The sequence below is a fragment of the Chitinophaga varians genome (genome assembly GCF_012641275.1).
Classification (GTDB): Bacteria; Bacteroidota; Bacteroidia; order Chitinophagales; family Chitinophagaceae; genus Chitinophaga; species Chitinophaga varians_A.
This window is the reverse complement of the sequence record NZ_JABAIA010000003.1, coordinates 519043-980415: the sequence shown is the minus strand read 5'-3', so window position 1 is coordinate 980415 and position 461373 is coordinate 519043. Positions and strand designations below refer to the sequence as shown.

At 49.5% G+C, this 461373-nt stretch carries 305 protein-coding genes, 1 tRNA gene and 1 pseudogene (2 of these 307 cut by a window edge); 125 read left to right on the top strand and 182 right to left on the bottom strand.

The genetic code is table 11. The features are described 5' to 3' along the window. Both HGH92_RS26860 and HGH92_RS26855 read right to left on the bottom strand, forming a co-directional pair. A protein-coding gene (locus HGH92_RS26860) for a hypothetical protein (protein WP_168873900.1) crosses the window boundary here: on the bottom strand, nucleotides 1-192 show its 5' portion. The gene continues 57 nt to the left of window position 1, outside the view; the window shows 192 of its 249 coding nt (coding positions 1-192); it begins with the start codon at nucleotides 190-192; its stop codon lies off the left edge, out of view. Between the two features lie 16 nt (nucleotides 193-208). Next, nucleotides 209-1168 (bottom strand): SPFH domain-containing protein, encoded by a 960-nt coding sequence (locus HGH92_RS26855; protein ID WP_168873899.1) that lies wholly within the window; start codon nucleotides 1166-1168, stop codon nucleotides 209-211. A gap of 314 nt (nucleotides 1169-1482) precedes the next feature. Between HGH92_RS26855 and HGH92_RS26850 the strand changes: the two genes are divergently transcribed. From HGH92_RS26850 to HGH92_RS26830, 5 genes are all read left to right on the top strand, one after another. After that, a complete protein-coding gene (locus tag HGH92_RS26850) occupies nucleotides 1483-1659 on the top strand; it encodes a class I lanthipeptide (RefSeq protein ID WP_168873898.1) in 177 nt (58 codons plus the stop codon). 50 nt (nucleotides 1660-1709) lie between these two features. Beyond that, on the top strand, nucleotides 1710-1895 hold the full coding sequence (locus HGH92_RS26845) for a class I lanthipeptide (RefSeq protein ID WP_168873897.1): 186 nt from the start codon (nucleotides 1710-1712) through the stop codon (nucleotides 1893-1895). A gap of 352 nt (nucleotides 1896-2247) precedes the next feature. Then, a complete protein-coding gene (locus HGH92_RS26840) occupies nucleotides 2248-5502 on the top strand; it encodes a SusC/RagA family TonB-linked outer membrane protein (RefSeq protein WP_168873896.1) in 3255 nt (1084 codons plus the stop codon). Between the two features lie 10 nt (nucleotides 5503-5512). Continuing rightward, nucleotides 5513-6988 (top strand): SusD/RagB family nutrient-binding outer membrane lipoprotein, encoded by a 1476-nt coding sequence (locus HGH92_RS26835; RefSeq protein WP_168873895.1) that lies wholly within the window; start codon nucleotides 5513-5515, stop codon nucleotides 6986-6988. A gap of 312 nt (nucleotides 6989-7300) precedes the next feature. Next, the gene (locus HGH92_RS26830) at nucleotides 7301-8884 is read left to right on the top strand and encodes a discoidin domain-containing protein (protein ID WP_168873894.1); all 1584 of its coding nucleotides are present in this window, start codon (nucleotides 7301-7303) and stop codon (nucleotides 8882-8884) included. Between the two features lie 73 nt (nucleotides 8885-8957). On the opposite strand, the gene HGH92_RS26825 is transcribed toward HGH92_RS26830, so the two are convergent. Then, on the bottom strand, nucleotides 8958-9446 hold the full coding sequence (locus HGH92_RS26825) for a YdcF family protein (protein WP_168873893.1): 489 nt from the start codon (nucleotides 9444-9446) through the stop codon (nucleotides 8958-8960). 214 nt (nucleotides 9447-9660) lie between these two features. Here HGH92_RS26825 and HGH92_RS26820 point away from each other — a divergent pair, with 214 nt between their 5' ends. Further along, on the top strand, nucleotides 9661-10782 hold the full coding sequence (locus HGH92_RS26820; protein WP_168873892.1) for a hypothetical protein: 1122 nt from the start codon (nucleotides 9661-9663) through the stop codon (nucleotides 10780-10782). 170 nt (nucleotides 10783-10952) lie between these two features. Here the strand turns inward: HGH92_RS26820 and HGH92_RS26815 are convergent, their stop codons facing one another. Beyond that, on the bottom strand, nucleotides 10953-11777 hold the full coding sequence (locus tag HGH92_RS26815; protein ID WP_168873891.1) for a M57 family metalloprotease: 825 nt from the start codon (nucleotides 11775-11777) through the stop codon (nucleotides 10953-10955). Between the two features lie 106 nt (nucleotides 11778-11883). Between HGH92_RS26815 and HGH92_RS26810 the strand changes: the two genes are divergently transcribed. Together HGH92_RS26810 and HGH92_RS26805 are read left to right on the top strand one after the other, a co-directional pair. Continuing rightward, nucleotides 11884-12174, top strand: coding sequence for a hypothetical protein (locus tag HGH92_RS26810; RefSeq protein ID WP_168873890.1), 291 nt, complete (start codon nucleotides 11884-11886; stop codon nucleotides 12172-12174). Nucleotides 12175-12282: 108 nt separating this feature from the next. Continuing rightward, entirely contained in the window at nucleotides 12283-13095 is an 813-nt protein-coding gene (locus tag HGH92_RS26805; protein ID WP_168873889.1) for a pseudouridylate synthase, read from the top strand. 37 nt (nucleotides 13096-13132) lie between these two features. Here the strand turns inward: HGH92_RS26805 and HGH92_RS26800 are convergent, their stop codons facing one another. Together HGH92_RS26800 and HGH92_RS26795 are read right to left on the bottom strand one after the other, a co-directional pair. Then, the gene (locus HGH92_RS26800; RefSeq protein ID WP_168873888.1) at nucleotides 13133-13540 is read right to left on the bottom strand and encodes a RidA family protein; all 408 of its coding nucleotides are present in this window, start codon (nucleotides 13538-13540) and stop codon (nucleotides 13133-13135) included. 89 nt (nucleotides 13541-13629) lie between these two features. Next, on the bottom strand, nucleotides 13630-14751 hold the full coding sequence (locus HGH92_RS26795; protein WP_168873887.1) for an NADH:flavin oxidoreductase: 1122 nt from the start codon (nucleotides 14749-14751) through the stop codon (nucleotides 13630-13632). Nucleotides 14752-15130: 379 nt separating this feature from the next. Between HGH92_RS26795 and HGH92_RS26790 the strand changes: the two genes are divergently transcribed. Further along, on the top strand, nucleotides 15131-16738 hold the full coding sequence (locus tag HGH92_RS26790) for a right-handed parallel beta-helix repeat-containing protein (RefSeq protein WP_168873886.1): 1608 nt from the start codon (nucleotides 15131-15133) through the stop codon (nucleotides 16736-16738). A gap of 13 nt (nucleotides 16739-16751) precedes the next feature. Here HGH92_RS26790 and HGH92_RS26785 read toward each other — a convergent pair whose 3' ends face one another. The 3 genes from HGH92_RS26785 to HGH92_RS26775 form a co-directional block, all read right to left on the bottom strand. Next, on the bottom strand, nucleotides 16752-16934 hold the full coding sequence (locus tag HGH92_RS26785) for a hypothetical protein (RefSeq protein WP_168873885.1): 183 nt from the start codon (nucleotides 16932-16934) through the stop codon (nucleotides 16752-16754). Nucleotides 16935-17097: 163 nt separating this feature from the next. Continuing rightward, nucleotides 17098-52614: a non-ribosomal peptide synthase/polyketide synthase gene (locus HGH92_RS26780; RefSeq protein WP_168873884.1), complete on the bottom strand. Its 35517-nt coding sequence runs from the start codon at nucleotides 52612-52614 to the stop codon at nucleotides 17098-17100. A gap of 747 nt (nucleotides 52615-53361) precedes the next feature. Then, nucleotides 53362-55527, bottom strand: coding sequence for a PQQ-binding-like beta-propeller repeat protein (locus HGH92_RS26775; protein ID WP_317166450.1), 2166 nt, complete (start codon nucleotides 55525-55527; stop codon nucleotides 53362-53364). Between the two features lie 519 nt (nucleotides 55528-56046). Between HGH92_RS26775 and HGH92_RS26770 the strand changes: the two genes are divergently transcribed. From HGH92_RS26770 to HGH92_RS26715, 12 genes are all read left to right on the top strand, one after another. Beyond that, complete coding sequence (locus tag HGH92_RS26770; protein WP_168873882.1) at nucleotides 56047-57498, top strand: hypothetical protein; 1452 nt, start codon at nucleotides 56047-56049, stop codon at nucleotides 57496-57498. Nucleotides 57499-57539: 41 nt separating this feature from the next. Then, nucleotides 57540-61868 (top strand): DUF6603 domain-containing protein, encoded by a 4329-nt coding sequence (locus tag HGH92_RS26765; RefSeq protein ID WP_168873881.1) that lies wholly within the window; start codon nucleotides 57540-57542, stop codon nucleotides 61866-61868. Between the two features lie 2 nt (nucleotides 61869-61870). Further along, nucleotides 61871-64168 (top strand): hypothetical protein, encoded by a 2298-nt coding sequence (locus HGH92_RS26760; protein ID WP_168873880.1) that lies wholly within the window; start codon nucleotides 61871-61873, stop codon nucleotides 64166-64168. Nucleotides 64169-64179: 11 nt separating this feature from the next. Continuing rightward, complete coding sequence (locus HGH92_RS26755; RefSeq protein ID WP_168873879.1) at nucleotides 64180-67992, top strand: hypothetical protein; 3813 nt, start codon at nucleotides 64180-64182, stop codon at nucleotides 67990-67992. 18 nt (nucleotides 67993-68010) lie between these two features. Next, nucleotides 68011-69576 (top strand): hypothetical protein, encoded by a 1566-nt coding sequence (locus tag HGH92_RS26750; protein WP_168873878.1) that lies wholly within the window; start codon nucleotides 68011-68013, stop codon nucleotides 69574-69576. A gap of 25 nt (nucleotides 69577-69601) precedes the next feature. Then, nucleotides 69602-70717 carry a hypothetical protein gene (locus tag HGH92_RS26745; protein ID WP_168873877.1) on the top strand — a complete coding sequence of 372 codons (1116 nt, stop codon included), beginning with the start codon at nucleotides 69602-69604 and terminating at the stop codon, nucleotides 70715-70717. A 24-nt stretch (nucleotides 70718-70741) separates the two neighbouring features. Then, nucleotides 70742-71872, top strand: a complete 1131-nt coding sequence (locus tag HGH92_RS26740) for a hypothetical protein (protein WP_168873876.1) — start codon at nucleotides 70742-70744, stop codon at nucleotides 71870-71872. 31 nt (nucleotides 71873-71903) lie between these two features. Next, nucleotides 71904-73568 (top strand): hypothetical protein, encoded by a 1665-nt coding sequence (locus HGH92_RS26735; protein WP_168873875.1) that lies wholly within the window; start codon nucleotides 71904-71906, stop codon nucleotides 73566-73568. 24 nt (nucleotides 73569-73592) lie between these two features. Further along, on the top strand, nucleotides 73593-74627 hold the full coding sequence (locus tag HGH92_RS26730; protein ID WP_168873874.1) for a hypothetical protein: 1035 nt from the start codon (nucleotides 73593-73595) through the stop codon (nucleotides 74625-74627). 62 nt (nucleotides 74628-74689) lie between these two features. Continuing rightward, entirely contained in the window at nucleotides 74690-75898 is a 1209-nt protein-coding gene (locus tag HGH92_RS26725) for a hypothetical protein (RefSeq protein ID WP_168873873.1), read from the top strand. An 80-nt stretch (nucleotides 75899-75978) separates the two neighbouring features. Next, complete coding sequence (locus HGH92_RS26720) at nucleotides 75979-76365, top strand: nuclear transport factor 2 family protein (protein ID WP_168873872.1); 387 nt, start codon at nucleotides 75979-75981, stop codon at nucleotides 76363-76365. A 187-nt stretch (nucleotides 76366-76552) separates the two neighbouring features. After that, nucleotides 76553-77215: a hypothetical protein gene (locus HGH92_RS26715; RefSeq protein ID WP_168873871.1), complete on the top strand. Its 663-nt coding sequence runs from the start codon at nucleotides 76553-76555 to the stop codon at nucleotides 77213-77215. A 19-nt stretch (nucleotides 77216-77234) separates the two neighbouring features. Here the strand turns inward: HGH92_RS26715 and HGH92_RS26710 are convergent, their stop codons facing one another. From HGH92_RS26710 to HGH92_RS26695, 4 genes are all read right to left on the bottom strand, one after another. Further along, nucleotides 77235-79304 (bottom strand): penicillin acylase family protein, encoded by a 2070-nt coding sequence (locus tag HGH92_RS26710; RefSeq protein WP_168873870.1) that lies wholly within the window; start codon nucleotides 79302-79304, stop codon nucleotides 77235-77237. Between the two features lie 9 nt (nucleotides 79305-79313). Beyond that, nucleotides 79314-86609, bottom strand: coding sequence for a non-ribosomal peptide synthetase (locus tag HGH92_RS26705; RefSeq protein WP_168873869.1), 7296 nt, complete (start codon nucleotides 86607-86609; stop codon nucleotides 79314-79316). A gap of 17 nt (nucleotides 86610-86626) precedes the next feature. Beyond that, complete coding sequence (locus HGH92_RS26700; RefSeq protein WP_168873868.1) at nucleotides 86627-112741, bottom strand: non-ribosomal peptide synthase/polyketide synthase; 26115 nt, start codon at nucleotides 112739-112741, stop codon at nucleotides 86627-86629. A 729-nt stretch (nucleotides 112742-113470) separates the two neighbouring features. Further along, complete coding sequence (locus HGH92_RS26695) at nucleotides 113471-114520, bottom strand: DUF6340 family protein (RefSeq protein WP_168873867.1); 1050 nt, start codon at nucleotides 114518-114520, stop codon at nucleotides 113471-113473. Nucleotides 114521-114617: 97 nt separating this feature from the next. Between HGH92_RS26695 and HGH92_RS26690 the strand changes: the two genes are divergently transcribed. After that, on the top strand, nucleotides 114618-115016 hold the full coding sequence (locus HGH92_RS26690) for a DUF5946 family protein (RefSeq protein ID WP_168873866.1): 399 nt from the start codon (nucleotides 114618-114620) through the stop codon (nucleotides 115014-115016). 63 nt (nucleotides 115017-115079) lie between these two features. On the opposite strand, the gene HGH92_RS26685 is transcribed toward HGH92_RS26690, so the two are convergent. Next, a complete protein-coding gene (locus HGH92_RS26685; RefSeq protein ID WP_168873865.1) occupies nucleotides 115080-115535 on the bottom strand; it encodes a GNAT family N-acetyltransferase in 456 nt (151 codons plus the stop codon). Nucleotides 115536-115650: 115 nt separating this feature from the next. Between HGH92_RS26685 and HGH92_RS26680 the strand changes: the two genes are divergently transcribed. The 4 genes from HGH92_RS26680 (at nucleotide 115651) to HGH92_RS26665 (ending at nucleotide 119955) form a co-directional block, all read left to right on the top strand. Then, on the top strand, nucleotides 115651-116247 hold the full coding sequence (locus HGH92_RS26680; protein ID WP_168873864.1) for a Crp/Fnr family transcriptional regulator: 597 nt from the start codon (nucleotides 115651-115653) through the stop codon (nucleotides 116245-116247). A gap of 60 nt (nucleotides 116248-116307) precedes the next feature. Continuing rightward, nucleotides 116308-116676: a DoxX family protein gene (locus tag HGH92_RS26675; protein ID WP_168873863.1), complete on the top strand. Its 369-nt coding sequence runs from the start codon at nucleotides 116308-116310 to the stop codon at nucleotides 116674-116676. Nucleotides 116677-117685: 1009 nt separating this feature from the next. Beyond that, a complete protein-coding gene (locus tag HGH92_RS26670) occupies nucleotides 117686-118201 on the top strand; it encodes a hypothetical protein (protein ID WP_168873862.1) in 516 nt (171 codons plus the stop codon). A gap of 632 nt (nucleotides 118202-118833) precedes the next feature. Beyond that, entirely contained in the window at nucleotides 118834-119955 is a 1122-nt protein-coding gene (locus HGH92_RS26665) for a hypothetical protein (RefSeq protein ID WP_168873861.1), read from the top strand. Between the two features lie 312 nt (nucleotides 119956-120267). Here HGH92_RS26665 and HGH92_RS26660 read toward each other — a convergent pair whose 3' ends face one another. The 23 genes from HGH92_RS26660 to HGH92_RS26550 form a co-directional block, all read right to left on the bottom strand. Next, complete coding sequence (locus tag HGH92_RS26660) at nucleotides 120268-121269, bottom strand: hypothetical protein (RefSeq protein ID WP_168873860.1); 1002 nt, start codon at nucleotides 121267-121269, stop codon at nucleotides 120268-120270. 11 nt (nucleotides 121270-121280) lie between these two features. Next, the gene (locus tag HGH92_RS26655) at nucleotides 121281-121988 is read right to left on the bottom strand and encodes a hypothetical protein (protein ID WP_168873859.1); all 708 of its coding nucleotides are present in this window, start codon (nucleotides 121986-121988) and stop codon (nucleotides 121281-121283) included. Between the two features lie 23 nt (nucleotides 121989-122011). Next, a complete protein-coding gene (locus HGH92_RS26650; protein ID WP_168873858.1) occupies nucleotides 122012-122524 on the bottom strand; it encodes a hypothetical protein in 513 nt (170 codons plus the stop codon). A 6-nt stretch (nucleotides 122525-122530) separates the two neighbouring features. Then, nucleotides 122531-123358: a conjugative transposon protein TraN gene (gene traN / locus HGH92_RS26645; protein ID WP_168873857.1), complete on the bottom strand. Its 828-nt coding sequence runs from the start codon at nucleotides 123356-123358 to the stop codon at nucleotides 122531-122533. 26 nt (nucleotides 123359-123384) lie between these two features. Beyond that, nucleotides 123385-124002 carry a hypothetical protein gene (locus tag HGH92_RS26640; protein WP_168873856.1) on the bottom strand — a complete coding sequence of 206 codons (618 nt, stop codon included), beginning with the start codon at nucleotides 124000-124002 and terminating at the stop codon, nucleotides 123385-123387. Nucleotides 124003-124019: 17 nt separating this feature from the next. Further along, nucleotides 124020-125255 carry a conjugative transposon protein TraM gene (gene traM, locus HGH92_RS26635; RefSeq protein ID WP_168873855.1) on the bottom strand — a complete coding sequence of 412 codons (1236 nt, stop codon included), beginning with the start codon at nucleotides 125253-125255 and terminating at the stop codon, nucleotides 124020-124022. Between the two features lie 443 nt (nucleotides 125256-125698). Next, entirely contained in the window at nucleotides 125699-126322 is a 624-nt protein-coding gene (gene traK, locus HGH92_RS26630) for a conjugative transposon protein TraK (RefSeq protein WP_168873854.1), read from the bottom strand. 32 nt (nucleotides 126323-126354) lie between these two features. Further along, nucleotides 126355-127449, bottom strand: coding sequence for a conjugative transposon protein TraJ (gene traJ, locus HGH92_RS26625; RefSeq protein ID WP_168873853.1), 1095 nt, complete (start codon nucleotides 127447-127449; stop codon nucleotides 126355-126357). Between the two features lie 23 nt (nucleotides 127450-127472). Next, complete coding sequence (locus tag HGH92_RS26620) at nucleotides 127473-128132, bottom strand: TerB family tellurite resistance protein (RefSeq protein WP_168873852.1); 660 nt, start codon at nucleotides 128130-128132, stop codon at nucleotides 127473-127475. Nucleotides 128133-128157: 25 nt separating this feature from the next. Then, nucleotides 128158-128799: a hypothetical protein gene (locus HGH92_RS26615; protein WP_168873851.1), complete on the bottom strand. Its 642-nt coding sequence runs from the start codon at nucleotides 128797-128799 to the stop codon at nucleotides 128158-128160. A 25-nt stretch (nucleotides 128800-128824) separates the two neighbouring features. Further along, complete coding sequence (locus HGH92_RS26610; RefSeq protein WP_168873850.1) at nucleotides 128825-129496, bottom strand: conjugal transfer protein TraI; 672 nt, start codon at nucleotides 129494-129496, stop codon at nucleotides 128825-128827. A gap of 20 nt (nucleotides 129497-129516) precedes the next feature. After that, nucleotides 129517-132045 (bottom strand): TraG family conjugative transposon ATPase, encoded by a 2529-nt coding sequence (locus HGH92_RS26605; protein WP_168873849.1) that lies wholly within the window; start codon nucleotides 132043-132045, stop codon nucleotides 129517-129519. A gap of 25 nt (nucleotides 132046-132070) precedes the next feature. Then, nucleotides 132071-137656 carry a helicase-related protein gene (locus tag HGH92_RS26600; protein ID WP_168873848.1) on the bottom strand — a complete coding sequence of 1862 codons (5586 nt, stop codon included), beginning with the start codon at nucleotides 137654-137656 and terminating at the stop codon, nucleotides 132071-132073. Beyond that, entirely contained in the window at nucleotides 137653-138084 is a 432-nt protein-coding gene (locus tag HGH92_RS26595; RefSeq protein WP_168873847.1) for a DUF1896 domain-containing protein, read from the bottom strand. The genes HGH92_RS26600 and HGH92_RS26595 overlap by 4 nt, the downstream gene beginning before the upstream one ends. 33 nt (nucleotides 138085-138117) lie before the next feature. Continuing rightward, nucleotides 138118-138432, bottom strand: a complete 315-nt coding sequence (locus tag HGH92_RS26590; protein WP_168873846.1) for a DUF4133 domain-containing protein — start codon at nucleotides 138430-138432, stop codon at nucleotides 138118-138120. A gap of 11 nt (nucleotides 138433-138443) precedes the next feature. After that, the gene (locus HGH92_RS26585) at nucleotides 138444-139157 is read right to left on the bottom strand and encodes a hypothetical protein (protein WP_168873845.1); all 714 of its coding nucleotides are present in this window, start codon (nucleotides 139155-139157) and stop codon (nucleotides 138444-138446) included. A gap of 40 nt (nucleotides 139158-139197) precedes the next feature. After that, nucleotides 139198-139890 carry a hypothetical protein gene (locus HGH92_RS26580; RefSeq protein WP_168873844.1) on the bottom strand — a complete coding sequence of 231 codons (693 nt, stop codon included), beginning with the start codon at nucleotides 139888-139890 and terminating at the stop codon, nucleotides 139198-139200. Nucleotides 139891-139894: 4 nt separating this feature from the next. Then, nucleotides 139895-140233 (bottom strand): DUF4134 domain-containing protein, encoded by a 339-nt coding sequence (locus HGH92_RS26575; protein WP_168873843.1) that lies wholly within the window; start codon nucleotides 140231-140233, stop codon nucleotides 139895-139897. A gap of 42 nt (nucleotides 140234-140275) precedes the next feature. Further along, entirely contained in the window at nucleotides 140276-140809 is a 534-nt protein-coding gene (locus tag HGH92_RS26570; protein ID WP_168873842.1) for a hypothetical protein, read from the bottom strand. A 95-nt stretch (nucleotides 140810-140904) separates the two neighbouring features. Further along, a complete protein-coding gene (locus HGH92_RS26565) occupies nucleotides 140905-141750 on the bottom strand; it encodes an RteC domain-containing protein (RefSeq protein ID WP_168873841.1) in 846 nt (281 codons plus the stop codon). 629 nt (nucleotides 141751-142379) lie between these two features. Then, a complete protein-coding gene (locus tag HGH92_RS26560; protein WP_168873840.1) occupies nucleotides 142380-142901 on the bottom strand; it encodes a hypothetical protein in 522 nt (173 codons plus the stop codon). An 874-nt stretch (nucleotides 142902-143775) separates the two neighbouring features. Then, complete coding sequence (locus HGH92_RS26555; RefSeq protein ID WP_168873839.1) at nucleotides 143776-144090, bottom strand: hypothetical protein; 315 nt, start codon at nucleotides 144088-144090, stop codon at nucleotides 143776-143778. A 327-nt stretch (nucleotides 144091-144417) separates the two neighbouring features. Beyond that, nucleotides 144418-144753 carry a helix-turn-helix domain-containing protein gene (locus HGH92_RS26550; protein WP_168873838.1) on the bottom strand — a complete coding sequence of 112 codons (336 nt, stop codon included), beginning with the start codon at nucleotides 144751-144753 and terminating at the stop codon, nucleotides 144418-144420. Nucleotides 144754-145372: 619 nt separating this feature from the next. On the opposite strand from HGH92_RS26550, the gene HGH92_RS26545 reads away from it, so the two are divergent. The 3 genes from HGH92_RS26545 to HGH92_RS26535 are packed head-to-tail and all read left to right on the top strand — an operon-like array spanning nucleotide 145373 to nucleotide 151182. Further along, on the top strand, nucleotides 145373-146614 hold the full coding sequence (locus HGH92_RS26545) for a TlpA family protein disulfide reductase (protein WP_168873837.1): 1242 nt from the start codon (nucleotides 145373-145375) through the stop codon (nucleotides 146612-146614). Then, nucleotides 146607-149822, top strand: a complete 3216-nt coding sequence (locus HGH92_RS26540; protein ID WP_168873836.1) for a SusC/RagA family TonB-linked outer membrane protein — start codon at nucleotides 146607-146609, stop codon at nucleotides 149820-149822. Before HGH92_RS26545 ends, HGH92_RS26540 begins: the two co-directional genes overlap by 8 nt. A gap of 16 nt (nucleotides 149823-149838) precedes the next feature. After that, nucleotides 149839-151182 (top strand): RagB/SusD family nutrient uptake outer membrane protein, encoded by a 1344-nt coding sequence (locus tag HGH92_RS26535; RefSeq protein ID WP_168873835.1) that lies wholly within the window; start codon nucleotides 149839-149841, stop codon nucleotides 151180-151182. 124 nt (nucleotides 151183-151306) lie between these two features. On the opposite strand, the gene HGH92_RS26530 is transcribed toward HGH92_RS26535, so the two are convergent. The 4 genes from HGH92_RS26530 to HGH92_RS26515 form a co-directional block, all read right to left on the bottom strand. After that, on the bottom strand, nucleotides 151307-151543 hold the full coding sequence (locus HGH92_RS26530) for a helix-turn-helix domain-containing protein (RefSeq protein ID WP_168873834.1): 237 nt from the start codon (nucleotides 151541-151543) through the stop codon (nucleotides 151307-151309). A gap of 821 nt (nucleotides 151544-152364) precedes the next feature. Then, nucleotides 152365-152847, bottom strand: a complete 483-nt coding sequence (locus HGH92_RS26525) for a hypothetical protein (protein ID WP_168873833.1) — start codon at nucleotides 152845-152847, stop codon at nucleotides 152365-152367. 724 nt (nucleotides 152848-153571) lie between these two features. After that, nucleotides 153572-153967, bottom strand: coding sequence for a hypothetical protein (locus HGH92_RS26520; RefSeq protein ID WP_168873832.1), 396 nt, complete (start codon nucleotides 153965-153967; stop codon nucleotides 153572-153574). Between the two features lie 317 nt (nucleotides 153968-154284). Further along, the gene (locus HGH92_RS26515) at nucleotides 154285-154617 is read right to left on the bottom strand and encodes a DUF6520 family protein (RefSeq protein WP_168873831.1); all 333 of its coding nucleotides are present in this window, start codon (nucleotides 154615-154617) and stop codon (nucleotides 154285-154287) included. A gap of 282 nt (nucleotides 154618-154899) precedes the next feature. Here HGH92_RS26515 and HGH92_RS26510 point away from each other — a divergent pair, with 282 nt between their 5' ends. Both HGH92_RS26510 and HGH92_RS26505 read left to right on the top strand, forming a co-directional pair. After that, nucleotides 154900-155496 (top strand): hypothetical protein, encoded by a 597-nt coding sequence (locus HGH92_RS26510; protein WP_168873830.1) that lies wholly within the window; start codon nucleotides 154900-154902, stop codon nucleotides 155494-155496. Nucleotides 155497-155612: 116 nt separating this feature from the next. Beyond that, the gene (locus HGH92_RS26505; RefSeq protein WP_168873829.1) at nucleotides 155613-156119 is read left to right on the top strand and encodes a hypothetical protein; all 507 of its coding nucleotides are present in this window, start codon (nucleotides 155613-155615) and stop codon (nucleotides 156117-156119) included. A 140-nt stretch (nucleotides 156120-156259) separates the two neighbouring features. On the opposite strand, the gene HGH92_RS26500 is transcribed toward HGH92_RS26505, so the two are convergent. The 4 genes from HGH92_RS26500 to HGH92_RS26485 form a co-directional block, all read right to left on the bottom strand. Then, nucleotides 156260-156502 (bottom strand): hypothetical protein, encoded by a 243-nt coding sequence (locus tag HGH92_RS26500; RefSeq protein WP_168873828.1) that lies wholly within the window; start codon nucleotides 156500-156502, stop codon nucleotides 156260-156262. Nucleotides 156503-156790: 288 nt separating this feature from the next. After that, on the bottom strand, nucleotides 156791-157927 hold the full coding sequence (locus HGH92_RS26495) for a hypothetical protein (RefSeq protein ID WP_168873827.1): 1137 nt from the start codon (nucleotides 157925-157927) through the stop codon (nucleotides 156791-156793). A 99-nt stretch (nucleotides 157928-158026) separates the two neighbouring features. Further along, the gene (locus HGH92_RS26490; RefSeq protein ID WP_168873826.1) at nucleotides 158027-159013 is read right to left on the bottom strand and encodes a helix-turn-helix domain-containing protein; all 987 of its coding nucleotides are present in this window, start codon (nucleotides 159011-159013) and stop codon (nucleotides 158027-158029) included. Between the two features lie 338 nt (nucleotides 159014-159351). After that, a complete protein-coding gene (locus tag HGH92_RS26485; RefSeq protein ID WP_168873825.1) occupies nucleotides 159352-160509 on the bottom strand; it encodes a cytochrome P450 in 1158 nt (385 codons plus the stop codon). Nucleotides 160510-160784: 275 nt separating this feature from the next. Between HGH92_RS26485 and HGH92_RS26480 the strand changes: the two genes are divergently transcribed. Next, the gene (locus HGH92_RS26480; RefSeq protein ID WP_247655081.1) at nucleotides 160785-162521 is read left to right on the top strand and encodes a hybrid sensor histidine kinase/response regulator; all 1737 of its coding nucleotides are present in this window, start codon (nucleotides 160785-160787) and stop codon (nucleotides 162519-162521) included. A 20-nt stretch (nucleotides 162522-162541) separates the two neighbouring features. Beyond that, nucleotides 162542-163249: a response regulator transcription factor gene (locus HGH92_RS26475; RefSeq protein ID WP_168873823.1), complete on the top strand. Its 708-nt coding sequence runs from the start codon at nucleotides 162542-162544 to the stop codon at nucleotides 163247-163249. Nucleotides 163250-163330: 81 nt separating this feature from the next. Here HGH92_RS26475 and HGH92_RS26470 read toward each other — a convergent pair whose 3' ends face one another. The 6 genes from HGH92_RS26470 to HGH92_RS26445 form a co-directional block, all read right to left on the bottom strand. Beyond that, nucleotides 163331-164284 (bottom strand): terpene synthase family protein, encoded by a 954-nt coding sequence (locus tag HGH92_RS26470; protein ID WP_168873822.1) that lies wholly within the window; start codon nucleotides 164282-164284, stop codon nucleotides 163331-163333. A gap of 152 nt (nucleotides 164285-164436) precedes the next feature. Beyond that, entirely contained in the window at nucleotides 164437-166425 is a 1989-nt protein-coding gene (mobC, locus tag HGH92_RS26465) for a conjugal transfer protein MobC (RefSeq protein WP_168873821.1), read from the bottom strand. A gap of 21 nt (nucleotides 166426-166446) precedes the next feature. Next, nucleotides 166447-167934, bottom strand: a complete 1488-nt coding sequence (locus HGH92_RS26460; protein WP_168873820.1) for a relaxase/mobilization nuclease domain-containing protein — start codon at nucleotides 167932-167934, stop codon at nucleotides 166447-166449. After that, nucleotides 167919-168308: a plasmid mobilization protein gene (locus tag HGH92_RS26455; RefSeq protein ID WP_168873819.1), complete on the bottom strand. Its 390-nt coding sequence runs from the start codon at nucleotides 168306-168308 to the stop codon at nucleotides 167919-167921. Before HGH92_RS26455 ends, HGH92_RS26460 begins: the two co-directional genes overlap by 16 nt. 218 nt (nucleotides 168309-168526) lie before the next feature. Then, a complete protein-coding gene (locus HGH92_RS26450; RefSeq protein ID WP_168873818.1) occupies nucleotides 168527-168970 on the bottom strand; it encodes a hypothetical protein in 444 nt (147 codons plus the stop codon). Further along, nucleotides 168933-169364 (bottom strand): hypothetical protein, encoded by a 432-nt coding sequence (locus HGH92_RS26445; protein WP_168873817.1) that lies wholly within the window; start codon nucleotides 169362-169364, stop codon nucleotides 168933-168935. The genes HGH92_RS26450 and HGH92_RS26445 overlap by 38 nt, the downstream gene beginning before the upstream one ends. Nucleotides 169365-170259: 895 nt before the next feature. Between HGH92_RS26445 and HGH92_RS26440 the strand changes: the two genes are divergently transcribed. From HGH92_RS26440 to HGH92_RS34390, 10 genes and pseudogenes are all read left to right on the top strand, one after another. Continuing rightward, nucleotides 170260-171606 (top strand): hypothetical protein, encoded by a 1347-nt coding sequence (locus HGH92_RS26440; RefSeq protein WP_168873816.1) that lies wholly within the window; start codon nucleotides 170260-170262, stop codon nucleotides 171604-171606. 43 nt (nucleotides 171607-171649) lie between these two features. Beyond that, entirely contained in the window at nucleotides 171650-172660 is a 1011-nt protein-coding gene (locus HGH92_RS26435; RefSeq protein WP_168873815.1) for an HlyD family secretion protein, read from the top strand. A 5-nt stretch (nucleotides 172661-172665) separates the two neighbouring features. Beyond that, on the top strand, nucleotides 172666-173568 hold the full coding sequence (locus HGH92_RS26430; protein ID WP_168873814.1) for an ABC transporter ATP-binding protein: 903 nt from the start codon (nucleotides 172666-172668) through the stop codon (nucleotides 173566-173568). 86 nt (nucleotides 173569-173654) lie between these two features. Continuing rightward, the gene (locus HGH92_RS26425; RefSeq protein ID WP_168873813.1) at nucleotides 173655-174086 is read left to right on the top strand and encodes a hypothetical protein; all 432 of its coding nucleotides are present in this window, start codon (nucleotides 173655-173657) and stop codon (nucleotides 174084-174086) included. A gap of 12 nt (nucleotides 174087-174098) precedes the next feature. Beyond that, nucleotides 174099-174839, top strand: coding sequence for an ABC transporter ATP-binding protein (locus HGH92_RS26420; protein WP_168873812.1), 741 nt, complete (start codon nucleotides 174099-174101; stop codon nucleotides 174837-174839). Nucleotides 174840-174846: 7 nt separating this feature from the next. Beyond that, nucleotides 174847-175905: an ABC transporter permease gene (locus HGH92_RS26415; RefSeq protein ID WP_168873811.1), complete on the top strand. Its 1059-nt coding sequence runs from the start codon at nucleotides 174847-174849 to the stop codon at nucleotides 175903-175905. After that, on the top strand, nucleotides 175902-176993 hold the full coding sequence (locus HGH92_RS26410) for an ABC transporter permease (protein ID WP_168873810.1): 1092 nt from the start codon (nucleotides 175902-175904) through the stop codon (nucleotides 176991-176993). Before HGH92_RS26415 ends, HGH92_RS26410 begins: the two co-directional genes overlap by 4 nt. 160 nt (nucleotides 176994-177153) lie before the next feature. Continuing rightward, nucleotides 177154-177393, top strand: coding sequence for a hypothetical protein (locus HGH92_RS26405; protein ID WP_168873809.1), 240 nt, complete (start codon nucleotides 177154-177156; stop codon nucleotides 177391-177393). Beyond that, nucleotides 177380-177748 (top strand): hypothetical protein, encoded by a 369-nt coding sequence (locus tag HGH92_RS26400; RefSeq protein ID WP_168873808.1) that lies wholly within the window; start codon nucleotides 177380-177382, stop codon nucleotides 177746-177748. Before HGH92_RS26405 ends, HGH92_RS26400 begins: the two co-directional genes overlap by 14 nt. Before the next feature lie 25 nt (nucleotides 177749-177773). Next, nucleotides 177774-178802: pseudogene (locus HGH92_RS34390) on the top strand (recombinase family protein); the annotation flags it as partial. A gap of 526 nt (nucleotides 178803-179328) precedes the next feature. Here HGH92_RS34390 and HGH92_RS26390 read toward each other — a convergent pair. From HGH92_RS26390 to HGH92_RS26380, 3 genes are all read right to left on the bottom strand, one after another. Further along, nucleotides 179329-179401: transfer RNA gene (locus HGH92_RS26390), tRNA-Lys, on the bottom strand. A gap of 92 nt (nucleotides 179402-179493) precedes the next feature. Next, nucleotides 179494-180237 carry a 23S rRNA pseudouridine(2604) synthase RluF gene (gene rluF, locus HGH92_RS26385; RefSeq protein ID WP_168873807.1) on the bottom strand — a complete coding sequence of 248 codons (744 nt, stop codon included), beginning with the start codon at nucleotides 180235-180237 and terminating at the stop codon, nucleotides 179494-179496. Nucleotides 180238-180264: 27 nt separating this feature from the next. Next, nucleotides 180265-181179, bottom strand: coding sequence for an S-adenosyl-l-methionine hydroxide adenosyltransferase family protein (locus HGH92_RS26380; RefSeq protein WP_168873806.1), 915 nt, complete (start codon nucleotides 181177-181179; stop codon nucleotides 180265-180267). Nucleotides 181180-181284: 105 nt separating this feature from the next. Here HGH92_RS26380 and HGH92_RS26375 point away from each other — a divergent pair, with 105 nt between their 5' ends. From HGH92_RS26375 to HGH92_RS26360, 4 genes are all read left to right on the top strand, one after another. Further along, a complete protein-coding gene (locus HGH92_RS26375) occupies nucleotides 181285-182154 on the top strand; it encodes a hypothetical protein (protein WP_168873805.1) in 870 nt (289 codons plus the stop codon). A gap of 140 nt (nucleotides 182155-182294) precedes the next feature. Next, a complete protein-coding gene (locus tag HGH92_RS26370) occupies nucleotides 182295-183248 on the top strand; it encodes a zinc-binding alcohol dehydrogenase family protein (RefSeq protein WP_168873804.1) in 954 nt (317 codons plus the stop codon). Between the two features lie 92 nt (nucleotides 183249-183340). Continuing rightward, on the top strand, nucleotides 183341-183829 hold the full coding sequence (locus HGH92_RS26365; protein WP_168873803.1) for a DinB family protein: 489 nt from the start codon (nucleotides 183341-183343) through the stop codon (nucleotides 183827-183829). A gap of 115 nt (nucleotides 183830-183944) precedes the next feature. Further along, nucleotides 183945-184664: an SDR family NAD(P)-dependent oxidoreductase gene (locus tag HGH92_RS26360; RefSeq protein ID WP_168873802.1), complete on the top strand. Its 720-nt coding sequence runs from the start codon at nucleotides 183945-183947 to the stop codon at nucleotides 184662-184664. A 64-nt stretch (nucleotides 184665-184728) separates the two neighbouring features. On the opposite strand, the gene HGH92_RS26355 is transcribed toward HGH92_RS26360, so the two are convergent. Together HGH92_RS26355 and HGH92_RS26350 are read right to left on the bottom strand one after the other, a co-directional pair. Next, nucleotides 184729-185343, bottom strand: a complete 615-nt coding sequence (locus HGH92_RS26355) for an NADPH-dependent F420 reductase (protein ID WP_211092754.1) — start codon at nucleotides 185341-185343, stop codon at nucleotides 184729-184731. Nucleotides 185344-185431: 88 nt separating this feature from the next. Further along, the gene (locus HGH92_RS26350) at nucleotides 185432-186016 is read right to left on the bottom strand and encodes a Crp/Fnr family transcriptional regulator (RefSeq protein ID WP_168873801.1); all 585 of its coding nucleotides are present in this window, start codon (nucleotides 186014-186016) and stop codon (nucleotides 185432-185434) included. Between the two features lie 112 nt (nucleotides 186017-186128). Here HGH92_RS26350 and HGH92_RS34235 point away from each other — a divergent pair, with 112 nt between their 5' ends. The 3 genes from HGH92_RS34235 to HGH92_RS26335 all read left to right on the top strand — a co-directional run bounded on the left by HGH92_RS34235 (nucleotide 186129) and on the right by HGH92_RS26335 (nucleotide 188044). After that, nucleotides 186129-186983, top strand: coding sequence for a helix-turn-helix domain-containing protein (locus HGH92_RS34235; RefSeq protein ID WP_317166458.1), 855 nt, complete (start codon nucleotides 186129-186131; stop codon nucleotides 186981-186983). A gap of 73 nt (nucleotides 186984-187056) precedes the next feature. Then, nucleotides 187057-187449, top strand: coding sequence for a VOC family protein (locus HGH92_RS26340; protein WP_168873800.1), 393 nt, complete (start codon nucleotides 187057-187059; stop codon nucleotides 187447-187449). Between the two features lie 103 nt (nucleotides 187450-187552). Next, the gene (locus HGH92_RS26335; protein WP_168873799.1) at nucleotides 187553-188044 is read left to right on the top strand and encodes an SRPBCC family protein; all 492 of its coding nucleotides are present in this window, start codon (nucleotides 187553-187555) and stop codon (nucleotides 188042-188044) included. Nucleotides 188045-188097: 53 nt separating this feature from the next. On the opposite strand, the gene HGH92_RS26330 is transcribed toward HGH92_RS26335, so the two are convergent. After that, nucleotides 188098-188649 (bottom strand): GNAT family N-acetyltransferase, encoded by a 552-nt coding sequence (locus HGH92_RS26330; protein ID WP_168873798.1) that lies wholly within the window; start codon nucleotides 188647-188649, stop codon nucleotides 188098-188100. Nucleotides 188650-188735: 86 nt separating this feature from the next. Between HGH92_RS26330 and HGH92_RS26325 the strand changes: the two genes are divergently transcribed. Further along, entirely contained in the window at nucleotides 188736-189884 is a 1149-nt protein-coding gene (locus tag HGH92_RS26325; protein WP_168873797.1) for a tetratricopeptide repeat protein, read from the top strand. On the opposite strand, the gene HGH92_RS26320 is transcribed toward HGH92_RS26325, so the two are convergent. Beyond that, a complete protein-coding gene (locus HGH92_RS26320; RefSeq protein ID WP_168873796.1) occupies nucleotides 189866-191062 on the bottom strand; it encodes an exo-beta-N-acetylmuramidase NamZ domain-containing protein in 1197 nt (398 codons plus the stop codon). The two genes, HGH92_RS26325 and HGH92_RS26320, sit on opposite strands and share 19 nt — an antisense overlap. Nucleotides 191063-191182: 120 nt before the next feature. Continuing rightward, nucleotides 191183-192187 (bottom strand): lipase family protein, encoded by a 1005-nt coding sequence (locus HGH92_RS26315; protein WP_168873795.1) that lies wholly within the window; start codon nucleotides 192185-192187, stop codon nucleotides 191183-191185. Nucleotides 192188-192373: 186 nt separating this feature from the next. On the opposite strand from HGH92_RS26315, the gene HGH92_RS26310 reads away from it, so the two are divergent. Next, entirely contained in the window at nucleotides 192374-193009 is a 636-nt protein-coding gene (locus HGH92_RS26310; RefSeq protein WP_168873794.1) for a hypothetical protein, read from the top strand. A gap of 17 nt (nucleotides 193010-193026) precedes the next feature. Here the strand turns inward: HGH92_RS26310 and HGH92_RS26305 are convergent, their stop codons facing one another. Then, the gene (locus HGH92_RS26305) at nucleotides 193027-194475 is read right to left on the bottom strand and encodes a PLP-dependent aminotransferase family protein (RefSeq protein ID WP_168873793.1); all 1449 of its coding nucleotides are present in this window, start codon (nucleotides 194473-194475) and stop codon (nucleotides 193027-193029) included. Between the two features lie 116 nt (nucleotides 194476-194591). On the opposite strand from HGH92_RS26305, the gene HGH92_RS26300 reads away from it, so the two are divergent. The 7 genes from HGH92_RS26300 to HGH92_RS26270 all read left to right on the top strand — a co-directional run bounded on the left by HGH92_RS26300 (nucleotide 194592) and on the right by HGH92_RS26270 (nucleotide 204278). Further along, nucleotides 194592-195059, top strand: a complete 468-nt coding sequence (locus HGH92_RS26300; protein WP_168873792.1) for a cupin domain-containing protein — start codon at nucleotides 194592-194594, stop codon at nucleotides 195057-195059. Between the two features lie 31 nt (nucleotides 195060-195090). Then, nucleotides 195091-195981 carry a dihydrodipicolinate synthase family protein gene (locus tag HGH92_RS26295; RefSeq protein WP_168873791.1) on the top strand — a complete coding sequence of 297 codons (891 nt, stop codon included), beginning with the start codon at nucleotides 195091-195093 and terminating at the stop codon, nucleotides 195979-195981. 221 nt (nucleotides 195982-196202) lie between these two features. Beyond that, nucleotides 196203-196772, top strand: coding sequence for an RNA polymerase sigma factor (locus tag HGH92_RS26290; RefSeq protein WP_168873790.1), 570 nt, complete (start codon nucleotides 196203-196205; stop codon nucleotides 196770-196772). A 117-nt stretch (nucleotides 196773-196889) separates the two neighbouring features. Then, the gene (locus HGH92_RS26285; RefSeq protein WP_168873789.1) at nucleotides 196890-198059 is read left to right on the top strand and encodes a FecR family protein; all 1170 of its coding nucleotides are present in this window, start codon (nucleotides 196890-196892) and stop codon (nucleotides 198057-198059) included. Nucleotides 198060-198400: 341 nt separating this feature from the next. Beyond that, nucleotides 198401-201739 (top strand): TonB-dependent receptor, encoded by a 3339-nt coding sequence (locus HGH92_RS26280; RefSeq protein ID WP_168873788.1) that lies wholly within the window; start codon nucleotides 198401-198403, stop codon nucleotides 201737-201739. 18 nt (nucleotides 201740-201757) lie between these two features. Beyond that, the gene (locus tag HGH92_RS26275; RefSeq protein ID WP_168873787.1) at nucleotides 201758-203551 is read left to right on the top strand and encodes a RagB/SusD family nutrient uptake outer membrane protein; all 1794 of its coding nucleotides are present in this window, start codon (nucleotides 201758-201760) and stop codon (nucleotides 203549-203551) included. A 19-nt stretch (nucleotides 203552-203570) separates the two neighbouring features. Next, a complete protein-coding gene (locus HGH92_RS26270) occupies nucleotides 203571-204278 on the top strand; it encodes a DUF3823 domain-containing protein (protein ID WP_168873786.1) in 708 nt (235 codons plus the stop codon). Nucleotides 204279-204441: 163 nt separating this feature from the next. Here HGH92_RS26270 and HGH92_RS26265 read toward each other — a convergent pair whose 3' ends face one another. The 6 genes from HGH92_RS26265 to HGH92_RS26240 all read right to left on the bottom strand — a co-directional run bounded on the left by HGH92_RS26265 (nucleotide 204442) and on the right by HGH92_RS26240 (nucleotide 208669). Continuing rightward, entirely contained in the window at nucleotides 204442-204843 is a 402-nt protein-coding gene (locus tag HGH92_RS26265; RefSeq protein ID WP_168873785.1) for a DUF1349 domain-containing protein, read from the bottom strand. Between the two features lie 30 nt (nucleotides 204844-204873). Beyond that, nucleotides 204874-205686, bottom strand: a complete 813-nt coding sequence (locus tag HGH92_RS26260) for a ferritin-like domain-containing protein (RefSeq protein ID WP_168873784.1) — start codon at nucleotides 205684-205686, stop codon at nucleotides 204874-204876. Nucleotides 205687-205720: 34 nt separating this feature from the next. Continuing rightward, a complete protein-coding gene (locus HGH92_RS26255; protein WP_168873783.1) occupies nucleotides 205721-206431 on the bottom strand; it encodes a ferritin-like domain-containing protein in 711 nt (236 codons plus the stop codon). Nucleotides 206432-206582: 151 nt separating this feature from the next. After that, on the bottom strand, nucleotides 206583-207383 hold the full coding sequence (locus HGH92_RS26250; protein ID WP_168873782.1) for an anti-sigma factor domain-containing protein: 801 nt from the start codon (nucleotides 207381-207383) through the stop codon (nucleotides 206583-206585). Between the two features lies 1 nt (nucleotide 207384). Then, nucleotides 207385-207882, bottom strand: coding sequence for an RNA polymerase sigma factor (locus HGH92_RS26245; RefSeq protein ID WP_168873781.1), 498 nt, complete (start codon nucleotides 207880-207882; stop codon nucleotides 207385-207387). A 274-nt stretch (nucleotides 207883-208156) separates the two neighbouring features. Beyond that, the gene (locus HGH92_RS26240) at nucleotides 208157-208669 is read right to left on the bottom strand and encodes a DMP19 family protein (protein ID WP_168873780.1); all 513 of its coding nucleotides are present in this window, start codon (nucleotides 208667-208669) and stop codon (nucleotides 208157-208159) included. 275 nt (nucleotides 208670-208944) lie between these two features. Between HGH92_RS26240 and HGH92_RS26235 the strand changes: the two genes are divergently transcribed. Genes HGH92_RS26235 through HGH92_RS26225 form a run of 3 tightly spaced genes read left to right on the top strand, consistent with a single transcriptional unit; the run spans nucleotide 208945 to nucleotide 210129 of the window. Continuing rightward, nucleotides 208945-209268, top strand: a complete 324-nt coding sequence (locus tag HGH92_RS26235) for an ArsR/SmtB family transcription factor (RefSeq protein WP_168873779.1) — start codon at nucleotides 208945-208947, stop codon at nucleotides 209266-209268. Between the two features lie 6 nt (nucleotides 209269-209274). Continuing rightward, complete coding sequence (locus tag HGH92_RS26230; protein ID WP_168873778.1) at nucleotides 209275-209742, top strand: SRPBCC domain-containing protein; 468 nt, start codon at nucleotides 209275-209277, stop codon at nucleotides 209740-209742. 6 nt (nucleotides 209743-209748) lie between these two features. Next, a complete protein-coding gene (locus HGH92_RS26225; protein ID WP_168873777.1) occupies nucleotides 209749-210129 on the top strand; it encodes a DoxX family protein in 381 nt (126 codons plus the stop codon). A 76-nt stretch (nucleotides 210130-210205) separates the two neighbouring features. On the opposite strand, the gene HGH92_RS26220 is transcribed toward HGH92_RS26225, so the two are convergent. The 5 genes from HGH92_RS26220 to lpdA form a co-directional block, all read right to left on the bottom strand. Next, complete coding sequence (locus HGH92_RS26220) at nucleotides 210206-210838, bottom strand: class I SAM-dependent DNA methyltransferase (protein WP_168873776.1); 633 nt, start codon at nucleotides 210836-210838, stop codon at nucleotides 210206-210208. 78 nt (nucleotides 210839-210916) lie between these two features. Beyond that, nucleotides 210917-211972 (bottom strand): linear amide C-N hydrolase, encoded by a 1056-nt coding sequence (locus HGH92_RS26215; protein WP_168873775.1) that lies wholly within the window; start codon nucleotides 211970-211972, stop codon nucleotides 210917-210919. Nucleotides 211973-212033: 61 nt separating this feature from the next. Then, nucleotides 212034-213122 (bottom strand): DNA alkylation repair protein, encoded by a 1089-nt coding sequence (locus tag HGH92_RS26210; protein WP_168873774.1) that lies wholly within the window; start codon nucleotides 213120-213122, stop codon nucleotides 212034-212036. A 1-nt stretch (nucleotide 213123) separates the two neighbouring features. After that, nucleotides 213124-214026, bottom strand: coding sequence for a hypothetical protein (locus HGH92_RS26205; protein WP_168873773.1), 903 nt, complete (start codon nucleotides 214024-214026; stop codon nucleotides 213124-213126). A 41-nt stretch (nucleotides 214027-214067) separates the two neighbouring features. Further along, nucleotides 214068-215474, bottom strand: coding sequence for a dihydrolipoyl dehydrogenase (gene lpdA / locus HGH92_RS26200; protein WP_168873772.1), 1407 nt, complete (start codon nucleotides 215472-215474; stop codon nucleotides 214068-214070). A gap of 421 nt (nucleotides 215475-215895) precedes the next feature. Between lpdA and HGH92_RS26195 the strand changes: the two genes are divergently transcribed. Beyond that, nucleotides 215896-218574: a hypothetical protein gene (locus tag HGH92_RS26195; protein ID WP_168873771.1), complete on the top strand. Its 2679-nt coding sequence runs from the start codon at nucleotides 215896-215898 to the stop codon at nucleotides 218572-218574. Nucleotides 218575-218628: 54 nt separating this feature from the next. Here HGH92_RS26195 and HGH92_RS26190 read toward each other — a convergent pair whose 3' ends face one another. After that, a complete protein-coding gene (locus HGH92_RS26190) occupies nucleotides 218629-219759 on the bottom strand; it encodes an RtcB family protein (protein WP_168873770.1) in 1131 nt (376 codons plus the stop codon). A 154-nt stretch (nucleotides 219760-219913) separates the two neighbouring features. Between HGH92_RS26190 and HGH92_RS26185 the strand changes: the two genes are divergently transcribed. Together HGH92_RS26185 and HGH92_RS26180 are read left to right on the top strand one after the other, a co-directional pair. After that, complete coding sequence (locus HGH92_RS26185; protein ID WP_168873769.1) at nucleotides 219914-220489, top strand: Crp/Fnr family transcriptional regulator; 576 nt, start codon at nucleotides 219914-219916, stop codon at nucleotides 220487-220489. A gap of 66 nt (nucleotides 220490-220555) precedes the next feature. After that, a complete protein-coding gene (locus HGH92_RS26180; RefSeq protein WP_168873768.1) occupies nucleotides 220556-220900 on the top strand; it encodes a darcynin family protein in 345 nt (114 codons plus the stop codon). On the opposite strand, the gene HGH92_RS26175 is transcribed toward HGH92_RS26180, so the two are convergent. Together HGH92_RS26175 and HGH92_RS26170 are read right to left on the bottom strand one after the other, a co-directional pair. Beyond that, complete coding sequence (locus tag HGH92_RS26175; RefSeq protein WP_168873767.1) at nucleotides 220901-221683, bottom strand: carboxypeptidase-like regulatory domain-containing protein; 783 nt, start codon at nucleotides 221681-221683, stop codon at nucleotides 220901-220903. Nucleotides 221684-221786: 103 nt separating this feature from the next. Further along, nucleotides 221787-222377 carry a hypothetical protein gene (locus HGH92_RS26170; protein WP_168873766.1) on the bottom strand — a complete coding sequence of 197 codons (591 nt, stop codon included), beginning with the start codon at nucleotides 222375-222377 and terminating at the stop codon, nucleotides 221787-221789. A gap of 126 nt (nucleotides 222378-222503) precedes the next feature. Here HGH92_RS26170 and HGH92_RS26165 point away from each other — a divergent pair, with 126 nt between their 5' ends. The 5 genes from HGH92_RS26165 (at nucleotide 222504) to HGH92_RS26145 (ending at nucleotide 227430) form a co-directional block, all read left to right on the top strand. After that, nucleotides 222504-224495: an ATP-binding protein gene (locus tag HGH92_RS26165; RefSeq protein ID WP_168873765.1), complete on the top strand. Its 1992-nt coding sequence runs from the start codon at nucleotides 222504-222506 to the stop codon at nucleotides 224493-224495. Between the two features lie 75 nt (nucleotides 224496-224570). Then, a complete protein-coding gene (locus tag HGH92_RS26160; RefSeq protein WP_168873764.1) occupies nucleotides 224571-224975 on the top strand; it encodes an ester cyclase in 405 nt (134 codons plus the stop codon). Nucleotides 224976-224979: 4 nt separating this feature from the next. Beyond that, nucleotides 224980-225324, top strand: a complete 345-nt coding sequence (locus HGH92_RS26155) for a YciI family protein (protein WP_168873763.1) — start codon at nucleotides 224980-224982, stop codon at nucleotides 225322-225324. Next, nucleotides 225321-226592: an RNA polymerase sigma factor gene (locus HGH92_RS26150; protein WP_168873762.1), complete on the top strand. Its 1272-nt coding sequence runs from the start codon at nucleotides 225321-225323 to the stop codon at nucleotides 226590-226592. The genes HGH92_RS26155 and HGH92_RS26150 overlap by 4 nt, the downstream gene beginning before the upstream one ends. Nucleotides 226593-226638: 46 nt before the next feature. After that, nucleotides 226639-227430, top strand: coding sequence for a hypothetical protein (locus HGH92_RS26145; protein ID WP_168873761.1), 792 nt, complete (start codon nucleotides 226639-226641; stop codon nucleotides 227428-227430). 2 nt (nucleotides 227431-227432) lie between these two features. On the opposite strand, the gene HGH92_RS26140 is transcribed toward HGH92_RS26145, so the two are convergent. From HGH92_RS26140 to HGH92_RS26130, 3 genes are all read right to left on the bottom strand, one after another. Next, complete coding sequence (locus HGH92_RS26140) at nucleotides 227433-228512, bottom strand: DUF1266 domain-containing protein (protein WP_168873760.1); 1080 nt, start codon at nucleotides 228510-228512, stop codon at nucleotides 227433-227435. A gap of 131 nt (nucleotides 228513-228643) precedes the next feature. Further along, nucleotides 228644-229927, bottom strand: a complete 1284-nt coding sequence (locus HGH92_RS26135) for a TCR/Tet family MFS transporter (protein WP_168873759.1) — start codon at nucleotides 229925-229927, stop codon at nucleotides 228644-228646. 516 nt (nucleotides 229928-230443) lie between these two features. After that, entirely contained in the window at nucleotides 230444-231352 is a 909-nt protein-coding gene (locus HGH92_RS26130; protein WP_168873758.1) for a TolB family protein, read from the bottom strand. 177 nt (nucleotides 231353-231529) lie between these two features. Here HGH92_RS26130 and HGH92_RS26125 point away from each other — a divergent pair, with 177 nt between their 5' ends. Both HGH92_RS26125 and HGH92_RS26120 read left to right on the top strand, forming a co-directional pair. Beyond that, entirely contained in the window at nucleotides 231530-233467 is a 1938-nt protein-coding gene (locus tag HGH92_RS26125) for a sensor histidine kinase (RefSeq protein ID WP_168873757.1), read from the top strand. Continuing rightward, nucleotides 233455-234087, top strand: coding sequence for a response regulator (locus tag HGH92_RS26120; protein WP_168873756.1), 633 nt, complete (start codon nucleotides 233455-233457; stop codon nucleotides 234085-234087). Before HGH92_RS26125 ends, HGH92_RS26120 begins: the two co-directional genes overlap by 13 nt. Nucleotides 234088-234120: 33 nt before the next feature. Here the strand turns inward: HGH92_RS26120 and HGH92_RS26115 are convergent, their stop codons facing one another. Next, nucleotides 234121-234552: a VOC family protein gene (locus HGH92_RS26115; protein WP_168873755.1), complete on the bottom strand. Its 432-nt coding sequence runs from the start codon at nucleotides 234550-234552 to the stop codon at nucleotides 234121-234123. 113 nt (nucleotides 234553-234665) lie between these two features. On the opposite strand from HGH92_RS26115, the gene HGH92_RS26110 reads away from it, so the two are divergent. Continuing rightward, nucleotides 234666-235643 (top strand): GlxA family transcriptional regulator, encoded by a 978-nt coding sequence (locus HGH92_RS26110; protein ID WP_168873754.1) that lies wholly within the window; start codon nucleotides 234666-234668, stop codon nucleotides 235641-235643. 21 nt (nucleotides 235644-235664) lie between these two features. Here the strand turns inward: HGH92_RS26110 and HGH92_RS26105 are convergent, their stop codons facing one another. The 4 genes from HGH92_RS26105 to HGH92_RS26090 form a co-directional block, all read right to left on the bottom strand. Then, entirely contained in the window at nucleotides 235665-236153 is a 489-nt protein-coding gene (locus tag HGH92_RS26105) for a hypothetical protein (RefSeq protein WP_168873753.1), read from the bottom strand. Nucleotides 236154-236400: 247 nt separating this feature from the next. Continuing rightward, complete coding sequence (locus tag HGH92_RS26100) at nucleotides 236401-237771, bottom strand: OmpA family protein (RefSeq protein ID WP_211092751.1); 1371 nt, start codon at nucleotides 237769-237771, stop codon at nucleotides 236401-236403. 535 nt (nucleotides 237772-238306) lie between these two features. Next, nucleotides 238307-239293, bottom strand: a complete 987-nt coding sequence (gene bioB, locus HGH92_RS26095) for a biotin synthase BioB (RefSeq protein WP_168873751.1) — start codon at nucleotides 239291-239293, stop codon at nucleotides 238307-238309. 37 nt (nucleotides 239294-239330) lie between these two features. Further along, nucleotides 239331-239942: a hypothetical protein gene (locus HGH92_RS26090; protein WP_168873750.1), complete on the bottom strand. Its 612-nt coding sequence runs from the start codon at nucleotides 239940-239942 to the stop codon at nucleotides 239331-239333. 239 nt (nucleotides 239943-240181) lie between these two features. On the opposite strand from HGH92_RS26090, the gene HGH92_RS26085 reads away from it, so the two are divergent. Next, nucleotides 240182-241675, top strand: a complete 1494-nt coding sequence (locus tag HGH92_RS26085) for a PLP-dependent aminotransferase family protein (protein WP_168873749.1) — start codon at nucleotides 240182-240184, stop codon at nucleotides 241673-241675. Between the two features lie 51 nt (nucleotides 241676-241726). On the opposite strand, the gene HGH92_RS26080 is transcribed toward HGH92_RS26085, so the two are convergent. Further along, nucleotides 241727-241999, bottom strand: a complete 273-nt coding sequence (locus HGH92_RS26080) for an RNA recognition motif domain-containing protein (RefSeq protein ID WP_168873748.1) — start codon at nucleotides 241997-241999, stop codon at nucleotides 241727-241729. 231 nt (nucleotides 242000-242230) lie between these two features. Here HGH92_RS26080 and HGH92_RS26075 point away from each other — a divergent pair, with 231 nt between their 5' ends. Next, nucleotides 242231-242608 (top strand): glyoxalase superfamily protein, encoded by a 378-nt coding sequence (locus tag HGH92_RS26075; protein ID WP_317166457.1) that lies wholly within the window; start codon nucleotides 242231-242233, stop codon nucleotides 242606-242608. Here HGH92_RS26075 and HGH92_RS26070 read toward each other — a convergent pair whose 3' ends face one another. The 8 genes from HGH92_RS26070 to HGH92_RS26035 form a co-directional block, all read right to left on the bottom strand. Continuing rightward, on the bottom strand, nucleotides 242609-242977 hold the full coding sequence (locus HGH92_RS26070; RefSeq protein ID WP_168873746.1) for a YccF domain-containing protein: 369 nt from the start codon (nucleotides 242975-242977) through the stop codon (nucleotides 242609-242611). It abuts the gene before it with no gap. Nucleotides 242978-243017: 40 nt separating this feature from the next. Continuing rightward, complete coding sequence (locus HGH92_RS26065; protein ID WP_168873745.1) at nucleotides 243018-243794, bottom strand: hypothetical protein; 777 nt, start codon at nucleotides 243792-243794, stop codon at nucleotides 243018-243020. Between the two features lie 54 nt (nucleotides 243795-243848). Further along, nucleotides 243849-244520 (bottom strand): GDSL-type esterase/lipase family protein, encoded by a 672-nt coding sequence (locus HGH92_RS26060; RefSeq protein ID WP_168873744.1) that lies wholly within the window; start codon nucleotides 244518-244520, stop codon nucleotides 243849-243851. Between the two features lie 63 nt (nucleotides 244521-244583). Next, a complete protein-coding gene (locus HGH92_RS26055) occupies nucleotides 244584-245744 on the bottom strand; it encodes a T9SS type A sorting domain-containing protein (RefSeq protein ID WP_168873743.1) in 1161 nt (386 codons plus the stop codon). A 210-nt stretch (nucleotides 245745-245954) separates the two neighbouring features. Next, nucleotides 245955-247040, bottom strand: coding sequence for a Gfo/Idh/MocA family protein (locus HGH92_RS26050; protein WP_168873742.1), 1086 nt, complete (start codon nucleotides 247038-247040; stop codon nucleotides 245955-245957). Next, on the bottom strand, nucleotides 247040-248404 hold the full coding sequence (locus tag HGH92_RS26045; RefSeq protein WP_168873741.1) for a Gfo/Idh/MocA family protein: 1365 nt from the start codon (nucleotides 248402-248404) through the stop codon (nucleotides 247040-247042). Before HGH92_RS26045 ends, HGH92_RS26050 begins: the two co-directional genes overlap by 1 nt. An 11-nt stretch (nucleotides 248405-248415) precedes the next feature. Continuing rightward, nucleotides 248416-249306, bottom strand: a complete 891-nt coding sequence (locus HGH92_RS26040; protein WP_168873740.1) for a sugar phosphate isomerase/epimerase family protein — start codon at nucleotides 249304-249306, stop codon at nucleotides 248416-248418. A 131-nt stretch (nucleotides 249307-249437) separates the two neighbouring features. Then, nucleotides 249438-249929 (bottom strand): hypothetical protein, encoded by a 492-nt coding sequence (locus tag HGH92_RS26035; protein WP_168873739.1) that lies wholly within the window; start codon nucleotides 249927-249929, stop codon nucleotides 249438-249440. Between the two features lie 133 nt (nucleotides 249930-250062). On the opposite strand from HGH92_RS26035, the gene HGH92_RS26030 reads away from it, so the two are divergent. The 11 genes from HGH92_RS26030 (at nucleotide 250063) to HGH92_RS25980 (ending at nucleotide 260882) form a co-directional block, all read left to right on the top strand. Next, the gene (locus HGH92_RS26030) at nucleotides 250063-250638 is read left to right on the top strand and encodes a DUF1579 domain-containing protein (RefSeq protein ID WP_168873738.1); all 576 of its coding nucleotides are present in this window, start codon (nucleotides 250063-250065) and stop codon (nucleotides 250636-250638) included. A gap of 185 nt (nucleotides 250639-250823) precedes the next feature. Continuing rightward, nucleotides 250824-251330 (top strand): hypothetical protein, encoded by a 507-nt coding sequence (locus HGH92_RS26025; RefSeq protein ID WP_168873737.1) that lies wholly within the window; start codon nucleotides 250824-250826, stop codon nucleotides 251328-251330. Between the two features lie 154 nt (nucleotides 251331-251484). Then, a complete protein-coding gene (locus tag HGH92_RS26020; protein ID WP_168873736.1) occupies nucleotides 251485-251913 on the top strand; it encodes a hypothetical protein in 429 nt (142 codons plus the stop codon). Between the two features lie 144 nt (nucleotides 251914-252057). After that, nucleotides 252058-252801: a LytR/AlgR family response regulator transcription factor gene (locus tag HGH92_RS26015; RefSeq protein ID WP_168873735.1), complete on the top strand. Its 744-nt coding sequence runs from the start codon at nucleotides 252058-252060 to the stop codon at nucleotides 252799-252801. A 10-nt stretch (nucleotides 252802-252811) separates the two neighbouring features. Further along, on the top strand, nucleotides 252812-254710 hold the full coding sequence (locus tag HGH92_RS26010) for a histidine kinase (protein WP_168873734.1): 1899 nt from the start codon (nucleotides 252812-252814) through the stop codon (nucleotides 254708-254710). A gap of 282 nt (nucleotides 254711-254992) precedes the next feature. Continuing rightward, nucleotides 254993-255781 (top strand): hypothetical protein, encoded by a 789-nt coding sequence (locus tag HGH92_RS26005; RefSeq protein WP_168873733.1) that lies wholly within the window; start codon nucleotides 254993-254995, stop codon nucleotides 255779-255781. Nucleotides 255782-255798: 17 nt separating this feature from the next. After that, the gene (locus HGH92_RS26000; protein WP_168873732.1) at nucleotides 255799-256602 is read left to right on the top strand and encodes a PhzF family phenazine biosynthesis protein; all 804 of its coding nucleotides are present in this window, start codon (nucleotides 255799-255801) and stop codon (nucleotides 256600-256602) included. 92 nt (nucleotides 256603-256694) lie between these two features. Then, nucleotides 256695-257114, top strand: coding sequence for an SRPBCC family protein (locus HGH92_RS25995; protein ID WP_168873731.1), 420 nt, complete (start codon nucleotides 256695-256697; stop codon nucleotides 257112-257114). Between the two features lie 38 nt (nucleotides 257115-257152). Then, nucleotides 257153-257641 carry a MarR family winged helix-turn-helix transcriptional regulator gene (locus tag HGH92_RS25990; RefSeq protein WP_211092750.1) on the top strand — a complete coding sequence of 163 codons (489 nt, stop codon included), beginning with the start codon at nucleotides 257153-257155 and terminating at the stop codon, nucleotides 257639-257641. Nucleotides 257642-257996: 355 nt separating this feature from the next. Then, a complete protein-coding gene (locus HGH92_RS25985; RefSeq protein WP_168873730.1) occupies nucleotides 257997-259814 on the top strand; it encodes a hybrid sensor histidine kinase/response regulator in 1818 nt (605 codons plus the stop codon). Nucleotides 259815-259907: 93 nt separating this feature from the next. Beyond that, nucleotides 259908-260882 (top strand): terpene synthase family protein, encoded by a 975-nt coding sequence (locus tag HGH92_RS25980; RefSeq protein WP_168873729.1) that lies wholly within the window; start codon nucleotides 259908-259910, stop codon nucleotides 260880-260882. Here HGH92_RS25980 and HGH92_RS25975 read toward each other — a convergent pair. Beyond that, a complete protein-coding gene (locus HGH92_RS25975) occupies nucleotides 260876-262012 on the bottom strand; it encodes a cytochrome P450 (protein WP_168873728.1) in 1137 nt (378 codons plus the stop codon). The two genes, HGH92_RS25980 and HGH92_RS25975, sit on opposite strands and share 7 nt — an antisense overlap. Before the next feature lie 328 nt (nucleotides 262013-262340). Between HGH92_RS25975 and HGH92_RS25970 the strand changes: the two genes are divergently transcribed. After that, entirely contained in the window at nucleotides 262341-263309 is a 969-nt protein-coding gene (locus tag HGH92_RS25970; RefSeq protein WP_168873727.1) for a tetratricopeptide repeat protein, read from the top strand. A gap of 138 nt (nucleotides 263310-263447) precedes the next feature. On the opposite strand, the gene HGH92_RS25965 is transcribed toward HGH92_RS25970, so the two are convergent. Further along, complete coding sequence (locus tag HGH92_RS25965; RefSeq protein WP_168873726.1) at nucleotides 263448-264038, bottom strand: thioredoxin family protein; 591 nt, start codon at nucleotides 264036-264038, stop codon at nucleotides 263448-263450. An 87-nt stretch (nucleotides 264039-264125) separates the two neighbouring features. Here HGH92_RS25965 and HGH92_RS25960 point away from each other — a divergent pair, with 87 nt between their 5' ends. The 7 genes from HGH92_RS25960 (at nucleotide 264126) to HGH92_RS25930 (ending at nucleotide 270533) form a co-directional block, all read left to right on the top strand. Then, nucleotides 264126-265034: a LysR family transcriptional regulator gene (locus HGH92_RS25960; RefSeq protein WP_168873725.1), complete on the top strand. Its 909-nt coding sequence runs from the start codon at nucleotides 264126-264128 to the stop codon at nucleotides 265032-265034. Nucleotides 265035-265055: 21 nt separating this feature from the next. Continuing rightward, entirely contained in the window at nucleotides 265056-265535 is a 480-nt protein-coding gene (locus tag HGH92_RS25955; RefSeq protein ID WP_168873724.1) for a nuclear transport factor 2 family protein, read from the top strand. A 120-nt stretch (nucleotides 265536-265655) separates the two neighbouring features. Further along, entirely contained in the window at nucleotides 265656-268103 is a 2448-nt protein-coding gene (locus HGH92_RS25950) for a TonB-dependent receptor domain-containing protein (RefSeq protein WP_168873723.1), read from the top strand. Between the two features lie 18 nt (nucleotides 268104-268121). Continuing rightward, nucleotides 268122-268613, top strand: a complete 492-nt coding sequence (locus tag HGH92_RS25945; RefSeq protein WP_168873722.1) for a MarR family winged helix-turn-helix transcriptional regulator — start codon at nucleotides 268122-268124, stop codon at nucleotides 268611-268613. 159 nt (nucleotides 268614-268772) lie between these two features. Further along, nucleotides 268773-269192, top strand: a complete 420-nt coding sequence (locus HGH92_RS25940) for a hypothetical protein (RefSeq protein ID WP_168873721.1) — start codon at nucleotides 268773-268775, stop codon at nucleotides 269190-269192. After that, nucleotides 269180-269725 (top strand): hypothetical protein, encoded by a 546-nt coding sequence (locus tag HGH92_RS25935; RefSeq protein WP_168873720.1) that lies wholly within the window; start codon nucleotides 269180-269182, stop codon nucleotides 269723-269725. Before HGH92_RS25940 ends, HGH92_RS25935 begins: the two co-directional genes overlap by 13 nt. Then, nucleotides 269655-270533, top strand: coding sequence for a hypothetical protein (locus HGH92_RS25930; RefSeq protein WP_168873719.1), 879 nt, complete (start codon nucleotides 269655-269657; stop codon nucleotides 270531-270533). The genes HGH92_RS25935 and HGH92_RS25930 overlap by 71 nt, the downstream gene beginning before the upstream one ends. A 55-nt stretch (nucleotides 270534-270588) precedes the next feature. On the opposite strand, the gene HGH92_RS25925 is transcribed toward HGH92_RS25930, so the two are convergent. The 5 genes from HGH92_RS25925 to HGH92_RS25905 form a co-directional block, all read right to left on the bottom strand. After that, nucleotides 270589-271728 carry an efflux RND transporter periplasmic adaptor subunit gene (locus HGH92_RS25925; protein WP_247655051.1) on the bottom strand — a complete coding sequence of 380 codons (1140 nt, stop codon included), beginning with the start codon at nucleotides 271726-271728 and terminating at the stop codon, nucleotides 270589-270591. A gap of 60 nt (nucleotides 271729-271788) precedes the next feature. Continuing rightward, entirely contained in the window at nucleotides 271789-275061 is a 3273-nt protein-coding gene (locus HGH92_RS25920) for an efflux RND transporter permease subunit (RefSeq protein WP_168873717.1), read from the bottom strand. Nucleotides 275062-275126: 65 nt separating this feature from the next. After that, complete coding sequence (locus HGH92_RS25915) at nucleotides 275127-276521, bottom strand: TolC family protein (RefSeq protein WP_168873716.1); 1395 nt, start codon at nucleotides 276519-276521, stop codon at nucleotides 275127-275129. Between the two features lie 179 nt (nucleotides 276522-276700). After that, complete coding sequence (locus HGH92_RS25910; RefSeq protein ID WP_168873715.1) at nucleotides 276701-278011, bottom strand: sensor histidine kinase; 1311 nt, start codon at nucleotides 278009-278011, stop codon at nucleotides 276701-276703. Beyond that, nucleotides 278008-278691, bottom strand: a complete 684-nt coding sequence (locus HGH92_RS25905; RefSeq protein ID WP_168873714.1) for a response regulator transcription factor — start codon at nucleotides 278689-278691, stop codon at nucleotides 278008-278010. Before HGH92_RS25905 ends, HGH92_RS25910 begins: the two co-directional genes overlap by 4 nt. A gap of 322 nt (nucleotides 278692-279013) precedes the next feature. On the opposite strand from HGH92_RS25905, the gene HGH92_RS25900 reads away from it, so the two are divergent. Together HGH92_RS25900 and msrB are read left to right on the top strand one after the other, a co-directional pair. Continuing rightward, nucleotides 279014-280252, top strand: coding sequence for a Na+/H+ antiporter (locus tag HGH92_RS25900; RefSeq protein ID WP_168873713.1), 1239 nt, complete (start codon nucleotides 279014-279016; stop codon nucleotides 280250-280252). Nucleotides 280253-280308: 56 nt separating this feature from the next. Further along, nucleotides 280309-280824: a peptide-methionine (R)-S-oxide reductase MsrB gene (msrB, locus tag HGH92_RS25895; RefSeq protein WP_168873712.1), complete on the top strand. Its 516-nt coding sequence runs from the start codon at nucleotides 280309-280311 to the stop codon at nucleotides 280822-280824. A gap of 6 nt (nucleotides 280825-280830) precedes the next feature. Here the strand turns inward: msrB and HGH92_RS25890 are convergent, their stop codons facing one another. From HGH92_RS25890 to HGH92_RS25880, 3 genes are all read right to left on the bottom strand, one after another. Further along, entirely contained in the window at nucleotides 280831-281559 is a 729-nt protein-coding gene (locus HGH92_RS25890) for a metallophosphoesterase family protein (protein ID WP_168873711.1), read from the bottom strand. A gap of 54 nt (nucleotides 281560-281613) precedes the next feature. Continuing rightward, nucleotides 281614-282594, bottom strand: a complete 981-nt coding sequence (locus tag HGH92_RS25885; RefSeq protein ID WP_168873710.1) for a GlxA family transcriptional regulator — start codon at nucleotides 282592-282594, stop codon at nucleotides 281614-281616. A 630-nt stretch (nucleotides 282595-283224) separates the two neighbouring features. Then, on the bottom strand, nucleotides 283225-284658 hold the full coding sequence (locus HGH92_RS25880; RefSeq protein WP_168873709.1) for a PLP-dependent aminotransferase family protein: 1434 nt from the start codon (nucleotides 284656-284658) through the stop codon (nucleotides 283225-283227). A 78-nt stretch (nucleotides 284659-284736) separates the two neighbouring features. Here HGH92_RS25880 and HGH92_RS25875 point away from each other — a divergent pair, with 78 nt between their 5' ends. The 5 genes from HGH92_RS25875 (at nucleotide 284737) to HGH92_RS25855 (ending at nucleotide 288957) form a co-directional block, all read left to right on the top strand. Continuing rightward, complete coding sequence (locus tag HGH92_RS25875; protein WP_168873708.1) at nucleotides 284737-285246, top strand: GNAT family N-acetyltransferase; 510 nt, start codon at nucleotides 284737-284739, stop codon at nucleotides 285244-285246. Between the two features lie 17 nt (nucleotides 285247-285263). After that, a complete protein-coding gene (locus HGH92_RS25870; protein ID WP_168873707.1) occupies nucleotides 285264-286613 on the top strand; it encodes an alpha/beta hydrolase family protein in 1350 nt (449 codons plus the stop codon). A 162-nt stretch (nucleotides 286614-286775) separates the two neighbouring features. Then, nucleotides 286776-287141, top strand: coding sequence for a VOC family protein (locus HGH92_RS25865; protein ID WP_168873706.1), 366 nt, complete (start codon nucleotides 286776-286778; stop codon nucleotides 287139-287141). A gap of 132 nt (nucleotides 287142-287273) precedes the next feature. After that, complete coding sequence (locus tag HGH92_RS25860; RefSeq protein WP_168873705.1) at nucleotides 287274-287615, top strand: YciI family protein; 342 nt, start codon at nucleotides 287274-287276, stop codon at nucleotides 287613-287615. 106 nt (nucleotides 287616-287721) lie between these two features. After that, nucleotides 287722-288957 (top strand): RNA polymerase sigma factor, encoded by a 1236-nt coding sequence (locus HGH92_RS25855; RefSeq protein ID WP_168873704.1) that lies wholly within the window; start codon nucleotides 287722-287724, stop codon nucleotides 288955-288957. On the opposite strand, the gene HGH92_RS25850 is transcribed toward HGH92_RS25855, so the two are convergent. Then, nucleotides 288941-289564 (bottom strand): hypothetical protein, encoded by a 624-nt coding sequence (locus HGH92_RS25850; RefSeq protein WP_168873703.1) that lies wholly within the window; start codon nucleotides 289562-289564, stop codon nucleotides 288941-288943. The two genes, HGH92_RS25855 and HGH92_RS25850, sit on opposite strands and share 17 nt — an antisense overlap. Before the next feature lie 335 nt (nucleotides 289565-289899). On the opposite strand from HGH92_RS25850, the gene HGH92_RS25845 reads away from it, so the two are divergent. Next, nucleotides 289900-290565 carry a hypothetical protein gene (locus HGH92_RS25845; protein ID WP_168873702.1) on the top strand — a complete coding sequence of 222 codons (666 nt, stop codon included), beginning with the start codon at nucleotides 289900-289902 and terminating at the stop codon, nucleotides 290563-290565. 34 nt (nucleotides 290566-290599) lie between these two features. Here HGH92_RS25845 and HGH92_RS25840 read toward each other — a convergent pair whose 3' ends face one another. The 3 genes from HGH92_RS25840 to HGH92_RS25830 form a co-directional block, all read right to left on the bottom strand. Further along, nucleotides 290600-293113 (bottom strand): glycoside hydrolase family 9 protein, encoded by a 2514-nt coding sequence (locus tag HGH92_RS25840; protein WP_168873701.1) that lies wholly within the window; start codon nucleotides 293111-293113, stop codon nucleotides 290600-290602. Between the two features lie 27 nt (nucleotides 293114-293140). After that, on the bottom strand, nucleotides 293141-294244 hold the full coding sequence (gene nagA / locus HGH92_RS25835) for an N-acetylglucosamine-6-phosphate deacetylase (protein ID WP_168873700.1): 1104 nt from the start codon (nucleotides 294242-294244) through the stop codon (nucleotides 293141-293143). A 126-nt stretch (nucleotides 294245-294370) separates the two neighbouring features. Then, nucleotides 294371-294508, bottom strand: a complete 138-nt coding sequence (locus tag HGH92_RS25830) for a hypothetical protein (RefSeq protein WP_168873699.1) — start codon at nucleotides 294506-294508, stop codon at nucleotides 294371-294373. Between the two features lie 138 nt (nucleotides 294509-294646). Here HGH92_RS25830 and HGH92_RS25825 point away from each other — a divergent pair, with 138 nt between their 5' ends. Then, nucleotides 294647-296452, top strand: coding sequence for an AMP-dependent synthetase/ligase (locus HGH92_RS25825; RefSeq protein ID WP_168873698.1), 1806 nt, complete (start codon nucleotides 294647-294649; stop codon nucleotides 296450-296452). A gap of 26 nt (nucleotides 296453-296478) precedes the next feature. Here HGH92_RS25825 and HGH92_RS25820 read toward each other — a convergent pair whose 3' ends face one another. Beyond that, on the bottom strand, nucleotides 296479-296763 hold the full coding sequence (locus HGH92_RS25820) for a hypothetical protein (protein ID WP_168873697.1): 285 nt from the start codon (nucleotides 296761-296763) through the stop codon (nucleotides 296479-296481). A gap of 201 nt (nucleotides 296764-296964) precedes the next feature. On the opposite strand from HGH92_RS25820, the gene HGH92_RS25815 reads away from it, so the two are divergent. Further along, complete coding sequence (locus tag HGH92_RS25815) at nucleotides 296965-297777, top strand: helix-turn-helix domain-containing protein (protein ID WP_168873696.1); 813 nt, start codon at nucleotides 296965-296967, stop codon at nucleotides 297775-297777. A 2-nt stretch (nucleotides 297778-297779) separates the two neighbouring features. On the opposite strand, the gene HGH92_RS25810 is transcribed toward HGH92_RS25815, so the two are convergent. The 4 genes from HGH92_RS25810 to HGH92_RS25795 form a co-directional block, all read right to left on the bottom strand. Continuing rightward, nucleotides 297780-298442, bottom strand: coding sequence for a CatA-like O-acetyltransferase (locus HGH92_RS25810; protein ID WP_168873695.1), 663 nt, complete (start codon nucleotides 298440-298442; stop codon nucleotides 297780-297782). A 71-nt stretch (nucleotides 298443-298513) separates the two neighbouring features. Beyond that, entirely contained in the window at nucleotides 298514-298711 is a 198-nt protein-coding gene (locus tag HGH92_RS25805; protein WP_168873694.1) for a hypothetical protein, read from the bottom strand. Nucleotide 298712: 1 nt separating this feature from the next. Next, on the bottom strand, nucleotides 298713-300242 hold the full coding sequence (locus HGH92_RS25800) for a hypothetical protein (protein WP_168873693.1): 1530 nt from the start codon (nucleotides 300240-300242) through the stop codon (nucleotides 298713-298715). Between the two features lie 106 nt (nucleotides 300243-300348). Then, complete coding sequence (locus HGH92_RS25795; protein ID WP_168873692.1) at nucleotides 300349-301239, bottom strand: LysR substrate-binding domain-containing protein; 891 nt, start codon at nucleotides 301237-301239, stop codon at nucleotides 300349-300351. Nucleotides 301240-301325: 86 nt separating this feature from the next. On the opposite strand from HGH92_RS25795, the gene HGH92_RS25790 reads away from it, so the two are divergent. Then, a complete protein-coding gene (locus HGH92_RS25790; RefSeq protein WP_168873691.1) occupies nucleotides 301326-302201 on the top strand; it encodes an MBL fold metallo-hydrolase in 876 nt (291 codons plus the stop codon). Here the strand turns inward: HGH92_RS25790 and HGH92_RS25785 are convergent. The 11 genes from HGH92_RS25785 to HGH92_RS25735 all read right to left on the bottom strand — a co-directional run bounded on the left by HGH92_RS25785 (nucleotide 302182) and on the right by HGH92_RS25735 (nucleotide 317907). Beyond that, the gene (locus HGH92_RS25785; RefSeq protein ID WP_168873690.1) at nucleotides 302182-302505 is read right to left on the bottom strand and encodes a S24 family peptidase; all 324 of its coding nucleotides are present in this window, start codon (nucleotides 302503-302505) and stop codon (nucleotides 302182-302184) included. The two genes, HGH92_RS25790 and HGH92_RS25785, sit on opposite strands and share 20 nt — an antisense overlap. 379 nt (nucleotides 302506-302884) lie before the next feature. After that, a complete protein-coding gene (locus HGH92_RS25780) occupies nucleotides 302885-304366 on the bottom strand; it encodes a S41 family peptidase (RefSeq protein WP_168873689.1) in 1482 nt (493 codons plus the stop codon). A 21-nt stretch (nucleotides 304367-304387) separates the two neighbouring features. Next, entirely contained in the window at nucleotides 304388-305713 is a 1326-nt protein-coding gene (locus HGH92_RS25775; RefSeq protein ID WP_168873688.1) for a MutS-related protein, read from the bottom strand. Between the two features lie 11 nt (nucleotides 305714-305724). Further along, nucleotides 305725-307023 carry a MutS-related protein gene (locus HGH92_RS25770; protein WP_168873687.1) on the bottom strand — a complete coding sequence of 433 codons (1299 nt, stop codon included), beginning with the start codon at nucleotides 307021-307023 and terminating at the stop codon, nucleotides 305725-305727. A gap of 11 nt (nucleotides 307024-307034) precedes the next feature. Next, nucleotides 307035-309359 carry a Gldg family protein gene (locus tag HGH92_RS25765; RefSeq protein ID WP_168873686.1) on the bottom strand — a complete coding sequence of 775 codons (2325 nt, stop codon included), beginning with the start codon at nucleotides 309357-309359 and terminating at the stop codon, nucleotides 307035-307037. A gap of 9 nt (nucleotides 309360-309368) precedes the next feature. Then, nucleotides 309369-310295, bottom strand: coding sequence for an ABC transporter ATP-binding protein (locus HGH92_RS25760; RefSeq protein ID WP_211092749.1), 927 nt, complete (start codon nucleotides 310293-310295; stop codon nucleotides 309369-309371). A gap of 34 nt (nucleotides 310296-310329) precedes the next feature. Beyond that, complete coding sequence (locus HGH92_RS25755; protein WP_168873685.1) at nucleotides 310330-311082, bottom strand: DUF4397 domain-containing protein; 753 nt, start codon at nucleotides 311080-311082, stop codon at nucleotides 310330-310332. 2 nt (nucleotides 311083-311084) lie between these two features. Continuing rightward, nucleotides 311085-312575, bottom strand: coding sequence for a RagB/SusD family nutrient uptake outer membrane protein (locus HGH92_RS25750; RefSeq protein ID WP_168873684.1), 1491 nt, complete (start codon nucleotides 312573-312575; stop codon nucleotides 311085-311087). 10 nt (nucleotides 312576-312585) lie between these two features. Continuing rightward, entirely contained in the window at nucleotides 312586-315921 is a 3336-nt protein-coding gene (locus tag HGH92_RS25745; RefSeq protein ID WP_168873683.1) for a SusC/RagA family TonB-linked outer membrane protein, read from the bottom strand. 175 nt (nucleotides 315922-316096) lie between these two features. Continuing rightward, the gene (locus HGH92_RS25740) at nucleotides 316097-317266 is read right to left on the bottom strand and encodes a FecR domain-containing protein (protein ID WP_168873682.1); all 1170 of its coding nucleotides are present in this window, start codon (nucleotides 317264-317266) and stop codon (nucleotides 316097-316099) included. 62 nt (nucleotides 317267-317328) lie between these two features. Continuing rightward, a complete protein-coding gene (locus tag HGH92_RS25735) occupies nucleotides 317329-317907 on the bottom strand; it encodes an RNA polymerase sigma factor (protein ID WP_168873681.1) in 579 nt (192 codons plus the stop codon). Between the two features lie 190 nt (nucleotides 317908-318097). Here HGH92_RS25735 and HGH92_RS25730 point away from each other — a divergent pair, with 190 nt between their 5' ends. Further along, nucleotides 318098-319231, top strand: coding sequence for an alpha/beta fold hydrolase (locus HGH92_RS25730; RefSeq protein WP_168873680.1), 1134 nt, complete (start codon nucleotides 318098-318100; stop codon nucleotides 319229-319231). Nucleotides 319232-319400: 169 nt separating this feature from the next. On the opposite strand, the gene HGH92_RS25725 is transcribed toward HGH92_RS25730, so the two are convergent. The 15 genes from HGH92_RS25725 to HGH92_RS25655 form a co-directional block, all read right to left on the bottom strand. Further along, entirely contained in the window at nucleotides 319401-320966 is a 1566-nt protein-coding gene (locus HGH92_RS25725) for a glycoside hydrolase 43 family protein (RefSeq protein WP_168873679.1), read from the bottom strand. Between the two features lie 186 nt (nucleotides 320967-321152). Beyond that, nucleotides 321153-321344: a class I lanthipeptide gene (locus tag HGH92_RS25720; RefSeq protein WP_168873678.1), complete on the bottom strand. Its 192-nt coding sequence runs from the start codon at nucleotides 321342-321344 to the stop codon at nucleotides 321153-321155. A gap of 52 nt (nucleotides 321345-321396) precedes the next feature. Further along, the gene (locus HGH92_RS25715) at nucleotides 321397-321552 is read right to left on the bottom strand and encodes a class I lanthipeptide (RefSeq protein WP_168873677.1); all 156 of its coding nucleotides are present in this window, start codon (nucleotides 321550-321552) and stop codon (nucleotides 321397-321399) included. 81 nt (nucleotides 321553-321633) lie between these two features. Beyond that, the gene (locus tag HGH92_RS25710) at nucleotides 321634-321828 is read right to left on the bottom strand and encodes a class I lanthipeptide (RefSeq protein WP_168873676.1); all 195 of its coding nucleotides are present in this window, start codon (nucleotides 321826-321828) and stop codon (nucleotides 321634-321636) included. Nucleotides 321829-321861: 33 nt separating this feature from the next. Next, nucleotides 321862-322068 carry a class I lanthipeptide gene (locus tag HGH92_RS25705; protein WP_168873675.1) on the bottom strand — a complete coding sequence of 69 codons (207 nt, stop codon included), beginning with the start codon at nucleotides 322066-322068 and terminating at the stop codon, nucleotides 321862-321864. A 26-nt stretch (nucleotides 322069-322094) separates the two neighbouring features. Beyond that, nucleotides 322095-322286: a class I lanthipeptide gene (locus tag HGH92_RS25700; RefSeq protein ID WP_168873674.1), complete on the bottom strand. Its 192-nt coding sequence runs from the start codon at nucleotides 322284-322286 to the stop codon at nucleotides 322095-322097. 7 nt (nucleotides 322287-322293) lie between these two features. Then, complete coding sequence (locus HGH92_RS25695) at nucleotides 322294-322497, bottom strand: class I lanthipeptide (RefSeq protein WP_168873673.1); 204 nt, start codon at nucleotides 322495-322497, stop codon at nucleotides 322294-322296. Between the two features lie 11 nt (nucleotides 322498-322508). Then, the gene (locus HGH92_RS25690; RefSeq protein ID WP_168873672.1) at nucleotides 322509-322706 is read right to left on the bottom strand and encodes a class I lanthipeptide; all 198 of its coding nucleotides are present in this window, start codon (nucleotides 322704-322706) and stop codon (nucleotides 322509-322511) included. Between the two features lie 32 nt (nucleotides 322707-322738). Continuing rightward, nucleotides 322739-322930, bottom strand: coding sequence for a class I lanthipeptide (locus tag HGH92_RS25685; protein WP_168873671.1), 192 nt, complete (start codon nucleotides 322928-322930; stop codon nucleotides 322739-322741). 12 nt (nucleotides 322931-322942) lie between these two features. Then, complete coding sequence (locus HGH92_RS25680) at nucleotides 322943-323134, bottom strand: class I lanthipeptide (RefSeq protein ID WP_168873670.1); 192 nt, start codon at nucleotides 323132-323134, stop codon at nucleotides 322943-322945. A gap of 12 nt (nucleotides 323135-323146) precedes the next feature. After that, on the bottom strand, nucleotides 323147-323353 hold the full coding sequence (locus tag HGH92_RS25675; RefSeq protein WP_168873669.1) for a class I lanthipeptide: 207 nt from the start codon (nucleotides 323351-323353) through the stop codon (nucleotides 323147-323149). Between the two features lie 12 nt (nucleotides 323354-323365). Next, the gene (locus HGH92_RS25670; protein ID WP_168873668.1) at nucleotides 323366-323557 is read right to left on the bottom strand and encodes a class I lanthipeptide; all 192 of its coding nucleotides are present in this window, start codon (nucleotides 323555-323557) and stop codon (nucleotides 323366-323368) included. Nucleotides 323558-323667: 110 nt separating this feature from the next. Then, complete coding sequence (locus tag HGH92_RS25665; protein ID WP_168873667.1) at nucleotides 323668-323865, bottom strand: class I lanthipeptide; 198 nt, start codon at nucleotides 323863-323865, stop codon at nucleotides 323668-323670. A gap of 42 nt (nucleotides 323866-323907) precedes the next feature. Continuing rightward, nucleotides 323908-324099: a class I lanthipeptide gene (locus tag HGH92_RS25660; protein ID WP_168873666.1), complete on the bottom strand. Its 192-nt coding sequence runs from the start codon at nucleotides 324097-324099 to the stop codon at nucleotides 323908-323910. 174 nt (nucleotides 324100-324273) lie between these two features. Then, nucleotides 324274-324645: a winged helix-turn-helix transcriptional regulator gene (locus tag HGH92_RS25655; protein ID WP_168873665.1), complete on the bottom strand. Its 372-nt coding sequence runs from the start codon at nucleotides 324643-324645 to the stop codon at nucleotides 324274-324276. A gap of 142 nt (nucleotides 324646-324787) precedes the next feature. On the opposite strand from HGH92_RS25655, the gene HGH92_RS25650 reads away from it, so the two are divergent. After that, entirely contained in the window at nucleotides 324788-325645 is an 858-nt protein-coding gene (locus tag HGH92_RS25650; protein ID WP_168873664.1) for an MBL fold metallo-hydrolase, read from the top strand. Between the two features lie 32 nt (nucleotides 325646-325677). Beyond that, nucleotides 325678-327201 carry a hypothetical protein gene (locus tag HGH92_RS25645; protein WP_168873663.1) on the top strand — a complete coding sequence of 508 codons (1524 nt, stop codon included), beginning with the start codon at nucleotides 325678-325680 and terminating at the stop codon, nucleotides 327199-327201. On the opposite strand, the gene HGH92_RS25640 is transcribed toward HGH92_RS25645, so the two are convergent. Next, nucleotides 327161-327976, bottom strand: a complete 816-nt coding sequence (locus HGH92_RS25640) for a sterol desaturase family protein (RefSeq protein ID WP_168873662.1) — start codon at nucleotides 327974-327976, stop codon at nucleotides 327161-327163. The genes HGH92_RS25645 and HGH92_RS25640 overlap by 41 nt on opposite strands. Nucleotides 327977-328085: 109 nt before the next feature. Further along, nucleotides 328086-328682: a Crp/Fnr family transcriptional regulator gene (locus tag HGH92_RS25635; protein WP_168873661.1), complete on the bottom strand. Its 597-nt coding sequence runs from the start codon at nucleotides 328680-328682 to the stop codon at nucleotides 328086-328088. 94 nt (nucleotides 328683-328776) lie between these two features. On the opposite strand from HGH92_RS25635, the gene HGH92_RS25630 reads away from it, so the two are divergent. After that, a complete protein-coding gene (locus HGH92_RS25630; protein ID WP_168873660.1) occupies nucleotides 328777-330588 on the top strand; it encodes an amidohydrolase in 1812 nt (603 codons plus the stop codon). Between the two features lie 79 nt (nucleotides 330589-330667). On the opposite strand, the gene HGH92_RS25625 is transcribed toward HGH92_RS25630, so the two are convergent. Together HGH92_RS25625 and HGH92_RS25620 are read right to left on the bottom strand one after the other, a co-directional pair. Beyond that, entirely contained in the window at nucleotides 330668-331423 is a 756-nt protein-coding gene (locus HGH92_RS25625) for an SDR family oxidoreductase (protein WP_168873659.1), read from the bottom strand. Nucleotides 331424-331519: 96 nt separating this feature from the next. Continuing rightward, on the bottom strand, nucleotides 331520-331870 hold the full coding sequence (locus tag HGH92_RS25620; protein WP_168873658.1) for a helix-turn-helix domain-containing protein: 351 nt from the start codon (nucleotides 331868-331870) through the stop codon (nucleotides 331520-331522). 452 nt (nucleotides 331871-332322) lie between these two features. Here HGH92_RS25620 and HGH92_RS25615 point away from each other — a divergent pair, with 452 nt between their 5' ends. Continuing rightward, nucleotides 332323-333417 carry a hypothetical protein gene (locus HGH92_RS25615; protein WP_168873657.1) on the top strand — a complete coding sequence of 365 codons (1095 nt, stop codon included), beginning with the start codon at nucleotides 332323-332325 and terminating at the stop codon, nucleotides 333415-333417. Between the two features lie 2 nt (nucleotides 333418-333419). On the opposite strand, the gene HGH92_RS25610 is transcribed toward HGH92_RS25615, so the two are convergent. Further along, nucleotides 333420-334244 (bottom strand): universal stress protein, encoded by an 825-nt coding sequence (locus HGH92_RS25610; RefSeq protein WP_168873656.1) that lies wholly within the window; start codon nucleotides 334242-334244, stop codon nucleotides 333420-333422. Between the two features lie 192 nt (nucleotides 334245-334436). Between HGH92_RS25610 and HGH92_RS25605 the strand changes: the two genes are divergently transcribed. The 3 genes from HGH92_RS25605 to HGH92_RS25595 are packed head-to-tail and all read left to right on the top strand — an operon-like array spanning nucleotide 334437 to nucleotide 336927. Beyond that, complete coding sequence (locus HGH92_RS25605; protein WP_247655050.1) at nucleotides 334437-335174, top strand: MlaE family ABC transporter permease; 738 nt, start codon at nucleotides 334437-334439, stop codon at nucleotides 335172-335174. Between the two features lie 11 nt (nucleotides 335175-335185). Beyond that, nucleotides 335186-335965, top strand: coding sequence for an ABC transporter ATP-binding protein (locus tag HGH92_RS25600; RefSeq protein ID WP_168873654.1), 780 nt, complete (start codon nucleotides 335186-335188; stop codon nucleotides 335963-335965). Beyond that, complete coding sequence (locus HGH92_RS25595) at nucleotides 335962-336927, top strand: MlaD family protein (protein WP_168873653.1); 966 nt, start codon at nucleotides 335962-335964, stop codon at nucleotides 336925-336927. Before HGH92_RS25600 ends, HGH92_RS25595 begins: the two co-directional genes overlap by 4 nt. 50 nt (nucleotides 336928-336977) lie before the next feature. On the opposite strand, the gene HGH92_RS25590 is transcribed toward HGH92_RS25595, so the two are convergent. The 10 genes from HGH92_RS25590 to HGH92_RS25545 all read right to left on the bottom strand — a co-directional run bounded on the left by HGH92_RS25590 (nucleotide 336978) and on the right by HGH92_RS25545 (nucleotide 401175). Then, nucleotides 336978-338516: a S8 family serine peptidase gene (locus HGH92_RS25590; RefSeq protein WP_168873652.1), complete on the bottom strand. Its 1539-nt coding sequence runs from the start codon at nucleotides 338514-338516 to the stop codon at nucleotides 336978-336980. Between the two features lie 42 nt (nucleotides 338517-338558). Continuing rightward, entirely contained in the window at nucleotides 338559-356804 is an 18246-nt protein-coding gene (locus HGH92_RS25585) for a non-ribosomal peptide synthase/polyketide synthase (protein ID WP_168873651.1), read from the bottom strand. 44 nt (nucleotides 356805-356848) lie between these two features. Beyond that, nucleotides 356849-372544, bottom strand: coding sequence for a non-ribosomal peptide synthase/polyketide synthase (locus tag HGH92_RS25580; RefSeq protein WP_168873650.1), 15696 nt, complete (start codon nucleotides 372542-372544; stop codon nucleotides 356849-356851). A 42-nt stretch (nucleotides 372545-372586) separates the two neighbouring features. Beyond that, nucleotides 372587-392674: a non-ribosomal peptide synthase/polyketide synthase gene (locus tag HGH92_RS25575; protein WP_168873649.1), complete on the bottom strand. Its 20088-nt coding sequence runs from the start codon at nucleotides 392672-392674 to the stop codon at nucleotides 372587-372589. Nucleotides 392675-392719: 45 nt separating this feature from the next. Next, nucleotides 392720-395887: a non-ribosomal peptide synthetase gene (locus tag HGH92_RS25570; RefSeq protein WP_168873648.1), complete on the bottom strand. Its 3168-nt coding sequence runs from the start codon at nucleotides 395885-395887 to the stop codon at nucleotides 392720-392722. An 88-nt stretch (nucleotides 395888-395975) separates the two neighbouring features. Beyond that, nucleotides 395976-396941: a 2,3-diaminopropionate biosynthesis protein SbnB gene (locus tag HGH92_RS25565; protein ID WP_168873647.1), complete on the bottom strand. Its 966-nt coding sequence runs from the start codon at nucleotides 396939-396941 to the stop codon at nucleotides 395976-395978. Nucleotides 396942-396952: 11 nt separating this feature from the next. Then, the gene (locus HGH92_RS25560; protein ID WP_168873646.1) at nucleotides 396953-397918 is read right to left on the bottom strand and encodes a pyridoxal-phosphate dependent enzyme; all 966 of its coding nucleotides are present in this window, start codon (nucleotides 397916-397918) and stop codon (nucleotides 396953-396955) included. Between the two features lie 137 nt (nucleotides 397919-398055). Then, entirely contained in the window at nucleotides 398056-399681 is a 1626-nt protein-coding gene (locus tag HGH92_RS25555) for an MBL fold metallo-hydrolase (protein WP_168873645.1), read from the bottom strand. Next, nucleotides 399678-400400 (bottom strand): thioesterase II family protein, encoded by a 723-nt coding sequence (locus HGH92_RS25550; RefSeq protein ID WP_168873644.1) that lies wholly within the window; start codon nucleotides 400398-400400, stop codon nucleotides 399678-399680. Before HGH92_RS25550 ends, HGH92_RS25555 begins: the two co-directional genes overlap by 4 nt. Nucleotides 400401-400656: 256 nt before the next feature. Next, the gene (locus tag HGH92_RS25545; RefSeq protein ID WP_168873643.1) at nucleotides 400657-401175 is read right to left on the bottom strand and encodes a UpxY family transcription antiterminator; all 519 of its coding nucleotides are present in this window, start codon (nucleotides 401173-401175) and stop codon (nucleotides 400657-400659) included. 727 nt (nucleotides 401176-401902) lie between these two features. Here HGH92_RS25545 and HGH92_RS25540 point away from each other — a divergent pair. Further along, complete coding sequence (locus HGH92_RS25540; RefSeq protein ID WP_168873642.1) at nucleotides 401903-403675, top strand: ABC transporter ATP-binding protein; 1773 nt, start codon at nucleotides 401903-401905, stop codon at nucleotides 403673-403675. 260 nt (nucleotides 403676-403935) lie between these two features. Here HGH92_RS25540 and HGH92_RS25535 read toward each other — a convergent pair whose 3' ends face one another. From HGH92_RS25535 to HGH92_RS25500, 8 genes are all read right to left on the bottom strand, one after another. After that, entirely contained in the window at nucleotides 403936-404901 is a 966-nt protein-coding gene (locus tag HGH92_RS25535) for a TlpA disulfide reductase family protein (RefSeq protein WP_168873641.1), read from the bottom strand. Between the two features lie 8 nt (nucleotides 404902-404909). Continuing rightward, nucleotides 404910-406058: a TlpA disulfide reductase family protein gene (locus HGH92_RS25530; RefSeq protein WP_168873640.1), complete on the bottom strand. Its 1149-nt coding sequence runs from the start codon at nucleotides 406056-406058 to the stop codon at nucleotides 404910-404912. 73 nt (nucleotides 406059-406131) lie between these two features. Further along, on the bottom strand, nucleotides 406132-408243 hold the full coding sequence (locus HGH92_RS25525) for a carboxy terminal-processing peptidase (RefSeq protein ID WP_168873639.1): 2112 nt from the start codon (nucleotides 408241-408243) through the stop codon (nucleotides 406132-406134). Nucleotides 408244-408279: 36 nt separating this feature from the next. Then, entirely contained in the window at nucleotides 408280-409104 is an 825-nt protein-coding gene (locus HGH92_RS25520; RefSeq protein ID WP_168873638.1) for a hypothetical protein, read from the bottom strand. A 28-nt stretch (nucleotides 409105-409132) separates the two neighbouring features. After that, nucleotides 409133-410617, bottom strand: a complete 1485-nt coding sequence (locus HGH92_RS25515; RefSeq protein ID WP_168873637.1) for a RagB/SusD family nutrient uptake outer membrane protein — start codon at nucleotides 410615-410617, stop codon at nucleotides 409133-409135. A gap of 22 nt (nucleotides 410618-410639) precedes the next feature. Next, a complete protein-coding gene (locus HGH92_RS25510) occupies nucleotides 410640-414299 on the bottom strand; it encodes a SusC/RagA family TonB-linked outer membrane protein (protein WP_168873636.1) in 3660 nt (1219 codons plus the stop codon). A 74-nt stretch (nucleotides 414300-414373) separates the two neighbouring features. Beyond that, complete coding sequence (locus HGH92_RS25505) at nucleotides 414374-415486, bottom strand: FecR family protein (protein ID WP_168873635.1); 1113 nt, start codon at nucleotides 415484-415486, stop codon at nucleotides 414374-414376. Between the two features lie 50 nt (nucleotides 415487-415536). Then, nucleotides 415537-416088 carry an RNA polymerase sigma-70 factor gene (locus tag HGH92_RS25500; RefSeq protein ID WP_168873634.1) on the bottom strand — a complete coding sequence of 184 codons (552 nt, stop codon included), beginning with the start codon at nucleotides 416086-416088 and terminating at the stop codon, nucleotides 415537-415539. 285 nt (nucleotides 416089-416373) lie between these two features. Here HGH92_RS25500 and HGH92_RS25495 point away from each other — a divergent pair, with 285 nt between their 5' ends. Further along, complete coding sequence (locus tag HGH92_RS25495) at nucleotides 416374-417231, top strand: hypothetical protein (RefSeq protein ID WP_168873633.1); 858 nt, start codon at nucleotides 416374-416376, stop codon at nucleotides 417229-417231. 15 nt (nucleotides 417232-417246) lie between these two features. On the opposite strand, the gene HGH92_RS25490 is transcribed toward HGH92_RS25495, so the two are convergent. The 12 genes from HGH92_RS25490 to HGH92_RS25435 form a co-directional block, all read right to left on the bottom strand. Next, entirely contained in the window at nucleotides 417247-417765 is a 519-nt protein-coding gene (locus tag HGH92_RS25490) for a hypothetical protein (protein ID WP_168873632.1), read from the bottom strand. A gap of 126 nt (nucleotides 417766-417891) precedes the next feature. After that, nucleotides 417892-421164 (bottom strand): TonB-dependent receptor, encoded by a 3273-nt coding sequence (locus HGH92_RS25485; protein ID WP_168873631.1) that lies wholly within the window; start codon nucleotides 421162-421164, stop codon nucleotides 417892-417894. 4 nt (nucleotides 421165-421168) lie between these two features. Continuing rightward, a complete protein-coding gene (locus HGH92_RS25480) occupies nucleotides 421169-422176 on the bottom strand; it encodes a fasciclin domain-containing protein (protein ID WP_168873630.1) in 1008 nt (335 codons plus the stop codon). 11 nt (nucleotides 422177-422187) lie between these two features. Then, nucleotides 422188-423420, bottom strand: a complete 1233-nt coding sequence (locus HGH92_RS25475) for a fasciclin domain-containing protein (protein ID WP_168873629.1) — start codon at nucleotides 423418-423420, stop codon at nucleotides 422188-422190. Nucleotides 423421-423447: 27 nt separating this feature from the next. Beyond that, nucleotides 423448-424575: a fasciclin domain-containing protein gene (locus HGH92_RS25470; protein WP_168873628.1), complete on the bottom strand. Its 1128-nt coding sequence runs from the start codon at nucleotides 424573-424575 to the stop codon at nucleotides 423448-423450. A 42-nt stretch (nucleotides 424576-424617) separates the two neighbouring features. After that, nucleotides 424618-425934, bottom strand: a complete 1317-nt coding sequence (locus tag HGH92_RS25465; RefSeq protein WP_168873627.1) for a hypothetical protein — start codon at nucleotides 425932-425934, stop codon at nucleotides 424618-424620. A 5-nt stretch (nucleotides 425935-425939) separates the two neighbouring features. After that, the gene (locus tag HGH92_RS25460; RefSeq protein ID WP_168873626.1) at nucleotides 425940-427616 is read right to left on the bottom strand and encodes a DUF4397 domain-containing protein; all 1677 of its coding nucleotides are present in this window, start codon (nucleotides 427614-427616) and stop codon (nucleotides 425940-425942) included. An 18-nt stretch (nucleotides 427617-427634) separates the two neighbouring features. Continuing rightward, nucleotides 427635-431102, bottom strand: a complete 3468-nt coding sequence (locus HGH92_RS25455; RefSeq protein WP_211092748.1) for a TonB-dependent receptor domain-containing protein — start codon at nucleotides 431100-431102, stop codon at nucleotides 427635-427637. Between the two features lie 27 nt (nucleotides 431103-431129). Next, the gene (locus HGH92_RS25450; RefSeq protein ID WP_168873625.1) at nucleotides 431130-432089 is read right to left on the bottom strand and encodes a FecR family protein; all 960 of its coding nucleotides are present in this window, start codon (nucleotides 432087-432089) and stop codon (nucleotides 431130-431132) included. 141 nt (nucleotides 432090-432230) lie between these two features. Next, on the bottom strand, nucleotides 432231-432833 hold the full coding sequence (locus tag HGH92_RS25445; protein ID WP_168873624.1) for a sigma-70 family RNA polymerase sigma factor: 603 nt from the start codon (nucleotides 432831-432833) through the stop codon (nucleotides 432231-432233). Nucleotides 432834-432927: 94 nt separating this feature from the next. Then, nucleotides 432928-433671 (bottom strand): hypothetical protein, encoded by a 744-nt coding sequence (locus HGH92_RS33655; protein WP_211092747.1) that lies wholly within the window; start codon nucleotides 433669-433671, stop codon nucleotides 432928-432930. Between the two features lie 66 nt (nucleotides 433672-433737). Further along, nucleotides 433738-434586 carry a bifunctional metallophosphatase/5'-nucleotidase gene (locus HGH92_RS25435; protein ID WP_168873623.1) on the bottom strand — a complete coding sequence of 283 codons (849 nt, stop codon included), beginning with the start codon at nucleotides 434584-434586 and terminating at the stop codon, nucleotides 433738-433740. Between the two features lie 125 nt (nucleotides 434587-434711). Between HGH92_RS25435 and HGH92_RS33650 the strand changes: the two genes are divergently transcribed. The 5 genes from HGH92_RS33650 (at nucleotide 434712) to HGH92_RS25410 (ending at nucleotide 445033) form a co-directional block, all read left to right on the top strand. After that, on the top strand, nucleotides 434712-435830 hold the full coding sequence (locus HGH92_RS33650) for a phage tail protein (protein WP_211092746.1): 1119 nt from the start codon (nucleotides 434712-434714) through the stop codon (nucleotides 435828-435830). A 26-nt stretch (nucleotides 435831-435856) separates the two neighbouring features. Continuing rightward, nucleotides 435857-436408 (top strand): phage tail protein, encoded by a 552-nt coding sequence (locus tag HGH92_RS25425; RefSeq protein ID WP_168873622.1) that lies wholly within the window; start codon nucleotides 435857-435859, stop codon nucleotides 436406-436408. Nucleotides 436409-436460: 52 nt separating this feature from the next. Next, nucleotides 436461-443195: an MBG domain-containing protein gene (locus HGH92_RS25420; RefSeq protein WP_168873621.1), complete on the top strand. Its 6735-nt coding sequence runs from the start codon at nucleotides 436461-436463 to the stop codon at nucleotides 443193-443195. Beyond that, nucleotides 443185-444108, top strand: a complete 924-nt coding sequence (locus HGH92_RS25415) for a PorP/SprF family type IX secretion system membrane protein (RefSeq protein ID WP_168873620.1) — start codon at nucleotides 443185-443187, stop codon at nucleotides 444106-444108. Before HGH92_RS25420 ends, HGH92_RS25415 begins: the two co-directional genes overlap by 11 nt. A 142-nt stretch (nucleotides 444109-444250) precedes the next feature. Continuing rightward, a complete protein-coding gene (locus HGH92_RS25410) occupies nucleotides 444251-445033 on the top strand; it encodes a hypothetical protein (protein ID WP_168873619.1) in 783 nt (260 codons plus the stop codon). Between the two features lie 50 nt (nucleotides 445034-445083). Here HGH92_RS25410 and HGH92_RS25405 read toward each other — a convergent pair whose 3' ends face one another. From HGH92_RS25405 to HGH92_RS25380, 6 genes are all read right to left on the bottom strand, one after another. Then, on the bottom strand, nucleotides 445084-445692 hold the full coding sequence (locus HGH92_RS25405) for a tetratricopeptide repeat protein (protein ID WP_168873618.1): 609 nt from the start codon (nucleotides 445690-445692) through the stop codon (nucleotides 445084-445086). A 29-nt stretch (nucleotides 445693-445721) separates the two neighbouring features. Then, nucleotides 445722-446348 carry a DUF2306 domain-containing protein gene (locus HGH92_RS25400; RefSeq protein ID WP_168873617.1) on the bottom strand — a complete coding sequence of 209 codons (627 nt, stop codon included), beginning with the start codon at nucleotides 446346-446348 and terminating at the stop codon, nucleotides 445722-445724. 74 nt (nucleotides 446349-446422) lie between these two features. Beyond that, complete coding sequence (locus HGH92_RS25395) at nucleotides 446423-446785, bottom strand: winged helix-turn-helix transcriptional regulator (RefSeq protein ID WP_168873616.1); 363 nt, start codon at nucleotides 446783-446785, stop codon at nucleotides 446423-446425. A 64-nt stretch (nucleotides 446786-446849) separates the two neighbouring features. Next, entirely contained in the window at nucleotides 446850-447494 is a 645-nt protein-coding gene (locus HGH92_RS25390) for a hypothetical protein (protein WP_168873615.1), read from the bottom strand. Nucleotides 447495-447523: 29 nt separating this feature from the next. Beyond that, nucleotides 447524-448057, bottom strand: a complete 534-nt coding sequence (locus HGH92_RS25385) for an RNA polymerase sigma factor (protein ID WP_211092783.1) — start codon at nucleotides 448055-448057, stop codon at nucleotides 447524-447526. Nucleotides 448058-448142: 85 nt separating this feature from the next. Beyond that, nucleotides 448143-448970: a hypothetical protein gene (locus HGH92_RS25380; RefSeq protein ID WP_168873614.1), complete on the bottom strand. Its 828-nt coding sequence runs from the start codon at nucleotides 448968-448970 to the stop codon at nucleotides 448143-448145. A gap of 189 nt (nucleotides 448971-449159) precedes the next feature. On the opposite strand from HGH92_RS25380, the gene HGH92_RS25375 reads away from it, so the two are divergent. Beyond that, nucleotides 449160-449603, top strand: a complete 444-nt coding sequence (locus tag HGH92_RS25375) for a lipocalin family protein (protein WP_168873613.1) — start codon at nucleotides 449160-449162, stop codon at nucleotides 449601-449603. Between the two features lie 67 nt (nucleotides 449604-449670). Here HGH92_RS25375 and HGH92_RS25370 read toward each other — a convergent pair whose 3' ends face one another. The 4 genes from HGH92_RS25370 to HGH92_RS25355 all read right to left on the bottom strand — a co-directional run bounded on the left by HGH92_RS25370 (nucleotide 449671) and on the right by HGH92_RS25355 (nucleotide 453115). Beyond that, nucleotides 449671-450702, bottom strand: a complete 1032-nt coding sequence (locus HGH92_RS25370; RefSeq protein WP_168873612.1) for an RNA ligase family protein — start codon at nucleotides 450700-450702, stop codon at nucleotides 449671-449673. A gap of 65 nt (nucleotides 450703-450767) precedes the next feature. Beyond that, nucleotides 450768-451685 (bottom strand): DUF6268 family outer membrane beta-barrel protein, encoded by a 918-nt coding sequence (locus HGH92_RS25365; RefSeq protein WP_168873611.1) that lies wholly within the window; start codon nucleotides 451683-451685, stop codon nucleotides 450768-450770. 71 nt (nucleotides 451686-451756) lie between these two features. Continuing rightward, entirely contained in the window at nucleotides 451757-452560 is an 804-nt protein-coding gene (locus HGH92_RS25360; RefSeq protein WP_211092745.1) for an AraC family transcriptional regulator, read from the bottom strand. Between the two features lie 129 nt (nucleotides 452561-452689). Further along, entirely contained in the window at nucleotides 452690-453115 is a 426-nt protein-coding gene (locus HGH92_RS25355; RefSeq protein WP_168873609.1) for a MarR family winged helix-turn-helix transcriptional regulator, read from the bottom strand. Nucleotides 453116-453171: 56 nt separating this feature from the next. Between HGH92_RS25355 and HGH92_RS25350 the strand changes: the two genes are divergently transcribed. The 4 genes from HGH92_RS25350 to HGH92_RS25335 all read left to right on the top strand — a co-directional run bounded on the left by HGH92_RS25350 (nucleotide 453172) and on the right by HGH92_RS25335 (nucleotide 458806). Then, nucleotides 453172-455424 (top strand): ATP-binding cassette domain-containing protein, encoded by a 2253-nt coding sequence (locus HGH92_RS25350; RefSeq protein ID WP_168873608.1) that lies wholly within the window; start codon nucleotides 453172-453174, stop codon nucleotides 455422-455424. 162 nt (nucleotides 455425-455586) lie between these two features. Next, complete coding sequence (locus HGH92_RS25345; RefSeq protein WP_168873607.1) at nucleotides 455587-456756, top strand: cytochrome P450; 1170 nt, start codon at nucleotides 455587-455589, stop codon at nucleotides 456754-456756. A gap of 167 nt (nucleotides 456757-456923) precedes the next feature. Then, entirely contained in the window at nucleotides 456924-457826 is a 903-nt protein-coding gene (locus tag HGH92_RS25340) for an SDR family oxidoreductase (protein WP_168873606.1), read from the top strand. Nucleotides 457827-457885: 59 nt separating this feature from the next. After that, the gene (locus HGH92_RS25335; protein ID WP_168873605.1) at nucleotides 457886-458806 is read left to right on the top strand and encodes a helix-turn-helix domain-containing protein; all 921 of its coding nucleotides are present in this window, start codon (nucleotides 457886-457888) and stop codon (nucleotides 458804-458806) included. Between the two features lie 41 nt (nucleotides 458807-458847). Here HGH92_RS25335 and HGH92_RS25330 read toward each other — a convergent pair whose 3' ends face one another. After that, nucleotides 458848-461373, bottom strand: the 3' portion of a protein-coding gene (locus tag HGH92_RS25330) for a carbohydrate-binding protein (protein WP_168873604.1). It continues 888 nt past the right edge of the window; 2526 of the gene's 3414 nt are visible here — the last part of the coding sequence; the start codon falls outside the window, past its right edge; the stop codon is at nucleotides 458848-458850.

Genomic DNA, 461373 nt, shown 5'->3' with positions numbered 1-461373 from the left:
TTCAAAACCACAGTAGGCACAATGCGTAAGACCTTTATGGAAGGCCCGTCCGGCGCCGCAATTGGGACAATCGCGGATGTCCATTTTCGCCTCTTCATTGGGCACGTCGCCACCATAGTGTTGTTGCGTGGTGGTTTTCTGTTTGAGTTTTTCCAGGAAAGACGCGGTCCTGTTTTTATTCTCTTCAGTCATAAAGCTATCAATTGGGTCAGAGCAAATTCAGCAGTTCCTGTTTTTTGGCCGTGTATTCCGCTTCTGTGATCAGCGTGGCTTCATACAGTGACTTCAGTTTACGGAGCCTTTCGGTGATATCATCAGCCGCCGGGGCGGGTGGATTTTGCGCAGCCTGCTGCTGATTTACCATATTGGTCATCATGCCCAGCATGACGCCCTGCCTCGCGCCGTCTCCCAACACAGCCCCTTCCTTGTCCATCGCATTGGCGATACTGTATTGTGAGAACTTGTTCATATCGGTGACCATATTCATGCCGGTCACCTTATCGTATTGTTTTAATACCTCTTCCGGCAGCGTGATGCTGGTAATGGTGAAGCGGGTAACTTCCACGCCGAAATCATTAAAATAAGGCTGAATGAGCGGTTGTATCTTCTCGTTCAGGGCGGGGATATTGGCGGCAGCTTCCACCACCGGCACTTTCGCGAGCGACAGCACCTCTCCGAACTTCGGGGCGATGAAATCCCGCAGCTGCAGTTCCAGTTCAGTGATGGTGAGCCTGGGCCAGGTGCCGGCATATTCCCGGAAGAATTTGGCCACATCGGTGATGCGTATATTATAGGTGCCGAAAGCCCGTATGCGCACCTGTCCGAATACCGCATCTGTCATGAGTACCGGTGCAGGCGTGCCCCATTTCAGGTTTACGAACTGATGTGTATTGAAGAAGTATATATCTGCCTTAAAAGGGCTTTCAAAGCCGTACTTCCAGCCGCGCAGCCGGGAAAGCACCGGGATGTTTTCTGTTTTCAGGCTGTACCTGCCCGCCGGAAACACGTCTGCCAGCTGGCCTTCGTTGAGCAACAGGACGTGCTGGCTTTCACGAACGGTGAGCATCGCGCCGTTTTTGATCTCTTTGTCAGCATCCGCAAACTTCCACATGAGCACATTCGGGTCGGGAGTTAACGATTCTATAATCTCTAAAAATGGTAATGCCATACATGTTGTATTTAAAGCATGATCCGAAAGGGTCCGGGTGGCCAAACCACAACAGACAGTATGGTCCACTGCGGCCGGGGTTACAGCGTAAAATAACTGCAAATATTTCAGAAAAACAAAAGCGTGTCCAACATTTTTTGTTACTATTTCATAAAGTTTGTTTATCTTAATTACCTCAGTTAAATAACCCGTTACTATGCCCACATTCCCCCATATACGTTAATCGGCCAGTCACCACCTGCTTGCGCTGAAAATCCACCCCATGGCGCTACTCCGTGTAAAAGACAGGGGAGGCTGTAATCAAAATAAATGTTATGAAAAAGAAAAAAATCCAGCTGGAGAAAAAACTCACGCTGAAAAAAGAAACGCTGACTGCCCTCACAGCGCACCAACAAACCCAATTAGCCGGCGGTCTGGCTTTTGCAAGCCGGACACCGGCCTGTGAAACCCAACCGCTTACCGGAAGACCTTTCTGTATTCTGTGCCCCTGATTAGCAACGTTATGCTGTAATATTATTATCACACCCTCAAACAAGCAAACATGAAAAAGAAAAAACTGTCTTTAAGCAAAAAGCCACTTCTTCAGAGAGCCATTGTTGCGTCTCTTAACCAGCAGGAACAACAACAGTTAAACGGCGGCGCGCCCGCAACCACCTGGGGATGCCCAACATGGGTGCCTAACGATGGCTGCTATACGGAAACCAACCCGCGTATTCTTTGCAATTAATGTTTCCGTTAGTGCAGTGAATCATTATTTCGCTGAGGCGTCCTGTTGCCCTGCAGCAGGACGTCTCAGCACTCCTTCCCTCCCCTTCCCTCCTTTCTGCTCTTCAGCAATATCTCTTAATTATCATCGCGGTGATGGATTGTAGCACTCTGTTTTACTATCTTTAAAAAGATGAACCTTTGCCCTGTAGCAACGTATGAAACCCAACTGCAGTAAGCTCATCCAACGCACGAGGCTCACTACATGAAACCGTGATCAACAACCTGTTTTTTATTTTAACGAAAACCCAAGACGATTATGACCAAAGCATAATGACCGGACCCTCTATATTTTTCAACCAAATCTAAACCACATGAAAAAGACGTTATGTCTTATCGCCATTCTCATGGCGATCACCCTCCTATTGCCTGCGCAGCAGCGGCAGGTAACCGGAAAGGTGACAGGCAACAATGCACCTGTCCCATTTGCCAGCGTTCAGCTCAAAGGCGCTACCACCGGCACTATCACAGACCAACAGGGAAACTTCAAACTATCCGTGCCCGGCAGGGACGCCGTACTGGTAGTCCGAAGTATCGGCTACGTGTTGAAAGAAATACCTGTAGGAGACGCCACCAGCTTCAACATCGACCTACAGCCCGATGACAAGACCATGCAGGAAGTGGTAGTGACCGCGCTCAACGTAAAAAGGGAAAAGAAATCACTCGGATATTCCGTACAGGAAGTAAAAGGTGCAGATCTTACCCAGACCAAAGACGCCAACTTCATTAACTCACTCAGCGGAAAAGTAGCAGGCATACAGGTTACAGGTTCCTCCGGCAACATGGGCGGATCTGCGAGGATCACCATCCGTGGCGTCAATTCCATCTTTGGCAACAACAATCCGTTGTTCGTGGTAGATGGCGTGCCAATGGACAACAGCTCCTTTACCGGCAGCGACCCTACCAACAGCCTCAACATGGAACGTGGCCGCGGTGGATACGACTATGGCAATGCCATACAGGACATCAATCCCAATGATATCGAATCGTTGTCCGTCCTGAAAGGCGCCGCCGCCTCTGCATTGTATGGTACCCGTGGCTCCAATGGCGTGATCGCCATCACCACCAAAAAGTCAAAGACCGACGCCGCCAGCGGCATTGGCGTCACCTACAACTTTGGTGCGCAGATGGAAAAAGTATACATCATGCCCAAATACCAGAATGAATACGGTGGTGGTTATAAATTCACCAAACTGTATGTCAAAGAACATCCGGAAGGCTTCAAAGACGGCAAAGCCACCTATGACGACAATGACGGCAAAGGCCCGTACGATCTGGTGCCGGACTATGAACCGGACGTGTCATGGGGCCCCAAACTGGATGGCAAACTGGTTCGTCATTTCTGGTCATGGGACCCAAACAAACAAAACCCGGATTTCGGCGTGTCTGCACCATGGGAACCGCACCCCAACAATAACCGCGATTTTTTCGAAACCGGCCTGACGCTCACCAACAGTGTATCCGTTTCCGGTAGTAACGAAAAAGGCGCTTTCCGCCTGGCTTACACCAACCTCGATCAGAAGTTCGTGTTACCCAACTCTAAACTTAAACGTAATTCTCTCAGCTTCAACGGCACCTATGCCATCTCCAACCGGCTGGAAGCCTTTATAGGCGTCAACTATGCCGGCACCAATGCACTTGGCAGGCCCGGCACCGGTTACCACGGCAGGAACGTGATGCAGGGCTTCTCCGAATACGGTCACCGCGACTGGGACATGAACAAAATGAAAAACTACGCCTATGCGTATGATGGCTCACAGATCTCCTGGAACCGTGGCGCATGGGACGACCAGCCTCCCCGGTATACCGACAACCCCTACTGGATAAGATATAAAAACTATGAAACAGACCGGCGGGACCGGGTGTTCGGCAATGCAGGCTTCAATTTCAAACTGACAGACTACCTGTCCGTCACCGCTAAGTTCATGACCGACTTCTATACAGACAGCCGGCAGGAAAGAGTGGCCATAGGTTCCCAGGGAATCCCTTCTTACACGGAAGCCACCCGTTTTGTAAAAGAAAACAACTACGAAGGAAGGATCAACTTCAATAAGTCCATCGGCACCCATTTCTCCCTGACTGCCTTTGCCGGCGTCAACAGAAGGGAGAACTACCTGAAATTCACCGGCGGAGAGAGCAAAGACGGGTTAAACATTGACGGCTGGTACAACCTCGCCAACTCCCGGCAGCCGGCACGCGCATACGACCATGTAGAGAAACTGCGCGAAAATGCTGTCTTTGGCAGCGCCTCACTGGGTTATCAGGGCATGTTGTATCTCGATGTGACCGGCAGAAATGAATGGTCCAGCACCCTGCCCGCCGCCAACAACTCCTACTTCTTCCCGTCGGTGTCGGGATCATTTGTCTTCTCTGAAGCAGGAGGACTGAAAAACAGCAGCTGGCTATCTTTCGGTAAACTAAGGCTCGGATGGGCGCAGGTAGGTAAAGGTACCGTCCCCTACAGCACCTTGCTGGCCTATCTGGCAGAAGAGAACTTTGGTTCCACCGCCAATATCACAGTACCGGACCAGCTGAACAATGCGAACATCAGGCCTGAAATCACGACGGAAGTAGAAGCCGGCCTCGAACTACGGTTCCTGCATAACAGGCTGGGCGTTGATTTCAGCGTTTATGACAAAAAATCAAAAGACCAGATCATACCGCTGACCATATCCGCCTCTTCCGGATATACCACCGCGATCATCAATGCGGGCCTGATCCGGAACAAAGGTTTTGAACTCGCATTAACAGGAACGCCTATACGCACACAAAGTGGCTTCACCTGGGACCTTGGTTTTAACATTGCCCGTAACAGGAACAAGATTGAAAGGTTGTACGACGACCCATCCAGAGGTATCAGGGTCACCAACCTGCTGCTGGCCAATGCGCCTTTTGCCGTGTCCGTAAATGCCCGTGAAGGGGAAACATATGGCTCCATCGTTGGTTATGCCGTTAAACGGGACGCCAACGGCAACAAGCTGGTAGACGCCGACGGGTTCTACATCAGGGCCGCCACCCAGTCAGTGCTGGGCAATGCGTTGCCTGATTACACCGGCGGCTTCTCCTCCGTATTCAGTTACAAAGGTGTTTCGCTGGGCGTCAACTTCGATTTCCAGGTCGGTGGCAAATATTTCTCCACCACCACCATGTTTGGCCGTCAGTCCGGACTTCTGGCGGAAACAGCTGAAAACGGCATCCGGGAAAACGGTATTATCGCCGACGGCTACACGGAAGACGGGAAGAAGAACACCAAAGTCATATCAGCGTATGATCACTTCAATAACAACAACGGATATGTGGAGCAGGAACTGGACATGTGGGACGCCGGTTACCTCTACCTGAAGGAGATCAACCTGGGATACACTTTTGAGAAATCATTCGTGTCGGCCCTGCGGCTACAGCATCTCCGGCTGTCATTGTCCGCCAGGAACGTATGGCTGATCAGCAGCGACAATCCGCATCTCGATCCCACCAACCTGGCCATATCCGCCGGCAACGTGCAGGGGATTGAAGCGGCAGCCCTTCCGTCTGTCCGCTCTTTCGGCGTAAACTTATCCGTTTCCTTTTAAAAATCATGTCATGAAAACAATATTCAAGCAACTATGCTTCTTGTCGGTACTGATGTTCCTGATGACAAGCTGCACCAAAAAGTTTGATGAGATCAACCAGGACCCGAACAATCCTAAAACGACCGATCCGGGCTACCTGCTGGTCTCCGCCGAGAAAAAAGCCATGGACAATATCTGGAACGAATGGAACAACGGACGCACCGGCATGCATTACGCCCAGTATTGGTCCGCCACTACATATTCCAATGAAAGCCGCTACCAGATCCGTGAAAACCAGAACAACACCTTTTGGAACATTCTGTATGCCGGCTCCCTCAAAGATCTCAACGAGATCATTAAAATCAACACAGAAAAAACGTTCGAGTATTCTTCCAATCAGATAGCCATCGCGGAAATCCTGAAAGTATGGACCTATCATATGCTGGTGGATGTGTATGAAGACATTCCCTATAAATTATCCCTGGGCGGCCTGGAACGGCCCAACAGTCCATACGACAAGGCCATCACCATCTACACCGATCTGCTGAAAGTACTCGGTGAACAGGCCGCAAAACTGGACCCTTCCAAAGGGTCATTTCCTGCCAAAACAGACATCATCTACAATGGAGACATCAATAAATGGAAACGCTTCGCCAACTCTCTGCGGCTTCGTATAGCGATGAGGGTAAGCGATGTTCCTGCCTTGCAGACGCTGGTCAACCAGGCCATCAACGATGCCGTTGCCTCCGGCGTGTTCACCTCCAATGCAGACAATGCCCTGTTCAGATATGTGGAAGCTCCGCCGAACAACAACCCGCTGAATGAATCCTATAAGTCCCGTGTCGATTTCTGCATGTGCAAAACGCTGGTAGACTACATGCTGGACGTCAATGATCCCCGGTTGCCTGTATATGCCGCCCCCACCAAAGACAATGGCAGGTATATCGGTAAAGCGTACGGGCTAAACCAGCAGAACGGGGAAACCATTCCCAACAGCGCCATTTCACTGCCCGGCAGCGCCGTACTGGACGCCAAAGCGCCCGGTGTTTATATGGACTACGCCGAAGTGGAATTTATCCTGGCAGAAGCCGTGGAAAGGAAAATCATCAGCGGCTCCGCTGAAGACCACTATAAAAAAGGCATCAGGGCTTCCCTGGAAGACCGCGGCGTTGCCCCCGCTGACATCGATCCCTACATCGCAGGCGTACCGTATAATGGCGGCCAGTGGAAAAATGTAATCGGCACACAGAAGTGGATCGCCATGTACATGCAGGGACTGGAAGGATGGTTTGAAAGGCTGCGGCTCGACTTTAAGCGGCCCAACGGGCAGGACCTGTTCGTAGCGCCCGTGGACGGCTCCCTCGACCGTGAGGTAACGGTGGTGCCTACCCGCATGACCTACCCCGTAGACGAACAACAGCTGAACAAAAGCAACTACGACAAAGCCGTTCAGTCTATCGGCGGTAAAGACAGCAAAGCAGCCAGACATTTCTGGGACCTTTATTAATACACCCTTGAGAGTATAGAGCCGGTCATAAAAGGGCTGGTCTCCGAAAGGAGGCCGCCCTTGTTTTTTTCCCGCCGTTTTGATTCCGGCATTTATTTTAAACGTAAAAAAAATTGTTATATTTGGAGAGAACAATGAAACACCATCGTGGAAAGCCTTTGTTACCGTAGCATTTCCTCCTCAACCCAAACCCGCTGCATGGAGCACATTATGTTTTTACCCGGGGAGCCAGCCTGTTATTTTCTCACGGTGAGCCACTAACGTTACAGACTATCTGACAAAACCATAGTTCTTCATTTAAAACAGTAAACAATGACCAAAATCTTTCCTCTCCTGGTGGTTACCACAGTACTGATGATGGCAATGACCAGCTGCCAGAAAAAGCCGGAATCCGCCCTTTTGCAAAAAACCGGTGCTAAAACTGAATTGGGATCAGCCAACGGCGTGGCCAATGGCACTTATATGCTGAACATCGTGTATTTCGTTCCTTCCGACCTGGATACCGTACCGGGGTACCGGGCAAGGCTAAACGGCGTGTTCCTGTACATGCAAAACTTCACCTCCAAATGGATGAACCAGTGGGGATATGCCGGCAAAACACTGGGACTGCCGACAGACAGCACCGGACAGCTGAAAATATCGCTGATACGCGGGCAGCTGGGCAAAAGCAGTTATCCGTATGATGGAGGTTCCGGCGCAGTGATGAGCGAGGTGAACGCTTATTTTGCCGCGCACCCCACAGAGAAAAAGAGCGACCATATCATGGTGATCATCCCCACCTATTCGTATGGCGCCAATGGAGACCCCAGCGGCGGGCCGTTCTATGGCATCGGCCGGTGGTGCTTCGCTCTGGACTATACCGGTCTGGACACCATCAACCTGGGAAAACCGGATGACAAATTTTCCACCAAATGGATTGGCGGCATGGCCCATGAAATGGGACATGGCATTAATCTGCCGCATAACGGTGGCGCACAATCGCAAAATATCCTGTACGGCACTACGCTGATGGGCTATGGCAACGGCACCCTGGGAAAAGCGCCTACCTATTTTTCTCCGGCAGATGCAGCTATACTGGCCAACGGGCAGCTTTTCAGCAACGTTACCCGGGGCGACTGGTACACCGATCCCGGCTGCCAGGTGAAACAGGTATATGCTGAATACAACAGCGCTGCGGCAAGCATTATTGTTTCCGGCAAATTCTCCGCCACCAAGCCGGTGAAAGATATCGCCTATTACAACCGTAATACCGGTAATGACAACGGCGGATATAACTCCGTTACCTTCGCTTCCAAGCCTATCGGCACTGACAGTTTCCGTATAGTCATGCCTGTCAGTGACTTCAGGGACAAGGGCAATACCAACTATGAATTTACTATCCGGCTTTGCCATGAAAACGGCAGCATCACCAGTTACGTGGCTGCCTATAGCTTCGTCAACGGTACACCGGTCATTACCTTTGGCGATAAGCCGGTATACGATAAAACCGCCTGGACAGTGATCGCCTTCAGTTCACAGGAGACAGCCAGCGAAAACGGTGCCGCCATCAATATCATAGACGGTTCCGGCAGCTCGTTCTGGCATTCCCGCTGGTCTTCCAACGCCGCCACCTATCCCCATTACATCACCATCGATATGGGCCAGGCGCTGGATGTAAACCGGTTTACCTTTAAACAGCGCGACAGCAGAATGGTAAAAGTGGTGGAGATACTGACCAGCAACGACAACGCCACCTGGGCTTCCCTGGGCGATTTCACGCTGGCCCAAACCACCAATCCTCAAAACATCGTGCTTTCCGCTGTACAGCATTTCCGGTACTTCAAGCTGAATATGAAAAGTTCCTATGACGGCCAACAGTTTGCGGCCATGTGCGAAGTGGGGACCTATAAAGATTAACTACGACAACATCCGTACAATAATCCGGGCAGTTCCGCCCGGATTATTGTATTTAACGATTTCCCTACCGCTATTATAGCGTGTTCTCCTGCAGCTTTTTCAATGCCCGTGCCTCATGCTCCACCAGCGGCGCCAGCTGCGCTTCCGGTAAGGAAGAGGATGCAGGAACGAAGATGACCTTCGGGTAGTTGATGATCCTGGTGTACAAGGCCCTGGCCCTTGCCAGATGAAAATCAGAGGTGATGATCACCAGGACGTCCGGCTGCTCTTCCCATACCAGGCTTCTGGTCATTTGAAAATCTTCTATCGTATTGGAAGAAGGCGGACATTCCAGAAAAGCAGACGCCGGAACGTTGTTGTCTGTCAGGTACTTTACAGCATAAAAAAAGTGAGGCTTGTCTGTTGTATTAAAGTGCTGACCGAAGCCACCGGTGCAAACAATCCAGCAATCACTGTTGGCGTTATAAAAACGAAGCGCACAGGCCAGTCTGTCCTGCGCTATCTGCGACAGCTCACCAAGAGGGCCATTGGGCGCGCCCAGTACGATCAGTAGTTTTTTCATAAAAATTTACTGCTGCTATACAGCCTTTAACAGGATGAATATAAATATATTGCCTGACAAACATCTCCCTACCATTCCTATAAAATAAAAATATTTTTTAATCTGAATTATTACAGCAGTTACGCACGGTAACTTCATAGCTCAACCTATCAATCTTTAGCAAAACAACTGATCACTCGAAACCCGATTTTTTAAATTCCCACAAGACAAAGTTATGAGCATTAATTCCCTCTACGTTGCGGGCGGCATTGCCGTAGTCCTGCTGTTTGGCGCCTGTACCAAACAATTGAAAAACGATGTTAACGGTCCTTCTGACGCTTCCAAAAACCTCACTGCAGATGTAGCTGCGGCACCTGATCCGGACGGATTGAAACTTCACACATTTTTGAGAGCCAACGGGCCGGCGTATGAAACATATACAGTCGACCTTCAGGAGAACGCCACCTTTACCACCAAAGGCGGCCGGAAATATACCATTTCCCGCAACTCCCTGGTAAGGCCTGACGGCAGCCCTGCTACCGGCCCTATCACGATCTCTGTAAAAGAAATCAGCAATGCCGCCGGCATGATCTTCGCAGACAGGCCTACCGCCACCAACACCGGCGCGCCGCTGGAGTCTTTTGGTGAATTTTTCGTTTCCGCCCAGCAAGGCAGCACGCCGCTGCGGTTGCGTAAAGACAGCGCCATCAATGTTCAGGCCCCTGCCAAAGTAGGCGACCAGCGTATCCCGATGTGGAACGGTGACACCTCCATTACCATCACTACCAGCGGTTACAACTATGTGAACCAGCTGATCACCTTGTCTACCACCATCAGCGCCAACAAAGGCGTAGACTGGCAGCAGGTGACCAATCCAGCTTCCGCCTATGCCCTGTTTGACGGCACCAATGGCACCCTCAATTTCAGACTGGACAGCCTGATCAAATGGACTAACTGCGACAAGTTAATGAGTCTTCCGAACCCTAAAACTACCGTACTGGCCTATTTCAGCTCCAACTACAATCCGGCCACCGGCACCAGCTTTGGCGGAGAAGAGCCCTCTATGCTGTATTTCAAACCTACCGGTGTGAACAGCATCATCAAATTTTACAATACCATCTTCACTCCCCCTGCAGGCTTTGAAGGTTTCCTGAGCTATCAGAACGCCATCCCTGTAGGACAGAAAGGCACTTTCCTCGCTATCTCTTCTATCGGCGGTCAGTTTTATGCCGAACAGAAAACCGTAACGATCGGAGCGCCTGCTGCCGGCACCAATTACACTACCGTAACTTTCAACCCGGCCCCTGTCAGCGCCAGCACGCTTGTTTCGCTGATCAACAGCATGAACACCAAATAATGGCACATCACAAAACGGCCATTAACAGGTTGATTGACGGCTGTTTTGTGATCGTATATTCCTGTTTGTTATCTGGTTTTTGTCATTGTAATTTAATACGGAAAGGGTTGCACCGCACAATAACCGCGGTGCAACCCTCCTTTTTTCATGCATGTCCGATAAGCGATGGATTAACGATAGAGGTAATTCAATGCAATGATGTCATTGGAATTGAAAGTGCGGTTGCCGCCATTGGAGCAGGCCAGCATCCAGGAGTTTGGATCAGGGTCGCTGGGGGTGCCGGGCAGGTATACCGCGCCTACGCCGCCATCGCCTTCATCTACCGGATCACCGCCGCAGCTGTAGGAACGGTCCATATAGTCGGTATGGCGCATACCGATGCAATGTCCGATTTCGTGCTGGATCACGGAGCCCACGTACTGTACGTTCGGGTTGCTGCCGTACGCGTAGGGGTGGGTATTCATTTCTATCAGGTTAAACGGGTCTCCCGCATCGGTGGGGAAACCGGATGAACCCAAAGTAATATAACCGCCACTGGGTCCTTCATAGAAGCCCTGGATGGTGATATCAGCATTACCGCTGGTAATGCGCTGGAACCGGATGCGCAGTCCCAATGCGTTGTAACGTTGGATCGCCAGGTCGGTGCCTTGTACAAACGCGCTTCCCAGGCTGACCACCTTCACGGTGATCACGCGGGGCAGGGCCACTACCAGGTTATTGGTGGAATACTGTTCTGTTTTGGCAACCCTTACTTTCGTGTTTTGGGCTTTCCGGCTGAGGTCTTTGGAACTAAGGAAAATATCTCCTTCCACGAGATAGCCGTCTTTTACGGCGTGTACGTTGCTTGTACTGAAACCTTTTGCTTTAATCTGCGCCAGTACATCGTTGGAAATGTTGGGTTTGTCAGTGCTGCCCTGGTTGTTGTCTTTCCGGCACGAAGTGATGAGTGAACCGGCCAACAGGCAGATCAGAAAAAAAATTGCTTGATTCTTCATCGGTTAAGATTTTGGGTTTTTGGATTTTAGATAGCTATCGTTTCTGCATGAAAAATAGATGTCACTATAGTTGTGTTTGACAACTAACGTTAAAGCATACACGCACATGAGCGAACAGAAAATTCCTGGCTACTCACCGGCAAACAAGACCGTCATGGACTTTCTGCTATGTACGTTTAGAATGAATGGACAGACGGGTTCTCCAGTGTATCAGGTTTTAAAAGCGGGTTATTCAGATTTGCTTAAAGATTATGGCTCGTCGTTTGGGTTTCTATCGTGTTTACTTATCAATATTACAGCTTTCTCATTACTGAAAAAAAATATTTTGAAATGGCCACCGTCCATTTTCTTAGTAGTGCAGCAGCAGTGTGCTGCATTACTTTACATCCTCATTTAAGCCGATTTTAATCGCTTTTTAAGTACTTTTTAATTTGATCACGGTCGCTTACCTTTGCGTCTTTTTAAGCCACCCTGTCAAGGCTGGCACTATGCCACAAGCGTATATATGACCGACGTAGAAGACGATGATCACTCCTTTATAGCAGCACAGGAACAACAAGCGGGCACTGCCTTTTGTCCCTTTGCGGACCAGGGCGCCGCCAGGTCGATGGCCGGAACACTCACCTTTAACCAGGATGAAGACATTCATCCGCTTTGCGAAATAGCGGTTGCAGAACTTCAGCAACATCTTGCCGGACAAAATGAATGGATGCATAATTTCGGGCTGGACGACAAAGGCCATGGCGCCGTTATTGGCAAAATGTTCGGTATACTGATCGTACAGGACCAGGGCGGAACACTGGGCTATCTGTCGGCATTTTCCGGCAAACTGGCCAATGGCAATCATCACAACAGGTTCGTGGGACCGGTATTTGACGCGCTTACAACAGGCAGTTTCCTGAATACCGGCATGGTCCGTTTATCAGAAATCAATCGTGAAATTGCCGCACTCGCTGAAGAAGACGCCACCCTTCATCATCCTGCTATTACTCAGTTGAAAGCATTGCGCAAAGCACATTCCACCGGACTGCAACGACGACTCCTGGAGCAATTCAACTTCAGCAACAAGGCCGGCCATCTGAAAAACATGGTGGACATCTTTACTGCTCACGGCTATAAACAACCGCCCGCAGGCGCCGGAGAATGCGCAGGCCCCAAACTGCTGCAACACGCCTTTCGCCACCAGATGGAACCGCTGGCCCTGGTGGAGTTCTGGTGGGGCTTGTCTCCCAAATCGGCCACCTGGCAACATGGCGCCTATTACAAGCCATGCAGGGAAAAATGCGCGCCGATACTGGATTATATGTTGAACGGGTAAAAGCCCTCAGGTCTAAGGCCTGAAGGCTTTTTATTTTTTACTGTTTCCATTCCGCCGCTTCATCTGCCACAGCCACCGCCTCTATTTCGATCAGCGCGTCAGGAGAATAAAGGGAAGACACCTCCAGTATAGTATCTGCCGGGTACGGCGCTTTAAAATATTTTCCCCTTAACGCTACGATCTTGTTAAAGTTGCCCATGTCTTTCAGCAGGATGGTCACCTTTATTACATTTTTAAGGCTGGAACCGCCGGCTTTCAACACCTTCTCCAGGTTCTCAAACGCTTTATCGGCCTGCTTATCGAAATCACCGATACCTGTTAACTGGCCACTGTCGTCGATGGCGGTTTGTCCGGAAATAAACAGGAGATCACCGGCGCGATAGCCCTGAGCGAGACGAAAAGGTTGATACGGGTCGGGATTGATTTTTATTTGTGAGATTTTCATTTTATTGTTTTTTAATTGGTGAGATGAATTTTTTGATTGCGCTGATACACATAAGCTGTATAAGCTGACGAGCATTAAAAAAAGTGTTCTCATGATATAGCGGGGTGAATGGAGGTAATAATTTGATTGGTGTGAGAGATGGTGGCTTCCGGCCAAAGCATATCAGGATGAAAAGCCAGGGGCGATGTTCCGTTCAGCATATGCAGGGGCCATGCCGGGTCTGCCAGGGCAGCCTTTCCGATGGAGATCAAATCAGCATGGGATGCTTCAATCACCCTGGCAGCCCTTGCCGGCTGGTGCATGCCACCGTTGGCGATGACCACGCTGCCGGTTATTTGTTTGGCGAGTGCGGCATACGAAGTGCCATCGCTGTAAAAGCTGTCCCGCTCCCACTCCCCGCTTTGCACGGCGATATGAACAAAATCAGGTGCTGCTTTTCTCACTTCCCCCAACACCCCGACGGCCATATCTGCACCGTCTTTCCAGCGGTATTTGAGGTCGTTCACCTTTCCTTCCGACAACCGTATGCCTACCAGAAAATGTGCCGGCACCACCTCCCTGATTGCCTGTATAATTTCAGCAGAAAGGCGGAAACGGTTGCTGGTGGAGCCTCCATATTGATCCTGGCGGACATTTAGTTCCGGCGTTAGAAACTGGTCGAGCAGGTAACCGTTGGCCGCATGCAGCTCTACCCCGTCAAAGCCAGCGTCCATTGCCATCTTCGCGGCATTTACAAAACCTGTTTTAACGGCGTTGATATCATCTGCGCCCATGGCCCGGGGAAAAGGGAAAGCACCTGTGCCGCCGTATTGTGCCATTTTAACGCCCACCGGCTGTATGGCCGAAGGAGCAATCGTATGCTGGAAATATTGCGACAGCGCGCCGGCATGCATCAACTGCGCTATCATCAGTGCTCCATGCGCTTTCACCTGCGCCACAACCGGCTTCCAGGCATCGGCGTGGGCTGCATTGGTTAGCCCCGGCTGATGAGCATAACCGCGGCTGGCTATTTCGTCGGTATAATTTCCTTCTGTGATAATCATGCTGAAACCACCTTTCGCAAAAGCGGTGTAGTAGGCTTCCATTTCTGCCGTGGCCCGTCCTTCTTCGGTGGCACTTATGCGCGACATAGGCGCTACAACCAGTCTGTTTTTCATTGAGTGCCCCGGCCATGGCAACGGCCGGAATATCGGGTGTTTTGTCATCTCCATAAGTAAGTAATTATGGACACAAAACTATTTCATCCGCTTTTGCTGCAAGTTCAACTACTATAATAAATGAAGTTAAACTACTTTAACCTTCATGATCACTCCGGCATACCGATTAATATCTGCTTAAAAAAAAACCTTCCTGGTATAAATATTTCATTTTATTTGTACCTTACTTCCATAAACCTGTCTGAAGAACCGTGACTGTAGTGTAGATTATCCTTAATACCTGTTGTACTGAGCAAAAAGAGGCCTGATAACCAGGAAAAATTGCCACCTGGACGAAAAAAAGGAAGTACAGGCCGATGATGCATTTGTCAAATCATTTGTTGGACACTAAAAGTATTTAACCAGTCCAAACCATGTCAATTAATCAATTCCTATGAGAAAATCTGATTTACCGCTGCAAAAGATCTGCAGATCTTTCATTCTTTTATGTATCCTCGCCACCGGATGCCACAAGCCTGGTACAGGCGGCAAAGATGGCCCCGAAGGGCCCGGCGATACGGACGCCAATATATGGCCGTCATCGCCACCTGCCGAAGTTTGTGGCAACACTGCTTTGCTGACAGGGCCTAATGCGGCGCCGGCGGGGGCTATCACAGTGCCGGCAGGCGATAACAGCAAATTCGACTTTGACCGCAAAGGAGCCACCTTCTGGCTGGCGCCCGGTGTACACACACTCAGCAACAATCCCCTGAGCCAGATCATACCTGCCGACAGTACCACATTTATCGGCGGGCCGGGAGCCATTCTGGACGGCCGCAATATCAACCAGTATGCTTTTACCCAGCGGGCTTCCAACGTAACGATCCGTTATCTTACCATCCGTAATTTCGTGGCGCCCCGCGACGAAGGCGTGGTAAACCATGATGCCGGCGACAAATGGACCATTGAGTACAATACCATCAGCAATAACAAGGGCGCAGGCCTCATGGCAGGCCCCAATAACGTGTACCGTTATAATTGTATAAAAGACAATGGTCAATATGGTATCAACTCCTGCTGTGGAACAGAAACAAACGAAATCGTAAATTTTGTTTTAGACCATAATGAAATCACCGGAAACAATACCGATGACTGGGAAAGCAAAATCGATGGCTGTGGCTGCACCGGCGGGGTAAAATTCTGGATCAACAAAAACACCACGGTCACCAATAACTGGGTGCATCATAACAAGGGAGTAGGCTTATGGCTGGACAATAACAACCGGGGCTTCGTGATCGAAAACAATTACATCAATGACAATGACGGAAACGGATTGATGATAGAAGCCGGATATGATGCCCGCGTACGTTTCAACAACTTCAAAAAGAACGCTATTATCGCCGGCATGGAGAGCGCCCGTAAAGGGGATAATTTCCCGGTACCGGCCATATACATCTCCGAAGCTGGCAGTCCCCGCGGGTTTAACCTGAAAACGTCCCCCATGCTGATCAGCAACAATAACTTTGAAAATAACTGGGGCGGCGTGGTACTCTGGGAAAACTCCAACCGGTACAGCGGCTCCAGCGCTAATACCCACCAGGCAGGCACTATCAAAATGAAAAGCCTGTACGATGACTCCCCCTGCCGGTCTGGCCTGCCGGACGTGATCCCAGGCAGCCTTCCGGATAAATTTGTTTGTCGCTGGTCTACCGAAAACGTGGTGGTGGAGAATAACGAATTCAGAATAGACAAGGCCGTACTGGGATGCAGCGGCGGAAACTTCTGCGGCATCAACGGGATATTTTCAGTGTACGGCAGCTATCCTGAATTCAGTGGTTACCAGATCCCCTGGCGCATCACCTTTCAGCAAAACAATATCTTCCGTAATAATCACTACTACGGCGACTGGCAATTTGCCGGATTTGAAGTGACTGCCCCTGACGGCTCCCGCGTATCCTGGAGCGACTGGACAGCCCCGGCACCTCCGGTACCGGACAAGCCCACCACCAACAACCGTCCCAAAACATTCGGACAGGACAAAGGCAGTACCTATGTGAAATAAAACAGGTTTATTGTTATTGTTTTTTGGGTCTTTTCACCAGGAAAAAAATACAACCAACAAAAACGATCAGGTAAACGATGGCCAGAGCAGGCTTTTCAAACTTAAAATGTTGAAAGTCGAATTGCTTATACAATGCCGCTCCCAGAATGATGGCTACAATTAACAGTACAGGTGACAGTCCTTTTTTATTCTCCATAGGTTTAATGTAATACTACAATACTAAAACAGCTTCAGATCTAAAAACGGGACAAACCGGCATATCCGGTTTGTCCCGTATGGTGACCCTATAGGTACAAAATTCGAATCAATTAATCAAAGATAATCTCCCTGCAGTAATTATACAAGCCATATCATTCGAGTCAGTGCGCATCATTACCGGGAGTTCCAAGGTTAGCCATAATGTGCCGGGCCAATATAACAGCGTTGTCATCTTTAATCATAGAGAAGTGGCTACCCGGCGTAGTAACCGTTGTTACCTTATCTGTATGGTCCTCCCATCCCAGGCTGTCTGCCGCATATCCCTCCCATCCTGCTTCTTCGGCTTTTACCACCAGCAGGGGTGCGTGAATACTACCGCTAACTGTATACTGGTCCAACACCCTGGCATTATTGATCCTGAGATATTGCATACTAAGGGCAAATTCCAGCTGCTCCAGTTTATCCGAAGACACTTTGTCCTTTATCAAACCGGTGATGTACGGGATGATCTCATTTACCGCCAGTGCAGCAGTACCCTGGATAATCATCAGGCGAAGATCAGGCAGTGAAACGGTATTGTTTCTCTCCAAAATTTCGATGGCCGCTTCCTGTAACAGCTCCTTGATCAGCACCGCGTAGTTGCCGTCTGTCACTATTTTTTCAGGATGTGCGTCGGCATCCAGTATGACTATAGACTCAACCACTTCACCGTCGGCTTCCAGTTGCCGGGTCATTTCGTAGGCCACATAACAGCCGAAGGAATGCGCCATGAGGCGGTATGGCCCCGAAGGTTGCACCTGCTTCATCCACTGAATACATTGTGAGGCAATAGTAGCCATATCTTCCGGTGCAGGCTCCCCTTTCACTGTTCCGGGCAGTTGCAGGCCATATATGGCGCCTGCCTCATTCAATGCATGGGCAAGCGTATCATAGCCCTCACTGAAGCCGTCCGTACCTGGCAGTATAAAGGCAGGCCGTCCCGGTGAAAGCTTGTTTAAAAGAACAAGATGCTTTTTATCATATGCCTCATTATTGCCCGTCACGTTCAGCGTTACCGCTCCATTTCTTTCCAGGCAGGCACACAGGGAGGCGATAGTCGGGTATGCAAAAATGTCCCGTAGCAACACATCTGTCTGCCATTCCTGTCTTATGCTTGTTATCAGGCGGACCGTCAAGAGGGAATGTCCGCCCAGCTCAAAGAAATTGTCATCGATACCTACGCTGGCCATTCCTAACAGTTGCTGCCAGATGTCTGCCATCTTTTGCTCCATGCCATTGCGCGGGGCCGTATAAGCGCTTGTACGCAGCTCCCTGGCATCAATGGCGGACAATGCGGTCCTGTCTATCTTACCATTTGTGGTGAGCAAAAATTTATCGACCTCCACGAACACAGCAGGAATCATATAAGCCGGCAGTTTGCTGCTCAACCATGATACTACGGCTGTTTTGCTGAATTGCTCTTCGGGCACAATATAGGCTACCAGGTACCGGCTGCCGGCCGTATCTCCGGGCGCCAATACTACTGCCTGTTTCACCAGCGGACAACCAACCAGCACTTTTTCCACTTCTTCCAATTCTATGCGGTAACCACGGACCTTCACCTGATTATCTGACCTTCCCTGGAACAGGAGATTACCGTCCGGCAACCATTTGCCTATGTCCCCGGTCCGGTATAGCCTTGCTCCGGGCCTGCCACTATAAATATCCTGTACGAATTTTTCGGCTGTCAGTGCATCTCTGTTGAGGTAACCGCGGGCCACTCCATCCCCGCCGATATAAATTTCGCCGGGAACACCAGCCGGAAGCAGGTCGCCCCGTTTATCCAGCACATATACCTGCGTATTGTCCAACGGCTTCCCGATAGGCATCTCGGATGTACTGAGAGCGCCTGGTTTATAAAGATAGGCAGTAGCCACCACCGTCGTCTCCGTAGGCCCGTATTCGTTATAGAAACTGGTATTGCCCGCCCATTGGTCTGCCAGTTCAACTGTACATGCCTCCCCGCCTACAACTATATTACGTAAACGGCCGAAGTTACTGCACGGCGAAATGCTGCTCAGCAGCCCCGGTGTCACGTCCAGATGGGTGATGTCTTCCCTTAGAATGACATCCATAAACGAACGCTGGTCTAACAGCGTCTCCTTCGAGATCAGTACGAGTGTGGCGCCACCTGTCAATGCCAGGAAGATTTGTTCAACCGCCGCATCGAAGGTAAAGCTGGCCGTTTGCAGGATACGGTCATGGCTGGTGATCCGGAACTCGCGCATCCGGCAGTTCAGCATATTCATCACCGCACCGTGTTCTATCAGCACCCCTTTGGGACGGCCGGTAGAACCGGACGTATAAATTACATATGCCAGCTGTTTTGCGTGATATGTTGTTCCTGGCATTGTCACCGGGCAGGCAGCAATTTTCCGCCTGTGGGCATGCAGGTCTATCAGCATTATTTTCTCATCGACGCCCGTTAGGGTCATGTCCTGATGGCCAGTCACAACAATTTCCGCCGCCGTATCTTCCAATATGGCCCTGATGTGCTCCGCAGGGTATTCCGGATCGATGGGGACATACGCCGCGCCAGCTTTCAGGATTCCCAGTATTCCGATGATCATTTCAACAGACCGGGTGATGCATAAAGGCACGAGCATGCCTTCCCCCACTCCTTTACCGGACAGATAGCGGGCCAGCTGGTTAGAACGTTCGTCCAGTTCGCGGTAAGTAAGACTTTGGGCTTCAAACACCAGCGCAACAGCAGCCGGCGTAAGCGCTACCTGGCGGGCAAAACGTTCCACCAGCAACGTATCGCTGTTATCAGCAACTGCTGTGTCGTTGAATGTACGCAGCAGCAGGTCCTGTTCAGCAACGGATATCACATCCAGATTGTTTACCGGCTGATGGTACCGATGCAGGTAACAGTTCATAACCGCTTCGAAATAGCCGTGCCATGTTTCCAGCGATTTCCCTGCCTTCAGTTTTCTTCCGAGGTTATAGATGATGATTAATTCATTACCAGTCACACTGACCGTGAAATCAAGGTAGGTATTCGTTTTACCATAACCTTCCACGCCTTCCGCCACGCCGCCTGCATCTTCAAAGTCAAACAATCCCTCCTGCAGATCATCCAGTACGTGGAAGTTGACAAAATTGAACAACACATCAAAGAACGGGTTTCCCTGGTGGGCCTGTTCACCTGCCGCTTTGGTGATGTCCAGCAAACTGGACCTGTTCCGCTGCTTCATGATCGTCAGCTTGTTTTCAATCTCCTCAAAATATGCTTTCCAGGTAGTAACCCCATCTGCGGCCATATAGCGGAAAGGAAGCGTATTCAGGAAGCAGCCCAGTAGTTTCTCACCATCTTCCTTCAACGGTCTGTTATTGTCTACAACGCCCAATGTCACTTCATTTTCATAGGTAAACATACCCAGCACGTGAATGAAGGTGCCAAGGAACAGCGATTTCAGAGAAATACCATCTTCTTTTGCGCGGCGCTTCAGTGTATTCAACAAGGCCGTATCATGGCTTTTTACCAATGTTTCACTGGTTTCTTCCGATGAAAATATATCCAGGCGCTTATAACCGTCCAATTCATTTTTCCAGTAGGTTAATTCCTCCGTATTACGCTTCGCCACCATACTATCTACAATGAAATCCCGGTAGGTGCATTTCAGCGCCGGCAATGCAGGTATTTCCGGTTGTTTTTCCAGCTGCAGGTAAAGGTTATTCAGTTCCGTTTTGAGCGAAGCCTCGCTCCATCCGTCAATGATGGCATGATGACACTGGAACAGCAACCCCGTAGCTCCCCGGAGATGAAACACCGTAACCCTCCACAGCGGTTTTCCCATTTCAAAAGGCTCGGCACGTTCGATGGCCTGGTAGGTATTAATGTAGTCCTTCACTGCCTTGTTATCATGCTGCGACAGATCTATATAGTCAATTTTCACCGGCACCGTTTTATACACAATCTGTACGCCTTCTTCCCGGACGCTGAAATCGAAAGCTGTTCTCAGGATACTGTGTTTGGCCACCATCAGCTTCCAGGCCTGTTCAAACGCACGCTTATCAAGGTTATCAGGCATGAGAATACCTATCTGGTCATGATATATCCCTTTGTCGGGATATAACAGTGACGCATATACCATTCCGCTCTGAATATCGCTCATTGGATATACGTCCTCTATCAGGGCGGCATCCGGCCTGTTTTGCAGCACTTCCTGCTTCAGGGCGGCAATTTCAGCTTCCACTTCCTGGTGAATGTCACCAGGACCGGCAGCAGCATTGTTTCCGAGCAGGGCCACCAGTTTTTCGATGGTAGCCGCCTGATAGATATCGGCCAGTTTCACTTCTTTTCCAAAGGCTTTACGCATCCTGCTCACCAGGGTAATGATCATGATGGAATCACCACCCAAATGGAAGAAATCATCGTGTATGCCTACCTGTTCCACGTCCAGGATTTCCTTCCATATATCAACCAGTTTCTGTTCCGCCTCATTACGGGGCGCCGCCACCGTGTCGCCGGTGGTAAGCGGCTGGTCAGGATCAGGCAATGCCTTTTTATCTACTTTACCATTGGATGTCAGCGGCAGAACAGCTATTTCAATCAGCTGCGAAGGCACCATGTATTCCGGAAGATGCACTTTCGCATAGTCTGTAATAGCGGATGCATCAAATACCCCTGCCGGAACAATATATGCCAGCAGACGTTTATTGTTTTCTTTTCCTGACACCACCACTACTGCCCTGTTTACCTGTTCGTGCTGTTGCAGTACCTTCTCTATTTCTCCCAGTTCAATCCTGAACCCGCGGATCTTTACCTGATCGTCGATCCTGCCCAGGTACTCGATGTTGCCATCAGGCAACCAGCGCCCTAAGTCGCCTGTGCGATACAAGCGGCTTCCGGGATCTGTACTGAAAGTGTTCTTTACAAATTTCTCCGCTGTCAGTTCCGGGCGATAGAGATATCCACGGGCAAGGCTGGTCCCTCCTATGCATATTTCCCCGGCGACCCCTATCGGGCAAAGCCTGTTGTTTTCGTCACGGATATAGACTTCTATATTGTTTACCGGCTTACCAATGACAACCATATCCTCTTTCAGCGGATCATCGGCGAAAGTGGTCAGTACGGTGTTTTCCGTAGGCCCGTAACAGTTAATCACCCTTATTCCCTTCGCCTGCAGGTACCTTGTATCTTCTTTGATCATCGGCTCCCCGGCAGACACAATGGTAGTGACCGTGTCCAGCTCATCCTTGATTGTATGCAGATAAGAAGGCGTTACCACAATGACCGCTACGTCCCGCTTTCTTATCAAAGTTGTAATTCCCTGTACAGACAGTAGCTCTTCCTGCCGCGGCAGGACAATGCAACCTGCACTCAATAAGGTATTAAATATTTCATAGCAGGAAGCATCGAAGCCCAGTGCGGCAAACTGCAACGTTTTCATGCCCGGGTACAGTTTCAGTCGTACTATCTGGTCAGCAGTAAGGTTCAGCACCCCTCTGTGCTCAATCATCACTCCTTTGGGATTACCTGTACTGCCCGATGTATAGATGACATATGCCAGGTTACGGGATGTGATGTCAACAGCAAACGCCGATTCCGGCATAGCACTGATTTGCGACTGGTGATCGTCCAGGTTGATCACGGTAAGTCCCTGCGGCAACTGCAACTGCGGGTCCATTTCCCCGGCCGTAATCAATACCGCCGCTTTACTGTCATCCAGGATATAGTTAATTCTCGCCGGCGGGTAAGTAGGATCAATAGGCAGGTATGCCGCTCCCGCTTTCAGGATGCCCATTATGCTCACGATTACATCCGGAGAACGTTGCATACATACAGCCACCAGCATTTCCTCTTTTATACCTTTACTGTTCAGATAATGTGCAAGCTGATTGGATCGGACGTCCAGTTCACGATAGGTCATTTCCCGGTCATCAAAAGCCACGGCAAGGTTATCCGGATACAGGTTCACCTGTTTCTCAAAAACAGCCATGATCGTATTTTCTTCCGGCAGCGGAGCGGCGGTGGCGTTAAATGTTTCCAGTAGTTGCGCCTCTTCCGCAGCAGACATCAGGGCAATGTCAATCAGCCGGCACCCGGAATGACTGATGATATACCTTAATATTTGTTCGAAATGGCGGCACAATTGTGTGATATAAGTATCCGGCAGTAAAATAGCATTATACTTAAACACAATACGGACTTCCTCTTCTATCGTGATGGCCAGTCCCAGGGGATAGTTGGCGTGGTCCTTTCCACTGACGTCGCCTATATCCAGGTTCCATTCCCGGGTGGACAGTAATTGACCCACCGGATAGTTTTCAAATACCAGGAAGGTATCAAACAGGTCGCCGGATATACCAGCCCATTGCTGGCTGTCGTTTAACGACGTGTGCTGGTGGGTGCGCATCTGCGCCTGTTCATCCTGCAGCTGTTGCAACCAACCGGCCACAGGCTGCTGTTCATCCACCTTCACATGTAATGGCAGGGTATTGATATACATGCCCACACGTTTTTCCACTCCGGCCAAATCTCCCGGCCTGCCAGACACAGTAACACCATAAGCTATATGATCATTACCGGTATAACGGTATAACAGATACGCCCACACGCCCTGCATCAGGGTATTAACCGTAAGGCGCTCCTTCCGGGCGTAGGACAGTATATGCCGGGTAGTACCCGCATCCAGCACCAGCGGTTTGATCCGGAAATCGCCCAGACCTTTTGTTCTTTCGGTTGAAGCCTTAACGATCGGTAATAAGGTGGCCTTGGTAATTCCTGCCAGGTATTGCTGCCAGAATGAAATTTCATCTTCTTTGTCACGGCGTTCTATAAAGCGGATATACTCTTCGTAGCTGTCTTCGCCATCAGCCGCCACCGCGCCGCCAGTCAGCAACAATTCATAAGCCTGCAACAATTCTTCCAGCAATACGGGTATCGACCAGCCGTCCAGCAGCAGGTGATGGTAGGTCCATATCATCCTGTACCTGTCTTCCGATAACCGTATAAAGGCCAGACGCATCAGCGGTGCTTCTTTAAAATCAAATACACGGCCGTGGTCTTCTGTTTCAAATTGCTGCCATGTAATGGCCTGCGCGGTTTCATCCATGTGACGGCAGTCCAGCATCGTCACGGGCATCTGCACGTCGCGGTATACTACCTGCACGGGTATACTAAAATCATTGGCATAAAATGCGCTGCGCAGGATACTATGCCGGCGTACCAGGTGCTGCCAGCTTTCCACCATCGCCTGCACATTGAGTTGTCCCAGTTCACAGCTGAACTGCTGCATATACATACCTGCCCCGGAAGCATATAAACTATGGAACAGCATACCTTCCTGCAGACCGCTCAACCGGTACATGCCAGCTACCTGGCCGCGTCTTGGCGCTCCGCGGTAAGAAGCGTCCATGAAGGCGTCCAGCTCTTCGTTGCTGATTTCCCTGCCCAAGCCGTAATCCGAAGGTGTAAACACCGTCGTTTCCTGCGATGCGCAATGGGCAATCAACGAGGTAAGATGCCCAATAAATGTCTCTGCCAGTTGTCCTACACTGGCCGCTTCGTAATGTTTACTGCTGTACCTCCACTGGAACACCAACTCTCCGCCCTGCACCATACCACTGACAGACAATTTTTCTCTCACTGCAAAGTCTGCCGCCACCGGGTCTCCGGATGGTTCTGTGGTGAAATTGATATAGCCGTCGCGGTTAACGAGGTTATCTGACTGCCCCAGATAGTTGAACGTAACATCCCAGGGATCTTCTCCCTGCAAAGCAGTTGCCTTATTGAGGTATTTCAATACACCGTAGCCGATGCCTTTGTCCGGCACCTGACGTAACTGCTCTTTCACCGCTTTCAGTAAATCGCCGGCCTGCTTACCCTCTTCCGTTTCCAGCAAAACAGGATACAGGCTGGTAAACCATCCTACGGTACGACTGATATCCATACCGGAAGCAATATCTTCCCGGCCATGTCCTTCCATACCGACAATAACACTACCGGTCCCATTCCATGCAGATAGCGTAAGCCCCAGGGCTGTTAATAAAACATCATTGATTTCCGTACGGTATGCATGGGACACCTGCTGCAATAAACGTTGCGTCTGAGTGGTGTCCAGACGGACTTCAACATTACCTATGTCCGTCAACGTTACCCTTCCGGCATAAGCATGATCAACACGCAAAGGAGCATGATGCCGCACCATGTCTTCCCAATAAGACTGCTGGTCCAACAGCCGGTGGCGCCGGCCATAAGCTGTCAATGCCTGGTGCCATTCGCGGTAAGAGCTGCCTTTGTGGGCCTGTATCGAAGACACATCCCGTTTCAGCAACAGTTCCAGGTCTTCCAGCAGGATGCGCCAGGACACCCCGTCCACCGCCAGGTGGTGAATAACGATCAACAACCGGTTGCGCGCTTCACTGCCAGGTGTTAAAAACAATACCGTACGAACCAGTATTCCCTGTTCAATGTCAAGGCTGCGCTGGTACCGGTCGCCATACGTCATTATCTTTTCAGACAGCTCGTCCTGCCCTACGGATTGCAGATCGACGACTTCCAGCTCACCCTCATAAGCACCATAGGTTTGCTCCCAGCTATCACCACTACGGGCATACGTAAAACGCAGCGCATCGTGACAACTCACCAGTTGTCTGATGGCTGAGGATACATCAACAGTATCTACCTGTTTATCTATTCCCAATAAAACGTGGTGATTAAAATGAGATTCAGCAGTACCCGATAATTCAAAATACCATTGCTGGATGGGTAATAAGCCACTGCTGCCTGTGAGCAAGCCCTGTTCCCCTGAGACAACATTCTCCTTTTGAGACAACAGGCGGGAAGAAAGCCCGGCTATCGTCTGGAAGGTGAACAGGTCTTTGGGCTGTAAGGCATAGCCATAGCGTTTGGCGCGGCTCACCACCTGAATGGAGATGATGGAATCACCGCCTAATTCAAAGAAATTATCATTCCGGCCAACCTGTTTTACATTCAGTAATTCTTCCCATATGCCCGCCAGTTGCTGTTCCGTATCATTAACCGGGGCCACATAGGCCTGCCGGTGCAATGCGCCTGCATCAGGGTCCGGAAGCGCCTGTTTATCCAGTTTACCGTTGATGGTCAACGGTAAGGCCGCCAGTTCCACCAGCAACGCCGGCACCATGTATTCAGGAAGCCTTTCCTTTAAGAAGGTGGTCACCGCTTCCCGGTTAAAATCGCCGGCAGGCACCACATAGGCCACCAACCGTTTATGTCCTTTATCGTCTGTTTTAACAAGAACTACCGCTTCCTGTATCTGTGGGTACTGCCGCAGCACATAGGCTATCTCTTCGGGTTCTATGCGGAAGCCGCGCACCTTCACCTGGTCGTCCGCCCTGTCAAGGTATTCGATATTACCGTCCGGCAGCCATCTCACCTGGTCGCCGGTGCGGTACCAACGGCCGGCAATGTCTTTCAATGATACGAACCGTTTCCCAGTCTCTTCGCTGTTATTGATATACCCCAGTGAAACACCGTCGCCGCCGATATATAGCTCTCCTGCCACCCCTATCGGCGCCAGCTGTAGATGTTCATCCAGTACCAGCGCTTTGGTATTTGCCAGCGGACGGCCAATGGGCACCGGCATTCCTTTCGTTACCCTGTTGATAGGATGACAAACAGCATATACCGTTGTTTCCGTAGGGCCATACCCGTTAATTAACCTGTTCGGGCCGAGCAAAGCGAAAGCTTTCCCGATATGCCACGGCGACAGTTTTTCTCCGCCAACCATCAGCTTTCTGAACGGCTTTAATCCATCGATACAACTATCTACGAAGTTGTTAAAAAGTGCGCTTGTCAGGAAACTGAACGTTATCTGCTGCCGGGCAATAATGTCCGAAAGCGCAAATACATCTGAAGCGGCATCTTCATCTATCAGGCAAAGCGTAGCGCCGCGCAGTAAAGCGCCGTATATATCGTAGGTAGAACCATCAAACGCGTAATTAGACCATTGCAATACCCGGTCTTCAGGCACAATGGCAATATCGCCCGGGTCATATACCAGCTTCACAATATTCCTGTGGCAGACAGCTGTACCTTTAGGTTTGCCGGTAGTACCGGAAGTATACATGACGTATACACGGTCGTCTGCCGTGGCCTGTGTCTCAACAGGGAGCGCCGGACAATCTTCGGCGGCTGCTATGTCCAGCCCTGTAAGATGTGCATCCAGGCCCGATGCGGCATACAACGAACTGTCCGTGTACAGTACGTAAGATATGTCCGCATCTGCCACCATCAGTTGCAGCCGTGCCGGAGGATACGTTATATGAAGCGGTACATAGGCATTGCCACTTTTAAGGATACCCCACATGCCTATCAGCATTTCAGGGCTACGGTAGGCCAACAGCGCGATATTACGGCCGGTCGCACAGCCATTGGCGGCCAGGTACCCTGCTACCTGGCTGGAACGTTCGTCCAGTTCGCGATAAGTAAGCTGCCGGTCACCAAAAGTGATGGCCACCTTATCAGGAGATAATTGCACCTGTTCCCTGAACAGGGTTGTCACTGTTTTATCCGCAGGATAAGTAACAGCCGTACCATTAAAGGTTTCCAGCAGTTGATGTTGTTGTTCGCCTGTCAGTAGTGTAATATCTTCCAGCATGCCCGAAGGGTGGTCAATGATCTGGTCCAGCACCTGTACAAACTGGTGCTGTATCTGGAGAATATAGTCTTCGGTCAACAGATCAGCATTATACTGGAACTCGATGTTTGTTTCTTCTCCCGAAACAATAATGATCGTCAACGGGTAGTTGGTATGGCTCTGCCCTTCGCCCTGTACAATATCCACTATCCAGGAGTGGGACAGTAACGTTTTGTTTACCGGGTAATTTTCAAATACCAGTAACGTGTCAAACAGTTCGCCCTCAACAGCGGCGCCCCGCACGCTCTCTTTCAGCGGCACATGCTGATATTTGCGGCTTTGCACCTGTTCCAGCTGCAGTTGCTGCAGCCATTCGGTCACACGCTGTTCTCTTTTCACGCCTGTACGCAAGGGCAGCGTATTAATATACATCCCTACCCTGCGTTCCACGCCCGGCAGATCATCCGGCCGGCCGGCGACCGTTACGCCAAAGGCAATATATGCATTACCGGTATAGCGGTGCAACTGGTAACTCCACACGCCCTGCATCAGGGTGTTAATGGTAATATGCTGTTGCTGTACATAAGATAAGATGCTCTTTGTCTTATTATGGTCCAGCGTCAGTATGCGGCTTTTGAAAACGCCGGCCCCGCTTGTTCTTTCCGCCCCGCTGTCAATAAACGGCAATAAAGTACCGGCGGTAATATCAGACAGATACTGCTTCCAATAGGCAACTGCCGCCGGTTTATCCGCACGTTCCAGGTAACGGATATAATCTTCGTAACGGTCTTCTGCCACCGTCACCGGCGTCTTACCAGTCAACAGTTGTTCATAATTATTAATTAATCTCTCCAGTATTACAGGCAATGACCAACCATCCACCAGCAGGTGATGATAAGTCCACACCAGGCGGTAACGCTCATCAGACAGACGCACCAGCCCTATGCGCATCAGCGGCGGCGTATTAAAATCAAAACCGCGGTCGCGTTCTGCTATTTCAAATGCACGGCATTCCTCTTCCTGCGCTGAGGCACTCAGATGACGACAATCCAGTTGTCGTACCGGTATCTCCACCATATGATGCACGCATTGCACCGGCACACGGAACACATCATAATAAAATCCACTTCTGAATATGCTGTGTTCCTGCAACAAGTATTGCCAGCTCTGAATCAATGCATCGGTATTGACTTCTTTGACTTCTATCACCAGCTGTTCTGTATAGGTGTTCACTTCATCTTCATACAAACTATGGAACAGCATGCCTTCCTGTAATCCGCTCAACCGGTATATCGCATCCGGGTGGTGCTCTTTTCCGTTTGATGTCCATCTATTGAGAAACGCGTCCAGCTCCGCATTACTTACCAGCCCGGAGAGACCATAGTCAGACGGCGTATGTACCGGACCTGCAGCCGATTGCTCCACGATGTATGTAATCAGTGATTCGAGGTCCCGTTGGTATTGAGCGGCGAGCATTTCGATAGTCTCGTTGTTATAATGCAGCGTGCTGTAGCTCCAGGACACCACCAGTTCTCCGCCGGCCACCATTCCATTCACCGCTATGTTCCGCCGTACTACATAATCATCGCCGGCATTAGCGCCCGTATCTTCGTCCGTAAGGTTGATCCATTTACCCTTCTGACCGATAGTGTCGAGTTGCCCCAGGTAGTTAAACGTAATGTCCCATGGGTCGTTACCCTGTAGTGCAGGCGTTTTATTAATATATTTAGAGACCCCGTAACCGATTCCCTTGTCGGGCACCTGCCGCAGCTGTTCTTTTATTTCACGCAGCTGCATGCCGGTATCCTGAGTGTTTATATCCAGCAATACCGGGTAATGGATGGTAAACCAGCCAACTGTGCTGCTGATATCAATACCTTCCGCAATATATTCACGGCCATGGCCTTCCAGCCCTATCAATACCTGGTTGTTATTTGTCCACGACGTCAGGGTTTGGGCCAGTGCACATAGCAAAACATCGTTGATTTCCGTATGATAGACGGCGGGTACTTCCTGCAACAATTTTCGTGTATGCACGGCAGATAGCCTGGTTTCACAGGTAGTCATATCCTTTATATGCAGTAGTCCCTCATATGTTTTATCAACCGGGAGAGGCTGATACTGCTGTGCCATCCGTTCCCAGTGATGTTGCTGGCTTTGCAGCCGGTTACTGGTACCATACGCTTCCAATGCCTGGTACCATTCCCGGTAGGATGTCCCTTTCCTTCCCAGCGATACCGGCCTGCCTTGCTGCAGATCATCCAGCAATTGTTCAAGGTCGGCCAGCAAAATGCGCCAGGAAACACCATCCACTGCCAGGTGGTGGATTACCAGCAACAGCCTGTTATGTGTGGCTGCCGCGGGTGTCTGGAACAACACCGCCCGGAACAGGACGCCCTCTGCTATATTAAGGCTGCGCTGATAAACATCGCTATAGGCGGTCAGCGATTCCGGCAATTCATCCGGTGTTGCCGCCTGCAGGTCCACGATGGCCAGTGCGCCTTCATAAATACCATATGTCTGTTCAGGGCCTGCCGCTCCGTCACTGTATACGAAACGCAGGCTATCGTGGTAATGCATCAGTTGCGTAATGGCCGCAGACAATACCGAGCTGCTGACACCCTTATCTATTTCCAGTAAGAAGCTCTGGTTAAAATGTGAAGCAGTCGTGTCTGCCTTTTCAAAATACCATTGCTGTACCGGCAGCAATCCGCTGTTGCCTGCGAGCATGCCCTGGTCCTGTGAGGCAGACGAAGCTCCCGCCCGCAAAGACATAACAGCCGACAGGGTGGCAATTGTCTGGTAATCGAAAAGATCGCCTACCTGTAATTCATACCCCTTGCGTCTCACCCGGCTGACGATCTGTATGGTAATAATGGAGTCTCCGCCCAGTTCAAAAAAGTTATCATGTATGCTTACCGCCGGCACGTCCAGTACTTCTTCCCAGATACTTACCAGTACTTCTTCCAGGGTATTCCGGGGTGCAACCAGGGCATGTTGTTCCTGGTTTTCCCGGCCCGGTTCCGGCAATGACTTTTTATCAATTTTTCCGTTTGCCAGCAGCGGGAACTGTGTCAGCGCTACCAGTACGGCGGGGACCATATATTCCGGCAGTTGTGCTTCCAGATAGGCCTGTATGCCTGCCCGGTCAAAATCACCTTCCGGTATCACATATCCTATCAACCGCTTATGCCCGTTACTTTCCGTTCTGACCACCACAACGCCCTGCCGCACCAGCTCACATCCATTCAGCACACGGTCTATCTCTCCGGGTTCTATCCTGTAACCTCTGATTTTCACCTGGTCGTCTACTCTTCCCAGGAAGACGATATTACCATCAGGCAGATACTTCACCAGGTCGCCGGTGCGATATAGTTTTGTGCCGGCGCCCTCCGCGAAGGGATTATCAATAAACCGTCCTGCAGTCAGTTCTGCATTGTTTAGGTAGCCTGCCGCTACTCCTTCTCCCCCGATATACAGTTCACCGGGCACACCAACCGGGCAAAGCCGGTTATCAGGGCTTACCACGTAAACAACGGTATTGGAAAACGGTTTTCCTATAGGGATACCGGTATGATAGGCTCCCTCACGGTTTACGCGGTGCAGCAGTTTTCCTATAGTCGTTTCCGTAGGACCGTAGTGGTTCGCTACCTCACAGGTAGTGCCCGAGTTAAAGATACTGTCCGTTACGGCCGTTTCCAGCGCCTCTCCACCAAAGACCAGCAGTTTCCGGGGAAGTAATAACCGGTCCGGAGCAGACAATCCCTTCCAGTGTGAAGGCACTATTTTGATACAGTCTACCGGATGCTTGTCCAGATATCCGAAAAGTATGTCTGTATCATTAATCGCGGCTTTCGAGAACACGTGCAGCGCCCCTCCTGTAGACAGTGCACCGAACAAAACGGTGTTGCCCAAGTCTGTAGCAATGCTGGAAAGCAATCCAAACGAGCCGCAATCATCAATCGGCAAAGCGGCTTTTATGCCAAACACATAATCCATCAGGTTCTGATGCGTCACCATTACCCCTTTCGGCTTCCCGGTACTGCCTGACGTATAGATCACGTACACGAGGTCACTGCCCGCAGGTTTCTCTTCCGGGGCAATAGCCGGATACGTTGCAAGGGCGGTGCATGCTTCATCCAGTTCCAGTACAGGCGTTGCCGTTATATGACGGAACCTGGCGGCACAGCTGTTGTCTGTTATTATGATATGTGCGCCGGTATCTTCGAGTATATAATTGATCCGTTCCTGCGGGAAATCCGGATCTACCGGCACATAGGCCCCGCCGGCTTTTAATATTCCCATTATCGCCACTATCATACCAGTGGAGCGCTCCATGCACAAGGCCACCAATGACCCTCTGCGTATGCTTTTGCTGCGTAAATAAGCCGCCAGCTGATTGGCCCGTTCTTCAAGCATCCCGTAGGTCAATGTATTTTCTTCGTAAACGACAGCGACCGACGTTGATTTCGAAGACACCTGTGTCTCAAACAGGTCTACAATTGTGTTATGACGCGGGTATTCCACCGCCATTTTATTTCCACCGGACAGCAACCCTGCCTGTTCAGCCGGTGTCAATATCTCAAGATCTGCCAGGGTCAGGGTATCCCGGTCAATAATCTGGTGCAGGACCGTCTTAAAATGGCCCGCTATTTTTTCTATATATAATTCGTCCAGCAGCTCACTATTATAACTGAACAACAGATTGGTGACTGTCGTAATATGGACAATGATGGTCAGCGGGTAGTTGGTATGCGGATGCGTCTCCACATCGGTGATTTCCAATTTCCATTCCCTGGAATCTATCACTTCGTTAAGCGGATAATTCTGGAAAGTAATGGAGCTGTCGAATAAATCACCTGGCACGCCAGCCCACTGCTGGATTTCATTCAGCCCGGTATATTGATATTCCCGGCTCTGTATCTGATCTGTTTGCAGGTCCTGCAACCATTGCACCACCGTTTTGTTTCCCGTTACTTTTGCATGCAATGGCAGTGTATTGATATACAACCCTACCCGTTGCTCTATGCCCGGCAGGTCCTCCGGCCGGCCGGAGACGGTAACACCATAGGCAACATCCTGATGACCGGTATAACGGTATAACAGGTACGCCCATACGCCTTGTACCAGTGTGCTGGCGGTAACATGGTGACGCTGCACGTAATCTGCCAGTTGGGCGGTAACGAAGCTATCGAGTAGTATGTTCTTTCCTTTGTATACCCCTACCCCTTTTGTTCTTGATGCAGTGGCATTGATAAACGGCAGGAGCGTACCTTCTTCTATACCTGCCAGGTAATTTTTCCAATACTGGGATATATTCTCTTTGTCCTGCCGGTCCAGGTAACGAATATAATCTTCATATCGATCTTCGGTGCCTGCTGCCACTTGTTTTCCGGTTACCAGTGCTTCATAGGTGTTGAGTAATTCCCCTACGAGTACCTGTAAAGACCATCCGTCAAATAAAATATGGTGTGATGTCCACAGCATCCGGTATTTATTTTCCTCCAAACGCACCAGCGTAATGCGCATCAGCGGCGCTTCCTTAAAGTCAAACCCCTGCCGCAGATCAGCTGTTTTATACTCCAGGAATGCTGCTGCCTGGGCCGCTTCATTCATTCCACGGTAATCCAGCACCGTTACAGGCAACACGGCGTCTTTGTATACGCACTGTACCGGAATATCAAAGTCATCATAATAAAAACCTGTGCGCAAAATGCTATAACGCTGTAGCAAATAATTCCAGCTCTCTCTAAAGCTATCTTCCTTCAGATGCAACAGCTCACACACAAACTGTTCTATATAAGTTCCTACCTGCTCATCATACAGGCCATGGAACAACATACCTTCCTGCAAACCGCTTAACCGGTACATGCCCGCTACCTGACCGCGTCTTGGCGCTCCCCGGTAAGAAGCGTCCAGGAAGGCATCCAGCTCTTCGTTGCTGATTTCCCTGCCCAGGCCATAATCTGAAGGTGTAAAGACCGTCGTTTCCTGCGATGCGCAATGGGCTATCAGCGAGGTAAGACGCTGAATAAATGTTTCTGCCAGATGTTCCACACTTGCTGCGTCGTAATGTTTGCTGCTGTATTTCCACTGAAACACCAGTTCTCCACCCTGCACCATACCGCTGACCGCTAATTTTTCCTTTACTGCGAAGTCTGCTGCCACCGGATCTCCGGATGGTTCTGTGGTGATATTGATATAACCTTCCCGGTTAACAACATTATCCGACTGACCAAGGTAGTTGAACGTAACATCCCAGGGGTCTTCTCCCTGCAAGGCCGCCGCCTTATTGATATATTTCAATACACCATAGCCAAGTCCCTTGTCCGGCACCCGGCGCAGCTGTTCCTTTATTGCTTTTAATAAAGCACCGTCCTGCCGGTCACCTTCCAGCTCCAGTAAAACAGGATACAGGCTGGTAAACCATCCTACGGTACGACTGATATCCATACCGGGAACAATATCTTCCCGGCCATGTCCTTCCAGGCCGATAACGATACGACCGGTATTATTCCATGCTGACAACGTCAGTCCCAGTGCTGTTAATAAAACATCATTGATTTCTGTATGGTACGCATGGGACACTTCCTGTAACAAACGTTGTGTCTGGCCGGCATCCAACCGGATGGTGTAATTACCTATTTCCGATGCCGTTACCGTTCCTTTATAAGCATGATCAACACGCAAAGGAGTAACATTTTGCACTACACCTTCCCAATAAGGTTGCTGGTCCAACAGCCGGCGGCGGCGGCCATAAGCTGTCAATGCCTGGTGCCATTCGCGGTAAGAGCTGCCTTTACGGGCCTGTACCGCAGACACATCCCGTTTCAGCAACAGCTCCAGGTCTTCCAGCAGGATGCGCCAGGACACCCCGTCCACCGCCAGGTGGTGAATAACGATCAACAACCGGTTACGTGCTTCAATGCCAGGTGTTAAAAACAATACCGCACGAACCAGTATTCCCTGTTCAATGTCAAGGCTGCGCTGGTACTGGTCGCCATACGCCGCTATCTTTTCAGACAGCTCGTCCTGTCCTACGGATTGCAGATCGACAACTTCCAGCTCACCTTCATAAGCACCATAGGTTTGCTCCCAGCTATCACCGCTACGGGCATACGTAAAACGCAGCGCATCGTGATAACTCACCAGTTGCCTGATGGCTGAGGATACATCAGCAATATCTACCTGCTTATCTATTCCCAGCAAAACCTGGTGATTAAAATGCGATTCGGCAGTATCCGATAATTCAAAATACCATTGCTGGATGGGTAATAAGCCACTGCTGCCTGTCAGCAAGCCCTGCTCCCCTGAGACAACATTCTCCTTTTGAGACAGCAGACGGGAAGAAAGCCCGGCTATCGTCTGGAAGGTGAACAGGTCTTTGGGCTGTAAGGCATAGCCATAGCGTTTGGCGCGGCTCACCACCTGAATGGAGATGATGGAATCACCGCCTAATTCAAAGAAATTATCATTCCGGCCAACCTGTTTTACATTCAGCAATTCTTCCCATATGCCCGCCAGTTGCTGTTCCGTATCATTAACCGGGGCCACATAGGCCTGCCGGTGCAATGCGCCTGCATCGGGGTCCGGAAGCGCCTGTTTATCCAGTTTACCGTTGATGGTCAACGGTAAGGCCGCCAGTTCCACCAGCAACGCCGGTACCATGTATTCAGGAAGCCTTTCCTTTAAGAAGGCGGTCACCGCTTCCCGGTTAAAATCGCCGGCAGGCACCACGTAGGCCACCAGCCGTTTATGTCCTTTATCATCCGCTTTAACGAGTACTGCTGCCTCCCATATCTGTGGGTACTGCCGCAGCACATAGGCTATCTCTTCTGGTTCTATGCGGAAACCGCGCACCTTCACCTGGTCGTCCACCCTGTTCAGGTATTCGATATTACCGTCTGGCAGCCATCTCACCTGATCGCCGGTGCGGTACCAAAGACCGGCCATGTCTTTCAATGATACGAACCGTTTCCTCGTTTCTTTGCTATTATTGATATATCCCAGTGAAACACCGTCTCCCCCTATATACAACTCTCCTGCTACCCCCACCGGCGCCAACTGCAGATGTTCATCCAGTACCAATGCCTTTGTATTTGCCAGCGGACGGCCGATGGGCACGGGCATTCCCTCCGTTATTGTATTGACAGGATATGAGGTGGCGTATACTGTTGTTTCCGTTGGACCATACACATGCACTAACCTGCCAGGGCCCAGTAAGGAAAATGCTTTCTTTATATGCCAGCCAGACGCCTTCTCTCCACCGAACAATAACTTTCTTAAGGGTTTTAATCCATCAATACAGCTATCAACGAAATTATTAAAGAGTGCCGTGGTCAGGAAACAAACGGTTATCTGCTGTCGGGTGATGATGTCTGAAAGCGCAAATACATCTGAAGCGGTATCTTCATCTACCAGGCAAAGCGTAGCCCCGCACAGTAAAGCGCCATATATATCGTAGGTAGAGCCGTCAAATGCGTAATTAGACCATTGCAATACCCGGTCGTCAGGCATAATCGCAATATCGCCCGGGTCATATACCAGCTTCACAATATTCCTGTGGCTCACAGCGATGCCTTTAGGCTGGCCGGTAGTACCGGAAGTATACATGACGTATACGCGATCGTCTGCAGAGCCTTGTAATGCAACAGGGAGCGCCGGATAATCTTCAGCGGCTGCTATGTCCAGCCCTGTAAGATGTGCCTCCAGACCCGATGCGGCATACAATGAACTGTCTGTGTACAGTACGTAGGATATGTCCGCATCTGCCGCCATCAGTTGCAGGCGTGCCGGCGGATAGGTCGTATGAAGGGGCACATAGGCATTGCCGCTTTTCAGGATACCCCATATACCTATCAGCATTTCGGGGCTACGATAGGCCAGCAGCGCGATATTACGGCCGGTCGCACAACCATTGGCGGCCAAGTACGCTACTACCTGGTTGGAACGTTCGTCCAGTTCGCGGTAGGTAAGCTGCCGGTCGCCAAAAGTAATGGCCACTTTATCCGGAGATAATTGCACTTGTTCCCTGAACAGGGTCGTCACTGTTTTATCCGCAGGATAAGCAACAGCCGTGTCATTAAAGGTTTCCAGCAACTGTTTCTTTTCACCGGCCGTCAACAATTCAATATCCTGCCATGTAGCACTGCTATTATCCGCTACCTGCAACAGCACCTGCTCAAAATGTTTTGTTATCGCGTTGACATAAGTGGCAGGTAATATTGTTGAATTATAATTAAACTGAATATTTATTTCCTCCGCTGCTCCTATAACAATATCCAATGGATAGTTGGTCTGCTCCCGCACCACGATATTATCTATCTGCAATTGCCATGTATGTGAGGTAATGACTTTGCTCACCGGGAAGTTCTCAAATACCAGCAGACTATCAAACAGGTCGCCCGAAATGCCCGCATTCCGCTGGATAATATCCAGTCCGAGATACTGATATTCGCGGCTTTGCAACTGCCCCGTCTGCACTTCCTGTAACCATGCTGCAATATGACTGTTTTCATCTATCCGTGCGTATAACGGCAGCGTATTGATATACAGGCCCACTCTTTGTTCTACTCCCGGCAAATCTTCCGGCCGGCCGGACACTGTCACCCCGTACACCACGTCCTTTCTGCCGGTATAACGGTATAACAGGTATGCCCACACGCCCTGCATCAGGGTATTTATGGTAATACGGTGTTGCTGCACATAACGGGTTATGTTGCCCGTGGCAACAGTATCCAGTAACAGTGATGTCGCTTGCTGTATTCCCGTTCCTTTTGTTCTTTCAGCAGCAAGGCCGATAAAAGGCAACAGGCTGCCTTCCTCTACATCCTGCAAATAATTTTTCCAATAGGCAGTCGCCCGCTCCTTATCAGATTGACCCAGGTACCGGACATAATCCCAGTAATGGTCCACTGTTGGCGCCGGCACTGCTTTTTCTGCTGCGAGCAACTCATAGGTATTTAACAGCGTTTCCATTAAAACAGCCAAAGACCATCCATCAAACAAAATATGATGGAATGTCCACAGCATCCTGTAGTGATTGTCTTTCAGGCGTATCAGGGCGATGCGCATCAGGGGGGCAGTACTGAAATCGAAGCCGCGGCTCAGGTCTGCCGCTTCATATTCCTTCAGGGCCAGTTGCTGTTCAGCTTCAGTCAGGCCCCGGTAGTCCAGCAGTGTTACCGGCAACGTTACCTCATGGTACACACATTGTACCGGCACCGCAAATTCATCATAGTAAAAGCAGCTGCGCAGTATGCTGTGTTGTTGTAAGAGGTGGTCCCAGCTTTGCCGGAATATGTCCTCTCTCAAATCCGTAAGGTCGCAGCTGATCTGTTCCATATAAGCCGTACTCTGATTATCATACAGCCCATGGAACAATATCCCTTCCTGCAGACTGCTGAGCCGGTATAAACCAGCTACCTGTGTACGTCTCGCAGCATCTTTATACGGAGCGTCCAAAAAGCTGTCCAGTTCCTCATTGCTGATGATTCCTCCCAGGTCATAATCTGACGGCGTAAATGAAGGCACATCCTGTGCCACGCAGTGCGTAATCAGCGATTCCAGCTGCGCCAGGTACTGCTCTGCCAGGGCGGTTATGCCTGACTCATCGTAATGTTTGCTGCTATATCCCCATTCAAATATCAATTCACCATGCTGTACGATACCGTTGACAGACAGTTTTTCCGCCATCGGGAAATCCGGCGCTATGGCTGTACCGGGCAGTTCCGCAGCACCGCGGACATATGCTCCGTTGTCCACGACATGGTCCAGTTGCCCCAGGTAGTTGAATACAATATCCCAGGCATCTTGACCCTGTAAGGCAGCTGCTTTACTGATATATTTCAATACGCCATACCCGATGCCTTTATCCGGTACCCGTCTTAATTGTTCTTTTACAGATTTTAATGCCGCTCCTTCCGGCTGACCGGCTTCCGCTTTCAGCCGCACCGGGTATAAACTGGTGAACCAGCCTACGGTACGGCCAAGGTCTGTTCCGGGCTGTACATCTTCCCTGCCATGGCCTTCCAGGCCGATATTCACATAGGTGTTACCATTCCATGCCGACAAAGTAAGGGCCAACGCGCATAACAGGATATCGTTGATTTCAGTATGGTACGCACGCGGTGCGTTCTGCAACAGCCGCCGGGTTTGCGCAGCATCCAGTTTCACCTTATAGCTGCGTATATCCGCCATGGTTACCTCACCATTCCAGGCATGATCAGCCCTTAAAGGCACATACCCGTGTACTATTTGCTCCCAGTAAGGCTGTTGGTCCAGCAAGCGGGGGGATTGCGCATATTCGGCCAGTGCCTGGTACCATTGCCGGTATGATGTACCTTTAGGCCCCAGTACTTCATCCGCTGGTTTATGCCGGTCATGCTCCAATAACAATTCCAGGTCACTGAGCAGGATACGCCACGAAACGCCGTCTATGGCCAGGTGATGAATGGCCAGCAACAGCCGGTTGGGCTGCCCTTCAGGCATTAACAAAAATGTGGCGTGCATCAGCCGTCCTTTTGTAATGTCCAGCTGCCGGTGACAGGCGTTTCCATATAGTTCGAGCTTGCCGGTCAACTCATCAACAGCGATGGATTGCAGGTCCACTATTTCCAGCCCGCCTTCATCATTACCATATTCCTGTTTCCAGCCATCGTTGCCATGAACATATACAAAGCGCAATGCATCATGATAACGTACTAATTGTGTAATAGCCGCGGATAACGTACCCGCATCTACGGTTTTATCTATCTCCAGTATTACCCCCTGGTTAAAATGGGATATTGTTTTACCCGCCTGTTCAAAATACCGTTGCTGAAAAGGCAGCAACCCGCTGTCTCCTGTCAGCAGCCCTTGTTCACCGGTGATACTGCCACCCTGTTGTACCGCCAGCATAGCGGCGAGGCGCCCTACTGTCTGGTGCGTGAACAGGTCTTTGGGCCGCATCTCATATCCGGCGCGTTTAGCCCGGCTTATTACCTGTATGGTAATGATGGAATCACCTCCCAGTTCAAAGAAATTATCGTGTATCCCTACCCGTTCCACGCCCAGCAGCTGCTGCCAGATACCTGCCAACACCTGCTCTGCTTCGCTAAGGGGAGCTACATATTCATTTACCAGCAACTCATCCGCGCCGGGTACCGGCAACGCCTTTTTGTCGGCCTTACCATTGGCGGTAAGCGGTATTTTCTCCAGTGCCACCAGCATGGCAGGCACCATGTATTCCGGCAGCTTGTCCCTCAGATAAGCAACGATCGCTTCCCTGTTGAAAGTACCTGTGGGCACAACATACCCCACCAGTTGCCGGTGTGTGTCTTTATCACCCTTTACTACCACAACGGCTTCCTTCACGAGGCCGCTTTTCTCCAGTACTGTTTCTATTTCGCCCAATTCTATACGGTAGCCACGGACCTTCACCTGGTCGTCTGCCCGGCCGATATAGGCGATATTGCCGTCAGGCAGCCATTTACAGATATCTCCTGTTTTATACAGCCGCCCTCCGGTCCCTTTGACAAACGGGTCTGCCACAAATTTTTCTGCGGTCAGTTCCGCGCGATTCAGATAACCACGGGCCACCTGCACACCGCCAATGTGCAATTCCCCGGGCACTCCCAACGGCGCTATGTTACCTGACGGATCTAAAATATAAAGCTGAGTATTGGCCACCGGTTTCCCGATAGGTACTACTTTTATGTCCCCACCATGCTTCGGCGCATGCCAGTAACTTACGTCAATTGCGGCTTCTGTAGGGCCGTATAAATTGTACAGCTCTGCTGAAGACAACTTCTTCCTGAAGTGCGATACCTGCTGCGGGTGCAAAGCCTCTCCGCTGCAGATGACCCTGCGCAGGCTTCCGCAATCTCCCGCTGAAATACTCTCCAGGAACACGTTTAACATCGACGGTACAAAATGTATTGTTGTGATCCGGTGCGCTGCTATTGTTTTACTTAAATAGTCAACATCCTTCTGTTCTCCGGGCAACGCAAAAACAAGCCTTGCTCCTGTTATCAATGGCCAGAACAACTCCCATACGGACACGTCAAAGCAGAAAGTCGTTTTCTGTAATACGGCGTCACTGCTGTCAAGCTTAAAATAATCCTGCATCCACAACAGCCTGTTCACAATACCGCCATGCTCGTTCATCACCCCTTTCGGTAATCCCGTAGAGCCTGATGTATAGATCACATAAGCCAGGTGATGTGGCTGTAAACCTGAACCGGTGAGGATTACCGGCTGTTGGACAATGTCATCCCACGCTTCATCCAGCGAAATGACCTGCATGTCGTCCGGCAGTATTCCGGTTAACGATACAGGCGCGGTATGTGTTAACAATATGGCTGCACCGGTGTCTTTCAGCATATAACTGATCCGTTCTGACGGATACGCCGGATCAACGGGCACGTAAGCTCCTCCTGCTTTCAGGATGCCCAATATCGCGACGATCATTTCAAAAGAGCGTTCTGTATAAACGGGAACCAGTGTTTCTGTACCGACACCTTTACTGCGCAGGTAATAAGCCAGTTGACTGGTGCGTACATCCAGTTCACGATACGTTAGTGCAGCATCCCGGAACTGTACCGCAATTGCATCTGGCGTACGTGCCACCTGGTCAGCAAACAGGTCTGTGAGCGTCTTATCTTTGGGATAGGCTACAGCAGTGTCATTAAAGCCAAGCAGCAACTGTTGCGCTTCTTCCCCGGCCAACATCGGCAAAGAGCCTATTTTTGCCCTGGGGCTTTTTACAATGGCGCTTAACAACACTTCGAAATGCCCCAGCATACGTTTTATCGTTTCCGCACTGAACAGGTCCGTACACCATGATACCGTTCCTGTTAAGCCATCAGCACCTTCATTCATGGAAAAGCTTAAATCAAACTGGGCGGTAGTATCCTCCAGCTCCATCTGCGACAATGCTAATTCCCCGAGGTGAAATACAGGCGTTTCAGGCACATTCTCCAGTCCAAAGATCACCTGGAACAGAGGGCTTCTGCTGAGGTTGCGCTCTTTTGTCACGGCCTCCACCACTTTTTCAAACGGTATTTCCTGGTGGTTATAAGCTTCCAGGGTGGTTTGTTTCACTTGCTGTAACAGCGATACAAAGGAGGGGTTATTGCTCAAATCACTTCGCAGGGACAGCATATTGATAAATATCCCCACCAGCCCTTCCTGCTCCTGCCGCGTTCTTCCTGCTATCGGGCTGCCCACACAGATATCAGTCTGGCCACTATAACGATATAACAACACTTTAAAGGCCGACAGCAAAGTCATAAACAGCGTGGCTCCTTCCTGCCGGGAGAACGTCAGCAGTTGCGCCGACAACTTCCTGTTTAAGCTGAAAGGAAGGCTTGCACCACGCGTGCTGCGGGTTGCCGGGCGTATAAAATCGGTGGGCAACTCCAACGTTGCCACGCCGGTCAATTTATTTTTCCAATAAGCCAGTTTTTCATCCAGTAATGTGCCGGATAAATAATTCCGCTGCCAGATCGCATAATCGGCATAACTGGTATACAGTACGGGTAGTTGCAACGTCCGCCCGGTTACATAAGAGGCATATAATTCACCTAATTCCCTTATAATAATCCCAACAGACCAGCCATCTGCCGCTATATGATGCATCGTCAATGCCAGTACATGTTCTTCGTCGTTCAGTACTATTAACTGCGCCCGCAGCATATAATCCCGCGACAGGTCAAACGGTTTCACCATTAACGACTGGATATACGCCTTCAGGGCCGTATCATTTCTCCTGTAAGCTTCATTATCCGTTACGGTCAACTGCCAATTGTCTTTATCCTGTATATGCTGACGGGCCTGACCGTCTTCTTCCATGATGACCGTCCGAAGTGATGCATGCCGGTTTACGATGGACTGTAACGCGTACGCCAGGGCTTCTCTGTTAAGCTTCCCCTTCAACCTTAGCGCGCATGGCAAATGATACTGTACACTTCCTTCCAGGTGGTCAATAAACCACAAACGTTCCTGGCTATACGATAACGGAATGCCCGCCGCTTCTTCATAATGGGTTGCCGCCGGTACGGTATCTTCCTCTTCCGGCTGGCCTAGCAACGCAGACAAAGCGCTGATGGTAGGATTGTCAAACGCTTCATTGATGGATATCTCCACCCCCAGTTCTTTACGTATAGCTGAAATCAGGCGTACCACCAACAATGAGTGACCGCCCAGCTCAAAGAAGCTGTCGTATATGCCAACCTCTTCTATCTTTAATAATTCACACCAGATATCTGCCAGTTTCTGTTCGAGCTTATTACGCGGCGCCACCTGCTCGTTTGTCAGCAGCGCCGCCCTGTTAGGATCAGCTAAAGCGGCCCTGTCGACTTTCCCGTTTGACGTCAACGGCAGGGCATCCAACGCCACCAGCAACGATGGCAACATATATTCCGGCAGTTTTTCCTTCATATAAGCTAAAATCCCCTCACGGTCGAACGCTCCGGCCGGAACGACATAACCGATCAACTGGAAACCGGTATCAGGACCGTCGTCACTTTTCCGGGCCAGTATAACTGCCTGTCTGACCAGTGCGCACCCTTCCATCACACTTTCTATTTCGCCTAACTCTACCCGGTAGCCGCGGACCTTGATCTGGTTGTCTGTTCTGCCCAGGTATTCGATAGTGCCGTCCGGCAACCATCTTCCCAGGTCCCCTGTCCTGTAAAGCCTGTCGCCTTTTTCAGGGCTGAAAGGGTCTGGTATAAATTTACCGGCTGTCAGCTCCGGCCGGTTTAAATAGCCTCTGGCCACCCCTGCCCCTCCGATGCAAATCTCTCCAACTACGCCTACGGGCAGCATTTCCCGGTTTGGGCCTAATATGTATAACGTTACATTGTCCAGCGGTTTTCCGATGGATATGCCGTTGCTTCCTGTTAAAATATCTCCCAGGGTATTAAACCAATAGGTACTGCAACCAACGGTGCCTTCTGTAGGGCCATATTCATTTACCATCATCACATCATGACGATGCTCAATCCAATACCGGATATTAACGGGGTGTAGCGCCTCTCCGCCTAATACCAGTATATCTGTCAAATGCCGACCCGGAGAAGCCATCATGGCGGATTCCAATAATGGCAAATGCCCGGGTGTCAGTTTTATAAAATCATAGGGGGCATATTTCCACAGCTGGTCATCTTCAAATATGCTCACTCCCTGCCCGCTGCTGATCACTATAAATTTACCCCGGAGCAAAGGCATGAATATCCCTGTCACAGACGCATCGAAGCTATAGGGCAGGTGCATGAAACTGCCGGCCTTATTACCACCTTCACGGATATAATGGCATTGGCCGTTCAATAAATAGTTTAATAGATTGCTGTGTTCAATCAATACGCCTTTGGGCATGCCGGTACTGCCGGACGTGTATATCACATAGGCCAGATTATCCGGGGATGCAATACGGGCCAGTGGCGTGTCCGGGTATGCGCTTATCTGGTCCTGGTCTTTATCCAGGTTGATGATGGTAACTGACGGCGCTACCGTCAATACCCGTGTACCAGCGCTTACCAGCACCACAGCGCCTGTGTCGTTTAGTATATAAGCGATACGGTCCTGCGGGGAATCCGGTTCAATGGGCACATAGGCGCCTCCTGCTTTAAGAATGCCCAGTATCCCTACCATCATTTCAAAAGAGCGTTCTATACAAATCGGCACCAGGCTGTCAGGCTTTACACCTTTACTGACCAGGTAATGCGCCAGCTGGTTTGACGCCGCGTCCAGTTCCCGATAACTGAATTTCCGCTCTCTGAACACGACTGCAACAGCATCCGGCACGCGCTTTACCTGTTCCTCAAATAAATCGATGACCGTCTTATCTTTGGGCTGTGCTACCGTGGTTTTATTAAAAGTGATGAGCAACTGTTCTTCTTCTTCAGCGCTCAGCATCGATAAAGCGCCTATTCCAACCTCGGGACTTTTCACAATGGAACACAACAGTGCTTCATAATGCACCATCATACGTTCAATGGTCTCTTCCCGGAACAGGTCCGTACTGTAGGAAACAGTACCGGCCAGTCCCCCGGCCTTCTCATACATGGAAATTGTGATTTCAAACTGGGAAGTGGTGTCTTCAAGGGGCATCTGTGACAACTCCACCCCGTTCAAACGCACATCGAGCACTTCGGGTACGCTTTCCAATCCAAACAACACCTGGAACAGCGGGTTCCTGCTCGCATCCCTGTCACCCGCCACGGCTTGTACCACTTTCTCAAACGGAGCTTCCTGGTGATCATAGGCATCCAGTATGGTCAGCTTCACCTGCTGCAACAGCGATGTGAACGAAGGATTATTGCTTAAATTACTGCGCAGGGGCAGTGCATTGATAAAGAACCCGATCAGTCCCTCCAGCTCCTGCATAGGCCTGTCGGCCAACGGTCCTCCCACACAGATATCTTCCTGGCCGCTGTAGCGGGATAGGAGTACCTTAAAAGCTGTCAACATGGTCATGTACAAGGTAGTACCCTGTTGCCGGCTTAGTTGCTGTAACTGTCCTGTCAGTGTTTTATCAACACGAAAAGGTATCACTGCCCCTCGTGTGCTTCTGACAGACGAGCGAGGATAATCAACAGGCAGGTTCAGGGGCGACACGCCACTCAGCTTGTCCTTCCAGTAAGTCAGCTGTTTGTCCAGTAAGTCCCCTGAAAGATAGGTCCGCTGCCATATGGCATAGTCTGCATATTGCATTTGCAGCAGCGCCAGTTTGGGCGTACGTCTTTCTGTGTAAGCCGAATACAGTTCAGAGAACTCCTGTAAAAAGATATGGGACGATAATCCATCAAACGCGATGTGATGGAATACCAGGACCAGGACGTGTTCCCCGGAAGACAACCGGACCAGCCGGGCCCTTAACATGTAATCACGGGAAAGATCAAACGGAGCGTTCACCAAACCGGTTATATGTTCCTGTAAAGCCTGCGGTTCCCCGTTGTACACGGTGGTTGTCATTTCCCACGGTTCCGCGTCCAGCAGTTGCTGGTACACTCCGCCCTCTTTATCTTCCGATTGCCGGACTACCAGCCGCAATACTTCATGCCGGCGTACTTCCTCCTTCAGTGCATAGGCCAGGGCATGGACATCCGGTGTTCCCGCGAGTTTTAAAACGATGGGCACATGATACTGGACGCTGCCTTCCAGCTGGTCTATGAACCACAGCCCTTCCTGGCTAAAGGACAGGGGTATACGGGAAGAGGCAGGCTTCAATTTATCGGCGGCAGGCGTTGGTAAAAAACCGGCATGTTGTAAATCCCGGATGCTTTCTTTGATTGCTTTTGCAATGAAATCAACGTCTTCGTCGGTATGGGCATCTGACAGGAAACAGGTCCTTCCTTCCCAGACATACACTCCTTTCTCTACCAGGTGATAGAAGAAAAGGTCCATATTACTGGTGATGGTGAAGTAGAACAGGGAGCCAAAATTGTTTACCTGGATGGGCACATTGTTTTCTTCAAAGAAAGAACGGATATCATTTACCAGCCGGGTGGTACGGGCATTCAACTGCTCCTGCAAGGCGGGGCCTCTCCGTTCCAGTTCCTGCAGCAGCGCCAGCGAGGCGGTCATACTTAACGGATGTTTGCAAAACGTGCCCGCAAAAAACGTGGTGTCGGCCTGTGGATAGGAAGCATCTCCATACTCCCACATGCCACCATCCAGCGCGCTCATATGCCTCGCGCTTCCCGCGATGACGCCTATTGGCAGGCCACCGCCTGCGATCTTGCCGTAAGTGGCCAGATCTGCCCTTATCCCGAAATGTGCCTGTGCTCCGCCCGGGTGAATGCGGAAGCCGGTAATCATCTCATCAAAGATCAGTACAATATCTTCGGCCCGTGTCATGTCACGCAGTTCCTGCAGCAGCGCCTTCGGCTGATAGCCGGGACGACGGCTCTGTACCGGTTCTACCAGCACTGCAGCAAGTTCATGTGCATGCGCCTGTATTTGTTTTACCACGCCAGGATTCGTATAGTCGAACACCAGCACATCTGCTATCATATTCTGCAGGATGCCCGGTGCAATGGGGACGCCGGTATGCGCTGCCGCTGCATCTTCCGGCACGGCCAGGGTACCGTCGAAATGCCCGTGATAAGAACCTGTAAATACGGCGATCTTATTTCTCCCTGTAACAGTACGTGCCAGCCTTATCGCTGTCATGACCGCTTCCGTACCGGAGTTATGAAAGCTTACCCGTTCCATGCCGGTAAGCGATGTCACCAGTGTGGCCACCTGGCCGGCCAGTGGCGTCTGAGGCCCCAGCTGATAGCCACGTTCCAGTTGCTGCTGTAAGGCTGTTTTTATGACTTTGGGGCTGTGCCCCAGCAGATCTACGCCAAACCCCATGGCGAGGTCCACATAGCTGTTGCCATCAACATCCGTTAGTCTTGCTCCGTCAGAAGAAGCTGCCTGTATGGGATACAAAATTTCCTTAGTCGAAAAACGGAACCCCGCGGATGCACGGTTATCGGCCAAAACAGGGCGATACTGTTGCGTAAGCGCTTTGGACGTTTTTGTTTTTTGTATGTAGCGGCTGATAAAATCGTCCAGGTAAGCCTGCTGCGCTGCGGAAAATCCTGTCTGCCCCGGCGTGGTTTCTATCTTCGGAAAAATAGACGCCCGTTGTTTGGGGGTTTTGCTTTTTTCAGCAGGAGCGGATTTTACAATGGCGTCCAGTATCGCCACATCATCTGCATGAGGTGTAGCTTTATGGTCACCATTCGTGTGCGGCAGTCCGTTTGTATAGGGCTTCGCCGGCGGCACCCCGTTAGTATGCGGCTTTACAGGTGGCGCCCCGTTAGTATGCTGTGTTGCGGATGGCAGGCCATTCGTGTGTTGCTTTGCGGGAGGCGCTCCATTGGTGTGCGCTGTTGCAGGCGGCTGATGGGTAAACACCTGCAACTGGCGTTCCATGACCGTCAACTGATGCTGTACCAGCGAGTAATAATCGGGGCTGACAGCAGCGGCTTCTTTAACGCCATTTTCCGCCACCGGAGGGGCTGCAGGAGGAACAATAATTTCCTCCACCGGAGGTATTGCCGGCGTTTCCACAACCGGTGCCGTATAAGTGCCATGTTTCACGACGTATTGAGCCATCAGATCGAGGGTGTTCACCTCTTCAAACAGCTGCCGGATCGAGAAATTGAGCCCGTATTTTTTTTCTATCCTCCGTACGGCGGTGGCCAATGTCAGGGAATCGGCTCCCAGCTCGAGGAAACGGGTATGAATATTAATTTTATCAGGAGATATCTTCAATAGCTGGCCAAATACTTCGGCAAGATACCCGCGTATATCCGCTGTGTTATTATGTGCTGTATTGTTGGTCATAACCGGATGCTTTATGGTATTCTGAGAAGGTAAATGTTGTGTGGGTTCATGTTGTTCTATCCAATAGCGCTGCCGCTGGAAGGCATAAACGGGCAAGGGTACTTTCCGGTGCAGACCGTGACCGTAGAACCGGTCCCATTTTACCGGAAAGCCTTTTACGTACAGCGCCAATAAGCTTTTCAGCATGGTGCTCCAGGAAGATTGTCCGCGTTGCATGGCGGGCAACAGACAGTCTTCATCATAAGCTGCTGTCAGTTGCACCATTGATAAAAGATTGGGATGAGGCCCCAGCTCCATCATCACTTCTCCCCCCAACTCTTTGATGGTTTTCATGCTTTTGTGGAAATTGACCGGCAACAAAATATGGTCGCACCAATAGGATGCCCTGGTCACTTCATCAGTCGTCACTTCGCCGGTGATATTGGACACCAGCTGCAATACCGGTTTATGGTACCGGATACTGGCCGCTGTACTTTGAAATGCATCGCGCGCCGGCTTCATCAGGGGAGAATGGGAGGCCTGTGCGATCAGCAGCTCCCGGCCGTTAATACCGGCCTGCTCCAGCGATCTTAGCACTTCCCTTACCTCTGCTGTTCTTCCGGAGATAACCGTCAGTTCCGGGCCATTGATCGCCGCAACAGACAGCCCTTCATATGGCCGTATCATTTCCGCTACCAGTGTGGCTGGTGCAAACACCGTCGCCATCGCCCCCGGCTCTTCAACAGCCTGCATCAGCCGCGCTCTTTCGGTCACCAGCGTCAATCCGTCATCCAGGCTGAATACCCCGGCCACATAGGCCGCAGCGTATTCTCCCACGCTATGTCCTGCAACAATAGCGGGAACAATGCCCCAGGACCTCCATACCTCTGCCAATGCACAGGAGATGGCAAATATTGCCGGCTGGAAATAGGTCATTTGCAGCAGCAGCTCATTGGCCGCTTCCATCTTCATTTCATAGAGCAGTGTTGTAAGAGAAAAATCCCAGCGTGTTTTCAGATAGGCGTCACAGTGGTCTATCACATTTCTAAATACCACACTGGACGCATACAATTCTTTTCCCATGTTCCAGTACTGCGATCCACCGCCGGTGAAAAGCCACACCAGCTGCCCTTTCTGCGCCGGCACCATACCCTGCCGCAGGTCCTCTGCGAAGGTGTCGCCGGTATATGCCTGCAGGTATTGGCAGATATCCTGCGTCGTACTAACAGGAAAGGCCAAACGATATTGAAAATGATCGCGCGTTACAGCAGCACTGTAAGCCACGTCTGCTAAGGAAACCGCGGAGCAATCATAATGAAGGTATTGTTCTGCGAGCGCCCGCAGCGCTTCCGGTGTTTTGGCGGACAACAACAGCGGGTAGGAAGGCAGCAATGTTTCAGCATGTTGTGCTGCTGTTGTTGCTATTACAGGTGCTTCTTCCAGGATAACGTGCACGTTGGTGCCACTTAAGCCGAACGAGCTGACAGCTGCCCGCCTTTTCCCGGTATCAGCCGGCCAGGGCGTTAACCGGTCAACCACCTTCACCGCCATATCTTTCCAGGGGATGAACCTGTTGGGCGTATGAAAATTAAGGTTGGCGGGAATTTCCCGGTGTTGCAGGCAGAGTACCGTTTTGATAAAGCCAGCGATACCAGCCGCCGCTTCCAGATGCCCGATATTGGTTTTGACCGTGCCGATCAACAGCGGACGGTCAGCTGAACGGCGATGTCCATACACCGCGTTTAACGCCTGTACTTCCACAGGGTCACCCAGGCGGGTACCGGTGCCATGTGTTTCCACATACTGCACCATATCACTGTCTACACCAGCCTGCCGCAGTGCTTTTTCAATCAGCTGCTGCTGTGCCAGCCCGTTCGGCGCAGTAAGGCCGTTGCTCAACCCGTCATGGTTCACCGCGGACCCGTCAATCACCGCCAGGATATTATCTCCGTTGGCCAAGGCATCACTCAACCGTTTTAATACCACCACGCCTGCGCCTTCTCCCCTCACATAGCCGTCCGCGCTGTCATCAAAGGATTTACACAGTCCGGCAGGCGACAATGCTTTTAACCTGCATAGTTTAATAGTCGTATCGGGCGTCAGCATCAGGTTCACGCCGCCGGCAAGGGCCAGCGAGCACTCACCCTGCAACAGGCTTAAGCATGCCTGGTGTACGCTCAGCAGTGAAGACGAACAGGCGGTGTCCAACTGCATCACAGGGCCGTGAAAGTCCAGCACATAGGCAATCCTGCCAGCGGCAATGCTTCTTTCCACGCCAAGGCCACCAAATGCGTCTTCTACCTGGGCTGTGCCATTATTAGCAGCAACGAGCCTTTGATAATCATCTGTTCCCAGACCTATAAAAACACCACTGTCACTGCCCCTTAATCCGGACGGACGAATCCCCGCATGCTCCAGCGCTTCCCAGCATGTTTCCAGCAACAGCCGCTGCTGCGGGTCCATACCGGCAGCTTCCCGCGGTGAAATGCCGAAAAACAGCGGATCAAATTCATCGGCCTGCTCAATGAAGCCTCCCTGCCGCGTGTACATTTTACCCAATGCGTCTTCGTCTGTATCAAAATATGCATCTGCGTCCCAACGCTCTTTGGGGATAACGGTAATAGCACTACGCTGTTTCTTTAGAAAATCCCAGTATGCCTGCGGCGTACTGATCCCTCCGGGAAACCGGCACCCTATGCCCACTACGGCAACTCGTCTGTCACCCTCTCTATGGCTGTCAGACGACCAGTCTTTTTTATCTGCCACACTTACTTTAGAAAGATGCCCGGCCAAAGTTGATATGGTAGGGAAATTATAAATGACTGTTTTATCGATGGCGGATCCCATCCATGCTTCCAGATCACCTGCCAGCCTCACTGCATGCATCGAAGTCATTCCATAGGCGGCAAAGGTGTTTTCCACAGCCAGTTCCGCCACTGTCAGGTTAAACCGCTGCTGCAACCAGTTTTGCAGCCACTGCCTGATAGTATCAACAGAAAACTGATTTGCCCGGTCATTGGTTGTTACCGGCTTTTCTTCACCGGCGGCAATTTTACTTTTTTCCGCTATCTCCCGGATGACTGCATCATAGCTTCCTTTAGTATACTCCTCGGCTAACAAATATCTTTGAATCTTACCACTGGTCGTTTTAGGGAGCTGTCTCACCGGTATTACCTGTTTCACCTCCAGTCCTAATTTTTCTGCAACGAATCTCTTTATGGCGGCCACGATGGGCAGAAACTTTTCCACTGAAGATTTATGGACGACAAAAACCATAATGGCTTCCGACCCTGTCTCCTTATCTGCCGCCCCGCAGACAGCCACCTTCCTCGCACCAAGGCCGTCCAGCTGTTCCAGCGGATACTCTATATCATGCGGATATACATTGGTTCCGTTTACAAAAATGATATCTTTCACCCTTCCGGTCACAAACAGACAACCTTCCCATATAAACCCTGCATCGCCCGTATTCAGCCATCCATCCTGAATCGTGTCCCTGGTAGCTGTCTCATTATTATAATACCGGCTTGTAACGAAATCACCTTTGATCCGGATAATTCCTACATGACCATCCTCCAACACAATCCCGTTTTCATCCGTGATCCTGATACCCACGTCACCAATGGGTTTGCCAAGATTTACCAATTCGATGCTTTCTTTTATCCATTCACCCTTTGACACATCTTTTCCCATGACCGATCGCCCTATTGTTAATGTCTCCCTTGGAACATGGATGCTTTCAAATGGCGCATGAGCGCCTGGAAAAGTAACCTCAAGTGTTGCTTCAGCCAATCCATACCCCGGGCACATGGCATTGGGACTCAGCTTCACCGGGCCTAACCGGTCCATAAAACTCCTCGTTAAAGTAGCCGAAACCGGTTCCGCTCCATTGAGGATAATCCTGACACAGGACAAGTCCAGCGTTTTTGCCTTTTCCTCTGTAAAATAATCCAGATAGTGCTTATACCCGAAGTTGGGAGAGCCGATGATAGTAGCCCTATGCTCGGATATTTTCTGCATCCATAATAGCGGATTTTTAATGAAGAGGTCTGTAGGCATCAGGTAATGGTTCACCCCGGCCGCAATCGGGTACAAGTGAAACCCGATCAACCCCATATCATGTGTAAGCGGCATCCAGCTTAAATGGCGGTCAGCTTCCGTACAGGCATGTGCAGACAAGGCAGCCTGAATATTACTGACCAGGTTGGCATGAGTCAACACCACTCCCTTGGGGTTGCCTGTGGAGCCTGATGAAAACTGTAAAAAGGCGATACTGTCAGGAGTGGCAGGGTGTATGACTGCCTCCTGCGGTGTTCCTGCATGGTCTTCCATGAACAATACCCTTTCAAAATGATGCCCTTCCGGATGTTCACTTTCATCCTTATATAGGCATAATTTTTCATAGTGCGCACGGTTGGTCATCAGAAAAGGACGCTTTAAAAACGCCCTGATCTTATATAACTTCCTGGCATTTCCAACATGATAAAAAACTGAAACAGGCACTGGTATGATCCCACCTAAAATACAGCCCCAGAAAATCTGTAAAAAAGTTTTATTGTCTTCTACCTGTAATATCAATTCGTCACCGGGCTGTGCGCCTTCTTTCTGCAAATAATGCAGCCACGACAAAGCGCTTTCGTAAAGTTGGTTATAGGAAATAAATTCTTCCTGATTGCCTGACCCAATAAATGTTACGCCTCTATTCTCAACATCTTTCAGTCCTATTAGAATCGCAGACAGTGTTTGAGGGATGTTTGTCTTCTCCATAGAATAAAATCGTTAATGAAATGTGTATGCAATAGGCTACCATGAGGGTAATATGGCATTACCCCAAATATTATAAGTGAGCAAAAAAATACGTGTATACTTACACGATATGGCAAGGTATAAATGCCACAGCACGCAAGAAACAATATGCTGCAAAGCTTCGCAGCCAAACACCAAGGAGTGGATGAAGTATATATAGCAGTCTGCTGCTGCTATAAATAAAAAAATACCTGTTGAACTACATACTTGCGAAACAGCGGGCGGATCGCAGGATTTTCATGGTACAAACTCACAATGATCACGGGTCAATGTTTTACAGGATAGTATTCTGCCAATGACATCTAATCGTAGCATGGCTCTTACATCTTCTCTCAGTGATACAATTTAAGCGGTTTATGTTAAGATAATTTATTAACAGCAAAAACACCAGCAACGCAACAGTCCAGAACGGGCCACTACCGGGCTATTGAACATCTATCAATAAAAGTAGAATCCATCAATGCAACAAGATCACAGTAAATAATAAAATTTTCACGACACTTACTCCAACCATACAACACACAACGCCGCAAACAAGCCACCACAGGCCAATTGCGCCTCATAAAAATAAAAATAAAAACAGCATTTTCAACTGCAATACTACTTCACAACACAATATTCGGAGTGCTAACTTACCTCACAAACACACTGTCTTTTTGACCGCACCATATTCCACACGCAACATTTACAAGATAAATTTCCACCGCATCATTTAGACGGCAGCGCAAAAGCAACGTACGCATCAGAAGACTTCCCGCCCCATTTACCACCGCCGCAGGCGATGACTACATACTGCCGTCCATTCACTGCATAAACGGCCGGCGTAGCGATACCGGGAGCAGGAAGCATTACTTTCCAAAGCAAGGCACCTGTACGTTTGTTGTATGCCCGCATATAACCGTCCGCCGACGCCGCGATAAACAAAACGCCACCGGCGGTGGCGACAGGCCCGCCATAGTTCTCCCTGCCCGTTTCGGGAATACCTTTCTTCGTGAGTTCTTCAAATTCTCCGAATGGTATCTTCCATAAATATTGCCCTGTGTTCAGATTGATAGCGTTTAATGTGCCCCAGGGCGGACTGATAGCCGGATACCCTTCCTTTGTCAGAAATTTATTATATCCGGTGAACCCATAAAGCGCCTGGGGCGGAGCGTCCTCTTTTTTGCTTTGCCCCTTGTATTCCTGAAGCTGCAGCTGTTTTAAATCAAGAATGAAAGAAGCGATCGCGTCTTTTTCCAGAGAATCGAGATGATTAAATCCCGGCATCATCCTTCTTCCGGTTGACAGCAAAGCAAGCAACCGGGAGTAAGTGTATTTTTTTTCCACTCCGACAATGGACGGGTAATCGCCACCACCCAGTCGTTCCGGTCCGTGGCATTGCATACAGTACTGATGGTACAGGACCGCACCGGCTTCCAATTTGGTGCGCTTTTTCTCCTTTGGCGGGTCGTTGTCGACGATGTTCAATACCCACGCCATTTCATTAGCGTTAACATACAATACATTTGTTTCCGGGTCCAGGGACGGGCCTCCCCATTCTCCCCCGCCGTCATATCCCGGGAATACCAATGTGCCTTCCTTTGATGGCGGCGTAAAAATTGTTCCCGCCCGGTAACTTCTGAAGCGCTTTAATATATCCTGATAAGAAGCTTCGTCCACTAACCTGTTCAGGTCCGCCTCTGTTAACGTGTGCCGCGCAAAAGGTTTGGGCAATACCGGAAATGGCTGCGTGGGCCATAATTTCTCTCCCGTCAGCGTCGTCGTGGTATCTACCGCCCTCTCTTCAATCGGGTACACAGGCTTGCCTGTTTCGCGGTCCAGCACAAATATTAACCCTGTCTTGGTGGACTGCGCGATAGCGTCTATCTTTCTACCATCTTTTTTGATGGTCACCAAAACCGGCGGAGAAGAGATGTCCATATCCCATACGTCGTGATGTACCGTCTGAAAATGCCACAACAATTTGCCCGTGGCCGCATCCAGCGCCAATATGCAGTTGCCATATAACCCCGCGCCTCTTCTTTGTCCGCCATAAAAATCATTGGTGGGGTTCCCGGTCGGCGCGAACAATATGCCTCTTTCTTCATCCAGGCTGAAACCGGCCCAGCTATTGGTGGAGCCCATATATTTATAAGCTGTCGTATCTTCCCAGGTTTCATGTCCCGGTTCTCCGGGGTAAGGTATCGTATGAAATATCCATTGTTGTTTTCCTGTCCGCACGTCAAACGCCCTGATATGCCCGGGTGTTTCTTCGCTGACAAGACCACTCAGAAAAAAAAGATCTCTGTAAATCATCACCGGGGACGTAGGTGCAATAAAAACCTTCGCGGAGTCCCTGTCCAGCCCCTCCCGCAAATCAATACCGCCCTGCTTGCCGAAGGAGGTCACCAGTTTACCTGTTACCGCATTCACGCAAAGGGCCACCGCGCCAACGGTATAAATAATCCGTTTGTCATCCCCATCGGCCCAGTAAGCTACTCCGCGGTTCATATTAACACTGTTGCGGTGCCAGGTCTTATTGGCCAGCGTATCGGCAGGGTCAAAGGACCATTTTTCCTTTCCGGTGGCGGCATCCACAGCAAACAGTTTTAATTTCGGCGACACGCCATATAACACACCATCCACTATTACCGGATTACATTGCATGGCGCCATACCTGGTACTATCCTGTTTTTCCGAATAGTAGACCCACGCTACCTGCAACCGGCCTACGTTGGCCGTATCAATCTGGTCGAGGGAGGAATAGCGGATATTTCCCTTACTGCCACCGGTGCTGCGCCAGTCAGCATATTTTTTTATGCCCGTTGGATTACATGCGGCATAAAGCGCCGCCAAACAGATGAGCAGCAAGCGTCTTGTATTGTTTGATTTCACAGGATAATACATAGTTATAAGATATCTGTTTTTTGTGAAGTAAAACCGGGGGTATATTTTTTTAAAGTTTTTTTTTGTAAATCCGAAATACTTTCATTAGGTTTGTTCATAAGTTAGGTATGCATATTATTTAAATACATTTTTTCAGTTAACATTTACGCATCTCTAATACCCGATTTGTTTGTTTCAATTACATGTATGGATGTTTCCCGCTAGCAGACTCTTATTAAATCATGCAGCAATCAGATTTAAATTTTTCATTCCGGACCAAACAGATCAGATTACATTCATATCCAATCAAAACCGTATAAATCCTATCAAAACTTTTAAAGGACACCCATATTCCCAGATAATATAATCAATTTCCTGAAATCCCGAAGCGCTCCCAGTGTCTTCCGGCTTTATCAGTAATGATCCTCAAATGACCATAGTGGCCGGCCTCCCCCACTATCAGCTTATCGTTCCTATATAACTGCTTCCGGCAGCATGGAAAATTCATGTACCCTCAAAATATTCACCATGGCAATTTCGGCAAGACTCAACACCTTTTACGACCCCGAAGGGGCTATTTTCCAAAAATACTCACCCTTAGTTAAAAGTTCAGTCATCATCCAGGGCAATGACGGAGCAAACACCATCGAACAAATTGCGCAGCAAAGGATGGTAGCCATTGCAAAAACATCGATAAACCTGTATATACTTAATTTCTACGGTGATAACATTTCGAGCATGGCCGAAACAGAAAAAGGCAGGCAACCTCCACTAGCCATTATTTCAACCGGGCGAAGCGAATGGATCAAATCTATGTATAACGCAGGCAACAGCATTCTGACAGCTCTCGGCAAACGGCGCTTCAATAACATTGGGGATGTCGGTCCCTTTGTGAACGGCGATAAAATCCCTCTCTATTTCCCCTACCGGCTTTCTCAACAAGATGCCAACAACCGAGGGATCTATATCTTCGTTCAGGCGGCGGAGTACAAAATATATGTTGAGGACCTCGCTGGTACGGGCATTACCGTTATCGGATATGAAGTGGGAAGCAACCCCGACTTTATGCTTGGTTTCGGCGCCTGTCGTTATGCAGTTGCAAAATTCTTCAACCATATTAATGTGCCCAAAGCCTGGTTCCTGGATGATAATGTACTCTATATTACAAACGTTGACGAATTTTACAAATTCGAAGCTAAAATGACAAACGTTAGGGTAATAGGTAATTCAGAGCCTTTATGGGCGCTGGGGGCGCATGGCACAAACATGTACATGGCACAAACCGACGTTGTCAAAATTTACAACAGGTTTAACAACAGAAGGGTGTCCTTAAGAGGAAATCCAACGCCATATAACTTTCTTCAACAAGCGGTGTTCTGGAATGTTGATCAACTAAAAAAAGAGAACAATGTCCAGCAAACCAACTTTAATTACAGCCCATATTTCGTCAATTCCGGCGAAGATCTTAGCATTTCCTATTTCCTTGGAATGAACAGATGCCAGGCACTTACACAATGTGACATCTGTAAAGGCAGCGATAAGATTAACTCCTCGACAGATGATCGAGAACAGGTTAAAAAAGCGCTTACCACCAGAAAGGAACAAATTCGTCAAAGACTGAAAGAAAGTACACAAATAACCATTAAGGACACCTTCAATAATAACAAGGATACTGATCTCTGGAAATTATTTGACGACTATCAAAGGAAAACCCAATATTACAAGAAGGGCTTTAAAGAACCCGCCAACATCACTTACCTCAAAGCCGGAGAACAACTGTTATTGAAATGGATGGTGGATGAAAATGGAGCAAACCTGGACCCCGACGACGAAAACAGTACCATTAATAATATACCGCCAAAGTTATTAAACCCGTTATTCAATTTCTCAACATTGCAGTATCAAGACTTAATGGGACTGGAAAATGAAGAAATCGAATACAGTATCGGTCTGCTGGACACCTCTATCAATGCCGGTTAGCTAAAAGATCGTTGCTCATCCCTCTCTAAAAACAACTGACAATGGACATCACCCAGCTCATCGCCAAACTCAGGTCAGACACCGCAGCCAGCCAGCAGATAGTGTTGAACACCGACTACCTGAGCGACAAGCAGGTATCAACCATGCAGGGCATGGTGGGCCTCCCATCATCCCGGTATGTAACCATCAAACAACTCAATACCAGCGATATACCTGATGCAAACGGCAACTCCGTAACCATTACGGCAGGGCAGACAGACCTGCTGAACCAAACAGCGATGCCGGTGAAGGAACTCGTCTTTACCGTAACAAATGACACTGTAAATATTATCCTCCAACTGGTTTTGCCCGCATCCTGGACCTGGACAGACTCTTTTCCACGTCTTACTATCAAACCTTTCTCCTTACTAACCACATTATCAGACAGCTGTTTTATTTATAGCACTACACCCCAATCTGCTTATCAGGTATCAGCAAGCGGGCAGATACCCCTTGCTTTAGGACTTAACTTCTCCTGCCTGACAAACGTCAGCCAGATACCTAAATTGCCGGACATACTTGGCACCTCTATTTCTGATAACCTCAGATTGTATGGTGCTGTTGATCTTACCGGCAATTACGCCTATCCGGTCATGACCTTGTGGGTGCCCCTTGCTGACACCATTTCTCTGAAGAGCCTTAAGCTGGAAGGGCTGCAGCTAAAGATTGAAACCACTGCTCCCTCCGGCTTTATTCAGAAAATACATATGGGGTTATTAGCTACCGATGGACACTTCGATTTGTTGTTCCAACTGGACAGCACCTCCTCCCTTGTTATAACTGTAAGCTGCACCCCACACACAGCTTACGCACAAACGGTAACATCGTTAAGTCAGCTGAGTGACAGCAGTATTGCCACAGCCCTGATCAACGGGCCGTCCTGGCATTTTGAAAATTTTGTTCCGGCCACCCTCATCAGCGTATTTGACAGCATTTCCTTTGAAGCCGGTCTATCGCTGACTTTTTCGCCTGACTTTAAAGTCCGGGAAGTAAAGTTCATGGTATATACAAAACAGGGTGTTACAATGCCGCTCGGGCTATTTACACTTAGCAATTTCCAGTTGAATTTCCGTCTCATCAGTCCCGACACCACGCCTGCTGCCTATGTGCATATGTCGATGGCCGCAAAAATTCCGCTAAAAACATTTACCAGTGACTTTATTGGCACAATTGACATCAGCACCTCCGATAACACCAACACTAATGGTCAGTGGCAGATTGATTCCATCACTGCCAGTTATCCGGACATTATCTCCTTTAATGATCTGATAAACGAGCTGGAACCCGGCATCACAATATCCGATGATTTGCTGGAATTGACCTTCGACGATTTTTCACTGAATATAGACCCGGCCGGTGATGACTATAGCTGTGTTTGTTACGGAGAACTGGACATAAATCTTTTCGATGTACAGGTACATACGAAGTTCGCGCTGGTCATTACCCATTCCAACAATATTACCTCCTATAATCTCAGTGCGCATATCAATGTTGGCGAGTCCCTGCTGAACGTAGATATCACACTGGGCAGCAGCAACATCGTGTTTACCGGCACTGCCCAGGATATCCCACTTACGGACCTCCTGGTCAGCATCTTCTCTGATATAAATATCGACCTTACCGTTTTACCTGAAATTCTGCTATCAGAAATCAACATTACATACAACAACCCTGTAGGCAAACTTTCTATAGACGGCGCTCTCAATTACAATGGAATTACCGGCGTCTTCCACCTCGTTGGTGAAAAGATCGAAGATAAATGGCAGTTTATTGCGATGGCCGGCTTTGACCTCAATCCTACGTTTGACGTAGGCACACATATTCCTTTGGTTGGCAGTGAGCTGACAGGAGATTTCATATTAAAAAAGGGATATCTGATTATCACTTCCCAATCACCACAAAACATTCCTCCCCAAGACCTACCGTCCGACCTGCCCTCCAGCCCTCCGGCAGGCATCTCTTTTTATTTTGATATTACACTGATTGGGACTGATATTCCCATCACCTTGCCCGTATTGGCATATTCTCCGGACTTCAAGGCAGTTATGAGCAGGTTCAACTTTTCCGTTGAAGACGCCGACAGCAGTTCCGGCAATACAGCCTATACCATCAACATCGGAAAAAACCTTGGACCACTCTATATCGACTCTATCGCGTTAACCTTTAAAGACCAGGTCATTTACGGCATTATCAATGGGTCTATGACCGTAGGGCCTTTTAACGCCGCACTGGGCGGGCTGGGCATAGGCACCTCCCTGAGCGCATTCACACCTTCGTTCAGCCTGGACGGCCTCAGTTTTGACTTCACTTCCGCTTCTTTCACAATAGATGGCGCACTGATACGTATTCCAGACAGTCAACTGGCGCAGGACGTGTCTCTCCAGTTTGACGGCGCACTGATCATCAAAATACAGCAATTCGGGCTTGCAGCATTGGGTTCTTATGCACAGATGACCGATGGTACGGCGTCTTTCTTTATTTTTTTAAATGCCGACTTCCCTCCGGGTGGACCGCCATTCTTTATGATCTCCGGATTAATGGGCGGATTGGGCTATAACAGGACACTCACCCTGCCTGCTTTTAACCAGGTACAGAGCTTTCCACTACTAACTGTCGACGCCCCACAAACAGACAGCCAGAAAGATATCGCCCTTAACACCCTGGAAATACTTGAAGGACAAAAAGCGGGTAAAGATGGAACAACTAAACAATGGGTAAGTCCGCGCAGTGGAGACTACTGGGCGGCAGTGGGCATTGTATTCAACTCATTTGAAATTATTAATGGCGAACTGCTGCTGACAGCAGAATTAGGCAGGGATATGCAGTTCTCGCTGCTGGGGCTGTCCTGGCTTACCCTGCCACAAAAAGCCATAGACAATGAAAGACTGGTATTTATCGAACTGCAGATGTCAGCGGTGCTACAGCCACAGGAAGGTTTCCTGGGAATTGCCGCAAGCCTTACCAGCAATTCATTTGTATTAACGAAAGATTGTCATATTACCGGTGGTTTTGCCTTCTATCTCTGGTATGGCGACAACCCCAACGCCGGCCAGTTTGTAGTAACCGCAGGCGGTTATCACCCGGCATTTAAAGTGCCCAGCTATTATCCCGAGGTGGCCCGGCTGGGATTTAACTGGCAGGTATCCAGCGACGTGTCGATCAAGGGCGGGGCTTACTTTGCCTTTACGCCCTCCTGTGCCATGGCCGGCGGGCGTTTGCAGGCACAATACCAGTCCGGCGCCCTGAGCGCCTGGTTTGATGCAGGCGCCAACTTCCTGGTCACCTGGCATCCATTAACGTTTGTAGCAAATATATGGGTGGAAATCGGCGTATCGCTGACCATTCATGTATGGTTCATTCACAAAACACTCAGTGCGAGTATCGGTGCTTCGCTGGATATGTGGGGACCGCCTATTGGGGGCCTTGTGCGGATTCATGTTGTTTTTGTCACCTTTCAAATCCGGTTTGGCTCCGACAGCGCTGCGGATGCAAACCAGCAGCCACTTGACTGGACGGAATTTAAACAGTTGTTGCCCGCGCCTCAGGACCGTTATACCATCATCGCCAATAAAGGACTGTCAAAAATACTGGAGAAAGACGCCACCGGTCAGATCATCCACAATGGCGATACGACCAACAATCCGCCTACCACAAAAGTATGGTTCGTGAGAGCAGGCAGGTTGCAATTCACTACCAAGAGCTGCATTCCCGCTACCAGCCTTACTTACGGCAATGACGGCCAACAGCGGGTGGAGGGTGCGTCCAGCATCAACATCCGCCCCATGAATATTACCTCGGCTACAGCGGAACACAATGTAACCATCACAAAAGATACCGCTAACGGCGCTGTCCAGGTGGACATTGACGGATGGACCTTTACTGCCAACCGTGCTAATGTCGCTGCCACGCTGTGGGGGCCTCCCATTATTGATAACGGACAATTTGTACAGGCGCCTGTTACTCCTTCCGCAGATACGCTGGGCCAGCAACTCACCGGTTATACTGTTACCGGCCCGGTTTCAACACCTGGCAGTACTTTTGGGATTGTGGAAATGCGGCTGTTGCTAATGGATTATATCTCCCAAAAAGATAATCCACAGAACCCGCTAAGCAAAGCCCACACTTACTCCGACGACTATACGCCACAAACAAGCGGCAGCACCTTAACGGATATCAGCACGATCGGAACAACGCTTGCGGCTGCACGGAATACGCTGTATGCCGAGCTGCAACAGGACCAGCTCTATTCCGGGAGCAACGACAACATGCTACAGATGGGCGCTACCGTCAACAGTCTGTTTATTGACATTCCGATGGAACAAACCAATTGATTATGAAACACCAAAAAGATTTTACCAATGATATCCCTGTGGGCGACCTTGAGTTGTATGACAACTACATTCCCGCCCTGGAAGCCGGCAACTACCATATTACCGTCAAGCAACCACTGTATAGTACTAACCAGTTGGACGACGATGGTGTAAGTGTTACCCAGGATTTCATGGTAACAGCACCACAGTTTTTTATTGATAAGACCCAGGTCATCAATATGTACCCTGTGCCAGGCAGTACAGGCAGATACAACGAGGTACTTCCCAATATTGTACTTAAAGATGCGGAACTACCATGGGAAAGAGCCGTGGACGAATCCAACAGGGAAACGCCCTGGCTGGCATTGATGGTATTTGAAGAAAAAGAGTTGAATACCGGTGACAACACTGACGATAAATCTACCACTACCACAATAGGAGATTTTTTACAGGGGCAGACCGGCGTGCTTCAGCCCCAGCTTACGCGGGAAGATGACATCGATCCTAAAGGCAGCTGTAAAACGATCAGTATGTCTACCGCTACCTTCCAGGCAAACGTACCGATGCTTGACGAACTGCTCTACCTCTCGCATATCCGCAGGATCAATACCGGCAACAGCGCCATCGGAGGGCTGAATGAGCATGGACTATTTTCTGTGGTAGCGTGTAACCGTTTCTGTTTGACGCCGCCCGACGGCCAGCAGGGGAAGGTAAAAAACATTGTACACCTGGTATCGCTGGAGGGAATGAAGGACTACCTGCATAAAAACGCTGACCTGAGCAGTTACCAGAGCGTATCCCTGCTGAGCCTTGCCAGCTGGACCTTTCAATCCCAATCGGATACGGGCTATAGTTTCGGCAAGCTGGCAGAAAACCTCGTAGCAGCAGAAGTGATAAACAACAATGCAGATCCGTCACTGTTGTGGCTCCGGCTGCCTATACCGGCAGACAGGAATACAGACGCCAATGCCGCCGTACGTAAGCGCATCAGCGATGGGTACCTTCCCTTGCCCTGGCAAACCCGCAGCGGAGAAAGCACTTTTGCCTGGTACCGCGGACCACTGGCGCCGCTGCTGCCCACACCATCCACTGCTCACTACAACACCGCTGATGCAGCACTGATTTTCGACCAAACGCATGGCATATTTGATGTAACGCTGGCCGCAGCCTGGGAAACAGGCAGAGAAATAGCACTGGCGGATGCAGATTTTATGAGCAAAGTAAAGGAGTTTAGGAAACAGCTGAACCTGATAGTCGATAAGCTGCTGCACCGGTCCACTTCTCCCTATTTTGCACAACAAACCATCGCAGATATCGATCCATATGAAACCGTAGAAGAAAGGCTGCAAAGCATCATCACTCCGCAACTGATAGCCGCCATCGGCAACACCGCCACGCAAAAACAGGCGGCACCAGCTAATGTCGTAAAGACAAGAGCCGTACCGCCAGATCCGCAACAGATGCTGGCTACATTCCTGCTGCGCAGCGACGTACAGGAACGCCTGCAACAGATAGTAGCAAGCATTTCTGACGAGCTATCTGACTGGATGGCCAGATTCCAGCTACTTTACCCGGTTCCTTTCGGCAAAATGGTGGCCGATCTGCGCATGCTACCTGATGAGTCGCTGCGTTTTTTCTATGTAGACAAGAACTGGCTGAGCGCCGGTATTGATGGCGCCATGAGCTTCGGTATCGACAGCAGCAAAGCCAAAATGCTGCATGACCTGGCACTTCCCGTCATCCAACAGGCCGCACAGCAAAAGGTAAAAGGAATACGGCAGCAGATAACAGGCAGGCATATACTGGACACAACACCGCCGGATGTGATGAGCGGCTTCCTGCTACGGTCCAACATGGTGAAAGCATGGCCTACCCTCACGATACGTGCTAAAGACGCAAACGATAAATCTCTCAATATTATCCGGACAGACCTCCTGGCCCCTAACCTGCTGTTATGCATATTCGATGAAGTCCCCGACAACGTAACCTTCAGTGAGCCACAGGAAAGCCTTTGCTTTGGCGTGAATGATGCAGGAGAGGCAGTGATCAGAAATGTAGTTCCCGGCAGCAATGCGCTGGGGCAACAAATGGGAAGCGTGCCTATCCGGGACCTGAACGGATTGCAGCAGCTTTGTATGCGGGCGGCGGGCAGTCATGTGCTGAACCTGTCGCCTGGAGAGAACAACGGCCTCGTACAAACGTTGCAGCGCGCTATGAGCGCAAACAACACCCCTCCTCCCAATGGGGCCTTAACTTCCGGCACCTTCGCCCTGCAGATGATGAAATCAACGGAAGCAGTCGTATTCCAAAGTCAATCTTAAAATCAGTCAACATGAACGCTCCTGTCATAGTTCCCATAACGCTTGATGTACTGCTCGCCAATCCTGCCCTTCTGAAGCGGGATGATTTCAGGTTGTGGTCCTACAATTATCCTGTCATGAGCGGCGATTCCTGGGCTTCTCCCGAACCCGACGCCTTTGACCTGGATGACAACAATACCCTGCCGGGGCCGGGTGCATACCTGCACTGGACACTACCGCGCTCGCTGCGTGTAGGCAAGTCCGATAGTACCAGCGATTTCCCCCTCATTCCTAACCGCTGGCTCATTGTACGCATATACAGGGACCCCGGCGGCAATAATGTACGACAATCATGGATACTGGAGGCAGATTGCCCTAATGTAAAACAAGATAATAACTGGTGTAATTTTATTATCAGCGAAACCGTAAAAAACAATTGGGCCGCCAGCAATGACCCTAACAGGAAAAACTTTCCCCTGGCTCCTTTTGACGATAATGGCAATACAGACACTCAATCGTACTACCTTAACATGGGCCAGGCTTTTGAGATGCCGGGCTGGCAGGAAGCCTACCCCCAAAACATGTTCATGACCGCGCTCGGTCCCGGCAATGAGGAGTTCTGCGGGTACATGCAGTTTAATGCCGGCGTCCTTTCTTTTTATGACCCGCTAAATGGTGTACCGGAAACCACCGCGCTCAGCTATATGGTAACCGGCTGGTATGCCGACAGCAGCAGCGATATCCTGGCTACCGGCAACACCGGCTTCACCGGTGAAGCAACAGCTGACGAAGTACTATCTGCATTGAACTGGGACGTAGCAGCACAGCAAAGTGCGGGCAACAGCAATATCACTTTATACAGCGGCATGTCCTTTAACCTGCCCTGGGATAAAAACGCCAGTACACCACCTGCCAATGACGAACTTGAAAACCTGCGCGCCGATGATATATCCGTATGCGTGGCCAATACCGGGCTGGAAGCCTTCAGTACATTGGTAGCCACACAACTGGAACATTCCCTTGATCAGCAAACAACTATTGAATTATTACGTGCCTTCCAGTTTGATTTGTTGCCTGCACTTAACAACAAAAATGGCCACCAACTGATAGCGGAAAGAATACAACAAGCCTGGTTTAATTCAAAATTTGGCGGCAACCGCTGGCAGATCGTACCTGCCAGTAATGACCCTCAGACTGCACCTGTTACTAAAAACCAGCAAATACCCGACAGTGACGCCGCCTGGCTGGAACAACTAAACAAAGACCAGCAGTCGCTGGATGACGCGCTTACATTACTTTCCAGTCTCCAGTGGGACTTAAACGCCGTATGGTGGAAATATCACTACGCCGAGGCCAACTACGACCCGCAGGACGCCTGGCCAGGTGTATCGTCAGATCAGTTATCACCATACCTCGATCCCCAGAATGCTGATAAGACACTGGGATTGGTACTGGCACAATTAAAAATAGTGAATGCGCTGCTTCCCAAAGTACCGCAGCCCAGACAAGGTATCGCAAACTCCCAACAGGCACTACAGCAGGGCATCAACGACTTTGCACAGAACAAAAACATCACCCCCGGCTTTGTACTGAAATCCGTAGCACAGCCCCGTTACTGGCTCCCTAATAATCCCAACATACTGATATCCGGAATTTCGCCAGACCCGTTGGTCGACCCGGAGACTGCCCTCGTAGTAAGGCTGCCGGCACAACTGATAAAATCATTTACAGTAGCCTCTACACAAATAGATGCCTCCACACTGGGCAACATTATTCCTGCTTTATCCGACACACAGGTGTTACCAGCCAACGTACAGGATATTTATACCGAATTCTTTTTGGTGGACCCTGCCAATGCCGCGCAAATAGCCGTTAAAACGGGGCTTTCGCAGCAAACTGTTTACAGCACCATGCAGGCTCATGACAAGACCGCCTATAACAATGGGGTGCTGCCACAAACGGACCTCAGTGAATGGCGGCAGAAATGGCAGCCGGTATATATGGAATGGCAACTAACGCATATCGCTGTTCCATTTGCCTGGAAAACAAGTCCCGGCGACCAGCATAGCACGCCCAACTGGAGCTTTAACGGTACTGACTATGAGATGATAGCCTCTCCGCAGGGCGCGCAAACAAGTTATACCGTTTCCGGAAGAGCCGCGCTGAGCACCCACACACAAATGACTTTGGGCGCGCGGCTCAAAGCATATGCCCGGCAATATGATGATGACGCCCTGAATGACCTGTGGGATGAGATCAACAAAACAGACCAATGGCGTTTTCTGTCCCAGGAGCTCGCATACACGAACGACTACCTGACACAGCGTGACAGGAAACTCTACCGAAAGCCACACAATGATTCATTCAACTATGAAAACCAGACATTGAAGTTTTCAAAAGTCATGGGGTATTATGACACTACCAGCATCCCTCCTTTTGACACCCCTTCTTTTGCGCAGGGACAGGTAAACGCCATTCCTGCTATAACTGGCGGTGGTCCCAGTCCCTACCCGTTCCATCAAATCAGGGGCGGTGAGTTTTACTTCACACAACTGGCCATTTATGATAAGTTTGGCCGCCGATATGACCTGATACAGTCCACCGGTGGTGGCATATCCGATTATCACTCTTATCCTTTGATGGTGGACAGCGCCTTCAGTATCGAACATCAGTTGTCTGCCAATATAACGGCGCCATTCCAGGTACCGCCCCGCATATTACAACCCGCCCGGCTGAATATGCTACTGGCAGATTATCGCGACAAAACTAACATACTGGGCCTCAATACCGGTGTGAACCCAGTATGCGGCTGGGTGGTAGTGAACCATATTGACCGCTCGCTGCTGTTGTTTTTTCCTGATGGCAGTAATGCCGGCGAAATTATGGTGATGGCCGGTACACAGGGCAGCCATGTGCAATGGACGCCGCCACCACACAACAACGTGAATACGCTGGGAGATGTTACCTCCCGGTCTAAACAACTGGGCGCATTTGTCACCGCCTTAACGGGAAAATCAGCTACGGCCTTCCAGGCTTTTCTGAAAGCGATCGACAGCACGCTCTGGACGATAGATCCATTGGGAAAACGTACCAACCAGGATCTCTCCTTCTTCATTGGACGGCCACTGGCACTAACAGCGCTCACCCTGCAATTGAAGCTGAACGCTCAGCCGCTGCAAAGCCAGGACTGGCCGTTCCCTACAGGTGAAATCACCCCCAACCCCAATATCCCTGCAATGGAGGATTGTCCTTTTGATATCCGGTTTGGTGATCAGGCATCGCAGGAAGACGGCGTGATCGGGTATTTTAAAAATGAAAATTACGACCAGTTCAATTGTGTGGTAACACCCGATAATTCTGACAATTACCTGCAACAGATAGGGCCGCTCAACAGCAATAATGGCAATTACATTCAACTGACGTTCGGGGACAGCAATCCTACATACGTCACCGTACTGGCAGACCCACGGGCATCCATACACGCCTTTAGCGGCATTCTGCCTATCAAGGAAGTACAACTGCCGGAACAATTTGTAGATAAGCCGTTATCCGCCATGGACATCACTTTCAGGGCAGGGCCTATTCTCTCTGCCGTGCAGCTGTCAGACACTGCCAATGGTACGCCGCCCTATCCCAATGCACTCACTTATTTACCCGTAAGCGCCCGGTACGGCACCTGGACGTGGTGGCAAAGCACAGTAGCAAATCCGGGTACCGCTGAAGCCAGCTTTTCCTGGGAAGGGTTTACCCTTACCAAAGCCACTGCTACCGCCAATTTCAACAGATATCCGATCAGTCTGCACGACGGATACCTTCAATTCATTACTGACCAGGACCCTCAATAAAAACCTAAAACCGTTCCCATGCAAACCGACACCATTCCACTAATACTCACCTATCAGGTTTATGGAAAGGACCAAAAACCGCTAATCCCCAATACCGAGGGAGAAGTATGCATCGTACTTGAGCCCAACGACACCATAAAATGTGAGAAGATCACACTCAAGATACCAATAGGAGATGGTCCCGACCGTATATTCGAAGCGTCTACCGCCGTATTAAATCCTCCTGACAAACTATATTGGTCAGTGGGAAAATCTCAGGATACCACTGATGACCAGACGAATATTGATTACGTACAATGGGAGCTTCTGAACAAGGATCCCAATCGCAAGGTGAAGCATGGCGCTAATTGCAGCGTCACCGGCATGGTCAATAGCCAGGCGGGAACAGCCCAGGTGATTATTAAAGAAAATACGCAGAATACGGGAGACCCCGATTATGAACCGCGGCAAGGCGCCTTTCCTATTGATAAAAGTGGAACACCGGCATTTTATCTTCAGAACCTGATTGCCATTGACCCCCTGAACGCCGGAAATCCGTGTTGCGCCATACAACAGGGGTATGCCGTAGAACTAAGATGGGACAGTAATGGCACCTCCTTTGAACTATATCAAAGCGGCCATACAATACCGATATATAGCGATAAAAACACCAGCTATACGTTGAAAGACGGCATATCAGATACCACCACTTTCACCTGTGTTGCCAGTGATGACAATGGCAACAAAATATTTGAGTCTTTCACCTTAGCCGTCATCAGCCCTATCCTTGTACCGCCTGCAGTAATCACCAACACAAATGAAGTCATTGCGGGGCAGATGACTGCGCAAAAGGCCACCTGCAATACATTGGACCTGCATGACAATTCCATCACCCTGACCGGTACAAACCCCAATGTGGACAATGTTATTGATAATTCTTCCAGAATTGATGTGAGCGGCACTTTCACTGTTAAAGACAATGGTAATACCAGCAATCTAATTGAAACGCTGCAATGTGCGAGTATCACCGCTGACAACCTGACCATACAGGACTCCATAGACCTTACCCATCAGCAGCTGCCTATATTCGGTGCTTTTGAGCAACTGGCCTCCGGTACCAATATTCCGGTTACCACCGAAACAGCGAACACTGATGGGTATGTCATCATTACAGTAGACGTATCAACAGATGACGGCACCTCTGCCTATGGAGCACTTTCATTTGATGGCAACAACTGGTTCAGCACCTACGGGGCAAATGATGACCTGGAACCCGTTTATGGCTTTTTATGGTTGCCCGTTCCTGCAGAAACCACCTGGTATTATAAAGGCGAGAACCTTACCAGCGTTTCACATCCCGCTACGATAAGCATTTTCTGGGTACCAATAGGTAAGAGCACCCCTTCAGCACAACAGGATAGCGTAGCGCTTCCGGTACCAGATAGCAGCAACGACACAAACGACCCCCGCCGGCTGTTTGAGCAATATACCGCCGCAAAAAAACAGCGCCAGGGAAACATTATAGCCTCCATAGAAACATTACTGGACATCAAATTTGACGTTGCCACCAAAGAAGAAATGCACCGGCAGCTCACAGCGCTCTGAAACATTCACCCTCAATTCACTTAACATGCATCACGATACTTCCAACATACCACTCGATCAGGGACCGTTATACCTGAGGAGCTTTATTTCCTTCCCCTATCAAAGCACCGAGCAGGACGTGCCGGTTACCGCGTTTACCGCGGGCGGCCCGTTCAGTACCAAATGGGACAGTAACGGCACACAGTTTGCCCTATACGCCAATGGTAATCCGACGCCGATATATACGGACTCCACCCCCTCCTTCGACTTCCCGAAAGGACTGCAGTCCACCACTACCCTGGTACTGGAAGCGGATAACGGCCAAACAAAGCTGTATACTTACCTGACCATTATTATCAGTAATGCCGTACTTACACCAGATAGTATAACCGTGTCCGGCAGTATGATCAACTCCAATCAATTAACCGTTCAGCAAACTTTGTACACCAAAGCTAACCTGGCAATAAGTGGCACATTGAACCTGGAAAACAATACTTCATTCAAAAATATTGCGGTCAGCCTCAGTTCCGGCCCCGGGATACATTTGAAGCATGTAAACGCAGGCGCTGTAAGAGCTACTGAAAGTAGCACAATCAATCATCTCACCGTGAGTGACAGCATCACCGTAAACAAAGCGTCTGTTGCCATGACCGGCGGCATGCATCTCATCCGACAGGGCCAGTCATTCGGAGAAACAGAGATAACAGCGAAGACCGATGGATTTGCGATAATTTTTGTAGATCCGACTCAATCCGGCGGCGCCCAGGCCGCATCCGGCTGTATCACCTACAACAACCAGCAATATACTGTCAATGGAATCCATTTACGCCAGTATGCAAACTATGGCATACCCAAGTTCGGATATTGCTACGTCCCTATCCGGGGAAACAGCAAATGGAAATGTAGTGGCAACATATCTGGTGGCAGCGGCCAGACACCCGTCATCTCTATTTATTGGATACCACTGGGAGGGGGAACTGACTCCTATGAAATAAGCGCTGCTGCCCGGGAGCTAGCAAGCCTGCCAATACAAAGCAGTACTTCCGATTCACAAATATTATCCGAACAATGGTATACCGACTTCTATCAAACCCTGGCTAAAGCAATGGATAAAGACCCGGTACGAGCTATCGCACTGGCGCAACAATCAGCCAGCCTTTAATCATCAATCTCAAATTAAATTATTATGCATTTACCTTACGCCGAAGCAGATACGTCCGACTTCACAATTTCATATTTATTCGTCAGCCAGAACGACACACCAGCAACCGCATTTGATGCGAACGCTGCCATTCATGTTTCCTGGGAAAGTTCCGGCACTTACTTCAAATTATACGCCGGCGACGATAAGCAATCGCAACCACTATACAGTGGTGCAGATAAATATTTTCTTATAAGCAACGGATTCTCCGTTGACACCACCCTCATACTTGAAGCGACATACAACAACAATAAGCTGTACAAATCTGTCACGGTAACCATTAACAATCCCGCGTTAAAACCTGGCAGAATAACCATCGCCGATAACAACACGGTCAAAAAAGATATGACCACCAATGGGAATGCCACTATCAACCAGCTTTCCGTAGACGGGAAGCTGGTTCTTGCTGATTCCACCGACCCCTCCTTCCTGATAAATGGTCCTTTACGGAGCGGTTGCCAAATCAATATCACGGGCGAAACGACCGTCCCGGGACTCAGTACAGACAATACTACTTCAAAAGAACTGGAAATGCTGAGCAAACTCACCATCAATAAAGGCACAGTATCGTTATTTAACGAAAGCAATATCATTTACCAGGGGCAGGACGATCTTACCAACAACCAATTTACGGCTCATACCGATGGTTACTTCATCGTGTACATGCCCACCTTTGACGTACCTTCCGGAATTGGTTTCACCTCCACTATCACCATACAAATGAATGCCTATACGTTTAAAGCTACGGGAGGTATGGCAAGGTTTGGATCAGCTAATTCAACTGTTATCTGTCTTCCCCTGTCTAAAGGCACCTCATTGACCTACAGCACCACTTATCAATCCCTCTTCTTCGTCAAAGCACCCAAAGCCATTACCGTACAGTGGTATCCTATTGGCCAAAACAGCAGTTCAAAAGCAACCTATGAACTTATAGATCTGCCAACAGATCATATGGAAGCAGCTTCTATTGATATGGCCGCCCGGGCGGCATCCGGAAAAACAAAAAAACTAACTGCGGCCAAAGCTTTTATCCAAACTATAGAACAGGCTTGCGGCAAGACAATAGATGCGACGACGAAGGAATTATTAGCAGAAAAACTAATGACGTTCAGATAAAAAAAATTTCACAAACCCAAACATATATACCATGCAAACCGGTACCGATCCACTGATACTAACCTACCAGGTTTACGGCAAAGACCATAAACCGTTAACCCTCAGCACCGAAGGGGAAGTCTGCATTGTACTTGAGCCTAACAGCACCATAAAATGCGAAAAGATCATCCTCAAAGTGCCACAAGGGGATGACGCGGATTGTATCTTTGAAACATCTACGGCCACACTAACTCCGCCGGACAAACGATACTGGTCAACAGGAAAATCCCAGGTAATACATGACGATGAACTGGACATAGACTATATGCAGTGGACGCTTGTTAACCTGGACCCTAACCACCTGGTAACACATGGCGCCAATTGCAGCGTTTCCGGGATGGTCAATAACAACGCAGGTACCGCCCAGGTCGTCGTTAAAGAAAAAACAAAAAATACCGGGGACAGTGGCTACAAGTTGAGGCAGGGAAATTTTCCCATTATCAAAAGCAATGTACCGGTATTCTTCCTGCAGAACCTGATCGCCATTGATCCTCTGAATTCCGGATATCCTTGCGGTGCCATACAACAGGGATATGCTGTAGAAATAAGATGGAGCAGCAACGGCACCTCCTACGAGTTATATCAGAGCGGCAGCACAACGCCGATATACAGCGGTACTAACACCAGTTACACACTAAACGATGGTATAACAGATACGACTACTTTTTTCTGCATCGCCACTAATGCAAACGGAGACAAACTATTCGAGTCCTTCACATTGACCGTCATCAACCCTGCCCTTACGCCGTTAATGGTCAACACGGCGAACAGCGAAACAGTGCAGGGGGAAATGACCACCAACATCGCCAACAGCAACACCCTGAATCTGAGCAGTAATACGATCGTTGCAGATGGAGATCCTCATACGATCAACATCTCCACCACCTATGCGCCCCTTAACCTGACTGGTAACTTTACTATCGGAAGCGACGCCACTTTTGGGAATACAAGTGTCAGCAATCTTATTGTTGAACAGGACTTTAATGGTACTTTCCCGGAAATCAATGTGCTTTCCCCGCTTTCCTTAACAGCGCCCACAATCACGACGCTTACCAGTTCGGATATTGGCACTGATGACCTGACCATACAGAATGACCTTACCTTTACCGGGCAGCAGGTATCCATGTTTGGCACATTTACGCAGATAATCTCCAACACCCATATTCCAATAACGAGCAGCAAAGCAAACACTGACGGTTATGCAGTGGTCACAGTTGACCTTCCGCTACAGCAGGCTAATACGCTTGCTTATGGCGGCATTTCATTAAATAACAGCAACTGGTTTTATACATATGGCAATCAGGCAAGTTTTGGTCTTAGTACATTTACCTATGGATTTCTATGTATCCCCGTTGCAGCCGGGACTACCTGGTATTATAAAGGTGACAACCTCACCAGCGTTGCGCAACCGGCCAAAATAAGCATATACTGGTTTCCTGTAGGGAAGGATTCCATATCGCAGAAAGAAGATATCGCCCCCCTTTCCGCTATAGACAGTAACATAGCGAAAAATGACCCACGTATGCTTTTTGAGCAATACATGGTAGCAAAAAAACAACGCCGGAATGAGCTGATATCCTCCATAGAAATGATACTGGACACACAGTTTAATGAGGCCACCAAAGCAGAGATGCTCCAACAGCTCATGTCACTCTAAAACATTTACCCTCAATTTATCTACATGCAAAACAACATCTCCCACAAACAATCGAACCAGGCCCCACTATACCTGACGAATTTTATTTCCTTTCCTTATCAAAGCAGCCAGCAGGACATACCGGTTACACAATTTATGGCACTGAGCCCGTTCAGTGTTAAATGGAGCAGCAATGGCACCGGGTACAAACTATATGCAAACAGCAACCCCAATCCAATATACACCGGGACCGGCACTTCCTTTGATATACCACAGGGATTTAAACATAATACCACACTGATGCTGGAAGCCAGCAATGCCGCGGGCAAACTGTACGCTTTTCTTACCATCATTATCAGTAAGCCCACACTTACACCAGATAGCATAACTGTGGCTGGAACGATGGACAATCCCAGTATCCTGACCGTACAGGGCACCTTATATGCAAAAAGCACCCTGACAATAAACGGAACACTGAACCTGGGCAACAATAACAGCTTCAATGACATTACTGTTGGCGCCACCTCAAACATTCGTGGCAAAGCTACCCTGGCCCAGTTAACTGCCAATGCAATCGCTGGAGGCGCCAGTATTACAACTGACGCTAATTGCGCGCTGACGCTACAACCCAACGCAACGGTCAATAAACTCGACACGACCTCTGTAACCGCTTCGGGCAGCAGCAATATCGCGGATCTTACTGTTAATGGCAACATCACAGCCAACAAGGCGAGTATCACCATGATGGGCAGCTGGAACCTCATCAAGCAAGGCAGTGCTTTCGGGGAAATGACAATCACCGCCGGGACAGACGGACTAGTATTGGTTTACATAGACCCTGACAACTGTGATGCAGGCACAAACGCCACGGCCGTGATCACTTATAACGGCCAGCAGTATTCGGTGAATGGAGTTAATTTATATCAGGTCCAATCTAATAACGCCCTTAAACAGGGGTATTGTTGTGTGCCTGTGCAGAAAGGCACTTCCTGGCAATGCAGCGGCAGTACCAGTGGTAATGGCCAGTCTCCTACGATCTATGTTTACTGGATACCGTTTGGCGCAGATAAAAGTTCGTAGCACACCAGCGCAAAAGTCAGTCACCGCCTAATAACTATCATGTAACTAAAACCAAGTCCATTATGCATTCACCATTGAATACCGCTGATACCTACGGATTTGACATATCCTATTTATTGGTAAGCCAAAATGGTATACCGGCCACTTCTTTCAAGGCAGGCGTCCCGCTCACTATTTCCTGGGAAAGTACCGGCACCTACTTCCGGTTATTTGCAGGTGGCCAAAGCCAGGCTGTGTATGAAGGTACACAAACAACGGCTACTCTCAGCAATATAACGGTCGATACCACGTTTACCCTTGAAGCATCTGTACCAGGCAGTGGAAAACTGTATAAGTCAGTCACGATATACATCTCAAATCCCACCTTAACGCCCAACAGCATTAAAGTTACGACCGTACACACCGTCAACAAAGATCTCACGGCCAATAATAATGCGGCATTCAATCAACTTAACGTAAATGGCCAATTGGTGTTCCCTGATTCTCATGATCCTTCCTTACAGATAAACGGATATTTAAATACAGGCTGCGCGATAACGGTCTTAAAAGATACGAATATCCAGGGGACCGCCACTATCAATGATCTCACGATAAACAGCAACATCCGGGTAAATGGCAACTTTAACAACAAAAATGGGACACAGGTAACACATCTGGATGCCGCCGGTTTAAATGCAGCAAATACCACTACCCAAAAACTGGAAATCGCCCAAAGCCTGAACGCAGTTGATGGCAGCGTATCTATGCTTACTACAGGCAATACCGTCTATCAGGGAGGAGAGAACACCACCAAAAAAATCACCGCTAAAACAGATGGTTACCTGCTGGTATATCTGCCTACATCGCCTCCCGGCTACGCCATCATGACATTGGATATTTATGGATATAAATTCCAGCTTATGGGAAATTTTGTGCTCAGTGATACAACCATTCCCAATTCAAACACCCTGTTTTTGCCGATATCCAACGGTACACCATTTACTTTCACGATCCACCACTATCTTTATAAACCGATATTTACCATAAACTGGTACCCCATAGGCACAGCTGCCAGTGTAGCAGACACCTACGAAATCATCGATATACCTACAGACACGACAAAAACACCTCAGTTCGACATAGCGGCGCTTCAAGCTACCAGGCTGGAAACTGCCACAGCTTTCCTTGAAAATATTGAGAGGACATGCGATAAAACAATTGATGCCCCGATAAAACAGATATTGGTAGAAAAACTACTGGCATTAACATGGGCGCCCACCCCGGTTCTTTGATTTTCACAATTATTAGTTTGATAACGCCAACCGGCAACACAACATGCAGCCATACCTTTGAATCATTAAACCAAACAAAAATGATGAAAACTCTGGCAAACAATGTCGGCGTAGCAGATGAAAAACATCTGATCCAACTTACGCTGAATGATTATCTACAAGGGCGTCCGGCATTAGACATCGAAAGGCTCCGGTCTGCATTTCACCCCGATGCACATATCAGGACCGTCATAGACGGCAAGCTGGTGCAGTGGACAGCCCCGCAATACCTGGACCTGGTGGCCCAGGCAACTATACAGGAATGCCAGCCCGAACTGCTTTCTTTTACATGGGATGGAGATACCGGGTCTGCCCATGTGCAATTGACTTTTGCCACCTTCCGGTTCATCGACCGTTTTAACCTGATAAAGTTAGACGGGAAATGGCTGATCATGGATAAAATTTCCTATCGGGAAGATTTACAGTGAGCGATTTTCACTACTGGAAATCAGAAAGCCTTCCTTAATGGAGGGTTTTCTGATTTTAGATAAAGCGTATAGCATAAAAACCGAAGCTTTTCTTGGTAGATTTAAAGTTATTACCTAACTTCTTACAGGAAATCTGATTTTCCTTCTCCCCCGGAATATTTTCTACATTTAATCAACCCTTTCCCCTATGCGTTTAAAGTTGCTGACTTTCTCTGTCCTCTTAGCTATCACCATCGGAAAAGCACACTCGCAATCCTCCACACAGCCAGCCAAAGAAAAAGTATTGCTGCAGATGGACTTTGATGATCCTGCTAATCCAATGGTGCCCAATATCGTTCATGGCGATACTGCCTCCGCCCTCCTGCAGAACGGGCACTATGTCCTGGACGCCCAAAAAGCCAGCCGTTTCTGGGCGCTCAGATTGGGCACCCCTGCTGAAGAGGTGCCTGGCTGCAATATCCTGGAAATGAAAATGAAGGTGACCGCGGATGCCTCTCAGGCCAGGTACGGGATCTTATGGAATTCCGTTCAAAAGACACCCGGGGTCTTCAATGAGTTTGCTTTTTGTGTCTATTCAACAGGTCAATATACGATCTTCGCCAAGGTGGACAACGCCGCCTATGACATCGCTGAATTAACAGCATGCTCCTGTATAAACAAGGGAACTTCGGCATACAACACTTTGCGCATCGAGGAAATAAACAGCGGGGAGTTTCGTTTTTTCATCAATGGTCAAATGGTACACCAGGCCATGTTGAAAGTCCCCCCATTTACGACCTTTGGCTTTTATTCAGATGCACATACGACATTGTATGTTGACTATGTAAAATTTGCCGTGAGGGCTGATTAGCATAACCAGCACAAAAACATCAATGCCCGAGGCGTTCTGTTTTTTCCAGGTGTTGTAAAATATCGCGGCGTTCGGTCCAGGGCGTACGTAATTGTTTCTGTGCCATGAACTTCAACTGGTCTCCGATATGCCGGCTACCTGGCTGGGAAGCATTACCATATCCAAGTAGCACACGGGCTTTTATTTTCCTGCCGAATTCCACCACTGCCACATATGTGTCGCCCGCCGCTGAACGCATTCTGCCATCGGCATCTTGCATATATTCGATCGTACGATAGATACCGTAATTACCGGGGCCGCCGTTTGCGGGATAGTCGTATGCGCCCGCACGAAAGCGGAACATAGCTCCCCAGGGCACCTGTAACGACCCAAACATATTATGGATCTCCATGGCCGCAATGGACAACAGCTTTACCGCGGTCGCCGAGTCCTTCAGGCCACGAGGTGTTTCTGTGGGATGTGCAGGGTCCCAGGGCTGTTTAAACATGGAGTCATCCAGTTTGGAATACCAGTTGATATAAAGAATTCCGCCTACGCTCATGCTGTCTGTAGTGCGGTCCCAGTTCCGCAATACGCCCGCTGCCGCCTGTGCGATTGGATCAGGATATTTATCTGTTGCTCCAAGCAGCTCATCAAGGAACCTGTCTGCCACTTCCACGCCGGTATTGAGTTTGTACTTCACCAGGTCATCAAAAGTAACCGAAAAGTTATTTCTGATCATATTCACAGCGCGCTGCGGGCGAAACCCCATACCAACGGGCGACATGTACGACGGGTAGGCCGAAGGGGACAATACCGGCGGGTAAGTACAATACCACGGGGGATCATTGGCATTTTGTATAAAGCCGGCAGGAGGGTTAAATAACTTTGGCATATCAGCATAACCATGTGTCTGGCTCCAGGCGTTCTTCGACTGGCTGCCATCAATGGTGCCGTGCCAGAAGTCCCAATCCCCGGAGGCACGAACCGGAACGTTGCCACCGAAGAAATACTCAATATCGCCTGCCTTATCGGCATAGATCACATTGAACAATGGCAACTGCATGCGTTGCAATGCGGCCTTAAACTCGCGGTGATTATCGGCTTTGGCCATCATGTGCCATTCATAAAAGAAGCCGGCGCTGTCCAGTCCCGCGATCTTCAGCGTGTACGCTTTATTATCTTTCACGCCCACCACCGGTTCATCACCCGCATACTGCAGGATGGTCGTATCGTTTTTTACCGTACAATCAGGCTGCCTTATTTTCACAATTGTCGTGTCGTACTTAAAAGGCACGAGGGCGCTGTCTACCAGGTAACCGCTATCTTTAAGCGTATAGGCGTACCGGTCTGCTGCATCAATGGTATTTACGGTATGTGTCCATCCAAGATTTTCATTGAATGCAATATTCAGTACGGGCATCCCTACCAGCGAAGCGCCATAGGCATTAAACCCGGGCGCCTGCAGATGCGCTTCAAAAAAAGTATAAAAATCGAACCAGGGCAGATGCGGATTGGCAAGCAGCATAGCATTACCGGAAGCAGACCTGGACCGGCCCACAGCATAAGCGTTGGAGCCGGGCCTTAATATCTGGCCGAGCGCCGCGTTGTCCTCTGCCGCCAGGAATTCCAGAAAAAAAACACGGATAGCATGGGCCATTACATCTTCACCCGTCACCGGCAGTACCTCTTTTAACGGCGCACTGATCGCCTGAGGATTGGCAGCCACATAATCGTTTATACCAGCAGCGAATGCATCAATGTACTTTTTCATTTCATGTCCCTGCTTTGCATACGCTTCCCTTCCAAGTTCCGGCACTTTAAAGAGCCTTATCTTTTTATCAGCGGCTGCAAAATCAGCTCCCCAGTACTCCGCAGACCGGCCACGGGTCAGGCCGTACAGACGAAGCAGCAGGTTGCCATGATTATGCATCTGTGCCCATCCGAACGCATAATACATGGCACTGATGTCCTTCCCGTATATGTGCGGAACGCCATAGGTGTCCCAGAGGATCTCTGCTTTCTTTGAGTGATGTCCCGGAACGCCGGCTCCGGCAAAATTTAAATAAAGACATAGGAACAGCCAAAGGGATGATCGGACAAATTTCATACAACGGTATTATATTTTAGGATGATGGAAATAGGAAAGTATATTTTCTGCCAGGGCAGATACGTACGGCGATTTAACCAGCGTATGATGATCTCCCGGGCTTTGCTTCAATGTCAGTTCCGGCGCATATTGTTTCCACCCAAGCATATCATCAGCCGTATACGCTCCGCTACTTGCCCTCACCACCAATAAAGGGGCCGCCATCTTATGTTTTAATGTATAAGGTATCCGGATGCTGTTCAGCTCAAGGTCCAGCACACGGAAAGCCAATGACAGCATACCGTTATTATCACGCACGTTTTCCCTGACCGCCGCCTTCATCTTTTCCACTGTTTCGGCCAAAGGACCATCAACAGTGGCCGCCTTCAGCTCATTGAACCAATTGGGACAAGGCACTGCCATCAGCTGATGCTGCTCCAGGAATTGCTGTAGCCCGGACAACAGCTGTTCATTCAAATGCTGATGGTCCTGCACTTCCTTCCTTGCGTCCGGAGGCGTGTCCAGGAAAGCAGCGAAAGCGACTTCCTCTCCCTTTGTTTCCAGCTGACGGATCATTTCAAAGGCGACAAAACAGCCGAAGGAATGTCCGACAAAACGGTATGGGCCCGCTGGCTGTACTTCCCTTATCCAGGCGATATGTTCCGCTGCGATCTTCTCCATGCTTTGCAACAGTTGTTCATCTTCATAAATTCCTGTCATCTGCAAACCATACACGGTAAAAGTCTTATCCAGCGCAGCGGCCAGTTCACCATAGCCTTCGCTGGTACCGCCGGAGCCGGGAAGTATAAACAACGGAGCCCCGTCCCTGTTATGATTAAGGGGCAACAGATGCCTGCCATGCACCGCAAGGGCATGCACTTCCTGTTTCTCGAGTAAATCAGACAGACCGGCAATGGTGGGATGATCAAACACATCGGTAATGGTAACCGTCTTGTTCAGCGTTTTACGGATGGATGCTATCAACTTAATGGTGAGCAGTGAATGCCCGCCCCTGGTAAAGAAATTGTCGTATAACCCTATCCGTTCTACCTCCAGGAGGTTCTCCCATAGCGCCGCGAGCGATAACTGCAATGGTGTCTGAGGCGGAGTGTATGCATCCCCCTCCGGGTTGTCGCCGGGTTTGGGCAGGGCGTTCCTGTCTACCTTTCCGTTATTGGTAAGGGGAATGGTTTCCATCGGGATGAGCTGTTCCGGTAACATATATACTGGCAAGAACTGTTTTAACCAGGTCATTATCCCGTCATTATCGAAATCACCCTGCGGTACGATATAAGCCGTCAATTGTTGCTCATGCGCCACCACAACGGCCTGTTTGACCAGCGGGGAAGTTTGCAGCACATGCGCTATTTCGGCTGGTTCTATACGGTAGCCGCGCACCTTCACCTGGTCATCTGTACGACCCAGGTATTCCATATTACCGTCGGGCAGCCAACGGCCAAGGTCTCCCGTGTGGTACATTTTTCCACCGTGAAAAGGATTATCAGTGAACCTTTCCGCCGTCAGGTCCGGACGGCGCAGGTATCCCCGGGCCACCCCCGCTCCTCCTATGCAAATTTCCCCGGTTACGCCTCTCGGCACCAGCTGATGGCGGGCATCCAACAGGTATAACTGAATATTGTCCATCGGTTTGCCAATATTGATTACCTGTCCTTCCCGCGGCCGGAACGTATAGGTGTTACAGCCTACAGTAGCTTCTGTCGGCCCGTATTCATTTACCACAGTTACCTGCTGTCCGTTCAGGAAAGCCACATGTCCGGGCAATAGCGCCTCTCCTCCTATCACAAGCGTTGACGCCGGACAAACCGCCTGACGGCGTTGCATGGCTTCTTCCAGTAAAGGCAGGTGGGCAGGTGTTAGTTTGATAAAGTCATAAGGCGCATGCTTCCACAGTAATTCATCTTCAAACACCATTGTTTGCGGGGCAGCGCTTATCACCACCGGTTTCCCGGATATAAGCGGCATAAAGAGAGCGGTCACCGCTGCATCAAATGTATAGGACAAATGTATAAAACTGCCTGTCGCCCTACTCTCCCCGGAAACATATGCTGTCTTATTATTACAGAGATAATGTAAAAGATTGGCGTGAGTAACCATTACTCCTTTGGGAACACCGGTACTGCCGGAAGTATAAATAATATAGGCCAGGTCCTCACCACCGGGATAGTCTGTCAGCGGTGTTTCTTCAGCAGTATCTGCCTGTGATGCAATGATAATTTTCACATCGGCGTCCGGCAAAACACGGGCTCCTTCTTCGCTGCATACGATGACCTCAGCATGCGTGTCTTCGAGTATATGACGGATGCGCTCTGCCGGAAAGCCAGGGTCCACAGGAACATAAGCGGCCCCTGCTTTCATGACGCCCCATATGGCGGCTATCATATCCATCCCGCGCTCAAAACACAGCGGCACCAGCATACCAGGCTTTATGTTATGCTGATGACGTAAAAATGCAGCCAGCCTGTTGGCACGGTCCTTCAATTCCCGATAGGTAACTGTTCCGGCAGCAGAGACCACCGCGGGACTGTCAGGATTACTCAGCGCCTGTGCCTCCAAAAGATGCACCACTGTGGCGGCTTGCGGCACAGGCGCCGCAGTGTCATTGAAGATATGCAACAGTTGATATTCTTCCTCCTGCGTAAGCAGCGGCAACACATCCACCGCCAACAGCGGATCGCTGGTGATAGCTGTCAGCAACAGTTCATACGACATTACCATACGCCGTATAGTGTCCGGCAGGAACAAATCGCTACGATATTCTATACTCACCTGCAATTCTTCCGCTGCTTCTATCACCGACCAGTTAATGTCAAACTGAGTGGTATTGCGCACTACCGGAACAGCAGACAAACTCAGTTCCTTGAGATGAAGCTGTGATGCTACCGGCATATTAGGCATACCAAACAGTACCTGGAAGATAGGATTACGGGTCGTGTCCCTTTCCTTCACTACCGCCTCCACTACTTTTTCAAAAGGCACGTCCTGATGCTCGAAAGCTTCCAGCGTGGTTTGTTTCACCTGCTGCAGAAAAGTTGTAAAGGCAGGCGCGCCCGACAGATCACTGCGAAGGGCCAGTGTATTGATAAAGAAGCCGATCAGTCCTTCCAATTCCTGCTGCTGCCGGCCGGCTGCAGAGCAGCCCACACAGATATCCGTTTGCCCGCAATAGCGGTACAACAATACTTTAAACGCCGCCAGCAACGTCATAAACAGGGAGGCACCGTTATCAAGTGACAATTGCTTTATTTTTGATGACAGTGTTTTATTCAGCACGTACTGGAAAGTGGCGCCATCATTACGTTGAACTGCCGGTCGCCGGAAATCGGCCGGTATCTGCAAAAGAGAGACATCCTGCAATTGCCGTTTCCAATAGTCCAGCTTTTGCCCAAGGGCCTCGTCTGTCAACCTGTTACGCTGCCAGACCGCATAATCTGCATATTGTATGGGCAATGGCGCCAGACCTGCCTTTTCACCGGAAACAATAGCGTTATATAACAATGATAATTCGTTGATCAATATTCCGGCAGACCATCCGTCACCAGCGATATGATGCAGGGTCAGCACCACGGTATAATCTCCCGACGGGGCGCAAATCAGCAGCCCGCGCAGCATATCATCTTTGGAGAGATCAAAAGGCGTAATGCTCCAGTTATTGATATCTTCATCATTCACCTCCCCATTGATGACAGTCAGCTGCCAGCTGTCCGGGGCCTTTACGTACTGGTAGGGTCGTCCGTCTGTAACTGTGACGACAGTACGTAATACTTCATGCCTGTTCACAATTTCCCGCAGTGCCGCTTCCAGGGCTGGAATATTTAGACGCCCTTTTAACTTCAGGACCGCGGGCATATGAAATTGTACACTGCCGCTAAGCTGATCAATGAACCACAAACGCTCCTGGTTAAAGGAGAGCGGTATACGGTCAGGACGCCCACCAGCGGTAATGGCAGGTAACCGGCTTTCTTGTGACAGTCCGCTTATATAGGCTGCCAGCTCCGCTATTGTCGGGTACTGGAATAATGACCTGACGGGAAGCTCCACCTCCAGGCGGTTGCGCAACACCGCCGCTTCACGCATTGCCAGCAGGGAATGACCTCCCAGCTCAAAGAAATTATCATGAACGCCTATACGCCCGACACCCAACAATTCTTCCCATACCTCTACCAGTAACGTTTCCAGCGGGCCGGAAGCCGCCGCGTATGCGCGTTGGTTTCCGGCATCCGGATCAGGCGATGGTAATAAACCCTTGTCTATTTTCCCGTTGGCATTCAGCGGGAATGCGTCCAGCTCAATAATAAAAGAAGGGACCATATATTCAGGAAGACGCTCTCTGAGCGAAGACCGGATATGGTCTTTGTTGTAATCTTCAGCCGGCACGATGTAAGCCACTAACTGTTTTCCGCTGCTGGCGTGATTGCGTACCGTTACCAACACCTGTTTTACACCCGCAAGCTCCTGCAACACGCTTTCTATTTCCCCCGGTTCTATGCGGTAACCGCGGATCTTCACCTGGTTATCCGTCCGGCCCATGAAAGTGATGTGGCCGTCTGCTTCCCGCCGGGCAAGATCGCCGGTGCGGTACATACGTTCTCCTGCCACGAACGGAGAAGACAGGAAACGTGTGGACGTCAGCTCCGGATGGTTCAGGTAACCACGCGCCACCCCGGCGCCACCCACATACAATTCCCCGGTAACGCCCAAGGGCACTGGTTGCTGAGAACCGTCCAGGATATACGCCGTTCTGTTTGACAACGGTAAACCTATCGGCGTAACTGCACGAAGACCATGCTTGTCGATACGGTAACTCAGGGAAAAGGTAGTATTCTCCGTTGGGCCGTAGATGTTACTCACCTTTATCAATGGATAAGCGGCCTGTAACTTTTCGATATGTTTTTCAGACAATCGCTCTCCTCCCGTCAGGACTGCTTCTATCCCTGAAAAGACGGTAATATCAGTATCTACCAGCTGATTAAACCAACCAGTGGTAAAGAACATTTTATTTACGCCTCTGCTTTGCAATTCTTCTTTCAATACAGCGATGTCCAGCAGCTCATGCTCCCGGCTTAGTACCAGGCGGCCTCCATTGAGCAACATGCCCCAGTATTCGAACGTTGTTGCATCAAAAGACACAGACCCCGCCGACAAGATGGCATCTGCGGGCGTAAGCGAAATATAGTTCGGTTCGCATACCAGGCTGGTTACATTACGATGCTCTACCAGCACTCCTTTCGGACGGCCGGTAGAACCGGAAGTGTACATCACGTACGCGAGGTTGTCTGCACGTAGCTTCACGGATGCCGGGGCGCCGGTTGCCGGAGCATCCGCCAGTGTATCGATACACACTATCTCCAGGTCTGGCTGCAGCGATGCCAGCCGGTCAGCGTAATCGCCGACGGTGATCAGCAGCGGGCCTCCCAGGTCTGACAGGATGTAACGGATACGGTCATCCGGGTAGTCAGGGTCTATGGGCGCATAAGCGCCGCCGGCCTTCAGGATGGCCAGCAGTATCACGATCATGTCCGGAGCGCGGTGCATACATACAGGCACCAGTGTTTCAGTGCCAACGCCTTTGTCCTGAAGATAGCAGGCCAGCGCGTCAGAACGTTCATTCAGCGCAGCATAGGTAAGCGTAGTATCCGCAAATACCACTGCCGTCGCCTCCGGACGAAGAGCGGCCTGTTTCCGGAAAAGGTCCGGTATAGTGGCCTCAGAAGGATAACCGGCAGCAGTGTCATTGAAGTCAAATAACAGCTGCTGCTTCTCTGTAGCTTCCAGCATAGGCAATGCTCCCACGGTAGCGGACGGCGAGGCTGCCACCGCATATGACAATTGCCGGAAATGACGGGCCATCCGTTCAATGGTGGCCTCTTCAAACAGGTCTGTGCAATATTCTATACAGCCGTGTAGTTCGCCCGCCTGCTCCTGTAATAAAAAGGTCAGGTCAAACTTGGCCGTGTTTGATTCCAGTGGCTCCGGAGAAATATGAAGGCCGTTCAGGTGTATATCAGGTACAGGAGGCGTATTCTGTAAGACAAACAACACCTGGAACAGTGGGTTTACGCTTACATCCCGTTCTCTAACGACTGCCTCCACTATTTTTTCAAGAGGCACGTCCTGGTGGTCATAAGCCGCCAGCGTGGTGTCTCTTATATTTTTCAACAATTCGGTAAAAGACATGCCTGGTAACACTTCGGTTCGTAATGCCAGGGTATTCACAAAAAAACCGATCAGTCCCTCCAGCTGCCGTAGCGATCTTCCGGCGATGGGACTGCCCACACAGATATCTTCCTGTAAAGTGTAGCGGTATAACAATACTTTAAAAACCGCCAGCAACGTCATAAACAGCGTAGCCCCCTCCTGTTGTGAAAGCGCCTTTAGCTGGTCCGTCACCTCCTTACCGATGTTGAAATGGTATTCGCGTCCACGGAAACCCGGTAGCAGCGGACGGGGGTGATCTGTGGGCAGCTGCAGTGTGGCGACGTCCGCCAGCTTTTTTTTCCAGTAGTCCATTTTCAGTTCGAGCACCTTTTCCTTCAGGAAGTTGCGTTGCCATATTGCATAATCCGCATATTGTATACCCAGTTTACGCAACTGTGGGCTACGGTTATCAACGGCCGCATTGTACAGCTCTACCAGCTCTTCAACGATAATGCCCGCTGACCATCCGTCTGCGGCTATATGATGAAGGGTCAGTACCAACAGGTACTCTTCTTTTCCCAGCACAATCAAACGTGCCCTCAGCATATAGTCAGCGGAAAGATCGAATGGTTTCTCCGTACTGCTTTTCACATATCCGTTCAGTTTGTCCGCATCGTCCGCTATGCCTGGAATGTCTTCAACATCCATCGTCCATTTATACCGTTCCAGCAATTGCTGATGAGGTACACCGGCGGTTGATGTTATCACCGTGCGTAACACCTCATGCCTGTTCACAATTTCCTGCAAAGCATTTACCAGCTTATCTTTTTCGAGGATGCCCCGCAAACGCAGCAGTACGTTGATATGATAGGGTACGCTCCCTTCCATCTGATCAATAAACCACAGGCGCTCCTGGTTGAACGACAGGGGGACCGGCCCCGACGGCCGGTCCACAGTAAGCGGTATATCTGTATTACGCTTTGTGTGCTGCTGAAAATAATCAAGCAGGTCTGTTTTATTATGCTTCAGTTCTTTCAACAGCGAAGGATCAGGCTCATTGTCTTTATGCATTTGCACGATCAGCTCACCTTCGTCATATATGATCTTTATACCGTTATCATTGGCGCGTTTCAACAGATTGGTTATATCGGTTAACCTGGTATTTGTCATGTGTAATAATTTATTCTTTACAAATTGATAGACCTGGTATCTGCCTTATTCAGCTGCACGTCCTGCCGGTTTACCTGGATATGTACCGCCAGCGCGCTGATAGTAGGCAGCTGGAAGAATGTGCTTACCGGAAGCGTTACGCCATAAGTCTCCTGCACAGCCGCAAGAACACGCATCGCCAACAGGGAATGTCCGCCAATCTCGAAGAAATTATCGTTAACGCCTATACGTTGCACGTTGAGCAGCGCTTCCCACATCGTGGCAAGTGTTTGTTCTGTTTCGCCGGCAGGCGCTACATATTCCTTCGTACGCGCAATACCAAGGTCTAACCGTAAAAGGGCTTTCTTATCTATTTTCCCGCTGGGCGTCAGCGGCAGCTCATCAAGGAACGTCAGCATGGCAGGGACCATGTATTGCGGCAACCTGGTCCTTAGCCAGGACAACAGGCCTTCCTGGTCTATACTGCCTTGGCGGACGATATAGCCGGTCAGCATTTTATCATGCTGGTCAGTGGGCTGGACCAGCACCACCGCCTGGCTTACTTCGCTGTGTTCTTCTATTACGTTCTCAATTTCTTCCAGCTCGATACGATAACCACGCACCTTCACCTGTTCATCGGCCCTTCCGAGGTATTCGATGTTACCATCGGGCAACCATCTGCCCACATCGCCTGTTTTGTAGATCCTATAACCGGATGGCGTAGTGACAAAACCGGCTGCTGTGAGGTCAGGACGGTGCAGGTAGCCGCGCGCCAGGCCCGGGCCGGATACGCATATCTCTCCTTTTACACCTATCGGGCACAGACCACCCCAGGCATTAAGAACATATACCTGCACATTGGCAACAGGCCGTCCTATCACCACCGTGTTATCCGGTCGTACCGGGTCGCCGGTGAGCGTAGAACACACGGTATTCTCAGTCGGTCCATAGGCATTCACCACGCGGACACCCTTTTTCATCATATGACGGGCGTCTTCCACCCGCAAGGCTTCACCTGCGGACACCACCGTTTTCACCGGTCCGAGCACATCTTTTACAACGCGCTGATAAGAAGGCGGCAACGTCACCAGTTCCACGTGCTGCCGTTCCAGTAATGAAGCGAAACGCGCGACTGACAACAGGTCTTCTTCCTCTGGCAATACCAGCGTACCTCCGCTCGTCAGGGTGTTGAATATCTCATAACAGGCCGCATCAAAGCTGAAAGAAGCAAACTGTAATGACCTCATGCCAGGGCGTAAATGCAGTGCGTCCCGTTGGCTCTGCACGAGGTTATATACGCCTCTGTGCTCTACCATGACCCCTTTGGGGCGACCAGTGGAACCGGACGTGTAGATCACGTAAGCCAGTTGATCTGGGGAAGGGCAGGTAGCAGGTTGGGTGAGAGGATAAGCATCAATAATATGCTGTTCATCATCCAGCAGGATAACATCCGGCTGCTGTTCCACCTGCAAACGCTGTATGGTAGCGCGGTTGCTTATCAGTAATGTAGCCCCTGTATCGGACAACATATACTGAACACGCTCCGCAGGATATTCCGGATCAACAGGCACAAAAGCTCCGCCAGCTTTCAGAATGCCCATGACCGCGATGATCATTTCCGGTGTACGGTTAATAAATACCGGCACTAAAGTTTCTGCTGCCACTCCTTTATCCTGCAGGTAACGGGCAAGCTGTGAAGACCGCTCATCCAGCGCTTTATATGTCAGCATGCTATCTCCTTGCAGCACGGCCGGTGCATCCGGCGCGTTCGCTACGCATGCAGCAAAGAGGTCCATGGCCGTTTTGTCCGGCTCTAAAGTATAACTGGCAGGTATATCATTAAAGTCAACTGTTATGGTATGCGTTTCCGTCGGCGACAATACGGACAACAAAGCTACCGGCGTTGCAGGCGCCCTGAGGATATCTGTCAACAATTGCTCAAAATGAGCTGCCATGCGGTTGATCGTATTACCGTTAAAGAGGTCGGTACTGTATTCAATATTACCTTCCAGCCCCTGTGATGTTACAGACAAGATAAATGTAAGGTCAAACCTGGAGGTGGTCTGTTCAGCGCTCACCGGTAAAAGGCGGAGGTCTTCCAGCTCCAGTATAGACGCTTCCGGCATGTTCTGTAACGCCATCATCACCTGGAAGAGAGGGCTGCGGCTCCTGTCATGCTCTTTTACGGCCACTTCCACCACTTTCTCAAAAGGTGCGTCCTGGTGATCATAGGCATCCAAAGTGGTTTGCTTCACTTGTTGCAGCAGCTCCGTGAAAGCCGGGTTATGCGCCAGGTTGCTTCTGAGTGCCAGTGTGTTCACAAAAAAGCCGATCAGGTTTTCTGTTTCCAGTTGCGTTCTGTCGGCTACAGGAGTGCCTACACATATATCCTCCTGTCCGCTGTAATGATATAACAACACCTTGAAAGCGGCGAGCAATGTCATAAAGAGCGTAACACCCTGTTGCTGTGAAAAACCCTGCAATGCATCAGCCATCTCCTTGCTGAGATGAAAATGGCTGGAGGCCCCCCTGCCCGTCTGTACCGCGGGATAGGGATAATCTGTTGACAGCTGGAGCGGCGTAGTTCCGGTTAATTTACCTTTCCAGTAATCAAGTTTTCTTTCCAGTACTTTACCAGAGACATAGTTGCGTTGCCAGATGGCGTAATCTGCGTACTGGACTTCCAATGCCGGCAGTAATGGTTTTTCTGCCGCGCTATATGCCTTGTACAAAGCTGTCAATTCATTTACGATGACCCTTACAGACCAACCATCTGCGGCAATATGATGCAGCGTCAACACCAGTATGTGTGTTTCTTTCCCTTCCTGTACCAGGTGGGCGCGCAACATATAATCAGCCGACAGGTTGAACGGCACGCGTATCAGTGCGTCCACGTCATAATCGCCGGTGATGACCGTCCAGTCCCATTTATCTTTCTCAAGGATGTGCTGATAAGGCTGCCCGCCGGATGTGCGGATGACCGTGCGTAACACCTCGTGGCGATTGACAATCGTCTGCAAGGCATTCCACAGCGCCTTCCTGTCCAATACCCCTTCCATGCGCAGGATGGCGGGCATGTGGTACTGCACGCTTCCTTCAAGCTGGTCAATGAACCATAAACGTTCCTGGCTATACGAAAGCGGGAGGTGCTGCGGGTAGGCCGGCGTCTTCGTTACCGGCGGCAACGTTTCTTTTGTCAATCCGGCCATATACACGGAGAGCCCGGCAATAGTGGGATGTTCGAATATCTGTCTGACGGGGATGTCCAGCTGTTCATATTTCCGCAGGGCAGCTGTCAGGCGCATGGCCAGCAGGGAATGTCCGCCGATCTCAAAGAAGTTGTCGTGGATGCCCACGGCCTCAATGTTCAGCAACTCGCTCCAAATGCCTGCCAGCAACCGTTCTCTTTCATTGCGGGGGGCTATGTAGTTGTCAGCCCGCCAGGATGCATCGGGAGCAGGTAATGCCTGTTTGTCTATTTTGCCATTGGCAGTAAGCGGGAAACTGTCCAACGCTATCCAAATAGCAGGTACCATATATGCAGGCAGCTGTGCTTTAAGATAAGCGGAAACGCCATCTCTGTCAAATGTGCTGTGGCAGACGATGTAGCCGACCAGCTGTTTGCCGGTGGCCGTATCCTTCACCAGCACCACGGCTTGTTTGATACCGGGATATTGCTGTAATACATTTTCGATTTCACCCAGCTCAATACGATATCCTCTTACTTTCACCTGATCATCAGCACGGCCCCTGTATTCAACAGTACCGTCAGGCAGCCAGCGGCCAACGTCTCCGGTACGGTACATCCGCACGCCCGGACGGAAGGGGTCCGCCACAAAACGTCTGGCCGTCAACGAAGCCTGGTTGAGATAACCACGTGCCACGCAAATGCCGGACACGCATATCTCTCCCGGCACACCTACAGGGCATAAGTTGTTCTGGTAGTCCAGTATGTATATATGCATATTCTGCAAAGGCTTACCGAGTGGCACATTCAGGCTCTCCGGTGTCTGATGCATAATATGATGGCAAATATCATCGGACGCTTCTGTAGGTCCATAGGCATTTACAACCGGAATATGCCCATACAGCGGATGCTCGAACCACTGCGCCAGTATATGCCGTGGCAGTACTTCCCCGGTCACCAGCAGGTATTGCAGTTGTTGCAATGCGGCCGTGGCCTGCTCCTGCAGCAGTGCTCCGAGGTAAGACGGCACCACTTCCCATATAGTTACTCCGTCGCGGTCAATTGACTGCAGCAGCGTCGTTGGCTGTAATACTGTTTCCTCGTTGTAGATGGCGGTAGCGCCGCCTGTCAGCAATGCCGACATCATTTGCCAGACAGAAATATCGAATGTGGGTGAAGCGGTGTAAGCGACCACCGATGTATCAGTAATCTGCAGGTCATTTATTTTGGCATAGAGGTGATTAAGCATGCCTGCATGTTCTACCATAACGCCTTTGGGGCGGCCGGTAGACCCCGAAGTATAAATAACATACGCCAGGTCATGCGGAGCTACCGTATGTGGCAGCGGTCCCGCAGGATATCCGCTGATCTTCTCTCCGTCAGCATCTATAAAGATAACCGGGAGCCCTCCGGGAATATTATGTTTCCCGTTTTTACTGGTTATCACTATCCCGGCAGTGGTATCGTCCAGGATATACTGTATCCTGTCAGCAGGGTAATCGATATCCATAGGCACGTAAGCACCGCCCGCCTTCATAATGCCCAGTATGGAAATGATCATTTCCGGTGAACGTTCCAGGCATATCGGTACCAGCGTATCTGTTGTAACCCCCAGTTCGCGCAGGTAATGAGCCAAGCGGTTGGACTGCTCTTCCAGCTGAGCATATGACAGGCGTTGCCCATCCATTATTACCGCAATGGCGTCAGGCCTGGCGACAGCCTGCTTGCGCACCAGCTCTACCAGGTTGCTGTCTGCCGGGTAATCTTTTATTGTATCGTTGAACGTGTCAGTGAGTTGTATTTTTTCTGACGGGGTGATACAGTTCAATGCGCCGATGTGACTTGCCTCCTGCGTTACTATTTGTGCAAACACCTGTTCAAAATGGCCTGCAATGGCATTTACATAGCTATCGTCCAGCAGGGAGGCATTATAACTGAAGCGTACTGTTATCTTTTCACCGGTGGAGATGGCCATACTAAGCGGATAATTGGTCTGCTCATTCATCTCTACATTAGCTGCTTTCAGCTTCCAGGGCTGTCCGGCCAGCAAATGGTTCACAGGGTAGTTCTCAAATACCAGCAACGTATCAAAGAGATCACCGGGGATGCCTGCCCACCGTTGTATGTCTATGAGGGAAGTGTACTGATAACTGCGAACCTGTGTTTGTTTGGCCTGAAGTTCCTGCAGCCACGGCACAATTTCCTGCCCATCGTCTATCGCCGTGTGCAGCGGCAGAGTGTTGATGTAAAGTCCTACCCGCTGTTCCACTCCTTCCAGTTCAGCCGGACGGCCGGACACTGTCACGCCGTAGGCCACCTGCCTGCTACCGGTATAGCGGTACAGCAGGAAGGCCCATAAACCCTGCATCAGGGTGTTCTGGGTGATATGGAACTGTTGGGCGAAACGCTCGGCAGCAGCACTTTCCATGTAGATGACATGTTCCCTGTATTCACCGGTACCCTTATTCCTGGCTGCGGTAGTGCCAATAAACGGCAACAGGCAACCTTCCTGGAGGCCCGATAAATACTCCTTCCACCATACTTCTTCGGTCTGTCTGTCCCTGCGGTGCAGGTAACGTATATAATCCTCATAGCGGTCTTCTGCCACAGCCACCGGCTGTCTGCCGGTCGCCAGCGCCTCATAGGTTTGCAGCAATGCCTCCATCAATACCGGAATGGACCAGCCATCCAGCAGAATATGGTGAAACGTCCATTGCAGTCTGTATTTCTCATCGCTGAGCTGCAACAAGGTGAGGCGCATTAACGGCGGTGCGGCGAAGTCAAAGCCTTTGGCCCTGTCTGCCGCGCTGAAGGCCGCCACAGCATCCTCCTGCTCTCCGGCGGTCAAATGCCGGTAGTCAATAACTGTTACCGGTATACGAATATCGTTGTATACACATTGTACAGGGACACTGAAGGCTTCACTGTAAAAAGCGGTACGCAGAATACTATGACGGAGCAGTACTTCATTCCAGGCTTGCCGGAACAGATCTGGCTGCACACCTGTCAACTCACAGGCAAACTGGTCGATATAAGCGCCCACGCCTTCGTCGAACAGGTTATGGAACAACATCCCTTCCTGCAGGCTGCTAAGTCTGCTCATACCGCTCACATACCGGCGCCTGGTGGCATCCTGGTAAGGCGTGTCCAGGAAGCTGTCCAGCTCTCTGTTGCTGATAACGTCTCCCAGGTCATAGTCTGCGGGGGTAAATACAGGGGCTTTTACCGATAAACATTGATCTATCAATGCTTCCAGGCACCGGCAATATTTCTCTGCCAGGTGATGAATACTGTCCGCTTCAAAATGACGCCGGCTGTACCCCCATTGCAATATGAGCTCCCCGCCCTGTACCACGGCATTCACTGCCAACAGATGCTGTACCGGAAAATCCCCGCCGGCAGCTGTTTCCAGCGACTCACCTGCAATACGCAGGAAGCTCTCCCTTTCAACAATATTGTCCGACTGGCCCAGATAGTTGAACACCACCTGCCACGGGTCCTTTTCCTGCAAGGGTTCCAGTCTGTTGATATATTTCAGTACACCGTAGCCAAGTCCTTTATCTGCTATTTTACGCAGCTGTTCCTTCACGTCTTTCAACAGCTGTTCATACGAGCTGTTGTTGTCCACTTCCAGCAGTACCGGGAACAGGCTGGTAAACCAACCAATCGTGCGACTGGTGTCTACGGCGTCATTAATATTCTCGCGGCCGTGCCCTTCCAATCCTATCATCACCTGGCCGTTGTTGTTCCATTCTGACAGCGTGTATGCCAGCGCCGCCAGCAGCAGATCGTTGATCACTGTATGATATGCCTGCGGGACGTCCTGCAACAACTGTCTGGTACGATGGGCATCCAGGCGGACCGTATGGCCCTTCATATCAGCTGCGGTAACCGGCGCACCGGTGGTTTTATCGGTACGTAACGATATGTTCCGCTTCACGGTTTGTGTCCAGTAAGACTGCTGGTCCAGCAGCCGTCTGCTGCCGCTGTAATTCGTAAGTGCCTGGTACCATTCCCTGCAGGAACTGCTCTTCGTGCCTATATCGCCGCCTTGCAGCAATAGCGCCAGGTCCTCCAGCAGGATACGCCAGGACACACCGTCTATTACGAGGTGGTGAATAGTTAACAGCAACCTGTTCCCACTTATTTCAGCAGGGGTTTGTATAAATACGGCATTACATAGTATGCCCCGGGTAATATCAAGACTGTACTGGCTGTTATCATGTATGTCCCTGATGGCTGCCGGCAGCTCTTCTGGCGAAAGATCACGCAAATCCGTTACCATAACCTGCCCTTCATGGGTACCGTACATCTGTTCCCATGCAGGCCCGCCTTTTTTAAAGGTAAACCGCAGCGCGTCATGATGCCGGTGCAGCTGTTTGATCGCTGTGTCGAGAGCTGTGGCGGTAATGGACTTATCTATATCCAGCAGAACGCTTTGGTTAAAGGGTATCTGCGTATCGGCTACATTTTCGAAATACCACTGCTGTATCGGCAATAAGCCGCTACTGCTGGTCAGGGTGCCCTGTTCAGCGTTACTGGTCGCTCCTTCCTGTGAATAATAATGTGCTGAAATTTTTTCAATCGTCTGATTCTCAAAAATGTCGCCTACCTTCAGTTCAAAGCCGGCACGCCGTATACGGCTGACCATCTGGATCACAATAATGGAATCGCCACCCAATTCAAAGAAATTATCGTATATCCCTACCTGTGGCACACTGAGCAATTCCTGCCAGATGCCTGTCAGCGCTTCTTCCAGCGCATTACGCGGCGCCACAAAAGAAGCAGTGCCGGGTGTCTCTTTTTCCGGTGCAGGTAATGCCTTTTTATCAATTTTCCCGTTGGCATTCAGTGGCAGGGACTCCATCTCTATGAGGAAAGATGGCACCATATAGTCCGGAAGGTGTTCTTTAAGGTATTCCAGGATGCTCGCCCTGTCAAATGTGTGCTGGGGAACGATGTATGCTGCCAGGTGTTTATGCTGATGCACCGCATCTGAAACAGCCATTACAAAAGCCTGTTTCACCAACGGGCACTGATGCAGTACACTTTCTATTTCTCCGGGCTCTATGCGGTGACCACGGATCTTCACCTGATCATCTGCACGGCCCATGAAGGTGATATTGCCATCCGCTTCCCGGCGGGCCAGGTCTCCTGTCCGGTAAATACGTTCTCCTTCGAGGAACGGGTCTGTCAGGAACCTCGCGGCAGTCTGCTCTTCGTTATTCAGATAACCACGCGCCACGCCGGAGCCGCCCACATACAGTTCTCCCGTTACCCCCACAGGCACCGGCTGCATCAAACGGTCAAGCACATACGCAGTCCTGTTGCTCAACGGTACTCCTATCGGGGTAACTGCCCGCAGGCCATGCAAATCTATGCGATAGCTCAGTGAGAAGGTAGTGTTCTCTGTAGGTCCATAGATATTGCTCAACGCAATGGCAGGATAAGCCGTATGTAGTTTCTCCGCATGTTTTTCCGACAGCTTCTCTCCTCCTACCAGTATCGCCTTCATTCCCTCAAACACCGTGATATCGGTATCTACCAGTTGATTGAACCAGCTGGTGGTGAAGAACATTTTAGTAACTCCTTTGTTTTGCAGCTCTTCTTTCAACACTGCCACGTCCAGCAGATCATGTTCGCGGCGCAGCACCAGCTTGCCGCCGTTCAACAACATACCCCAGTATTCAAAGGTGGTGGCGTCAAAGGAAACCGATCCTGCCGACAGGATAGCATCGGTTGGCTCAAATGTGATATAGTTCTGGTCATATATCAAACTTGTTACGTTCCGGTGTTCCACCAGCACGCCTTTCGGGCGACCGGTAGATCCGGACGTGTACATCACATACGCCAGGTTATCTGCACGTATAGCAACAGCAGGAGCACCCGACGGTGACGAAAAATCTGTCAGCGTATCTATGCAGAGTACTTCCTGTTGCGGCCGCAGCGCATTGAACCGTCCCTTGTTTCTGTTGTTAGTGATCAGCAGCGGGCCTCCCAGGTCAGACAGGATATAGCTGACACGGTCGTCCGGATAGTCCGGATCTATCGGCGCATAAGCGCCGCCGGCCTTCAGGATGGCCAGCAACACCACCATCATGTCTGGCGAGCGGTGCATACATACCGGCACCAGTGTTTCAATAGTAACGCCCTTACTTTGGAGATAATGGGCCAGCGCGTCTGAACGTTCATCCAGCTCAGCATAGGTAAGCGTGGTGTCTTCAAACGCCACGGCAGTGGCATCCGGCCGTTGTGCCGCCTGTATCCTGAAAAGGTCCGGTATAGTGGCAGTGGCCGGATAATCTACGGCAGTGGCATTAAAACCATACAGCAGCTGGCTTTTTTCCGCAGGGGCCAATATGCTGATGTCGTCAAGGTGCGTTGCGGTTTTATAAATAATTTGCAGCAATGCCTGTTTAAAATGGCCCGCAATGCGGAACGCGTCATCATCACTGAGCAGGTCACTGTTATAGTTGAACGACAACCGGGTATTTTCACCCATTGTCACGATGATGGTCAGCGGGTAATTGGATATGGGGTCTGCCATTACTTCGCTGATCCGTAAAGCCCAGTTCTGTGATGCCAGCACATCGCTCACGGGATAGTTCTGAAATGCCAGGGCGCTGTCAAACATATCCCCGGTAATACCGGTGAGCCGTTGCACGTCATTCAACGGGGCATACTGGTACTCTCTGCTGTTCAGCTGGTCCACCTGCAATTCCTGCAGCCAGGCGCTGATCTCCCGCTCTCCGCTGACCGCCACATGCAACGGTACTGTATTGATATACATACCTACCCGTTGCTCTATGCCCTGCAAGGATTCCGGCCGGCCAGACACGGTGATGCCATATGTCACGTGCCGGCTTCCGATGTACTTATATAACAGGAACGCCCACACGCCCTGCATAACTGTATTGGGAGTAATACGCTGTTGTTGCGCATATCGCGACAACGCGGCAGTGACCGCGGCATCCAGGCTTACTTCGGCTTCCCTGAATATACCGATCCCTTTGGTGCTCTGCGCCGCATCGATGAAAGGCAGCAACGTGCCTTCCGTCTGATGCCGCATGTAATTGCGCCAGTATTGTTCTTCAGCGGCTTTATCCTGCCGGTAAATGAAACGGATATAGTCTTCATACCTGTCTTCAGGTACCACTACAGGCTGTTCTCCATTGAGCAAAGCCCCGTATACCTCCAGCAGCTCCTGTACCAGCACCGGGAAGGACCAGCCATCCAGCAGCAGGTGGTGGGAAGTCCATAACAAACGGTAGCGGCCTTCACCGAGGCGGACAAGCGTAATCCGCATCAGTGGCGCAATGCCGAGATCGAATCCCTGCCGCAGATCAGCTTCTTCAATAGCCCGCAACTGCGAAGCCTGTCGCCCCTCAAGTACTGTCACCGGCAGCGTCACGTGGTGATACACACACTGTACCGGCACATTGAACGCATCATAATAAAAAGCGCTGCGCAGGATGGTGTGACGTTGCAGCAGATATTTCCAGCATTGCAGGAATACATCTTCGTTTACATTTTCCAACGTGCATTTAAACTGCTCTATATAAGTCCCCGCCTTTTCATCATACAAACTATGGAACAGCATTCCTTCCTGTAAGCCGCTGAGGCGGTATAAAGCAGCCACCTGGCTTCTTCTGGGAGTTCCGTTGTAATCGGCGTCCAGGAAACTGTCCAGTTCCCTGTGATCCACCCAGCGCTCCAGGCCGTAGTCAGATGGGGTGAACGCATGCGCCTGCGCAAGGCAGTGATTGATGATGGCCCTGAGAGTCGCCAGATAGGCGTCTGCCAGTGCGGTGATCGTAGCGGCATCATAGTGCAGGCTGCTATATCCCCAGTGCAGTATCAGTTCTCCGTTCTGCACGGCGCCATTGATAAATATTTTATCATGAAGAATAAACCCTTCTCCTACAGCATCACCGCCGGATTCTTTGGCCATCCTGATATACCCGGACTCCTTCACCAGGTTATCTGATTGCCCCAGGTAATTAAAGCCGATCTCCCACGGGTCTTTTCCCTGCAGATTATCTGCACGGTTGATATATTTCAACACCATATATCCGACGCCGTTATCCTCCACCTTCCGCAGCTGCTCCTTCACTGATTTTACAAGGGAAGCAACATCCGATGTACTGTCAGGCTGTAACAACACAGGATACATACTGGTGAACCAACCTACTGTGCGGCTGGTATCAATACCGGAGATAATATCTTCACGCCCATGGCCTTCCAGTCCGATAATGACGCTGCGGCTCCTGTTCCAGTCACATGCCGTAGCGGCGAGTGCGGCCAGCAGAATATCATTAATGTCTGTATGGTAGGCACGAGGCACTTCCTGTAACAGGTTCCTCGTTTGCACGGCATCCAGACGGACCTCGCAGGTACCGGTATCCTGCATGGTTACAGGCCCGTTCACTTCCCTGTCTACCCTGAGCGGCGTGTGGAATTGCCTGAGCCCCTCCCAATACTGAAGTTGCTGCTTTAAATGCGGCGACTGACCATAATCCACCAATGCGTCATGCCACTGCCGGTAGGAGCTTGTCTTTGGCCCCAGAATAGTTTCGGGAGAAGCATGAACATCATCATTCAGTAGTAATGACAGATCTTCGAGCAGAATACGCCAGGAAACGCCATCCACGGCCAAATGGTGTACCAGCAGCAACAACCTGTTACATGCTGTTCCAGGTGCTGTCAGAAACAGCAACGCACGGAACAATACCCCTGCTCCGGGGTCCAGGCTCCGGTGGTACTGACTGCCCACCGTATTTATCCTCGTGGCCAGTTCACTTGCCGGGAAATCAGTCAGGTCAACCGTTTCCAGGCCGGCTATATGATTTCCGTACTCCTGTTGTATGCCGGCCGCATGGTGAGTATACACGAACCGGAGCGCATCGTGGTAGGCTGCCAGTTGTTGTATGGCCTTGTCCAGTTTTTCAACAGCAATATCTTTTGATATCTCCAGCAATAACTGCTGATTAAAATGTGCACCACTTTGGCCGTTGGTATCGAAGTACCACTGCTGTACCGGCAACAATCCGGCGGCGCCGGTCAGTTGTCCCTGCTCGGCAGTAACCTGTTGTTTCGTATTTTCCTGCAACAGCTCACCTAATGCGGCTATCGTCTGGCTGCGGAACAGGTCCCGCGGCTGTAGCATATAGCCGGCACGTTTAGCCCTGCTTACCACCTGGATGGTGATAATTGAATCGCCGCCAAGCTCAAAGAAATTATCGTGTATACCTACCTGTGATATGCCCAGCAGATCCTGCCAGATACCTGCCAGCACAGCTTCCGTTTCATTGCGGGGTGCTGTATAGGTGTTATGGGAAAGTTCATTGGCATCCGGGTCCGGGAGCATTTTACGGTCTACTTTCCCATTGACGGTGACCGGTAATTTCTCCAGCTGCTGTAGTATGCCCGGCACCATATATTCCGGCAGCCTTGCTTTCAGATGCGTAACGATGGCATCACGGTCAAAGGTGGTACGGGGCACTATGTAGGCAACCAGGCGTTTGTTGTTAAACTCATCCGTTTTCACGGCAACAGCCGCTTGCTCCACCCATTCACATTCCTGTAAAACCGCTTCTATTTCTCCCAGCTCAATCCTGAACCCGCGTACCTTTACCTGGTCATCCTTCCTTCCGGCATATTCAATATTCCCATCGGCCAGCCATCTGCCAAGATCACCCGTCTTATACATCCGGCCACTGAAGCTTGTATTATAGGGACTTTGAACAAACTTTTCCGCTGTCAGGTCCGGACGGTTCAGATAACCCCGGGCCAGGGCGGCGCCACTGACACAGATCTCACCCGGCACACCAACAGGGCATAATCTTCCGTTCTCATCCAGGATATGCACCTGTACGTTGTGGATCGGTTTGCCAATTACCACCCGGTCGTCTATTACCGGCTGTGGCGCTATCGTCACGGTCACTGTATTTTCCGTAGGCCCGTAACCGTTAAGCATGCGGATACCTTTGGCACTGATATACAGACCGTCTTCCTTATTAAATGCTTCGCCAACCGAAATAATTGTTTTCAGTGGCCCAAGCATGTCCCTGATAATATGCAGATAAGAAGGAGGCAAAGCGGCTACTTCTACCTGATGCCTGCGTATCAGGTCTGTAAAGCTTTCAGCGGATAAAAGGTCATCTTTTTTCGGCAGTACCAGGATGCCGCCGTTCAATAATGTGTTGAATATTTCGTAGCAGCTGCCATCAAAACCGAATGATGCAAACTGCAGCACAGGCGTACCTTGCCTGATGTGCAACATGTCCCGCTGTGAGCAGGCGAGGTTTACAATTCCTCTATGTTCCACTAACACTCCCTTGGGCCTGCCGGTTGAACCTGAGGTATAGATCACATAAGCCAGTTGTCCGGAACGCAACACCGGCAGTGTAACACCAGCCGTCTCCTCCGTTTGCGGGACAACTCCGTCCAGGCAAACTACTTCCATTGTTTCGGGCAAACGATGCCTGCAGGCAACACTGCAAACAGCGATGCCCGCAGCAGTATCTTTCAGGATATAACGGATGCGTTCATCCGGGTGGTCCGGATCAACAGGCACGTAAGCGGCTCCCGCCCTGAGTATACCTAATATGCCAATGATCATTTCCGGAGAACGTTCTGTGCAGAACGGCACTAACGTCTCAGGCTGTACGCCTCTGCTGCACAAATAACGTGCAAGCGCAGACGAACGCTCATCCAGCTCCCGGTAGGTCAGCATCTGCGACTCATACACAAGCGCCACCGCGTCCGGCGTGCGTGATACCTGCTGTTCAAACGTATCAATGATATGCTGATGAAGGGGATAATCAGCTTCGGTGTCATTGAACTGCCACCGCAGCATTTTTTCTTCTTCAGGAGGCAGTATGTTCAGCGCACCGATATTCACATGCGGGTCCTGTACAATCGCTTCGAGCAATACTTCGAGGTGTGCAGCCATGCGGCTAATGGTATCAGGGCGGAACAGGTCCGTGCAATATTCCAGGCTGGCCGTCAACCCTGTTGCGTCTTCAATGACGGATAACGTAAGGTCGTACTGGGAGGTTGCCCTTTCCACAGGCTGTTCTTTCAGTTTCAGCGCGCCCAACTGTATTTCCGGTACATCAGGAGTATTCTGCAATACAAACATCACCTGGAACACAGGACTATGGCTCATATTGCGGGCTACACCCACTGCATCCACTACTTTTTCAAATGGTATTTCCTGATGTTCCCAGGCGTTCAGGGTTGTTTTTTTCACTTGCTGCAACAGGGATACAAAAGACGGATCTCCTGACAGATTACTCCTGAGAGCAAGGGTATTGATGAAGAAACCTATCAGGTTTTCAGTTTCCTGGTGCGTTCTCCCCGCAACAGGCGTACCTATACAGATATCAGTTTCCCCGCTGTAGCGGTAAAGCAACACCTTAAAGGCTGTCAGCAGCGTCATAAACAGCGTACTGCCCTCATGCAGGGAAAGCGACTTCAAACCATCCAGCAAAGGCCTGTTCAGGTGGAACTGATATATCGTTCCGCGTGTGCTTTGCTCGGCAGGACGCGGATAGTCTGTTGGCAATTCCAGTACCGCTACACCGGCCAGTTGCTGTTTCCAGTAAGCTGCTTTTTCTTCCAGTATTTTTCCGGTGAGATATTTCCTTTGCCATAATGCATAATCGGCGTATTGTACAGGTATATCCGGAAGCTGTACGGGCGTACCTGTAGTATAGCTATTATACCAGGCGACCAGTTCTTTCACAATAATGCTTACCGACCAGCCATCTGCTGCAATGTGATGCAGGGTCAACACCAGTATGTGCGTATCTTCCGACTGGCTGATGAGATGTCCCCGCAACATATGGTCTGCCGAGAGATCAAAAGGACGATGGATAATGTCGTGGATTTCCGTACTTGTCAAGGGCCCATCAATGCGGCCCAGCAGCCAGTTGCCGGAGGGGATGACCTGTTGGAAAGCGATCCCGTTTTCCGTTGTCATTACAGTGCGTAGTACTTCATGCCTGTTTACAATAGCACCGAGCGCCTGTTCCAATGCAGCTATATCCAGCTCTCCTTTCAGCTCCAGTATCGCCTGCATATGAAACTGTGTGCTCCCACTGAGTTGGTCAATGAACCATAAACGTTCCTGGCTATACGAAAGTGGGATACGGTCAGGACGCCCACCTGCGGTAATAGCAGGTAACCGGTTCTGTTGTGACAGCCCGCTTATATAGGCTGCCAGCTCCGCTATTGTCGGGTACAGGAATAGTGACCTGATGGGAAGTTCCACCTCCAGGCGGTTGCGCAACACTGCCGCTTCACGCATCGCCAGCAGGGAATGGCCTCCCAGCTCAAAGAAATTATCATGAACGCCTATACGCCGGGCACCTAGCAATTCCTCCCATATGTCCACCAATAGCATTTCCATCGGGCTGGAGGCGGCAGTATACACACGTTGGCTTCCTGTGCCCGGATCAGGCGACGGTAATAGCCCCCTGTCTATTTTACCGTTGGCATTCAGTGGGAATGCCTCCATCTCGACGATAAAAGAGGGGACCATATAATCCGGAAGGCGCTCTCTGAGGGCTGACCGGATGTATTCTTTGTTGTAATCTTCAGCCTGCACTATGTAAGCCACCAACTGTTTTCCGCTTCCGGCATGTGTGCGCACCGTTACCAATGCCTGTTTTACACCGACCAACTCCTGCAACACGTTTTCTATTTCCCCTGGTTCTATGCGGTAGCCGCGGATCTTCACCTGGTCGTCCGTACGGCCCATGAAAGTGATAAGACCATCTGCTTCGCGGCGGGCGAGGTCCCCTGTCCGGTAAATACGTTCTCCTGCCACAAATGGCGATGACAGAAAACGGCTGGACGTCAGCTCCGGATGGTTCAGGTAACCACGTGCCACCCCGGCGCCACCCACATACAATTCTCCGGTCACTCCTATGGGTACCGGTTGCAGCGAACCGTCCAGTATGTACGCTGTTCTGTTTGCCAACGGCAAACCGATTGGAATGACCGCACGCAGATTATTTCTGTCGATACGGTAACTCAGGGAGAAGGTGGTGTTCTCCGTGGGGCCATAGCCATTACCCACCCCTATCGATGGGTATGCAGTCAGTAATTTTTCCACATGGCTTTCTGACAGCTTCTCTCCTCCTACCAGAATCACTTCAAACCCCGAAAAAACAGTAATATCGGTATCTACCAGTTGGTTGAACCAGCTGGTCGTAAAGAACATCTTGTTTACTCCTCTGCTTTGCAACTCTTCTTTTAACGTAGCCACATCCAGCAGCTCATGCTCCCGGCTCAATACCAGGCGGCCCCCATTGAGCAACATGCCCCAGTATTCAAAGGTCGTGGCATCAAAAGACACAGACCCGGCTGAGAGGATAGCATCTGCCGGCGTAAATGAGATATAACCAGGATCACACACCAGGCTGGTTACATTATGATGCTCTACCAGCACCCCTTTCGGACGGCCTGTAGAACCGGAAGTATACATCACATACGCCAGGTTGTCTGCATGTAGTTCCACGGACGCGAGGTCACCGGTAGCAGGAATATTCGTCAGGGTGTCGATGCACACTATTTCCTGGGCCGGTTGCAACGATGCCAGCCGGGTGCTGTGGTCGCTGACGGTGATCAGCAGCGGCCCACCCAGGTCTGACAGGATGTATCGGATACGGTCATCCGGATAAGCGGGGTCTATAGGCGCATAAGCACCGCCTGCCTTCAGGATGGCCAGCAACACCACGATCATGTCCGGGGCGCGGTGCATACATACAGGCACCAGCGTTTCGGTGGTAACGCCCTTATCCCGGAGATAGCAGGCCAACGCGTCAGAACGTTCATTCAGCGCGGCGTAGGTAAGCGTAGTATCCGCAAATACTACTGCCGTCGCTTCCGGCCGAAGAGCGGCCTGTTTTCTGAAAAGGTCCGGTATAGTGGCGGCAGAAGGATAATCGGCAGCGGTGTTGTTGAAATCAAATAACAACTGCTGCTGCTCGGAGGCTTCCAACATAGGCAATGCTCCTACTGTAGCGGATGGCGTGGCCGCCACCGCATACAGCAACTGCCGGAAATGCCGGGCCATCCGTTCGATGGTCGCCTCCCCGAAAAGATCTGTACAATATTCCACTGTCAGCTTTAAACCCTGCTGCACTTCCCGAACAGAAAAAGTGAGATCGAATTTGGCGGTATGGGTCTCTACATCAGCGCCGGTGACCTGCAAACCTTCCAGCCGGAGCGCATTAAGCTCTGGCGTGTTTTCCAGTGTAAACAATACTTGGAATAACGGATGCCTGGACAGGTCCCTTTCCAGTTCCAGCGCTTCCACTACTTTTTCAAAAGAAACATCCTGGTTGTCATAGGCGTTTAGCGTGATCTGCTTCACCTGTTGCAGATAGGCAGAAAAAGGAAGACCCGGGTGAAGGCTGGTACGCAGGGCGAGCGTGTTGGTAAAGAAACCGATAAGGGGTTCTGTCTCCGCAGCCGTTCTTCCAGCCACCGGCGTACCTACACAAATATCTTCCTGGCCGGCATAGCGGTGCAATAACACCTTGAAAGCAGCCAGCAGCAGCATATACAGCGTCACTCCTTCTTCGCGGGCAAGCGCCTGCAAGCCGGCATAAAGCGTTCTGTCCAGCTGGAAAATACGCGCAGCGCCACGAGTGCTTTGTACAGCGGGCCTTGCATGATCTGTCGGGAGGTCCAGGGACGCAGTGCCCGTCAATTGATTTTTCCAATAGCTCAACTGTTGCTGCATAGTATCCCCGGACAGGTATTCCTGCTGCCAAAGGGTATAATCCGCATATTGTATTTCAATGGGAGAAAGCTGTATTGCCCTGCCGGTTGCACAGGCATTATACAATTCCTCCAGTTCCTTGATGAGAATGCCTGTGGACCAGCCATCGCCGGCGATATGATGGATAGTGAGCACCAATGTATGCCGGGTATCGTGGTGACGAATCAGATGTGCCCTCAGCATATGGTCTCTCTTCAGATCAAACGGCTGGTCGATCAGTGCTTTAATCTCTGCTGCTGATAATGCGTGATCTGTTTCCTGCCACTGCCAGGCATCTTTGTCCATCACGCGCTGGTAATCATTTCCTCCGACTTCTTCCACTACAGTACGCAATACCTCATGCCTGTTGACAATAGCCTGTAATGCAGATTGCAAGGCGGGCTTGTTCAGCGTGCCATCAAGAATTAATACGCCCGGCATATGGTAATGCACGCTGCCTTCCAGCTGGTGTATGAACCATAAACGTTGCTGGCTATACGAAAGTGGGATACGTTCAGGGCGTGGTAAGGCGCGGATAGCGGCAACATCGCCGGGCTGCGCCTGTTCGCGGATATAAGCGGCCAGCAGGGCAACAGTGGAATACCTGAAGATGGTGTTCACGGACAATATTACCTGCATTTCCTTGCGTAATGCTGCCACCAGTCTCATGGAGAGCAGCGAATGTCCGCCAGCGGCAAAGAAATCATCATATATGCCTATCCGTTGTACACCCAGCAGCCGTTCCCATATAGCCGCCAGTTTCGCTTCCGTGGTATTCCGCGGTGCAACGTACGCCTGTTCGGGCAGCAGTGCCGCGGGCCCGGATAACGCTTTACGGTCCACCTTCCCATTCACGGTCAGCGGGATTTCCTCTAATTCTATCAGCAATCTTGGCACCATGTATTCCGGCAGTCTTGCTTTCAGCCAGGCCAGGATACCTTCTTTGTCGAAAGCGCCCTGCGGCACCACATAAGCCGCCAATCGCTTTGTATCAGCCCCATCTGATATGGCCAACACCACAGCCTGGTTCACCAGTTCACATTGTTGCAGTACGCTTTCAATCTCGCCCAGCTCAATGCGGAAACCACGGACCTTCACCTGGTCGTCTATACGGCCCAGGTATTCGATGTTGCCATCAGGAAGCCAGCGCGCCAGATCGCCCGTTCTGTACAGCCGGCCACCTGACCCGTTAAAGGGATCTGTTATAAATTTTTCCGCCGTCAGTTCGGGGCGGTTCAGGTAACCGCGCGCCACCTGGACGCCGCCTATATGCAGTTCACCCGCAACGCCCACCGGCAGCAGTTCTCCGCGCTCATTCAGGATGTGTATCTGTGTGTTCGATACCGGTTGACCGATCGGTACGATATTGTTTTCATAATATCGCGGAGCATGCCAGCAGGTAACGTCTATTGCGGCCTCCGTTGGGCCGTAAAGGTTATACAACTCCGCACCGGGTATACGTAACTGCACATCATGCACCTGTTGCGGCTTCAGGGCTTCGCCACTGCATATGATCCGCGTGAGCGGTAATATTTCTTCATCACCTATGCTGTCCAGGAAGACCTGCAACATCGATGGCACAAAATGGACGGTGCTGATATCATAACGCCGGATTGCTTCTTTCAGGTAATCGGCGTCTTTTTGTCCCTGAGGGCGCGCAAACACCAGACGGGCGCCGGTGATCAGCGGCCATAACAGTTCCCATACAGATACGTCAAAACTGAAGGTGGTTTTCTGCAGCACCCCTTCCCCTTCCTTCAAACCAAAGTAGGACTGTTTCCACAGCAATCTGTTTACTATGCCTCCGTGCTCATTCATTACTCCCTTGGGCTTGCCGGTAGAACCGGAAGTATATATCACATAGGCCAGGTGATGGCGCTGAAGACCGGCATCCACCGCTGTTGACGGGAAACTGTCCAGCAGGTCCCCGGATTCATCCAGCAACAATATCTCCGGTGATATGTCCAGTTCCCTGAGCACCGCCTCCTGCCGGCTATCTGTTAGCAACAGGTTTGCACCCGTGTCGGTTATCATAAACCGGATGCGCTCTGCAGGATAGTCAGGGTCTACCGGTACGTAGGCGCCGCCGGCCTTGAGGATGCCTACTATGCTGATGATCATATCAGGAGAGCGTTCCAGGCAAACGGGCACCAGCACGTCCGGCCCTACGCCTTTCGTACGCAGGTAATGGGCCAACTGATTGGTACGCATATCTAGTTCCCGGTATGTCAGCACTTCTTCTTCAAACAGCACGGCGGGCGCATCAGGCGTCCGCAATGCCTGTGCAGCTATCAGGTCTACCAGCGTTACGTCCGCATAGGATGCAGCCGTAGCATTAAAATCTTTCAGTAACGTTGTTCGCTCGGCAGCGGTGATCAGGTCAACGTCATGCAGTGTAGCGGTATTGGCAAGAACAATCTGCCGCAGTACCTGTTCTGTATGTTGGGCGATTGCCTGTACATAGGCGCCTTCCAATACAGTTTCGTTATAGCTGAACTGTACCTGCAGGGTATCCGCTGCCATCACAACAATGGTCAATGGATAGTTGGTTTGTTCTTTCATCACCAGCTCATCCATCTGCAATTGCCACTTGTGCGAAGTCAGTACCCTGTTTACCGGATAGTTTTCAAACACCAGCAATGTGTCAAACAATTCACTGCCTATGCCAGTCCAACGCTGCACATCGCCCAGCTCCACGTGTTGATAACGACGGCTCTGCAACTGGCTTTCCTGCAATTCCTGTAACCATTCTCCGACAGGCCTGTTGTTATCAACAGTGGTATATAACGGTAGTGTGTTGATGAACAGGCCCGCACGTTTTTCTATATCCGGCATATCTTCCGGCCTGCCGGAGACAGTAACACCATAAACCACCTGTTCCCTGCCGGTATATCGGTATAACAGGTACGCCCATACGCCCTGCACCAGCGAATTCAACGTAATACGGTGTTGATGCGCGTAACGCATGATCTGCGCCATAAACGCGGCATCCGCTTCAAATGTAAGCTGCCGGTACCGACCGGCGCTACGGGTACGGTTGACCGTTCCGGAAATAAAAGGCAGCAATCCCGGGGAGGACAGCCCCTGCAGATATGCTTTCCAATATTTTTCTTCCGCGTTGGTATCACGATGCCTGAGATAATGAATATACTCAGCATACCGGTCCTCACTTTTTATATCGATGGTTTGGCCTGCTGTCAGCGACCCGTAAGTTTGCAGTAATTCTTCCAGCAAAACCGGAACTGACCAGCCATCCAGCAGGATATGATGAAATGTCCATACCAGTCGGTAACAGTTATCATCAACCTGTATCAGCGTTATACGCATCAGGGGCGCTTCGCTGAAATCGAATCCCCGGCGGCGGTCGTTTTCAATGTATTGTTGTATTGCTTGCTCCTGGTCTTCTGTTTTACGATGATCGAGCAGGATGAATGGCAGCACAGCTGTTTTATATACGCCCTGCACCGGCACACTGCACACATCGTGGTAGAACGCCGTACGAAACACCGTATGGTGGCGGAGCAGCGTCTCCCAACTCTGACGGAACAATGAGATATCCACCTGGGAAACGGTCGCTATGAATTGATCGATATACGCCCCTCCCTGCTCGTGATAGAGACTATGGAACAGCATCCCTTCCTGTAAGCTGCTCAACCGGTACAGGTCTGTTAACTGTGACCGCCGCGCGGCGTCATTAAACGGTGCATCCAGGAAACGGTCCAGTTCTTCGTTGGTCATAACCGCTTCCAGCCCGTAATCAGCAGGAGTAAACACCGGTGCCACTGCTGCCTGTTCCACACAATGAGCGATCAGGCCGGATAATTTCGACAGGAAGATCTCAGCGATGGCTATAACACTATCTTCTTTATAGTGGCGGGAACTATACTGCCAATGCATCTGCAGCACACCTTCCATCACCACGCTGTTCAGCGTCAGCTTCTCTTTTACCACGAGTTCATCGCCGGCAGAAGCACCAAATATCACTTCATTATCCAATTGACCGAGATAATTAAAGAGGATATCCCATTGCGCATCATGCTGTAGAGAAGGTACCTGGTCCAGGTAGCGCAATACACCGTAACCCAGCCCTTTGGCGGGTGTCCTGCGCAGTTGTTCTTTTACTTCTTTCAACACATCTGCCAGCTGCTTTCCGGCCGGTAATGATAATGCTACCGGGGCAATGCTGGTAAACCAGCCTACCGTGCGGCTGATATCCAGTTCTGCAATGCCGTCTTCCCTTCCGTGGCCTTCCAGCCCTATGACCACATTGCTGATGCCGCGCCACTCATGCAGCGTTAGCAGCAACGCACAAAGCAGGATATCATTACTATTGGTGTGGTACGCCCTCGGAACTTCCTGTAATAACTGACGCGTACGTACAACATCGAGGGAGCATGTTAAGGTAGCTATATCTTTTACCGTTATCTTCTCTGTATAAGTATAATCTGACGGTAGTGGACGGTGCTGTTGTACCACCTGTTCCCACCATGTTTGCTGTTGCAGAAGCGCGGGCTGGCGGCTGTAATGCTCCAATGCCTGGTACCACTGACGATAGGAGGCCGTTTTTATATCGGGAATAGCCGTACCCTGCAGCAGTAATTTCAGGTCTTCCAGCAGAATACGCCATGATATGCCATCTACGGCCAGGTGATGAACCACCAGCAGCAGGTGATTACTGTCTTTGTCTGGGGAAACACATAAGGCGGCCTTTAGCAATATACCCTTTCGTATATCCAGGCCGGATGAAAGCTCGCGGGAGAAATCGGTGATCTGCTGCACAATAACTTTCTCTTCTGCCGCATGTACGGACAGTGTTTCAATGTTCCCGGTATAACTGCCATAGACCTGTTTTCCGTTGTTATAACTGAAACGCAGTGCGTCGTGGCACAGTAACAGGCGATTGACCGCAACGTCTACATCCGTTGCGGTAAAGTGTTTATCTATCTTTACAATAACATACTGGTATAAGGGGACGGCAGCGTTATCAGACAGTTCGAAATACCATTGTTGTATGGGCAACAATCCGCTTTCGCCGGCAAGTACGCCCTGCTCTGCGTTCGAGGCCTGCTGCCGGCGGCTTTTCAAAATGGTGGCCAATGCCGAGATATGCTGGGCCGCAAATATATCTTTGGGCTGTAGCTCATAACCAAGGCGTTTCAGCCGGCTTACGATCTGCAAAGTATTGATCGAGTCGCCGCCCAGCTCGAAGAAATTATCGTATATGCCCACCCGTTGTATACCCAGCAGTTCCTGCCAGATATCAGCCAGCATGCTTTCTACTTCGTTGCGCGGCGCAACATAATCATTGATTTGGAGCGTTTCGATATGCGGGTCAGGGAGGGCTTTTCTGTCTACTTTACCATTAACGGTAAGCGGGACCTCTTCTATTTCCACAAACAATACCGGCACCATGTATTCCGGCAGCAGGTTTTTCAGGAAAGCAGTTAAAGCTTCTTTATCAATCGTACTCAGCGGCACAATGTACGCGACGATACGTTTATTGCCCTGCCTGTCTTCGTTTACCAGTACAGCCGCCTGGCGGATATCCGGATAACGCAGCAATGTATTTTCAATTTCGCCCAGTTCAACACGGAAGCCACGGACCTTCACCTGGTCGTCTATACGGCCCAGGTATTCGATGTTGCCATCAGGAAGCCAGCGCGCCAGATCGCCCGTTCTGTATAGCCGGCCACCTGACCCGTTAAAGGGATCTGTTATAAATCTTTCCACCGTCAGTTCAGGGCGGTTCAGGTAACCGCGCGCCACCTGGACGCCGCCTATATGCAGTTCACCCGCAACGCCCACCGGCTGCAGCTCTCCATGCTCATTCAGGATGTGTATCTGAGTGTTCGATACCGGTTGACCGATCGGTACGATATTGTTTTCATAATGTCGCGGAGCATGCCAGCAGGTAACGTCTATCGCGGCCTCCGTTGGGCCGTAAAGGTTATATAACTCCGCACCGGGTATACGTAACTGCACATCATGCACCTGTTGCGGCTTAAGGGCTTCGCCACTGCATATGATCCGGGTGAGCGGTAACGTTTCTGCATCACCTATGCTGTCCAGGAAGACCTGCAACATGGACGGCACAAAATGGACAGTGCTGATATCATAACGCCGGATTGCTTCTTTCAGGTAATCGGCGTCTTTTTGTCCCTGCGGGCGCGCAAACACCAGACGGGCGCCGGTGATCAGCGGCCATAACAGTTCCCACACAGATACGTCAAAACTGAAGGTGGTTTTCTGCAGCACCCCTTCTCCTTCCTTCAAACCAAAGTAGGACTGTTTCCATAGCAATCTGTTTACTATGCCTCCGTGCTCATTCATCACTCCCTTGGGCTTGCCGGTGGAACCGGAAGTATATATCACATAGGCCAGGTGATGCCGCTGAAGACCGGCATCCACCGCTGTTGACGGGAAACTGTCCAGCAGGTCCCCGGATTCATCCAGCAACAATATCTCCGGTGATATGTCCAGTTCCCTGAGCACCGCTTCCTGCCGGCTATCTGTTAGCAACAGGTTTGCACATGTGTCGGCTATCATAAACCGGATGCGCTCTGCCGGGTAGTCAGGGTCTACCGGTACATAAGCGCCGCCGGCCTTCAGGATGCCTACTATGCTGATGATCATATCCGGAGAGCGTTCCAGGCAAACGGGCACCAGCACGTCCGGCCCTACGCCTTTGGTGCGCAGGTAATGGGCCAACTGATTGGTACGCTTATCCAATTCCCGGTATGTCAGCACTTCTTCTTCAAACAGCACGGCGGGCGCATCAGGCGTCCGCAATGCCTGTGCAGCTATCAGATCTACCAGGGTAACATCTTCATACGGTACGGCGGTCGCGTTAAAACTATCCAGTAGTCGATGTTCCGCTTCCGGCACAACGTTTATATCGCCTACCTTGCAGTCCAGATGGTCATTGAATTGCTGCAGGATGAAAAACAAACGTTTTATCAGCAGCTGTATATCTTCCGCAGTAAAGTATTGCGTATTAAAATCTATTCTGAGTTGCAATGGCTGTTGCTTGCCATAGTCCCGCCACCAAAGCTCCAGCGGGTATCTGCCATAACCGGTTGGTATGTCATAGGTTGATGCCTGTACGTTATCGCCCAGGTCAAGCTCCAGGTTCAGCGCCGCATAGTTAACCACCACTTCCAGCAGATGATCGTCTGCCGCGTTGATTTTAAAATGGCGGCTCAGGTCTCCTATAAGATATTGCTGGTGGCGGTAGTCTTCCCGCTGGGAAACAGCGATCTCCCGGATCATTTCCAGGACAGTAAGGTCTGGTTTGTATTCACTTTTATAAGGTAATATGCTGGTAAACATCCCTATGATGCTCCGCAGTTGTTTGTTTCTGCGTTTATGCAATGGTGTTCCAACAAGCAATTCTAAAGCGCCGGCTGTACGGGTGAAATAAACCATTAAGGCCGCAATGCTGATCTGTTGCAGACTGCAGCCGGTTTCTGCGAGCAGTGAATCCAATACCGTTATCATACCGGCATCGGGGTCTGTTATCACAGTACCGCTTTTATTGCCGGCTGTTGTTTGCAGCTGGTATCGTGGTTGGAATAATTTTCGGGGAACGGCTGTTATTTTGTTTTTCCAGTATGCAGCATCTTTTTGATAGGCATCGCTGTGATAGTAGCTATCTGCCCTGATGGCCTCTTCTCTGTAGGAAGGATAATCAAACGATATCTTCCTGCCCGCCATCAATGCTTTGTACTGGCTGCTGATATACTGATTTGCGGCGGAGATACCGAAACCATCCGTGATAAGGTGATGGTATTTAAAGTAGTACCAGTATTCACCCTCTGATATTTTGAGGAGATGTTGTTCAAACAGCAGGCTATTTTGGCTAATACTGAAAGGCGCATTTGTACGTGCCTCCATCCATTTCAGCGCGGCGCTACTTCCTTCATCACTAAAATCCAGCATGGCCAGGTCCGCCATACGGAAGTCATCGTCAAAACATACACCGGAAGCCTCCTGTGAGGGATCAAAACGCATACGGAACGCGTCAAATACTTCAGGCAGGGAACACACAACGGCAGTGAATTTTTCAACATCAAGGCGCCCCGTTATTTTCGTGTAACCACCAATGTTATAATAAGTGCTTTCTGTATTAATCAGCTGATCTTTATATACATCATACTGAGATGGATGTAATGGGCATAATACTCTTGTCATGGCTTTCTTTTTACGATCGAAATGGCTGTAAAAAAGTGATTGTAACTTGTGACAGATAGGAAATAGTAACGCATGCGGTATATTTTCCGCAGTATCAGAATGGCTATTTTGAGTTGGTGACGGTAAACAAATAGAGTTATTTCTTCAAATAGGCGATTTAGTTTTTATCAGATATAAGATATGGTTTTTATGCGCGGTGCTGTGCTGCTGACAAGCACAGTCGCCGTTTTCATGGCATGCGCCATCCATTCCCTGAATGGATATACCTCTCGCAGCAGTTTTCATAAGCGACTGCAACTATTTCAGCCAGCCGACTGAATAGCAAAGTTGCCAGGCTCCCTGACAGTTAGTATCAGCATATAACAAGTAACCTTCGTATCGTGTCATTTAAATGGACCTCATTCAAGTCTGCTGCTGACCAATGGCGGCACATCCATGTATTAAAAAGCTGCAACCAATTTTCTAATCCGGCAGCATCGAATGCAGTAGGTACGAGCGTGAGAAAAGTGCTGTATCATTTTAGAAACGGGTATCTCTTTCATAAGACTGCGGTAAAGCATATTTAATTAGATTTAGTTTCCCTTCATCTCCAGCGGCACCGGAGCTGGTGCATAATCTCTGAATTCCCTGCAAAATAAATTATTCAAAACGCAATGTAACATCAGTGAGAAAAAGTTCCACAATAAAATTCAGCGCCCCGGATTGCAAAACAAACGAACTAACGCGATGCTACTCCACCTCCTGCTGCTTCAGCACTTCATTGCCGGCCTTCCGGTTCTTCAGCAACCGGATATAGTTCAGCGCAAGCCGGTTATTATATTCCTCGTAAGCCTTCTGCGACCATTTAATCGCCAGGTCCAGTTCCCCGTTGATCTCACAGATGATAGCCATATTATAGCATGCCCTACCGGCTACCGTGCGGTCAGGGTTTGTAGTTTCTTTTTTCCACAGCACTGCTGCGCCGTCCCAGTTACCGGTTTGTGCTTTACGCCGGGCTATCCTGAAATTATCAGTGCCTTTCACATAGTAATCCCGGGTCACCCTTGTCCGATAAGGGATAATTCGCATGCCATAATTTTGTCCCGCCTGTATGCCCACTGTTTTTACCGCCTCTTTACGGTTGATCAGCGCCCCCGCAGCTGCCACGGGGTTAATGCCTCTGCCGGAGAATGTAAGGTCCCTGTTAAGAGCGAATTCATCCAAAATATTCCTGCCGGCGGGATCATAGATGCGCCAGCCCGTTTTTACGCTGGTCAGCATACTGGCCCGGTGCTCTATACCAGGTACATTACCGAACGGTGTTTTCAAAGAAACCGGAATGGCCGCATAGCTGATCTTCGAGTCGGTATCAAACAGCTCCAGGGAAAAGAGGGCGTCCACCTGATATTCCCGGCATATTTTATCTACGGTTTCCCAGGAAAGCGGCGCAGAAAAAAGTCCTGGTGCATTGGTGGTCAAGTCCAGCTCACCCAGCGCTTTTACCTCATTGAAACGGTTGTTCTTCCGTAGTTCGTCTGCCAGTCCGCCTACGCTGCTCTGTGCCCCTTCTTTGTCCAGCTGTGCTCCTTCCAGGCTAAATATCCTGTCTACGACATCTATTGCTTTGTTTTGCGGGTTAATGGTGGTCCTGTTCACTACACCGGCAGATTTCACATAAGCCGGTATGGTTACGGGCGCAGGCTTCAATACGTTAAGGTAAACCAGCTCGGTAGTAGCTTTGCAGGAAACGAAGGTAGCGGCTGCCAGCGTGATGAGCAGCAGGTGTGTTTTTGTAGGCATAGGATCGTGGTTGTCTCTCGTGTTGCTAGTATTCGGGGGGTGAATTTACATATAAAAAAAATATTTATGCTATTTTTAATGCGTTATTGTACTTAAAATGGAAAGAAAGATCACCATAGAAGAATTGTGGAAACAAAAGTTTTATGATTGCCTCGCAATTGAATTTTCCATTCCAGCCTATTTTGAAGTGCATCATTTGCTTGTCATCACCTATATGTTGCAGGCAGATGGTTACAGTCCTGCGTATTTTCCCGAAGCAGTCAAATTACTGGAAGGTTTTCTTTATGAAGGAGTATCTCCGAAACAGTGGATTAAAACGAATCAAAGCTCCGCCGGCGGCATTGAAAACAGGCAGCAAAGAAATTTGGACCGGTTTGACTGGGAAACAGATATACTGAGTATAAGAACGGAGGATGCCACCTCTTACTGTCAGGATGTTCGAAATTGGGCTGAGAATGTTTTACGAATAATAAAAATAACAAACTCAAAAGTATAAACGGCTCTGCCACGGAACATTTTCCCGGCGTCGCAGATGCATCACCGCTGAGTCTTATAGTAGTCATAGCAGCTTACGATACACTATAAAGCCCGACCGTTCCGCCAATTTATCATACAACCGCCTCGCCGTATGGTTTGTTTCCTGTGTTTGCCAATAGACCCTGGAACACCCGTTTTCCTTAGCAACGTTATACACCGCTTCAATGAGTTTTCGGGCAACGCCACTCCCCCGGTATTCCTGCGATACAAATAAATCCTGCAGATAGCAGCTTGGTTCTACAGTTATAGTACTGCGATGATAAAGGAAGTGCGAAAGCCCTATAAGCCTTCCATTAGTCTCCGCAACCAGGGCATGGACCGGCTCATAAACATCAAAAAAACGGGTCCATGTAGTCCGGGAAATCAGCGGGTCCAGCATTTTATCTCCCCCTCGCCCATAAAATTCATTATAGCCTTCCCACAAGGCAAGCCATTGTTCAAAATCTTCCTGATACAGGTTTCGTATAGTAAATTCCATAACTAAAGATAAATAAATCGGTTAAACGATTCCGCTAGATGCGATAATTTAGCGGATGTTTTCTTCCTTCCGTTTCTGACGTGTCTATATAAACTTATGGCTTAATTTTACTACTATGCAAGCTCCGATTTACGATCCGCACATGAATGATTTTTTTGATGTGATCAAAACGTTCATCACGCTTTCCGCCGACAGCAAACTGGCCATGGCAGGCATCCTTAAAAAGGCTTCTTTTCCCAAGGGCCACCATCTGCTGAACGCTGGATCGGTATGCCGGCATGTGTATTTCATAGAAAAAGGGCTTACCAGGACCTACTACACAAAAGATGGAAAGGATGTAACCGACTGGATCAGTGTAGAAAAAACCTTCGCCACATCTATCGTCAGTTTTATTACCGGTTTGCCGGACATACGCAGTATAGAACTGCTGGAACCAACGGTATTATGGACCATTGGTCATGATGATCTGCAAAGATTATATGATGAAAACCATGAAATAGAGCGTTTCGGGCGATTGTTGGTAAGCTACGGGCTGGTACAAATGCAACAACGTTTTGACGATCTCCACTTTGCCACCGCCCGGGAGCGCTACCGGAAACTGATGGAACAAACACCCTCCATTGTACAGCGGGTGCCACTAGGGATGGTGGCTTCCTACCTGGGCATTACACCAGAGACATTGAGCCGTATCCGTGCGGATTATACTATTTGATAAATGTCAAGAGAAAAAAGCTGTGAAGTACCAAACTTTGTGGTATAAAACTAAAAGGTTATGAACACGCTTTTATGGATCGCACAAGGCTTACTGACAGCCTTTTTCGGCTATTCCGGCATTATGAAATCCACCCAAAAAAGAGACAAACTGGTACAGATAGGTCAAACGGGGGTGGCCAGCTTATCCTATCCGGTTATCCGGCTTATTGGCATTACGGAAATATTGGGCGCGATTGGTGTCATCATCCCCGTAGCCATTGGTATACTGCCATTGCTGACTTCTTTTTCCGCCCTGGGTTTTGCAGTGATCATGATGATGGCTGCCCCCATACACTACAAACGCGGCGAATACGCTGCCATGGCTTTTAACATATTCCTGCTGCTACTATCACTGGGAGTGATGGTACTACGTTTTACAAAGCACTGATTATTTTAGTCGGTTTTAACTCCAACCCGTTAGCCGCTCCCGATAAGGATATTTTGTATCCTGGCAAAAGCTGAAAAGAAAAAGAGCCGTCTCACTGATAGTGCAGCGGCTCTTTGTTTAGTATAAAAACTAATTAAATTATCAGATTACTATTTATATTTGGGTATTCGATTTAGTTATAAAAAATATAATCCCTTGACAATTTATTAGCATAGAATTTTTTATAGCGATTTTTAATTTAGACTATCATGTTACTAATGTTAAAGCAATCACCCATTTCAAATATATCACGACGTGTAATCAGGGCTATTTTGGAACCTATCCGATACTGTTATATATCAGGTTGCTTTTGATATTTTATTTTTCACAAAAAAATTCTCAACATAGCAGTAAACAGTAGGCACCACTTGTCATGTAGCCCCTGTTTGTCTGGCAGTCCTACCTATTGCATTTCACAACAAAACTATATTCGTTAACCTATAATTTTAGCCCGCAAAAGCCCCCCTATACAGATAATGACATAGATCATATACATTCCAATTTCACCTGGAACGCGACGGACGGGTATACTGTCGGGTTTGCACACAATCACCCAGCGGGAACCGCCCCAACCCCACAGGATATATTTGACCTCGTAGAAAAGGCTTTAAACAGTCCTGAGCTTAAGATGTTTCCTTCTGATCAGAAATTTTTCATAAATAAGGTGAGTCTCACAGTGGTAACAAAAGACAATAACTATATTATAACGTTGAATGATTGGGACAAGATTAGAGCACTATATGAATCATTTAACTCCAATCGAAATATCTTCATGGAAAATTATGAAAAAACGGTACGTGATAATGGGTCTGCGACGTCAGCACTCCTTTCTATTTTTGGAACTGCAATAAACTTATATGTGGACACTCTTGACAACAGAGGAGTTATACCGGTAGAATTTGATAGTAATTCGAAAAAAGCAGTTGGTAAATCTTGTTAACAATCTTCATTAGCTACTTAAATAAACAATATGAAAACAATTTTTTCTTTACTCATAACTGTAATGACTACTATTGTCTCTTTTTCCTGTTCTGCCCAAGACGCGGGTAATATTTCAATATCATTTCAATTACCTGCTGGCTTTAAACCAGCTTCGGCAAAAGAATATAAAACACTGCTAAAAAAACACTTATCGGAACCAACGGAATATACTGCCGGCCAAAACATATATTACCACAACGACAAAGGCATTGGTATGATTATACGGGAAATGGAACCGGGCAGATTTGACCCCGCCAGTCTGACTGCAAGAAAGCAGATGTACGATGCTCTTAAGCTTGATGAATACTCATCTGTAATAGAGGTTTATAATGGATCCAAATTCATGGTGGTTAAATATACCAAGGGTAGTAATTATTATACTGAAATTGCATCCGATTTGAAGCAGGATAAATATGCGATCGTTGTGTTAGAATGCAATCAAACAATGTCCGAGGAAGTAAGCAGTATTGTGAACTCAATCAAAAAGACTATACGTTTAAAGTAATGCCTCTCATCTTTCAAACTTATCTCGCTGCACAGAACCCTGTGCAGCGTTTTTATTAGCTATAATATAAGAAATATCCGTTTTTTGACACCGGCTTAAGGCAACTACATAACCTCAATAGAGATTTTTGCATCTTAGTAAAAGCTGATTAACCCGTATGAAGTACACAAAAGAAATCGGGGTTATATAAAAGGAACTCGACTAAACGATCAACTAAAAAAGCAAAACCTGCTACCAGCGCAGGTTTTAAAAGTTACCTGTGATCCCCTTGGTACAAAATTCGAACCAATTGATAGAAGATAGCACTTTAATTGCAAATATTATAGATATGTAATCTTCTCACAATAAATTATTTAAAGAACAAATTCAATCCTTTAATACTACCTCCGGTAATACGGGTGCAAATAAAAGCAAAAATTTGTAACACAACAAATAGTTTGGCTTATTTTTTGATACATATTATTTATTTATCTAATATTTTATGATTTCTGGCCTTGAAAAGTTGAGAAAATTGTTAATCTCCCATTAACGTAGAAGTAATTAACAATAGTTACATTTTGAACAAATAGCTTTGCCTGCCATAAAAATTTGGCAAATTACAGTGTATTCGATTCGTTAGTCTATTTCATTCTATGATTGATTTCAACGCCAATGATCGCCTGACTCCATTAGACAGTTTTCTCGCTAACATGGAGTATGTAAAAAAGCAGGCTAATAATCCCACGGTGGAAAAACTAAAACCTCTAATGTCAATAAATGATCGTCCAATCATTTATGAGAAAACGATTGTAATAGTAAAAGGCAATAGGGGATGCCATAAAAGCCACATAGCAGAGTCAATTGCCAGCGCCGCTATTGCGCGTAAAGGTACAGACATCAGCAATTTTCTAAATCTCAAAAGACATTGCACCACCCCTATCGAAGTACATTATTTCGATACAGAACGCACTATCCATTCTCAATTTCCGGCGGCAATAAAAAGGATTTATAGAAACGCAGGTTATATTGAAAGACCCGACGACCTAGTTCCTTGCACTTTAGTTATGGAAACCAGGATCGACAGAATTAGCATTGTGCAATCATATTTAGAGATGGTTTTTAATAATAAAGATGCAAGCCAGGTACACAAGAAAAGGATGCTCTTAATATTTGATATAATAACGGACTGTGCTTCTGATTTTAATTCACTACCTAGCTCATTAGTCGTGGTAGATTCCCTCAATTTATTAGTTAATAAGTTTCCAGTATCGATCGTGGTTGTGATCCATGAAAATAACAGTAGTGAAAAATCAGAGGGGCACCTGGGAACTCAGCTTGAGAAGAAAGCATCCTCAGTATTGCGATCACAAAAGCATCTGGACGATACTGGTAGTACCTATTTAACAATAAGCATTAAGAAACAACGTGATTCAGAAGAAGATAACGAACCGATTTACACGAAATTTGATGGGAACACTCTATCACTCAGAATAATTCCCAAACCTGCATCTGCAGACAGCGGCGAACCCAACGGCATAAACAGCACATTTCAGAATGCTATAAGAGACTTCTTCACAAATAACGACGAAGCAACCAGGGACCATATATGCCAGTCCATTGGAAATATCGTAAACATGAAGCCTGACACGGTTGCCAGGAAGCTAATGAAAACAGCAAACGAAGAAATAATCATACCTACCGATGACGGTGAAAAAGTACTAAAGAACATAAAAAAGGGCAGAGAGACTTACTATATTCTGGAAGATCTTAATTAACGCTACTCCAGCGAAAAAGTTGAGAGGCAGTGTTGGCGCTAAGAGAAGGGGGCGTCCTGCTACGCCTTGCAGACACACCCCCGCCTCCCACACCCCCGTAGCGACTAGCAATACTTCACCTGGTCCATAAAGACATTCATTGGAAAAAAAATATTACCCGTAGGCTAAGGCTGAGGGAGGGCTGAAGGGGACGCAGTGATGGCGGCTAGTAGAGCGCTAAGGAGTGCCGGGGGGATTTTTTTTCCTTTGAATGTCTGAGAGACCAGGTGAAGTCTTAATTTTGCGAGAGGGGGTTTGTGAGGCCCTTTTTCACTATCGGCGAACTTTCTTCTTATTTTTACCTTCATCAACTTGCTTTCTTGCACTTTTCCCCGCTGGTTTCTTCTTTGTCGTTCTTGATGTCGACTTTGCTACCTTAGTTTCGGTAGTATTAGAAACGGACTTTCCCTGAGCTTTCTTCTCCGCTACATTATTAGAAGGGGTTGCCCCCCCTTCAATACCACCAATACTAATAAGATTGGACAATGCTACTCTAGCTGGTGTTTTTAGGAATTGCTTATGGTCCAATCGGATCTTCTCATTGAAAAACTTCAATCCCCGTGGTGGATCTGCTTCGATGAATATCTTGCCTTTTTGCGGATGTTGTGTTTCGATAATAATACCTTTCCTTAAAAACGTAATTGCATTACGTCTATTATTATCATTGTTATTGAATAGCGGAATGTCAAACCGATCGGCTATAGCGGTTAATGACATCGCCCCCAAAAATTCAACATTCTTATCGCTGTTAAGCAGGTTCTCGTTAGGGTTAAGGCGTATCCAGGAGTCAAATTTCAAACGTACAAATTTCTGATTGACTTCTCCATTGTTGTCGACAATACTCACTGTACGCATTCCAGGTTTGACAGCATCGACTTCAATCTTTCTAGTTAAATTTCGCTTATCAACGGACCTTCCTTCAAGCAGCGATAACAGCTCCTCCATTGTTGGGCGGAAATAGGAGGAAATAAGAGCTTCTGTTTTTTGCCCTTTAGATTTATCAACTAATGTTGAATGTATAGGTGAAATTCCAAGAAAGAAGTTAGACTGCTCATCTTGAGTCCATTTTACTTCAATTTTTGCCGACAAAGATTTATTCTTATCCTCGGAAGATACCGAGTGTGTAAAGGAGGCACTTTCAAGACCTTGGAAAAGGTCATCTCTTACCTTTATTATCTTGTCTTCAGGATACCCCATAATAACGAGACTTGAAACGACACTATTAATTTGCCTTCCAAGGTCATCTGAATCTCCAAAATTTCCTGTTGATGCCATAGTTGTTTGTTTTAAAGTTTAACTGAAACAATTAATTTGTCATTGATAATTGGTTTGGGTGCGGTTTTTTTCTTTAACTTGATGGTATGCCCTTCTTCGATTACGCTTTGTTTTGTAGTTCCCTTTTCTTCGTTTCCATTTTGACGAACATATATAGCTCGCAAGCCAGATTTTTCTTCCAGATCTTTTTTCCCATATTTAATCTGAAAGAGTCTTAACGAATTAAAATTGCTTTCCAGAGCTGTTTGGCCAGGAGTACTTGCAGATGGCCTTGTCGAATCTATTCTAAGAAGGCGTTTGGGCATCAAAGTATTTCCCCAATTGGATACGGAAGACTCAGCCGATAATATACCATTCAAACCATGTTCCGGTAATGGTGCATTTTTGAACTGTAAAAAAATTTCTCTCATATTATTATACTTCCTATCGGGATGTAACACGTCAGACAACTTTCGACCGATTCTTTGCATAAAACTGAGATCGCGCCCCCCGTTAATCTCTCGCATTAACGTATCCGCTTTTATTCTAACCATAAGCAATTCGTCCCGTTCATCAAGGGAAAGCAAAACCCGTTTTGATTGGGAGACAATGTGCTGCAACACTCTCCATTTCAATTTCTGAAAATCCATCCCAGATGTAGCCGCCCTCCCATATCGTTGGGAAAATTCCTCTTCTTTGGCAAGCCATCTATTATATGCCTGCAGAATACGATTGTCCATGTTCGTACTGTTATTTAAAAATACTACAACTTCTTGCCGTTAGAGATACCACCGGAGAGAACGACCCTACCTGTATGACGCCGCTTTAATTCAACTCGTTTAGTATTCTCGGACTTAACTTGGCGATCTTTCTTCTCGTTTAGGTCAGAAACTATTTTATCGAATTGTTCGGCCTTCATCTTACGCTCTCTTCTTTCAACGATTATCTTAACGATTCCTTTAACAAGATTAGACACCTTATTAAATATAGAATTGATGCTCTGAATAGTATTGATGATTCTTCCAATTCCAAGCCAAGGGTATAGCTGTCTATTAAGTTTCCTGACTTCACCATTAATTATCCTTAATGTAGCTCGGTCCTCCTTATCCTTTGTTCCTTTAAACTGACGTTGAATTCTAACTAGTCCAGCTTTCTTCGCGTGAATAAAGCTCCTTCTTTTCTCAATATCTTTTCCAAGAGCGTTGATGTAAAAGTTCGTCATTTGAGCCCACCTGTTGAACATTTGGTCAATTGGTCTCAATTGGTTCTCCTTCATAGCAAGCTAATTTGATAGGTTATCAATATGCTTACACCTGAGTAGGTGCTTACCTTTAATACTCAATTTTAAATGCCGATCCCCGCTTTTCTCAAAAAACTCAACATGAAACGTCTTTCCATCAGCAATCGTGAATTTATCAAACACTGTCACTATTTCACGATCTTCGCCGGGTGGGACGGTATTTGTTAAATTCAGACTTGAGTACGTTGATAGTAATTCCTTCTCCATGTGTGAGGTCCTCTTCGATCTCGTCCGGTCCGCAATGAAAAATTTGCAGAAATCGACATCAAACGGTATGGCACTCCCATTGTGAATCCCAAACCGAAAAAATAAGTTTCCGCCGGCAAGATAGATCCCCTTTAGTCGAATGGTAATATCTCCATTACTAAACTTTGGCTTCCTCGTTGTTGCGGAAATATACTGTATCATCCCAGCTATTTGCCTTACGCGCTGTTGCGTTAATGCGGCCCCACCATCTGCATACTGGTTGGATTCCGAAATATTGAAATCATAAATATTCTTAAATATGTCGCTAGTGTAGGATACGTTGACCGAATAAATATGGCCATCGTCAGTAAAGACGCTTACATTTGTGGGAATGAAATTCTCCTCACTAGCCTTAATTCGCAGCACATTGGAGACTTTATTAATTTCACCAATTTCGATGCTGGCAGATCCTCTATCCGCGTTTTTGATATTTGCTGGAAATACCAACAGTGTAGTTTTGCTTAAACAAACTTTCACTTCCTTGGTAAACACTTCCTGGGAGTAAGACTTGAAGCAAATGAACAATAGACTAACACAATAGCACAATACTTTAACACTTTTCATCTATTTAAATTTATTGGTTAAAAAAACTAAAATGAAGGTTGTCGGAACCCTTTTATTTTCAATTCCAACTTCATAAATGCGTGAGCTTCAAAAATTGTAGGAAATCGAGATAAATGACTAAATACCTGAATAGGATAAAATAGCCCCGCGTGAGAAAGAAGCCGAAATTCACCACAAACCGTTTTCCCAAAGGCTGTATTAAACCAGTACTTTACCTGCAGAGCAATGGAAATTACGTTAGCGGGATACTCCATTTTCTCCATTTCAAAAACAGAATTAACGGCTTCAAACAAATGAAATTTCTTCTTCTTAAATTCAGCGCTCAAAAAATTTCCTGATTTTTCAAAACACTTATCATTCCAGTCAATTTCTTGTAATAGCTTCTCCAATTTTGAAACAGATACACTGCCGAAATTCATGTTGGGCAGATCAATTGGCAATTTCAATATTGCATGATAGGAATCCACTTGGTAATCCTCTGTTGAGTTCTTGGAAAAAGATAACAGAAAAAAAAGCGTATCCTTTTTTATCTTCTCAACTCTCATAATTGTGAAAAGATCAGAAGATGGCTTAATGGAAGAAAGCTCCTTATCAGTAATCGTTAATGATATAGCCTTCACGGTTTGCTGGATATACTCGCTCATATTCTATACTTATTTAATCAATTTGAATCCTTCAACAAGACAGGGTGATCTGCCTTTATTGTCACCCTAATTAATTTGGTTTTCCGCCCAATTATGGTCTTGATAGATTGAATACCCGCACTTGCTGCCTGTGACGTGATACTCGGGTCTAACGACGCCAGTTGCAAGGACTGGAGGGCATTGTCAGCATCAGTCTTTGCAATATCTCTGGTGATTGAGCCTGGTACTGGTATCCCCTCGATACCATCTGTATTGTACATCTTGAGAGAAACAGGAAAAAGATTGTCTCCGTACTTGATCTGGGTAATTGTTAGTTGTAGTCTTTCGCCGGATATCGATGCAACACCATAAACAAACGTCCCACGTGGAATCTGAATGCCGTTTATGTATAAATCAACGTCCAATCTCAATTTGAGTGTCGAACCAGTGACAATAGTGGCTGTTGAATGTACAGTAGCAGGAATTGCATTGTCAATTCTTTGTTCTTCCGACGGCGAGATATCCAGAAAAGCCCTTCGCCGAACTGACTTGATGTGGGCAGTATCATGCTTACTGGGAAACAAGTCGGTAAACCCACTGTTCGGATCTACTTTGAGTGGAACGGCATGGTCTTGCTTTTGCATTGACAATTGCCTTGCACGCTCTTTTATTCGACTGGGATTCTGAATGTCAAGGACTTTATCCAACATCCCATTGAGTGCTGACAGCTCTGGGTCAACTGGCGAAGATTGAGTCTGGAGTGTAGCCATTGCCTCTTCAAGAGCTTTAATAGACCTACTGTCAACCGAAGCAGTGCTTTCGTCGGCTCTCATCTTGCCAGGAACATTTGACTCATCGGCGACACGTTTTGATAACTCATCTAGGCGCCCACGAATCTTTGATTCTGTGGTACTATTCTCATCCGAAGCAGTTGCAGAAAACGGCGCTTCAACGCCACCGTTGGGTTTTCCAGTATCACCTTCTCCAGACTTGTAGTAAGGATCATATTCTCTTGCAACGTTCAAATTGCTAGAATCCTGTTCCTGCTGCGCATATAAACTCATCTTATCAGAGGGCTTTTCGTCCTGAAAATCTGCGTTTGGAAGATTAAAATTCAGTCCGGAACTGGTACTCTGTGTTTCACCAGTGTGAAGTTTACCGCCGCCAAACGAATAAAATAAGAGTGCAACAAAAGGCACAACAATAACTGGTAAAAAAAGTAACGGTTTCAACTTCCTATCACTTAAATTTACTCCTGCAATCACACTTGCCATAACTCACAAAAATTTGAAGTGAAAAAAAAATCATCTACTAAAGAATAAATTCTCTTGAAATTTTTTAATAATCTTAGGTCCATCGGGTGTCTGTCCGATACTATCAAGGAGGTTAAGGTATTGCTGTATGTAAATTGAATCTGAAGCTGAGTTCGAGTTACCGTAGATTCTATCATCCTGAATTAATGGCATATCTACCTCCTGGTGAATTACTATACTTGGCGGCTTACTCATAAAAACTTCAACTAAACTCAAAATAGACAAACCACCGAATACTGTAATAAACACTGCCAAGTAGCGAATTTTCTGCAGCCGTGAAAGGTTCGACTGCTTTCTGTTCAAATAAGCCGCTATCTTGATAAACAAACAATCAACTTTATTTGAAATCCAATTCCCAACCGGAGATTCTCCGTTCTGCTCCTTGAAAATGAATCTGGGCAATCTCATCTTTTAAAAATTTGGAGGTCATTATTGCGTACTATTTCCCATTTTTCAATTAACAAGCCATGCGAATTTGCATCAGTACGATCCTGCAACACACGTATCTCTCCTGTTGTTATCAAGTCCCTCAAAACTGTACTGGTTGGTCTTATAATCTTCTGCTTTCCATAAAATGTAAAGTGAAAGGGCTGTTCTACTGTACTTACTGAAATACTGTCTATGGTAAGCTCTTGAGAGATGTTCCCACCTACCACTTGCTTATAGTAACCTGATTCTTTTAGGTTATCATACTGGATCTTGGCGCTTCTATCCGCTAAATAAAGTGCTTTTGAGATTTGATTCTCAATCGCCTTATCATCAGGAAGAAGAGAGAAAAACAACTCGTGAAAAACCTTAACGTGGTCCCTGCATTCAACTTGCATATTATCCCTTCGGTTTGCCGCAATGGCTTCCAACGCTTTCCCGGAATTTGTGATAACAAATATTCTCTTCCCAACAGCCTCTGCATACACCGTACATCGGTATATTGAAAATCCTCCTAGAAAGACAGAAGAAATCACCAGTACAATGCTAAACAATCTGATGTGCTTAAAAGCACTGTCTATATTTTTTAATTGTTCCAACATAAAACCACACATTTATCAATCACACAAAAAATTCATCCTGATATCTTGGACTTCATATAATTAGTAGCCATTCCAACACTCTGAGTTGCTGCGGTTGTCACTGTATTGACAGTGTTAGCAGCAATCCTAGTCACTTTATGTTGTAATGCATTTCCGCCACCGACGTGAACTATCCACTCAGCGATATTAGGAACAGTAGTGTATGCGATAATTCCAATAATCATGAAGATGATATATCCAGTATCGTATAAACCGAACACGGTAGTGCCATCGCGAGTCAGAGACGCCAAATCCAACTTCAAAATATTCTCCTGAATTTTACCAAGAATTGACGCTAGAATATTGGTCACGGGTAACCACAAGTAGACATTTACGTATCGGCTTAAGTAAACGGTTAGGGTATGATGAAAACCGTCGAATACGCTCAAACCAAATACTATAGGACCCAAAATGGCTAAGACAATGAGATTAAAGGTTCGTAATGTATTTATACATAATGCAGCGGCGGCATACAGAATTTGCAAAATAACTGATATTATCTGCTTGACAGAGTTTTGCATCCGGTATGCCAGCTTACTTGCAACGAATTCCATGTTATGCATTATTTTCTCCTTCCAATCCTCAGTCTGTACATCCTTATGCGCATATTTCATCCATAAGTCACGATCACCGGAACCACCCTCACCAACGAGTGCCTGCCACTGATCCGATCTCTTCATCATCTCCTCCTTTTTTTTAAACAGCTCCTTAATAGCCAGGTCCGATTTGTCTTTCACCTGTTTCGTCCCAATTACAGTAGGAGACAATACTCCGTCCATGATAGTAATCACAACGGGAAAATTAAGAATACACCAGCCCAAAACAAATGGCCGAAGTAAGGGGTATACATCAACTGACTCCCCATTGGCAATATGTTTCCACACACGGTGTCCGATGTAAAAAGTTGCGCCCATACCAGCAATTGCGCGGCCTACTCCTATTAAATCGCCACACATAGGCATCATATCACTTTTCAACTTATCCAAGACAGCTTGCAGGCTATTAATGCCGTCGGCAACTCCCTGGGCAAAAGCAAAAGATGGGGCAAACAATACAAATACAAACAATAGCACAATGCACCTTTTCATACAACACATTTTAAAATCATAACCTAATTTCGTTGGTCATAGAGTGACCCTATAGCCTTTATTTCAGAGGCTTCCTTTCGCTTCTGCAACTCCATTATAATGCTGGATGAAGTGAACTTCTTAAAAAAGTCAACCTTCTCCAACATCTCCACATGAATTGCATCTATTACCTTAAGCCGCTCTTCATCAGATGCTCGAATAGTGTTCGGTGTCAAAATTGCCAGCAAATCCTCGAGGTTCTTCAAACTTGCTTTTGATATGTTTGAGTACATATTATCCAGAAAATCAAGTTCATTGATGGAGAAACCACTATTAGATCGAAAATCCTTCATCGCGTCTTTGTACTGTTTACTAAGTTGTATTTGATACTGTATGATCTCAGCAACTTTATGATACTTTTTAACTTCTGGGCTGACCTGGTACAATGCATCCAAGAACGCCTCATGAAGTTTATAATTACCACTGGCAATATTCTTTACTTTATCGTAACCTTCTGTTAGAAGTTTATAGCCTTGGTACATATCCTGTAGGATACGTTTAAATTGGCTCAGCTTTTCAATATCGAGAGCCAGTTGGGCTAGTTCCTGCACTTGCCCACGTGATTTGATAGGCAAGATGGCCCCCACAACTATCAATAATAGAATGCAAATCACCTTCTTCAACTTCAAAAACACTGCATTCATAAAATCAAATTTTAAGGAAAAACAATCACTCAGAATAGACGCCATGAAGAGTTCTTAAAAACTCATCTTCACTAATTGTTAGTGAATTATTCTTGAGAATGCTATATAACTGATAATTGAAAGTTGTCATATCCTGCAACACATCATTTATGTTACCCAGAATACTATCAATCTTATTCAGCCTACCGTCCTCAGAAAATTCAAACACACCGTTAGAAAGCATATCTGCGGCATCAGAAAAATGAGAAAGAATAGCGGCAAACATACCTGCCAGTGTTTCATCAATAGCCTGAATTTGACTATCTGTAAACGAGGATGAGTTCTTCGCTTGATTAACTAGTTTCTTCGAGGCTGACAAGAGGTTATCAGACTGACGTAATAAGTCTGGTATATTGGCATACTTCACAAAAACCGGATTTACGTTCTTAAGCGACTTAAAAAAAAGACTATGTAGATTAAACTCACCACGTTTAAACGCATGGTAGGCATCCAGCCCCCCCTTTACTATTTTATACCCTTCACTTAAATAGGTTGTGTATATCTTCAGGGCCGCAAGCTGCGCCGCCATATACTTTAGCTGCGTCTTTTTCTGACTAAAAAAGGATTGAGAGAACGCAGCAGTCGTAAGTGCAAACAAGAATACAAGCATACAAACACGTCTTTTCATAAAAAAAGTTGAATAGTTTATAAAATTATTCCAGGCCATACAGTAATCGGAGGTTCTCTACTTCTGACAGGTCTTTTGCGCGTTGCAATGATGTCAAAACGTTGGAAGAGTTATACTCTCTCAAATCCCTGTAGTTCTCGTCAACGGCATCAGATGCCTTTTTGATAATCTCTAATCTAGCGGCATCACTCATCTGAGTTGAGAAGCTATTGATAACAAATGTCAGCTCATCAATATTCTTCAATGTCTTGGACAGTATACCTTCATACACCTGCTCCATGTTCCGGATTTCATCCGGCGTAAAATGCTTATCTGATTTAAAAAGAGAAATAGCGTGTTTATATTCGTCCACAATCCCAACCTGTTTCTGAATAATACTTTTGATGTTTCTGTAATAGGCAATGGCATTCTTCACCTTCCACAACTCATCGTAATAGTTTTGATACAACGCTTTTTGCTTCTCCATCCAGCTATTAATCTCTTTGAACTTCAGAGATGACAAAACATTCTCAATCTTCTTTTGTGCGTTTTGTAGTCCAATAGTTTTGTTCTGAAGGCGCTGTATTTGTAGATCGATCGCCATAATTATTTTTTTCGCAGCAGCCTTAACAACCACCCAAATAATCGCCTTTGCTTGCATGGTAGGTGTAATAGTAAATAAAGCACATAGCAACCACACGATAGTTATCTTCCTCATACATTTGTGCATTTTATAAATTACAAATCACGGAGTAACGCTTTTATACCTCTTTCAATATCACCTCCGAATTTACTGGCATATGAAAGCACCTTCACTTTCTCCGATTCCTCCGTAGTAAACGCCCAATACTCCTCTGGGCTAGGCTCATAGCGGTAAACCTTCATAACTTGCCCTCCCAAATCAATAAAAAGTTCCCGGTAACGTCTTGCTGGATCATTGGACCGATTGACAGATAGAACCAGTTCCTTTCCTTTATCGGAAAGGCCAAGCAAATTTTGTATATCGGAGAATTTGTTCGTAAACTTTCTTAGGTCCAAAAGAATTTTGCAATCTGCGTTGCTTATGATAGCATCTTTCACAATCGGGCTGCTGATCAAGTCGGATAATTCCTGAGTTACAGTAATTGCTTCTCCAAAGTGCTTTCTGACTGTTTTGTATAAATACTTCATAAACTCAGCCATACCGCTCCTCATGATCGCTTTCCAGGCTTCTTCAATTACAATGACTTTCCGAACACCTTTAACCTTTCTCATCTTACTGATAAACATCTCCATTACCAGTAAAGTAACAACCGGAAACAAAATAGGATGGTCCTTTATATTGTCTAATTCTACCACAACCAACCGTTGATTTAAAAGGTCCAAATTCCCTCGTGCATTTAATAAAAAAGAGAACTCTCCACCCTTATAATATGGTTTCAGGACATACAGCATGTTGGTTATATCAAAATCCTTTCCCTGCACACGTTCGTTCTCTAATACCTCCATGTAGTCAACTTGCAAAAACTCATAGAACGTATCAAAACAAGGGAAAATGCTCGGATTGTCAGATAATTTAGAATAGTACAACTGGAGAGCGTTTGAAATAGCTACATACTCACTCCTGTTAAATGTTTCCGTTTCCCGCTTCCAAAGACCAATTAACAGTGTTTTGAGACTTTCTCGTTTCTCGATATCTAAAGTATCATCGGAACCAATATAGAATGGATTAAACTGGATGGGATTATCTTCAGTATAGGAAAAATAATACCCACCTAGCAAGTTGCATAACCCCACATAACTGCCTCCAACATCTAAGATCACGGAATGAGCGCCATGTACTTGATAGCTTCGTATCAAACTATTCATGAACATGGACTTGCCAGAACCGCTGCCACCAATCACAATCTTATTCCTATTTGTGATAACCCCCTTCTTCATAAATTCATCACTAATATCAACATGAAGGGGGCGCCCACTAACTCTGTCACCTAACCTTAATCCAAACGGACTAACACTGCTTTGGTAGTTGGTCTCAAAATTTAGGAAGCAGCATGCTTGTTCCAGAAAAGTTGAAAACAATTCGTTGCCGGGAATTGCACCAGCATTGCCCGGAAGAGAAGCCCAATAGAGCTGCGGCGCTCCAACAACTTCCTGTCGAGGAACAGCATCCATTTGAGAAAACGCTGCAGAGCATTTATTCCTGACTTCTTTCGTGTCATTCCAATCTGCAGTCCAGGCAATAATATTAAAATGGGCAGAAACAGGTTGTCTCTGTTGGCTAAGAGATTCATTGAGATAATCGTTCGTTGCATCCCGACTGATCATATTCTCGCGGGAGTAGTTGGCCAATGACTGTAAACGTCTTCTCTTGGCTTCCAAATTTTTCAACGTCGTAACGGTATCCTGGATGACTATGAACTGGTTGTAGATATGATTACAAGACAAAAGCAAATTCGCTGGAGAGGAAAATCCTACACTGTATTTTGTATGATCCGTAGAATAGCGATCATAGGTAATCCTTGGACCACATAGTGAAGGCAAATCATCCACGCCAGCAATGGAAAACATCTGGCAAAATTTCTCACCAATTCTCCACTCAGGCTTGAATGATATGTCAGTTAGCTCATTCTGATTAGATTCAGATTGAAGAAATAAGCATTGTTCCAACAAACCACGCTTCTCGGCGTTGCCGGTAATTTCTTCATCTGTTAGCAACTCACTTCTAATAAACCCTCCGTCTGAAATCAATCTCTGAAACTGGCTAACACGATCTGAAAAGTCAGATAGTGATCTCTCATCCACAATTTCTGGTGCAATTGCCGTCCTCCGCAGTAGGTTTGAAACGACAGAAGTGGACGGTCGGCGACCAGGGCAGCGTCTGGTGATAAATAAATAGCAATAATGATTAAGGTATGGTCTCTCGTTATAAAAACGTTCACTACTCCTCCCCAAAAAAGATTGATCGCCACCTTCAAAGTCCGCTTTATATGAAGATTCAACGAACCAATCCTGCTTGTGAACAATAGTACCAGACGGAAGCACTTTCATTGCCTTTATCCAGGTCGCATGAATGTTTTCGTAGTCGGCAGTATTCAATGTAAATATCTCTGGTAGAAACACCTTTAACCCTATAGTAATATCGCCATCCCGCGATAGGATATTGCCGTCTTTGACTTTATAAATTGGGAAACATTTTTCGAGCGATACTCGCTTGTCTCTTGGTGGCGCAATCTGTAGTACGACCGCGCTCAGGACGATCAGAATGATTATCAACAGCACAAACATATCTCACACACTTAATCATTAACATTTATATTCTTCTTTTCACTGAGGCGCTACTATCGTCAACAACTCTCGGAATGTGGCCTCCTTTCGATCTCGTAGGTAATTGTTCTGGAGGGTCATTTGAACTAATCTGCACATCACTGGAACTGACCTGTCCTTGACTGGGGCTATTAGTAGCTTTCAACTTTTCTGATACCTTTTTCTGGAGGTCGGCATGTTCTGTTTTCAACTGTACCAATTCAGTATCTTTATCGAACTTCTTCTGAATTACACTATCCAGTAATCCTAAACTATTCTTAATTGAGGAAATCTTTTTTTCCTGTTGTTCCTTTAAGGACGTTACACGGTCAATAGCATTCAGAAAGTATCTTGCAGCGAGCTTCGGATTGTCGATATTGATGTTACCGTTGCTTTGCATATATTTAATTTCACTGTATGGACTCATTGCATAGAAAATTGTTTGAGACATTGTCCCACTGTCGGTCTCTTTAATCTCAGTTCGTTGAAACAAATCGAAACCGTATAGCACACCAATTTTCTTTACAATCAATCCCTGCGCTCTTTCTTCTTTTGTAAGTCCGATGTTATTTCGCAGGTCTATGAGGTAATTGCCAATGGATTCTGGGTTTGGATCATGAAAGTCATTCAGAGAAATTGAATTTATTTTGGTCCCATCTTTATCAAACTGTAAGCGGCTCTTGTATAACTGCTCGTCACCTACCAAAACACCCAACATAGGTTCTGCATGGACCAGGTTATACTTCTCCTGTTCATAGTCGCTCTTCGCGCGTGATAAATCACGGAGATATGCAGATTTTTTACCTTCCAATGCCGCAATCTTTTTCTCAATCTTTGACAATTCAAGTAATGAAGTATCACCACTAAGTATTGCCACGTACTCACTAAAGTTCATTCCATTTTGTTCGTCCATTGCTCCTTCATCGATAGTTCTTACATGAAGGGAGGAATTCTTCATCTGTGAGATAAAAAGTTGCTTATTCTTCAGCAAACTAAATTTGTAATTATCCAGTGTTCTTTCAACCGCATAAATGTAGGACTTGACTTTATTGCCATAGTAGGTCTTTGCTACCCAATTTCCGGCACGAACGCCACGTCCATTACGTTGCTCTAGTTCAGAAGGTTTCCATGGTATGTCTAGGTGATGCATCGCAACAACATTCCTTTGAATATTTAATCCTGTGCCAGCCTTATCAGTGCTTCCCAGAATAATTCTGATGTCACCACGATTGAGTTTCTTTATATACTCTTTTTTAGTAGCGTCGGTCCAGTCATGGACAAAAGTTATATGGCTTGCCGGTATGTTGAAATCCCTCGTCAATTTCTCTTTCAGTGCATCGTACAAATTGAACTCGTTGGGCTTAGGAGTTCCTAAATCAGAAAACACAATCTGCACACCTTTATGCTCTGCACTTTTCTGGTACCATTCGTTTACTTTCCTTGCACACACATTGACTTTGTTTCCAGGATCATCTTCGTAATGCTCAGAAACAAGCCTCATGTCCGCTGCCATTTTTTTGGCGTAATTGGTGGCGATCAACATTCTACCCTTATCTTCTTCCTTTGTTAGCGGCGCTCTTCCAATAAGCGTAGCATCACCACTCTTAGCAAACTGAATGAGTTTATCCATGAATGAAATCTGATCAGCAGTAGGAGAAATATTGATTAATTCTTCCTCCATTTCTGGACGATCTAACACGATATTCTTTGCGGTTTTATAGTCCGTAATCTCGCTGTAAAAAACTGCCAACTCCGGCACTTTTATAAAATGTCTAAACCGCTCTTTGGCAATTATTTCATTCGTGACGGAGAACTCAAAATCAGTAGACTTCTTCGCATAAACTGCCGCCCACGCATCAAAATTCCCGATTTGCTGTCGAAGTAGCTCCTTTGGACGCAAATACTTAAACAGAAGATACATTTCCGTCAAGCTATTACTGATAGGTGTACCCGACAAGAACGTGACACATAAATCAGAATTAAATCGCTCCTGTAATGTCCGAACAGCAAATAGCATATTCAATGCCTTCTGACTACCTTCCATGTTACCAAGACCCGCTACTCGGTTGTGTCTCGTGGTAAACGTAAGGTTCTTGAACTTATGGGCTTCGTCAACGAAAATGTGATCTACACCCATATCGCTAAATGAAACTCCTTGATCCTTCTTACCTTCAATGTTATTAGTGATTTCCGATAGTTTGGCCGTCAGGTTTGCTTTCCTCTTCTCAAGCCCTTTCCTCATCTCCTTTGTAACCTTTGCACCTAACTTTCCAAGAGTATCCAAATCTTTTTGAAGGTTGTCGAGTTCTTCTCCAATTATTTGACTTTGGATTTCTAGGGACTGCGGGATTTTACTAAACTGATCGTGGGTAATTATTACCGCGTCCCAATTGTTATTCTTAATGGTATGAAATAGCTGCTTACGTCTTGAAGGAGTAAAATCCTCTTTAGCCGGTGCAAGTATGCGGGCGGTGGGATAAGCTCGTCTAAATGTTTCGACAATCTGACCAACATTAGCCTTCAAAGCTAATATCATCGGCTTATTGATGATTTGTAGACGCTTCATTTCTTTAGCGGCACAAATCAGAAGGAGTGTCTTTCCAAGTCCAACTTCATGATCGATAATAGCGCCCCTGTTCTGGATTATCCGCCAGATCGCATCTCGTTGACTTTTATATAAATCGGGAACCCCCTGTTCGTTCAACCCTAATCCCAATCGCTGTCTATCAAGCCCAGGAAACTTTAAGTGATCTCCTGAATAGGTCCTTAGCTTATAACAGTTGAATGTTCTATTGTACAGGTCCTGAAGTTCCAGCTTTCGTGTCTCTGGTAGTTGTGCAAGCCATTCAGAAAACAGAGATCGGATACCCTCAATCTTTTGGTGAGCCGATTGTATTGCTTCGTTATCAGGCAGACGAATCACGCCAGTCGGAGTCTCGATAGAGTATGTATAATACGGAGAAGTATTTTCCAATGCGTTTTCAAAAATCACCTCCGGTGAGCTGTTACGTCGGTCCTTTGTTTTGACGGTAAATTCTATATCAGCTTTTGATCTCGACCCATTAATTTTTACTTTGAATACATCGACAGATCTAAGGAAATTCACTTCGCAGTTAGTGCCAAGCACCTGAGAAACAAACTCCCCGTAGAGCCTTACGGGTATCCAACGCTCGCCAAGGTTAAAATCGAGCAAGTCAAATGGGATTGGGTCCGGAAGGGCCTGACGCAGAGCCGCGCAACTGTGCTGAAGAAAAATATCTTCTGGAGATTCCGCCAATGCATCTTCCGCTTTCTCTAGTTTTTCAACAACATTACCGCTTAAATATCTATCACTAGGTTCCCAGGAACGCGTTTCAGCATTCAGGCAAATACTACTACCGAGTAGTTCAATAGTTGTACTCTCGTCCTGTTGTAACATTGTGGCTATATAAGGCAGATCTACACTTCCCCTTTCATTCAAACTTATGGCCATAGCCTCATGAGGATCATCCGTCAAATACGTTTCTTTCCTCTTCACAAGACTACCGGTAAGTATATCCCCACGAAGTAGATTCTCACCATCTTTCCTCTCAAGTGCTGACAGAACTGTTAGTCCGTGCGCTCCATCTTTCAAAATCAAATTTCTGTTTCCAGAAGAATTTAGCTTCCCGTATGTACCGGTAAAATCATCATATCGTTCATTGAGTGCTTCCCTTATAGCACCTTGTTCAATCTTCAGAACCATTTCCTTAGATACCAGATCGAAATAGCAATCTCGCATCTCAATGTATCTTTCAAGAAACTTACTGTCTTTATCATTAAACTGTAGAGCAGTGAATACGGCCTGGTCGTTCTCTTTGTCTACATTGGATAAAACGCCAAATCTACCCTGGAAATGTACCAGTGTTCCATTCTCGTAAAATGACTTTAGACGATGGATAGGTTCAGGTGCGTCATTTTTTAATTGAAAAGTGGACTCCAGGGTTAAGTCACCCTCATAGATGTAGTCATATCCATAATCCTTTAACTGAGCAGAAAACTCCTTTACCGCCGAAATGAGTTCAGGTGTTTCTAACCATGCAGTCGGCACGGCTATCTGCTTGACGTTTGAAAATATTCTGTGTTTCCATTTTCTTGCACCTTCCTTTCTAGCTCTAATAAGGACAAAGGATTCGTGATTGGGATTCTCAGTAGTTCTGATAATAGATACTACTTCAGCGGTTTCCTTAGAAATGAACTTCGTATCGGATAAGGATATATAATCAAATGCGCGATTTGCAGATCCGGCCAGATTTGTAGAGAACAAGCCCCCTTGAATTGCCTTTGCGGGTTCCTCGTCCGATGCCTCCGGCACTTTTAGGAAATCAAATTTTCTTCCTTCCTTTGTTTCAGAAATATTCTCGACTTTGAGAATTGACTGATCAAATCTTGCTTTAAAATCCAACGATAACCGATCTTCCAGTGGTGCGCCGATAGTGTCAATTGTACCGGAATACCAAATATTAAGCATCGGCTTACCATATTGGTTGGTACCCTCAGATATTTCACCAAGGGCAATATCAGAAAGATGCTTGTTTACGTAAGAATTAAAATGATAATCACCAGCAGGTGCGTTTCTTATAACAGTCTCAATAAGCTCTTGTTCCGCTTCTGACAATTGTTTCTTCGCACTGTTTTTTCTCGTAATAATCAAATGACTCCCGGCTTCGGTGTTTCCGGTATCCTTCATCAGATTATCAGGAAGAGCAACGACACTTATAAGGTCTGAGCAGTTAAACAGGTAATCCCTAGCGGGCCTATTCCCCGGTGTATTGAGAAACGCGCTTGTTGTTATGAAGGCCAAGATGCCACCTTCACCAAGTTTGTCCAGACCTTTAGCAAAAAAGTAGTTATGAATATGAGATGTCAGGTCTCTATTATCGATTAATGGGTCGAATACCTTAATATCACCAAAAGGTATATTACTAACAACTAAATCACTCGATTGGCTATGACTACTTCCAGTTGATTCAAATGGTGAGTTTATCACATCGCATTTTACTGGACTTTCGGAGAGGATAGCTTTCAATATCATTGCAGTGACGATATCCTTCTCAATTGCAACAATTGTGACACCTTTATCCCCGTTCACTTCAGCTTGTGAAAGTTGGGACAAAAATTCCTGAATAAAAATACCAGCTCCTGCCGATGGTTCATATAGTTTCTGCGGGAAGATTCGATTCTCACGCAGGACATTGAACAATACTTTGGGAACGATATCCGGTGTATAAAACGCTGTGAGTATATTGTTTTTAATGGACCCAATAGCCAGTCTATAATCAGAGAAGCTCAACTCACTCTTCAGAAGCTCGTGAAGCTCATTCACAAGCTCCCGCAACTTCATATCAGCATCAGATGCATCCTGTTGACGCCAACTATCTTCAGTTCCAGGCTCATAAAGAACAGCTTTTAGCCCCCCAAAACCGCTATATTTTTTCAATTGGCTTATATCGGAATGAGAAAGGGCTGAATTCCCATCAAACCTAAGTGCAATTTTTATTGCAGCAATATTATCCTGAAACTTTTCAACAGCACTATAACCCATAATCACAACAGTTTCAAAAACCAGATTCAATCACCCAAATAGTTAGCAATTGTACCTATAATCGCATATTCAAGAAATACATCATCTTCCGTTTCAACAGAAAATGAAAAGCTATTAAAAACGTCCCCACATTCTTCAATCAAGTTGCAGATTTCATATGTCAACGAACCTGTCTCAACCAAGGTTAAATACATATCCTCAAATTCCGATTCTAGTATTTCCGATATATACTGATACCTTGAAGGGATAAAGTCCTGTGTAAGTTCATGCATACAAACCTCAATTATTGTGATCTGTGGCACACCATCATGCTCCATTTGCTTAATCAAATCATCAATACCATTGATCTTATCCCAAATCACTTCTCTAATATTTCTCTTTTTCTCAACTGAGATAAGTTCATTGGGATTATTTGACACCAGATAACTCCAAAGGCTATCGAACAGTTCATGCTTCATGTAGAATCCGAATTAAAATCAAACCCGCCATGTCTACTTACTCAGCGAGGTAAAAATCTTTCTATCACGGCAGACAATAGCAGTGGGTACTTTTCCGAATGCAATTTTTTTCATCAATCCATGCGCCCCATACTTATGGGAGAACTTATAGACATAGGTAAACAATAGAAAACCTAATATCCCAACTGTAGGTATGATGAAATACACCGGTACCCCTGCTATATACGCTGCCGCAAAAAGTATTAACAAACCGACTAACCCAGCCGCGAGGTAGGCTACATACTGTGCTTTTAAGCCTCTAAACTCTATTTCTTTGTTAACACCCTTATTGATTTCAAATACAATCATGAAAAAAAATATTATCTACTTATTCGTTTAATAAAATCGTGTTTTCTTTCCAGGACCTCTTCCCGATATTTAGCCAGCTCCTCCGACCCCCCTCTTTGCTTTTTCCTAACCAGGCGAGTGTTCTTCTCTCGCTCAATTAATCCCTTCATTTGGGAATAGTAGGTATTATACCCGTTCATCAGGATTAGCACGCCGGCAGGGTCCAAAAAAGATAAAGTCTTAGTATCCATTGATACAGGTTCCTCAACTGTAAATCTATCAGAAGGTCTAAAATGACCCTGTGATTTTCCTCTAACAAAAGAATCAGGCACTTTGATAGGAATAATATTTCGTTCGCCAATGAACCGTAGCTGAACCGAATCCAAAATATATTCTGGTCCAAAAACAGATTTCACTTTTGGCAGAATACGTCCTATAAATAACTCAGGTGAATTTGTTTCATACCCTTTATCAAATAGGTCATTGATATTCTTAGGCAGCTCTATTACTTCAACGTGACCGGGTGGAGGCCATTTTGAAAATCCTTCTTCATGAATGGTATGACTTAGTGCATTGAAAAAAAAGCAAGGTGAATCGCTCCCTGGAAGCCACAACATATCCTTGAAATACATTTTTTTATGCGGATAAAATGGACTTCGCAAACATTCATTTGAAACATCCAGCGTCATTTCAATACCCATAATATCGACAACATTAGATTCCACCATATCGATAACTTTTTTCAACCAACATTGACCCAGGATTAACTACTGAGAGCTAGCACGTCTAAAGTCGTCTGCGAAATGATTTCCCTTGGCGGTCATTTTCTTCACCATTCCTATGCCGGGTCTTACCTTGTACCAATGCCTCTTTCAAACTAATCGCTTCATAATACCTTTCATAACCAGCCGCTAGTATGCCTGCACCGTGTTTGTCTATCCGAAATATTTCATCAAAATTGAGAAACACCATTTTTCCACACTCAGACCCTACTGGCACTATATGTCCAAGTTGCTTTGCCATTTGTGCCGGTTGATTTTGTATTTCAATGGGTCTATATACTTTATCACCAATCAGCACCGAATTAACAGCGTCAAGGAAATACTCTTCCTTATCTAGCAAGTATATCTTCGGTATAACTCTGGCGTAAAAAAAATCTGCATTTACAATTTCATATTGCAGCTCTTCGTCCCTTAACATCCCTTTTGGCAGGCGACATGCCGTGTATGGATCTAAAACCATCTTTGGAGGAATTTCAACCATCCCAGTAGAATCCGGAATTGGCCAGGCCATTTCTATTCCAGCGAATGCGTGGCGCGATGTGTCATACATAAATCTGTACGTACAAGCGCCTGGCATATACTGCATTTGCGAAAACGAAAATCTATTGTCAACATCTATAGCACTGTAAACGCAATTATCTTTTATATCAACAATTATCTCGTCTCCGAAAACGTTTACCACTGGTAGGTTTGTCATAAAACTAAACTTTAAAGAAAGCTTTTAAAACAGTCGCCACGACAACAAGGAACACACATGATCCAAACCAGGAAGCCGCGACCTTGCTCGTATCTTGATCGCCCGAGTTCCATTTTTGATATACTTTGACCGCCCCAATCAAGCCACTGACAGCTCCGACGGCATACATAAGATCAACGCCGGTAGAAAAATATCCTTTCACTTCTTTTTCGGCGGCCATAATACCCTCTTTCCCCTGGGCTTCAACCATGATGGATACTGTCAGATTCACCAGGCACCAAATCAAATAATATTTTCTCCTGCACAGCAGCTTATAGCCGCTTTTCAACGTCACAATTTTCATTTTCCAGTATTTAGATTTTAGAAATTCAGAGTGGGGATAGAGCTAAAAAACAGCAGGTGGGGTCCAAAGCATATTCAATTGAGACTCGCTTGCCTCTATGCCTGCAATTGACTGCAACTGGCGGCTGACCAAATTTGTAACAATACTTCGGTACGAGCCTTCAGACAGCTCTGGGAATCGAGAAATTTCAATCTGTATTTTATAAAGGATGGACGCGATATCGCTGGTCTGCATACCCTCTGTAATAATTTCTTCAGTAACATCTACCAAGGAGGCCATTGCATCTAAGGCAAGTTCCTCTTGGCTTGGCGCTATATAAGGAATATCTTCCTCTACCTGAACGCCATGATCAGCCGCATCAGCCTCCATCTCAGAAAGCACATGCCTTTCATTATTTGACACTAACTGCCAGGTCCGCTTATTATTCTGATTTTCTTCTTCATTAACCCTGGGTTTAGGCGGGCGATCATTACGCACCCCAACACGACCATACAACAACAGCACCACGGCGTAATAGATCACTCCCGCAATCCCCAGGACTGTAAAAAATACTCCCCAAGACACATTAGACAACATCACTGTATTTTTTTACATTAGTAATTTTGATGACAGTACAAATGTGAGCGATTCCAACATCTACCATATACACCATTTATAAAGCTGTATAAAATTCATCTCGGATTCTCGTCTGTCTCATCCATTAGCTTTATAAGATTGCCGGTAGCTCTATCGGTGAACTGCGTTCTGTTTCTCCGTATCCTTATAGCCTGGAATATCCTATATGGATTGGGCATTTTAATTCCAGAAGCCTCTGCTAAAACATCTGCTACATCTCGAATTGATGCGTTACCAAATGCCCCGCTTGAATATATTAAGTATACATACTCTACAAAATCATTTTTAGAAAACACCCACTTTAGTTTCTTTCCCCTATTTCCTAACGATTTGAAATACTGTTCTCCTTCTTCTCCTACGGTATGGAGATAAGACGAAAACCAGTTATACCCTTTTATAATAGCAAGTTTGCAACTCATTGCCGTGTTTAATCTTTTGTCACAAAATAGATATACATCATCAATCATTGCAGGCTCCATACCTCCGCTATTCGAGAAGTAAAAACTATCCAGATAGCTATGTCCCATTTCCAAATACGAAATCAGTTCGAGATTTTCTTGAAAGTATTGCTCCAGGCTTCTTAATGTTTTTTGAATCAGATCTTTTCGGGAGACAAGATCGAGATAGATCGATGCTTGTTCAAACTCAAGGATTCTCTGAAATTGGACCAGGCGCCCATCGAATAGGGGTCGAAGGTTTTTAAAAATGAAAATCTCTTCATGAACGCTAATAGACCCAGAAAGAATAATGTCGTCAAGCCTTTTTATATACTCCATCAATTTTGTTATTACTGTTGCAGCATCCCTAACTCGCGATTCACTTTCTTTCTCAGCCATGGAATCTACGTCCTGATTCATTTCTTCCAGTAGAATTTCTATTTTCTTCACAATTGCAGTTTCCATAATTGTAGATTAAATGGTTAACTAATACATCTCAATGCAAAGATGTAACTAATGAATACAGTATTCCCCTTCCACACCTACTAGTAGGTCGTCTAATAGATTGAAAAACAGTTTGTATAAAATAAATAAAAATGCAACAAAGGATGCTGTGGGGATGAAAAGAAGAATACGTACGGCCATTCAGGTTATAAGGGAAGGAAGTATTATCCATTTATATGTGCAATACCTTTTCTTGAACAAAAAATGGACGGATGCACGCAGGTATCATATAGATACGCATCCATCCATCCATTTACAGGAATCTAACAATTTTAGACATGTGCAATATCCTTTGCTGAATAAAAAATGGATGAATACATGCAGGTATCGTATAAATACACATCCATCCATCCATCCATTTGCTGGAGTTTCGCTATTTCAGAATTGAAATCAGAACAACAGACAAGTAATAAAAAGAATGGATAAACGCATCGTATGGGAATGTGGTGTATTCACCCTTATAAAAGCATCCAAATGACCGTGAGTCCCGATCAAGTAACATACAGTAGATGCATGCATGTACGGGAACACCATATAGCGTATCCATACATGCATCCGTTTTCGACGGGTTGCTACAAAGGCAATCCATTTTAACGTGAACCTTCGATCATCCAAGTCCCATCGGGCTTCTGGACAAAATTCGCTGTGAAGATTTTGGTGGAATCTATGGTGAGATTCGCCATTTGTACAAAAGGGGTCAAATCTGTGTATTTCACCGTATAGGTAGTTGATACAGTACCTTCGCCAGTTTTTTGAATGTTGATTATACGATTTAGATCCTGTCTGGCAACTAATACTTCCTGGAAATACTGCTTTTCCAATTCCGGTTTTGTCTTCATCAGAAATTTTCCAGCTTTCGAGGTGAAGAATATGAAAGGACTGTCGATGTTATTGGACCTTCGTACGGTCACAAGCCCCTCTTTCTCCAATGACGTTTCATCGATTTTAATCCTAGTTGCCGGATCACCGGCAGCAATTGTTTCCGTCAATTCCTTTGGAAATACGGTACGTAATAGCTTCTCGGCATCCGTAGCAGAGAACTCCTTTTTGGAAGTACATGCTACGACCAATAAACTAGGTAAAAGGAGGCTCCAAATTGACTTTATTTTCATACTGAAAAGTTATCAAATTATAAACATCATTCCCCAAAAAAACAAGAGAAACTTACCATGATGATGCTTTGGAAGGAAATTATATTTGAGAAAGCAACTTGTTCCTAAAAAAACTATTCTGGACAAATTTATACGCCGGAAAAATGGTAAACAACGTCCTGCAAACAAATATCTTGGGAAGGGAAGATTAGGTTCCGGATGCTGGTAGCAAATCGCCACTCATATCTGCCCATTTTTAAGCTATTGTAACGAGGGTTACAATCCGGAAAAATATGTAATCAACAGAAGATGGTTACTGCTCCCGTTTTCTTTTGGTTCTTCGTCTTTTTATTGCACATCTGATAGCCCGAATGAAGATTAGAGAGATTAATGTCACTATCAAAACACCTAAGACAAGAATGGCCGGCCTATATGATATAGCTCCAAGAATACACATTAGAAAAAAAGTGGCCGCCATTAAATTTCCACTACTTTCAAAATCGTCTGAAACCAGTAACTGTAATTTGATTTTCCTGCCCATCCACTCAATCAGTTTAAGAGTTATGAGCATTAGCATCATACATCCGAAAATTACTGCAAGGGCAGAAAATACAGGTGAGTTCATATAAAGAACAGTTCTTGAAACGTACATTATTTAAATAATTCAATGACAGCCGCTATCGCTGCTACTATCGCACAAATAGCAGAGACCCATGCCCGTAATTTGTGAACTGGGTGCCGCACTCCTTGACTTTTCAGAATTTAGTTCCGCTTCCTGTGCTGCGCTACAATTGAACTGACCAGAAATCTGATAGTAATAAATCTAATTCTGAAAGCAATGTCTTATCATTAAGCATAAATCAATATGATATTATTCCCTGGATAGTTAATAAAATCAAATAAAGCCAAATCTGTCGGGTTTCGGCTGTTTGATGTCCTTGCGATATTTAGCCTTTCTTTCTTTCTCTTCACCTCTCCAAATTATCGTGTCCTTTGTTATCGTATCAATAACCAGCTCTCTTACAGCTTCCTGGGAATGCTTATCTGTTTCTATTTTGGACAGAATATCATGTATGCGATAATAGGGGTATCTTCCTTTAAGGAAAATAAATGCTGGTAACATCTTAACATGTTTCTGTTCAAAGAAAAAAGAGTTTTTCAAAATACGGACTATAATCGTCATTCCAGCTTGCTTTTGTGGTTTTCTCATAATTTGATGACTTGATTGAATTAGTATAGTCTACTACACAAAAAAGTACTATCAAGTACCAACTGGTGAAACGAATAAAAAAGCCAGTTCGAGAAGAATCAAGAACCGGCCTTTCATCCATTGTTTGTTAACCCCAAATTCCTTTTTATCCACATGATACTCAGCTTTGGGACTATACACATAGGACGATAGAGAGCAATTTAGGAATATTAATTCGCAATTAAGCTCCCATATAAAATGAACAGGAAATGAATAGATTTTAAACATGACCAGATAACACTTTCATCATAACGTCAATCGATATGTGGTAATGCTTGGTAATTTCTATTAAACATTTTTGTCTTTAGGCTTCGTTCGTTTCGACCTGTAAGTAAAAGCCAACAGCTCTTTCATCAGTTCATCCTTCTCTTGGGGACTCCGGTCCTTCAACGATACAAATAATTCCCGTACATCCGAGCCAGTTACTAAGGCAATAAGAAAAAACATTTGTGGGCTCGGTTGAACGGTATTGGTTACATACTGGGAAACAGTTGATGGCGCAACCTTGATCTTCCCGGCAAGGTCTTCATTTGACATTCCTTTCTCTTTCAACACTGCGCCAATTCGGTTCAACACTAGCTTCGGACTATCAACTTTAGCTTCTGCCTTATCTTCTTTGCCCATAACCTTATTTTATTTACTTATAAGCAAAAGTAACTACCTGAAAATAAATGATTTTCAATCAACTATAACCTTGTACCTAATTTATTTTGTCTTATGACTTATATTATTTACCTTGGGGCTAAATATTTATTAACAACAAAAAAAATATAATTCGGTTTTAGAAGTGGAAAAAAGTACAACGTATAGTATTATAATGTAATTTGCAATTCGTTTTAATTGAAATTGTAAGCGTTTTGCTTCAATCTTGGCTCCAACAAACTGCGACTTTGGATCTACAGGCTGAGAGAATGAAGGAAAAACGCTCGCGCATAACTGCGTGGGCGTCTTCATTCAGCCTGGGGGTGTCGCAGCCTGTTGGGGTAGATGGGGACTAACCCACGTATTTTTTTTGTGTATCCCCGTAAAATTGTTGCTTTTCCTTATCTTCCAATTATTAAATACAACGATTGTAATACCGCTGTTACAGCCATACAGGCTGTGAGTTAAATTCGAGGAAACTGCGTGGGCGTATTTCTATCCGCCCAATTTTTCTTCTCTGTACTACCCACAACAGAGGGCTAAGGATATAGCCCTCTTCACTAGATCACATCACATTTATTTTACAAAATCAAGATCTGACATGAAAAATTTATTTTTTCTTCTGGGTATGTTATTGCCGTACATATCATTAGAAGGACAACCTATTACGTCAACCGAGATATTGACACATAAGAATAACTTACTACTCAATGGGAGGCCACAACTGAAGTCCATTGCATCCTTTAAAAAGAGGCATATTATACTGGATTTCTTTGCAACCACCTGCAGCGCCTGTATATCAAATATCCAAGAACTTGAGAAATTACAATTGGATAATGATTCGGTGCAAATTCTCCTGATTACCAAAGAGGACACGAAAACGATTCAAAACTTTCTCGCGCGGCGCCAGATCGGCATTTCGTTACCTATTGTTTATTCCGACAAAATTCTGAATCGGACATTCCAACACTATTCACTACCATATATCTACTGGCTAGTAGAAGGTTCCACATTCTTTCGCTCAACAAAAGAATATTTAATCGACTCAAATATAAAGCTATACTTAAGTGGAAAGAGGCCATCAGAACTGGACTTCACTGAGAAAGAATTTTTGTATGATAGCCCATCTGTAAGCTCCCGTTTAACGGACGCACCAGAAGGCCCATTATATTATAGTGTATTTGTACCATACGCAAAGGGACTACAGACGAGGTCCGGTATCCAATTTGATACAATTAAAAAAACTGTCCGGCGATATGCCATCAACTGGACAATACCGGAAATGGCACTGATGGCTGTTAACAGGTTTATGATACTCACAAGAAATAGGATTATACTCCCTGCAGGCGACAAATCCAAATATATACCGACTGGCTCCTATCAATACTATGAAGAATGGAAACGCAAAAATACATACTGTTATGATACAAGAATATCAACTGAAACATCGCTAAAACCATACATGCTGGAGGACTTAAAGAAATATACAAATACAAATATATACCTAACAACAAAGGACACTCCGAACATTATAATTACAGGCTACAGTGGTAAAATAACCGGATCAACAAAGAATCAGATAAAAACAAGTTATAGCAACGATGGGACATTCTTATCAATGTCAGATGGAACAATTGGAGACTTCCTCTATACACTAAACAACATTAACTCCCTTCTTCCAATTGTTGACAGCACACATATAAAGGGATACATAAACGTGGCTGGAGAAATATCAGATACCTCATCGTTAATTAGAAAACTAAACCAGTTGGGGTTCAGTTATAAAATCCTAACAACTCCGACTGAATATCTCGTAATAGAAAAAAAATCGAAAAATGAATAGTACTTCCATATATAAAATTCACAAATTGGTTCTTAATTTCGTTGGCATAGCTGCTATAATCATCTTGCTATCAGATCAACAGTTGTTGGCACAAGATCGAAAAACAACTATAGTGGGAAGGGTAACTACTTCCGCGGGCACTGTCATTGTTGGTGCAACTATACGCAGCGCCAGTAAAGGAGGAATAACTAGCACCAATCAAGATGGGGTATTTAACATACCTTCTTTTCAACTCCCTGACACATTGTTTGTGTCAAATATAGGATTCAACAGTGATACAGTTCCAATAACAATTCAGTACTCAGGACATGAACTGAAGATCATCTTAGCCCCCTCTAATACCACACTCAAACAGGTCGAGGTCTCAACAGGGTATCAATCTGTTCCAGCGGAACGAGCCACCGGCGCTTTTGAACGAATCACCAGGGCATCGCTTGATCGACAGTTCAATGTCAACATTACTCAATACCTAAAGGGGACTTCTACACTGTTATTTGACAATACAAGTGCATCAGAGAAGATTTTCATTAGAGGCCGAAATACCCTTTTTGCAAATAACACACCGCTTTTTGTTGTAGATAATTTTCCAGTGGATGAAATAAGCAGTATTAACCCAAACGATATAGAATCGATTACTATCATGAAAGATGCTGCATCCGCATCAATTTGGGGGGCCAGGGCAGCAAATGGTGTAATCGTATTAACTACCAAGAAAGCTGCATTTAATGGTAAGTCGAAGGTGACCATTTCAACAAATACTTCGATTTCAGAACGGCCGAACTTACTTAAAGACTATTCGATACAATCTACCGATTATATCTCTCTGGAAATAGATCTATTTCAAAAGGGATACTATAATAATGATTTAAACAATAGGCGAAGGTTTCCAGTTTTATCACCAGTTATCGAACTATTGGACAGCGCTAAAAGAGGCTTAGTGTCCAGCGCAATTGCTATGCAACGAATAGACCTACTTCGTAACAACAATTTCAGAAAAGACTTGCGGGACTACTTATACCAGACTGCAGTTAATAACCAAGTGGCAGTTAACATTAGTGGTGGTACAAACAATCACGCATATTTGCTCACTATCGGCTATGATAACGAACAAAGCTCCCTTGTCCAAAATACAATGGACCGATTAACAGTAAGAGCAGAAAACAGCTATAAATTTCAGAAGTGGCTAGATGCCAAAATAGGTATTGCCTATACTCACTCATCTACCAGGCAAGACAACGGTGGCCCAGATAAGATCACTCCCGGTGGAGCAAAGACCAGATATTACCCTTATGCAAAACTTGTAAATGAAGATGCTTCATTCGCATCCCTACCAAAGGACTACCGATCTGCTTTTAAAGACACAACAGGAAAAGGGATATTGCTACCTTGGAAATACGTGCCTATGCAGGACCAATTCACAATCGACAACATCAACAGGTATAATAATATCAGATTAAACACTGATGTAAAAATTAAACTAAACAAGGACTTTAGCTTAGACACTAAGTTTCAAATCGAAGATCAGAGAACTGAGAATCCTATATTTTATAGCCCAGATAATTATTTTACCAGAAACCTGGCAAATATCTACACCGGGTCCGTGGATAACCAGATCATCCATCATATTCCTATTGGACCAATCTATGATCTCACAACCAGTCGCTCAACTACCTACCATCTTCGGGAACAAATGAACTATCAAAAGAAAATAATGTCAAATGAGATAACAGCAATAGTCGGTGCTGAGATTAAAGAATCTAAGATAAATGGTGAGGTTAATCGAACGTATAACTACAATCCGGATTTACTAACTTTCTCACCGATAGATTACATAAGCTCCTTTGGAACTTATCAAAATCTGGCAGGACAGCAAAAAGTACCGAACCCCCAAGCATACACCGGCCAAATTTATAGATTTACAAGTTACTATGGTAATGTTGCCTATAACGTGCAAGATCGATATATAATCTCAGGCAGTGTTAGGAAAGACGCATCTAACCTACTGGGAGTAAATACCAATAAACGTGGTGTTCCATTATGGTCTACGGGCTTCCGCTGGAATATAAACAAAGAGTCTTTCTTCAACGTACAAGCCATTTCTGAATTAGCTTTGCGAATAAGCTACGGTTATGGTGGAAATCTACAGAATACGTTATCCGCATTGCCAATAATTCAGTATGGTACTTCAACAGACAATTTTATTGACGCCCCATTTGCCACACTTGTGTCACCACCTAATCCTAATTTGAAATGGGAGAAAACAGGGACTTTGAACGTTGGTGTTGATTTTGAACTTGGGAATGGCGTGGTATCCGGAACCATAGAGTACTACCACAAGAAGAGTACTGATCTTATAGGAAATACAGCAATTGACCCAACAACGGGTGTAATGTTTGTAAGTAGAAATTCGGCAGCAATTGCATCACATGGAGTTGACTTTACATTTCACGCGCTGCCGTTAAATCGAAAGGTAAAGGTGGCATTGGATGGTATTTTTAGTTATAGTCTGAACAAAATCACAAACTATCTTTATCACTATCCTTCAGCTAGTAGCTACATAAATTCCGGTATTAATCCAGTTGAAGGGTTTCCAACCGATGCTATCTTCTCATACAAATGGGCGGGACTCTCAGCACAAGGAAATCCAGTCGGCTATCTACATGGGAAGCCCAGTGAAGACTATCGGGCTATCAAATCAGAAACTACAACAGATGAGCTTGTCTACAATGGACGCAGCTTGCCGCCATTGTATGGGTCAATGCAACCTACCATCTCATATGGAAAATGGAGTATCAGTTCAACTATCACCTGGAAAATTGGACATTACTTTCGCCGCCCTTCAGTTAACTATAGTGGCTTTGCGAATTGGTACATGAATGCAGACTATTATGATAGATGGAAACAACCTGGTGATGAGGTAAAAACTAATGTGCCAGCAATGGTCTATCCTTTTGACAATGCTAGGGATGAATTCTACCAGAACTCCGAAATACTGGTGGAGAAGGCAGACATTGTAAGGTTAAAAGACATTTGCCTATTATTTCGCCCGGAGATAAAACAGGGGCATATTCTGAAGGCAATATCATTACAACTGTACATTAATAATGTTGGTGTCCTCTATCGCGCGAACAAATTCAAAATCGACCCAGACTATGGCAAAATGCCACCACCTCGCAACTACACCATTGCAGTAAAAACGTCATTCTAACTCTTAAACACATAATATGAAGTATAAAATAATTTCTGCAGTAGGCTTGATGCTTACTATACTTTTCAATATTTCAAGTTGCAAAAAATATCTTGATATTAAACCAGATAAAAGCCTTGTTGTTCCCTCTTCATTAAACGACCTACAAGCTATGCTGGATGATGCAATGACCATGAATCTATTATGGCCGATTGGTGGAGAGGTGTATTCCGACAACTATTATATAACAGATAGTGATTGGAAGTCTATACAACAGATTGATAGGCTAATGTACATATTTGATAAGGAAGCCAGCTATTCCGGAGATTGGTTCCTGACTTACAGAATAATTCTAAACACAAATCTAGTTTTGGAGACTTTGGAAAAAATAGAGGATAGAGATACGGATCGAAAGAAGAAGATTAAAGCCTCCGCGCTATTTTATAGATCAATGGCCCACTATATTCTATTGCAGGAGTTTTCATTGGGATACACAATTAGTTCAAAAAATGGAGACGAACCCGGCATTCCGCTAAAACTCAATTCAGATATCAATAGTGAATCCACCCGTAGTACTATTAAGGATTGTTATAGCACTATATTGGATGATCTACAGAACGCATTACCTGATTTACCCAGTGAAGTTCCATATAAAACCAGGCCAAGTAAGTCGGCTGGATATGCACTACTAGCAAGGATATACTTATCTATTGGCAATTATAAAGAGGCTGGTAAATATGCATCCCTATGCATGAATCAGGGATTAAACATCTTAGATTATAATTTAATCAATTCGGATGCGCCATTTGAAAGGTATAATTCAGAAGTCATTTTCCATATCACCGGAAACTACAATACCCTACTTGATCCTACGGTTAGTAAAGTGGACACCAATCTTCTGAGCCTCTATCCACCAGGCGACCTGCGCCGGCGTCTGTTTTTCTCCCAAAATATAGATAGTACCTGGTCCTTTCGCGGTAACTATGATGGATCGGCATCAGTTCAAATGTTCTGTGGACTGGCAGCAGACGAGGTGTACTTAATCCAGGCGGAATGCCTCGCAAGAGAAGGCCAGGATAACGACGCATTGGCTGTACTGAACACGTTCCTTAAAATGCGATATGATAGCTCATTCACCCCAAGAACCGCAAGCTCCGGAAACTTACTCACGTTAATATTAAATGAGCGTATCAAGGAACTGTTGTTTAGAGGGGTCCGTTGGGGAGATATCAGACGGCTAAATCTTGACGGAGACAATATAGTCGTTCAGCGAAAAATACAAGGCAAAGAATATCTCCTAAACCACAATGATCTGAGATACGCACTACAAATTCCGATTGATGTACTTGCTCAATCCCATATCCAGAAAAACCGTAGATAAATGAAAATGCCGCCTAAAACAAAGGCGGCATTCTTCGTCTCAGAACTACCTGACGAAAGATTAATAAGAAGGTTTTGGTGTCTCAAAACCTTTTGGAAGTGTCGAGGAAACTTACGTGTTTATATTAGGATTTTGATGTTTGTAACAACTCAATAAGGGTAAAGTCTAGCCCCCTGGCTAATTTCATAAGATTTAACATGGTAATGTCGGTTTTTCCCGTAATGAAATTATAAGCTGTTCCTACTTCAACGTCTGCAGTCGCTGCCAGGCTTCTATAACTGATCCTCTTTTCCTTTTTTCTATTCAAGAGGGCTTCCCTAATTGCGTTCAGCCTATGGATGTCCTCAATTTCATGATTCATGTATGGAAAATGAACCAAATGAAATCATTTGTTGTTATATTAAAATATAACAAAAAACACATCAAATATCAGTATGTAAACTCAAAAATCAATACAAACCTTAATCTCAGATAGTTATATATTATAACAAAATAATTGCAAATGCAGATAAATTGGTAAGATATATACAATTTTCTTTCAATACAAAAGTATCAGCACACCAACTGCACCTTTGGGCAGTATATTTGTCTGAAGGCATCGCAAGCCAAACTCTAAAGACAGTTATCACCGTGAAAAATAGTAAATTCTATATTACTACAGCAGAAGGGCTGGTCCCCATAAGAATTGTAAAGATGGACAAAAAAAGACTTTTCCACGTTCACATTGACGGGGTATTGGCCGTGTACATCATGAATGAAGAGGTCCGGATTAATTTTGAGGATGGACACTATCCAGGGGAGAAATTTGATATTGAAATACGGAAACACATTGAAACTTACTATCGTGGCGCTAAGGATCTCACATAGAAATCGAAAACCTCAATATTGCATAATCGACGACCTGGTGAGTATATTTATATGCACATTAACTCCCATGCACTGTCAAAAACTGGAGACCGAATTTCTGTTTCAAAATTTGACAATAGAATATTTAACCGCTTTTCCCTTCGGAAGAAAACTCGTTGACTACCTCTATCACCGCTAGTATCAGTAACGCATTTCACGTCTTGGACCTGGCTGCGATTCGGTACAGCATAGATGACGACATTCCCAAAGGATACTAACGATTTCTCAAAGTTCATGGTCGCGTTGCAATACTAATTACGTTGTTAAGAGAACATTTCAAGTCCCAGGCGCTGACTGAGCTTGAAATTTATCACATTCAGATTTAAGTGCCGACTCCAGCAATGCTAACCGATCGGCACTAACCCGTCGCAAAGGAAGAATAACTTTGGCGATTCTATTTACTTTGGCAACGATTCTACCGTATAACTCCTCCAAGTTATCTACACTATCAGCACTCTGAAGTCTACCTATCAACGTTGATAACAACTCCACTGAAAAAGCACTGTCCGATATAACCTGAAATTTGAACTCCACTGGCACCTTGATTTTCAAAAACTGAAATGAGTTAACAAGGTTAGGAACACCGGGTACATCAAGTATGTACCATTTTTTGGACTCCATGATGTTTATATGCTCATAACTTCGGCTTGATTTCGCATTTAATAATGTAACGGTGATAGAGACGCGCTCACCATCATGTGCTAAATGTAAGATCGACGTGAAATACATAAAATAATTACTAAAAAATTGAAAGATCATCTGTAAGATTTACGAATAGACGCTAACCCAGATATTACAAATACCTCTGTCTGATACCATATAGGTACTTGTATTTGTTATACAGATAAGTTTGAAAATTCAATTTTAATGTACTAAAATTAAATGCAACCATCAGTTTGCATGGATATTCTGGACTTGAGCAGCTATTCGGCCAAATATGAAGATCTAAGTAGGCAGAGTCGCCATTCTGCTGTCTAAACTCTAAAAATTTTTTCTCCGCATATAAATCCAAATACATCCCTCCTTGGTCAAGTAAAAGCCATAGTCTTAAGGATTGAATTGCTTGTTCCTCTTTAGAGAAACTTTGAACAGCCCACCCAGTGTGGTAAAAATTAAAAATACCGCGATGAGCGACACCACGTTCGTCGCTATAAACTATGGGACTACGCTTTTTTATCATCCGATTTCTGAAAATATACTACCTACTACAATTTCTAATCAATACCTTGCTTCCATTGAATCGATAGACACCTCGCAAACGCTTATACTATCGGATAAACGTTTCTGCTTAAAAACAGCATTGCCAGGTAATCTAAATACTACGCTACTATCAGTCAAATGCCGATATCTTGGTAACGCAACTGATAACTCGGAAAACTTCTCTTCTACTTTTCTTTGTGGAACTTCACCACCGTTAGGGACAGCGTAGTGCATAAGTAGGACATAAGTAATAATGTAGGATTTCTGCATCTTAAACTTTAGATTATGAATTTATGATTTTTTCCAGTAGCTTCTGCAAATGAATTTGGCTATCTAATGCTCTATTTCTCAGATTATACACATCATTCACCTGTTTTAAATAAGCACGAAGGAATCTTTCAGATGCGGAATTGATTCTGGCCAACAAGTCAGCAAACTTTTTAATGTGCATTTCATCGGTTATTGTTATCCCTTCATCCAATAGGATATAATGTAGATAGTGTACCAGGGTGTGCATATTGTCACAATTTACTATCTTCTCAACCGTTGCCTTCCGCATACAAGACGACGCGGAATCAGGAATGGATTCATAATACTTTAGCCACTCAACAAATTTTTCGGCAGTGTAAGGCTCTTTAAATAATTCTAACAGTGTACTACGCAAGGTCAGTTGATCCATATATATATAACGGTTGATAGCAGGTTAGCATGCACTCTCACATACAAAACGTAATAGTAGGAAAAAAGTACTATTTGGGTTATTACTTTTAAAACAATTACTGGTTCTCCACAGTTACGGTATACTCACACAAGATAATGGATCTTTCAATGTATTGAACCACATTCACAATTGCATAACATTTTCTATTCTAAAAACGAAGCATCTTCGTGCATCAAGTAAAAAACAAACTTCTTTCTTGAGATGCAGAAAGCAACTAAGAAAACCCGTTCCAATACAGGAACGGGTGAACGGGCTATTCGTCAGTATTCATGTAGTTACTGATTTTTAAATACAACCCGATTAGCGACAGGTTGTCCAGCAGCAATAAGTGACTGAACATTCGCCAGGTCGGTAGCATCCGGCAATCCTGTTGAAGGGTCTTTCTTAACTTTAATAGCGCACAATGTGTTTCCTGCGGTGCAACTGGTAGAACTAATTTCCGTATAGTTGTTTTCATCACTTGGACCACTGGAAGCAGGATGGTATTGGAACCATACTTCTCCAGCGAGTGGTGCCATTTTCGGCGCTGCATGATGCTTTGCGAACGCTACTGTAACTGCAATAACTACAGCAATAGCCGCAAGAATAGAAACTCTAGTTGTCTTCATGATTTCTTGGTTTTTTGTTAAAAAATAGCTTCACTGAAAGTTGGCAGGCGAAGCTGTTACCTGCTTGTAGCTACAATAGAACAAAGGAATGAAATTGTGAGATCGATTCCCCCTACCACCCCTACCAGTAGGGTAAATAACACACTGAACGTCAATTAATATTAATTTTAAAAAAATACAATAGTTGAGGATGTATTTTTAAAACGTTTAACATTGAATAAACACTTCAATATCCCAGGCAGATCATCTTTGCAAGAAATTTCCTAATCCTAAAAATTTCGTATGACAAAGTATGCCTTCATGGGAATCCCAGGATGTATTCACCATCACAAAACGCTGCATGCTTCAACAACAGCGTATATATGCAGTCAAGCAAGCCAGGAGATCAAAGAAAAGTACAAGCCAATTGGGTACAGGTACGTTGTTGTATGCAACGAGCATGAAGAAAAGATATATTCGCAAAGCACCTCAGCCGCTAAGCATTTGGCTAGTTCACCCGAATTATGGTGCAATACTTGTTGTTTGTTAGCGAGTGGTCCACAATGCTCCGCATTTATAAAAATAGGAGCATTGAATGTTCTCCGTACCTATACTGTTCACCCCAACACGCCAATATTTATTTCCGGAATAGAATCTGGATGCGCTGAAATTGTTTCGACATATAACGAGTATTCAGAGTTAAGATCCATGGCAAAACTCTATCTGTCAGCAAAGATTCATAACAGCTACATATTGTCTTTAAAATTTTCAGCTTGTCGAGGAACCCTTGCTTTAGCCGCGCTACATTTTGATGAGAAGGCATTGGATTTTGATCCTGGACCGTTTCCGGCTGTCACCTTTGGTTCTATCGTTTTATCCATTCCATCGGTTAGTGTGTAAAAGATTAGAGTTTTCCATGCAGTCAGGATAGTTACTGTCATGCTTCCGGAGTAAGAATATAGAAATATCGCCATGAAATCAAAATATTCTCTATCTTCAATATTAAATTTTTAAACTTGGAGAAGATACTGGCGCTAAATAATATCAAAACTGTTGACTTTATTGACAATAGCAATGTTGTGCGTAAATACTCGTTCACTAGCAAGATGGTAGCTAATAGTATATTCATTGAATATTACACCATTGGTGAGTTCGAGGTGGATGAAGAAGATTATGAGGATGACGAGGAAAATGATGAAGATTTTGAACTTCCTGAGCAAGGTAGTCGCTTGTCTGTTCTTTTGAAACATAGGAATAAATATTACGAATTTTTAATGTTTCACGACACCGTTGAAATTGGCGTTCCTATAATACTTTTGCAGACCATCATTTTCCTTGTCAAACTAATCGAAGAAACAGAGCCAGACCAGCTAATTGAGTACCTTACCGGTGTAGCCACCGATCCATTAATTCCTCATGAGATAGAGGACAAAGAATTCAGAAGTGCCGCGCTCAAGTTATTAAAAGTGAAGTTCCAAACTATTGAAAATTTAATTCAGGAGAATGACGCTGCCTTTAAATAAAGGCAGTGTTTAAGATAAATGTTTAATGGCCGTTTTCGTGCGGTTGGGCCACGCACTGTTGAACACCATTAGTTTTTGGTAAAAGAATATTTGCATCTGAAATATTATTAATGCTAAATGAAAGATGAAGAAGGCGGGCATTACCCACCTTCTTCATCTTTTTTATTCTCACGATCACTTACCCAGTCAACCAGGGCATTCCAATAAGCAGGTGGTAAATCATCACTATTCGGATAGGCAACCCATTCACCACCTAATACCCTTACGATCTGACCGTAATGGAATCTGTTCACAGTAACGTAGTAGCTGTTTCCGCCGGCACCATGAGGTTTAGATACCTCCACAATACGTCCGCGCCTATCTGTAAACTTTATACCATCCATATTCAACTTTTGTGCATAACAGATCAGATCTTCCAAACTATCACTCGACCATCCCAAAATACACAAATAGATTTATGCTATATCAAAGCCATCGACTCTTAAAGTACAAAGCAAAGACCGTTTAAAATAATACGTGCAAATTTTGTTCATTTAACTATTTGTGAATCACCAATTTTAACCTTGCAAAATGCAATGTATACATACCCCGAAAGGCTTTATTTGGAGACAAAGGTACATATTGTTTTGAGAAGCACCATTTTCGGACATTTGGATACTTCATGATAAATACTAATAACTTCTGCACTTCTTTGCCAGATCCATCAGTATATCATACAGCCGCTCCTTTATCCTTCGATCTATACTGTAGTAACTGCTATGTAAATGAGTATAGCTAATATTCGCGGTTTTCGTTGTTGTGAAATTTAGCGATATAAACTCCAACAACTTTGTAACATTGTCATTTACTATAATGCCTTTATCTTTCATCAACCTGGTAATTGCCCCCAACAAAGGTACAGGCAGGCTAGTTTGCACCTTAATATCACCTCCATCTTTCACTTCTACGGTCGTAACTTCGTCTGATAGCAATTCATCTATCTGGATAATGACATCAGGCAAATCCGCTCGATACTTCAAATTGGGGATCTTTTCTCTCTGTCTTATGGACTTTCGGATAGAATTAATTACTCGGATTCTTTCTTCATTTGATTCTGCAGCCAATATTCTCTCAAGTGAATACCTATTTACGAAGTAATCAACAAACATGTGTCCATTAAAATTTATCCTTATTAGAACATCAATAAGCAATGGGAATTGCAAATTATCCTCACAATACAAAGTTGAGTTATTCAATTCTTCCCATGCGTTTTTCATATACAGAAACTCCCTGTAGTTTACATGACTACGTTGGTTCTCAGAAATGAAATTCTTAATAAAGGTTTCAACTATTGCTACCAAATCCATATCTTGTTCCCGCTCAACAAAAAAATTCATCAATCCGTTCAGCTTCTTCTTCACATCGGATTTGCAGATGGCAATATATGATTCAGGAACTTTTTGGTCGAGATCAAAATATTTATTGAAGCTTCTCTCTATTATTTCCAGCAGGTCCTTCAAATCTCTTTGCATTGAACTTATAACCTTGGTCTCTAACTTATGTCCAGGTGGATGATGATGCAACTGATCAAGTAATCTAACAATGGCCATCTGAAATCGATTAACTGTAAGCCTAAGAGCCTCTTCATTAACTGCTTGAAACACCTGATTAAAGAAAGCAATTCTTGCTTTCTCTTTTTCATGTAAGGACTCTTCAATTATGTTACGTGAGAAATCTGCTGTAATGGTTCCTGTTGGCGTTGAGGGGAGTGTCCTCGTAATAAAAATATCAAACCATTCCAGAGCGTAGCTATTACTGTTCTGAAGCATGATATATACTATTTCAGCAAAAATAATGAGATACTATAACTAACAATTAGCATTACTGAAATAAAAATTATTCATTTTGTATTTTCTTGTTGTATCTCCTTATCTTCTGCGAAGGTTTCGAGGCGTTACTCCGAAATATCCTTTGAATGCCTTCAGGAAAGAGGAAACATGCTGGTAACCTGAGTTTGTGGCGATATCATCTAATGATCCGTTTCCTGATGTAATACTTTCTTTGGCCGTATTCATCCGTAGTTGCTGTTGAAAATCGAAAATAGACATACCAACCTCCTGTTGAAATCCCTTTCTTAGCTTAAACTGATTCATGTATGCCCACCGAGATAGCTCTGCGATGCTGAATATCTTTCCAGGATTTTTAAGTAAAAGCTGTTGAACTTCGTGTATCCTTTCTTTCTCGGCCCTTGAAATTCTAAACTCCTTCTGTGGTAAACTGACCCCTGGTGTAGCTTCAAATACAGCTATTACCAAATCAAAGAGACGAGCATTTATATAATGTGTTCTCAGATCTCCAGTATATGAACAATTGAATATCCTATCAAGCATATACTTAATCTGGGAATTAGTCTTCGTTGCGTTTTGCACAATTGAAGAACTTTCAGCTGTAATCCCCGAAACAAACCGGTCAATCACATTGAAATAGGGACAGAATAGCTGTATGAATTTTTGAGACATAACAATATCCAGAAACACGTACTTCTCATGGGGCCTTATCGTGAAAACTTGATTCAAAACCGGTTGGAATAATAAGCAAATCTGCTCCTGTAGAATATCATAACTTCTGGCACCGGGAATATCAATGCAAAGACGATTACGGAGTTGGAAATGCAACACGATCATTCCATCCCTACTGGCTACTTTAATTTGGTCTGCAGTTTCAATTTGCCATTCGTTATACCAGACTGAATAATCTGATGTCTCTTCGATACATTGATGTAGAACATATCCGTTTGTGCTTTTACCAAAAAATCGTTCGACCGCTGGAACGAGATTGTGAATAATTTCATCTGGTAATTCGGAATTATACTCAAAAGGATAGGCATACGCATTCAAGGCTACATTGATGGTCATGTCATAATTTTTTTGATGAAACAATGGTCAACTGGGATCAATAAAGGAACAGGTAAATACTATATTAATTTACTTAAAAAAGAAAAACGTAAACAAAATGACCAGTAGGTGGAACCACAATAGCAAAAATCTTGCAATTCTACTTGAATAGCATACATGTCGGATTTATACTAGGATTATTCCAACGAAATTTTATCGCACCAAAAAATTCATATAATATTAGAGGATAATACATTACATGAATATATAACATGTAAAATCAAAAGGTATTTTTCCAATACATTCAATATCTCTGAAAATTTTGGAGATTAATTTGACAATCTTTTCATGATCTTCAATTACTTATAAAAAGTAATAGGTAAACTACTTAAACTGTAAACAACTGTGGTTGGGTTTAATGACGGTTTATCAACCTGAAGTTTAATCTCTTTAAATCTATTCAAAATTGCATTTAGAAACAGAGACGCTTCCAGTTTGGCCAACGGCGCTCCAAAACAGTGGTGGATTCCATTTCCGCCAAATGATAGAACCTCTTTCAAATTTTGCCGGTGAATATCAAATTTTTCCGGTGATGGGAAAACTGACGGATCGTTATTGGCGCTTCCGATCCAAGCAACGATCATATCACCTTTTTTGATCGCCTTTCCTGAAACCACTGTGTCAATGCCGCAAACCCTGTACATACTTTGTACTGGGGTCCTATATCGAAGTAACTCTGCGATAAAAGAAGGAACCATACTCGGTGTTTCCCTCAACTCAGCGTATGCAATAGGGTTTTCAGCCAAATAATATACAATAATAGATAATAGGGCCGACGTTGTTTCAGAACCGGCGATAAGTAGATTGATGCAATTTGCTATTAGTTCCCTGCTAGACAATTTAAAACCATCTACTTCTTCGGAAATAAGGGCCGAAATAATATCGTTCCCTGGAAACTCTGTTTTACTCCTGATTAAGTCCTCAAAAAAAAGCGTCATCTCAGCCTGTACCTTAAAAAATCCCATAGGCCCACCGATTAAACTTGGGTCAGAAACCAGAGCCTTTGCCCAGAGGCTTACTTGACGGTAATCCGGCGCCGGAATACCCAGCAACCCTGAGATTACATAAACCGGTAGCCGGTCCGATAACACATCAACAACATCATATGTCTTCCCGGACTCAACCTGACGAATGAGATCATCCACCTGCGATGTAATTTGCTGACGTAGATTAATCTTCATTACTTCCAAAAACGCTTTATCCAAGACAGCCCGCACCCTAGCATGTTCAGGATTGTTCATCAAATTCACACCATAACTAAGGATAATGTTTTCGTTTGGCAAAATGTAGTTAGAATGAAAAACATTATTATCTTCCAAAATCTGCTTTACATCCTGGTACTTATAAATCTGCCAAGCACCAGCTTGACCGGTATTTAAAGTGAAGTGAGCATCGTAGTGGATGGGATTATGTAGTTGTTCGGATAGATAGTCAGCAGTTGGATTAAGGGAGAGCATAATATGATATTTAAATTAAATATAGACCATTAATACAAAATATTCTAGTTATCGAGTATTTTTTTGCTGACATTTATAATTTTCTTATATTACCGAATTAATTATTACATTCAATAGATTTCTGGATTTAGGTATCATAGGAAGAATAAGAAAACAAACAACGAGATCTACACTGTTAAACTGGAAGTGTCCCTAATAGTCCCATCGAATTTAATAGATTGATGAACAACGGTAGTACATGAGTTAATTTTTAACTTAAAGAACTAGTTGTGTCTATGATTATCCAAAAGATCACCTCAAAATTGGAACCATTCACCCATGTGGGTTCGTATCACCTCGCTGAACCGGAAAAAAGCAGGGTGATTACTGCAAATACCGTGTATCTATCTAGCGCGTTTCTTGCGACAATCACTGGTGTTTGCTTCTACTTTATTTGCCTAGATCAGAAAATATTGTGGCCAGCATTGCTGGAGGGTATACTATTCACCACCTGCTATCAGCTAACAAAACACCGAAGAAGGGTTCTCGGCGGGATAATATTTACTGCTACACATTGTATTGCAGTTTTATATTATGGTATCCTGTTCGGTTTTGTATTAGAGACTGAGCTTCTTGTCGTTTTTCTTGTTATGGTACCTTTTCTTCTGTTCAAGGACCGCAAAATTAGACGGGGAAGCATATTCTTTACGGTACTAGCTTTTATAGCCCTGGAACTGAATCAGGAGTTTGACTTTATACGTCCAGTAGAACTGGACCATACTGTACGGAAGTTGTTTCACTATCTTGGTTTGCTGGTTGTTATCGGCCTTATAATATTGGTAGTTTGGAAAATGGTCAGCAGAACAGATTCTTATTCCGAAAATTTAGAAAAACAGGTTGCGCAAAGAACTTTACAACTTGCTGAAGCCAACAAATACAAAACTGAGTTTATTCAATCGCTATCTCATGATGTTCGCGCTCCACTAATAGCCTCACTGCAGGTAGCTGAAAATCTGCAGACTCAATTGACAGATGAAAACCAGCAGGGCGGGATAGCGAAACTTCATGCTTTTATAAAACTATGTCTTGGAGTTGCAGGAAATGTCATCGAATTAACCCGGATAGAGACCGGCAATCTCCTGTCATCAACGAAAAGCCCCATTAATTTATCAAACTGGTTCAACAACAATACCGAACTTTTAAAGGTCATGGCAGATAGAAAGAGAGTAAATATTATTGATGTGATATGTGATGGTACGCCTGATTGGATAGAAGCCGATGAAGTTGCGCTGACCAAAATAATGATTAATCTGGTTAGTAATGCGATAAAGTTTTCCCCGCGGAACAAAAGTGTAGTTGTTCAACTGGAAGCAACTCAGAGTGAAATTAAACTTCAAGTGACTGACTGTGGTATTGGAATTGCCCATGAGCCTATTGATGAAATATTTAATCTATACTTTACCGGTGATAAAAAAAGAGGAACCGGTATAGGACTATATATATCAAAGAAACTGGCAGTTCAGCTCGGCGGGGATTTGAAGGCAACAAATAACGCACAAGGGGGCGCAACATTTACCTTAAAGATTCCTTGTTCCGCACCAACAGCAAAACCAAATGTGGTGACGTACCACCCAGAAGAAAACCTTTCGGACCATACAGCTCTTGTGGTGGAAGATGAGGAGATGGCCGCCCATATTATTTCGAGGATCTTAAAAGACTTAGGTTGTACTGAAGTTGTGCGTGTTGCAAGCGGTGAAGAAGCGATCAACTTATTCAGAAACAAAACCTATGATATCTTTATATTGGATGGGAATTTACCAGATACTCCTGGGATAGAGCTGTTACATGAGATTAAAAAGAGGCAGCATCTAAAAGACTCAGCAGTCATCATTACGACATCAAATGCAGTTAAGGAAGCGATTGATGATTTTATGGAGGCCGGGGCAGATGGATACTTTATAAAGCCAGTAGGACCGGAAACAAAACCTGCGATTCTGAAAGCTTGCAAGAAAGAACGAGAAATCATATATTAGTAACTACAACAATCCCAAGAATGACACCAACCAATATCCTCCTTGTTGATGATGCCGAAAAGACTGGTACAGCCACAAAAAGAAAATTAGAGGAGGCGGGGTTTAATGTGGAATACTGTAAGGACGGGGGGAAAGCCTGGACACTTTTTCAATCCAGCAGGTTTGACATTTGCTTGATAGATATCATCATGCCGGTCATGGATGGATTAACATTAACCTATCTAATTCGGGGAGTTAATCCTCATATTCCAATATTGCTTCTTACCTCCTTAAATCAGAAAGAGGATAGGATAAATGGTCTACGACAGGGCGCTGATGATTATATAATCAAACCTTTCAGCATGCGGGAACTCATCCTACGAATCAATGTCTTTATCCGACGAACGGCTTTAACCCCTGCCAACATTCCCTTACCCAGTGTCTTCCATATTGGCCAGCACACCTTCTACTATGAACAGTTCCAATTGCTCAATAATAACCTTGGTTTAACAACCCGCTTAACCCCAAAAGAAACCCTTCTTCTAAAATATTTTTGCGAAAACTCCAATAAACTATTAACCCTGCAACAGATACAACTGGCAGTGTGGGGAAATGATGACTATTTCACTGGAAGAAGTATGTCCGTATTCATCTCAAGAATTAATAGTCATTTGAAAAGTGACCCATGTATAGAAATAGAAAACCTAAAAGGTATCGGTTACCGATTTAAGGTACGGAAATCACTTTAGCAAAAAATCTTAGGTTACTGAATAAGCATTACCTGAAAAACAGAAAAGTATCCTCCATTGGCAACAAAAACGAGTGAGTCCTTATTGAAAGACGCCTGGCTCTGGAGAGCCTCCGGACTTGTATCGCAATGTATCTATTTCATACCAGATTTTATGCCCAGCAATCAACAAGTCACAATTGACCAAAAAGTTCTTTACCGCCCTATTGTTGTCCCCAAAACTCGGAAGATCCTCTTTAAGCTGTTGATACTTCTTTACATCTGCGGCATGGATATTCAAAAGTTCTTTATAGGCATCTTCCCAGGACACCCCATTATGGTGCATTAAAACAAGGACCATATTCATAACATCTCTGCCGCGTTCCTTTGGTGCGGAAAAAAAATCATTGGCCCAGGCAATTATACGACAGATATAGTAAGCAATGACTTCCATTTCCGGTGAATGCCTAACAAAGTCAGGAAGTGGTTGCTCGGTAACCACCTCAACAAAGTCTATCAGCGGGTACACGTCAACGCTCCTGGTACGGATTCGTATGTAATCATCCAAACTTGGAAATTCCATTCTCTTCTTATACCTGGATTCTTCGATCATCCCATCCAAGTACCCAGCCATACTCCGGCAAAACCTTTTCATCCAATATTCAGGCATAATGGACGACAGTTCAAAATACATCAACCTCAATTCGGAAAAAAGTTCGTCATATTTCAATAGTGGAACCCCACTTAAAACATCAACCACTTTCTGCTTCAGGTTCAACAACAGAGCCTCATTACTATATTCATTGTAGTCATCCCAAGCTAGTCCCCATAAGCTGGATCGCACCATCGGTGTAAGCCGCTCTAGCGATGCACGTGGGAAAAACCTCGCGGTCAATAATCCTGTCTTTGTTTTTGAATACTTCTCCCGCACGTTGGGAGGAAGGAAGGCGTAAATAGTCTCTATCCATTGTTGTGTCATTGTTTCACATTCAACGGCATGCCTATTTAACTCGTCGTTGAACGGATAGCTTAATTGGCAATCAATAGGTATTTGCATATAGAAATAATAGTGGTGACAGTGGAACTTATCATGTAACTCGATCTGATGAAAGTAGACAATCTACATGGAAATTCCACCGCATTCGTAATTCGTATTGGTCGAATCACTATAATACAAAATACTACCATATAAAAAAATAGATTTCCAAATTATTTTTTATCGGGACCAATAAATAATAAGTGGGCAAGCTCTGGATCGTTCTTAATACGTTCTATCTCTGTTTCAATGAGGTCAATCATATCATTTTTAATGGTTACATAATTATTCTGAACTTCCAATGGGGTTATGTTGCGAACCACCGGAAGTGGTTTGTAATTTTTTTCCTCCTCTGCTATTGCCTTATGATCATTCTGGATAAAGCAATGGAATCTCTTCTTTTCAATCACCTCCTGTGGATTATCAGCAACTAGGCCGCAAACTTCGCCAGATGTAAGTGTTGCAATTCGTGAAGCAGGAACGGCATAGTCTAACTGCGTGCTTTTAGAAACACTGGTATCATTTCTGTTAATTGAAACACTTTCCCGCGTTTGAACTATCTTCCCGATCCGCTCAGATACCTGTTTTGCTGTATCTCCGAAAGTCTGACCGCAAATTAAATTTCCTGGCAAACTAATCAGAACATCAGCCTGCTCTCTTCCATAATTCTGTTTTAACTGTTCCCCAGATTGGACTGCAACCGTAACGGCACAAAGATTGGATCTACTGGTACTTATCAGCACATCAAGTGGTTGATAAATGGTGGGGTACTCGTCAAAGATTAGGGAACTTGGCAACATGCCCTTCCTATTCACCAACTTAATTAAACGCGATGTGTAAAGCGAGATAACAGCGCCGTATATTTGTATTTTGAGAGGATTATTTCCTATTGATATAATCTTGGGACTCGAAGGATTATTGAGATCTAAACTAAATTCGTTGCCAGATAACACATAGTATAAAGTAGGAGAAGACAATCTTGCAAGAGCAATTTTTGCTGATGCTACCTGCCCCTCCAGCTGCTCCATCGCCCGATTCAAAAACGCCGTTATGAAAGGGTTAATGAGAACCTCAATCTCGGGTTCAGTACTCAAAACTGGGAACAATTCGGTGTAATCAGCCTGCATCAATTCAACAACGTGCGGCAAGGTGCAATAAATACCGTTGCGGTACTTTTTCAGAAACCAGATTACAGCCGTGACAAAGTTTATTGGGCTTTCCACGAAGAAATCGCCACTTTTCTTGATCCAGTCTTTATTTAAGCCTAACAAGATTGTCCTACTTGCCTCTGCGGCATCCGTGATGTCAATCATGGTGGCGGGGTCCAATGGATTACAACGGTAGGTCCTATTTAAATCATCGAAATTAATGTAGAAAAACTCCGGAACTACGGGATATGCGTGTTTATTATCAAGGAGCGCGTTGTATGCTATTTTGGTAAGATCATCAAATTTAAAGTCATACAAGAAAACACAAAAACCTTTAGATATGTGTTGTTTGATTACGTGCCTGATGATGAAGTAACTTTTTCCGCTTCCTCCCGACCCAATAACCAACGTAGCGCGAAAAGGATTAATTATATTAATCCACATCTTCCGCATTTTCCCCTTTAAATTATAAAGTCCAGGAAGGTTTATACTATATTTATTCTCAACCAATCTCTCCTGCTGAGGGAATGTCTCATTCTCTTCATTAAAAATATCTTCCCCTAGCTTTACTTTAATTAATCGGCTGAGTTTAGCTCCCCCGGATAGTATAAAAAGATACCCGACACTTGTGATAAGAATATACCAAATAGTAATGATGGTGCTGGACAGATTGACTTCCATTACCATGCTACTTCCGAAGTACAGGGAAGCCCCAACTATCAAACATATCGCGATTACAGGTAGCTTCAGTTTCTCATCTTTCTTTCCAGGAGTACCAAAAAGAGAAACTACCAACAATAATAAAGAAATTGACTTTGAGACAAGCACACTTTTAAAAATTCCTGTCTCCGCAAGACTCAACATCACCCGTTTAACAATTGGCCAGGTCAGATGCCAGTGTTCAAATGCTAAATAAAAAAAGAAATAATAATGTAAACAAAGAACTATAATACTTGACTTGCGAACGAAGTCAATAACAGACCTAAGTGTCTGTTCATTCTCACCACTACTCATACCACACAATTTTGAAAGGTTCTACTTCCTTTTCTTTCTGGATTTTTTTCTAGCTTCTTTTAGCAGCTCGGATGAAATTGAAGTACCAGTAAATTCATCTTCAATTGCCATCGCATTTGTAACTATCGCACCAATTCCATTCAAAACAGCATCCGTAATCTGGACACCGCCGAAGAACAAGTACTCTCCAAACTGTTCCTTAAGCTGTTCTTGAACATAGGTCGTCTTTTCGGGTGTTAGCTGATTAGCACGAAAATATTCTGACATCTTAGACCCAACATTCTGAAAGTTACCCACCTGAGTTGAGCCGTGTCCTAACTTATAGAAGATGCTGTCTGATTCATCTTTATACGAATGCACCAAAAATCCATCACGAATCCAATCCTTATAAACCGTCTTGAATCCCTTTGAAAAATCAGTTGTTTCAAAAAGGTCATTAATAAAACGCTTATTATATGTCGCTTCAGACGAATGCTGCTTACTCAGTAGATGTTTGGTTATACTGCCAATCGAAAGATCTCTACCAAGGTCACTTCCTTTATATATACACGCCACATCGTGAGAAACAAAGGTCACACCGTGTGGTTTTCCATCTAAACTCCTGGCAATAACTGTATCAATCTTTCTCTTACGTAATTCATTTATGAATCCGTTCATATCTAGGCCAGACTTCAACACCTCCCGGATAATATTCGCCGTTCGATTCCTAAACTTCTCTTTAATTTTCTCACCTTTAGCAAAAAGCTCCTCAATTCTGGAAAGTGTTGGTTTATTATATATGCTACTTGCTTTGATAGGCTTTCCAAGTTCCTTCCCCATTCCATCAACAGCTTTATAATAAATCCCTCTTCGCTTGAATAACAAATCCCCCTCTTTACCTCTATCAGCGACAATATTCTTCAATCTCAATGCAGCAGAAAACTCTGAAAAAGAAGAAAAGGAGTAATTCTCTACAATGTCTCTTACCTTCTTCGATATATCAGCTTTTGTAGGAACTCTGCCATTAGATACATCTAACTCATAACTCAATTCCGCATTTCTGCCCCTTGCCCGAACTAGGCCAAAATCTTTTTCTATCCTTTCCCTTGTAGGCTCGGATTTCAATTTGGCAATATCATGAAGGTAAATTCTATCTCCATGCATATCTATGCAGGTGGTAACAATATGAACATGTGGGTTATACGTATCGGTGTGCCGGTAGAGCAAAAACGGCTGCTCCCCAAATCCAATTCCAACCATGTATTCAATTGCGATCCGTCGAAGTAAATCGTCATCCAATACGTCATCTTTATGAAAACTAAGTGCAATGTGAATACAATTCTTTTTTGTTCTCGGTCGAAGATCAGCTAACCGTTGAAGCCTATTCAACTTTTGTGAGAAATTTAAATTGCAAAAATCTTCCGGGTAACTTTGCGCCAGCAATCCGTATGCCTGTGATTCTGCAACCTTCCTCTCATTATATACTATGGCCCCACTTATATTCTCCCCAATCATTATTCTTGCAACCATAAGCTAGAAAAATCACTGATTCTTTTTTGGATGTGTTCAATCTTCCCTAACAATTCCCGCTGATGCTTCTCAGATATTACCAACCAATGAAGATACTCTGCTGACGGGGGAATGGCGTTTAACTTCCGTACTACTTGGTTAAAATTATTGCCAAGAGCTGTTAATTCAAGTCGCAACGCAATTAGTTCCTCCATAAATGCATCCATACTTTGGTCGCGAACCTTGGTAGTTACTACTCCTCCAAATAGAACCCTACGCACATACTCACTTAAACTGTTGCAGGTTGTACCTGCCATTCTAGCCATCAAGGATTGATGTTCCGGCATTGACAGCCTAACATTGCACCACTTAGTTTTATTTTTTTCGGTTCCCATACTATAAACATTTACGACTAGCCTAACAAATCACTAAAACAATATTGCGAGTTACGAGCAATATTAAACTTCTGCTGCGACCCTGGAGCAAGCAAGGACAAGAGCAATTGTGTAACAATTGTACATCTTGCTGGAGGCGTGTTACAGCCGACAGCTTCAACTGAAACTAATTCAATTGTAATGCAAATAAGGTCGGCAACTCAACAAAAAAAGAATCACTAAATCAAGAAAAATGAAAATGATTTACAAAGCCCTCCCGATTTCCGTTTCTCTTTTACGATTTCAAATACAGCAGCATACAGCTCGGCGTAAGTCACGCAAACCCCCTGTTCTCTCAAGTTTAGCTTTGTTTCGCGAACCAATACAGCAAGCTCAATCAAAACATCACACCCCGTAAACCGATTAACTCTTGCAGCGACTTTCCGACACTTATAGTCTTTTGCAAACTCTGTAGCTCCTACCTCAGTACAAACTGATTCATTATCCAACATGGGCGACTGGACATCCACAATAACCTTTTCAATTGGCCTATCATCTTCAACACCTTTCTTTCTACAGCACTTCCATATATTACCGAGTATAATAAATAGTAGTGCAGAAAAACTGCGATAAGAAACAGAATGGCTAACGTTTTTTTCCTTGATTTTGCTCACTCTTTTCATTTATCCGTTTGAGTTTCTTCTTTACCTTGGAATAAATTCTTTTCTTTTCTCCCTGGTAGTCTCGATGAAACTTCCAGACAAGAATTGCGGCAAGCGTATAAAGCACCGGGTCAAATTTGGTAGATATCTCTTTCCTCAAATCCATTCGATTCGCTACAAACTGAGTAAACGAACCTCTATCTTCAGGAAGCATCTTATTCTCGTACTGCCAAATGCCGTTGTTATTATTCAATTGTATCAATTCTTTGTTACCTTTCTTGAAGAGATTATGATCGACTTGCTCAAAGCTCCCTTGCAGTAAATACGCCTTAAAATAATCACCTCTACCTACTGTACCGTTCACAATAGAGAACATACGAATCTCAGCCTTACTAAAGGCTCTATCTCTTGCCATATCTAAGATATTTAAGTTGCTAAAAAAAATAACTCAGACCTATTCCCTCAAACACATCGGGTTCCATTAAATGGAATTGCTTTACGGAAAGACAATATCCAATTAACCGCTGCAACTTTCCAATTGCGCATTTCACGACCTGAACTCAACTTCCATTTCGAGATAGAGTGATACCAGTAAAAGGCATCCGCATGTTGGATATCCAAGTTTAACTTGAAAAAATAATATCTTACCTGCTCCATTGTAGGAGGATTAAATACCGAACTTGTTTCCATAGAAAACTATTTTTTATGAATCAAAAGTGAAGCATCTTAAATAAGGACATGTACACCAAACATACAGATGTATACTGCCGACTGCTATTATTATCTATAGTAAACCAGGACCGTATTCAACAAAATCTTCAACACATATACATACATGCATGCACGCATTTATGATATAGATTTTGAGTGCATACATCAATCCAGAGATTACCAGGTCCTCAAAAAAAATCCTACCATAAACTCGAAGCGACTAATGCATGCACGGACATATACTACAATACGGATGCATGCATCCATCATTTCGGAACGTATTAACACCTAAATTGAAAGGAAGGCGGGAATTTTTTTTTTGGAAAACAAAAAAAAAGTGCTAATATGCTGTAGCAAAGGATACCCAATTACCCAATGATATATTGTATCCCTTAACACCAAAGCACTTTCCTCGAACTTTTACTCATTGTATCCGCCTGTATTTAAAGCTGTGACCCAGATAAATGCAAAACAGTTTTTACAAACATCTTAATACTCTTTCGGAGGCTGACTTGGTATCCCAAACAGAAACCATTATCGAATACATTATCTTTTTTAAGAACCTGGAACGGGAACTAAACAATAGGAATCCCCGGCAGATGGATAGCACACTTATCAGTTCGCAACTCGGATTACTGCAGGCTTATTTAAAGTCAATAAAAAAAGTTCTTCTAAACGATAAAAAGGGAAACAGGACTGCTTTTTGGAAGCGTATGCCAATTGCCAAGGAACTATATTCAATTGCCCATAAAAACTTAGAACGGAGGAAGCAGCGGGTAATGAATGACGTAAATCGCTTACTGGAAATTGAAGAGTTAAAAAGAGAGCTGCATTTAGAGCGCGAACGATCAAAATCCAAATCAATATTTGCCGATGTGCTTTTTGAGGATATTACCGGGAGGATGTTTGACCTTTCGCTGCTTCTTTACCAATGCGGCATACAGGAAGATGACGACCACGTTAGGAATGCCTTATTACTAGCAAAAGGATTCAGCTATTATGTAAATACACTAGTCTCCAACTTTCAGGAACAGAAAGTCTGTCAAATCTTAAAACACGATAAGCACCAGGTCCACTATGTAGATCCAGATAAATTTATAGAAACCATAATACGTCAGGCACAATGTTTTGCTACGAAGAATAATTGTTCTTTAGTGTATGAAAGCACTAGTCAAGGGTCCTATGTAAGGACTAACGAAGCGAAGTTTGGGCGAATCGTTAATAACTTGATTTTAACCTCCCTTCTGTCCGCAAGCGCGGGTTCTCAAATCAGACTTTATTCAAGGGTCGAGACTGCCGTGTGGCAATTTGAACTAACAGTGAATGACATTGGCAGACCCGTTGATATTATAAACGATGAAACTGCTGATTTCAGAAATATGAACGAATCAATATCGGCGGCATTTAGCTCCAAAAATATTTTGGTCGCGAATGCTATCCACTTATGTAAAGTACTGAATATCGACCTAGTTACTACTTCAGAAATTGGAAGCAGCACGACGTACAAACTTAATATTCCGCTTGTGTCAATAGAATCAAATCAGGAACTAGTCAACCAATTTGAATCAGATAGGCCGATAAAAGTTCTACTATTAGAGAGTAGTAAGGTATACACCGACTATGTTACGGACGAAATAGCTAGCATAAGCCCTCAAGCGAAGGTCGTAGCATTAGATTATTCTGATCCAGCGGTCCTTTCAACCCTTATGGAAAAACCCGACATGGTCTTCCTTCCCTTTGGTCCAAATTTCAAAAATACAATCCCAATCGTACAGCGTTTTAAATCAATCCATGCATTTAAAGAATGCAAAGTGGTTTGTTATGGCTCAAGTACTATGGAAGATACGATTACATCCTTAAAACAAGCCGGTACAGACTTTCTATTGTTTCTGCCACACACTGAACTTGAACTAAGAGATATATTATTTCACACACTGAAAAATTGAACAACAAACAATTAGCAGCAAATTCTGAACCCACAACTGATTTATGAATAACAAAAAAAAATCTACACGATCAATACTACCTTATTTGCTTTCCACGCTGTTGTTCTCTTGCGGAGACAGAAAGAATTCTAATCCTATGGGCACTGGTATCTTTGAATCTGAAGAAACTACAATATCAGCAGGCGGAACCGGTGAGATTGTAAAATTAAAGGTGGAAGAAGGCGATAACATTGATGCAAATTCCGTTTTAGGACAAATAGACACAACAGACCTCTACTACCTAAAAGAGCAACTTGTGTCAGAGCTGCACTCTTTACAAACTAAAAAAATAAACATCAAACCACAGATCAGTAACATTTCAGCAGAAATACTAGCCAAAAAAAAGTATACTGATGTCCTCGAATCCAGGCACAATTCTATTCAGTTTGAAAAGAAGAGATATACTGCTTTGGTAAATGCTGATGCAATTCCATCGAAATCCCTGGACGATATTGTCGCCGAAAATTCACTCGTTGAAAAACAAATCGACCAATCAAAAGAGGAGGTAAATGTATTGCAAACTAAACTAAAATCAGAATCGATAAAAAACCAGTCAGAAAACCTTGCTATAACGTCCGATAGTGGAATGCTGATAGCAAAAATTGAGCAATTGAACTATCAAATTAAAAAATGTCAAATAATCAATCCAATAAAAGGGACAGTAACCAAACGCTTTAGTAGAGCTTTCGAGCATATCAAAACTGGATCTCCAATCTACACCATCGCAGACAACAGCAAGATGTATCTTAGGGTCTATTTTCCCTATAGGGAATACACAAACTGTCATATAGGCCAACAAGTCGCTATAAAAATCGATGATGGCATTGGCGGCCAAATATCACACCGTGGACAGATCATTAGCATCAATACCCGTGCGGAGTTTCAACCAAAGGGCCTCCAGTCTCCTGACGAAAGAACAAATTTGGTTTACTCAGCAAGGATTTTAGTACTAAATCCCGAACTGAAAATTAAGTCGGGGATGTATGGTGAAGCATTCGCAATAACACAAAAATAACCAGGATGTCAAACGTTATTGATATAGTCAATTTGGGCAAAAGACATCGGCGTTCATTCGCGCTGAGTGATTTAAATTTCCAGATAAATAGATCAGAAATATTTGGAATTGTTGGGGCAGACGGATCTGGGAAAACAACACTTTGCAGAATACTTTCGACTTTAGATAAACCGGACACTGGCGACGCAGTAATTCTCGGATACTCACTCAAAAATCAATTTCAACAACTGCGTCCGCTTATTGGCTATTTGCCAGAAAAACCTGCGATATACAACGAGTTGACGGTTATAGAAAATATTTACCTGGTTGCGGACCTTCGGAAAGTTGACAAACAAACATTGCCAAACAGGAATAGTGAACTATATAAACAACTAAAAGAATTTGCTTCCCTCCCTGCACAAGAGTTGTCGGGAGGCACCAAGCAAAAACTGGCTTTGTATCTTTCAACGCTTCACAACCCGCCTATATTGCTGTTGGATGAAGCTACTACCGGACTAGATATAATATCAAGAGATGACTTGTGGAACAACCTATCGGAACTACAGGCATCTGGAACAACTATAATCTATGCTGGTAGTGATTTTGAAGAAGTGGAAAGATTCAGCCGATTGGCTGTGCTGAATAAAGGGAAAATGCAAATAGTGGGTACATTACCGGAAATACTTACCACTCTCCCTGACAATCGTATATTCACTATCGAATCGTCGGAAAACATCCCAGAATTATTTAGGATTGTAAAAGGTTTTCCTGGTATTTCAACCTGTTACTTATGGAAAGAGAATACAATTCGGATAGTCCTTAAATGCGGCGTGGAGAAATTTAATGCCTATTTATATGACTTCCTAAAAGAAGGAGTAGTTGTTAGCAAAGCCACCCCCTGCATTGAGGACTTTCTATTAACCCTATAGGATTTCAAAAGAAGGCTTATCACAATGTGGGTACATGCGTCAGTCTCTGGCGAATCTCTTTCAAAGTTTTTGTAAAAAATTAGAAAATGCGGGATATTAAAGAAGATACTGTTGAAAAAATCCATGTCTGTAACGCCTGGGGCGGGATACCTATTTATATACTCAATGCAGACATCGCGGGTATTCCTTATGAAGATTTTACGACAAATGCTGACAAGCTACTATATGAGCGTTGGAAAGGAAAGGATTGGAGAACATTGGTAAGGTTTGGTTTTTTACGAAAGCCGCGATTATATTGTTATCCTGAAAAATGGTTATTAAACCTAGAAAATCACCGTAGCATTAGTGAATTGAAAAGACTGAGAAGTAAATTAAGTATAGCAAACTCAGCCACAAAGCCTAATCTACTGCTAATACAGGATCTTAGAGAAAACATATTTGCTATTGACAGACAATTGAAACATTCATTAATGGTATATTTTTCTCAGATGCCACATTGGAATAAACGGAAACTATAAAATAAAAGGGCTGTGTCTAAAATCATAATTGTTGACGATTTAGTAAAAAAATACGACGGTAAAACCGTGGTAAGAAATGTTAGCTTCAATATATTTTCTGGTTCAATATATGGATTGCTAGGCGCAAACGGTGCTGGCAAAACCACCGTGATTAAAATGATAATTGGCTTAATTAAACCAACATCTGGAAGTATCTATATTGATGGAATCAATACGCAATCGAACAACAATAATAACTCGGATTTTAAAAGAAAAATTGGGTATATGGGACAGCAGTTCAATTTGTATAACCAGTTAACTGTTCGGCAAAACCTTATGTTCCATGCTGGATGTCATAACATGGGTAGAAGGAATGGACACATTAGGATTGGGGAATTAATTAGCGACTTTGAGCTGAGTGATATTATAGACATCTCGACCGCTAAACTATCTGCAGGGCAGCAACAAAAAACAGCATTCGCATGCTCGATAATACATCGTCCTAAAATTGTTATAGTAGATGAACCAACGAATCAGTCAGACCCCAACTCGAAACGGATATTCTGGGAACAGATAACATCATTATCAAAACATTCTGGTATCACCTTTCTTGTAACAACTCACAACCTGTATGAAGCGGAGTATTGCAACTATATCTCTATAATGGATGGTGGTATTATTAAAGAGGCTGGAACCCCTTCTGGGATCAAAACCAATTACAATGCCGATTCTTTGACAGAGGCATTTAGACGTATAATTAAAAGCAACAAATAACAAATCGATGTTCTCATTCCTAGTGCTTCTAAAAAAAGAGACTAAATTAATCCGAAGAGATTCAAAGGCTTTTCTGCTCTTGTTTGTACTTTCGATTTCGCTAGTGATTATTTTCGGATATATACTAAGATCCGATCTCAATAACTTAAAAATTGCCGTTTGTGATGAAAACAACTCAGTGTACTCACAAAGGTTATCTGCGGAGATTAGCGCCAGTAAACTATTCAGAGTAGTTGATATAGGACCATCACAAATAGAAACCTCTCTTCAAACAGATGTAAAAGCCGTTGTAGTTATCCCTCCAAACTTTACGACGGGAAACAAGGTCCAAATCATTTGCGATGCTACTGACCCTAATCTTGCCACTACTGCAAGTAGCTATCTCAATAAAATAATTTCCCAATATTACAATAATGGCCCTACAGAAGAACATTATACATCGGTAATGCTCTACAATCCTACATTAAATGCTGGTCTCCTTAATATTCCCGGTGTTCTTTCATTAATAGTAATGCTAATATGTGTGATGACCAGTTCCGTTCAGAGTGTTAAGGAAAAGGAATTTCATACCATTGAAACTTTGACGCTAACTAATGTTCCCAAATTGATTATATATTCGTCAAAATTACTGCCTTACTTTTTCATTTCCATTATCCAGATTTCTGTAACACTTGCCATAAGCATCATACTTTGGGACTTTCCTTTTTCCCCCGCAGATGTTTTTCCATTAATTATACTAAGTTCTATTTACATCATTACCTGTCTATCAGTTGGGCTACTCATTTCCGTCTTCACCCAAAACCAGTTTGATGCACAACTTGTGTCACTAATGGCGATGATAATTCCGACTGCGCTCTTTACTGGCTTCATCTTTCCTTTGGAGAACATGCCATTACCTTTGCAATATCTGAGTACAATCGTTCCTTCCAGGTGGTATTATTCTGGCCTACTTGATATCCTAGTGAAGGGTGGTGGTATCCAATCCGCTTGGAAGTATGTTTTTATACTGGTGATAATGTCTGCGTTACTCAACGTTATTAGCATCAAAAAAATTCAATCGCTATGAAATTATTTGACCACCCAATTTGGTTTCTTCTCAACAAAGAGATAATTCTAATCAGGAAGAGTGTAGCCGTACTTGTTTTAGCGATTCTTCTACCTATAATACAGCTTCTCGTATTACCTTTTGCAGCCCGGTATGAAATCTCGAACATTAGGTTGGTTTTAATAAGCTCTAGTAAAGACGCAAATGAGAATTTAACTACTCTAAGCAAAATTCACCAAAGTAGACTTTTTAATATAATCGGCGAAGCACCAAATTTTATAACAGCAAAAAGAATAGTAGATAAAGGGGATGCTGATGGTGTTCTTCATCTGAGAAGAGACGCCGATATAGTTAACACCTTTGTTGCGTTCGACGCAATCAATATGCAAAAAGCAATAGTAGCAGATGCTTATCTCAACTCGATACTGGAACCGAATATCATGGGGAATGAGAATAAGAACTTCCTACCCACAACATATACCACAATGAGGTACAATCCAATGATGGATTACACTTACTTCACTGTTCCTGGGATACTGGCTTTCCTCGTTACAATGTTGGGAGTATATCTTTCAGCGCTGACAATCACCGCTGAAGTTGAGAGTGGCACAATTCATCAATTATTTGTTACACCTGTAAGTAAAATAGCAATTCTATTAAGTAAACAAATACCTATATTTCTAATATGTGTCTTTGTGTTTACATCCGGTTTGATTTTGATGAGGTACTTCTATGGTATCAAAATACAGGGTAGCATCGCCTTGATATTTGCATTCCTATTTATATATATACTTGCAATAATTGGCGTTGGTTTAGTAATCAGCCTTTCATGTAAAAAAACGATTGAAGCGACTGTCATTTCTTTTTTCCTTATGCTGCTATCAATTTTAACCTGTGGTCTTTTCTTTCCCAGGGATACAATGCCGCAAGTTGGACAAATCATAGCAGACTATCTTAACCCTGTAACACATTTTGTAGAATTTCAGCGTTCCATTATCTTAAAAAATTGTACCTTTACACAAGTTGCATACAATTTCGTCGCTATTACCATCCTCTGCTTAATTTCCAACTTCGTCGCCTACTATTTATTAGGGAAAAACAACAGGTAGTACAGTTTCCAATCATATACCTTCAACTATTGAATTCCAACTTCGATTTATACACCATATGTGTAACAAGTAAAAGCTAACACCATCCCGCATCATACACCTGTATTCCTGGTGTACATATACCATTTCATTTACATATAATTTAGCTAATGGTCTTTTCATGATTTTTTCATGGAAAAAAGCGAAGCGGTTAACTGACATCTCGGATGGTCAGATAGCCATGCTATTATTATTTAACTGGAAGTGGCATATGGACAAAGTGACGCAGGCTGAGATCATTGATGCCTACAAAAAAGAAGGCATCGTAATAACACCGCAAGAGGCAGAAGAAATACTCTCTTTAATGCTTCTTGTAGTTGATTTATTTATTACTCAAAACTTTAGTGATGAAAAAAGCTGATATATATCTGAGAGGTCAAAGTGACTCCCAATTTGCAATACAAAAAGCACTGGTTGAAGAATATTGCGTAAAGCACAATATTACAATTAGAAAAATACTGTATGATTCGGGTGCAGGCAAGTCTGACAGCAGTTTTTGGAATGACTACATAATTGGTATTAGATTAACACCAGGAGCGATTGACCTCCTAATATTCACTGAATGGAGTAGGATTTCCAGGGACATCGGTGAAATGAAAAAAATAAAGGGAATCCTTTCTGGTGAAAAAATCATCCCCTTGGCGATTAATGAATCAATTCTAAGTGTTTTTTTTTTGAAGTGGACTGATTTTCAATTCAAAATTTGTCCGAATTGATTACAACAAAGAATAAATTCCAAACATGGTACCTTTAATGACAGAGGTTGACTTATACATTCGTGTCTCTACCGATGATCAAGTCGATGGATATTCGCCTTGGGAACAAGAGACTGCTTTATCCTCATATTGTGAGCGAAACAACTTGACCATTCGCAAAATCATTCACGAAGATCATTCAGCGAAGACTTTTAAACGGCCCAAGTGGTCTGCGTGGCTAACTGAACAACGGAAGTTATACAGACGGCCACGATTTATATTATTTACTAAATGGGATCGTTTTTCCAGAAATACAGCAGATGCGTATGGGATGATTGCCACTTTGCGTCGTTTGGGAATAGAACCTCAAGCCGTTACGCAACCACTTGACATGAGTATCCCCGAAAGCAAAATGATGCTCGCATTCTATTTAGCAACTCCTGAAGTCGAAAATGATCGGAGGGCATTAAACGTCTTTAACTGCATGAGACGTGCAAAGAAGGATGGGAAATGGATGGGAATAGCGCCACGCGGATACATAAATAAGAGTAAAGAAATACCAGGAACAGATCGACATGGTAGCAAACAAAAATATGAAAAGTTTATTGAGATCTTTGAGCCAGAAGCAAGCATCGTAAGGTGGATATTTGAGACGCTGGCCAAAGGAACTTTTAATACAGAACAAGTTTACAGATTGGCTGGCCAGAAAGGGTTAAAGACCAGTAAAAATAATTTCTGGGCAATGATACGAAATCCTATATACTGTGGTAAGATTTTCGTTCCTGCTTATAAGGGCGAGGAGTCGATGTATGTTGTTGGCAAACACCCCCCCTTAATCACTGAGTTCCTTTTTTATCAGGTGCAGGATGTCCTTGATGGCCGTAAAAGGAAACAGCGGACACAAATTGTTGTAGATGAGAATTATCCCCTTAGAGGCTACTTGCTTTGTCCTAAATGCGGTAAGACGTTGACGGCAAGTGCAAGTAAAGGACGTAAATTTCGCTACCACTATTATCATTGCACTTCTTCCTGCGGCTTTAGGCATAGGGCGGAGGAAGTAAACAACCTCTTTATAAAGGAAATTAAGAGGTATGTCCCCCGGGGATTTATGCGCGACATTTACAAACGATTAATTGTTAAGGCTATTTCTGATAAATATAAAGCAGATAACCATGACCGTAATAGTATTCTAAAAGAAATTGAGAAACTGAACGATCAGGTATCAGAAGCTAGGAGGCTGCTTTTTGGCAGAGAAATCGAGATAACAGACTTTAGAATAGGTAAAACTGAAGCAGAAAAACAGATAACGGTCCTGGAAGCAAAACTCCACTCGTTGCCGGACAAACTATCCAATATCGAATCAGTCCTTCAGAAGGCTGTTTATACCATATGCAGTCTGGATTCCATTTTTGAAGCTGGCTCTATTGCCATTAAAAGAAAGATCATTGGTTCGATGTATCCGCAAAAACTCACTTTTGACGGTTTGCAATATCGAACCACAAAATTAAATTCAGCAGCAATGCTCTTATACGATCTGGATGAGGCTTTCAGCCGAAAAAAAAATGGGACAAGTCCAGAAGATTTAGACTTGTCCCAGGAGGTGATCCCGCTGGGACTCGAACCCAGGGCCCATACATTAAAAGTGTATTGCTCTACCAACTGAGCTACGGAATCTTTTACTGTAAAGCGGGTGCAAAAATAGGAATTAATTCTTCACTTCCAAATTTTCAGCAAAAAAAATTTCAACTAACGCGATAGCATATACGCTATTCGTCCATTCCGCCGCTGTTGTCACCGGGGGCAGTTTTACTGCTGGAAGCCACCATGGCGTTGATACTGGTGATTTCTTCCCTGGTGAAATAACGCCATTTGCCGGGTGCCAGATCTTTCAGCGTCATATTCATGATACGCGTCCGTTTCAGGGTGACTACCTTATACCCCAGCACTTCGCACATGCGGCGGATCTGGCGGTTAAGGCCCTGGGTGAGGATAATACGGAACCTGTCTGTCCCCTCCTGCTGCACGAAACACTTCTGCGTAACGGTGCCCAGTATCTTCACGCCGTTGCGCATAGCTTTGATAAACTCCATGGTGACGGGCTTATCAACGGACACGATGTATTCTTTTTCATGCTGATTACCGGCGCGAAGGATTTTATTCACGATATCACCGTCGTTCGTCAGGAAGATCAATCCTTCGGAGAGCTTGTCCAGCCGGCCGATAGGGAATATCCTTGACGGGAAGTTCATAAAGTCGATGATATTGGTTTTATCTTTCAGGTCGGTGGTGCAGGTGATGCCTTTTGGTTTATTCAGCGCGATATATACGGTCGTTTTTTTCTTCTTCAGCGGCTCTCCGTCAACTTCCACCACATCGCCGGCCTTCACACGGTTGCCTTTGGACGCGATGTTATCATTGATGGTAACGCGGCCCTGTTCTATATATTTATCAGCCTCCCGCCGGCTGCAGAAGCCGGTCTCACTGATGTATTTGTTGATACTGATATCCATAATGGGACGCAAATTACTTAAAAGGATTTAATTCCGTTTAGGAAGCAGTTTCACCGCTACGCTCCAGTCGCTGCCGCTGCCGATATGGTATGCCGCTGCGAGGTTGCCCATATTCAGCGCAAAAGACAGCTGCATCAGGCTGTTGAGATATGCGAGCGGCTTGCCTTCCGGCACCGCGCCGAAAGTCTCGCTGTAAGGCGCCTGCAGGGTGGTCACGGCCTGCTGATGGTGGTAAAACGTGACTTCCATCATATCCCCGTATTTGGGCCGCAGCTCTTCCAGCAAAACGGCGTCGATGTTAGTCCACACGTTGCCGTATTGAATATCCAGGATGGGGATATTGCCTTTTACCACCTGTCCTTCGCGGACGGCCTTTTGAAACGGCAGCGTCACCACGCTGGCGGGCAATACCGGGCCAACCTGCTCAAAGGTGATAGTGCCGGATGCCAGCCTGGCGGCGGTATAGGCATATACATCACGGCCATGGAAGGTGTATGACTTCCCGGAGCCTTTCCGGCGGTTGACCGCTTCGTTGATCTCCCGCAGTTCGGAAACACCCTCAGATGCTGCTACCAGCGTCAGGGTGCCGTTATCGGGGGTGACGATAAAATGGCCCTTGCGTGTTTTCAGGACGACCGACTTGCGGCTGGTGCCCACGCCGGGGTCTACGACAGACACAAAAACCGTCCCTTCCGGCCAGTAGGGCACGGTCTGCTCCAGGCGAAAAGCGGCTTCCCATATGTTGTACGCCGGTATCTCATGGGTCAGGTCGTATAGTTTGAGATCGGTGGATACGCCGTTGGCCACGCCTTTCATAGCGGAAACAGCGCCGTCTTTTAACCCGAAATCAGACTGGAACACGACGATCTTATTTTGTGCCTGTACCGCCTGCGCCAGCGATAGCGCTACCAGGGCCAGACCATATACATTGATTTTTTTCATGGGGAGATCATGCTTATACGAAACAAATTTAATAGCTTTCGGGACAAACTGGTGCATCAGCATGACAACTGAAAAGATGTAAATTCAATGCTCACCCGACAGACCATGGAAAAACAACCACGTGATTACAGCACCATCAGCCCCTCCGCCAAAGCATTACTGCTGATGAAAGGGTTGACAGATATCCCTTTTGCCCGCGAAGCAGCACAACTGATGCTGGCACCGGAGCCCTATGTCCCTGATTACGACAAAAAAGAACCGTGGTACTGGGGACGGGTGGTGCATTTTGAAAACCGCTACCACAGCATCGATCAGCTGCTACAGGGAATACCGCACCAAAATATCCTTGAACTGTCTTCCGGCTTCTCTTTCCGGGGACTGGCTGCTGTACAGCAACAACCCATACATTATATCGATACCGACCTGCCCGATCTGATCGTTACCAAACAACGGTTCCTCCACGATCTGCTGCAGCACCTCCCGCCTGCCAAAGGCCAACTGGACACCCTCCCGCTGAACGCGCTCGATGAGCAGCAGTTCATGGCCGTCATCAGCCGCTTCGCGGATGGCCCCCTCGCTATTGTGAACGAAGGCCTGCTCATGTACCTCGATCAACAGGAAAAAAGCCTGCTTTGCAGCCTGATACGTAAAACACTGGAAGCACGCGGCGGATATTGGATAACGGCAGACGTCTATATAAAACGCAACTACGAGTCTGACCAGGCCTCCGGTACGGAAGATCAGCTCACCAGCTTTTTTGCCCAGCATCGCATCAACGACAATATGTTTGATAATTTTGACGCCGCCGCTGCTTTTTTCCATGAAGAAGGCTTTGAGATAGATAAAGAAGCCCGGACAGACTACAGCCGGCTCACCACTTTTAATCATCTGATGAAAAACACCGACCCGGCCATGCTGGAGAAAATGCGCCAGCGCGGCAAAACGCAGGCCACCTGGCGGCTACGCCTCCGATAACACGCTAAAACAGATCTCCGGACCATAAAAGGACGGCGCTAAAGAAAATCTGACGAAAAAACAAGTCCCTTTCATGGATGAAACACATGGTGTGGCATCAGGCACGATGCACCATCTTTGTATCATCTAAACAAAATCTCATGAAAGCAGTTACCCTTAACGCTTACGGCACGCCAGAAGTGCTGGAAGTGACTGAACAGCCCATGCCTGTTCCCGCCCCGCATGAAGTGATCGTGAAAGTACAGGCCGTGGGCGTAAATTATGCCGACCTCCTCGTCCGCCAGGGCATATACCCTTTTATCCCGCAATTCCCGGCCGTATTGCCCGGGGAAGTCAGCGGTACCATTGCCCAAACTGGTACCGAAGTACAGCACCTGCAACCTGGTCAACGGGTAACAGGCTACGCTCCTGCCGGATATGCTGCCTATACCGCTATCCCCGCGGCAGGCCTCACCCTGCTGCCAGACCGGATAGCGCCGGCTGCCGGACTGCTCACCCATTCCCTGACAGCGCAGCACCTGCTGGAACAAACCAGCGGATACCGCTCTGTGGTGATCACTGCCGCCGCCGGTGGCGTAGGCTCCCAGGCCGTACAACTGGCAAAGATCAAAGGAGTGCCACAGATTATCGCACTTACCGGCAGCGAAGCCAAACAGGCATATGTCCGCTCCCTCGGCGCCACCCATGCCATCAATTACCGTGATACGGACTGGCTCCGGCAACTGACAGACATCGCCGGCCCGCAGGGCGTAGATCTTATCCTGGACGCGACAGGCGGCGATACACCGGCTCAACTGCTATCGGTCCTGGCCGCTAATGGCACACTGATCGTTTATGGCAACAGCTCCGGGCACCCCACCTCCATTAATCCGCAGGAACTCATCATGAAATCCGCCCGGATTGTCGGGTCAACAGTATATAATATTCCGCCTGCCCAGCGACAGGAATGGAGCGATTACCTGGTAAACCTGATCGCCACCGGCCAGCTGCAGGCGCAGATCAACAGCTATCCGTTTACCGACGCAGCCCGCGCCCACAGCGACATGGCTAACCGCCGGAACACCGGCCGGACCGTACTTTCTTTCCCGGAATAAACTTTTTTTCAACCCTGCTGACATAAGGTTGTCACTACCCCCCTGTTATCTTTGGACCATCAACATTATAAACATCTAAAGAAAACAGACATATGGAAAACACTATCATCGCGAAACCATTGACAGCCATTTCCAGCGCCGATCTGCTGGACCACTACCAGGGACACCGCCGCCTTACCCGCCGCCTGCTGGAAGGTTTTCCGGAAGACCGCTTTTTTGACTACTCCATCGGCGGCATGCGCTCTGTGGCAGCATTGGCCATGGAACAGATCAACGTTTCCGGCATGGGCGTGACCGGCGCGGCCACCCGCAACTGGAATACCATCGCTAAAAAAAATCAACCTGCCACCAAACAGGAAATCCTTGATATGTGGGACGAAAATACCCGGTTGATCAATGAATACTGGCCGATGATCACCGAAGAACGTTTCCTAGAAACCGATAAAGCATTCGGCATGTACGAAGGCGTGGTGATCAACCTGGTACTGTATTTTATCGATAATGAAATACACCACCGCGGACAGATATACGTTTATTACCGCTCCCTGGGATTGGAGCCGGCGCCCTTCTATGAGCGCTAAGCGACATTAATAAGATGACAGGATTTTTCGCAGGCGTTTTGACTTACCGTCAAAAAACAGGAACTTTGTGTCCGTTTTAACCCTCCTGCGAAAAATCCTGTCATTTTTATTACATATGAAACAAGTCCTTATACTGGGCGCCAATTCCGATGTGGCAAAGGAAGCGCTCAAAATGTACGTCAGCCGGGGTTATCACGTAATGGCCGCTTCGCGCAGCACGGCAGCTCTTGCGTCATTTGTGCAGCAGGAACATCTTCCGGGCCACCTGGTAACGGTCCGCTATTTTGATGCGGCCGACTTCAGCAGTCACCATGCCTTCTACGACAGTCTGCCCGCCAAACCCAACATTGTACTGTACGCCGCCGGTTACCTGAAAGACAACACCATTGCCATGCACGATTGGGAAGGCAGTTTCAATATGATGCAGGTGCATTATTGCGGAGCGGTGTCTATCCTGAATATCATCGCTACGGACAATACCAACACAGGCCTGGAAAGGATCGTAGGCCTCTCTTCCCTCTCCGGCGTTCGCGGCAGGAAAAGCAATTTCATCTACGGCAGCACCAAAGCAGCCTTTACACAATACCTCGCAGGGCTAAGGCAACACCTGTTCGCCAGGCGTGTAACCGTCAACGTGATCGTGGCAGGTTATATCCGCAGTAAAATGACGGCAGGACTGTCTTTACCGGAATCATTGATGCTGGAACCGGCTTTCATTGCCGGTTCGGTGGTCAACGCAGGGAAACGTTTCACCATTGTACCGGGATTTAAATGGAAGATGATCTACCAGGTGTTACGGCTTATGCCGGAAAAACTGGTGGCCAGGCTGCCCTGATCACCGATCGTCTTTTTTAGCTGTCGAAGGGCCGCCTTCTTTTGGCAGACGGCCCGTTTGCCAACTATGCCTGCTCCGGCACCTGCACCAGGTGCAACCCCGCCAGCGGCCCTCCGGGGAAATGCTGCATCACGCCACCCTGCACCAGTCCGCCCAGGTCTACGCCGGCGAAACCGATGCGGTCCACTAACTGGCCCACACGTTCCTTGGCAGCCTGGTCATCTCCGGAAAAAAACACCACCCGCTTTCCTCCCTGTGCGGATTGTGGCGCCTGTACCAATGCAGGCGGCAGGGTATTAAAAATTTTCACCACCGCGGCACCGGGCACTTTGGCTGCTACCAGCTCACTGGATGTTTTACCGCCAAGGTCGGGAATAATAAATTCAGGAATGATCACCGGATTGAGGGCATCCAGCACTATTTTGCCGGAGAGGTCCGGCAGGCCGGCCGTAGCCGCTTCAAGGAACTGCCATTGGACAGACAACAGGATGATATCAGCAGTGGCCGCAGTAAGCCGGTCGGTGGCCGTTACACCTGGTATACCGGCCGCAAATGCTGCTAACGTCTCTGGTCCGCGGCTGTTACTGATCATCACCTCATAGCCTGCTGCTGCGGCGGCCTGCGCAAAAGCACGGCCAATGCCACCGGCGCCGATAACGCCTATCTTCATCGTTTTCATAAACATTGATTTTAAATGATGCCACAAAATTAGCGGCACAGGCAGGCGGTCACCAATGACAAATGATAAGAAAAAAACATGACAAACATCAAGACTTCCGGCGGGCCAGCGAGGCACGGATACGGCTCAACGTTTCGGGCGTAATGCCCAGATAGGAGGCAATCATATGTTGGGGCACACGTTTTATCAACCCGGGATATAGTTGTGCAAACTGCTGGTAACGTTCTTCGCCGCTCAGGCTGATAGCGGCTTGTATGCGGTTGGTGGCGGCCATCAGGCTGCGGTTCAGTAATGTCTCCGCCATTTTCTTCATCTCCGGCAAGGCCTCCAGTAAATAGTTAAAATCATCCAGGGTAAACATCACCAGGGTGCTGTCCTCCAACGCTTCGATATTGAGCACCGAAGGCTGACCACTGGTAATACTTTGCCGGTCGCCCGCCCACCAGTGCTCCGGAGAAAAACGCATGATACGCTCCACTCCCTTGTCGTCCACAAAGTATGACTTCAGGCAGCCTTCACATACGAACGCATAGTGTTTCCATGACTCTCCCTGCCGCAACAACAGCTGGCGACGGCGCAACTGCCGTACCATGGCGCGCGACCGTATCGCTGCAATGTCTGCTTCTGTAAACGTTCCCTTGCTATGGAGGTAATCAACAAATACCCCAAACATGTAGTTATATTTTGATTTACGGATTTCGAAATTTTTTGATTTCGAACTTAAAGTGCGAAGATCAACATTTATCTTACATATTAAATCAAATAGCCGGACCTTCGTTTGATAAATTCAAAAATCAAAAGATTTCAAAATCCGTAAATACAATAACCAAATAAAAAAGTATCCAAATAGCTCAGTATACCGGCCGCTGCAACCGGCCATCCACGCGGAGCGTGACAACGCCTCCTACCAGGAGCGCCTGCCATCGCTTCCGCTGGCCCCGTATATCTGTTGTTACTGGCAGCTGGCTTCGCAGCCCTCACTGTTACACCCTTTTGTGTACCGCGTGGTGGCCGACGGCTGCATAGATATTTTCTTCCATACCCAGCAGCCACAGGACATCTATGTGATGGGCTTCTCCACCACCTATACCGAATTTCCGCTGGACGTTCCTTTCAATTATATCGGCGTCCGTTTTATGCCGGCAGCGTTCCCGCTGCTTTTTGGCGTGAATGCGGCAGCGCTGACCAACCGTTTTGAACACCTCCGTGACGTGGTGCCGGCGTTGGCCCTAGCACTGGCGCAACAAACGGCCGGCCTTGACAACCTGCAAGCGCTGCAACCGGTACTCAACCATTATTTTGAAAAAATACTGGCTGGTCTTTCAGCAGATGCGGACAGCAGGCTGCTTGAGGCCATGGACCTTATTTTACGGACCGGTGGCAATATCCGGCTGGAAACGGAGCTCCATAGCGGTGTTAGCCCGCGGCACCTCCGGCGGCTGTTTGATTTTTATATCGGGGAATCACCTAAAACTTTCAGTAAGGTGGTACGCTTTCAGCAACTGTTGCACGCCATACCTACGGCCGACAGCCTGCGGGCAGACAAAATGTTTTACGATGCCGGCTACTACGATCAGGCACATTTTATCAAAGAGTTCAAAGCCATGTACGGCCTGTCTCCCACTGTGGCGCTACGCTGAGTTTGTCCGTTTTTTACAATACCGTCCCGGTAAATTCTTTCACCTTTGTGTCATCATCAAAAAGAAGCACATTATGAAAATGAATGCCGGTGTGATCACCAGTAGAATAAAGGAAAGCAAAGACTTCTATACCGGAGTGCTCGGTTTCGGGGTAACATTTGAAAATGATTTTTATCTGCTGTTGCATACCCCGGGCCATGAAGCCGAAATCAGCTTCCTGCTGCCAGGGCATGCAAGCCAGCAACCGCTTTTCCAGCCTGCCTTTCAGGGCAAGGGCATGTACCTGACAATAGAAGTGGAAGATGTAAAAAGCAGCTATGCGGCCATACAGGCCAAGGGTGTTCCTATTGAGATAGACCTGCGGCAGGAACCCTGGGGAGATCATCATTTTGCTATTATCGATCCTAATGGCATAGGTATCGATATTGTACAGTACGCAGCACCGGACGCCACAGCGGACAACTGAATAACGTTCCTGGTACGTTTGGCAGGATTATGACCCATTGTATTTTGTCGTTTTTTTCCAAAGCCGGAGGCCTTAGCGGCTGTTACCTTTGTATCAAAAGATCATGAAAAAGAGATGGCATATGGCTTTGGGCATCCTGCTGCTGCTTTCCTTTCAGACAAAGGCACAAACCATAAAACCGACAACCATGGCATTACCTGCACAAACATTAAGCATCACTGTGCTTCGTCCGGCAGACGACGTGTATGCGTTCCTGTCAGCACCCGCCAACTTCGCCTCCTGGGCTGAAGGCTTCGGCTCCCGGCTGAAAGAAACAGATACGCCCGGCACCTGGCATTTTATAATGGCCAATGGCAAAAACGCCACCGCTAAGTTCACGGCGCCTAATCCGTTCCGCATCGCAGACCACTATGTTTATCCCGGCAACGGGCAGGAGGTATATGTGCCCATGCGCGTGTTGGACAACGGGCCAGACAGTGAAGTGCTGTTCACGCTGTTCAGGCAACCGGACATGACCGACCAGATGCTGGCGAATGATAAAGCAGCGGTGCTCAGGGACCTTGGCAACTTAAAAAAGGTGCTCGAACAACGATAACCGGGCATCAATGTCTCTGGCCCGGAGAAACGGGCTTCTCCGGGCCGGAGACATTAGAAGTCATATGTCATATAAAAAGCCACTTCTCCCGGGCACCATACCGGGTCATACAGTTTCAGGTGAACACCCGAGACGCGGAAACCCTGTTTCTTATAAAAACTTACCGCAGGCACGTTGGTGTTCTGCGTTTCCAGCTCCAGCAAACGCACCTTCAATTGTTTTGCATGCGTTATCAGCGCTGCCATCAGTTGCTCTCCGATGCCTTTCCGTCTCTCAGCAGCTGCCACTGTCAGTTGTGCAATATATAACGTGTTGTTCCAGTCCCGCTTCTCCCCGATGATAAACCCTCTTAACCGGCCCTGCTCGTAGGCGCCAAAAGAATGCCCCTGCTCTATGGTTTCATTCAACTCTGCCAGCTCTTCGTCACTGGTATGCCAGGTCTTTTGTTTGGGCGATGCCAGCGTTTCCAGGCGGAAGGCAAAGACCGTCTCCTGCAGGTCCGGCTGTTGCACCGGCATCCAGGCCTGCGTAGAGGTGTAGCCGTTATGGCCCAGCTGTAGTATGTCCATGGCCGTTAGCCCACTGAGCGGAGAAATTGTTACCATACACTGTTTCCGTTTTGCCCGAAATTAACAAAACTATATTTTTAGTTTTAAAACTAAATTCTTAGTTTTATGCAAATACTTTCACTATGCGAAACTTTATCGGAGCCATGGGATTGTTATGTTTATCGGGTGTCGTCCGGGCACAGGGCATAGACAGGAACAGGGTCATGGAATACCTGCAGGACCAGCAATATGAGGAAGCCGTCGCGTATCTGCAACCCAGGGTAAACACACAGGAGCCGAAGGAAATGGCGCTGTTGGGCTATACCTATTATCAGGGAGGGAAACTGACTGACGCCGCAGACACCTATGAAAAGGTGCTGGCGCTGGACAGCACGCTGATACCGGCTTTGCAGTACCTGGCCTCCATCCGTTCGCAGCAGGAACGTTACCCGGACGCAGTAACGCTTTACCAGCGCATCGTGCAGCTGAGGCCCGCCAGCGCCGCAGCCTGGAAACAGCTCAGTTTCACCGCTTTCATCGCGCAACAGCCGGACTCCGGATTTATATGGCTGCAACAGGCCTACCAGCTCAATCCGCTGGATGCCCGTGTAGTGTCCCGTACCGCAGAAGAATGGATGGACCGGAAAGTCTATCCCCGCGCGGACTCCATCACCCGCGCATTCCTGGCAAAAGACTCCACGATGCCTGCCGTGCTGATGACAGCCGCGAAAACAACCTATATGGTAAAAGATTACAAACGTACCATCAATATCGGGGAACAACTGCAACGGCTAAACGCAGTAGGGCCCAATACCTTCATCTACGTAATGGCCGCCAACTACAACCTGAAGAAATACCAGGCCTGTATTGATATCTATGGGTATCTGCTGGACCGCAACGCAGCCTCGGAAAACATCACCTACTACGCAGCACTGGCCAATACCGCGTTGCGGCAGTACAAGGAAAGCAATGACCTGCTGTTGCGTTGTATAGACATGGCCAAATCATCCAGCCTGGAAGGTTACTATAACAGCATGGCCACCAACTACGAAAGCCTGCGGCAATTCAAACCTGCACTGGCCAGCCTGGACACATCCTGGTACCTGTCACACAACCCGCTACGGCAATACAGCATGGGCCGCATATACGAAACCGGGCTGCATAACGACAATACAGCGATGAAATACTACAAACGCTTTATGCAGTTATACAAGCCCGATTCACCCGAGGACGAGGCCGTAATATATCAGTACCTGAAATCCAGGATCAAAAATCAGGGATACAACAAATAACGGAGACGCATCTTTTTATAGTTGCTGAGCCCCGGCTCCCAGCTGCGGCGGATGTCCGCTTCGCTTTTACCATCGATGATCTGCTGACGGAAAGCAGTGGTACCGGCCAGCTTATCGATGCTGCCCATCTGTTTACTGTAAGACTGGTCAAAGAACCTGGCCTTATCAGGATAAGCTTTATACAGCTCAATCATCCAGCTGAGATTGATCCTGCCCGCCTTACGCAAAGGCGCCGTATCAAACTTGCGCAGGTCCAGCCCATAGCAGGCCTGCCCCATATGCAAAGGCGATTCAGACTTACCGGGAATGCTTTCCGGCGTAAAGGAAAATTCATATTGCCCTTTCAGCGCCGGGCTTCCCAGTACAGTAAAAGGCATATAAGTGCCTCTGCCCTGGCTGATAATCGTTCCTTCAAACAAACAAAGGGACGGATACAACAAGATCGATTGTTGTGTGTTCAGGTTGGGAGAAGGACTTACAGGCAACGTATAGTCCATACCGTGCCTGTAATTCTTTAGCCGGATGATCTTCAGTTTGCAGCGCTGTTTATCTTTCAGCCATCCTTCACCATTCACCATCTGCGCAAATTCACCCACCGTCAGCCCGTGCGTAATGGGAATGGGAAACTGGCCGATACCGGACTTCAGCTTCATATCCAAAACAGGGCCGTCCACATAATCGTTGGGATTGGGACGGTCCAGTATGATCAGCTCCTTCCCCGCTGCTGCACAGGCATCCATGATATCACGCAACGTATTGATGTTGGTGTAAAACCGGCAACCTACGTCCTGTATATCGAAGATCATTACATCGATAGCCGCCATGTCCTGCGGCGGTGGCATCTTGCGGGCGCCATACAGGGAAATGACCGGGATACCGGTAGCGGAATCAACTTCATCGGCCACATGGGCGCCATTGCTGGCATTGCCCCGGAAGCCATGCTCCGGGCCAAAAATACGGGTGATCTTCACCCCCAGCCTCAACAGGCTGTCTACCAGCGAATGCCCGCCAATAACGGCTGTAGGATTCACTACCATCCCAACCCTTTTGCCTTTCAGGTAAGGCACATACAGGCTGGTTTGTTCTGCGCCGGTAACAACCGGCTTTGCAGGCGTGGCGCCAACTGCCACCCCACCCGCCAATAACAACAAAAAGAATACGCGGAATACAAATTGCATAGTTAATTACGAATTACGAATTACAAATTACGAATTAGAGGCCACTTTTTGGAGCGGTTACTTATTGACCCGTCCATAAGACAGCCCTCCATTCGTAATTCGTAATTCGTAATTCGTAATTTATATCATGCTACTGCGCGCCAGCAATGCAGCATCCACCTCAACGCCCAGATAGCCGGCGTATTTCGCCAGCGCATGTTGTGCGCCCAACTGGTTAAAATAATCAGTCAGCGTGTTATGCAGGTACCGGGTGTCTAAATAAGTGTTGAACAGTACATAATGCAGCGCCTGCTGCATATAGCCCAGGCTGTACAACAGCCCGGTCAGCAACAGGTAACCATCGCGCAGGCTCATCTGGTAACCATCGTAGATAATCATGATATCTTCCGATGAAGGAGACGGAACATACAACAAGGAAGCCATGATCATGGTAGACACGACGGGAAATTTGGGGATCACATCGTTCACATTTTCGTAGTGCCAGGCATTGGGCACTTTATTGTCAAGGTCTGTGGCAAAGGCCATATCCCCTGCTGCCGGCGCAGCAAAGGTGAACAGGTAAGTGCCGTCATAACGAATGCCTTCGCGCTGAAGGGCTGTCACAAAATAAGAGGTATACACATTGGCGATGTTACCTCCCAGGCTATGCCCGGTGATGATCAGCCTTTTGTTCTGCGATACAACCCGCGTCTTCAAAAAATTGTAGATACCGGAAGAACCGGAGCGGAGCCTGTCTTTCATGCTGGCCACATTGTTAAACGCCCTGTTGGCACCAGCACTGATGCTGGCCATACCATAAGTCGTATAATGCCAGGTGGCCATGGAGATCACGTCCAGATCTTCCAGTATCCAGTTGGCAAAAGCATCCCAGTTTTTAAAAATACCGGAGGGTGGCAACGAGCCTCTGAAAGCCAGTCCATATAACTCTCCGGTAGGATCTGCGGCAATAAAACCAAAATTACCGTCCACAGTTTCATAACCCTCCCAGAGCAGGCTCCAGCCAGGCAGATGTTTGTCCAGATCGGCTTTGACATGTGTACTGTAGGCGATAGCGGATAATAACACCGCGGTTTTGACATGTGCAGGCACAATGCCCAACGCTGAAATAGTTTCTTGTAATTCCATACGGTTTCGGGGTTTGAGGTAAACAATTGCGGAGAGCAAATAACAGATGGGGCGTTGCGGGAGTCTCATGGCCATCTCCGTTTCTCTAATGTACGGATTTTTAAAGTACGGTTCTTTGATTTGGCACCGGGCATGCGGGTTTCCTTTAAAAAATCGTAAATTAAAAAATCTGTAATAGATAAATATATGAAATGGACACTTCTTCCTTTGTTTTGGCTGTTGAGTAACAGTTCCCATGGTCAACCGCGGCCAACCGACTACCGCATTAGCTTTCAGCAGGACTCCGCCCTGCGCAAATGGACTGGCAGTATCCCCGGCTTCACGCCGGATGCGTTTATATATGCAGCCACCAGTGATTTCGATCAGTTTTCACCAGATACGCTCTCCGGCAAAGACGCTGCCACGTACTTCAACACCTATGGCGGGTTGCTCAATTTCTCTCCTGATAAAAAACAATGGCTCGACTTCTACAGCTACCAGGTTGCACTGGAAAAAGCTCCCGGAGGCCGTTACCACGCTTATATTGAAGCAGACCAGGCGCTGCTGCTTGGCAACGCCGCTGCCCATACACACCGGCGTATCGCTTTTATGGGCGCTTCCTCCTGGATAGAAGAAGCATCGTGGATCGACAACCATACGTTTGTGGCAGTGGGGGTGACCAACGTCACCAAAGGACTGGAACCGTTTATTTATATTGGGGATACACGTGTCAGGCAACTATATCGCTACCACCCGTCAAACGACCGCTATAATCGAAACCCTGACCATAAGTATGTGTCCTGGCAATGGGCTAAAATGGCATCCCGGATTATTGAAGAATAGAACGCAGCAGACACCCGCTATTTTATAACGGCAGCGAGCGTACGAACTCCCTCTTCCAGCTCTGCAGGCGTCAGCGAAGCATACCCCAACCGAAGCGCGTTCAGGGGTTGTCCGTCAAAACAGAACAACTCCGTAGGCATCACGGAAACGCCTTTCTTCAACAGGCGTGCTGCCAGTTGCCCGGTATCTGTCGGTTTAACAAACCTCACCCAGAACGCCAGCCCGCCCTCCGGTTTTTGAAACACTACCTGTTTATCAAGGTACTGATGTAACAGCTGGTCCATTTTCTCTCTTCTTTCTTTGTAGATATTAAACGCCCTCCGGGCATGACGGTTAATGGCGCCGTCTTCCATCAGTCCGGCTACCGCCAGTTCCATGATGGGATCACCCTGGCGGTCTATCAGTCTTCTCAGTTGCGCCAGCGCCGCCACAAAAGCAGGCGGGCCGGTCACATAGCCAATGCGCACCGCAGGGGCCACCAGTTTACTCAGCGAACTGATATAGATCACATTGCCGGCGCCTTCATGGCTGGCCAATGGCAGCAGGCTTTTAGCACTGAAATGAAATTCATGGTCATAGTCATCTTCAATAATGGCAAAGCCATACCGGTTGGACAGTTCCAGCAGTTTAAGCCGTCGTTCCACTTTCATGCTCACCGCCGTAGGAAATTGGTGGTGTGGTGTTACATATACCGCTTTCAGCGTGGTGGTACGGCATACCTGCTCCAGTATGTCCGTCACCAGCCCTTTTTCATCTACCGGGATGTGGACCATATGGGCGCCTGCGTTCACGAAGGTCTGCCTGGCGGGCAGGTAGCCCGGTGACTCTATGGCCACCACGTCTCCCGGTTGCAGGAGTGTTTGTGCAATAAGATACAACGCCATCTGGCTGCCGCGGGTGATACAGATCTGCTGCGGGTCGGTGTTCATGCCCCTTTTAAAAGACAGCATGGCCGCTACGGCGGCACGCAGCCGCTCATCGCCTTGTTCATGGCCATAGCCCAGCATGCGCCAGCGTGCTTTCTGCTGGAAGATGCGCTTGTAGGCTTTGGCCAGTTCATCGAGCGGTGCCAGGCGCACGTCGGGCCAGCCGTCATTGAAGACGATCAGGTTGGCCGCTACTTCCTGCGGCACCGGCGCCAGTCGCTCGTGACGATTAAAAGTGAAGCTGGCCCCTTTTTTTGTCCCCTGCCCTTTCCTGTCGGGCAGCTCCGCTGAAACGAAAGTGCCGCTTTTATCAGCTGTCTCCAGCCAGCCTTCTGCTGTTAGTTCTTCATACGCCAGCACCACTGTCTTCCTGTTAACCCCCAGATCGGCCGCCAGAATGCGTGTGCCGGGCAGCGGCGTCCCCGGTTTCAGCCGTCCTTTTTTGATCTCTGTTACAATACCGTCCGCAATCTGGCGGTATACAGACAAATGCGGATCGTCGAAATCAAGGGTAAGTATCGTTTTCCAAGGCCTGAGCATCTGGACCATCTATTTTAGTTAAAACTGGATTATCATGATCATCCAAAAATAGACAAATTTTGTGGCATCGAAATCAGCTGATGAATTTATTCTCTCACACTTAAATCAATGTTAATATGGAAAAGGTAAAACAACCGGCAACATTTTCTTCCAACGATTTTCACCGCACCTATGCACGCCCGCAGTATGTGAAACCTGCAAAGCTGCTGCATAAGAACGTAGAGCAGGCAGGCGAACATGACCAGTTTTCTGCAGAGCGAAAACACCCGGTGTTCTTCGTGGACCTGCCTACCCGCAATGTAAGCATGACCATCGGCGGACTGTTGCCGGGGCAGCTGACCAACCGTCACCGTCACACCTATGAAACCGTGCTGTACGTACTGGAAGGCAAAGGATACACAGAAGTGGAAGATGAAAGAGTGGAATGGCAGGCCGGCGATGCGGTATATATTCCCAGCTGGGCATGGCATCGTCATCAGAACCTGAGCGATAATGAACCTGCCCGTTACATCGCCTGTGAAAACGCGCCACAGCTGCAAAACCTCGGCGTGGCACTCCGGGAAGAAGAAGGCAGAGACCTCTGAATCAATTATGAATCACGAATTACAAGTTACGATGAACAAGCATACCTTTAGCGGGATCATAGCCTATCCCATCACACCATTTGACAAACAGGAAAGGGTAGATATCCCGTTGTTTAAAAAACTGCTGGAACGCCTTGTCCAGTCAGGCTCCCACGGCATAGCGCCTTTAGGCAGCACAGGAGTAATGCCTTATCTCACCGACGAAGAAAAGGAAGCGGTTACCGAAGCCGCGCTACAACAGGTTAAAAGACGTGTGCCCGTTATCGTAGGCGTGTCCAACCTGACGACGGAACGGACCATCTACCACGCGCAGTTTGCCGAAAAAGCCGGCGCCGATGCCGTCATGATCATCCCGATGAGTTATTGGAAACTGACAGACGACGAGGTTTTCCGTCACTATGAAAAAGTGGCGTCCAGTATATCCGTTCCCGTTATGGCATACAACAACCCGGCAACAAGTGGCATCGATATGTCGCCCGCACTGCTGAAGCGGCTGTTGAAAATACCTAACGTGACCATGATCAAGGAAAGCACCGGCGATGTGCAGCGCATGCACTACCTGCGCCGTGAGCTGGGCGAAGACGTTGCCTTTTACAATGGCTCCAATCCCCTCGCCCTGGCGGCTTTCGGGGCCGGCGCCACCGGATGGTGCACCGCCGCGCCTAACCTCATCCCCGATCTGAACCACCAGCTGTATGAAGCAGTGCAGGCTAACGATGCAGCCCGGGCAAGGACCGTGTTCTATCAACAGTTCGACCTGCTGCGTTTCATCGTGGCCAAAGGACTGCCTAAAGCGGTCCAGGCCGGACTGAAGATACAAGGGATCGACGCCGGCTATCTCAGAAGCCCGCTCTGTGAACTGGATGCGCAGGAATATGTGGAACTGGAGAAGATCCTTCCGGCGGTGGAAGCGTTGGACTAAAATCGGGCAGCCCCTGCGGAGGATATGTAATATAAAGTAACTACAGTCCACAACGCTAAGCATCATCATGGCTGTAAGATCAATAGGATTGCATATAAGAACTGCCCCGGGCCTCTGCCCGGGGCTTTAGCGCTGGCAACACGCGCGCAGACAAACGATAAAATACCATGCGTATTTGGTTATTTCCTGAATTTTATTTTCCTTGGCAGCCGTAAGACGATATGCAGGAACTGGAAGACATACAACTGTTGCACCAACTCCGGGAAGGAGATGAACATGCTTTCACCACGATCTACAAGCGTTACTGGAAACTGCTGTTTAGCGTAGCTGCCAATAAGCTGGATAATCTGGAAGAAGCGGAAGAACTGGTGCAGGATATTTTTTCAGACCTGTGGGACCGTCGGGAGACGCTTGCGCTGACAGGTGCGCTGCCAGCTTATCTGGCCGTTGCCACCAAATACCGTGTCATCAATCTTCAGGCACGAAAAAAAAGGGCAAAGGCTTATTCTTCCTATGCGCGGGAAAACATATCGCCCGAAGACCATTCTACTGAACAATGGCTCCGTTTTGAAGACCTCAAAGGCCTGCTCTCCGGTCTGGTGGCGGCTTTGCCCGAACGTTGCCGGCTCACGTACCAGTTGAGCCGCGAAATGGGCCTCTCCCATAAGGAAATCGCTCAACGGATGAATATCTCCGAAAAGGCCGTGGAGCATAATCTCGCCCGGGCCGTAAAAACGTTGAAGTCCGGTTTAAAACACCTCTCCGCATTATTTTTCACGGTATTGCCCTGATACAATTTTCCCATTTATTAATTTTTATTATTGAAAGACCGATAATTTTTAATTTTTTTTAGAAATATATGGGGATTGGTCCTTTTCGATTGACTTAATATAAAAGACCTCTTTTGTATGAGCCAGGAAAAAGGACACAGCCGGTATGAAGAACTGGCGGAAAAATGGCTGAAAGGCACCATCACACCGGAAGAAGCGGAGGAATATGCGGCATGGTACAACGCCGGCCAGGATGCACCGGTGGATATACCGGCATCTTTCGCCGCTAACGAGGCTGAACACGAAGAAAGAATATGGCGTAAAATAACTGCCCGGACAGGCTTCCGGGACCATACGGCAACGGCTGCACCTTTGCGCCGGCGCCGCTGGTGGGCGGCCGCCGCGGTAACAGCCGCCATTGTTACCGCCGGCTACTGCTGGCATCATTGGCAAATAAAAGCGCCACGGCCGCAACGACTGGCTACCGTCAGGCCCGACGCCCTGCCAGGGTCGGACAAGGCGGTGCTTACGCTGGGCAACGGCCGGCAAATTATCCTCGACAGCGCCGGCAACGGGGCCCTGGCGCAACAAGGCGGCGTACACATCGTAAAAAAAGCCGACGGCTCTATCCTCTATGTGGATGATCATTCCGGCACGGTAACGGATACACTGTATAACACCATGACCGTCCCCAAAGGCGGCCAATATAAACTCACCCTCCCGGATGGCTCACGGGTATGGTTAAACGCTGCCAGCTCCCTGAAATACCCTGTGGCCTTCAGCCATCAGGAACGTACCGTGGAACTGGACGGCGAGGGTTATTTCGAAGTGTCAGCCACCGCAGCCAGCCCCTTCCGCGTGAAAGTACGCAATACACAAATCGCCGTGCTGGGCACCAGCTTCAACGTAATGGCCTATCCCGATGAAACCGGCATTCAGACGACCCTGCTGACCGGCGCCGTAAAAGTAAAACAAGGAAACAATGAAAAAATAATCTCTCCCGGACAACAGGCCGTCGTGAACAATGAAAACGGCCACATCTCCGTCGGGGAAACAGAAACAGCCCTCGCCACCGCCTGGAAAGACGGCCAGTTCCGCTTTGCCGGCAACAACATACCCATGGTGCTACGCCAGATCAGCCGCTGGTACAACATCGATATCGTTTACCAGGGCAGCATCCCGCAAGGCCATATAACGGGCAAGGTACCACGAAACATGAAACTGTCCGGCGTTATCCGCATACTGGAGCTCAGCGGCGTACGTTGCAGACAGGAAACAGGCAGGCTCCTCATATTTCCCTCATCCTGAATTCCGCCAACATTTATTCACCTTTAAAAACTACGGTATGACCAGTCATTATTAACCAAAATCATCAACGTTATGAAAAACGCGCTGTAAGCCGCGCTACACGGTATCCCATAAAAAAACCAGGTGCGCTTGGACCCGCCCCTGGCTATATGTCCGGGTTACCGTAAAACAACATCCGACTAAGATTATTGATCTCTAAACCCAAACACTGCAAATCTATGCAATTGGATTGTTATGTTAAAACCGTGCCCGTAACACGGTTTTTGTTCACCAGTCGCCACGGTAGGCGACAGGCAACAACGCCCCAGGGCCGTTGCCTCCGTAATAAAGTCATCAGGGTTATGAAGCTGACCGCTATACTGCTCACACTATTCTGCATCCAGGTATCTGCCGGTGTATCTGCACAAGAGATCACCGTGTCGGTAAAAAACAAACCGCTCGAAAGCATCTTCGCGCTCATAGAGCAACAAAGCCGCTACACCTTCGTGTACCGCGATGAATGGCTGACCGGCACCAAACCTGTCAACCTCCACATCTCCCGCGGCAGCATCGACCAGGTCATGAAAGCGGCGCTCCATCAACAGCCGCTCTCCTATGAGATCATCGACAACACCGTGATCGTGACCCGCAAAGCCGCTGCCGGCAACATCGCGCCCGCCGCCGTAGTGGCCACTATCAGCGGCCGCGTAACAGATGAAAAAGGAAACCCGCTGGCCTATGTCAGCATCGGCATCAAAGGCACACAAAAAGGCACCCACTCAGATGAAAACGGCGCCTTTAAACTGGAAGCCCGGGAAACAGATGTGCTGGTGTTTTCCCTCGTGGGCTACACGCCCCGCGAAATACCCGCCGGTAATCAGGCTACCTTGCAGGTAACGCTCACGCAAGCCATCAGCGACCTCAATCAGGTGGTGGTGGTAGGTTACGGCACGCAGAAAAAAGTCAATATCACCGGTGCTGTAGCTGCTGTAAAAGGACAGGAAATCGCCAAATCACCAGTGGCCAACATCAGCAACGCATTGGCTGGCAGGCTACCGGGCATCCGCGCCGTACAGAACAGCGGCGAACCCGGTAAAGACGGTTCCCGCATCGACATCAGAGGCTTTGGCGACGCCCTCGTAATCGTAGACGGCGTGCCTTCTACCTTCGATCAGCTCGACCCCTCGGAGATAGAAAGTATCTCCATCCTCAAAGACGCTGCCGCCGCGGTATACGGCATCAAAGCAGCCAACGGCGTAGTGCTGGTCACCACCAAAAGAGGAAACCTGTCCAGGCCAAAAATCACCTACAACACCTACTTCGGCCTGCAAAGCAATGCCCGCTACCCCCGATATGTGAACGCGGCCGAATTCGCAGAACTGACGGATGAATCGCAGCTCAACCAGGGCCTCGCTCCGGTATATGGAGCCGACAAAGTGCAGAAATACCGCGAAGGACAGCCCGGCTACGAAAGCACCGACTGGTATAAAGCCGCCATCCGCCAAAACACACCGCAGCAATATCATAACATCAACGTAAATGGCGGCACCGAATCCACCCGCTACTTCTTCTCCCTCGGATACCTCAACCAGCAAGGCATGTGGAAGAGCGGCGACACCCGCTTCAACCGCTACAACTTCCGCAGCAACATCAGCACTAAAATCAACAAAAGACTGACCGCAGAACTCAACCTCGGCGGCCGGCTCGAAAACCGCCACTACCCTGCAGCAGAAGCGGTAACGCTGATGGACCAGGTGCAGCGCGCATACCCCACCTACCCGCTGTACGCCAATAACAACCCGGATTATTATGCCGTGACCAACTTCAGCCAGAACGTGCTGGCTTCCATGAACAGTGACTATTCAGGTTATTCCGCCCAGCAATACAAATACCTGAGCGGCATCGCTTCCCTTACCTACGACATCCCGTTTGTAGATGGACTGAGCGCTAAAGCTCTCTACTCTTACCAGTCCGGCACCGCCAACAATAAAAAATGGGTGAAACAATTTAACCTCTATAACTATAACGCCGCTACGAATAAATACGACGTTGGTTATATTGGCAACTCCCCCACCAACCTCAGACAGGACCAACAACAGGAAGAGAACAGCCTCGCTCAGCTGTCGCTCAGCTATGTCAGAACATTTGCCCGTGACCATCATGTGAAAGGTTTACTGCTGTTTGAACAACGACAGACCATCGGCAGCCAGTTCGAGGCCTACCGCGAGTTTATGCTCGATGCGCTGGACCAGCTTTTTGCCGGCGCCAACACCAACAAAAACAATAACGGCAAAGCCAGCGAAGCCGCCTATATGGGCTACGTAGGCAGGGTGAACTATGACTACAAAGACCGCTACCTGCTGGAACTGGGCTTCCGTTACGACGGCTCTTACAAACTGGCGCCCGATCACAGGTGGGGCTTCTTCCCTACCGTGTCTGCCGGCTGGAGAATGAGCGATGAGGCCTTCTTCCAAAACATGACCCGTGTGGTCAACAACCTTAAAATCAGAGGTTCCTGGGGCCAGATGGGCGACGACGGCTCCGCCAATCCGTTCCAATACCTCACCGGTTACCGCTACCCGGAAGGCGGCTACATCTTCGGGAAAAATATCGTAGGCGGATTAACACCATCAGGCCTTCCTAACCCGCTCATCACCTGGTTCAACGCCACCACCGCCAACATCGGGTTTGAAGCCGGTTTCCTGCAGAATATGTTCACCGTGGAGCTGGACTTCTTCTCCCGTAAGCGTACCGGCCTTTTCGCACAAAGAGTGCTTTCCCTGCCGGGCACCTATGGCGCAGGCCTGCCGGCCGAAAACCTCAACAGTGACCGCACACAGGGTTTCGAGCTGGCGCTGGGCTACAACAAAAAAATCGGCAATGTGGTACTCAACGTATCACCCAATATCACCTGGACGCGTACACGTAATTTGTACCAGGAACGCGCCAGCTCCACCAACGCCTTCGCCAACTGGAAAGACAACTACAACAACAGATGGAGCAACATGATCTGGGGATATAAAGCCGCTGGCCAGTTTAAGCACCAGGAAGAAATTGCCGGTTGGGCCATACAGGACCGTAAAGGCAATACCACCCTTAAGCCCGGCGATATCAAATATGAAGATCTCAACGGCGACGGTATCATTGACAGCAACGACCGCACCGTTATCGGTCGCGGCAACACACCGGAACTGTTCTATGGCCTGAACCTCGCCGCCACCTGGAAAGGCTTCAGCCTCTCCATGCTGTTCCAGGGCGCCGCCAATTACAATATCCTGATAGACGGCGCTATGAGAGACCCGTTTAGCAACGGCGCCAACGCATTCGCCTACTTCACCGACCGCTGGCACCGCAGCGATCCATACAATCCGCAGAGCGAATGGGTGCCGGGCAAATACCCTTCCACGGTGGCCAATGGACTGGACAACAACAAAGGAGTATCTTCCTTCTGGCTGAAAGACGCGTCCTACCTGCGTCTGAAGACAATAGAACTGGGTTATTCCCTGCCTAAGTCCATGTTGTCAGGAGCAGGAATTGAACAGGTACGGTTCTACTTCTCCGCACAGAACCTCCTCACGTTCTCCAACCTGAAATTCATTGACCCGGAAATGCCGACCAATGATGATACCAATGCCGCCGGTAACGGTAAGTACTATCCGCAGCAACGGGTACTCACACTAGGCATGAACCTGCAATTCTGATCTTCTTAATTATTTGTCATGAGAAAACTACATAAACATATATCCTTTGCGCTGATGCTGACCCTGTCGGCCTCCTGCAACAAAGACTTCCTGGAAAGGAAAGCTCAGGACATCATCTCCGATGATGCCGCCTATGGCTCCGTGTCCGGCATACAGGCGCTTACCGCCAACCTCTATAATAATATGCAGACCGAAGCCTTTGACTATTGGGTGGAAGGAAACCAGGCTGCTTTCCCCAGCCAGGCCAGCGATGAAGCCGTACGCTCCTACAGCTGGGGCGCTACGCTCGATCCCATCCTCGGCGATGAAATGTTTGGCTGGTGGCGGTATGACGTGGTAAGAAACGTGAACGACTTTATCGAAAAAATCCCTGACGCCAAAAATATATCTGAAGAACAGAAGACCCGCTTTCTCGCCGAAGCCCGCTTTGTCAGGGCGTTCTATTACTTCTCCCTGGTAAAACGGTACGGCGGCGTCCCCCTGATAACGAAAGTACAGCGCTACAACGGTAATATCGAAGAACTGAAAGTGCCGCGTAATAAAGAACAGGAAGTATATGATTTCATTGCCTCCGAGCTGGATGCTATCATGGGCCAGCTGCCGGAATCCTACAATGCCGATGAACGCTACCGTGCCACACGTTATGCCGCCCTCGCCTTAAAATGCCGCGCGATGCTCTATGCCGCCTCCATAGCGAAATACGGCGCGGTGCAACTCGGCGGCGCGGTTGGCATCGCCGCTAACGCTGACGGCTATTGGCAGAAAGCCTACGATGCGGCACAACAGATCATCAACTCCGGAAAGTTCCAACTGTTCAACGGCTACAGCGATAAAACAGCCAACTTCCAGCAACTGTTCCTGACCGGCGCCGATCTCGACAAAAACAAGGAAGTCATCTTTGTAAAGACATATCAGTCGCCCGATCTGGCCCACGGATTCGACTTCTACAACGCGCCGCAGAGCTTTAAAATCGACTATGGCTGCGCCACCAATCCCACCCTGGAACTGGTCGAAAGTTTTGAGTACTCCGACGGCACCCCGGGCAAACTGAAAATCAATGATGCTGCCGGCAATCCCATTCTTTATAAAAACACCGCCGACCTGTTTAAAGACAAAGACCCGCGCTTCCTCGCCAGCATCCTCTACCCCGGCGCTCCCTGGCAGGGCGGTACCGTGGAATTAAGAAGAGGCGTAATAGACAACGGCGTACAGTTTACCTCCGCTAACCTGACAGACACCTACGGCAGCGGCGCCAACAGCATCCCACGCGTAGGCAGGGACGGCCCGCTGCTTAGCGGCGATCCCACCAAAACAGGCTTCTATGTTAAAAAATTCATGGACCCGGTGAACAGGCTGGCAGACGGCCGCTCCACCACGCCCTGGATAGTGTTCCGTTATGGAGAAGTGTTGCTGAACTATGCAGAAGCGGCCATAGAGCTGGGTAAAACCGCCGATGCGCTAAATGCAGTAAACCAGCTGCGTGAACGCGCCGGCATTAAACTCCTTGGCAGCGTCACCCGTGACCAGGTAAGACATGAAAGGCAGGTAGAACTGGCCTTCGAAAACCACAGATGGTGGGATATCTGCCGCTGGCGCACCGCCACCGATCTGCTGAACAACACACAGTTCCACGCATTGTACCCATGGCTCATGTGGGAAAACGGCAAATCACCTGCCGACATGCAATACAGCTTCCAGATCGTGCCCGCGCCTAAAAATACCCGCACGTTCCTCTCACGGATGTACTACCAGCGCATCCCTACCGGTGAGATCGACAAAAACAGCAACCTCGTGCAAAACCCGGGTTTCTAACCAAAACAACAGACAACACATGAAACAACATATCATCAACAGCTGTATGGCGCTCCTGCTGGGCAGCGCCGTACTGACCAGCTGCAAAAAAGACAACTACCCCGCTCCTGATGCCAGTATACAAGGGCGGCTGACCGATATCAAAACAAATGAAGCCGTGCCCGTACAGGCTTTCAATGGTGCCGTGCTCCGTTACTATCAGGTAGGGTACAGCAGCAGCAATCCTAATCCCATTAACACTGCGGTGCATCCCGACGGCTCCTACAACAACAACCTGCTCTTCACCGGCAGGTACCGCATTGTGGCGGAAGGACCGTTCTACTACAAAGACACGGTAGTAGTGGATATTGCCGCCAATACACAAAAAGATATTCCTGTTACGCCTTTCCTGAAAGTGACGGCAGCGGCAAGCAACGTCACTAACAACAGTGTAACGGTGAAGTATAGTGTAAAACACAACGACAACACACAGAAGATATCCAGGCTGGCAGCTATTATCGGCCCCACCGAAGGAATCGATGTAAACAGTTATACGTTGAATGACATACAGGATGTACAGAACGTACCAGACGAAACAGTAGAAGCTACTGTCTACGAAAAAACATTTACCGGCCTCAAAACCGGCACGGTGTACTATATCCGGGCTGCGGCCCGCATCGGCGGAGCAGACAACCCCGCCGGATACTTTAATTATACGCCTGTTATCAAAATAACGACGTCAAAATAATTTTCACCCCAATCCGCTAAAGGCAGGCCGGCAGTAACTCACATCATCCACGGTACCCCGGCTGTCTTTATATCATAATGAAGGGCTAACCAAAAGTACAACTGACTTTTGGTATAGCCCTTTTCTACGGATTGCTCTAAAGAGTCAATATGACACCGTTCCCTTAAACATTCACCCACAGCATCCAATTGCTGTCGAATTTATACCATTTTCCATCAGAGCCTTCCCATTTCCATTCCGGCACTTCTGACCACGATTTTCCGTCAGTGCTCCACACCAGCTTATGCTCGTGAATCTTCAGCCATTTGCCGTCTTTGTCGGTCCAGGCGCCGTCTTTGGCGGCCGACCATTTTTTGCCGTCTTCACTCCACCAGAGACCACCTTTTTTGTCAAGTTTGTACCAGATCGTCTTACCTTCTTTCTCAGCAGGCCATGTGGCTGTCGTGGATTTGGTCCAATCCCTTACAACCATGTAATCGTAATGATTGTGCGCAGGAGCTGCTGTGACAGAGAACTGCATGGCTACCGGCAGACATATGGCCAGCAGCATAATTGATTTTTTCATGATTGATTATATTAAGATGAAAAATGTTGTTTACACGATAAATGGTTTTACGATAGCCAGTACCTGATCGGCGGTAAGCGGCTCATCAAAGCTTTCACTGGCAGCATTGATACTGGCAAATTTGGTGATGTCCACGCCGGCCTGAGTGGTGAGCTCTTCTCCATTATAGCTGGCCTGCACCGCAGCGCCTATTCCACCGGTATCCTTGCCGGTAATCCAGGGTTTCAGATTGGCGCCCCTTGCCTTTCGCATCTGCCGGATATGAGAGGCGTGCCTTGCTTCCACGGTGTGTATCTGAAGTGCTGCCGTGAGCACGGCATGATTACTGATCAGCTCTGCCGCTCTTCCTTTGTAGGCCCTTACACCCGTGTCCTCAAATGTTTGCGCCACCGCCAGAAAAGTATCGTAGTTGGTGAATACGTCCGCAAATGCTCCGCCTGCGGTAAAATCGAATGTAGGTTTGGACACAGGAGTAGTGCCTATTGCACTGAGTGTACTCTTCAGGAACGCAACATGCGCATTTTCGTGGTCCCGTATGGTGTTAATAGCGCCTACCGCAGGGGTACCTGCCGGCACCACACCGGACGCGGCCCCTTTTGTATAAAACTCAGCCTCCAGGTATTCGAGTGTGAGCGCATAGTTGAGCACCGCCGCGACACCGCTTCCTGCAGACTGGCCATATGCTTTTTTGAATAAGCCGCCCAATGCAAAAGGTAAAGCCGTCAAGGCAATCCGGCCGCCCCAACGCGCAAGATGCTGCATTGTTCCCCTGCGGCTGTCAAGACGATCATATACTTCCGGGTCGATCTTTTCTATTTCAGTGATAATATTTTGAATGTTCATGTTTTGATTTTTTTGAGATACAGAAAAACATAGCTCACACCATAGGTAAATTACCGGCATACAATACTGACTTCAGAAAAGGTTTGGCAGCCATCAATACGTCAGCAGGCTTATTCGCCAAATCCAGCCCATTGGCATTTATCACCGTACTGTCTGCAAAAGACCCGTTACTGATCAGGTCGCGGATATAGGCGGCATGGCGCGCCTCAACGGATACAATTTTTCCGGCGAGCAGCAGATATGCCGGATCTGTGATCAATTGCCCTGCGCCGTTATAAGCAGAAACACCCAGGTCCTCAAATGCTTTGGCAGTCCCCAGTACGCTGTCACGGCTCCCGAAGTTGACGGCAGAAAAGTTCACTTCCAGACTGACGATCGCCTTGGTGCCCAAAGCCGCTTTAAAAAACTCCCGATGGGCCACCTCGTGATCACGGATATCCGTCAGCAACGCCAGTTCACCGGCAGTAATACCGGAATACGGACTTGCTACCACCTGGGTATAAAAAGCAGCTTCCAGCTGTTCCAGGGCATAAGCGTAATTAAGAATGCCGATATCACCGGAGCCCAGATCTATACTACCTGCAGGAGGCATATTGTTATTGTCATTGTCTTTTTTGCAGGCGGAAATAGTGGCAACGGAAGCGGCCAGCCCGCAATAGGAAAGAAATTTCCTTCTGCCGAATTTTCCGGGCAACAGGTCTTCATGATTGCCTGCGGGAGGCAATTCCGGATGTAATTTTTCCATAAAATAATTGTTAGATAAATTAACGAAATGAAGATTATAATTAGTTATCCTAACTACCTTAAAAACACATGCACATACCAGATACGGGAGTTTATCCTAAAAAGTTTGACGACCCAAAAAAAATTGCGTAAGATAATAAGAGATAGCCTGCTCAGATGCTCACCTTGCCCAGCACAAACATCTGGTCCATAGTCGGGGCAGGGCTGCCACCGGCTTTTTCCAGCGTAACAGCAAATGCTTCCGCCTGCTGCACAGGTGCTACAGCACACAGATCGCTGCATGCATTTTCCAATAACCCGGCCGATACCGGTTTTCCATTTACCAACGCCCATAGCTGATACTGCTTGCCTTCTGGCGGGACCGGCAGATGATTAATGATCAGGTAAACATTTTTCGTATGTGTGTTCCAGTAAACCGTTACCTGGCTGTCATTTCTGCCGGGCACGCCGGAGAGTAAAACTTTCAGGGTGCCGGGCGCGGTGATAAGCTGCAGCTCGTGCGTCATGGCAGCAAAACGGGCCTGATAGACCTTGTTGTCAGCTGCCATCATATCGTGCTGAGATTGCAGGTGGACAAAGTCCTGGCTGACGTTTCTGTACCGGTTGTAAAAGTAGATGTTCAATAACCCGCTGATACCCAGTAGCAGTAACAGTACCGCAGCTGCATACCTGAAAATATTTTCGCGGCGTATAGGCAGCACCGGTACCTGCCGCTCCGGTTCCGTGAATTCATCCTGCAAATGGTCTACCAACCGTGCTTTCAAACCGGCGGGAGCAGTTACCGCATACTGGTCTGATACCTCACTGAGCCATTTCTCGCAATGGAGAACAGCCGCCTTCACTTCGGGATACGTCCGGCTCAACTCCAGCAGCTCAGCCTCCTCCTCCGGCGCTGCGAGCCCGAGAACATAGCTCTCAATGATACCACTCTCTATGTATGCCTTGATGTCCACGTTAACTGTTTATCTTTTTTTTCAATTGTAAAATAGCGGCCCGGAGCCTGGTTTTGACGGTGCTCACAGGAATCTGGAGCAGCTGTGCGATTTCTTCCTGTTTATATCCCTGGAAGTAAGATAATTCCAGTACTGTCCTGTGTTCCTCTTTTAAAGTATGTACTATTTTACGCAGGCCAAGCTCATCTGACGGTAGTTTGGTTGTATCCGCCAGTTGATGACTGCCTTCTGTCAGAGCGCTGTTCCGCAAATTATTTTGCCAGGTTTTGCTCCGGACATGATCAATGGCCATCGTTCTGGCGACTGTAAACATCCAGGTATACAACCTCGCTCTCGAAGGGTCATAACTATCTATCTGTCTCCATATTTTGATGAATACGTCCTGTAAGATGTCTGTTGCGGTGTGTATTTCAGGGATGATATTAAGGATAACGCCGTTTAATGCAGCGGCATAATGATCGTACAAATAGCTAAAAGCATCTTCCCTGCGTAATTTCAACGCAGCAATCAGTTCTTGTTCGGTATATGTTTGCGGCTCCTTCAATACTTTTTCCGGTCAGATGGTATAGATACGGGAGGCTTTTTAAAAAAGTTTTAGCTCTTCCATATTTTTTTTCTGTACATACCGGTCTCCGCCATTCATTATTGACGGCCATAAAAAAAGCTGACCTAAAGGTCAGCCGTTGCCTGCGTTATTTCCTGTCCAGGTCGGTGGTGAGCAGCTCGTTCATCCTCACTGAACTGCTGTTTGTATTGCTCAAGGTCCATCATGTTTACGCTGCTGCTATTTTCACAAACGAATCCAGGTGCGCTTCAATATAATTTCTGAAACGTTTCACTTCTTCATCCATGATATCATAAAATTTGCTGTCCAGCGGCTCAAAGGCGGTGAACTGCTTATACAATGCCGAAAATTGTTCCAGGTCTCTTTCCTGTTCCAGGAGGGTTTTATTTTCCTCATAAATCGTCATGGCTTTCTCTAAAAGAGTGGCCGTCTCATTCATAGACCAGCGCTGCAGGTCTTCCACAAAAACCGGATCAAAAGCAAATTGTCCATATCCATTGTGTATCAGTTGCAGAAAACCACCGTTGGTAACCTGGCCGTACAGCGCGTTGTAGATCAACAGCGCGTGCTGGTCGTCACTCAGCTGGTCAAGAATTTCCTCTTCGTCTTCTGCTTCTTCGATGGCGTTCTCATAGGGTTCCAGTACCGTATAGATAAAATCCCAGTCTTCTGTGCCTGCGGCTTCGATAGCCTCCTTGCTGACAGTTGGTAAAAATTCCATGATATTGTTCTTTTTATTGTTCGTTTTCTTCTTCAAAAGGTGACTGTACCCAATCTTCCCCGATAAACCAATTACTGCGCACCCGTTCGCATGGAAAGATAAAGAAAAGCCAATGCAAAAATCCAAAACTTCGTTTTCATAATATGTATTTTTCTTTAACAAGATTAGATTCCTACCGGTGATTAAAGTGGCCTTTGCTTTTTTTTCAAAAAACATCAAAAAAAATTTGCGTAGCCAAATAACTACACATATATTTGTAGTCAAATAGCTACACAATGAATTTACGGAGAGATGTATTTCAAGCCATAGCAGACCCCACGCGGAGGGCCATACTGTTATTGGTAGCCACGCATGCTATGACAGCCGGCGCCATCGCAGCCAACTTCGACACCGCGAGGCCAACAGTGTCCAAGCACCTGGCCATACTTACGGAATGTGAACTGTTGAAGCAGGAACAAAACGGCAGAGAGATCTATTACCATTTAAACCCTCATAAAATGAAAGAGATAGCAGACTTCATTGAACCGTTCCGTAAAATGTGGGACGACAGGTTTAACAAACTGGAAGACATCATGAAAAAATATCAAACCAAAAAATAAGGACAAATGGAACTGAAAACAAAAGTACATGCCGAAGAAGGCAAACAGGAACTGATTGTCACCCGCGAATTCGACCTGCCGCTGGAACTGCTTTTCAGGGCATATACAGAACCTGAAATCCTGGAGGAATGGATGGGCACCAAAGTATTGAAACTGGAGAACAAAAAACACGGCAGCTGGCAATTTGAAACCACCGACCCGGCCGGCAATAAACACGGCTTCAGCGGCACTATCCACGACTTCGTTCCCGAAGAAAGAATCACCCGCACATTTGAAATGGAGAACAGCGGCTTTGGCGTGCAACTGGAATTCCTCGAGTTCGAAAAACTCACCGAAGACACCAGCAAACTCCGGATGCATATCATCTACAAAACACTGGAAGAAAGAGCACAATACCTGAAGATAGGCATGGCCCGCGGCATGGGCCTGGCACACAACCGCCTCGAGAAAGCAGCTATCAAATTCAAAAAATAACACATCATGTCTAAAAGAAACAAAATCATCTACTGGATCGCCACCCTCTGGCTGGCGTTAGGTATGACCTCCACCGCCATTGTACAACTGTTGCAACTGAAAACTGAAAACGATTTTATCACCCACCTGGGTTACCCTGTCTACATACTGAAGATACTCGGCGCCTGGAAAATATTGGGGGTGATAGCCATCCTGGCACCGAGGTTTCCACTGGTGAAAGAATGGGCCTATGCAGGCTTTTTCTTTATGATGACGGGCGCACTCGCTTCACATCTCATCTCCGGCGACGCGATGAAAGACATTTTCCCGTCCCTGTTGTTGCTGGTCCTCACTGTGATATCCTGGTACTTCCGTCCGGCAGACAGAAAAGTGCTGGCTACCGCCTGATCCCGGGGTGAATGTTCCTTTTGAAAACTACAACTGCACTCCATCTCTACCAGGTATGCTTCTGGTATTCCCATCACTACAGACTGGCGATCAGGATTAAATCCGTCACCGGCGTACCATCCCCGTTGGCAGAGGCGATCCGCTGCTCATGGACCACATGGAAACCATGTTCCTGCAACACTTGCTGCAGCCATGCACCCTGATGAAAGTACTGGTAGTAATCATCACCGGTACTGGACTTCCGCCAGCCCGATTTCGTATAGTCGTCCTCCATGGTACTCAGATACAACACGCCTCCGGGCTGCAGCATGCTGACTGCGTCCCGGACCAGCTTGACCGTTGCCTCCTGAGAAAGATAAGGCAACAGGAAACCGACCATGATGCCATCATATCGGTCCGGCAACGTTGTCATATCAGTGCAGTCCAACAGCTGGAAGATAGCGCCGGGATTGTTCTTACGCGCAAGGTCCAGCATGTCTGGCGAAAGGTCGGTGCCCAACACCCGGAAATCGGGCCGCAGGTGCAGCAGGTAGCGGGTAATGTTGCCTGGCCCGCAAGCCAGCTCCAGGATGTTGGCCTCCTGGCGGGGAATATGCCTGCAAAACACGTCCAGGGCATTTTGATAGCCTTGTGTGTCCATGAATTTTTCTTCGTAGAGGCGGGCGTTTTTGCCAAACAACTGTACGACTAACGCGGTTTTGTCATCCATGGGAAATGTGATTTACATAAAGATAAAAAAAAGCTACCAGCAAACGCTGGTAGCTTTATCCAATACAATACCCGTCTGCTATTGCGGGCCCAGAAATTTAAAGGGGTTGCTTCTTTTAAAGGACCCGGCCACATTGCCGGCGTATACTTCTCCTTTGGTCAGCGAGAGTTTCTTTACACCTCCCTTAGGCGAAAAATTCACATCGCTGAAATCCACCCAGAAAGTATTGGGCGTGAGCGCAGACTCAAAATAATAAATCATGTTCTTTTGGTCTGACACGGTCCTCCAGCGGGTGGAAGAAATATTGGGCTGGTCAGGCGTACTGATACCGTAAGGCACGGAGCAGTTGCGGATCACGCTGAACACGCTGGCAGCGGCCAACCGGTAATCCTTTGTTTTAGGAATAGCGGTCGTATAAAAAGAAGCACGCACAAAACGGTCGGCAGCCCTGTTGGTGCCCGGCAGCATGGTAGTGCCGCCAATCTCTTTCCAGTACTCGTTCAGCGCTAATTGTTTCTCGTACACAGGGGAGTTGGTCATCACCTGGTAAGCGGCATCATGATGAATCACCAGTTTACCTTCCACATATTCAAAGATGGCGCTGTCGCCGGTGGCATCGGAAATAGAAAGATGCAGGGTCGCCAGCCTGGCCTGTCCGGGCACATTGTCGGACACGATGGTGAAACGCTCCTGCTGCAACTCGTCCACGGCCTCTTTTACGGTAGCAAAATTGTCGAGCACATATTGCACCCAGGCAGCGATGCTCAGGCCCGGTTTCTGACGGTCCCAGTCAGGGTATTTGGATTCGGCCAGCCAGAGCAGGTTGGCCACCAGCCCTTTTTCGTTCATCCCGTCGGTGCTGCAAATATTGTACGCAGCGGCTACTACGCTGCCATATTTGGATTTCCATTTAACGGTCTGCGCGCCGGTTTCCCCGTTGCGGGACATGCCCCTTGGGAAAATCCAGAGATCGGTTTGTGTGTCCTCCTTCCAGTCCATTGACCGGGCGGTGAGCAACAGGCCGTCAAGACCTTTGTAAACAACACGCGTGCAGGCTCGTCCGGGGTTGATAACAGCAATGGCTGCAAGTGACACAATAATTGTGAGAGCGAGGGTTTTGAAAGTTAACTTCATAGTGGTTTAAATGTTGGGTTACAAACCACTAATAAACGATTTTTTCGCCAGATTGTTCACCTCACGAGGTTATCTTTAATTGAAAAGCCTGTTCACCGTATATTTTTCCGTTCACCTGGATACTGATCAAATGCCTCCCCTTATAATGTTTGCGGGTGGTCATATCCTTAAATTCCTGCTTTTTGGTGAAAGTCAATTGTTCTCCCGGCTGTAACACCACCTCTTTCAGTTTAAACACTTTCTGTGACAGTTCCCCCGAAGATTTCGGATAGTGTACCACGTAGTCTATCACCAGTTTTTGGGGAGACGTTTTTTCGCTTTTCAGCAGAAAGGTGAATGTCAGCGCATCGCCGAGGCGGATGGAAGGGGCGCTCAGTTTAAACTGTGCCAGCGATACTTTCACCTGTTTCTCGAAGTTAAATACGCTCAGGGAATCCTTATCGCCTTTTTTGATCAGCGTGCGGCTGGCATGTTTAACGATCCATCCGGTGTGCGGATGCTGCGTGTCCCACCCTTTCACCAGTTGCAACATATAGGCGCTGTTGTCTTTGGAGATATCATTCAGGTGGTTGGCCACGGATTTTCTGACATACAGGGTATCATCGGTTTTGAGCGATTCCAGGATGTCCCGCGTCAGCGAAGGATCTTTGATGACGGCATCGAGCTTAAACGACCAGGGCAAGCGGGGACGGCTACCTTCTGATGCCAGCCTCCTGACATGGTGATTGTCATGGACCGCCCACTGCTTCATCACCGTAAGGGTACGGTTAAAATCCGCTTTGAGGAACGTCCTGATGGCGAACTCCGCGGAACCCAGTGTGGTAAAGTATTCCAGTGCTTTCATGGAAAGATCGAAATGGTCTTTGCCATATAGCGCCACAAAATCAGGCAATACCAGCGCGGTATAACCGGTCTTCAGCGAAGGGGCTGCTTTCATTAATACTTCCACCGCTTTTTTATAATCCTGAGGCAGATGTTTTCCCAGCATTAGGGCAGTATGGCGCAAACGGTCGTTCAGCTCGCGGGTTTCCAGCGCATCGGTCACATCTTTATAAAAACCATGACGGTCAAATTTTTTATCCGCAGCCGCAAAAACATCAGCAAAATGCCGGTAGAAATCGCGGTTGAACATCTCTTTCAGTGGTTCCATACTATTTAATATTACAAACTACGCTGACCGGCCAGCTTTGGTTCATGTCAGATGTCCCCGCCTTCAGCTCGGACACCATATTATAAAAACGTTTCCGGAGTGATTCCAATCCGCTCACCGTGCCACGGATGGCCGTATCATTTAATCCTTCCACGATGGCCAGCGTGCCTACTTTTGTCAGTTGCTGCCGGCAAACGGCCGCATCGCGGTGTGTCAGGCCAAATTTGCTCAGCCCGAAGAAACACTGCTGTTCACCACCAAGGTGCTGCCATATCCGTTCTATGCCCGGCTGCATTTCTCTGGTGGTAGGGATATCATAAAAAGACAGGATGGTGCGGCCCAGCAGCGCACAGTGATGAAGATCTTTTTCAGCAGGTATGGTTGCTCCGTAGTAAGTGAGGGGCACCATCATGTATTCGCAAACGCCACGCTGCTGGTGTATTTCCGCGCAAAGAGCCGCCATATAATGACCATCTTCTAACTGAAACGCCAGTACGTCGTTGGGCTGAAAATAGAAACGGGTCACCTTGCGGTATTTTTTTCTGCCCCTGATTTTCTGGTTAGGCTGACTGATTTTTTTCCAGTAACGGTCCAGCTCTTTTTGCCTGGCTTTCCCGTCAGGCCCGTCAGCATCCCATGCTTTAATGAAAGCGCCTTTAACAATAACAGACCTGATGAACGCCAGTTTATGAGCGTCCATCAGGCCTATTTCCCACAGGGCAAGCCCGCAGGCAGTCACATATAGTTCGTGGTCCAGTGCGTCGGACCGGTATTCTTCGTTGTCCAGCGGAAACGTTGCTTCAATGGTTGGCAGGTCTGCTCCACCGTCGTACAGGTCCATGATACCGGAATAGACATCATGTGCCGTGTCGCTGTCAATAATCTTTATGCCGTCAATTGCCATTACAGTACAGGTGTTTTTTTTGTAACGGCAAGTTAAGCAAATTAGATATTGATCGCACCCTGGCCGGTAGCTATCAGGTAAGCGTCTTTGAGCGCTTCCGCATAAGTGGGGTGCGCGTAACAGGAGCGGATCATTTCTTCAGCGGTCATCTCCTGCTCTATCGCCAGTACGGACTGTGCAATGACATCTGCCGCGCGTGGCCCGATGATGTGTACGCCAAGTATCTCTCCGTATTTCGGTGATACCAGTACTTTCACAAATCCGTCTGTGTCCATGGAGGCACGGGCGCGGGCGCTGGCCATGTAAGGGAATTTGCCCACGCGGTATTCTACGTTCTGTGCTTTCAGCTGTTCTTCCGTAGCGCCTACGGCAGCTACTTCCGGCCACGTATATACGACACCGGGCACCAGAGCATAATTGATGTGCGGATGCATGCCGTGTATGGTTTCCGCCGCAAATACGCCTTCCTCTTCCGCTTTATGGGCCAGCATGGGGCCGTCTATCACATCACCGATGGCGTAGATGTTGGGCACATTGGTCTGAAGTTTATCATTGACTTTTATCTTACCGTTTTTCTCTGTCTGAATACCAATGGCGGCCAGGTTAAGCCCGTCTGTATAGGCTCTTCTGCCTACCGCCACGAGGCAGTAGTCGGCCGTGATCTCCTGCTGCGCACCTTTATCATCGAGGAATTTTACGGTGGCAGTGGCGCCGTTATTGGCGGCCGACTGCACCTTGCTGCCCAGCAGCAGGTTGATTTTCAGCTGGCGGAGCGACTTCTGCAAGGCTTTGCCCAGCTCCTGGTCCATGGTCGGTATCAGGTTGCTGGTATATTCTATGATGGTAACGCTGGTGCCTATACGGGCATATACAGAAGCCAGTTCCACTCCTATCACGCCGCCGCCGATAATAACCATGGAGGCCGGTTTCTCCGGCAGCGAAAGGCTTTCCGTGGAAGTGATGATCCGCTTTTTATCGATAGCCACTCCCGGTATGGTGGAGGGTTTGGAGCCGGTGGCGATGATGAAGTAACGGCTAGTCACGGTGGTCACCGTGTTATCTGCGGCAGTTATTTTCAGATGGGTGGTATCGGTAAAGCTGCCTACGCCGTGATATACCTGTATCTTGTTTTTCTTCATGAGATATACCAGCCCGGAAGTGTTCTGTGCCACCACTTCGCCCTTGCGGCGGATAAACTGCCCGAAGTCCAGACTGATGCCGCCGGTGTTAATGCCATGCGCTTTAAACTGCACTTCCGCCTGATGGTAATGCTCGGAGCTGTCCAGCAGGGACTTGGCAGGGATACAGCCTACGTTGGTACAGGTGCCGCCAAGGGTGCTGTATTTTTCCACGATGGCTACCTTATATCCCAGCTGGGACGCACGGATGGCCGCTACATAGCCGCCCGGACCGGAGCCGATGACAACAACGTCAAATTGATTTTCCATATACTTAAGATTGATCTGGACGACAATATTACGAATTATATACCAATCGGTATTTTTAATTTTATCAGTCACAGTTAATGGCTGTCTTTATAATGATGACAATTTTAATATGTCTATATGTAGAAACATATTTAATAAGTTGCGGCAGCAAAAACAGCGTGACATGATCCTTTCATGTCGTTGTAAAAATCACATCACTGGGCACTATCAGGTTGAAGCGCCTCAGGAGCTGATCATTCTGTCTGAAAAAAAATCTTGCAAATATGTATATATGTATATACATTTAAACGATGAACTTTCTGCCTGGCCACGTTATAAACCAAATGCCGGATATTAAACAGTTGAACAATGGACCTGGGTGTTGAAAAAACCGGTGTACTTCCTTTCAGAAAGAGATCATCGTATCTCAAAAATTTCTATCGTGAAAAGCACAAATCTTGTATTGCTGCTGATGGTCGTATCAATAGCTGCTATCAGCGCGCAACAGCGCGACACAAAACAACCAGTCAACCCCAGGGTGACTGACATATGGGTGGTGTTTAAGACCCACTTCGATCTGGGTTTCACTGACTTGCCGGAAAACGTGTTCAAACGTTACCGCGAAGAAATGATGACCAATGCATTGACCGTCATGGAAAAAAATGCGTTGTTGCCAAAGGAAAAACGTTTCGCCTGGACGGTTTCAGGGTGGCCTTTGCAGGCACAAATACTCGGCCCTCAGCAAACTCCGGAACGGAGAACAAGAATAGAACATGCAATAAAAAACGGCACCCTGGCGGTGCATGGACTCCACTTTACTACCCATACGGAATCATTGGACTATGAAGATCTGGTGCGGGGCCTCGGCTACTCGTCAGCGATCACGCGGAAATACGGCCTACCTATGACCATCAGCGCAAAGATGACGGATGTTCCGGCACATTCATGGGTAATGCCCACGTTACTGCAACATGCCGGGATCAAATTCCTTCAGTTGGGCTGTAACCCCGCCAGCCAATACCCACGGTTTCCGGAACTGTTCTGGTGGGAAGGCCCGGATGGTTCAAAAATACTCTGTAACTACACGGCTCTTTATGGGTCTGATATCAGGCCGACTGAAAACTGGCCATGTAAAAATTACCTGGCCATGCAAATGACAGGCGATAATCATGGTCCGCCTTCTTCGGAGGAAATTGAAAAGCTCCTCGCCTATGCGGCAAAGGAAATGCCAGGCATCAGGATACATTTCGGCACGCTGGACGATTTCGCCAGAGCAGTCCTCGCTGAACATCCGGACCTCCCAACTGTCAGGGGCGACTGCCCCGACACCTGGATACACGGCATACAATCCAACCCAAAGGAAACCAAAATCGCCAGAAACATCCGTCCGCTTGAATCTGCGCTGGACGGCCTGCATACACAAATGCAATGCTGGGGAATCCCTATGGCATCTATTTCAGACAAACTGGCAAAGGCATATGAACAAAGCCTCCTGTATGGCGAACATACCTGGGGAATGAACGCCGAATATGGCCCCCGCTACAGCTATGGCGAAGACTGGAAAAAATGGATGGACGAAGCAGCCGCAGAGCCCCTGCCCGCAAATGGCAATTATGCATTGCTGAAAAACAGTGACGCGCACAACACGGCCATAGGCAGCAAACGAAAATGGCTTCACTCTTACGATGAAAAACGTCAGTATATCCTGAATACAAACGATATTGTCAGCCACGAATGTAGTCAACATCTTCACCTGCTTGCTTCCTCCATCAACAGAGACGGTAAACGCATGGTGGTATATAATCCCCTTCCATGGAAAAGGTCGGGTATGATTGAAAATCCCTGGAAGAAGGGAAGCTATTGTTATATAAAAGATGTGCCGTCATCCGGCTATCTTTCCTTCTCCCCCGGTGAACTAACAGCTCAAAACACTGTCCATGATCAACAGCCCGTGTTGAGTACCCCTTACTTCCAGGTGACCTTTGACCTTGCAAGAGGTGGTATATCTTCACTGATCGAAAAATCGACAGGCCGTCAATTCGCGGACACCACTGCAACCTATGTCATTGGCCAGTTTTTGCATGAACGGTTCAGCACCCGCGAAGTGGACAAATGGTTTAATGCCTACAGCCGTATAAAAGACGGTTGGGGATTAAATGACCTTGGTAAACCCGGAATGATCGATGCTGAAAAGGCTCCTTACCTGGCCTTCACGCCCGGAGAATGGAAAATTGATGTTGCCCATAGCAACGTAGCAGATATTGCTACTCTGACAGCAACCAACCCTGAAGGCCATGCTCAGCTGTACTCGCTGACGTTTACGTTCCCCCGCCAGGCAGCATATGTGGACGTTATGTGGTCTGTAACTGCCAAGACACCGGACAAACAGCCAGAGGGAGGTTGGCTCTGTTTCCCGTTCAACGTGAAAGCGCCAACCTTCACAATCGGCCGCCCGGGAGGGACTGTCAACCCGGCCAAAGACATTGTACCAGGCAGCAACCGGTACCTGATGGCTGTCAATTCCGGTGTAGCAGTCACTCAGCCCGATAAATCCGGCATGGCATTATCCTCTGCAGACGCACCATTGATCAGCCTGGGTCAACCCGGCCTATGGCAATATTCCCTGGACTACATCCCCCGGGTACCCACCGTTTTTGTCAATCTTTATAACAACATGTGGAACACCAATTTCCCGTTGTGGCAGGAAGGTTCGTGGACAGAAAGCGTCCGCATATGGCCGGTGGGCAAAGGCAGTTCAACCATAACCGACCTGGTGCAACACTCATGGGAAACCCGTTTGCCGTTATTAACAGCAACCGCAGAAGGTGCACCGGGAAAATTGCCATCTCTAAATGAGGGAATAAATATTTCCAGACCAGGTGTACTCATCACAGCATTCGGCGAAAATCCGGACGGAGAGGGAACTATTTTGCGCTTATGGGAGCAAGCCGGCATTTCAGGAAAATGTACCGTGAAATTTAATGACAATAAAAACGTAAAAGCGTTGTTGCCACTTGATTTGCGCGGGAATAAAAAAGGAGCGCCTGTTGCTGTAAAGAATGGAACATTTACCTTTAACCTGAACAAATATGCTCCTGCATCATTCCGGCTGATCTATTAAAGGCTTCCCCCTTCATATAGCCCGGGGATAGAAGCCCCGGGCTATGGGGAATTATTAAATTTCAGTGTATTTAACCGTCACCACTGGTGTGGTCTGCGTTACCTTTTGCAGGTAAGGCTGGAGCCTGAAAACATCAGAGGCGTCCTTGTAAGCGAAATCAAACTCCTGGATATAGCCGGAAGGGAAATTACCGGACCTGTCCAGCAGTTCACTGAACTGCTCCTTATAAGCCCTGCGTTGTTTTTCCTTCAGTACGGTCTTCCAATATTTCATCGCTTCAAAACGCGACAGCTTCCTGCCTGCTCCATGGGAGCAGGAATAAAGTGCATCCGCTGCACCAGGCAGATAACCCGCTTTGGCCAGCAGGCTGCCCCTGGACATCGACAGCGGAATCACCGCGGTTTTGCCCTGCTGCAGTTCTGTGCTGCCTTTCCGGTGTATAATTTCTTTCCCGGAGAAACGCAGGTGGTTGTGAATGGAATCTTCCAGTACATACGGTGTTCCATGTAACACACCTTCCTCCTGCTGGTCGCGGTAGCTGTGCGTCAGATAGCCTTTGTCAATGGCCGCTTTATTGCAGACCAGGTAATTGGCGTTCTGCAAAAAGATCAGCGTCTTGATGCAGAAGTTTTTCCGCCGCTCATAGCCAAACTGCAGGATGTCCTGATAATACCGGATAAAATCCGGCTGTACAAAATCGCGGTGCACATAGTCCACATCGCGGCCGTATGCCTGCGAGAAATCACGGGTGAGCTGTATACAATGCTGATACAGCGCAATGCCCCTGTCCCGCGTGCCGGTATGGCAAATAATATATACGGCCTCGTTATCCTCTTCAATAGAAAGGAAATGGTTGCCGCCACCCAGACCGTCATCGGTCATCTGGGTATGCGCCTGCGCAAAAGCGCGGTAGTGGGCGTTTTTATCGAACGGCCGCAGCCAGTATTGTTTATCTATTTTAAGATACATCACGCCGCAGCCAATGTCTTTACCCGTGATCAACGGGTAAAAATAATCAATGGTTTTAAAGGCCACGCCCACTGGCAGGGCCTTCTCGGCGCAATAATGAATGTCTGTAAACGCACAGATGTTGTCAACAAACGGTTTTTGGGAATACTGCTGCAACTGCTCCATAGCGTTATCTTCAACACTATGTGCATCACAATAGAATGCAATAGATCGCATGTTCTTTAATTTGGGTAAAAAAGATTAGTTCGTGGGGCGTGGGTAGGAACATCTGCCCCTTACAGAGATGTCAGCAGCGGTGCAAAGATAGAAAAAATATTTAAAACAATAAACCGATGTTTCATTCGTCCTCATTTTTATAAGAAGACATACTATGGAATCGTCCCGTTCTTTCTTTGAACAACTCTACCCTTTAAGGGAAACCACCTGGCAACAGGTCATCCCGCTGTTCTCACCGGCCACGCTGGACAAAAACAGCTTCTTCATACGGGAAGGTGAAATCGCCAGGACCATGGCTTTCCTGGAAAGCGGCATCGTACGCGGCTTTTACCGGAAAGAGAACGGCGAGGAATACAACAAGGTCCTCTTTTCCGCGCCCACCTTCTTCGGAGACTATGCCTCCCTCGTCAGCGGCCGCCCCGCCCTGTTCTCCCAGCAGGCACTGACCCGGGCACGCATATGGGTGGCAGACTACCGGCAGTTTATCCGATTATACGATACATGCCCCGACCTGGAACGTTTCTCCCGTAAATGGGCGGAATCGGTCTTCGTGCAGAAAGAACAAAGGGAAATAGAACTGGCATTGTATGACGCCACCCATCGCTACCTTAATTTCCGTAAAACTTTTCCGGACGTGGAACAACAGGTCCCGCAATACCATATCGCCTCCTGGCTGGGCATCTCCCCTACGCAACTGAGCCGCATCCGTCGTAAATTATCGGCCAGCTGATTTCTTTACCTATGTCAACAGGTTTCAGCGACGCCGGGAATAGCTTTGTGTTTCAATTTTACTATCATGCATTACACAATTATCCTCACAGCAAAAGCCACTGCGCAATGGCTGACAAAATCCCGGCCCGAACGTGATCACTTCGTGGAAACGGAAGTAAGGCCTGTTCTTGACAAGTTTGCAGATCAATGCAGCGTCCGGCTGTTTGATTGTGATTTTACCCATGCACAGGTTTCTGATTTTATGATCATCGAAACCGACAACCTGGAACACTTTGGTTATCTCATAGGATATCTGCGCGAATCCAAAACGTTCGCCGCTCCTTACTTTGATGTAAAGGATATTATCATCGGTGTTCCTAATAATTTCAGGGGACCGATGAATATCGATGATATCCGCAAGGCAGGTTAACTAATGCCCCGGTATGATCTGTAATCCGGCAGGATCTTTTACGGCAGGGTGTTCCAGCGCCCATACTTTGGCAAACTGGCGGCCATTGTCACGGATATACAGGTAATATTCGTAGTCGTTGCGGAAATAGCTGAACATCGCATACGTGGGACGGTACTGTTTCATAAACACTTCCAGCGCTGGTGATTCAAGACCGGTGATCTTTTTCACCAGCGCCTTGTTAAAACGATGGTCCACATATTTTTCCTGTTCATCGCGTTCCAACAGCTCCCGGAAAGCCTCCATGCGCTTTACTTTTTTCGCATTGAAGATCATGTCCAGGTTGATACCTACGCCTCCGGGACCACTGGTGCCGCCCAGTAACGATGGCGCATAATCGAATACCTTCCGGTATTCGTCCCGGAATGCTGCGGAGTCTGCGGAATAGTCCTTTAACCGGTTCGTGGAAACCACTACGGTAGGCAATGTGGTCACGTCCACATGCAACTTCATATCAAACGGCCTGTTAGGATGGATCTCGTTGACAGGGAACTTCATAGTGGCTTTGCCCTGATAGGAAAAACTGAGGGAATCTGCCAGGGTGAGACGGATGCTGTAACGCCCCATGGAATCAGTGACAGTACCGGCGCCGGAAGTGCTCATCACACTAACGCCCGGCATACCGAAACGGCCGGAGCGGTCGTATATCGTTCCGCTCACGCGTAACTGCGCGCTCGCCGCCAAGTGCAGCAGGAACAGTAACGGGAATAATATCAGCCATCTAACCGGGTAAAAAGTGCTCATTTCCAGCTCAATCTAAGACAGGATCAAAACATAAGCAAACATCCGGCAAATATTAACAAAACGTTGTATCCGACGGCAGGCTTGCCAGGCTTGCATCCGTGCCCTATTTTTTGGGTTTTCGATCTATCTTGTCCTGAAGGGAAGCAATCAGTGCAGTGCACTCTTCCAACCGCTGCGTATGAACACTGCCGTCTACGGCCAGATCTTTTTTAGTGACTTCTGCACCATCCAGGAAAGCTTCCAGGAAAGAAAGATAACGGGGTTGCTGCCCATACAGCGCCTCATACATTTCTTCATTCAGCTTGTCCCCCTCTTTGCGCAGATCATTGCTCACCAGGTCGTTCACATCACGCATGTGGTTCATGACAGCGCTCATTTTTGTCTTCAGGTCTTCCAGCCGGTCCGGGTCCTTTTTCCCGGGAGCGATATTATTGCGAAACAAACTGTCGGACAGTTTTTTCCGGGTCTTCATATATACCTGCAAATCTTCCTTCAGTCCTTTAAGGTGCAGGCTCAGGTCCTCACCTTTCTCGGGCTTGTAATATTTATCAACATCATTATTTAAGTGTTTGACCCAGGTCAACAAGCCGGTGGTCACATCCATTACAGGAGGAGTAGTCTGTGCAGATGCATGTCCGGCCACTGCCAGTTGCAGTACCAGGGCCAGTCCTGCGCAAATTTTGTTGATCGTCATATTTATTTCGGGTTGTTCATTTGTTTTACAAGATAGTAAATCTGCCGGTTTATGGCCGCCTTAACCGCTCAACGGGCCAGACAAATCGCTTTTTGCCTATTTTTATACCCTGAATGAACCACGCTCATGCGAACCATCCTTATTCTTTGCTGTATCTTTTTCACTGCAGCGCTGAAAGCGCAAAGCCCAACCGATACAAGGTATATCGATAGCCTCGGGGCCGTTTTTTCCAAAGCGCGCACGGACAGTGAAAAGATAAGGGCCGCCGTACAGCTGTCCGGTTATTGGGTGTATACTGATACCGTTAAGGCCATGGCCATACTGGACAAAGTAGCCCCGCTCGCCCAGGGCAAGCCCTACTACGAAGGCCTGCTAGCCTCCGTTCGTGCCAACGCCAGCGTATTTGTGGATGATTTTGACAGAGGGCAACAACGGCTGATGGATGCGGAGCGCATCTTTGAAAAGCTGTCTACGCCCGCCGCCTACGGGCAACGGGCACGCCTCTGGTACAACTATGCCTTTATAGAACAACGCAGGGGCCACGATAAAGAATTCCTCCGCATCATTCTGGAACGCTGCATTCCCTATGGTGAAAAATCAAAGGAAAACGGGCTGCTGCCCCAGTACTACTCCGCGGTGGGCGTGGCTTTCATGAACGAACGCGAATACGACAAAGCCATCCAATATCAGCAAAAAGCCATTAACCGCTATAAGGAAGAAGGACAGAAAGATGATTTTATTATCTGGAACTATCTCCGGATGGCCAGCTGTTATATTTATAAAAAAGATCTGCCGAAGGCAAAACAAAATCTCGATATTATCTCCGCCATGCCGGAGTCCAGAGAAGAAAGGGCCTACACCTCCCTCTACTATACAACGGTGGCGCAGTATTATGGCGGGATGAAACAATATGACGCCGCACTGGAAGCGATAGACGCCGGCATGAAAGCAGCCCGGCATCTGAACCAGGGCCACCGCTACAGCGCCCTGCTCTACGAAAAATATTCCCTGCTAAAAGACATGAAACGGTATGGGGAGGCCAAAACCATACTGCTGGCCCTGTCAGACGACAAGACATTTACCGGGCATGAGAAAAATCAACTTACGCTGAAAAAAGAAATGGCTGAAACCATGGCCGGCCTGGGCGATTATAAAGGCGCCTACGACATGATGGTGGCGCATAATGAGCAGAACGACACCGTGAATAACCAGGCGGTGCGCCGGCAGGTGGAGGAACTGGAAATCCAGTACCGCAATGCAGAACACGAAAAGAAAATAGCTGTACTGGAATCCGAAAAAAAGGAAGCTGCCGCCAAAGCCAGGAACCAGCGGCTGTTCAACGGCCTGCTGGGCGCCGTGGCCTTTATCCTCCTGATACTGGCAGCCTTCTCCTGGCTGTTTTACCGCAACCAGAAAAAGCTGTCCGTTCAGGAAGAAGTCAACCACCGCCAGCAGGTAAAGGAAATGCAGCAACGGCAACAGCTGGTGGCCACGGAAGCCATGCTGGAAGGCGCCGAGCGCGAACGCCGCCGCGTGGCCCGCGAACTGCATGATGGCCTCGGTGGACTGTTGTCCGGTATCAGGATCAAGTTGAGCGGCGTGTCAGCGGCCAATGATGAAGTGGAAAAAATTATCCCGCAGGTAGACAATGCGGTGGCGGAAGTACGCCGCATTGCCCATAATATGATGCCTGAAACACTCGCCCGCTTCGGCGTGGAGACAGCCCTGCAGGAACTGTGCGATTCACTGCAGTCTCCCCGGACAACCATTCTTTTTGAAGCCTTCGATATGCAGAAAGACATGCCCGTTTCCGCTCAACTGGCCATCTACCGCATCGTACAGGAAGCACTTTCCAATGCCCTGCGTTATGCGGAAGCCAGAAACATCCTGGTACAATGCAGCCAGAACGGCCACATCTGCTTTATCACCGTGGAAGACGACGGCAAAGGATTTAATCCCGAAAGACCGCAACGTATTGGCATCGGACTGTCCAGCATGGAAAACCGTGCCCGCTATCTCAATGGTAAACTGGAACTGGACACACAACCCGGAGCCGGCACCACCATTCATGTGGAACTGGACCTGGAAGCCAGGATCAACGAAATCAATGTTTTATAATAATCTCAGCATTTTTTTTCCGATGATGTCCAAATCGGGGTAACCCACTACGTCATAGTTACAAAATCAAGTATTATGACAAACAAAGACATCGTAAAAAAGTATTTTGAAAGCATCAATAACAATAACTTCGATGCAGTCCGCCAACAGCTGGCAGAGGACCACCTCTTTTACAACCCGGCTACCGAACAACCGCTGAACACCGCCGGACACCTCGTTATGATGGAACGCCGGTCTGCAGCTTTCGACGGGCATTACTTCCTGGAACTGGTGCTGGAAGAAGGGAACTACGTCACCATCAAAGGTCGTTGGGAAGGCATCCATAAGGGTGAATTCGCGGGTATTCCGGCCACCGGCAACAAAGTGGTGTTTCCCTGGATAGACCTGCTGGAGGTAAAAGACGGGAAGATCGCCGCTGAACACATCGCGTTCAACCCTGCCAGCATCACAGGACAACTGAAAACACCTGAAAAAGTATAACCACATGCAGGAATTTTTATTGATCATCCGGGGCGGAGAAGACCTGGGAAACGCCTCGCCGCAGGAAATGCAGCAAACGCTTCAGCACTGGCAGAAATGGATGGGCGACCTTATGGCGTCCGGCAACTACATCGGCGGCCAGAACCTCGAATCAGAGGGACTGACAGTGCTCAACAGCACCACCGTCACCGACAGGCCGCTGGTAGAAGGCAAGGAACTCGTGGCGGGATACATCCTGTTACGTGCCAACAGCGCAGCTGAAGCCGCTGAAATGACCAGGGGTTGCCCCGGCCTCGCCCGCGGCTGTACTATTGAAATACGCGGCATCAGGCAGCTTCATCACCCATGAGTGCATCCTCCCATATTGATCAGGCAGTCAACCATCTTTTCAGACAGGCGTCCGGAAAGATGGTGGCTGTATTGGTGAAAATATTCGGTCCGGAAAACTATACCCTCGTGGAAGATGTAGTGCAGGACGCACTGCTCAGCGGCCTGGAAACATGGAAGTTCAACGGTATCCCCGATAACCCCGAAGCCTGGCTTTTCCGCGTGGCAAAAAACAAAGCCATTGATATCATCCGCAGGAAAAAACACCAGTACTACATTGACTTTTCCAGTCAGGAGGAACTGCCGCCCGCTGCGGGATATACGCCGGCGGACAATTTTGATCAGTACTGGCAGGACCAGGCCATCCGCGATGATTTTCTGGGGATGATGTTCGCCTGTTGTCATCCCGATATCTCGCCGGAAAACCAGGTTACTTTTATTCTGAAATCACTGTGCGGTTTTAGTACCCGCGAAGCGGCCCGGGCTTTCCTTACATCGGAAGACACCATTTCCAAACGATTATACCGGACAAAGGAATTTTTCCGCACCAATCATATCAGGCCCGCCATCCCGCCACCGGCACAGCTTTCCGGGAGACTGGACGCCGTGCTCAACAGCCTTTACCTGCTCTTCAATGAAGGATACAGTGCCACGCAACATGAACAGCTGGTACGGGAAGATATTATCGCGCAGGCGATTTACCTGTGCCAGTCGCTGCTGGAGCATGAACATACCAGGCAGCCGCGTACCAGTGCGCTCATGGCATTGTTCTGTTTCCATGCCGCCCGCATCCGCAGCAGGCTACAGGCCGACGGCACCATCATTCCGCTGTCGCAGCAGGACCGCCGCCAGTGGGACAAAGCACTGATCGCTTCCGGCAACGAATGGCTCAACAAAGCCGCCAGTGGCACTACCCTCTCTCCTTTTCACCTGGAAGCGGCTATTGCGTATGAACATTGTATGGCACCGGACTATGCAGCCACCAACTGGAAAATGATCCTCTCCTATTACGACGCGCTGCTGCAACTCACCAAAGACCCGGTGATACTGCTCAACCGCAGCGTGGCACTGCTCGAATATGCAGGCGCTCCCGCCGCCCTGCAATCTCTTGAAGCGGTGCAGCATCACCGCCAGCTGAACCGTTATTATCTGTACCACGCCGTATTGGGCGAGATATACAAACGGATGAACGAGAAAGACAAAGCAGTGGCCTGTTTTGAACAGGCCCGCCAGTTAACCGCCGCACAACAGGAGCAACAATTCCTCACCGCCAAAATCGCAGATACCTGATCATTGGTGTCTTTCTCCATCAGCCAACAATTCGTTAACTTGCTATATGACTTTAACAGAAGCATTGGTCACAGCGGCACGACGCTATTGTAAGGAACATCTTACACGATGGACCCGCCGTTATTCAGCAGAACATCCCGGATTCAACAGTCCCGTTTATTCCTTAACAGATTCGGATTACGATTTTCTCGCCCGCTATCATGTATTGGCAGCCATATTAGACGACGTGGAAAAACTGGTAGGTAAAACGTTCCCTTCGCTGGAAGCCTGCCGTGAAACACTCTTCCATATAGGCCTTACGGCCCGGTCATTGTTCACCGAAAACGACCACCCCATTGCCATAGCGGCCAGACAGGAAGAACGGGAACATTTTGTGCAGTACCTGCAAAACCTGGCGCCGGAGGCATTGGCACAGATAGCACCACTGCCCTATCGCAGGCGGCTAAACGAAGAAGAAAGCAGCATTGTCCGGCAACAGCTGCTGGAGCGCTGGCACTACGATGGCAATCATTGGGCGCCCCTGGCAGCCAATATCCCTGCTAATACATTGTTTGTTGCCCAGTCAGCCATGACGCAGGCAGACCGCAACGCTGTCACTGACTACATCTGTCAACACGCTATGCCGTATCTGTTCGAAATTACAGCAGACCATAGCGATGCAGAAATCACCTGCCGCGAACTGGACACAAACTGTTACGCCACTGTTTACTGTGATGAAAACTACAACTGGTTAATATACGGCTCTCATGAGTCAACACTCACTTTTGCAGGCGAACAGTTACTCTTGTTTGTCCGCCAGCTGTTTGCCGGACGGGAACAGGAGCTAAATAAATTTTGAGATCAATTCAGTCCTCCTGGTTGCTGCTGCATGCTTTTAGCGATGGCCAGTTCAGTTGCATAACCGGTAGCCATAGCGGCAGGAAGCGTTACACCTTTGGGCGCAGGCCATGGCAGTTGTTTCATGGGCCAGTCACATTTTTCCCGGAAGTTTTCGTAGGCGACGGTCCTTTGGTTGGACACTTCATAGGCATTGCTCCAGAAAGCGTTCCCGAGGCGGTAGTTATTATTGAAATCTTCAAAGTTGTCGAATAACTCATACACATAGTCGGCTGCCTGCAGGATATTTTTCCAGGCTTCTTCTGCCGTAATGTGCCCGGCCATATAGGCGTCCCGGGAGATCACGATGAGCCGCCAGCATTCGTAGCCCCAGATCAGTTTAGGCGGGCGGCCGTTGGACCGGTGCTCGAGGCAGGACAGGATATAGGACTCCGGCAGATTGGTCAGCGCTGCCAACCGTTTACTCACTTCATTATCAGTATTCCGCAACGACATCGTCATGGTAAAAGACTCCGCATGATATCCGGTCGTCAGCAGTTGTTGGGCCACTTTCCGGTAGTTTTCCGTTGTAAGGATGCCCCAGCTCTGGTCGAGGTCTTTTTTATAGAGGTTGGCATCAGCCGGCCGGAAAGTATGGTATTTTTCCGGTCCCTGTAACGCCGCCAGCGGATAGTATTCCAGCGTTTCGCTCCAGTAGCCGCCGCGGTAAATATCGACGAGCTCCAGCCGCAGCGCCTGTCTTTTATCTTCACTCAGCCAGGTGGCGCCGGTAGCTTTATAGTAGCGTTGTTGTTCCCTTACGGGCAGGTGGCACATGTACCAGGCTATTACCAGGAAAAGGCTGGTCAATGCAACAAAAGCGATGACCGCTATCCATTGCGGACCGGTGAGGGGCGCCGGTTCTTTGATCAGCTTCTGTATCAAAAGGACCACGAAAAAGAAATCGAGCGCGGCAAAGGAGAACAGCAGGATGGCAAAAGCATACAGGAGAGGCTGTTGTGTTTTGAATTGTTCAAAGTTTCTCCACTTGGCCTTGACAGGGAAATTAAACTCACGAGGGTGGTTCTGTAACAACGGTTTCATTATATATAAATCTTTCTGTCTACGAAAGTACAATAACTTTTAAGGTTTTAACAGTACAGCCACTTTTCTTAAAAATAAAAAGCCGTTTCCCTGTGAGGAAACGGCTTATCAGACGAATAATCATTATGATATCAATGCATTGGCGTTTCCCCTACCGGAGCAGAACCTTTGATGACACTGGCCAGTTCGGGGTTCTCTTTCTTCTCGCGTGTCAGCACTTTGTAAGTGATGATGACGCTGAGCATCATGCATACGGCACCGATCAGGAAGTGCATGCCGGGGAAATAAAATGGCGCCCGGGTGGAGGTGAAATAGGCAAAGGTGCTGTTCATGATCAGCGGGCCTACCACAGTGGTGAGGCTCATAAGGCTGGTCAGCGCGCCCTGCAGCTCACCCTGCTGATTGGGCGGCACATGGCCGGAAATCACCGACTGCAGTGATGGTCCGCAGATACCGCCGAGGCAGTAAGGGATCAGGAAGGCAAACATCATCCATCCCTGTGTGGCGAATGCGAAAAGCAATAAACCGAGGGCGTATAGGGAGAGACCGAGGTAGATGCTTTTTTCGTTTCCGATTTTAGGGTTGATGACCCTGGTGAGCCCTGCCTGGACGGCACCCACCAGTACGCCTACCACGGCCAGGGAGATGCCCACCATTTTCTCGCTCCAGTTAAAACGGTAGATGGTGAAGAAATTCCAGTTGCCCTGTACTGACTGGCTGCCCAGGTAAATCAGGAAGAAGCTGAATGCCAGTCCGCCGATTTCCGGGTGACGGGTCAGGAACTTCAGGGAGCCGAAAGGATTGGCCCGCTTCCACTCAAACGGCCGGCGGTTTTCTTTACTCAGCGATTCGGGGAGCAGGAAATAACCGTAGAGGCAGTTGAGCAGACAAAGCACAGCTGCCGCATAGAACGGTGCCCGGATGCCCCAGGTGGCCAGCAGGGCACCCAGTGCGGGGCCAAGTACAAAGCCCAGGCCGAAGGCGGCTCCAATAAGCCCGAAGTTTTTGGCTTTGGAAGTTTCATCGGTGCTGATGTCCGCGATATAGGCCGTAGCGGTGGTAAAACTGGCGCCGGTAATACCAGCTATCACCCGGCCTATGAACAGCCACCAGTAATGGGGCGCCAGAGCCAGAATGATGTAGTCAATACCGAAACCCAACAGGGACAGCAGCAGTACCGGACGACGACCATAACGGTCGCTCAGGTTGCCTACTACCGGTGCAAATAAAAACTGCGTGATGGCAAAAACAGATAACAACAGTGCGCCGTAGGTGCTGGCTTCGTTGACCGGAATGTGTTTCAGCTGGGCAATCAGATCAGCCATAACCGGAATGATCAGTCCCCAACCCATCACATCGATCAACAACGTGATAAAAATAAAGCTGATAGCAGCTTTTTTGGAAGTGGTATGCATAGTAGTGAATTGCAAATAAACAGATGTTGTTTCAAAAAAAGGGGAACAAAAAATACGTTGCAGGCCGGAAAAGAGAATAATGCTTCCCTTATTCCAGGGTCATCACAGGCGCGGTAACAACGATACATATTTTTCCTGCCGGTATTCCTGCAGATACTTTACTAACGCGGAAAAGACTACATGGTTCATCTCTTTCCGTTGGCTTTGGTATTATTCGTAGATCATGGTTTCATTATTTTATCAGGCTTCCAAAGGTACATCCGATTAAATTATATCCGAAACATTTTCCGGCTGAAATACATACGACCATCGGTAAAAACCATCATTTCACCGGTAAAACCGATGCCAGCTGCTGCATTGGCGCCAGTCTGACGGACCGCCTCCTGCAAACCGGACCAGGTACACACTGCCCTGAACGATCAGGAAGTTATACAGCTAAGCAAACTCCTGGATAAAATAAGGACAGGCCGGCAACTTCTCAGCGCCGGCCTGCCTCCCTCTTATCCAAACAAATGATCACCTCACCATCGGCCGGCTGGCACTGCATATACGATTATTATCCGACAGCACCCGCGGCGCCACCGCGTCTGAATGCGGATCAATGGAGACTGTCTGCCCCGGCACATCCATTACCCGGACCTCTTTACAGTTACCACTCCAGTCCAGGGTAAAGAAAATCTTTTTCCCATCGGCAGACCATGCAGGGTACCACTCCTTTACATCGCTGGTGGTCAGCTGCCGCATGCCACTGCCGTCAAGGTTCATCACCCAGACATGATAGTTACTCGTAAACAGTACCGACGCCCCGTCAGGACTGACATCCAGCTGCCCGGGCACGTCAGCGAACCGGCTCACGTCTGCAATACGGGAAGCACTGGTCAGCTGCGGATTGCTCAGGTAAAAACCACCGGACGCCGTCATCACCAACCGGCCATCCGGCAGCCAGGCATAATCTGACGCCCCTTCAAAACCAGCTACCTGCTGCCCGCTACGGGTAAACACCGCCACAAATTTGCGGGGGTAAGTGCTGGCCGGCTGCCAGATAACAGCCACTTTACTTTTGTCGGGAGAAATCCGCGGAACGCCATTGACATACTGCCTCACCTGAAAGGAAGCCGCCACCTGCCCGCTGTTGTTATAAATGGTGAAGCGCACCTGGTCGGATGACAGGCTTTCTTCATAAGCAACTATTTCAGCGCCATCGCGACTTACATCAAAACGCTCCTGGTGCGACATACTGCCGATGTCTATCAACTGCTGCTGCTGTCCGCTGCGCAGGTCCAGTTTCATGAACCCCTTAAAGGCGGCATAATAAAGTATTCCCTGGCCCCCGCCTCCGGCAATACCGCCGTTTTTGTCTTTTGAACAGGCCATCGGTAAAACCAGGAAACACAGCAGGATCAATGAAAGAATGGTCGTTTTCATATGGGTGACATTGAAGGGTTAACAGCCAAAAGGAGCTGCGTTACAAATATCTGCTACCAGCCATCACCGGTCAATTCGTGGATGTACGGATTTTCATCTCCCTGATTTTACGGAATTTCTATGCCGTATGTCCACCCTCCCCGCTATATTTGTATTATTGCCCTCAATCCTCCGACCATGAAAAACTATTTAGCCCCGGTCATATTGCTTTTATGGTTAACCAGGCCGGCACTTGGCCGGCAGGCGCCGGACAGTCTGCGGCAGTTACTTCACCACAGCACTACCGATACCGGTCGCACCAACATCCTCCTTCAGCTGGCGGACATCAGTTCCCGGGCAGGTGCAGCAGACAGTGCGTTACAGTACGCACGGGAAGCAGTAACTGCCAGCCGCCGGGGCAACAGCCGCCTTTACCAGTCCAAAGCCATTGCCATGCAGGGAACTGTCCTGATGCGGTCCAATCACCTGGACGATGCCATTCGTTCTTTTGAAGAAGCCCGGCAACTGCTGGACAACGATACCACTACCCTCGCACGCAGAACACGCGCTAAAACCACCGGCAACCTGTCAGTGGCCCTGGGCCGGAAAGGACTTGCCGACCGTGAGCTGGCGTTGCTTACATCCCTGGTGCCGGAATTCGAAGCACTGCACGATTCTGCCGCGCTCGCAGTATGCCTGCACAACATATCTTCCAAAATGATCAACATCGGCCGCTATGAACAAGGCTACCGTTACATGCTGCGCAACATCGCCATGGCGGAACAAAGTGGCGCAAAAGAGAATACAGCCGGCTCTTATATCGATATGACCACGTTGTTGTATAAGATGGACAGTATCGCCGCCATGCCGGCATACCTGCACAAAGCGCGGTTACTGCTCGATCAGCTTCCGTCTTCGCGGCAATGGAGCACCTACTATATCTATGCCGCCATGTACGCCAGCCGCACCCAACACTACGGCACAGCAGATACCCTGCTCGCGCAGGCGCGCACGGTCATCGATAAAATCGGAGACCGCCCCAACCTGTTCAATTATTACACCGCGCTGTTACTACAACAAAAGGCGCAACATCAATGGAAAGCCGCGCTGGCCACCGCTTCCACGCTGCAGCATATGGGAGAGGAAGACAAGCTCCCCTACTTCCGGCTCAATGGCCTGAAAGATATGGCCGAACTGGAAGACAAGCTGGGACACCCATTGCAGGCATTGGCCCTGTATAAACAATACCAGCCGCTCAAAGACAGCCTGCGGCAACAGGAAATGGACGTCCGTATCAATGACCTGGAAATCCGGCACCGGACACTGGAACAGGAAAAGAAAATACTGGCCCTGCAGGCTTCCGGTGAAGCACAGGAGAAAACACTGCAACAGGCGCGCAACCGCCAACTGCTCCTGGGCAGCCTCGCCGGACTGGTGTTACTGGGCGTACTGTTCTTTATTTTCTATTATCGCAACAAAAGAAAAATCATACGACAGGAACTGGAACAGGTGCGGCAGCAACAGCGCATCACCTCATATACCTCCATGCTGGAAGGACAAGAGCAGGAAAGACTACGGCTGGCGCGCGACCTGCATGATGGCCTCGGCGGCACGCTCACCGCTTTAAAGATCCAGCTGGACCAGATCACCCACCGCCCTTCCACGGAAGCCGTAGCTACTTCCGCCCGCAGACTGGAAACAGCTATCGCCGACCTGCGGCAGATTTCCAGGAATATGATGCCGGAAACCCTGTTACGGTACGGCCTCACAGAAGCACTGAAAGATTTCTTCGACACCGTGCGGCAGTCCGGTTTACAGGTCCGGTTCCACCACTATGGACTGGAACAGCTCTCCAATAATACCACCCGGCTGATGGTATACCGGATTATCCAGGAACTGGCCACCAATGTGGTACGGCATGCCTGCGCCACCGAAATGCTGGTCCAGGCCACTTTGGAGGAAGGCCTGCTGCTGATCACAGTAGAAGACAACGGTGCCGGCTTCGACACCGCTGCGGCCTATACCGGCGCAGGACTGACGAACGTTCGGGCACGCGTGGATTATTTAAATGGTAAAACCGAGATCATCTCCCGCAAAAACGGCGGGACAGTGATCAATATAGAATGCAGACCATGATCGATATCCTGATTGCAGACGACCATCCGCTTATTACAGAAGGGCTGCGCTCTTTTCTGCGGACCAAAAATGATTTCCGTATTGCCGGCACCGCCGCCAATGCAGCGGAAACCATGGCGATGGTACAACATACGCCGGCATCCATACTGCTGCTGGACGTAAACCTGCCGGACGGCAACGGCGTAGACCTCTGCAGCACTATCCGGAAAACGACGCCGGACCTGCGTATTCTGGGCTTAAGCAATTACAGCGAAAGAAGTGTGATACTGCGCATGTTCAACAACGGAGCTTCCGGCTATGTGCTGAAAAGCGCGCCCATGGAGGAACTGGAAAAAGCTATCCAGATTGTGGCCTCCGGTGGTATTTACTTCGGCGAAGGCGTGCAACAGGTGCTGACCGGACTGGCCGCGGACGCGCTCACGGAAATGCCGCCCGTTACCCGCCGGGAAAAAGAAGTGCTGCAATGGCTTGCACAGGGACTAAGCTCCCCACAAATCGGTGAAAAGATTTTCATCAGTGCTGTCACCGTCGACAGCCATCGCCGCAGCCTGATGCAAAAACTGAAAGTCAATAATACCGTGTCACTGCTCAACAGAGCCAGAGAATGGGGGCTTATATAAAGCCACCCTATTCTCTTTTTCCGGTGAAATAACTTAACTGTTTTGCGGGTAATTGTAATTCAGCATCCATTTTATGCCAAACTTGTCTTCACACATGCCAAAATAAGCGCCCCAGAATGTTTTGTTAACAGGCATTTCCACTTTGCCACCGGCAGACAGGGTCTCGAACAACTGCTCCAGTTCCTGTTCTGAACCGGTATTGATCACCAGGTGTATATTGTTGCCCAACACCAGTTTCTGTTCCATGGATTCCAGGAAATCCGTGGCCATCAGCACCGCACCGCTTTTAGTCGTCAGGCTCATGTGCATGATTTTATTGCGTTCGTTCGCCGGCATTTTTTCGGAGCCTGGCATATCGCTAAAACGGGAAAGTGAGGTGATCTCACCACCTAAAACCGTTTTATAGAAGTTCATGGCTTCTTCTGTGTTGCCCATGAAATTAAAGTAGGTGGTCATAGCCTGCATGGTGTTTTCTTTTTATGATACACAAAGGTAAAACCAAACACCATCTCTCTAAAGGGCAAATACGACAACCTTAGGCAGGCATTTGCGTCATTTGCAGTACTTATCTTTGCGGCATGGTCAACATATATATCCTTACGGTCCGTAATGCGCTGGTGGCGTCTATCGCCGACTGCCGGCATTTGTTTGATATGGTCAACGAGTTCCTGACAGAAAAAGGAAAGCCTGCCATCTTCGGGATACAGCTGGCCGGACTTACGGCTGAAGTACAATATGAACGCGGCGCTTTCTCTGTTCGCCCGGATGTATTACTGGATTCGGTTACCGACGCGGACCTGATCATTATTCCGGCGCTTACCGGCGATATGAGCACCGCCGTAATGCTCAACAGGGAATACATCCTCTGGGCGGCTTCCCAATACAAGGAAGGCGCGGAAGTGGCCAGCCTGGGATCTGGCGTGTTCCTGCTGGCTTTTTCCGGTTTATTGAAAGGCAGGCAATGCACCACGCACTGGTATTGCGCCAATGAACTGAAATACTACTATCCCGCCATTGAAGTGGTGGATGAAAGGATGATCACTGACCAGCAAGGCCTGTACTCCAGCGGCGGCGGTAACGCTTACTGGAACCTGCTGCTGCATCTGGTGGAAAAATATGCAGGCCGCGAAACAGCCATTTATACAGCGAAGTACTTCGCGGTCGATTTGGACAAAAACGTGCAATCCCCTTTCATTGTCTTCCATGGCCTGAAAGACCATGACGATGATGTGATCAGAGCATCACAGGCCCATATAGAAAAACACTACCGGGAAAAGTTCACCGTCGATGAACTGGCCGTTCGGTTCAATATGAGCCGCCGTACGTTTGAAAGGCGCTTCAAAAAAGCCACTCGTCATACCGTGGCGGAATACGTGCAACACGTGAGGATTGAAGGCGCCAAAACACAGCTGGAAATCGGAAGACGGTCCATACAGGAAGTGATGGTCTATACCGGTTATACAGACATGCAAACCTTCCGGGAAGTGTTCCGGCGTATCACCGGCATGACGCCTGTGGAATACAAAAATAAATATGCACACAAATCCGCCACTTAAAAATCTTTCGGCGGAAACCGGCTACAGTTTTTTGCGGATAGAAAGCGGGGATGCCAACAAACGACTGGTCTGTAGCAGCACGTCGTACACGTATTTCCGGACAGGCACCGGCAGCGCGCTCGTATCTGAATCAATCTGGTAGTATAATGAGGGCCGGTTATTAAATCCCAGTTCTACTAACACGGCGGGCTGGTCATGACAGTACAAACATCCCCAGCTGGCCGTATTGCCGGCGGTTAATAACAGTTCAGGAATACTATCGATGATAAAACGGCTTCGCTGCCATTGTTCAGTTGATTGCTTTACTACAGCGGAATCAATACCAGGACCGTTGGTGTCCAGCCGGCAGCGTACCAGTTCGTGAGCAGTGATTTTATAGGTGGCACGTACGCCCATGGACATCACGCCGAATTTTACCCAAACCGGGGAATTAGTGTCGGGTATTGTTTGTGCTGATACACAGCGGGCTACTATCAGGAAGCTTAAGAGGGCAAACAAATACTTGTTCATATATACAATCTAGGGGCGTTCTTCTGTCAGATGAGGATATGGACCTGTCTTTACTAACGCCTGCGCCCAGGTCCAGCAGCAGGTTTAAAAACAACACACAGGTCAGCACAGCATAAGCTTGTTTATCTCTTGCAATGGTCATAGCAGCAGGAAACGATGTTTTTTACAAGGTACAAAAAAAGCTGTTCCGTAACAGGAACAGCTTTTTACTTTGAAGGCAAGTTAAAAAATGGATGTTATAAGAAGATTAGTACAAAGTAAATTCCACTCTTCTGTTCTGCTGACGGCCTTCGGCAGTCTTGTTGGTGGCGATAGGCTGCGTAGAGCCGTAGCCGGTAGCTTCAATCCTGGAAGGGTTAGCGCCTTTGGATACCAGATAAGATTTGATGGCTTCTGCACGTCCTTTGGAAAGACGCATGTTGGTGGCTGCAGAACCGGTGTTATCGGTATGACCGGCCAGTTTCAGGCTGAAGTTTTTCTCTACCAGCAGGCTGGCCACCTTATCAAGGCTGGAGAAAGAGTTAGGACGGATGGTGGCTTTACCCAGATCAAATTCCAGGTTGTCGATCGCATCTTTTACCACTTTTCTGTCAGCTTCCGTTACGATAACTTTTTCTTTCACCACCTGTACAGGAGCCGGCAGGGGGCAACCAGCGCCATCTACTTTTGTACCGGCAGGAGTATTCGGGCATTTGTCCAGGTAATCAGGAACGCCGTCACCATCAGTATCACGTTTCATGCCGTCGATTTCATCTTTCAACTGGCCGATGGCAGCCTGATTACGGGCATCGCTTTCCGCCAGGGAAGTTTTCAGTGCCGCGTTTTTGGTCCACAGATCTTCTGCCAGTTGCGCAGCAGGGTTTACAACAGCCAGCTGTGGTTTTCTTTTCCTGCCGAGGGCAAATTCAAGGCCCAGTTTAGCAGTGGAAAACTTGTCTTTGTTACCGCTGTTCACACCGTCGAACACTTTGCTGTTCACGAAGTTTGTGTTATAGGCCAGGTCGATGTTTACGCCCGGGGCCACTACAAATTTGGCACCTACGCCAACGGGGATGAACATTTCAGTATGAGTGGATTTGCCACCGCTTGTTTTTACAGCTGTTTCTGTGCCGTCTGCTGCTGTAACCGTAGGTTTGAAGGCCATCGCACCGGCACCAACCGATACGTAAGGAATCACAAAACTCTGTTTGTTGATCCAGTTAACAGAACCGAGGCTGAACACACCGCTCAGTGAGGCAGACCAGTCAATGTCTGTCTGGAACGATTTGATGCCGCCTGCTAACGGAGCACCATTGATATCAGTCAATGTTTGCGATGCTTTGGTAGCGCCTTTCACCTGTCCGCGCATGAAGTCTGCCTGCAGGCCAAAGTTGTGAAATATTTGTTTTTTCACGTACGCACCATATACAAAGCCCACGTTTTTAAAATCGAAATTATTGAAGTAGTAGGGACCGCCAAATGGGCCAAAAGCTGCGGAACCACCGCCCCACGCACCTACAGACCACGTACGATAATCTTTTACGCCATTGAAGGGAACAACACGATCTTTTTTCAGGGTACTGTCCTGGTCCTGCGCAAAAGCAACGCCAGATAATGCAAGTACAGATGAAGTCATCATGACAGACTTCCCAAATTTCGTAAACATCTTCATAAACAATTAGTATTGGGTTAAATTATTTAATCTGTTCTATGTATAACACGTCTAAAGTTGTTAACAATCAAGGTACCTTTGTTAGAACAGGCTGGCTATTTGCAAAGTCTGTGCCAAGAGAAAAAAACGCCCTTCGTTCATTCCTCCAAAACACGCCACTGCACTACATTTGAAACGGATATAAAAAAATCGGCTACACCCCTTTACCTTATCTACTGGCTTATCACATAATATTTTTTCAAACTAAATAAATATCGTTTATACGTTTTAGTTATACCCTTACTTTTTTGTACTGAAATAACCAAATAAAAATTCCTTTCGGCAGTTGCCGGAGAAATGGGTTCCCATACATTAATACCTGGTGAAACGATAATGAAACGAATTCGGGTTATTGGCTGTGGTATCGTTAAAGGATATACGAATTTGCGGTAGTCAGGCATATAAATCAAAAAGCCTGTGCGTGGCGCACAGGCTTTTCAGGTATGGTTGTCCGGCTATATTTTTAGCAGGCAGATACTTCTTTTTTGTTGGGCATTGGCTGCAGGCCAAGGTTTTGCAGCATCTGCATATCTTCCGTCACGCCGGGGTTGGGTGTGACCAGCAGGGTTTGCCGTTCACCGGTGAAGATGGAATTGGCGCCTGCCATAAAGCACCAGGCTTGTTCAGATTCTGTCATCTCGATACGGCCTGCCGTAAGGCGCACGGTGGATGCCGGCATAACGATTCGTGCAGTAGCGATCATCCGCACCATGTCCCAGGCGTCCACTTTGGGATTGTCTTCCAACGGCGTGCCTTTTACGCGGGCCAGCGCATTGATGGGCACAGATTCCGGATGTTTGGGCATCGTGGCCAGCGTGAGCAGCATGGAGATGCGGTCGCGGTGTGTTTCCCCTAAACCGATAATACCGCCGGAACACACGGTGATACCGGCTTTACGGACGTTGTTGATGGTATTGATGCGGTTATCAAAGTTGCGGGTGGAAATAATCTCTTTATAATATTGTTCTGAAGTGTCCAGGTTGTGGTTGTAGGCATGCAGGCCGGCTTCCTGCAGGCGGATGGCCTGTTCCTCCGTAAGCATGCCGAGCGTGCAGCATACTTCCAGGCCCAGGTCGTTGACGCCTTTCACCATGTCGATGACGCGGTCAAAGTCGCGGTTGTCCCTTACTTCCCGCCACGCTGCAGCCATACAAAAACGGGTGGAACCGTTGTCTTTGGCCTTCTGTGCATGCGCGATCACTGTCTCTGTGGGCAGCAAGGCCTGTACTTTGATATCAGTGTGATACCGGGCTGCCTGTCCGCAATAAGAACAGTCTTCCGGGCATCCGCCTGTTTTGATGGACAAGAGGGTACACACCTGTATTTCGCGCGCGGAGTGATATTCGCGGTGAATGGTAGCTGCCTGATAAACCAGGTCCAGCAGGGGCTGGTCATAGATGGCCTGGATTTCTTCCAGGGTCCAGTCGTTTCTGATAGCTGTTGCGTTCATGCTTCCTGATTGAATTTAACTCGTTATGTAAGTGTCTTTATGCGTATTGCGCCAGTTCCTGCCCGATGGCGGCCAGCCAGCCGTCAAACAGCTGCTGCTCCAGTCCTTCCACATGCCGGGCATGTACTTCCCAGTCCGGTGCAAAATCCTGTAACTGGCGGATCATTTCTTCCAGGTGGCCTTCTTCTTCCATGATAATGGAGCGGACCATCACCTTACTGCCGGCTTTGTCCAGTTCGGCCTGGTATACCGGGTACAGGGCATCGGCCCGTACCTCTATGGCATAGGTCACGAAGAGGTAGGCGGCATATTTGAGCTCACTGCCATGCAGCCCGAAAGTATTTTTCAGATAGCGGCAGGCCTGCATGTCCAGCTGGTGCAGGTAATGCCGTGTCTGATGCGGCGCCAGCAGCTCGTGCAACTGGTAGGTCTTACAAGTATCTGCGCTTACTTTGGCAATTTGTTTTTTCAGGTAATAGGCATGGCGGTGTTCTTCTGCCGCATGTTTCAGCTGGATAAAATCCACCAGCGCAGGATGCTCGCAGGCCGAGATCTTGCGGGCGCCCGCATTCTCCATAAAAGAGAGGGTGTTCAGCCATTTAGCGTGCAGGTCGTTGTGCCCAACGATATGTTGCAGTATATCTTGCATATGTCATTCGTTTCCAGCCAAAAGTAACCGCTTACCGGATGATTCAACTGGGCCAGTTTTGATATGATAGCTAGTCCGGTCAAATACATCATCGGGCAACCGGCGTCAAAAACAGGATCAATCATCTCCCTATAGACTAAATACCATCTTTATAAATATTATATAAAATAATATAAATAGATAATAAAGCGGAAATAAGATAACTTGCCGGACCATTTAACAGTAATATTTATACCAGCATGAGCAGTCCGGTCCCTTATAGGAGTTTTGTGCATATTGACAGGCAGTCGACGACCGCCATCTACCTCCAGATCGCGCACCAGTTGATCAACGCCATTCAACGCGGTTACCTGGTGACTGGCACCAAGCTGCCCGGCACCCGGCAACTAAGCGAACTACTGGAAGTGAACCGCAATACCATTGTGGCAGTATACGAGGAACTGGACACCCAGGGCTGGATAGAAACGCGGCCCAACAAAGGCACGTTTATCATCGGGAAAACAGCCGGCCGGCCACAGAAAATACGCAGTACGCCGGACACGCCGCTGGCACGGTACCCCAAAGAAACGGGCTTCGACTTCCGCAAGTCCAGCCTGCTCGACAATCCCTTTGAACACTCCTCCTGCGAGTATGTGTTCAACGACGGCACGCCAGACATCCGCCTTACGCAGGTAAGCCACCTGTCCAGCCTCTACAGCGGGCATCTCAAACGGAAAAGCAACCACCGCAAACTGGGCTATTACAACCAGGATGGCAGTGAGTTTTTCAAAAAACACCTGTCCAATTACCTGAACCAGTCCCGCGGCCTGCACATATCCAAAGACAACATCCTCATCACCCGCAGCACGGAGATGAGCGTGTACATTACCTCGGAAATATTATTGTCCCCCGGAGACACGGTACTGGTGGGGTCACTGAGCTACTTTTCGGTGAACATGATCTTTCAGAAATCCGGCGCCCGCATACTCCCGGTACCCATAGATGAAGACGGCATCGATGTAGACGCTGTGCGCCGCATCTGCGAAAGGCAACGCATCCGCATGTTGTATATTACGCCACACCATCACTACCCTACTACGGTGACACTTAGCGCAGAACGCCGCATAACCCTGCTGCACCTGGCCTCCGAATTTGGTTTCGTCATCCTGGAAGATGATTACGATTATGACTTCCATTATGACAACAGTCCGGTGCTGCCCCTTGCCAGCGCCGATACCAACGGCATGGTGGTATATACCGGCGCCTTCGGAAAGTCGCTCGCACCGGGCTTCCGCACCGGTTTTATCATAGCTCCGGAAAACCTCATGACCGAAATGCGCAAACATCTCGGCATCATCGACCGGCAGGGCGATGTGCTCATGGAACAGGTGCTCGGCGAAATGATCGAGTCAGGAGAGATCCACCGGTACCTGAAAAAATCCCTCAAAGTATACCGCGAGCGGCGCGACCATATTGTAACGGTGATGCAGGAAGAACTACAGGATTTCATGGAACTGCGCAAGCCGGCAGGAGGGCTCGCCGTATGGACACGCTGGAAACGCCCCATTAACCTGATGCAGCTGGGGAAAGCCTGCGCCCGGAATAATCTCTTTATTCCTAAAACACTGTTGTATCAGCATAAAGACCTTACTGCCATGCGGCTGGGGTTTGGGCATTTTCCCCAGGAAGAAGCAGCAGAAAGTGTACGGATACTGAAAAAAGGAGTGCTGGACGTGATGGGAAAAGGGCAATAAAAAATGCCTGCCCCGGCGCGCCGGAACAGACATGCATTCACTATAAAAATACTATCGAAAGCGCCTTGTAAACGTCTTTTGTTTCGGAGGCTGTGCTTCCGTAACACTGATTACATGACCATCAATATCTTTCCCATGAAGGGCAAGGATCGCCTTTTCCCCTTCTGACCTGTTTGGCATTTCAACAAAACCAAAACCTTTGCTTCTGTTGGTGTATTTATCTTCGACAATTGTCGCAGATGAAATCACACCATATTCGATAAACAGGTTGACCAAATCCTCAATCTGGTAATCATATCCCAGATTGGATACATAAATATTCATTGGAGTTAAAATTAAACGTTAAAACTATCTGAGAAAAATGCAGTGTAACACAAAATAACCCGGCAGGAGCATGGCAGCTTACATTAGCGATAAAACTCAAATTCCGTTAAAGGTACGTTTTATTTAGTCATTTCCGGGAAAAGATAATTCCTGGTGCGATACAGAAAATATGGCGGCCGGCAGTGGCAGGTAAAAAACGCCTACCCCACTTTATTTTTTGTATATTTAAATATCAATCAGATACTTATGTCACGCATCATTCCCATCTTCCGCATGTTTGATTATGCCCGGGCCATACAGTTCTACGTTGATTGGCTGGAGTTCGAAATTCTTTGGGAACACAAGCCCGAAGGCGCGCCAATTTATATGCGCATTGCCAAAGGTGATGTACAAATCGATCTGTCTGAGCACCATGGTGACGGCACGCCCGGCTCCCGGATCAGCATCACCGAGTTTAAAGGTTTAAAAGCCTTCCATTCGAAACTGGGCGGGAAAGACTATAAATACATGAACCCCGGCCTGGAGCGGGCCGACTGGAACCCGGAAGTGCTATTGATGACCGTGATCGATCCGTTTCAGAACACCATTATCTTCGAAGAGTCTGCCTGATTAAAGAATCTCTTTCCCGAAAGGCGCGAAAGTAAGGCTCATCAGCTTAAAATGCTGCCGGCCCCAGGGAGCGCCAATAATGGTGATGGTCAGTAATACGCCGAAAAACAAATGGCAAAGGGCCACCCAGATCCCACCCGTAAATATCCAGATAATGTTGAACAAGGTGGACAGGCAACCGGTAGAACCGGCGCCGTCACGTACCTCACGCCCGAAGGGCATAAGCGTGAACAGCCCTATTTTAAAGCACTGTATCCCAAAAGGAATACCAATGATAGTGATACAAAAAAGAAAGCCGGATACGATGTAGCCGAGTGCTGCGGCCAATCCCCCAAAGATCAGCCAGATAATATTTCCGATTAAGTTCATAGGTGTAATATTACAGAAAAATACATACTTTCCACAGCAGTTATACCGCAATCTGCCTGCGGTGACGGTAATGGGCAATGGTAACCTCTACCAGCGGTATGGCCAGTATGAGCAGGAAAGTATAGAGAATGCCGCGCTGCAGCCCTTTCAGGAACTGGTCTACCTGTATCACCGCAATGTTGACAAACAGATTGCCGTTCACTAATTTCCCCAGTGAGGTATGCACCACTTCATTACTGGCGCCATCTGTCAGCCCCAACTTATCATGCAGTAAATTATACACCGCCTTGTGCATCATCCCTGCGATAGCTTTGCTTTTGCTGATCTGCAGCAGCAGGGATGCCATTTTCCCTTTGACGCCCTGTGTGCCGCCCAGCTGTTGTTCCAGCGTACTGCCGTACACGTTATACACCACCACCGCCGTGGTGTCAATGATCTGGTGCGTGCTGAGCGACGACACGCGTGCATTGCCACCGAAGAGGGAATCGACTGCCTTCAGCGCTGTTTCACTGAAAACCGGTGGCACATGGGCTGCATAAACGTCGGTATGTGCTTTGATGTCTTTTCGCAGGCTGTGGAAGAATCCCCATTTCATGCCAAAGAAACCGGCCAGCAGCGGCAGCGCCACCATATAAAGGTAAGCCAGCACTTTCAGCAGCTTATGGGAACGGGGCACGAGAATGTATTTGCGGAGCGCCAGTACAAGTATCAGTGCCGCAAAGAAAGCAATCAGGCCGGAAATAACAGCACCGGAAATAAATCCGTAGGGGTTAGTGAACTCGCCTGCCAGTTGGAAATAGGTAACAATGGTACGCATAAGGGTAAACAGTAAAAGAACGCAGCCAACAGGTGGCTGCGTTCGGACAAAAAATTATTTGGATGATTTTTTAACCAGGTAGGGTTTTATGGCTTTACGCCAGATGGCATAGCCCTGTGCGTTCATATGAAGCATGTCGGACACGAACAGTTCCGGGCGGGGCTGGCCCTGTTTATCGAGCATTAATGAAAATACATCAATGAAATGAGCGTTTTTTTCTTTTGCCAGGAAGGCTTTGATCAGCGCGTTGGCTTCGGCGGCCGTTTTCATATACTTCACCCGCGAAGGACTCGGCTTCAGGGAAATATATTCAACAGGCACCAAGGGCAAACGGGAGCGGATAAGGCCGTACAGGCGCTGAAAGCGGTTGTAAACGCTGTCGGCCGTAGCACCTTCCGGCAGGTCGTTTTCACCTACATAAATCACCACCTGGCGCGGATGGTAATCAAAAATAAGCTCCTGGGCAAAGTGGATGATGTCATTGGTCACGGCGCCGCCGATGCCTCTGTTCATCGCCACTTCATCGGCAAAGGTACGCTCGAGGTCGTCCCACTTACGGATAGAGGAACTGCCCACAAACAAGACCGGGTTTGCAGGAGGAGCATACATCTGATCAAACTTTTTGATCGTCCGCACATCCTCCTGATAATGCACCTGTTCCTGTGCCAGCAGGCCATTGGCCGATATTACCAGGCCTAACAAAAAAGGAAAAAACAATTTGGTCATCGGCACAAAATAAAAAAGAATTACGAAACAGGAAACCCTTTATCGTAATTCTTCTTTTTCCGGTTACTGTTTGGTGACCATTTTAGTATATACTTTACCGTTATGGGTGAGTTTGATAATGTAGGTGCCGGCAGCGAGATTTTTGGTATCGAGCGCCGTGCGGTGATTGCCTGGTTGCAGGGCGGTATTGAGCAACAGCCCTACTCTCTTCTGTTGGGTATCGAATACTTCCAGCATGGTATTGCCGGCTTCTTTCACGTCCAGGTCAATGTAGGTGATCTGAGGAAACGGATTGGGAAATACATTGATCGAGATGTTATCATGTGTGGCAGGTACCGTTGCCGCCGGTGGCGTTTCGGAAGTAGCTAACATAGGACTGCCGCAGGTAGCGCTGCCTTCCGCGATACAAAAATCGGCAAAGCGGACCTGCTCATCCCGGATGCCTGTCGCCAGCTTGCGGTAGATGCCCCATTTAGGGCGGCAGAAGGTGGTGCCGTCACGCCACATGTCGATGTTGTTATTGCTGTAGTTTAATAACGTGGTGCCATCGCTGATTTTTTTGATGATGACTTTATAGGAGCCTGTTGTAGAGAAGGTAATTTTCTCCTCTACTTCCACCCAGTTGCCTTTAAAGGAGGATAGCGGCGCGCTGGCTTTCTCACCGCCGCCGGCGTCACCACTGCCTGGTGTATAGATCACCTGTAGTTTCTGAGGTGAACCGGCACGGGGCGTAAGGGTGATCAGCGGCGCACCGTCGTCGCCATCACCAGCTTTTATCTGATGCAGGTGGCAGAAACTGGTGGTGGGAATGAAGCCGGCATCGATCTTAAATTTCCAGCGGTAGGTGACTGTTTCGCCATAGGTGGCTTTCACATTGTCGGGAGAAGGGCCGAAAGTCTTGATCTCGTTACGCTGGCGGTCCGTGTTGGGGCCGCAACGGTCATTGTCCGGTGTGGCATGGAGGAAAAACACGAACACGTTTTTGTTGAGCGAAGCGTCAAATTCTTCCGTGATGTGGCGGCCAAACGACGGATGCGCACAGTCAGGCACTTCGCTGGCCGTGCCGTTGCCCAGCACACTTTCAATCAGTTCGTACGTGTTGCCCGGGCCGTTGGCTGACAAGGTTACCTGGGCATGAAGCATGGCGGTACAAAGGATACCTGCTGTTGTCAGGAAGGCGGGTTTCCAAAATTTGTGCAAAGGTTTGCCGATAAGCGGTTTCATAAGTAATACATGTTTTGAGGGTTTTTGGATTCAGATTTCGGTGAATAATATGCAATCGATTTCATTGCATACATAATTTAATATTTTTATTTGATAAATAGGCTTTCTGTGGGGAAATTATTTTGGGGGATGTATTAAAGAACTGGTTATCAGCGCCGGCCGCTTATGCCGGAGGGACACGGCAACGAGGAGGTAGTGGAAGGATATGGGTCACAGCAACACCTTCTTTCCGGTGCGGGCCGACTCCTTCGCGGCTTCGAGGATACGCAGCACCAGCACATTATTGGGCAGGGCATACAAGCCGTACGGCGGCGGCGTTTCTTTGCCCCTGATAACAGCAGCCAGGTAACTGAACGGATCTTCGTATACCGGTATATCCGCTGCCGTTATATGCCTGGCCACCGCCGGTGCCGACTCCCGGTTGCGCAGCAGCAGCGTGTTTTTGTCTGCTGCCATGATATAGCCCTTCTCTCCGTATACTTCCATGTCTTTACGGCTGAAAGGCCAGTTCCACGAAGCCTGGATAATACACTGTGCGTCGGGGTAGTCTACAATGATGGTGGCGTCGTCATCTACTTTGGGGTAACGGTCAGGCTTATATTGCCGCGTTACCGCGGTAACGGCAACGGGCATACGGTTTTTCATCAGCCTGGTCATCAGGTTGGCGCCATAGCAGCCAAAATCCATCAGGGCGCCGGCGCCGTTGAGCACCGGGTCTGTCAGCCAAGCCAGGAAAGCGGGGCTGCAACCTATCTCCTGCGGCCCCTGATGCCCGTCATGGATCACCACTTTACGGACAAGGCCGATAAAACTGCTGTCTTCCACCAGTTGGAAAGTCTTTGCCACCGTAGGGTACCAGCTGGTTTCGTAGTTGGTCAGCAGTTGTATGCCGTACCGCCGCGCCAACGAGTCCATTACCAGTCCATCGGCGAGACTGGCCGCCAGCGGCTTCTCCACCATCACGTGAATGCCCCTTGGCGCACATGCCTCTACCACTTCCCGGTGGCTGTACACCGATCCGAATGCCAGCACGGCCTGTGGCTTTACGGCGTCCAGCATCTGCTCCAGGTCGTGGTACACCTGCTGCTGCGGGATATGGTACTGCCGCGCCACCTTGCCGGCCAGGGCGGTGTCTTTTTCGTATATCCCTGCCAGTTGGACATCGTCGTGACGGCCCCTGCCCAGTATCCAGCCGGAATGGCCATGCGATACACCGGCAACGGCCACACGCACTGCCTGCGCCGAAGCGCAGGCCTGCGTCAATATTAAAAACAAGAGGAGATACAGTCGTTTCATTACAGTTTAAATACTTTGCCTCCCACCATTACTTCCTGGGTAGCTTCATCAAAAGTTGCTTTCATACCCGTACGGTAAGCGGCGTTGCCCATGATGAGGGCAATGGAATGGGAATACGCGGCTTCTATCGGTGCATTGGGCTGTTTACGCTCACGCACGCTGGTCATCCAGTTACGTACATGCGCACTGGTGAGCGGGTCGCCACCGGTATTGGCGCTGGTCTCTACTTTCTCCTGCGAACTGAGCGTCATCGGGGTCAGCAGGTTGGCATGCATGCCCATTTCTGCAGCTTCTTTTTCGGTAAGGCCGCCGGTGCTGCTGATTTTGTTGGTAGACATATCGATGGTGCCGCCATTGGAATAATAGATCTCTTTCGTGCCCCCGGCAGAGTTATGAAAGCGGCTGCTGTACATTACCTGGAAACCTTTTTCCGGTTCGTTGGCGGGACCGTAGTCAAATACGGCTGTAAGCGTGTCCGGATTTTTACGGCCATCATGCCACATATAAATACCGCCGTTGGCCACCGCGCTGCGTGGGTGTTTCAGGCCGCTGAACCAATGCACAGTGTCTATCTGATGTGTCATCCATTGTCCGAAGATGCCGGAGGAATAAGGCCAGAACAGCCGGTATTCAAGGTATTTGCGCGGGTCCCAGCTATCGTTGGGGCGACCGGCAAGGAAACGTTTCCAGTCCGTGTCCGACTCGCGGATGCTCTTCACCAGATCGGGCCGCCGCCAGCGTCCCGGCTGGTTTACGTTCCACGTCATTTCCACCATGGTGATATCGCCAAACTTGCCTTCCTTAATGAAATTGGCCGCTGCGTGGTAACTGGTGCCGCTGCGGCGCTGTGTGCCTACCTGCATGATCTTCCCCGACTCTTTTACGGCTTTCAGCGCGTTGCGGGCATCTTCCATGGTTTCAGCAAACGGCTTTTCGCTGTATACGTCGCACTTGTTCTTCACCGCTTCAATGGTATGATAGGCATGCTGGAAGTCGGCCGAGGCAATAAAGACGGCGTCCAGGTTTTTAACCCGGTACAGTTCATCGTTGTTGATACAGGCCTGTACCTGGTGCCCTGTCTTCTGCTCCAGGAAGGCCTTGCCTTCTTCCCTGCGTCGGTTCCAGATATCGGAAACAGCGATCAGGTCGAAGTTCAGTTCTTTGTTATGGCTGAAGAAAGAAGGCATCAATGCCTGCCGGGCCCGGTCGGAAAAACCTACCAGTCCCACATTTACCCTGTCATTGGCGCCCAGGATGCGGGCATAGCTGCTGGCTGGCATTCCCATAGCCGTAATCGTTAGTCCTGCTCCTGCCATCAGGGACTGTTGCAGAAATTCCCGCCTTGTCTTTTTAGTGGATGTCATTGTACAAGTATTTATTTTTTTCCGGAGATATGATATACTTCCCTGAGTTGCCCTTCCAGGTACGCCACTGCCGGCGCATATTCCCTGGCAGGATCGGTCCATTTGCATTCCATCATGATCCGTCCTTTATAACCAATGTCCCGCAGCGCTGCCAGGTAGGGCCGGAAATCCTGCTTCTCCGTGCCGGGCGCGGAACGTTTCTCCCGTTCTGCTATGTGGCAGTGCGCCAATATCCCTCTGGCTTTTGCAATATTCCCCGCAGGCTCATTTTCCCGCAACATGTGATAAATGTCGGCCGTAAGCCGGAAATTAGGATGGTCCACCGCCGTCACGACTTCACAACCTTCCGCCAAAGTGTTTACGAAGTTGGTTTCGGTAGTGTTCAGATTTTCCATGGAAATGAGGCAGTTATACTTCGCAGCAATACCAGCCATTTTGCGGGCCAGCCGGATAAACTGCTCCTTCGCCGTTGCCCTGTCAACCCCTTCCGGAATTTTCCTGGCCTCTCCGCTGCCCAATACAATCAGCCTGATACCCGCCTTCTCCGCCCGTTGCATGACAGTGTCCACATACCCTAATATCCATGCTTCGTTGACATCCGGCCCCATTAGTTTGAGATACCCCGGTATGAACAGGTTGCAGGTCTGTATATGGCAACGGGCACGCTTTAATTGCTGTAAATGAGCGGCAAAGGCTTCGTCGCTTACCGCGGGCGCGAGTATCCTTTTGACAGTTTCCTCGAGATACACAAAGCCAGCCGCATTAGCCAGACTGTCACTGTCCACCGAGGCAGTAATGCCCAGAGAAGGCATAGTGCCCCCGTTACCCGCAGGCGACTGTGCATTCGATTGCAAAAAAGTAATGAAACCCAGGAGGAACAGGCCTGTCAGTGCGTTTTTCATAATGTGGAAAGCCCGGAAAAGAAAAGGCTATCGAAAAAGTAATCATTATCCGGGAAAAATCATAATCATTTTGATATTCGGTTATTTTGACGCTTAGCCCTTAAAACAGCCCGCATCAAAATAGCTAAATATCAAAATGTCTTCAGTGTTTCCAACAGTGGCTTTACCTGCCGCCGGAAATCATGTTGCAGGTCTTCATGCAGCCCCACTATCACCTTCACGATCTTTTTCAGCTGGGCGGCGTAAAGGTTATGCAGCACCGTGCTCTTATGCCTCAACAGGCCGGAATCCACCAACCGTTCACAAAAATAAATCAACAGCTCCGCCTCTGCCGGCTTGGAACCCATATAACGGATATGTTTGTTGACCAGCCGCAGTATTTTACGCAAACGTTTTTTGGCGTTGTGCAGATTGCTGCCGGTCATCTCTTCAAACCCATTGTCCACCTCCGTTTTCACCGCGTTGATATAGCCCTGTTCATCGTCAGCGTCGAACAACAGGTAAGTCAGCAGTTCCTTGTTTTCCTTTTTATATTTGGCCAGACGCAGGCATAAGGCCGCCAGCTGCGCCGGAGGTACGGAGGCCAGCTCTTTCTTCAACTCATTAATGGACGCTGTCTTCATCTTGGTTTTATTGCGGCATCGAAAATACAATTAAATAGGATGGTACAACACCTATGTCCGCGCCACATGGCTTAATTAGTTAAATTGCAATGCTTCGAGAACCCCATTTACTCACTCTAAACAACCTCTGACTATGAAAACACGCTATGTGTTGGCTGCCGCTATCGGTTGCCTGTTAACAGTTAACACTGCCTTCGCCCAGATGGACTCCGCTGCGGCCCACAAGGCATGGATGGCCTACATGACGCCCGGGCCTGAACATCAGCAACTGGCTAAAACCGAAGGTGACTGGACCACCGACATGACCTTCTGGAAAGGGCCCGGCGCCGCCCCTGAAAAGGCTACCGGCAGCTGCTCCAACAAAATGATCCTGGGCGGCCGTTACCAGGAAAGCCGCTTTACCTCCGATATGATGGGCATGCCCTTCGAAGGTCTTGGTACCACCGCCTACGACAATGCCAGGAAAATGTACCTCAACACCTGGATCGATAATATGGGCACCGGTATGATGATGATGGAAGGTAAATGGGACCCTTCCGCCAACGCTATCGTTTACCGGGGAAAATCATTTGACCCCTCCTCCCAAAAAACCATGGAGCTGCGCCAGGTGATCAAATTCCAGGATGCGGACCACTACTCCATGGAAATGTACCGCATGGCCAATGGCAAGGAGTTCAAAGAAATGGAGATCGCCTTCAAACGGAAATAAAAAATTATTAAAGTTTCCGGCACCAGCGGCCCCTGCTCTCCTGGCACGGGCCGTTGCCGTTTCCCCATCTTACTTAAAACCCTGTTAAAAAGCCCGCCGGCATTTGATTTGTTGGGAGGTTGCCGCTATTTTTGAAACGATCGCCAGTAACACCCTGGCGTATTGAATCACAAAGTCTCCCTGATATGAAAACACTCCTGACCACCCTCCTCCTATGCTTCGGGCTTTCCGCCACTATGAAAGCACAAACCGGCAAACAGCTGCCTACAGAGATGGTACAGTTCTTCCTTGGCAACTGGACCGGCGAAGGCGCGTTCGCCAGCGGCAAAAAAATTGCCGCCGACCTCAGTTTCAAACTGTCGCTGGACAGTGCCTGGATCATGTACGAACATACTGACAAAGCCCCCAACCGTTACAAGGCCCTTTCCATGTGGGGCGTTGACAAACAAACGGGCCAGTTGACAGACTACATCTTTGATAACTTCCAGGGGCACCGGCAATTTTTCGCCGATGGCTGGCAGGAAGGCAAACTCACCCTCACCCGGCAGATCCCCCGGCCAACCAACAATGTGCTGTATGAACGCTTCCGCTACGAAAAGCTTTCTTCCCAATCATTTAAGATGAGCTATGAAACCAGCACAGACGCTGATACCTGGAAACTGGTAGACTATCTAACGTTTACCAGGAAGTAAAAAACCCCTTCCAGGTGGGCTGGGACGAAACACATAATTATCAAAACGAATATAAACAAAACCCGTACGGATATTAAGTCATGCCCGCAGGGATAATAGCTGGCGTTATCTTTGAAACGTCCGCTATTTATCCGCCAATTGAATGAAGGTCCATATGAAAATCAGCAACTCTGCCTCTAAAAGCGCGGAACAGATCTTTTCAGAAATACAACGGCGTTTTCCGGGTGCCCGGTTATGGAGACCATTAACAGGTGCTCCTGTGATCGCAGTACAGCATCGGGGCTTCCGTTTTTTGTTGCGCTATAAAAAAGACCACCTGCGGCTGGATTTTCTTCCGCCGTTGTTGTGGCTGGCAGGCGGCGTGCTGACGACTTTTGTGTTGTCCACGGCAGCAACGAGCCTGATCTGCCGGGAGTTGACCATCAATATTGGCGGCATCATTCCGGTGATAGCAGGATTCCTGCTTATCAGGATGTTGTTCAAATCTTCCCGCAGGGAAACATTTGAACGCTTCCAAAGCGAAATAAACGTTCTGGTGAACACCGTGGCAGCACCGGCTTCTACATTGTTCAGTCATATATAGTTTGTTCTCCGGAAGACCCTATTATGTTTAAGCTGTTATGTCGGCCTTTTATTCTTTGTTGATAACCTTGCAGGTATTACCACCCGGTAATACCTGATTTTTTTCTACTTTTAACAACATGAGCGATAACCCATATCCGAGACCATGATCCGTACGTTGATTATTGACGATGAACCAGCCATCCGTAAAGACCTGGAATGGCTGATGAAACGATACCCCGATTTCCTTGTGCTGGGCAGCTGCGGCAGCATAGCCGAAGCCAGGGTGATCATCCCCAATACGGAACCCGAGCTGTTGCTGCTGGACATTGAACTGGCCGACGGCACCGGATTTGACCTGCTACAGGAGTTTCCCGACAGAAATTTCCGCATCATATTTATTACTGCATATAACGAGCATGCAATCAAGGCCATCAAGTTCGGGGCTTTTGACTACCTGCTCAAACCGGTGGACGAGGAGGAGCTGATGGCCACGCTCAAAAGGCTGTTGTCTGAAACGCCCGTCAACACCCGCACGCAGATGGATATTACCGACAGCCATCTGCAACCCAAAAAAACGGGGCTGCAGAACCGGATCGTGCTTCGCTCCTCTCAGTACCTGCAGGTAGTGCCTTTCGAGGAAATCCTCTACTGCCAGGCCGATGGCAGTTACACCACCTTCCACCTGTCCGATAAAAGAAAGGTGATGGTTTCCCGTCCTATCAAAGAATACGAGGAACTGTTGCCCGAAAGCTGGTTTATTCGCATCCATCAGTCATATATCGTCAATCATCACTGTATTGACCGTTTTCTCAAAGATGGTATCCTGGTCCTGAAAGACGGCACCGAGATCCCTGTTTCCGCCCGTAAAAGGGAATATGTCCGGCAGTTCCTGATGGGCGACCATTAACAGAATGTACATGCATATAGGCCGACAAGCGATTTTATTATTTATATGTTTTTGCTGCACCTTCTGCGCGTGCCGCCCCAAATCTGCTGACCAGCAGCCCTCAGGCCCCGCAGACGTTGCTGCGGCACCGGTAGTAAAAGAACTACAGCACCTGATTGACTCCGGTGCAAACTGGGACGGGCCACAGGCCATGGACCGGCTGGCACGGCTCAAAGGCAGCGCCTTGCAGGCTGGCCCCGTTGCCAGCGGCTATTATTATTACCTTGAAGGCATGCATTACTGGTATGCCGACAGTAACCAGGCGGCCATCAGCAGCTTCACGCGCATGCTGCCGGTCAAACCGACGGACACCAGTCAACTGGCAGACCTGGTCATCCTGCAGCAACTGGGGCTGCTACAGATACGACTGGCCAGCAAAATCGATGACAGCACTTTCACCCGCCTGTTCCATCTCATTGCCCTGGCAGAAAAATATCAGTATGCCGGCAGCTGGCGCGTATATGACCTCGCGGCAGAAATTTACTTCCGTTTCGGCGACTACGACAAGGCAGAGACCTATGCCGCTATGGCGCGGGACAGCTACCCGGCGGCCGATGACTACTTCCGGCTCTCTCTTTTTATGGAAGAACGGTCACGCATCTACGAACGCCGGCATCAGTACCGGCAGGCGCTCCAGTACCAGGACAGCGCCCTGCAATACGCCCTGCAACAACCCGACACGGTTCGCCTGGCCACCGTGTACAGCGCGCTGGGCGTGCTGTACGAGAAAACAGGCGACAAACCGCGGGGACATGCCCTGATGGAAAAAGCGTTTAACATCAAAGAAAAAATCAATAAAGTCAGTTTCCAGGAATATATCAATTACGGGCAGCTGCACCAGGAAAAAAAGGACTACCCGCTGGCCCTGCAATACCTGCACAAAGCCCTTGAAAAAGCCCGCCAGGCCAATAACAACGGCAATATGAGCGTTGCTTTCAACGGCATCTACCAGGTGTATTATGATAAAGGCGATTACAAAAACGCCGTCCGCTACCTCGATTCAGCCGCCGAAACGGCCCTTGCCGAGCAGGAAGACAGGCAGCTCAGAAAAATTGTGGAGATACAGGCCCTGAACGAACTCAAAGTACAACAGCATAAAACGCAGGACCTGAGCCGGCAGTATAACAACCAGGCCATCATTGCCCGCCAGCAGCAGGTCATATTGCTGATCATCATTATCCTGCTGGTACTTGGCCTGCTGATCACCTTCCTGCTGATACGGCAGCGTAAACTGGTGACCCAGAAAATGAGCATCGAGCTGGAACAACGGCTGCTGCGCAGCCAGATGGAGCCGCATTTTATCTTCAATACCCTGTCCGTATTACAGAGCTTCATCCGCCGGGATGAAAAAGAAAAGTCAGTCAAATACCTCAATAAATTTGCGCGGCTGCTACGGCTTAACCTGGAGAACTCGCGCCACAACCTCGTGCGGTTGCAACAGGAAACCGAAGCGCTGGAAAACTACCTCAGTCTCCAGGCCGTCCGTTTCGATAACCTCTTCGGCTATACGATCCACGATATTCCTTCCGAAGAAAGCAGTGGTATCTGTATCCCTCCGATGCTGCTGCAACCGTTTGTGGAAAATGCCATCCAGCATGGCATGCGCAACATTGCCCATCGCGGCCATATTGCCATTACCCTGCAACTGCAGGGCGACCTGCTGCATTGCGTTATAGAAGATAACGGCCAGGGCCTGCAGCCGGCCAAAAACAAGGAGAAGAATTCCCTGTCAAGCATTATTACGCAGGAACGGCTGAAAATACTGAGCATACAGACCGGCAAACTGGCCTCCCTGACCATCACTGACAAAGCCGGCGAAGGACGTACAGGCGTTCGCGTTACCCTTATCATACCCACGCAACGCTGCTAAAATTCATCGTGGCGGAAATAACAACAGCCATGGCGATTGCGCCATTACCGCATTAAAAAGGGATTATTTTTCCGCCGGAATGAACCAAATACCGGGTTTACCACTTATTATTAATACCTGTTGACAGCGCAGGCAGCGAATAGAACGGAACACGCCCCAAAAACATTGTTTATCAGAGAAAAGTGTAGTATCCTTACAACAGGTTACAGTGAGCCGGTATTACAGTCCGGACAGATGATTTTTGTATGCTGATAGTATCAAACCCGAAACAAACATTCACACATGGGCAACAGGACCTATTTAACCATCAGGACCGCTCCTGATCAGCAGGAAGTATTGTTTGAAGGCAACAACAGCCTGGCGTACTTCTGGTTACTGTTACTGAAGAGGAAAGACATAGAGCAGGTGCAGCCGGCTTTTCAGACCTTGTATGCCGGCGGGGACGATGAAGAAGACGATAATGCGCCCGAAGACAGCTATGTAGACACTGATATCCGGATACCGCTGGACGAGGCCCTTCATAATGCCGCCGCCCACCGCTCCTATGTAGAGCGGGTGTATCCTGCCCTGTTGCCGCTTTATGACGACTGGCGGGCTTATCTTGCCACCGTGCCGTCCCATGACAACATGCTGTATATCGACCTGGAGGAATTCAGCGGTTTTTATGTCAACGTGAACCAGTTCATCGGCGAGCTGCTGGACTTCTACACGCATGTATCCGGCAACAAAGCCTATTTCAGGCCGGCCATCCCTGATACCACCGGCTGGGAAGCCATTGGCCGCAAGCAGTTTTATGACTATTCCGGCCACTACCGCAATACACCGGAAATTGTGGACTACCAGCAAAAGAGCCGCCCCGACCGGCCGCTCCCGTTGGGCTATAAACTACTGATCGGCTGCTGGGTGGTTTTCAGTTTGCTGTTGCTGGGCGGCGGGTTTTATAGCCTTGGCTTCTTTCACTCCGTATGGCTGCAGGCGTTGATGGCGCTGGTCATACTGCTGCCCATTCTGCTGATTATTATCGGCGGGCTGGTATGGCTTATTAATAAAGGAACACAAAAGACGAAATAGTATATATATAGGAGACCATGCAATTACCACTTTACCAGATAGATGCCTTCACCGACCGGCTTTTCGGCGGGAACCCCGCCTGTGTGATGCCCCTGGAGGAATGGCTGCCGGATGAATTGTTATTACAGATAGCCCTCGAGAATGCCGTTGCGGAAACGGCTTTTTTTCTGCCGCAGGACGATGGGTATGCCTTACGGTGGTTTACCCCGGAGATAGAAATGGACCTCTGTGGCCATGCCACGCTGGCTACCGCCCATGCCATCCGTACCCTGCATGCCTATGCCGGTGATACGCTGCATTTCTATTCCCGCAGCGGCTTGCTGAAAGTTACGTTTGAAGGGGAACGGTACGCGCTGACCTTCCCGGCACGCAAGCCCGTGCCCACGGTGTTGCCGCCGGAGATAGCCGAATCGCTCGACCGTATGCCCGTGGCCGTTTTACAGGCGCGGGACTATGTGCTGGTATATGAAACGGAAACGGATATACGACAGATACAGGTCAACCGTCAGCTGCTGGACCGTATCAACCTGGACCCTGGCGGCGTGGTGATCACGGCCCGGGGACAGGACTGCGACTTTGTGTCCCGTTTCTTTACGCCGCAGGCTTCCATTTTTGAAGACCCGGTGACCGGTTCCGCCCATTGCTCGCTGATACCTTATTGGAGCGGGCGCCTTCATAAGAAGGAACTGCTGGCCAGGCAGCTGTCTGACCGTGGCGGTACCCTGTACTGCACAGATGAAGGCGACCATGTGAAGATGGCCGGTTATGCGCGCACCTACTTCACCGGACATTGCGAAGTGCCCGATAACATTCATTTCTAAGAGATGATCACCTGATATTCTTATCTTGATTTAAAATCCATTTTGATATACTAAGTATACTTATTATCTTTACACTTATAATAACAATCCATATGATACAGCATTCCTATTCACTGACCACTACCGCCGTTACACAGGCGCAGATCTGGAAACTCATATCTGACATTGACAACTGGAAAAGCTGGGATACCGGTGTGACCTCTTCCCTGCTGCATGGCCGTTTTGAGACCGGCCAGTACTTTACGTTGCAGCCGCAGGGCGGGCCCAAAGTGCGGATACAACTGGAAGAAGTGAGGAACAATGAATATTTCCGAGACCTCACCCGTTTTCCGCTGGCTAAAATGTACGGGGAACATTGGTATGAGGTAACACCGGAAGGATTAAAGCTGACAGTCACCATGACGATGAAAGGTTTATTGGCCCCGTTGTGGAACAAGATCGTCATGAAAAATATTGTGGCGGGCCTGGAGGAAGATGTGCAGCGGCAGATTGAAGCTGCCGGAAAGCTCTGATGGCTTTTGTTTTGAATTGGCGGTTAAAAATCTTTTCTTTGGACAGCGAACTACCGGTAAGTATGAAAACAAACGACAGCGCCTTTGGCGTAGAGAAAGCAGAAGACAGCTCCGGATTCCTGTTATGGCAGGTAACCACTTTATGGCAGCGGGAAATCAGGGCTATCCTGGCCCCGCTGGACCTCACCCACGCGCAGTTTGTGTTGCTGGCCACGCTCCTTTGGCTGTCGCAACACCAGGAAAGCGTTACACAGATAGACATTTCCCAAAACAGCAAGGTAGACCCGATGACAACTTCAACAGTGTTGCGGACGTTACAGACGAAAGGACTGATTGTACGCAGGGAGCATGCCACCGACACCCGGGCCAAGGCAGTAGCGCTGACAGCGGCCGGTCAACAGCTCACGAAACAGGCTGTTGCCGTAGTGGAAAAGTTTGATCTCGCATTTTTCAGCAGGCTTGGCGGCGATGTTAAGGCGTTTAACCGGCAACTGCATCAGCTGATCATGCCTGGTCCGACGACCTGAATTTGTCGCGATCTTCCCTTTATTGTGCGTAAAATTTCACCCCGACAATAACATGGCTACCGTTACGGTGGCCTTTTTTATCTCCCTAAAATAAAAATAAAAATCTGGTTTTCAGTTTATTACAATAACATATTGTATTTTTACCTCAGATTATCCGGGGTCAGCCGCTAACTTTACAAGAAGCTTTTGTTAATCTTTAAATATGTGGAAATATTTATCATTTATTTAACAGGTTTTTGTTAAATTTAGCTAAATGCAGGATGGAAGTTCATCATCGGCTCCAGTCCAATGCCACCCAGGGTAACCATTAATGACATTCTCGAGTGTAACCTCACCAGAAAAACTTACAATCCAGATGAAAGCAATTGTTGTCTTTATCAGGTCGCTCGCTCATTTAGGGAGGAGTAACTTCTACGAAAAAGAACTCAATTTCCGGATCTCCAAGATCAATATTGTCACCTTATTGCTGATCGTATTGGGTACGGGCTTTGGTCTTACATATTGGCTTAACTCCGGGTACCTGAGTATTCTGATCGCGACGTTATTGGGCAATGTATTGTTTGGACTGGTCATGTACCTCAATAAAAAGCGGAAACATGTGGCGGCGGGCATTATGCTTCAGATAACGATTAATTTATCGACACTTTATTTCGGCAGCATCCTGTCGGTAGCGGTGGACCCCATCTGGCTCACGCTTTTTCTGTTGATTTCCTGCCTTTCTTTTATTAAAGTAGGGCCTGCTCAGACCTATTGTCTGGCTATTTCAGCGGCCACCCTGCTTTTCCTGGAGCTGAACCGCGCTTTTCACCTGATACCGCCCAAGGACTTCAGCCCGGAAATGCTTAGCCTGATCTACTATTGCACGGCTTTTACCGTACTAACGCTGACGTCTATATCATTAGTCACCCTGGTACATTATAATGCCAAATTGTTTCAGACCATCAAAGTGCGCAACGAGCAACTGACCTCCCTGAATCAGGAGTTGCATGCCAGTAACACAAGACTGGAACATCAGGTAAAAGAAAGAACGGCCGATCTGGAAAAAGCGGTCACTGCTAAAAATATTTATGTACGGGAACTGACCCATGAACTCAGAACGCCGCTGAATGCCATATATAGTATTGCGCAACTGAAACTGTTGTCCGGTAAAGACAAAGCCAAAAGTGAGCAAAAGGTGGACGAAGACCTGTTCGTGGCATGCCGCAACCTGCAAACCCTGATCAACAACACGCAGGACAAATGCAAGCTGGACACCGGCAATTTTGACGAGGTCAAAAAAGAGCCCATCCTTCTCTACAGCTGGATCAACAACATCGTGAACATCTACCAGTATTTCGCCAATGAAAAACGGGTTAAAATAGAGCTGGAGGTACAGGAGTCTTTCCCGACCGCTATCGTGGAAGATAGTATCAAGCTGACGAAGATCGTTAACAATATCCTGGTGAACGCCATTAAGTTCACCCGCAGCAATACGTCCATCTTCCTGCGCCTTTACCGGGACGACACGCACTGGTACATCGCTGTGAGGGACCAGGGAGCAGGCATTTCCCCCGACAGGATCGCGACGCTGTTTAAAGAGTTTACCCGCACCACCATCAATTTTGCGGAAGGTAGCGGGCTTGGGCTCAATATTACCCATCACCTGGTGCGTATACTCGGCGGCAATATCCAGGTGCGCAGCGAGATGGAAGACGGAACGGAATTCGTGGTGTCGTTACCGTTAACACCGTTTACCGGGGAGATAAAATCCGCTACGGTGGAAGTCAAAGAAAACAACCTCATTTCTTTTGAAGGTAAAAAAATACTCGTGGTGGAAGATGATGTGATGACCCAGCGTTATCTGTCGCTTCTGCTGAGCAAACGCGGCTTCTCTATCATGCATGCCGACAATGGCCAGGAAGCCCTGCTCAAAGCCCACAACCATCCGGATGCCATCATTCTTGATATGAGCCTTCCGGGAAAATCGGGCAAAGATGTACTGATGGAATTAAAAGCAAATCCTGCGTTGAGACATATCCCTGTTATCGCCGCATCCGCAGATACCGATGAAACAAATATTGATGAAATAATGCTGGAGGGGGCCAGCGCTTATATGATCAAGCCAATCGATTTCCATATCCTTGTTGATGTGCTGGTCAAAAACCTACTTACAGGAGCAATCGTTAAAAATTAGTTTTAAGCAGATATCAACCGTTTTCCGTTTCTATTTTCGCACCTTACCAGTGCGACAGGTACCCTTTTGTTTATCACCGTTTGCACATTATTTATGAACCAAACCGAAACTGCTAAGATTGTCATTCCGAGGCTGTATTGCCCATTCCCTACCAGCGTTAGCCCATATGTGGAACTGGTAGCATCCAACACCTTTGAATTCCTGCACAAATACCAGCTGCTCGACAGTCCGGAGGAAGAGCGCCATTTCGCCCGGTACAAAATGGCCTGGATGACCTGCCGTACCATGCCCGAGGCAGGATTTGAATTGTTGTGCTGCATCGACAACCTTTATAGCTGGCTCTTCGTGCTTGACGAGCAGCTGGACCATGTTACACCGTCGACGGCCTACATCCGGGAAGAGAACTATCTGCAACAGCTGATAGACGGCTTCTCCTACGTGCTTAAATACAAGGTGTCCCCTGTTGACAACAAGTTTTTTCATGCGCTGGCAGACATCTGCGTGCGACTGGACGCACTGAGCAGGCCCAGCTGGCAGTCGCAGTTCCTGATCAGCGTACAAGCCACCTTCGAAGCTGCCATCTGGGAAGCCAAAAACAACAAAAACAGGGAAAGGCATCCTACTGTAGCACAGTACATGCATATGCGCCTGTTTTTCTCCGCGGCCAATATCGGCACCGATATCAATGAACTGGCCACGGGCGTATGGTTACCCATGTATGTGCTGCAACATCCGGACATGGTACATCTTACGTCGCTGGCCAGAAGAGTGGTATGCTGGGCCAACGACCTGTTCTCCCTCCGCAAGGAACTGGAGCATGGAGATGAGCATAACCTGGTGATGATGCTCAAACACCACCACAACACTACCCTTGAAGAGGCAGTGTTGATGGCGGCATCTATTCATGATGATGAAATCAGAGAGTTTGTATCCTGCAGGGCGGCATTTCCTGACTTTGGGGAAGAACTGAACAAAAGGATACAGATCTATGTGGATGGATTGGAAACGATGGTTGCCGGCTTCTTTTACTGGAGCATCACAGATACTCCGAGATATAACCCTTACTGATATACGCCCACGGCTGTAAACGTGACCGGTAATCCCGTAAAGCCTGTGATAATCGTACTTGGCGTCATCTCAATCCGGGCCCCCTCTTTAATCTGGAGCTTCCTGATACGGGAGAACACTACCTTTAATGCAATTTCAGTTTCCATCTTGGCCAGCGGCACACCAAAACAATAATGGATGCCGTGCCCGAAGCTCAGGCTGTCTGCGTGGTTAGGCCGGCGGAAATCAAACTTGTCCGGTTCAGGGAACACTGCCGGATCATGGTTGGCCGCAATCAGCCAGATATTCAGGTAGTCTCCTTTTTTGATTTGCTGCCCGCCCAGCTCCAGGTCGTGCTTAGCAACGCGGGTCATGGATTTGGCGGAAGGCAACACCCGCAATACTTCATTGATGATGTTATCGAAATCTTCCGGGTGTTCCAGGTAATGCTCCAGCACCTCTGGATGATTGGAGAAAGTATAAGCGATATTGCCCAGTAAAGAAGACGTTGTTTCAAAACCCGCGAGGAACATGCCTACAACCGTGCCCAGCAGATCTTCGTTGTTGAGCCGTTCTCCGTTCACTTCCGATTGCAACAGGTGAGAAATCAAATCATCTTTAGGTTCTACCCTGCGCATTTCTATCATCTTATCGAGATAGTCCGCGATTTGTTTCTGTGCAGCGAAAGAAGCCTGCATTTCCTCCATGGTGTTTACATTGGTCACAATGGTAGTTACCCAGCGATGCACCTGCGCATGGTCTTCTGCCGGGATGCCCAGCAGTTGAGCGATGACACGGTTGGGCAGCGCGATGGCAAAATCATGGATAAAGTCCATCTCCCCTTTTTCCAGCCATGGTTCTATTATTTCTTCACACTGTTGCCTGATCCAGTCAGCATGTTTGGAGATCACGGACGGCACAAACACTTTCGCAACGAGCGAACGCAGTTTCTTATGGTCCGGAGGATCGCTCTGGTTCAGGTTTCTACCCATGATATTCTGTCCCAGGTTAGGGATAAACAAATTGGAGAAGGCGTTGTAATCGCCGAGCGCCTGTTTGGCCTCTTTATGCGAAAAGATCTGCCATGCTCCTTTAACGCCGTAATAAAAAACAAATTCCGGATCATACACGACCGGGTTTTCAGATCTCATTTTTGCAAACCAGGGAATTGAATTAGGAGAAATCATAAGTGACAATCGTTTGTGCGGCCATCATGTGCAGTGGCCGCTGGTACAAGAAAACGGTGATAAAAGAAGAAAAACGGTGATAAACAGTTTATCGGTACAATAAACAAAATACAACTTGTATTGCTATCTATCGCTTCACCGGAGCAGTGTTAACCGAGCGTTAATCATACACCCTTTACGAGTAATCCCTGTTAAGCGCATGTTATGCTGATTTACCGCTGATCGTAATTGACATCCATCATATAATTTAGGTGTTATCTTTCAGGTATTGTTTACACCTACCTCCGCATCTATGGTTAAGAGAAAAATCAGAAAAACCGTACCATTGCCCAACGCACTGGAAAACATGTTGCATGAACTGCTCCAGGAAGCCGCCACACTGCAGGCCACAGATATCCGGCTGGCTGCCGACAAAACAGCCGCAGCATGGGCGTTGGTGCCAGCTCCCCGATTTAATACCAACTGTACCCTGATGGTGCTTAACGATCATCTGCTGCGTTTGCTGGATGCCGGCCGTATACAGGAGGCGAGCAATATCGCGGGGCTCTGGGTGGCGGACATAGAATCCTGCACGGAACCGGCGCATGAACCCAGGCCTTACATCCTGTTTGCCGCTTCTTTGCTTTATTTGCGCAAGCCAGCAGAAGCCAGGACCATACTGCGGATGGTCCGTAATTACGGCGCACGCAAATGGGACTTCAAAGGGCTGGCGCCATTTTACTGGGACCTTTTTACCAATCCGCAGATGCCGGATGCCGTGGTGATGGAACGTTTTCAACAGGAAGTATTGCAGCCTGCGCAGCAGTACCCCGCGCCGGAACCATTTGAACTGCATCCGTTCATTATAGATCATATGCAGCCGCTGCTTCAGCAGGGCCACAGCGCCTTTGCCGCCGGCAACTATGAAAAGGCCGCCCGCGCCTGGATAAGGGCACTGAAACAGATTCCTGGTCCGCAAACGGCATTTGGCCAGAGCCTTACTTTAAATGCCGCCATCGGTGATGCCTTTTTTCTGATGCGGGACTACCACCAGGCATTGCCCTATCTCGAAGCTGCCAGGGCCAATACCGCAGAAGACGGACAGACCAACGCCTTTGTACTGATGCGCCTTGGAGAGGTGCTGCTGGAGCTGGAAGAACACTGGGACGCCCGTGAATACCTGCTGCGCGCGCATATGCTCGGTGGGGACAAACTTTTTGAAAACGAGGAACAACCTTATCTGGATTTTCTGCAATCCTGCCTGAAACCAGCCCGAAGATGAATTAGAAATTACGAATGAAAGGTTGTTTTATGGGATGGTTGCTTTGTGACCATACAAGCGTAGGCGCTTCTCCGTTAGCAACGGAGAGGCGCCTACGTTTTTAGCGGCATACGAGGTTATGCCGGAAAAGTGTCCGCGTTATGCAGGGAAGGTATCTGCCCGTTCGGCCCAGATAGTGCCTGGGTAAGTTTCCCGTAACTCACGCCAATAGGGTACCAACGCGTCGAACGATTTGCCTTCGGCAAAGAAGGCAGCCACCCCCAGCCAGTACAATACCTCCTGATGCAGCGCAGGGTGCAGGTCTTCAGAGACCAGCCCTTTCAGCAGCGGGATACCGTCTGCCGGCTTGCCGCGGCGCATGGCCAGCAATGCCCTGCCGATCGTCAGTTCCGGCAGCAACTGGTGTGGCGGCAAATATCCGGTAGCTTCCCGTAGCACGTTACCATCCGGTGCATACATGAAAAAAGCGGGTGCCCATATCAGCGCCCGCGTCAGGTATTTGGTGGCGAATGCTTTGGTCACTTCCTTCACATTGAATTTCACCAGCACGTAATGTTGTTCCAGGTAATCGCGTACCTGTTCATCTTCGTATGTCACCGCGTCCATGCGCTGGCACCCTTTACAACCGTCTGCCCAGAAATCGATCAGCAATGGCCGCTGTGTGGCCTTGGCCAGTTCAAATGCATCCTCCACTTGTTGCCCTGTAAAATGTTTGATAGCTGTTTCCATATACCTATGAATTTTGTTGATCAAAGGTAGTCACCGGTCAAACATGAGAAAAATGAATACTTTTCTTACTTTTGATGAAAACTACTCATGATCACTACAAACGATCTTCAGCTGGTGTCCCATATCGTAGCAGAGGGTTCGCTTACCCGGGCGGCCGGGAAAATGTACCTGACACAGTCGGCCCTGAGCCATCAGTTGAAAGACCTGGAAAAAAGAACAGGCCTGCCGATGTTTGAGCGGGTCAACAAAAAGCTGTTGCTGACGGCTGCCGGTCGCAGGGTGATGGAGAGCGCCACCAATATACTGCCGCAGCTGACGCGCCTGCAGGAAGACATACAGGCTTATCGTAAAGGCAAATTACAGACATTACGTATCAGCACGGAATGTTACACCTGTTATCATTGGTTGCCGCGGGTGATCACCGAATTAAAATCGAAGCACCCGCATGTAGAGATCAGCATTGTGGCGGCAGCTACGCAGAAGCCGTTGAATTATCTGCTGAACGGGGAACTCGACGTGGCGATTATCAGTGACAACGCCGCTCCCGCCGGTGTACACACGCATACGCTTTTTCACGATGAAGTGGTGGTGGTGCTGCCGCGTAACCATCCGTTCGTTGGGCATAAAAAATCGCTGACGGCAGAAGACTTTGCCACAGAGCACCTGCTCTCCTATGATGTAGCAGAAGAAGCCGGCACCCATAATATGATGCGGGACTTTTTCCGGGAGTCGCGGCCTAAAGCCATCACCCGGCTGCAGCTCACCGAAGCTATTGTGGAGATGATCCGGGCAGGCATGGGGATTGGCATTTTTGCCACCTGGGCCATTGCGCCTTATCTGCAACACCGGGACCTTATTACCCTGCCTTTGCAAACGCCGATGCGCAAGCGGACCTGGAGAGCTGCTTGCCTGGACAAGAACAATCCGTTGATACGGCAGTTTGTGGAGCATATCCGGCAGTATTTCAAAGCCGCAGACCAGAAACAGTCCAAATAGCGTATTTTAGATTTAAAAAAGATGCGCTATCTGTACCTGACCCTGCCAGCCCTTTTTGTTGTTAACGCCTTGCAGGCCCAATCTGAAACTTCCGGGGTGAAACAAACCATCGATAAGATGTTTACCGCCATGCATAACAGCGACAGCGTGGCGCTCCGCGAGTGTTTTTCCCCTACTGCCGTGTTTCAGACCATTGATGAGCATAAAGGCGGCACTACGGTAAAGAATGTATCAGTAGAACGTTTTGCCAGCATCATTGCGGGTACGCCCAAGGGCGACCTCGACGAGCGTATCACCTATGGCGCTATACAGACAGATGACCACCTGGCTTCCGTATGGACGCCCTATCGCTTCTATCACCAGGGCAAGTTCCATCATTGTGGCGTCAACTCCTTTCAGCTGGTGAAGCTGGGGAAAGAATGGAAAATCCAGTATGTAATTGATACCCGCCGCAAGGATAACTGTGTGGAAGACAATGCCACCCCTCCCCCTGCACAATAGTCCGCCCGGCAATTCACTGAAATTTACAAAACAGCTCCATCCATCAAGGCCGGCGACCGGCAATAAATATTTATGTAAGTAATTACGATTATCGGTGTTCTTTTGCCACCAAAAGCCCCAATGAGACTGTCATATTTGTTTACTTTTATCTTTTTCATTTACGTTACTACTTACACAAATAAAACATTCGGCCAGGCTGGCGGCGTATTTTACAGTATTAAAGGCACCTTCGCCACGACGGACAATACTCCCGCACGGGATGTGGTGGTACAACTGTTGCAGGCAGCAGACAAGAAGCTGGTCAAGCTGGAATACACCGACGCACAGGGAGCCTTCTCCTTCGATCATCTGCCCGAAGGGCAATACCTGATAGCCACCCAGAGCATGGCCTATACACCCTGGCTGTCGGCCACTGTTACACTCAACAAAAACACACTACTCGGCACAATTCGGCTTCAGACCACTACCACCACGCTGCGCGAAGCCAATGTGACGGCCGCCAAACCATTCATACAGCAACAGTATGACAAAACCACCCTTAACGTGGCCGGCTCCATATCCGCCGCCGGCAGTACCGCGCTGGAAGTATTGGAAAAAGCGCCCGGCATCACGATAGATCAGAATGATAATATCGCGATGCGTGGCAGACAAGGCGTGCTGGTAATGATGGACGGCAAACTGGTGCCCATGTCGGGGCAGGAACTGGCCAACCTGTTGCGCAACCTGTCGGCCAACCAGATAGAAAAAATAGACCTGATCACCAATCCATCCGCCCAATATGACGCTGCCGGCAACGCCGGTATCATTGACATACGGCTTCGCAAAGGCCACCAAAGCGGCACTAACGGTAACGTATCCCTCAGCTACGGACAAGGTGTGTACCCTAAAATAAATCCTTCTGTCAACTTCAACAGCAAGATGAAAAAGGTCAACCTGTTCGGTTCCTATAACTACAACTACCGGCAGTTTATGAATGACCTCACCATCGAACGGCAGTTTTATGATGCCGCCGGCCATTACACAGGCGGCATCAACTACGACAACTTTTTCCGGCTTGGCTTTAACACCCACAATGCCAGGCTCGGCGCAGACTATAACATCACACCGGACATCACCGTCGGCGTAGTGGCCAACGGCATCTTTAACAAAGGCAACATCACGTCCGACAGCAGGGCGGAATCCTTCGACATACAACAACAAAAAACCGGTTCATTCACTACCATCGGAGATAACCATCCACAAAGAAACAACGGAAGCATCAACCTGAATTATAAACACCGGCTGGACAGCAGCGGAAAAGAGTTGTCCGTAGATCTCGACTACGCGCGTTTCAGCAACGATGAACTGCAAAATTACCGGACGTCTTACTTTGACCTGCAACAGGGGCAGTCGAAACCCGATTACCGGCTGTTCGGCAACCTCTCCGGAGAGCTCAGCATCAAGTCCGTCAAAGCAGATTATACCCAACCCCTGAAAAGCCTAGACGCGCGGCTGGACGCCGGTATTAAAAGCAGTTGGGTTAAAGCGGACAATGATGTGCGTTTTTTTGACCGGAGCAGCGGAACAGACATACTGGACACCGGTAAAAGCAACCGGTTTGTATATGATGAAAACATCAATGCCGCCTATCTCAATGCTTCCAAAAAGTGGGCGCGTCTGAGCATACAGCTGGGCCTTCGCGTGGAAAACACGATCGCCAAAGGATTACAGGTCACCAATAAGGAAAACTTTGACCGCAACTATACGCAGTTCTTCCCCAGCGGGTACGTTGGTTATGCGTTCAACAAAACACATGATCTCGGCATATCACTCAGCCGTCGCATCAACCGGCCTTCCTATCGTGAGCTGAACCCGTTCAAAGTGTTCCTTGATCCGCTGACCTATTCTACCGGTAACCCCTATCTGAAACCGGAGATCACCAACTCCTTCGAGCTGACACATACCTTCAAAGAGAAATACATCACCAAACTGGGCTTTAGTACCACCACCGATAATATCCTGGAGGTACTGTCTCCCGACAAAGAGCCCAACAGCGTTATTCAAACCGGTCATAACCTCGCCCGGTACAATTATTACAATATAAGTTTCAGTGTACCCTTCACCGTTGGACGGTGGTGGAACAGCACCAACGAAGCACTGGCCTACTATGGCGAATACAAAGGCGATCTGGCCAACACCCATCTGAATGCCAGCAGGGTTTCCTTTAACCTCAACAGCATCAACAGTATCACCATCAGTCCCAATACCACGATGGAACTGACCGCCACCTATAACAGCCGCACCTATTATGGTTTCCTGGACGTGAAAGGCGTATGGTTTATGGGCATCGGCGCACAACGGCAGTTATGGAACAAAAAAGCATCGGTGAAACTGAACCTTTCCGACGTGTTCTTTACCAACTACACCAACGCCGTCACCCGGTTGACCGGCTACGGTGAAACCTTCTTCCAGCGCAGGGACAGCAGGGTATTCACCATAACGTTCAACTACAAATTCGGCGGTAATGGTTCCGGCGGCGGTAATAAAAAGGCCGGTGGCGCCGAAGAGGAAAAACGCCGGGCCGGATAATTTTGCTAAATTGGCTGCATGAATCTGGTAAATGAACTGGAAGAACTGGCGCTGGCCACACGGCTTAAAAGGCTCAGCGAGCGCCTGTCCCAGGATATAAGCAGGATATATAAGGAGTCCGGACTGGACTTTGAAGCGCGGTGGTTCCTGATACTGGAACTACTGGTGCGGCAGAAGCAGTTGAGCGTCACTGAAATATCCGAAGCCTTGCAGCTAACCCACCCTGCCGTAGTGCAGTTTGTAGATCAGTTGCTGGCGCAGGGACTGATCAAAACCACCGCCGACAGCCGGGACAAACGCCGCCGGTTGATATCGTTGTCGGCCGCCGGTAAGCAGATGCACCGGAAGATCAGTCCACTGCTGAACGTTATCCGGGAAGAAAACCGGAAGTGGCTGGAGCAGGCCAGCGCCAGTTTACTCACGGTAATGGGTGAACTGGAGCGTGCGCTCGATGAAAAAAGTATGTACAAGCGGGTGAAGATCAGTCTGCTGGAACAGTCTGACGAGTAGTGCTTTCGCTATAAATAAATGATGCCCGGGTGCTTTGGAAGCGCCCGGGCATTTGTGTGTAAGGGGGAGACTCGTATTTGTTAATCCGTTTAAATTATGACGATTTAAACAAAAAATAAAAATTGAAAACTGATATTGCCGGTATCAAATCGACTGTAAATGAATCAAGACCCAGTGTTCGAGTTCAGCGAACATTTTGACATTACGTTTTTACTGGACCTTTATCAAAACGACATCGACTACGCTCTGGATATTTTCGAGTTTACGCTTTCACACTATCCTACTGCATTAGCGGAACTGCAGGTTTCAGTGCTGGAAAATGATTGGCAAAACGCCGCCGTATTTGCCCATCGCCTCAAAGCCGACATTCGTGGCCTGGGGCTTACACAACAAGGCAACAAGCTGGGACAGTTACATAATCTAATCATCGTCGAAAACGGCAAAGACATCGCCGCCATAAACAAATTGTGCCATGAAATACAATTTTCTTTACTTTCAACAGTACCTATTGTCTGTGATGAGATAAACAGAATGAAACTATACCTTGATACATATCCTCCGAAAATATGGAATTATTAAAAGTACTTTCAATCGTTATACCCAGCCTGACAACCATTTTCGCAATTTTTTACCTAAGGCGCAGCAAACTAAAAATCCTCCGGTATAAAGAAGATATCACCCGGGCCAATGAGGCGCGTCGTGCTACTACCGAACTTTCCACAGGGAACATTGACCAACTGGGGGACGCACTTCAACAATATACCACCGTAGTCCAGGAAACGAAGGATGAACTACGGGCATTAATTCAATTGTTCGATCTTACCAGTAAACAAAAAAGAAATGCCGAGCTGGAATTGCTACGACGGGAATTGAAGACTACCTACGCATCATTGCGTATTCATTTCGACAATGCAGGATTTAAGGATTGTGCCCATTTCATTAAAAGCGATCTATTGGATATTATTATTAAACTACAGAAAAACGGACTGGATGATCCCGACCGATACCAACAAACCATCGACGCTGTAACCATACGGCAGCATGAACTACGTACAGGCATCAACAGGATACTCCTCCGGATGCAGGGATCTCTTGCGCAATCTTATTCATAACATGCAGGTACTTTGCTTTGACCCTACCAATGCGGGCAACCCGTATATTGACAATCTTGCGCACAGTTACCCACATACATTACGAACTGCCGATTACCGGTCTTTCTTATCGGAAGTTAAGTCCCACGCCGTTGACGCTGTTCTCATTGGCTGCAATGACCGCTCATGGCAGGAGATATTGCGGACAAGGCGTATGGTTACAATTGCCCGGCGCAAGCATCCAATCAGCCTGATTGTGATACAACGTTTTTTTGCCGGTCCGCTTCCACCCTGGTTTGTTCGTATTCCTCCGTCATTATATGACTTTCGATTTGACAACTATCTTTCGCCAGCCTTTTTGCCTCAGGTAGTAACGGTACTAGCACACCGGCGAAAACACCTGTTGCGATTACATCAAGACGTTCCCGGCATCAAAGGGATGATCGCAATCGACCAGCGGATGGGCGGGATACTACAGTCTACACTTGCTCTAAACCACTTGATAACTATCCCTACCGAGGTAGATGATAATTTCGAAGCAAAGTTCCGGCATCAGTTTCCCGACTTTGTCGTGTTGCATTGCCACAACAGTGACGGTGATTTCGACATTGTCAGACAGACTACTCATACCATCAGAAGACTGCATCCAGGCTGTATCATCTACCTCACCTGCGCCGATGAAGCGCTGGAATATTATTCATCACGATATCGGTTTCATGAGTATTTTTATGATGAGCTGCTCACCCTTCCGGTCATCGGCAAGCAGTTACTGACAAAGCTCATCAACCATCTGTCCCATCGCTATCATATCAGCTTTCCTGTCTCATAAAAAAGCCCCCATGCATCGCATGAGGGCCACAATGTTCCAGTGAAATGCCGTGCTGTTACTTAGCGCCTGCCACGTTTACGTGTTTGATCGCCGAGCTGTCTCTTATTTCCTCACTGGCTACTTTGATAAGGGTATCATTCAGTGCGAGATCGCCGAATACTTCTGTCTGGTCATCTGTTTTACGGCCGGTTTTTACCGGTACCCAGTGGGCTTTGCCGTCAATCACCTTGATCACAAACACGCCTTGTGTGGAGTTGAGCACCGCTTTGGACGGCACCACAAAGGCGCCTGCATGGTTGCCGGTGAGCGGAATGGATACTTCGGCCACCATACCCGGCAGCAGTTGTTTGTTATCATTGATCACGTCCATTTCGATGCTTTGGGAACGCAGCCGCTCGTCGAGTGCGCCGGACAACCTGCTTACTTTGGCAGTAAATGTCTGGTTGAGCATGGACTTGGTGGTGAATTTCACTTCGCTGTTATCGTTCAGATAACTGTTATATGCTTCGGGGATACTTACTACCAGACGCAGTTTTTTCTGTTCCTGCAGGGTGAAGATAGGCAGGTCGGAGCCTTTACCGGCAGGGCCTACATAGGCGCCTGCGCTCACATTCCTGCGGCTGATCACGCCACTGAAGGGCGCGCGTATTTCGAGGTAGTTGCGGGTATCCCCTACTTCGCGGTAAGACGCTTTGGCAGCATCCAGCTGGGCCAGGTCTGACTTCTGTTTGGCGTAGGCGATGTCCAGATCGTTCTGGGACACGGTGCCGGGTGTTTTGCTGGTTTCCAGCAAGCGGTCATAGGTAGCTTTGCTGGAGAGGTAAATCGCTTCCTGGGATTTGAGGCGGGATTCGGCGCCGGACAACTGTGAGTTCAGTTCCGGTGCTTCCATGGTCACCAGCAGCTGGCCGGCTTTCACTTCGCTGCCCACGTCCACGTACAGCTTTTTAACAAAGCTGCTCACCTTAGCGTATAGGTCTACCCGTTGAAAAGCCACCAATTCACCGGGAATTTTTATGGAAGTAGACAGTTGTCCCTGTTGAAGGGTAAAAGCTTCCAGAGCGGGCGCAGCAGCTGCTGCGCCTTCCTTATGCTCTTTGTCGTCCTTAGCTTCTGTGGAGCTACAGCTCTGCAGGGCCATGGCAGACACACCAACTGATAAAAATATGAGGGCAAATTTTGATGCTGGTTTCATAAAATGATATTTATTTCCTGTAATTCTCATGGTAATATTTATGCTGATGCTTTTTCCGGTTTATCCTTTCATGGGAATATAATGTGTGCTTTCTTCATCTTCCGGATCAAGCGAAACACTTGTTGTTGATGTTTTCCCTTGTCCCCATGCAAATACCAGCGGTAAAATGAACAGGGCGGCAAAGGTGGAAGCGATCAGTCCTCCGATAACGGCACGGCCCAGTGGCGCCGACTGGTCACCTGCTTCACCCAGCCCGCTGGCCATCGGGATCATGCCTACTACCATCGCGAGGGCGGTCATGGCAATAGGGCGCATACGCAGCGCGGCGGCTTCTTTTGCCGATACCAGGGCGTTGCCGTTCGTTTTCCTGATTTGCTCCGCATTGGTGATCAACAGTACCGCGTTGGAGATAGACACGCCCACTGACATGATCATTCCCATATAGGACTGCAGGTTCAGTGTGGAACCGGTCATCATCAACAGCGACAGGGAGCCGAGCAATACCGCCGGTACGGTGGCCAAAACGATCGCAGAGACTTTAAACGACTGGAAGTTGGCCGCCAGCATCAGGAAGATCACCACTACCGCCACCAGCAGGCCACTTTGCAGACTGCCCAACGTATCTATCAGGGTACTGCTAAGGCCGATCAGGTCTACGTTCAGGCCGCGGGGCAGTTCACCGAGGGAGTGAATGGCTTTCTGCACCTCTGTGGACGCGCTGCCCAGGTCTTTGTTGTTCAGGTTAGCCGTTACCGTTAGCATCGGCATGGCGCCCAGGTTGTCATTCTCCCCATAGGTGGTTTCAGGAGTAATGGTAGCTACATCACTCAGGATAGGCCGGGTTGAATTCTTCAGCAAAGGTATTTCACCGATGTCATTTTGAGAAGTAAGTTTACTTTCCGGTACCTGTACCTGTACGTTGTAGCTGAGACCGGCTTTTTCGTCCACCCAGATGTTTTTTTCTGTCAGGCGGGAAGAAGAAGTACTGGCGATCAGGGAACGGGAGATATCTCCCACGTCCACACCCAGTTGAGCTGCCCTTGTCCTGTCTATATTGATATTCAATGCCGGATAGTTCACCGCCTGCCCCAGCTGCACATCGCGCAGATAAGGGACCTGTTTGAGCTTGTCTACCATCTTCAGGGCATATTCCAGGTTCTGCTTTTTATTCCTGCCGGAGAAGCGGACTTCGATCGGGGTAGGCGAACCCTGGCTAAGGATTTTATCTGTCAGCTCAATGGGTTCGAAAGATAACTTCATCACCGGATCGATCTTTTTCACACGATCACGGATTTTATCTTTCAGCTCGTCGAGATTAACATGGTAATCTTCCTTCAGCGCCACCTGCAATACAGACTCCTGCGGGCCGGCCATCCAGAGGAAGATCGGCGCAGTGGAGAACAGCTGCGGGTGGGTACCTACAAAGGCGGAGGTGATAGACACGTTTTCCTTTCCTACGATATCATTCACTGCATTGATCACCTCAATGGTTTTCTTTTCCGTTTGTTCGATACGGGTGCCGTCCGGCTGACGAAGCCGCACCTGGAACTGACCGCTGTTTACTTTCGGCAGTACGTCGCGGCCGATGGTGTTCATCTGTAATGCCACGGCGAGCCCACAGATGACCAGGTAAGCTGCCACGATCACTTTGCGGTAAGGCATCATACGATCGATAAAGCGCAGGTAACGGGCACGTATTTTTTCGAAACGGCCGACTTTACCGTCACGGTTGCTGTCTTCCCTTTCCACCAGCGCTTTCTTCTGGCTCCAGGTATTGCCTTCCTCACCGGCAGCGAGGCCGGCCGCTTCAAATTCCTCCGCATCGGTCATCACACGGCCGTCTTTTTTGTGGTGATGTTTGGATTTCATGATCCAGTTGGCCATCACCGGCACAAAGGTCTGCGCCAGGAAGTAAGACACGACCATGCTGAAACCAATGGCCAGGGCCAGCGGAAGGAACAGGGAGCCGGGGATGCCGCCCATGGTAAAGGCCGGGGCAAACACGGCGAGGATACAAAACAGGATCAGCAGTTTCGGGAAAGCGATTTCCTTACAGGCGTCCCAGATGGCCAGTGCCTTGGGTTTGCCGAGATCGAAGTGCTGGTGTATATTTTCGATCGTCACCGTACTTTCATCCACCAGGATACCGATAGCCAGGGCCAGACCGCTCAGCGTCATGATGTTGATGGTTTGCCCGAACAGGCTGAGAAACAGTATACCGGAGATGATAGAGGTGGGAATGGTAAGGATCACGATCAGCGCTCCGCGGGCATCGCCGAGGAACAGCAATACCATCAGACCGGTAAGGATAGCGCCGATCGCTCCTTCAGACAACAGGCTTTTAACGGAATTGATCACATAGGTGGACTGGTCAAATTCGTAGCTCAGTTTTACGTCATCCGGCAACTGCGCCTGTATCCTGGGCAATGCTTTTTTCAGGTTCTGCACCACTTCCCAGGTAGATGCGTCAGCGGCCTTGGCGATGCTCACATATACAGAGCGTTTGCCATTGATCAGCGCATAGCTGGTGCTCACGTCCGCACCATCTTCCACAGTGGCCACGTCCCGGAGGTAAAGGTTCTGCACCCCGCTTTTAAACAGGGGAATATCTTCAAAGTCTTTGATGGCTTTCAGGGTGGTGTTTGCCGGAGTGAGATAGTTCTTATCACCGATACGGACGTTACCGGAAGGAGCCGTCTGGTTATTAAGCCGCAGGGCTTCCACCAGCTGGTCGGGCGTCATATTGTGGGAACGCAGCAGCTCGGGGTCGGCTTTGATCACGACGGTACGCATGTTGCCCCCGAACGGTGTAGAGCCAACCAGACCGGGAATAGAGGTAAAGGAAGAGCGCACGTACACGTTGGCCAGGTCGAGCAGTTCATTGTTGCTGCGCTTGTCGCTACTGAGCACGAGCTGTCCTACCGGCAAGGTGGAGGCGTCGAAACGGATGATGAAAGGCGGGTTGGAACCAGGCGGAAAGATTGCCTGGATACGATTGGAGAAGGCGCTCACTTCCGCGGCCGCCTGCGCCATGTTGGTACCGGGATAGAAGTTGATCTTGATGAGTGTGAGCCCCTGGATGTTCTTTGTCTCCACACTTTTCACCCCGTTCACGAACAGGAGGATATTAATGTATTGTTTACCGAAGAAGGATTCCATCTGGGTGGAGGTATATCCGCCAAATGGGTGGGAAAGATAGATCACCGGCATATCCAGCTTCGGGAAGATATCAATTTTGATCGTGGTGACCGCTTTGATACCGAAGAAGAACAAACCAGCAACCAGCACCATGATGGTGATAGGTTTACGAAGTGCGAAACGAATAAGGTTCATACTATCTGTTTAATGTCATTGGCCTGGTGGCTTGCCGTTGATGGCCTGCCACCTATATCCATTCGTTAGAGTTCTTTTGCAAACATGTTAAAATCTCCGGAGGCGGAAGCTTTGAGCAACAGCGCCTGCCATACGTTGCTATACGCGATGTCGCGGTCTGTTTCCGCACGGATCAGGGCATAGAGCGCCTGTGTCACGTCTACCAGGTTGGTGAGGCCGTTGCGGTACAGGACGGATTTCTGAAGATATGCGTCAGACGCGGCTTTCACCTGTGACGGCACTTCGTGGTAGTTGTCCAGCGCGTTGGCGATCTTTGTGTCCGACAGTTGCATCTGTGCCCGCAGCTGTTGGTCCGCCAGATCATATTCTGCCTGTAGCCCGGTGCTGATCTGCTTTTGGGCTTTCACCTGCCGGGAGATGCGCAGTGGCTGTGTGAGGTTCCAGGTAACACCTACGCCTATCAGGTAGTTGGTGCGGGTGGGTTTTACGCCGTCCCAGTAGCCATGCGTATAGGCGTTGAGGTTTTGTGCGCCATAGGTGGCGTCAAAGCCGGAGCCCCTGGTCTGGAGCACACCTACCAGTGAAAAGGCAGGGTACATCAGTGTACGGTAGTATCTGGACTGCTCATCGCTGAGGGCGATGCGGCTTTTATACCATTGCAGCAGCGGGTGGCTTTCAATAGCTGCCGTATCGTTCAGCAGCGCCGGCACGCGGGACACAAAAAACGTATCGAGCGTAAAACGGCCGGGAGGCACGCCCATCAGCTGCGCCAGCTGGTTGGCCTGCGTTTGTTCAAAATCGATGGAGCGGGTGAGCGCTATTTTGGCGCTGGACACTTCAGCGTTGGCCTGTGAGGAGTCTACGCCGGCGCTCAGGCCATTTTTCACGCGGGTGACCACCACCTGGCGGAAAGTGTCTGCCCGGCTCAGGTTCTTCTGGTAGGACAGCGTCAGTTTCTGCGCGGCCACCAGGTTTAAGTAAGCAGCTGCCACCTTTACTTCGTGCTGAAATATCTCTTGTTGCCAGTCTTTATTGTCCCGGGCAGCAACTGCTTCTGCTGTTTTTATTTTTTCTTTGGCGCGGCCAAAAGCGAAGAAATCCCAGTTGATATTCGTCAGATACAGCCCACCAAAAGCGGCGTTCCAGTTCTGTTCCGGCAGCGGAGCGCCGGAAGAAGCGGCAGCGAGGCCGCCGAAGCCGTACATAGGACCATTTTGACCGTTGATGGTCCCGTAGTCCTGTTGCGCTGATACGTTGAGGTTAGGCAGATAGTCTCTCTTTGCCTGATCTATGCTGGTTTTAGAAGCAGCAGCATAATTGGATTTAGCCTTAATGGTACCGTAATTATTAATCGCCGTTTGAATAGCATCTTTCAATGTAAGTACCTGCTGGGCTTTCACGGAAGTTGAATGAACACCAATCAGAAAAAGAAGGATCAGCCAGTATTTATTTCCAATCATGTAGGGAGAATTTTGCAGCATGGTATGAACTAAAGTTGTTAATCCGGATACAAAAAGACTCCATCATTTTGAAGCAATTTTGAAGTATTCATTTTTTTGCTCCCGAAGGGAAAATAAAAATGGGCAAGACCGAAAGCCTTGCCCATGAATAATTTCAGCGAATCCAGCTGAATATTTTGCTACGCGGTCACAACCGCCGCCGTTTCAAATTTATCTTGTTCCGCTTCGTTAATGACACTTCCCGGACAAAAGTCGACCTGTAAAATATGCAGCGGCGCCTTGTATTTATAGGACACTTTAAAGTCGCACACCTCGCAGATCTGTTTTACGATGGCCAGGCCAAGGCCCACGCTTTCGCTGCACTGGTTGCTTTTGCGGAAACGTTCAAACAGTTCTTCCGTCGGGGTTTCCGGCGGAAGACCGGTATTTTTGATGACCAGTTTTTCCTGCTTCAGGATGACGTGGATCATGCCGTCCTGCACATTGTGGCGGATAGCATTGCCCAGCAGGTTGTTCATCAGCATATCTGCCAGCACGGGGTGTATCCGGAGCTGGATATTTTTGTCCAGTTCCCTTTTTACCTGAATGTTTTTCATCTCCAGCCTGTCTTCATAAGCTGCCAGCACATCTTTGGCCACGCGGCAGAATTTGATATGTTCCGTCACCGCAAATTCGTTGTTCTCCATTTTAGAAAGGAGAATGAGTGAACGGTTGATCTTCGACAGTTTTTCGATGGCGTGGTGCATATCTGCCAGCAGGGAAGCCTGGTCTTCATCGATATTGGTTTCGCTGAGCAGTTCCAGTTTGCCACGTATCACCGCCAGCGGCGTTTGCAGCTCATGCGACGCGTTCTCGCTGAACTGTTTCACCGCTGTATATTCTTCCACAGCCTTGTCCGTCATCTTCTTCAGGAAGGTGTTCAGCTCCTTGAATTCCTCTGTATTGGTCTGTGGGAAGGTGATCTTTTTCTTCAGGTCGAAGTTGTGTATTTTTTTCATGGTGAGCCGCAGCGTATGCAGGATGCGTTGCGACAGGAAGCGCGCCGACACTGCCACACAGACAATGATCAATAGCAGTTTCCACGCTACCGTGTCCATGATGGCGTTCAGTATCTGGCGGGAAGCCGGGATATAGCTGGAGGTAGTGACTTCATACGGTTTACCGTTGATGGTCATGAAAGTGCTCACTGTGAGGCGGCTTTCCAGGCTTTTGTGATTGCCGTCAGGGTCTGCATCTTTTCTGATGCGGAAGCTGTCTGCTGGCAGGGCCGGTAACAGCGTAAAGGTGGTGAAGGAAGCGTCCCGCGGTATGTTGACCGTCGTGCCATCGGCCATACGGGCCGCCGCTTTTGTATTGACTATTTTCAGGCGGGCAATCTCCACGTCATCGATCTTTCTCTCTATATTATTCAGACAGATATAAGAAGTGATGGGGGTGGTGATCACAATCACGCCCAGAAACCACAATGTAAATTTATCAACCAGTTTCATACTTTGGAAGCATTAAATTTATAACCCAGGCCATACACCGTATCTATATAATCTGCTCCGTTTGCCGCGCTGATTTTCTTGCGAAGGTTTTTGATATGCTGATATACAAAATCAAAATTAGCTAAATTATCGGTATAGTCGCCCCACAGGTGGGTGGCTATCGACTGCCGGGAGAGCACCCTGTTTTTGTTGACCACCAGGTACAGCAGCAGGTCGAACTCCTTTCGGGTGATGTCCAGCAGGATATCGTTGATGGTGGCTTCCAGCGTATCAGTATTGAGCGTGATCTCATTAAAGGTGATGATATTGCTGCCGGACAATTTTTTACGCCGGTAGATGGCCCTGAGCCGGGCATGCAGCTCCGGCAGGTGGAATGGTTTGGTGATGTAGTCGTCTCCCCCACCCTCCAGGCCTCTGATTTTATCGTCCATGGCGTCTTTGGCGGAAATAATGAGCACGCCGCTCTGGATGCCCTGGTCTTTCATGAACTTCAGCAACTCCAGCCCGTTGCCGTCCGGCAACATGATATCGAGCAGTACGCAGTCATATGAATACAGCAACAATTTCTCCTGTGCTTCGTCAAAACTATATGCCAGCTCACAGATATATCCTTCCCTCACGAGAAAGTCATGAATACTGCTGGCGATTTCTTTACTATCTTCTACTACTAACACTTTCATATAAAAGCTAATGTATATGGAGATTTTGAAGCAAATTTGAAAATTTGCTCCGGGCTTGCCGGTTTACCGGGTTGCCGTCAGCGGCCGCGGTGGATGAAAACGTCTGTAAAAAACTATTGTCTCACATTACTACAAATTGATAATCAAAATCTATATAAAGATCATTAATTTTAATTTGTTATTATTTTATATAGATTTAAGCGTGATTGTCCGGTGAAACTGACCTGCAAAATTAACGCAAAATTTGTAGGGAACGATCGTTCCGGGCAGCGGAAGTTGGGCGGATTTCAGTATACTTATTGTTTCAATCAATCATCTCCTGATGGAAAACTACAGCATCATATTAGTGATCATGGCCATCATGATCGGCGTATCCGGTATTGCAGAGAAGATAAAGTTGCCCGTTCCCGTATTGTTGCTGGCAGTAGGCATAGCCATTGGATTTCTGCCCAGTATGCCCGGCATTGAACTGAACCCGGAGATCGTGATGTTACTGTTTCTGCCGCCGCTGTTATATGACGCGGCCTTTAACATATCGTTCCGGGAGTTCCGGATAAATATCAATACCATCAGTACGCTGGCCATCGGGCTGGTGTTCATTACCACCGGCGGCATTGCCGTGGTGGCGCATTACCTGATACCCGGCATGACGTGGCAGCTGGCCTTTGTGCTGGGCGCCATTCTTTCCGCCACCGACGCCGTGGCGGCCATCGGCATTACCAAAGGGCTTGGGCTGCCGCACAATACCGTAACGATCCTGGAGGGTGAAAGCCTCGTGAACGACGCCTCCGCGCTGGTGGCTTATCGTGTAGCCGTAGCCGCAGTGGCCGGCACTGCTTTTGTCACCTGGAAAGCGTTGTTGCAGTTCCTGCTCGTTTTGGGAGGCGGCTTTGTGGTGGGCGTGATACTGGCCAAAACACTGGCCTTCTTCATCCGTTTTTTCCGGACCAATGATATGGTGGTGATTGGCCTGATGCTGCTGATGCCTTTTGTGACATATGCCGTAGCGGAACATTTCCAGGTATCCGGCGTTATCGCCGTGGTAACCCTCGGACTGGGCATGTCGCGGTTGAGCCGGCAAAAATTCCCCGAAGAGCTGCGCAACCAGTCCAAACACTTCTGGGACGTGATCATCTTCCTGCTCAACGGCCTGATCTTCCTGTTGATAGGCCTGCAGTTCCCGCTGGTACTTAAAAAGATGCAGGAAGCGCAGGTGTGGCCCTATATCGGTTATGCCGCCCTTATCGCCGTAGTGGCGCTGGGCATACGGCTGGTGAGAGTATACCTGCAGCAGTTCAACCTGCAAAAGGCTTTCCAGGGAAAGCGGCGTATCAGCCAGTATGCGCTGTTCGATTCCAAAACCAGTTTCATCATCACCTGGTCGGGCATGCGTGGTATTGTATCGCTGGCCATCGCCATCGGTTTGCCGGTACTGCTGCAAAGCGGCGCCCCCTTTCCCATGCGCAACGAGATCATCTTCCTCTCCATCGCGGTGGTGCTGTTCTCCCTGCTGGGACAGGGCCTGTCCCTCCCCTGGGTGGTCCGGAAATTCAGTAAATAGGGTATCTCCGGTGATATCACCGGTTATTCGTAACTTACATCCACGAAAGCACTGATATGAAAGCAATGACTTTTTTATTGGCGATATTGATCACCGGTTCTGCCTGCCAGAGCCAGCAGAAAAAACAGCAGCCTATGACGAACGCCCCTGCCAATCCTTACTATTCCCGGACAGACACGGAAAAGTTACATATTACCAATGCCGAATGGAAGAAGGTACTGCCACCGGAGCTGTATGCAGTGGCACGGGAGGCCGCCACAGAAAGGCCTTTCACCGGGAAATACTGGGATGCTGACACCAAAGGCACCTATTATTGCGCCGTTTGCGGCAATGCCCTGTTCCGTTCTGACGCCAAGTTTGCCAGCAGCTGCGGATGGCCCAGCTTCTTCGAGCCTGTCCGCGCAGCCAGCGTTATATACCGGGAAGACAACTCCTACGGCATGCACCGGACAGAAGTGCTATGCGGCAGATGTGAATCACATCTCGGCCATATCTTCGATGATGGTCCGCCGCCAACGCATAAACGCTTCTGCATGAATTCTGTATCGCTTGATTTTGAACCGGAGCGGTAACCGCCGCTACCGGTTACGCTCCCAGCGTACGATTTCCGTCGTCACCGTATCACCGGTGATGGTAATGATACTGTATCCGAAATAAGAGAGATCAACCACCGCCTCCGTGGCTTCTTTGATAAACTGCGCTGAAGTGGCGGGCGTAACTGTCTGCCGGATATTTTGCTCCTGTCGCTGGTCTGTGATGTGAAGGTGGCCGCAGTAAATATGTACGTCATGACGGTGATCCAACAGCAACGCTTTTATTTTCTCACGTCCCCGGAAAGGCTGCAGCCCGTCCAGCCACACAGGTATTTCCACTATAGGGTGATGTACGAACAGGATCACTTTACCAGCCGTTTTCAACGCCTGCTCCAGCCATTGCAGCTGCGCATCGGACAATACCTCTGAAGAAGAATCAAGGAAAATATACCGGAAACCATCACGATCTTCACTATAACACATCGTTCCATCTACCATAACCGGAGGATCATAATGCTGCCGGACATCTTCCAGCTTATCGAAATTACCCAGTATGATTTTGTACTCCGGCGTATACGCTTTCAGCGCATCAAAGAGGAAAGTATGCGAAGAAGGTTCACCGATGTCACCTCCTATGACTACCTCACGAATGCCTTTACCGGCAATCTCCTGTAGCAGCAGTAAAAGGTCTTCCCGCGCAGGTACCTGGTTGCCGCGGGTAAAAGCATCATCCAGATGCGGATCGGTGACAAATGCGAATGAACGGGTCATCATGAGAGCATGTTTATCTCCCGAATATATAACTAAAATACGGTACCGGCTATACGTTTATATCTCCGCCATCTTTTTATTATAGCGGTTGCGGTATTCATGCGGCAACAGGCCCGTTACCAGTTTAAAAGAGTTGCGGAAAGTCTTGGTATCCGAATATCCTACTTCGGACATGATATCATTGATTTTGCGATCGCCAGCCTCCAGGTGTTTTTTGGCGGCCTCTATTTTCACCCGCTGGATATATTCATTCATGGTATTGGCCGTCGCTTTTTTGAAGCGGCGCTCCAGGCTCCTGCGGCCGATGGCCAGCATCTCCGCCAGCTCGTCCACCCTTATCTTCTCCCGGAAATTATTCTCGATAAATTCCTGCGCCTGTTTCACCGGTTCATCATCATGTTCCTTCTGCGCCTGGAAGATAATGAAAGGCAACTGGGCAGACCGTTCCAAATCCACCTGAAAAAACTTGGCGCTATAAATAGCCGCTTCACGACCGGCATATTTCTCTACCAGGTACACGAGCAGATTCACCAACGAAAGGCCCCCGCCACTGGAATAAATACCGTTTTCGTCAGTGATCACTTTTTCTTTAACCAGATGCACATCAGGGAACATATCGCGGAACAAATCAGCCGCTTTCCAATGCGTGGTACATTTTTTACCGATCAGCAGGCCTGTCTGCGCCAACAGGAAAGCACCGATACAAAGGCTCGCCACTTCAGCCCCCTTTTCATATTGTACACGTATCCAATCCACCAGCTCACCGTTTCTCGCTACATTTTCCTCCACATTTTTATGTAACGCCGGAATAATGATCAGGTCTGTTTTATGCAGCTCCTGCACAACAGCATCTGTTTGGATGGTAAACAATCCATTGTTCAGCTGAATAGCGCGCCAGGCACCCACCAGCTGCACCTTAAACAGCGGCTCACGGCCTTCATTAATGAGGAAATCATTCACTTCTGTAAAAACATGGCGGGCAACTTCAATACCGGTCATGGCGGCACCGAGTGGAATCACAATAGATACATGTTTCATAAGGCGACAGCGTTATAACGTTTGCAGGTTTCTCAATCTGTCACAAGATAAAATATTTATCGCAATCATTTCCCAGGGCTGAAGCCCTGGGCTACGTTTTGTTTTAGAGCTGTTTTAAAGAGCAGCCGGATATGGAAGCATTAATCCATTTGTTCACAGGGGCTGAAGCCCTGGGCTACGTTTTGTTTTAGAGCTGTTTTGAAGAGCAGCCGGATATAGAAGCATTAATCCATTTGTTCACAGGGGCTGAAGCCCTGGGCTACGTTTTGTTTTAGAGCTGTTTTGAAGAGCAGCCGGATATGGAAGCATTAATCCATTTGTTCCCAGGGGCTGAAGCCCTGGGCTACGTTTTGTTTTAGAGCTGTTTTGAAGAGCAGCCGGATATGGAAGCATTAATCCATTTGTTCACAGGGGCTGAAGCCCTGGGCTACGTTTTGTTTTAGAGCTGTTTTGAGGGGAAGCCGGATATGGAAGACTGAATCCATTTTTCCCAGGGCTTCAGCCCTGGGCTATGATGTTGTTCAAATTCGTTCGGGGACCTGGTTCAATATTGAAGCCCAGTGTCTACATTACCACAACGAACACATGAAAATGCTAATGGCCCCAGAAAACAAAACGTAGCCCAGGGCTTCAGCCCTGGGACCACGTGTTTTTGATGAGGTTGCCCAGTTTACGAATGGCTTGTTCCACTTGTCTGTTCCAGTGTTTATTGCAGCTGATGCGGATATAGTTGCGATAGCCGCCCGTACTGGAAAAGAGCGGTCCGGGTGCGATATTGATATGATGTTCCAATGCGAGCTTCTGTAGTTTCAGGGCATCCACCTGTTTGGGTAATTCCACCCATAGCACCATGCCGCCATCGGGCTGGCTGATCCTTATGCCGGATGGGAAGTATTGTTCAATGTACTGGGTGGTGAGCAGCACTTGTTTATGCAGCATGGGCCTCAGTTTGCGGAGATGCCGCTGATAGGTGCCGCTGGTCAGGAGGTCTGCCAGGGAGAGTTGCAGCACGGAGGCGGTGGCCACATTGGTGGTCGCTTTCAGCTGTGCCACTTTCTCTATGAAGCGTCCTGGTGCGCACCAGCCGATACGGAAGCCTGACGCCACTGTTTTAGAGAAGGAAGCACATAACATCACCCAGCCGTGTTTGTCGTAGGTTTTGATGGTGGTAGGCCTGGAGGGGCCAAAATACAGTTCTCCGTACACATCGTCTTCAATCACGGGCAGCTGGCGTTTCCAGGCCAGTTCAGCAATCCATTTTTTCTTTTCGTCAGATAACACGACCCCGTTGGGGTTATTGAAATTGGATATGAAGAGGCAGGCTGCGATGTCATAGGTGTCCACGATTTTTTCCAGTTGCCGGATATCGATGCCTCCCTCTGCGTCACAGGGCAGCTCTATTACCTTTAGCTTCAGTTGTTCGAGGCATTGCAGGATGCCGTAGTAACAGGGTGATTCCACTACCACCGCGTCACCGGGACTGGTTACTGCGCGCAGGCTGAGGCTAAGTGCTTCGAGGGTGCCGTTGGTCACCAGTATGTCGTTGGCAGAGAGGCTGCCGTTCCAGTAAAAAGAGAGGCGTGCAATCTGTTCCCGCAGCAGGAGGTTGCCCATGGTAGACTCGTATTGCAGGTGCGCGCCCGTGAGATCGCGGGAAGCCTTCTGCAGGCTGCGCCGCACAGCATTAAACGGCACCATGTGCGTTTCCAGCGACGCATTAAAAAAAGAGATAAAACCGGGAGGATGTGGCCCGGCATCGACAGGCATTTTGCTGATGATGCGGCTTACGCTCACCTCACGGATGGCCGGTGCCGCCGAGGTGGCCACCGGCTGCGCTGTATGCCCCACGGATTTGCGCAGCGGCACATACCCTGATTTTTCCCTGGATGCCAGCAGGCCTTTGTCTATCAGCAACGAATAGGCTTTCAGGGAGGTGCCCACACTAACGTTAAAATGTTCACTGACCGCGCGCAGAGAGGGCAGTTTCTCTCCCAACGGATAGGTGTCATTGTTGATCATGGCCTCTATCCTGTTGGCTATCTCGATGTAATGGAAATCTTTCATCTGTTACAGTAAAATATATGGACTCTGTATCTGTTACAGTACTTGCAAAGTAAATAATTTTGGAGAAATAATTGTGGCATGGAAATAATCAACAGTACGCTTACAGACATAGACGATATCTTTTACCTTTACGAAGAAGGTACCAATTACCAGCGGCAACAGGGAGCAGGCCGTTACTGGAAAGGATTTGAGCGGTCAGTGGTAACAAAGGAAATCAACGAAAAGCGGCAATGGAAACTGGTAACCGACAACAAGACGGTCTGCGTGTTTGTTACCACCTTCAATGATCCGTTGATATGGGGCGACAAGGACCATGAGCCTTCTCTGTACCTTCACCGTATCGCCACTCACCCGGAATACCGGGGCCGGGGATTTGTGAAGCAAATCGTAGCGTGGGCGAAGCAGTACGGACGGGAGCATGGCCGGCAGTACCTGCGGCTGGACACCGGCGCCGGTAATGAGAAACTGAACAACTATTATGTGAGCTGCGGCTTCACTTACCTGGGCGTAGTAGAGATTCCTAATCCGGAAGGCCTGCCTGCCCATTATAAAGACGGGGGTTTTGCTACATTTGAACTGGCCCTTTAATCACTATCTGCCGATATATGAAAACATATCTTCTATCGCTGTTCACCGCTGTGCTGATCACCAGCACCGCCACCGCCCAAACCGAAAGTTACTCCAACTGCCGCAACGGCGCCTATGCGCTGAGCGATGGCAGCCAGCTGGTGATAAGTCCGTCACAGGACAACGATCTTCGGTACCGCCGGCTGGACGGCACTACCGGCCGCCTCTTTTTGCAGGCCGACAGCAGCTATCTTTCCGGTCCCGGCTGGGCCAATGCAAAGGCCCCAAACGTCTTCGCGTATTTTGGGGGCTGTGCCAGCGGTTCGCTTGTTTTTAAACAGGACGGGAAAACGTATACCGGAAAGCGTATACCCTTCCCCGTTATCCCCATGCATATCCCTGTGAAAGGGGCTTCTGTTTACGGGGAACTTTACCTTCCTGTCAACCATAAGCCCAGGGCGGTAGTGATACTGCATGACGGTTCCGGTGGTTCATCGGCAGTATACAATAACTATAAACAATATATCCTGCCACTGGGCGATATTGCCGTATTTGTATATGACAAAAGGGGCACCGGCAGATCTACCGGTCAGCTGAGCGCCAATTTTGAACTGCTGGCCGCCGACATGGTGGCCGTCGTAAAGGCGGTAAAAGCACAGGCCGCGGTGAAAGGTCTGCCTACTGGCCTGATGGGCGAAAGCCAGGGCGGATGGGTGGTGCCGCTTACTGCTACCCTTACGCCGGTAGATTTTGTTGTCGCCAGTTACAGTCTGCTCATCGCACCCAAAGAAGAGAACCGCCAGGAGGTGCTACACGATTTGAAAAACGGACATTACAGCGACGAAGACATTGCCAAAGCGATGCAGGTGGTAGCTGCCACCGACCAGGTTTTCCGTACCGGGTTTAGTGGCGGGTTCGCTGAACTGGACGCCCTCAAGGCAAAGTATAAACAAGAGCCCTGGTTTGCCTCGTTACAGGGAGACTACACCGGTCCCATCCTCAACCTGAGCCGGGCACAGCTGGACAGCCTGAAACAGACCTTCCCGACAGACATCCAGCTGGATTATGATCCGCTGCCACCTTTCCGTCGTGTCAATGTACCTATGTTATGGGTGATCGCCGGAAAAGATACTGAAGCGCCCAACGCCGGTACCATTGCCGCATTAAAAGACGCCACCGCCACCCGCAAAAATATCGATGTTGTGATTTTCCCCAATGCGGACCACGGCATCATCGATGTCAGGGACAGTCCCGATGGCCCTGTGCTGCTAAGGCAATCAGCCGGTTACTTTGACCTGCTGCGTGACTGGATATTGACCCGGCAGATTAAAAAGCGTTATGGTGACGGTTTGTCAATTACAAATTACGAATTACGAATTACGAATTGAGGCTCCTCATATGGCAAGGTTATTAAGCATGCTCGTAATTCGTAATTCGTAATTCGTAATTCGTAATTCGTAATTTTTTGTCGGAATACCCCTTGGCGATTGTCGCTGGCCTCCCCTGCCAATTACCTTTACAGGGCTACCTTTGCAGCAATTTGCCTTTTCATGAAAGCTATTGAGAATATTTCTGTACCCGTTACCGATCAACAGCTGTCCAAAGACTTTTACCTGTTACTGGGCTTCGAGTTGCTGGCAGAAGTACTGATGCCCAACGGCGACATGTGGATACAGCTGGGCTTCAGCAACCAGGTCACCACCATTTCGCTGGTGCGGCAATGGCCTTACAGCCATATGCATGCCGGCACTTTACAGGGCCTGGTACTGGAAACAGAGAATATTGTCTGTGAAAGGGAACGGCTGCATCAGGAAGGGATCATTGTTTCAGACATCCGGGAATCTGCTTTCGGGAAAGTTTTTTTTCTGCAGGACCCTGACCGCAATGGGCTCAGTATTCATCAATTCAGCTTTTAAAAGTCTGCTTTATCATCTTCTTAAGATATTGATTTAAAATATCTTACAATAATTTTAAAAAAACCGGCGGGAAGATGTCTTATTCACGGAAGCATGGTTGTTATTAGGATATAAACATCTAAATTTAAGGCCATGAAAAATTTCTTATTTCTCTACAGAGCAGACACTACACAGGCAGCCCAACGTTCACCTGAAGAAATGCAGGCTAACACCAAAAAATGGATGGACTGGATCGGCGGCATTGCAGCACAGAACAAACTGGCAGACCGTGGCAACCGTCTCGAACAGACCGGCAAAGTAATCAGACCTAATAACGTGGTGACCGACGGACCTTTCACCGAAATCAAAGAAACACTGGGCGGCTATACCGTCATACAGGCTAATTCCATCGAAGAAGCAGCTGAACTGGCCAAAGGATGTCCTATACTGGCAGTTGGCGGCAACGTGGAAATCAGGGAAATCAGCGTGTTGTAATTACGAATTACAAATTACAAATTACGAATTGAGAGTTTACTTATGGAGAGGTTGCTTATTAACCTTGTTATAAGTAAGCCTTCAATTCGTAATTTGCATTTTAATTATGGAAGAAAAAGAACTGCTCCCCCATTTGTTCAGGACCGAATACAGCAAGATTACGGCGGTATTGTGCAAGCTGCTGGGATTTGAACATCTGGACATAGCTGAAGATATTGCCAGCGAAACCTTTCTGTCCGCCTCTGAACTATGGGGCCTGAAAGGCCTGCCGGAAAACCCGGCGGCCTGGTTGTACACCGTGGCCAAGAACAAAGCGAAAAACCACCTGAAACACCGTGCCGTGTTCCAGCAAAAAGTATCCGTGCAGTTAAGCCAGGCTGTTACCAGCGAAGTGCCGGAAATAGACCTTTCTGCTCAGAACATTAAGGATAGCCAGTTGCAGATGATGTTTGCCGTCTGTCATCCCGCCATTTCCCTGGAATCGCAGATAGGGCTGGCCCTGCGGGTATTGTGCGGCTTTGGCATTGAAGAAATCGCCGACGCTTTTCTCACCGGTAAAGATACTATCAACAAACGGTTGCTGCGGGCCAGAGAGAAACTGCGTGAAGAGAATATAGCCATCGCGTTCCCGGAAGCCTCGCAGATCCCCGGCCGCCTGGAAGCAGTGTTGCGCACGCTGTACCTGCTGTTCAACGAAGGTTATTTCTCCGCCAGCCATGACCATTCGCTGCGCAAAGACCTGTGCCTCGAAGCCATGCGGCTCACCTTTTTACTGACAGAAAACGAAGCCACCAACACCCCGGCCGTCAACGCCCTCATTGCCCTGATGAGCTTTCAGGCATCGCGGTTCGAAGCCCGTACTGACGACAGCGGGGAAACTATTTTATATGATGACCAGGACACCAGTCTGTGGGACGAAGACCTGATCCGACAGGGACAGTTTTTTCTGAACAAAGCCTCTGAAGGCAATACCGCTTCCAAGTACCATTTTGAAGCAGGCATTGCGTACTGGCATACCATTAAGACCAACACGCCGGAGAAGTGGGAAAATATCCTGCAACTATATAACCACCTGTTGACAGTAGAGTACTCTCCCATTGCCGCCCTTAACAGGACCTACGCCCTTTCCAGGGCCAACAGCAAGGAAGCGGCCTTACAGGAAGCGAAGAAACTGTCACTTAACGACCATTATCAGTACCATCTGTTACTAGGGGAATTGTATACCGGCATCGACAATAGTTTAGCGCACAGCGCATTGGAAAAAGCCCTGGCCTTAAGTCATTCATCTGCCGATAAAAAAATCATTTCTCAAAAAATACAACAGCTCACGGAAAATGGCTGATGTTGTTTACTACCAGGTTGTATAGTTGTTCGATCAGCGTTGCACGGTGACGGCGGAAAGCGTCTTTATCCCCATCCCGGATGGCAGCGGCCACTTCAGGGCATGCCAGCGTATCCCGGATGGTATTGCTCACCAGTTCCCGGTAAAAATACAGCGCGTAGTCAAAATCTTCGTAGGCTTCATACGAGAGCCATTCATGGATGGTCATAAAAGTCTGCTGGTACACATTCGGCAGCTTCATGGTGTCCAGTGGCAACCAGAAGTTCCGTTGCAATGGTGTGGCTATTTCAATGATGGTCGCCACCTTGTCGATAGCTGCCTCATGATTACGCTTGATTTTTCGTAGCGCCCTCTCTGTTATCGAATACAACACTTCCTCTAAAGCAGCCAATGTCCTTGGTATATCATACTGGTGCCGCTCCAGCAGGGGCAACACAATTTCCGCCGGAGCATTTGTTTTGCTCAGCGCCACCGCCTGTATTTCCTGTATAAACAATTGTTTGGCAGTTATGATATCACCGCCGGTCTTTTCCAGTAAAATCCCCGCGTGGCGCAGGCCGACAGGCACCTGCTCCCTTAACTGTTTTATTTGCGCAATGTGGTCCATGGTGCTACAAAGTAAGTAGATTTTTGCCGTAATTCAACCTGTATTTATTTTCGTATATTGGTTGAAGTTATTACATATTGTTCCCGACAAAAAAAACTTAAAAATTTCTTGGAGGTGGCTTCGCAGATTGAACGCACCAAACAATTAAAATCCTTCAAAATCATTACCAGCAATACATACAGCGCCTCATACATTGACAAAAAACACTAGCTAATTGAAACTGTTGCCATCTGCTTAAACCGCCTTATCTCATCATTAGAAACCGGGTGTCATCCATAAATCCAACACCTCATCACTGTCAATTTATATTTGTTTCTTTTGCAGAAAAAACAAATATGACAGACCTCCTGCATATAGATGACATCGATGCTGAGAGCTGCCAGGCTTCATTCCGACGTATCGCAGAAATACTGATGAACAATCATTTGTTACGGGTAGGAGAAAACTTTTACCGGATCGTGGATTGTGAGTTTTACTACTGCAGCGATACCCATAATGACCCCTATGCTCATGCGCATGAGCATCCCCGCAGCAGTAACGGAGAGTGGTATTTCCATGGTTCGGGGATGGACGTCACACTGGCGACAGAACGATCGTTTGGTGGAATCCTTATCCGCGGCATCGCCCCTGTGGCCGATACCCGGCATCTACCTTCCCGTGCCGGCGCCATAGCGGGACCATTGAAAGTCTGCACGGAAATCTTCAAGCAGTTTGGCAGCATCATGCGGGAGGAGCCTTTACATTTCGGGCTGGTACACATCGCTACCATGCCATCGTACAACGACATCGGCAATGTGCGTCTGTTTGCCGTGCCTCGTGCGGGGCTTAACCTGGCCAAAGATGCGGAAGAGATTTTCTACGGAAGGCCTTACCGTTTTCTCAGTTTCCTTTACCTGCCGCATAAGGACAGCGAGAAGGTACGCAGGTACCTGCTTCATTATCCTGAAGATCCGCTTTCGCCGATAGAGTACGACGCCTACAGCAGCGGCAGGAGCTGGTGATACAAAAAGCCCCGGACTTTCGCCCGGGGCCTTATTAATGCAGTAGTTGGCCGAGTGAAATAAACCGGTAACCTTTCTTTTTCAGGTCAGTGATCAGTTCATCCAGGCGATTGTAAAATTTATCGGTGCGGGCCGGATCGGTGCCGATGTGCAGCAAGAGCATAAAGCCGTTTAGTCCGGCCGGTCGGGTGTCGGCATATTGCAGAACGGACTGATAGATTTCTGCCGAAGAGCGGTACCCTTTCATGGCCGGTGTAGTATAATCTGCGTTGGAGCGTGTACCTGGTGTGAAGTTGACCAGTTGCAGCCCTGCCGCGCGTGTCCATTGTGCGATGGTATCGTTGTACCATTCATAGGGCGGTAAAAAATAAGGCGCCGCGTTTTTAGTGATGCCCAGCACCTGCATTTTCCGGTAATTGGCGGCGAGGTCTTTTTCAAAAGCAGCATGGGTAATCAAAAGGCTGTCGCGTTTCTGCCAGTCGCAGTACAGCGGATGCTGATCGGAATGCGGCCCGAGGTAATGGCCGTCTGCTTTGAGTTGTTTAACCAATGGCCGGAAAGCCGGATTAGCATAGAACTTCCCTGTCAGGAAAAAAGCGGCAGGTACTTTTTGTTGTTTTAAAACGCGGCGTATGACCTGACCCCCGTCCGCAAATTCATCGCCGGTGAAGACGAGCGTCAGCGTTTTCCGGGTGGTATCGCCACGGATGACGGCGCCGGCCGCATACGTATATGCCGCATTGTTACCCGACACGGCATTGTTGTGGTTACGGCCTTCCTGGTCCATGGCTGCCAACAGGTATATCAGCGAGGCGGTGCCATCCATCGTAGGTTCGTTGGTGCTGTAGTCTCCAAAATCATCGTGGTACACTGCAAGGTCACTCTGAAACTCCGTATAGGCGTCTGGCTTGGACAGCTGGATACCGATCAGGTTTTTATAGATGTTTGTGTATACCGGACCGTCAACCAGCGCGCCATCCACCGGGTAATGTCCGAGATGGGAGAAAGCGGAATGAGGATCTTCGGGTGTGTCGCCATGGGCAGGCAGACCGTACACCATGCTGGTGCCCCATGGATTGCAGCCGAAGAGCCAGTCGAAGTTGGCCTGCTCCAATGCAGCATATTCATTGCTGCCGGTCAGTTGCCGGTACCAGTAGCACTGGACCGCGAAAGCCGTAGTGAGGTTATTGCTGCACCAGATAAAAGGAATATAACGATAGAAAGCATTGTTCTTAGCCTGTTGCCATACTTTGTCGATACCGGTTTGATAATAACCGGTGATGGTTTGCCGGGAGGGGCCTTTTAGTTGCCGGGCCAGTTCATAATGTCCGAGGTTAATGAAGGGATACCATTGATAGTGATGGGCAGTATCTTTTCCGAGCCAGGGCGTTACTTTTTCCTGGGCGGCATAGTCCAGCGCCTGTTGGCGGTAGTCATCTTTTCCGTTTAGCCGGTACAGTGATGCCGCTGCCAGTTCCATATCATCCACCCAGTTGTCTTCCGCGTAGATGTAGGGCGACTTCACAGAGGCGGTCTGGCATACGCCCGGTTGTTTGCGGCCCATATCATAGGCTGTAAGCGCTTTCTGGCGGAGTGTGCCGGCATACGCCGCGTCTTTATCTTTCAGCAGGTCGTAGCCCAGTGCGAAAGCGCTGGAGAACTTACCGGCAGTAGAGGCAACGCCGGTAGTCTGGTTCATGAACTTGCCCCTTACCTGTGGCTGGCCGGAGCAGAAATATACCGGTCGTTCGAATCCTCTTCCGTAGAAAGGGTCTTCTTTGGGGAGGCGCATGCCGTTATGGTCACGGTCATCAGCGATCTGGTTGAACATCCAGTTGTCGCGGGGATGCATTTTCAGCAGCCAGTCGAGCCCCCAGCGTGCTTCATCGAGGATGTCCGGCACATGGTTGCCGCCTTCCAGTCCATTGGCCGCATAGCGGTCGCCGAATACCTGCGGAAAATCGCGGTATGCCGCCAGCAGGTGGTAGGTAGCGTTGGCCGATGTGGTGGAATACTGGAGGTAGTCGCTGGCATCATGCCAGCCGCCGGCCACGTCCAGGTGGGTGCTGTCCGGCATGGGGCCGTACAGCGTATAGCCGTCATGGGTATGACAGGAATCTTTCAGGAAAGGATTAAAGAGCGACCGTTGCTGTCGCATATACCGCAGGGTGAAGTCGGCGGCGCCGGCATATACGTTGTCGGCTATACGGAAGTATGGTGATCTCACCTCCCCTGCTTTCAGGTAAAAGGTGCCTGTTTTTTTCCAGCTGCTGAAGTCCAGTCGCGCTGTTTCATTAAAAGGGCCGTAGCGGCCAAATGGTTTGCCGGTGCTGCCGGTGAAAACGGTTTTATTGCTGGCGGAGTCCACCAGCTGGAAAGTAGCCGGTACAGCGGCGCCTTTGGTGGCCCATACCGCTACCTTAATGCCCCGGGGCAGATACCCGAGCTGGTTAATCCGTATCCAGGATGCCGCGGCCCCCATGGCAGTGGACACGCAGAGGCTGGCCAGCCACAAAGTGGCTATTATTGTCAGACAGTTTTTTTTCATCTCCCTGTATTAACATTTTCCCACGGCTCACTGTTGTGCGCCGGCGATATATACATTTTTCACGGTATACTGATGATCGAATACGACCAGGTCTGCGCGGCAGCCAGGTTCAATACGCCCACGGTCTTTGATCCCCATCAGCGTGGCAGGATATACGGTAGCCATGCGCAGCGCTTCATCCAGGGGGATACCGGCATACTGCACACAACGTTGCACGGCGCGCATGAGCGTCAGGCGGGAACCGGACAGTGTACCGTCAGGCCGTGTGAAGCGGTCTTCCTGCGCCACATGCAGACTGGCGCCTGTATTGTTGGCTTCCACGGCGTCCGTAATCAGGAAAAGGCGGTCGCCCAGCACCTTTTTGCTGATGATCAGGGCATTGTCGTCTACATGGATATTGTCTGCGATAATGCTCGCATATACGCTGTTGTCGCGGAATGTAGCGCCCGGCAGGCCGGTATCGCGGTGCTGCAGGGGCGACATGGCATTGAACAGGTGTGTGACGGCGCGTATGCCGTTCCGGAACCCTTCCATGGCTTCGTTGAAAGTAGCGTTGCTATGTCCGGCAGAAAGGATGACGCCCTGCGCGTCGAGCCAGCGCAGGATAGCGGGGTCGCACATTTCAGGAGCCACGGTGATCATCTTCACGATACCGCCGGCGGCAGTGAGCAAGCTTTCCAGCTCTGCACGTTCCGGGCGTTTGATCAGTTCGAGGGTATGGGCGCCTTTTTTTACCGGATTGATATAAGGTCCTTCCAGATGCATGCCCAGTACCGCAGGATGCGGGTTATTGCGCACAATGCGGATACATTCATGGAACACTTCCATCGTATCGGTGGCCAGGGTGAGCAGAAAGCCGGTCGTGCCGCTTTTCACCAATGCCTGTGCCATAGCGTTGAGCGCTTCCGGAGAAGGATGGGCCGAGAAAAGGTATCCGCCGCCGCCGTAGATCTGGAGGTCCAGCAGGCCCGGCGCGATGATATGTCCATTGCAATCCACTATTGTAGCCTCTGATGGAACTTCCGCCGGGTTGACCAGTGCCTGTATTTTTCCTTGTTCCGTCAGCAGTGTTTTGCCAGTGATCACCTGTGCGCCGGTGTAGATGGTCCCGTTTGTAAAAGCAGTAAGCATATTCTTATTTTGACGCCGGTGTCATGCGGTTGCCGGCCATTTAAATTCAGTAAAGGGGAAAAAATAGGAAAAGATCAGCATAAAAGCAACGCGTACAGGTGATAAGTTTCATGACGGCCGTGTTGGTCAAGTGCGAAAATTGATTATATTGTAGGAAACAGCACCGGTGGTCCATATGCCAGGATTGCCGTTACTGCTGGTGTTGACGATGATGGTGATGTCTTCTTTTTCGCAGGAAACGATGCCGCTTTCCCAAAAAGACAAGTCTCTCCCGGAACCGTAATATTGAAAAGATGAAACATGGAGATCATCGATTTCCTGGTTATAATTTCATCTTTATAACATATATTTTTTAGTATATTTAATAAGAACTGGTACCTATTACATCACTAAATCTACCTTATGAGTACGCTCCCGAGGCACAGGCTATTCGACGCAGTAAAGTTTCAGCTGGAGAAATTCCCCAAACAGGACATGCTGGCCGCCAAGATCAATGGCAGCTGGAAGACATTCAGTACCGCCAGTGTCAGTGAAACAGTGAACCGCTTTAGTGCCGGCTTATTACAGTTGGGCGTAGGCGGCAACGATTTTACGCCGGAAGGCGCCGACAAGATCGCTATTATCAGTAACAACCGGCCGGAATGGGTGTTTACAGACCTGGCCGTACAACAGACCGGCGCAGTGCTGGTACCCCTGTACCCTACCACTAATCCGGCAGAAATACAATTTATCCTGAATGATGCCGCCGTGAAGTACATCTTCGTCAGCAGCAAAGAGATGCTGGATAAAATTCAGGGTATCCGGGGCGGCGTGCCTTCCCTGAAAGAGATCTTCACCTTTGATGAAATTCCGGGCGCTACGCACTGGAGCACGATTACAGCCCAGGCCACGCCTGCGCTGCTGTCGCAGGTGGAGACTATCAAGGCAGGCATTGACGCCGAACACCTGGCTACCATTATTTACACATCCGGTACCACCGGCACTCCCAAGGGAGTAATGCTTACCCATGCCAATATATCCTCCAACGTGATGTATTCCAAGGTCAGCTTTCCTTTTGATGATGCGCCGCAGCAGAAGGTGCTTAGTTTTCTGCCCCTCAATCATATTTTTGAGAAGACAGTCACCTACATCTACCTTTTCAGTGCTATCAGCATCTACTATGCGGAAAGCCTGGACACGCTCAGTGAGAACCTGAAAGAAGTAAAACCGGACGGGTTTACTACCGTGCCCCGGCTGCTGGAAAAAGTCTTTGAGAAAATTATGGCCACTGGCAACAGTCTCACCGGCATAAAGCGGCGGCTGTTTTTCTGGGCAGTGTCCCTTGCCGGCAAATATGACAACAATATCAGCGGTGGCGCGTGGTACAATTTCCAGCTGTCTATTGCCAACAAGTTAGTTTTCAGCAAATGGCGGGAGGCGCTGGGCGGCAATATCAGCTATATCGTTACCGGCGGCGCTGCCTGCCAGGAGAAGCTGCTGCGTATTTTCAATGCCGCCAAAATACCGGTGTATGAAGGTTATGGCCCCACCGAAAACAGTCCCGTTATCTGCGTTAACCGCAGGAAACCCGGTGGCACCAAATTCGGTACGGTAGGCCCTCCTATTGACGGCATCGAAGTGCGCCTGGACGAAGACGGTGAAATATGCGTAAAAGGCACTACCGTCATGAAAGGCTACTACAAACGCCCCGATCTTACCGCAGAAACAGTGATCGATGGCTGGTTGCATACCGGTGATATCGGCATATGGGTGGATAAGAAATTCATCAAAATCACCGACCGCAAAAAGGAACTCTTCAAAACCAGCGGTGGTAAATATGTGGCGCCACAACCCATCGAAAACAAGTTCAAGGAAAGCCCTTTCATTGAACAGATCATGGTGGTAGGCGAAGGACATAAGTTCACCGGTGCGCTGATCGTACCTGCGTTCCCGTACCTGAAGTACTGGATGAACAAACAGAACATCCCCTTCACCACCAACGCCGAAGCCATTGCCCGTCCGGAAGTGCAGCAGGCCTATCAGAAAGTGATAGACGACTATAACCAGCACTTCAACCATGTGGAGCAGCTCAAACGCTTCGAGCTACTGCCCGAAGAGTGGAGCATCGCCGGCGGTGAAATGACGCCCAAGCTAAGCCTGAAAAGAAAAGTAGTGCTGGAAAAATACAAAGGCGCGATAGAAAGGATCTATCAGCACGAGCATGAATAATATTCCATGGCCCTGGCAGTTTACTGTCAGGGCCAGTTTATTGTCCGTACAATTTTTTCATCCATTTGCCAGGCCCGTATTTCATCGTTCCTGTCGGCCACAGCCTGCTCCTCTCCGTCCGTTCCCACTGACCATACTGCTTTATACTCTTCCGGTTGACGATTGTATACCCTGAAAGCGGCTTCCAGTTCCTGTTGTTGTGCTACCAGATCTTTCAAATGCTGGTAGGTGATTGTAAAAACGCTACTATATAAATACGGTAGTTTCTCTCCCATTGGGCTAAGTGCCAGGTAAAAAAACTGGATTGTCATAAATCTGAACAAATTAAAAGTGAATAGCTCTGGCAGGTTTCCCTTTACAGTGTAATGTTGTGAATATAAGGAAAATTATGGCGGAGATGAGGCGGTAGTACCATATCAAGACAAAACTATTTCATCATTTTAGCAATAGTTCATCACAGATGTGAAAATGCCATGATTAACATCTCCCCTTATTTCTGCTATCTTTGAGGCATGAACCAGGGTATACATGAAGACTATCAGCAATCGCGGCTACCTGTTCCGGCGGAATATGAAACGGTGTTTTCCCATTTTTATCATGCTGCCAATAATACCAGTGCGGCGGTGAGGAAAACGCTGTTACCCACCTATCAGATGATCATGGTTTTTGTGTTTGGCAGAAAAGGCATCCTGCATTCTGCGCAGCAAACGCAGATGGAAGTGGAGCAGTGTATTGTATTGGGCCCGGTAAAACAGGCATTTGACTATACCCTGCCGGCAGGCACCAGCATACTGGTGGCTAATTTCAAAGATGATGCCTTTTATCGCTTTTTTGGCCGCGCCACCATGGCGGGGCATCCGGACGACCTGGTAGACGATAATTGTTTTACCGCGTTATGGGAATCATTACAACATATACCTGCTCCCACGGCGCAGGTAGAGCATATCCTGCATTTCTGCAGACCCTATCTGCAGGACCAGCACCTGCTCTCTGAACAACTGGCCAACTTTGAAGATGATAACCTGAACCCTGTCAAAGCGATTGCTGACGCAACGGGGCAAAGCGAGCGCAATGTTCAGCTGCACCAGAAAAAACAATTCGGCTATACTGTAAAAGAACGCCAGCGGTATCAGCGCTTTTTAAAAGCTGTACAGATGCTACAGCAACAGGTGGCGACTGGTGCTTCCACCGACTGGTTTGAGCTTATTGATGCCTGCGGCTACTATGACCAGAGCCAGCTGATACATGACTTCCAGCATTATGTTCGTCTGAGCCCCAGGCAGTATCTGAAATTCCAGGAAGACATCTGTCTGGCGGCTCATTAGCGCTATTCAGCCAACCAGGCCCCTGCCTTGTTGCTCATTTCCTGCATATCATTGATCAGCTGGCAGGTATGATAACCGTCGGCCACAGCATGATGCACAAAAATGGTCAATGGCAGCATCACTTTTTCATGTTCCGTATAATATTTGCCAAACCGGATAATCGGGAACAACAACGAAGACTCTGTATATGTATCCTGATTAAAACCGGCGAAACTAAGCCATGGCAACGCAGATACCGGGCAGAAGTTCTGTGGCCGGCCGGAACGGGCCTTTAATCCCTTCACGTTTTTATAAGTCTCCATATCATGGATGATTGTCTTATAAAAATCCGCGAAGCCTTCGTGGTATTCACTCCATAAATCAGAAAATGTCTTATCGTCTTCATGAAAAATAGTGTACGACGGAACGACATAGTTCCAATGGCCTAATATCCCTTTGTCATCAAAGCTATAGCGGAAGGCTTCATGCCGGTTCACCATTTTCATGATGACATACAACATCACAGGGTAAAACTTTAATTCTCTTTCTCTGACTTCTTTTATCAACGTTGTTATATCAAGGTTATAATTGATATTGTATTTGGTTTTCACGCCATAGTAGAAGTAATCAAAGTATGGTTTTCTTGGCCAGGTTTCCAAGTCAACGGGAGAAAAAACAGGTTCCATTTTGTTTGTTTTTAAAATATAAAAGGCCGGCAATGGTTTGCCAGCCTCGGGTGTTGTAAGGAATACATACTTTATGATGTGATGAAAAATTTAGAAGCAGCAATCCAGGAATTTTGACGCTTCATCCTGGACTCGCGACGAAACTCCTCCATACGTCTGTTTATTTCTTTTATATTTTGCCAATACTCAGGACTGTCCACGACATGAGCTTCCCCTTCTTTTTCCAATTTGGCAAAAATTTCTTTAGCTCCATCTATTTTTGTTGCCATATCAAAAGCCTTTTAGGTTATTGGTAAAAATATTAAACTCATTCAAAGATAGAGAATTATTAACTAATTTATTATCCTCAACTTTTCTATAACAAAACCTATTTTCGTAGCAGCACACGATCAATGCATTGTCATAAATCGTATTGGTCTCTGTCGCATCCACAACAATAAGCCCATTTGCTTTATGTTGTTTTATTAGTTCCTTTGAAGAGACTTCCGCCACCCAAATAAACTTTGGCATTTGCATAGATAGAATAGCGTTTCTGACATGGTCGGAAAAGCTATCTTCTATAGCAAGATAATCCTTGTAGGATCTACTGCTGGTGAGATAAATGCGAATAAATAGTTTGGCTCCTGATGGAATCCGAAATAACTGACTTAATAATAACTCCTTAATATACCTTCTAGCTTCCAATCCGTCCAAATAAACTTTGGGATAAAGGGGGACTAACACTTGCATAATTTCACATTTTCTCCAGGCGTCGTCTTCATAATATGCCATTGGCGATTCAAGAGGAGCAATTTGATAAGCCGGGTAATTATCATCTATAAAAACAAAACGACGTTTTATGTCAGCATTGTCCTCAATACTGATATTCTTTCGTTTCATCATTTCAGCCAGCTCTGCACTACCTTCCTCTACAGATGAAAGACTATCGATATCGGCATTCGTTGTTTCCGAACGTCCCACTATCACTGCTGCATGCCTCACGCTTCCTCCGAGATGAACATTTGACACTACTACAATCAATGGAATACCACTTTCGACGTATACCGATAACAAATTTGTAAACGATGTCAATGAATACTCTGATCTGTCATAGGCTATCGTTCCAAAACCGAACTCCCTCAACGCAAAGCTCATTTGCTCGATTGTAAGTCCTTCTGATGGAATTTGCCTTGAACTGGATCGGCTTTTCAACATATCGATAATATCAGAAGGTACTACAGGCTTATATTCAGCATATCGTGAGGCAAAATACTCCATCATGGCCCATAATGACGTTTCAGAACAAGTGAGTGTTTCCCTATCCTGCGAAGCGTGCGGAAAGCCCCTTGCTTCAAATCTGACCGCATTCACGGTTGTTGGAAACCTCCCCATAAGACTAAAAAAACCATGCTGTTGCAATGCATGTGGAGATAGCACGCTCCTACCAATAACATGAGGCATGGTAGGCCTTATCACCATAAATCCCCGGTACCGCTCCCGCAGGCTGGCAATGCCTTTGGCATTTCTGAATTGGTCCGGCAGAACGATACCATCAAATACAGACACCCGGATACAATTCTTTTGATACACTCTTCGCTTGGAAGAAAAGTATGCATAGTAGCTATCCCGATAAACCTTATCCACATAAGGATACTCGATCACAAACTGCACCCCTGCTTTTAATCGGCAGAAATACCCTTCCAGCATGCCTTCGTAGGCTTCCCGGGCAATCTGAAGAGAAACCGCAAACTCATCCTGCATGATTTGGACTAACTCATCTTTTAACTCATGTGGCAAACAAACAATTGTGGTAATACTCATAAAGAAATGATTTTGGCAAAAATTGGCGTTAACATTTACCAAAGCTAGTTATAGTATTACCGGGCATTCTCATGATTTTATTAAAAGCGGATGATTAACAAATTTCTTATGATTTCTTCTTAAGTCCCTGCATATTTTTCAGTTCACTGCTAAGCGTATCCTGCACGATGGCTGTCAACCGGGCAGCTGCAGCAGCGTTCTTTTTCCGTGGCGCCGTCAGCAGGTAAACGAATATCTGCGGCAATGCCGGCAGGCCGCGGGAAACCGGCAATATCTTACAATCCGGCGGCAATCCTATCTGCGTGCGGATAGTGATGCCCAGTCCGGCCCTGGCAGCTGCCCACATACCTGCCACATTGCTGGCGGTGAGCACCGGCTTCCAGGCCACACCGGATTTTTCCAGCGCCGCCAGGCCGGCAGCGCGGAACAGGCAGGGCGGTTCAAACAGCAACAACGGCAACGGCGACTGCTGTGCCACCGTTCTATTCCCGATCCAACGTAAAGGCACTTTACCAATCGGCACAGCACCTTCCGGCAATTGCGCCCCGACACATACGATCACGTCCAGCTTTCCTGACAGTAATTTTTGTTGCAGCACCACCTGCTTGTCGATCGTTATCTCCATCTGCACGCGCGGATGCTGTTCGGCGAAACGCGCCAGCACCTGCGGCAGACTGCCCTCGGAAAAATCCGTCAGCATGCCCAGGCGTACTACCCCTGCCAGCTGCCGGGTGGACAGTGCTTCTACCGCCTGGTCGTTCAGCCGCAGTAACTGCCGGGCGTAACCGATCAGCAGCTCACCGCTGGCCGTCAGCTCGCGGCCACGCCCCTGCCTGACAAACAGCTGGTGGCCCGTCAGTTCCTCCAGTCGCTGCATCTGCAGGCTCACGGCCGACTGTGAGCGGGACACCTGCTCCGCCGCACGGGCAAAACTGCCTAAATCCACCGCCAATACAAAAGTGCGTAATAAGTCCAGGTCCAATACATCAGTGATCATACTTTAGTTTTATTAAAGTATTTGATGAGATAATTCAACTTTACAAAAGTATGAAATTCACCGAAGTTTGCAGGCAAATAAACATCATGCAAACACCGTTTACTTTCCGCGTAGGACACCTGGAGCTGATGGTCTTCAGCGACGGCCATCAGTCCCTGTCCCCTGCGCATCCCATGATTGGGCCTTATGAACAGCCCAGCCAGGTGCATCATTCGCTACGGGCACTGCTACTCCCTACAGATGTGCTGCAACTGGACCTTAACATCCTCCTGGTACGCCATCAGGACAGACTGATACTGATCGATGCCGGCCTCGGACAGGAAGACACCACCAGCGGACTGTTGCCCGCAAGCCTCGCTGCTGCCGGTATTCCGGCGACGTCCATCACCGATATCGTGTTGACACATGCCCATAGTGACCATACAGGCGGCCTTTTACACCCGGATGGTCCACTCGTTTTTCCAAATGCTATTGTTCATTTAAGCCAAACGGAATACGACCATTGGATGCAAGACCAGCCCGACTTTTCTGCCAGCCCGCTGAACATTGCGCCCACGATGCAAACAGGGCTCACTACCCGCATACCGCAGATACTGCGTACCATTCGGCCACAGCTGCGACTGGCAGCCCCACGGGCAACACTATACGATTGTATCAGGTTAATACCTGCGCCCGGACACACTTCAGGGCACAGCATGGTAGAGATTTTTTCCGGTGAGGAAACCTTACTGCACAGCGCCGACCTGCTACACGCAGCCGTACTGTTGCAACATCCGGAATGGGGAATGTTTTATGACATGGATTTTGAGCAGGCAGCCCAAACACGGGAAAGTTTTTTACAGGAAGCGGCAAACTCCGGAAGGATGACCATGACCTATCATCTGCCATGGCCGGGGGTGGGGAAAATAACAAGAGGGGACAAAGGATTCAAATGGGAGCCGGTCACCCCTTGCGGTAAATGATCCGGTTTTCATATTCTCCCAATATAACCCTGCCATAAATCACCTTGGTCCATCCATTTTCAAACCCGTGGTTATTGGCGATCAGGTATCCTTTGTTAGCATCTCTTTTGGTGATCTTGTGCGCATCAATATAACGCCCTTTCACTTTACAAAACACGATGTCTCCCACCGCATATTCCTGTTCCCGCTGAAACGTCAGCAGGGTACCGCTTTTAAGGATGGGCAACATAGAGGCGCCAAAGGCTTTCATTTTTCCGGTCCCAACTGTTTCCAGTTCATTTTTGAGTCTTTCATATTTATTCATAATATAAAAATTAAGTGCATTTTCAGGGCATAGGTCAACCGGGCCGCACTCAACAGGCGACAAAACAGCGCACGCACATTGATGCATGCATCAATGACACGGGTCTACCGGTAAAAAATGACTTTAAAAACTTGATGATTACGTATCTGAAAAGGGATTACAAGGAGGAAGAATTTTAACCGGGGATACAGGTGTACAATACTTCGGGGTTGATATGGCAGAAAGCCGTTTCTGCACTATATACTACAATCTCATAACGATCTGAATCAAAAAGTTCCTACTGTCAAGAACCTTATTTCCGATGCAAAGATGTGTATTTATTTTAAAATAACCTAAAGAAGCATAAAAAAAGCTGGTGTGATGCACACCAGCTTTTTTATCATTTTGCCGCATTGATCAGCTCCATGGTATAAGATATTTCAGGGTCTTTGTCTGCCAGCACGTACCCCATGAATTTATCCATCGGGACTTCCTTGTCCGGCATCACGCCATGTCCGGGGTCCTGTGTGGCATTGAAGAAATACAGCTCTGATAACGGCACCGTCAATACGCATTTGGTGCGCGGCAGCAGGTAACGCTGGAACCAGGCTGCAGTGGTAGCTGCTTCGCCGCTACCGGTTTCCTTGCCGATGATCATACCTCTTTTGTTTTTCTGTACCAGCGAAGCGAAGTAAGTCGCGGCGGACACCGTGCCGCCGCCGGTCAGTACATATACTTTACCGTGAAAGGCATCTTTATCCGGCGGGAAGTTCTCCAGCAGGCCGTCTTTCAGGCGGGCATTGCCTACGTAAAAGCCGGAGCTGTCTTTGTCGAAACGCTGATAGAAAAAGTTTTTCTGTCCCTGTATGTCTTCATCGGAAAGCCTTCTGCCATTTTCCGCTACGGCATAGTCCGGGTAGGCCACGCCGATATTGCGGGTGCGGTAGTTGTACACGTTACGGAAAGGCGCATCTGCCATGAAAGAATACAACAGTGCCGAGATAGCCGGATTACCACCGCCGTTGCTGCGTACATCGATGATCACCTGTTGATAGTTCCGTTTTTTTACTTCCCGGAAGAACTCACTGAATTCTTTGTAAGCCTCCTGTTCCCCGATGCCAAAAGTATTGACGGTCAACCGGCCGGTTTTCGTACTGTCGTCATAGTCATTGTAGATGTAATAGGCCCTTTGCAGGAGGTTGAACGGGAAAACAGCCTGCCTGGTGGCATGGAAAGCGGCGGTAGGCCCCGACGCCGGCAGCACCGTCTTTTTGGTTTCTTTGCTGCCGGGCGCCGTCCAGGTCACCGGATAGGTGGCCTGGCGGGGCGTCAGCAGACTAAAGGTCACCTGAAAATCGGAATAGAGCCGGTCCATGCCGGTAGGAATAAAACCATCACTATAGGCGGAAGTGGAGAGGTTCTGCAGAATTTCTTTGGCCGGTTGGTTGTTAATGCTGGTGATTTCGGCGCCAAAAGGAATAGCGGCGCCTTTGATATTCACGTATATCCGTCCCCGTTCGATGATCACCGGATAGGGAAAGAAGCGGAGCGTACTATACAACTCACGGGAATTATCATTGGAAAGCCGCAGGCTGGTATGTACGTCCCGCACGAGGTAAACAGGTGAATATTGCAGGCTGGTCAGCACGTCCGGCTCTTTGGCCATGCGGTCCATCAGTGAGTCCACCCGGCGGGCGAAAGTCACGGAGTCAATGAACTTATACGGATTGGGATGTTGTTTTTTCAGAATATCGACTGCCAACCGGAAGTCAGCGATAAAATCCTCTTTCGTAAGGCTGGCCAGTTTTTTCTCCTGGGCCGGCGCCTGCAGGCATGCGCAGGCCAGTATGGCGCTGGCGCCATATGTCAACAGCTTCTTCATATGTTATATGTTAGGTGTTTTTTACAGGTTATTGGCATTAATAAGTTCCAGGATGCCTTCGTTGCGGATGATCATCATCCCCTGACGGTCTTCCGTAATCCCGTCTTCCAGGCGATAGGTATAACGGGGACGGCTACCCTCCATCACTGTAGGCAGGAAGCGGAACTGTATATTGGGTTTGTCTTTCAGCGCCTCTCCCACTTCAATGATATGGGTGGACACGATGAACAGGCAGCCGGTATATTCTGCAAAAGCAGCTGTCACCGCCAGGGTGCCGTCATACGCATCTTTTACGTTGGTGCCTTTAAAAAGCTCGTCAAACATGAGCAGCAGGCGTTTGCCGCTGGCCGTGGCTTCGGCTGCCTGTTTCACCCTTACCACTTCCGCATAGAAATGGCTGTAGCCCAGGTTGATATTGTCGGACACGTTGATCGAAGAATAGAGTCCTTCCCGGACGGAAAAAACAAACCGGGAAGCTGCTACCGGGAAGCCCATATGGGCCAGGTACAGGGCGATGCCGATCGATTTCATCAGCGTGGACTTACCCGCCATATTGGCGCCGGTGAGGAACAGTACATTACTGCCCTGCTGCATCTCAATATCATTGCCGATGGCATTGTTGATACAGGGATGGTGCAATCCCGTTGCGGAGAGCATATTTTTTTCCGGTGGCAACGCCTGCGCATAATCGAACCCTTTGGCCCGCGCCACATCGCTTACAGCGATGTATACGTCCAGTTCATCGATAAATGCCAGCAGTTCTTCCATGGCCTGCCGGAGTTTGTTCTTCAACAGATGGTCATAGGTGGCCAGCGTTTTCACAGGCAATGCCTGATAGATGTCCATGTCGGCCAGCTGCTCCAGTTCACGGGTACGCAGCAGTTGCCGGACAGCGCTTATACGCTCGTCATACGGACCTGACCGCAATGCCATGGACGCCACAAAGGCGGTACATTTCTTCACCGTGACAATGGTGGCCTGCAAGCCCTGCACATTCTTCCGGTAACGTTCATCACGGGCCACGGTAGAGAGACCTTTCTTCAGCAGGGTGTCGGCCATCGACAGCAATACGTTTTTACTGCCGCCGGTGTCGAGGTATTCCCGCATCTGTGACAGCTGCGGCACATCAAAAGGAAATACCAGCTGCGCATCCTGAAAGAAACGGAAAATGCTGCTCCGCTGATTGATGGCTGCCATATCTTCCAGCGGCGACTGGAACATGGTGTCCAGCAAACGCTCTCCTCCCCTTGTCTTCACCTGGTTGAACAGGTGATATACTGAACCCTGCCGGAACTTGCCCAGCAGGTTCAGTTCATCCATCGTTTGCCTGTCTATACTAAAGCTCATAACTGCAATTTTTATTTAGTCTTGCGACCGTTCCTGAGAATATCCAGTATGCCTTCATTCCGGATGATGATCATACCATGACGGTCATCGGTGATACCCTGCTCTAACGTGTACGTATACTCGGGCTGGTGACCGTTCATGCGGGTAGGCAGGTAACGGAAGTCTACACTGCCGGCTTCTTTCAGCCCCTCGCCTGCTTCCACGATGTGGGAAGAGATCACGAAAAGGCTGTTTTTACGCCCGGCGAATGCACGGCTGACGGCCACGGTAGCCTCATGTGCGTCCTTCACATTGGTGCCCCTGAACAACTCATCGAAGATGACCAGCAGCGACTGTCCGCTGCTCAGGGCCGTCGCTACTTTTTTCACGCGCAGCACTTCAGCATAAAAGTGACTGGCCCCGATACCGAGATTGTCCGGCAGGTTGATAGTGGTGAAGATGCCGTCCATCACGGAGAAGACCATCTTACGGGCCGCCACGGGGAAGCCCATATGTGCCACATACAATGCTGTGCTGAGCGAACGCAGGAAGGTGGACTTACCCGCCATATTGGCGCCGGTAAGAAAGATCACGTTGCTGTCAGGCCCCATGAACACATTGTTGCCGACCGGGTTTTTCAAAGACGGATGATACACGCCTTCCAGCTGTAATACCGCACTGCCTTTATCGAGCGCCGTAGGGAACACGAACTGCTTCTCCGTGGCCACCGCAGCCACTGACAGATATACGTCCAGCGTATATACATGCTCCAGCAGCTTTGTGATACGCTGCCGTTCCCGTGTGCGGAACAGCAGATCGAAGGCCGTCACCGCGCCGTATGACAGCTTCCCTTTCATTGGTTCATTCAATGCCGGCTCCAGCGCCGGTTCAGCCAGCAGCAGCGCAATAGCGGTACGCTCGGCGGTATATGCCGCCGCACCGGCTACTGTCGGGCTTTCTATGAAACGGTGCAGTTGCTGTACCAGTCCGATGACGGAGGTGACACCGTTGTAGATGTCTTTCTCTCCGAGCACCACCGCGCGGCCGGCGCTTTTCGTTTGTTCGTCTCCGTTTTTCAGGTATTTCTCCGCCATATCAAACATAGCGGCTTCAAACGGGAAGGCCACGCGTTGCTGCGCAAAATGAGCGATGATACTGCTTCTGCGGTTGATCGCTTCCTTATCCGACAAGGGCTGCCGGAACATTTCCTGCAACAGCGTTTCCCCGCCTCGTGTATGCGTGTGGTTATACAGCTCATAGATACCGCTCACATCCCGTTTGCCGAATATCCGGAGGTCTTCTATGGTTTGTTCATCCGTTTGTAAAAACATAGTTTCCAGGTTTATTGCCTTTTACGGCGCACCAGTAATATTGTTCCTGTCAGCAGCACCAGTCCAGGTAAAATCCACACGAACAGGTACTTCTCTATATTCGCCGTGGTGGCGGTTATCGTCAGTTTGGTGTCGATCGGTTTGGGTTTTGGCGTATAGATGGGGAATGCGTCATTGACCATCCAGGCGTACAGGTTTCTGCCGAGGAAGCCGCCACCCATGCGGAGATTGCTCATAAAATCCGCGTCAGCGCTGACGGCTATACGTTGCTCTTTTCCGTTGATGGTGCGGGTCAGTGCTACGGCCGTGGCGTATGAGGGCTGACGGGTATCTCCGTCCTGCGGATTAAATACAGGGGCAGTGGAGTCTGTCACCACCGGACCGGCTTTGAGCCATACATTGCCCGGAACAGTCGCCAGCAAAGGCATTGCTTTGAAAGCGCTGCTGTCTCCGAAGGTGATGCCGGTGACGCCAGGCATCAGCAGGCCCATACTTTTTCCATCTGTCTGCATTTCCCGCAACGCGATGAGCGCCGGGTCTTCAGAAAGGTGGGTACCCGCAGCGGTAAGACCGGGTTTCACCATATGCGGCATTTCGTCTTTAGACACTTCTATCAGCGTACCGTCCATGAGCTGCACGCCCAGCTGTTTTAATACAGGATTAAGCATCTGCTGTTTGCCGGGCTCTCCGAATATCAGCATGTTGCCACCGTTGTTGATGTAACGGCTGATTTTTTCCATCGCGGCCGCGCTCAGGGCCGTCTTAGGGTCGGCCAGCACCAACGTGGAGATGCCGGCAGGAATCTCCTGTGTCTCCACACACAGGCTGTCTGAATCGAAACCGATGTTGATCAGCGACTGACGGTTGTCTCTTGCGACAGCATGATTGGAATACTCGCGCTCTCCTTTTTTGTAGATGCTGCGTTCGAGGTTACCGGTCAGGAAGATGTTTTTAGGCACATTGCCCAGCAGCCTTTTAAGTGCTGCCGCTACCTGTTGCTCTTCCGGCCAGAAGTTGGCGTCATCAAAGGTACGCAGGAAGGTGGTATTGCCTTTGTATTTCAACTGCATCACGAGGCGGTAGCCTTCCGGCCGCAGGTTGATCATCTTACGTACTTCCGCCGGCGCTGTAAAATCTTTAACATTGACCTGCAACCCTTCCGCTGTCTGGCCGGCTATTTCCGGCAGGCTTTTGCCCACCCAGGTTTTATACAGCGTGCTGTCAGCATCATCGGTATCATAGTAATAAACGTAATTAAATTTGATGTCCGGTTTAAAACGGAGGTATGGTTCCCAGAGGTTCCACAGGTAATCATTGCGGTTCTCCGGCAAACCGCGGTGAACGCCGGCGCCCAGCAGGTTGGTGTACAGTGTAATCTCCACGGGCTCTTTGCCCAGATCTTTTAGTATGGTCTGGGTATTGGGATGCAGGGTGTTGGACTTGCTGCGGGTAGTGTCCCAGTAGCCGATAAAAGCCGGCCGGGAACTCACATAGCCGATCACCAGCACAGAAGCAAATACCATCACATAACGGGAAGCCTGTGCCCACCAAGGCCTGGATTCGCGCCCTGCTTTCATTTTGATGAGCGTAAAGGTGACAAACATATACACTATCATCACGAAGTAAACCACGTCTTTCGTCGTGATCAACCCTTTCAGCATTTTGACGGTACGGCCGGAAATAGACAGAAAGTAAGTCAGGTCTCTTACGATATCATATTTCTGCCAGAGGCCACTGATGTGGCTCAACACAAAAATGATGATAAAGCTGCCGATGGCCGATACGATTTGGTAGTTGGTCAGGCTGGACATAAATAGCCCGATGGCCGTATAGGTACATACCAGCAGATAGAAGCCCAGCGCTGCAGAGAGCAGCACGCCATAATCCGCAGCATGAATATTGAGTATCCCAACGACCATAAACACTCCTACAATACCCACCAGCAGCAGGTTATAGATCATGATCGCGAGATATTTCCCTAACACGATCTCACGGGTACGGATAGGCGAAGAAAACAATAGTTTGATCGTGCCACTGTTCACCTCGCGGCTGATAAGCCCCATCGTCAGCAGGGGAACGAACAGGTAAAGATTTTGCAATACATTGGCAAAAATACCGTCCTGTCCCAGAAAGAGGGCATCGGTCATGGAGATACCGAAGTCGGTAAAATTGGGATTGTTCCGGGAAATCACATCCTGCCAGTTAGCCAGACCATACAATGGAGAAACATAGTATACGCCGCACTGCACCATAAAAGCGATTGTTAAGAACCAGGCCACCGGCGAGTAGAACAGGTTACGGAGCTCTGTTTTAGCAATCTTGAATATCATCTTCATGTATAAAAATTATTGGAGCGATTGAATAGATAATTGCTTGAAAATATCATCGAGCAATCCTTTATCGAGGTTGATCTCACGCAGGCGCCATCCGTGTTGTACGCTGGCGGTGATGATCCTTTCGGTGATGCTTTCATCGCCATCGAAGTAGATACGGATTTGCCTGTCATTGAGGAAATCCACCCTGGACACGCCGCTGATCTGCTGTAGCTCGGCAGCGGTTGGCGGCTGTTCCATTCTTACCAGCACGCTGTGCGGCTGTACGTAGTTGTTGAATGCCTCCATAGTATCGGAGAAAATGACACGGCCTCCTTCGATCATCACAATTTCGCGGCACAGCAGGTGTACTTCGGAGAGGATATGGGAAGACAACAGCACCGTATGGTCCTGCCCTATTTCGCGGATCAGTTTTCTCGCTTCAATAAGCTGGTTGGGATCGAGGCCGTTGGTGGGTTCGTCCATCACCACCAGTTTGGGTTTGTGGATGATAGCCTGCGCGATGCCTACACGCTGGCGGTAGCCTCCGGAGAGGTTGCTGATCAGGCGGGTGCTGAAATGGGAGATGCCCACGCGCTCTTTTGCTTCTTCCACCGCTTTGCGCACTTTGCTTTTTTCGATATGCCGCAGCTGCGCCGCGAAGCGCAGGTACTCGTCCACTGTCAGGTCTGTATATACCGGAGGGTTCTGCGGCAGGAAACCGATCTCTTTTTTCGCCAGTTCAGGTTGCTGGCGGATATCCAGCCCGTTCACATACACCTGGCCTTCCGTCTGGTTCAGCACACCGCAGATGATATTCATGGTGGTAGACTTACCAGCGCCATTGGAGCCTAACAGCCCAATGACACCGGTATGGCCTATTTCCAGATTGATATCGCGGATAGCCCAGGCACTGCTGTACCTGTGAGAGAGCCGGTCAATTTTTAAGATAGTGCTCATAATACGTTTTGAATAATTGAATGTTGATGCCCGCCTAGTATTTGATGGACAGCACCTTTTGCTCCTGGCCATTGGTACCGCCCGGCGTACCTGTCAGCGCAAAAGTGTAATTCTGGTACAACCATGGATTAAGCCAGCCAGCAGGCAGGTTGTGCACGTATTGGGTGACGATGCTGGCAATGTATTGCCCGGTGGCAGCGTCGCTGAATACGAACTCATAATCTTCCTGGGCGGCGTTGACAGAATAGCTGACAAATCCGGTGATACCTTTAAATGGCAGGCTGCTGACTTCCGGTGCGCCGGATTTTCCCTTGATCGTCACTTTCACCGGTGCGCTGCCGGCAGAAAGGTTGACGAAACGGAAACCGCACACGCTGTCGCCGATCGGGTGGAAAGGCACCGCATCGTTGGCAAACACCGTGTCGGGTTTGGCAACAGTGCCGGTAAGAAACAATGTACGCATGGCACCTACCGGCAGGTCGAGCATCAGGTTGAACAGCGGCTGGCTCTTTTCTGTGGTATCAGGATACTGGTACAATGCCAATGGCTGGTTGCCCACATAGGAACTAAAGCGGTTGTTGGCCAGCGCAAATGTGTTGTACGGTATCTGATTGGCGACATCGTACCGGATAGGGCTGGTACCGTTGAAATTAGTGACCAGCGGCCGGCTGCCGGGCACCGCATTGATGATCGTCAGTGAAGCGGTGCCGGGAGGTGTTTTATCTTTGGAGCAGGCTGCCAGCAATAATACCAGGAGGCTGCCCACATAATAAATAATGCGTTGCATAATCAGTAGCCGGGATTTTGAATCAGGAAATGGTTTACGGTGATCTCTGTGGGCGGGATAGGATATACCAGCTGGTAATCGCCGGCCCATGGCTGTTTAAGTGAGAGCGCAGTCAGGACGTCATGCGCCTTGCCGGTACGTTTCAGGTCAAACCAGCGATGGCCCCATTCAGCAAAGAGTTCTGTCTGTCTTTCTTTGGCAACGGCCGCAAGTACCTGTTCCTTGCTCAGGGAATTGGACAAGGCAGGAAGACCGGCCCTGGAGCGGACCACGTTCAGGTCAGCGATGGCAGAGGCAAGTCCGCCGGGACCGCCGTTGGCCGCTGCTTCCGCGCGTATCAGGTACTGTTCGGCCAGGCGCAGCATCATATAATATTCCCGGGGCGGAGCGCCTATAGCATTGTTGTTCTTGCCGATTTTGTATTTGTTGGGAAAGTAGGCTACTACCTCCGGTTGGCCCAGTCCTGGCGATGTTTTGGTGCTGTCTATCCAAGAGAGGCGTTTATCGCCCGGCTCAAACGCTTTCATTTGCACATCAGTAAGACAATACGGCGCAATACCGACCTTGGGCACGCTTGGGCTGAAATCATAGCCCTCTGGCGTGGCATTTCCCCGCATATTAGCGGCGTTGGCCTGTTGCAGCTGCCAGATAGCTTCCTTGCTGGCTACGGTGAAGGCATTGTCCGGGTCCGGCTCCAGTTGATACAATGATGTGTGGTTGATCACGGTGGTAGCTGCGTCCACGGCGCCGGCGTAGTCTTTCTGGTAGAGATACACCCGTGCCAGCAATGCGCTGGCTGCATACCGGTTGGGGCGTATTCTTTCACCCATGCTGGTGGGATATGTTTCAGGCATGGCAGCTGCCGCCTCTTTCAGGTCCTGCACCAGTTGCTGGTAAATCTGTACCTGCGGCGTACGCGGCATGATGCGTGTTTTATTAAAATCGATGGTAAGTGCCAGTGGCACATCACCAAAAAAATTAGTGAGATAGAAGTAAGCAAAGGCACGGACAAACTTTGCTTCTCCGCTCAGCGCCTGCTTCACACTGTCTTTCAGGGCGGTGGAAGCACCTACTCCTTCTATGATGCTATTGGCACCGTATATGGAAGTATAGGCAGAGTTCCAGAGATTATTGCTGCGACCGGCGTCGAAAGCGGTCAGCTTATTGGTGTTTGGCAGATACCAGGACTTGTCCGCCGAGCTCATGAAAAAAAACAGTTCATCGGAAGACAGGCCGCCCATAAAGGTGGAGAGACCGCCGGCAAACGACTGGTCCGCTACCGATATAGTAAGGAAAGGATTGTCACCATTGATCATGCGGGTATATACGCCTGCTATAGCGCCGTTGGCCTGTTTCTCCGTTCCGAACACCTGGGACGTAGAGATCGTATTCACCGGGTCCGGCACAGATACCAGTTTCTTGCAGGATGAATGAAGGATGGCGCATAACAGCAGCCCGCCTGAAATAGTCAGTATTTTATGATAGTTCTGCATCACTGATCATTTAAAAGTTAAGCGTTACACCACCGATGATAGTCCTCGGAGCCGGAAGCGCCAGGAGGTCCTGTTGGTCCGGATCTAAGCCGGGATAACGGGTGATGGTAAAAATGTTCTCCCCTTGCATAAACACACGGCAGCTTTCCATACGGGCTCTTTTCACCAGCTTGTCCGGCAGACTGTAACTGATGGAAAGTGAGCGCAGGCGGACATAAGAAGCATCTATAAAAGCGCCGTCAGATACGCTGAGGTAGCTGGCGCCTGAAGCGGAGTAGCTGGCATATTTGGCATTGTCTCCCGGCCTGGACCAGTGATTGTTCAGTGCTTCCAGCGGCAGGTTGGTAAGGCCGCCCGGTACAATACCGGCGAAAGGATCAGTGCCCAGTTGTTTTTTGTAATCAAAGAACAGATCGAGCGTTATTCCTTTCACGGTAAACTGTGAACTGAAACCGCCATAGTATTTAGGCGCTATATCGATGGCCACATAGCGGTCGGCCGTAACGGTAGCATCCGGATTAGGTTGCGCGATATCCAGCTTTCCGTCTTTGTTGTAATCAACAAAACTGTGTTTGCCGGTCAGCGGATCTACGCCGAGGTAATGCAGGAAATATTGGGTAGACAGGGACTGCCCTATTTTGTATACGCCATAGTAGGGCGACTGTTCCAGTCCGGGGTACGCCACCAGCTTGTTGCGGTTACGGGAGATATTGAAGGACACTGACCAGGACAAATCTTTTTGCTGCACCAGGTTGGCGCGCAGCATGCCTTCCCATCCGCTGTTCTGCACTACTGCCGCCCAGTTGGCGGTCACACTGCCAAAACCGGTAAAAAGCGGTGTGGGCAGGCTGGTCACCTGATCGTTAGTACGATTGCGGTAGTGCGCCACTTCCAGGCTGATGCGGTCATTCAGGAAACTGGCGGTCAGCGCTCCTTCCATTTTTTTGTTGGCTTCCCAGTGGTAATCCTGGTTCATGGCATGGATGGGCGCATAAGGCTGTATGCCATCATATTTGCTCATTAGCATCGTGCCTGACAGGGCAGCGCCCCATTGTGACAGGTATTGGTAGTCGCCGATAGATCCATCGCCACCGGTGATACCATAGCTGCCGCGGAGTTTCAGGAAGCTGACCCATGATGGCAATACTGTTTTCATCCAGGGTTCTTCAGACAGGATCCATCCGAGGCCCACGGAACCAAAGTCGCCGTACTGGCGTCCCGGCGCAAAGCGGGAAGACCCATCCCTTCTGGCGTTGAGGTTCATCATGTATTTATTGTCCCAGTTATAGGAGATACGGCCAAATACGGCAGCATATTTATAGCGGGCCACATTTTCAGTTGCCGTTTGGATAGGGGCATTGGAGATACTGCCAAGCAGGGCATCGTCACCATAACCGAAGCCAATTGTCGTCCCGCCATTAGTGGCTGCTGACTGGTAGCTGGTGCCCACCTGTACGGAGAGGTCTCCCTTGCCTACGAAACGGCTGTAAGCCAGCTGTGGCTCCAGTATCCAGTTGGTATTGCGTGTGTTGCCGAAGAACGCTGATCCAACAGGGTTCAGTATTGGATTTTGGGAGGCGATAGGTATAAAGCTGCTATTGTTTCCGGAGACATAGGAGTATCCGCCGGTGGTGCTGAAGATGAGTCCTTTGAACAGCTCATACCGGATTTCCATATTACCATCGAACTGGTTTGTCTGATTGTTGTTTTTCTGCAGCAGGTAGGCAAACGGGAATATTACGCCCGGGCTGGCATTCCATTCCGCATAGTTAAGATCGCCTTTGCTGTCAAATGCCGGCGGCGCATTGGGGGCCAGATACATCACGGCAGGATTGTTGGCGATGGCATCCGCCTTTGTATAACCGATAGTAGTGCCCACCATGATGCTAAACTTCTGATCACCGCTGCTATGCCGGAGGCGGGACATCAGGGACGCTTTTTGTGAGGCGCCGCTCTTGTTCAATATGTCCACCTGGCGGCCATAGTTGGCGCCCACATAAAAAGTATTGCGGCTGTCGCCACCGGAAAGACTGGCAGATACGGTAGTCAGTTTGCCGGTGCCCAGCACTTCTTTCTGCCAGTTGGTATAGCGGGTGGTATCCCACAATGTCAGGTCGGGCGCATTGCCAACATTGGGCGTCACACCGTCGTTTTTAAACGCTTCCCGGCGCATTTGCAGGTACTGGCGCGTGTCCAGCAGCTGCCATTTGCGGGGAACGGTGACGATCCCTTCTTTGGCATCGATCGACAAAGTAGTCTTTCCTGTTTTTCCTCTTTTAGTGGTGATGATGATGACACCATTGGCGCCACGGGAGCCGTAGATAGCGGTGGCATCAGCGTCTTTCAGCACTTCGATGCTTTCTATGTCTTTAGCGCTCAGGCCAAACAGTGGACTTTGGCCGCCGGTAACGGAAATACCGCCCTGCACAAATCCCGGTGAAGTGTTTTTAGTGAAGCTGGTTACATTCAGCACGGTCAACGGTACGCCGTCAATGATATATAGCGGGTCAGACAGAAAGCCCTTTCCGAGGGAGTTCCGTCCTCTGATTTCCAATCTTACGGGGGAGTTGGCATAACCACTGGTTTGTGTGATCAGCAGCCCAGGCACCTTGCCCTGTAAGGCTTGCAGCGGGTTCATGACCGGTTGCGCCGCAATTTCGGCACCGCTCACGCGGGTGATATTACCGGTAGCAAGACGTTTGCTGGTAACACCATATCCCTGTACCACGGCCTGGTCCAGCTCATTGGTGGCCACCTTCATTTTCACGTACATCATCACGCCGGGCTGTCCCGCAGCCATGCTCACCTTCTCATAGCCAATGCTGGAGAAGGTGAGTATTTCTGCGTCTTTCAGATTTTTAAGGGAGAATACTCCCTTGTCGTTTGTCTGGGTGCCTTCGTTGGACGCGCTGGCAAAGACGCTGACACCGGGTATCGGCTGAGATGTTTTTTCATCGTACGCTACCCCTGTGATTTCCACGGCTGCCGGTGGTGTATTCAACTCTGGCGGCGTGTCCGTTTTCCGGAACACCACAATCGTAGTGCCTACAATTGTGAAGTTCAGCGGCGTTTTGGCCAGCAGCGTTTTCATAAACGCGTCCAGCGGCTGATTGTGGGCATTCACCGGAACAGTTTGCGTTACGTCCACCTGCTCCGGATTGAATACCACTACATGGCTGGTTTGTTTTTTTATTTCTGCGAACACCTGTTGCAGCGTTACTTTTTTGCTGCTGTAATTCATAGTCTGGGATAATCCCTTCAGCGGCAGTCCCATGGCTGCTATCAGCAGTAACAGTCCCAGCTGCTTCCACGGTATATACCGCTTTGGACGTCTCAATTCTGGCATAACATATTTTTGGTTGATAAATAATAACCGGTGGCTGAAGTGGCCGGGCATGGCTCCGCCGTTAAGCCCGATGGGCCTTCCGTTCCGGGACATACCAGGCCCTGACCACTAAGGCCGGCATGTTCACCTGCTCACCTGTTGTTGCTTGTTAATCTTAATTTCTATTATGGTTGCTTTATGGCATTACAATCAGTTGTTTCCCTTCTATCCTGAAGCGGACGCCCATGCTTTGCAGCACGGTCAGCGCCTGTGTCAGGTCCAGGTCTCTTTTTATTTCTCCGCTGAAGACGATGTCTGCGCTGCCGGGTTCATATACGACGGTCACGTCGTACCACCGGGCCATTTGCCGCAGCACTTCTTTCAGGTGGGCATGATCAAACTGGAAGGAGCCGTTTTTCCATGCCACCGCCATCTCCATATCGGGATGTTCTACCAGTTGCAGGCCGTTGGCCGCTATGGCCGCCTGCTGACCGGGTTTCAGCACCACCGATGCCTGGCGGTGATGTACCCGCACACTGCCGTCTACCAGCGTGGTACGGATACTGTTTTCATCTGTATAGGCGTTGACGTTAAACTGTGTGCCCAGTACCTCTACGGAGGCTTTTCCGTCCACGTCCACGCGGAAAGGCTGGCGTGCATTGGCGGCCACTTCAAAGTAGGCTTCGCCGGTGATGATAACGGCACGGACTTTCTCCGTAAAAGCTGTCGGGTATGTGATGCTGGAGGCGGCGTTCAGCCATACGGCCGTACCGTCGGGCAGCGTGATGCGGTATTGTCCGCCCCGTGGCGTGGTCAATGTATGATATTCCATGGCAGCGGTGGCCCCCTGGTAATTCAGCCGGCCGCTGTCGTTCCGTACGGTGAGGCCAGGCTCCTGTACGATGCTGCCATGTGTACTGTCCAGCATAATTTCTTTCCCGTTGGCCAGTTTCAGCACCGCGCGGTTGGTACCGCTGGTGATGGCCACAGGCGGTGGCACCACTGTCTTTTTCCGGCTGGTCAGCATCCGGGCGGCAGGAATGGCGATAGCCGCCACCAGCACCGCCGCTGCTGCGTACCGTACCCAGGTGCGCCGCCACAGCGGCAGTGGCACTACAGCGGTATCTTCCGCGGCCACAGACACCATCAGTCTGTCCAGTATACGCTGCGTAGCACCCGGCAGTAAAGCCGCCGGTTCTGCAAAGGACGCGTCATAACTGGCCTGCAGCATGCTCTCCATCGCTTCACTATCCGCTGCTGCCGGATTTTCCTTCAGCCAGGCAAACAGCACTTCACTCTCCGGACCCGTAAGGGTGCCGTCGAGGTACTTTTGCAACAGGTCCGCAGGAAATTTATTTGGTTCCATACTAATAAGACTAATGAGTAAAAGAAATGGGTGGATGGTCCGGAAAAAAAATTTTCCTTTTTTTATTTCATGGCAATCAGCAGCATCAACAAGGAAATGCTGCCATGTTCCAGCAGGTATTCCCGGATGGATTTCACGGCCAGCGACAGGTGCTGCTTAAAGGTGTTGCGGGAGATATTCATCAGCGCAGCGGCCTCCTCATAACTTTTCCCCTGCTGGCGGCAGAGGATAAAAGCCTCGCGGCGTTGCGGCGGCAGGTTATCGATGGCGCGCTGCAACAGCTCCTCGTACTGTTTCTGCTCCACCGCATTGAGCACGGAGGGCTCATGGATGCCCAGGGACACCCGGTGCATCACCTCGTCCCTTACGGCATCGAACAGCGTAAGCCTGTTTAGCTGGGTAAGCGCCGCATTACGGGCAAGACGGTAGAGATAGGCGGCAAAAGACGACTTAATGTCCAGCTGTTCCCGGATCTCCCAGATCTTCAGGAAAACGTCGTGCACCAGATCTTCTGTGAGCAGCGGATTTTTGGTAAATTTCAACAGGTAGGTATAAATACCACCATGGTATTGCAGATAGATCGCTGTAAACGCCGCCTCGTCGCCAACGGCAAGCCGCTTTAGCAGTTCCTGTTCATTCATTCTATGTAAGATATCAGACAATCAAACTCCCCTACACAGGGCACCGGTAAATTTAATATTAAAAGCATCAAAAAAAGAAGCCTTTCCCTCCGGCACCCCTAATTTGTCCATTAACGTAAAAATCAATAAGTTTAGTCCCGTTTTACGTTTTTGCTTATTTATTTACTACCTGACACTACAAACCTGTCACATGCAACCAAATCACCTGCGTGCCAACACTTGTCAGCATCTGCCACAGCTGCTGCTTTTCCTGGCTATTATCCTGGCTTCCCCTTTCGCGGCCCATGCACAAAACAACGATGTCACCGACAAATATGCCGGTGGCAAAAAACTGATCACCGGTTTGAGTAAAATTCTGAGCCCAAACGGTGTCCAGGAAAATTTTGAAGCCACACTCGGCGGTACCAAACAATGGGTATTTGTACGGGGCCAGGACCGCAACAATCCTGTTATCCTCTTCGTACATGGCGGTCCCGCCTCCCCTATGGCGCCGGTAGCCTGGACATGGCAACGGCCGCTGGAAGAGTACTTCACCATGGTGCAATACGACCAGCGCGCTTCCGGCAAGAGCTTCCTGGCCAATGACACCACCAACCTCGGCGCCACGCTTCATATTGACCGCTACGTGGACGATTGCATTGAACTGGCCGAACAAATCCGTCAGAAATACCATAAAAAGAAACTGGTGCTGATGGGACATAGCTGGGGCACTATCATCGCCATGCGGGCAGCCCTCAAACGTCCTGACCTCTTTTATGTATATGTTGGCACAGGCCAGAACATCAATACGGTCGACAATGAGCGGGTGAGTTTTGAATTTGGCCTGAAAGAAGCAATGCGCCGCAAAGATACCGTCGCTATCAGGGAGCTGCAATCTATCGCACCCTATCCCGGCAACCAGCCTATCACCCGCGAGCGGATCATTATCGCCCGCAAATGGCCACAGGAATATGGAGGTCTCGCCGCCTACAGGCCCGTACCGGCGTATTTCTTCAATGCGCCGCTGATGTCGCCGGAATATGATAAGAAAGACGTAGACGCCATCGACCAGGGCAACATCTTCACCCTCGGCCGCGTAATGGATGAATTCCTGGCAGTAGATTTTAAGCATGTAAAGGAATTCCCCATCCCCGTGCTGATGTTCATGGGCAGACATGACTACACCACCCCCTCCGAACCTACCGACGCCTGGCTGAAAAAAGTAAAAGCCCCCTATAAAAAAGGTGTGTGGTTTGAGAACTCCTCCCATCTGATGATGATGGAAGAACCTGGCAAGTTCCTGCTGACACTGGTCCAGGACGTAAGGCCGCTGGCTTTGAAATAGCTTTTCAACACGATATATTAAAAAGGACGCTTGCGATGGCGAGCGTCCTTTTTATATCAAACAACCGCATGTACTGGCAATAACCGCATGTTTATGCGATTGGAAAATGTCTTCAAAAAAAATGCAGGAAGCTAACGCCTCCTGCATAAGGAAAATAAACTTTGCAAACCTACCGGCGGAACCAATCGAAATCCGCATAACCAGTACTTTCCGGGCTGTTAAGGTCTGTATTAAAAAGAAACAGTGCAAAGCGGTTGGCCGTCCAATCCAGCCCCAGTCCCATTTTCAGTTGATTACCGATGATGGTAAAATGTTTGCCGTCATAGCTATAGGCAAATGTTGCCGTGAAATCCTTCTCCCGTACCATGGCCTTCAGCCATATTTTTGAAGATGTGCAGGGTATAACCGTCACCGTGCTGTCGGCATTTACCATCACGAGCTCCCGTTTTTTTCCGTTATAACGGACACCGATATACGCATAGGGCGACTGGAACACGCCTAGTCCGGCTATATCTCCCTGCTTCAGGCCGGAGAGATCGAGCAATGCCGTGCCTTCCGAATAAGGCCCTTCCACGCGCTGCGTCAGTGTATTGCGCGCCTCCATAAGGTTGCGGGCTTTGCCGGCATACAACCGGAGATACCCCGGTCTTTTAGTCAGCGACCACTTGTTATTGTCAGGGTTGTGGTTCCACTGCCACTGTAATCCCAGCATTTTGTTGTTGAATTCGTCCGTAGTGGCCGGCACTGACACCGGGTAGGTTTTGCCGACAGCGGGCTTAGGGAAAGTGTCCACTCCTTTGCCGCCGGTGCCTAACATAGGCCAGCCATCCACCCAGGTTACCGGTTCGAGGTTGGGCACGCGTCCAATGGGACCACGGTCCTGCATGATGATAAACCACCAGTCACCGTTCTGTAGTTGTACCATCCCGCCCTGATGCAGTCCATTGCCAGGATAGGTGTGATCGTCCTGTATCACCACTTTCGATTCGTACGGGCCGTATATGCTATCGGACCGCAGACATACCTGCCGGCCTCTGGTACCGCCGGTGCTTCCCAGGATATAGTATTTCCCGTTGCCTTTATACATATGGGAACCTTCCAGGTAAGGAAAAGCGCGGTTGTCGTAAATCTCACGCCGGGGTGTTTTTACCGACAGCGCGTTGCTGTTCAGCTCTGTGATAAATAGTTTTTGCTGACCGTGCACCACATATACTTTTCCATCGTCATCAAAGAAAAGGCCCGGATCATAGAGGTATTCCGGGAAGATGGTGCGTGTCCAGGGACCCTCGATGTTTTTGGCGGTACACATGGAGAACTGCCCTTTGCGGCCGTCCATGTCCGGTGTACAGAACCCGACATAGAAAAGACCATTGTGATGACGGATGGTGGCCGCCCAGGACCCGCTCAGGTACATATTGCCTCCTCTCAGGTCATAACGCGGGTCTTCTTCATAGCGTGACACTGCGTATCCCGCCATTTTCCAGTTCACCAGGTCATTGGATACAGCAATGGGGCACCCTGGGACATAATGCATACTGGTAGATACAAAATAGAATTTGTCGCCCACCCGGATGATGTCCGGATCGGGCCAGTCGCCCCACATCAATGGATTTTTGAATGTTCCGTCGCCGTTGTCCGGCGTCCAGGAGGTATTCGTTTGTGCGTGCAGGTCGCTGCCAGCTAGCAGCCATAGTAAAAGGCAGGCCCATCGCGACAGGAAAGATAGATGTCTCATTGTTCACTTTTAATACCCGGCGGTGCGGACCGCCATCGTCATAACGCATTTATTCTATGTGCGAACATATGGACTTTTTTTGATCAAAAGGGAGAAAATTTACCAGATAACGTGTTCTGTGAATGGTTGTTTTAAAAAAGCCGCACAAACCCGAAGGCAGTGCGGCATGCTGATATTGTTGGTATGTTACTCGCACAGCCAGCACGACTGCGTTGTACCAGGCGAAGTTTCGCAGGTGTTATAAAGCGTGGCACAGTTATAAGGACTGGTTTCAAATGCTTTACCACCAACGATCTGATTACGTTGAGAGGTGTTAAGTACAGCTACGGTGGCCTTGGTGAAGGCCAGTTTTTTATTGACAGCGATTTTCTTTTTCATGGCGGTATTTTTAGATGTCAGAGAAATGGTACAGCCAGGAACAAACCCGGCACTAGCAGGAGGTAGTGACCAAAGTTACACAAGTGGGCGTCTTGGTAATCTGAAGTTTAGCTCCACCGGCTACCATGGCACGTTGCGTATCATTGAGCGTAGCGATAGCTTCTTTTTTGAGATCCAGTTTTTTGCTGATAGAAATTTTCTTTTTCATAATAACATTTTTACAGTACTGAAAAGCCGCGCAACCACAGAGGAATGCGCGGCTGATGGAGATTATATTTTTATCTGTACATTACCCGTTGCATTCTTCGCAGGGCTGGCCCGGAAAAGGTGAGGTAACACAGGTAACAATAAGTGTAGTGCAATTAGGCTGATTGGTAATCGGCGCCCGGCCACCGGCGATCATATTACGTTGTGCATCGCAGAGCACCGCGATGGTCGCTTTGTTGAAAGCCAGCTTTTTGCTGATAGAGATTTTCTTTTTCATGATAATGATTTATAACATTGAAAAAATAAGCCACTACATGCAGCGTACGCATTGATGACCGGTATCAGGAATCGTGGGACAGGTTTTGTCCAGTCCGGTGTTGCAGATGGCCGGCCTGGTCGGGCAAATGGTGGTTGCTGCCCCGCCGGCGATTAGCTGTTGCTGTTCCATGTTCAGCGCAGCAATAGTCTCTTTGTTGAAAGAGAGTTTTTTTCCAATTACAATGTTTTTCTTTTTCATAAGAAAAAATTTCAGGCAGTGAAAAATCAGGCGCAGTTATCGCATACGCCTGTATTGGCTGTCGTTACACAGGTAACACCGTTGGAAGTACAGGTAATGAGTTTGGTAACGGTTTTGGAACCGCCCGCCAATACCTGCAACTGTGTAGCGTTCAGGGTTGCGATAGTGTCCTTGTTAAAGGAGAGTTTTTTTCTGATGGCTGTGTTTTTCTTTTTCATAAGAAAACTATTGTATAGGTGGGCATAATTCGCACGGACCACCCGGACGCTGAATAGTGGCGCAGGTTTCCATGTTGGATTCGCAATTGGCGTTACAGGTGAAGAAAGTGGCGCCACCCGCGATCAGTTGCTGCTGGCTGCTGTTCAGCGCGGCAATTGTTTCCTTATTAAAGGAAAGTTTCTTTCCGATGTTAATGTTTTTCTTTTTCATGAGCTGTGTTTTTAGATGGCGGTGGTAGTACAGAGGATGCAAGGGCGGGTAGGTGCCGGTGAGGTATCCCATGTTGGGCAGTTGCGGGTAGCCAGCAGCTTTACTCCCATGCCGCCGGCAACTATCGCCTGCTGACTATCATTCAGCGAAGCGATAAAAGACTTACCGAGCGTCATTTTTTTGTCAATGGCAGCTTTTTTCTTTTTCATACAATGATGGAATGTCAGGTTAAAAAATGGCCTTAGCAGGCGATACATTCAGGTACTGTATAAGGATACGTCATACAGGTTTCCAGGTATGTAAAACATTTCCTGTCTGTAGTTACCGGAGGGATGCCACCGGCCAGCTTTCCTGCTTCAGCACCGGACAGCACGGCCACGGCAGATTTACCGAAATACAGTTTCTTTTCGGCACTTAGTTTTTTCTTTTTCATGGGTAGTGTTTTTTAAGGACATAATTGACATGGACGGGTAGGACTTGGCGCGGTGGCGCATGATTCCGCACGGGAAGTGCAGTTGATAATTCTTGTCACCGGTATACCGCCAACAATCATTTCCTGTTGATTGCCAGTCAGGGACGCAATGGGAGACTTGCCCAGCATCAACTTCCTGTCGATGGAGATTTTTTTCTTTTTCATGTGCCGTTTTTTTTAGATAGTGGTATCTGTTTGACAAAATTGGCAGGGCCGGGTGGGACTTGGCGCGGTAGCACAGGTTTCCACACGGGAAGGACAATTAATAATCAGGGTAGCAGCCATGCCACCGGCAACCATTTCCTGCTGAAGATTGTTCAGGGATGCAACGGGAGATTTGCCCAGCATCAGTTTTCTGTTGATGGAGATTTTTTTCTTTTTCATATAGATTGGATTTTAACAGATTTCGCAGGGACCGGTTTGAACATGCACGGTGACACAGGTTTCCACGTACGATTCACATTCAATAGGCCGGGTAATATACATCGCGCCACCGGCGATTTTCTTTTGCTGGTCTGCATTCAGCGCAGCAATAGTTTCTTTATTGAGCAACAGTTTGCGCTCAATAGTTGCTTTTTTCTTTTTCATAAATGATAGACAGTTCAGATTTAAAATTGCCTGCGGGACAAAACTTCTCCGCTGGCCAGCTTTACAGCCGCCAGGACAGTGCCCCCGGGATTAAAAAAGATTAATTCAGCTTAGCAGTACACACACTGTTCCTGTGTATACGGGAAGGTGTTACAGCTTGCGTAACGGGTTTCCTGGCAGATCTTGGAGTAAGTGGCCGTGGTGGTTGGTATGCCACCCGCGAGCTGTTCCTGCTGTTGTGCGTTCAATTGAGCGACAGTTGTCTTGTTAAAAGACATTTTTTTTCCGATAACTGTTTTCTTCTTCATAAGGAGGATTTACGGGTTCAAATTTCGGTTGTACATTACAGTTTAGCAGATCACACATGCGTCCTGTGTGTAGGGGATTGTTTCGCAGGATATGTCTCTTGTTTCCCAGCACCTGATTTCTCTGGTGATGATAGCCATACCACCGGCGATTTGGGCTTGTTGATGGGTGTTCAGTTGGGCAATAGTTGTCTTGTTAAAAGACATTTTTTTTCCAATAACTGTTTTCTTCTTCATAAGGAGGATTTACGGGTTGAAATTTGGGTTGAGAATTACTTTATATGGTATGGGTTAATTGGCATGAGTCATCGATTATTTTGAGAATATTTGAAGATAACAAAAAGGAACAGAAAAAAAGAATTTTTTTTGCAGGCCTCTCGGCCTGCAATCGTATACTACTCCTGAACAGTATCAGGCAAGTTTTTTACGGCCCAGTTCCAGCCACGCGAACTGATCGTGATGATGTGTTTTCATATAGTCTACGCCCCATTCATACAACGGCTCAAAAATAGTACACAGCTTTCTTCCCGATTCGGTCAGCATATACTCCACCCTTGGCGGTACTTCCGGATATACTTTACGTGTGATGATACCGTCTTTTTCCAGCTCACGCAACTGACTGGTGAGCATTTTTTCCGTGAGATTCTCGCAGGTACTTTTCAGCAGTTCACCATACCGTTTGGGCGTACCGTCAGACAACATGCTGAGTATATATAATTTCCATTTGCCGCTAATGGCCTTCACTGCCAACGTCAGCGGACAGTGTAATCTTGGGTCTCTCATATTTTTTTAAAAAAATTTGTTTGCGCCTGCCGGCGATGCTTCACAAAACCTACCAAAAAGTAAGTAAGGAACGGAAAAGTGCCTACTTATCCAGCAGGGTATAAAGGTATACTTTTGACGCCATCAAATAAAACAGCACCATATGAAAAAAGTAATCCCACTGATACTTGCCTGTATCAGCGCCCTGACAGTAAGTAGTATCGCACAACCGTTACAAATCCAACTCATCCGGCAGGCTACCGTTAAGATCACGATGCATCAGCAGCATCTGCTCATAGACCCGGTACTGGCCGATGAAGGCACAGAGCCACCCATTTTCTTTTCCAATGAGAGGAAGAACCCCACGATCGGGCTGCCTTTTCATCGCGACAGCGTACTGAAAAACGTGGATGCCATTCTGCTCACCCACTATCATCCCGATCATTTTGATATGGCAGCCGAGAAATATGTGCCCAAAGACATGCTCATCTTCTGTCAGCCTGGAGATGACGCCAAACTGAAAGAAAAAGGCTTTACCCATACACAGGTCATTGACAGCACCATGACCTGGCAGGGTATTTCATTTCACCGCTACCTGTCCAGCCACTACCCTGGCGCCAACGGAGAACCGCCTTTCGGCATCTCTTCTTCCTGGTATCTGCAAAGCGGCACCGACGCTGTATTCATCACCGGCGATGCCATCCTGGACGACCGGCTGAAGGCCTCCCTCGCTGCCACCCGCCCTCCCATCGTGATCGCCAACAGCGGCGAATGCCACTTCACCCGTGAAAACCCGGTGCTGGCGCCCGGCATCACCATGACGCTGACCACCGGCGAACTGAAAGCCATCACGCAGCTGTTGCCCGCCACTACCGTAGTGGCCGTGCATATGGACGCCATCAACCATTGCAGCCTTACGAAAGCTGAGCTTCGTCAATATGTAGCGAAAGAAAAATTACAAAAGAGAATAAGGGTGCCCAATGAAGGGGAAGTCCTGCGCGGCATTCCGGGGAATAAATAATATCTTCGCGGGGTTTAACCCTAACGATAACAATGGATTTCTGGCCACATATACAGACGCTTCAACATTCCCATAACACTGCTGCCAGGCTGCATGCACTGGAACAGATACAAGCGCAGGGCTACACCTCGCTGATTTACCACCTTCTGAAGGTATTGCAGCTTTCACATAACGTACCGGTAAGAACGGTTATTTGTGATGCCATTATTTATTTATTCAGGCAAAATACAGCACCACGACCGTTATATCAGACATTAAACGATTGTGAAATAAGCGTGTCGGATATTGATTTCTTCGAGGTGACTTTTGATCGGTCCAGGCTTACTTACCTGTTGATGATCTGTTCTCTCAACTGCAACGGTTATGTCCGGGAAAAAGCGGTCCGGAAATTGGGAGAAATGGTGAATGACGAAGCACTCCCCTTTCTGCTTCACCGCCTGGCCGACTGGGCAAAACCCGTCCGCCAGGCGGCTGAAACGGCCGTCATTGCTTATCTCCACCCAGGCAGGGCAAAGGCATTTATCATGTGCCTGCCGGCACTGGAGGAGTTACAGCAGGTAGAAAGAGCTGATCTTACAGGCATACGGAGCATCATCCTGGATTATCTTACCGGCCGCGCCCGGAGTGTATCGGTAGATCTGTTTCGCCGTTTGCCGGTTAAGCACCGGCTGCTCCTGGCCCGTCATTTGGCCGAAAGTAATGCCCACAGGAATGAACTGTTGATGTTTATGGCCGACCGTTGTCCTTTAGTAAGACAGGTGGCGGTAACCCACATGGCCCTCCTCCTGCCTGAAGATATCTCCGGATTGCTGAAAGACAAGTCCCCGCACATCCGCCTGGCCGTACTTCGAAAATTACACCAACAAGATCCTGGTTTTTCTTTGATACCCTTTGTGGCCGATCCTGCTGCCGGTGTCAGGGAATTCGCCCGGTATTATCTTGCGGGCGCGGATATTGACTTCGTCGCTATTTATTTGGACGGGCTGCAACAGCAGCAGCAACTGGTCGGTTCACTGAGTGGAATGGCGGAGATGAATGCCCGCCATCATGCAGGTAGAATAACACCCTTCCTGCAACATAACATCCTCAGGGTAGCAAAAGCAGCTTTTTCCGCGCTTAAAAAACTGAACGATTCGTTATGTTATGATTATTGTATTGAACACATGGACCATCCCGCACCGGGAATGCGCCGGACCATTTTAGATCATCTCGCCAACGGGGCAAATGACAAAGTACTTCAGCTGGCAAGGGAACATTATCTGAACGGAACTGCAGAACTTAAACTTTCCATGTTACGTTTTTTTTCCCGTATAGGTGGATGGAAAGTAGCAGCTGATCTGATGCTGGGGACTATTGACTCCGATCGGCGTATCAGGGATTACAGTATGTCTGCACTGCAGCAGTGGAGACATAAAGCGACGGCCCTGTATGCCACCCTTCCGGCAGCAGACCGCGAACGCACCCTTTCTATTCTCCGCTTCGCCACAGAGCTGCATGACCAGCACCCATACTTCCCTAACAATCCATTACAGGGACTGGACTTTTACTTTCGCTGACAACCGGCCGCTGCCCGAATCGCTGCGCCTGGATACGGTCAAACTCCTTCACATAGTCCGGATGCTCCGTGCCCATTAACCGGTCCCATATGCGGAAATACAGGCCGTAATTACCTTTAAAACGGCTATGGTGCAGGTTGTGGTGAACGGAGCTATTGAGCAGCTGAAACAACCAGCTGTGACGGAACCAGCGGGGCATGATCTCATAACCCAGGTGGCCGTACACATTGATCATAAATCCGGTAATGGTAAATAACAGTACTGTCAGCGGGTGAATGGGCATGATACCAACCAGCACCACCAGTACGCCTCCCTCTGCAACAGCCTCCAGCAGATGGAAACTGTAGGACGTCCATGGTGAAGGGTTAGTGCTTTTATGATGCACCAGATGGGTGGCCTTAAAAAGTTTCGGATGGTGCAACAGCCGGTGCATCCAATAAAAATAGGTATCATGTACCACCAGGCTCAGCACCAGGCTCACGCCCATGTACCACAGGGGATAATCATCGATATGCCGGTACAACTGTGTAAACTGGCGGGCCGGAGTAAACAGCAGCACCACCGAGATAACGGTGAACACGAGGGTGGTCTGCATGGAATGCCATATCTCCCGGAAAAAGTCCTTTCGGGAAGCCTCCTTCCGTTGGATTTTCTGCTTTTTAAAGCTCGCAGGATATATCAAATAGAAAATAGTAAAAGGGATGCCTGCCATCAAAAAATAGCGCAGTGCGGAGAGACTGAAAATACGGGCCAGTGCTTCTGTCAATATTTGCATTTTTCCAGGTCGTTTTTGAATGAAATACGACCCAAAATTAGCCGCCACACCGGTATTCATCGGTTAACAAAGGATAAGAAATGACGTTAACAAAGGTTAATTTCCGGTGCTATTGTTTGCCCCGGCTGTGTATTCTCTTCCGGATGCGGCTCAACGAAACGGGCGTAACGCCCAGCATCGAGGCAATATATTTATCGGGCACGCGGTTCACGATACCACCACGGCTGTCCAGTAATTGCAGGTAACGTTCTTCCGGCGACAGCGTCACAAAAGATTCTATGGAATCCAGCGCTTCCGCCAGCATAAGCTGCAGAAAATGACTTCGCAACGGTTCCAGGCGGGGATTTTCCCGCAATACCCCGTCCAGCTGTTCGTAGTCTATCTCCACCACTACGGTATCTTCCAGCGCCCGGTAAATAAAGCGGGACGGCCGTTGACGAATGATCGTATCATGTGACGCGATAAACTGTCCCTCCCAGCGGAGAAACAACGTAGCTTCGTCCCCGTTATTCCTCACCGCATACGCACGGATAATGCCTTTTTCAAGATAAGCCAGTTTCCTGGCAGTATCACCTTCACGGATATACGTTTCTCCCGCATCCAGTTTCACCTGCCGCGTAGCGGCAAACAAAGGCGCCATATCTGTCGCCGGCACTGTATTCAATTGTTGTAACAGATTTTGTAACGTTTCAATAGAAACCGCCATGACCCCGATTTTAGGCCCAATATTAAATATTTTTCGGGGAGATGCGAACAAATTTATCCCTGTGCTGTTTAACCTGCAGGCAAAATAACCAACCATGAAAAAAACACCCTTACACCTCTTACTATCATTATTGACCCTATTGATCTTTTCCCGTTGTCAGGACAACACACAGATCGCCGACGAAATTCTCAAAGGCCACGTGCGCACCATGAACGAAAAAGACTCCGCTAAACTGGAAGAATGCGTTGCCATCCGTGACAGTACTATCATTTTTGTTGGCAGTTTCGACGAAGCAAAGGCCAAACATTTCAAAGAAGGCCATACCAAAGTGATTGAGTACGGCGATTCCGCGCTGATCATGCCGGCCTTCATTGACGCGCACGCGCACGTCGGGCTCTTTGCCATGACGCTCCCACTGGCCGATCTCTCCGCCCGCCCCTATGGGAATGTCAATGATACGTTAACTCTTGAATCTGTCATGAAAACCTATTTCAACAGCAAAAATCTCAGGGAGAACGACCTCACTACCGTGGTGATGGGCAATAACTATGACGATTCGAAGTTAAAAGGCAATCTACAGCCCACCCGATATCTGCTTGACCGTATTTCCACCACCCATCCCATTTACATCATGCATGTGAGCGGGCATATGGGCGTTGCCAATACCAAACTGCTGTCTATGATGGGCATCACCAACCAGACATCCTCCGACTCCATAGCTGGCGGCGTGATTGCCAAGGAGAAGGGCGTTGTCACCGGTTTACTCACGGAAAATGCCAATGTCAGGGCCATTGAAATAGGTATGGGATCAGCTACCGCCGGCGCCACAACAGATGCCGCCAAAAAGATCATGCTGGACAGTGCCGTATCCCGGTTGCTACAGGCAGAAAAAGAATGGTTCAAATACGGCATCACCACTATCTGCGAAGGCAGGGCGGACGCCAGCACTGTGCAGCTTATCCTGGGCGCCAGCAAAGCAAATAAACTGACCGGAGACTTCATCGTGTTGCCGGACTATGATCAGAACAGCAACCTGGGCGAACTGGCAGCTTACTATCCAAATTACCAAAACCATTTTAAAATAGGGGCTGTCAAATTCACCTTCGATGGTTCACCGCAAGGCAAAGACGCCTATCTGTCCCAGCCTTACAAAAAGCCGCCTGTAGGACAAGACGTTACCTACAAAGGTCAGCCTATCTATCGTTATGCAGATGCACTGCGCAAAATAGACAGTGTGACTAAAAACCTGAAAATGCCGGTACATGTACATTGTAATGGTGACTCTGCCATCGACATGGTGCTCAGCATCTTCCAGACATTAAAAGCCAAAAAGGACCTGGACAGCCTCCAAACGCCTTGTGTGATCATTCACTCACAGATCACCCGTCCGGAACAGATAGACGTCATGAAAGCGCTGGCAGGCCCTGTTATGGAGAGCTTCTTCCCTACGCATGTGTATCTGTGGGGCGACTGGTATCTCAGCCAGGTGCTTGGATCTCCCCGTGCGGACCGTATTGCGCCGTTGGGCGATGCTAAAAAAAGAGGGCTGCACTACACTATCCACACAGATTCACCGATCACACCGCCCGATCTGCTGACAGCCATACATGCAGCCGTCAACCGCCGCACGCTGGACAGCGTATTGCTCGGTTATGATCAGCACGTATCTGTATATGACGCCTTAAAAGCCATCACCACGGAAGCAGCCTATCAATGGGGAGAAGATTCCACCAAAGGAAAACTGTTGAATGGCTACAGGGCAGACATCGTGGTATTAAGCCATGACCCGGTCAAGGTAAAACCGGAGACACTTCGATACAGTGTAAACGTGTTATCTACCTACAAAAGCGGCAAACAGGTGTACGCGGCGGCCACCTCTCCTATGTCCGCGCTGACAAAAAAATAAGCAAACGGTCACGAATAAACGAATCCCGCTTCGCCCAGTGGCAAAGCGGGATTTTTTTATACTGTGGATGACCATTACACTATCTTGTTGTATACCCACCGTTGGCAAATATCGTTTGCCCGGTGATCCACCAGCCATCAGTGACGAGGAACTCCACCAGCGGCGCGATGTCTTCGATCTTCGTCAGTCCGCCCAACGCTGAAGCGGATTTGTGGTAAGCCACCGCATCATCTGTTTCCTGTCCATAGAAAAAAGGCGTGTCCATGGGGCCGGGCGCTACGGCCGTCACCGAAATACCACGGCCGCCATATTCTTTGGAGGCGGCGCGGGTATAGTGTTCCACCGGTGCTTTACCACCTGCATAAGTGGAATACAGACCTGTATATGCTGCCAGCAAAGAGGTTACGATAGTACAGATTTTACCGTTGTCATTCAGTTGTTTGCCTGCTTCCTGTATAAAGAAATAAGCCACTTTGGAGTTGATATCAAACATGCTGTCATACTCCGCTTCCGTAGTATCGGAGAATGGTTTCTTTAATACCTTGCCCACTGTATTGATGGCGATATCAATACCGCCCCATTGTTTGCGGGCTTCCTGAAAGAGGCTGCGGATATTTTCCACTTTGGTGAGATCTGCCTGGAACAGGACGGCTTCCCCACCGGCAGCCTGAATATCTTCCAGTGTTTTATCTGCGTCCGCTTTGGTAGAGGCACTGTTGAAATGGATGATTATTTTAGCCCCTTTTTTTGCGATCTCCCTGCTCAGCAGACCACCCAGGTTCTTTGCCCCACCTGCAATGAGCACAACTTTTCCTTTTAAATCGTTTCTTCCCATGATTACTTTTTTAAAGAATGTTTAACGATGGGATAAAGGTCAACAAATCTTATCCCCCGGCATGGTGAACTTTCAGGAATTTTGGAAAAGCGGCGTCTATCGTACAGATTCGCGGTACTGCCCTGGCGTTTGCCCGGTCATCTTCTTAAAAAACTTCGAGAAATTAGAAGGATCGTAGGTTAACACATTCGCTATCTCCGCTACCGGCTTATCTGTTTCGGCCAGCATTTTCCGGGCAGCATCCACAATCTTCTGATCATAAAAATGACAGGGGTGATGTCCCATGGTTTGCTGAATGGTGGCCGTCAAATGAGCATGGGACACAAACAGCGCGGAAGCAATCTGATTAAGTTCCAGGAACTCCGGCGCCTCGCCACTGATCACTTCAGCGATGTGTTTATCTAAAAAAGCGAAATAAGCTTTCGTAATTTTTTCACTTTGCTTCATGGATGTATTAGCTGCATTCTTTGAACAATCAGGCTGCAATGGTTAACACTTCACCGGGCCGGTCACAGGTGAAGCTTGCAGCGGACATACCGGCCCTTTGTCCATCAAAGCTAATGATTTCGGGGAATTTTTTCGCTCTTTGTTTCTAAACTGTAATATCACCCGCCACGAACAGGTATTAAGGATTGCTTCCTTTTTACACCCGCCTCTGCGTGCAATCGTCACTCCCGTTGCATGCTGTCGAAGTGCGACAAGGCAAGTGCATTCGTATTTGCTGTATGACAAATTACAGCAAAGGCGGGTCTTCATCAATGACAGGTATCAAATCCGTCCATGATCTGTATCATCATTACAGGCGGTGCTTCTTGCTACTTTTGATAAAGAGGCCGATATGCCTTAAAGATCTCATCAACGTAAAACTTTGTATCATGTTATCCGAGAAACTATCTGCAATGCAGGCTCACGCAATACCACCCTGCCTGTCACTGATCATCCCGCTTCAAAACGGTTCATCACAGAGCAGAAAAGCGGTGACCACCCAGATAAAAAAGGTTGTGAAGAAAGCGGAAGAGTATATTGAAAATACTTATCCGGCGCAGGCGGCACAGTTAAAGTCAGCCTTAGAAGAACAGTATACGCTGTTTGAAAAAAATTATCATACCGATGCGGCAGGCCTCGGCATTTATGTGTCTGCCAGTGGCGCCCGGCAGTTCCTGTTTCCTTTTCCGGTAGAAGAAAAAATTCATCTCAGTGATTCCTTTTGTATACGTGAACTGTTATACCTGGAACATTATGCTTCAGGGTATGTCCTGTTACATATCAACGGAAAGACGGCAGAATGTTACATGGGCAGGCTAAACGAGCTGCAGGCCGTATCTGACAGCGTGTTCCCCCTGCAGTTTAAAAATGACTACGAATATGCGAAGCCGGCACAGCTCACTTCGCATGGCGGATATGAAGGCACCAAAAGCTTTGAAAAAGACAAGTCCGCATTACAGGCCATTCGCCTCAGGGACTTCTACCGGGAAGCTGACCGGCGTTTAAAAGGGCTGCTTAACGAAAGGCTTTTAATAATAGCCGGCCCGGAAAAAGACTGCGCCTTGTTCCGGGAAGTAACGGAACACAAACAACATCTTATCGGAGAGGTCCCTGGTAATTATGCACATACAGGATTAAAAAAACTGGCAGATAAGTGCTGGGGAGTTGTCAAAAGATGGATCGACCAGAAAGAGGCAGACAGTGTGTCTCAACTGGTAGAGAAAACCTGGCCCAAACACATGATCGATGGCATCAAGAATGTATGGCGCGCTGCACAGGATGGCAAAGGGCTGAAATTACTGGTGGAAAAAGATTACGCCTGTGCCGGTTTTATCGGGGACAAAGCGGGGAAATTCTATCTGAAGGCGCCCAAACTCGCCCACCGCACCATAGCAGATGCGGTGGATGATATTATTAAAACAGTGCTCCTTAAAAACGGAGATGTGCTTTTTGCTGATAAGGACACCTTGCGTGAACACCAGCATATCGCATTGGTCACCCGTTATTGAATCTATTGTTGTAACGCCATCAACGGCACAGGGCAATGCATTGTCAGGTGCCGGGTATGGCTTTTATGCATTAAACTGTGCAACAGGTCATGCTGCTTCGGTAATACAACCAACAAATCCAGCTCCAGTTCTTTGGCTGCTTCCATAATACCTTCGTCGGTTTTAGGGTGTACGCTGTAGTGGTAATGAGGTGCCATAGACTGCAATATATCATGTAATACATTTGACTGGCGCACTACTGCCGGTGTGGCGTCCCGCTTGTTTTCCACGTTAAGCACATGTAATTCCGCATGAAAATCCCCTGCAAACTGCTCTATACGTTGCACAGGGACTGTTTCTTCCACGTCATTAAAATCGCATGCCAGGCCAATTTTTTTAATGCCTTCAAAACTACGTTCAGGCGGAACCGTTATTAACGGCCATTGTAAATGGCGCATGGCATAGGCGGTATGCCCTCCCAGGAAAAGCCTTTCTGTGGCGGTAGTGCCCTGGCTGCCCATGATAACGGCATAAGGCTCCATCCGTTCACAGAGTGTCTGCAACTCGGTATAAAAGGTCCCCATTTTCACCACTACTTCAACAGGTACCTTTTCTTCCGTTCTTTCCATCAGCTGTTGCTTCAGTTTGTTCATCTCTTCCTGGACATCCTGCAGTATCCTGTCCGGATCGAAGGCCAGCGGCACCTCAGCAGGGGATACCGGCAACGTATACACGTGCAGCAACACTACCTGTTTACCCAGTGCTTTGGCCATGTCTGCCGCATAAAAAGCCGCGTTCCGGGCTACCTGTGAAAAGTCAGTTGCCACGATGATTGTTTTCATTTTCATATACCACATTTTAGTGGTGAAAAGGTAGAAAGAACCCGCCGGGCAAATGCTGACAGTTGTCAGCCTCCGGTTTGATTCTGATCATTGGGCAGGGCATGGCAAGCAGTTAGCTTTGTGGTAAAATATGTATATATGCGGTCCCCGGCCCCACACAAGTATACATTATACAATAAGTTACACATCACGGTGTTGATGGATGTATACAACGTCTGCCGGTTTATACTCCGGTTCTTTGCAGAAGTTTTCCGGCCCCCTTACGAGTTCAGGGAAACGGTCAAACAATGTTACAACGTTGGTTATAAATCCTTTGCGCTTGTATCGCTGACGGGGTTTATCACCGGGATGGTATTCACGAACCAGTCGCGGCCGTCCCTGGCGGAATTTGGCGCCACCTCGTGGCTGCCGGGACTCATTTCCATCGCTATCGTCCGGGCATTGGCGCCGCTGATCACCTCCCTGATCGTTGCCGGGAAAGTAGGCTCCAACATTGGCGCGGAACTGGGCTCCATGAAAGTAACGGAACAAATTGAAGCCATGGAGGTTTCTGCCACCAACCCCTTTAAATTCCTGGTGGTCAGCCGCGTGGTGGCCACTACGCTCATGAACCCCCTACTGGTGTGTTATATGGCGTTTGTCGGGCTGCTGGGCTCCTATCTCAATGTACACCAGCACGAAGACACCAGTTTCGCGGCATTCTTTCAGCATGGTTTTTCCAGCATCTCTTTTCTCGACATCACTGCGTCTCTTATCAAATCAGTGGTATATGGTTTTACGATCAGCATCACCGGTTGTTACCAGGGATATAACGCGGCCAAAGGCACCCAGGGCGTAGGCAAGGCCGCCAACGTGGCGGTGGTCATTTCCATGTTTCTCATCTTTATTGAAGAAATGATCATCGTTCAGATCGTGAATCAATTCAGGCCCTCTTAAAGTTACCAGTCATGAGAAAACCACCGGCCAATATTGATAAACAAAACGCCGTCATCCGTATACGGGGACTGTATAAATCTTTTGACACCATCGATGTGCTGACAGGGATGGACCTCGATCTTTACAAAGGGGAAAACGTAGTGGTACTGGGCCGTTCGGGCAGCGGGAAATCCGTGCTGATCAAACTCATCGCAGGGCTGTTGAAGCCCGATAGCGGTACTATCCGCGTGGCCGGCGAGGAGATAGACCAGTTGTCGCCAGGGGCCTTACAACAACTGCGGCTGAAAATAGGATTCCTCTACCAGGGCAGCGCACTATACGACAGTATGACCGTACGGGAAAACCTGGAATTCCCGCTGGTCAGAAACAGTGCTCATCTCACCCATGAAGAAAGGGACGCCGCTATCCGGGAGGTATTAAAGAATGTAGGACTGGAACAGTCCATTGACAAGATGCCGGCGGAACTGTCCGGCGGGCAAAAGAAGAGGGTCGGCATTGCCCGTACCCTGATCCTGCACCCGGATATTATGTTATACGACGAACCAACCGCAGGGCTGGACCCCGTGACCTCCGGTGATATCAATACCCTGATCAACGAGGTGCAGCAGACATACCGCACCAGCGCAGTGATCATCACCCATGACCTCACCTGTGCCAAAAGCACAGGCGACAGAGTGGCCCTGATTTCAGACGGTAAATTCTGTGTGGAAGGTTCGTTTGAAGAGGTGTTTCAAAGTGGCGATGCAGAAGCTAAAAAATTCTACGATTACAATTTCATCGTTGACACATGAAAGCGGGCAAAAACAGGCAGCTGCTTATTGTAAGCATCTTTTCAGTACTGGCAGTCGCCATACTGGCCACCGCCATATTGATGTTAGGAGAGCAACATAAGTCGTTTGAGCGAAAATTCCCGGCCAAAACAGTAATGACCGATGTCAACGGCCTGAAGGTGGGCGACAACGTGTGGTTTGCCGGCGTCAAGATAGGTATCATCAAAAGTATCGATATTACGGATGATGGCCGGGTGTTGGTCACTATGAGCATCGAAACAAAAGCCAGAAAACATATCCGCCGGGATTCCCATACCAAACTGGGCACTGACGGGCTGATTGGCAACAAGATCATTATGATCTCCGGCGGCTCCGCCTCAGCGCCGCTCATCGCCGACAACGGCTACCTGTCAAGCATCGCAGGCGCCGGCGATATGATGGACGTACTGGACTCCGCCAGTAAAAGCCTGGTGCAAATCACTCAAAACCTGAAAACTGTCAGTCAGCGGATACTGACAGGCAAAGGTACGCTCACAGCATTGTTGAACGACTCCACTATGGCCAGCAACCTGCAATACACACTCCAGGACGCCCGAGGGGCTATGGCAAAGGTACACGCAGGCAGCAGCAAAGTAATGGGCGACCTCTCGGCTTTCTCTTCCCGGCTTAACCGGTCCGGCACGCTGGTCAACAGCCTCCTGGACGATACGACCAGTTATGAAAACATCAGTGAAAGCATCGCTCAACTCAAAGCGACCATGGACACATTGGTACTGTTCTCCCAAAACCTGAAAAAGGCCAGCGAAGCGTTGAACAACCCGCAACACGTAACCGGGGTACTGTTGAACGACAAAGCTACCGCTGAACATTTACGCAACACGCTCAATAACCTTGATTCTTCCAGCATCAAACTCAAAGAAGACCTGGAAGCCGTGCGGCACAACTTCCTGTTCCGCGGGTACTTTAAAAAGAAAAGGGACTGATGCCCGCAGGCACCAGCCCCCATAGCTGTATAGCTGACCACTGAACGAAATTAGTTGCCTACTGCTTGCTGCGCATCTACCACGCCCCAGCCCAGCTGACCATTTTTGTTGTTGTAGAAGCTGGACGCACGGCGCATGCGCGCTACGATGCTGTCACGGGAGTAAGTGGGGTATTTGCTCCATACCAGCGCAGCAATAGCCGCACAGCTGGCAGTAGCCACGGAAGAACCACCCACTGTTGACGGCGCGTTGCCGGTAGCAGCGGTAGTAAGCGGATTTCTGCCGGTGGTGGATTTTTCCATGATGATATCGAATGCCACTTCACGGCCGGAGTGACAGTCTTCGCAAGGAGAAGTACCGTTGTCTTTTACGCCGGTCACTGCCTGTACTTCAGGCATGGTAGCCGGGTACACCACGCCGAGGAAAGGACCGAAGCTGGAGTTGGTGGTACCTGCAGCACAGAACATCAGTTTGCCTTTGTTGTAGGCATAGCGGATACCATCGGTCACGTGACCGAAAGAAAACAGGGAACCCATGCTCATGCTGATGATTTTAACAGCAGCATCATCACCACCGATCACATAGGCGTCACCGATACCCTGAACAGATTCAGGAGACAGGATCACTACGTTTTCAGCAGCGTGAACGGTCACCAGGCTGGCATTGTACGCAATACCGGCACTGCTGCCGCTAACACCACGGGGCGCTGCTATCACACCGGCCATTTTAGTACCGTGGCCACACACATCGGAAGGTGTACCGTTCGGCCAGGTGGCAATTTTAGTGATGGTACGGCCGGAAGACGCTCCCTGATTGAAGTTGGCGCCAAGATTGTCCTGTGTGGGGCTTACGCCGGTATCGATCAGCATGATCTTAACGTTGGCGCCGGTAGACTTGGTCCATGCCTGCGGGATATTGTGGTTAACATAGTTCCACGATTGTTTGGCGCCGGGTGTGATGTCCGTATAGTCGACACCGGGAACCAGCGATGTATTGGCCAGGTTGGAATCGCAGCCAAAAGTGAGCAGGGAGCTTCCGGACGCACTGCCACCGGAGGCGGGTTTCACCTGCATGTAGCGGGCGTAACCTACCGGCTCTGCATACCTCACCAGCGCCGAAGCACGGAGTGCTTTCACCGTGGCAAAGCGGCTGGCTTTCACATAAAACACCGGCAGTTTGGGAGACTGATAGGTAACCAGGCCTTTTTCCTGCTTGGCATCTCCTTTAAACTGTTCAGTTTCATTGATCAGGTTTAACACCTGCTGACGCGCATCCTGCCAGTTGCCGGCGTTAACGTTGATTTTGTCGATTTCCCGGCTGATGTCGGCGGTGCCGGCAGGCTGGAAGCCGACGGACAGGATGCTGTCGCCCTGTACCAGGGCGCTCCATACAACGCTGTCATTGACCATGTTCCAGTCGAACCGACCGGTTTTGTTGAGTTGTTCAAATACCAGTCCATTGATAACAGATTTTGGTACGACGCCTTCTGTGGCCGAAGGCTGGCCACCCTGCAGGACGGACTCTCCTCTTTTACAGGACATAAACGTGGCGAAGAGGATGCAAGCTGCAAATAAATTAACAATTTTCATGTGAGGGTTTGCTTTTAAATGATGAGGATTTGGGTTTGGGTTTTAGATATGATGTAATTGTGTCTTAATATGTGTCGCTACAGTGGCCGCTCCGGTTTCCTTGGTCATGGAGATGTGGTCGCCGGGCGCTGTCAGCGCTGTGGCGCGGGTGGCAAATGGTGCCCATCCCAGGCTGTCGTCTTCGTCAGCAACACTTCTCTCTTCTGCACGGATGACTGTCAGCGCAGTATCCGCCTGACCGGCGACAGTATATTCCATAAACAGGCTGTGAGTGGCCATATCAAACATGCGCATCACAAAGCCGAGATGTTCTTTTTCTTCCGGCACATGTTCTTTCAGGTATTCGAGTATGAATGGGATGACCGCTTTGGGCTCCAGCTCTTCTATGGCCGGCTTAAGCGCTTTCACCCATTCGGGGTATGGCTTCACGGCAATTTTATATACCTCAAAGGCTTCCAACAGGGAGTTGTACAGCGTGTCCTTGTCCAGCGCACTGCGTTTAGGCGCTACGTGCGTGTCGAGGATAAAGAGCGCTTCCACCTTATCGCCGAGCAGCTCAAGCTGCCGTGTCATCTCGTAGGCCACCTGTCCGCCGAGCGAGTGCCCTATAAGGCGGTAAGGGCCTTCCGGTTGCACGGACTTCATCCACGCGATGTTTTGGGCAGCGATGGCGGGCACATTGTCCAGCGGTTTTTCACCTTCAAAGATGCCCATCATCTGCAGGCCATAGAGTGCGCCTACCTCTTCCAGAGCAGCGCCCAATACCGTATAGCCTTCACAGATACCGTTGCCGCCAGGCAGGAAAAAGAGCGGTGAAGCCTGCGGGCCGTTGTTCAGCGGCAGGATATGCGGATTACCATTGAAACCGCTTACCTGTCCTGCTGCATTGACTTTCGCCATTGCGCGCTGGTCCAGCACATTCCCCAGCTCCGCGATAGTCGGATAGTCGAAAATGTCGCTGATAGAGATTTCTCCCGCCAGCTGCTTACGGATCACCGCGATCAGGTGGATGGCCAGCAATGAGTTACCGCCCGCCTCGAAATAGTTGTCGTGGACACTTACTTTTTCCATCTTCAGTTGTTCCGCCCAGAAAGCCGCCAGCGCTTTCTCCGTTGCCGTGGCAGGCGCTACGTAGGCCTGACCGGATTGAATGATGGTGTCCGGGTCCGGCAGCGCTTTTTTATCCACCTTACCGTTGGCCGTCATAGGCAGTTTCTCCAGCGGTATCAGGTAAGAAGGCACCATATAATCCGGCAGGCGTTCTCTCAGCCATGCCACCAGTTTGTCCCTTTCGAAATCGCCTTTGGGCACAATGTACCCCAGCAGGCGTTTGCTGCCGTTCTCTCCTGCTTTCGCGATGACCACCGTTTGAGCTACCTGCGGATATTGCAGCAGTACGCTTTCCACTTCTCCCAGCTCAATGCGGAAACCGCGCACCTTCACCTGGTCATCCTGTCTGCCGAGATATTCCACGGCGCCATCAGCGCGCCAGCGGGCCATATCGCCGGTTTTATAGAGGCGGTCGCCCGGCTTGCCGAATGGATGCGCGATGAAACGTTCAGCTGTCAGTTCCGGCCGGTTGAGATAACCGCGGGCCACGCCATCGCCGCCAACATACAGTTCTCCCGCTACGCCTACCGGCACCAGCTGCAACGCAGCGTCCAGGATATAGGCGGTACGGTTATTCAGCGGCATACCGATGGGCGTATTGACGGTAAGCCCTCTTTCGTGAATAGGATAACTCAGGGAGAAGGTGGTATTCTCCGTAGGTCCGTAAATGTTACTGATCTTAATGTCCGGATAAGCCGTCCTGAAACGCACCACATGTTTCTCCGACATTTTCTCGCCACCGGTGAGGATAGCGTGCAGGTGGGCGAATACGCTGACATCTGTATCTACCAGCTGATTGAACCATCCGGTGGTGATAAACAGTATTGTCACCTGTTTTCCATACAGCTCCTGCTTCAGCACTTCCGTGTCCAGCAGGTTGTTTTCCGGACTGAGCACCAGGCGGCCGCCGTTGAGCAGTGCGCCCCAGTATTCAAACGTAGTGGCGTCGAACGACAAGGAGCCGGCAGACAGGATCGCGTCTGTAGGTTGCAGCGATACGTAGTTGGGCTGCATTACCAGGCTGGTCACGTTGCGGTGTGTCACCAGTACGCCTTTCGGCTTGCCGGTAGAACCAGAAGTGTACATCACGTAAGCGAGGCTGTCCGCTTCCAGCTTGTTTTGAACAGCGCCTTCCTGATAAGCAGGCAATATTTTATATAATTCTTCAACGCAGAGATGGCTCATTTCCGGCCTTTCCGCTGCGAGCCGTGAAACATACGGGCTAACGGTGAGGGATATATGGCTATTGCTTTCCTCCAGCATGAAAGAAATTCTTTCTGCCGGGTAGTCCGGGTCCAGCGGCACATAGGCACCGCCAGCCTTCAGGATAGCGAGGATGGCCACCATCATTTCCGGAGAACGCGGGATACATACCGGCACCATCATCTCTTCCCTTACACCCTGCTCCCGCAGGTAAAGCGCCAGCCTGTCGGACCATTCGTCCAGTTCCCGGTAAGTGATCTTTTCATCTCTGAACAATACCGCCACGTCGTTCGGCCGTTGACGTACCTGTGCGGCAAACAGCTGCACGATGGTCTGATCGGCCGGGTAAGCGATGGCTGTATTGTTAAAGTCTTCCAGCAGCATTTTTTCATCTGAGGTATCCAGCAGCGGCAACGCTGCCACCGGTGTTTGCGGCGCATCTGCAATGGAGCGCAGCAACCGTTTGAACTGAGACATCATCCGCTCGATGGTGCTGGCTTCGAAAAGGTCTGCGCAATATTCCACGCTGGCGCCCAGCCCTTCAGGCCCTTCGCGGAAAAGTACCGTCAGGTCCAGCTTAGCCGTTTCATGCGCTGCTCCTTCTTCCGTCATCACCAGCTCGCCAAGCTTCAGTTCCGGCACATCGGGCAGGTTCTGCAACACCAGTGCCACCTGGAAAATGGGGTTACGGCTAAGGTCCCTGTCTTTGGCCACCACTTCCACTATTTTTTCAAACGGCACTTCCTGGTGCGCGTAGGCCTCGAGCGTGGTTTGTTTCACCTGTTGCAGCAGGGCAGCAAATGACGGGTTGCCGCTCATATCGGCCCGCAGCGACAAAGTATTGATGAAGAAACCGATCAGTCCTTCCAGCTCCTGGCGGGTGCGGCCCGCGATGGGGCTGCCCACGCAGATGTCATCCTGGCCGCTGTAGCGGTACAACAATACCTGGAAGGCTGCCAGCAACGTCATAAAGATAGTAGCACCTTCCTGTTTGGCCAGGGCATGCAACGCATCTGACAACTCACGGTCCAGTATAAACGAAGTTGTAGCGCCGCGGTTGCTTTGTACCGCACTCCGGGGATGGTCCAGTGGTAACTGCAACGCCCCCACGCCGGACAACTTCTGTTCCCAGTAGCCCAGCTGTCTGGCCAGGCTCTCACCGGAGAGATGTTCCCGTTGCCAGATAGCATAATCGGCATACTGAAGTTCCAGCGGTGCCAATTCCGGCTCGCGCCCGGCTGCATAGGCTTCATAGAAGGCAGCCAGCTCTTTTACCAGCACGCCGGTAGACCAGCCGTCAGAAGCGATGTGATGCAAGGTGGCCACCAGTATATGTTCGTCCCTGCCCAGTACGATCAGTTGTACCCGGAGCATATGATCTGCCGACAGATCAAAGGGTTGGTTGATCAGCTCTTTCACAAAAGCATGCAGCGCGGTGGTATCTTTCCTAAAGGAGGGTTCTTCGTATATCTCCATCCGCCAGCGGTCTTCCGGCATGATCTGTTGCCAGGACTGGCCGTCGCCGGAGGTGATGACGGTACGCAGCACTTCATGGCGATTGATGATGGCCTGTGCGGCGCGGGCCAGCGCATCAGTGTCCAGCCGTCCTTTCAACCGCAATACGGTAGGCAGGTGGTAATGCAGGCTGCCTTCTGCCTGGTCGATGAACCAAAGCCGTTCCTGGCTGAAAGACAGCGGGATGTTGGCCGGTCTTTCTTTCCGCAGGAGGTCCGGCGCCTGTGCCGCTCCCTTACGGGATTCCAGCAGCGTGGCCAGTCCACCGATGGTCGGATGATCAAATACATCACCGATGGTCACCTCCAGCTGCAATTGTTTTCTGATGGCGGAGATCAGGCGGATAGCCAGCAACGAGTGGCCGCCGAGGGCGAAGAAATCGTCGTGCAGCCCTATCTGTTCCACTTCCAGCAGTTTTTGCCAGATGGCAGCCAGGCCTTGTTGCACAGCTGTTACCGGAGCTGCAAATTCCGCTGTATCGTTCTGTGCTTTCTCCGGATCAGGCAAAGCACGTTTATCAATTTTGCCGTTGGCCAGCATGGGGAATACATCCAGCGGCGTAATAGCGGCAGGCACCATATAGTCGGGCAGTTGCGCGCGCAGCTGGGCGAGCACCGCTTCTGCATCGAAGTCATTTGCAGGGACCACATATCCGAGCAGCCGTTTGTTGCCGGAGTTGTCTTCACGGGCAATCACCACGGCCTGTGTCACGCCGGCGCATTGTTCCAGCACCCGGCCTATTTCGCCCGGCTCTACGCGGTAGCCGCGTATCTTCACCTGATCGTCTATACGTCCGGCGAAAAGGATGTTGCCGTCAGGCAGGAGCTTCACACGGTCGCCGGTGCGGTACAGCCAATCTGCCGGATTCGTGGTGAACGGATCTGCGACAAAGCGGTCGGTTGTCAGCGCGTCATTATACAGGTAACCGGCTGCCACCCCTTCACCACCGATATAGAGCTCTCCCGGAACGCCCACCGGGCAAAGTTGTTTTTCCGGATTAAGCACATAAGCGCGGGTGTTGGAGAACGGTTTCCCTACCGGGACAAAGGCGTCATATTCCGTATGTGCGTTTACGATATGCAGCAGTTTGCCGATCGTGGTCTCTGTTGGTCCATAGTGGTTCACCACCATGCATTCCGCACGGGCGTCACGGATAGCTTTCACCACGCTGCTTTCCAGCGCCTCGCCGCCAAAGATCAGCAGTTTTTCCGGCAGCAGCAGCTGTTCCGGTTCAGACAACGCCTTCCAGTGTGAGGGCACTATCTTGATACAGTCTATCTCATGTCTTTCAAAATAAGCAAGCACCTTCTGCGCATCGTTGATGGTGTCTTTGGAGAAAAGGTGCAACGTAGCGCCGATAGACAGCGCCGCAAAAAGCACCGTATTGCCAAGGTCGGTGGCTATACTGGACAGCAGGCCGAAGGAATGACACTCATCTATCGGCAGGTGCGCCCTTAAACCTACAATGTAGTCCGCCAGATTGTGATGTGTCACTTTCACGCCTTTAGGCGTGCCGGTGCTGCCGGAAGTGTAGATCACATAGGCGATATCCGCAGGCGCAGGCAGTTCGAGCTGCGCTGTTGTCGTATATCCGTTGATGATATGCTGCTGTTCGTCGAGGAAGATTACTTCCAGTCCGTCTGCCGCCGGTATGATATCACGGTGTTGGCCGATGCTGACCATTACGGCAGCCCTGGTGTCCTGGAGCATATATTTGATCCTTTCTGCCGGGAAATCAGGTTCTACGGGCACATAGGCGCCGCCGGCACGCAGGATGCCCATCACCGCCACCAGCATGTCCAGTGAACGGTCCACGCATACCGGTACCAGCACATTGGCTCCTACCCCTTTGCTACGCAGGTAATGTGCCAGCGAAGCGGAACGTTGTTCCAGCGCTTTCCAGGTCAGCAGCTGTCCTTCGAAGGCGAGCGCGGTGCTGTCTGCATGGTGGCGGGCAGCGGCTTCAAACCAGTGCAGGAATGTCTGCTGCCGTGGATAGTTAACCGTCTGGCTCAATGCAGCCAGTTGTTGCTGCTGCTCTTCGCTGGTCAACAAGGCCAGCTGATCGATCTTCTGCTGTGGTGCAGCCACTACGGCTTCCAACAGGGTTTCAAAATGCGCCAGCATCCGCTGGATAGTATCTTCTTTGAAAAGGTCCATCGCATATTCCACCGCTGCATGTAAACGGCCATCACCGTCTTCTGTCATGGAAAGGATGATGTTAAAGCGTGCAGTCGTGTGGGTGACATCTTCCGGCGCCAGTGTCAGGTTGTGCAGATGGAAGTCGGGAGCTGACGGTGTATTGTCCATCACGAACATCACCTGGAACAGCGGCCTTCTATTGGGGTCGCGGTCTTTTACCACGGCTTCCACTATTTTCTCAAACGGCACCTCCTGATGATCGAAGGCGTCGAGGGTGGTCTGTTTTACCTGCTGCAACAGTTCGGTGAAAGCCGGGTTGTTGCCCAGATCGCTGCGTAGCGCCAGCGTATTGATAAAGAACCCGATGAGGTTTTGTGTTTCCTGTTGCGTTCTGCCTGCGGCGGAAGTACCCACGCTGATATCGTCTTGTCCGCTGTACCGGTGCAACAGCACTTTAAAGGCGGTGAGCAATACCATGTAGAGCGTAGCGTCCTGCTGCAATGCCAGTTGCTGCAACTGCCTGCCGAGGGACTGGGGCAGGCTGACGCCCATCCTTGCACCTTTCATGCTGATGGTAGAAGACGGGGTAAAATCTGTCGGCAGTTCCAGTGGCGCTACGTCTGCCATTTTATTTTTCCACCAGGCCAGTTTGCGGTCCAGCACATCCGCGGAAAGCTGCGCCCGTTGCCAGATGGCAAAGTCTGTATACTGCAACGGCAGTTCCGGCAGCTGTGCCTCGTCGCCGGTGGCGAAGGCGTTGTACAGCGCCATCACCTCATTGGTGGCGATACCCATAGACCAGCCATCGGCCGCAATATGGTGGATGACCAGCACCAGCAAATGTTTCTGATGGCCTAACCGCAGCAGATGGGCCCGCAGCAGGTGGTCGTGCGACAGGTCAAACGGTGCGCGTACCAATGCGCCGAGATAGGCTTCCCGGGTAGCTTCGTTCGTATATTCTTCCACGTTATCTATCACCTGTAACTTCCAGGTATCAGCGGGTTGTATTTCCTGGTACACTACGCCATCTTCTTCTTTCATGACAGACCGGAGCACTTCGTGGCGGTTGATAAGCGTTTGTAGACTGCGTTCCAGGGCGGATATGTTCAGATCACCATGCAGTTGCAGGAGTTGCGGGATATGGTACTGAACGCTACCTTCCAGCTGATGGATGAACCACAGCCGCTCCTGGCTGAAAGACAACGGAATTTTCGGACCTCTGGCCTGCGCTGTCAGTGCCTGTGTTACCGGTTGTATGCCAGTTGCCGTTGCCAGCCAGTTGGCCAGTCCTGCCACCGTAGGATGCGCGAACACTGTCCGGATAGGCACTTCCACCTGCAAACGGCTTCTTACCAATGCAATGAGGCGTACCACTTGCAGGGAGTTACCACCGTATTCAAAGAAATTATCGTGTATCCCTACCTGTTGCCTTCCCAATACTTCCTGCCAGATACCTGTCAGTATTTCTTCGGTCGCATTGCGGGGCGCCACGTATTCATTGGCCACGATACTATTCATATCCGGTGCCGGTAAGGCGTTTTTATCAATCTTACCGTTGGCCGTTAATGGCAGCTTTTCCAGCGTTACCCATAATGCCGGCACCATATAGTCCGGCAGCCGTTTCTTCAGGAACGCAACGGTATCTGCTTTCCGGTAATCAACAGCCGGCACTACATAAGCCACCAGCTGGCGGTTGCCTTCATGGTCTTTGCGTGCTGCCACAACAGCCTGCTGTACCTGTCCGCTGGCAGCCAGCGCACTTTCTATTTCGCCCAGTTCAATACGGTAGCCCCGTACTTTCACCTGTTCATCGAGGCGGCCCAGGTATTCGATGGTGCCGTCCGGCAGCCACCGGCCCAGGTCTCCTGTTTTATACATGCGTGAACCGGCATGGAACGGATCGGGCACAAATTTTTCCTGTGTAAGGTCCGGGCGCCCCAGGTACCCCAATGCCAGGCTGTCGCCGGCGAGACATATTTCGCCGGCGATACCAGCCGGGCAGAGTTTTTCACGACGGTTAAGGATGTACACCCTGGTATTGCTGACCGGGCGGCCAATCACCGGCGCGCGGTCTTTGTCAGCCGCCGTCAGTTCATACCAGGTAGCCACTACGCTGTTCTCCGTAGGGCCGTAGTTGTTAATGATTTTATAGGACAGACCATTGATATCTGTTGCCGGCAGCTGATCGCCGCCGGTAAGCAGGTATTGCAGCGGCAGGATTTTGTCTGCTGCCGTACGGATAAATTCCTGTACCTGCGCGGTGGAGATAAAGGCATGTGTAAAGCCCTGCTGCCGGTGCAATGCTATCAGCGAAGGCATGAGCACGCGCGTGTCATTGTCGGGCAGGTATACATAGGCGCCTGCCGCCAGGTAAGGCCATACTTCCCATCCGAAGGCATCGAAGCCTACGCCGGAAACCGCCGTGGCCCTGCTATGGGCATTTACACGGAAAGCTTGCTGATGCCAGTGTATCAGGTTGCTTAAACCACGATGCGGCACCATCACACCTTTCGGCTGACCGGTAGATCCGGAGGTATAGATCAGGTAAGCTATATGCCCGGTTGTTATTTCCGGCAGCCCGGCGGCAGATTTATAACGGGTGATTTCATCCCGGTCCACGTCCAGCCGGATGACGGCCAGCTGATCGATCTCCGGTAAGCTATCATAACATGCGGTATCCGTGATGATAACGGTAGCGCCGCTGTCCTGAAGCATATAACGGATACGGTCCAACGGATACGCCGGGTCTACCGGCACATAAGCTGCACCCGCCTTCATAATGGCCAGCATCGCCATAACGATATCCGGCGAGCGTTCCAGGCATACCGGTACACGGTCGCCTGCTTTTACGCCCTGGCCCAGCAGGTAATGCGCTAGCTGTACGGCCCTATCATCCAGTGTTTTATACGTCACGGCAACACCGGCAGCCGCCAGTGCGGTTGAATTTGGCCGCATAGCCACCTGCGCGGCGAACAAAGACAGGATGGTATCTTCAGCCGGATAAGCTACCGTGGTTTGATTAAACGCATGCAGCAGCTGTTGCGTTTCCGATGCTGTTACCAATGCCAGTTCATCTATCGTGGTAGCCGGCGCCTGTACGATAGCGCGCAGCAGTTGTTCGAAATGGGCCACCATCCGCTCTATCGTGGATTCGCGGAACAGGTCCAGGCAGAATTCGACACTGCCCATCAGCCCTTCGGTGCCTTCTATCAGCGACCAGCTCAGGTCAAAACGGGAAGTGGTATGCGTGCTTTCCTGTTGTGCCAATGCTATATTGCCCAGCTTCAACTCCCCTTCTTCAGGCGCGTTCTGTAAAACGAACATCACCTGGAACAGCGGCGTACGGCTGATATCCCGCTCTCTCACCACGGCGTCCACCACCTGTTCAAATGGCACGTCCTGTTGCTCGTAAGCGCCCAGCGTGGTCTGCTTCACCTGTTGCAGTACGGTGGTAAACGCAGGGCCATTGCCCAGGTCGCTGCGCAGCGCCAGCGTATTAATGAAGAAACCGATCAGTCCTTCTGTTTCCTGCCGTGTTCTGCCGGCCACCGGTACACCTACACAGATATCTTCCTGACCGCTGTAGCGGTACAACAGTACTTTAAATGCGGCCAGCAGCGTCATAAACAAGGTAGTACCCTGTTGTTGTGACAATGTCTGCAAAGCATTTGACAACTCACGGTCAAACCTAAACGAATACATGCTGCCACGGGTGCTTTGTACGGCGGGCCTCGGGAAGTCCGTCGGAAGCTGCAATGTAGCGGTGCCGGACAGTTTGTTTTTCCAGTAGGCCACTTTGTCCTGTAACATGCTGCCAGAGAGGTATTCCCGCTGCCACAACGCAAAGTCGGCATATTGAATGCCCGGTTCCGCCAATGAAGGCGTACGCCCTGTTGTCAGCGCGTCATACAATTCCACCAGTTCATTGACGATAATGCCGGTCGACCATGCATCGGAAGCGATGTGATGTTGGGTCACCACGAGGACATACTCTTCCTCCTGCCGGGCGATCAGGTGCGCGCGCAGCATATAGTCGTTAGCGAGATCGAAAGGTGCGTTCACCAGACGGGTGATATAGTCCTCCAGGGCTGCTTCGGCCATAAAGGCGGTACCGGCAATGATTTGCAACTGCCAGTCGTTGGCCTGCAATATCCTTTGCCAGGTTTCTGCGCCGTCATGTTCAATGACCGTGCGGAGCACTTCATGGCGTTCAACGATCGTCTTCAGGGCAGTGGCCAGTGCCACCGTGTCCAGCGGGCCTTTAAGCCGCAGTACTGCCGGCACATGATAGTGCACGCTGCCCTCCATACGGTCAATAAACCAAAGCCTTTCCTGGCTGAAAGACAGCGGAATGCGGGCCGGTCTTTCTTTCCGTACGATGACCGGTGCGGACGACTGTGTTGTCCGTTGGGCCAGTTGCCCGGCCAATGCGGCCACCGTAGGATAATCGAATACGTCCCCGATAGTCGCTTCCGCCTCCATCTGCTTACGGATAGCGGAGATGAGGCGGATAGCCAGCAGCGAGTGCCCTCCGAGCGCAAAGAAATCGTCATGCAGGCCCACTTCGTCCACCTCCAGCAACACTGACCAGATGGCGGCCAGCTTCTTCTCTGTGGCCGTTTCGGGCGCTACATATCCCTGTTGTGTTTCGATGGCCTCCTCGGGATCAGGCAGCGCCTTGCGGTCTACCTTGCCATTGGCCATCAGAGGGAAACTATCTACTATCGACCATAACGCAGGGTGCATATGATCGGGCAATTCATTTTTCACATAAGCCAGCAGGGCGTCCTTGTCGACTCCGCTGCCACGCAGGACATAGGCCACGAGACGTTTATCTCCGTTACGGTCCGGCTTCGCCAGCACTACTGCCTGTTCAGTCAAACCGCTCCTGACGAGTGCGTTTTCTATCTCCCCTAATTCCACGCGGTATCCACGGATCTTCACCTGGTCGTCTGCACGGCCCAGAAAGAGGATATTACCGTCCGGCAGGTATTTCACCAGGTCACCGGTGCGGTACAGCAGGGAGGTAACACCAGGCAGGAAACGGTCTGCCACGAACTTCCCGTGGGTCAGCGCTTCCTGGTGCAGATAACCGGCAGCCACACCGTCGCCACCGATATACAACTCACCCGGAACACCTACAGGGCTTAACTTCCCGGCAGGTGACACTACATATATGCGGGTATTGGAAAATGGTTTACCGATCGGCACCTGTTGTTCGTATATGCCATCGGGTTGAACGATATGGACCAGTTTTCCGATAGTCGTTTCCGTTGGGCCATAGTGGTTTACCACAGTGCAGTTGCTGCCTGAGGCCCGGATAGCTTCTATAACGCCGGCATCCAGCGCTTCTCCTCCGAAAATGAGCAGTTTCCGGGGCAACAGCAGGTTGCCCGGCAACGACAATGCTTTCCAGTGCGAAGGCACAATTTTGATGCAGTCCACCGGATGTGCGGCAAAATAAGCAGCGATATGTTCCGCGTCATTCACGGCATCTTTGGTGAAGACATGTAATGCTCCGCCAGTCGCCAGGGCGCCAAACACAACAGTGTTGCCCAGGTCGGTGGCGATGCTGGACATAAGACCGAAAGAACGGCTGTCTTCCAGTGGCAGCGCATGTTTCAGTCCATATACATAATCCATCAGGTTCTGATGGGTAACGATCACGCCTTTGGGATTGCCCGTACTGCCGGAAGTGTAAATAACATACACCGGTTGGCCGGGTATCCATTCGCGTGCAATTCTTGTAGCCGGCATGGCATCCAGCAGGGCAGCATCGCCATCGAGCGTAATCACCTGCAGGCCTGCCTGCGGCAGTTTTCCGGCGCAGGCGTTGTTGGTAACTATTACCCTGGCTTCCGTGTCTGCCAGCATAAAGGCCACTCGTTCTGCCGGGAAATCCGGATCAATGGGCACATAAGCCCCGCCGGCTTTCAGGATGCCCAGTAGCGCCACCAGTATATCGGCAGAACGTTCCAGGTACAAGGGCACCAGTGAGCCGGTGGTCATGCCTTTGGCACGGAGATGATGCGCCAGCCGGGTCGCCTGTTTATCCAGCTCGCTGTAGCTCAGCACGCGTTCTTCACAGCGTACGGCGGTTTGTTCCGGGACCCGGTCGGCCTGCGCTTCAAATATATCGATAAGGGTAGTATGCGTCGGATAGGCCACCGTAGCGGTATTCAGCAGCTGTTGTTTTTCTGTGGGCGTCAGCAGTTCAATATCCTGGATGGTCTCTGCCAAACCGGTAGTTATCTGTTGTAATACCTGTTTAAAATGTCCGGTAATGGCTTCGAGATAATGATCGTCCAGCAACGCGGTGTTGTAAGCAAACACCAGGCTGGTTTCTGCGGCAATGCTGATAATGATGGTCAGCGGGTAGTTGGTATGCGGATGTGATTCCACCTGCTTCACCTTCAGCTGCCACTCCTTCGCATTCACTATCTCATTCACGGGGTAGTTCTGGAAAGTAATGGAACTATCAAACAGGTCTCCGCTAACGCCTGACCATTGTTGGACTTCCAGGAGATTATTATATTGATGTTCCCTGCTATGCAGCTGACCTGCCTGTATCTGTTTTAACCAATCGATGATGTTGCTGCCCTCGTCCACCGCGGTATGCAACGGCAGCGTATTGATGTACAGCCCCACTCCTCTTTCTGTACCGGCCAGCGTGTCCGGACGGCCGGAAACGGTAATACCGTAAGCCACGTTACGATGACCGGTATAGGCGTGTAACAGATACGCCCATACGCCCTGCATCAGCGTGTTCACCGTGATATGATGACGTTGCGCAAAACGCGACAGCTGTTGCGTAAAGGCGGCGTCCAGTACCAATTTCCGGTTATTGTATGCGCCTACGCCTTTGGTACGAGCGGTGGTATTGCCGATAAAAGGCAATAAGGTGGCATCGTTCAACTCATGTAAATATCCCTTCCAGTAACGTTCTGCTTCCTCTTTGTCGAGGCGGTCCAGGTATTGGATATATTCGCCATAACGGTCTTCCTTCAGCGAAGGCAGCGCACTGCCGGTCAGCAAGGCATCATACCCGGCCAACAGGCCTTCTACCAGGATAGGCAATGACCAGCCGTCCAGCAGAATGTGATGCGAAGTCCATAACATCCGGAAATTATTACCGTGTAGCCGTACCAGTGTTAAACGCATCAACGGTGCTTCTGCAAAATCAAATCCCCGCCGAAGATCAGTGGTCAACAACTCCTGGTACAGCCGGTGTTGTTCGTCCTGATCAAAAGCAGTATAGTCCAGTATTTCTACGGGCAGCTTAACCTTTTTATAAACACATTGCACGGGAATGCTGAACCGGTCATAATAAAAAGCGGTGCGCAGGATCGTGTGTTTTTCCAGCAGCAGGTCCCAGCTTTTCACAAATGCGTCCACCTCCAGGTCGTCGATGTCCACGGTCATCTGCTCGGTGTAAGTACCGGCTTCTGCGGCGTAGAGGCTGTGGAACAACATCCCCTCCTGCAATCCGCTCAGGCGGTACAGGCTGTCCACCTGTTCACGGCGTGGCACGCCGTGGTGCGTGGCTTCGAGGAAACTGTCCAACTCACTGTTAGACACCCAGGCGCCCAGACCGTAGTCGGAAGGTGTGAACACAGGCGTTTGTACCGCTACACAATGCGCTACCAGGCGCTCCAGCTGCGACAGGTATTCATTGGCCAGTTGTGCAATGGTGGCCGCTTCAAAATGTTTTGTGCTATAGTTCCAGTCCAGTTGCAACTGCCCGTTACTGACAAGGCCAGTCACGGTCAACAGCTCCTGCAGCGGGAAAGACGCGGCGGTATCTGCACCGGACGATTCGGATGCTCCGCTGAACAGGCCTGCTTCATCTTTCAGGTTATCAGACTGCCCCAGATAGTTGAAGACCACATTCCATGGATTGGCGCCCTGCAATGCAGGTATCTTGTTGAAATATTTCAGGACACCGTATCCCAGGCCTTTGTCGGGAATGCTCCGCAGCTGTTCTTTGACAGCCTTCAGGGTCTCACCCGGATGGCCGCTGTGGCCGGTTTCCAGCAGCACGGGGAATAGGTTGGTAAACCATCCCACGGTACGGCTGGTATCTATATTTTTATTGATGTCCTCTCTGCCGTGTCCTTCCAGTCCAACGATAACAGCGGAATGATTGTTCCATGCCGACAACGTCAGCGCCAGAGCAGTCAGCAAAACATCATTGATCTCCGTATGATAAGCCCTGGACGTATCTTTCAACAGCTGGTGGGTCACCTCAGCGCTCAGTTGTGCGGTATGGCTTCCTACATCCGACACCATTACTTTGCCAACATTCGCGTGATCTGTTTTTAGGGTCAGTGACTGCTGTACGACTTTTTCCCAATAGGCCACCTGCGAGAGTCCGCGTTGCGACGTGCCATATGCCGACAGCGCCTGCTGCCATTGACGATAAGAAGAGCTCTTTCGCTCCGGCTGTTGGCCTTGCAGCAATTGTTGCAGGTCTTCCAGCAGGATACGCCAGGAGACAGCATCTACGGCCAGGTGATGCACCACGATGAACAGCCGGTTGGCCGCTTCTGTCTCCGGTGTCAGCAATAATACCGCTCGTATAATCGTTCCCGTTGTAATGTCCAGACTGGCCTGATAACGGTCTGCTGTGGCAGTAATGGCCACTGGCAGTTGATCCGGCGCTACGCTGCGCAGGTCGGCCACTTCCACGCTTCCTTCAAAGGTGCCATACTTCTGTTGCCATACACCATTGCTGTGATGGTACACAAAGCGTAAGGCATCGTGATGGCTGACCAGCTGTTGAATAGCAGGAGTCAGCATTTCCTCTGACACTTTTTTATCTATGCCCAGTAGTACGCTTTGGTTAAAATGATTGGCAGCAGCGGTATCAATATCCAGGAACCATTGCTGTATAGGCAACAATCCGCTTTCTCCGGTGAGTACGCCCTGCTCGCCAATCACCGCATGGCCTGCATTTGCCTGTATATGAGCAGCCAGCGCAGCGATGTGCTGATGTACAAACATATCTCTTGGCTGCAATTCATACCCTGCGCGTCTTATTCTGCCTACGGCCTGAATGGTGATGATAGAATCCCCTCCGAGTTCAAAGAAGTTGTCGTATATCCCTACCTGTTGCACGCCCAGCAGCTCCCGCCACACAGTGGCCAATGCTTCTTCGATGGTATTGCGGGGCGCCACGTAGCTGGCAGCACTTTCCAACAACGGCTCCGGCAATGCTTTTTTATCGATTTTTCCGTTGGCAGTGACCGGAAACTTGTCCATGGGCACAATCTGGGAAGGCACCATGTATTCCGGTAATTTCGCTTTCAAATAGCTGACCAGCTGGTCTTTATCCAACGTATCAACGGGCACCACATAGGCCACCAGTCTCTTAGTGCCTTTATCGTCCGTTTTGACTACCACCACACCCTGCGCTACCGCAGGGAAGGTCAGCAGTATATTTTCTATTTCGCCCGGTTCTATGCGGTGGCCGCGGATTTTCACCTGGTCATCGATACGGCCCATGTAGATGATGTTGCCGTCCGGCTGCCAGCGGGCACGGTCGCCGGTACGATAAAGCTTTTCTTCCGGATTATCGCTGAAAGGATGGGGAACGAATTTCTCTGCGGTCAGTTCCGGCCGGTCGAGGTAACCGGGCGCCAGGCCGGCCCCGCCCACATACAGTTCTCCTGACACTCCTACAGGCACTAACTGCTGTGCGCTGTCCAGCACATAGGCCGTGCGATTATTGAGCGGTACCCCTATGGGTGTATTAGGAATAAGTCCCTTGCTGTTGATATGATAACTTAAAGAGAAAGTCGTATTCTCCGTAGGTCCGTAAATGTTACTGATGCTGATGTCCGGATATGCCTGCCGGAAGCGCTCCACATGCTTTTCAGACATCTTTTCACCACCGGTGAGGATAGCCGACAGCCGGCCAAAGACGGTAATATCGGTATCCACCAGCTGATTAAACCAGCTGGTAGTAATAAACAACGTAGTTACCTCCTTGCTGTAAAGCTCCTGTTTAAAAACGGCGCTGTCGAGCAGGCTGTTACCGACGCTGAGCGCCAGGCGGCCGCCATTCAGCAGGGCGCCCCAGTATTCAAAAGTGGTAGCGTCAAATGCCAGCGATCCGGCTGAAAGCACAGTGGTGTCCGCATTCAGCGCAACATAGTTCGGCTGCAGCACCAGGCTTGTCACGTTGCGGTGTGTTACCAGCACGCCTTTGGGTTTGCCTGTGGAACCAGACGTGTACATCACGTACGCCAGGTCATTGGCGGATGGCGGATTAGCAACCGGGGTATCCGGCTGCCTTGCCAGTAACACCGGCAGCTGATCTACCAATACCAACTCTTTATCCGGCTTTTCCGTTATAAACCGGGCGTGAAAATCAGTCGTGGTCAACAATACATTACTGCGGCTTTCATCCAGCATAATACGCAGCCTTTCTGCCGGATAGGCCGGGTCCAAAGGCATATAGGCCGCTCCTGCCTTCAGTATGGCGAGGATGCCCACCATCATATCGATGGAGCGTTCCGTGCAAACAGGAACGATGCCCCCCTGCTGCACGCCCTTGCTGCGCAGATAATGCGCCAGCTGGTTCGACAGGGTTTCCAGTTCTCCGTAAGACATCACGGCGTCACCATACAGGAGCGCCACGGCGTCGGGAGTCTGTAGCGCATGCGCGGAGAACAAAGCTGCAATGGACTGGTCGTCCGCATAAGGCACCGCGGTATTGTTGAAAGTGTTGAGTGCCTGCTCCCGCTCTTCAGCAGACAGCAATGGTAACAAGTGGACCGGCACATCAGGCGTCTGCAACACATTTTTCAACAGCAGCTGAAAGTGCCCGATCATCCGATGAATGGTTGATGCATCAAACAGGTCGGCGCAATATTCCACGCCGCCTTTCAGGCCATCGTTCGTTTCTTCCATGATCAGGGTAAGATCGAACTTGGCATTTTCGGTGATGATTTTTTCCTCAGACAACCGTAGCTTACCGGGCGCATCTGCTTTGGGCGCCGGGGCGTTCTGCAATGCGAACATCACCTGGAACAACGGGCTGCGGCCGGGATCGCGGCCTTTCACCACCGTTTCAATTACTTTCTCCAGCGGCACTTCCTGGTGATCATAGGCACTCAGCGTGGTCTGTTTGATTTGCTGCAACAGCGCCCGGAAAGTAGGATGATCGCTCAGGTCACTGCGCAACGCCAGCGTGTTCACAAAAAGGCCGATCAGCGTTTCCATCTCCGCCCTTGTCCTGCCGGACACCGGACTTCCCACAGTGATATCACTCTGACCGCTGTACCGGTACAACAATACCTTGAAAGCGGCCAGCAATGTCATAAAGAGGGTCACATCTTCCTGGCGGGACAGCTGTTTCAGTTTTTCAGCCAGCGTATGATCGATTGTAAAATCAATGGTAGCACCGCGGGTGCTTTGTATGGCGGGCCGCGGATAATCCAATGGCAATTCCAGCGGGGCTATGCCGGACAACTGTTTCTTCCAGTAGTCCAGCTGTTGTTGCAGTCCGTTACTGCCCAGCTGCTGACGCTGCCATAACGCGTAATCGGCATACTGAATTTCCAGTGGCGCCAGCTGCGGCGTGTATCCGTTGGCATAAGCATCGTACAACGCCTGTAGTTCACTCACGAGGATACCGGTGGACCAACCGTCAGAAACGATGTGATGCAGCGTCAGCACCAGTATATGTGTATCTTCTTTCAGGACGATCAGTTGCGCGCGCAACAGGTGATCATTTGCCAGATCAAACGGAATGGCGATATATTTTTTCAGGAGGTCTTGTAAAGCGGCGTTATCATGCAGACAGTGGGCCCCGTCTGTGACGGTAAGCTGCCACTGGTTTTTCTCCATCACATATTGAGACGGGCGGCCGGTGTCTTCATGGGTACGGATGACCGTACGCAGTATTTCATGGCGGTTGACGATCTCACACAGGGCTTTTTCCAATGCGGCACGGTCCAAAGCGCCTTCCATGCGAAGAGCGGCTGACAGGTGGTACTGTACGCTTCCTTCCAGCTGATCGATGATCCACAGCCTTTCCTGGCTGAAAGACAGGGGAATGGCCGTATCCGCAGACCGGCCCGAAGCCGCCGCAATAGCCGTTCCCGTTACTGCCGCCGTACGCTGGTGGTATTGCCGGAAATACGTGATAAGATGTTGTTTGTTGTCCTTCAGTACCTTCAGTAAGGAACTGTCGATCTTTTGTTCCTTGCTAACTTTAACCACCAGGTCGTTTTCGTCATAGGATATTTTTATTCCCGAATCCTGGGCCTTTCCCAGTAGGTCAACGATGTCAACTAAATTAAAATCTAACATAACCGGTTGTTTGAGTAATAAAAAGAATTAATGGGGTGTATACTTTATAGGGTGATGGTTTCAAGATCGTCATCATCATCGGCCGAAGGCTGATCAAGATTTAACCGGATGTACCTCGCCAGTTGCTCGATGGTGGCCAACTGGAAGAATGTCCTGACATTTACCTCCACACCGAACTGCCTGCGGACGGTAGACGTGAGCCGTATTACCTGCAATGAGTGCCCACCCAGGTCGAAGAAATTGTCCTGCACACCTGCTTTTTCTATGCCAAGCAAATCTTCCCAGACAGCAGCCAGTTGGGCCTCTGTTTCATTACGGGGAGCGATATACGTTTGTGACGACCATCCCTGTACTTCATCCGGTGCGGGCAATGCTTTGCGGTCTATTTTACCGTTGGCCGTCAACGGCAGTTTTTCCAGCGGCACCAGCCAGGACGGTACCATATATTCCGGCAGGCGGCCTTTCAGGAACGCATATACGTTGTCACGGTCATAAGCGTCCGTAGTAACCACATAAGCCGCCAGTTGTTTATGCCCTCTGCGGTCTGCGCGGGCTACCACCACTGCCTGCTGTATCTGTTCATGCAGTTGCAGCGCGTGTTCTATCTCGCCCAGTTCCACCCGGAAGCCTCGTATTTTCACCTGGTCGTCCATACGGCCAAGGTATTCCACCGTGCCGTCAGGGAGCCAGCGGCCAAGGTCACCAGTACGGTACATCCGTACAGCCATTCCCGTGATAAACGGATCGGTGATGAATTTTTCGGCTGTCAGTTCCGGACGTTTGAGATAACCTCTTCCCACGCCTACGCCTGAAACGCATACCTCACCGGGCACGCCGGGGGGACATAACTGCATGGCTTCATTCACCACGTAGATGTTGAGGTTCTGTACCGGATATCCCAGCGGGATATTGGACTGTACGGGCGTTTCATACATAATGTAGTGGCAGATATCGTCCGACGCCTCCGTAGGGCCGTACGCATTTACGACGGGGATACGGTTGTAATGCGGATGCATGAACCACTGCGCCAGTACCTGTTGGCTCACCGCTTCACCGGTCACGAGCAGGAATTCCAGATCGTCCAGTTTCACGGGAATATCTTCCTGTAATACCGTAGCCAGATAAGAAGGCACCAGTTCCAGGATAGTCACCTGCTGGCGGTTTACCTCCCGCATCAGCTGCTCCGGCTGCATAATGGTTTCTTCCGAATAGATGATGGTGGTACCGCCGCAAAGCAGTGCTGCCAGCATTTGCCATACGGAGATATCGAAGGTATAGGAAGCCGTGAAGGCGATTACCGAACGATGGTCGAGCCGCAGGTCATTGATTTTTGCATACAGATGGTTCAACATGCCCCGGTGTTCTATCAGCACGCCCTTGGGTTTGCCGGTGGAACCGGAGGTATAGATGATGTAAGCCAGGTCCGCGGGAGATGGCAACAGCAGGGAGCCTGCCACAGGCTGACGGAACAACTCCTCCCGGCGGTCATCCAGCGCGATCACGCGGGCGCTGGTGACAGCGGCTATTTTTTCTTTCAGCAGCAGGCTGCTCAATACCACCGTGGCTTCCACATCTTCCAGCAGGAAGGCGATTCTTTCCGCGGGGTAGGCAGTATCTACCGGCACATAAGCGCCGCCGGCCTTCAGGATGCCCAGTATACCGACCACCATCTCCGGTGACCGTTCTATGCAGATGGGCACGGCCATATCTTTTTTCACGCCCAGGCTTTGCAGGTAGTGGGCCACCTGGTTGGAGCGTTCTTCCAGCACGCGATAGGTCAGCTCCGTTTCTCCGAAGATGATCGCGGTGGCATCCGGCATCATGTCCGCTCTTTCACGGATGATGGACACGGCTGTTTTCTCCTGCGGGAACGCCACTTTGCGGCTGTTCAGTGTTTCTGTCAGCAGTATCCGTTCTGCTGCCGTTAATATGTCCAGTTGATGTAATTGTATGTTGTCATGAGCCGTCATCTGCAACAGCACTTCTTCGAAATGCCCGCGGATAGCGGCGATATAGGTATCAGCCATCAGGTCCGCGTTGTAGCGCAGCGTGATGCGGATGGTATCTGCCACAGCGGCCAGTATTTCCAGCGGCAGGTTGGTTTGTTCATGTACTGCAATATTTTCCACGCCCAATGCGCCTTGCTGCGCAGCCTCCATCTTGCTTACAGGGTAGTTTTCGTATACCAGCAGCGTATCAAACCAGTCTCCTGTAATGCCCGTCCATCGTTGCATATCATCCAGCGGCGTATACTGGTACTCGCGGCATTGCAGCTGCGATGCCTGTAATTCCTGCAGCCATGCGGTGACCGGCCTGGCCGGATCGATGACGGCACACAAAGGCAGGGTATTGATATACATCCCCACGGCCTGTTCTACGCCTGGCAATCCTTCCGGCCTGCCAGACACCGTGATGCCGAAGGTAATTTCCCGTCGGCCGGTGTAACGGTATAACAGGTACGACCACACGCCCTGTATGATGGTATTGGGCGTGATACGGTGACGGTGCGCAAATTGGTGGATGTTGCGGGTGACCGCCTCGTCCAGCTCCAGCAGTTCCTGGCGGTAGCTGCCCACGCCGGCGTTGCGCGCTTCAGCAGCCCCGATAAAGGGCAGCAACGTGGCGTCAGTGGCATTTTTGATATAGTTGCGCCAGAAGGCTTCCTCCTGCTCTTTATCCTGACGTTCCAGGTAGCGGACATAGTTTTCGTAATGGTCTTCCGTAAACACCGGCAAAGGAGCCTGTGTCACGACAGCTTCGTATATCCGTAACAGGTTTTCCAGTATCAGCGGCAATGACCAGCCGTCAAACAAAATATGATGGGAAGTCCATACCATGCGATGACGGTCGTCATCCAGGCGTATCAATGCCAGCCGCATCAGCGGCGGGTGACTGAAATCGAATCCTTTGTTGCGGTCCGCTTCCAGGAAAGCCGCCATGTCTTCCTGCTGCTCTTCGGCGGTAAGGCCGCGATAGTCCTGTAACACCACTGGCACCTGCACGTCCTGGTAAACGCCTTGTACCGGGATGCTGAACTCATCGGCATGGAAGCCGCTGCGTAAGGCGGTATGCCTTTGCAGTAAAAGGTTCCAGCTCTGGATAAAAGCGGGCTCGTTGAGGTGCAGCAGGTCGCAGGTAAACTGCTCCATATAGGCGTTGGAGTGCTCATCGTACAATGCGTGGAACAGCATGGCTTCCTGCAGCCCGGTGAGCCGGTAGAGGCTACTGATCCTGGTACGACGGGCGACGGCGCCCACTTTGGCATCGAGGAAAGTATCCAGTTCCGCAACACTGATTTCCCGGCCCAGACCGAAGTCCGATGGCGTAAACGCCGGCTCGTGGCGGTCTGCACAGTGCGTGATCAGCGCCTCCAGGTGCCTGATGTAGGCAGCGGCCATTTTCTCCAGGGCGGCAGCGGAAAAATGCTGACTGCTGTATTTCCACCGGAGCACCAGCTCTCCATCCTGTACCATGCTGTCCACCGCGATTTTTTCTGTCAGCGGGAAGTCTTTGCCGATCGCGGCGCCCGGAGATTCCGCGGCCATACGCAGCAAACCGTCTGTAGCGGTGATATTGCCGGTCTGACCAAGGTAATTGAACACCACGTCCCATGGATCGTTGCCTTGCAGCGCCGGTTCCTGTTGGAGGTATTTTAACACGCCATATCCCAGACCTTTATCAGGGACATTGCGCAATTGTTCTTTTACCGCCTTCAGTCGCTCACCGATGCTGCCTGCGCCGGTGGAAAGTTTTACGGGATAGAGGCTGGTAAACCAGCCTATGGTGCGACTGATATCTGTTGTGGCATCGATGGCTTCACGGCCGTGGCCTTCCAGCCCGATGGTAACATTATCCGTATTGTTCCACTCCTGCAACGTGATGGCGAGCGCACATAACAGCAGGTCGTTTATTTCGGTATGGTATGCTTTAGGGACGTCCTGCAACAGGCGGCGGGTTTGCCCGGCGTTCAATCGCACTACGTGATTGGCCGTATCCCTGATGGTCACCGCCCCGTCAAAGGCCTTGTCGCCCTGTAACGGCGTGTAGCCTGCCGCTGTTTGTTGCCAGTATGCCAGCTGCGCCTGCACTTTAGGCCGCTGACCATAAGCGGTCAGTGTTTCCTGCCATTGGCGATAGGAATTGCTCTTCAGCGGAAGCGCGGTAGCCGCTTGTTTCAGCAGCTGGTCCAGGTCCTCCAGCAGGATACGCCAGGAAACCCCGTCAATGGCCAGATGGTGTACCACGATCAGCAGCCGGTTGTGGGAAGCGGTATCCGGTGTGGTCATGAAAACGGTACGCGTCACGATGCCCTGTTCAGGATGCAGGCTGCGTTGATAGTACTCGGCCCTTGTGGTGATTTCCGCCGGCAGCGTGTCTGTTGTTTCATCACGCAGGTCAATGACTTCGAGCGTGCCGTTGTGCGCGCCGTACGTTTGCTGCCATTGCCCGTCGTTCGTTGTATAGGAAAAACGCAACGCATCGTGGTGCTGCAACAGCCTTTCTATCGCTGTCTCCAGCGCACTTACCTCCACTGTTTTGTCTACTTCCAGCAACAAGGCCTGGTTAAAATGTGTTTCCCCGGTAACATCCGCAGTATGGGCGAAGTACCAGTGCTGTATGGGCAACAGTCCGCTGGCGCCTGTCAGCAGGCCCTGTTCGGCATGACTGTCCGGCGTGTCCTGTTTGGATGCCAGCATGGCGGCGAGGCCGGCAATGGTCTGATAACGGAACAAGTCGGCCGGATGCAGGTTCAGGCCTGCTTTCCTGGCCCTGCTTACAGCCTGTATGGTGATAATGGAATCACCGCCCAGTTCAAAGAAGTTATCGTATATCCCTACCTGTTGTACGTTCAACAGGTTTTGCCATATGGCGGCCAGTTGGGATTCGGCTTCATTACGGGGCGCAACAAAAGCATTGCCGCTCAGTGCTTCCACGTCCGGTACCGGCAATGCTTTTTTATCTACCTTACCGTTAGGGGTTAACGGTATGGTGGCTATCTGAATAAATTGCACAGGCACCATGTATTCCGGCAGCCTGTCGCGCAGGAAGGCGGACAGAGCTTCCCGCTCCGGCAGTGTTTCGCCGGTGAGGTAAGCCACCAGCCTTTTGTGGCCGGCGCTATCGGCTTTCACGGCCGCTATGGCTTCCCGTATGTCCGGATGTTGTGACAGCGCGCTTTCTATCTCGCCCAGCTCAATACGGTAACCGCGCAGTTTCACCTGATCGTCTATACGGCCAAGGTAAGCGATGTTACCGTCTGCCAGCCAGCAAGCCAAGTCACCGGTACGGTATAGTTTGTCGTTATGGCCGGAGAATGTATCATAAACAAATTTCTCTGCGGTAAGCGTCGGATTGTTCAGATAACCTTTCGCAACCTGTATGCCACCGATGAACAGTTCTCCGGGTACGCCTATAGGAACAGGACGATGGTTATTGTCGAGTATATAAGCACGTACGTTGGTCAGCGGCTTGCCGATAGGCAGCATCTCTGTACCTATTGCCTGTTGCAACTGGAAATGGTACGCCGTGGCCACTACCGTTGTTTCCGTAGGCCCGTACTCGTTATGGAAGTCCACATGCGGCGCCCAGGCAGCTGCCAGCTGCAGGCTGCAGGCTTCCCCACCGGAAACCACGCGGCGCAGGGAGCCGTAGTTGCCCGGCGTAATAGACGCGAGGAAACCGGGCGTAGTGTCCAGATGGGTAATTTTCTCCTGTTCCAGCAACAGCTCAAACTCCTGCCGGTCCAGCCGCAATGCTTCCGGTATCAGCACCAGCACGGCACCATTCACCAGCGGCAGGAACATTTGTTCTACCGAAGCGTCAAAGCAGTAGTTGGAGAATTGCAATACTCTATCGGTCACGTCTATACTAAAATCACGGCTGCGGTGAACGATGAAATTGACGATCGCCGCGTGCGGGATCACCACGCCTTTGGGGACGCCGGTGGAACCAGAAGTATAGATCACATAGGCCGTATCTTCCGGTGCAGCGGCTTTTATTTCATAATCCTCTCCTGCCGGATTGTTCCAGTCATCGGGCAATAATAATTTCGCCTTCGGCGGAAACAGGTGCGTGAGCGCTGGTGTGGTCACGATCAGCGGGTCGCCACCCATATCTTCCAATATCCGGCCGATACGTTCTTCGGGCTGCTGCGGGTCCAGCGGCACATAAGCCCCTCCGGCTTTCAGGATGCCCAGGATGGCCACCATCATGTTCAGGGAGCGGTCAATACACAGCGGTACTAACGCGCCTGCACCAACGCCATGGCGCGCCAACTGTGCCGCCAGTTGCCCGGCGCGTTCGTCCAGTTCCTGATAGGTCAGCGCGGTATTGCCAAACACCAACGCCGTAGCGGCAGGTGTGCGTTTTGCCTGTTCTTCAAACAGGATGGCCAGTGTTTTTGTGTCCGTTTCGGGAGCAGGCTGGCTGGTGGGATTAAATCCGTACAGCAGCTGTATCTCCTCTTCTTTTCCGAGCATAGGCAGGGATTGGAGACGGGCAGCCGGCGCTGCCACCACGCTGCGCAACAGCTGCTCAAAATGTTGTACCATACGGTCTATGGTACCAGGCACATACAGGTCCGTGCAATATTCCACACTGCCCCGCAGGCCTTCTGCTGTATCTTCCAGCGTAAAGCTAAGGTCGTATTGTGTGGTAGCGTAAGACAATGGTTCCGCCGCCAGTTGCAGTCCCTCCAATTCCAGCGATGCGCTATCCGGCATATTCTGCAGGGTAAACATCACCTGGAACAGCGGGCTTCTGCTGAGATCGCGCTCTTTCACCACCGCCTCCACTACTTTTTCAAAAGGTATTTCCTGGTGCTGGTACGCGTTGAGCGTCGTTTCCTTCACCGCCTGCAACAGGCTGTGGAAAGACTGTTCACCATCTACGTAACTGCGCAATGCCAGGGTATTGATAAAGAAACCGATGAGTGATTCAGTCTCCTGCCGCGTACGGCCGGCAACCGGACTGCCCACACAGATATCTTCCTGACCACTGTAACGGAACAACAACACTTTAAATGCCGCCAGCAATGTCATAAACAAAGTGGCTTCCTGTTGCTGTGCCAACGACCGGAGACCAGCTGTCAGCTGCCCGTCCAGCCGGAACCATGTCACAGCGCCGCGGTTGCGTTGTACCGCAGGGCGGGAGTAGTCGGTCGGTAACTGTAACGTCTCTACGCCGCCCAGCTTTTCTTTCCAGTAATCCAGCTGCGACGCCAGCACCGTATCTGTCAGGTAACGGCGCTGCCAGATGGCATAGTCGGCATACTGCAACGGTAGCTCAGGCAGCTGGCTTGCTTCCCGGTGAACAAAAGACCGGTACAGGTCCACCAGCTCTTTTACCATGATAGCAGAAGACCAGCCGTCAGATGCGATGTGGTGGATCACCGCTACCAGCACATGTTCGGTCGGTGACAGCACTACGAGGTGCGCACGCATCATATGATCTTTAGCGAGATCGAAAGGCGCCTGCACCAGCGCATGCACCAGTGAGGACAATGCCAGCGGATCTTCATGGTAGACCGGTTCGTCAGTGACTGTCAGCTGCCACTGGTCGCGGTCCAGCAGCCGTTGCCAGGCAACACCGTCTTCCTGTGCAATGACTGTCCGGAGTATTTCATGGCGATTGATAACGGTTTGCAGCGCAGATGCCAGCGCTTCTTTGTCCAGCGCTCCTTTCAGCCGCAATACCACTGGAATGTGATATTGTACGCTGCCTTCCAGCTGGTCAATGAACCACAAACGTTCCTGGCTAAACGACAACGGCACCCTTTCCGGGCGTGAAACCGCCTCTACTACCGGCAATACAGGGGCAGCATGCTCCTGTTCCAGCAGATGTGCTGCCAGCGAGGCGACGGTGGCATGGGTAAACACCGCTTTCACCGGCAGTTCCAGCTGCAGCTGTTTACGCACCGCTGCTACCAGCCGCATCGACAACAATGAGTTGCCTCCCAACGCAAAGAAATTATCGTTAACGCCTACACGCGATATTCCCAAAATATGCTGAAAGATATTGGCCAGCACCTGTTCTGTTTCATTTCCCGGAGCCACATAGGCTGATGATGCCAGGAAGGTTTCATCCGGTGCAGGCAGGGCCTTCCGGTTGATCTTTCCGCTGGCGGTAAGCGGCATAACAGGCAGCGGAATCAGCACAGCAGGCACCATGTACTCAGGGAGGCGGCGCTTCAGGTTGTCCAGCACCGCTGTGCGGTCTATCTCCCCTGCCGGCACTACGTAGCCGATCAGGCGTTTACTGCCATCAGGCGCATCTTTCGCGACAACGACCGCTTCGCTGACCTGTTCGTTTTCCAGCAATACGCTCTCTATCTCTCCCAGCTCAATGCGGAAGCCTCTGATCTTCACCTGGTCGTCTATTCTGCCGGCGTATTCTATATTACCGTCCGGCAACCAGCGGCACCAGTCGCCTGTTTTATACAGTCTGCCATTGCTGAAGGGATCGTCAATGAATTTCTCTGCCGTCAGGGTTTCCCTGTTCAGGTAACCACGGGCCACCTGTACCCCGCCGATATGCAGTTCCCCGAAAACACCCGGTGGCAGCAAGCCGCCGGCTTTATCGAGGATATATAGTTGTGTATTCGCTACCGGTTGACCGATAGATACAATTTCATGTTCGCCCAAATCATCCGGCACATGCCAGCAGGTAACGTCAATAGCAGCCTCCGTAGGGCCGTAGAGATTATACAGGCCGGCATACGGGATCTTCTCGCGGAACAGGCTTACGTGTTGCGGCTTCAGCGCTTCGCCGCTGCACAGCACTCTTTTCAGCCCCGGAACATCATCCGGCGTCACATCTTCCAGGAAGAGCTGCAGCATAGACGGTACGAAGTGGACCGTGGTAATACCATAACGATCGATGGCGTTTTTGAGATACCCGGTATCTTTCTGTCCGTCCGGAATGGCCATCACCAGCCGCGCTCCGCAGATAAGCGGCCATAGCAGCTCCCATACGGACACATCAAAACAAAATGTTGTCTTCTGTAAAATGGCATCGTCTCCATTGAGGCCAAAATATTTCTGGGTCCACAACAGGCGGTTCACCACCCCTGCGTGTTCATTCATCACCCCTTTGGGTTTTCCGGTGGAACCGGAAGTATAGATGACATAGGCCAGCTGGCCGGGCTGAACAACCTGCGTGGGCGGGGTGTCCGGATAAATGGCCAGTACCGGCCGTATTTCGTCCAGGCGCACGGCTCCGGCGAAATTGTCCGGTATGGCGTGGAAACCACTATGGTCTGTAAGGATGATATCCGCATTGGTATCTTCCAGTATGTGCAAGATCCTTTCCTCCGGATAGGTAGGGTCTACCGGCACATAGGCAGCTCCGGCCTTCAGGATAGCCACAATGGCCACGATCATGTCCAGTGAGCGTTCCAGGCACACGGGCACTAACGTTTCCGCACCTACGCCTTTGCTGTTCAGGTAATTCGCCAGCTGGTTCGTGAGGGCGTCCAGCTCACGATAGGTCAGGCTTGCCTGCTCGTCCACCACGGCGGTCAGCAGCGGCGTACGGTCCACCTGTGCGGCGAAGAGATCGACCAGCGTCTTTTGTTCCGGCCATTTAACTGCGGTGTCATTGAACGTACGAAGCAATTGCTCTTCTGTTGTCGTGAGCCACGGCAGCGCCGGTAAGAGGTTGTCTGCATTGTCCGGCAGTTGTGACAGCAGTGTTTCAAAATGACCTGCGATAGCTTGCAGGTAATTATCTGCCAGCAGAGCTGTATTATAGCTAAAACGAATGTTGATCGTTTCTCCTGCACCTACCAGGACCGTCAGCGGATAGTTGGTCTTTTCCTGTACTGCTACATTTTCAATCTGCAGCTGCCAGGCCTGCGCTTCAATCACTTTGCTGACGGGATAGTTTTCAAATACCAGCAGGGTATCAAACAGATCACCGGCAATACCACACCAGTGCCGGATAGTATCCAGTCCTGTATGCTGGAACTCGCGGCTCTGCAACTGGCCTGACTGTAGCTCCTGCAGCCATGCTCCCAGCGTTTGCTGTGCAGGTACTTCCGTATGCAACGGAATAGTATTGATGTACATCCCTACGCGTTGTTCCACGCCGGCCAGGTCCTCCGGACGGCCGGACACTGTTACGCCATAGGTGATATGGTCCTGCCCCGTGTAGTGATGTAACAGCAACGCCCACACGCCCTGCATGAGCGTATTAACGGTCACATGCTGTTGTTGCGCAAAAGCATTGATCTTTGCCGTCAGCGTTTCATCCACGCGGAGTATATGATCTTTATAGGTGCCTGCCTCACGCGTCCGGTCTGCGCCGGAGCGTACAAAAGGCAATAGGGTGGGGTCTTCCACGCCCTCCATATACCTACGCCAGTATTGTTCTTCTTTTTCTTCGTCCCGTGTTTCGAGATAACGGATAAAGTCTTCGTAACGGTCTTCCGCTCCTTCCGGCACCGGCCTGCCGTTCACCAGGGCCTCATACGTGTGCAGTAAGGATTCCATTAAAACAGGAACAGACCAGCCATCAAACAGGATATGATGGAATGTCCATAACAAACGGTGACGGCCCTCCGTTAATTTGATCAGCGCGATGCGCATCAGAGGAGCTGTTTTAAAGTCGAACGCTTCTGTGGCGTCCTGTTGTGTGAAGGCTTCAACCGCCTGCCGGCGCGCGGCTTCGTCCATGCTGCTGTAGTCCAGCAACCGGAACGGCAGTGCCGCTTCTTTGAAAACGCCCTGCAACGGAATGGCCGCTTCATCGCTGAAGAAAGCCGTGCGCAGGATCGTATGCTGCCGCAGCAGATGCTCCCATGCCGCTTTAAATGCGTTGGGCTGCACGTTGAGCAGATCGCAGCCGAACTGCTCTATGTAAGCGCCTCCAGCCTGATCATACAGGCTGTGGAACAACATGCCTTCCTGCAGCGCGCTTAAACGATACAATCCGGAAACCTGCGCACGCCGTGATATACCGGTGTGGGCAGCATCCAGAAAGGTGTCCAGTTCATTGATGGTCATAACCCCTTGCAGCCCGTAGTCTGAGGGAGATACCAGGGCTGTTTGCTGTGCCAGGCAGTCCGCAATCAGCTGTTGCAGTTGCAGGATAAAATCATCGGCCAGCGCCTGTACCTGTTGTGCCTGAAAGTGTTTCCTGCTGTAAGACCAGATCAGTATCAGGGAACCATCGTTAACAATACTGTTGACACCCAGTTTTTCCTGCACTACATAGTTGTCTCCTACGCCCGCTCCGGAAGATTCTTCTACCAGGCTCAACATACCATCTGTTTTTACCACACGGTCCGATTGCCCGAGGTAGTTGAATACGATGTCCCATGGATCGTTGCCTTGCAGGGACGGCGTTTGCAACAGTTGTTTTAATACGCCGAAGCCGATGCCTTTGTCAGGCACGGCGCGCAGCTGTTCCTTGACGTTGCGCAGTACCGCACCGGGCGACTGATGGCTGTCTACTTCCAGCAACACCGGGTACAAACTGGTAAACCAGCCCACGGTGCGGCTGATGTCCATGCCGCCAATGTCATGCCGGCCATGGCTTTCCAGGCCTATGCAAACACGCCCGCTGCTGTTCCATTTGCCAACGGCCAGCGCCAGCGCGCTCAACAGGATATCGTTGATCTCCGTATGATAAGCCTGCGGAGCGTCCTGCAGCAGGTGCCGGGTAAGACCGGCATCCAGCCTTGTTTCGATATTATCAACATCAGCGATGGTCACCTTTCCTTCAAATGGCGTAGCTTCTTTTAAAGCCGCCAGGCGGCCTTCCTGATATATTTTTTCCCAGTAAGGCAATTGCGCCGTCAGACGTCGTTGAGCGGAATAAGCCACCAGCGCTTCATACCATTGACGATAGGAATTACCTTTATCAAGGGTCAGTGCAGGAGCATCTTCCTGTAACAATACTTCCAGGTCTTCCAGCAAAATACGCCAGGACACGCCATCTACAGCCAGATGATGTACAATGATCAACAGCCGGTTATGTTCTTCGTTATGCGGCGTCTGCAACAGCACTGCACGCATCAATATGCCTTTGGTGATATCGAGTGACTGGTGTATGGTACGGCTATACGCAGCAATATGTTCCGGCAGTGATCCTTCCGGTATTTCACGCAGATCTTCCACCGCGAGGCCCGCTTCGTAGGTGCCATACGTTTGATGCCATCCGCTTTCATCTGAATGATAAACAAAACGCAGTGCGTCATGGTAACGCACCAATGCTCTGATGGCTGACGACAGCCGGTCGGGAGATATCTTTTTATCGATGCCGACCAACACGCTCTGGTTAAAGTGGCCCGCAGCCGCTGCATTGTTATCGAAGAACCAGCGCTGTATCGGTATCAGGCCGCTTTCGCCGGTCAGCAATCCCTGTTCGCCGGTCATCACCTGTTCCTTGTTTTCAGACAACAGTATTTCCAGCCTTTCGATGGTCTGATGCTGAAAAAGATCGCGGGGATGCAGTCTGATACCGGCCTTCCTTGCGCGGCTGACTACCTGTATGGTGATAATAGAATCGCCGCCCAGTTCAAAGAAATTATCGTATATCCCTACCTGTGGTACACCGAGCAGTTCCTGCCAGATCTGCGCCATGTCGCTACCCACTTTGGTGCGGGGCGCTACATAGCTATGGGCAGACAAGGTGTTCAATTCAGGCTCCGGCAACGCTTTCTTATCAATCTTTCCGTTGGCAGTGACCGGGAATTTATCCATCGGTACGATGACCGAAGGCACCATGTATTCCGGCAGCTTCACTTTCAGGTAGCTAACCAACTGATCTTTATCTAAAGTATTGACCGGCACTACGTAAGCCACCAGCCTTTTGATGCCTTTATCATCCGTTTTGACGACCACTATACCCTGAGCCACATCAGGAGAGGCCAGCAATACGCCTTCCACCTCACCTGGTTCTATACGGTGGCCGCGAATTTTCACCTGATCATCGACGCGGCCCATGTATACGATATTGCCGTCCGGCAGCCACCTGGCGCGGTCCCCGGTGCGATAGAGCTTTTCTTCCGGATTATTGCTGAAAGGATGAGCGATAAATTTCTCTGCTGTCAGCTCCGGCCGATCGAGGTAACCAGAGGCCAAGCCAGCCCCGCCTACGTATAATTCACCGGCTACGCCTACCGGCACCAGCTGTTGTGCATCGTCCAGCACATAGGCTGTACGGTTATTCAGCGGCACGCCTATCGGCGTATTGGAAGCAGGTCCCCGGTCATTGATATAATAACTTAAAGAGAAAGTGGTATTCTCCGTAGGGCCGTATATGTTACTAATACTGATATCAGGATATGCCTGCCGGAAACGCTCCACATGTTTCTCAGACATCTTTTCACCACCGGTGAGAATGGCTGACAACCGGGCGAATACAGTAATGTCCGTATCCACCAGTTGATTAAACCAGCTTGTCGTGATAAACAACGTCGTTACCGCTTTGCTGTATAGCTCTTGTTTAAACACCGCACTGTCGAGCAAACTATTGCCAACGCTGAGCGCCAGCCGGCCCCCATGTAACAGCGCACCCCAATATTCAAAGGTGGTGGCATCGAAGGCCAGCGACCCGGCAGACAGGATCGTCTTACCGGCGTCCAACGAAACATAATTTGGTTGCAATACCAGGCTTGTTACATTGCGGTGTGTTACCAGCACGCCTTTGGGTTTGCCGGTAGAACCGGATGTATACATCACATAAGCCAGATCATTGGCAGATGGCGGATTACCGGGCATAGTGTCCGGTTGTCCTGTCAGCAACGCCGGCAGCTGGTCAACCAACACCAGCTCCCTGTCCGGCTGCTCCTCCAGGAAGCGGTTTTGAAAGTCCGTCGTAGTCAATAGCACGCTACTGCGGCTTTCATCCAGCATGAAACGCAGCCTTTCCGCCGGATAGGCCGGGTCCAGCGGCATATATGCCGCACCGGTTTTGAGGATGGCGAGAATGCCCACCATCATATCGATGGAGCGTTCCGTACAAACAGGAACGATGCCTCCCTGTTGCACGCCTTTGCTCCGCAGGTAATGCGCCAGCTGATTGGACAGCGTTTCCAGTTCACCGTAAGACATCACGGCGTCTCCATACAGGAGTGCCGTGGCTTTGGGCGTCTGTTGCGCCCACGCGGAATATAGCGCCACAATGGACTGGTCATCGGCATAGGGAACAGCTGTATTGTTAAAAGTAGTCAGCGCCTGCTCCCGCTCTTCGGCAGACAGCAGGGGTAACAAGTGAACAGGTTCATCAGGTGTCTGCAGGACATTTTTTATCAGCAGCTGCAAATGCCCGATCATCCGTTGGATGGTTGACGCATCAAACAGATCGGTGCAGTATTCCATCCTTCCTGCAAAGCCGGTTGTCGTCTCTTCAAAGGAACAGGTAAGGTCAAATTTGGCGGTGGTATGTGCTGTGTCCATGTAGGAGAACGTAACGCCGTCCAGTTCCAGTTCCGGTGCTGCCGGCGTGTTTTGCAGGGCAAACATCACCTGGAACAATGGGTTTCTGGCCATGTCCCTTTCTTTTACCACCACCTCCACTATCTTCTCGAAGGGCAGTTCCTGGTAGTCGTATGCCGCAAGGGTCGTTTGTTTTACCTGCTGTAACAGGGAGATAAACGACGGGTGTCCCGACAGGTCACTGCGTAATGCCAGTGAGTTGATAAAAAAGCCAACGAGGTTATCTGTTTCTTTCCGTGTTCTGCCGGCCACCGGTGTACCGACGCAGATATCTTCCTGGCCGGTATAACGGTACAGCAATACCTTAAAAGCCGCCAGCAGTGTCATAAATACCGTAACGCCCTGTTGCCGGGAAAAGGTCTTTATCTTATCGGACTCATCACGGTCAAGGTTAAACGTAATCACAGCGCCGCGGCTGCTCTGAACAGCCGGCCGCGGGTAATCCGCCGGCAGGTCCAGTACCGGGGTACCGGAGAGCTGACCTCTCCAGTACCCTAACTGCGCGGCCAGCGTATCACCGGAGAGGTACTGACGTTGCCATACGGCATAGTCTGCGTATTGTATCTCCATCGCCGGCAACTGCGGCGCTGCACCTGATACGCCGGCGTGGTACAGCTCTACCAGTTCCCGCACGATGATGCCGGTTGACCAGCCGTCTGCCGCGATATGGTGCATTACTACCACCAGAATATATTCCCCTGCTCCCGGTGTGATCAGGCTGGCGCGCAGCATATGATCGGTCGCCAGGTCAAAGGGCGTATCGATAATCGTTTGTATGGCCTGCGCTAATGCTGCCGGGTCATGATAATATTCCGGCGCCGTGATCATCTCCATCTGCCAGGCGTCTTTATCTAACACCAGCTGGGAGGCCACCCCGGCGATGTCCCTGAACACAGTACGTAACACCTCATGGCGGTTGACAATGGTGCGCAGCGCCTGCTGCAGGGCTTCCACATGCAGATCTCCTTTGAGCTTCAGTACAATGGGAATATGGTATTTAACACTTCCTTCCAGTTGGTCGATGAACCAAAGCCTTTCCTGGCTGAACGACAGCCGCACGCCTGTATGGCCCGCTGCCGCACCTGCCTTGATGGGCGCCGTTTCTGCAGAGATGGACTGATGCAGCAATGCGTTGATCTCATCCCGGTGCAGTTTAATTTCCTCCAGCAGTTCCGGCGTAATACCGGCATCTTTCGGTGTCCGGAATTTGATTTTACCATCTTCCAGAAAAAGTATAACTCCCTGTGCCCGGGCTTTTGCTACTACCGCTATTGCTTTATCAAAATTAACCTCAATCATATGTTGTAATTATAATACCAGTAAATGTTGATGGATACCGACTTACAGCTCATGTACATCATAGGCGGCATCACTTTCGGTTGGGGCGGCAGTCGTCACCGCCTGGATGTAGGCGGCCAGCTGCGCGATGTTTTTACATTCAAACAGCTTGCTGACAGAGAGCTGAATGGCCAGCTTCCGTTTGAGGTGGGCCACCACCCTTACCGCCAGCAGCGAGTCGCCGCCCAGTTCAAAGAAATCATCGTATATGCCTACCTGTGGTACTTCCAGCAGTTCCTGCCAGATAGTGGCCAGGTCTTCTTCCATGGTATCCCGGGGTGCAACGAAGGTGCCTTTGTGCAGATCGTCCGGATCAGGCAGGGCACGGCGGTCTATTTTACCGCTGGCAGTCACCGGCAGTTGTTCCATGGGTATCAGCAGGGCAGGCACCATGTATTCCGGCAGTTTTTCCTTCAGGTAACTGAGGATGCCTTCCTTGTCAAAGTCGCCCTGCGGCACGATATAACCCACCAACCGTTTGTTGTCGGCACCATCGGCCCTTGCCAGCACTACGGCTTCGTTTACCAGTGCGCATTCCTGCAGGACGGTTTCAATTTCGCCCAGCTCAATACGGAAGCCGCGTATTTTCACCTGATGGTCTATACGGCCGATGTATTCGATATTGCCGTCTGCGAGCCAGCGGGCGGTATCTCCCGTGCGGTACAGGCGGGCGCCCGGCACAGTACTGAAAGGATGCGGGATAAATTTCTCCCTGGTCAGTGTTTCGCGATGGAGGTAACCACGGGCGAGGTTAGCACCTCCGATGCACATCTCCCCTGCCACGCCGATGGGGCACAAAGCGCCATAGCGGTCCAGGATGTATACGTTTACATTGGCAATAGGCTTACCGATGGTCACCACATTATCTTCCCGTATAGGCTGGTCGGTGAGCGTGGTACAAACGGTATTCTCCGTAGGCCCGTAGGCGTTAATCAGCCGGATGCCTTTGCCTTGCAGGTACTTGCCGTCTTCGCGGTTCAGCGGCTCTCCCGCAGACACGATGGTCCTCACCGGTCCTAACACGTCTTTGATAATATGCTGGTAAGAAGGCGGCAGTGTTACCAGGTCTACCTGTTGGGTATTCACCAGTTCCGCGAAGCTATCGGCCGACAGCAGGTCTTCTTTGCGCGGCAGCACCAGGATACCGCCGCTCAGCAGGGTATTGAATATTTCGTAGCAGGAAGCGTCAAAACCGAAAGAGGCAAACTGGAGAGAACGCATGCCAGGCTTCAGCCACAGGGCATCGCGCTGGCTGAGGGCGAGGTTTACCACGCCACGGTGTTCCAGCATTACGCCTTTGGGCTTACCGGTAGATCCGGAAGTATAGATCACATAAGCCAGGTCTCCCGGTGCCGGCAGTCTCGCCGGTTCAGTTACCGGGCAATTGCCGATGGCGGCGGCTTCTTCATCTACCAGCACGATGGTCGCATCGGGATTGGCTACACGCAGTTTGCTGCTGCAGCTGTTGCTGCTGACCATCACATCAGCACCGGTATCTGCCAGCATGTAGCTGATACGGTCTGCCGGGTATTCCGGATCGATGGGCACATAGGCCGCACCGGCCTTCAGGATGCCCAGTATGCTGATGATCATTTCCAGCGAACGTTCAAGGCAGATGGGCACCAGCGAGTGGTTGGCAACGCCTTTGCTGCGGAGGTAGTGCGCTACCTGCGCCGCGCGTTCGTCCAGCTCACGATAGGTTAAATGCTGGCCTGTGAATATCAGCGCGGTGGCTTCTGGTTGCAGTTCTACCTGGACCTTCAACTGATCAATGATGGTATTGTTAAGCGGATAATCAACAGCCGAAGCATTGAATGTATGCAGGAGCTCCGTTTCTTCCGCACTGCTCAGCATGGACATAGTACCGATGCTGGCCTGCGGTGTGGCCACTGCGGTACGCAGCAGCTGCTCAAAATGCCGGGCCATCCGCCGGATAGTATCTTCCCGGAAGAGGTCAGCACAGTATTCAACACAACCCCTGAGCTCTTCTCCCACTTCTTCCAGCGTAAAGTTGAGGTCTACTTTGGTAGAGGTGTAAGGGATATCTTCTATGGCAAATTGTACGTCCTGAAGTTTCAGTTCAGGTACCGCCGGTGCGTTCTGTAACACAAACGCTGCCTGGAACAGTGGCGTGCGGCTCACGTCACGGTCTTTCACTACGGCGTCCACGATCTTCTCAAAAGGCACTTCCTGATGCGTAAAGGCGCCAAGCGTAGTGGCCTTCACCTGTTGCAGGAAAGCAGAGAACACCGGGTTGTCACGCAGATCGGCGCGCAGCGCGATAGTATTGATAAACAGTCCTATCAACGCTTCAGACTCATGTTGTGTTCTGCCGGCTACCGGGCTGCCCACGCATATATCATCCTGTCCGCTGTAACGGTGCAGGAGCACATTGTAAGCTGCCAGCAGCGTCATAAACAACGTCACGCCTTCTTCCTGGCAAAGTGCCCGTATGTTGCCGGTCAGCTCTTTATCCAGCATGAACCAGAAACGTGCGCCACGGTTGCTTTGTACAGCCGGACGGGTAAAGTCCGTAGGCAGCTGTAACGGCGCTACGTCATCCAGCTGGCGTTTCCAGTACCCTAATTGTTCTTCGAGCACATCGCCGGAGAGATAGTTCCTTTGCCAGAGGGCATAGTCTGCATATTGTACGGGCAATGCCTTCAGTTGCGGTGTACGTCCTTCCACGCCGGCGGCATACAGTTCCACCAGTTCATCCACCAGGATGGTGTTTGACCATCCGTCGGATGCAATATGGTGGAGTATCACCACGATCAGGTGTTCCTGTTCAGACAGGGAGATCAGGTGTACGCGCAGCATGTGATCATGTTGCAGATCGAACGGTATTGCTACCAACCGGGCTATTTCCTCATGCAAGGCTTCCTTATCATTCAGATAGGTAGGACGGCTGATCCTGTCCAGGCGCCAGTTGCCCGCAGGCTTCACGCGCTGGAAGGGTTGTCCGTCTTCCTGCTCTATGACAGTGCGCAATACTTCGTGGCGGTCAACGATTGTCCGGAGCGCGTCTTCCAGCACCTGCGGCTGCAGGTCGCCTTTCAGGCGTAACACCACCGGTACGTGATAGTGAACGCTGCCTTCCATCTGGTCGATGAACCACAAACGTTCCTGGCTAAACGACAGCGGCACTTGTTTCGGTCTTTCCTGTTTCACGACCGCAGGCACCGTAGTGTCCACACGGTTGCCCTCGAGGCGGGCCGACAGGGCTTTGACGGTGGGATAGTCAAATACGTCGCCGATCACCACTTCTGCTGTCAGTTCTTTACGGATGGCAGAGATCAGGCGGATGGCCAATAGAGAATGTCCTCCCAGTGCAAAGAAATCGTCGTGCAGGCCCACCTGTTCCACGTCCAGCAGTCTGGCCCAGATAGCGGCCATTTTAATTTCCGTTGGCGTAGACGGCGCCGTATAGTCCTCACCGGTAGTAGCGGCGACTTCCGGATCAGGCAGCGCTTTACGGTCAATTTTACCGTTCGGCAGCAGCGGGAAATGGTCCAGCACCACTACGGCGGAAGGATGCATATAATCCGGCAGTTCCTGGCGGATATAGGCTGTCAGGCCTTCGCGGTCATACTCGCCGTTGGGCACTACGTAGGCCACGAGGCGCTTGTCACCGGAGGCGTCTGTCTTCACCATCACCACCGCCTGACTGATATTGTCAAAGGCAGCCAGCACGGATGCTATTTCCCCTGGTTCCACGCGGTATCCCCGGATCTTCACCTGGTCGTCTATACGGCCCAGGAAGAGGATATTGCCATCGGGCAGGTATTTCACCAGATCGCCGGTGCGATAAAGCCGCTGGCCGGCGCCTGGCTGAAATGGGTCAGTGATAAATTTATTTTCAGTGAGGGCTGGTTGATGGAGGTAACCTTTGGCCACGCCGGCGCCGCCAATCAGCAGCTCTCCCGGCACGCACGCCGGACACAATTTACCCGCCGGGCTCACAATGTAAACATTGGTATTGGAGAAGGGCTTACCGATCGGTACGGTTTTCCCGTACACCTTATCGGCGCTCACCACGTGCAACAGTTTTCCGATAGTCGTCTCCGTTGGGCCGTAGTGGTTCACGACGGTGCAAGTTGCCTTAGCTGCGCGGATACTGTCTATCACGCCACCCTCTAATGCTTCACCGCCAAATACCAGCAGCTTTTCAGGGAGCAGCAGCGTATCGCCCGAGCAGAGCGCTTTCCAATGGGAAGGCACAATCTTGATGCAATCCAGCGGATGACGGCGCAGGTAACGGTTGATTTTCTCCGGGTCGTTGATAGCATCTTTGGAGAACAGGTGCAGTGCGCCACCTGTCAGCAGGGACCCGAAGATCACCGTGTTGCCCAGGTCTGTCGCTACGCTGGATAGCAGGCCGAAGGTATGGCATGTATCCAGTGGCGTGGCCGCTTTCAGGCCGTACGTATAGTCCACCAGGTTGCCATGGGTGACCAATACGCCTTTGGGCTGCCCCGTACTGCCGGAAGTATAGATCACATAGGCTACGCTGTCAGGGCTAACGACAGCGCCTATACGGGCGGTATCCAGCACGCTGATCTTCGCGGACGTACCATCAATGGCAATGACCTGAAGTGAAGGCCGTTGCGGCAACAGCTGCGCGCAGGCATCGCTGCTCACCACAATACGGGCGCCGGTGTCTTTCAGTACAAAAGCGGTCCGCTCTGCCGGGAACTCGGGGTCTATAGGCACATAAGCCGCACCGGCTTTCAGGATGCCTAACATACCCACGATGAGATGTACCGAACGCTCTATGCACAAGGGGACCAGTTCCCCGGGCTGTACGCCCAGGTTACGCAGGTAACGGGCCAGTTGGTTAGCACGATCTTCCAGCTGCTGCCAGGTAAGGCTGTCGTCTTCAAATACGACGGCGGTTTCCCGTGCCACACGGTCTGCCTGTGCTTCAAACAGGCTCACAACAGTAGCGTCTTTTGGATAGTCTACCCTGGAAGTATTGATCAGCCCAGCTTTTTCGGCTGTTGTCAGCGGTTCGATGTCCGCCAGTATTTCCACCTGTTGTGTCGCCAGCTGTTCCAATACTGTTTGGAAATGCCCTGCTATCATACGAACAGCCGCTTCCGGCAGCAGTCCGCTGTTATAGGCAAACAACAACGATGTTTGTTCTGCGATAGCAATGATAATAGTCAGCGGGTAGTTGGTATGCGGATGTATCTCTACATTTCTTATTCTCAACGCCCATTTGCGGGATTCCAGTACTTCATTGACCGGGTAGTTCTGGAAGGTAATGGAGCTGTCAAACAAATCGCTGCCTGCGCCGGTCCATTGTTGTACGTCGTTCAGACTGGCGTACTGGTAGTCGCGGCTTTTCAGCTGGCCTTCCTGTATGGCCTGCAGCCAGGCTACAACGTTCTGTTTTTCATCCACGTTGGTATGAAGCGGCAGGGTATTGATATACAGTCCCACCCTTTGTTCCACACCGGGCAGGTCATCCGGCCTTCCGGACACCGTAACGCCGTAGGAGATTTCATCACGACCGGTGTAGCGATATAACAGGTACGCCCACACGCCTTCCATCAGTGTACTGGTGGTAATATGGTGTTGCTGCGCGAAAGCGGTCAGCTTTTGGGTGAGGGTACGGTCAAGTGCGAGCTGGTGTTCCAGGTACACGCCGCTGCCTTTGGTCCTTGCGGTGGCCGCATCGATAAAGGGCAACAAGGTACCTTCGGTCGCGCCTTGCAGGTATTGTTTCCAGAAGGCGGCCAGTTGTTCTTTGTCTTGCTTCTCCTGGTAACGGATATAATCTTCAAAATGGTCTGTTGTTACGGCAGGCAGTTCTTTTCCCGTCACCAGCAGCTCGTAGGTATTGAGCAGGCTGTCTACCAGTACCGGCAATGACCAGCCATCCAGCAGGATATGGTGAGATGTCCATAACATCCGGTAGTTATTGTCCTGCAGCTGCACCAGTGTAAGCCGCATCAGCGGTGCTTCACGGAAATCAAATCCCTGGCGCAGGTCATCTGCTTTAAAGGCAGCAAAATCCTCTTCCTGTGCGGCTTTGTCCAGGTGCCTGTAATCCAGTATTGTGACCGGTATTTCCACCTGTTCGTAAACGCATTGTACGGGGATGCTGAATTCGTCGTAATAAAATGCGGTACGCAGGATGGTATATTGTTGCAGCAACCGGTTCCAGCTCTGGATAAAGGCGTGCGGGCGCAACTGCTCCAGGTCGCAGATAAACTGCTCGATGTAGGTGCCGCTTTCGCCATCATAGAGCCCGTGGAAAAGCATCCCTTCCTGCAATCCGCTGAGGCGGTACAGGCCGGACACCTGTTTCCTTCGCGCTGCACCTTTGTGTGGCGTGTCCAGGAAGCGGTCCAGTTCCTGCCAGCTGATTTCCCGTCCCAACCCGTAATCAGCCGGTGTGGCTTTTGTTTCCTGTTGAGCCACACAATGCAGTATCAGAGCCTCCAGCTGAGAAAGATAATCTGCCGCCAGTTGTGTGATCGTGGCAGGGTCGTAGTGTGCCTGGCTGTATTTCCATTGTACCACCAGTTCACCACCCTGTACGATGCAGTCCACGCCCATCTTCTCGTTGACAGGCAGCTCCGGGGACATGCCGGCGCCGGAAGATTCATGGGCGATACCGAGGTAGCTACCGCCCTGTGTCACATTATCCACCTGTCCGAGGTAGTTGAAGATGATATCCCAGGGATGGCTGCCTTGCAGCGACGTCGTTTTATTGATGTATTTCAGCACACCGTAGCCAATACCTTTATCGGCTACCTTACGCAGGCTTTCCTTCACTGTTTTCAGCAGTGCGTCCGGCCCTTCGCCTTCGGCGGCAGGGAGGTACACAGGATATAATGAAGTGAACCAGCCTACTGTGCGGCTGGTGTCCACACCAGTGGCGATGTCTTCACGGCCGTGGCCTTCGAGGCCGATGACAGTGCCGGCCCCGCCGCTCCAGGTGGAGAGGGTGCGGGTCAATGCGGCCAGCAGGAGATCATTTACCTCCGTGCGGTAGGCGGAAGTGGTGCGTTGCAGGAGTTGTTGTGTCAAGGCAGTGCTCAACCGTACTTCCTGTGTACGTATGTCCGATGCCGTTACAGCGGCTTTGCTGTTAAAGTCTGTCCGCAGCGGCAGATGACGTTCTTTCACTTGCTCCCAGAAAGGCAGTTGACTTTGCAGGCGGGCGGACTGGCCATAGCTGGTCAATGCCTGCTGCCATTGGCGGTATGAAGTGCCTTTCGGCATCGTCAATGCCCCAGGGCCTTTTTGCAGCAACAGTTCCAGGTCTTCCAGGAGAATACGCCAGGACACCGCGTCCACAGCCAGGTGATGCACCACCATCAGCAGGCGGTTGTCTTTTTCCGTTGCCGGTGTTTGTACCAGCACTGCCCTGACGAGAATACCGCTTTCGAGGCTGAGCGTTCCGTGATAGTGGAGCGCCAGTTGCGCCATACGGTCTGGCAATTGCTCTGCCGGCACGGCCTGCAGGTCTTCCACATCGAGTACGCCTTCGTAGTCGCCATAGGCCTGTTCCCAATGGCCGCCGGTGTAGGTGTACCTGAACCGAAGGCTGTCATGTGTGGCCAGTAATTGTTTGATCGCAGCAGCCAGCGTATCAGCACCTATTTGTTTGCTGATGGTCAGCGGTACGCTCTGGTTGAAGTACGGCACATCGGGGCCGGCTGTTTCCAGGTACCACTGCTGAATAGGCAGCAGGCCGCTGGCGCCGGTCAACAGGCCTTGTTCGCCTGCCAACACTGTCTGGCTGCGGGATTGCAGTGCTGTTGCCAGCGCGGCAATGGTTTGATGCGTAAATATATCGCGGGGCTGGAATTCCAGGCCGGCCCTTCTGGCGCGGCTTACCACCTGGATGGTGATGATGGAATCGCCACCGGATTCAAAGAAATTATCGTAAACGCCTATACGCGGCAGGTTGAGTAATTGTTGCCATATGCCGGCCAGCAATGCTTCTGTTTCATTGCGCGGCGCGGTATATTCGCCGGCCGCTACCGTTGTAAAATCCGGATCAGGCAATGCTTTACGGTTTACCTTGCCACTGGCGGTAAGCGGAATAGCTGTCAACGGCACGAGGATGGCCGGCACCATGTATTCGGGCAACCGTTCCCTGATTGCGGACAGGATCGCTTCTTTGTCAAATGTTGCTGCGGGCACCACATAGCCGATCAGGCGTTTATGTCCGCCGGCGTCTTCTCTTACCACGACAGCTGCATCGCTGACCAGTTGCGAATCGAGCAGCGCGTTTTCTATCTCGCCCGGTTCCACGCGGAAACCGCGGATCTTCACCTGGTCGTCTATACGGCCCAGGTATTCGATGTTGCCATCCGGCAGCCAGCGGCACAGGTCACCTGTACGGTACAGGGTAGCGCCGGCAGTTTGACTGAAAGGATCGGCCACGAATTTTTCCTTTGTCAGGTCGTTGCGGTGCAGATAACCTCTGGCTACCTGTACGCCGCCGATATGCAATTCGCCTGCAATACCCGGAGGCAGCAGATGACCGGACTTGTCCAGGATATAAAGCTGCGTATTGGCTACCGGCCTGCCTATTGGCACAATATCGACATGACCGGCCTTGGCCGCGTGCCAGCAGGTGACTTCTATCGCCGCCTCCGTAGGGCCGTACAGGTTATACAGCTCCACATGCGGCAGTTTTTCCCGCACAGCCATCACCTGTTGGGGTTTCAGGGCTTCGCCACTGCACAGCACGCGCTGCAGTGACGGGCAGGCGCCGTTGGTAATATTTTCCAGGAACACATTTAACAGCGAAGGCACAAAGTGAATGGTAGTAATGCCATAGTGCCGGATAGCCGCCTGCAGGTAGTCTGCATCCTTCTGCCCTTCCGGTTTGGCGAACACCAGTTTCGCGCCGGAGATCAATGGCCAGAACAACTCCCATACAGACACGTCGAAGCTGAAGGTGGTCTTTTGCAATACAGCGTCCTGCGGTAACAGGCCAAAATAATCCTGCGCCCACAGTAGGCGGTTCACCACGCCTTTGTGCTCGTTCATCGCTCCTTTCGGATTGCCGGTAGAACCGGAAGTATAAATTACATAAGCGAGGTTGTCGGGTGTGATCTTCACATCCGGCGCCAGCGGAGGGAGATTGCTGATGGCGGCCCAGTCGGTGTCCAGCCTGATCACAGTAACATCGGCAGGCACTAAAGCAGCTGTCCGGCTGTCACCCAATACCACCTTCACTTTGGTGTCCTTCAACATATAATGCACGCGGTCTTCCGGATAGGAAGGGTCTACAGGCACATAAGCGCCGCCGGCACGCATCACGCCAAGGATAGCTACGATCATGTTATTGGAACGTTCGAGCAAAACCGGCACCAGCGTTTCCTTGCCTACTCCTTTGCTGTGCAGGTAAGCTGCCAGTTGCGCGGAACGCTCTTCCAGCTGACGGTAAGTCAATGTTTCTTCTTCAAAAACAGTAGCGACAGCTTCCGGCGTACGGCCGGCCTGTTCGGTAAAGAGGCTGACCAGCGTTTTATCCTGCGGATAGTCTGCCGCGGTGTCATTAAATACACGCAGCTGTTCGCGCTCTGTGTTTGTCAACCATTCCAGCTCGCGCACCAGTACATTGCCGGACGACATGATCTGCAACAGCACCTGTTCAAAATGTCCTGCGATCGCTTTTACATATCCTTCCAACAGGATGTCTGAATTATAATTAAAACGGACGCTGGTCGTTTCTCCTGCTTCGATGATAATATCCAGCGGATAGTTGGTATGCTCATGAACAGACACATTGTCTACCCGAAGACGCCAATGATCGGCCCCTACGGCTTTGCCGACCGGGTAGTTTTCAAACACCAGCAGGCTCTCAAACAAATCGCCGGAAATACCTGCACCACGCTGGATGGTATCCAGACCGGTATACTGGAACTCCCTGCTTTCCAGCTGAGCGGCTTGTATATCCTGCAACCAGGACACCATGCGGCTGTTTTCCTGTACTGACGTATGCAATGGCAGCGTGTTGATATACAGGCCAACGCGTTGCTCTACGCCCGGCAGGTCTTCCGGACGGCCGGAAACGGTCACGCCGTAGGTCACTTCATTGCGACCGGTATATCTGGATAACAGGAACGCCCATACGCCCTGCATAATGGTATTGATGGTTACCCTTTGCTGTTGCGCAAAGCGGGTCAGTGTAGTGGTAGTATCCTTGTCCAGTAATACGCTCACCGCTTTATAGACACCGGCACCTTTGGTACGCGCAGCAGTAGCAGGAATAAACGGCAGTAATGTTCCTTCGTCTGCATCTTTCAGATAGCCCTGCCAGTAAGCTGACGCCTGTGCTTTGTCCTGCTGTTCCACATAGTGGATATAATCACTGTAACGATCTTTTTCGTAGGTGCCTGCAGGTTGTCCGGCTGACAGTCTTTCGTAGGTATCCAACAGGTTTTCCAGCAGCACCGCCAGTGACCATCCGTCAAACAGGATGTGGTGGAACGTCCATAACATGCGGTAACGTTTGTCTGCCAGGCGTATCAGCGCCACGCGCATCAACGGCACCTCGGTGAAATCGATACCTCTCTCCTGATCGGCTACCTCATAATCTTTCAGCGCCTGTTGCTGCGCCGCTGCGTCCAGGTGGCTGTAGTCGAGCAGCTCAAAAGGCATTTGCACCTGCTCATAGGCACATTGCAGCGGTATGCTGAACTCATCATAGTAGAAACCGGTGCGTAGTACGCTGTAGCGGCCCAGCAGATGGTTCCAGCTCTGTTGCAGCAGGCTGATGTCCGGATCTTCCAGATCACATCCCAGTTGCTCTATATAGGCAGCATTGTGTTTGTCATACAGTCCGTGGAAGAGCATCCCTTCCTGCAGGCCGCTGAGGCGGTAGATGCCTTCCACCTGCCCTTGTCTTGGCGCGCCCCGGAAACTGCCTGCCATAAAGGTATCCAGCTCAGCGATGCTGATAACATTGCCCAACCCGAAATCGGATGGCGTGAAAACAGCTTCCTGTCTGGATGAGCAGTGGGCAATCAGTTCTTCCAGCTGCTTCAGATACAGCGCGGACAACGCGGCGATGTCTGCTGCTTCAAAATGATGGGTGCTGTAACTCCAGTCGAGCACCAGTTCCCCGTTTTGGATAATACTGTTGACTGCTATTTTTTCATGCACGGGATAATCCGGCGACATAGCCTGACCGGGTAACTCATCCGCATGGCGGACAGGCCCTGCTTCACTTACCACCCGGTCTGACTGACCGAGGTAGTTGAACACGATGTCCCATGAATCTTTACCCTGCAATGCAGGGGCTTTGGCGAGATATTTCAATACCCCGAAGCCGATGCCCCTGTCGGGCACCTGGCGGAGCTGTTCCTTGACAGACTTAAGCGCGGCGCCTGTGTCCTGTTTTCCTGCCACATCCAGCAACACCGGATACAGCGAGGTAAACCAACCTACTGTATGTGTGGTATCGATGCCTTTGGCAATGTCTTCGCGACCATGGCCTTCCAGGCCGATAATCACCTGTTGCTGGCCATTCCATTCCGCCACCGCCTGTGCCAGTGCGCATAACAGTATATCATTGACTTCAGTATGATAGGCCCTCGGTGCTTCCTGCAGCAGCGCAATTGTCTTCGCTGCGTCCAGTCGCACCTGCTGTTGACGTATATCCTTCAGCGTAACAGGCCGTGAATTGTCTTTTTGTTTTTTCAGCGGCGTATAACGACCGACGATCTTTTCCCAGTAAGCCGGCTGACTGGTCAGCAGCAGCTGATTGCCATAGGCCGCCAGTGCTTCCTGCCATTGGCGCATAGACGTACCTTTGGCGCCCAGCACTTCCTCTACCGGTTTGTTGTCCTTGTTTTTCAGCAACAGTACCAGGTCTTCCAGTAAAACTCTCCATGACACGCCGTCTACCGCCAGGTGATGTATCGCCAGCAACAGGTGGTTATGAGCTTCCGCCGAAGGCGTTAACAACAGGGTGGCGTGCAACAATGTACCGGCAGTAATATCCAGGCTGCGGTGTGCAGCTTCGGCATATGATAATACCTGTTCGGGCAACGCAGCGGATGATATCGCCCGCAGGTCCACCACCTCCAGGGCGCCTTCCGTGTGGCCATAATGCTGCTTCCAGCCGGAAGGCTGTTGCTGATACGTAAAGCGCAGCGCATCATGGTAACGGACCAGGCTGGCGATGGCAGTAGCCATGGCCTCCGGTGTGACGTCCTTGTCGATCTTCGCCCATAAGCCCTGATTGTAGTGTGATACGGCAGGCGGTTCACTGTCAAAATACCATTGCTGAATGGGCAGCAGGCCACTTTCTCCGGTGAGCGTGCCCTGTTCGCCGGCATTCTCCGTCTGTTGACCGGCGCCCAGCATAGCTGCCAGACTGCCGATGGTTTGATGCAGGAAGAGATCGCGTGGATGTAAATGGTACCCTGCGCGACGGGCGCGGCTTACCACCTGTATCGTAATAATGGAGTCACCTCCCAGTTCAAAGAAATTATCGTGCAGCCCTACCCGTTCTACACCAAGCAGGTCTTTCCAGATAAGTGCCAGCGCACGTTCTGTGTCGGTGCGCGGCGCAATGTATTCGTTGGCCAGCACCGCACCGGCGTCAGCATCGGGCAGCGCTTTTTTATCTACTTTACCGTTGCGGGTCAGCGGCAGTTTATCCAATTCCACCAGGATGGCAGGCACCATGTAATCCGGCAGTTTATCTTTCAGATAAGCCAGAATAGCAGCCCTGTCGTAGGTGCCATTGGGCACTACATAACCTACCAGGCGTTTATTGCCCTTGCTGTCCGCTTTTGCCAGCACCACCGCCTGGTTCACCAGTTCACATTTGGTCATTACACTTTCTATCTCACCCAGCTCTATACGGAAGCCACGGATTTTCACCTGATCGTCTATACGGCCCAGGTATTCCACCGTGCCGTCCGGCAACCAGCGACCGAGGTCACCGGTGCGGTACATACGGGCTTCAGGATCATTGCTGAAAGGATCGGCCACAAACCTTGTTTCGGTCAGTTCCGGACGATGGAGGTAACCTCTCGCCAGTCCCGCACCGCCTACATGCAGCTCTCCTGCCACGCCGGCCGGCGCAAGTCCGCCGTAAGGGTCCAGGATATACAGGCTCAGGGTCGGAATAGGCACACCTATCACACTGCCGCTGTTGGCGTGATGCAATGCGATCGGCTGGTAGGTGACGTGTACCGTGGTTTCGGTAATGCCATACATATTGATCAGACGGCAGTCGCTATAGCGCTGCAGCCATGGCTGTACTTTGCCGGGATTCAACGCCTCTCCGCCGAAGATCACATAACGCACCGGTACTTTATCCGCTACACCTGTCAGGTAGTCCTGCAATACATAGAAAGCAGAAGGCGTTTGGTTCAGGACAGTCACTTTTTCTTTCAGCAGTAACTCGCCGAAAGCAATAGCATCCTGCGCTACCGGCTTAGGCACTATTACCACGCGGCCGCCGTAAAACAGCGCGCCATACATTTCCCAGACAGAGAAGTCGAAGCAGAAAGAGTGGAACATGGTCCACACATCATCACTGTTGAAGTCATATAACGGCGCGTCCGTTTCAAACAGGCGTACAACGTTGCGATGCTCTATGAGCACGCCTTTGGGGTTACCGGTAGAACCGGAGGTATAAATCACGTAGGCGAGGTTGGAAGGCGTCAATTGCGTTACCGGCGGCGCTGCCTTATGGGCAGCAGGCGTGCGCAGTTTTTTATCTGCGGCCACCAGCACGACGTCCTTACGACCGGTTTTTACTTTGTCTTTGCAGTTGCTGCTGGTAACAATTACCGTAGCGGCGGTATCTTCCAGCATAAAGCGGATACGCTCTTCCGGATAGTCCGGATCGATGGGCACGTACGCGCCACCGGCCTTCAGGATGCCCAGGATGCCGATGATCATTTCCAGCGACCGTTCTATGCAAATAGGCACCAGTGTATCCTCCTTCACGCCTTTTTCGCGCAGATGGTGTGCCAGCTGATTGGAGCGGGCATGTAATTCCTTGTACGTCAGCGTATCTCCATCGAGCGATACGGCTACGGCGCCGGGCGTACGAAGCGCCTGTTCCATCAGCAGGTCTACGATGGTCTTTTCTTTGGGATAACCGACAGCCGCGGCATTGAAGGTCTCCAGCAACTGTTCCCGTTCTCCTTTGGCGAGCATGGGCAGCAAACCGATTTTTTCTTCCGGCTTCAGCACCACGCTGCGCAGCAGCTGTTCAAAATGCTGCCACAAACGGAGAATTGTCCGATGGTCGAACAAGTCGCTGCAATATTCCACGTTCACCTCGATACCGTCTCGGTTCTCGATGGCGGAGAAACTTAAATCAAACTGCGCTGTGGTATGTTCAAACACTTCTTCCTTCACAGACACGCTGCCGAGGCTGATCGCCGGGATGTCCGGCATGTTCTGTAAACCGAAGACTACCTGGAACAACGGTGTTCTGCTCAGGTCCCTGCTGGTAACAACGGCATCCACTATTTTTTCGAAAGGCACTTCCTGGTGATCATAGGCGCCCAGTGTTGTTTCTTTCACCTGTTGCAGCAAGGTCGTAAAGGAAGGATTATTTCCCAGATCGCTGCGCAATGCCAGCGTATTCACAAAGAAACCGATCAGTCCTTCCACCTCCTGCTGTATCCTGCCGGCAACGGGGCTGCCCACGCAGATATCATCCTGTCCGCTGTAACGGTGCAACAGTACTTTAAAAGCTGCCAGCAATGTCATAAACAGGGTCGCGTCCTGTTGTTGCGCCAGTTGTTTTAACTGTTCCTTCAGAATGTTTTCTATTTTGAAGGTGGCCATGCTGCCACGTCTGCTCTGCACCACCGGACGGGTACGGTCGGTGGGCAGGTTCAGCGGCGCTACGCCTTCCAATTGTTGTTTCCAGTATTCCAATCGTGTTTCCAGCACTTCCGGCGTCAGCCAGTTGCGCTGCCAAACAGCGAAATCAGCGTATTGCAGCTCCAGTTCAGCTACTGCCGCCGGGCTGTTTTCCGTATAGGCTTCATAGTAAGCCGCCAGTTCATTTACCAGTATGGAAACAGACCAGCCATCGGAGGCGATATGATGCATGACCATCACGAGGATGTATTCCTCATGGGCGCCTTCCATCAGGTGGGCGCGCAGCATATGGTCTTCCAAGAGGTTGAACGGCGTGTTGATCACCGACAGGATATGCTTATGCAGGGTAGCCGTATCAGTTAGGCGCAGGTCCCACTGCGATACGTCCATCTGCCATTTGTCTTTGTCCATTACCTGCTGATAAGCGGTCCCGTTTTTCTCGCGGATAACGGTGCGCAGTATCTCGTGGCGGTTCACCAGCGCCTGCAGGGCTTTTACCAGCGCTTCTTTGTTGAGCGCGCCTTTCAGCCGCAGCGCCAGTGGCATATGATAGGCTAATGAGCCTTCCAGTTCATCAATAAACCACAAACGTTCCTGGCTAAACGACAACGGTATCAGGGAAGGGCGACGGCCGGTCAGTACTGGTGGCAGGAGACGGCTTCTGTCCTGCTGGTCCAGATAAGCGGCCTGTTGACTGATGGTCGGGTACAGGAAGAAGTCCCTTACCGCCATTTCCACATTCAGCACTTTTCTGATAGCGGACACCGCACGGGTGGCCAGCAGGGAGTGTCCTCCCGATTCAAAGAAATTATCTTTTACGCCGATGGTATCCACCCGGAGCAGGTCTGTCCAGATAGCAGCCAGCTCGCGCTCTGTGGGCGTTACCGGCGCCTGGTAATGGATGTTGCTTTTGCGCTGCAGGTCTTCCCGCTCGCTGAGGAAGCGGCGGTCTGTCTTACCGTTGTTGGTCAGCGGTAACTGCTGCAGGGCGACAAAGTCAGTAGGGACCATATAATCCGGCAGCAGCCGGGCCATCGTTTCTCGGATATCGCGCTGTATCAGCGCGCAGATATCGGGGAACAGCGGAACACTCGTCCTGGGCGTAGTGGCGGCGACTGCAGGCACTGTGGCCCGTTCGATGATACCGTCAAAAGGATGCCGTTCCAGTACCAGGTCTGCCTTCAGCGGATCTTCATGTACCAGCAGGCGATAGTGATAACCTTTGGCTTTGGCCAGGCGGATGATTTCCTGCACCATGCGGGTTTCCGGGTCTGCTTTGGTACTGAAAGCCGCCAGCTCCCGTACCGTTTCCACTGCCTTGCTTCGCAGCGCCAGGTCCAGCAGCCTTTCTTTCCAGAGCCTTGGGTTAGGCACGTCTTTTAAAGCGATGATATCATGGTCCGCTGTCAGCTCGTCGAGCACGCTGTTCTTGTCTTCCAGCGCATCCCACGACTGCCAGTTGGTACGAAGTACGTTCTTTTCCTTCCCTACATGTATGATGACCGTATAACGGTAAAGGCTCAACTCATTACTGTAATCGGCCTCTTTCCATTGAATATTGATATGCGTGATCTCCGGGAAGATGTTGGCCAGCTGATAAAAATAAGCCGGAGAGAAACACAGCTCTTCTTCCTTCAGCACCTCTTGTTCCACCTGCCAGTTAAATTCACGGATGTTGGTCCTGTCCTGTAGCACAGCCAGTTGCAGCCGGCGCTTGAAAGACGGCAACAGGCGAAGATCGCGGACGTCGCCAATGATGATGGTACCATTGCCTTTGAGCAGGGACACACATTTGGTGAGGACGTCCGTCATGTATTGTTCTCCCGGGAAGTACTGTACGATGGAGTTAAGGATGATGGTATCGACGGACTCCTGTTCATCGATTGTCACATCGTGTGCCGCGCACAGCTTCAGCGTGGTATCCGGGTAGGTACGTTCTTTTTTATCTATTCTTCGCTGTATCTGCGCCATAGATACGCTGGAGAAGTCGGTGCCGATGTAGCGGTCGATATGTCCCGCCAGCTGATAATAAATCAGACCGGTACCGCTGCCTATTTCGAGTACCCGTTTGGGTGATTCTGCGAGGATGACTTTGGTGATATCCTGTAACCACTGGGCCATCAGTTCAGGCGCAATGGCGCCGCCGGTGAAGCTGTCGTTCCAGCCGGTGATGTTAAACTCCTCGTCGAGATCGGGCACCTCTTCTGCTTTGGTGTAGGCTGTTTCATACAGCTCCTTCCATGTCTCCACCTGTTGCAGGTACAACTGTGCTTCTTTTCTTCGTATAGCCTGCTGGTCCGGGATATAATAGCCTACCAGTCTTTTTTCACCGGGCGCCTGTTGTTTTACCACTACAGCACCGGCGGTGACTTCATCGAGGCTGTTGAGTACTTTTTCTATCTCGCCGGGTTCTATGCGGTAACCGCGGATTTTCACCTGGTCGTCTATACGGCCAAGGTATTCCACGGTGCCATCGGCCAGCCAGCGGGCGCGGTCACCGGTGCGGTACAGCCGGGCGCCCTGTTCGCCACTGAATGGATCGGCCACAAATTTTTCAGCGGTCAGTTCCGGCTGATGCAGATAGCCCGCCGAAACACCGGCGCCGCCAACATACAACTCCCCTGCTACGCCAATCGGCGCGGGGTTACCGAAAGCATCCAGCACATAAGCGGTACGGTTGCCTAACGGACGGCCGATAGGAATGCTCTTACCGCGTATTAAAGTATCAATGGGATAAGTAAGGGAAAACGTGGTATTCTCCGTAGGACCGTAACCGTTAATAACGGTCGTCTGCGGCCATGCCGCCCGGAAGCGGCGGATATGTTCCTCCGACAGTTTCTCTCCTCCCACCATCACCACGGCGAGCCCTTCAAACAATTGTATATCGTCATCCACCAACTGATTAAACCAGCTGGCGGTAAACCACATCTTGGTGACTTTCCGGTTGCGGATCTCATCCCGCAGCAGGCGGTTATCGAGAAAATGATGTTGCGGGCACATGACCAGCTGACCACCGTTGAGCAACATCCCCCAGTATTCTATGGTGGTAGCATCAAAGGAAGGAGAGCCGGTAGACAACAATACATCATCCGGGCCGAGCGGCACGAAATTACCGCCGGTGGCCAGGCTTACCACGTTACGATGTGTTACCAGTGCGCCTTTGGGTTTACCGGTAGAACCGGAAGTATACATCACATAGGCCACTGCGTCCGCGGTAAGATTGGTCTGCACCGGTATTCCGGGCAGCGCTTCCAGTGCGGCCGTCATCTGATCGGTGCACAGCAGTACCGCATCCGGGGCCGCCTCCAGCAGGAGCGCCTGATAGGCTGTGTTAGTGAGTATCCTGTTGCCCCCGGTATCCTGCAACATGAAGCGGATACGCTCTTTGGGATATTCCGGATCAATGGGAACATATACGCCGCCGGCTTTCAGAATGCCAAGGATGCCGATGATCAGTTCCACAGAACGGTCCAGGCATAAAGGCACGAACATACCCGGACGAACACCCAGATTTTTCAGGTATTGCGCCAGGCGATTGGCACGGTCTTCCAGTGTCCTGTAGGTCAGTTGTTCACTGCCGAAAGACAAGGCTATGGCTCCCGGTGTTTTCTGCGCCTGCTGATCAAACAGGGCGGTGATCGTCTGCCCGGCAGGATAGGCCACGGCTGTATCGTTGAACGAATGCAGCACCGCTTTCTTCTCTTCTGCCGGCAGTATATCGAAGGAGCCTACCTGCCCCGTGGGGTTGTCCACCACAGCATTCAACAATTGCAGGTAATGGGTGACCATGCGTTGCATGGTGGCTTCGCTGAAAAGGTCCACGCAATATTCCAGTTCCACTTTGAGGCCTTCCTGATTTTCTTCGAGCGACCAGAACTGATCGAACAGGCTGGTAATGTGTTTCACCGGTTCGCGGCTGATGGTGGCGTCTCCCAGTTTCAACGACGGCATCTGAGGCGCGTTCTGTAACACAAATATCACCTGGAAGAGCGGGTTCTTACTGATATCCCTTTCCCCTCCCATCATCTCCACTACTTTTTCAAAGGGCGCTTCCTGGTTCTCATATGCGTCCAGCATGGTATTTTTCAGCTGTTCGAGAAAATCCGTAAATGCAGGATTGCCGCCCAGGTCACTTCTGAGCGCCAGGGTATTGACAAAAAAGCCGATAAGCCCTTCCACTTCCTTCTGCATCCGTCCAGCTATTGCGCCGCCCACGCAGACGTCTTCCACGCCGCTGTAGCGGTACAGCAACACTTTAAATGCAGCCAGCAGCGTCATGTACAGCGTGGCTTGCCGTTCATGGGAAAGTTGCCGCAACCGCTCCGTGAGTGTTGTATTGATCGTAAAAGTGATCATGGCGCCGCGGGTGCTTTTCAACATACCACGGTCGCCATCTGCAGGCAATTCCAGTAAGGTGGTCCCGGATAATTTTTTACGCCAGTAGGCCAGTTTTTTATCCAGTAATATCCCCTGCAGGTTTTTACGTTGCCACAACGCATAGTCAGCGTACTGCACAGGCAGCGGCTGTGTGGTATCTGCATGTCCGCTGGAATAAACGGCATACAGCTTTACCATTTCATTGATCAGCACAGACAGAGACCAGCCATCGGCAGCAATGTGGTGGATCACGATCACCAGCATATGTACATCCGGCGCCAGTTTGATCAAATGTGCCCGGAAAGTATGGTCTTTTGAGAGATCGAAAGGTATATTGAACAAGGTGGTAATGTAGGCATGCAACTGCTCCGGATCTTCACGGTACCGGTCATCATCCGTAAGTCCCATATGCCAGGTGTCTTTTTGAAGCAGATGTTGATACGGGCGGCCTTCTTCCTGCAGGATGACAGTGCGTAGTACTTCATGACGATTAACAATAGCCTGGAACGTTCGTTCCAGCGAAGCGGTGTCGAGGCGGCCATTGATCCGGAAAGCGCCCCGCATGTGGTATTGCACGCTGCCCTGCAACTGGTCGATGAACCAGAGGCGTTCCTGACTGAACGACAACGGAACATGCCCTTCAAAGATGGCTGCCAGCGGGGTTATCTCGTTGGTATATGCCTGTCCGTCGCCCTGTTGCTTCAGGTATTCGATCAGGTGTACTTTATGCTGTCTTAGTTTCGTAAGAAATGATTCGTCGATTTCCCTGTCTTCCGCGATGTCCAGTAACAGGTTGTTGTTTTCAAAAGATAAGGTGACTCCATTTTCAGCAGCCTGTTGCAGGAGGGCTACAATATCGTTGACGTTTAAACTTGGCATTGTGCTGAGATTTAATAAAAAATGCTGGATGATGTTGAATTTTTGTCACAATACGATTCTCTTTTCCTTTTTGGGCTGGCTTCGTGTGGTACGGTCTTCCAGCGTTTGAGCGAGAGCAGCCACGGTATGAAGGCTGAACAGTTCTCTCACGGTGACGGTTATACCGAATTGAGCCTGTAAAGACGCCGCCACACGCATCATGAGAAGAGAATGCATACCCAGCTCCGGCAGCTTATCGTATATGCCTATCTGTTGGATTTCGAGCAGGCCGGCACAGATATCGGCTATCTTCCTTTCTGTTTCGTTGCGGGGGGCAACATACTCCGGCGCCTGTAATGCTTCGCCATCAGGCGCAGGCAATGCTTTCCGGTCCTTTTTACCGTTTGCGGTCAGGGGTATTTCATCCAGGGGTATCAGCAATGAAGGCACCATATATTCCGGCAGCCGGCCCTGCAGATATTGCAGAATAGCATCTTTATCGAAAGTTGCTGCGGGCACCACATAACCAATGAGGCGGGTATTGTCCCCGTCTGTTTTGACCACCACGGCATCGCTCACCAGCGGACAATGCAGCAACACGTTTTCTATCTCTCCCAGCTCGATACGATAACCCCGGATTTTTACCTGGTCGTCTATACGGCCGAAATATTCAATGGTGCCGTCAGGCAGCCATCTGCCTAAATCACCTGTGCGGTATAACCGGGCATGATCGCCATTATCAAACGGATTGGCAATAAATTTTTCTGTTGTAAGGTCCTGCCGGTTGAGATATCCGCGGGCGATGCCCCAGCCGGAAACGGCTACTTCACCTGGCACCCCTATGGGCAAACGATGCAGCGAGGGTCCCAGTATATGTATCCTCGTATTACGAATAGGCTTGCCCAACGGTACATTGGCGCCGGCAGGCGCTTCATGCATAAAATGATGGCAGATATCGTCAGAGGCTTCTGTAGGGCCGTAGGCGTTAACAACCGGAATACGGCTGTACTCCGGATGGCTGAACCACTGTTGCAACAGGTGGCCATTCACCGCTTCACCGGTTACCAGCAGGTATTCCAGGTGCTTCAGGGTAGCACCGGTATTTTCTTTCAGCACCGCGGCAAGATAGGAAGGCACCAATTCCAGTACCGTCACATGATGATGGTCCACTGCGCGGATGAAAGCAGCCGGATTGTAAATCAGGTGGTCCGGGTAGATAACCGTAGTTCCGCCACAGACCAGCGCCGCCAGCATCTGCCATACAGAAATATCGAAGGTATAGGGAGCCGTAAATGCGATGGTTGAATACTGATGAATATTGAGCTCCGTTATTTTGGCCAACAGGTGATTGAGCATTCCTTTATGTTCCACCATTACGCCCTTTGGCAGGCCTGTGGAACCGGAGGTATAAATCATATAGGCCAGGTCGCCCGGTGCCGGGATATGCCCTGTGGCTTGTACCGGTTCATTGGTAAAGACATCCGGAACATGGTCGGCCAGGATAACGCTGACGGCTATATCTTTTGGAATATTTCTGCGGCCGTAGCTGCTGCTGATCATCACATAGGCGCCGGTATCTTCCAGCAGGTAACGGATCCTCTCCTCCGGATATTCCGGGTCGATAGGAACGTAAGCCGCGCCAGCCTTCAGAATACCCAGAATGGCCACCAGCATGTTCACCGAACGCTCGATGCATACCGGCACCAGTTTATCGGCTTTCACGCCTCTTCGTTGCAGATAATGAGCAAGCTGATTGGAACGTTTGTCCAGCGCCCGGTAAGTAACCTTGGTGCCCTCATACAGGAGGGCTATCGCGTCCGGGGCCCGCTCTGCCTGCTCTGCCAGCAAGGTGATCAGGGAAGTATTTTCATCACCCGGCTGGTCTGTGAGGTTGAAACTGTCCAGTAATGCTTTTTCCGCGGCAGGAAGAATATCAATATCATCGATGCTGCTGTCCAGTTTATCGGCGAACTGCATCAGGATATACAGTATGCGTTCCCGTAGCAGACGGATTTCTTCTGCGTTGAAATATTGCAACTGGTAGTCCATCCGCAGTTGTATAGGTTGCAGACGGCCATAATCGTACCATCCCAGCTCCAGCGGGAAAGGCATATATCCGCTGGTAACGCCATAGGTAGTGGCTTCCATCCCTTCTCCAAAATCCAGCTCGCAGGTAATGGTGGCATTGTTGATGATCACTTCCAGCAGGTAATCTTCTGCGGGATTTACCCGTAGCTGCCGGGCAAGGTCCCCCAGCAAATAATTCTGGTACCGGTAATCCTCCCGCTGTGAAGCAGATATCTGACGGACCAGCTCTGACAGCAGCATACCGGGCTCATAAATGCCCTTGAAAGGAATAATGCCCGTAAACATACCGGCGATACCGCGCAACTGTTTGTTTCTGCGTTTGTGCAGCGGCATCCCAAAATGATATTCCGAACGTCCGTATATTCTCGAATAGTAGATAATGAAAGCGGCAGTGGTAAGCTGTTGCAGGCTGGACTTTGTTTTTTCCTGCAACACTTCCAGAAAGCGACGTGTCTCCTCAGGGATTTCAATGGTCTGTGTTTCGCTTCTTTTGTCGTCCACGCCAACATACTGTGGTTTCTTTTGAAAGAGCGGTACCGGTTTCTGTGGAATTTTATTTTTCCAGTATGCTCCGTCCTGATGATACGCCGGTGTGTTATATTCCGCCGCAGCCTTCGCACATTCCTCCACATAGGAAGCAAACTTAAATGTTTCACCGGTCCCGTATTTAAGCGCGCGGTATTTATCTGCTATGTACCGGTATTGTGAAGTGATCCCGTAGCCGTCGGAAGCCAGATGATGGCATTTAAAATAATAAATATGCACGGTATCGGACACCTTAATCAGGCCATGCTCATAAGGGGGTTCATCTTTATTGACCATGATGGGGATATTGAACTGCGCCCGCAGCCACAACATGGCCTCGTCCAGCCCCTTGTCCGTAAAATCTATTTCCTCCAGGGTTTCCTGATGGTAATCCCAGTCCACATAAGCATGGTCAGCATACGTGCTGAGGTCGAAACGGAGCTTGTAAGCATCAAATACCTCCGGCACCGACAAGACAGCTTCCCTGAAAATTTTCTTGTCCAGGTCACCAATGATTTTCGCATAGCCGCCATTGTTATTCTGCGGGCTGTCGGGATGAATCAGCTGATCCATATATATATCATGCTGCGAGGGATGCAGCGGTACTTTTTGCAGTGGCATATATATCATATTTTGACGGCGGAGCGCAGGAGCGCCGGCCGATAGGGTTCACGCCTTAAATAGCTGAGGGGTTAACAATACAGGGCGGTTAATCAGGCATCATCATGCCTACTTTGCGGCTGATGGCCTGCTGATAATAGTGTCCGCCAACGGCGATGTCATAAATGGCCATGCCCATCGGGTTGAACATCACTACGCCTTCCTGGTCTTTTAATGCGTCTTTACAGACCACATCGGCGATAGATAATGTGTCTCCTTTTTCAAGGCCCATGACCTTATGCATGTTTTCGATATCGGTGTTCTGGCGACAGACTTCCTCCCAGTCGTCTACCACCACTACGTCCATATGGCGCACCATTTCCACTTTATAGTCGCGCAGCGACACGTTCAGCTGCAGGGATGATTTTACCGGCGGCAGGTCAACATATGGCGCAGATGACACGGTGCAGGTAATAAAGATATCGGCCGGCGTATAACACTCCTGCCAGGAGCCGGCCACTGCTACCTTATCTTTCACGGCAGGGTCCACAGCTGTCAGGTCCACTCCGTTGATATCGTACAATAAAACCCTGTTGAGACGGTCGCCCAGTATAGCAGTGACCATGTTGAGATGCATTCTGCCGATAGGTCCAAAGCCGATAATGCCTACGGTAAACTGCTTATCTTCCTTCCTGGAGGCGAGATACTTTTTCAGTATCACGCCGGAAACGGCCGCCGTGCGGATGCCGCTGATAGTGGCCGTATTGATGACGCACAGTGGTATCCCGGAATGATGTTCATTGAGGATGGTCACTGAATGTGCTCTTAGTTTGTTCTGGTAGATATTGCCCGGGAAACTGGCTATCCATTTGATGCCGGCCAGCGGCGCCTGACCGCCTACATAGGCAGGCATGGCGATGATCCGGTTTTGCGGGTCTCCGTAGCGTAAATACGGTTTGATCGGCTGCGAATAGTCCTGCTGATGCAGGGCGGTAGTGGCGTCACTGATCACATTCGTCAGTTCCTCCCATTGAATACCGATTTCACGGATATGGTCCGCATTCAGATAAAGCATATATAATTGTTTTAAGCGATGGTGGCAGATTCTAATTTTTGCGCCAGCTGTGTGGCCCATTCCCGGTTATAGATGGTGTCGAGGTAAGAGTGGCCTTTGTCCGGGAAAATGAGCAGCGAATTAGGCGGCGTATCGAAGGACTGTTGACGGAAATAATTTTTGGCAGCGAGGTATACGGCGCCGGAAGAAGCACCTGCAAAAATCACCTGCTCGTTGAGCAGCTCCAGGCAGCCTTTAACGATATCGGTTTGTGAAAGGATCACCACATCATCGATCAATGCGTTTTTGATGATGGGTGGTACCTGACTGGCGCCGATACCGGAGATATAGCGCTTTACCGGTGGTGCATTGAAGATAACGGAGCCTTCCACGTCCACGCCAACGATTTTAATATCAGGCCGTTCTGCCTTGATGCTGCTGGAGATGCCGGTGATAGCGCCGCTGGAGCTTACCGCCACAAACACATAGTCGATCGGCTCCGGACAGGCCAGGATTTCTTTCGTTAATCCGTAGTAGCCTTTGTAGTTATTAGGATCGCCGTATTGGTCAGCGATGAACGAATTTTCGATAGTAGCGTGTAGTTTGTTTACGGTGTCGATACGGGTGAGCAGATAACCGCCGGTATGATCGCGTTCGGTAATCTTCACCACTTTATACGCCAACAGGTCCAGCAACGATTCATAAGCGCTGTTGATATTGGGATCGATAACGGGAATAAATTTCAGGTCGAGCATCTTACAGATGGAAGCTACCGCGATAGCGAGATTACCGGAGCTGGAAGCGATGATGGTGGTGTCCTGATTGATATGGCCCGCTTTGATACCGTTGTAGATAATACTGTAGCCTGCGCGGTCTTTAGAGCTACCGGAGAAATTGTTGTATTCCAGTTTGGCCCACAAAGGGGTGTCTGTATTCCGGAGGGAAATGAGGGGCGTATTGCCTATGAAAGCAGACAACTTTTCTAGCTGTTGTAACATGTTTGGATTTTTTTGGTAAACGAGGGGGGTATACCTGCATCCAGAGGTGGATGCAGGTAACAAATAGTTGGCAGTCTGTAATGGTATTCAGAAAAGAAAAAGGAGCGTAATAAACAAACAATCAGAAAGGGCCGGCATTATTGCTCTTCCGCCACCAGGGCTTCTTTTCTGTTGTACAGGAGCTCTTTTTCTCCATATAGACGTTCAGCGATGATACCTTTCGCCTCACATTCCTTCACCAGTTTGTTGGACTGGATGATGGGATTAGATTCATCGGTGTATACAATGCTGCTGATAAATTCCAGCCATGGCTCCATCCCCATCGCATATACGTAAGCTTCCTTGGGTTTGAAGATGTTCACCAGCGCCATGCCTTTCGGGCAGTCGGAACCGGCGAGCCTGCGGCTGCTGTCCTGATCGCGGGTGATCTTTTTGGTCAGCAGCGGGCCATACAGCCAGGTAAGCGGAGCGCCGTCGCATTCCATGCCCAGGAACAATACGTCCACGTCACCGATCTGGTTGTGGATATGCCTGTAGAGGGCGGATTCCACGATCCTGGAGTCGGCGAGGAACAGCAGTTTGAAGCCGCTGATCTGCACCAGGAAGCAGGATTTGGTGAGAATGTTCATATCACAGTGTTCGCCGGTGAAAGGCAGACCGGTGATAACGGTGTCCACAAACTCGATGGTTTCCATCGGGTCTACTGCCACCACATTCTTGAAGCCGATATTGTTGAACATCAGTTTCAGGTCCGGATCTTCCAGTTTACCGCTGGAAGTACGCGGCACGATCAGGTTTTTGATTTTATGGCGCAGGGGCAGCAATGTTTCAAACAGGATGTGGTCCTGGTGGTTATGGGTGATCAGGACATAGTCGATCACATCCGGCAGGTCTGCGTCTGAGAAGTGGTCGATGCTGCTTTCATATCCGTAGTAGCTGATCAGCGGGTCTACCAGGATGCTCACGTCTTTTGTTTCCACGAGGATACAGGCGTGACCGAAGTAGCGCATACGGATTTTATCGCCGGTATAACGTTTATACGGTGGCGGTGGTGTTTCCGTGAAGAAGGTATCAAAGAGCGCTTCCTGTTCGGGTGTGATACCAAAGATGGCTTTGATTTCAGACAGCGAGCGTGCATTTCTTTTCATACGGCTGATAGCATCGATGCCGGGATGATCGAAGGGAATATTGAGGTGCAGCACATCCGGTTCATCGAGGCGCGGCGTACTGAGACAGAACGGCCGGTGGTCGTTATTGGTGATCCACAGCGCGATGCTCTGGGCTTCTTTGTTATAGAATTCGCTTTTATACAACAGGGACTCAAACAGGCGGTAGTCTGCGTTGTTGTTGCGATCATAGTACAGTTCAACATATCCTTTGAGGATGTCGGGGACTTTTTCGTATAGTGGTTCCAGTCCGAACCCTTTCGCTTCCGCAGCCAGTATTTTGTCCAGTTCCTTGCTGGCCTTTGCAAATTCGATGGTACGGTGTTGGCGTTTCAGGATATCCTCTTTCAGGGCCTTCACTTCCGCAACTCTTTCACCGTTGAAGTCCATGAACGGGCCGCCTTTCATTTTCGGATTCAGTACCGCTTCCGCGTGGATAGCGGGGTCATCGAGATAAGAATCCATGATGGTGAGGTGGCGGGCAATGGTGTTCATGGCGGCTGTTGCCGGAGAGATAAGATGGCTCCAGGCATACCACCTGTCATACAATGGTTCGAGTACTACGTTAGGCTTCAGATATACTTTTTTGTCGCTCATAATTGATATGATTTGTGATGTACAAGTAATTTTTTGGCGATGATGCTGACGATCTCGTAGGGGTATTTGAAGATAAAGAAGTGATGGCCGGGCATACGGCGGAAGTCTACGGGGTTCCTGGCTTCCTGTTGCCACAGGCGGATATCTTCGGGCTTCATGTCCTCTCTGGTGCCGGTGATAACGGTAACGGGCACGTCCAGCGGTTCCTGTCTGGTGTGGGCATAGTTTTCCGACACTTTAAAATCGGCTCTCAAAATAGGTTCTATAAAATCCAGCAGTTCGTCATTTTGCAATATTTCATCCGGGCTTCCGTTAAGGTTACGGATTTCTTCGATGAATGATTTTTTATCCAGCAGGTGTCTTTTTTTCTCTGTTCTGGACAGTGCGGCGGGACCTGAAGTACCGGTGATAAAAAGGTGCAGTGGCGGCATGCGTCCTTCTTCCCTGATTTTGCGGGCCAGCAGGTAACAAAGTAATCCGCCCATACTGTGTCCGTAAATCGCGTACGGTGCTCTGTCGAGTTTGTTCTCCACCTGCAGGTAGAGATCATGCACCAACTGCCGTATATCTTCTTTCAGGGGCTCACTCATCCGCGTACCTCTGCCGGGATATTCCAGCGGAATAAGGTTCAGGAAAGATGGCAGGTGTTCTTCATACAGCCGGTAGGAATATTTACTACCTCCGGCAAAGGGCAGACAGAAAAGATTGATTTTCTCCATGTGTCAAAATTTCCACGTTGTCAAAAAATATAGGCACAGGACACCCTGTCCGGGACCAGGGGGACCGGTATCTCAACTATAAGAGAATGACGACAGCCGTCATCTGTAAGTAACAGATGATGTTTGTCTATTCACGCTTCATACCAGGGAAATTACAGGCAGACGAAGCCTTGCAGCAGAGGGGAGCCTTCCTGCTGAAATTGGACGAGCCAGGGTTTCCACGCCGGCCATGCTTGGCATAACAATGGCCTGCCGCTTACACAGCAATTGAATCGAGGTATTCAGCAGATACGGCAACCAGAATATTCTTCTGCAGCAGGTTAACCCTAACCAGGAACTTCTGTTCTCCCTTTACTTCCACTACTTCACAAACGAGACCGGATAACATTCCATCTTTGATCATGAGTTGTTTTCCGGGCTGAAAATAATCATCCGACACCTCAATATCGATGTTGTCCGGCTGTTGGGTAATCAGTCGGATACTATGTATGACATCTTCTTTCACTTTCACCACTTCTTTTCCTGTCTTTACATAGTATAACACCGCCTCCAGGCTTAGCACCTTATAATAGGTTTCCAGGTCCTCCAGATAAATAAAGAGGTAAGAAGGAAATAAAGGAGCGTCGATGTATTTTTTTCGGTCTTTCCACGCGCGTAAAATTCTGGCTGTAGGTAAAAAGTTGACAATATTCAAAGTTGACAAAAAAGCGGCAACCTTTTTTTCGTGACGAGGCTTGGTATACACCACATACCAGCCATTAACGGAAATGCTCATTGAGGGTATTTTCTAAAGGATGCTAATAAAGCAATAGGCTTTTCCTTCCAGACATGGCCCACACGCCCCTTTCAGAAGCCCTGCGGCTCATTGGCGGGCATAGCTGTCGCTAGCGTGAATCCAGATCCTTCACATTAAATAAAAAAAATAAAATAGTTGTTTTAAACGACTTAATAAGTTAACATAAAACACCACCTTGGATGTCTCAGAATTTTCCGGATAGTATTAGTTTGTGCTTAATGCTTAATCCCTTGCCTCAGTCATTGAAAACATTTAAGGAAAATTTGATTATTTGAGGGTCCGTTAACTACTTTTTTTATCGTTGTACAATAATTAACACTTCTATCGTCCTTATCAGTGGCCCGAATTTAGCAAACATATTTTATTCAGCAAAAAAAATTATCAGGTGCGCTATAGGCGCAATAGAAAAAAACAATGCAGCCTGACAAAAGTATTCCGGTGAAATGTGAATTCAGTAAAAGGATGCATGGAAATCCTGCCACAGTAAGGTTTTGCAGGCAGAACGCCGTTGTTAACAATCATTTAATATTATCAGTACGACTGACGACTTTTTTTCCGGCTTTTTTCCATTGTCGTAAATCATTTTATATTTAACTTGCCGTTGGCTGCTAAATCTTATGCCACCGAAGTTTTGTTGCAGCAGCATACAATCATGCTATTGTCAACGCACCTTAAAACCCTTTTTATAGCCATCCAAAATTAGTTCATGCAACTCCCCTCAACAACCATCAACAATGGTGACCGTGTTACTGTCAGGCCTAAACGAATGCTGCGCATGTTACGGTTATTGCAACCTCACCGCGCTCTGTTTTCAGCGGGTATGCTTTTCCTGGTCACCACCAGCCTGGCAGGCCTGGCCTTTCCTGAATTACTGGGACGACTGATCAACGCCGCCAAACAACCGCAGGCTGCTTCTGCTATAAATGAAGCCGGGTTATTATTGATAGCTATCCTAACCATTCAGGCCATCAGTTCATTTTTCAGAACACTGATATTTGTAAGAGTGGCCGAAAAAACCCTGGCCACATTGCGGCAGACAGTCTACAACCACCTGGTAAAATTACCCATGCAGTTTTTCCTCACCCGCCGGGTAGGAGAACTGAACAGCAGAATATCCGCAGACATTTCCCTGCTGCAGGAAACGTTCACCAATACCATCGCTGAGTTTATACGGCAGCTGGTCATCATCATTGGCGGCATCGCTTTCCTGATGCTGACCTCTATCCACCTGACCATTTTTATGCTGGCCATTATGCCGGTCATGGTGCTGGTCGCCGTTGTCTTCGGCCGTTTCATCCGGCAGTTTTCACGGAAAGTACAGGACCAGGTGGCCGCTTCCGGCACCATCGTGGAAGAAACATTGCAGGGTATTTTCAGCGTAAAAGCATTCGCGAGTGAATTCACGGAAATGAAACGCTACCGGGAAAGGACCAACGAAGCCGCCAACATCGGCATCCAGAACGGCAAATACAGGGCAGCCCTCTCCTCTTTTATCATAGCAGGCATCTTTGGCGCACTGGTGGCCGTTATCTGGCGCGGAGCACTCATCGGGCTGGACACCGGCCAGCTGTTCTCCTTTGTATTATACTCTGTTTTTATTGGCAGCTCCATCGGCGGACTGGCAGAAGTATATGCCTCCCTGCAGAAAAGCCTCGGCGCCACGGAAAACCTCTTCGACATCCTCGATGAACCGGCAGAACCGCTGACGCCGGTCACCCGCGTGGCACCCGAGCATACCCTGCACGGCTATATCAGTTTCCGTCATGTGTCTTTCCGTTATCCCGGCCGTGAAGACACGCCGGTACTGAAGAACCTCTCCTTTCAGGCCCAGGCTAATCAGACGGTGGCATTAATAGGTCCCAGCGGCGCCGGCAAAAGCACCATCGTGTCCTTACTGTTACGCATCTACGATCCTACGGGAGGGCATATACTATTTGACCAGAAAGACAGCAGCAGCTTCCCTTTATCTGCGCTCCGGTCGCAGATAGCCACCGTGCCGCAGGACGTATTCCTCTTTGGCGGCACCATCGCGGAAAATATCGCCTACGGCAAACAAGACGCCACCGAAGCCGAGATCATCGCCGCTGCGCAACAGGCCAACGCCTGGGAATTCATTCAACAGATGCCGCTGGGATTACAAACACTCGTGGGTGAACGCGGCATACAGCTCTCCGGCGGACAACGCCAGCGTATCGCCATCGCCCGCGCCGTACTGAAAGCACCCCGCATCCTTATTCTCGACGAAGCCACTTCCGCACTGGACGCAGAATCGGAAAAACTGGTACAGGACGCGCTGAACAAACTCATGGAAGGACGCACCGCTATCGTCATCGCACACCGCCTCGCCACCATCCGGCAGGCCGACAAGATCATCGTCATTGATAAAGGCGCCATCGTGGAAGAAGGCACCCATCATGAACTGATCAGCAATGAAGAAGGATTATATAAAACGCTTTGTGAAATGCAGTTCATTCAGTAGAACGACCCAGGGCTGAAGCCCTGGGTTACAATGAGGTCCAAGTAGCAAAGTATGAATGGCGCTGAATAAAACTAAGAATTGCTTTTTCCCGGAAAAAGCAATTCAGACTATAAGATATCAGTGTTGTTATGACTATCCAGTTCATTGGGAAACCACAAGTTTTTTGAACCTGACTCACAACGTAGCCCAGGGCTTCAGCCCTGGGAAACAAAAAGGCCGGCCCTTTTGAGGCCAGCCTTTGCATATGGGTTGATCACTAATTACTGTATTAACTTCTCCATCACAGCATCGAAATGCTGCCGCTGGTAGTAGTCCATCGATACGGCGATACGGCCGTCTTTGTCCACGATCACCAGGTGTGGTATGCCGGTGATATTAAACAGTTTCCTGACGCCGGTTTCTTCTTTGAAACCGCCATCGGCGAGTACCTGCATCCATTCCATGTGCAGCTCTTCCATGGCTTTTTTCCATTTGTCTTTATCGTCGTCTACTGACACGCTTACAAACACAACGCCTTTGTCCTTATATCGGTTGTAGTGTTCCCGCAATGCAGGCACATAGGCGCGGCAGGGCGCGCACCAGGAGGCCCAGAAATCCAGCACAACTACCTTGCCTTTCAGGTCGTTCAGTGATACCGGCTTGCCTGTAGGGTCTTCCGTCCTGAACGCAGGCAGAGGTGAACGGGCTTCTATTTTCCGGTAGGTTTCTATCCGTTCTGCCAGGGCTTTGCCTTCCGGTGTATTTTTACCTTGCGGTGTGAGTTGCGCATACGCGGCTTTGGCTTCATCATACTTCAGCGCGTACCGGCTGGCAATCCAGGGCGCAATCTCCTCTTTGGGATGTTCTGCAAAGTACCTCATTGGCGGGATGCCGCTGGTGAGGTACTGCTGCCACTGGTCGTTGTAGCTGCCTCCTTTAACGCTGCTGCCGGTGAGAGAATCAAAACTGCATTCCATGGTGTAGTCTGCATTTTCAAGGAACACCTCCACCCTTTTGGTGCTTATTTTCAGCAACACGAGTCGCGGGTGGTCTATTTTACCGGAGTAGGTGAACTGTCCGTTCTCGATACGTACGCGGGGCCAGTCGTTGTTACTTTCCCCGGTACGTTCCAGGATGGCCACACTACCATTGGCCACCCCTGTTATTTTGCCGCGGATGACGAAGCCGTCACCAGCGAAGCTGAACAGGGGCAACAACCATAAAACCAGTAGCGGGATATATTTCATAGGACAGGTTATTTGATGATTTCAGCCAGTTTTTTCTCTACGTCTTCTCCATACAGGCCCATTGCAAGCACTTTACCGTCTGGTCCTATCAGCACATTAAAAGGAATATAGCTGGCGCCATAAGACGCGATGGTTTCATCGGCCCAGCCTTTCATGCTGCATACGTTGGTCCAGTTGATACCATGTTTCTCTACGGCGTTTATCCATGCTTCTTTTTTCGAGTCCAGGGAAACGGCTATCATAGAGAAGTTTTTGTCTTTGTATTTATCGTTGGCCGCTTTCAGGTAGGGTATCTGTGGTTTGCAGGGACCGCACCAGCTGGCCCAGAAATCCAGGAACACGTACTTGCCTTTGAAATCGGCCAGGGACACCATTTTACCGTTGGCGTCGGGGACACTGAACGTGGGCGCCATGTCACCAACTTTTACTTTGCCCAGTGTGCCCTGTGCTTCTCCCGGTTCGCCGAATTTGAGTGTCATCGGAGACGGATCTACTTTACCGGGATGAAGGCGGCGCTGCATGATGCGGGACGCAATAGCGTGTTCTCCCAGGCCGGCGAAGATTTCATCAAACTCCTTTTGCCCATTAAAGAAAACAGTGGCCGCATAAGCAGAGACTCCGGAGTTAGGATGTTGCTTGATCCAGTTGCGGTAAGCGTTTTGCAGACGTTCTGTTACCTCCTTGTATTCTTTACCGTATTTTTCGGCAGCATCTTCGTCGCCCACTTTCATGGCCTTATTGATGCTTTCCATCAGCTCATTTTGTTTTTTGCCGTCCCCTTTTTCCGGGTCCATGAGCGCCATCATTTCCTGCCATTCTTTTACCCAGACGTCTCCACTATACCTGGCATTTTCGAAATACGGCCCTTTGCCGGAGATATGTATTTTTCCGCTTTCCAGGTAAAGGAGGGTCGCTCCTTTTTCGCCCTGCTTGCCTATCGCCAGCACATAAATACTTCCACCCTTCGGCATCGGCCTTTTGATAGTAAAGCTGTGATTGACGATCCGCACCGTGTCAAATTCGCCGGTATAGGGCTCGAACAGCTGTACAAGCGTATCGTTAGGCGCTTTGTCAAGTTTGGCCGTGATGACGACCTCCTGTGCGTAGGCGCCATATGCTCCTGCGCTTAACAATAAGGAAAAGAGTATTTTTTTCATAATGGATTCGTTTATATATCAGGCACCCTGAATGGCGGAAAGGGTGAATCCTGATAACATTTTTTTAATTTGATTATTGAGATATTTTATTGCCAACCATGTCTTCCATGATTTTTACGGTTTCAGCCAGGTAGATGTCCTTCGCTGTTTTCCGGAGGAACTCCGTAGTGGCGGGACTGTTATCCGCTTTTAACAGGGACGGGTGAACGGACCTGTCAATGGGCAGGGTTACACGAAGTATATTTTCGCCACTGCCCTGCTTCGCATCTTTAATCTGTTGCTCCAGCCGTGCTGTCTGCGTATAGCGCTGGTAAAAAGATGGCAGGTCCAGTGCCACAGCCCGGCTATTGAGCTGTTCCAGTTGTTGGGCGCCGGCCGCCACAGTGGCAAAGGCGGATTCCTTCGCTACTCTTTTGCGGGCTGTTTCCACAACCTTGTTAAAATCAAAAGTGAAGGTCTCCGGCGTAAAAGGCAACAGTTTCATCGTATCACATACCATGGCGGAAGAATAGTCTTTTTCCATAACAGACTCCCGGCTCACCCTGTCCTGCAGCACAATATCGGGCCTTACGCCTTTTAGCTGGGTGGACTCTCCCGTGACGCGGTAGAATTTCTGTACTGTCAACCGCATGCTGCCGTAGCTGATATCGGCGGTGCCTTTGGCGGGGTCGCCCATTTTCCCGAGGTTTATGTTGGTCTGTGCAGTCCCTTTCCCGAAAGTGGAGCTGGTACCGATGACCAGTGCGCGTTTACGGTCCTGCATGGCGGCCGCAAATATTTCAGAGGCGGAAGCGCTGCCTTCGTCTACCAGCACGGTGAGCGGCCCATCATAGAGGGGTGGTGTGGCGGGCGAGTTATAGCGGTCCACCTTATCCTTGCCACGAAGCCAGCTCATAGGTCCTTCCGGAACAAAGCAGTAGCCCATTCTCACGACTTCGTCGAGTGCGCCACCGCCGTTGCCCCGCAGGTCCATCACGATGCCTTCTACTTCTTCCTGCTTCAGTTTTTCCACTTCGCGCGCCACATCGTTACAGGCGCCGTTTTGTTTGGTAGGCGTATCATCAGTATAAAATACCGGCAGCCAGATGTATCCGAACCGTTTGCCGTCACGCTCTATCACAGCGCTTTTGGCCCTGTTCTCCTTGTCAATGATTTCTTCCCGGGTGACCGTCACATTGCGCGGCTGGGCGCCGGGTTGCTTCAGGCGCAGTTTCACCGGGGTGCCTTTTTCGCCGCGGATCATGGCAGCCACTTCTGTTGGCGGCACGCCGGCGATATCCTTCATCTGTCCCTGATGATCAGAGATGGCCAGGATGAGGTCATTCTCTTTTACTTCACCGCTGCGATAAGCCGAGCCGCCGGGCAGCATCCGTTTCACAAAAAAATCAGCTTCCTTTACGCCCAGCTCAATACCCAGGCCGAAGTAACGTTTATTGAGCATATCATTAAGCGTCAGCGCCTGGGGAGCAGTGTACATGGTATGCGGATCTACCTCCATGGCAGCATCTCCTATGTACTGGAAGAACTTATCGTTTACTGCCTGGCCGCGGGTGTTCTGGCGGAAGAAATCAGCATACCACTTCCCTACTTTTTCACGGGCTTTGGCTTCCAGGGCAGCGTCCGGCTTTCCTTTGGCAGCGGAGTCCTGCATCTCCATATAGTTACGGAGCGTATGGTATTTGAGCAGTTTGCGCCACAGATCGGCCTGTTCTTTTTTACCTGCCGGATAAGGCGCATTTTTTCGTTCAGCCAGCACCGTTTCCTTCACCGTAAAATCAAAGGGTTTGGCCAGTGTCTGTTCACATAGTGCCTGTACTTCGTGTATCCGTTGGGTATAGATGGCCATCGCTGCATCGAAAAAGCCGGTGCCGGATGATTTTATTTCATCGTCGATAGTGGATTGAAAGGCCGACAGTTGTTGGATGTCTTCCTGTAAAAAGATACACCGGTTGGGGTCCAGCGTAGCTATATAACGTTTCCATACCTCGGCGGCGTAGGCATCGTCCAGTTGCCTGGGAGCGAAATGGCTTTTATTGATTTTATTAAAAACAGCGGCTATCACGTCTTTCCGGTAAGCCGGCCATGCAGCGGTATCGGCCGGCGCCTGGGCGTGAGCGGTATAGCTGGCAGACAACGCACAAGCCATCAACAGCCATGGATTATTTTTGCGAGATAATAATTTCATCTGAATCGGTTAAAAAATATCGTCTAAATAACAACATCAGGGCCTGTCGCCAACAGCCTGCAGATCTGTTCCAAAGGTGTTGGCAAAGTAGTTGATCATCACTTCATACTTCCTTTTGATCATCCCTTTGGTATCGATGGAAGGGTTAAAAAAAGTAGTCTCCAGTTCGGCTTTGCTATGGGAAGTGATCATTTCAATATAATCGAGGTAGTCTGTTACGATGTTCATGGACTGTCCGGTGACTTTCCCGACTATGCCCATACTGTATTTGTTGGCTTCATTGGAAGTCGTATAGTCAAAAGGCACCAGTTCCTGGAAAGCCAAAGGAATATCAATCCCTTTCACCCTGTAGGCGCGCTCCATATAAAACCGGTGCAGCAGGCCACGCAGCCGTTTGATCTCTGCGGGTGTTTTATTCAACAACGTACTGTCGGCCCACCCAACGGTAAGCGTACTGACGGTGCTGGCAAAACCGGCGGCATCACGTTCCGGCCCCTTGCCGATATAAGATGCCAGCAGGATCTTAAAAGGCAGCGTCTTCTGCAGGAAGGTGTCCGGGTACTGCAATATCAGCTGGTCATACACAAAACGAAGCGAGTAGCCGATATAAGCCGGGTTGGCATTAAAGGCGCTGTCTTCCCGCATATTGGTGTAATTGTACGCGAAATCAGCATGGGTAAACCGGTACAGGATATAACAGTTGTATTTTTTGTAGAACTGAACGATGGAATCGTCATAGCTATGATTGCCCTGTGGCAGTGTGTAACCGGGTACTTCAGCCGGTGATGTCAGTATGGCTTCCTTGCGGCAGGCCATCAATGCCATCAGGATAAAGGCCAGTAGCAGGTAATATCTTCTCATCAGTAGTCACATTAAACGTTAGGAAATACTATTGCGGCTTGCGTGTACCGGAATACAGCGGATTTTGCACCAGGGCGGGATTACGGTTCAGCACATCGTCCGGTATCGGCATCACGTACATTGGGTCGCGGGCTTCCAGCCGGAACACCTGTACAGTGGTCTCGTCAGGTGTGTAAATATGCTGAATGGCAGGCATGCCATATCTTCTGAGGTCAAACCATCGATGCAACTCCTCACGGAAAAGCTCCCTGCGGCGTTCTTCCCGGCACATACGCAACAGTTCATCAGCAGGCTTGATGTCCCACGCTTTAAAGGAAGTCATATCTATGCGGTAAGACCGGAGGGTGTTCAGGCTTGTCAATGCCTGTGCGGCGGCGCCGGCGTCACCTTTGGTTTTATAAAGCTGTATGTATGCTTCTGCACGATTGAGGTAGGCTTCTGCCACGCGCCAGCTATTGGCAAAATAATTTTCCTGCGACTTATAGGTATCGGTAATTTTCTGTTGTCCTAATTCAACAGGAACATACTGCTTCATGAATGGTGGCAGCACCATGATGCCTATCTGTCTGCGCAGGTCATTGTCTTCAAAAGCATGGTAAAGATTATAAGACACCTCATATCCAGTGGTAAAAGGATTGTTCAATTGCTCTATCGGGGAACCATAAGCGAAGATGGTCTCTTCGTTGTTAATTCCTGCCATCGGATGGGTGTCCGGGTCGGGATCACCCCAGGTGTTGAGGTTCATTAACAGTGAACGTTGTTTCAGGACAGCATCAGCATGGGCAATGCATTTTTCCCAGTTTTCCATATAGAGGTACACCCTGCTGGCGAACAAATGCGCCGCCACATGGGAGATGTGATACGCTTCAGTGTTCTTTTTGTATTTGTCCAACAGCTGTGTCGCCTGTTCCAGGTCGCGGGTGATCTGCTCATATACTTCCTTTACCGTATTACGTGCCAGGAAAGCCTCGGACAGATCTCCACTGGTACGTATTGGTATGCCAGGGCTTTTGTCCGGCGTGGTAGTGGAGTCATTGTATGGCCTGGCGTAAATATTTACCAGCATAAAATGGTAAAAGGCGCGCAACGTATAAGCCTGACCTTTCAGAACGTCTTTTTCCTCCTGTGACCCTACTGAATTATCGAGGCCACCAAGCGTCACGTTGACGCCCAGCAACAGACGGTAATATTCGCCCCAGGTATTGGTTTTATAGCCATACCCTTCGGCCGTCAACAGCCGCTCAAAATTCGGTTGCCACTGAAAAATCCCTGCTGCCGCCGCAGGCCTGGGTTCCCGCATAACGGGGCCGCTATAGCATTGTACATCGTCATCCAGATAACACATCCAGGGTTGCAGGAATACGTTCTGCCCGGGATAGCCTTCGGAGAACAACAGGTTTCCAAAATCACGGGTGGTTTTGGGCGTGATGTCTGTTTGCGAGTATTCCTGTAAAAACTTCTTACAGGATGTCATACCCAGCGCCACTATTATGATGACCAGTAATTTTTTCATCTCACTCAATTAACTGTTTGAATTAAAAAGATGCATTTATGCTCAGCGTATACTGCCGGCTCAAAGGCAATGCGCTGGTACCAACGCCGTCTATCTCCGGGTCCTGTCCCTGCAGCTTGCTGTTGGCAATGGTGAACACATTGTTGATGGAGGCACCCAGCGCCAGGTTTTTAATGCCTGTACGGCCCAGCTGGCTGGCGGGCACTCCATATCCCAACCGGATGGCATTGCAGCGCACATAATTGTTGTTCACTGTCCTCAGGTCAGACATCCGATAGGCAGTGTATGGATCAACGGTGAGAGGCTGAGTATTACCCAGCGACTGCGGGTACGTATAGGGAATCTTCAACAGTGATTCATTCCCCAGGTCTCTCAGCACAGGGAAGTCCGTATATTTTTCATCTCCTGGTTTACGCCAGCGGTAGAGATAATCTTTGGAGATATTGGCATTGGGCGCCGGCACACCGTTGGCGACCATATCTGAGGCGCTGCGGAAGGGATCATTCATTCGTTTGCTGCTGCCCAGGCTTACAAAAAAAGAGGCGGACAGGGAAAATGACTTATACCGAAACACGGGTTGAATAGCTCCGGATATGACCGGGAAAAGCTGTCCGGAATATACCAGCAGGTCGTCCGGATTGCTGGACGGTGTTTTAGCGTTCAGTTTACCAAAGGTGGGAACACCAGTGGCCGGGTCCAGGCCGGTATACTGATAAGAGTAAAAGCTGCTGATGGGTTTTCCGGCAAGACGCCCGCTGCCCGTCAGGTAGGCAAAGAAATTGTCCTGGAAAACGGCGTCGGCTACACGATTTTTGACCTTACCGGAAGTGATGGTAAAGGACAGCTGTGTGTTTTTCCGGCTGATGACATTGATATCGATCATCGCGTCCCATCCGCTGTTGTACAGCGTGCTGCCGTTGCGGTACATGGTGTTCATGCCGTATTCATAAGGGATTGGAATGTTGTCGAGCACGTCGACGGATTTTTTGGAATAGAACTCCAGGTTCACACGGAGGCGGTTGTTAAACATAGCGAAGTTGGTGCCGATGTTCCATTGGTAGGTTTTCTCCCATCTTAAATCAGGATAAGGCATGGACTTGATCCTTAGCACGGGCAGGCCAGTCAGATAATCAGGTTCGTCGGGGTTGGCGTAGGTGGCGATCAGGTTTGGCCCTACCGCCGTTACCACGTTGCCCTGTGTACCGTAGGAAGCCCTTACCTGCCAGTCGGTCAGCAAGGTAGTAGCGGGAAACCAGCTTTCCATGGCTGCGTTCCAGCGGCCGGAAACACTGTAATTCGGTAAGAACCGGCTGTTGGAAAACTGCCCGAAACGATTGGAACCGTCTGATCTGACCGTGGCGCTGAATATGTACCTGTTCATGAGGCTATAGGCAGCCGTGCCATAGAAAGACACTGAATTGTCCAGCGCACTGGTGATCACGTTCCGGGAAAACTTAGTACGGCTGACGGGTGCAGGCGAAAAAGTTTTGCCACGGTCCGGAAAGTAACCCGGTTCCGTAGATACGTTTCCGTTAGACTTTGTACTGCGTATTTCATTACCCAGGCTGACATTGAACTGGTCGCGTTCCTTAAAAAACCCTTTCGTATAGTCCAGGCTGTTTCTCAGCCCCCAGGTTAGTGCCTGTTGATTCTGCATGTAAGCGATACCGCCGTATGGCAGGTAGCTGTAGGCTTTCTGCATAGGTGTTGGCAGATCTCCGTATGCCCATCCGCGTATGTTGGAAACATAGAACGTTTGTTCATCCGCCGCGGCAAAACCATCTGCCGCATCGGTAATGATATTGGAGGAGTTGCGGAATATCAGCCCTGTCGCTATCCTGTAATCCATGTTCAGGTTCAGGCTCGTTGACGTCTGGGTGGAATTATTTTCAGAACGGGCGATTTCATCCAGGATATTCATGCGCAGGGGAATCCCGTAAAACTTAAGCGGAACATTGTTCACCGTCTGCGTAGTTGCTTTCATGGGATAATAATCATCCGGGCTGAAGACGCGGCTGGTCTGTAAGGCATAATTCAGCGGATTAACGCCCTGGAAATAGCCGGTGGCTTTACGGTAGCTGCTTTGCAGCGTAACGTCCAGGGTGAAGCGGCGGGTTACCTGCGAACGCAGGTTGAAACTTCCGGCATATACCTTATTGCCGTCTTCTTTCGCAGCGCCATTGTTACCGGAATAAGATGCAGATGCGTAGTATACAGTTTTAGCCGTACCGCCGCTCAGGCTCAGGGAGTGCTGCATACTCAGCTGGTTGCGGAACAGTACTTTAAACCAGTCCGTGTTGCGGGTTTCTATAGTGGCTACTTTTTCTTTGAATTGCGCTTCTGTAATATGCCTGGCATACAGCGCGCGGAGTAAACCTTCATAAGTCAGTTCCTCTTCCATGCCTGCGTTCCGTTCATTATACAGCACATGATCTTCCTGCATCTGTTTGGAAAAGGTCACCCGCTCCTGAGAGTTCATCAGGTTGAAGTCACTATAGGAAGGCCTTGCCCGAAAGGAAAGGTTGGAGTTATAGGATATCTGCATCGGGCCTTCCTTTCCTCTTTTGGTGGTGACCACGATAACGCCACTGGCCGCGCGGGTACCATAAATGGCGGTAGCCGCAGCGTCTTTCAGAAAGGTGATGCTTTCAATATCGTAGGGATTGAGGCCGCTGATAGCGTTGCCCATCAGTTCAAAATTGGCGGAGCTGCCATTGGCGGAAACCAGATTGTTCAGGACGGCATTGGAAACGTCGACCGGATCGGGGCGTATCATGCCGTCTATCACCCAAAGTGGCTGCGTGTTGCCCATGAGTGTGGAAGTACCACGGATACGCATATTGGGTTTTGCGTTTACGCTGCCGGAATTGTTGATCACCATCATGCCGGGCACTTTACCCTGCAGCATTTTATCCACTGTAGGCTGGCCTGGTTCGATGATATCTGCTGCCTTCAGTTTATAATAGGAACCGGTGGATAAGCGGGGATCGATTTTCTGGTAACCGTTCACTACTACTTCCTGTATATCGCGGGCGATGGTGTCCATCTTAAAGCTCATGATATTTGTTTCATTGGGATTGACGCGGTATACCAGCGGTTTCATACCCAACAGGGACATGTTGATCTGTTCGTTAGGTTTGGCCACGATCATAAACAACCCGTCAGCTCTTGTAACCGTCATCTGTTTTGATTCAAGCCCTTTGATACTAACGCCGCCAAGCGGCTCTCCCTTTGGGTCGGTCACCTGGCCGCGGACGATGACGCCGGTTACTTTCGCATCAGCCGGTGCTACATTGACGGTTTTATCTTCATAGATGGTAACGCCTCCCATGTCCACGCTGTAGTGCAGGCCGGTATTTTTCAGGAGCTGCTTCAGCAGTGCTTCCAGGCTTCCCTGTTCTATGCTGACGGTTACCGCTGGTTGACGGCCGATCAGTTCACTGTTGTAGGTAAAACGTAAATCCAGTTTTTTCCGGAGATCTTTCAGCACTTTACTGAGTGGCGCGTTCGTAGCCTTGTAGGATACTTTACGGGAGAGGACGCCCCGTGCTGCCGCTTCTTCTTCCTGGGCTGAAGCGGCAAGGGTTGCCATCAGCAGGAAAAACGACAGCAGCACACTTACCTTCCGGGCATAGCGTAGTAAGGCCCCTCGCAGGAAGGGCAAACCCTGCAATTTTTTCATGTTGGTCTGATATTAAAGTTTAAGGAAGCAACCGGCTGGCCGCTAAACATCCATTTTTAATGGCTGGTGTTGCACTATTGTTTTTTCACATGCACCGTACGGCCATCTACTTCAAAACGGACCGTGTGCATACTTTTCGTGATTTGGTTGAGTACATCCTGCAATGCCGCAGGGCGGCGTATATCTATGGTAAAACTCATCTTCTTAAGGTCGGTATCGTCAAATATAAAGTTGTAGTCGTAGCTGCGGGCCAGGCTGACAGTAATGTCCTGCAGGGGCGCGTCTTCAAAGAACAGGTCGCCCTCTTTCCAGGCAGTAAAAAGATGTGCTTCCACCGGTTGTTTCCGCAGGGAACCTGTTGTGTTATTTAATATGGCCTGCTCGTCCGGTTGCAGCACCACCTGCTCCTGCCCTGCTGTTACGAGCAGTTTGCCGGTGGCCAGCGTGGTGATCAGCTCCTGCCCATAGGCGTTGACGTTAAAGCCGGTGCCCAGCACTTTCATCGCTGTTTTGCCGGCGTGAACGACAAAGGGTTGTGACGCTTGTCGGGCCACTTCAAAGAAAGCCTCTCCTTCTACCGTCACTTCCCTGGCGGCGCCGTGGAAGGCGGCCGGAAATATCAGGCGGGAAGCGGCGTTCAGCCATACCTGTGTGCCATCTGCCAGCCGGAGCGAGAACTGCCGGCCTCTGGGCACGTCCAGTGTGTCCATGACCGTTACCTGTTCCTGGCCGCTGCCGGCTGCATACTCGAGATGGTCTGTATGGGCTTTTATACGGGCAATCGGGTTGTTTTGTATCAGTTGCGTGTCTTGTCCGAGGGTGACCGTGCGGCCGCCGGACAGGCGCAGCATCACTTTTTCTGCCGGTTGGGCATTGGCCAGCTGTACGACCGGCCGTTGGGCCCGGAACGTCCACCAGGCGGCACCTGCGGCCAATACGACCGCTGCGGCCAACGCTGTTCTCACCAGTACGCGTATACGCCCTTTTTGTTGAGCCCTTGCCCCGGTAAACCGCTGCCAGCCGTCGTCCGCGGAAAAGCTGCCGGCTTTCAGCCTGGCCTGCATTTCCCTGGCTGCTGCCATCGCTTTCAGTTCAGCCTCCGTCATGCCGGAAGACAGCTGACCTTCTTCCAGCCGTTCCATCAGCTTGTCCCAGTCTATATCGTGCTCGTTGTTATCTAAATTCATATCCGGTTATCATTAAGGCAATCAAAGTGTAAAAAAGGGTGAAGGCATTTTCACCAGCGGGATAAAAAAAATAAAAAAGATATCATCCGCGCCATCCATCCGCATTCCTTTCTTAAAAACTGCAATGCCAGTTTGATCTGTGTTTTCACGGTATTGACCGAAATATCCAGTACAGCCGCTATGTCTTTATACTTCAGGCCATCGCGGTTGCTCATCAGGAATATACGCTGCCGCTGTTCCGGCAAACGGGAAACCGCCTCCCACAGCGCCCTGTTGCGTTGCTCTTCCTCTTCTTTGTCTTCCAGCGGGAAATAGCGGGTCAACTCCTCGATGACGTGAATTTCTTCCAGCTGCGTTTTGCCGGACTTCCGCAGATAATTCAGTGAAGCGTTTTTGACCGCACGGGCGGCATAACTCTTAAAGTCGTGTGTGATCCGGATGATATGGCGTTTATGCCAGCAGTAAAGGAAAAAGTCCTGTACCACGTCCCTGGCCGCATCCTCGTCTTCCACAATATAGTAGGCTACCGTACATAAAAAGGTATAGTGCTGCCTGAACTGTTCCTCAAAGGAAACAGCCTCTCCTGATCCTGGTCGATGCATAAGCCACTTTGCGCGTTCATTGTTAGCCGTACAAAGTAAAAAATAATCCGGATTTATTTCCATCATCTCCTTTTAGCTGCGATTCACATAAAATCTGACGACAATCCTGTTATTATGGTCCTGGTATATGATAATTTATATCAGGCACTCATCTCCCCAAAAAGGGTGAAGGAGAAATCATATTTTTTTTCTTTCCGGGAAATCTATTTATATATAAATGAAAATAAATTAAATTGCACTAACTATCATTCAGTTTAAATATATAATAATTAATCAATTATCCCTATGAAGAAAACATGGCTTTGCATGGCCGCATTGGCAATAATGGCAGCCAGCTGTAGCAGCAACAAGTCGGACGATGCGGTTATTCCCGAAACACCGAAGACCGGCGAATGGTACCTGTCTGAAATTATCCGCAGGGACGTAAACAATGACGGCACTGTCTCGTCTTACAAAGACAGCACGGTCATCACCTACAATCCCGACAAAACATTCAACTCCCGGGAAGAATTCAAAGGCGCCGTACCAAGCTACTACGGCCTGTACAAGGTAGTGTATGACCAGAAGAACATCACCAAACTAACGCTGCAAAGCGGGAAAACCGCCAGTGCAGCACTTGTGGCGGAAGCCCGCAACACCAATAACCAGTTGGTCCGCTACTTTGAGCCGGGTTATGCCGACAGCCGGTATGACTCACTGGTGTATGAAAACAATAAGATTGTAAGAGTAGTGTATATCCATGAGGACAAACGGAACAATGCAAAATGGGAATATACATGGCAGAATGACAACGTAGTGGAAGAAAGAGAGTTCCGGGCCAATCCCACCACGCTGGCGCTGGAGCTGACCGGTATCACCAAACACACCTACAGTGATGCCCCCAACGTGTCCAGACCTATGGCCGGCTATCACCTGCTGCGCCAGTCGAGTCCTAATGTGCAACAGCTGTCTGCCAACGAAGTAAACAACTCTACACTCGCCAAAGCCGATGGTACTGTTTTCGCGGAATATACCTACCGGCGCTCCCTAAACGATAAGAAGCTGCCGGACACCGATACCTGCTGGTACAGAAACGTTACCGCCAACACGCCCGCACAGGCTATCACTATCTACCATTATAAATACATCGACCTGAACAAATAAAAAAAGGCGCACTGGTTAGTGCGCCTTTTTAATCCGTTCTTCCTGTATGGCTATCGCTTTAGTGAGCGTCTTCGTTTTTACATCAAGGTAACCGTTCCTCCCCTGTCTGAATCCTGCTTCCGGCACCGTCTGAAAGTTAATCGTCACCTGGCTGTCCGTATAGCCATATTGTTTACCCAGATGCGAGGAATCAGCCAGCTTCAGCGCATAATGGTCTTCCAGGTAATCTTTTATTTCCTGCTGGGCCGAGTAGCTCAAAATACGGAAGGCAAATCCCGCCACCTTATCATTGTAAGCCAACAGCTCTATGTGTGGCGGCGCGTAGCGGTCAAATAAAAGAGCGCCTTTACTGTCTATGCCATAAGAGATCATATTGGTGAGGTCATACATCTTCCCTTCCCGTACATTGGCTATGCCCTGCAATACTTTCGCAGGTGCTTCGTCAAACAGTAGTTTCGCCAGGTTCATCTTCTGCTGTGCAAAGGTGGTAAGGGAAAACAGCCACATCAGGGTGGTTAACAGCAACTGTTTCATGGTATCGTTTATAGGAATAAATATACGCATTTTTGTGCCCACCCCTGATGTCCGCCGTCATTAATTTTATCATAAATATCCGTTAAGATTGATTTGTCAGTTTTCCTGCCACTATCGCCTGTTGTTTTAGAAAGCATAGCGTACGCCCAACTGACCTTGTGCGCGGGAACTGAAATAGTCAATGGAATAAGGCTTGCCCGGATCTGCAAAACGGAATACCGGATAATTGCCCATGGTCTGCTTACGGGGGAACAGCTCCGGCGTCAATCCCACGCTGGCGGTGGAGTTGAAGGTATTGGGAGAAAAATATATCCGTCCCCAATTGGCATTGAGCAGGTTAGCGAAGTTCATAATGTCTATGGTGAAGGTAACTGTCTGATCATTTTTACCAAAATGGAACTCCTGCGCAAAGTGCAGGTCTGCTGTGGTATTCCAGGGCGTACGACCGGCGTTCCGTTCTGTAAAATCACCGCGGCGGCCACTCAGGTAACTGTTGCCATCTATATAGCGGTTAAACGCGTCGGCCTGCTGTATAGCCGTTACCGTAGCACCGGCAGCATCGGTATAGTCCTGGAAGAAACGTACCGCCTCGTCTGCACGTGGGATATAGGCCAGGTTCACCTGCTGCGGCAGTCCCTGAAGGCTGTTGTTCACCACGCCGTAGGTAAACGGACTGCCGGACTGCGCGCTCACGAAGAGGTTCAGGCGGGTGGTCCACCGTTCATTCCATGCCCGTTGGTAACCGATATTAGCAATGATGCGGTGACGGACATCAAAATTGGAATATGCCAGCCCGGCATTGTTCGGGCTTAAGGCCTGGTTCAACTGCCAGTTACTTTCCATCGAGTTGCGAATGCCATTGAAAGCGTCTTTCGACTGGCCGTAAGTATAAGCCAGTGAAACATTCAGCCCCATATCGAATTTTTTGCTGCCGGTGGCTGTGATGGAATACTGGTATCCCAGAGTGGTATTGCTCAACTCATATGCATTGGCAAAACGCGGATCTGTGTTACCGCTGTACACCGGCATCCGGTGCGCGCTGTCAAAACCATAGTAGCGGGGGTTGTCCTGTATGTTCACCTGTTGGAAATAAACGTCATGGATGGTTTTGGTATACAACCCTTCCAGTCCCAGTTTATACCCGGATGCAGCAGTGTAATCCACCGCCAGGCTGCCACGGAAAACTTTAGGCATCACAAAATGATTATCGATCAGGTCCACCTGCGTTTTCCCGGCATTGGGGTTGTTCACTACGGTGCCGTTCTGCGCAATAAAATCCGCGATACCATTGGGACCGGGCTTCAGGGGGTCAGTGCCGGGCGCAAAAGGCTGCTGGTCGGCCTTCTGGTCATAAGCGCCGTAGCTAACGCCGGTATTATAGAAGGCATATCCCAGCCATGCCAGCGGGATACGGCCGGTAAAGAGGCCGGCACCGCCACGCAGCACCCATTTGCTGTCGGCTGTCAGGTCATAGCTGAAGCCTATGCGCGGGGAAACCTGTAGCTGCCCCAGATAGTCATTGGTGATCTGCCGCAGCGGCGTATAGGTGTAAGTGTTACCAAAGTAATTATCCGTGTAGGCGGAGCTGACCAGCGGGCTCAGTGCCTGTTTGTGCGGCACAAAGCTGTAGTCTGCCCGCAGGCCCGGCGTTACCCGCAGCCGGTCACTCACACGGATTTCATCCTGCAGGTACACGCTCAGCATGTCCACATCGAACACAGCTTCCGGGTGCGATAAAATATATTCGCGTGAGTTGTTGCTGTAATTGTAGTTGCCTCGTACGCGATATGGTTTGTTGTTCAGGAAATCATCGATGCTGAGATAGTCTACCCGGCCATTCCACGAGTTTACGAAGCCATAACTCACATGATACAATTCATTGTGCGTACCGAGCAACAAAGTGTGCTTGCCCCGGTGCCAGGTAAGGTTGTCCGTAATTTCAAGGGTGCGTTGTTTCATATTGAAGATGGCGGCTTCCCTGTCAGTACCCAGATAGATAGTGGTGCCAGGCGTGCGGCCCATGATCTGTACCTGTGGCAGCGCCGGGTCTGACAAGGGATCACGGAAGTCCTGGATGGTAGTGTATCCCACGACGAGGCTGTTGGAGAAGCCGTTGCGGAAAGTGGATTTCAGCTCCGCTACTGTAGACGACTGGTTGTTGACCTGCCGGTAGGCCATGGAGCTGAAACGGAAGTCCATCTGGTCCCGGTCCATATTCACCGAACGGGAACGGACAATATTGTTGCGCACAGACAGCCGGTGATGGTCGTTGATGTTCCAGTCGAGCCGGTTAAAGTATTTCTCTGAGTATGCGTTTCCGTTATACATGCCGGCCGTTCCCGGATCAAAGTCCTGGTCATAGCGCCCTGCCATGTAGTTGCGGATATCAGCGGCGTCTTTCCCGCTGAGTATCTGCGCGGTCTCGGGCTGACCGGCCATCAACTGGGCAGGGTCCTGGCGGCGGGTAATTTCTTCGTTGGTAAAAAAGAACAGTTTGTTTTTGATAATGGGAAAGCCTATACGAACGCCGGCCTGGTAATCATAGAAGTCGTTGTTCATTTTGCCGAGCGAGCCGGCCTTGTCTTTCCCGGTGATGGCGGCATTGCGCCCGTACAGGTAAACCGAGCCGGCGAGGGTGTTGGTACCGCTGCGGGTGACAGCATTGATACTACCGCCGGTGAAGTTGCCGATCTTCACATCATAGGGTGCGAGGTATACCTGCATGTCTTCTATCGCATCGAGGGAGATGGCGTTGCTGCGGGTACTGGCGCCCGGTGTGCCGGAGCTGCCGGTAATGCCGCCGGCGGAGGGACTGAAGCCAATCGCATCATTGTTGATGGCGCCATCTATAGTGATGTTGTTGTAGCGGAAATTGGTACCGGCAAAACTATTGTCTTTAGAGCCCTGTGGGACCAGCCGTGTGATGTCCTGCAGGCTGCGGTTCACGGTAGGCATGCTGCTCAGTTGTGTACGGGTGATATTCTGCCCGGTACCATATACGTTGGCTTTTCGTGTAGCCGGCGCTGTGCGCACCACTATTTCCGACAGCTGTTGCTGTACCGGTGTCAGCACAAAATTAAGCTGCTGCGGCTCTCCGAGGCGGACGGTCACCTGTTCCATGGTAGCGGTTTTACGGCCAATCATGTTGACGGTGATTTTGTATGGTCCACCGATGCGCAGCCCCGGCAGGAAAAAGCTGCCGGTCTTATCAGCGCTGGCGCTGTAAGTTGTGCCCGAAGGCTGGTGTAATGCCACAACGGTGGCGCCGGACAGCGGCTGCCTGCTGCTGTCCGCCACGTGCCCTATGAGGCTGCCATCTGTTTGTTGAGCGCTGATGGTAAGCATCCTGCCAAGGCACAGGATGGTCAGCACCAGCCAATAGTATATTTTTTGCTGCATAATGTTATTGTATTAAGATCCTCGAGATGCTATGTACCACACCGTTTCCGGCCAGCACATCTTTTTTTGGCAGGGTGGCCACACCGTTGCCGCCTGCTCCCTGCAACTGAATGTTGATACCTGAAAAGCGGCCCGGCCGCGTGATGTCCGGCAGTAGCCTGATCGTGGCCCGCTGGCCGCCCGGCAATTGTTCTGTATAGGTATTGGATGTCACATCTGCCTTGAGGATATAGTCGTACACGAAACTGCGTCCCGGGGCGATGTGTGCTTTGACCAGCTTTTGCAGCGCTGTCGCGTCCATCTTGTAAATACTGTCGGTAGAAGGAATACCAATATTGGTAAAAGCCGAATTGACCGGCGCGAACACTGTATACGGGCCACCCGACTGGTATTCCGGTGCCAGGCCGCTTTGAATAAGGGCCGCGTTAAAAAAAGACAAGGAAGGATCTCCCGAAACCGCCTGTTGTACGTTGGTATAGACAATCGGGCTTAACAAACCATCGATGATATTTACCAGTCCGTTGGAAGCCGTTTTATCCCGGGTGCTTACCCGGATACCATTCACTATCACTGCTGTATCGCGGGTATTGACCCAATGGGTCACGTACAGCGGTTGCCCGTTCAGCGTCATGACAGGCTGGTTAAACGCCAGCGGCAGGGAATCCAGCTTTACCTGTCCGCGGATAATATGATAAGGCACACCGGGAGTAATAGAGTCCCTTGCACGGATCATAGCAGCGCCTGTAGGATAACCAATCGCTTTGAAGGCATCGTTGGACGGGCCTAATAACGTATAGGGGCCGGCGGCGCTAAGCGTGTCGCTATAGGGCGTGGCTGTGAGCGCGTATTCAAACAGCGCAAGACTGAAGTTGTTATGCACGACGGCGCTGATACCGCTTTTTATGTTGATGTCCACCGGTTTGGCGTCGTCTTTGGAACAGCCAGCCAGCACTAGTATCCCGGCCAACAGGTAATATCCTCTCTTCATAAAAAATCCTGAATATTTCATCATACTGGCTGTATTTAAGGGTTAGGCAATAACAGGTTATCAACCCGGTGAATGACACCCGTGAGCGTGGTGATATCGGAAGGGCCGATAATCACGGCACCACGGCCCTGCGGTGCATCCGGACGGTGCAATACGATCCGGCTGTTTTCTATCCGGTAAGTGATAGCGCCCATTGCGGCGCCGTTGTTCACATAATTCGGCCAGGCATTGCTCAGCAGGCAACCGGTGTATGGATTTGTCAAATTCACATTGACATCGCCGGTGGCATTGATCAGTATCCGATGGTTCACCAGGATGGAATCCATATTGGTGAGCATTTCCGTGCCAGGCGGCGCATCCGCCAGCGCAGAGCGGTCGATGTAATTGTTAATCTCTTCAATGGATGCAAAGCCGGCTTTTCTAAAAGCATTATTGTCCGGGGCAAACACGGCGGTGGCAGGCTCACCACCCAGTTCGGTGCCCCCAGTCATTAGCACCAGTGCAGCGGTATCATTAAACCGGATATTGTAATAGCGGTTTCCCAGGATACCGCTTTGTTCATAGAGCGCATTACTTTTTTTCAGCGCCGCCATGTAGAAAGTAAAGGCGGTATCGGCCGACAGGACCTGGTAACTTTCATATACCGGTTTGGTGATCATACTGTCAATGAGATAGACAGCGCCATTGACAGCCGGTATTACCGGTTTGCGGCCAACATCTTTTCCGTTGAGCCGCAGCACACCACCGGTCATGCCTACACTTAACCTGTGGTAATAATAAAACCCGTTATCAGCGAAAGGGCCGGGCACCTCGCTACAGACAGGTTTTTCAGGATAGGTGAACGGATAATAGGCCGTTTCACCTGTCACGCTGCCAGGCTTCGCCGCTATTCCGCCGGTAATGCTCAGGTACCTGATAAGTAACTCCAATTCCTCCGCTGGTACGGTGTTAATGTTGCCCATGGTATAACCTGCTGCCTCCCATGCTTTGTTGACCGGCACAAACAAGGTATAATATGCATTGCTGTTGTCCGTATTCAGACTGTCGATATACTGTTGTATCCCTGTACGTTTGAATGCGGCACGGTAAATAGAGGCCTCGGGAATGGAATCCAGCAGCTCAGCAAGTCTACGGCTAGTGGTGTTTGTATAAGGCAACCCGGTACCAACTGGTCTGGGCGGTTCTTCCGTTTTGGAGCAGGATATCACGCCTATCAACCCCGACAGGATAATAGCGTATAACCCCAACCGTATGTTATAACGTTTCATTTTTTTTTGTTTTAGGCAGATGGTTGATCACCGGGTAACATTTTCCGGCATAACCAATATGTCCGACATCAGGTGAACGATGCCGTTGGTGCAGGTATAATTGATATAAGTCCCTTTGAAATTTGTGATAGACAAGGTCATACGCGGTTCTCCCAGAAAGGCCGTGCCCTGGTCTCCCCAGGGCCTGTCAGCATAGGGTCCTACCTGTACCTGGGAAGAGGTATTGGCAGATGCCGCCGTTACCACGCCCACGCCTGCTCCCACACCTACCTGGCAGATCAGCATTTTATAGTTGGGCGACGGGGTGTCAAAAGTGACATAGGAAGTACCTGTTGGCGGTAACTGAAGCATGTCCAACAGAAAGACGTGGTTCGGTTTCAGGAAGTAGCTGCCAAATACAGCAGGATCGTAACGCAAAGCGTCCATCCTGCTGATGCTGTCCAGTGTCATGCCACGGTTTTCGAAGCAGGAGTCTTGCGGGGCAAACACGGTGAAAGGCCCGTCAGCATTCAACTGCTCCCAAAAACCGAATTTCTTCAGTCCCGCTATCAGATGGGAATATTGTGGCCGCGAGGACAGAAAATCCTGTACCGTGACCGGCATCACCTTCAGTGTGGAGGAGAGTGGATACACCACGCCGTTCAATTGGGTAGCACCGTATTTAATATTGGTGCTGCTGCCGAGTGACGGCTGTGGTTGCACCTGCACGCCATTGACCGTCAGCGCCACATTGACGATGGTGGAACGCGACACGTACAGGCGGGTGTGGTTCAGGTTTTCATACCGGTTATCAGACGACAGGGGAATATCTGTATAGAACAGTTTGACCGGCAGCACATGTGTTCGCACAAAATACCGGAGACTGTCTGCCGGCCATTTATCGAAGTCGGAAGGCTGGAATACGCCGTCTTTATTAAAAGCGCTGTTCAGGGGCGCCAGCACGGTAAAAGCCGTCGTGGCCTGGTCAAGGCTATCTGTCAGCCCGGCTTTTTGCACCGCTGCCGCAAACAGGGAGAAGTCAAAATTATTGATCAGATAGTTGCTGATCGTACCGGTGGCCTGCGCACGTTCCTCCGATTCGAAGTCCGGCTTTTTACAGGCGGCCGTTAACCATAACAACAGCATGATCCATCCACCATATTTTCGTATATTCATTGTAGTTATATTTCCTGGTTCAACCATAAGATGTATAGCGCCTTATTTCGCCGGCGGCGGATAGGTACGCTGAACGCTCATCATGTATACCTGGTTATTGATGATTTCTATCGTAGTGATAGTAGCAAAAGAGCGTTGGGCATAGCTTCCGGAAGCCGTGTATTTGATGAGGTTAGGCAGCCAGCAGCTGCTGATAAATTTGGTAAAGTCTACCCGTGGGATCGTTCTTCTCGCGCTGCCGAAGCCTACGCCTTTACCATCATTACTGCCATTGCTGCATCCTATAGCGCCATAGGCGATGTTAGCCGTCTTCATTCCCAGGTAATCGGACACTGCCACCTGTCCGGGAATGGGAAACATGCCCGGCCGCATCAGCACAAACAATTCCCATTGCCGGCTAAGGATGCCGCCGGTGGTATCGGACGCGGCAAACATGGGCACACTATAATAGGGAGCTACGCCGGCTGTATGCGATCTTACTACCGCTCCCAGCCAGATGTTATTGTAGCCCGGTATGACAGTGTTGCCCACAGGCGCGCCATCTGCATAGGGATAAAGACAATCGTCCTGGTAAAGGGTATAGTACAGGTTCATGGTATCGCCGAAAGCACCGCAGTTGTTGTTGATCGTCAGATAGTCCGCGTCAGCGCGCGGGCCCGGATTGGCAGCAGCATATCCCGCTGCGCTCAGGTTGTAGAAGTTGACATACAACAACGAATCGGAGAATGGCATCTTTGCAAACTGTTCCTGCCGCAGATACAGGGTGATGGGCAACGGATATTGCGTAGACACCGTTTTTTGCAATACCTGCATGGTATAGATCTCCCCCGGCGTAAAATCAATGGTACTATCAGCCAGCAGATTTTTACGGTCGCGCTCCTGCAATTCGAAAAACGGCACTTCACTGACAGGGCGGCTGTAAAACACCACCCGGTGCCTGCCGGATGGAATCTGCGCCCAGCTGGAGAGATTGATGCCATTCACAATCGGCGCTGCTAACACTTTTTTAGTGCCGGGATATTCTGTATTCCGAAAGGAAGTATTGCCTGCATCAGCGGGATACGGCCCGGCATAAGGGGTGCGCCGGTCCAGGTGATCACCCAGTATTTTACCACCGGTGATGAGACCGGAAGCGTCGTACTCCGGGTCTATCACCATAGCCAGAAAAGGGGGCGGCTGGTCTTTGGAGGTCACGTTCACATCGTAGTTAAGACTATTGAATACGCGCAGGTAGGCCGCCCCCGGAATCACGTTGTATTCCGTTTTACGGCAGCCTGCTGCCAGCAGCAGGCTGCACAGCAAAGGCCAGCACCAGTGTTTTATTTTATGATAATGCGTCATGGAAAGATGGCTTGTCATTTTTTCTATTGGTTATGTTTTATCACGATCATCCGCGGATGCTGCGCGTCTTTTTTGCGGCCTATTAACGCTACCGTATACACGCCGGGCTCGGCTCCATAGTTGCCGTTTAGGAAATAAGCCGGTGGCATCTGCACAAAATCCAGCGTGGTCAGCGCCGGCACGTCCGTCAGGCGGTCGCCGGGCAGCACGCCCGGCTGCGAACGGTAAGCCTGTACAATGCCTCCTGTAACGGCCCCTAAGTCCACATAAGGATAAGGCACTCCTATCGGCGACACCTGCTGACCTGCCTGTAAATGCTGCGCGGCCGTGGCGGTGGTAAAAAGATCGTTTTTGAACAGCGTTCCGTTGGCGCCGGTGAACGTCACCTCCGGCAAATCGGGGCACAGGTTGAGGAACCGGGTTTGTACCAGCATCCGGAAATGTAGCGGGTCATATAGGTTATTGGCACCATCGGAACCATCGGGGTTGCCGCCGTTGACACGCACGCCGCCCATATTATTGGATACTACGGTCACGGCCACGCTTCCGCCGGCAGCCGGATAAGCCCATGCTGTCAGGTTATCGCCTCCCTTCAGGGCGATGGTTTGTTCAGCCAGTGTTTTGCCCGTCGCATCGGTTATTTTCAGTGTATGCGTTCCGGTAATCAGCGTTTTATAAGCCCCTGCTTTGCCATATGCAATGGTGGAGGTATTGCCACCGTCGATGTTCACGCCCAGACCCTCTCCTTCAGGCACTGCGGCATTTACCACCTGCAACCGGCCATAGGTAAGGTTCGCAGCAGGCGCGATATCTGTGACAACCGTAAAACAATTAGGCGACAGCGGGTATTCACCGTATTGGTAAGCCCCATACGTCAGTCCTACCGCCACCGTATACACGCCACCGGGCTGAAACGTCTGCACCGGGCTGTAATACACCTGGGTGCCGCCCAGCGAAAAATTGTCCATGGCAGTAGTGCCCGTCAATGCCGGTGGTTTACCGGGTATCTGCAACCCGGTGCCGTCTATCAGTACTTTGAACTGATAGGTGCCGTAAGGCAGTTCCACATAATCCGAAAAACTATGATTGGCGATACCGGAAGTGGCGGCGCTGACAGGACCGCCATTCGCATAAGCCAGCGAAAGCGTATTGCCACCACCGTTACCCTGTGACGTGCAGAGGTTCACCAGCCGTATACGGATATTGGCAGGATTGGACGGCAACGCTGTGGTCCGCGGTACGCGGCTGACACTGTATTTACCATCATGCTCATCGGCGCTGGTATTCAGGTAGTAGTCTGAAGGCTGGTCGTAATTATCCTGTACCAGAAAAGAATCCAGTATATAATCAGGCTGCGAGGTGCCTTGCGGGCTGCCGATTTCCACAGTGGCCTGGCCTTTGCTGTCGAGGAACTGCTGCGGCAGAAACCACGTACCGCTTAATTTACCATCAGGAAAATAACGGGTGGGATAAGGCAGATTAGGCACCGTGACGTTGTCCGGCACCTGGTACCAGTTGGACAGCTTTTGGCCGTTCACCTTCACATCCCACTGGTTAAAGGTGACCAGCCTGACGGTGGACTTGTCCATGCTGGCATAGTCAGGCTCATTGCCTGCCCTCACATCGGTCTTGTCCTTGCTGCAGGCGGCTGCCAGGAGTAGCACGCCGGCAAGCAGGGTATGATATTTTGTAGTCATCATGCGCATGTTTCACACTTTTTAAAACAGGTTATAGGTAAGGCCCAGCATATATTCTGTACCACGGCGGTAACTTCTGCGGACATACCGGGTGCCGTAATATTTGCCACCAGTGCCGGGATTGCTGTACACTTCTTCATAGGCGCTGTTCAGTATGTTCTTGGCATATCCTTTCAGGACAAACCGGCCCAGCTTCTGGCTGAAAACAAGGTCCAGCACCGGCATCGGGCGACTGTACAGATCAGGTGAGCCGTCCATGTTCACCTGTATCAGTCGCTCTCCTACCAGGTTAAAAGTGCCGGTGATATCAGTACCGGTTTTGGTATTGGTGTAATTCAAAAAAGTATTGATGGAATAAGGCGCCTGTTCAAACAAAGGGCTCCTGTCCGGCGACTGCCGGTCGATGATCCTGGCGGCATCCAGCCTTTCGGTATTCTTTCGCACGTTGCTGGAAGCAATCATCACGTTGGAGCCGAGCGAGAAATACCGCAGGTGTCTGGAGAGGATACCAAGGTTTTTGACCACCTCCAGCTCTATCCCCCACACATGGCCCCTGTTGGGATTGTTCTGATAGGCCACTGTCGGGAATTCTGGATACAGGGCATTCACACCGTCTGAATGCTGGATAAACACTTTTTCCAGCTGGTTGCTGATCTCCTTGGCAAATAGCGAAGCGGCCAGTACTTCCCCCTTGTTGGGAAACCACTCCCAGCGAAAGTCATAACTCTGCGTCTGTTGGTTCACCAGCTTCGGATTGCCTACTACCAGCGCCTGTTGGAAAGGGTCAAACTCAAAGACGTTGGTGAGTTCCCTGATTTCCGGCCTCGCCAGCGAAGTAGCGTAAGCCAGCCGGAAGTTCATCGCTTCCCGGGGCGAATAGGTCATGTTGGCAGAATAATAAGGCTTGTAGCTGGTGATATATTTGGATACCGGGTTCGTATATACGAGATTGATGCCGCCTTCCGACAACGATGGATCGATGTATATCCCGGAGGTATCTACCTTGCTCTGGATGTTGGTTTTCTCGAACCGCACCCCGCCCGTCAACCGCAGCGTCTTCAGCGGATGCAGGTCCAGCATGCCATAGAACGCATTGGTTTCATAAAACCCCAGGTAGTTGTTGGGCGATTTACGTGTATTATACAGGAAGCCGCTGGTGAGCGGCGTACCCTCCGGAGAACTGCCGGCAGGTATATGGATACCGATCTGGTCATAGCCTACCAGCCTGTCAAGGTTGCCGTACGCGAGATACAGCGGGTACTGTTTCAGCGCAGAGAAATTCGACCCGGGCAATGATAAAACGTTCTCTCCGAAACTGCGTTCGCGGTACAGATAGTTGACGCCTGTCTTAAAAGCCTGTTCCAATCCGCGTATCCCGAAAGGCAGGGTAATATCGGCTTTGTAGTTGTAATTGGTTTCTCCCAGGTGACGGAAGCGGCGACCGTTAGGATCGGCTTGTATCTTGCCGTATGGGCCAAAGCCGTTCACATAACCTGAAACCAGCGAGTAATAATCTGTCACGCCCATATAGCGGGTACCGTTGATGTCCGGTGTTGGCAGCGCATATATGCCGCCGCCATTGGGCCGGTAATCAGCCAGGTTTACAAAACGATAGTCCGGGTCATCCTGCGTGGCGCGGGAAGAGGCGGCGTTGTAACTCAGACGGGGCGCATATTTGCCATCACTGAATTTATGTTCGCCCTGAAGGTTGTAGGTATTGAAAGTACGGTACGTTTGACGCAACGAATAAATGTTGCTGTACACCGGTCCGTTTCTGCCTGTTACATAAGCATACTGCCCGGACAGGCTGGTGGCCTGCGTTTCGCCGCCATAACTTCCCATGTACTGAAAGCTGATTTCATGGTTGGGATTAAAGCGGTAGGCCAGGCCGCCGAGCCAACCGTAGTTGAGTGTTTGTGTGCCGGTGTTTTCATGGTAGCCTACGTACTTCCCCAGATTAGGTGTGTTGGGCGTAATATAGGCGGGCACGTTACGGGACTCGTCAATGGAAGGATTGCCGGTCATAACGCCCTGATAAATGCTGTACTGGTTCAGCTGCCCGCCGGCGATGTCAGTGGAACGGTTGTAGTAACTTCCGCTTAAAATCAGCCCCAGCTGGTGGTTGCGAAATACAGAAAAGGCGTTGCCATAGGTGATGTTATAGATACCGTTGAGCGGTGCTTTTTTATAGCGTGTGGTCAGTACCGGGTCCAGCTGGTGCAGCACATTATTTACGCGGTTGATTTCGGACAACAGCACCGGATCATTTTTGGCGGTAGCGGCCAGCTGTTGCAGCTGGGAAAGGCCACCAGGGTACTGTTTGTCGAGCGACAGAAATTCCGGCCGCAGATCGTGGTTTTTTATTTTGTTGCCACTAAACCCCATATCGCTGTTATAAAAACTGTTGACTTGTCCGCCCAGTCCGATATTGGAATTGGTGCCGGTCTGCGCGGTGATGGTCAGTGTTTGTTTAGCCGGTATGGAGCGTGTTTTCAGCTCCACGATACCGCCGGAGGCATCGGCGGGTTTGTCGGGCGTGATGGTCTTGTACACCACGATATTGTCCAGCAGGTTGGCCGGCACCAGGTCCAACGGGATAGTGCTTCTGTCCGGATCGGAGGAAGCGAGGCGGATACCGTTCAGTTCCCCGATCACACTGCGGTCCCCGAGGCCTCTTACAGCTACGTATTTATCATCGGTGATGGTGACGCCGGACACCCGTTGCAGCGCCTGCGCGGTGGTGATGCTGGCCGTTTTCTCGATGTTCTCTGCCGAGATGCCATCTGAAACAACAGCAGCATGTTGCCTTTCATTGAGGATGGCCGCCTCGTTGTTCATGCGGCGGCGCGAGGAGACTGTCACGCCAGACAATGTTCTGTTGTCCGGCTGCAGACGCAGGTCCATCGACGTATAGGCGTTACCGGTAATCACCTGGCTGGCGTAACCGGCTTTTGAGAAAATAAGCAGGGCCTGTGCTTTCGGCGCCCGGAGGCTGAAGTCGCCGTTGGCGTCGGTAGTGGCGGACACGCCGCTCTCCTGCGCATATATTTCCACATAGGCAACGGGCCTGCCTGTTTTGGCATCTGTGATATGTCCTTTAAAAATATGCGCGCTGCTGGTATCGGTGTGTAGTCGCGCAGGTGCCGCGGTCACTTGTACGGAAATGTTGTTGCCCGATACTTTAAACTCCAGCGGCGCCATCGTGCGGAGTTGCTGCAATGCTGCGCCCAACGTACTATGTGTCTGAAAGGAAGCAATCCTTATTTTGCCCAGTTCGGATGCCGTATAATAAAAGGAGCAGCCGGACATACGGCCCAGGGAAGTAATCACGGTCAGTGCATCGGTATTTTCCAGCCGCAGGTTGACGGGCTGTTTCAGGCCGGTCAGTTGTGCCCGGGCGGCCAGCACCACCGGCATGAACAGTGCAGTCAATAGCATAGCCTTTAGGAACCGGCGCATGGCCGGTTTCCAGCTGATCTTGTGGTCCATTTTTCGTGTTTAAAGAAAGATATTTAACTAGCGCTTGTTAATGTATATGACGCCGTTTTTAGCGGTGTATGTAAGTTGATGTATAAAAAGAATGTTGTCCAGGATGGCCTGCCATTTATCCGGGCTGAAGTCGCCGGTCACGTTTTTATGTGCCGCCAGTGCAGGGTCATATTGCAGCGTCAGCCCGTAGCGGTACGCGAAACGGTCCAGCACATCGGCCAGTGGCAGTTCTTCAAATATCATATGCCCGTTGGTCCAGTGATGTACCCTGTTGGCCGAAAAAGGCATGACAGCCCAGTTTTTATTGCTTCGTGAATAGCGTAGCATTTCATTGGGCTTCAACAACGTATATCCGTTATTGTTATGATCCCTTACGCCCACCTGTCCGCTTACGAGGGCAATCCTGATCTCTGCCTCGCCGGGATAGGTTTCTATATTAAAGCGTGTTCCCAATACCCTTGTTTCAATGTTATCGGTGGTGACGATAAACGGCCGTGCCTCATCTTTGGCGATCTCGAAATAACCTTCACCGGTAAGCCGTACGTAGCGGGCGTCTTTATGAAAGCGGTCTTCCACGTATTCCAGTCTGGAACGGGCATTCAGCCATACTTCGGAGCCATCGGGCAGCTGAATGTGTTTCATGTCCTTATTGGTGGCAGCGATGGTAGTATACACCATGACGGCCCTTTGCCGGTGACGGTTAAAATTAAACAGCGCCCACCAGGAAGTCAGCACCAGTATCACAACGGCGGCCGCAGCTTTCCAGAGATGCATTTTCTTTATGCCTTTCCTTTGTTCCTGCGGCTTATCGAGAATGCGGTCAAGCATCGCAGCTTTGGCAGCCTGCAATGTTTCCTCAGACATGCTGTTGTCCGATATGTCCAGGGACAGCATCCACCGGCTGATCATCTCTTTGTCCTGCTTACTGCCGGCGCCCTGGTAAAGGCGGTGCAGCATGTCTTCTGGTATATGTTTATTGGGCTCCATACATACAGTTAGAGCAGCAAACAGAAAAAGTCCCGGGTGTCCCGGGTTAACAAATTGTTACCAACAATATCTTCGGAAAAAGGAAAGAAGAGGTATAGGGACCAACAGGAAAGCTAAAAAAGGCAGAGGGACAAATGGTGGTCATCTACCCCATCCATCTTCCAAAAGCAGCAGTATAACGGGGAGCAGCGCGGTAGCGGGATAGGAACCGGCCATGTCTTTCAGGCGGCGCATGGCTTCGCTGAGCTGGTTTTTCACCGTCTTGGGAGCAATGGCATATATATGGGCAATCTCTTCGATGGATTTATTTTCATACCGGCTGAGGACAAATATCTGTTTCATCCGTTCCGGCATGCGGTCCAGTGCGCCCATGATGGCGATGTTCACCGCTTCCAGTTCAGCGGCGGCATCCTGCGCACTGTATACAGGATCGGTATGCAGTTCATTTTCCAGGTATGTCTGAAAATGTTGCAGGTGTTTTTCATTCAGTCCCCTGGCACGCAGGAAACCGAATATGCGGTAATAGAGACAGGTAATAAGGAAAGGTTTGGCGCCGGCTGTTTCCAGCTGTAGCATGGGGAACTGCTGCCATACGTAGGTGAAAGTGTCCTGAACGATGTCCATCGCGTCCTGGGCATAACCGATCTTCCGGTTGGCGATCCGGTAGAGCGTATCCCAATAAGCAAGGTAGATCTCCCTAAACAGGTGTTCCTGGTCCGGATGATGTGTTGTTGATGCTTCCATGGACGAGATAGTAGCACAAAAATAAAATTGTTGCGCATACGCGGATGTTAACAATTCATTAAGTGAGGGAACTGTGGTCCGGTTTCCTTTTTTATCAGGTGCTGCCGAATGTGACCATGGCTTTTTTTAATGCCTGGCTGTAAAAAAGGCTGATACCTTCCGGAGCAATATGCTGGAATTCACTGCCATCGATGGTACCGATGTATTCAAAAGAAGGACCCATGTCATTATTAAAGGGCCAGTCGCCTGCAAATTCCTCCGGCGCCAGTGCCGTAAAGATGCCCGCAGGGCGTTCCTGGTGCAGTTCCGCCAGGTAGTCCGACACAATATCCTTCTGCAGGTCCGCCGGCGTTAAAGCACGCAGGCGTTCCAGCCGGCGGATATCCTTCACCTGTAAACCGGGCCGGTTAAAATCGCCCTCGTACAGCCGCCCGTATTGCTGAAAATAGGCTTTCTTCAGCTGGTACATGGCCTCGTTCATATTGTATTCAATTTCCTGTTCCGGGAAATTGTTCGTGTATTGTTCCTGCTGAATAATGGAATAATCGTTGAAATAACGCCAGTCGGCTTCAAAACAAAACTTACCGTCCACCACATTAAAACCGATAACATCCGGTTGGGTAAATGATGTGTGATATTGTTCTTTTGACTCGCCTACCCTGCCGTCATAAAATTCTTTGACGGACACGATATGCAGCCATTCATCACGATCGGGACGTATCGCGCGTAGGTTGATGGAAACAAGCGGCAGAAAGTGTTGCCGGTGCAGATTCACATCGGCATAAAAAACATCTTCGTAAGCGGGAAACAGCCTGATGAGGTCCTGATATTGTTGCATGGGTTAAAATCAATCGTATGCCGGCAAATGTAATCATTTACAGCAGATGATCGATGACCACATTTTTCAGGCCATGATACAACCCGGTTCAATACCGCATCGCTGGCGGGCTTCGTCGAACTGCATTTTCATAGAGCCGATCATGGCTCCATTAGCGCCGGCCTGGCTGAGATATACTTCATGCCGGTTAATATTGTGCAGCACCATGGTGGTGCGGATGATCTTTTCCTGGTGCCCGCCGATTACAAAGTCAATGTGGGTAGAGGTGACCGCCATTTTGCGATTGTCCGGCGTACCTTCCTGTTGTTGGAAACCGAGGTGCGAAAGACATATCACGATGTGACAGCCGTGTTCTTTTTTAAGGCGAACGGCCATATCGTTGGCCGCCTGTACCGGAGGCAGGACGGTAACGCCGCTACCGGCCGGTAATGCCGGTCCTACGCCGGTGATGCCTACTTTTAACGATCCTGCATATACGATTTTATACGGCTGTACCTGACGGGCCAGTGTTTTATCGGTGAATTGGTAATTACAGTTGACCAATGCGAATTGCATGTGCGGCAGCAATGCGGCCAGGGCTGCCTGTCCGCCTGCCAGTTCACGGTTGCCGATAGTAGCCGCGTGGTAGCCGGCGCGGTTCATGGCAACTATCGTTTCCCTATGTGCGTTGGCGTTAGTGGCGTCATGGAGGAAGTCGCCCGCGTCCAGCAGGATGCCCTGATCGCCGGAAGGGCGCAGACCGGGCACCTGTCCGTGCATATCATTGGTATGCCATATCTGAAGTTCACGGTTGTTACCCGGAAGGTATGTTGCATTGCCGGAAACGGCGGCCAGTGACCGAAACGGCTGTTGCAGCAGCAGTAAGCCTGTAGCCAGAGAAGTATTGCGCAGAAAGGCGCGGCGGTTGTTGTTCATATGTTATAGGGACGGCGTAAAGATATACATTTTGTGAAATAATAAAAATATATGATACTTTTGCAGTGGTTTTTCAAACGTGAACAGACGTATAAGTATCCCTTTACCTAAATCATATCAACCACATGGACGAGGCGTTTATCGGAGAGATATTCCTGGTGCCCTACAAGTTTGCCCCCGTTGGATTTGAGTTCTGCAACGGACAGCTGCTTTCCATCAGCGGAAACGAAACTTTATTTAGTTTGATCGGTACTATCTATGGTGGCGACGGCCAAACCACTTTTGCGTTGCCAAACCTGCAAGGCCGGGTGATAGTAGGTCCCGACAGCCCTTACCCATTGGGCGCCTGGGGCGGCACCGAAACCAAACCATTGACAGCAGCGCATATCAGCAACCATACCCATGGCATTGATGCTGATGTTAAAGTGCAGATGCAAACCGGTACTACCGCCAATACCTCTTCTCCAGCCAACGCTTATCCGGCGCCGGCCACCGGCACGCCGCGGTACAGCGATCATACAGATGAAAAGATGGTAGCTATGGACGTAAGTGACATGACGACTCCACAGGGAGCCGCATTTATGACTGATCCTAATAGCACCGGTAATCTGCCGGTAAATAATATGATGCCTTCGTTGTGCATGAACTATGTGATCGCCACGCAAGGTATATACCCGGGCACTGGTTCCTTCATAAGGACAACACAGTATTTGGGCGAGGTAATGATGGCCGCATTTCCTGACCCGCCCGGAGGTTATGTCCGCTGCCAGGGACAGTTGATGTCTATCCAGCAAAACCAAGCTCTTTTTTCTCTTTTAGGTACCACCTATGGAGGCAATGGCATTACCACCTTTGGACTGCCTGACCTGAGGGGCAGAGTGGCCATTGGACAGGGGGCGGGCCTAGGCTTAACACCTCGTGTACAGGGCATTCCCGATGGGACCAAGGATGTGACCCTTACCGCCGACAATCTGCCATCTCATACACATACTGTCCAGGCAAACAAACTAAGCCTTCCCACCGGCGCCAGCAACGACACGCACAATCCGGTGGGCGCTTTCGCTGGTACCACCGCGACGGCTAATCTTTATAGCACTACGACGGGAACAGGGGTGAGCGCGAATATGCCGGCCTCCTTCACCATTAATAGTGGCACGCCCGCTCCCCCACTTAACAATATGCAGCCGTACAAGGTCATCTCGTTTTTCACCGCGATACAAGGAGTCTTTCCTTCGCGGCCTTAACATTTACTTCATAACATCTGTCACTTATGGCTTATATCGGAGAAATAAAAATATTTGGAGGCCTGTTTGCGCCCCAGGGCTGGGCATTCTGCGCGGGGCAATTAATAGCTATTCAACAAAACACCACATTGTTTTCCTTACTGGGTACCACCTACGGCGGCAACGGCACATCTAATTTTGCCCTTCCTAATCTTTGTGGCAGGGTGCCTTTACATGTGGGCGCCCCTCTAAGCAATCCCCCTTATACACTGGGACAAACTTTAGGCACTGAACGAGAGGTATTATCTGCCAACCAGTTGCCCTCACATATACACAGGATAACAGGCAACGTCTATCAACCGGTGTTGGGTGAAAACCCCGGACAACTCTCCTCTCCTGACAACAATTATATGGCGATCACCAATGGGCAACAGGTGTATAGCACCTCCAAACATGCCACCAACCGCATGGGGCCATTAAAAGTAACGATGCAGGTGCAGAATGCAGGAAACGGGCAATCTATCGACAACATGCAGCCTTACCTTCCGCTCAATTTTATTATCTGCTTATCAGGCGGGCAATATCCTTCTCGCCCTTAAGCCATGACCTACAACACAACGATAAATCCCTTATCCTTAAGGCTTCCCCTCTATGAAGTTAATTTTACGCAGGACAGTAATCTTTATACTATTCCTAACCGGTGTAATCCCCATTGCGCAGGCACAGTTCAACCCCGGTGAGCTGCTTTTTACCGGTGTTAATACCTTTGACGACGACACAGATGGTAATACACAGGACGATGCGTTTTCGTTTGTGATATCACGTGACTGCCCGGCGAACACCACTATTTACTTTACAGACCTTGGATGGACGGGCAGCAACTTTCAGTCGCTTTCCTGTAGCACCGGTGGTGCGCAAACTGATGGCATCATCGCATGGAATTCCGGCGGGGCAGTTATCAAAGCCGGGCAGGTGGTGGTGGTCCGTTGCAAATACAAACTTACCGCTACCATCGGTACAGTGACCGGTCTCAATGCTACCCGGAACTCTGCCGGTAGCGAATATATCAGCCTCGGGCTAGCTGGCGATCAGCTGTTTGCCTTCACCGGCAGCCCTTCCACTCCCTTCATCATAGGGGGACTTAATATCAACCGTTCCGCCTGGGAAACCACGCTGGACCCATGTGAATTCAGTTCTTCCAAATCAATGCAGCCAACGGGCCTGACCATTCCCAATGTCACTGCCGTCAACGGCCGTTACAACTGTAATGTGGCTGCCGCCAGTTCGTTGGCCACACTTCAGTCATTGGTACTGAATACAGTCAACTGGACGATGGACAATACCATGGCGTCACCTGTGCCCGCAGCGCTCGACCTGATAAAGACGCCACCCTGTAACCTGTCTGTTGTAAAAGCCGGTTTTGCCGGTGTTTTGTTTGTCAACAACCAGGCCGCTGTTCCCGGAGACGGCAGCAGCTGGAGTTCTCCCCTTCCCGAGTTGCGTGACGCACTCGCCGCAGCAGCCATCCCGGCCAATGGCATTCGCCAGATATGGGTGGCCAAAGGCACTTATAAACCCAGTACCACCGATCCTAACCAGTCATTTGCACTGATCCCCAATATACCGGTGTATGGCGGGTTTAATGGCACAGAAGGTTCGCCAGGCACTCGTAATATCGCCGCCAATCCTGTAATCCTCAGCGGAGACATCGATAACAACGATGTGCCCACCAACGGCATTGTACTTACTTCCGCTAATATTAACGGCAACAACAGTTACCATGTGGTGACCAGCAACGGCGGTGATGTCACCCTCGACGGCGTGACCGTTACCGGCGGGCAAAGCATTTCCTCCCCTGGCAATCCAAATGGAGCGGGCTTTTTCGCCAACGCTACGGGGAATGTAACGATCGCGAATACACGCTTTTATGGCAATAAGGCCGCCGGCGCAGGCGGCGCCGCCTGGTTCTCCGCGGCTACAACAGCAGCGGTCACCAACAGCAGCTTCTTTGGCAATGGGGCGCCGGTTAACCAGGGAACTATTGTGACAAACAACTCCCTTACGCTCACCAATGTCACTATTGCCGGCAATCTCTCCGATGGCATCAGGTTAAACCCCGTCAGTCAGCTGAATGCCTATAACAGCATCATTACCGGCAACACCGGTTCGAATATAGTACAGGCAGGAGGCCTGAGCAATTACTACTACAGTATCAACGGCTCTTCCTATTATACCAATAACAGCTTTTCACAATTCATTCTCAATATAGATTTTACCAATTTAGCCAGTGGTGATCTTACCCTGAAAGTAACGAGCGAGGCTATCAACCGTGGCGACCCGCAAACCAACAACTTCGGATATCCGTTGCAGGTAGGCACTACTGACCTGGCCGGCCAGACACGCGTTAAGAACACCGCTATCGATGCAGGCGCCTTTGAATACCAGTCACAGAGCCAGAACCTGATGGTTAATCCGATACCTGCGGCTACCTATGGCGACAACAATATTACGCCGTCTGCCACTACTGACGGCGGCGGTACTATCACCTTTACGTCCGACAACCCTGCGGTAGCTACTATCGTGGCCGGTAAGATCGTGATCAAAGGCGCCGGCACTGCACAGATCACAGCCACCGCATCTGCCACCAACGGCTACGACGCCAAAAGCAGGACCATACCGTTTTCGGTTAATAAAAAAGTGCTTACCCTTACAGCAGATTCCAAAACACGGGTATACGGTACCGCAAACCCAACATTTACGGGCACCTACAGTGGTTTTGTATATAATGAAGACGCCTCAGTAGTCCGTGGCACCCCGGGATATATGACCATTGCCGACATCAGCAGCCCGCCGGGCAGCTACACCATCAATCCCACGATCGCCACGCTGATCAGCGCCGATAACTACTCTTTTACAGGCGTTCCCGGCACACTGACGATCACCAGGGCGGCGCAGACCATCAATTTCACGGTACCAGCTGAAGTGACATACGGCACCCCTGTAACACTGACCAAACAAACAGACGGCGGTCTTGACATCACCTATACTGTCTCAGGGCCAGCCACTGTGAATGGTAACAATATCACGCTTACCGGCATTGGCACTGTAACGGTCACGGCTACACAAAACGGCGATATCAATCATACCGCTGCCACACCAGTGGTACAGTCATTCACCGTAAAAAAAGCGGCGCTGACGGTAACAGCCAATGATAAAACCCGAAGCTACCAGCAAGCCAATCCGGCGCCGGACTATACCATCACCGGATTTGTGAACGGAGAAACAACGGCTGTTGTGAGCGGCACGCCCAACATGACCATCACCGCTGATGTATCCAGCGATGCCGGCACCTACCCTATCAACATTACCCAGGGAAACCTGAGCGCTGCCAACTATGATTTCAGCTTTGTTCCGGGTACGCTCTACATCAACCAACTGCCGCAAACTGTTACCTTCCCGGGAGTGGCCAATAAAACCTATGGCGATGCGCCTATCACGCTCAACGCCACCAGTGATGCCGGGCTGCCTGTCAGCTACACCGCTGCCGGACCAGTCACGCTCAGCAACAATGTACTGACCATCACCGGCGCCGGCATGGTAACGGTAACGGCTACACAGGCAGGAGACGTCAACCACAATGCGGCGTCACCTGTGACGAACATCTTCTCAGTAGGACAGGCGGCCCTTCAACTGAAGGCCGACAATCTATCAAGGGAATATGGCCAGCCTAATCCGGCACTGACCTACTCTTACAGCGGTTTTGTCAACGGGGAAGACGCTACTGCGTTAACGGGTACTGTCGGCCTGTCTACCACCGCCGGCCAGAACAGCTTACCAGGTAGCTACCCTATCACCATTAATTCCATCCCAACCTCACCCAATTACATCATAGTGATATCAGGTGGGCTGCTGACTGTAACTGTAGCGCAGCAAGCCATCACCTTCCCTGCTATCAGTGATATGACCTACGGTGATGCGGCCTTTACGCTGGCTGCCACCAGCAGCAGCGGCCTGCCAGTCACCTATTCCGGCAACGGACCTGTTACGCTGAACGGCAATACCGCGACAATTACCGGCGTGGGCACCGTGACCATCACTGCCAGCCAGACCGGTAACGGCAATTTTAATCCCGCACAACAGGTAACTCAAACGTTCCGCATCAACAAAGCCATGCTGACCGCCACCGCCAATAATAAAACAAGGGCGTATCAACAGGCCAATCCTTCGCTGGACTATACCATGAGCGGCTTTAAGAACGGCGATAACAGCTCCGCCTACAGCGGCGCACCGATAATCAGCACCAGCGCTACAGTTTCCAGCGATGCAGGCATTTATCCTATTAGCATTACCAAAGGCACCCTGACCGCGCCCAATTACGACTTTAGTTTTGCGGACGGTACGCTTACCATTGCTAAAGCATCTCAAACGATCACCTTCCCTGCCCTTGCCAACAAAACCTATGGCGATGCGCCCATTACGCTGAATGCCGGCAGCGGTGCAGGACTTCCGGTAAGTTACACCGTCAGCGGCCCCGCCAGCATCAATGGTAATACACTCAGCATCACCGGCGCAGGTACGGTGACTGTTACAGCGGAACAGGCCGGGGACGTTAATTACGATGCCGCAACACCTGTCCCGCAAAGCTTCAGCGTGGCCAAGGCCCAACTGACAGTCAAAGCCGATGATAAATCAAGGGAATACGGACAGAACAACCCGCCGCTGACCTATAGCTATGTGGGTTTTGTAAATGGCGATGATGCCGCTGTCATCGTTGGCACCATCAATGTTTCCACGACGGCCAATATCCTTAGTCAGCCTGGTAGTTACCCGCTCATCGTCAACATGAGTATCAGTCAGCCGGCCAACTACACCGTAGCCGCGACCAACGGCACACTGAGCATTACAACCGCGCAGCAGTCCATTACTTTCCCGGCTATCAGCGACAAAACCTATGGTGACGCCGCCTTTGCACTCAACGCCACCGCCAGCAGCAGTCTGCCGGTAACATATACCGTTATCAGCGGGCCGGCCACTGTCAGCGGCAATACCGTCACACTGACCGGCAGTGGCGATGTGACCATCGCGGCAGACCAGGCAGGCAACGGTAACTATAATCCGGCCGTAAGGGTAACGCAGACTTTCCGGGTCAACAAGGCCATGCTGACCGTCATTGCCAACAATAAAACAAAGGCCTATAAACAGCCGAACCCGTCACTGGACTACACCGTTGCCGGGTTCACCGGTTCCGACGATGCCAGCGTAATCAGCGGTTTAGCCACCACAAGCACTTTGGCAGACATCAATAGTCCGACAGGTACTTATCCGATCAACGTCAGCCTGGGCACCCTCGGCGCAGCCAATTATGACTTCCGGTTTACCGCCGGTACGCTGACCGTTACGCCGACCGGCCAACAGATCGACTTTACTGCTATTACCAATAAACAATACGGCGACGCTCCATTTACCCTCACCGCCTCTTCCGATGCGGGCTTACCGGTAGCCTTCGCAGTAACCGCCGGTCCGGCTACCGTTAACGGCAATACGCTGACCATCACCGGTGCCGGCACAGTAACGGTAACGGCTACGCAAAGCGGTGACGCTAACTATAACGCCGCTACGCCGGTGAGCCAAAGTTTCACCATCACCAAAGCTCCGCTACAGGTGAAGGCAGATGATAAACAACGCGCCTTCGGCGTCGCTAATCCGGTACTCACCTATACCATCACCGGTTTTGTCTATAGTGATAACAGCAGCGTTGTGGCCGGTACACCGGCATTGAGCACCACTGCCAATGCCACCAGCACAGCAGGTACCTATCCCGTGCATATTACCGCCGGCACTTTAAGCGCCGCCAACTATACCTTTACACTTGCAGACGGTACGCTGACCGTAGGTCCGGCAGACCAGTCTATTTCTTTCCCTGCCCTCAGCGGTAAAACCTATGGCGACGCCGCCTTTACGCTTAACGCTACTGCCAGCAGCACGTTACCAGTGAGTTATACCGTTGTCAGCGGACCTGCTGCCATCAACGGCAACACCGTCACCCTGATTGGTGCCGGCGCGGTGACCATCGCAGCGGACCAGGCGGGCAACAACGAATTCAAACCGGCACCACAGGTAACACAAACCTTCAACGTGGCCAAAGCAGCGCTGACCGTCACCGCGAAAAACGATACCCGCACCTATAACGGCACCGCCTATACCGGCGGCAACGGTGTTGACTATACGGGATTTGTGAACGGAGACAATGCCGGTAGGTTAACCGGCACAGTGACCTACAGTGGTACAGCTCAAGGCGCCACGGATGCAGGCCTTTATGTGATCACACCGGCAGGCCTTAACAGCAACGACTATACGCTTACCTATGTGAATGGCGACCTTACCATCACAAAGGCATCGCAACAAATCAGCTTCACTGTCCCGGCAAACAAAAACCAGGGCGACGCGCCGTTCACTCTCAGCGCCACCGCCAGCTCCGGTTTACCGGTCAGCTTCAGCAGCGACAATACACCGGTGATAGCCGTTAACGGCAACACCGCCACGATAGGCAGTGCAGGCACCGTTGTCATCACCGCCTCACAGGCCGGCAACAACAACTACGAACCTGCTGCGGCCGTGTCCCGGACCATCGTAGTGACCGCCTACCAGCCGCCGGTGATCACCGCCCAGGGTAATACCATTTTCTGCCAGGGCGGCAGCGTAACGTTACAGTCCACCGTAGCACCCGTATACGAATGGTACCGCAATAATACCCTGGTGCCCGGGGCAGGCAGCCGCACCCTCACCGTCACTGAAAGCGGCAGCTATACCGTAAAAGCCATCTACCCTGACAACTCCGGTTTAATGTCCACAGCGATGACCGTCACCGTGAACCCATTGCCGGCCGGCGATTTGCAGGTGAATGGCAATACGACCATCAGCAAAGGTGAACGTGTTACCCTCATAGCCTCCGGCGGTACCAGCTACAGCTGGGAACCTGCCACAGGCCTGAGCGACGCCACCGCGGCAGCGCCGGTCGCAAGGCCCGCGGCCACCACCACTTACCGGGTGACCATAGCCAACGCGGCAGGATGCAGCGTCAGCAAAGAGATCACCATCAACGTAAAAGAAGATTACAAGCTGGAACCCAACAACATCCTGACACCTAACGGCGACGGCATCAACGACGTGTGGGTCGTGAAAAATATCGATATGTACCCACAGAATGAAGTGAAGATTTTTGACCGCACCGGCCGTCTTATCTATCGTCAGCGTGGCTATACGAACAACTGGAAAGGTACTGTCAACGGTCAGCCGCTGGCAGAAGGCACCTATTACTTTATCATCGACCTCGGTGATAACAAACCATTATTCAAAGGATTTATCACCATTGTACATGAGAACTAAACAGTTAGCCAGATATATACTGCTGCTGGGCGCAGGCGCGCTCAGCAGCCGGTATGCCGGAGCACAAACGGCCGGTAACCCGTCGCAGTTGTACGAGCCATTGGCCGCCCAGTACTTCCTGGCGCCCTACCTCGCCAATCCGGCCATGGCCGGCATTGACACCGGACTGCATGTGTATCTCGCCTATCAGCGCCCCTGGTCAGATATGCCCGGTGCGCCCGAAGCCAAATCCCTGACCGCCGACTATAAACTGTTTCACCGTGTAGGCATCGGCATGAATATTTTCAACGACAAAGCCGGTCTGCTTAACAATACCAAAGTGGCTTTTTCCTACGCCTACCATCTGCCGCTCAACACAGACGAGCGGAGCATGCTCCATTTCGGCCTGTCCGGCGCTTTCATTGCCCGGCGTCTGGATACCAAAGCCATCAACGGCGATATGAATGATCCGAATATCGGGGCCTTCAACCGGCGGGACAACTACTTTGAGGCCGACTTCGGCATGGCCTTTACCCATAAAGGATTTTCCCTGCAAGGTTCATTGCCCAATCTGGTCAGCCTCGTAAAAGACAAATCATCCGATTTCGGCATCAACCGCAACGTGTTTTTTGCCGCAGCCGCCTATCGCTTCCCTGTCAACGATCAGCTGACGTCCATCGAGCCGAAGGTATGCCTCCGTGGTATAAAAGGTTATGAGAATATCATCGATGCAGGCGCCAATTTTGTTTTCCTGGAAGATCTTGTCAACGTGTTCGGCATGTACCATTCCAGCCGGAGCTTCAGTGCCGGAGCTGGTATCAATTACAAGTCCGTCGCCGGCTTCCAGCTGGTCTACAACTCCCAGACCGCCGGACTGGCCAACTACACCAATGGTACGTTTGAGCTGGACCTCGTAGTGCATTTGTTCAAATGATATAATTTGATAATCCGGGGACTTACGCCCCAGGATTTCAGAGATTAACTCATCTTTTCATCGGTATTTTATATATTCGCTACCATCATTTAGTATTAATATTATCGCTCAGGGCCCCTGGCCCCGGGAAACAAAATCCGATATGAAAAGATTCGCTTTATTATTCCTTGTAATGTATTCTGTATCTGCATACGCCCAGAATACCATCAATAACTACAAATACGTACTGATACCTGAGCGGTTTGATTTTTCGCGCGAAGACAACCAGTATGGCCTGAACACGCTGGCAAAGATGTTGCTGGAAGAAAAAGGTTTCACCGCCTATTTTGACAATACGGAACTTCCGAAGGAATTGGCGGGCAACAAGTGCGAGGCGCTGAAAGCAGAGGTAACACAGCGTAAGGCGCTGTTCGCGACCAACCTGACGCTGATATTAAAAGACTGCCAGGGTAACATTGTCTTCAAAAGCAAAGAAGGCAAAAGCCGGGAAAAGGAATTCAACACTTCCTATAATATGGCGATGAGAGATGCTTTCGCTTCCCTGAAAGATGAACCGTACACCTATAACGGCAGCACCCATGCACGGACGGAAGTGGTAACGTCCACCCCGGCGCCGGCTCCTGTAGCTGCTCCGGCGGCAGCGCCTGTGGCTTCCACACCTGCCGCACCGGCCCCTGCTCCTGCAACGCCCGCAGTAAAAGATGCCGCCGGCACCCTGTACGCACAGGCTATCGCCAACGGCTACCAGTTGATCGATACCGCTCCGAAAATCGTTTTAACGCTGCTGAAAACATCCGTACAGGATTGTTTCATCGCTGAAAACGGTCCGGTACACGGTCTGGTGGTGAAAAGAAACGGCGACTGGTATTTTGAACATTATAAAGACAACCAGCTGGTAGCAGAAAAGCTGCTGATCAAGTTCTGATATAACCTGATTGCCAGTGGTACCCGTGGAAGCGAATACCACTGGCATTATTATGGTGCCAACATTTTCAGTTGCCTCGCCGCTTTCTTATGCCCTAATTCACCGGCACGTCGAAAGTAATGTATTGCCCAACGGACGGACTTTTGCACCCCTTCTCCTTTTTTATAGCAAAGACCCAGGTTATACAACGCCATTTCATCGTTTTTACGGGCGGCCTTTTTATACCAATACACCGCCTTCTCCCGGTCCTGCTGAATGCCCTCACCATAGAAATAGCTGTACCCTACTTCCCGCTGCGAAGGCGCATCGCCCTGAAAAGCAGCCTTTGCAAACCATTTCAACGCCTCATGATAATCCTGCTCCAGCCCTTCTCCGTGTTTGTAGCAAAAGCCGACATTGAACTGTGCTGCTGCATGCCCCTGCTGCGCGGCCTTTACATACCATTCGAGTGCTGTATGGATATTTCGCTTGCATCCCCGGCCCCAATCATAACAGGTGCCCAGATAAAACTGCGCCCGCTTATGGCCGCTGTCCGCAGCGGCTTTCCAGAGGGAGAAAATGGTCTGCCAGTTTCTCCTTGGTGAATCCGCTTCATAAGCGAGGTAATACGCGTACCGAAAGTACTTTTGCTGTTCTCTTTTGCTGAGGAATGTTGTCATATTATAGGATACAAGACCGTACAAAAGTATTATTTTAACCTCACCGCCTTCACCATTTCATAGCCATACAAAGGAAGGGCCCATCCCAACCAGAAAAACGAGGGACTGATATCTTCAAAGTTGCCCAGCCTGTATATCACCGGCATTTTCAGTATCAGTCCGGACACCACAAATGCCAGGGTCACAAGATAACTTCTGATCATCCAATCCTTATGTTCCTTAAAACGGCGTTTCAATGCCAGCCAGAAAGCGATGCCGGTGGTGGTGATCCATACAGACACCCATATCTGCAGGGAGAAGGCGTAGGCCCAGTTGATGGCATAAGCAGAGGTAGCAGCCAGCACAACGGCGCAGAGGCTACTGGCCAGGATGGCCAGCAGGTAAAGGTATCCGATGATGCGGTGCAACCGCTTGTTGGCCAGCAGCCTGTTCCAGAACTGCATTGGTCCCAGTAGCAGCGCGCCGCCGCCGGAAGTAATATGCATGATCAGGAAATACCTGACGGAATAATATTTTCCCATTGTTTCACGGGTGAACTGCAGATAGTGATCTGCCCCGTGCATGAATGTCCACGTAATAAAAAGAATACCGAGCCACAGTAGAACAAAAATGCTGTCCTTTAGGGTAAAAGCCTTGCCAATAATTGTGTTATTCATGATGCTTACAGATTTATGGACACAAAGCTCCGTATCCGTTCTGCAAGAGTCAATAACCGAAAAATTATTCGGTATCACGCTACCGCCCCGGCAATGGCCTGTTTCACCTGTTCCCCATATTTTTTCCCCCAGTTGTCGATGGCATCTATCACCGGTACCAGGGATACGCCCAGCTCGGTGAGGGTGTAATGTGTCCGGAGCGGGAAACCGGTCCCTGTATTTTTCTGTACGATGCCCATGGCTTCCAGTTCGCGGAGCTGCATGTCCAGCACCCGTGGAGAGGCTTCGCTGATGAGGCGGTGCATTTCGCTGGGCCGCTGATAGCCCTTATGGATCATATCGATGAGGCAGGGTTTCCATTTAGCGCCCAGTACCTGCATATACACGGTGATGCCACAGTCCATGTCCACCGGTGTTTTACGTTCATATGTAAACATGCTATAGGTTTTCGTAAAGGACAAATTAACGATATTTCGTGGAAAAGATATCGGGCTGGTTTTGCTAGTTCTTTTTCCCGGAGGAATCTTTTTGCACGGATATCCGGTAATCATCTTCCGTGATGCCTTTTACGCCGCGTGGTTTTTTAACGGGGGCTGTCCGAATAGAGTCCGTCTCCAGCGGGAGGTACCGCTGATGCTGTACGGCAGCGGAATCCACCATGGGCGGCGGTACAACTTGTCTTGCCGAAGAATCCGGTGGCGGAACAGCAGGCAACAGCACGTCCATCAGCGAGATGCTGTCCTTCTTTTTATTGGCTGGAACAGGTTTGTCTTCCACAGGCTTGACAGTGGTACTGCTGTCCGGCGGTGCCGGCGCGTGTGTTTCCGGTACGGGTTTTACCGGGGCTGTTTTTTCAGGTACAGGTGAGTGATGACTGGTATACCACCATAATGCGGTGGCTGCTGCGGCGGCACCGGCGAAGCCGTACCAGCCTTTACTGAGGTACTTTACAATGCTTTTCCCGGCAGCGGTTTGTTGAGGTGTGTTGTTTTCTGTTTGTTGATGGTCTGTTTGTTGATGGTCTTTTGTGTCATCTGAGGAATGATCATCCGGAGTGTCTGCAACCGCATCCAATTGCAACGCAATATTAGCCCAAATGCTGTCCGCCATATCGGGAACAGGCACCTGGTCCAGCTTTGCTGCCATTAATTTTTCGTATGGAGTGGTTGTGTTCACTAAAGCTTTGTTGCTGTTAATTTTTGCTGAAGAATTTTTCTCGCTTCGCTCAGATGCCATTTACTGGTCCCCTCACTGATATTCAATTGCATGGCAATTTCCCTGTGAGTGTAACCGTCAATGGCATATAAGACAAAGACGGCATGCGTGGCTGGCGGTAGCTTCCGGACCAGCTGTAAGATGTCCGCGGCATCTGTTTTTTCGATCACACTATTGTTGACAGACGGCTCTTCCACCGCTTCCAGTTCAAGGCTGGAAAAGCGGCTGCGTTGTTTGACGATGTCCAGCGCTTCATTGATGACAATTTTTTTCAGCCAGCCATGGAAGTTGCCTTTGCTTTCATCAAAGGTGTGCAGGCTGCGGAACATCTTCACAAAGGCATGGCACAGGATATCGCCGGCTTCATGCTCGTCGTTGGCATAACGCATGGCGATGGCCATCGCAAAGCCATAGAGCTGCCTGTACAGCAGCTCCTGCGCTTTCCTGTTGCCCTGGCGGCACTCCGCGATGATATGCTTTAAATCCTGTTCCAGTTGTCTGTCAAACTGTTTAATACTATTGTCTCATCAAATCCCCCGGCCACAAAATCCCCCAATCAAAAAATCGTCAACCAACCAGCTACCACTTGGTGTCATGCACTTTCCTCGCAAACAGCGCGGTAGTGATAGCGCTCACGTTCAATTTCTCCGCAGGGGACAATTCATTATAAAACCAGACGTTCCGGTCAATCAGGTCAATAATGGCGATAACGCCGTCCTTCGTGCTCAGCTCATAGCCCGACAACATCTTAAACAGCAACTGTCCTGTTTTACCGTTGGACAATTCTGTCTTTTTGATACTGAGCGGTTTGATATGGATGGTGTCCATACCATTGGTGGCCATCCCTTCATCCTCCTGTTTAATAAAAGCAAAAGGGTTGTTGTCGTGCTGCGCTTTCCGGTCGTACAGGTTGGTCATCACCAGTTCCCAGTTTTTGCTCTCCTGCGTAGTGTCCACGCTGATCAGCGCGGAGAAAATATACCGGTGCTCCTGCAATACCTCAAAGCCACTCAATATACTGCGGTTATCGAGGGTTTCATATTCATGTTTCCTGGTCATCTGCCGCTCATGGGCAAATATCTCCACGGTATTATGCCCGTCAGTAATGGCATAGCGGAATTTCGCCTTTTCATTTTCCACTGTTTCGGTTTTTGAAATGCCCGCCTGGTTCAGTAACAGGTTCTCCCAGAAAAAACCATGGACCGGGCCCCATCCCGGGTAACTGACATGCACCCCTCTCTTTATTTTTGAAGTGGTAAAATTAGCAAATGACATCCTGTTGCCCCTTGCCCCGGTCACATGCTGCATGGTGGCCTGCTCCTTAAATTTCTCCGGCACGGCCAGTTTCATGGAGGTACCACAACCCATCAAACAGATCCCGCTAAAAAGTAATACCGCGTTTTTCATCTTATTACTGCTCTATTAATGCATTACAAATACTGATATATAAAGGTACCGCATATACGGCCGCCAACATCAATACCCCTGTTTTTTGTCAAAGGTTGGGTATTCCTCAAAAAAAATATTTTTTCTTTTTTCCCCAACCCTTTAGTCAACACCAGGGGTACTACTGTAAAATAGATTCAAACGAAATATATGAAAACAATGACCATCAAATGCACCCTGACTGTAATGATCGCTTCCGCCCTGCTGTTTTCCTGCAAAAAAGAAAAAAGCAGCCCTTCCGCCTGTGAGATCAGCGTGACCGGCCTTTCCGGCTCCTACAAACTGACCGCCCTGCAATACCGGGAAAACGCCACCGCCACCCCTGTCGATTATCTCACTTACCTGGAAGACTGTGAAAAAGACGATATCATGGAATTGAAAGGCAACGGTACCTATACCTACCACGACGCCGGCACCGTATGCCAGGAACAGACCGTTGACCATGGCACCTGGGAAGTGAAAGGCAATACCCTCACCAGCGACGGCAAACTGCAAGGCACCATCGCCAGCTACGATTGTAAAACACTGGTATATTATGTAGAAGGCGCTTTAACGAAAGGCGATAAGCTGACATATACTTTGGTAAAACAATAACTGTCACACATCAGAAAGCCTCCGGGAACAAGTCCGGAGGCTTTCCTCTAAAAAGGTATGTACCCTGTCACACACTTTGATCAGCCATCAATACCGCTATACGGGCAGCAATACGCTCCCTCACCCAGCGCCGGCCCTCCTCATCCAAATCAGCGAGGAGATTACCACTGTCCTCGTTAAAATCGACCCACACGTCTTCCAGGAACTCGTTCCGGATCTCCTCTGTCCGTTGCTGATTGCCGGTATCAAAGCTGCCGGTTTTCGACAGCACGCTGTTTAACCGGTTCTTTGTGACATAGCGCGCCATTTCTGCCACCAGGAAGGAAAGCTGCTCCGACCGGGAACTCACCTCCGGGATAAACGACCATTTTTCCGCTTCATGAAATTTCTGCTCTTCGTCAAATTCCGGGTTTTTCAGTTTGATGACCGGGCGCATATCCAGTGTGGCAAGCTCCGAATGGCGCAGTGGCTTCACCACTACTCCTTCTATCAGGTTGGATGGCAGCTCCGGCAACTGCAGCTGCGCGGGGATACCGGAATTAATGCGGGTATCAAAATTCAGCGCCTCGTTCCATTTACCGGTGAACAGCGCTTTCGCATAGAAGATGCCAAATCGTTCGAAATAAGCGATGGCAGTGTCATAATCGATATAACGTTTAGCGCCGTCATCGGTTTCCACGGCAATATCGAAGGCACAGAACCGGACAACCGGACTGTAATACACGCCTGTCTGAATGGCCTGCACATGCGGGTCAGGCGCTACTGCGGGATGCGGGTACTTTCCGCCGAACAATTCCCCATAGAGGATATACCGTTGTGCCGGCACATCCTGCGCCAGCTGTTCAAAGAAACGAACCACCTGTTCTTCCATACCGGCAACGACCGTCTGGAAGCCGAAAAAATCGTCGCTCCATTGCAGGTATGCTTTTCTTTTGGCAAATAGCAACTGATGATCTTCGTACACAAAGCTGAAGTTGGCGCCATGCACTTTCTCTGTCACTACCCATTTTAATTTATTGAGGTCTTGCATCGCTTTTTCTGACAGGTGGAGGCCCTTCAGATTTTTGGGCATTTTCTCGTATTCGGAATGTTTGTTCATTATTGATCGGTATGGCCCGTGGTTAACAGCGGCAAAAATAAACAATTCCTCCAACAAACAGGCGGCTACTTCAGCCGGTAGCTGATCATGGCTTTGCCATAGGCGGTGTTGCTGATGCTGAAGTTCCGGATGGTGTCGTGGCCGGGACTGAAAAGCTTATAACTGCCGAACAGCCCCATGCCGCCCTGCAACCCGAACCACAGGTTTTTATAAATGCGCTGGTTAAACTGTATGCCGGCATGAACAGTGGAGAACTGGGCGTAGTCTATCTCTTTGCCTTCAAAATCCGTATAGTTCTTCAGGTTATACCGGGTCCAGTCGATAGAGCCGGCGATGCCGACCTGCGTGTTGGAGGTTACGTTATAAGCCACATTGAGCCTGGGCCAATAGAACTGTCCTTCCCATTTACCGTTGTTGCTTTTATAATCGACGGATATACCGGGGGTGAACAAAAATTCGTTGAAGGAATACATGACATGCAGCCCGAAACCCACTTCCAGGTTGGACTTTTTACCAAATCTTTTAGATACCCCGTAAATACCGTCCACAATCAGGTCATCGGAAGAAAGCCCGCTTTTAAAATCCGATGCCACGGTGGGTATGAGTATGCCCAGCACTGACCACCTCTTTGCGATGGGATGGCGGACAATCATCACCGCCTTTATTTCGTGAATTTTGTCCAGCTGATAAAGGTGGTCCGTATTTTTCTGATCAAAAGAAAAAGCCAGTTGGCGGTAGTTAATGTTCGTGAGCAGCTGCGTTTTCCCGAAATGCATGGGTGGTAATGACAACCACGCATCGTATGTATTGTATTTAAATTTGTTGCCCTGCAGACCGCTGCCCTCCGGGAGATCATTAAACTGGCTTTCGCCGTGAGCGGTTACCGATACCCCGGTTATATCTTTAACAGATTGCGCGAAAATACCATCTGAATAAAATGCCAACAGACTGATAAGCAATGACTGATGCAATAAGCGTTTCATGTTTTCCTTTAGTTTGATAACACAAAGGTCGCTGGCTGGCATCGGCTGCTTTCGAACAGAATCTACCTTTATCAGGACAAACTTTGCACGAGGGAAGCCCTGTATTCGGAGGGTGTCAGGTGGGTGATCTTCTTAAAAAGACGACCGAAATAACCGGGGTCTTCATAGTTCAGTTCAAAAGCCACAGCCGCAATATCTTTCGTAAAATCCTGCAGCAAAAGCTGGCTGTGTAAAATATTCACTTTGTTGATCCACTCTTTCGGCGCAGTGCCCAAAGTCTGTTGCACGCAACGGTTCAGATAATTCACGGAGACAGCCAGCTTGTCTACATAAAAGGAAACCGCTCTTTGTTCCACATGATGTCTATACACGAGCTCCTTAAATGCGAAGGTGATTTCACTGCTGCGGGTCACTGACTTATGCTGACCACCATCTGACGCAATGATCTTCATGAGTGCGGCCTGGAAGAGAGAGTAGCAGATGGCCATATCGGGAGAGAACTGATGGAGCTCGTGCGTCAGCAGCCCGAACAGCGGCGTAAGCCAATGGCTGGTTTCCGCCGGCAGTGTCACTACTGTGCCGGTGCTGAACAGGTGTATCAGTTTTTCTTTGGACAAAAGATGACGCAGGGTGCTGTCTTCAAAAACCACCACATACCCTTCCACGTCGTCACTGGTTTCCAGCAGGGCTGTTACGTTACCCTGTTTTACAAAGAGCACATCATGGGGGCCGATGTGTTTTACCGCCGCATCCACCTGTTGACTGGCATGTCCGTGCGTAAGGTGTACAATAAAATTGTAGTCCGGCCTGTAAAGTGGTGTTGGCAGGCTTATCAGTCCTGCTGTTTCCCTGATATCAAATATTTGCAGGGGCATGTGGGTTGTTTTGAAGACCGCGGGTATACCGGACATATAGCGGCGTTCAAAATCATTCGGCTTAACGGTTTTTATTTTCATATGTCAGATGGCAATACTTCCAAACGACACCTGAACAACGTTTTACCCCTACTCTTCCTTCAATACGTCCACCACTTTACGCAGGATGCGGGTAAATTGTTCCAGCTCGTTTTTGGGGAGCATGCCGCTGATGCGGGTTGTCACGCTGTGGCGTTGGTTTTCAGAGCCATTTACCAGCTGTTTGCCTTTACCGGTCACTTCCAGCAGAAAATTACGACGGTCTTCCGGCAGCTGCTTTTGTACCAGCAGTTTTTTCTCCAGCAGCAGTTTTACATGCCGGGAGATGGCCGGTGCGCTGATATGGAATTTCTGCGCCAGTGTTTTGGCGGTGGCCGGACCGTTGCGGTACAGGTATTCCACGATGTTGTAATGCGTGGCGCCGACCCCGTTAAAATCGCCGTTGTTGACCTGCGCAATCACATAACACTGGAAATCGGTATAGGTATCGAAAAAGGCTTTTTGTGCTTTTTCCATGTTGGAAATTTATTTAACTTTGTTAACTATTCACAAAGTTAATAAAAAGTTAGCTCATGAATCCGATAAAGATCACCGGTGCCCGTCAGCACAACCTGAAGAACCTGACCTTAGAAATTCCCAAGAACAAGATCACTGTTTTCACCGGTGTGTCCGGATCGGGGAAGTCGTCGCTGGTATTCAGGACCATCGGCGCCGAGGCGCAGCGGCAGATGAGCGAAATGCAGCACAGCTTCGTACGCAGCAGGATGGAGCACCTGGGCGTGCCGGATGTGGACAGCATCGGGCACCTTAACGTACCGGTGATCATTAATCAGAAACGTTTAGGCGGCAACGTGCGTTCCACCGTAGGGACCGCCACAGACATCTATACTTCGCTACGGCTGTTGTTTTCCCGCGTAGGCAAGCCCTTTGTGGGATACGCCAATATTTTCTCGTTCAACCATCCGCAGGGCATGTGCCCGGTTTGCAGCGGCATCGGGCAAACACGGCAGATAGACATCAACCGGTTGATAGATACCCATAAATCACTGAATGAAGGGGCCATCCTCTTCCCTACCTTCCAGCCCGGTGGCTACCGCTGGCTGCGGTATACCGCATCAGGCTACTTCGACAACGATAAAAAACTCGCCGACTATACGGAGGACGAATGGCAAATGCTGCTGCATGCCGAAGAACATGTGCCGCCCAATCCTTCTCCCCAATGGGGCAAAACAGTGCGTTACACCGGTATCATTCCCCGGCTGGAAAGGGATATCCTGAAAAAAGACTCCAAAGAGCTGCGCCTGCGGGAGAAGGAAATCAGCCGGATAGTAAAAGAGCAGTCCTGCCCGTCCTGTCACGGCAAGCGGCTCAACGAAAAAGTGCTTTCCTGCAAAATAGCCGGCCACGATATCGCCGACTGTGCCGCCATGCCGGTCGACGAGCTGCTGGCGTTTATCCAGCCCATACAGGCGCCCGGATATGAAACCATTATAGCTGAACTGGTGAAAAAACTTCAGCATATGATCACCATCGGCCTCGGATACCTTACCCTCGACCGGGTAACGCCCACGCTCTCCGGCGGGGAATCGCAGCGTATTAAAATGGTGCGGCACCTGGACAGCAGCCTTGAGAACCTCCTGTATATTTTCGATGAACCCAGTATTGGACTGCATCCCAAAGACCTGGACAATATATCCCGCATCATTCAAAAGATCAGGGACAAGGGCAATACCGTATTGCTGGTGGAGCATGATCCTGACCTTATCCGCATCGCTGACCATGTGATGGACATGGGGCCCGGCTCAGGCATCCATGGCGGCGAAATCGTTTACCAGGGCAGCTTTGATGGCCTGCGTAAAAGTACCGGCAAAACAGGTCGCTATTTCGCCCGGCATAAAACATTCAACCAGCATCCGCGTACGTTTACAAAAACACTGACTATCCGCCATGCACGGCTGCACAACCTGCAAAACGTTACCGTGCAGGTCCCGCTGCAGGTGCTCACCGTCGTTACCGGCGTGGCCGGCTCCGGTAAAAGCACGCTGATCAGTGACGTGCTGCCGCAACAGCATCCGGACATTACGTTGATCGACCAGTCAGGCATTGCCGGGCATTCCAAATCCAACCTGCTTACCTACCTCGGTATTTCCGATATCATCCGCAACCTGTTTGCCCATGCCAACGGTGTCAGCAATAAACTGTTTAGCCGTAATAGTGAGGGCGCCTGTCCCAACTGCAAAGGCCTCGGCATGGAAAAAATTGACCTGGCGTTTATGGACGATATAGAAATGCCCTGTGAAGTCTGCGGTGGCAGCGGCTTCCGCCCTGAAGTACTGGCATACCGCTATCGCCACAAGTCCATCGCTGATGTGATGTCCCTCACAGTGGAAGAAGCCACCATATTTTTTGCAGAGCAACCGGAGCTTCACCGTCACTTCACTATGCTGCAGGACCTCGGCATGGATTACCTCACTCTCGGCCAACGGCTCGACACCTTCTCCGGCGGGGAGTTGCAACGGTTGAAACTGAGCACGCAACTAAAAGGGGAACATTCCATTGTAGTGCTGGACGAGCCCAGTACCGGCCTGCATCCCGCTGACACGGAAAAACTGCTCGCACTGTTCAACAAACTGATAGCCGCCGGCCACACCCTGATCGTCATTGAACACAACCTGGACATTATCGCCTGTGCCGACTGGATCATCGATATGGGGCCAGGAGCCGGTAAAGACGGTGGGCGGCTGACGTTTGAAGGAACGGTGGCCGACCTGCTGAAGGAACCTGGCACACCAACGGCAACGTACCTACGAAAATATCTTGCATAGCATACATCCGTCACCGTTATCCGGACCGGGGGACGTCTTTATCTTTTTTACTACAGAGGGTGGGCGCTGAGAACATCGCATGGGCAACAACCTCAGGCATCCGGGAAAAGGAATTTGCAGCAATTCCGCAGTGTGGCACAGTAACTTTACCAAAACAAAAAGATGTTCTCTGCTACTGTCCTTGATCCGGCGCCCTGGTACCATCAGATGCGCGCCCAAAACCCGGTTTACTTCGATCCGGAATTCACTTTCTTCTATGGCGCCAAAGGCTCATGGCTGCTGTTTACCTATGATGATGTCAAATGGGCGCTAAGCGATCACGAAACATTTTCCAGTGAATATCTTCCCACATCCGGCGAAGATCTTCTGGGAGCCACCATATTCGCGACAGACCCTCCGCGCCACAGAAAAATGCGTGCGCTGGTGACAAAAGCCTTTTCACCGGCAACTATTTCCAGAATGGGGCCCTGGCTGTATGAACAATGTTATCAGCTGATAGCCCCCTGGCTGGAATCGGGGGAGATGGACTTTGTCAGCGCCTTTGCCGCCCCTCTGCCAAGTCTCGTTATCTCCCGCTTACTTGGCGCGCCAAAAGAAAGCGGGCCATTGGTGACCTCCTGGGGGAAAACTCTCAGCGGCGATCCCAGGACAATCGGCATGGAAGTATATTACCAGACCATGAAAGAGATGAGCGACTTCCTTTCCCAGCTCATCGCTGAGCGGGCAGTCCGGCCACAGCAAGACCTGATCACCGATCTGTTGCAGGCGGAAGTGGACGGCGAGAAACTCACGGACAAGGAAATACTGGCCACCTGTATTACAGTCCTTAGCGCCGGAAGTGAAACCACCGAATCATGGCTCACCAGCGCCCTTCATCTGTTTATCCAGCATCCAACGCTACAAAAGCACCTCGCCACCCATACCGCAGATCTTCCCAAAGCGCTGACAGAAGCCATGCGCTTCAGGTCACCCGTAATGGCGATGCCCCGCAGGGCAACCCGTGACATCACACTTCGTGGTCAGACCATCCCGAAAGACAGCCTCGTAAACCTCTGCATCGGCGCGGCCAATCTGGACCCAGCCGCCTTCCCTGATCCTGATAATTTCGATATCAACAGGGACAACTCCAGGATGCTGAGCTTCGGCCACGGTATCCACTATTGCATCGGTTCCATGCTCGCCAGGCTGGAAACCCGCATAGCCTTTGAAGTACTGTTCAAACACATGCAGCACATACGGATAAAACCAGGCGCGACTATCGTAAGAACACCCAGCACCATTGTGTACAGCTATCAGGAGCTACCCATCGTATTTGATCTGTCTTCCTTATAACCGGCACCACCACCGGCACATTACACTTCATATCCACGCTGGAAAAGAATGGCGGCCGTTACTGACGGCTGATATTTTGTGCCTCGTTTTTGGCTACAACATCACGCGTTCCGGCTACAAATACCAATTCATTTGTGTTCACCTTTGTGAAACAAAAACAAAACAAGATGAAAGTATTTGTAACGGGAGCCACCGGATTTATTGGCTCCGCTGTAGTGAAAGAGTTACTGGCAGCAGGTCATGAAGTCACAGGCCTCGCCCGCTCTGAAGAAGCGGCCCAAAAGGTGGCCGCGCTTGGCGCCAAAGTACACCGCGGCGATATCACCGACACCGCCAGCCTTCAGTCCGGCGCTGCTGCGGCCGACGGTATTATCCACACCGGCTTTATCCATGACTTCAGCCGCTTTGCGGAAATGTGTGCCCTGGATGGAAAAGCAATTGACGCGATGGGCGAAGTACTCATCGGCTCCCAACGTCCGATCATCATTACCGGCGGCACCGGCGTTATTGTGGGAGACAGGGTGGTGACGGAAAACGACGGTGTTGAAGACCAGTCCCATCCCCGCGCGGAAACAGAAAGGGCGGTGGGAAGAATAGTGGCCAAAGGCGTCCGCGCTTCCGTGGTGAGGCTCCCTCCCCTCTGCCACGGCACAGGCGACACGCATGGTTTTCTTCCTATTCTGGCAGGGCTCGCCAAAGAAAAGGGCCGTTCTGCCATGATCAACGGAGGCACCAATATATGGCCGGCAGTACACCGCCTGGACGCGGCAAGGCTGTACCGCCTGGCACTGGAAAGCAACCCGGCAGGTGGCACCCGTTTTCACGCAGTAGCGGAAGAAGACAATGCCTTCAAAACCGTTGCCACCACTATCGGCGAAAGAATACACCTGCCGGTCGTTTCCCTTAACCCGGAAGAAGCGGCCGCACACTTTGGCTGGTTTGCGCATTTTGCCAAATTCAACAACCGGGTATCTGCGGACATCACCAAAAAAACACTGGGCTGGAATCCCGTACATCCTACCCTGGCCGAAGACATGGCAGCAGACGTGTATTTCCCCGCAAAAAAATAAAAACAGTACCTTCACCTACAGGCGGCATGACCGCCTGTAGGTTGTTAATTGATGAAACCATGAGCACACCTGTCCACATCAAAACCATCTCAGAATTTCATGCGCTGCGCGGGCTGCCCAGCCCCAAACACCCGCTGATCAGCGTGATCAATTTTGATGATGTAAAAAATGAGTTTGAAAAAGGAACAGAAAGCCTTGTCTTCGATTTTTATTCCATCTCCGTAAAACGGGGCATGAACCACCGCTACCGGTACGGGCAACAAGACTATGACTTCAACGAAGGGGTGATGTTTTTTATGGCCCCCCATCAGGTGCTCACTATTGAAATAGACGAAGAAAACCATCCGCCCACCGGCTGGTCGCTGTTCATACATCCCGATTTCTTCTGGAACACCCCACTGGCAGCCACTATCCGGAAGTACGACTTCTTCGGCTATGCCGTACATGAAGCCCTCTTTCTTTCCGAAGACGAAGAGCTGAAAATCCAGCAGATCATCGACAATATCCGGCAGGAATATCTTACCAGCATCGACCAGTTCAGCCAAAGCATTATCATATCCCAGCTCGAAACGCTGCTGAACTACGCCGACCGCTTTTACCAACGGCAGTTCATTACACGCAACAAGGCCAACCACCTGGTACTGGAGCAGCTGGAAAAACTGCTGGATCATTATTTTGAAACAGATGACCTAAGCAGCAAAGGGCTTCCGACGGTCCAGTATATCTCCGACCAACTGCATATGTCGCCCACCTATTTGCGCAGCCTGCTCAAAATGCTGACAGGGCAAAATACGCAACAGCTTATCCATCAGAAGGTGATTGACAAAGCCATGGAAAAGCTGAGCACCACCAATTTGACGGTCAGCGAAATTGCCTATGAGCTGGGCTTTGAACATTCACAATCGTTCAACAAATTTTTCAAAAAGAAAACCAATATAACACCGACGGAGTTTAAACAACGTTTCCATCGGTCCGGCTAAAAAGAAAAAGAGACGCTGTTAAACAGCGTCTCTTTTTCTTTTTAGATTTTTATGATCGGGAAGGTCTTCGTTTGCCGCTCCCCTTCCAGTCTCAGTAGATAACTGCCCGCGGGCAGCGAACTGATGTCCCGGCTGATTTGCCGCTCCCCTTTCGGGATGTTCCATTGTCGCAACACATTGCCACGTATATCCATCAGCGTTAGCCTTGTATAGGACAGGCCCCGCAGGTCTATAGACAGTTGCCCGTTAGTAGGATTAGGATAAAGGACAGGCCCTTTGGCGTCTGTTGTCTCCGGCGCCGGATATTCCGCCTTGTTGTAAGCCATCCGTGCTGCAGGTTCGCTTACCGCGCAGTTGTCGAGACTGAACCAGTTGAACTTCAGCGTGGTGCCCGACAAAATATGCACGCCGGTATAATTAAGCGCCGGCAGGCGGATGGTATCTGTAATTGTTTTCCAGATGCCGCCGGTAGACGGTATGCTGATGGTATCGAATTTAAAGGTGCTATGCCCTATCCATATTTTGACAGGTGCGGTGGTCATCACTCTGAAGCTGATGGTATACCTGCCGGCGACAGGCACGTTCAGGTTGCTGTAGGCAAACCAGTCGCCTGCTTTCAGGTTGGTAAAATCCTGTCCACCGCCTGTGTCCGTGCAGGTTTCCAGTACCGGGCCGGTGGCGCGATTGGATGCACTTTCGGCTTCATACTTGTCATTAACGGTGCAGGTATAATCGGTCGTTACTGCTGCAGTGGCTGATAAGGAGCCGCTGGCAGCGGTCACCGTGTAGGTGCCGGGCGTGGCGCCGGCGGTAAATACACCGTTTGTGTCGATGGCATTGCCGGTGCCGTCCACGCTCCATAACGGTTTAAAAGCGAAGGGATTGTTGCGCTGGTCGTAACCCTTTGCCACGAACTGTTGCGATGCGCGCAACGGCACGGTAACAGAGGCGGGCGTCAGCTCAATACGCGTCAGCGCCGGTGGCGCCACTACATGTACGATTGCGGTATCGCTGACTGCTCCGGCGGTGGCCAGCACCAGGTAATCACCGGCAGCGCTGCCGGTAAACAGCCCGCTGGTATTGATACTGCCGCCGGCGCCCTGTACTGACCATACCGGCGTAACGGTGAACTGGCTGCTGTCCTGGCCATAGCCTGTGGCGGTGAACTGCTGCGTCTGACCGGTATTGATCGTGGCGCTGTCGGGCTTTATCACCACGCGCGACAACGGCACCGAGTCCGCCCGGATGATGCTCAGCCAGTTGAAATTCCAGCCGTCCTTATTGGCTACAATACGCAGTGTTTGCTGTCCCTGTTCCAGTCGTATAGGCGCTGACGTGACAGTGGTCCATTTCTGCCATCCGCCGCTGGCGGGAAGGTCTACCATTTGCAGGGTGGTCGTGTCCGACTGAATGCGAAGACTGGAAGCGCCGTTGACCGCTACCCTGAACTGTATCCGGTAGGTGTCGCTGCGAGGCACTTCTATGTCGTATTCAAACCAGGTATTGGTACCGATGTAGCTCACATCCAGGCCTCCGCCTACATCGGAGCAGGGTTCTGAATTGTTGTTGTTGCTGTTGTCAAAACTTTCGGCCTGTATCTTCACCGGTATCAGTTTATAATTGGCCGGCCGCAGGGTAACGAAGGCCACGCCGGTTTTGGTAGTGCTATCTACAGTAGCCGTCACCGTTACCTTTCCTGAATTATTCAGTGTGGCCAGTCCATTGGCGGTAATGGTGTTGCCAGCGCCCGTGATGCCCCAGGTGGGCGTAATGGTCATCGGGTAGCCGTTCTGGTCAAGCGCTTTAAAGGTATACTGTTGCTGTTTTCCGGGCAGGAAGGACATGTCCGCCGGCGTCACCATAATGGTGTCCAGCACCGGCGTGCCCAGGCCTTTCTGGTATACGCGGGCGTAGTCTACCTGCATACTGTCGGGCCAGTCGGCCTCCGTGATAGCACCGCCCATGCCCCCGCCAATGGCCAGGTTGAGGATGAGGTGGAATTTCTGGTCGAAAGGCCAGTCCTTCCAGTCGGTATGCGGATTTGGATATGTGAGCACCTGCATGGTATCGTACCGGAAGCGGATGGTATCGGGCCCCCACTCCATCGCATATACGTGGTAGGTGGTATCTGCGTCCATCAGTTTTTTGGAGTTGCTGACGCCACCGCCATTGGTCCAGTTGTGGTTCTGTGTATGGACGGTGGACAATACTGTTCCGAAGTTATTGCCTACATGTTCCATGATATCCAGCTCGCCGCTTTTAGGCCATCCGCCGTAGGCGCTGGTGGTGGGCATCAGCCAGATGGCCGGCCAGGAACCGCGGGCACGGGGCAGTTTGGCGCGTACTTCTACTTTACCATAGAGGAAATCGAATTTGTTTTGTGTGATAAGCCTGCCTGACGACCAGGGTTCTGTGGTATTGCCGGTAGGGAAATCTTTTTTTCCGGTGATGACCAGCCGCCCGTTTCTCACGCGGGCATTGTCATGGGTGGTATCGGTGTATACCTGTTGTTCTCCGTTGATCCAGCCTTTGGGACGTGCGTCCACGGTCCATTTGGTTCTGTCCGG

What these genes read in the sequence shown, in the direction of transcription:
- HGH92_RS26855 (WP_168873899.1), bottom strand. Translation starts at nt 1,168, where the DNA reads ATGGCATTACCATTTTTAGAGATTATAGAATCGTTAACTCCCGACCCG.
- HGH92_RS26850 (WP_168873898.1), top strand. Translation starts at nt 1,483, where the DNA reads ATGAAAAAGAAAAAAATCCAGCTGGAGAAAAAACTCACGCTGAAAAAA.
- HGH92_RS26845 (WP_168873897.1), top strand. Translation starts at nt 1,710, where the DNA reads ATGAAAAAGAAAAAACTGTCTTTAAGCAAAAAGCCACTTCTTCAGAGA.
- HGH92_RS26840 (WP_168873896.1), top strand. Translation starts at nt 2,248, where the DNA reads ATGAAAAAGACGTTATGTCTTATCGCCATTCTCATGGCGATCACCCTC.
- HGH92_RS26835 (WP_168873895.1), top strand. Translation starts at nt 5,513, where the DNA reads ATGAAAACAATATTCAAGCAACTATGCTTCTTGTCGGTACTGATGTTC.
- HGH92_RS26830 (WP_168873894.1), top strand. Translation starts at nt 7,301, where the DNA reads ATGACCAAAATCTTTCCTCTCCTGGTGGTTACCACAGTACTGATGATG.
- HGH92_RS26825 (WP_168873893.1), bottom strand. Translation starts at nt 9,446, where the DNA reads ATGAAAAAACTACTGATCGTACTGGGCGCGCCCAATGGCCCTCTTGGT.
- HGH92_RS26820 (WP_168873892.1), top strand. Translation starts at nt 9,661, where the DNA reads ATGAGCATTAATTCCCTCTACGTTGCGGGCGGCATTGCCGTAGTCCTG.
- HGH92_RS26815 (WP_168873891.1), bottom strand. Translation starts at nt 11,777, where the DNA reads ATGAAGAATCAAGCAATTTTTTTTCTGATCTGCCTGTTGGCCGGTTCA.
- HGH92_RS26810 (WP_168873890.1), top strand. Translation starts at nt 11,884, where the DNA reads ATGAGCGAACAGAAAATTCCTGGCTACTCACCGGCAAACAAGACCGTC.
- HGH92_RS26805 (WP_168873889.1), top strand. Translation starts at nt 12,283, where the DNA reads ATGACCGACGTAGAAGACGATGATCACTCCTTTATAGCAGCACAGGAA.
- HGH92_RS26800 (WP_168873888.1), bottom strand. Translation starts at nt 13,540, where the DNA reads ATGAAAATCTCACAAATAAAAATCAATCCCGACCCGTATCAACCTTTT.
- HGH92_RS26795 (WP_168873887.1), bottom strand. Translation starts at nt 14,751, where the DNA reads ATGGAGATGACAAAACACCCGATATTCCGGCCGTTGCCATGGCCGGGG.
- HGH92_RS26790 (WP_168873886.1), top strand. Translation starts at nt 15,131, where the DNA reads ATGAGAAAATCTGATTTACCGCTGCAAAAGATCTGCAGATCTTTCATT.
- HGH92_RS26785 (WP_168873885.1), bottom strand. Translation starts at nt 16,934, where the DNA reads ATGGAGAATAAAAAAGGACTGTCACCTGTACTGTTAATTGTAGCCATC.
- HGH92_RS26780 (WP_168873884.1), bottom strand. Translation starts at nt 52,614, where the DNA reads ATGGAGAAGACAAACATCCCTCAAACACTGTCTGCGATTCTAATAGGA.
- HGH92_RS26770 (WP_168873882.1), top strand. Translation starts at nt 56,047, where the DNA reads ATGGCAATTTCGGCAAGACTCAACACCTTTTACGACCCCGAAGGGGCT.
- HGH92_RS26765 (WP_168873881.1), top strand. Translation starts at nt 57,540, where the DNA reads ATGGACATCACCCAGCTCATCGCCAAACTCAGGTCAGACACCGCAGCC.
- HGH92_RS26760 (WP_168873880.1), top strand. Translation starts at nt 61,871, where the DNA reads ATGAAACACCAAAAAGATTTTACCAATGATATCCCTGTGGGCGACCTT.
- HGH92_RS26755 (WP_168873879.1), top strand. Translation starts at nt 64,180, where the DNA reads ATGAACGCTCCTGTCATAGTTCCCATAACGCTTGATGTACTGCTCGCC.
- HGH92_RS26750 (WP_168873878.1), top strand. Translation starts at nt 68,011, where the DNA reads ATGCAAACCGACACCATTCCACTAATACTCACCTATCAGGTTTATGGA.
- HGH92_RS26745 (WP_168873877.1), top strand. Translation starts at nt 69,602, where the DNA reads ATGCATCACGATACTTCCAACATACCACTCGATCAGGGACCGTTATAC.
- HGH92_RS26740 (WP_168873876.1), top strand. Translation starts at nt 70,742, where the DNA reads ATGCATTTACCTTACGCCGAAGCAGATACGTCCGACTTCACAATTTCA.
- HGH92_RS26735 (WP_168873875.1), top strand. Translation starts at nt 71,904, where the DNA reads ATGCAAACCGGTACCGATCCACTGATACTAACCTACCAGGTTTACGGC.
- HGH92_RS26730 (WP_168873874.1), top strand. Translation starts at nt 73,593, where the DNA reads ATGCAAAACAACATCTCCCACAAACAATCGAACCAGGCCCCACTATAC.
- HGH92_RS26725 (WP_168873873.1), top strand. Translation starts at nt 74,690, where the DNA reads ATGCATTCACCATTGAATACCGCTGATACCTACGGATTTGACATATCC.
- HGH92_RS26720 (WP_168873872.1), top strand. Translation starts at nt 75,979, where the DNA reads ATGATGAAAACTCTGGCAAACAATGTCGGCGTAGCAGATGAAAAACAT.
- HGH92_RS26715 (WP_168873871.1), top strand. Translation starts at nt 76,553, where the DNA reads ATGCGTTTAAAGTTGCTGACTTTCTCTGTCCTCTTAGCTATCACCATC.
- HGH92_RS26710 (WP_168873870.1), bottom strand. Translation starts at nt 79,304, where the DNA reads ATGAAATTTGTCCGATCATCCCTTTGGCTGTTCCTATGTCTTTATTTA.
- HGH92_RS26705 (WP_168873869.1), bottom strand. Translation starts at nt 86,609, where the DNA reads ATGACAAATACCAGGTTAACCGATATAACCAATCTGTTGAAACGCGCC.
- HGH92_RS26700 (WP_168873868.1), bottom strand. Translation starts at nt 112,741, where the DNA reads ATGACAAGAGTATTATGCCCATTACATCCATCTCAGTATGATGTATAT.
- HGH92_RS26695 (WP_168873867.1), bottom strand. Translation starts at nt 114,520, where the DNA reads ATGCCTACAAAAACACACCTGCTGCTCATCACGCTGGCAGCCGCTACC.
- HGH92_RS26690 (WP_168873866.1), top strand. Translation starts at nt 114,618, where the DNA reads ATGGAAAGAAAGATCACCATAGAAGAATTGTGGAAACAAAAGTTTTAT.
- HGH92_RS26685 (WP_168873865.1), bottom strand. Translation starts at nt 115,535, where the DNA reads ATGGAATTTACTATACGAAACCTGTATCAGGAAGATTTTGAACAATGG.
- HGH92_RS26680 (WP_168873864.1), top strand. Translation starts at nt 115,651, where the DNA reads ATGCAAGCTCCGATTTACGATCCGCACATGAATGATTTTTTTGATGTG.
- HGH92_RS26675 (WP_168873863.1), top strand. Translation starts at nt 116,308, where the DNA reads ATGAACACGCTTTTATGGATCGCACAAGGCTTACTGACAGCCTTTTTC.
- HGH92_RS26670 (WP_168873862.1), top strand. Translation starts at nt 117,686, where the DNA reads ATGAAAACAATTTTTTCTTTACTCATAACTGTAATGACTACTATTGTC.
- HGH92_RS26665 (WP_168873861.1), top strand. Translation starts at nt 118,834, where the DNA reads ATGATTGATTTCAACGCCAATGATCGCCTGACTCCATTAGACAGTTTT.
- HGH92_RS26660 (WP_168873860.1), bottom strand. Translation starts at nt 121,269, where the DNA reads ATGGCATCAACAGGAAATTTTGGAGATTCAGATGACCTTGGAAGGCAA.
- HGH92_RS26655 (WP_168873859.1), bottom strand. Translation starts at nt 121,988, where the DNA reads ATGGACAATCGTATTCTGCAGGCATATAATAGATGGCTTGCCAAAGAA.
- HGH92_RS26650 (WP_168873858.1), bottom strand. Translation starts at nt 122,524, where the DNA reads ATGAAGGAGAACCAATTGAGACCAATTGACCAAATGTTCAACAGGTGG.
- traN (WP_168873857.1), bottom strand. Translation starts at nt 123,358, where the DNA reads ATGAAAAGTGTTAAAGTATTGTGCTATTGTGTTAGTCTATTGTTCATT.
- HGH92_RS26640 (WP_168873856.1), bottom strand. Translation starts at nt 124,002, where the DNA reads ATGAGCGAGTATATCCAGCAAACCGTGAAGGCTATATCATTAACGATT.
- traM (WP_168873855.1), bottom strand. Translation starts at nt 125,255, where the DNA reads ATGGCAAGTGTGATTGCAGGAGTAAATTTAAGTGATAGGAAGTTGAAA.
- traK (WP_168873854.1), bottom strand. Translation starts at nt 126,322, where the DNA reads ATGTTGGAACAATTAAAAAATATAGACAGTGCTTTTAAGCACATCAGA.
- traJ (WP_168873853.1), bottom strand. Translation starts at nt 127,449, where the DNA reads ATGAAAAGGTGCATTGTGCTATTGTTTGTATTTGTATTGTTTGCCCCA.
- HGH92_RS26620 (WP_168873852.1), bottom strand. Translation starts at nt 128,132, where the DNA reads ATGAATGCAGTGTTTTTGAAGTTGAAGAAGGTGATTTGCATTCTATTA.
- HGH92_RS26615 (WP_168873851.1), bottom strand. Translation starts at nt 128,799, where the DNA reads ATGAAAAGACGTGTTTGTATGCTTGTATTCTTGTTTGCACTTACGACT.
- HGH92_RS26610 (WP_168873850.1), bottom strand. Translation starts at nt 129,496, where the DNA reads ATGAGGAAGATAACTATCGTGTGGTTGCTATGTGCTTTATTTACTATT.
- HGH92_RS26605 (WP_168873849.1), bottom strand. Translation starts at nt 132,045, where the DNA reads ATGTTTGTGCTGTTGATAATCATTCTGATCGTCCTGAGCGCGGTCGTA.
- HGH92_RS26595 (WP_168873847.1), bottom strand. Translation starts at nt 138,084, where the DNA reads ATGAAGCATGAACTGTTCGATAGCCTTTGGAGTTATCTGGTGTCAAAT.
- HGH92_RS26590 (WP_168873846.1), bottom strand. Translation starts at nt 138,432, where the DNA reads ATGATTGTATTTGAAATCAATAAGGGTGTTAACAAAGAAATAGAGTTT.
- HGH92_RS26580 (WP_168873844.1), bottom strand. Translation starts at nt 139,890, where the DNA reads ATGACAAACCTACCAGTGGTAAACGTTTTCGGAGACGAGATAATTGTT.
- HGH92_RS26575 (WP_168873843.1), bottom strand. Translation starts at nt 140,233, where the DNA reads ATGAAAATTGTGACGTTGAAAAGCGGCTATAAGCTGCTGTGCAGGAGA.
- HGH92_RS26570 (WP_168873842.1), bottom strand. Translation starts at nt 140,809, where the DNA reads ATGTTGTCTAATGTGTCTTGGGGAGTATTTTTTACAGTCCTGGGGATT.
- HGH92_RS26565 (WP_168873841.1), bottom strand. Translation starts at nt 141,750, where the DNA reads ATGGAAACTGCAATTGTGAAGAAAATAGAAATTCTACTGGAAGAAATG.
- HGH92_RS26560 (WP_168873840.1), bottom strand. Translation starts at nt 142,901, where the DNA reads ATGAAAATAAAGTCAATTTGGAGCCTCCTTTTACCTAGTTTATTGGTC.
- HGH92_RS26555 (WP_168873839.1), bottom strand. Translation starts at nt 144,090, where the DNA reads ATGAGAAAACCACAAAAGCAAGCTGGAATGACGATTATAGTCCGTATT.
- HGH92_RS26550 (WP_168873838.1), bottom strand. Translation starts at nt 144,753, where the DNA reads ATGGGCAAAGAAGATAAGGCAGAAGCTAAAGTTGATAGTCCGAAGCTA.
- HGH92_RS26545 (WP_168873837.1), top strand. Translation starts at nt 145,373, where the DNA reads ATGAAAAATTTATTTTTTCTTCTGGGTATGTTATTGCCGTACATATCA.
- HGH92_RS26540 (WP_168873836.1), top strand. Translation starts at nt 146,607, where the DNA reads ATGAATAGTACTTCCATATATAAAATTCACAAATTGGTTCTTAATTTC.
- HGH92_RS26535 (WP_168873835.1), top strand. Translation starts at nt 149,839, where the DNA reads ATGAAGTATAAAATAATTTCTGCAGTAGGCTTGATGCTTACTATACTT.
- HGH92_RS26530 (WP_168873834.1), bottom strand. Translation starts at nt 151,543, where the DNA reads ATGAATCATGAAATTGAGGACATCCATAGGCTGAACGCAATTAGGGAA.
- HGH92_RS26525 (WP_168873833.1), bottom strand. Translation starts at nt 152,847, where the DNA reads ATGATCTTTCAATTTTTTAGTAATTATTTTATGTATTTCACGTCGATC.
- HGH92_RS26520 (WP_168873832.1), bottom strand. Translation starts at nt 153,967, where the DNA reads ATGGATCAACTGACCTTGCGTAGTACACTGTTAGAATTATTTAAAGAG.
- HGH92_RS26515 (WP_168873831.1), bottom strand. Translation starts at nt 154,617, where the DNA reads ATGAAGACAACTAGAGTTTCTATTCTTGCGGCTATTGCTGTAGTTATT.
- HGH92_RS26510 (WP_168873830.1), top strand. Translation starts at nt 154,900, where the DNA reads ATGACAAAGTATGCCTTCATGGGAATCCCAGGATGTATTCACCATCAC.
- HGH92_RS26500 (WP_168873828.1), bottom strand. Translation starts at nt 156,502, where the DNA reads ATGGATGGTATAAAGTTTACAGATAGGCGCGGACGTATTGTGGAGGTA.
- HGH92_RS26495 (WP_168873827.1), bottom strand. Translation starts at nt 157,927, where the DNA reads ATGCTTCAGAACAGTAATAGCTACGCTCTGGAATGGTTTGATATTTTT.
- HGH92_RS26490 (WP_168873826.1), bottom strand. Translation starts at nt 159,013, where the DNA reads ATGACCATCAATGTAGCCTTGAATGCGTATGCCTATCCTTTTGAGTAT.
- HGH92_RS26485 (WP_168873825.1), bottom strand. Translation starts at nt 160,509, where the DNA reads ATGCTCTCCCTTAATCCAACTGCTGACTATCTATCCGAACAACTACAT.
- HGH92_RS26480 (WP_247655081.1), top strand. Translation starts at nt 160,785, where the DNA reads ATGATTATCCAAAAGATCACCTCAAAATTGGAACCATTCACCCATGTG.
- HGH92_RS26475 (WP_168873823.1), top strand. Translation starts at nt 162,542, where the DNA reads ATGACACCAACCAATATCCTCCTTGTTGATGATGCCGAAAAGACTGGT.
- HGH92_RS26470 (WP_168873822.1), bottom strand. Translation starts at nt 164,284, where the DNA reads ATGCAAATACCTATTGATTGCCAATTAAGCTATCCGTTCAACGACGAG.
- mobC (WP_168873821.1), bottom strand. Translation starts at nt 166,425, where the DNA reads ATGAGTAGTGGTGAGAATGAACAGACACTTAGGTCTGTTATTGACTTC.
- HGH92_RS26460 (WP_168873820.1), bottom strand. Translation starts at nt 167,934, where the DNA reads ATGGTTGCAAGAATAATGATTGGGGAGAATATAAGTGGGGCCATAGTA.
- HGH92_RS26455 (WP_168873819.1), bottom strand. Translation starts at nt 168,308, where the DNA reads ATGGGAACCGAAAAAAATAAAACTAAGTGGTGCAATGTTAGGCTGTCA.
- HGH92_RS26450 (WP_168873818.1), bottom strand. Translation starts at nt 168,970, where the DNA reads ATGAAAAGAGTGAGCAAAATCAAGGAAAAAAACGTTAGCCATTCTGTT.
- HGH92_RS26445 (WP_168873817.1), bottom strand. Translation starts at nt 169,364, where the DNA reads ATGGCAAGAGATAGAGCCTTTAGTAAGGCTGAGATTCGTATGTTCTCT.
- HGH92_RS26440 (WP_168873816.1), top strand. Translation starts at nt 170,260, where the DNA reads ATGGATAGCACACTTATCAGTTCGCAACTCGGATTACTGCAGGCTTAT.
- HGH92_RS26435 (WP_168873815.1), top strand. Translation starts at nt 171,650, where the DNA reads ATGAATAACAAAAAAAAATCTACACGATCAATACTACCTTATTTGCTT.
- HGH92_RS26430 (WP_168873814.1), top strand. Translation starts at nt 172,666, where the DNA reads ATGTCAAACGTTATTGATATAGTCAATTTGGGCAAAAGACATCGGCGT.
- HGH92_RS26425 (WP_168873813.1), top strand. Translation starts at nt 173,655, where the DNA reads ATGCGGGATATTAAAGAAGATACTGTTGAAAAAATCCATGTCTGTAAC.
- HGH92_RS26415 (WP_168873811.1), top strand. Translation starts at nt 174,847, where the DNA reads ATGTTCTCATTCCTAGTGCTTCTAAAAAAAGAGACTAAATTAATCCGA.
- HGH92_RS26410 (WP_168873810.1), top strand. Translation starts at nt 175,902, where the DNA reads ATGAAATTATTTGACCACCCAATTTGGTTTCTTCTCAACAAAGAGATA.
- HGH92_RS26405 (WP_168873809.1), top strand. Translation starts at nt 177,154, where the DNA reads ATGATTTTTTCATGGAAAAAAGCGAAGCGGTTAACTGACATCTCGGAT.
- HGH92_RS26400 (WP_168873808.1), top strand. Translation starts at nt 177,380, where the DNA reads ATGAAAAAAGCTGATATATATCTGAGAGGTCAAAGTGACTCCCAATTT.
- rluF (WP_168873807.1), bottom strand. Translation starts at nt 180,237, where the DNA reads ATGGATATCAGTATCAACAAATACATCAGTGAGACCGGCTTCTGCAGC.
- HGH92_RS26380 (WP_168873806.1), bottom strand. Translation starts at nt 181,179, where the DNA reads ATGAAAAAAATCAATGTATATGGTCTGGCCCTGGTAGCGCTATCGCTG.
- HGH92_RS26375 (WP_168873805.1), top strand. Translation starts at nt 181,285, where the DNA reads ATGGAAAAACAACCACGTGATTACAGCACCATCAGCCCCTCCGCCAAA.
- HGH92_RS26370 (WP_168873804.1), top strand. Translation starts at nt 182,295, where the DNA reads ATGAAAGCAGTTACCCTTAACGCTTACGGCACGCCAGAAGTGCTGGAA.
- HGH92_RS26365 (WP_168873803.1), top strand. Translation starts at nt 183,341, where the DNA reads ATGGAAAACACTATCATCGCGAAACCATTGACAGCCATTTCCAGCGCC.
- HGH92_RS26360 (WP_168873802.1), top strand. Translation starts at nt 183,945, where the DNA reads ATGAAACAAGTCCTTATACTGGGCGCCAATTCCGATGTGGCAAAGGAA.
- HGH92_RS26355 (WP_211092754.1), bottom strand. Translation starts at nt 185,343, where the DNA reads ATGAAAACGATGAAGATAGGCGTTATCGGCGCCGGTGGCATTGGCCGT.
- HGH92_RS26350 (WP_168873801.1), bottom strand. Translation starts at nt 186,016, where the DNA reads ATGTTTGGGGTATTTGTTGATTACCTCCATAGCAAGGGAACGTTTACA.
- HGH92_RS26340 (WP_168873800.1), top strand. Translation starts at nt 187,057, where the DNA reads ATGAAAATGAATGCCGGTGTGATCACCAGTAGAATAAAGGAAAGCAAA.
- HGH92_RS26335 (WP_168873799.1), top strand. Translation starts at nt 187,553, where the DNA reads ATGAAAAAGAGATGGCATATGGCTTTGGGCATCCTGCTGCTGCTTTCC.
- HGH92_RS26330 (WP_168873798.1), bottom strand. Translation starts at nt 188,649, where the DNA reads ATGGTAACAATTTCTCCGCTCAGTGGGCTAACGGCCATGGACATACTA.
- HGH92_RS26325 (WP_168873797.1), top strand. Translation starts at nt 188,736, where the DNA reads ATGCGAAACTTTATCGGAGCCATGGGATTGTTATGTTTATCGGGTGTC.
- HGH92_RS26320 (WP_168873796.1), bottom strand. Translation starts at nt 191,062, where the DNA reads ATGCAATTTGTATTCCGCGTATTCTTTTTGTTGTTATTGGCGGGTGGG.
- HGH92_RS26315 (WP_168873795.1), bottom strand. Translation starts at nt 192,187, where the DNA reads ATGGAATTACAAGAAACTATTTCAGCGTTGGGCATTGTGCCTGCACAT.
- HGH92_RS26310 (WP_168873794.1), top strand. Translation starts at nt 192,374, where the DNA reads ATGAAATGGACACTTCTTCCTTTGTTTTGGCTGTTGAGTAACAGTTCC.
- HGH92_RS26305 (WP_168873793.1), bottom strand. Translation starts at nt 194,475, where the DNA reads ATGCTCAGGCCTTGGAAAACGATACTTACCCTTGATTTCGACGATCCG.
- HGH92_RS26300 (WP_168873792.1), top strand. Translation starts at nt 194,592, where the DNA reads ATGGAAAAGGTAAAACAACCGGCAACATTTTCTTCCAACGATTTTCAC.
- HGH92_RS26295 (WP_168873791.1), top strand. Translation starts at nt 195,091, where the DNA reads ATGAACAAGCATACCTTTAGCGGGATCATAGCCTATCCCATCACACCA.
- HGH92_RS26290 (WP_168873790.1), top strand. Translation starts at nt 196,203, where the DNA reads ATGCAGGAACTGGAAGACATACAACTGTTGCACCAACTCCGGGAAGGA.
- HGH92_RS26285 (WP_168873789.1), top strand. Translation starts at nt 196,890, where the DNA reads ATGAGCCAGGAAAAAGGACACAGCCGGTATGAAGAACTGGCGGAAAAA.
- HGH92_RS26280 (WP_168873788.1), top strand. Translation starts at nt 198,401, where the DNA reads ATGAAGCTGACCGCTATACTGCTCACACTATTCTGCATCCAGGTATCT.
- HGH92_RS26275 (WP_168873787.1), top strand. Translation starts at nt 201,758, where the DNA reads ATGAGAAAACTACATAAACATATATCCTTTGCGCTGATGCTGACCCTG.
- HGH92_RS26270 (WP_168873786.1), top strand. Translation starts at nt 203,571, where the DNA reads ATGAAACAACATATCATCAACAGCTGTATGGCGCTCCTGCTGGGCAGC.
- HGH92_RS26265 (WP_168873785.1), bottom strand. Translation starts at nt 204,843, where the DNA reads ATGAAAAAATCAATTATGCTGCTGGCCATATGTCTGCCGGTAGCCATG.
- HGH92_RS26260 (WP_168873784.1), bottom strand. Translation starts at nt 205,686, where the DNA reads ATGAACATTCAAAATATTATCACTGAAATAGAAAAGATCGACCCGGAA.
- HGH92_RS26255 (WP_168873783.1), bottom strand. Translation starts at nt 206,431, where the DNA reads ATGGAAAAATTACATCCGGAATTGCCTCCCGCAGGCAATCATGAAGAC.
- HGH92_RS26240 (WP_168873780.1), bottom strand. Translation starts at nt 208,669, where the DNA reads ATGGAATTTTTACCAACTGTCAGCAAGGAGGCTATCGAAGCCGCAGGC.
- HGH92_RS26235 (WP_168873779.1), top strand. Translation starts at nt 208,945, where the DNA reads ATGAATTTACGGAGAGATGTATTTCAAGCCATAGCAGACCCCACGCGG.
- HGH92_RS26230 (WP_168873778.1), top strand. Translation starts at nt 209,275, where the DNA reads ATGGAACTGAAAACAAAAGTACATGCCGAAGAAGGCAAACAGGAACTG.
- HGH92_RS26225 (WP_168873777.1), top strand. Translation starts at nt 209,749, where the DNA reads ATGTCTAAAAGAAACAAAATCATCTACTGGATCGCCACCCTCTGGCTG.
- HGH92_RS26220 (WP_168873776.1), bottom strand. Translation starts at nt 210,838, where the DNA reads ATGGATGACAAAACCGCGTTAGTCGTACAGTTGTTTGGCAAAAACGCC.
- HGH92_RS26215 (WP_168873775.1), bottom strand. Translation starts at nt 211,972, where the DNA reads ATGAAGTTAACTTTCAAAACCCTCGCTCTCACAATTATTGTGTCACTT.
- HGH92_RS26210 (WP_168873774.1), bottom strand. Translation starts at nt 213,122, where the DNA reads ATGGAACCACTGAAAGAGATGTTCAACCGCGATTTCTACCGGCATTTT.
- HGH92_RS26205 (WP_168873773.1), bottom strand. Translation starts at nt 214,026, where the DNA reads ATGGCAATTGACGGCATAAAGATTATTGACAGCGACACGGCACATGAT.
- lpdA (WP_168873772.1), bottom strand. Translation starts at nt 215,474, where the DNA reads ATGGAAAATCAATTTGACGTTGTTGTCATCGGCTCCGGTCCGGGCGGC.
- HGH92_RS26190 (WP_168873770.1), bottom strand. Translation starts at nt 219,759, where the DNA reads ATGCGATCTATTGCATTCTATTGTGATGCACATAGTGTTGAAGATAAC.
- HGH92_RS26185 (WP_168873769.1), top strand. Translation starts at nt 219,914, where the DNA reads ATGGAATCGTCCCGTTCTTTCTTTGAACAACTCTACCCTTTAAGGGAA.
- HGH92_RS26180 (WP_168873768.1), top strand. Translation starts at nt 220,556, where the DNA reads ATGCATTACACAATTATCCTCACAGCAAAAGCCACTGCGCAATGGCTG.
- HGH92_RS26175 (WP_168873767.1), bottom strand. Translation starts at nt 221,683, where the DNA reads ATGAGCACTTTTTACCCGGTTAGATGGCTGATATTATTCCCGTTACTG.
- HGH92_RS26170 (WP_168873766.1), bottom strand. Translation starts at nt 222,377, where the DNA reads ATGACGATCAACAAAATTTGCGCAGGACTGGCCCTGGTACTGCAACTG.
- HGH92_RS26165 (WP_168873765.1), top strand. Translation starts at nt 222,504, where the DNA reads ATGCGAACCATCCTTATTCTTTGCTGTATCTTTTTCACTGCAGCGCTG.
- HGH92_RS26160 (WP_168873764.1), top strand. Translation starts at nt 224,571, where the DNA reads ATGACAAACAAAGACATCGTAAAAAAGTATTTTGAAAGCATCAATAAC.
- HGH92_RS26155 (WP_168873763.1), top strand. Translation starts at nt 224,980, where the DNA reads ATGCAGGAATTTTTATTGATCATCCGGGGCGGAGAAGACCTGGGAAAC.
- HGH92_RS26150 (WP_168873762.1), top strand. Translation starts at nt 225,321, where the DNA reads ATGAGTGCATCCTCCCATATTGATCAGGCAGTCAACCATCTTTTCAGA.
- HGH92_RS26145 (WP_168873761.1), top strand. Translation starts at nt 226,639, where the DNA reads ATGACTTTAACAGAAGCATTGGTCACAGCGGCACGACGCTATTGTAAG.
- HGH92_RS26140 (WP_168873760.1), bottom strand. Translation starts at nt 228,512, where the DNA reads ATGAAACCGTTGTTACAGAACCACCCTCGTGAGTTTAATTTCCCTGTC.
- HGH92_RS26135 (WP_168873759.1), bottom strand. Translation starts at nt 229,927, where the DNA reads ATGCATACCACTTCCAAAAAAGCTGCTATCAGCTTTATTTTTATCACG.
- HGH92_RS26130 (WP_168873758.1), bottom strand. Translation starts at nt 231,352, where the DNA reads ATGAAAACGACCATTCTTTCATTGATCCTGCTGTGTTTCCTGGTTTTA.
- HGH92_RS26125 (WP_168873757.1), top strand. Translation starts at nt 231,530, where the DNA reads ATGAAAAACTATTTAGCCCCGGTCATATTGCTTTTATGGTTAACCAGG.
- HGH92_RS26120 (WP_168873756.1), top strand. Translation starts at nt 233,455, where the DNA reads ATGCAGACCATGATCGATATCCTGATTGCAGACGACCATCCGCTTATT.
- HGH92_RS26115 (WP_168873755.1), bottom strand. Translation starts at nt 234,552, where the DNA reads ATGCAGGCTATGACCACCTACTTTAATTTCATGGGCAACACAGAAGAA.
- HGH92_RS26110 (WP_168873754.1), top strand. Translation starts at nt 234,666, where the DNA reads ATGGTCAACATATATATCCTTACGGTCCGTAATGCGCTGGTGGCGTCT.
- HGH92_RS26105 (WP_168873753.1), bottom strand. Translation starts at nt 236,153, where the DNA reads ATGAACAAGTATTTGTTTGCCCTCTTAAGCTTCCTGATAGTAGCCCGC.
- HGH92_RS26100 (WP_211092751.1), bottom strand. Translation starts at nt 237,771, where the DNA reads ATGATGACTTCATCTGTACTTGCATTATCTGGCGTTGCTTTTGCGCAG.
- bioB (WP_168873751.1), bottom strand. Translation starts at nt 239,293, where the DNA reads ATGAACGCAACAGCTATCAGAAACGACTGGACCCTGGAAGAAATCCAG.
- HGH92_RS26090 (WP_168873750.1), bottom strand. Translation starts at nt 239,942, where the DNA reads ATGCAAGATATACTGCAACATATCGTTGGGCACAACGACCTGCACGCT.
- HGH92_RS26085 (WP_168873749.1), top strand. Translation starts at nt 240,182, where the DNA reads ATGAGCAGTCCGGTCCCTTATAGGAGTTTTGTGCATATTGACAGGCAG.
- HGH92_RS26080 (WP_168873748.1), bottom strand. Translation starts at nt 241,999, where the DNA reads ATGAATATTTATGTATCCAATCTGGGATATGATTACCAGATTGAGGAT.
- HGH92_RS26070 (WP_168873746.1), bottom strand. Translation starts at nt 242,977, where the DNA reads ATGAACTTAATCGGAAATATTATCTGGCTGATCTTTGGGGGATTGGCC.
- HGH92_RS26065 (WP_168873745.1), bottom strand. Translation starts at nt 243,794, where the DNA reads ATGCGTACCATTGTTACCTATTTCCAACTGGCAGGCGAGTTCACTAAC.
- HGH92_RS26060 (WP_168873744.1), bottom strand. Translation starts at nt 244,520, where the DNA reads ATGACCAAATTGTTTTTTCCTTTTTTGTTAGGCCTGGTAATATCGGCC.
- HGH92_RS26055 (WP_168873743.1), bottom strand. Translation starts at nt 245,744, where the DNA reads ATGAAACCGCTTATCGGCAAACCTTTGCACAAATTTTGGAAACCCGCC.
- HGH92_RS26050 (WP_168873742.1), bottom strand. Translation starts at nt 247,040, where the DNA reads ATGAAACGACTGTATCTCCTCTTGTTTTTAATATTGACGCAGGCCTGC.
- HGH92_RS26045 (WP_168873741.1), bottom strand. Translation starts at nt 248,404, where the DNA reads ATGACATCCACTAAAAAGACAAGGCGGGAATTTCTGCAACAGTCCCTG.
- HGH92_RS26040 (WP_168873740.1), bottom strand. Translation starts at nt 249,306, where the DNA reads ATGAAAAACGCACTGACAGGCCTGTTCCTCCTGGGTTTCATTACTTTT.
- HGH92_RS26035 (WP_168873739.1), bottom strand. Translation starts at nt 249,929, where the DNA reads ATGAAGACAGCGTCCATTAATGAGTTGAAGAAAGAGCTGGCCTCCGTA.
- HGH92_RS26030 (WP_168873738.1), top strand. Translation starts at nt 250,063, where the DNA reads ATGAAAACACGCTATGTGTTGGCTGCCGCTATCGGTTGCCTGTTAACA.
- HGH92_RS26025 (WP_168873737.1), top strand. Translation starts at nt 250,824, where the DNA reads ATGAAAACACTCCTGACCACCCTCCTCCTATGCTTCGGGCTTTCCGCC.
- HGH92_RS26020 (WP_168873736.1), top strand. Translation starts at nt 251,485, where the DNA reads ATGAAAATCAGCAACTCTGCCTCTAAAAGCGCGGAACAGATCTTTTCA.
- HGH92_RS26015 (WP_168873735.1), top strand. Translation starts at nt 252,058, where the DNA reads ATGATCCGTACGTTGATTATTGACGATGAACCAGCCATCCGTAAAGAC.
- HGH92_RS26010 (WP_168873734.1), top strand. Translation starts at nt 252,812, where the DNA reads ATGCATATAGGCCGACAAGCGATTTTATTATTTATATGTTTTTGCTGC.
- HGH92_RS26005 (WP_168873733.1), top strand. Translation starts at nt 254,993, where the DNA reads ATGGGCAACAGGACCTATTTAACCATCAGGACCGCTCCTGATCAGCAG.
- HGH92_RS26000 (WP_168873732.1), top strand. Translation starts at nt 255,799, where the DNA reads ATGCAATTACCACTTTACCAGATAGATGCCTTCACCGACCGGCTTTTC.
- HGH92_RS25995 (WP_168873731.1), top strand. Translation starts at nt 256,695, where the DNA reads ATGATACAGCATTCCTATTCACTGACCACTACCGCCGTTACACAGGCG.
- HGH92_RS25985 (WP_168873730.1), top strand. Translation starts at nt 257,997, where the DNA reads ATGAAAGCAATTGTTGTCTTTATCAGGTCGCTCGCTCATTTAGGGAGG.
- HGH92_RS25980 (WP_168873729.1), top strand. Translation starts at nt 259,908, where the DNA reads ATGAACCAAACCGAAACTGCTAAGATTGTCATTCCGAGGCTGTATTGC.
- HGH92_RS25975 (WP_168873728.1), bottom strand. Translation starts at nt 262,012, where the DNA reads ATGAGATCTGAAAACCCGGTCGTGTATGATCCGGAATTTGTTTTTTAT.
- HGH92_RS25970 (WP_168873727.1), top strand. Translation starts at nt 262,341, where the DNA reads ATGGTTAAGAGAAAAATCAGAAAAACCGTACCATTGCCCAACGCACTG.
- HGH92_RS25965 (WP_168873726.1), bottom strand. Translation starts at nt 264,038, where the DNA reads ATGGAAACAGCTATCAAACATTTTACAGGGCAACAAGTGGAGGATGCA.
- HGH92_RS25960 (WP_168873725.1), top strand. Translation starts at nt 264,126, where the DNA reads ATGATCACTACAAACGATCTTCAGCTGGTGTCCCATATCGTAGCAGAG.
- HGH92_RS25955 (WP_168873724.1), top strand. Translation starts at nt 265,056, where the DNA reads ATGCGCTATCTGTACCTGACCCTGCCAGCCCTTTTTGTTGTTAACGCC.
- HGH92_RS25950 (WP_168873723.1), top strand. Translation starts at nt 265,656, where the DNA reads ATGAGACTGTCATATTTGTTTACTTTTATCTTTTTCATTTACGTTACT.
- HGH92_RS25945 (WP_168873722.1), top strand. Translation starts at nt 268,122, where the DNA reads ATGAATCTGGTAAATGAACTGGAAGAACTGGCGCTGGCCACACGGCTT.
- HGH92_RS25940 (WP_168873721.1), top strand. Translation starts at nt 268,773, where the DNA reads ATGAATCAAGACCCAGTGTTCGAGTTCAGCGAACATTTTGACATTACG.
- HGH92_RS25935 (WP_168873720.1), top strand. Translation starts at nt 269,180, where the DNA reads ATGGAATTATTAAAAGTACTTTCAATCGTTATACCCAGCCTGACAACC.
- HGH92_RS25930 (WP_168873719.1), top strand. Translation starts at nt 269,655, where the DNA reads ATGAACTACGTACAGGCATCAACAGGATACTCCTCCGGATGCAGGGAT.
- HGH92_RS25925 (WP_247655051.1), bottom strand. Translation starts at nt 271,728, where the DNA reads ATGAAACCAGCATCAAAATTTGCCCTCATATTTTTATCAGTTGGTGTG.
- HGH92_RS25920 (WP_168873717.1), bottom strand. Translation starts at nt 275,061, where the DNA reads ATGAACCTTATTCGTTTCGCACTTCGTAAACCTATCACCATCATGGTG.
- HGH92_RS25915 (WP_168873716.1), bottom strand. Translation starts at nt 276,521, where the DNA reads ATGATTGGAAATAAATACTGGCTGATCCTTCTTTTTCTGATTGGTGTT.
- HGH92_RS25910 (WP_168873715.1), bottom strand. Translation starts at nt 278,011, where the DNA reads ATGAAACTGGTTGATAAATTTACATTGTGGTTTCTGGGCGTGATTGTG.
- HGH92_RS25905 (WP_168873714.1), bottom strand. Translation starts at nt 278,691, where the DNA reads ATGAAAGTGTTAGTAGTAGAAGATAGTAAAGAAATCGCCAGCAGTATT.
- HGH92_RS25900 (WP_168873713.1), top strand. Translation starts at nt 279,014, where the DNA reads ATGGAAAACTACAGCATCATATTAGTGATCATGGCCATCATGATCGGC.
- msrB (WP_168873712.1), top strand. Translation starts at nt 280,309, where the DNA reads ATGAAAGCAATGACTTTTTTATTGGCGATATTGATCACCGGTTCTGCC.
- HGH92_RS25890 (WP_168873711.1), bottom strand. Translation starts at nt 281,559, where the DNA reads ATGATGACCCGTTCATTCGCATTTGTCACCGATCCGCATCTGGATGAT.
- HGH92_RS25885 (WP_168873710.1), bottom strand. Translation starts at nt 282,594, where the DNA reads ATGAAACATGTATCTATTGTGATTCCACTCGGTGCCGCCATGACCGGT.
- HGH92_RS25880 (WP_168873709.1), bottom strand. Translation starts at nt 284,658, where the DNA reads ATGAAAGATTTCCATTACATCGAGATAGCCAACAGGATAGAGGCCATG.
- HGH92_RS25875 (WP_168873708.1), top strand. Translation starts at nt 284,737, where the DNA reads ATGGAAATAATCAACAGTACGCTTACAGACATAGACGATATCTTTTAC.
- HGH92_RS25870 (WP_168873707.1), top strand. Translation starts at nt 285,264, where the DNA reads ATGAAAACATATCTTCTATCGCTGTTCACCGCTGTGCTGATCACCAGC.
- HGH92_RS25865 (WP_168873706.1), top strand. Translation starts at nt 286,776, where the DNA reads ATGAAAGCTATTGAGAATATTTCTGTACCCGTTACCGATCAACAGCTG.
- HGH92_RS25860 (WP_168873705.1), top strand. Translation starts at nt 287,274, where the DNA reads ATGAAAAATTTCTTATTTCTCTACAGAGCAGACACTACACAGGCAGCC.
- HGH92_RS25855 (WP_168873704.1), top strand. Translation starts at nt 287,722, where the DNA reads ATGGAAGAAAAAGAACTGCTCCCCCATTTGTTCAGGACCGAATACAGC.
- HGH92_RS25850 (WP_168873703.1), bottom strand. Translation starts at nt 289,564, where the DNA reads ATGGACCACATTGCGCAAATAAAACAGTTAAGGGAGCAGGTGCCTGTC.
- HGH92_RS25845 (WP_168873702.1), top strand. Translation starts at nt 289,900, where the DNA reads ATGACAGACCTCCTGCATATAGATGACATCGATGCTGAGAGCTGCCAG.
- HGH92_RS25840 (WP_168873701.1), bottom strand. Translation starts at nt 293,113, where the DNA reads ATGAAAAAAAACTGTCTGACAATAATAGCCACTTTGTGGCTGGCCAGC.
- nagA (WP_168873700.1), bottom strand. Translation starts at nt 294,244, where the DNA reads ATGCTTACTGCTTTTACAAACGGGACCATCTACACCGGCGCACAGGTG.
- HGH92_RS25825 (WP_168873698.1), top strand. Translation starts at nt 294,647, where the DNA reads ATGAGTACGCTCCCGAGGCACAGGCTATTCGACGCAGTAAAGTTTCAG.
- HGH92_RS25820 (WP_168873697.1), bottom strand. Translation starts at nt 296,763, where the DNA reads ATGACAATCCAGTTTTTTTACCTGGCACTTAGCCCAATGGGAGAGAAA.
- HGH92_RS25815 (WP_168873696.1), top strand. Translation starts at nt 296,965, where the DNA reads ATGAACCAGGGTATACATGAAGACTATCAGCAATCGCGGCTACCTGTT.
- HGH92_RS25810 (WP_168873695.1), bottom strand. Translation starts at nt 298,442, where the DNA reads ATGGAACCTGTTTTTTCTCCCGTTGACTTGGAAACCTGGCCAAGAAAA.
- HGH92_RS25805 (WP_168873694.1), bottom strand. Translation starts at nt 298,711, where the DNA reads ATGGCAACAAAAATAGATGGAGCTAAAGAAATTTTTGCCAAATTGGAA.
- HGH92_RS25800 (WP_168873693.1), bottom strand. Translation starts at nt 300,242, where the DNA reads ATGAGTATTACCACAATTGTTTGTTTGCCACATGAGTTAAAAGATGAG.
- HGH92_RS25795 (WP_168873692.1), bottom strand. Translation starts at nt 301,239, where the DNA reads ATGATCACTGATGTATTGGACCTGGACTTATTACGCACTTTTGTATTG.
- HGH92_RS25790 (WP_168873691.1), top strand. Translation starts at nt 301,326, where the DNA reads ATGCAAACACCGTTTACTTTCCGCGTAGGACACCTGGAGCTGATGGTC.
- HGH92_RS25785 (WP_168873690.1), bottom strand. Translation starts at nt 302,505, where the DNA reads ATGAATAAATATGAAAGACTCAAAAATGAACTGGAAACAGTTGGGACC.
- HGH92_RS25780 (WP_168873689.1), bottom strand. Translation starts at nt 304,366, where the DNA reads ATGAAGAAGCTGTTGACATATGGCGCCAGCGCCATACTGGCCTGCGCA.
- HGH92_RS25775 (WP_168873688.1), bottom strand. Translation starts at nt 305,713, where the DNA reads ATGAGCTTTAGTATAGACAGGCAAACGATGGATGAACTGAACCTGCTG.
- HGH92_RS25770 (WP_168873687.1), bottom strand. Translation starts at nt 307,023, where the DNA reads ATGTTTTTACAAACGGATGAACAAACCATAGAAGACCTCCGGATATTC.
- HGH92_RS25765 (WP_168873686.1), bottom strand. Translation starts at nt 309,359, where the DNA reads ATGAAGATGATATTCAAGATTGCTAAAACAGAGCTCCGTAACCTGTTC.
- HGH92_RS25760 (WP_211092749.1), bottom strand. Translation starts at nt 310,295, where the DNA reads ATGAGCACTATCTTAAAAATTGACCGGCTCTCTCACAGGTACAGCAGT.
- HGH92_RS25755 (WP_168873685.1), bottom strand. Translation starts at nt 311,082, where the DNA reads ATGCAACGCATTATTTATTATGTGGGCAGCCTCCTGGTATTATTGCTG.
- HGH92_RS25750 (WP_168873684.1), bottom strand. Translation starts at nt 312,575, where the DNA reads ATGCAGAACTATCATAAAATACTGACTATTTCAGGCGGGCTGCTGTTA.
- HGH92_RS25745 (WP_168873683.1), bottom strand. Translation starts at nt 315,921, where the DNA reads ATGCCAGAATTGAGACGTCCAAAGCGGTATATACCGTGGAAGCAGCTG.
- HGH92_RS25740 (WP_168873682.1), bottom strand. Translation starts at nt 317,266, where the DNA reads ATGGAACCAAATAAATTTCCTGCGGACCTGTTGCAAAAGTACCTCGAC.
- HGH92_RS25735 (WP_168873681.1), bottom strand. Translation starts at nt 317,907, where the DNA reads ATGAATGAACAGGAACTGCTAAAGCGGCTTGCCGTTGGCGACGAGGCG.
- HGH92_RS25730 (WP_168873680.1), top strand. Translation starts at nt 318,098, where the DNA reads ATGCAACCAAATCACCTGCGTGCCAACACTTGTCAGCATCTGCCACAG.
- HGH92_RS25725 (WP_168873679.1), bottom strand. Translation starts at nt 320,966, where the DNA reads ATGAGACATCTATCTTTCCTGTCGCGATGGGCCTGCCTTTTACTATGG.
- HGH92_RS25720 (WP_168873678.1), bottom strand. Translation starts at nt 321,344, where the DNA reads ATGAAAAAGAAAATCGCTGTCAATAAAAAACTGGCCTTCACCAAGGCC.
- HGH92_RS25715 (WP_168873677.1), bottom strand. Translation starts at nt 321,552, where the DNA reads ATGAAAAAGAAAATTTCTATCAGCAAAAAACTGGATCTCAAAAAAGAA.
- HGH92_RS25710 (WP_168873676.1), bottom strand. Translation starts at nt 321,828, where the DNA reads ATGAAAAAGAAAATCTCTATCAGCAAAAAGCTGGCTTTCAACAAAGCG.
- HGH92_RS25705 (WP_168873675.1), bottom strand. Translation starts at nt 322,068, where the DNA reads ATGAAAAAGAAAAACATTGTAATTGGAAAAAAACTCTCTTTCAACAAA.
- HGH92_RS25700 (WP_168873674.1), bottom strand. Translation starts at nt 322,286, where the DNA reads ATGAAAAAGAAAAACACAGCCATCAGAAAAAAACTCTCCTTTAACAAG.
- HGH92_RS25695 (WP_168873673.1), bottom strand. Translation starts at nt 322,497, where the DNA reads ATGAAAAAGAAAAACATTAACATCGGAAAGAAACTTTCCTTTAATAAG.
- HGH92_RS25690 (WP_168873672.1), bottom strand. Translation starts at nt 322,706, where the DNA reads ATGAAAAAGAAAAAAGCTGCCATTGACAAAAAAATGACGCTCGGTAAG.
- HGH92_RS25685 (WP_168873671.1), bottom strand. Translation starts at nt 322,930, where the DNA reads ATGAAAAAGAAAAAACTAAGTGCCGAAAAGAAACTGTATTTCGGTAAA.
- HGH92_RS25680 (WP_168873670.1), bottom strand. Translation starts at nt 323,134, where the DNA reads ATGAAAAAGAAAAAAATCTCCATCGACAGGAAGTTGATGCTGGGCAAG.
- HGH92_RS25675 (WP_168873669.1), bottom strand. Translation starts at nt 323,353, where the DNA reads ATGAAAAAGAAAAAAATCTCCATCAACAGAAAACTGATGCTGGGCAAA.
- HGH92_RS25670 (WP_168873668.1), bottom strand. Translation starts at nt 323,557, where the DNA reads ATGAAAAAGAAAAAAGCAACTATTGAGCGCAAACTGTTGCTCAATAAA.
- HGH92_RS25665 (WP_168873667.1), bottom strand. Translation starts at nt 323,865, where the DNA reads ATGAAGAAGAAAACAGTTATCGGAAAAAAAATGTCTTTTAACAAGACA.
- HGH92_RS25660 (WP_168873666.1), bottom strand. Translation starts at nt 324,099, where the DNA reads ATGAAGAAGAAAACAGTTATTGGAAAAAAAATGTCTTTTAACAAGACA.
- HGH92_RS25655 (WP_168873665.1), bottom strand. Translation starts at nt 324,645, where the DNA reads ATGAGAGACCCAAGATTACACTGTCCGCTGACGTTGGCAGTGAAGGCC.
- HGH92_RS25650 (WP_168873664.1), top strand. Translation starts at nt 324,788, where the DNA reads ATGAAAAAAGTAATCCCACTGATACTTGCCTGTATCAGCGCCCTGACA.
- HGH92_RS25645 (WP_168873663.1), top strand. Translation starts at nt 325,678, where the DNA reads ATGGATTTCTGGCCACATATACAGACGCTTCAACATTCCCATAACACT.
- HGH92_RS25640 (WP_168873662.1), bottom strand. Translation starts at nt 327,976, where the DNA reads ATGCAAATATTGACAGAAGCACTGGCCCGTATTTTCAGTCTCTCCGCA.
- HGH92_RS25635 (WP_168873661.1), bottom strand. Translation starts at nt 328,682, where the DNA reads ATGGCGGTTTCTATTGAAACGTTACAAAATCTGTTACAACAATTGAAT.
- HGH92_RS25630 (WP_168873660.1), top strand. Translation starts at nt 328,777, where the DNA reads ATGAAAAAAACACCCTTACACCTCTTACTATCATTATTGACCCTATTG.
- HGH92_RS25625 (WP_168873659.1), bottom strand. Translation starts at nt 331,423, where the DNA reads ATGGGAAGAAACGATTTAAAAGGAAAAGTTGTGCTCATTGCAGGTGGG.
- HGH92_RS25620 (WP_168873658.1), bottom strand. Translation starts at nt 331,870, where the DNA reads ATGAAGCAAAGTGAAAAAATTACGAAAGCTTATTTCGCTTTTTTAGAT.
- HGH92_RS25615 (WP_168873657.1), top strand. Translation starts at nt 332,323, where the DNA reads ATGCAGGCTCACGCAATACCACCCTGCCTGTCACTGATCATCCCGCTT.
- HGH92_RS25610 (WP_168873656.1), bottom strand. Translation starts at nt 334,244, where the DNA reads ATGAAAATGAAAACAATCATCGTGGCAACTGACTTTTCACAGGTAGCC.
- HGH92_RS25605 (WP_247655050.1), top strand. Translation starts at nt 334,437, where the DNA reads ATGGATGTATACAACGTCTGCCGGTTTATACTCCGGTTCTTTGCAGAA.
- HGH92_RS25600 (WP_168873654.1), top strand. Translation starts at nt 335,186, where the DNA reads ATGAGAAAACCACCGGCCAATATTGATAAACAAAACGCCGTCATCCGT.
- HGH92_RS25595 (WP_168873653.1), top strand. Translation starts at nt 335,962, where the DNA reads ATGAAAGCGGGCAAAAACAGGCAGCTGCTTATTGTAAGCATCTTTTCA.
- HGH92_RS25590 (WP_168873652.1), bottom strand. Translation starts at nt 338,516, where the DNA reads ATGAAAATTGTTAATTTATTTGCAGCTTGCATCCTCTTCGCCACGTTT.
- HGH92_RS25585 (WP_168873651.1), bottom strand. Translation starts at nt 356,804, where the DNA reads ATGTTAGATTTTAATTTAGTTGACATCGTTGACCTACTGGGAAAGGCC.
- HGH92_RS25580 (WP_168873650.1), bottom strand. Translation starts at nt 372,544, where the DNA reads ATGATTGAGGTTAATTTTGATAAAGCAATAGCGGTAGTAGCAAAAGCC.
- HGH92_RS25575 (WP_168873649.1), bottom strand. Translation starts at nt 392,674, where the DNA reads ATGCCAAGTTTAAACGTCAACGATATTGTAGCCCTCCTGCAACAGGCT.
- HGH92_RS25570 (WP_168873648.1), bottom strand. Translation starts at nt 395,887, where the DNA reads ATGCCACTGCAAAAAGTACCGCTGCATCCCTCGCAGCATGATATATAT.
- HGH92_RS25565 (WP_168873647.1), bottom strand. Translation starts at nt 396,941, where the DNA reads ATGCTTTATCTGAATGCGGACCATATCCGTGAAATCGGTATTCAATGG.
- HGH92_RS25560 (WP_168873646.1), bottom strand. Translation starts at nt 397,918, where the DNA reads ATGTTACAACAGCTAGAAAAGTTGTCTGCTTTCATAGGCAATACGCCC.
- HGH92_RS25555 (WP_168873645.1), bottom strand. Translation starts at nt 399,681, where the DNA reads ATGAGCGACAAAAAAGTATATCTGAAGCCTAACGTAGTACTCGAACCA.
- HGH92_RS25550 (WP_168873644.1), bottom strand. Translation starts at nt 400,400, where the DNA reads ATGGAGAAAATCAATCTTTTCTGTCTGCCCTTTGCCGGAGGTAGTAAA.
- HGH92_RS25545 (WP_168873643.1), bottom strand. Translation starts at nt 401,175, where the DNA reads ATGAGCATTTCCGTTAATGGCTGGTATGTGGTGTATACCAAGCCTCGT.
- HGH92_RS25540 (WP_168873642.1), top strand. Translation starts at nt 401,903, where the DNA reads ATGCAACTCCCCTCAACAACCATCAACAATGGTGACCGTGTTACTGTC.
- HGH92_RS25535 (WP_168873641.1), bottom strand. Translation starts at nt 404,901, where the DNA reads ATGAAATATATCCCGCTACTGGTTTTATGGTTGTTGCCCCTGTTCAGC.
- HGH92_RS25530 (WP_168873640.1), bottom strand. Translation starts at nt 406,058, where the DNA reads ATGAAAAAAATACTCTTTTCCTTATTGTTAAGCGCAGGAGCATATGGC.
- HGH92_RS25525 (WP_168873639.1), bottom strand. Translation starts at nt 408,243, where the DNA reads ATGAAATTATTATCTCGCAAAAATAATCCATGGCTGTTGATGGCTTGT.
- HGH92_RS25520 (WP_168873638.1), bottom strand. Translation starts at nt 409,104, where the DNA reads ATGAGAAGATATTACCTGCTACTGGCCTTTATCCTGATGGCATTGATG.
- HGH92_RS25515 (WP_168873637.1), bottom strand. Translation starts at nt 410,617, where the DNA reads ATGAAAAAATTACTGGTCATCATAATAGTGGCGCTGGGTATGACATCC.
- HGH92_RS25510 (WP_168873636.1), bottom strand. Translation starts at nt 414,299, where the DNA reads ATGAAAAAATTGCAGGGTTTGCCCTTCCTGCGAGGGGCCTTACTACGC.
- HGH92_RS25505 (WP_168873635.1), bottom strand. Translation starts at nt 415,486, where the DNA reads ATGAATTTAGATAACAACGAGCACGATATAGACTGGGACAAGCTGATG.
- HGH92_RS25500 (WP_168873634.1), bottom strand. Translation starts at nt 416,088, where the DNA reads ATGCATCGACCAGGATCAGGAGAGGCTGTTTCCTTTGAGGAACAGTTC.
- HGH92_RS25495 (WP_168873633.1), top strand. Translation starts at nt 416,374, where the DNA reads ATGAAGAAAACATGGCTTTGCATGGCCGCATTGGCAATAATGGCAGCC.
- HGH92_RS25490 (WP_168873632.1), bottom strand. Translation starts at nt 417,765, where the DNA reads ATGAAACAGTTGCTGTTAACCACCCTGATGTGGCTGTTTTCCCTTACC.
- HGH92_RS25485 (WP_168873631.1), bottom strand. Translation starts at nt 421,164, where the DNA reads ATGCAGCAAAAAATATACTATTGGCTGGTGCTGACCATCCTGTGCCTT.
- HGH92_RS25480 (WP_168873630.1), bottom strand. Translation starts at nt 422,176, where the DNA reads ATGATGAAATATTCAGGATTTTTTATGAAGAGAGGATATTACCTGTTG.
- HGH92_RS25475 (WP_168873629.1), bottom strand. Translation starts at nt 423,420, where the DNA reads ATGAAACGTTATAACATACGGTTGGGGTTATACGCTATTATCCTGTCG.
- HGH92_RS25470 (WP_168873628.1), bottom strand. Translation starts at nt 424,575, where the DNA reads ATGAATATACGAAAATATGGTGGATGGATCATGCTGTTGTTATGGTTA.
- HGH92_RS25465 (WP_168873627.1), bottom strand. Translation starts at nt 425,934, where the DNA reads ATGACAAGCCATCTTTCCATGACGCATTATCATAAAATAAAACACTGG.
- HGH92_RS25460 (WP_168873626.1), bottom strand. Translation starts at nt 427,616, where the DNA reads ATGATGACTACAAAATATCATACCCTGCTTGCCGGCGTGCTACTCCTG.
- HGH92_RS25455 (WP_211092748.1), bottom strand. Translation starts at nt 431,102, where the DNA reads ATGGACCACAAGATCAGCTGGAAACCGGCCATGCGCCGGTTCCTAAAG.
- HGH92_RS25450 (WP_168873625.1), bottom strand. Translation starts at nt 432,089, where the DNA reads ATGGAGCCCAATAAACATATACCAGAAGACATGCTGCACCGCCTTTAC.
- HGH92_RS25445 (WP_168873624.1), bottom strand. Translation starts at nt 432,833, where the DNA reads ATGGAAGCATCAACAACACATCATCCGGACCAGGAACACCTGTTTAGG.
- HGH92_RS33655 (WP_211092747.1), bottom strand. Translation starts at nt 433,671, where the DNA reads ATGCAACAATATCAGGACCTCATCAGGCTGTTTCCCGCTTACGAAGAT.
- HGH92_RS25435 (WP_168873623.1), bottom strand. Translation starts at nt 434,586, where the DNA reads ATGAACAACAACCGCCGCGCCTTTCTGCGCAATACTTCTCTGGCTACA.
- HGH92_RS33650 (WP_211092746.1), top strand. Translation starts at nt 434,712, where the DNA reads ATGGACGAGGCGTTTATCGGAGAGATATTCCTGGTGCCCTACAAGTTT.
- HGH92_RS25425 (WP_168873622.1), top strand. Translation starts at nt 435,857, where the DNA reads ATGGCTTATATCGGAGAAATAAAAATATTTGGAGGCCTGTTTGCGCCC.
- HGH92_RS25420 (WP_168873621.1), top strand. Translation starts at nt 436,461, where the DNA reads ATGAAGTTAATTTTACGCAGGACAGTAATCTTTATACTATTCCTAACC.
- HGH92_RS25415 (WP_168873620.1), top strand. Translation starts at nt 443,185, where the DNA reads ATGAGAACTAAACAGTTAGCCAGATATATACTGCTGCTGGGCGCAGGC.
- HGH92_RS25410 (WP_168873619.1), top strand. Translation starts at nt 444,251, where the DNA reads ATGAAAAGATTCGCTTTATTATTCCTTGTAATGTATTCTGTATCTGCA.
- HGH92_RS25405 (WP_168873618.1), bottom strand. Translation starts at nt 445,692, where the DNA reads ATGACAACATTCCTCAGCAAAAGAGAACAGCAAAAGTACTTTCGGTAC.
- HGH92_RS25400 (WP_168873617.1), bottom strand. Translation starts at nt 446,348, where the DNA reads ATGAATAACACAATTATTGGCAAGGCTTTTACCCTAAAGGACAGCATT.
- HGH92_RS25395 (WP_168873616.1), bottom strand. Translation starts at nt 446,785, where the DNA reads ATGTTTACATATGAACGTAAAACACCGGTGGACATGGACTGTGGCATC.
- HGH92_RS25390 (WP_168873615.1), bottom strand. Translation starts at nt 447,494, where the DNA reads ATGGCAGCAAAGCTGGACCAGGTGCCTGTTCCCGATATGGCGGACAGC.
- HGH92_RS25380 (WP_168873614.1), bottom strand. Translation starts at nt 448,970, where the DNA reads ATGAAAAACGCGGTATTACTTTTTAGCGGGATCTGTTTGATGGGTTGT.
- HGH92_RS25375 (WP_168873613.1), top strand. Translation starts at nt 449,160, where the DNA reads ATGAAAACAATGACCATCAAATGCACCCTGACTGTAATGATCGCTTCC.
- HGH92_RS25370 (WP_168873612.1), bottom strand. Translation starts at nt 450,702, where the DNA reads ATGAACAAACATTCCGAATACGAGAAAATGCCCAAAAATCTGAAGGGC.
- HGH92_RS25365 (WP_168873611.1), bottom strand. Translation starts at nt 451,685, where the DNA reads ATGAAACGCTTATTGCATCAGTCATTGCTTATCAGTCTGTTGGCATTT.
- HGH92_RS25360 (WP_211092745.1), bottom strand. Translation starts at nt 452,560, where the DNA reads ATGCCCCTGCAAATATTTGATATCAGGGAAACAGCAGGACTGATAAGC.
- HGH92_RS25355 (WP_168873609.1), bottom strand. Translation starts at nt 453,115, where the DNA reads ATGGAAAAAGCACAAAAAGCCTTTTTCGATACCTATACCGATTTCCAG.
- HGH92_RS25350 (WP_168873608.1), top strand. Translation starts at nt 453,172, where the DNA reads ATGAATCCGATAAAGATCACCGGTGCCCGTCAGCACAACCTGAAGAAC.
- HGH92_RS25345 (WP_168873607.1), top strand. Translation starts at nt 455,587, where the DNA reads ATGTTCTCTGCTACTGTCCTTGATCCGGCGCCCTGGTACCATCAGATG.
- HGH92_RS25340 (WP_168873606.1), top strand. Translation starts at nt 456,924, where the DNA reads ATGAAAGTATTTGTAACGGGAGCCACCGGATTTATTGGCTCCGCTGTA.
- HGH92_RS25335 (WP_168873605.1), top strand. Translation starts at nt 457,886, where the DNA reads ATGAGCACACCTGTCCACATCAAAACCATCTCAGAATTTCATGCGCTG.